Source organism: Pseudomonas sp. TH41, from assembly GCF_016650695.1.
Classification (GTDB): domain Bacteria; phylum Pseudomonadota; class Gammaproteobacteria; order Pseudomonadales; family Pseudomonadaceae; genus Aquipseudomonas.
Window position 1 is genome coordinate 1,709,451 of record NZ_JAEKFH010000003.1, and the last position, 458,873, is coordinate 2,168,323.

The 458,873-nt window shown below is 58.6% G+C and carries 414 protein-coding genes, 5 tRNA genes, 4 rRNA genes and 9 pseudogenes (1 of these 432 only partly in view); 213 read left to right on the forward strand and 219 right to left on the reverse strand.

The window, feature by feature from the left end:
• Window positions 1–40: 40 nt before the first annotated feature.
• From JFU37_RS31245 to JFU37_RS10400, 4 genes and pseudogenes are all read right to left on the reverse strand, one after another.
• Complete coding sequence (locus JFU37_RS31245) at window positions 41–886, reverse strand: methyl-accepting chemotaxis protein (RefSeq protein WP_446739441.1); 846 nt, start codon at window positions 884–886, stop codon at window positions 41–43.
• Window positions 887–904: 18 nt separating this feature from the next.
• Window positions 905–1,978: pseudogene (locus JFU37_RS31250) on the reverse strand (HAMP domain-containing protein); the annotation flags it as partial.
• 100 nt (window positions 1,979–2,078) lie between these two features.
• Window positions 2,079–2,381 (reverse strand): cell division protein ZapA, encoded by a 303-nt coding sequence (locus JFU37_RS10395; RefSeq protein WP_201115211.1) that lies wholly within the window; start codon window positions 2,379–2,381, stop codon window positions 2,079–2,081.
• Window positions 2,378–2,608 (reverse strand): hypothetical protein, encoded by a 231-nt coding sequence (locus JFU37_RS10400; protein ID WP_201115212.1) that lies wholly within the window; start codon window positions 2,606–2,608, stop codon window positions 2,378–2,380. The genes JFU37_RS10395 and JFU37_RS10400 overlap by 4 nt, the downstream gene beginning before the upstream one ends.
• Window positions 2,609–3,020: 412 nt before the next feature.
• On the opposite strand from JFU37_RS10400, the gene JFU37_RS10405 reads away from it, so the two are divergent.
• The 3 genes from JFU37_RS10405 to selO are packed head-to-tail and all read left to right on the forward strand — an operon-like array spanning window position 3,021 to window position 9,660.
• Entirely contained in the window at window positions 3,021–4,763 is a 1,743-nt protein-coding gene (locus JFU37_RS10405; protein WP_201115213.1) for a potassium/proton antiporter, read from the forward strand.
• A 34-nt stretch (window positions 4,764–4,797) separates the two neighbouring features.
• The gene (mscK, locus tag JFU37_RS10410; RefSeq protein ID WP_201115214.1) at window positions 4,798–8,148 is read left to right on the forward strand and encodes a mechanosensitive channel MscK; all 3,351 of its coding nucleotides are present in this window, start codon (window positions 4,798–4,800) and stop codon (window positions 8,146–8,148) included.
• Window positions 8,149–8,196: 48 nt separating this feature from the next.
• Window positions 8,197–9,660 (forward strand): protein adenylyltransferase SelO, encoded by a 1,464-nt coding sequence (gene selO / locus JFU37_RS10415; protein ID WP_201115215.1) that lies wholly within the window; start codon window positions 8,197–8,199, stop codon window positions 9,658–9,660.
• Window positions 9,661–9,666: 6 nt separating this feature from the next.
• Here the strand turns inward: selO and JFU37_RS10420 are convergent, their stop codons facing one another.
• Window positions 9,667–10,029 (reverse strand): type II toxin-antitoxin system PemK/MazF family toxin, encoded by a 363-nt coding sequence (locus JFU37_RS10420; RefSeq protein WP_201115216.1) that lies wholly within the window; start codon window positions 10,027–10,029, stop codon window positions 9,667–9,669.
• Window positions 10,029–10,298, reverse strand: a complete 270-nt coding sequence (locus JFU37_RS10425) for an AbrB/MazE/SpoVT family DNA-binding domain-containing protein (RefSeq protein WP_201115217.1) — start codon at window positions 10,296–10,298, stop codon at window positions 10,029–10,031. The genes JFU37_RS10420 and JFU37_RS10425 overlap by 1 nt, the downstream gene beginning before the upstream one ends.
• Before the next feature lie 269 nt (window positions 10,299–10,567).
• On the opposite strand from JFU37_RS10425, the gene trxC reads away from it, so the two are divergent.
• Window positions 10,568–11,002 (forward strand): thioredoxin TrxC, encoded by a 435-nt coding sequence (gene trxC, locus JFU37_RS10430; RefSeq protein ID WP_201115218.1) that lies wholly within the window; start codon window positions 10,568–10,570, stop codon window positions 11,000–11,002.
• Between the two features lie 130 nt (window positions 11,003–11,132).
• On the opposite strand, the gene JFU37_RS10435 is transcribed toward trxC, so the two are convergent.
• A complete protein-coding gene (locus tag JFU37_RS10435) occupies window positions 11,133–11,903 on the reverse strand; it encodes a ParA family protein (RefSeq protein WP_201115219.1) in 771 nt (256 codons plus the stop codon).
• Window positions 11,904–12,258: 355 nt separating this feature from the next.
• Here JFU37_RS10435 and JFU37_RS10440 point away from each other — a divergent pair, with 355 nt between their 5' ends.
• From JFU37_RS10440 to JFU37_RS10535, 20 genes are all read left to right on the forward strand, one after another.
• The gene (locus tag JFU37_RS10440; RefSeq protein ID WP_201115220.1) at window positions 12,259–12,984 is read left to right on the forward strand and encodes a beta-ketoacyl synthase chain length factor; all 726 of its coding nucleotides are present in this window, start codon (window positions 12,259–12,261) and stop codon (window positions 12,982–12,984) included.
• Window positions 12,960–13,769 carry a lysophospholipid acyltransferase family protein gene (locus tag JFU37_RS10445; RefSeq protein WP_201115221.1) on the forward strand — a complete coding sequence of 270 codons (810 nt, stop codon included), beginning with the start codon at window positions 12,960–12,962 and terminating at the stop codon, window positions 13,767–13,769. The genes JFU37_RS10440 and JFU37_RS10445 overlap by 25 nt, the downstream gene beginning before the upstream one ends.
• On the forward strand, window positions 13,750–14,010 hold the full coding sequence (locus JFU37_RS10450) for a phosphopantetheine-binding protein (protein WP_201115222.1): 261 nt from the start codon (window positions 13,750–13,752) through the stop codon (window positions 14,008–14,010). Before JFU37_RS10445 ends, JFU37_RS10450 begins: the two co-directional genes overlap by 20 nt.
• 9 nt (window positions 14,011–14,019) lie before the next feature.
• On the forward strand, window positions 14,020–14,274 hold the full coding sequence (locus JFU37_RS10455) for an acyl carrier protein (RefSeq protein WP_201115223.1): 255 nt from the start codon (window positions 14,020–14,022) through the stop codon (window positions 14,272–14,274).
• Window positions 14,271–14,816, forward strand: coding sequence for a COG4648 family protein (locus JFU37_RS10460; protein ID WP_201115224.1), 546 nt, complete (start codon window positions 14,271–14,273; stop codon window positions 14,814–14,816). The genes JFU37_RS10455 and JFU37_RS10460 overlap by 4 nt, the downstream gene beginning before the upstream one ends.
• Window positions 14,813–16,492 (forward strand): acyl-CoA synthetase family protein, encoded by a 1,680-nt coding sequence (locus tag JFU37_RS10465; protein WP_201115225.1) that lies wholly within the window; start codon window positions 14,813–14,815, stop codon window positions 16,490–16,492. The genes JFU37_RS10460 and JFU37_RS10465 overlap by 4 nt, the downstream gene beginning before the upstream one ends.
• 162 nt (window positions 16,493–16,654) lie before the next feature.
• Window positions 16,655–17,389 (forward strand): glycosyltransferase family 2 protein, encoded by a 735-nt coding sequence (locus JFU37_RS10470; RefSeq protein ID WP_201115226.1) that lies wholly within the window; start codon window positions 16,655–16,657, stop codon window positions 17,387–17,389.
• Complete coding sequence (locus JFU37_RS10475) at window positions 17,386–18,333, forward strand: LpxL/LpxP family acyltransferase (RefSeq protein ID WP_201115227.1); 948 nt, start codon at window positions 17,386–17,388, stop codon at window positions 18,331–18,333. The genes JFU37_RS10470 and JFU37_RS10475 overlap by 4 nt, the downstream gene beginning before the upstream one ends.
• Complete coding sequence (locus JFU37_RS10480; protein ID WP_201115228.1) at window positions 18,314–19,858, forward strand: HAL/PAL/TAL family ammonia-lyase; 1,545 nt, start codon at window positions 18,314–18,316, stop codon at window positions 19,856–19,858. Before JFU37_RS10475 ends, JFU37_RS10480 begins: the two co-directional genes overlap by 20 nt.
• On the forward strand, window positions 19,851–20,276 hold the full coding sequence (locus JFU37_RS10485) for an acyl-CoA thioesterase (protein ID WP_201115229.1): 426 nt from the start codon (window positions 19,851–19,853) through the stop codon (window positions 20,274–20,276). Before JFU37_RS10480 ends, JFU37_RS10485 begins: the two co-directional genes overlap by 8 nt.
• Window positions 20,273–20,977, forward strand: coding sequence for an outer membrane lipoprotein carrier protein LolA (locus JFU37_RS10490; RefSeq protein ID WP_201115230.1), 705 nt, complete (start codon window positions 20,273–20,275; stop codon window positions 20,975–20,977). The genes JFU37_RS10485 and JFU37_RS10490 overlap by 4 nt, the downstream gene beginning before the upstream one ends.
• On the forward strand, window positions 20,961–23,300 hold the full coding sequence (locus JFU37_RS10495) for an MMPL family transporter (RefSeq protein WP_201115231.1): 2,340 nt from the start codon (window positions 20,961–20,963) through the stop codon (window positions 23,298–23,300). The genes JFU37_RS10490 and JFU37_RS10495 overlap by 17 nt, the downstream gene beginning before the upstream one ends.
• Window positions 23,297–24,457: a sodium:proton antiporter gene (locus JFU37_RS10500; RefSeq protein WP_201115232.1), complete on the forward strand. Its 1,161-nt coding sequence runs from the start codon at window positions 23,297–23,299 to the stop codon at window positions 24,455–24,457. The genes JFU37_RS10495 and JFU37_RS10500 overlap by 4 nt, the downstream gene beginning before the upstream one ends.
• Window positions 24,444–25,691 carry a tryptophan 7-halogenase gene (locus JFU37_RS10505; RefSeq protein WP_201115233.1) on the forward strand — a complete coding sequence of 416 codons (1,248 nt, stop codon included), beginning with the start codon at window positions 24,444–24,446 and terminating at the stop codon, window positions 25,689–25,691. Before JFU37_RS10500 ends, JFU37_RS10505 begins: the two co-directional genes overlap by 14 nt.
• Window positions 25,688–26,413: a class I SAM-dependent methyltransferase gene (locus tag JFU37_RS10510; protein ID WP_201115234.1), complete on the forward strand. Its 726-nt coding sequence runs from the start codon at window positions 25,688–25,690 to the stop codon at window positions 26,411–26,413. The genes JFU37_RS10505 and JFU37_RS10510 overlap by 4 nt, the downstream gene beginning before the upstream one ends.
• The gene (locus tag JFU37_RS10515; protein ID WP_242485723.1) at window positions 26,413–27,015 is read left to right on the forward strand and encodes a hypothetical protein; all 603 of its coding nucleotides are present in this window, start codon (window positions 26,413–26,415) and stop codon (window positions 27,013–27,015) included. The genes JFU37_RS10510 and JFU37_RS10515 overlap by 1 nt, the downstream gene beginning before the upstream one ends.
• Window positions 27,012–28,208 carry a beta-ketoacyl-[acyl-carrier-protein] synthase family protein gene (locus JFU37_RS10520; protein ID WP_201115235.1) on the forward strand — a complete coding sequence of 399 codons (1,197 nt, stop codon included), beginning with the start codon at window positions 27,012–27,014 and terminating at the stop codon, window positions 28,206–28,208. Before JFU37_RS10515 ends, JFU37_RS10520 begins: the two co-directional genes overlap by 4 nt.
• Window positions 28,205–28,666: a hotdog family protein gene (locus tag JFU37_RS10525; RefSeq protein ID WP_201115236.1), complete on the forward strand. Its 462-nt coding sequence runs from the start codon at window positions 28,205–28,207 to the stop codon at window positions 28,664–28,666. The genes JFU37_RS10520 and JFU37_RS10525 overlap by 4 nt, the downstream gene beginning before the upstream one ends.
• A complete protein-coding gene (gene fabG, locus JFU37_RS10530; protein ID WP_201115237.1) occupies window positions 28,663–29,391 on the forward strand; it encodes a 3-oxoacyl-ACP reductase FabG in 729 nt (242 codons plus the stop codon). Before JFU37_RS10525 ends, fabG begins: the two co-directional genes overlap by 4 nt.
• Entirely contained in the window at window positions 29,391–30,617 is a 1,227-nt protein-coding gene (locus JFU37_RS10535) for a beta-ketoacyl-ACP synthase (RefSeq protein WP_201115238.1), read from the forward strand. Before fabG ends, JFU37_RS10535 begins: the two co-directional genes overlap by 1 nt.
• 224 nt (window positions 30,618–30,841) lie before the next feature.
• Here the strand turns inward: JFU37_RS10535 and JFU37_RS10540 are convergent, their stop codons facing one another.
• Together JFU37_RS10540 and JFU37_RS10545 are read right to left on the reverse strand one after the other, a co-directional pair.
• Window positions 30,842–31,435 carry an NADPH-dependent FMN reductase gene (locus tag JFU37_RS10540; protein ID WP_201115239.1) on the reverse strand — a complete coding sequence of 198 codons (594 nt, stop codon included), beginning with the start codon at window positions 31,433–31,435 and terminating at the stop codon, window positions 30,842–30,844.
• On the reverse strand, window positions 31,432–32,289 hold the full coding sequence (locus JFU37_RS10545; protein WP_201115240.1) for a sterol desaturase family protein: 858 nt from the start codon (window positions 32,287–32,289) through the stop codon (window positions 31,432–31,434). The genes JFU37_RS10540 and JFU37_RS10545 overlap by 4 nt, the downstream gene beginning before the upstream one ends.
• A 67-nt stretch (window positions 32,290–32,356) precedes the next feature.
• On the opposite strand from JFU37_RS10545, the gene JFU37_RS10550 reads away from it, so the two are divergent.
• Window positions 32,357–33,319 carry an AraC family transcriptional regulator gene (locus JFU37_RS10550; protein WP_201115241.1) on the forward strand — a complete coding sequence of 321 codons (963 nt, stop codon included), beginning with the start codon at window positions 32,357–32,359 and terminating at the stop codon, window positions 33,317–33,319.
• A 240-nt stretch (window positions 33,320–33,559) separates the two neighbouring features.
• On the opposite strand, the gene JFU37_RS10555 is transcribed toward JFU37_RS10550, so the two are convergent.
• The 5 genes and pseudogenes from JFU37_RS10555 to JFU37_RS10570 all read right to left on the reverse strand — a co-directional run bounded on the left by JFU37_RS10555 (window position 33,560) and on the right by JFU37_RS10570 (window position 36,960).
• Window positions 33,560–34,003, reverse strand: coding sequence for a DUF2846 domain-containing protein (locus JFU37_RS10555; RefSeq protein WP_201115242.1), 444 nt, complete (start codon window positions 34,001–34,003; stop codon window positions 33,560–33,562).
• 385 nt (window positions 34,004–34,388) lie between these two features.
• The gene (locus JFU37_RS10560; RefSeq protein WP_201115243.1) at window positions 34,389–34,655 is read right to left on the reverse strand and encodes a DUF6124 family protein; all 267 of its coding nucleotides are present in this window, start codon (window positions 34,653–34,655) and stop codon (window positions 34,389–34,391) included.
• A gap of 593 nt (window positions 34,656–35,248) precedes the next feature.
• Window positions 35,249–35,362, reverse strand: a pseudogene (locus JFU37_RS30630) (LysR family transcriptional regulator); the annotation flags it as partial.
• A gap of 220 nt (window positions 35,363–35,582) precedes the next feature.
• Window positions 35,583–35,966: a type II toxin-antitoxin system PemK/MazF family toxin gene (locus tag JFU37_RS10565; protein WP_201115244.1), complete on the reverse strand. Its 384-nt coding sequence runs from the start codon at window positions 35,964–35,966 to the stop codon at window positions 35,583–35,585.
• 97 nt (window positions 35,967–36,063) lie between these two features.
• Window positions 36,064–36,960, reverse strand: a complete 897-nt coding sequence (locus JFU37_RS10570) for a LysR family transcriptional regulator (RefSeq protein WP_201115245.1) — start codon at window positions 36,958–36,960, stop codon at window positions 36,064–36,066.
• Window positions 36,961–37,078: 118 nt separating this feature from the next.
• Between JFU37_RS10570 and JFU37_RS10575 the strand changes: the two genes are divergently transcribed.
• Window positions 37,079–38,359: an MFS transporter gene (locus JFU37_RS10575; protein ID WP_201115246.1), complete on the forward strand. Its 1,281-nt coding sequence runs from the start codon at window positions 37,079–37,081 to the stop codon at window positions 38,357–38,359.
• Here the strand turns inward: JFU37_RS10575 and gspM are convergent.
• The 24 genes from gspM to JFU37_RS10695 all read right to left on the reverse strand — a co-directional run bounded on the left by gspM (window position 38,352) and on the right by JFU37_RS10695 (window position 65,862).
• Window positions 38,352–38,783: a type II secretion system protein GspM gene (gene gspM, locus JFU37_RS10580; RefSeq protein WP_201115247.1), complete on the reverse strand. Its 432-nt coding sequence runs from the start codon at window positions 38,781–38,783 to the stop codon at window positions 38,352–38,354. The genes JFU37_RS10575 and gspM overlap by 8 nt on opposite strands.
• Window positions 38,780–39,886, reverse strand: coding sequence for a type II secretion system protein GspL (gene gspL, locus JFU37_RS10585; protein ID WP_201115248.1), 1,107 nt, complete (start codon window positions 39,884–39,886; stop codon window positions 38,780–38,782). The genes gspM and gspL overlap by 4 nt, the downstream gene beginning before the upstream one ends.
• A complete protein-coding gene (locus JFU37_RS10590) occupies window positions 39,883–40,731 on the reverse strand; it encodes a type II secretion system protein GspK (protein ID WP_201115249.1) in 849 nt (282 codons plus the stop codon). Before JFU37_RS10590 ends, gspL begins: the two co-directional genes overlap by 4 nt.
• Window positions 40,728–41,270 (reverse strand): type II secretion system protein GspJ, encoded by a 543-nt coding sequence (locus tag JFU37_RS10595; protein ID WP_201115250.1) that lies wholly within the window; start codon window positions 41,268–41,270, stop codon window positions 40,728–40,730. Before JFU37_RS10595 ends, JFU37_RS10590 begins: the two co-directional genes overlap by 4 nt.
• Complete coding sequence (gene gspI / locus JFU37_RS10600; protein WP_201115251.1) at window positions 41,263–41,646, reverse strand: type II secretion system minor pseudopilin GspI; 384 nt, start codon at window positions 41,644–41,646, stop codon at window positions 41,263–41,265. The genes JFU37_RS10595 and gspI overlap by 8 nt, the downstream gene beginning before the upstream one ends.
• Window positions 41,639–42,106, reverse strand: a complete 468-nt coding sequence (gene gspH, locus JFU37_RS10605) for a type II secretion system minor pseudopilin GspH (protein ID WP_201115252.1) — start codon at window positions 42,104–42,106, stop codon at window positions 41,639–41,641. The genes gspI and gspH overlap by 8 nt, the downstream gene beginning before the upstream one ends.
• A gap of 3 nt (window positions 42,107–42,109) precedes the next feature.
• Window positions 42,110–42,565: a type II secretion system major pseudopilin GspG gene (gene gspG / locus JFU37_RS10610; RefSeq protein WP_201115253.1), complete on the reverse strand. Its 456-nt coding sequence runs from the start codon at window positions 42,563–42,565 to the stop codon at window positions 42,110–42,112.
• Between the two features lie 3 nt (window positions 42,566–42,568).
• A complete protein-coding gene (gene gspF / locus JFU37_RS10615; protein WP_201115254.1) occupies window positions 42,569–43,777 on the reverse strand; it encodes a type II secretion system inner membrane protein GspF in 1,209 nt (402 codons plus the stop codon).
• Window positions 43,778–43,780: 3 nt separating this feature from the next.
• Window positions 43,781–45,262: a type II secretion system ATPase GspE gene (gene gspE / locus JFU37_RS10620; protein WP_201115255.1), complete on the reverse strand. Its 1,482-nt coding sequence runs from the start codon at window positions 45,260–45,262 to the stop codon at window positions 43,781–43,783.
• Window positions 45,259–47,187 (reverse strand): type II secretion system secretin GspD, encoded by a 1,929-nt coding sequence (gene gspD, locus JFU37_RS10625; protein ID WP_201115256.1) that lies wholly within the window; start codon window positions 47,185–47,187, stop codon window positions 45,259–45,261. Before gspD ends, gspE begins: the two co-directional genes overlap by 4 nt.
• Before the next feature lie 8 nt (window positions 47,188–47,195).
• The gene (locus tag JFU37_RS10630; protein ID WP_342214928.1) at window positions 47,196–47,600 is read right to left on the reverse strand and encodes a type II secretion system protein N; all 405 of its coding nucleotides are present in this window, start codon (window positions 47,598–47,600) and stop codon (window positions 47,196–47,198) included.
• 101 nt (window positions 47,601–47,701) lie between these two features.
• Window positions 47,702–48,244 (reverse strand): cytochrome b, encoded by a 543-nt coding sequence (locus JFU37_RS10635; protein WP_201115257.1) that lies wholly within the window; start codon window positions 48,242–48,244, stop codon window positions 47,702–47,704.
• Between the two features lie 77 nt (window positions 48,245–48,321).
• The gene (gbpA, locus tag JFU37_RS10640; protein WP_201115258.1) at window positions 48,322–49,788 is read right to left on the reverse strand and encodes an N-acetylglucosamine-binding protein GbpA; all 1,467 of its coding nucleotides are present in this window, start codon (window positions 49,786–49,788) and stop codon (window positions 48,322–48,324) included.
• A 255-nt stretch (window positions 49,789–50,043) separates the two neighbouring features.
• Complete coding sequence (hemE, locus tag JFU37_RS10645; RefSeq protein ID WP_095078029.1) at window positions 50,044–51,111, reverse strand: uroporphyrinogen decarboxylase; 1,068 nt, start codon at window positions 51,109–51,111, stop codon at window positions 50,044–50,046.
• A gap of 244 nt (window positions 51,112–51,355) precedes the next feature.
• Window positions 51,356–52,774, reverse strand: coding sequence for an FAD-dependent oxidoreductase (locus JFU37_RS10650; protein ID WP_201115259.1), 1,419 nt, complete (start codon window positions 52,772–52,774; stop codon window positions 51,356–51,358).
• A gap of 33 nt (window positions 52,775–52,807) precedes the next feature.
• On the reverse strand, window positions 52,808–57,253 hold the full coding sequence (gene gltB / locus JFU37_RS10655; RefSeq protein ID WP_201115260.1) for a glutamate synthase large subunit: 4,446 nt from the start codon (window positions 57,251–57,253) through the stop codon (window positions 52,808–52,810).
• Between the two features lie 352 nt (window positions 57,254–57,605).
• Entirely contained in the window at window positions 57,606–59,201 is a 1,596-nt protein-coding gene (locus JFU37_RS10660; RefSeq protein ID WP_201115261.1) for an SPOR domain-containing protein, read from the reverse strand.
• A 10-nt stretch (window positions 59,202–59,211) separates the two neighbouring features.
• A complete protein-coding gene (gene aroB / locus JFU37_RS10665; RefSeq protein WP_201115262.1) occupies window positions 59,212–60,312 on the reverse strand; it encodes a 3-dehydroquinate synthase in 1,101 nt (366 codons plus the stop codon).
• 151 nt (window positions 60,313–60,463) lie between these two features.
• Entirely contained in the window at window positions 60,464–60,982 is a 519-nt protein-coding gene (aroK, locus tag JFU37_RS10670) for a shikimate kinase AroK (RefSeq protein ID WP_201115263.1), read from the reverse strand.
• 4 nt (window positions 60,983–60,986) lie between these two features.
• Window positions 60,987–63,074 carry a type IV pilus secretin PilQ gene (pilQ, locus tag JFU37_RS10675; protein ID WP_201115264.1) on the reverse strand — a complete coding sequence of 696 codons (2,088 nt, stop codon included), beginning with the start codon at window positions 63,072–63,074 and terminating at the stop codon, window positions 60,987–60,989.
• A gap of 13 nt (window positions 63,075–63,087) precedes the next feature.
• Window positions 63,088–63,615: a pilus assembly protein PilP gene (locus tag JFU37_RS10680; protein WP_201115265.1), complete on the reverse strand. Its 528-nt coding sequence runs from the start codon at window positions 63,613–63,615 to the stop codon at window positions 63,088–63,090.
• A complete protein-coding gene (pilO, locus tag JFU37_RS10685) occupies window positions 63,612–64,235 on the reverse strand; it encodes a type 4a pilus biogenesis protein PilO (RefSeq protein WP_201115266.1) in 624 nt (207 codons plus the stop codon). Before pilO ends, JFU37_RS10680 begins: the two co-directional genes overlap by 4 nt.
• Window positions 64,232–64,798: a PilN domain-containing protein gene (locus JFU37_RS10690; RefSeq protein ID WP_201115267.1), complete on the reverse strand. Its 567-nt coding sequence runs from the start codon at window positions 64,796–64,798 to the stop codon at window positions 64,232–64,234. Before JFU37_RS10690 ends, pilO begins: the two co-directional genes overlap by 4 nt.
• Window positions 64,798–65,862, reverse strand: coding sequence for a type IV pilus assembly protein PilM (locus tag JFU37_RS10695; protein ID WP_201115268.1), 1,065 nt, complete (start codon window positions 65,860–65,862; stop codon window positions 64,798–64,800). The genes JFU37_RS10690 and JFU37_RS10695 overlap by 1 nt, the downstream gene beginning before the upstream one ends.
• A 220-nt stretch (window positions 65,863–66,082) precedes the next feature.
• Between JFU37_RS10695 and JFU37_RS10700 the strand changes: the two genes are divergently transcribed.
• Window positions 66,083–68,521, forward strand: a complete 2,439-nt coding sequence (locus tag JFU37_RS10700) for a penicillin-binding protein 1A (RefSeq protein WP_446739443.1) — start codon at window positions 66,083–66,085, stop codon at window positions 68,519–68,521.
• A 199-nt stretch (window positions 68,522–68,720) separates the two neighbouring features.
• Here JFU37_RS10700 and JFU37_RS10705 read toward each other — a convergent pair whose 3' ends face one another.
• The 3 genes from JFU37_RS10705 to rpmE all read right to left on the reverse strand — a co-directional run bounded on the left by JFU37_RS10705 (window position 68,721) and on the right by rpmE (window position 71,218).
• Window positions 68,721–69,989, reverse strand: coding sequence for a malic enzyme-like NAD(P)-binding protein (locus JFU37_RS10705; RefSeq protein ID WP_201115270.1), 1,269 nt, complete (start codon window positions 69,987–69,989; stop codon window positions 68,721–68,723).
• Window positions 69,990–70,172: 183 nt separating this feature from the next.
• Entirely contained in the window at window positions 70,173–70,973 is an 801-nt protein-coding gene (locus JFU37_RS10710) for a thermonuclease family protein (RefSeq protein ID WP_201115271.1), read from the reverse strand.
• Window positions 70,974–70,987: 14 nt separating this feature from the next.
• Window positions 70,988–71,218: a 50S ribosomal protein L31 gene (gene rpmE / locus JFU37_RS10715; RefSeq protein WP_059181778.1), complete on the reverse strand. Its 231-nt coding sequence runs from the start codon at window positions 71,216–71,218 to the stop codon at window positions 70,988–70,990.
• A 356-nt stretch (window positions 71,219–71,574) separates the two neighbouring features.
• Here rpmE and JFU37_RS10720 point away from each other — a divergent pair, with 356 nt between their 5' ends.
• Window positions 71,575–73,794, forward strand: coding sequence for a primosomal protein N' (locus JFU37_RS10720; protein ID WP_201115272.1), 2,220 nt, complete (start codon window positions 71,575–71,577; stop codon window positions 73,792–73,794).
• A 46-nt stretch (window positions 73,795–73,840) separates the two neighbouring features.
• Here the strand turns inward: JFU37_RS10720 and JFU37_RS10725 are convergent, their stop codons facing one another.
• Complete coding sequence (locus JFU37_RS10725) at window positions 73,841–74,005, reverse strand: hypothetical protein (protein ID WP_201115273.1); 165 nt, start codon at window positions 74,003–74,005, stop codon at window positions 73,841–73,843.
• Here JFU37_RS10725 and argS point away from each other — a divergent pair.
• The 9 genes from argS to JFU37_RS10770 all read left to right on the forward strand — a co-directional run bounded on the left by argS (window position 74,004) and on the right by JFU37_RS10770 (window position 84,678).
• Entirely contained in the window at window positions 74,004–75,740 is a 1,737-nt protein-coding gene (gene argS, locus JFU37_RS10730) for an arginine--tRNA ligase (protein WP_201115274.1), read from the forward strand. The two genes, JFU37_RS10725 and argS, sit on opposite strands and share 2 nt — an antisense overlap.
• A 1-nt stretch (window position 75,741) precedes the next feature.
• Window positions 75,742–76,449, forward strand: a complete 708-nt coding sequence (locus JFU37_RS10735; RefSeq protein WP_201115275.1) for an SPOR domain-containing protein — start codon at window positions 75,742–75,744, stop codon at window positions 76,447–76,449.
• A gap of 252 nt (window positions 76,450–76,701) precedes the next feature.
• Complete coding sequence (gene hslV / locus JFU37_RS10740) at window positions 76,702–77,232, forward strand: ATP-dependent protease subunit HslV (protein WP_007899242.1); 531 nt, start codon at window positions 76,702–76,704, stop codon at window positions 77,230–77,232.
• A gap of 55 nt (window positions 77,233–77,287) precedes the next feature.
• Window positions 77,288–78,628 (forward strand): ATP-dependent protease ATPase subunit HslU, encoded by a 1,341-nt coding sequence (gene hslU / locus JFU37_RS10745; RefSeq protein WP_201115276.1) that lies wholly within the window; start codon window positions 77,288–77,290, stop codon window positions 78,626–78,628.
• Between the two features lie 130 nt (window positions 78,629–78,758).
• Entirely contained in the window at window positions 78,759–79,136 is a 378-nt protein-coding gene (locus JFU37_RS10750; RefSeq protein WP_201115277.1) for a gamma-butyrobetaine hydroxylase-like domain-containing protein, read from the forward strand.
• Window positions 79,137–79,395: 259 nt separating this feature from the next.
• The gene (phaC, locus tag JFU37_RS10755) at window positions 79,396–81,075 is read left to right on the forward strand and encodes a class II poly(R)-hydroxyalkanoic acid synthase (protein WP_201115278.1); all 1,680 of its coding nucleotides are present in this window, start codon (window positions 79,396–79,398) and stop codon (window positions 81,073–81,075) included.
• Between the two features lie 155 nt (window positions 81,076–81,230).
• Window positions 81,231–82,085: a poly(3-hydroxyalkanoate) depolymerase gene (phaZ, locus tag JFU37_RS10760; RefSeq protein WP_201115279.1), complete on the forward strand. Its 855-nt coding sequence runs from the start codon at window positions 81,231–81,233 to the stop codon at window positions 82,083–82,085.
• A gap of 114 nt (window positions 82,086–82,199) precedes the next feature.
• Complete coding sequence (gene phaC, locus JFU37_RS10765; protein WP_201115280.1) at window positions 82,200–83,882, forward strand: class II poly(R)-hydroxyalkanoic acid synthase; 1,683 nt, start codon at window positions 82,200–82,202, stop codon at window positions 83,880–83,882.
• 178 nt (window positions 83,883–84,060) lie between these two features.
• On the forward strand, window positions 84,061–84,678 hold the full coding sequence (locus tag JFU37_RS10770; RefSeq protein ID WP_201115281.1) for a TetR/AcrR family transcriptional regulator: 618 nt from the start codon (window positions 84,061–84,063) through the stop codon (window positions 84,676–84,678).
• A gap of 164 nt (window positions 84,679–84,842) precedes the next feature.
• On the opposite strand, the gene JFU37_RS10775 is transcribed toward JFU37_RS10770, so the two are convergent.
• The 3 genes from JFU37_RS10775 to JFU37_RS10785 form a co-directional block, all read right to left on the reverse strand.
• Window positions 84,843–85,676 carry a phasin family protein gene (locus tag JFU37_RS10775; RefSeq protein ID WP_201115282.1) on the reverse strand — a complete coding sequence of 278 codons (834 nt, stop codon included), beginning with the start codon at window positions 85,674–85,676 and terminating at the stop codon, window positions 84,843–84,845.
• Between the two features lie 10 nt (window positions 85,677–85,686).
• On the reverse strand, window positions 85,687–86,109 hold the full coding sequence (locus tag JFU37_RS10780; protein ID WP_201115283.1) for a phasin family protein: 423 nt from the start codon (window positions 86,107–86,109) through the stop codon (window positions 85,687–85,689).
• A 224-nt stretch (window positions 86,110–86,333) separates the two neighbouring features.
• A complete protein-coding gene (locus tag JFU37_RS10785) occupies window positions 86,334–86,609 on the reverse strand; it encodes a polyhydroxyalkanoic acid system family protein (protein WP_201115284.1) in 276 nt (91 codons plus the stop codon).
• A gap of 155 nt (window positions 86,610–86,764) precedes the next feature.
• Between JFU37_RS10785 and ubiE the strand changes: the two genes are divergently transcribed.
• From ubiE to JFU37_RS31260, 11 genes and pseudogenes are all read left to right on the forward strand, one after another.
• Window positions 86,765–87,535, forward strand: a complete 771-nt coding sequence (gene ubiE / locus JFU37_RS10790) for a bifunctional demethylmenaquinone methyltransferase/2-methoxy-6-polyprenyl-1,4-benzoquinol methylase UbiE (protein ID WP_007948968.1) — start codon at window positions 86,765–86,767, stop codon at window positions 87,533–87,535.
• Window positions 87,535–88,158, forward strand: a complete 624-nt coding sequence (locus tag JFU37_RS10795) for a ubiquinone biosynthesis accessory factor UbiJ (protein ID WP_201115285.1) — start codon at window positions 87,535–87,537, stop codon at window positions 88,156–88,158. Before ubiE ends, JFU37_RS10795 begins: the two co-directional genes overlap by 1 nt.
• The gene (gene ubiB, locus JFU37_RS10800) at window positions 88,155–89,759 is read left to right on the forward strand and encodes a ubiquinone biosynthesis regulatory protein kinase UbiB (protein ID WP_201115286.1); all 1,605 of its coding nucleotides are present in this window, start codon (window positions 88,155–88,157) and stop codon (window positions 89,757–89,759) included. The genes JFU37_RS10795 and ubiB overlap by 4 nt, the downstream gene beginning before the upstream one ends.
• Window positions 89,760–89,839: 80 nt before the next feature.
• On the forward strand, window positions 89,840–90,241 hold the full coding sequence (gene hisI, locus JFU37_RS10805) for a phosphoribosyl-AMP cyclohydrolase (protein WP_201115287.1): 402 nt from the start codon (window positions 89,840–89,842) through the stop codon (window positions 90,239–90,241).
• Window positions 90,234–90,566 carry a phosphoribosyl-ATP diphosphatase gene (locus JFU37_RS10810; RefSeq protein ID WP_007899279.1) on the forward strand — a complete coding sequence of 111 codons (333 nt, stop codon included), beginning with the start codon at window positions 90,234–90,236 and terminating at the stop codon, window positions 90,564–90,566. Before hisI ends, JFU37_RS10810 begins: the two co-directional genes overlap by 8 nt.
• Before the next feature lie 25 nt (window positions 90,567–90,591).
• Window positions 90,592–90,870 carry a twin-arginine translocase TatA/TatE family subunit gene (locus JFU37_RS10815; protein ID WP_201115288.1) on the forward strand — a complete coding sequence of 93 codons (279 nt, stop codon included), beginning with the start codon at window positions 90,592–90,594 and terminating at the stop codon, window positions 90,868–90,870.
• Between the two features lie 10 nt (window positions 90,871–90,880).
• The gene (gene tatB / locus JFU37_RS10820; RefSeq protein ID WP_201115289.1) at window positions 90,881–91,330 is read left to right on the forward strand and encodes a Sec-independent protein translocase protein TatB; all 450 of its coding nucleotides are present in this window, start codon (window positions 90,881–90,883) and stop codon (window positions 91,328–91,330) included.
• Window positions 91,327–92,121, forward strand: coding sequence for a twin-arginine translocase subunit TatC (tatC, locus tag JFU37_RS10825; protein ID WP_207201419.1), 795 nt, complete (start codon window positions 91,327–91,329; stop codon window positions 92,119–92,121). Before tatB ends, tatC begins: the two co-directional genes overlap by 4 nt.
• Complete coding sequence (locus JFU37_RS10830) at window positions 92,118–92,825, forward strand: 16S rRNA (uracil(1498)-N(3))-methyltransferase (protein WP_201115290.1); 708 nt, start codon at window positions 92,118–92,120, stop codon at window positions 92,823–92,825. The genes tatC and JFU37_RS10830 overlap by 4 nt, the downstream gene beginning before the upstream one ends.
• A gap of 207 nt (window positions 92,826–93,032) precedes the next feature.
• Window positions 93,033–94,091 (forward strand): annotated as a pseudogene (locus JFU37_RS31255) (methyl-accepting chemotaxis protein); the annotation flags it as partial.
• A gap of 144 nt (window positions 94,092–94,235) precedes the next feature.
• A complete protein-coding gene (locus JFU37_RS31260) occupies window positions 94,236–94,961 on the forward strand; it encodes a methyl-accepting chemotaxis protein (protein ID WP_446739444.1) in 726 nt (241 codons plus the stop codon).
• 119 nt (window positions 94,962–95,080) lie between these two features.
• Here JFU37_RS31260 and JFU37_RS10840 read toward each other — a convergent pair whose 3' ends face one another.
• The 5 genes from JFU37_RS10840 to JFU37_RS10860 form a co-directional block, all read right to left on the reverse strand.
• Entirely contained in the window at window positions 95,081–95,851 is a 771-nt protein-coding gene (locus JFU37_RS10840; protein WP_201115292.1) for an ABC-2 family transporter protein, read from the reverse strand.
• A gap of 1 nt (window position 95,852) precedes the next feature.
• Window positions 95,853–96,575, reverse strand: a complete 723-nt coding sequence (locus JFU37_RS10845; protein ID WP_201115293.1) for an ABC-2 family transporter protein — start codon at window positions 96,573–96,575, stop codon at window positions 95,853–95,855.
• Between the two features lie 69 nt (window positions 96,576–96,644).
• The gene (locus JFU37_RS10850) at window positions 96,645–97,655 is read right to left on the reverse strand and encodes an ABC transporter ATP-binding protein (RefSeq protein WP_201115294.1); all 1,011 of its coding nucleotides are present in this window, start codon (window positions 97,653–97,655) and stop codon (window positions 96,645–96,647) included.
• 65 nt (window positions 97,656–97,720) lie between these two features.
• Window positions 97,721–99,193: an ATP-binding cassette domain-containing protein gene (locus tag JFU37_RS10855; protein ID WP_242485757.1), complete on the reverse strand. Its 1,473-nt coding sequence runs from the start codon at window positions 99,191–99,193 to the stop codon at window positions 97,721–97,723.
• Between the two features lie 2 nt (window positions 99,194–99,195).
• Window positions 99,196–100,608, reverse strand: a complete 1,413-nt coding sequence (locus JFU37_RS10860) for a phenylacetate--CoA ligase family protein (protein ID WP_201115296.1) — start codon at window positions 100,606–100,608, stop codon at window positions 99,196–99,198.
• A 388-nt stretch (window positions 100,609–100,996) separates the two neighbouring features.
• Between JFU37_RS10860 and JFU37_RS10865 the strand changes: the two genes are divergently transcribed.
• Window positions 100,997–101,434, forward strand: coding sequence for a VOC family protein (locus JFU37_RS10865; protein WP_201115297.1), 438 nt, complete (start codon window positions 100,997–100,999; stop codon window positions 101,432–101,434).
• Between the two features lie 193 nt (window positions 101,435–101,627).
• Here JFU37_RS10865 and JFU37_RS10870 read toward each other — a convergent pair whose 3' ends face one another.
• The 3 genes from JFU37_RS10870 to JFU37_RS10880 all read right to left on the reverse strand — a co-directional run bounded on the left by JFU37_RS10870 (window position 101,628) and on the right by JFU37_RS10880 (window position 105,398).
• Window positions 101,628–103,193, reverse strand: a complete 1,566-nt coding sequence (locus JFU37_RS10870; protein WP_201115298.1) for a PLP-dependent transferase — start codon at window positions 103,191–103,193, stop codon at window positions 101,628–101,630.
• A gap of 64 nt (window positions 103,194–103,257) precedes the next feature.
• Window positions 103,258–104,205: an NAD(P)-dependent oxidoreductase gene (locus tag JFU37_RS10875; RefSeq protein WP_201115299.1), complete on the reverse strand. Its 948-nt coding sequence runs from the start codon at window positions 104,203–104,205 to the stop codon at window positions 103,258–103,260.
• The gene (locus JFU37_RS10880) at window positions 104,202–105,398 is read right to left on the reverse strand and encodes an aminotransferase class I/II-fold pyridoxal phosphate-dependent enzyme (protein ID WP_201115300.1); all 1,197 of its coding nucleotides are present in this window, start codon (window positions 105,396–105,398) and stop codon (window positions 104,202–104,204) included. Before JFU37_RS10880 ends, JFU37_RS10875 begins: the two co-directional genes overlap by 4 nt.
• Window positions 105,399–105,983: 585 nt before the next feature.
• Here JFU37_RS10880 and JFU37_RS10885 point away from each other — a divergent pair.
• Window positions 105,984–107,009, forward strand: coding sequence for an RHS repeat-associated core domain-containing protein (locus JFU37_RS10885; protein WP_201115301.1), 1,026 nt, complete (start codon window positions 105,984–105,986; stop codon window positions 107,007–107,009).
• Window positions 107,010–107,087: 78 nt separating this feature from the next.
• Here the strand turns inward: JFU37_RS10885 and JFU37_RS10890 are convergent, their stop codons facing one another.
• The 19 genes from JFU37_RS10890 to hutC all read right to left on the reverse strand — a co-directional run bounded on the left by JFU37_RS10890 (window position 107,088) and on the right by hutC (window position 131,121).
• Window positions 107,088–107,822, reverse strand: coding sequence for an ATP-binding cassette domain-containing protein (locus JFU37_RS10890; RefSeq protein WP_201115302.1), 735 nt, complete (start codon window positions 107,820–107,822; stop codon window positions 107,088–107,090).
• On the reverse strand, window positions 107,815–108,774 hold the full coding sequence (locus tag JFU37_RS10895; protein WP_201115303.1) for an amino acid ABC transporter permease: 960 nt from the start codon (window positions 108,772–108,774) through the stop codon (window positions 107,815–107,817). Before JFU37_RS10895 ends, JFU37_RS10890 begins: the two co-directional genes overlap by 8 nt.
• A 136-nt stretch (window positions 108,775–108,910) precedes the next feature.
• Window positions 108,911–109,708: a transporter substrate-binding domain-containing protein gene (locus JFU37_RS10900; protein WP_201115304.1), complete on the reverse strand. Its 798-nt coding sequence runs from the start codon at window positions 109,706–109,708 to the stop codon at window positions 108,911–108,913.
• 317 nt (window positions 109,709–110,025) lie between these two features.
• Window positions 110,026–112,596 (reverse strand): glucans biosynthesis glucosyltransferase MdoH, encoded by a 2,571-nt coding sequence (mdoH, locus tag JFU37_RS10905; RefSeq protein WP_201115305.1) that lies wholly within the window; start codon window positions 112,594–112,596, stop codon window positions 110,026–110,028.
• A complete protein-coding gene (locus JFU37_RS10910; protein WP_201115306.1) occupies window positions 112,589–114,412 on the reverse strand; it encodes a glucan biosynthesis protein in 1,824 nt (607 codons plus the stop codon). Before JFU37_RS10910 ends, mdoH begins: the two co-directional genes overlap by 8 nt.
• Before the next feature lie 319 nt (window positions 114,413–114,731).
• On the reverse strand, window positions 114,732–115,169 hold the full coding sequence (gene dtd / locus JFU37_RS10915) for a D-aminoacyl-tRNA deacylase (protein WP_201115307.1): 438 nt from the start codon (window positions 115,167–115,169) through the stop codon (window positions 114,732–114,734).
• Window positions 115,166–116,137: a prolyl aminopeptidase gene (gene pip / locus JFU37_RS10920; protein ID WP_201115308.1), complete on the reverse strand. Its 972-nt coding sequence runs from the start codon at window positions 116,135–116,137 to the stop codon at window positions 115,166–115,168. Before pip ends, dtd begins: the two co-directional genes overlap by 4 nt.
• A 212-nt stretch (window positions 116,138–116,349) precedes the next feature.
• Window positions 116,350–117,153: an N-formylglutamate deformylase gene (hutG, locus tag JFU37_RS10925; RefSeq protein ID WP_201115309.1), complete on the reverse strand. Its 804-nt coding sequence runs from the start codon at window positions 117,151–117,153 to the stop codon at window positions 116,350–116,352.
• Between the two features lie 10 nt (window positions 117,154–117,163).
• On the reverse strand, window positions 117,164–118,369 hold the full coding sequence (gene hutI / locus JFU37_RS10930; RefSeq protein ID WP_201115310.1) for an imidazolonepropionase: 1,206 nt from the start codon (window positions 118,367–118,369) through the stop codon (window positions 117,164–117,166).
• 17 nt (window positions 118,370–118,386) lie between these two features.
• A complete protein-coding gene (locus tag JFU37_RS10935) occupies window positions 118,387–119,796 on the reverse strand; it encodes an amino acid permease (RefSeq protein ID WP_201115311.1) in 1,410 nt (469 codons plus the stop codon).
• A 109-nt stretch (window positions 119,797–119,905) separates the two neighbouring features.
• Window positions 119,906–121,438 (reverse strand): histidine ammonia-lyase, encoded by a 1,533-nt coding sequence (gene hutH, locus JFU37_RS10940; protein WP_201115312.1) that lies wholly within the window; start codon window positions 121,436–121,438, stop codon window positions 119,906–119,908.
• A 117-nt stretch (window positions 121,439–121,555) separates the two neighbouring features.
• Window positions 121,556–123,079 carry a histidine ammonia-lyase gene (hutH, locus tag JFU37_RS10945; protein WP_201115313.1) on the reverse strand — a complete coding sequence of 508 codons (1,524 nt, stop codon included), beginning with the start codon at window positions 123,077–123,079 and terminating at the stop codon, window positions 121,556–121,558.
• A 148-nt stretch (window positions 123,080–123,227) separates the two neighbouring features.
• Window positions 123,228–124,058: a quaternary amine ABC transporter ATP-binding protein gene (locus JFU37_RS10950; protein WP_201115314.1), complete on the reverse strand. Its 831-nt coding sequence runs from the start codon at window positions 124,056–124,058 to the stop codon at window positions 123,228–123,230.
• Window positions 124,055–124,906: an ABC transporter permease gene (locus JFU37_RS10955; RefSeq protein WP_201115315.1), complete on the reverse strand. Its 852-nt coding sequence runs from the start codon at window positions 124,904–124,906 to the stop codon at window positions 124,055–124,057. Before JFU37_RS10955 ends, JFU37_RS10950 begins: the two co-directional genes overlap by 4 nt.
• Window positions 124,907–124,976: 70 nt before the next feature.
• Complete coding sequence (locus tag JFU37_RS10960) at window positions 124,977–125,945, reverse strand: ABC transporter substrate-binding protein (RefSeq protein WP_201115316.1); 969 nt, start codon at window positions 125,943–125,945, stop codon at window positions 124,977–124,979.
• A 75-nt stretch (window positions 125,946–126,020) separates the two neighbouring features.
• Window positions 126,021–127,490 carry a purine-cytosine permease family protein gene (locus tag JFU37_RS10965; protein WP_201115317.1) on the reverse strand — a complete coding sequence of 490 codons (1,470 nt, stop codon included), beginning with the start codon at window positions 127,488–127,490 and terminating at the stop codon, window positions 126,021–126,023.
• Window positions 127,491–127,648: 158 nt separating this feature from the next.
• On the reverse strand, window positions 127,649–129,331 hold the full coding sequence (gene hutU, locus JFU37_RS10970; RefSeq protein WP_201115318.1) for a urocanate hydratase: 1,683 nt from the start codon (window positions 129,329–129,331) through the stop codon (window positions 127,649–127,651).
• A 499-nt stretch (window positions 129,332–129,830) separates the two neighbouring features.
• Window positions 129,831–130,400, reverse strand: coding sequence for a HutD/Ves family protein (locus tag JFU37_RS10975; RefSeq protein ID WP_201115319.1), 570 nt, complete (start codon window positions 130,398–130,400; stop codon window positions 129,831–129,833).
• A 10-nt stretch (window positions 130,401–130,410) separates the two neighbouring features.
• Entirely contained in the window at window positions 130,411–131,121 is a 711-nt protein-coding gene (gene hutC, locus JFU37_RS10980; RefSeq protein ID WP_178082336.1) for a histidine utilization repressor, read from the reverse strand.
• A gap of 146 nt (window positions 131,122–131,267) precedes the next feature.
• Here hutC and JFU37_RS10985 point away from each other — a divergent pair, with 146 nt between their 5' ends.
• Complete coding sequence (locus JFU37_RS10985; RefSeq protein WP_201115320.1) at window positions 131,268–132,632, forward strand: formimidoylglutamate deiminase; 1,365 nt, start codon at window positions 131,268–131,270, stop codon at window positions 132,630–132,632.
• Between the two features lie 123 nt (window positions 132,633–132,755).
• Here JFU37_RS10985 and JFU37_RS10990 read toward each other — a convergent pair whose 3' ends face one another.
• Complete coding sequence (locus JFU37_RS10990) at window positions 132,756–133,325, reverse strand: lipocalin family protein (RefSeq protein ID WP_201115321.1); 570 nt, start codon at window positions 133,323–133,325, stop codon at window positions 132,756–132,758.
• A 31-nt stretch (window positions 133,326–133,356) separates the two neighbouring features.
• Window positions 133,357–133,611 carry a hypothetical protein gene (locus JFU37_RS10995; RefSeq protein ID WP_201115322.1) on the reverse strand — a complete coding sequence of 85 codons (255 nt, stop codon included), beginning with the start codon at window positions 133,609–133,611 and terminating at the stop codon, window positions 133,357–133,359.
• 348 nt (window positions 133,612–133,959) lie between these two features.
• Between JFU37_RS10995 and JFU37_RS31265 the strand changes: the two are divergent.
• A pseudogene (locus JFU37_RS31265) lies at window positions 133,960–134,982 on the forward strand (HAMP domain-containing protein); the annotation flags it as partial.
• A 93-nt stretch (window positions 134,983–135,075) separates the two neighbouring features.
• Window positions 135,076–135,840, forward strand: a complete 765-nt coding sequence (locus JFU37_RS31270; protein ID WP_414909658.1) for a methyl-accepting chemotaxis protein — start codon at window positions 135,076–135,078, stop codon at window positions 135,838–135,840.
• A 116-nt stretch (window positions 135,841–135,956) separates the two neighbouring features.
• Here JFU37_RS31270 and JFU37_RS11005 read toward each other — a convergent pair.
• The 5 genes and pseudogenes from JFU37_RS11005 to JFU37_RS11025 form a co-directional block, all read right to left on the reverse strand.
• Window positions 135,957–136,560 (reverse strand): annotated as a pseudogene (locus JFU37_RS11005) (DUF924 family protein).
• A gap of 3 nt (window positions 136,561–136,563) precedes the next feature.
• On the reverse strand, window positions 136,564–137,574 hold the full coding sequence (locus JFU37_RS11010; RefSeq protein ID WP_201115324.1) for a class 1 fructose-bisphosphatase: 1,011 nt from the start codon (window positions 137,572–137,574) through the stop codon (window positions 136,564–136,566).
• Window positions 137,575–137,867: 293 nt separating this feature from the next.
• A complete protein-coding gene (locus JFU37_RS11015; RefSeq protein ID WP_201115325.1) occupies window positions 137,868–139,241 on the reverse strand; it encodes a DUF3999 domain-containing protein in 1,374 nt (457 codons plus the stop codon).
• Complete coding sequence (locus tag JFU37_RS11020) at window positions 139,238–142,822, reverse strand: DUF2339 domain-containing protein (protein ID WP_201115326.1); 3,585 nt, start codon at window positions 142,820–142,822, stop codon at window positions 139,238–139,240. The genes JFU37_RS11015 and JFU37_RS11020 overlap by 4 nt, the downstream gene beginning before the upstream one ends.
• Window positions 142,823–142,975: 153 nt before the next feature.
• Complete coding sequence (locus tag JFU37_RS11025) at window positions 142,976–145,426, reverse strand: glycogen/starch/alpha-glucan phosphorylase (RefSeq protein ID WP_201115327.1); 2,451 nt, start codon at window positions 145,424–145,426, stop codon at window positions 142,976–142,978.
• 256 nt (window positions 145,427–145,682) lie between these two features.
• Between JFU37_RS11025 and JFU37_RS11030 the strand changes: the two genes are divergently transcribed.
• On the forward strand, window positions 145,683–146,126 hold the full coding sequence (locus JFU37_RS11030) for a YkgJ family cysteine cluster protein (RefSeq protein ID WP_201115328.1): 444 nt from the start codon (window positions 145,683–145,685) through the stop codon (window positions 146,124–146,126).
• A gap of 157 nt (window positions 146,127–146,283) precedes the next feature.
• Here JFU37_RS11030 and typA read toward each other — a convergent pair whose 3' ends face one another.
• Both typA and thiI read right to left on the reverse strand, forming a co-directional pair.
• Window positions 146,284–148,104, reverse strand: coding sequence for a translational GTPase TypA (typA, locus tag JFU37_RS11035; protein WP_201115329.1), 1,821 nt, complete (start codon window positions 148,102–148,104; stop codon window positions 146,284–146,286).
• A 139-nt stretch (window positions 148,105–148,243) separates the two neighbouring features.
• Complete coding sequence (gene thiI / locus JFU37_RS11040; RefSeq protein WP_201115330.1) at window positions 148,244–149,698, reverse strand: tRNA uracil 4-sulfurtransferase ThiI; 1,455 nt, start codon at window positions 149,696–149,698, stop codon at window positions 148,244–148,246.
• A gap of 331 nt (window positions 149,699–150,029) precedes the next feature.
• Here thiI and glnA point away from each other — a divergent pair, with 331 nt between their 5' ends.
• The 5 genes and pseudogenes from glnA to ntrC all read left to right on the forward strand — a co-directional run bounded on the left by glnA (window position 150,030) and on the right by ntrC (window position 155,554).
• On the forward strand, window positions 150,030–151,436 hold the full coding sequence (gene glnA, locus JFU37_RS11045; RefSeq protein WP_201115331.1) for a glutamate--ammonia ligase: 1,407 nt from the start codon (window positions 150,030–150,032) through the stop codon (window positions 151,434–151,436).
• Window positions 151,437–151,680: 244 nt separating this feature from the next.
• Window positions 151,681–152,190 (forward strand): DUF4124 domain-containing protein, encoded by a 510-nt coding sequence (locus JFU37_RS11050; RefSeq protein ID WP_201115332.1) that lies wholly within the window; start codon window positions 151,681–151,683, stop codon window positions 152,188–152,190.
• Window positions 152,187–152,805: pseudogene (locus JFU37_RS11055) on the forward strand (DUF4124 domain-containing protein). Before JFU37_RS11050 ends, JFU37_RS11055 begins: the two are co-directional and overlap by 4 nt.
• A gap of 230 nt (window positions 152,806–153,035) precedes the next feature.
• Window positions 153,036–154,121, forward strand: a complete 1,086-nt coding sequence (gene glnL, locus JFU37_RS11060; RefSeq protein WP_201115334.1) for a nitrogen regulation protein NR(II) — start codon at window positions 153,036–153,038, stop codon at window positions 154,119–154,121.
• Complete coding sequence (gene ntrC, locus JFU37_RS11065; protein ID WP_201115335.1) at window positions 154,118–155,554, forward strand: nitrogen regulation protein NR(I); 1,437 nt, start codon at window positions 154,118–154,120, stop codon at window positions 155,552–155,554. The genes glnL and ntrC overlap by 4 nt, the downstream gene beginning before the upstream one ends.
• A 520-nt stretch (window positions 155,555–156,074) precedes the next feature.
• Here the strand turns inward: ntrC and JFU37_RS11070 are convergent.
• Window positions 156,075–156,515 carry a hypothetical protein gene (locus JFU37_RS11070; protein WP_201115336.1) on the reverse strand — a complete coding sequence of 147 codons (441 nt, stop codon included), beginning with the start codon at window positions 156,513–156,515 and terminating at the stop codon, window positions 156,075–156,077.
• Here JFU37_RS11070 and JFU37_RS11075 point away from each other — a divergent pair.
• Entirely contained in the window at window positions 156,514–156,969 is a 456-nt protein-coding gene (locus tag JFU37_RS11075) for a tRNA (cytidine(34)-2'-O)-methyltransferase (protein WP_007949025.1), read from the forward strand. The two genes, JFU37_RS11070 and JFU37_RS11075, sit on opposite strands and share 2 nt — an antisense overlap.
• A 185-nt stretch (window positions 156,970–157,154) precedes the next feature.
• Here JFU37_RS11075 and secB read toward each other — a convergent pair whose 3' ends face one another.
• From secB to JFU37_RS11090, 3 genes are read right to left on the reverse strand one after another with little or no spacing between them, the layout of a single operon-like run.
• Complete coding sequence (secB, locus tag JFU37_RS11080; RefSeq protein WP_201115337.1) at window positions 157,155–157,646, reverse strand: protein-export chaperone SecB; 492 nt, start codon at window positions 157,644–157,646, stop codon at window positions 157,155–157,157.
• 41 nt (window positions 157,647–157,687) lie between these two features.
• Window positions 157,688–157,942, reverse strand: a complete 255-nt coding sequence (grxC, locus tag JFU37_RS11085) for a glutaredoxin 3 (RefSeq protein ID WP_201115338.1) — start codon at window positions 157,940–157,942, stop codon at window positions 157,688–157,690.
• Between the two features lies 1 nt (window position 157,943).
• On the reverse strand, window positions 157,944–158,357 hold the full coding sequence (locus JFU37_RS11090; protein WP_201115339.1) for a rhodanese-like domain-containing protein: 414 nt from the start codon (window positions 158,355–158,357) through the stop codon (window positions 157,944–157,946).
• A 153-nt stretch (window positions 158,358–158,510) separates the two neighbouring features.
• On the opposite strand from JFU37_RS11090, the gene gpmI reads away from it, so the two are divergent.
• The 5 genes from gpmI (at window position 158,511) to JFU37_RS11115 (ending at window position 165,226) form a co-directional block, all read left to right on the forward strand.
• A complete protein-coding gene (gpmI, locus tag JFU37_RS11095) occupies window positions 158,511–160,040 on the forward strand; it encodes a 2,3-bisphosphoglycerate-independent phosphoglycerate mutase (RefSeq protein WP_201115340.1) in 1,530 nt (509 codons plus the stop codon).
• Window positions 160,041–160,271: 231 nt separating this feature from the next.
• Window positions 160,272–161,567 (forward strand): murein hydrolase activator EnvC family protein, encoded by a 1,296-nt coding sequence (locus tag JFU37_RS11100; protein WP_201115341.1) that lies wholly within the window; start codon window positions 160,272–160,274, stop codon window positions 161,565–161,567.
• A gap of 34 nt (window positions 161,568–161,601) precedes the next feature.
• Window positions 161,602–162,921 carry a S41 family peptidase gene (locus tag JFU37_RS11105; protein ID WP_201115342.1) on the forward strand — a complete coding sequence of 440 codons (1,320 nt, stop codon included), beginning with the start codon at window positions 161,602–161,604 and terminating at the stop codon, window positions 162,919–162,921.
• Window position 162,922: 1 nt separating this feature from the next.
• Complete coding sequence (locus JFU37_RS11110) at window positions 162,923–163,714, forward strand: divergent polysaccharide deacetylase family protein (RefSeq protein WP_201115343.1); 792 nt, start codon at window positions 162,923–162,925, stop codon at window positions 163,712–163,714.
• A 201-nt stretch (window positions 163,715–163,915) separates the two neighbouring features.
• Window positions 163,916–165,226 (forward strand): Vps62-related protein, encoded by a 1,311-nt coding sequence (locus JFU37_RS11115; protein ID WP_201115344.1) that lies wholly within the window; start codon window positions 163,916–163,918, stop codon window positions 165,224–165,226.
• Here JFU37_RS11115 and JFU37_RS11120 read toward each other — a convergent pair.
• The 7 genes from JFU37_RS11120 to JFU37_RS11150 form a co-directional block, all read right to left on the reverse strand.
• Window positions 165,207–165,962 (reverse strand): substrate-binding periplasmic protein, encoded by a 756-nt coding sequence (locus JFU37_RS11120; RefSeq protein ID WP_201115345.1) that lies wholly within the window; start codon window positions 165,960–165,962, stop codon window positions 165,207–165,209. The genes JFU37_RS11115 and JFU37_RS11120 overlap by 20 nt on opposite strands.
• Window positions 165,963–166,107: 145 nt before the next feature.
• Window positions 166,108–166,878 carry an imidazole glycerol phosphate synthase subunit HisF gene (gene hisF / locus JFU37_RS11125; protein ID WP_007949037.1) on the reverse strand — a complete coding sequence of 257 codons (771 nt, stop codon included), beginning with the start codon at window positions 166,876–166,878 and terminating at the stop codon, window positions 166,108–166,110.
• A 9-nt stretch (window positions 166,879–166,887) separates the two neighbouring features.
• On the reverse strand, window positions 166,888–167,625 hold the full coding sequence (gene hisA / locus JFU37_RS11130) for a 1-(5-phosphoribosyl)-5-[(5-phosphoribosylamino)methylideneamino]imidazole-4-carboxamide isomerase (protein ID WP_033058290.1): 738 nt from the start codon (window positions 167,623–167,625) through the stop codon (window positions 166,888–166,890).
• A gap of 42 nt (window positions 167,626–167,667) precedes the next feature.
• A complete protein-coding gene (locus JFU37_RS11135; protein ID WP_042557196.1) occupies window positions 167,668–167,928 on the reverse strand; it encodes a DUF2164 domain-containing protein in 261 nt (86 codons plus the stop codon).
• Window positions 167,929–168,567 carry an imidazole glycerol phosphate synthase subunit HisH gene (hisH, locus tag JFU37_RS11140; RefSeq protein WP_090176778.1) on the reverse strand — a complete coding sequence of 213 codons (639 nt, stop codon included), beginning with the start codon at window positions 168,565–168,567 and terminating at the stop codon, window positions 167,929–167,931.
• On the reverse strand, window positions 168,567–169,160 hold the full coding sequence (gene hisB / locus JFU37_RS11145) for an imidazoleglycerol-phosphate dehydratase HisB (protein ID WP_129439274.1): 594 nt from the start codon (window positions 169,158–169,160) through the stop codon (window positions 168,567–168,569). The genes hisH and hisB overlap by 1 nt, the downstream gene beginning before the upstream one ends.
• A 271-nt stretch (window positions 169,161–169,431) precedes the next feature.
• Window positions 169,432–171,096, reverse strand: a complete 1,665-nt coding sequence (locus tag JFU37_RS11150) for an OFA family MFS transporter (protein ID WP_201115346.1) — start codon at window positions 171,094–171,096, stop codon at window positions 169,432–169,434.
• A 346-nt stretch (window positions 171,097–171,442) separates the two neighbouring features.
• Here JFU37_RS11150 and JFU37_RS11155 point away from each other — a divergent pair, with 346 nt between their 5' ends.
• From JFU37_RS11155 to JFU37_RS11185, 7 genes are all read left to right on the forward strand, one after another.
• The gene (locus tag JFU37_RS11155) at window positions 171,443–171,847 is read left to right on the forward strand and encodes an acetyl-CoA sensor PanZ family protein (protein ID WP_201115347.1); all 405 of its coding nucleotides are present in this window, start codon (window positions 171,443–171,445) and stop codon (window positions 171,845–171,847) included.
• Window positions 171,848–171,925: 78 nt separating this feature from the next.
• Window positions 171,926–174,157, forward strand: a complete 2,232-nt coding sequence (locus tag JFU37_RS11160; RefSeq protein WP_201115348.1) for an AsmA family protein — start codon at window positions 171,926–171,928, stop codon at window positions 174,155–174,157.
• Complete coding sequence (gene mutY / locus JFU37_RS11165; RefSeq protein ID WP_201115349.1) at window positions 174,154–175,221, forward strand: A/G-specific adenine glycosylase; 1,068 nt, start codon at window positions 174,154–174,156, stop codon at window positions 175,219–175,221. The genes JFU37_RS11160 and mutY overlap by 4 nt, the downstream gene beginning before the upstream one ends.
• A complete protein-coding gene (locus JFU37_RS11170; protein ID WP_008149405.1) occupies window positions 175,218–175,490 on the forward strand; it encodes an oxidative damage protection protein in 273 nt (90 codons plus the stop codon). The genes mutY and JFU37_RS11170 overlap by 4 nt, the downstream gene beginning before the upstream one ends.
• Window positions 175,491–175,593: 103 nt before the next feature.
• Window positions 175,594–175,669: transfer RNA gene (locus tag JFU37_RS11175), tRNA-Phe, on the forward strand.
• Between the two features lie 333 nt (window positions 175,670–176,002).
• On the forward strand, window positions 176,003–177,082 hold the full coding sequence (locus tag JFU37_RS11180; RefSeq protein ID WP_201115350.1) for a hypothetical protein: 1,080 nt from the start codon (window positions 176,003–176,005) through the stop codon (window positions 177,080–177,082).
• 76 nt (window positions 177,083–177,158) lie between these two features.
• The gene (locus JFU37_RS11185; RefSeq protein ID WP_201115351.1) at window positions 177,159–177,950 is read left to right on the forward strand and encodes a TSUP family transporter; all 792 of its coding nucleotides are present in this window, start codon (window positions 177,159–177,161) and stop codon (window positions 177,948–177,950) included.
• 55 nt (window positions 177,951–178,005) lie between these two features.
• On the opposite strand, the gene JFU37_RS11190 is transcribed toward JFU37_RS11185, so the two are convergent.
• On the reverse strand, window positions 178,006–178,455 hold the full coding sequence (locus tag JFU37_RS11190; protein WP_201115352.1) for a carboxypeptidase regulatory-like domain-containing protein: 450 nt from the start codon (window positions 178,453–178,455) through the stop codon (window positions 178,006–178,008).
• Window positions 178,456–178,693: 238 nt separating this feature from the next.
• Between JFU37_RS11190 and JFU37_RS11195 the strand changes: the two are divergent.
• The 6 genes and pseudogenes from JFU37_RS11195 to JFU37_RS11220 form a co-directional block, all read left to right on the forward strand.
• Window positions 178,694–179,042: pseudogene (locus tag JFU37_RS11195) on the forward strand (DUF1016 N-terminal domain-containing protein); the annotation flags it as partial.
• A gap of 87 nt (window positions 179,043–179,129) precedes the next feature.
• On the forward strand, window positions 179,130–180,170 hold the full coding sequence (locus tag JFU37_RS11200) for a DMT family transporter (protein ID WP_201115353.1): 1,041 nt from the start codon (window positions 179,130–179,132) through the stop codon (window positions 180,168–180,170).
• Between the two features lie 171 nt (window positions 180,171–180,341).
• Window positions 180,342–181,310: an alpha/beta hydrolase family protein gene (locus tag JFU37_RS11205; protein ID WP_201115354.1), complete on the forward strand. Its 969-nt coding sequence runs from the start codon at window positions 180,342–180,344 to the stop codon at window positions 181,308–181,310.
• Between the two features lie 37 nt (window positions 181,311–181,347).
• Window positions 181,348–181,764 carry a hypothetical protein gene (locus tag JFU37_RS11210; protein WP_201115355.1) on the forward strand — a complete coding sequence of 139 codons (417 nt, stop codon included), beginning with the start codon at window positions 181,348–181,350 and terminating at the stop codon, window positions 181,762–181,764.
• Window positions 181,765–181,770: 6 nt separating this feature from the next.
• Window positions 181,771–182,223 carry a hypothetical protein gene (locus JFU37_RS11215; RefSeq protein ID WP_201115356.1) on the forward strand — a complete coding sequence of 151 codons (453 nt, stop codon included), beginning with the start codon at window positions 181,771–181,773 and terminating at the stop codon, window positions 182,221–182,223.
• Between the two features lie 102 nt (window positions 182,224–182,325).
• Window positions 182,326–183,354, forward strand: coding sequence for an IS110 family transposase (locus JFU37_RS11220; RefSeq protein WP_201112718.1), 1,029 nt, complete (start codon window positions 182,326–182,328; stop codon window positions 183,352–183,354).
• Window positions 183,355–183,833: 479 nt separating this feature from the next.
• On the opposite strand, the gene gabP is transcribed toward JFU37_RS11220, so the two are convergent.
• Window positions 183,834–185,225, reverse strand: coding sequence for a GABA permease (gene gabP / locus JFU37_RS11225; RefSeq protein ID WP_201115357.1), 1,392 nt, complete (start codon window positions 185,223–185,225; stop codon window positions 183,834–183,836).
• A gap of 565 nt (window positions 185,226–185,790) precedes the next feature.
• On the opposite strand from gabP, the gene JFU37_RS11230 reads away from it, so the two are divergent.
• The 8 genes from JFU37_RS11230 to JFU37_RS11265 all read left to right on the forward strand — a co-directional run bounded on the left by JFU37_RS11230 (window position 185,791) and on the right by JFU37_RS11265 (window position 193,135).
• Window positions 185,791–186,564, forward strand: coding sequence for an ABC transporter ATP-binding protein (locus tag JFU37_RS11230; RefSeq protein ID WP_201115358.1), 774 nt, complete (start codon window positions 185,791–185,793; stop codon window positions 186,562–186,564).
• A gap of 13 nt (window positions 186,565–186,577) precedes the next feature.
• Window positions 186,578–187,324 (forward strand): ABC transporter substrate-binding protein, encoded by a 747-nt coding sequence (locus JFU37_RS11235; RefSeq protein ID WP_201115359.1) that lies wholly within the window; start codon window positions 186,578–186,580, stop codon window positions 187,322–187,324.
• 78 nt (window positions 187,325–187,402) lie between these two features.
• Complete coding sequence (locus tag JFU37_RS11240) at window positions 187,403–188,098, forward strand: ABC transporter permease (RefSeq protein WP_201115360.1); 696 nt, start codon at window positions 187,403–187,405, stop codon at window positions 188,096–188,098.
• Window positions 188,095–188,784, forward strand: a complete 690-nt coding sequence (locus JFU37_RS11245; RefSeq protein ID WP_201115361.1) for an ABC transporter permease — start codon at window positions 188,095–188,097, stop codon at window positions 188,782–188,784. Before JFU37_RS11240 ends, JFU37_RS11245 begins: the two co-directional genes overlap by 4 nt.
• Window positions 188,765–189,994 carry a methyltransferase gene (locus tag JFU37_RS11250; RefSeq protein WP_201115362.1) on the forward strand — a complete coding sequence of 410 codons (1,230 nt, stop codon included), beginning with the start codon at window positions 188,765–188,767 and terminating at the stop codon, window positions 189,992–189,994. Before JFU37_RS11245 ends, JFU37_RS11250 begins: the two co-directional genes overlap by 20 nt.
• 300 nt (window positions 189,995–190,294) lie before the next feature.
• Window positions 190,295–191,536 (forward strand): nucleoside deaminase, encoded by a 1,242-nt coding sequence (locus JFU37_RS11255; RefSeq protein ID WP_201115363.1) that lies wholly within the window; start codon window positions 190,295–190,297, stop codon window positions 191,534–191,536.
• A 128-nt stretch (window positions 191,537–191,664) separates the two neighbouring features.
• Window positions 191,665–191,740, forward strand: a tRNA-Thr gene (locus JFU37_RS11260).
• 405 nt (window positions 191,741–192,145) lie between these two features.
• A complete protein-coding gene (locus JFU37_RS11265) occupies window positions 192,146–193,135 on the forward strand; it encodes an Abi family protein (protein ID WP_201115364.1) in 990 nt (329 codons plus the stop codon).
• Window positions 193,136–193,222: 87 nt separating this feature from the next.
• Here JFU37_RS11265 and JFU37_RS11270 read toward each other — a convergent pair whose 3' ends face one another.
• From JFU37_RS11270 to JFU37_RS11285, 4 genes are all read right to left on the reverse strand, one after another.
• Window positions 193,223–194,065, reverse strand: a complete 843-nt coding sequence (locus tag JFU37_RS11270; protein WP_201115365.1) for an oxidoreductase — start codon at window positions 194,063–194,065, stop codon at window positions 193,223–193,225.
• 67 nt (window positions 194,066–194,132) lie between these two features.
• Entirely contained in the window at window positions 194,133–194,843 is a 711-nt protein-coding gene (locus JFU37_RS11275; RefSeq protein WP_201115366.1) for an SDR family NAD(P)-dependent oxidoreductase, read from the reverse strand.
• A 43-nt stretch (window positions 194,844–194,886) separates the two neighbouring features.
• Entirely contained in the window at window positions 194,887–195,543 is a 657-nt protein-coding gene (locus JFU37_RS11280) for a DsbA family oxidoreductase (protein ID WP_201115367.1), read from the reverse strand.
• Window positions 195,540–195,761: a tautomerase family protein gene (locus JFU37_RS11285; RefSeq protein WP_046045533.1), complete on the reverse strand. Its 222-nt coding sequence runs from the start codon at window positions 195,759–195,761 to the stop codon at window positions 195,540–195,542. The genes JFU37_RS11280 and JFU37_RS11285 overlap by 4 nt, the downstream gene beginning before the upstream one ends.
• 720 nt (window positions 195,762–196,481) lie before the next feature.
• Here JFU37_RS11285 and JFU37_RS11290 point away from each other — a divergent pair.
• Window positions 196,482–196,775, forward strand: a complete 294-nt coding sequence (locus JFU37_RS11290) for a DUF3077 domain-containing protein (protein ID WP_201115368.1) — start codon at window positions 196,482–196,484, stop codon at window positions 196,773–196,775.
• A 326-nt stretch (window positions 196,776–197,101) separates the two neighbouring features.
• Here the strand turns inward: JFU37_RS11290 and JFU37_RS11295 are convergent, their stop codons facing one another.
• The 8 genes from JFU37_RS11295 to JFU37_RS11330 all read right to left on the reverse strand — a co-directional run bounded on the left by JFU37_RS11295 (window position 197,102) and on the right by JFU37_RS11330 (window position 207,593).
• The gene (locus tag JFU37_RS11295; RefSeq protein ID WP_201115369.1) at window positions 197,102–197,875 is read right to left on the reverse strand and encodes a DeoR/GlpR family DNA-binding transcription regulator; all 774 of its coding nucleotides are present in this window, start codon (window positions 197,873–197,875) and stop codon (window positions 197,102–197,104) included.
• A 55-nt stretch (window positions 197,876–197,930) separates the two neighbouring features.
• A complete protein-coding gene (gene pdxA, locus JFU37_RS11300; protein ID WP_201116473.1) occupies window positions 197,931–198,932 on the reverse strand; it encodes a 4-hydroxythreonine-4-phosphate dehydrogenase PdxA in 1,002 nt (333 codons plus the stop codon).
• A gap of 5 nt (window positions 198,933–198,937) precedes the next feature.
• Window positions 198,938–200,218: a four-carbon acid sugar kinase family protein gene (locus JFU37_RS11305; protein WP_201115370.1), complete on the reverse strand. Its 1,281-nt coding sequence runs from the start codon at window positions 200,216–200,218 to the stop codon at window positions 198,938–198,940.
• Window positions 200,215–201,228, reverse strand: coding sequence for a 2-keto-3-deoxygluconate permease (locus tag JFU37_RS11310; protein ID WP_201115371.1), 1,014 nt, complete (start codon window positions 201,226–201,228; stop codon window positions 200,215–200,217). The genes JFU37_RS11305 and JFU37_RS11310 overlap by 4 nt, the downstream gene beginning before the upstream one ends.
• Before the next feature lie 594 nt (window positions 201,229–201,822).
• On the reverse strand, window positions 201,823–202,035 hold the full coding sequence (locus JFU37_RS11315; protein WP_201115372.1) for a hypothetical protein: 213 nt from the start codon (window positions 202,033–202,035) through the stop codon (window positions 201,823–201,825).
• A gap of 246 nt (window positions 202,036–202,281) precedes the next feature.
• Window positions 202,282–203,388, reverse strand: coding sequence for an agmatine deiminase (gene aguA / locus JFU37_RS11320; protein WP_201115373.1), 1,107 nt, complete (start codon window positions 203,386–203,388; stop codon window positions 202,282–202,284).
• Between the two features lie 5 nt (window positions 203,389–203,393).
• A complete protein-coding gene (aguB, locus tag JFU37_RS11325) occupies window positions 203,394–204,272 on the reverse strand; it encodes an N-carbamoylputrescine amidase (RefSeq protein ID WP_201115374.1) in 879 nt (292 codons plus the stop codon).
• Between the two features lie 408 nt (window positions 204,273–204,680).
• Entirely contained in the window at window positions 204,681–207,593 is a 2,913-nt protein-coding gene (locus JFU37_RS11330; protein ID WP_201115375.1) for an aminotransferase, read from the reverse strand.
• A gap of 180 nt (window positions 207,594–207,773) precedes the next feature.
• On the opposite strand from JFU37_RS11330, the gene rfbC reads away from it, so the two are divergent.
• Genes rfbC through JFU37_RS11350 form a run of 4 tightly spaced genes read left to right on the forward strand, consistent with a single transcriptional unit; the run spans window position 207,774 to window position 212,067 of the window.
• Window positions 207,774–208,319, forward strand: coding sequence for a dTDP-4-dehydrorhamnose 3,5-epimerase (gene rfbC / locus JFU37_RS11335; protein WP_201115376.1), 546 nt, complete (start codon window positions 207,774–207,776; stop codon window positions 208,317–208,319).
• Window positions 208,320–208,371: 52 nt separating this feature from the next.
• The gene (locus JFU37_RS11340) at window positions 208,372–210,180 is read left to right on the forward strand and encodes a sensor histidine kinase (RefSeq protein ID WP_201115377.1); all 1,809 of its coding nucleotides are present in this window, start codon (window positions 208,372–208,374) and stop codon (window positions 210,178–210,180) included.
• Entirely contained in the window at window positions 210,177–211,571 is a 1,395-nt protein-coding gene (locus tag JFU37_RS11345; protein WP_201115378.1) for a sigma-54-dependent transcriptional regulator, read from the forward strand. The genes JFU37_RS11340 and JFU37_RS11345 overlap by 4 nt, the downstream gene beginning before the upstream one ends.
• Window positions 211,572–211,611: 40 nt before the next feature.
• Window positions 211,612–212,067: a thioesterase domain-containing protein gene (locus tag JFU37_RS11350; RefSeq protein ID WP_201115379.1), complete on the forward strand. Its 456-nt coding sequence runs from the start codon at window positions 211,612–211,614 to the stop codon at window positions 212,065–212,067.
• Between the two features lie 160 nt (window positions 212,068–212,227).
• Here JFU37_RS11350 and cysQ read toward each other — a convergent pair whose 3' ends face one another.
• A complete protein-coding gene (gene cysQ, locus JFU37_RS11355) occupies window positions 212,228–213,055 on the reverse strand; it encodes a 3'(2'),5'-bisphosphate nucleotidase CysQ (RefSeq protein ID WP_201115380.1) in 828 nt (275 codons plus the stop codon).
• On the reverse strand, window positions 213,052–213,618 hold the full coding sequence (nudE, locus tag JFU37_RS11360; RefSeq protein WP_201115381.1) for an ADP compounds hydrolase NudE: 567 nt from the start codon (window positions 213,616–213,618) through the stop codon (window positions 213,052–213,054). The genes cysQ and nudE overlap by 4 nt, the downstream gene beginning before the upstream one ends.
• Window positions 213,619–213,708: 90 nt before the next feature.
• Between nudE and yrfG the strand changes: the two genes are divergently transcribed.
• A complete protein-coding gene (yrfG, locus tag JFU37_RS11365; RefSeq protein ID WP_201115382.1) occupies window positions 213,709–214,371 on the forward strand; it encodes a GMP/IMP nucleotidase in 663 nt (220 codons plus the stop codon).
• A 108-nt stretch (window positions 214,372–214,479) separates the two neighbouring features.
• Here yrfG and lysM read toward each other — a convergent pair whose 3' ends face one another.
• Entirely contained in the window at window positions 214,480–214,920 is a 441-nt protein-coding gene (lysM, locus tag JFU37_RS11370) for a peptidoglycan-binding protein LysM (RefSeq protein ID WP_201115383.1), read from the reverse strand.
• 136 nt (window positions 214,921–215,056) lie between these two features.
• On the opposite strand from lysM, the gene JFU37_RS11375 reads away from it, so the two are divergent.
• From JFU37_RS11375 to JFU37_RS11390, 4 genes are all read left to right on the forward strand, one after another.
• Window positions 215,057–215,944, forward strand: coding sequence for a LysR family transcriptional regulator (locus tag JFU37_RS11375; protein WP_201115384.1), 888 nt, complete (start codon window positions 215,057–215,059; stop codon window positions 215,942–215,944).
• Window positions 215,945–216,038: 94 nt separating this feature from the next.
• Entirely contained in the window at window positions 216,039–216,878 is an 840-nt protein-coding gene (fdhD, locus tag JFU37_RS11380; RefSeq protein ID WP_201115385.1) for a formate dehydrogenase accessory sulfurtransferase FdhD, read from the forward strand.
• On the forward strand, window positions 216,875–219,223 hold the full coding sequence (locus tag JFU37_RS11385) for an FdhF/YdeP family oxidoreductase (RefSeq protein WP_201115386.1): 2,349 nt from the start codon (window positions 216,875–216,877) through the stop codon (window positions 219,221–219,223). Before fdhD ends, JFU37_RS11385 begins: the two co-directional genes overlap by 4 nt.
• Before the next feature lie 337 nt (window positions 219,224–219,560).
• The gene (locus tag JFU37_RS11390) at window positions 219,561–220,052 is read left to right on the forward strand and encodes a glycine zipper domain-containing protein (RefSeq protein WP_201115387.1); all 492 of its coding nucleotides are present in this window, start codon (window positions 219,561–219,563) and stop codon (window positions 220,050–220,052) included.
• A 68-nt stretch (window positions 220,053–220,120) separates the two neighbouring features.
• On the opposite strand, the gene JFU37_RS11395 is transcribed toward JFU37_RS11390, so the two are convergent.
• The 3 genes from JFU37_RS11395 to JFU37_RS11405 form a co-directional block, all read right to left on the reverse strand.
• A complete protein-coding gene (locus JFU37_RS11395; protein ID WP_201115388.1) occupies window positions 220,121–220,552 on the reverse strand; it encodes an acyl-CoA thioesterase in 432 nt (143 codons plus the stop codon).
• 171 nt (window positions 220,553–220,723) lie between these two features.
• Window positions 220,724–221,950 carry a 3-hydroxyacyl-CoA dehydrogenase gene (locus JFU37_RS11400; protein WP_201115389.1) on the reverse strand — a complete coding sequence of 409 codons (1,227 nt, stop codon included), beginning with the start codon at window positions 221,948–221,950 and terminating at the stop codon, window positions 220,724–220,726.
• Window positions 221,951–222,191: 241 nt separating this feature from the next.
• Window positions 222,192–224,126 carry a RecQ family ATP-dependent DNA helicase gene (locus JFU37_RS11405; RefSeq protein WP_201115390.1) on the reverse strand — a complete coding sequence of 645 codons (1,935 nt, stop codon included), beginning with the start codon at window positions 224,124–224,126 and terminating at the stop codon, window positions 222,192–222,194.
• 627 nt (window positions 224,127–224,753) lie between these two features.
• Between JFU37_RS11405 and JFU37_RS11410 the strand changes: the two genes are divergently transcribed.
• The 5 genes and pseudogenes from JFU37_RS11410 (at window position 224,754) to JFU37_RS11425 (ending at window position 226,828) form a co-directional block, all read left to right on the forward strand.
• Window positions 224,754–225,029, forward strand: a complete 276-nt coding sequence (locus JFU37_RS11410) for a hypothetical protein (RefSeq protein WP_201115391.1) — start codon at window positions 224,754–224,756, stop codon at window positions 225,027–225,029.
• Window positions 225,030–225,357: 328 nt separating this feature from the next.
• Window positions 225,358–225,477, forward strand: a pseudogene (locus JFU37_RS31130) (antitoxin PaaA2 family protein); the annotation flags it as partial.
• Window positions 225,478–225,810: 333 nt separating this feature from the next.
• Complete coding sequence (locus tag JFU37_RS11415; RefSeq protein ID WP_201115392.1) at window positions 225,811–226,107, forward strand: hypothetical protein; 297 nt, start codon at window positions 225,811–225,813, stop codon at window positions 226,105–226,107.
• A gap of 111 nt (window positions 226,108–226,218) precedes the next feature.
• Window positions 226,219–226,374, forward strand: a pseudogene (locus tag JFU37_RS11420) (YhfG family protein); the annotation flags it as partial.
• Window positions 226,375–226,462: 88 nt separating this feature from the next.
• Entirely contained in the window at window positions 226,463–226,828 is a 366-nt protein-coding gene (locus JFU37_RS11425; RefSeq protein ID WP_201115394.1) for a DUF1493 family protein, read from the forward strand.
• Window positions 226,829–226,957: 129 nt separating this feature from the next.
• On the opposite strand, the gene JFU37_RS11430 is transcribed toward JFU37_RS11425, so the two are convergent.
• The 3 genes from JFU37_RS11430 to JFU37_RS11440 form a co-directional block, all read right to left on the reverse strand.
• Complete coding sequence (locus JFU37_RS11430; RefSeq protein WP_201115395.1) at window positions 226,958–228,499, reverse strand: phosphoenolpyruvate carboxykinase; 1,542 nt, start codon at window positions 228,497–228,499, stop codon at window positions 226,958–226,960.
• Window positions 228,500–228,681: 182 nt separating this feature from the next.
• Complete coding sequence (gene hslO, locus JFU37_RS11435; protein ID WP_201115396.1) at window positions 228,682–229,584, reverse strand: Hsp33 family molecular chaperone HslO; 903 nt, start codon at window positions 229,582–229,584, stop codon at window positions 228,682–228,684.
• Window positions 229,585–230,022: 438 nt separating this feature from the next.
• Complete coding sequence (locus JFU37_RS11440; protein ID WP_201115397.1) at window positions 230,023–230,430, reverse strand: RNA-binding S4 domain-containing protein; 408 nt, start codon at window positions 230,428–230,430, stop codon at window positions 230,023–230,025.
• A gap of 216 nt (window positions 230,431–230,646) precedes the next feature.
• On the opposite strand from JFU37_RS11440, the gene rimB reads away from it, so the two are divergent.
• Together rimB and rimK are read left to right on the forward strand one after the other, a co-directional pair.
• A complete protein-coding gene (gene rimB, locus JFU37_RS11445) occupies window positions 230,647–231,126 on the forward strand; it encodes a retropepsin-like aspartic endopeptidase RimB (RefSeq protein WP_446739151.1) in 480 nt (159 codons plus the stop codon).
• A complete protein-coding gene (gene rimK, locus JFU37_RS11450; RefSeq protein WP_007949201.1) occupies window positions 231,123–232,028 on the forward strand; it encodes a 30S ribosomal protein S6--L-glutamate ligase in 906 nt (301 codons plus the stop codon). The genes rimB and rimK overlap by 4 nt, the downstream gene beginning before the upstream one ends.
• A gap of 128 nt (window positions 232,029–232,156) precedes the next feature.
• Here the strand turns inward: rimK and JFU37_RS11455 are convergent, their stop codons facing one another.
• Both JFU37_RS11455 and ompR read right to left on the reverse strand, forming a co-directional pair.
• Window positions 232,157–233,470, reverse strand: coding sequence for an ATP-binding protein (locus tag JFU37_RS11455; protein WP_201115398.1), 1,314 nt, complete (start codon window positions 233,468–233,470; stop codon window positions 232,157–232,159).
• Between the two features lie 103 nt (window positions 233,471–233,573).
• A complete protein-coding gene (gene ompR / locus JFU37_RS11460; protein ID WP_201115399.1) occupies window positions 233,574–234,314 on the reverse strand; it encodes an osmolarity response regulator transcription factor OmpR in 741 nt (246 codons plus the stop codon).
• A gap of 361 nt (window positions 234,315–234,675) precedes the next feature.
• On the opposite strand from ompR, the gene JFU37_RS11465 reads away from it, so the two are divergent.
• The 7 genes from JFU37_RS11465 to tauD all read left to right on the forward strand — a co-directional run bounded on the left by JFU37_RS11465 (window position 234,676) and on the right by tauD (window position 243,050).
• A complete protein-coding gene (locus tag JFU37_RS11465) occupies window positions 234,676–237,000 on the forward strand; it encodes a Tex family protein (protein WP_201115400.1) in 2,325 nt (774 codons plus the stop codon).
• The gene (locus JFU37_RS11470) at window positions 237,000–237,383 is read left to right on the forward strand and encodes a PaaI family thioesterase (RefSeq protein ID WP_201115401.1); all 384 of its coding nucleotides are present in this window, start codon (window positions 237,000–237,002) and stop codon (window positions 237,381–237,383) included. Before JFU37_RS11465 ends, JFU37_RS11470 begins: the two co-directional genes overlap by 1 nt.
• A gap of 243 nt (window positions 237,384–237,626) precedes the next feature.
• Window positions 237,627–239,210: a glutamate--cysteine ligase gene (gshA, locus tag JFU37_RS11475; protein ID WP_201115402.1), complete on the forward strand. Its 1,584-nt coding sequence runs from the start codon at window positions 237,627–237,629 to the stop codon at window positions 239,208–239,210.
• Between the two features lie 256 nt (window positions 239,211–239,466).
• The gene (gene tauA / locus JFU37_RS11480; RefSeq protein WP_201115403.1) at window positions 239,467–240,444 is read left to right on the forward strand and encodes a taurine ABC transporter substrate-binding protein; all 978 of its coding nucleotides are present in this window, start codon (window positions 239,467–239,469) and stop codon (window positions 240,442–240,444) included.
• A gap of 16 nt (window positions 240,445–240,460) precedes the next feature.
• Window positions 240,461–241,255, forward strand: coding sequence for a taurine ABC transporter ATP-binding subunit (tauB, locus tag JFU37_RS11485; protein ID WP_201115404.1), 795 nt, complete (start codon window positions 240,461–240,463; stop codon window positions 241,253–241,255).
• On the forward strand, window positions 241,252–242,085 hold the full coding sequence (gene tauC, locus JFU37_RS11490; protein ID WP_201115405.1) for a taurine ABC transporter permease TauC: 834 nt from the start codon (window positions 241,252–241,254) through the stop codon (window positions 242,083–242,085). Before tauB ends, tauC begins: the two co-directional genes overlap by 4 nt.
• Before the next feature lie 128 nt (window positions 242,086–242,213).
• Complete coding sequence (tauD, locus tag JFU37_RS11495) at window positions 242,214–243,050, forward strand: taurine dioxygenase (RefSeq protein WP_201115406.1); 837 nt, start codon at window positions 242,214–242,216, stop codon at window positions 243,048–243,050.
• Window positions 243,051–243,139: 89 nt separating this feature from the next.
• Here the strand turns inward: tauD and mgrA are convergent, their stop codons facing one another.
• Window positions 243,140–244,177, reverse strand: a complete 1,038-nt coding sequence (mgrA, locus tag JFU37_RS11500; RefSeq protein ID WP_201115407.1) for an L-glyceraldehyde 3-phosphate reductase — start codon at window positions 244,175–244,177, stop codon at window positions 243,140–243,142.
• Window positions 244,178–244,411: 234 nt separating this feature from the next.
• Window positions 244,412–245,302 carry a LysR substrate-binding domain-containing protein gene (locus tag JFU37_RS11505; RefSeq protein ID WP_201115408.1) on the reverse strand — a complete coding sequence of 297 codons (891 nt, stop codon included), beginning with the start codon at window positions 245,300–245,302 and terminating at the stop codon, window positions 244,412–244,414.
• A gap of 128 nt (window positions 245,303–245,430) precedes the next feature.
• On the opposite strand from JFU37_RS11505, the gene JFU37_RS11510 reads away from it, so the two are divergent.
• Window positions 245,431–246,171, forward strand: coding sequence for an SDR family oxidoreductase (locus tag JFU37_RS11510; RefSeq protein ID WP_201115409.1), 741 nt, complete (start codon window positions 245,431–245,433; stop codon window positions 246,169–246,171).
• A gap of 138 nt (window positions 246,172–246,309) precedes the next feature.
• Complete coding sequence (locus JFU37_RS11515) at window positions 246,310–246,570, forward strand: hypothetical protein (protein WP_201115410.1); 261 nt, start codon at window positions 246,310–246,312, stop codon at window positions 246,568–246,570.
• An 8-nt stretch (window positions 246,571–246,578) separates the two neighbouring features.
• Here the strand turns inward: JFU37_RS11515 and betT are convergent, their stop codons facing one another.
• Both betT and epsC read right to left on the reverse strand, forming a co-directional pair.
• Window positions 246,579–248,534, reverse strand: a complete 1,956-nt coding sequence (gene betT / locus JFU37_RS11520; RefSeq protein WP_201116475.1) for a choline transporter BetT — start codon at window positions 248,532–248,534, stop codon at window positions 246,579–246,581.
• Between the two features lie 413 nt (window positions 248,535–248,947).
• Window positions 248,948–249,874, reverse strand: a complete 927-nt coding sequence (gene epsC / locus JFU37_RS11525) for a serine O-acetyltransferase EpsC (protein ID WP_201115411.1) — start codon at window positions 249,872–249,874, stop codon at window positions 248,948–248,950.
• A gap of 190 nt (window positions 249,875–250,064) precedes the next feature.
• Between epsC and JFU37_RS11530 the strand changes: the two genes are divergently transcribed.
• The 13 genes from JFU37_RS11530 (at window position 250,065) to JFU37_RS11590 (ending at window position 263,350) form a co-directional block, all read left to right on the forward strand.
• Window positions 250,065–251,057: a D-cysteine desulfhydrase gene (locus tag JFU37_RS11530; RefSeq protein ID WP_201115412.1), complete on the forward strand. Its 993-nt coding sequence runs from the start codon at window positions 250,065–250,067 to the stop codon at window positions 251,055–251,057.
• Between the two features lie 265 nt (window positions 251,058–251,322).
• Entirely contained in the window at window positions 251,323–252,117 is a 795-nt protein-coding gene (tcyJ, locus tag JFU37_RS11535) for a cystine ABC transporter substrate-binding protein (RefSeq protein ID WP_201115413.1), read from the forward strand.
• Window positions 252,117–252,782, forward strand: a complete 666-nt coding sequence (gene tcyL / locus JFU37_RS11540; RefSeq protein ID WP_201115414.1) for a cystine ABC transporter permease — start codon at window positions 252,117–252,119, stop codon at window positions 252,780–252,782. Before tcyJ ends, tcyL begins: the two co-directional genes overlap by 1 nt.
• A 4-nt stretch (window positions 252,783–252,786) precedes the next feature.
• Window positions 252,787–253,542: an L-cystine ABC transporter ATP-binding protein TcyN gene (gene tcyN, locus JFU37_RS11545; RefSeq protein ID WP_201115415.1), complete on the forward strand. Its 756-nt coding sequence runs from the start codon at window positions 252,787–252,789 to the stop codon at window positions 253,540–253,542.
• Between the two features lie 491 nt (window positions 253,543–254,033).
• The gene (locus tag JFU37_RS11550) at window positions 254,034–254,798 is read left to right on the forward strand and encodes a hypothetical protein (protein ID WP_201115416.1); all 765 of its coding nucleotides are present in this window, start codon (window positions 254,034–254,036) and stop codon (window positions 254,796–254,798) included.
• 363 nt (window positions 254,799–255,161) lie between these two features.
• Entirely contained in the window at window positions 255,162–256,403 is a 1,242-nt protein-coding gene (locus JFU37_RS11555; protein ID WP_201115417.1) for an SfnB family sulfur acquisition oxidoreductase, read from the forward strand.
• A 38-nt stretch (window positions 256,404–256,441) separates the two neighbouring features.
• On the forward strand, window positions 256,442–257,635 hold the full coding sequence (locus JFU37_RS11560) for an SfnB family sulfur acquisition oxidoreductase (RefSeq protein ID WP_201115418.1): 1,194 nt from the start codon (window positions 256,442–256,444) through the stop codon (window positions 257,633–257,635).
• Window positions 257,635–258,993, forward strand: coding sequence for an LLM class flavin-dependent oxidoreductase (locus tag JFU37_RS11565; RefSeq protein ID WP_201115419.1), 1,359 nt, complete (start codon window positions 257,635–257,637; stop codon window positions 258,991–258,993). Before JFU37_RS11560 ends, JFU37_RS11565 begins: the two co-directional genes overlap by 1 nt.
• A gap of 128 nt (window positions 258,994–259,121) precedes the next feature.
• Entirely contained in the window at window positions 259,122–259,931 is an 810-nt protein-coding gene (locus JFU37_RS11570; RefSeq protein WP_201115420.1) for a MetQ/NlpA family ABC transporter substrate-binding protein, read from the forward strand.
• A gap of 2 nt (window positions 259,932–259,933) precedes the next feature.
• The gene (locus JFU37_RS11575; protein ID WP_201115421.1) at window positions 259,934–261,055 is read left to right on the forward strand and encodes a methionine ABC transporter ATP-binding protein; all 1,122 of its coding nucleotides are present in this window, start codon (window positions 259,934–259,936) and stop codon (window positions 261,053–261,055) included.
• A complete protein-coding gene (locus tag JFU37_RS11580) occupies window positions 261,045–261,689 on the forward strand; it encodes a methionine ABC transporter permease (protein WP_201115422.1) in 645 nt (214 codons plus the stop codon). Before JFU37_RS11575 ends, JFU37_RS11580 begins: the two co-directional genes overlap by 11 nt.
• Window positions 261,690–262,170: 481 nt before the next feature.
• Window positions 262,171–262,527, forward strand: a complete 357-nt coding sequence (locus tag JFU37_RS11585) for a DUF6124 family protein (RefSeq protein ID WP_201115423.1) — start codon at window positions 262,171–262,173, stop codon at window positions 262,525–262,527.
• Between the two features lie 196 nt (window positions 262,528–262,723).
• On the forward strand, window positions 262,724–263,350 hold the full coding sequence (locus tag JFU37_RS11590; protein WP_201115424.1) for a class I SAM-dependent methyltransferase: 627 nt from the start codon (window positions 262,724–262,726) through the stop codon (window positions 263,348–263,350).
• 135 nt (window positions 263,351–263,485) lie between these two features.
• Here the strand turns inward: JFU37_RS11590 and JFU37_RS11595 are convergent, their stop codons facing one another.
• From JFU37_RS11595 to JFU37_RS11605, 3 genes are read right to left on the reverse strand one after another with little or no spacing between them, the layout of a single operon-like run.
• Window positions 263,486–266,539 (reverse strand): efflux RND transporter permease subunit, encoded by a 3,054-nt coding sequence (locus JFU37_RS11595; RefSeq protein ID WP_201115425.1) that lies wholly within the window; start codon window positions 266,537–266,539, stop codon window positions 263,486–263,488.
• Window positions 266,536–267,603 (reverse strand): efflux RND transporter periplasmic adaptor subunit, encoded by a 1,068-nt coding sequence (locus JFU37_RS11600; RefSeq protein WP_201115426.1) that lies wholly within the window; start codon window positions 267,601–267,603, stop codon window positions 266,536–266,538. Before JFU37_RS11600 ends, JFU37_RS11595 begins: the two co-directional genes overlap by 4 nt.
• Window positions 267,600–268,703, reverse strand: a complete 1,104-nt coding sequence (locus JFU37_RS11605) for an efflux RND transporter periplasmic adaptor subunit (protein ID WP_201115427.1) — start codon at window positions 268,701–268,703, stop codon at window positions 267,600–267,602. The genes JFU37_RS11600 and JFU37_RS11605 overlap by 4 nt, the downstream gene beginning before the upstream one ends.
• A gap of 310 nt (window positions 268,704–269,013) precedes the next feature.
• Between JFU37_RS11605 and JFU37_RS11610 the strand changes: the two genes are divergently transcribed.
• Entirely contained in the window at window positions 269,014–270,210 is a 1,197-nt protein-coding gene (locus JFU37_RS11610; RefSeq protein WP_201115428.1) for an AAA family ATPase, read from the forward strand.
• A 558-nt stretch (window positions 270,211–270,768) separates the two neighbouring features.
• Here the strand turns inward: JFU37_RS11610 and JFU37_RS11615 are convergent.
• The 4 genes from JFU37_RS11615 to JFU37_RS11630 form a co-directional block, all read right to left on the reverse strand.
• Window positions 270,769–271,551 carry a MetQ/NlpA family ABC transporter substrate-binding protein gene (locus tag JFU37_RS11615; protein WP_201115429.1) on the reverse strand — a complete coding sequence of 261 codons (783 nt, stop codon included), beginning with the start codon at window positions 271,549–271,551 and terminating at the stop codon, window positions 270,769–270,771.
• Between the two features lie 212 nt (window positions 271,552–271,763).
• Window positions 271,764–272,723 (reverse strand): sigma 54-interacting transcriptional regulator, encoded by a 960-nt coding sequence (locus JFU37_RS11620; RefSeq protein WP_201115430.1) that lies wholly within the window; start codon window positions 272,721–272,723, stop codon window positions 271,764–271,766.
• A 70-nt stretch (window positions 272,724–272,793) separates the two neighbouring features.
• Entirely contained in the window at window positions 272,794–273,375 is a 582-nt protein-coding gene (locus tag JFU37_RS11625; RefSeq protein WP_201115431.1) for an alpha/beta hydrolase, read from the reverse strand.
• Window positions 273,376–273,858: 483 nt separating this feature from the next.
• Window positions 273,859–274,932, reverse strand: coding sequence for a fatty acid desaturase (locus JFU37_RS11630; protein ID WP_201115432.1), 1,074 nt, complete (start codon window positions 274,930–274,932; stop codon window positions 273,859–273,861).
• A 100-nt stretch (window positions 274,933–275,032) separates the two neighbouring features.
• Here JFU37_RS11630 and JFU37_RS11635 point away from each other — a divergent pair, with 100 nt between their 5' ends.
• Window positions 275,033–276,037, forward strand: a complete 1,005-nt coding sequence (locus JFU37_RS11635; protein WP_201115433.1) for an AraC family transcriptional regulator — start codon at window positions 275,033–275,035, stop codon at window positions 276,035–276,037.
• A gap of 142 nt (window positions 276,038–276,179) precedes the next feature.
• Here JFU37_RS11635 and JFU37_RS11640 read toward each other — a convergent pair whose 3' ends face one another.
• Both JFU37_RS11640 and JFU37_RS11645 read right to left on the reverse strand, forming a co-directional pair.
• Window positions 276,180–276,545: a response regulator gene (locus JFU37_RS11640; RefSeq protein WP_201115434.1), complete on the reverse strand. Its 366-nt coding sequence runs from the start codon at window positions 276,543–276,545 to the stop codon at window positions 276,180–276,182.
• 273 nt (window positions 276,546–276,818) lie between these two features.
• Window positions 276,819–277,505, reverse strand: coding sequence for a Crp/Fnr family transcriptional regulator (locus JFU37_RS11645; protein ID WP_201115435.1), 687 nt, complete (start codon window positions 277,503–277,505; stop codon window positions 276,819–276,821).
• 84 nt (window positions 277,506–277,589) lie between these two features.
• Here JFU37_RS11645 and JFU37_RS11650 point away from each other — a divergent pair, with 84 nt between their 5' ends.
• Window positions 277,590–278,108, forward strand: coding sequence for an Mpo1 family 2-hydroxy fatty acid dioxygenase (locus JFU37_RS11650; protein ID WP_201115436.1), 519 nt, complete (start codon window positions 277,590–277,592; stop codon window positions 278,106–278,108).
• 85 nt (window positions 278,109–278,193) lie between these two features.
• Here JFU37_RS11650 and JFU37_RS11655 read toward each other — a convergent pair whose 3' ends face one another.
• The 6 genes from JFU37_RS11655 to dibA all read right to left on the reverse strand — a co-directional run bounded on the left by JFU37_RS11655 (window position 278,194) and on the right by dibA (window position 284,580).
• Window positions 278,194–279,183, reverse strand: a complete 990-nt coding sequence (locus JFU37_RS11655) for a sulfate/molybdate ABC transporter ATP-binding protein (RefSeq protein WP_201115437.1) — start codon at window positions 279,181–279,183, stop codon at window positions 278,194–278,196.
• Between the two features lie 3 nt (window positions 279,184–279,186).
• Entirely contained in the window at window positions 279,187–280,059 is an 873-nt protein-coding gene (cysW, locus tag JFU37_RS11660) for a sulfate ABC transporter permease subunit CysW (RefSeq protein WP_201115438.1), read from the reverse strand.
• A 13-nt stretch (window positions 280,060–280,072) separates the two neighbouring features.
• Window positions 280,073–280,891 carry a sulfate ABC transporter permease subunit CysT gene (cysT, locus tag JFU37_RS11665; RefSeq protein WP_201115439.1) on the reverse strand — a complete coding sequence of 273 codons (819 nt, stop codon included), beginning with the start codon at window positions 280,889–280,891 and terminating at the stop codon, window positions 280,073–280,075.
• A gap of 171 nt (window positions 280,892–281,062) precedes the next feature.
• A complete protein-coding gene (locus JFU37_RS11670; RefSeq protein WP_201115440.1) occupies window positions 281,063–282,076 on the reverse strand; it encodes a sulfate ABC transporter substrate-binding protein in 1,014 nt (337 codons plus the stop codon).
• A gap of 144 nt (window positions 282,077–282,220) precedes the next feature.
• The gene (gene oscA / locus JFU37_RS11675; protein ID WP_201115441.1) at window positions 282,221–282,403 is read right to left on the reverse strand and encodes a sulfur starvation response protein OscA; all 183 of its coding nucleotides are present in this window, start codon (window positions 282,401–282,403) and stop codon (window positions 282,221–282,223) included.
• A 257-nt stretch (window positions 282,404–282,660) separates the two neighbouring features.
• Window positions 282,661–284,580 (reverse strand): phosphodiesterase DibA, encoded by a 1,920-nt coding sequence (dibA, locus tag JFU37_RS11680; protein ID WP_201115442.1) that lies wholly within the window; start codon window positions 284,578–284,580, stop codon window positions 282,661–282,663.
• 146 nt (window positions 284,581–284,726) lie between these two features.
• Here dibA and desA point away from each other — a divergent pair, with 146 nt between their 5' ends.
• Entirely contained in the window at window positions 284,727–285,911 is a 1,185-nt protein-coding gene (desA, locus tag JFU37_RS11685; protein WP_201115443.1) for a delta-9 fatty acid desaturase DesA, read from the forward strand.
• Between the two features lie 193 nt (window positions 285,912–286,104).
• On the forward strand, window positions 286,105–287,094 hold the full coding sequence (locus JFU37_RS11690) for a GGDEF domain-containing protein (RefSeq protein ID WP_201115444.1): 990 nt from the start codon (window positions 286,105–286,107) through the stop codon (window positions 287,092–287,094).
• Window positions 287,095–287,216: 122 nt separating this feature from the next.
• Here JFU37_RS11690 and JFU37_RS11695 read toward each other — a convergent pair whose 3' ends face one another.
• The 3 genes from JFU37_RS11695 to gabD form a co-directional block, all read right to left on the reverse strand.
• The gene (locus JFU37_RS11695) at window positions 287,217–288,431 is read right to left on the reverse strand and encodes a response regulator (RefSeq protein ID WP_201115445.1); all 1,215 of its coding nucleotides are present in this window, start codon (window positions 288,429–288,431) and stop codon (window positions 287,217–287,219) included.
• Window positions 288,432–288,556: 125 nt separating this feature from the next.
• A complete protein-coding gene (gene gabT / locus JFU37_RS11700) occupies window positions 288,557–289,834 on the reverse strand; it encodes a 4-aminobutyrate--2-oxoglutarate transaminase (protein ID WP_054050227.1) in 1,278 nt (425 codons plus the stop codon).
• Between the two features lie 183 nt (window positions 289,835–290,017).
• A complete protein-coding gene (gene gabD, locus JFU37_RS11705; RefSeq protein ID WP_201115446.1) occupies window positions 290,018–291,460 on the reverse strand; it encodes an NADP-dependent succinate-semialdehyde dehydrogenase in 1,443 nt (480 codons plus the stop codon).
• Between the two features lie 348 nt (window positions 291,461–291,808).
• On the opposite strand from gabD, the gene JFU37_RS11710 reads away from it, so the two are divergent.
• From JFU37_RS11710 to JFU37_RS11720, 3 genes are all read left to right on the forward strand, one after another.
• Window positions 291,809–291,885, forward strand: a tRNA-Arg gene (locus tag JFU37_RS11710).
• A gap of 167 nt (window positions 291,886–292,052) precedes the next feature.
• On the forward strand, window positions 292,053–293,336 hold the full coding sequence (locus tag JFU37_RS11715) for an S-type pyocin domain-containing protein (protein WP_242485724.1): 1,284 nt from the start codon (window positions 292,053–292,055) through the stop codon (window positions 293,334–293,336).
• 15 nt (window positions 293,337–293,351) lie between these two features.
• Window positions 293,352–293,591, forward strand: a complete 240-nt coding sequence (locus tag JFU37_RS11720; RefSeq protein WP_201115447.1) for a pyocin S6 family toxin immunity protein — start codon at window positions 293,352–293,354, stop codon at window positions 293,589–293,591.
• A 93-nt stretch (window positions 293,592–293,684) separates the two neighbouring features.
• Here JFU37_RS11720 and JFU37_RS11725 read toward each other — a convergent pair whose 3' ends face one another.
• Window positions 293,685–293,891 carry a hypothetical protein gene (locus JFU37_RS11725; RefSeq protein ID WP_201115448.1) on the reverse strand — a complete coding sequence of 69 codons (207 nt, stop codon included), beginning with the start codon at window positions 293,889–293,891 and terminating at the stop codon, window positions 293,685–293,687.
• Window positions 293,892–294,094: 203 nt separating this feature from the next.
• Window positions 294,095–294,655, reverse strand: a complete 561-nt coding sequence (locus JFU37_RS11730) for a YbhB/YbcL family Raf kinase inhibitor-like protein (RefSeq protein ID WP_201115449.1) — start codon at window positions 294,653–294,655, stop codon at window positions 294,095–294,097.
• Window positions 294,656–294,794: 139 nt separating this feature from the next.
• On the opposite strand from JFU37_RS11730, the gene JFU37_RS11735 reads away from it, so the two are divergent.
• Window positions 294,795–296,318, forward strand: coding sequence for an FAD-dependent oxidoreductase (locus tag JFU37_RS11735; RefSeq protein WP_201115450.1), 1,524 nt, complete (start codon window positions 294,795–294,797; stop codon window positions 296,316–296,318).
• Between the two features lie 174 nt (window positions 296,319–296,492).
• Here JFU37_RS11735 and JFU37_RS11740 read toward each other — a convergent pair whose 3' ends face one another.
• The 9 genes from JFU37_RS11740 to JFU37_RS11780 all read right to left on the reverse strand — a co-directional run bounded on the left by JFU37_RS11740 (window position 296,493) and on the right by JFU37_RS11780 (window position 304,960).
• Window positions 296,493–297,998, reverse strand: a complete 1,506-nt coding sequence (locus JFU37_RS11740; protein ID WP_201115451.1) for a YdgA family protein — start codon at window positions 297,996–297,998, stop codon at window positions 296,493–296,495.
• 244 nt (window positions 297,999–298,242) lie between these two features.
• Entirely contained in the window at window positions 298,243–298,878 is a 636-nt protein-coding gene (locus JFU37_RS11745) for an NADH:ubiquinone oxidoreductase subunit N (protein WP_201115452.1), read from the reverse strand.
• Between the two features lie 82 nt (window positions 298,879–298,960).
• Window positions 298,961–300,409 (reverse strand): efflux transporter outer membrane subunit, encoded by a 1,449-nt coding sequence (locus JFU37_RS11750; protein ID WP_201115453.1) that lies wholly within the window; start codon window positions 300,407–300,409, stop codon window positions 298,961–298,963.
• The gene (locus tag JFU37_RS11755) at window positions 300,406–301,293 is read right to left on the reverse strand and encodes an efflux RND transporter periplasmic adaptor subunit (protein WP_201115454.1); all 888 of its coding nucleotides are present in this window, start codon (window positions 301,291–301,293) and stop codon (window positions 300,406–300,408) included. The genes JFU37_RS11750 and JFU37_RS11755 overlap by 4 nt, the downstream gene beginning before the upstream one ends.
• Window positions 301,290–301,499, reverse strand: a complete 210-nt coding sequence (locus JFU37_RS11760) for a DUF1656 domain-containing protein (RefSeq protein ID WP_201115455.1) — start codon at window positions 301,497–301,499, stop codon at window positions 301,290–301,292. Before JFU37_RS11760 ends, JFU37_RS11755 begins: the two co-directional genes overlap by 4 nt.
• Window positions 301,496–303,568 carry an FUSC family protein gene (locus JFU37_RS11765; protein WP_201115456.1) on the reverse strand — a complete coding sequence of 691 codons (2,073 nt, stop codon included), beginning with the start codon at window positions 303,566–303,568 and terminating at the stop codon, window positions 301,496–301,498. Before JFU37_RS11765 ends, JFU37_RS11760 begins: the two co-directional genes overlap by 4 nt.
• The gene (locus JFU37_RS11770; protein ID WP_201115457.1) at window positions 303,565–303,993 is read right to left on the reverse strand and encodes a MarR family winged helix-turn-helix transcriptional regulator; all 429 of its coding nucleotides are present in this window, start codon (window positions 303,991–303,993) and stop codon (window positions 303,565–303,567) included. The genes JFU37_RS11765 and JFU37_RS11770 overlap by 4 nt, the downstream gene beginning before the upstream one ends.
• 123 nt (window positions 303,994–304,116) lie before the next feature.
• Window positions 304,117–304,362, reverse strand: a complete 246-nt coding sequence (locus tag JFU37_RS11775; RefSeq protein WP_201115458.1) for a DUF2789 domain-containing protein — start codon at window positions 304,360–304,362, stop codon at window positions 304,117–304,119.
• A gap of 136 nt (window positions 304,363–304,498) precedes the next feature.
• Entirely contained in the window at window positions 304,499–304,960 is a 462-nt protein-coding gene (locus JFU37_RS11780) for an aminoacyl-tRNA deacylase (RefSeq protein ID WP_201115459.1), read from the reverse strand.
• 198 nt (window positions 304,961–305,158) lie between these two features.
• Here JFU37_RS11780 and JFU37_RS11785 point away from each other — a divergent pair, with 198 nt between their 5' ends.
• Window positions 305,159–305,692 (forward strand): NfeD family protein, encoded by a 534-nt coding sequence (locus tag JFU37_RS11785; protein ID WP_201115460.1) that lies wholly within the window; start codon window positions 305,159–305,161, stop codon window positions 305,690–305,692.
• A 2-nt stretch (window positions 305,693–305,694) separates the two neighbouring features.
• The gene (locus JFU37_RS11790) at window positions 305,695–306,450 is read left to right on the forward strand and encodes a slipin family protein (RefSeq protein WP_008034707.1); all 756 of its coding nucleotides are present in this window, start codon (window positions 305,695–305,697) and stop codon (window positions 306,448–306,450) included.
• 44 nt (window positions 306,451–306,494) lie between these two features.
• Here the strand turns inward: JFU37_RS11790 and JFU37_RS11795 are convergent, their stop codons facing one another.
• The 5 genes from JFU37_RS11795 to JFU37_RS11815 all read right to left on the reverse strand — a co-directional run bounded on the left by JFU37_RS11795 (window position 306,495) and on the right by JFU37_RS11815 (window position 313,464).
• A complete protein-coding gene (locus tag JFU37_RS11795; protein ID WP_201115461.1) occupies window positions 306,495–308,066 on the reverse strand; it encodes a glycosyltransferase family 39 protein in 1,572 nt (523 codons plus the stop codon).
• Between the two features lie 58 nt (window positions 308,067–308,124).
• A complete protein-coding gene (locus JFU37_RS11800) occupies window positions 308,125–309,711 on the reverse strand; it encodes an efflux transporter outer membrane subunit (RefSeq protein WP_201115462.1) in 1,587 nt (528 codons plus the stop codon).
• Window positions 309,708–310,772 carry an HlyD family secretion protein gene (locus JFU37_RS11805; protein WP_201115463.1) on the reverse strand — a complete coding sequence of 355 codons (1,065 nt, stop codon included), beginning with the start codon at window positions 310,770–310,772 and terminating at the stop codon, window positions 309,708–309,710. The genes JFU37_RS11800 and JFU37_RS11805 overlap by 4 nt, the downstream gene beginning before the upstream one ends.
• 26 nt (window positions 310,773–310,798) lie before the next feature.
• A complete protein-coding gene (locus JFU37_RS11810) occupies window positions 310,799–312,325 on the reverse strand; it encodes an MFS transporter (protein WP_201115464.1) in 1,527 nt (508 codons plus the stop codon).
• Between the two features lie 218 nt (window positions 312,326–312,543).
• Window positions 312,544–313,464 carry a LysR family transcriptional regulator gene (locus JFU37_RS11815; RefSeq protein ID WP_201115465.1) on the reverse strand — a complete coding sequence of 307 codons (921 nt, stop codon included), beginning with the start codon at window positions 313,462–313,464 and terminating at the stop codon, window positions 312,544–312,546.
• Window positions 313,465–313,830: 366 nt separating this feature from the next.
• On the opposite strand from JFU37_RS11815, the gene JFU37_RS11820 reads away from it, so the two are divergent.
• Window positions 313,831–314,799, forward strand: coding sequence for an RHS repeat-associated core domain-containing protein (locus JFU37_RS11820; RefSeq protein WP_342214944.1), 969 nt, complete (start codon window positions 313,831–313,833; stop codon window positions 314,797–314,799).
• A 106-nt stretch (window positions 314,800–314,905) separates the two neighbouring features.
• Here JFU37_RS11820 and JFU37_RS11825 read toward each other — a convergent pair whose 3' ends face one another.
• From JFU37_RS11825 to JFU37_RS11840, 4 genes are read right to left on the reverse strand one after another with little or no spacing between them, the layout of a single operon-like run.
• The gene (locus JFU37_RS11825) at window positions 314,906–315,772 is read right to left on the reverse strand and encodes an ABC transporter permease (protein WP_201115467.1); all 867 of its coding nucleotides are present in this window, start codon (window positions 315,770–315,772) and stop codon (window positions 314,906–314,908) included.
• Window positions 315,773–315,792: 20 nt separating this feature from the next.
• Window positions 315,793–316,653 (reverse strand): ABC transporter ATP-binding protein, encoded by an 861-nt coding sequence (locus JFU37_RS11830; protein ID WP_201115468.1) that lies wholly within the window; start codon window positions 316,651–316,653, stop codon window positions 315,793–315,795.
• A 5-nt stretch (window positions 316,654–316,658) separates the two neighbouring features.
• On the reverse strand, window positions 316,659–317,684 hold the full coding sequence (locus JFU37_RS11835) for an ABC transporter substrate-binding protein (protein WP_201115469.1): 1,026 nt from the start codon (window positions 317,682–317,684) through the stop codon (window positions 316,659–316,661).
• A gap of 17 nt (window positions 317,685–317,701) precedes the next feature.
• Window positions 317,702–318,598: a TauD/TfdA dioxygenase family protein gene (locus tag JFU37_RS11840; protein WP_201115470.1), complete on the reverse strand. Its 897-nt coding sequence runs from the start codon at window positions 318,596–318,598 to the stop codon at window positions 317,702–317,704.
• A gap of 229 nt (window positions 318,599–318,827) precedes the next feature.
• On the opposite strand from JFU37_RS11840, the gene JFU37_RS11845 reads away from it, so the two are divergent.
• Window positions 318,828–319,193 carry a tryptophan synthase subunit beta gene (locus JFU37_RS11845; protein ID WP_201115471.1) on the forward strand — a complete coding sequence of 122 codons (366 nt, stop codon included), beginning with the start codon at window positions 318,828–318,830 and terminating at the stop codon, window positions 319,191–319,193.
• A gap of 132 nt (window positions 319,194–319,325) precedes the next feature.
• Here the strand turns inward: JFU37_RS11845 and JFU37_RS11850 are convergent, their stop codons facing one another.
• The 3 genes from JFU37_RS11850 to lapG all read right to left on the reverse strand — a co-directional run bounded on the left by JFU37_RS11850 (window position 319,326) and on the right by lapG (window position 322,785).
• Window positions 319,326–319,640, reverse strand: coding sequence for a DUF6124 family protein (locus tag JFU37_RS11850; protein WP_201115472.1), 315 nt, complete (start codon window positions 319,638–319,640; stop codon window positions 319,326–319,328).
• A gap of 491 nt (window positions 319,641–320,131) precedes the next feature.
• Window positions 320,132–322,078 (reverse strand): cyclic di-GMP receptor LapD, encoded by a 1,947-nt coding sequence (lapD, locus tag JFU37_RS11855; RefSeq protein ID WP_201115473.1) that lies wholly within the window; start codon window positions 322,076–322,078, stop codon window positions 320,132–320,134.
• A gap of 14 nt (window positions 322,079–322,092) precedes the next feature.
• Window positions 322,093–322,785 carry a cysteine protease LapG gene (gene lapG / locus JFU37_RS11860; RefSeq protein ID WP_201115474.1) on the reverse strand — a complete coding sequence of 231 codons (693 nt, stop codon included), beginning with the start codon at window positions 322,783–322,785 and terminating at the stop codon, window positions 322,093–322,095.
• 231 nt (window positions 322,786–323,016) lie between these two features.
• Between lapG and JFU37_RS11865 the strand changes: the two genes are divergently transcribed.
• The 5 genes from JFU37_RS11865 to JFU37_RS11885 all read left to right on the forward strand — a co-directional run bounded on the left by JFU37_RS11865 (window position 323,017) and on the right by JFU37_RS11885 (window position 330,007).
• A complete protein-coding gene (locus JFU37_RS11865) occupies window positions 323,017–323,727 on the forward strand; it encodes an FCD domain-containing protein (protein ID WP_201115475.1) in 711 nt (236 codons plus the stop codon).
• A gap of 649 nt (window positions 323,728–324,376) precedes the next feature.
• Window positions 324,377–325,153: a DUF3050 domain-containing protein gene (locus tag JFU37_RS11870; RefSeq protein WP_201115476.1), complete on the forward strand. Its 777-nt coding sequence runs from the start codon at window positions 324,377–324,379 to the stop codon at window positions 325,151–325,153.
• A complete protein-coding gene (locus tag JFU37_RS11875) occupies window positions 325,150–326,079 on the forward strand; it encodes a diiron oxygenase (protein ID WP_201115477.1) in 930 nt (309 codons plus the stop codon). Before JFU37_RS11870 ends, JFU37_RS11875 begins: the two co-directional genes overlap by 4 nt.
• A 13-nt stretch (window positions 326,080–326,092) precedes the next feature.
• Window positions 326,093–329,509, forward strand: coding sequence for a non-ribosomal peptide synthetase (locus JFU37_RS11880; protein WP_201115478.1), 3,417 nt, complete (start codon window positions 326,093–326,095; stop codon window positions 329,507–329,509).
• A 30-nt stretch (window positions 329,510–329,539) separates the two neighbouring features.
• Window positions 329,540–330,007 carry an SRPBCC family protein gene (locus tag JFU37_RS11885; RefSeq protein ID WP_201115479.1) on the forward strand — a complete coding sequence of 156 codons (468 nt, stop codon included), beginning with the start codon at window positions 329,540–329,542 and terminating at the stop codon, window positions 330,005–330,007.
• 164 nt (window positions 330,008–330,171) lie between these two features.
• Here the strand turns inward: JFU37_RS11885 and rrf (JFU37_RS11890) are convergent.
• The 8 genes from rrf (JFU37_RS11890) to JFU37_RS11925 form a co-directional block, all read right to left on the reverse strand.
• A 5S ribosomal RNA gene (gene rrf, locus JFU37_RS11890) occupies window positions 330,172–330,287 on the reverse strand.
• Window positions 330,288–330,396: 109 nt separating this feature from the next.
• Window positions 330,397–330,512: ribosomal RNA gene (gene rrf, locus JFU37_RS11895) — 5S ribosomal RNA — on the reverse strand.
• Window positions 330,513–330,673: 161 nt separating this feature from the next.
• Window positions 330,674–333,565 (reverse strand): 23S ribosomal RNA (locus JFU37_RS11900).
• A gap of 236 nt (window positions 333,566–333,801) precedes the next feature.
• Window positions 333,802–333,877 (reverse strand) — tRNA-Ala (locus JFU37_RS11905).
• A gap of 30 nt (window positions 333,878–333,907) precedes the next feature.
• A tRNA-Ile gene (locus JFU37_RS11910) sits at window positions 333,908–333,984 on the reverse strand.
• Between the two features lie 164 nt (window positions 333,985–334,148).
• Window positions 334,149–335,687: ribosomal RNA gene (locus JFU37_RS11915) — 16S ribosomal RNA — on the reverse strand.
• The 16S, 23S and 5S rRNA genes sit together here with 2 tRNA genes alongside, the layout of an rRNA operon.
• A gap of 583 nt (window positions 335,688–336,270) precedes the next feature.
• Window positions 336,271–337,491, reverse strand: coding sequence for a CaiB/BaiF CoA transferase family protein (locus JFU37_RS11920; protein WP_201115480.1), 1,221 nt, complete (start codon window positions 337,489–337,491; stop codon window positions 336,271–336,273).
• Between the two features lie 13 nt (window positions 337,492–337,504).
• Window positions 337,505–338,686, reverse strand: coding sequence for an acyl-CoA dehydrogenase (locus tag JFU37_RS11925; protein ID WP_201115481.1), 1,182 nt, complete (start codon window positions 338,684–338,686; stop codon window positions 337,505–337,507).
• A 157-nt stretch (window positions 338,687–338,843) separates the two neighbouring features.
• On the opposite strand from JFU37_RS11925, the gene JFU37_RS11930 reads away from it, so the two are divergent.
• The 11 genes from JFU37_RS11930 (at window position 338,844) to JFU37_RS11980 (ending at window position 348,977) form a co-directional block, all read left to right on the forward strand.
• A complete protein-coding gene (locus tag JFU37_RS11930; RefSeq protein ID WP_201115482.1) occupies window positions 338,844–339,743 on the forward strand; it encodes a LysR family transcriptional regulator in 900 nt (299 codons plus the stop codon).
• A 436-nt stretch (window positions 339,744–340,179) separates the two neighbouring features.
• A complete protein-coding gene (locus JFU37_RS11935) occupies window positions 340,180–341,301 on the forward strand; it encodes a Re/Si-specific NAD(P)(+) transhydrogenase subunit alpha (protein WP_201115483.1) in 1,122 nt (373 codons plus the stop codon).
• An 11-nt stretch (window positions 341,302–341,312) separates the two neighbouring features.
• Window positions 341,313–341,666: an NAD(P) transhydrogenase subunit alpha gene (locus tag JFU37_RS11940; RefSeq protein WP_201115484.1), complete on the forward strand. Its 354-nt coding sequence runs from the start codon at window positions 341,313–341,315 to the stop codon at window positions 341,664–341,666.
• On the forward strand, window positions 341,663–343,099 hold the full coding sequence (locus tag JFU37_RS11945; protein WP_201115485.1) for an NAD(P)(+) transhydrogenase (Re/Si-specific) subunit beta: 1,437 nt from the start codon (window positions 341,663–341,665) through the stop codon (window positions 343,097–343,099). The genes JFU37_RS11940 and JFU37_RS11945 overlap by 4 nt, the downstream gene beginning before the upstream one ends.
• 181 nt (window positions 343,100–343,280) lie before the next feature.
• Complete coding sequence (locus JFU37_RS11950; RefSeq protein WP_201115486.1) at window positions 343,281–344,774, forward strand: acetyl-CoA hydrolase/transferase family protein; 1,494 nt, start codon at window positions 343,281–343,283, stop codon at window positions 344,772–344,774.
• A 319-nt stretch (window positions 344,775–345,093) separates the two neighbouring features.
• The gene (locus tag JFU37_RS11955; RefSeq protein WP_046055341.1) at window positions 345,094–345,309 is read left to right on the forward strand and encodes a DUF1127 domain-containing protein; all 216 of its coding nucleotides are present in this window, start codon (window positions 345,094–345,096) and stop codon (window positions 345,307–345,309) included.
• 258 nt (window positions 345,310–345,567) lie between these two features.
• The gene (locus JFU37_RS11960) at window positions 345,568–345,777 is read left to right on the forward strand and encodes a DUF1127 domain-containing protein (RefSeq protein WP_201115487.1); all 210 of its coding nucleotides are present in this window, start codon (window positions 345,568–345,570) and stop codon (window positions 345,775–345,777) included.
• Window positions 345,778–345,922: 145 nt separating this feature from the next.
• A complete protein-coding gene (locus JFU37_RS11965) occupies window positions 345,923–346,240 on the forward strand; it encodes a DUF2388 domain-containing protein (RefSeq protein WP_201115488.1) in 318 nt (105 codons plus the stop codon).
• Between the two features lie 113 nt (window positions 346,241–346,353).
• A complete protein-coding gene (locus JFU37_RS11970; RefSeq protein ID WP_201115489.1) occupies window positions 346,354–346,671 on the forward strand; it encodes a DUF2388 domain-containing protein in 318 nt (105 codons plus the stop codon).
• Between the two features lie 27 nt (window positions 346,672–346,698).
• Window positions 346,699–347,019 carry a DUF2388 domain-containing protein gene (locus JFU37_RS11975; protein WP_201115490.1) on the forward strand — a complete coding sequence of 107 codons (321 nt, stop codon included), beginning with the start codon at window positions 346,699–346,701 and terminating at the stop codon, window positions 347,017–347,019.
• Window positions 347,016–348,977: a DUF7844 domain-containing protein gene (locus tag JFU37_RS11980; protein ID WP_201115491.1), complete on the forward strand. Its 1,962-nt coding sequence runs from the start codon at window positions 347,016–347,018 to the stop codon at window positions 348,975–348,977. Before JFU37_RS11975 ends, JFU37_RS11980 begins: the two co-directional genes overlap by 4 nt.
• Window positions 348,978–349,063: 86 nt before the next feature.
• Here the strand turns inward: JFU37_RS11980 and JFU37_RS11985 are convergent, their stop codons facing one another.
• The 3 genes from JFU37_RS11985 to trpB all read right to left on the reverse strand — a co-directional run bounded on the left by JFU37_RS11985 (window position 349,064) and on the right by trpB (window position 351,676).
• Entirely contained in the window at window positions 349,064–349,522 is a 459-nt protein-coding gene (locus JFU37_RS11985) for an anti-virulence regulator CigR family protein (RefSeq protein ID WP_201115492.1), read from the reverse strand.
• A gap of 121 nt (window positions 349,523–349,643) precedes the next feature.
• The gene (gene trpA, locus JFU37_RS11990; RefSeq protein ID WP_201115493.1) at window positions 349,644–350,456 is read right to left on the reverse strand and encodes a tryptophan synthase subunit alpha; all 813 of its coding nucleotides are present in this window, start codon (window positions 350,454–350,456) and stop codon (window positions 349,644–349,646) included.
• Entirely contained in the window at window positions 350,456–351,676 is a 1,221-nt protein-coding gene (trpB, locus tag JFU37_RS11995; protein WP_201115494.1) for a tryptophan synthase subunit beta, read from the reverse strand. The genes trpA and trpB overlap by 1 nt, the downstream gene beginning before the upstream one ends.
• A gap of 112 nt (window positions 351,677–351,788) precedes the next feature.
• Here trpB and JFU37_RS12000 point away from each other — a divergent pair, with 112 nt between their 5' ends.
• Window positions 351,789–352,682, forward strand: a complete 894-nt coding sequence (locus JFU37_RS12000) for a LysR family transcriptional regulator (RefSeq protein ID WP_201115495.1) — start codon at window positions 351,789–351,791, stop codon at window positions 352,680–352,682.
• On the opposite strand, the gene JFU37_RS12005 is transcribed toward JFU37_RS12000, so the two are convergent.
• Window positions 352,679–353,005, reverse strand: coding sequence for a DUF883 family protein (locus tag JFU37_RS12005; protein ID WP_201115496.1), 327 nt, complete (start codon window positions 353,003–353,005; stop codon window positions 352,679–352,681). The two genes, JFU37_RS12000 and JFU37_RS12005, sit on opposite strands and share 4 nt — an antisense overlap.
• 155 nt (window positions 353,006–353,160) lie before the next feature.
• On the opposite strand from JFU37_RS12005, the gene JFU37_RS12010 reads away from it, so the two are divergent.
• The gene (locus tag JFU37_RS12010) at window positions 353,161–353,376 is read left to right on the forward strand and encodes a dodecin (RefSeq protein WP_201115497.1); all 216 of its coding nucleotides are present in this window, start codon (window positions 353,161–353,163) and stop codon (window positions 353,374–353,376) included.
• Window positions 353,377–353,499: 123 nt separating this feature from the next.
• Complete coding sequence (locus JFU37_RS12015) at window positions 353,500–353,721, forward strand: DUF1161 domain-containing protein (protein ID WP_201115498.1); 222 nt, start codon at window positions 353,500–353,502, stop codon at window positions 353,719–353,721.
• 67 nt (window positions 353,722–353,788) lie between these two features.
• On the opposite strand, the gene JFU37_RS12020 is transcribed toward JFU37_RS12015, so the two are convergent.
• Window positions 353,789–354,790 carry an LLM class flavin-dependent oxidoreductase gene (locus JFU37_RS12020; protein ID WP_201115499.1) on the reverse strand — a complete coding sequence of 334 codons (1,002 nt, stop codon included), beginning with the start codon at window positions 354,788–354,790 and terminating at the stop codon, window positions 353,789–353,791.
• 243 nt (window positions 354,791–355,033) lie between these two features.
• On the opposite strand from JFU37_RS12020, the gene JFU37_RS12025 reads away from it, so the two are divergent.
• Together JFU37_RS12025 and JFU37_RS12030 are read left to right on the forward strand one after the other, a co-directional pair.
• Window positions 355,034–355,465 carry an OsmC family protein gene (locus JFU37_RS12025; protein ID WP_201115500.1) on the forward strand — a complete coding sequence of 144 codons (432 nt, stop codon included), beginning with the start codon at window positions 355,034–355,036 and terminating at the stop codon, window positions 355,463–355,465.
• A gap of 188 nt (window positions 355,466–355,653) precedes the next feature.
• Entirely contained in the window at window positions 355,654–355,887 is a 234-nt protein-coding gene (locus JFU37_RS12030) for a DUF1161 domain-containing protein (RefSeq protein WP_201115501.1), read from the forward strand.
• A gap of 6 nt (window positions 355,888–355,893) precedes the next feature.
• Here the strand turns inward: JFU37_RS12030 and JFU37_RS12035 are convergent, their stop codons facing one another.
• Entirely contained in the window at window positions 355,894–356,316 is a 423-nt protein-coding gene (locus JFU37_RS12035) for a PA0061/PA0062 family lipoprotein (protein WP_201115502.1), read from the reverse strand.
• A gap of 40 nt (window positions 356,317–356,356) precedes the next feature.
• Window positions 356,357–356,779 (reverse strand): PA0061/PA0062 family lipoprotein, encoded by a 423-nt coding sequence (locus tag JFU37_RS12040; protein ID WP_201115503.1) that lies wholly within the window; start codon window positions 356,777–356,779, stop codon window positions 356,357–356,359.
• A gap of 59 nt (window positions 356,780–356,838) precedes the next feature.
• Between JFU37_RS12040 and JFU37_RS12045 the strand changes: the two genes are divergently transcribed.
• A complete protein-coding gene (locus tag JFU37_RS12045) occupies window positions 356,839–357,915 on the forward strand; it encodes an aminopeptidase (RefSeq protein ID WP_201115504.1) in 1,077 nt (358 codons plus the stop codon).
• 106 nt (window positions 357,916–358,021) lie between these two features.
• Here JFU37_RS12045 and JFU37_RS12050 read toward each other — a convergent pair whose 3' ends face one another.
• A complete protein-coding gene (locus tag JFU37_RS12050; protein WP_201115505.1) occupies window positions 358,022–358,672 on the reverse strand; it encodes an HAD family hydrolase in 651 nt (216 codons plus the stop codon).
• 42 nt (window positions 358,673–358,714) lie between these two features.
• Complete coding sequence (locus tag JFU37_RS12055) at window positions 358,715–359,260, reverse strand: gamma carbonic anhydrase family protein (RefSeq protein WP_201115506.1); 546 nt, start codon at window positions 359,258–359,260, stop codon at window positions 358,715–358,717.
• 62 nt (window positions 359,261–359,322) lie between these two features.
• Between JFU37_RS12055 and prlC the strand changes: the two genes are divergently transcribed.
• Window positions 359,323–361,401 (forward strand): oligopeptidase A, encoded by a 2,079-nt coding sequence (prlC, locus tag JFU37_RS12060; RefSeq protein WP_201115507.1) that lies wholly within the window; start codon window positions 359,323–359,325, stop codon window positions 361,399–361,401.
• Window positions 361,398–361,685, forward strand: coding sequence for a YheV family putative zinc ribbon protein (locus JFU37_RS12065; protein WP_201115508.1), 288 nt, complete (start codon window positions 361,398–361,400; stop codon window positions 361,683–361,685). The genes prlC and JFU37_RS12065 overlap by 4 nt, the downstream gene beginning before the upstream one ends.
• Window positions 361,686–361,732: 47 nt before the next feature.
• Here the strand turns inward: JFU37_RS12065 and JFU37_RS12070 are convergent, their stop codons facing one another.
• Together JFU37_RS12070 and JFU37_RS12075 are read right to left on the reverse strand one after the other, a co-directional pair.
• The gene (locus JFU37_RS12070; RefSeq protein WP_201115509.1) at window positions 361,733–362,377 is read right to left on the reverse strand and encodes a phosphatase domain-containing protein; all 645 of its coding nucleotides are present in this window, start codon (window positions 362,375–362,377) and stop codon (window positions 361,733–361,735) included.
• 224 nt (window positions 362,378–362,601) lie between these two features.
• A complete protein-coding gene (locus JFU37_RS12075) occupies window positions 362,602–362,907 on the reverse strand; it encodes a hypothetical protein (protein ID WP_201115510.1) in 306 nt (101 codons plus the stop codon).
• Window positions 362,908–363,139: 232 nt separating this feature from the next.
• On the opposite strand from JFU37_RS12075, the gene JFU37_RS12080 reads away from it, so the two are divergent.
• The 3 genes from JFU37_RS12080 to JFU37_RS12090 all read left to right on the forward strand — a co-directional run bounded on the left by JFU37_RS12080 (window position 363,140) and on the right by JFU37_RS12090 (window position 366,781).
• Window positions 363,140–364,198 (forward strand): PA0069 family radical SAM protein, encoded by a 1,059-nt coding sequence (locus tag JFU37_RS12080; protein WP_201115511.1) that lies wholly within the window; start codon window positions 363,140–363,142, stop codon window positions 364,196–364,198.
• 241 nt (window positions 364,199–364,439) lie between these two features.
• A complete protein-coding gene (locus JFU37_RS12085) occupies window positions 364,440–365,171 on the forward strand; it encodes a carbonic anhydrase (protein WP_201115512.1) in 732 nt (243 codons plus the stop codon).
• An 83-nt stretch (window positions 365,172–365,254) separates the two neighbouring features.
• Window positions 365,255–366,781, forward strand: a complete 1,527-nt coding sequence (locus JFU37_RS12090) for a SulP family inorganic anion transporter (protein WP_201115513.1) — start codon at window positions 365,255–365,257, stop codon at window positions 366,779–366,781.
• Between the two features lie 108 nt (window positions 366,782–366,889).
• Here the strand turns inward: JFU37_RS12090 and JFU37_RS12095 are convergent, their stop codons facing one another.
• Window positions 366,890–367,540 carry a hypothetical protein gene (locus JFU37_RS12095; protein ID WP_201115514.1) on the reverse strand — a complete coding sequence of 217 codons (651 nt, stop codon included), beginning with the start codon at window positions 367,538–367,540 and terminating at the stop codon, window positions 366,890–366,892.
• 371 nt (window positions 367,541–367,911) lie between these two features.
• On the opposite strand from JFU37_RS12095, the gene coxB reads away from it, so the two are divergent.
• The 4 genes from coxB (at window position 367,912) to JFU37_RS12115 (ending at window position 372,330) form a co-directional block, all read left to right on the forward strand.
• Window positions 367,912–369,039 (forward strand): cytochrome c oxidase subunit II, encoded by a 1,128-nt coding sequence (gene coxB, locus JFU37_RS12100; protein ID WP_201115515.1) that lies wholly within the window; start codon window positions 367,912–367,914, stop codon window positions 369,037–369,039.
• Between the two features lie 82 nt (window positions 369,040–369,121).
• A complete protein-coding gene (gene ctaD / locus JFU37_RS12105) occupies window positions 369,122–370,714 on the forward strand; it encodes a cytochrome c oxidase subunit I (RefSeq protein WP_201115516.1) in 1,593 nt (530 codons plus the stop codon).
• 138 nt (window positions 370,715–370,852) lie between these two features.
• Window positions 370,853–371,410 (forward strand): cytochrome c oxidase assembly protein, encoded by a 558-nt coding sequence (locus tag JFU37_RS12110; RefSeq protein WP_201115517.1) that lies wholly within the window; start codon window positions 370,853–370,855, stop codon window positions 371,408–371,410.
• A gap of 32 nt (window positions 371,411–371,442) precedes the next feature.
• Complete coding sequence (locus JFU37_RS12115) at window positions 371,443–372,330, forward strand: cytochrome c oxidase subunit 3 (protein WP_201115518.1); 888 nt, start codon at window positions 371,443–371,445, stop codon at window positions 372,328–372,330.
• A gap of 79 nt (window positions 372,331–372,409) precedes the next feature.
• Here JFU37_RS12115 and JFU37_RS12120 read toward each other — a convergent pair whose 3' ends face one another.
• A complete protein-coding gene (locus JFU37_RS12120; RefSeq protein ID WP_027926133.1) occupies window positions 372,410–372,613 on the reverse strand; it encodes a twin transmembrane helix small protein in 204 nt (67 codons plus the stop codon).
• A 70-nt stretch (window positions 372,614–372,683) separates the two neighbouring features.
• Here JFU37_RS12120 and JFU37_RS12125 point away from each other — a divergent pair, with 70 nt between their 5' ends.
• From JFU37_RS12125 to JFU37_RS12145, 5 genes are read left to right on the forward strand one after another with little or no spacing between them, the layout of a single operon-like run.
• Window positions 372,684–373,424: an SURF1 family protein gene (locus JFU37_RS12125; protein WP_201115519.1), complete on the forward strand. Its 741-nt coding sequence runs from the start codon at window positions 372,684–372,686 to the stop codon at window positions 373,422–373,424.
• Window positions 373,390–373,983, forward strand: coding sequence for a hypothetical protein (locus tag JFU37_RS12130; protein ID WP_201115520.1), 594 nt, complete (start codon window positions 373,390–373,392; stop codon window positions 373,981–373,983). Before JFU37_RS12125 ends, JFU37_RS12130 begins: the two co-directional genes overlap by 35 nt.
• 10 nt (window positions 373,984–373,993) lie before the next feature.
• Entirely contained in the window at window positions 373,994–375,067 is a 1,074-nt protein-coding gene (locus tag JFU37_RS12135; protein ID WP_201115521.1) for a COX15/CtaA family protein, read from the forward strand.
• A complete protein-coding gene (cyoE, locus tag JFU37_RS12140) occupies window positions 375,055–375,954 on the forward strand; it encodes a heme o synthase (protein ID WP_201115522.1) in 900 nt (299 codons plus the stop codon). The genes JFU37_RS12135 and cyoE overlap by 13 nt, the downstream gene beginning before the upstream one ends.
• Window positions 375,951–376,586 carry an SCO family protein gene (locus JFU37_RS12145; protein WP_201115523.1) on the forward strand — a complete coding sequence of 212 codons (636 nt, stop codon included), beginning with the start codon at window positions 375,951–375,953 and terminating at the stop codon, window positions 376,584–376,586. Before cyoE ends, JFU37_RS12145 begins: the two co-directional genes overlap by 4 nt.
• Before the next feature lie 168 nt (window positions 376,587–376,754).
• On the opposite strand, the gene JFU37_RS12150 is transcribed toward JFU37_RS12145, so the two are convergent.
• The 3 genes from JFU37_RS12150 to JFU37_RS12160 form a co-directional block, all read right to left on the reverse strand.
• Entirely contained in the window at window positions 376,755–377,528 is a 774-nt protein-coding gene (locus JFU37_RS12150; protein ID WP_201115524.1) for a MetQ/NlpA family ABC transporter substrate-binding protein, read from the reverse strand.
• Between the two features lie 63 nt (window positions 377,529–377,591).
• On the reverse strand, window positions 377,592–378,266 hold the full coding sequence (locus JFU37_RS12155) for a methionine ABC transporter permease (protein WP_201115525.1): 675 nt from the start codon (window positions 378,264–378,266) through the stop codon (window positions 377,592–377,594).
• The gene (locus JFU37_RS12160; protein ID WP_201115526.1) at window positions 378,266–379,273 is read right to left on the reverse strand and encodes an ATP-binding cassette domain-containing protein; all 1,008 of its coding nucleotides are present in this window, start codon (window positions 379,271–379,273) and stop codon (window positions 378,266–378,268) included. The genes JFU37_RS12155 and JFU37_RS12160 overlap by 1 nt, the downstream gene beginning before the upstream one ends.
• 263 nt (window positions 379,274–379,536) lie before the next feature.
• On the opposite strand from JFU37_RS12160, the gene katE reads away from it, so the two are divergent.
• Window positions 379,537–381,675, forward strand: a complete 2,139-nt coding sequence (katE, locus tag JFU37_RS12165; protein ID WP_201115527.1) for a catalase HPII — start codon at window positions 379,537–379,539, stop codon at window positions 381,673–381,675.
• A 119-nt stretch (window positions 381,676–381,794) separates the two neighbouring features.
• Here katE and JFU37_RS12170 read toward each other — a convergent pair whose 3' ends face one another.
• From JFU37_RS12170 to zur, 4 genes are read right to left on the reverse strand one after another with little or no spacing between them, the layout of a single operon-like run.
• Window positions 381,795–382,511: a PA5502 family lipoprotein gene (locus JFU37_RS12170; RefSeq protein ID WP_201115528.1), complete on the reverse strand. Its 717-nt coding sequence runs from the start codon at window positions 382,509–382,511 to the stop codon at window positions 381,795–381,797.
• 37 nt (window positions 382,512–382,548) lie between these two features.
• Window positions 382,549–383,337 (reverse strand): zinc ABC transporter permease subunit ZnuB, encoded by a 789-nt coding sequence (gene znuB / locus JFU37_RS12175; RefSeq protein WP_201115529.1) that lies wholly within the window; start codon window positions 383,335–383,337, stop codon window positions 382,549–382,551.
• Entirely contained in the window at window positions 383,330–384,115 is a 786-nt protein-coding gene (znuC, locus tag JFU37_RS12180; RefSeq protein WP_201115530.1) for a zinc ABC transporter ATP-binding protein ZnuC, read from the reverse strand. The genes znuB and znuC overlap by 8 nt, the downstream gene beginning before the upstream one ends.
• Complete coding sequence (gene zur / locus JFU37_RS12185) at window positions 384,115–384,597, reverse strand: zinc uptake transcriptional repressor Zur (RefSeq protein WP_201115531.1); 483 nt, start codon at window positions 384,595–384,597, stop codon at window positions 384,115–384,117. The genes znuC and zur overlap by 1 nt, the downstream gene beginning before the upstream one ends.
• A gap of 66 nt (window positions 384,598–384,663) precedes the next feature.
• On the opposite strand from zur, the gene JFU37_RS12190 reads away from it, so the two are divergent.
• Complete coding sequence (locus JFU37_RS12190; RefSeq protein ID WP_201115532.1) at window positions 384,664–385,584, forward strand: metal ABC transporter solute-binding protein, Zn/Mn family; 921 nt, start codon at window positions 384,664–384,666, stop codon at window positions 385,582–385,584.
• Window positions 385,585–385,731: 147 nt separating this feature from the next.
• Here JFU37_RS12190 and JFU37_RS12195 read toward each other — a convergent pair whose 3' ends face one another.
• Window positions 385,732–386,682: a homoserine kinase gene (locus JFU37_RS12195; protein ID WP_201115533.1), complete on the reverse strand. Its 951-nt coding sequence runs from the start codon at window positions 386,680–386,682 to the stop codon at window positions 385,732–385,734.
• Between the two features lie 58 nt (window positions 386,683–386,740).
• On the reverse strand, window positions 386,741–387,031 hold the full coding sequence (locus JFU37_RS12200; protein WP_201115534.1) for a DUF2782 domain-containing protein: 291 nt from the start codon (window positions 387,029–387,031) through the stop codon (window positions 386,741–386,743).
• Window positions 387,032–387,105: 74 nt separating this feature from the next.
• Here JFU37_RS12200 and polA point away from each other — a divergent pair, with 74 nt between their 5' ends.
• The gene (polA, locus tag JFU37_RS12205; protein WP_201115535.1) at window positions 387,106–389,877 is read left to right on the forward strand and encodes a DNA polymerase I; all 2,772 of its coding nucleotides are present in this window, start codon (window positions 387,106–387,108) and stop codon (window positions 389,875–389,877) included.
• Between the two features lie 393 nt (window positions 389,878–390,270).
• Here the strand turns inward: polA and yihA are convergent, their stop codons facing one another.
• Entirely contained in the window at window positions 390,271–390,921 is a 651-nt protein-coding gene (gene yihA, locus JFU37_RS12210) for a ribosome biogenesis GTP-binding protein YihA/YsxC (protein WP_201115536.1), read from the reverse strand.
• 191 nt (window positions 390,922–391,112) lie between these two features.
• Here yihA and JFU37_RS12215 point away from each other — a divergent pair, with 191 nt between their 5' ends.
• From JFU37_RS12215 to JFU37_RS12245, 7 genes are all read left to right on the forward strand, one after another.
• Complete coding sequence (locus JFU37_RS12215) at window positions 391,113–391,403, forward strand: c-type cytochrome (RefSeq protein ID WP_201115537.1); 291 nt, start codon at window positions 391,113–391,115, stop codon at window positions 391,401–391,403.
• A gap of 46 nt (window positions 391,404–391,449) precedes the next feature.
• On the forward strand, window positions 391,450–392,061 hold the full coding sequence (locus JFU37_RS12220) for a c-type cytochrome (RefSeq protein ID WP_201115538.1): 612 nt from the start codon (window positions 391,450–391,452) through the stop codon (window positions 392,059–392,061).
• Window positions 392,062–392,261: 200 nt separating this feature from the next.
• A complete protein-coding gene (gene dsbA / locus JFU37_RS12225) occupies window positions 392,262–392,903 on the forward strand; it encodes a thiol:disulfide interchange protein DsbA (RefSeq protein ID WP_201115539.1) in 642 nt (213 codons plus the stop codon).
• Between the two features lie 14 nt (window positions 392,904–392,917).
• Complete coding sequence (locus JFU37_RS12230) at window positions 392,918–393,796, forward strand: endonuclease/exonuclease/phosphatase family protein (protein WP_201115540.1); 879 nt, start codon at window positions 392,918–392,920, stop codon at window positions 393,794–393,796.
• Window positions 393,793–395,865 carry a diguanylate cyclase gene (locus JFU37_RS12235; RefSeq protein ID WP_201115541.1) on the forward strand — a complete coding sequence of 691 codons (2,073 nt, stop codon included), beginning with the start codon at window positions 393,793–393,795 and terminating at the stop codon, window positions 395,863–395,865. Before JFU37_RS12230 ends, JFU37_RS12235 begins: the two co-directional genes overlap by 4 nt.
• 102 nt (window positions 395,866–395,967) lie before the next feature.
• Window positions 395,968–396,747, forward strand: a complete 780-nt coding sequence (locus tag JFU37_RS12240; RefSeq protein ID WP_201115542.1) for an N-acetylmuramoyl-L-alanine amidase — start codon at window positions 395,968–395,970, stop codon at window positions 396,745–396,747.
• Between the two features lie 75 nt (window positions 396,748–396,822).
• Window positions 396,823–398,436 carry an EAL domain-containing protein gene (locus tag JFU37_RS12245; RefSeq protein WP_201115543.1) on the forward strand — a complete coding sequence of 538 codons (1,614 nt, stop codon included), beginning with the start codon at window positions 396,823–396,825 and terminating at the stop codon, window positions 398,434–398,436.
• A gap of 7 nt (window positions 398,437–398,443) precedes the next feature.
• Here JFU37_RS12245 and JFU37_RS12250 read toward each other — a convergent pair whose 3' ends face one another.
• The gene (locus tag JFU37_RS12250; protein WP_201115544.1) at window positions 398,444–400,234 is read right to left on the reverse strand and encodes an ATP-binding protein; all 1,791 of its coding nucleotides are present in this window, start codon (window positions 400,232–400,234) and stop codon (window positions 398,444–398,446) included.
• Between the two features lie 10 nt (window positions 400,235–400,244).
• Window positions 400,245–401,591 carry a sigma-54-dependent response regulator transcription factor AlgB gene (algB, locus tag JFU37_RS12255; protein WP_201115545.1) on the reverse strand — a complete coding sequence of 449 codons (1,347 nt, stop codon included), beginning with the start codon at window positions 401,589–401,591 and terminating at the stop codon, window positions 400,245–400,247.
• A 434-nt stretch (window positions 401,592–402,025) separates the two neighbouring features.
• Here algB and JFU37_RS12260 point away from each other — a divergent pair, with 434 nt between their 5' ends.
• The 4 genes from JFU37_RS12260 (at window position 402,026) to JFU37_RS12275 (ending at window position 406,166) form a co-directional block, all read left to right on the forward strand.
• Window positions 402,026–402,313 carry a hypothetical protein gene (locus JFU37_RS12260; protein WP_201115546.1) on the forward strand — a complete coding sequence of 96 codons (288 nt, stop codon included), beginning with the start codon at window positions 402,026–402,028 and terminating at the stop codon, window positions 402,311–402,313.
• Between the two features lie 81 nt (window positions 402,314–402,394).
• Complete coding sequence (locus JFU37_RS12265) at window positions 402,395–402,559, forward strand: DUF1328 domain-containing protein (RefSeq protein ID WP_008002172.1); 165 nt, start codon at window positions 402,395–402,397, stop codon at window positions 402,557–402,559.
• A gap of 842 nt (window positions 402,560–403,401) precedes the next feature.
• Window positions 403,402–404,733 carry a glutamate/aspartate:proton symporter GltP gene (gltP, locus tag JFU37_RS12270; protein ID WP_201115547.1) on the forward strand — a complete coding sequence of 444 codons (1,332 nt, stop codon included), beginning with the start codon at window positions 403,402–403,404 and terminating at the stop codon, window positions 404,731–404,733.
• A gap of 203 nt (window positions 404,734–404,936) precedes the next feature.
• Complete coding sequence (locus JFU37_RS12275; RefSeq protein WP_201115548.1) at window positions 404,937–406,166, forward strand: nucleoside recognition domain-containing protein; 1,230 nt, start codon at window positions 404,937–404,939, stop codon at window positions 406,164–406,166.
• Between the two features lie 97 nt (window positions 406,167–406,263).
• Here the strand turns inward: JFU37_RS12275 and JFU37_RS12280 are convergent, their stop codons facing one another.
• The 9 genes from JFU37_RS12280 to JFU37_RS12320 form a co-directional block, all read right to left on the reverse strand.
• The gene (locus JFU37_RS12280; RefSeq protein WP_201115549.1) at window positions 406,264–406,890 is read right to left on the reverse strand and encodes an ABC-type transport auxiliary lipoprotein family protein; all 627 of its coding nucleotides are present in this window, start codon (window positions 406,888–406,890) and stop codon (window positions 406,264–406,266) included.
• Complete coding sequence (locus JFU37_RS12285) at window positions 406,887–407,825, reverse strand: MlaD family protein (protein WP_201115550.1); 939 nt, start codon at window positions 407,823–407,825, stop codon at window positions 406,887–406,889. The genes JFU37_RS12280 and JFU37_RS12285 overlap by 4 nt, the downstream gene beginning before the upstream one ends.
• Window position 407,826: 1 nt before the next feature.
• Window positions 407,827–408,630 carry an ATP-binding cassette domain-containing protein gene (locus JFU37_RS12290; RefSeq protein WP_201115551.1) on the reverse strand — a complete coding sequence of 268 codons (804 nt, stop codon included), beginning with the start codon at window positions 408,628–408,630 and terminating at the stop codon, window positions 407,827–407,829.
• Window positions 408,627–409,775: an ABC transporter permease gene (locus tag JFU37_RS12295; RefSeq protein WP_201115552.1), complete on the reverse strand. Its 1,149-nt coding sequence runs from the start codon at window positions 409,773–409,775 to the stop codon at window positions 408,627–408,629. Before JFU37_RS12295 ends, JFU37_RS12290 begins: the two co-directional genes overlap by 4 nt.
• A 54-nt stretch (window positions 409,776–409,829) precedes the next feature.
• On the reverse strand, window positions 409,830–410,858 hold the full coding sequence (locus JFU37_RS12300) for a DUF5924 family protein (RefSeq protein ID WP_201115553.1): 1,029 nt from the start codon (window positions 410,856–410,858) through the stop codon (window positions 409,830–409,832).
• Window positions 410,859–411,101: 243 nt separating this feature from the next.
• Window positions 411,102–412,490, reverse strand: a complete 1,389-nt coding sequence (locus tag JFU37_RS12305; protein ID WP_201115554.1) for a M16 family metallopeptidase — start codon at window positions 412,488–412,490, stop codon at window positions 411,102–411,104.
• Window positions 412,491–412,656: 166 nt separating this feature from the next.
• Window positions 412,657–414,315 carry a Na/Pi cotransporter family protein gene (locus JFU37_RS12310; protein ID WP_201115555.1) on the reverse strand — a complete coding sequence of 553 codons (1,659 nt, stop codon included), beginning with the start codon at window positions 414,313–414,315 and terminating at the stop codon, window positions 412,657–412,659.
• A 318-nt stretch (window positions 414,316–414,633) separates the two neighbouring features.
• Complete coding sequence (locus JFU37_RS12315; RefSeq protein WP_201115556.1) at window positions 414,634–415,401, reverse strand: TerC family protein; 768 nt, start codon at window positions 415,399–415,401, stop codon at window positions 414,634–414,636.
• Window positions 415,402–415,486: 85 nt separating this feature from the next.
• Window positions 415,487–416,794, reverse strand: a complete 1,308-nt coding sequence (locus JFU37_RS12320; protein WP_201115557.1) for a CitMHS family transporter — start codon at window positions 416,792–416,794, stop codon at window positions 415,487–415,489.
• 418 nt (window positions 416,795–417,212) lie between these two features.
• Between JFU37_RS12320 and JFU37_RS12325 the strand changes: the two genes are divergently transcribed.
• Window positions 417,213–417,614 (forward strand): GFA family protein, encoded by a 402-nt coding sequence (locus JFU37_RS12325; protein WP_201115558.1) that lies wholly within the window; start codon window positions 417,213–417,215, stop codon window positions 417,612–417,614.
• Here JFU37_RS12325 and JFU37_RS12330 read toward each other — a convergent pair whose 3' ends face one another.
• Entirely contained in the window at window positions 417,615–417,941 is a 327-nt protein-coding gene (locus JFU37_RS12330; RefSeq protein WP_201115559.1) for a DOPA 4,5-dioxygenase family protein, read from the reverse strand. It lies immediately after the preceding gene.
• An 84-nt stretch (window positions 417,942–418,025) separates the two neighbouring features.
• On the opposite strand from JFU37_RS12330, the gene JFU37_RS12335 reads away from it, so the two are divergent.
• Window positions 418,026–418,691 (forward strand): NAD(P)-dependent oxidoreductase, encoded by a 666-nt coding sequence (locus JFU37_RS12335; protein WP_201115560.1) that lies wholly within the window; start codon window positions 418,026–418,028, stop codon window positions 418,689–418,691.
• An 86-nt stretch (window positions 418,692–418,777) separates the two neighbouring features.
• On the opposite strand, the gene JFU37_RS12340 is transcribed toward JFU37_RS12335, so the two are convergent.
• Window positions 418,778–419,728, reverse strand: coding sequence for a choline sulfate utilization transcriptional regulator (locus JFU37_RS12340; RefSeq protein ID WP_201115561.1), 951 nt, complete (start codon window positions 419,726–419,728; stop codon window positions 418,778–418,780).
• A gap of 114 nt (window positions 419,729–419,842) precedes the next feature.
• Here JFU37_RS12340 and betC point away from each other — a divergent pair, with 114 nt between their 5' ends.
• From betC to JFU37_RS12355, 3 genes are all read left to right on the forward strand, one after another.
• Window positions 419,843–421,357, forward strand: a complete 1,515-nt coding sequence (betC, locus tag JFU37_RS12345) for a choline-sulfatase (protein WP_201115562.1) — start codon at window positions 419,843–419,845, stop codon at window positions 421,355–421,357.
• Between the two features lie 16 nt (window positions 421,358–421,373).
• Window positions 421,374–422,294 (forward strand): choline ABC transporter substrate-binding protein, encoded by a 921-nt coding sequence (gene choX / locus JFU37_RS12350; RefSeq protein WP_201115563.1) that lies wholly within the window; start codon window positions 421,374–421,376, stop codon window positions 422,292–422,294.
• Between the two features lie 150 nt (window positions 422,295–422,444).
• Complete coding sequence (locus JFU37_RS12355) at window positions 422,445–424,013, forward strand: SulP family inorganic anion transporter (RefSeq protein WP_201115564.1); 1,569 nt, start codon at window positions 422,445–422,447, stop codon at window positions 424,011–424,013.
• Between the two features lie 81 nt (window positions 424,014–424,094).
• On the opposite strand, the gene aroE is transcribed toward JFU37_RS12355, so the two are convergent.
• Window positions 424,095–424,916, reverse strand: a complete 822-nt coding sequence (gene aroE, locus JFU37_RS12360; protein ID WP_201115565.1) for a shikimate dehydrogenase — start codon at window positions 424,914–424,916, stop codon at window positions 424,095–424,097.
• Between the two features lie 13 nt (window positions 424,917–424,929).
• Window positions 424,930–425,844: an oxygen-dependent coproporphyrinogen oxidase gene (hemF, locus tag JFU37_RS12365; protein WP_201115566.1), complete on the reverse strand. Its 915-nt coding sequence runs from the start codon at window positions 425,842–425,844 to the stop codon at window positions 424,930–424,932.
• 164 nt (window positions 425,845–426,008) lie between these two features.
• Here hemF and JFU37_RS12370 point away from each other — a divergent pair, with 164 nt between their 5' ends.
• Window positions 426,009–426,986, forward strand: a complete 978-nt coding sequence (locus JFU37_RS12370; RefSeq protein WP_201115567.1) for an NADPH:quinone reductase — start codon at window positions 426,009–426,011, stop codon at window positions 426,984–426,986.
• A 130-nt stretch (window positions 426,987–427,116) separates the two neighbouring features.
• Here JFU37_RS12370 and JFU37_RS12375 read toward each other — a convergent pair whose 3' ends face one another.
• The 3 genes from JFU37_RS12375 to JFU37_RS12385 form a co-directional block, all read right to left on the reverse strand.
• Complete coding sequence (locus JFU37_RS12375) at window positions 427,117–427,674, reverse strand: L-threonylcarbamoyladenylate synthase (RefSeq protein WP_201115568.1); 558 nt, start codon at window positions 427,672–427,674, stop codon at window positions 427,117–427,119.
• 54 nt (window positions 427,675–427,728) lie between these two features.
• Window positions 427,729–428,829, reverse strand: a complete 1,101-nt coding sequence (gene dprA / locus JFU37_RS12380) for a DNA-processing protein DprA (RefSeq protein ID WP_201115569.1) — start codon at window positions 428,827–428,829, stop codon at window positions 427,729–427,731.
• A 79-nt stretch (window positions 428,830–428,908) separates the two neighbouring features.
• Window positions 428,909–429,934 (reverse strand): LysM peptidoglycan-binding domain-containing protein, encoded by a 1,026-nt coding sequence (locus JFU37_RS12385; protein WP_201115570.1) that lies wholly within the window; start codon window positions 429,932–429,934, stop codon window positions 428,909–428,911.
• Between the two features lie 174 nt (window positions 429,935–430,108).
• Between JFU37_RS12385 and def the strand changes: the two genes are divergently transcribed.
• The 5 genes from def to JFU37_RS12410 all read left to right on the forward strand — a co-directional run bounded on the left by def (window position 430,109) and on the right by JFU37_RS12410 (window position 434,789).
• Window positions 430,109–430,615, forward strand: a complete 507-nt coding sequence (gene def, locus JFU37_RS12390) for a peptide deformylase (protein WP_046056612.1) — start codon at window positions 430,109–430,111, stop codon at window positions 430,613–430,615.
• Window positions 430,616–430,686: 71 nt separating this feature from the next.
• A complete protein-coding gene (fmt, locus tag JFU37_RS12395) occupies window positions 430,687–431,646 on the forward strand; it encodes a methionyl-tRNA formyltransferase (protein WP_201115571.1) in 960 nt (319 codons plus the stop codon).
• Window positions 431,643–432,953 carry a 16S rRNA (cytosine(967)-C(5))-methyltransferase RsmB gene (rsmB, locus tag JFU37_RS12400; protein ID WP_201115572.1) on the forward strand — a complete coding sequence of 437 codons (1,311 nt, stop codon included), beginning with the start codon at window positions 431,643–431,645 and terminating at the stop codon, window positions 432,951–432,953. Before fmt ends, rsmB begins: the two co-directional genes overlap by 4 nt.
• A 22-nt stretch (window positions 432,954–432,975) precedes the next feature.
• Complete coding sequence (trkA, locus tag JFU37_RS12405) at window positions 432,976–434,349, forward strand: Trk system potassium transporter TrkA (RefSeq protein ID WP_201115573.1); 1,374 nt, start codon at window positions 432,976–432,978, stop codon at window positions 434,347–434,349.
• 125 nt (window positions 434,350–434,474) lie between these two features.
• On the forward strand, window positions 434,475–434,789 hold the full coding sequence (locus tag JFU37_RS12410) for a tetratricopeptide repeat protein (protein ID WP_201115574.1): 315 nt from the start codon (window positions 434,475–434,477) through the stop codon (window positions 434,787–434,789).
• Here the strand turns inward: JFU37_RS12410 and JFU37_RS12415 are convergent, their stop codons facing one another.
• From JFU37_RS12415 to tag, 3 genes are all read right to left on the reverse strand, one after another.
• Window positions 434,790–435,029 (reverse strand): PilZ domain-containing protein, encoded by a 240-nt coding sequence (locus tag JFU37_RS12415; protein WP_201115575.1) that lies wholly within the window; start codon window positions 435,027–435,029, stop codon window positions 434,790–434,792.
• Between the two features lie 145 nt (window positions 435,030–435,174).
• Window positions 435,175–436,062, reverse strand: coding sequence for a lysophospholipid acyltransferase (locus tag JFU37_RS12420; RefSeq protein ID WP_201115576.1), 888 nt, complete (start codon window positions 436,060–436,062; stop codon window positions 435,175–435,177).
• A gap of 40 nt (window positions 436,063–436,102) precedes the next feature.
• A complete protein-coding gene (gene tag / locus JFU37_RS12425; RefSeq protein WP_201115577.1) occupies window positions 436,103–436,660 on the reverse strand; it encodes a DNA-3-methyladenine glycosylase I in 558 nt (185 codons plus the stop codon).
• Window positions 436,661–436,741: 81 nt separating this feature from the next.
• On the opposite strand from tag, the gene glyQ reads away from it, so the two are divergent.
• From glyQ to JFU37_RS12445, 4 genes are all read left to right on the forward strand, one after another.
• The gene (gene glyQ, locus JFU37_RS12430) at window positions 436,742–437,695 is read left to right on the forward strand and encodes a glycine--tRNA ligase subunit alpha (protein ID WP_003213601.1); all 954 of its coding nucleotides are present in this window, start codon (window positions 436,742–436,744) and stop codon (window positions 437,693–437,695) included.
• Window positions 437,692–439,746 carry a glycine--tRNA ligase subunit beta gene (gene glyS, locus JFU37_RS12435; protein WP_201115578.1) on the forward strand — a complete coding sequence of 685 codons (2,055 nt, stop codon included), beginning with the start codon at window positions 437,692–437,694 and terminating at the stop codon, window positions 439,744–439,746. Before glyQ ends, glyS begins: the two co-directional genes overlap by 4 nt.
• A gap of 4 nt (window positions 439,747–439,750) precedes the next feature.
• Window positions 439,751–440,290 carry a D-glycero-beta-D-manno-heptose 1,7-bisphosphate 7-phosphatase gene (gmhB, locus tag JFU37_RS12440; protein WP_201116477.1) on the forward strand — a complete coding sequence of 180 codons (540 nt, stop codon included), beginning with the start codon at window positions 439,751–439,753 and terminating at the stop codon, window positions 440,288–440,290.
• An 83-nt stretch (window positions 440,291–440,373) separates the two neighbouring features.
• Window positions 440,374–441,153, forward strand: a complete 780-nt coding sequence (locus tag JFU37_RS12445; RefSeq protein WP_201115579.1) for a lysophospholipid acyltransferase family protein — start codon at window positions 440,374–440,376, stop codon at window positions 441,151–441,153.
• A gap of 167 nt (window positions 441,154–441,320) precedes the next feature.
• Here the strand turns inward: JFU37_RS12445 and JFU37_RS12450 are convergent, their stop codons facing one another.
• A complete protein-coding gene (locus tag JFU37_RS12450) occupies window positions 441,321–442,850 on the reverse strand; it encodes a sensor histidine kinase (RefSeq protein ID WP_446739215.1) in 1,530 nt (509 codons plus the stop codon).
• A 170-nt stretch (window positions 442,851–443,020) separates the two neighbouring features.
• On the opposite strand from JFU37_RS12450, the gene JFU37_RS12455 reads away from it, so the two are divergent.
• Window positions 443,021–443,740, forward strand: coding sequence for a response regulator transcription factor (locus tag JFU37_RS12455; RefSeq protein WP_201115581.1), 720 nt, complete (start codon window positions 443,021–443,023; stop codon window positions 443,738–443,740).
• Between the two features lie 74 nt (window positions 443,741–443,814).
• Here JFU37_RS12455 and gyrB read toward each other — a convergent pair whose 3' ends face one another.
• From gyrB to dnaA, 4 genes are read right to left on the reverse strand one after another with little or no spacing between them, the layout of a single operon-like run.
• A complete protein-coding gene (gene gyrB / locus JFU37_RS12460) occupies window positions 443,815–446,232 on the reverse strand; it encodes a DNA topoisomerase (ATP-hydrolyzing) subunit B (RefSeq protein ID WP_201115582.1) in 2,418 nt (805 codons plus the stop codon).
• Between the two features lie 5 nt (window positions 446,233–446,237).
• Window positions 446,238–447,341, reverse strand: coding sequence for a DNA replication/repair protein RecF (recF, locus tag JFU37_RS12465; RefSeq protein WP_201115583.1), 1,104 nt, complete (start codon window positions 447,339–447,341; stop codon window positions 446,238–446,240).
• 20 nt (window positions 447,342–447,361) lie between these two features.
• Window positions 447,362–448,465: a DNA polymerase III subunit beta gene (gene dnaN, locus JFU37_RS12470; protein ID WP_201115584.1), complete on the reverse strand. Its 1,104-nt coding sequence runs from the start codon at window positions 448,463–448,465 to the stop codon at window positions 447,362–447,364.
• Between the two features lie 39 nt (window positions 448,466–448,504).
• Window positions 448,505–450,022 (reverse strand): chromosomal replication initiator protein DnaA, encoded by a 1,518-nt coding sequence (gene dnaA, locus JFU37_RS12475; protein WP_201115585.1) that lies wholly within the window; start codon window positions 450,020–450,022, stop codon window positions 448,505–448,507.
• A gap of 567 nt (window positions 450,023–450,589) precedes the next feature.
• On the opposite strand from dnaA, the gene rpmH reads away from it, so the two are divergent.
• From rpmH to JFU37_RS12520, 9 genes are all read left to right on the forward strand, one after another.
• Window positions 450,590–450,724 carry a 50S ribosomal protein L34 gene (rpmH, locus tag JFU37_RS12480; protein WP_003213577.1) on the forward strand — a complete coding sequence of 45 codons (135 nt, stop codon included), beginning with the start codon at window positions 450,590–450,592 and terminating at the stop codon, window positions 450,722–450,724.
• 16 nt (window positions 450,725–450,740) lie between these two features.
• Window positions 450,741–451,142 (forward strand): ribonuclease P protein component, encoded by a 402-nt coding sequence (gene rnpA / locus JFU37_RS12485; RefSeq protein ID WP_201116479.1) that lies wholly within the window; start codon window positions 450,741–450,743, stop codon window positions 451,140–451,142.
• The gene (yidD, locus tag JFU37_RS12490; RefSeq protein WP_201115586.1) at window positions 451,135–451,380 is read left to right on the forward strand and encodes a membrane protein insertion efficiency factor YidD; all 246 of its coding nucleotides are present in this window, start codon (window positions 451,135–451,137) and stop codon (window positions 451,378–451,380) included. Before rnpA ends, yidD begins: the two co-directional genes overlap by 8 nt.
• A 2-nt stretch (window positions 451,381–451,382) precedes the next feature.
• Window positions 451,383–453,068 carry a membrane protein insertase YidC gene (gene yidC, locus JFU37_RS12495; RefSeq protein ID WP_201115587.1) on the forward strand — a complete coding sequence of 562 codons (1,686 nt, stop codon included), beginning with the start codon at window positions 451,383–451,385 and terminating at the stop codon, window positions 453,066–453,068.
• A 79-nt stretch (window positions 453,069–453,147) separates the two neighbouring features.
• Complete coding sequence (gene mnmE / locus JFU37_RS12500; RefSeq protein ID WP_201115588.1) at window positions 453,148–454,518, forward strand: tRNA uridine-5-carboxymethylaminomethyl(34) synthesis GTPase MnmE; 1,371 nt, start codon at window positions 453,148–453,150, stop codon at window positions 454,516–454,518.
• A 646-nt stretch (window positions 454,519–455,164) separates the two neighbouring features.
• The gene (mnmG, locus tag JFU37_RS12505; RefSeq protein ID WP_201115589.1) at window positions 455,165–457,063 is read left to right on the forward strand and encodes a tRNA uridine-5-carboxymethylaminomethyl(34) synthesis enzyme MnmG; all 1,899 of its coding nucleotides are present in this window, start codon (window positions 455,165–455,167) and stop codon (window positions 457,061–457,063) included.
• Window positions 457,060–457,704 (forward strand): 16S rRNA (guanine(527)-N(7))-methyltransferase RsmG, encoded by a 645-nt coding sequence (gene rsmG / locus JFU37_RS12510; RefSeq protein ID WP_201115590.1) that lies wholly within the window; start codon window positions 457,060–457,062, stop codon window positions 457,702–457,704. Before mnmG ends, rsmG begins: the two co-directional genes overlap by 4 nt.
• 18 nt (window positions 457,705–457,722) lie before the next feature.
• Complete coding sequence (locus JFU37_RS12515; protein ID WP_007948095.1) at window positions 457,723–458,520, forward strand: ParA family protein; 798 nt, start codon at window positions 457,723–457,725, stop codon at window positions 458,518–458,520.
• A gap of 9 nt (window positions 458,521–458,529) precedes the next feature.
• A protein-coding gene (locus JFU37_RS12520) for a ParB/RepB/Spo0J family partition protein (RefSeq protein ID WP_008027541.1) crosses the window boundary here: on the forward strand, window positions 458,530–458,873 show its start. It continues 529 nt past the right edge of the window; the window shows 344 of its 873 coding nt (coding positions 1–344); it begins with the start codon at window positions 458,530–458,532; its stop codon lies beyond the right edge, outside the window.

The following is a 458,873-nucleotide window of genomic DNA, read 5'->3' on the forward strand; positions in this document are numbered from 1 at the left end:
CCAATGTAGGAGCTGCCGCAGGCTGCGATCTTTTGATCTTCTAGCTCAACTTGAAGCCACCCATCTGCCGCGCCAAATCATCCGCCAAGCGCTGCAACGTCTGACAATCTTCACGACAGGCCCTGACTTCTCCGGCCGTCGCCCGGGCCAAGTCAGAAATCCCCTGCACGTTGCGGTTGATCTCTTCGGTCACCGCCGACTGCTCTTCCGTCGCCGTCGCTACCTGATGGTTCATGTCACTGATGCGCTCGACCTGCCCGGTAATTGCCGTCAATGAAGCCCCGGTGCGCTGGCTCGACTCAACGCCAGTGCCCGTCGCCGCCTGCCCGGAATGCATCGACGACACCGCATTCTCCGCGCCCTGCTTGAGGCTGCCGATCATCTGCTGAATCTCGTCGGTCGACGCTTGCGTTCGGCGCGCCAGTGTTCGCACTTCATCGGCCACCACCGCAAAACCACGCCCCATGTCCCCGGCCCGAGCCGCCTCAATCGCCGCATTCAGTGCCAGCAAGTTAGTCTGCTCGGAAATCCCGCGAATCACCGCCAACACCTGATCGATGGACGCCACCTGATTGGCCAGATCGCCCACCGCACTGGCGGCGATGCCGATTTCATCGGACATGCTTTCGATGTGCCGGATCGACCCACCCACCACCTCGCGGGCCTGCAGCGCTTCGTCACGAGCGTTTTGCGAAGCGACCGCCGCGTTGCCGGCGTTCTGGGCGATTTCCTGCACGGTCAGGCCCATTTCATGAACCGCGGTGGCGACCATGTCAGTCATTTCCTGCTGACGTCCGGAGCGTTCAGCGGTGTTGTCCACCACGCGAGCCACCTGACCGACCGCTGTGCGCAAACGCTCGCTGGTGGTCAGTACCTCGCCGATCATGTCGCGCTGACTGTCCAGAAATCGATTGAAGCCGCGCGCCAGGTCGCCCAGCTCATCGGCGCGACTGGAATCTAACCTGTGGGTCAAATCTCCCCCACCGCTACCGATAGCCACCAGTGCCGCTGTTACCTGACGAATCGGGCGAACCAATCCACGGGCCAGCAATACCACCAACAGAAGGCACACCAGCGCCACCGCCAGGCCGATACCGCTGCTCATCCACATGGCGCGACGTGCTTCGGCGTAGATCTGCGATTGCGGCACTTCCGCCACCAACGTCCAGCCCAGATCCCGCAGCGGCAGGCTCAACGCCAAATATTCTTCGCCTTCGCGCACAAAACGGCTGCTGATGGCGGCTTTTTGACCCATGACCGCTTGCGCCGCCGACGTGCCGATTTGTTCGGCCAAGGTACGTTTGCCGCTAAATTGCGCTTCGGGATGAACCTGGATCAAACCGTCGGAACGCACGAGATAGACCCTGCCGTGCTCACCGAAGTTGAAGTTGTGGATCAGCTCCGACAGCTCTTTCATGCTCAGGCCAAGGCCTGCAACGCCCACGACTTTGCCGGCCTGCTCGACCTTGAGGTCGATGAACAGCGCCAATTCTCCGGTCGCGGTGTCATTGTCGATATTGAGGGTCTTCGGCTGGTTGCTGTCCAGAAATGAATAGAACCATGCGTCCTTCGGGTTGGAACGGCTGAGGGTCCGGTCCAGGCCTTTTTCAGTGAAGTAGTGGTTTGAAGCCGCGCCGACAATCAGTGCGGTGAAGGCTTTGTGTTCAGCGCGAATGCCTTCCAGATAGGTCACAAAAGTGTCGGTCTGGGCGCTGTTTTCACCCCCGGCCAACCAGTCGCGCACCATGCTATTGCTGGCGATGTCCTTGGCGGCGGTGAGGGGTTGAACCAGAATTCGTTCGATGTCGTTGCGCATCGCTTCGATGCTTGACGGCAGCGCTTGCTCGACCAGATAGCGCTCGGCAAGCCGGTTGACCACGAGGGTATAAATGCCCACCACGATCAGAATACTGACCAGCAGCGCGGACCCCATACTGAGGATCAACTGCCATTGAATACTGCGTCGCCAGAACTGCATGGAGCACCCCCAAAGAATAAGAGGCTGAAACACTGCAACAGCCGTGCCGATTGTATACAACTCAACCGACAACTTATTCTTTGGTTGTGCGCAAAGCCGATCAGGCCTGATTGATCGTCTTGGAGATCACTTCAACCGTGGCGCTGACTTGCTCTTGGTAACGGTTGAGTTCGAGCTTGTGCTGCTTTTGCATTTCGATCTGCTGCGAGCACAGATTCATGGCGGCCAGCACCAACAGCCGGTCGCCGATCAGCGTCGGGTACTTCCTTTTGGTGTCAGCCAGAGCGGCCTTCAACATTAATGCGGCGTCCAGCAGGGTTTGCTCTTCCCCGGCCGGCGCCTTGATCGAATAGTCCTCCCCCAGAATCGAGACGACTTTTACCCCTGCGGCGCCATGATTCATGCGCTGACCGGGCCGGCGCTGACGCGCTCAACCAGGGCCTGGATGCGTGCAGCCGTTGCACCTTGCTTCTCTTCCTGCTCCATCAGGCTCAATTGCAGGCTTTCGTTTTCATCCTTGGCCTGGGCCAGTTCTGCGCTCAGGGTTTGGTTGGTGCCGAGCAGGCTCTGGTTCTGTTGCACCAGTTCGCTGACCAGCTGTTCCAATTGGCTTAGGGATGCTTCCAACATTTTGATTTTCCAAGCATTTTCAAGGGGCGCGTACGATAAAGAAAAGTCATCACGGATGCCAGGGTTAATCGGGCTCAAGGCCTTGATTTTCCTGGCGGACGACCTTTCTCGCGATCTTTAAAGACTGCGACAGACGGATCTGGTTCCTGCACTTCGTCGCCATAGGTCAGAAGTAACGCGCCCACCCCTGTAGGAGCGAAGCTTGCTCGCGAAAGGCGTTAACGATAACGCGTGCTGTCTGGATGACCCCGTTGCCTGGATATTTTTCGCGAGCAAGCTTCGCTCCTACAAGAGGTCTGCGATGACTGCAAAAAGCTTTTTGACAGCATCACATTTCAACAGGTTAGAATCGCTGGCACGCAGACTGCATGGTCAGTTTGTGCCCGTCTTTCAGCTTTCTGGAGTACTGCCTTTGAATGCGACGACCATCAACAGCCTGTTCTTGATTGGCGCGTTGCTGGTAGGTGCGAGCATTCTGGTCAGCTCACTTTCGTCCCGCCTCGGCATCCCGATTCTGGTGATCATCCTGGCTGTGGGCATGGCGGCCGGCGTCGATGGCGGCGGCATTATCTTCGATAACTACCCAACGGCTTATCTGGTCGGCAACCTCGCCCTGGCCGTCATCCTGCTCGACGGCGGCTTGCGGACCCGGGTGGCGAGTTTCCGCGTGGCGTTGTGGCCAGCACTGTCGCTGGCCACGGTCGGGGTATTGATTACCACCGCGCTGACTGGCATGGCCGCCGCGTGGCTGTTCAACCTGAATATCATTCAAGGCCTGTTGATCGGCGCCATCGTCGGCTCCACGGATGCTGCGGCGGTGTTCTCGCTGTTGGGCGGCAAAGGCCTGAACGAACGGGTCACCGCCAGCCTTGAGATCGAGTCCGGTAGCAACGACCCGATGGCGGTGTTTCTCACCGTCACCCTGATCGACATGCTCGCCAGCGGCCAGACCGGCCTGCATTGGAGCCTGCTCGGGCACTTCCTGCGTGAGTTCGGTATCGGGGCCGTCATCGGCCTCGGCGGTGGCTGGGTCATGTTGCAACTGGTCAATCGCATCCATCTGGCCAACGGCCTGTACCCGATTCTGGTGATCGCCGGCGGCCTCGCCGTCTTCGCCCTGACCAACGCCTTGCACGGCAGCGGTTTCCTCGCTGTTTACCTGTGCGGCCTGGTGATCGGTAACCGCCCGGTGCGCAGCCGCCATGGCATTTTGCACATGCTCGACGGCATGGCCTGGCTGGCGCAGATCGGGATGTTCCTGGTGCTGGGGCTGTTGGTCACGCCCCACGACCTGCTACCGATTGCCCTGCCGGCGCTGGGTCTGGCGCTGTGGATGATTCTGTTTGCCCGGCCGCTGTCGGTGATGGTCGGCCTGCTGCCGTTCAAGGCGTTCCATGGTCGCGAAAAAGCCTTTATCTCTTGGGTCGGGTTACGCGGCGCGGTGCCGATCATTCTGGCGGTGTTCCCGTTGATGGCCGGCCTGCCCAACGCCCAGCTGTACTTCAACCTCGCCTTCTTTATTGTGCTGGTGTCGCTGCTGGTGCAGGGCACGAGCCTGCCGTGGGTGGCCAAACTGCTGAAAGTGACCGTTCCACCGGAGCCGGCACCGATCTCACGCGCGGCGCTGGAAGTTCACGTCACCAGCGAGTGGGAGCTGTTCGTGTACCGCCTCGGTGCCGAAAAATGGTGCATCGGCTCGCCCCTTCGCGAACTGAAAATGCCCGAAGGCACGCGGATCGCCGCCCTGTTTCGCCACCAGCAACTGCTCCATCCGTCGGGTAGTACGGTGCTCGAAGTTGACGATTTGCTGTGCGTAATCGGCCACGAACATAACCTTCCGGCCCTCGGAAAACTCTTCAGCCAGGCGCCACAACGGGGCCTCGATTTGCGCTTCTTCGGCGACTTCGTGCTCGAAGGAGACGCCCAGCTGGCCGCGGTTGCGGCGCTGTACGGGTTGAAAGTCGAAGGCATCGATCCAGACATGACCCTGGGCCACTTCATTGCCCATAAAGTAGGCGGTGCGCCCGTCGTCGGTGACCAGGTGGAGTGGAACAGCACCATCTGGACTGTCGCGGTCATGGAAGGGAACAAGATCGGCAAAGTGGGCGTCAGATTCCCCGAAGGAACTCGCCCGGGTCCCGGCTTGTTCCTCTAAACTCCATTCTTCGTCTCGTTTTCGATCGGTCCCTATGTCAACCCTGCGCACCTTTTTCATCATGGCCCTGCTGGGCTTGAGCCTCTCCGTCGGTACGTTGCAAGCGGCCGAACCGCCGTCCAGCGAAGCCGTGCAGGCGAGCCTGGACAAGATCGCCGAGCGCAAGCTGCCGGAGGCCGATCAGAAAACCCTGCAAACCATCCTGCAAAACACGCTCACCCAGCTCAATAACGTGCGTGATTACGAACAGAAGCTGGTGGATCTCAAGCAGCAACTGGCCACCGCGCCCAAGCAGAACATCGAAAACCAGCGGGAGCTGACGCGCCTCAAGGCCACCAAAGTGGTGCCCATGGGGCAACGCTTCGCCAACCTGTCGATCCAGCAGCTGGAGCAAATGCTCACCGAGCGCTCCACCCAGCAAAGTGATCTGCAGAAGGCCTTGGGCGACGCCAACAGCCTGGTGATTACGGCCCAGACTCGCCCCGAGCGCGCCCAGGCTGAAATTTCCGCCAGCCAGACCCGCATCCAGCAGATCAATAACATCCTCAAGTCCGGCAAGGACAACGGCAAGACCTTGAGCGGCGAGCAGCGCGACCAACTGAACGCCGAGCTTGCCGCGCTGAACGCCTTAATCCCGCTACGTCGCCAGGAACTGGCCGGCAACAGCCAGTTGCAGGACCTGGGCAACAGCCAGCATGACCTGCTCTCGGAAAAATCCGACCGCCTGGATCAAGAGATTCAGGACCTGCAAAACCTGATCAACCAGAAGCGCCTCGCTCAGTCTCAAGAGACCGTGACGCAGCAGTCCATTGAGGCGCAAAAGGCCGGCGGCAGCAGCCTGCTGGCCACCGAAAGCGCAGCCAATCTAAAGCTGTCCGACTACCTGCTCAAAAGCACGGACCGCCTCAACGTCGTCACCCAGCAAAACCTGCAGACCAAGCAGCAGCTGGACAGCGTGACCCAAAGCGATTCGGCCCTGGACGAGCAGATCAACGTGCTCAGGGGCAGCCTGCTGCTTTCCAAGATTCTCTACAAACAGAAACAGCTGCTGCCCCACATCAAACTCGACCGCGATCTGGCCGATCAAATCGCCGACATTCGCCTGTACCAGTTCGAAGTCGGCCAGCAACGAGAGCTGCTCAGCAACCCGTCGACCTATGTCGACAACCTGCTGGCGACCCAACCACCGGAGCAAGTCACCCCGCAGTTGCGCAAGAGCCTGCTGGAGCTGGCGACCACCCGCGCCGACCTGCTGGAGCGGCTGAACCGCGAACTCAGCGCGGTACTCAACGAATCCATCACCCTGCAACTCAATCAGAAGCAATTGCTCAGCACCGCGCAAAGCCTCAGGGCTACGCTGGATGAGCAGATGTTCTGGATCCCCAGCAACAAACCACTGGACGCTGAGTGGATGCGTGGCGTGCCGGAACGCCTGCAACGTCAGGTCACTACCCTGCCATGGGCCTCTAGCCTCAGCGAATTGACCGATGGCCTGATTCAACGGCCACTGCTGTTTCTGCCGTTGGTCCTGCTGATCGGCGCGCTGTTGTGGCGGCGAAAAAGCCTGTATGAACGACTGAACAAGGTTCACAAGGACATCGGCCATTTCAAACGTGACAGCCAGTTGCACACGCCGCAGGCGATTCTGATCAATATTCTGCTGGCCATGCCGGTCTCGCTGGGCCTGGCGTTGTGCGGCCTGGCCTTGCAGATCGACGCTCGCGGACAGAACGCCAACATGGGCGCGGCACTGCTGCAAATGGCCCAGGCCTGGCTGGTGTTCTACACCGCTTACCGAATCCTCGCCCCGGGCGGCGTGGCTGAACTGCACTTTCGCTGGGAAAAACCTCAGGTCGAATTCCTTCAAGGCTGGGTTCGTCGGCTCGGTTTAGTGGTCATGGCGTTGGTCGCCGTGGTGGCGGTTGCCGAGCTGCAACCGGCGGCGCTGGCCGATGATGTGTTGGGCATGCCCGTCGTACTGATCTGCTACGCCTTGATGGCCTGGCTGCTCAGCCGGCTGCTGGTCAGCAGCCCGGCTCACGAAAACGCTTCACTGTTCCGCAAGGCCGTCGGGGTCATGTTCACTGTCCTGCCCGTCGCGTTGTTCGTGGCGGTGTGCTTCGGCTATTACTACACCGCGCTGAAGCTCAGCGACCGGTTAATCAACACCCTGTACCTGCTGATGTTCTGGCTGGTCATCGAAGCCACCTTCGTCCGCGGCCTCTCCGTTGCGGCCCGACGCCTGGCCTACCAGCGCGCCCTGGCCAAACGCCAGGCGGCGAAAGAGGCCGGCGATGGCGAAGCGGTCATCGAAGAGCCGACCCTGGACATCGAGAAGGTCAACGAGCAGTCGTTGCGCCTGATCCGACTGGCGCTGCTGGGCGGTTTCATCGCCGCGCTGTATTGGGTCTGGTCAGACCTGATCTCGGTGTTCTCGTACCTGGACAACGTCACCCTCTACGAATACACCAGCGGCACCGGTGCCAACATGAGCATGGTGCCGATCAGTCTGCGCGATATGCTCGGCGCGCTAATCATCATCGGTATCACCTTCGCCCTCGCGCGCAACTTGCCGGGGCTGCTGGAAGTGTTGGTGTTGTCGAAGTTGAACCTGGCGCAGGGCAGCGCCTACGCCACCACTACGTTGCTGTCCTACGTGATTGCCGGTGTCGGTTTTGTCTCGACCCTGTCGACCCTCGGCGTGAGCTGGGACAAGTTGCAATGGCTGGTCGCGGCGCTCTCGGTAGGCCTCGGCTTCGGGATGCAGGAAATCTTCGCCAACTTCATCTCCGGCATCATGATCCTGTTCGAACGCCCGGTACGGATTGGCGACACCATTACCATCGGCAACCTGTCGGGTACGGTCAGCAAGATCCGCATCCGTGCCACCACCATCACCGACTTCGACCGCAAGGACATCATTGTCCCGAACAAGACGTTCATCACCGGGCAACTGATCAACTGGTCCCTGACCGACACCATCACCCGGGTGACCCTCAAGCTCGGCGTCGACTACGGTTCGGACCTGGACCTGGTGAAAGAGCTTCTGCTCAAAGCGGCTCGCGATAACCCGCGGGTGCTGAAAGACCCGGAACCTCATGTGTACTTCCTGAACTTCGGCGAAAGCACGCTCGACCACGAGTTGCGCATGCACGTGCGCGACCTCGGTGACCGCAACCCGGTGCTCGATGAGGTCAACCGCTTCATCAACCGTGAGTTCAAGAAGCAGCACATCAACATCTCGTTCCGGCAGATGGAGGTCTACCTCAAGAACCTTCAAGGCCAGGAATACAGAATGGTGCCGATCGAGCCGGAAACCAAAACCATTGTGCCGCTGGTTGATGGCAAACCGCCGCAAGAACCGCCGGCCGCCAAGCTCGACTAACCGCCCTATCCCTAGCAGAATGCTCGGACATTCTGCTGGAGATGGCCGGTGAAAGCCCTCGACGAACTGACCTTCGATAATCGCTTCGCCCGCCTGGGCGATACGTTTTCTGTCCACGTGCTACCCGAGCCTATCGATAACCCGCGCCTGGTGGTGGCCAGCCCCGCCGCCATGGCATTGCTGGACCTGGACCCGGCCGAGGCCGAAACCCCGGCGTTCGCCGAGTTGTTCAGCGGCCACAAACTCTGGGCCGACGCAGTGCCTCGGGCGATGGTTTACTCCGGTCATCAGTTCGGTTCCTACAATCCGCAGCTCGGCGACGGTCGCGGCTTGTTGCTGGGTGAGGTCTACAACGAGGCTGGCGAACATTGGGACCTGCACCTCAAGGGCGCCGGCCAGACGCCCTTTTCGCGCATGGGTGACGGACGGGCTGTACTGCGCTCCTCAATCCGCGAGTTTCTCGCCTCCGAAGCGCTGAACGCCCTGAACATCCCGACCACCCGCGCGCTGTGCGTGATCGGCTCCGACACGCCGGTCTGGCGCGAGAAACAGGAGCGTGCAGCCATGGTCCTGCGCCTGGCGCCGAGCCATGTGCGCTTCGGCCATTTCGAATATTTCTACTACACCAAACGACCCGAGAAGCAGAAAGAACTCGGCGAGCACGTGCTGGCAATGCATTTCCCGGAATGCCTGGAACAGCCGGAACCGTACCTGGCAATGTTCCGCGAAATCGTCGAGCGCAACGCAGAGCTGATCGCCAAATGGCAGGCTTACGGCTTCTGCCACGGCGTCATGAACACCGACAACATGTCGATCCTCGGCATCACCTTCGACTTCGGCCCATTCGCCTTCCTCGACGACTTCGACGCCCACTTCATCTGCAACCATTCTGATGATCAGGGCCGCTATTCCTTCAGCAACCAGGTGCCGATCGGCCAGTGGAACCTCAGCGCGCTGGCCCAGGCCTTGACGCCCTTCATCAGTGTCGAAGCCCTGCGCGAAACCCTCGGCCTGTACTTTCCGCTGTATCAGGCCCATTACCTGGACCTGATGCGCCGCCGCCTCGGTTTCACCACCGCCGAAGATGATGACCAGAAACTGCTGGAACAGCTGCTGCAATTGATGCAGAACAGTGGCGTCGACTACAGCCTGTTCTTCCGCCGTTTGGGCGACGAATCACCTGACCTTGCCATCACCCGGTTGCGTGACGACTTTGTCGACATCCAGGGCTTCGATGCCTGGGGCGAGCTCTACATCGGCCGTGCTGCCCGTGATGGCGAGGTTGATCAAGAGCAGCGCCGCAAACGGATGCACGCGGTCAATCCGCTGTACATCCTGCGCAACTACCTGGCGCAGAAAGCGATCGACGCGGCGGAGAGTGGCGACTATTCGGAAGTTCGCCGGCTGCACGCGGTGCTGAGTAATCCGTTCGAGGAACAGCCGGGGATGGAGAGCTATGCCGAGCGGCCGCCGGAGTGGGGCAAGCATCTGGAGATCAGTTGTTCGTCGTGAAGCTCGTCAATCCAGAGGATCAATGGCACTGACGACTCGAGCAACAATGTCGGCCATCGTGACGTCATCCAGCCGTTCAATGAACCTGGCCGAGCCATCATGGACACGTTGTTCAATGTCAAAACTGCGCACCTGATTGCACACGGCGATGCCGTTCGTTTCGTGACCAGAGACGATAACCGCCAGCCCGGAGTTTCGACTGAAGCTCCCGCCACTGGTCACAGGCACAGTCATACTGACGCCCAGTGCGTTGATTTCCCTTGGGGTTATCACCACGAAGCGATGCCGGTTCATCATCTCCCGGCCCGCAACCGGATTCGGATCAATCCAATAGACATCGCCCCGCTGCGGGGCTTGCCGACGAACCATCAGCCCAACTCCCGGCCAACGGGGTCGCCTTCACGTGCAGATGCAGTCTGCGCGTTCAGTTCAACCATCGCATCGGATCCTTCCAGTAACTGCGCAAGGCTGTAGCGTTTGTGAGAAACGGGCAGAACGGGCCGGGCTATCAACTCGCCATCGACCACATTCAGTTCTAACTGTGCCCCCACTTCCAAATGAAGGAGCTTGAGCAAGGTAGGCGGGAGAGTAATCACCGCAGCCCCCCCTTGACGGCGGATTTTGGAAGTCACGGACATGGGATAACTCCTATCCGACAATTGATGGATATCGACTTCTCGACAAGTGCAACAAAAGTAGCACGCAACTGAAAGCAAAAGCGAATGCCTCATAAAAATTGAAAGAGGTTGAAGTTGAATCCAGCGTAGCCATAGGCGCCGGATCGAACGCCTGAAAAATGTGTGCGTTTGCGACAACCGTCACCCAGCATTGGCCTTCTAATACTTGATAAAGACCTGTTTCGACTCCAGATCAGTGCCATAGACAGCCCTTCAATCAGAGCCCGATCATGACTGAACCTCTACTCATCCCCTGCCCCCACTGCAACGGCCTCAACCGCATCCCCGCCGAGCGTCTCAACGACCATCCGAAATGCGGTCGCTGCAAGGCCGAGGTCTTGCTGAACAAACCGTTCGAATTGAAGCAGGGCGATTACGCCAGTCAGATCAAGGGCGATTTGCCGTTGCTGGTGGACGTGTGGGCCGAGTGGTGTGGGCCGTGCAAATCGTTTGCACCTGTGTTTGAGCAGGCAGCAGGGCAGTTGGCGGGCAAGTGCCGGTTGGCCAAGCTGGACAGCGAGGCGAACCAGCAGTTATCGGCGCAACTGGGAATTCGCTCGATTCCGAGTCTGATTCTGTTCAAGAACGGCCGGGAAGTGGCACGCCAGAGCGGGGCCTTCCCGTTGCCGCAGTTGATGAGCTGGTTGCGCAGTCAGGGGATTTGAATCTGCCTGTAGGAGCGAGCTTGCTCGCGAAGGGCCCGAGAGCAATGCGTTTATTCAGCAAGAACGCGTTATCGTTAACGTCCTTCGCGAGCAAGCTCGCTCCTACAATGAATCAGGGTGTCTGCCGGCTTCAGGCGTTTTCGAGAAGTTTGTGCAACTCGACGAATTGCTGAGTCAGCTTATGCCGCGGGTCCAGATGGATCAGCGGCGTGTTGGCCTGGTGGGACTCACGCATCCGCACTGAGCTGCCCAAATACACCGACAGCACCGGCAGACCTTCAGCGATCAGTTCGTCGAGGATTTGCTGGGGCAGGCTGGCGCGGATCTGGAACTGGTTGACGACGATGCCTTCAACTTCCAGCCCCTCGTTATGGTCTTCCTTTAATTCTTCGATTTCCGCCAGCAGGCCGTAAAGCGCCTGGCGGGAAAAACTGTCGCAATCAAAAGGAATCAGGACACGATCGGCAGCAATTAACGCCGATACTGCGTAGAAATTCAACGCTGGCGGGGTGTCGAGGTAGATTCGGTCGTAGTCTTCGGCCAACTCATCGAGCAGTTTGCGCAGCTTGTTGATCTTGTGTTTAGCCTCAAGCTTGGGCTGCAAATCGGCCAGCTCGGCGGTCGCCGTAATCACGTGGAGGTTGTCGAACGGGGTTTCGTAGATATCGACCTGGTTTTTTTTGGAGAACGGCCCGGAAGACAGCGTTTGCTTGAAGAAATCGGCAATGCCCATCGGAATGTCATCACCGGTCAAACCTGTCAGGTACTGAGTGGAGTTGGCCTGGGCATCGAGATCCACCAACAGGGTGCGATAACCCTCGCTGGCGCTAACCGCCGCCAGATTGCAGGCAATGCTGGATTTGCCTACACCACCTTTTTGATTGAACACCACGCGCCGCATGTCAAAACCTCCGTGTATCAAAGAATGACCGAGTGTAGTAGTCCACCGCCTCGCTTAGCTACCTCGACGGCACAGGGACTACACAGTCAGTCGCTGTCTCGGGATTAAAAAACCGAAAACTCATGGATTGATCGCTGACAGAGCCGACAGACAGGTCGATTACAATGTGGATAATGGCAGTCGACAGCTGCAGCCGAACCAACCGGTACATTTTGCTTGAGCAAAATGTAACCAGCATTTGCTACAGGTCCGCCGCACCGGGATAATGCGCGCCACTCGGCGTTTAGCGCCTCGTACGGTCTGTCGCTATCTTTGTGACTCACCGCGTCAAGAAAGCCCCGCAGGGGCGGGATGAATGTCTGTGATCAACTTCAACATCGCCCAATGGCGCGCGTGGGCCCCGGGGCTCGAAAGCGTGGACGATTGGCAGGCCTGGAGTCGACAACCGGTCGCGCTTGCGAGCAGCGATGCAGCGCCGGACGTCTCGTTTCTGCCGGCCATGCAGCGTCGGCGACTCAGCCGTCTGGCGCGGATGGCGTTCAGTGTTGGCTGGCCATTGGCCGAGGGTCGCCAAGACCTACCGTTGGTCTTTATTTCCCGCCATGGCGAGACACCGCGCACCTTCGACATTCTCAGCGATCTGGCCGTCGATCAGCCGTTATCGCCGACTCAGTTCAGCCTGTCGGTGCACAATGCGATTATTGGCCTGTGGTCGATAATGCGTGGTGAAACCAGCGAAATGACGGCCCTCGCCGCCGCTGGGGATGGCCTCGAACAGGGCATGCTAGAGGCCGCGGCGTTACTTGAGGAAGGCGCGCCTGCGGTGCTGCTGGTGGTCACCGAAGAACAGCCGCCCGAGGCCTATTCGGCCTGGATTGACGATGTGCCGTTCCCTTACGCGGTCGGCCTCCTGCTGACTCCCGGTAATGACTGGCAATTGTCCCTGAACAGCGCCCCGAATGAGTTGTCCAAAACCCACTGGCCCCATGCCCTGAACCTATTGCGTACCCTGCTGGACCAGAAGACCACCTGCCAACATGCCTGGAAAAATCGTGTATGGACCTGGCAACGCAACCTGTAACCGAAAAGAACCGCGACGCCTACTACTGGCGCCTGCTGGCAACCGCTGCAAGCTTTACCCTGTTCGGGTTAGGCGGGCTGTGCCTGCGCCTGGTGTTTTTCCCGCTGTTGAGCTGCCTGCCAGGCGATGCCCAGACGCATCGGCAGCGAGCGCGACATACGGTTGCTCGCCTGTTCTGGTTTTTTGTCCGGTTCATGGCGCGTACCGGGGTGCTGACCTACGACATTCAGGGCGCGGAAAACCTCGGCCGACCGGGTCAGATCATCGTTGCCAATCACCCGTCGCTGATTGATGTGGTTTTCCTGATCGGCCTGGTGCGCCATGCCAATTGCGTGGTCAAGCAAAGCCTCTGGAAGAACCCCTTTACCCGTGGCCCGCTTCGCCGCACCGAATACATCAGCAACGACGGCAGCATGGACATGCTCGACGACGCGGCCGACGCACTGAAAAGCGGTCAGACCTTGATCATCTTTCCCGAAGGGACTCGCACCGTTCCAGGCAAGCCGCCGGCCTTCCATCGGGGGGCCGCGGCGATCGCCCTGCGTGGTGCGAAAATCCTTACCCCAGTCATCATCAAGGTCAGTCCCACCACGTTGACCAAGGCTGAACCCTGGTATCGGATCCCAAAACGTCGCGTGCACTTCAGTTTCCGTGTCGGGGCCGATATAGACCCACAGACCTTCGCCGTGCAAGGCCCTGCGCCTCAGGCCTCGCGCAAGCTCAACGATTATTTGCATCACTACTTTATTAAGGAGCTCGCCGAAGATGAGCGAACTGCACCGTGAAATTAAACTGCTGATCATCGACGCCCTCGGTCTTGAAGACATCAGCGCCGACGACATCGATGATGACCAGACGCTGTTCGGCGAAGGCCTGGGCCTGGATTCGGTAGACGCATTGGAACTCGGCCTGGCGATCCAGAAAAAGTACGGCATCAAAATCGACGCCGACGCCAAGGACACCCGTAATCACTTCAGCAACGTGGCGAGCCTTGCGGCGTTCGTCACTGCAAAACAGGCAGCTTGAGACCGGACCATGCAAACTCGTGACGACATTTTCAATACCCTGCGCGATGCTCTGGTGGAACTCTTCGAGCTGAGTCCCGAGCGTGTCAGCCTCGAATCCAACCTGTATCAGGACCTGGAAATCGACAGCATCGACGCGGTCGACCTGATCGATCACATCAAACGCCAGACCGGCAAAAAAATCGCCGCCGAAGAATTCAAATCGGTGCGTACTGTCAGCGACGTGGTCGAGGCGGTCTACCGTCTGGTTCAACCGGCCGCATGAGCCGACTGATCGGCCTTGGCCTGCTGCTGGCGGGCCTGCTGTACCCCTTTGCGGTGTATTTCGGCATGGAACATTTCGCGCCGTGGCAGTTCGGCTTGCTGCTGGGCAGCCTGTGGCTGGCGCGCGCGCTGACGGGTGTGCGGCGACCAGGGAGCCTGTGGATGGCCGTCATTGCCATCGTGTTTTGCCTGTTGCTTGCACTGTTCGACAGCCCGGTCCTGCTGCGCTGGTATCCGGTGCTGATCAGCGGCTTCATGCTGGTGCTGTTCGGGGTGAGCCTGAAATATGGCCCGCCGATGGTCGAACGCCTGGCCCGTCTGCGAGAACCCCATTTGCCGGCCAAGGCCATTCGCTACACCCGCCAGGTCACGGTGGCCTGGAGTGTGTTTTTTCTCTGCAACGGTTTGTGCGCCGCCGCCCTGACCCTTTGGGCGCCGCTGAGTTGGTGGATGTTGTACACCGGCCTGATCTCCTATGGATTGATCGGCCTGATGTTTGCCATTGAATGGCTCATTCGACAACGGGTACGAGGCCACCCATGAATTGGATAAAACTTGAGCAATTGTTGCTCAAGGCTCAACCGGAGCGTGCCGTGACGGCCGAACCGGCGCTGAATCACGCGCAGCTCTGCGAACAGGCCTTGAGCCTGGCTGCCGGGCTGCAAGCCCAAGGTGTGCGGCGAATTGCCGTGCACCTCGACGATGCCGCCGATCTCGCGATTGCGCTGTTTGGCGCGTGGCGCGCGGGGGTCAGCGTGCTGCTGCCCGCCGATCTGCAACCCCAGACTCGCCAGCGCTGGTCGAGCGATGTCGACCTGTGGCTGACCGATCAGGCTGACGACGCTCACCTGAGCGATTACCGACATCCGCCACTGGCCGCCACGGCACTGGATCTGGACCGCTGCTCGCTGAGCCTGTGCACTTCCGGCTCCAGCGGCGAGCCCAAGCGAATCGAGAAAACGTTGCGCCAACTGGCCAATGAAGTCGAAGCATTGGAGCAGCTTTGGGGGGCCGATCTGGGCCCGGCATGCATGATTGGCAGTGTGGCCACCCAGCACATCTACGGCTTACTGTTTCGGGTGCTGTGGCCGCTGTGCGCCGGCCGCCCGTTTGTGCGCAAGCAACTGGCCTTCCCGGAAGACTTGCAGCGCGCCAGCCGCGAACACCCGGCGTTTGCCTGGGTTGCCAGCCCTGCGCTACTGAAGCGCATGGGCGACAACCTCGACTGGCCGGCCTTGAGCGTGGTGCGCCGGGTGTTTTCATCGGGTGGCGCGTTACCGGACGACGCGGCACAAAGCTTGCACGAACGGCTGCAACAATGGCCGACGGAAATTCTCGGCAGCTCGGAAACCGGCGGCATTGCCTGGCGTCAGGGCCACGACCTCTGGCAGCCCTTTGCGGGTGTCGAATTGAGCCAGGACAGCGACGGCGCACTGCTCATCGCCTCGCCGTACTTGCCGCCGGGCCATGTGGAACACACCGCCGACGCTGCGCGGATAGCCGGAGATGGTCGCTTCGAACTGCTCGGACGACTGGACCGAATCGTCAAACTGGAAGAGAAACGTATTTCATTGCCGATGCTGGAAAAGGCGTTGATGGACCACGACTGGGTCGCTGAAGCGCGCCTCGGGGTGGTTCAGGAAAACCGCGCTTCACTGGGGGCGCTGCTGGTGCTGAGCGAGGCGGGTTTGCATGCCTTGCGCAATCTGGGTCGACGCACCCTCACGCAAGAGTTGCGTCAACATCTGAGCCAGCATTGCGAAACCCTGGCGCTGCCACGACGCTGGCGCCTGCTGCGGCAACTGCCACTGACGCCTCAGGGCAAGTTGCCCCAGGCCGATGTTGATGCGCTGCTGTTGGCGCCTCGCCCCAAGGCACCGCAAGTGCTGGAACAAGTCGAAGTCGACGGCGAGTGGAGCCTGCAACTGGCGGTACCGCCAGACCTCGCCTACTTCAGCGGCCACTTCCCTAAGGCGCCGGTATTACCCGGCGTGGTACAGGTGGAATGGGCGCTGAGCCTCGGCCTGCAATTGATGGACGTCCCAAAGAAATTCGCCGGCATGGAAGTGCTGAAATTCCAGCAATTGGTGCGCCCGGGCGATGAAATCCAGTTGCACCTGCGCTTCGACCCGGTACGCAGCAAGTTGTATTTCACCTATCGCAATGAAACCGCCACCTGCTCCAGTGGGCGGATTTTGCTGGAGGTGGCCTGTGGGTAAGTTGAGATCTCCTGTAGCAGCTGCCGAAGGCTGCGTCCGAGCGCGAAGCGGTCGTCATCCGGTAGTGGAGGACTTTCAGAATAACCGGGCTGTTCCAGATGCGAGCGCTTCGCGCTCGGACGCAGCCTTCGGCAGCTGCTACAAGGGCGAGGTGTGAGCCATATGCATAACCCCTGCGCCGTAATCCCTGTCTACAACCACGAAACCGCAATCACCACCGTGGTCGATGCGCTGATTGCGAATGGCCTGCCGTGCATTCTGGTGGACGATGCCAGCAGCCCGGCCTGCGCAAAAGTGCTCGACCACCTGGCCCAGCGTGAAATGGTCAACTTGATCCGGCTCACCGCCAACCAGGGCAAGGGCAGCGCGGTCATGACCGGTTTTCGCGAAGCTTCGCGCCTGGGCTTCAGCCATGCCTTGCAGGTGGACGCCGACGGCCAGCACGACCTGCATGACGTTGCGACCTTCATTGAACTGTCACGCACCCATCCGCGAGCAGTGATTTGCGGCTATCCGCAATACGACGCCAGTGTGCCGAAAGGTCGTTTGTACGCCCGCTACCTGACGCACGTCATGGTCTGGATCAACACGCTTTCATTGCAGATTCGCGATTCCATGTGCGGCTTCCGCATCTATCCATTGCCGCCGACCCTGGCGCTGATTGACTCGGCCAGGATCGGTAAGCGCATGGACTTCGACTCGGACATTCTGGTGCGGCTGGCCTGGCGCAACCTGCCGATGCAGTGGCTGCCCGTCAAGGTCCACTACCCACTGGATGGCGTTTCACATTTCCGGATGTTCCACGACAACGTACTGATTTCGAGCATGCACACCCGGTTGTTCTTCGGCATGTTGCTAAGGGCCCCAGTGATTCTCTGGCGGCGGTGGCGAGCATGAGCATCAACGCCGACAAAGAACACTGGGCCGACCGTCAGGAGCGCGGCAGTTTCTGGCTGATGAAGCTCACTGCATTCGGCGCCAAAGTGCTCGGCCGCAGGCTGTTGAGCCCGCTGTTGTACGGCATCGTCCTGTACTTTTTCCTGTTCGGTCGTAGCGCTCGCCACAGCGCCTGGCAATACCAGCAGCGCCTCGCCGACTGGAGCGGGCGCAGCGACTTGCGCCCGACCCATTGGCGGGTGTTCGGTCAGTTCATGGCCTTTGCCGACTCCATGCTCGACAAGCTCGACGTGTGGAACGGCAAGTTGAGCATCGAGCAGATCGAAATCATCGACCCGGCGTTACTGCGCAATCAGCTGCGTGGCACGCGAGGGCAGATGCTGGTGGGCGCGCACTTGGGCAATCTCGAAGTCTGCCGCGCGCTGGCCGAGATCGGCGAAAAGGTGACAATGAATGTGCTGGTGCACACCAAGCACGCCGAGCAGTTCAACCGCTTGCTGGGCGAGGCCGGGGCGACCAATCTGCGGCTGATTCAGGTCAGTGAGCTGGACCCGCTGATCATGCTGCAACTGCATGAGCGCCTGGAGCGCGGCGAGTGGCTGGCGATTGCCGGTGACCGCGTACCGCTGCATGGCGGGCGCAGCGTGACCGTGGACTTCCTCGGCCATCAAGCCGCGTTCCCACAGGGGCCATGGCTGCTGGCCGGTTTGCTGAAGTGCAAGGTCAATCTGCTGCTGTGCCTGAAGAAGCCGACAGGCGATTATCGACTGACCCTCGAGCCGTTCACCGAGGCCGTGGTGTGGAAGCGCAGTGACCGCGAGCAGGTCATTCATCAGTGGGCTTCGCGCTACGCCGAACGCTTGGGTCACTATTGCCTCGAAGCACCTCAACAATGGTTCAACTTTTACCCTTTCTGGAAGACCGATGACGACGCCAACGCTTGAGCCGGTAACCTTCGGCGAACTCCCTTTGCGCATTGAAGATGTGCTGGCCCTGGCCAACCGTCAGGTGCCGACGCAGTTGCAGAGCGACCCCGCGTACCGCGAGCGCATTGCCAAGGGCGCGCGATTCCTCGATTCGCTGCTGGACAAGGAAGGCGTGATTTATGGCGTCACCACCGGCTATGGCGATTCCTGCGTGGTCGCGGTGCCGTTGCATCACGTCGAGGCGCTGCCCCGTCATCTGTACACGTTTCACGGCTGCGGGCTGGGCAAACTGCTCGACGCACAAGCCACCCGCGCGGTACTCGCGGCGCGTTTGCAGTCGCTGTGTCACGGCGTTTCCGGGGTTCGCATAGAACTGCTGGAGCGCCTGCAGGCCTTCCTCGAACACGACATCCTGCCGCTGATTCCTGAAGAAGGTTCGGTGGGTGCCAGCGGTGACCTGACGCCGCTGTCCTATGTGGCCGCGACCCTGTCCGGCGAGCGCGAAGTGATGTTCCGTGGCGAACGCCGACAAGCCGCCGATGTGCATCGTGAACTCGGTTGGCAGCCGTTGGTGCTGCGCCCCAAAGAAGCCCTGGCGCTGATGAACGGCACCGCCGTCATGACCGGTCTCGCCTGCCTGGCCTACGCCCGCGCCGATTACCTGCTGCAACTGGCCACCCGCATCACCGCGCTGAACGTTGTCGCGCTGCAAGGCAATCCGGAACACTTCGACGAGCGCCTGTTCGCCGCAAAACCGCATCCGGGGCAGATGCAAGTCGCCGCGTGGCTGCGCAAGGATCTGGCGATCGACACACCAACCGCGCCGCTGCATCGCCTGCAAGACCGCTATTCCCTGCGGTGCGCGCCGCACGTCCTCGGCGTTTTGGCCGATAGCCTGAACTGGCTGCGCTCGTTCATCGAGATCGAGCTGAACAGCGCCAATGACAACCCGATCATCGACGCCGAAGCCGAACGCGTGCTGCACGGCGGCCACTTCTACGGCGGCCACATCGCGTTCGCCATGGACAGCCTGAAAAACCTGGTGGCCAATGTCGCCGACCTGCTGGACCGCCAACTCGCGCTGCTGGTGGACGAGCGTTACAACCATGGTTTGCCGAGCAACTTGTCCGGCGCCACCGCTGATCGCGCGATGCTCAACCACGGCTTCAAGGCCGTGCAGATCGGCACCAGCGCCTGGACCGCCGAAGCGTTGAAAAACACCATGCCGGCCAGCGTGTTCTCGCGCTCCACCGAATGCCACAACCAGGACAAAGTGAGCATGGGCACCATCGCCGCCCGCGATGCGATCCGCGTGCTGGAGCTGACCGAACAGGTCGCCGCCGCCACGTTGCTCGCCGCCAACCAAGGCGTATGGCTGCGCAGCCAGGCCGAAGACGCGCGCCCATTGCCACCGGCCCTCGCCGCCATGCATCAAGAACTGGCCAAGGACTTCCCGCCGGTCATCGAAGACCGTGCGCTGGAAGGCGAATTACGCTTGTGCCTGAAACGTATCGCCGAGCAACACTGGAGGCTGCATGCGTAGCAAGGGAGTGCTTCACACCGATACGGAAATCCTCGTGCCGTTCTTCGACGTCGACACCATGAACGTCGTCTGGCACGGCCATTACATCAAATACCTGGAAGTCGCTCGCTGCGCATTGCTGGACAAGATCGGCCACAACTACACCGCGATGGTCGAGTCGGGTTATGCCTGGCCGGTGATCGACCTGCAGCTACGCTACGTACGCGGTGCGGTGTTCGGCCAGAAGCTGAATGTGCGAGCGAATCTGGTGGAATGGGAGAACCGTCTGAAAATCAGTTACCTGATCAGCGATCTGGACACCGGCGAACGCCTGACCCGCGCCAGCTCCGTGCAAGTCGCCGTCGACATGAGCAGCCGCGAAATGCAGTTGGCCTCGCCGAAGGTGTTTGTCCAAGCCGTAGAGAGAGCTGTGCGATGATTTTCTATCACTCGCGTCCACCTGTAGGAGCGAGCTTGCTCGCGATGGTCGTTAACGATGACGCTGGGTACCTGACACTCCGCGGCACTCTCAGGTTTTTCGCGAGCAAGCTCGCTCCTACAGTGTTCTGCGTATTATTGGGTATTCCAGGGCTGGCCAACGCCTTCGATTTGCAGCAACTCAGCGATCAACTGGCCAAACCCGACGTGATCCATGGCAATTTCGTTCAGGAAAAACACCTGCGCGCCCTGCCCCAGCCGTTGACCAGCAAGGGCACTTTCGTCCTCGCAAAAAACCATGGCCTGCTGTGGCTGCTGAAAACCCCGCTGCAACAGGATTACCGCATCAACGACAAAGGCATCGCGCGACGTGATGTCACTGGTTGGCAGATGCTGCCCGGCAAGAGCGCCGGTGCCGAGCAGAACCGCTTGTTCCTCGCCGTGCTGCAAGGTGATAGCAGTGGGCTGCAACGTGACTTTGAACTGTCGCTGAGCGGCGATGCCCAGAACTGGAAGCTGACCCTGGTCCCGCGCTCAATGCTGCTCAAACAGGTGTTCAATCAAATCAATATCGCTGGCGGCGAGTTGGTGCAAACCATCGAGCTGCTGGAAACCCAGGGTGACAGCACCCTGTTGCGCATGCAGGACAGCACTAGCGCCCGACCATTGAGCGACCCGGAGCAACATGACTTTGCCGAGTGAACGGAGTCTTCCGCGGCTATTTCTGATCCTGCTGCTGGCGGTGCTCGCGCTCGCCGGTTGGCAGTGGCGTGACGGCGCACCGCTGTCGGCCAACCTGATGGAACTGGTGCCCGGCACCGCACCGGACGCCTTGGAACTGCGCGCCGAACAACGCATGCAAGAACCGTTGAACCGCGAAATGCTGGTGCTGGTCGGCCACACCGATCGCCAGCAAGCCATCACCATGGCGCAGAAACTGGGCGAGCAGTGGCAAGCCAGCGGCTTGTTCGAAAAGGTCCAGTGGACCCTGCAAGCGGACTTGCCGGCGCTGCGCACGCAACTGCTCCAAGGCCGTTTGGCGATGCTCTCGGTGTCGGATCGGCAGCAACTGATCGAGCATCCCGATGCGTTTATTCAGCAGCGGGTACAAGCTCTGTTCGACCCGTTCACCGGCTTCAGTCTGGTGCCGAGCCAGGATGACTGGCTGGGCCTGACCGGGCGTATCCAGAACAGTCAGCCGCAACACGGCTCGGTGCAACTGGACATCGGCAGCGGCGCGCTGATTGCCGATGCCGACGGCAAGAGTTGGGTGCTGCTGCGGGCACGCACCACCGGCAACGCCTTTGACATGAGCCTGCCGCTGCAAGTGGCCGATTTGCTCAAACACAGCCGCGAAGAAGCCGCCCAAGCGAATGTACAACTGCTCGCGGCCAGCGGCTTGCTCTATGCGGCCAACGGGCAAAAGCAAGCCACACGCGAAATTACCTGGGTCGGTGGTGGCGCTACGGCGGGGATTCTATTGCTGTTGTTGCTGGTCTTCCGCCGTTTTCGGGTGTTGCTGGCCTTCGTCCCGGTGTTGGCAGGCATGCTGTTTGGCGCGGTGGCCTGCGTGGCGATGTTCGGCCATATGCATGTGATGACGCTGGTGCTCGGCTCCAGCCTGATCGGCGTCGCGGTCGATTACCCGCTGCATTACCTGTCCAAGAGCTGGAGCCTGAAACCCTGGCACAGTTGGCCGGCATTGCGCCTGACGCTGCCAGGCCTGACGCTGAGCCTGATCACCAGTTGCATTGGTTACCTGGCGCTGGCGTGGACACCGTTTCCGGCGCTGACCCAGATTGCCGTGTTCTCAGCGGCGGGCCTGGTCGGCGCCTACTTGTCCGCCGTGTGCCTATTGCCGGCGCTGCTCCGGGGCACGGATTTACGTCCCGCGCAGTGGCCGCTGCACGTCTGCGCGTTTTTGGTGAACCTGCGTGAAGCGCTGCTCAAATACGTGAGTACCCCGATTTTGCTCGCACTGCTGATCGCTTTCTGTGTCGGCGGTCTGCTGCAGCTCGACAGCAGAAACGACATTCGCCAATGGATCGGTACACCGCAGCAGCTGACCGACGAGGCCCAGACCATTGCGCGCATCACCGGCTATCAACCCACCAGTCAATTTTTCCTGGTGCGCGCGAGCAATCAGCAGCAATTGCTGGAGCGCCAAACCGCGTTGAACGAACGCCTCGATCAGTTAATCAACCTGAACAAACTCCAGGGCTACCTCTCGCTGAATCAACTGGTCAGCCAACCGAGCGAACAGCGCCAAGTGCGCGAGGCGCTGAACAAGCTGCCGCTGTTCTGGCAACCACTTCTCGACGTCGGCGTGCCGGTCACGGCGCTGCAAGCGGAGTTGACGAAGTTGCAGACGCTGCCCACCGAAGACATCGATTCGGCGCTGGCCGGTCCGTTGGCGGAGCCCTACCGCCCGTTGTGGCTGGGGCCGACCGAAGACGGTGTGGCCGCTATGGTCAGCCTGCAAGGCCTGAACAGCCCTGCCCTGTTGCAAGCTCAGGCGCTGGACTTGCCGGGCGTGCAATTGGTAGATCGTCTCGGTGAGTTGAACAGTGTTTTCGCCGCGACTCAGATCAGTGCCGCCGAATTGAAACTCGCTTCCTGCGTGTTGATCGTGCTGGTGTTGATCCTGCCGTTCGGCCTCGGTGGCGCGCTGCGAATTGTCGCACTGCCATTGCTGGCCGCCCTGTGCAGCCTCGCCAGTCTCGGCTGGCTCGGTCAGCCGCTGACGCTGTTCAGCCTGTTCGGCCTGCTGCTGGTGACGGCGATCAGCGTCGACTACGCGATCCTCATGCGCGAGCAGGTCGGCGGCGCTGCCGTGAGCCTGCTGGGCACCTTGCTGGCGGCGCTGACCACCTGGCTGTCGTTTGGATTGCTGGCGGTGTCAAGCACGCCGGCGGTGAGCAACTTTGGTTTATCGGTGAGCCTCGGCCTGGCGTTCAGTTTCATGCTGGCGCCGTGGGCCGGTCGACACGTCCATCCGGCGCCTGTTGTGGAGTCGGCAGCGTGAGCGTCGTCCTGTTCTGGGTGATGGCCCTGGCGTTGTTCGCCGTTGCCACGCACGTCGGTCGTCGCTTTGGCCTGATCCCGATCGTCAGCCAGTTGCTGTTGGCGACTGTCGGCTTGCCGCTGTTGATGTACTTCTGGATCGAGCCGGGCTGGCAATTGAGCGGTGCCGAGCTGATCTCACCGGTCTGGCTGAAAAACCTCTACAGCCTGAGTTTTGCCTTGCTGCTGGGGAACATTCTCAGTGACGTCATCGACCTGCGACTCGACCGTCAAAGCGTAAAAATCGCTTTGCCAAGCTTCTGCATTCCGTTCGCCTGCGGGCTCGCGACGGCGGTGTGGCTGTTGCCGGCGCAACCGTGGATCAGCTCGTTGGCGGTCGGCCTGCTGTTCGCCATTACCGCGATTCCGGTGTTGTATTTGTACTTGCGGCACATCCACTACCCGGCCGCCGCCACCCGGCGACTGGTGCAGACGGCGATTCTCATCGACCTCACCTGCTGGACCCTGTTCGCCATCGCGCAGGGCAGCTTGCACCTGAGCAGTCTGTTGCTGCCGCTGGCCGGTGCTTGCCTGCCATTGCTGCTGCGCCTGCTGGGTCTACGCCAACCGTTGCTGCACACCGGCGGCTTTTTCGCACTGCTGGTGGTCGCTGAACACTTCAAGCTCAACGCGCTGATTTTCGGCATTGGTTATCTGTTGTGCATGGCCACGCTCAAGGTGCCGCTGGTACTGCCATTGCCGGCGCGCTGGATGATTCGCTTGCAAATGTACATCGCGATCCCGCTGATCCTCACGTTCGGCATCGTGCAGATCAACGTTCACAGCGCCATGGACAGCCTCAGCTGGGCCCAACTGGCGGCACTGCTGCTGTTGCCGATTGCCAGCAAACTGCTGGGCAACTGGCTGGGCCTCGGCTGGGCCGGCGCTTCGTTTGAAGGGGCCAGTCGCTGGCGGGAAAGTATCCTGCTGAACATTCGCGGCTTGAGTGAAATCGTCTTTCTCAACCTGCTGCTGCAACAACAGCTCATCAGCCCGGCGCTGTATTTTGCGCTGATGTTGATGGGCCTGATCGCCACACTGCTGCCGGCACTCGCCGGCATGCACCGAACCCCCATGAACATCGCCCTCCCGGCAAGGAGCCCCCGTGCCAACAGTTGAATTGGAACGTCGTCAGGTGGTGGTCATCGGCGCGGGGCCCTCGGGGGCCATCGCCGCTGCGCTGCTCAAACGCAAAGGTCACGATGTCCTGATGATCGAGCGTCAGCATTTCCCACGGTTTTCCATCGGCGAAAGCCTGTTATCGCATTGCCTGGATTTCGTCGAAGAAGCCGGCATGCTTGAGGCGGTGAACGCGGCCGGTTTCCAGCTGAAAACCGGTGCGGCATTCGCGTGGGGCGAGCAGTACAGCGCGTTCGATTTCGGTGACACCTTCAGCCACGGCAAGCCGACGACTTTTCAGGTTCAGCGCGCTGATTTCGACAAACTGCTGGCCGATCAGGCCGCGCTGCAAGGCGTGGAAGTTCGCTATGGCGAAGCGATTGTCAGCGTTGACGTCGACCGGGTGAAACCGCAACTCGGCGTGCGCCGTGAGGACGGCAGCGAATATCGCATCGAAGCTGATTTCATGCTCGATGCCAGCGGTTATGGCCGTGTCCTGCCGCGCCTGCTGGACCTTGATTTACCGTCGAACTTCCCGGTGCGTCAGGCGGTGTTCACCCACGTCGAAGACCACATCGACAACCCGAATTTCGACCGCACGAAAATCCTCGTCACCACCCATCCGACCCAGCGCGACATCTGGTTCTGGACCATCCCGTTCAGCAATGGCCGCTGCTCGGTGGGCGTGGTCGCAGCGGCCGAGCACTTCGAAGGTCGCACCGAGAATCTGGACGACTGCCTGCGCGGCTTCATTGCGCAAACTCCAAGCCTGTCCGGCGTGCTGAACAACGCGGTCTGGGATACGCCTGCGCGAACCATCGGCGGCTACTCGGCGAACGTCAAAACCCTGCACGGTCAGGGCTTTGCGTTGCTGGGTAACGCGGCGGAATTTCTCGACCCGGTGTTCTCCTCCGGCGTGACCATCGCCATGCGCTCCGCGAGTATGGCTGCCGGTGTCCTGCACCGTCAGTTGCAGGGCGAAAGCGTCGACTGGCAGACCGAGTTTGCCGAGCCGCTCAAGCGCGGTGTCGACACGTTCCGTTGCTACGTCGAAGGCTGGTACGCCGGGACGTTCCAGGATGTGATTTACCATGAGGGCGGCTCACCGGATATTCGCCGAATGATCTGCTCGATCCTGGCCGGTTATGCCTGGGACGAACGCAATCCGTTCGTCGCCGAACCGAAACGCCGGCTGCGGATGCTGTCGGAACTCTGTGCCAGGGATGGCACATGAGCTACTTGAGCGACAACTATGTCGAAGAAACCCGCTTCGGTTTCTGGTTCCTGCGCAGCCACACCTGGCAGCACCGTGTGCTGCGGGTAGCAATCAACGATTTGCGCAGCCTGTTCAGCGAACCGCTGCCGCGTGATGCGGTGCTTCTAGATGCCGGTTGCGGGCAAGGCAAGTCGTTCCAGCACCTGCGCCAGATCTTTGCTCCGCTGCGGTTGATCGGTGTGGATGCCGATCCGCACAGCCTGTCCCTGAGCAGCGAAGAAGCCATGCGTCAGGGCATGGACGTGGAGCTGATCGGCAGCGACTGCGCGAAGCTTGCCGTGCCGGATTCCAGCGTTGATTTGCTGTTCTGTCACCAGACCTTCCACCACCTGGTGGAGCAGGAACAAGCACTGGCCGAGTTCTACCGCGTGCTCAAGCCGGGCGGTTATTTACTGTTCGCCGAATCCACTGAGGCTTACATTGATACGTGGGTGATTCGCTGGCTGTTCCGCCACCCGATGCAGGTGCAGAAGAGCGCTGACGGCTATCTGGCGATGATTCGTCGGCAGGGTTTCGAATTTGGCCCGCACAACGTGTCTTATCCGTATTTATGGTGGAGCCGTGCCAAGGATTTCGGCCTGCTCGAACGCTTGGGCCTGCGCCAGCCAAAACCCGTTGGTCAACGGGAAGAAACCCTGGTCAACGTGGTCGCGCGCAAACCCCTTGAAGGTGCTGTTTGATGTTCATTGTAGGAGCGAGCTTGCTCGCGAAAAAAGTCTGGCCAACGGGTTTATTCAGACAGCTCGCATTATCGTTGACGTCCATCGCGAGCAAGCTCGCTCCTACAGGGTGTGCGGTGGCGCGGCGGTTTTTGTTGCTGGTCGGTGCCCTGCTGCTGAGTGCTTGCGCCAGCCAGCCGCCGCTGCCCGAGCACACCCCGAACCTGTCGTTGCCGCTGCAATTGCACATTCAGCGCTTGCAAGCAGATCAACGTCTGGACTGGGTGCTGGTGATCCAGCGTGAAGGCCCTGGCATTCGCTGGTCGATGATGGACCTGCTGGGCATTCCTCAGGCCCGCCAGAAGCTGATCGATGGAAAGTGGCAAGCCGACGGCCTGCTGCCGCCCAATCCGGAAGCCCGGGAGCTGTTCGCGGCGCTGCTGTTTGCATTGACGCCCAAGGATGAACTGTCGGGCAACTACCCCGCCGCCTGGCAACATGGCGCGCAGAGAGCCCTTCCAACACGCTGGGATGTCCGGTATTCACAACCGATGAGCTTTGAATTGAACCTGCCCAAAGGTCCGAAGTATCAAGTCACGCCCCTGAGCGGGGAGGCACCATGACCGCCTATCTGAATGCCCTCGGGGTGATCTGCGCCCTGGGACGTGGCAAGCACGAAGTCGCCCGTAACCTGTTTGCCGGCGACTGCTCCGGCATGCGCAGCGAGTCCGGTTGGGTAACGGAGCGAGCGTTGCCGGTGGCTGCCGTGCAAGGTGCACTGCCGCCGATTCCCTCCGAACTGATTGAGCAAGCCAGCCGCAATAACCAATTGTTGCTGGAAGCTGCGCTGCAAATTCGCGAAGACATCGACCAGGTGATCCAGACCTACGGTCGTGGCCGCATCGGTATCGTCCTGGGCACCAGCACCTCGGGCATTGAAGAAGCCAGTCGTGGGTTGGCCCATTACATCCGTGAGCATGAATTCCCTGCCGAGTACAACTATCAGCAACAGGAGCTCGGCGCACCGGCAAATTTCCTCGCCGATTGGCTGCAATTGAGCGGCCCGGCCTACGTGATTTCCACAGCCTGCACCTCCAGCGCCCGAGCGTTGATGAGCGCCCAGCGACTGCTGAACCTCGGCGTGTGCGATGCGGTGCTGTGCGGCGGTGTCGACAGCCTGTGCAAACTGACCCTCAATGGCTTCTCGGCGCTGGAAGCGGTGAGCGAGCAGCGTTGCAATCCGTTCTCGGTGAACCGTAACGGGATCAACATCGGCGAAGCCGCAGTACTGTTCCTGATGAGTAAAAGCGCTGGCGACAACCCGCCGATTGCCCTGCTGGGCAGTGGCGCCAGCTCTGACGCGCACCACATTTCCGCACCGGAACCGAGCGGCCGCGGCGCTCGGCAAGCCATGCAAAAAGCCTTGGACGGCGCGCACCTGCAAGCTGATCAAATCGGCTACCTGAACCTCCATGGGACCGCCACCCAACACAACGATGCCATGGAAAGCCTGGCCGTCGCGGCCGTGTTTCCTGGGGGAGTGCCGTGTTCGTCGACCAAACCCATGACCGGGCACACCCTCGGCGCTGCCGGCGCGCTGGAAGCCGCGTTCTGCTGGTTGAGCCTGAGCGCTGACAACCGCGAGCATGCATTGCCGCCGCACGTCTGGGACGGTCAGCCCGACCCCGAGTTGCCAACCCTGAATTGGGTGACCCCGACCGATCGCCTGGCGTCCATTGCACCTCGCTACCTGATGAGCAATTCCTTTGCCTTCGGTGGCAACAACGTCAGCCTGATAATCGGAGACGCACCATGATTGACTGGCCGCTCGCCGAACTGCTGCCCCACGCTGGCGACATGATCTTCATCGAGCAGATCCTGTCGTTCGATGACGAGCAGATTTACACCCGCCTCACCGTCAGGCCCGACGGCCTGTTCAGCCGCCCCGACGGCAGCCTGCCGGCCTGGGTCGGCATCGAACTGATGGCCCAGAGTGTGGCGGCATACGCTGGCTGTCATGCGCGCCAGCGCGGCGATGCGGTGGCACTGGGCTTCCTGCTGGGCACCCGTAAATTCGAATGCAACGTCGAGTGTTTCCCCGCTGGCACCGAGTTGACGATCCACGGGATTCGCTCACTGGAAGACGACAACGGCATGGGCGTGTTCGAATGCCACATCAACGCCCCCGGCATTCACGCTACCGCTCGTCTGAACGTGTTTCGTCCGCCTCAGGCCGCTCAATATCTTCATGAATCCCCAGGAGTCCAGTCATGACTGAATCCGTACTGGTCACCGGTTCCAGCCGTGGCATCGGCCGCGCCATTGCTTTACGGCTGGCGCAGGCCGGGCATGACATCGTGCTGCATTGCCGCAGCGGTCTAGCGGACGCTATCGCGGTGAAGGCCGAGGTGGAAGCCTTGGGTCGCCATGCGCGCATCCTGCAATTCGACGTGTCCGACCGCGCCAGTTGCAAAGCCATTCTCGAAGCCGACGTAGACGCTCACGGCGCCTATTACGGCGTGGTGTTGAACGCCGGCCTGACGCGCGATGGGGCTTTTCCGGCGCTGAGCGAAGATGATTGGGACGTGGTGATGCGCACCAACCTCGACGGTTTCTACAACGTGTTGCACCCGGTGATGATGCCGATGATTCGTCGTCGCGCCGCCGGGCGAATTGTGTGTATCACCTCGGTTTCGGGGTTGATCGGCAACCGTGGCCAGGTCAACTACAGCGCCTCCAAGGCCGGTCTGATCGGCGCAGCGAAAGCGTTGGCGATCGAACTGGGCAAGCGCAAAATTACCGTTAACTGTGTCGCTCCCGGCTTGATCGACACTGCAATGCTCGATGAAAACGTGCCGGTGGAAGAACTGATGAAAATGATCCCCGCACAACGCATGGGCACCCCCGAAGAGGTGGCCGGCGCGGTGAATTTCCTGATGTCGGCGGAAGCGTCGTACATCACCCGGCAGGTTCTGGCCGTCAATGGAGGCCTGTGCTGATGAAGCGCGTCGTCGTCACCGGCATGGCCGGCATCACTTCACTGGGCAGCGATTGGGAGACCATCGCCGGCAACTTCGCGGCCAACCGCAGCGGCATTCGCCGGATGGACGAGTGGGATCGTTTTACCGAACTCAACACCCGTCTGGCGGGACCCATCGATGACTTCAAGGTGCCGAGCCACTGGACCCGCAAGCAACTGCGCAGCATGGGCCGCGTGTCGCGCCTGGCGGTCGGCGCGGCTGAACAGGCGTTGGCCGATGCCGGACTGCTGGGCGACGAGTCGATCAAGGACGGGCGCATGGGCGTCGCGTGCGGCTCCTCCACCGGCAGCACCGACGAGATCAAGGCGTTCGGCAACATGCTGCTCAACTCAGTGGCCGAGGGCCTGAACGCCAACTCCTACGTGCGCATGATGCCGCACACCACGGCGGCGAACATCAGCATCTTCTTCGGCCTCACCGGCCGGTTGATCCCGACCTCCAGCGCCTGCACCAGCGGCAGCCAGGGCATCGGCTACGCCTACGAGTCAATCAAGTTCGGCCGCCTGCCCCTCATGCTCGCCGGCGGCGCCGAAGAGCTGTGCCCCACCGAAGCCATGGTCTTCGACGCGCTCTACGCCACCAGCCTGAAAAACGACGCCCCGCAGACCTCGCCACGCCCCTACGACAGCGGCCGCGACGGCCTGGTGATCGGTGAAGGCGGCGGCATCCTGGTGCTTGAAGAACTCGAACATGCATTGGCTCGCGGCGCGCACATTCATGCCGAACTGGTCGGTTTCGGCAGCAACGCCGACGGCCAGCACGCCACCCGCCCTGAGCAGGCCACCATGCGCCGGGCAATGGAACTGGCGCTGGAAGACGCCGGGTTACAGCCTTCGGACATTGGCTATGTGAACGGTCACGGCACCGCGACAGAACAAGGTGACATTGCCGAAACCCTGGCGACCAGTAGCCTGTTCGGCGAACACATGCCGATCAGCTCGCAGAAAAGCTTCCTCGGTCACACCCTCGGCGCTTGCGGCGCACTGGAATCCTGGTTCAGCATCGAAATGCTCAACCGCGATCTGTATGTGCACACCTTGAACCTGGACGATATCGACCCGCACTGCGGCAAGCTCGACTACCTGCGCGGCGAGTTCCGGCAGATGAGTAATCAGTATGTGATGAACAATAATTTTGCGTTTGGCGGGGTGAATACGTCGCTGATTTTTCGGCGTTGGTCGTAAGCAAATCAAAAGATCGTCCGAAGGCTCGGGCCGCGTTCGGACGATTTTTTTATGCTCCCAGCAACGAAATGACACAACCGGAAAAACAGAGACCGCACTGTAATAATGGAAGAACTTGATTGAGTCAGGGACGCAGGCGTTAAAACAAGCATCCCCGTCACGTTAAGCTGATAGTGCTGCTTAAGGGTGTAATTTATTTAAACAGTTCTTGAAGTGTGGCAATTTTACATCCCGGTAGAGAACTCAGGCGGGTGTTTGATTGCAAGTCGTATCGTGCGCAAGGCTTCATCGTATTGACAAAGTATATGCAGAGCCCAGTCGGCACGTGCGCGGATGCGAATGTCATTTTCGTCTGAAGGACATTCGCTGTTTAACATCGATTCAACGTTTCTTATAATCAGTTGTTCAGGCAAATACAGGATCCGGCTATTTTTGTAGCTTGAAGCACGCAACTCTGTAATTGGGTAGGCTCCCCCAAGGCCAGCCGAAACGCCCACTAAAAGCGCGGGTTTATGTCCTAGTTCGCCGAGCCCTGCGTACAAAAAGAAGTTCTTCAGGGCCGGGCAAGCCATGCCATTCCACTCTGGGCTAATCACGATCAATGCTGTTGCTTTTTTGAGGATAGATTGCTGGACACTCCAGACTTCCTCAGTGTCTTCTTCTGGCCAAAGCGGTAGCGGACTAGAAGCCAGGTCTATCAGTTCGCTTGAGTCACAAAGCTCGAGTGCTTCCAATCGGTCGCGCAGATAACTGGCAACCTTGACTGATTGACTGTTGGATCTATTCGATCCAGATAGCAGAACGATATGACGGCTCATTGCGCCACCTTCTGTTTAGCGTTGCTTACCTTGGGTACGGTGCGGTGGGAGCGGACGATTGGCCAGAACAATTCTTCTTTCCAGCTTATCGGTGACAAGTGTTCGATGCCGTACGCTGGCGGACGTCTACGGGTAATTTTGGCTGTTCCGAACAACACGTCCCATAAAAACAACATGTTACCGAAATTGCCTTTGTAGTGCGTCACGCCATCCTCGGCAGTCAAACCGTGATGCGCAGAGTGAGTGGATGGAGTGGAGATGGTTCGCTCCAGAACCCAGATAAGGGGGCGTAAAGCGCGGATGCGATAAAGTTTGTCGTCCCACGTAACGCTGCTGTGTGCCGCGAAGATCACAGTCATTTTTAGAATCAAATAAACGTAATAAACGGGTGCAAGCCCCAGATAAATCAACACACCTGATAGCCAGATGCCCGGCATCAAAAGGTAGTAGAAACTGTTGTTGCGATAGACGATGCGGACGCTCATATAGGGGGCGGAATGATGTGCACGATGCAATGCATAAAGAGCGGGAACCCGATGAGTCAGGCGATGCCACCAATATTGGGTCATGTCATCCAGCAGTAGAAACAATGCAAATCCTGCAATCCATGGAATTCCGGACAGCGCGTCCTTCATATCCGGGATGGCCTGATTTAATATCGTGCCGCTTAGCCACATGACTAAAGGGAATGTGACCATCACTAATAAGCCGGAACCGACGACTTCTATGAGTACGTCACGTTTACTACCTGACGACTGACGAAACGAGGAGCAGGCAAGTTCCAGCAAAATGAAGCCAAGGAAAATCCCGGCCACTATCGCAGCAGGGTGATTGACGAGCATTGTTGTATTCATGGCACTCTCGATTTAGGCCCTTGCGGGCAATGCCTTGTCATTAGAGACTCAGGAGCGAGCCCACCCAATGCGCGAAATGGACAGAATTGAGCTAGAACCGGCCAACCACCCGCCCCAGCGATTTCATCGCGGCAGGCTGGGCCAGGTGCTGGAGCGCTTCCTTGATAGCCAGGTCTCCCGAAAAACCACGGATTACAGCCTGATCGAACTGAATCAGCTATGGCGTGAGGCGGCGCGCATTGATCCTGCTATCGGGTTAAAACTGTTCGCGCTGTTCACTCCTCAGGACTGGCATGTGTTGGCTTATCTTTGCCTGTACAGTCCCGACGTTTTGTCGTCCATGCACCTTTGGGCCAAGTACGCACCGCTTGCCTCGGACACTGATAATGTGAAATTGCTGAACGACGAAAACGGTGTCGGAATCGAACTGTGCGTCGATGCGCCAGGAGAGTTGGCGCGATATGTCGTCGAACACTACGGCGCAATGTCCATAGCGCAGTTACGACGGGGAACGGGACAGGATGTGCAGCCAGTGTTAGCAAAATTCATTCATTCGCGACCCACGTATTACAAACAGTACACCCAGTGGTTTGGCAATCGTATCGAGTTTGACTGCACGGCTAACTGCCTCTATTACGATGCTCGAAGCTTGAGCCTGCCGATGCAGACCCGTCATCACGGGATGTTGGAGTTATTGACTCAGGAGCTGGATCGAAGGATTGCCGCACACCGTAATTTCAGCGGTTGGTCAGCCAAGGTTGCTGAAGGTGCGCGACGGTCTCTGGCGAGAGGTGAAACTCCAAATCTGGACCATCTGGCAAAGGCGCTGCACCAGACGCCCAGAACATTACGCAGGCGTCTGGAAGAGCAGGGCACGACCTTCAGACAATTACTCGATCAGATTCGCGCAGAACTGGAACTGCATCTTGAAATGCAGGGAGAGTCGTTAACGGAAATTGCAGCTCAACTGGGCTACGGTGATTTGACCGCTTATCTCCACGCAAGAAGTCGATGGCGTGACAGGAAATAGTGGCCACCCGAATATTTCGAGCCTACCCTGATTTAGATACGTTATCTAATACTCAGTAATGGGCTGCGAAACTTCAATGGATGGTTCCATGCCGTCGCCGAAAGGCGATTACTCAGCGGACGTGACAATTACGTGTCCGAAATGATCGCACTCAAAAGCACTCTGTCAGAGTACAAAGCGGGCGAGTTTTTCGAACTGATTAAAGAAGCCCCCGCACTGCGCTCAGGGGCTGTACTGCGCTTACTGAGCTTGAATCAACTTGCTTTCATTAACGCCAGCGCGACCTGTCTTGTCGTCGACGACTTGCAGACTGTTTCGCGCCTTGATGAAACCCATTTTCACTTCCTGCCACACAAAGTAGTTCTTGCCGGCTTCTGCGGTGAGTTTCAGTTCTGAATCGTTTTCTGCCGAAGACACCAGGATCTGCTGGCCCGCTGGGACTGCCAGCATCAGATAGGACTTGGCGACAGTTTGCCCGACAGGCTTGCCATTGAGCGTCACCGGCATTTTCACCCCGGCGCCCATGCTCTCATTGCGATAAACGTAGATATTGGCTTTGTCGGGAGAGGCCTGGAACGTCTTGGCCTGAGCGTCCTGGGTATCATCAGCCATCTTTACCGAAGCACAACCACCGGTCAGAGCTGTCAGTGCCAACAATGCGGTGAGCGTTAACTGCTTGAACATCCTGTATCTCCATAGTTTGTGATGAGTCCAGTGACAGTTATCGGCCATACCCAACAAAACCTTGAAGCTATGGCGTTAGCTTGCGCATCAGCCATTCAATCAATGTAACCGCCCCGCTGACTTTTCTGCGCTGGATATACATTGAGTCAGTCAACCATTTCAGTAACGCCGGAACGACAAAGGGCGCCTTTCGGCAGATGAGTAATCAGTATGTGATGAACAATAATTTTGCGTTTGGCGGGGCGAATACGTCGCTGATTTTTCGGCGCTGGTCGTAAGAAAAATCAAGATCAAAAGATCGCAGCCTTCGGCAGCTCCTACAGGTGTAATTCTGTAGGAGCTGCCGAAGGCTGCGATCTTTTGACTTTTTGTTCCTGACTATTCACTAGGGTGGATCGAGGTTATCCAGCACGCGGTTCACCGCCAGTTCTCCCAGCATGATTGACTGCTGAATCCCCAGTAGCGTGTTGCTTTGCGATCCTTCCAGATACCTCGCGAAATCGCTGGCCATGACGTTGGCTGATGCCAGGGATTCACAGGCGTATTCCAGCAGAGTGTGGTTGTCGATATCGGGATTTATGAGGAAGATTTTGCTTGGTTGGCGTGGAGCGTCCGGATCGGTGTCCGGTGGGTTTGTTGTTGTATTCGTCATGTTTCGGCTACCTACAAAGTGGAGCCACCGAGTCGCTACTAATCAAAAGGGTGGCAGCCGTACGCAGGTTAGTAGACCGGGAAACACGAACCGGCGCGCCCGAGAGCGCCCTACGCACAGCTACCATCAAAGTGCAGGCATGAAATTACCTGACTGTTCGGCATGCAAATGCACATCGTGTAAACACGGGCTACTAAACCCGATCACTGGGAATCAGTGATTCGGACGAAGTTACCGACAGCCCCCAAAGCGCACAAGCCGGCGGATTCTGGATTAGTTGTAGGCAATGCCGCAAGGTGCTGTGGCCCCTCCGAGACAGTTCGGAAATGTCCTACGCTATTCAGCGAAGCGTCCGCTATGGCGTAGGCAACTGCACCCTTTCTGATGAACTTGCGGACGCTTTCGCGAGCAGGCTCGCTCCCACAGTGGATGGGTGGTGGAGCAGAAATCGTGTTCACACCGCAAAATCCTGTGGGAGCGAGCCTGCTCGCGAATGACTGCGAAGCAGTCACGCTTTCATCGGCTCGACTTTACGGGTCAACAACTCCACAAACGCTTCGCCATCGGCGACTTCTGATCCTTGCGCTGCGCCCTGACAGGAACAAACCTTCTTCACTGTCATTCACCAGCGGATGTTTGGAGCTCAGTACCGCCACCAGCGGCTCACGCATCAGCGCCACCACGCGGAGGGAATCGGATACGCGCAACGCGCCATGCCTGGCGCACAACGACAAAGGGCGCCTTTCGGCGCCCCTTCACAAACAGGTCGGCTTGTCATCGCCCTGTACCTGTCTGGCTCTGCGACGGCTGGTTGCCCAGGATCCTCAGAGTCTCACAAGCCCCTTTCGGGAACGCTGGCAGTATTGCTTGAAACTGCACCGAGGGCAACGGCTGGCGGTTTGCCCGATTGCGCCACATCTCATGCCATCACAGGCCGAGGGCGCTGCGTACCGCGACTTTGATAGCGCAGAACTCATCTGTTGCAAGTTGTGAAATGACATAAATACGCTTCCCCTGACGGTCTCGGCTTTTGATCCGGTCCAGCCTTGAGAGACTTACTGTCGCAACCATGTCGCATTTTGCCCAGCAGATCGGACTGGCACCCTGAAGATGACTTTGAAGCTCCAGATGGTGTTCAAGTATTCGATCCGGAGCGGTGGTGCTCAGCGGCACTACCGTCACCAGTAAGCTGTTGGTTCTGTGCTTGCGTATCACGACAACAGGCCTGACCTTGATCATCTCGGGGACTTCATACCCCCTGAAATCGCAAATCAGTACACTGCCTTCCTTGGGTTGATAGAGAAGTGGCATCCGTGGCACTCGTCGAAAGAAATCGATTCTGCGCAACAACCGGGTAAATCACTAAGTCGGATCCGTTACTTGAAATGTCTTCATCTCAGCGACTTGCTTACATCCCCTCAACCTTGCGCGTCAACAACTCCACAAACGCCTTGGCCATCGGCGACTTCTGATCCTTGCGCTGCACCAGCCACACCGCCGAAACCGCTTCAGGATCGAGCAGAGGCCGGTAGACCACGCCGTCAATACGCATCCGCTGATACGACGCTGGCAGCACGGATACGCCAAGCCCCGCCGCGACTAGCCCGATGATGGTCATCGCCTCGCCCGCCTCTTGCGCGAAATGCGGACTGAACCCGGCATCCCGGGCCAGACTGAGCAATTGCGCGTACAGACCACTGCCATAGCTGCGTGGGAAAAATACGAAAGGTTCGAGGGCCAGCGCCGACAGGAACAATCCCTCTTCACTGTCCTTGACCAACGGATGTTTGAAGCTGAGGACCGCTACCAGCGGCTCCCGCATCAGTTCGACCACGCTAAGCGAGTCGGGCAACCCCAACGGCCGCATGATCCCGACCTCAATCGACTCATCCACCAGCGCATCGGCCACCTGGGTGCTGCTCATTTCCCGCAGATTCAGGTGCACCGCCGGAAAGCGCTGACGAAACGAAAAAATCGCCTGGGGAATCGTCGAGTTGAACGGTGCCGACGAGGTGAAGCCAATCTTCAGCTCGCCCAACTCGCCGAGCTGCGCCCGCCGCGCAACATCAGCCGCTTTGTCGACCTGCGCCAGTACCAGCCGTGCCTCTTCCAGAAATAATCGACCGGCTTCACTGAGCTCGACCCGACGATTGGTGCGTTCGAACAGCCGTGCCCCGACCTCCTGCTCCAGCGCCTGAATCTGCTGACTCAAGGGCGGTTGCGAGATGCCCAGCACTTGAGCGGCGCGGCCAAAATGCAGTTCTTCGGCGACGGCGATAAAGTAGCGTAAGTGTCGCAATTCCATGAAAACTCCATTAGGTCGTAAAACCTCTCAAACAGGTCGAACAATATATTGGATTGAATCGTTAGGCAGCTATATGCTTTTTTCATTGCCTGTCCGGCTGCGCCTCCCGAGGTCTGAAGTGAAAACTGTTGTCGCCCCAATCGCCCATGAAGTTCCACCCGCCGCCGTGGTCGATCACGTCTCTGAGTTGAAGGAGATCTACATCGAAAAAGGCACGCCGATGTTCATGCGCACGGTGCTGGCGCTGTTCTCCGGCGGCTTCGCGACCTTCGCGCTGCTTTACTGCGTGCAGCCGATGATGCCGCTGCTGTCCCACGAGTATTCGATCAACGCGGCGCAGAGCAGTCTGATCCTGTCCGTGGCCACCGGCATGCTGGCCATTGGTCTGCTGATCACCGGCCCGATCTCCGACCGTGTCGGACGCAAGCCGGTGATGGTTGCGGCCTTGTTCGCCGCCGCCCTGTGCACCATGGCCAGCGCGATGATGCCGAGCTGGCAAGGCGTGCTGGTGATGCGTGCGCTGATAGGGTTGTCGTTGAGCGGCCTGGCAGCGGTCGCCATGACTTACCTGAGCGAAGAGATCCACCCGCAGCACATTGGTCTCGCCATGGGCCTGTACATCGGCGGCAACGCGATTGGCGGGATGAGCGGGCGCTTGATCACCGGTGTATTGATCGACTTCGTCAGCTGGCACACGGCGATGCTGGTGATCGGCGGTCTGGCGCTGATTGCGGCGACGGTGTTCTGGAAGATTCTTCCTGAATCACGCAACTTCCGCGCTCGCTCGCTGCACCCGCGCAGCCTGCTCGACGGCTTCACCATGCACTTTCGCGACGCAGGCTTGCCGCTGCTGTTCCTCGAAGCGTTCGTGCTGATGGGCGCATTTGTCACGCTGTTCAACTACATCGGCTATCGCCTGCTCGCCGAGCCGTACCACATGGACCAGGTCTTCGTCGGCTTGCTGTCGGTGGTCTACCTGTCGGGCATCTACAGCTCGGCGAAAATCGGCGCGCTGGCCGACAAACTCGGCCGCCGCAAAGTGCTCTGGGGCACCATCGTGCTGATGATCGCCGGCCTCGCGCTGACCATGTTCACGCCGCTGCCACTGGTGATTATCGGCATGCTGGTCTTCACCTTTGGCTTCTTCGGCGCGCATTCGGTGGCCAGCAGCTGGATCGGCCGCCGGGCGATCAAGGCCAAGGGTCAGGCGTCGTCGCTGTACCTGTTCAGCTACTACGCCGGGTCGAGCATTGCCGGGACGGCGGGCGGGGTGTTCTGGCACCTGGGCGGGTGGAACGGGATTGGGTTGTTTATCGGCACGTTGCTGGTGATCGCGTTGCTAGTCGCCTTGAAACTGGCTCGTCTGCCGCTCCTACAGGGGAACGGCTCGACTATCTGAGTACCACCCGCGCCTCCAGGACCGCATCGCGCTTTTCCAGTGTCAACGATTGCAATGCGACGTCGTTACGCTCGGCGCGGTCCAGCCATTGCAGCAAGGTCTTCGCGTCGCCGCTGAGGGTCAAGCGCAGTAGATCGTTGTCAGCCTCCATCTGATGGATTTCAAGCCCCGCCGCTGCTGCGCTTTCACTGATGCGCAGCGATAAGGGTTGGCTGGTGACGGCAGGAATATTGCTCCGGGGTTGCGCCTGTTGCAGTTGCGTCGCCAGGATCAGTTGCTGCCTATACTGACGCTCGATGATTTCCAGCCGCTGGCGTGTCGGTTGCCAGATCAGACTGAATGCCACAACGGTCAGCATAAAAGCACCCAACACCTGCAATAGCCGTTGTTCGCGTCTGGACATGCGCTGCCATGCGGCCTTCATGTTTCGTCCTCCACTGTCAGTGTTGCCTGCACTCGGTTGGCCTGCTTGCTGGCGCTGTCGAGTCTGACTGGTACGCCTTGCTGCCGCCCGCGTTCGCGCAGTTGTTCCAGCTCGGCGAAGCTGTTGGCGGTCAGCTGGATTTTCCAGCCGTCGCCCACGCGAAACTCGATGCGCTGGACCTCGACATTGCTCGCGCCGATGACCTGCTCAACCAGACTCACCAAATTGGCGATGCGTGTGTTCTGGGCCTCAGTGGTTGGGCTCTGCAACATTTTGAGCTGTGTCGCCAAATCAACGATGCGACTCTGGTCAGGGTAAAGCGTCTTGAACCGCTGCTCGTTCTGATCGGTGAATCGACGGGTTTCGCCATCGAGAAAATGGATTCGCGCTTGGCTGGCCCCCCAGGTCAGCAGCAACAGCGCCAGTATCGTCAAACCGACGACGCGCCAGGGCAGGCGTTTGTTGCGCAGGGCGAATTCACCTTGCAGCAGGTCGATGGCCTGCGAGGAACGTGCAGTCAGGTATTGATCGACATCGACCGCGTCCTGACGCTCGTCGATCCATTGGATATCCGAAGGCATGGCCGGTCTTAGCAAGGTCACCCCGTCGTCCGATAACGTCAGGCGAGCCGGCAGTCCTCCGCCTACCAACCATCGACCAAACCACCTAACGCTGAGTGCCTGATCCAGGGGAAAAACATCGGCATCGACGAAAACTGCACGTACTTCAACCCCCTCATCGGCCAGAAACGCGAGCACGGAGGCAAATCGCTCTCGACCAATCACCATCACCGGATAGCGCCCTTCTCGGTCACGAGCGCCGACGCTCAGGTGCAGTTTCTCCAGCGCTTCGCTGAGTTGGTCCTCCACGGCAAATGCGATGGCCTGCGTACCGGGTCGGCGCCTGGACGGCCATGGATCGCTGCGCACCCAACTGCACAGTTCCATGGGTAACAGCAGATTGATCGCCTGCCCATTCAGCGCTTGCGCCGCTTCATTCAATGGCATGAGCTGGCGTTGGCCCGCCGCAGACCACACACAACAGGGCCAGTCCACCAACGGTGCAGCCAGGCCTTCGGCGGTCAGGTAAAGCCAGGTATTCATCGCGGCATCTCGTGGGCTTTCGAAGGAAGAAGACGTCGTTGCAGGATGTTGAAACGGTGCGTGTCAGGGTCGCGTTCGACATCAGTGGCCAGCCGCAAACGGCTCTGTCCCTGAGTGACCTCAACCGTGATTCGGAACCAGCGGCTGCGGGTGCCAAGTCCATGACTGTTCAGGCCCACACCGGAGATCAGCGGATCTTGAGTAAAGGCCTGAACGCTCGCCCATCCAGTCGTCAAAGCCTGGCGAGCCAGTGCGCCGGCCGTCGTCGCTTCCACGCCATCGAGCGTTCTCAGCACCAGCGCCGGTGCGGTGTTGATGTTCAGCGTTGCGTTGCTGGGCAACAACGCCACCCAAGGCTCCAATTGACGCAACCACTGGCCGTCAACACCCGGCAACAGGCGCAGCTGGCTCAGCTCTCTTAGAGCACCCACCTGACGCAGTTGCAGCGGAGGAAGATCAAGCACGTCGAGCAAGCGTGACCAACGGTTGAGGGTGATCTGATCGATCTGACCCGGGATCAACAATGAGTTGAGATTGAACCGCCCGGAGAGGTCTTCGATAGCAACGCGGACCTGCGTGTCTTCAATATCGTAGTCGCGTGGAGTGGCCCAAGCCTGGGTCAGGTCGACGGTTTTTTGCGCGTCCAGCGCCGCATCCTGCAACCGTAAAAGCGCCCAGGTTTCCCCGGCGACACCGAGTTGGCGCAAATGGATTTGCTGCAATGCTTGCCCGCTACTTTGCAGCGACAGTCGATGGCTACGCAACAAGCCGCTGGTGATCAACAGCGCCAGACTCATCACCAGCAACACGCTGATCAAGGCGATGCCGCGTTGACGCCCGTTCATGGCAACGCACCTGGTAACAGCAACACCCGACGGATAGTCTCGAAACGCCCCGTCGTGAATTGCACTTCCACCGCCATCGGTGCCTTTACATCCCGCCCGAATGGCCAATCGCTGCGCCAACCGGACTGTGCCTCGAACAACCGCCAGCTCAAGTTCCGAACATCGTCCAGCAGCTTTTGCCGCTGCATGATCTGCGTGCCCTCTCCCTGGCTTTCACGCCACAGCGCACCGTCGTCGAGCCGATAGGTCAGCGCTTGGCGTTCGCTGCGGGGCTGGTCGAGAGGGTTGCGCCAATGGCTGCGTTGCAACTGCAGCACCGTTTGCTGGAGCACGACTGGCTGTTCGGTAATGTGCAGCAGGTCCCGTTCGATCACTGCCACCGCCCGTTGCAGACTTCTGAACTCACGCTCATGGGCCGTCGTGCCCTGCTGCACGCGCACCACACCATCGAACAGGGTCCAACTGGCCACGCCCAGCAAGGCGAAGATCGCCATGGCGATCACCAGTTCAAGCAACGTGAAACCGGTCTGCTTATTCATGACGATTGGGGATCCAGCCACTGGCGCGGTGTACGGTTTGCTCGCGACCGGAGAGCGTGACGCGAATATCGACCTTGAGCAGACGCGGGTCAGGCGACGCGCTGATGTGCTGGCCCAGCAGCCAGTCCCGGCGATCCATGCGCACAACCCGTTGTTGCTGGCCGAGGGTCAATCCGGTTTGCAGGCGCAGTTCATTCAGGAGGTTGTCTGCCAGCCAGGCAGCAAAGAGTCGTTCCTCGACCGCGCCGGTCTGCTTCACCACGTATTGGCTCGCCGACAGCACAGCCGCCGTCAGCGTCGAGAAGATCGCCAGGGCCACCATGATTTCCAGCAGGGTGAAGCCGCGCTGGGGTAATGCCAACAGTCGGTTAGCCATCGATCACCACCTCACTGAGACCATCGCTGGAGAGGCTGATCCCTGTCTTTTTTTCGCTGCCGAACGACAGTGTGAAGACACTGGTTTCATCGCTGCTGAGCATCAGCAACTGAGGGGGGCCGTCATTGGCGCCAAGGCTTACCGGATGCCCGTCCTGCTCAAGTCGTAGCCTTAAGCTACCGGGCCATCGATAAAGGGCCGCCATCGGTTCCCAGCCCTGAACATCGAGCCTCATCACCTGATAACCATCGACGCTCAACCGCAGCCCATACTCCTGGCCATCGAGTACCGCCCGTTCACGCAGCTGTTGAATCACACCCGCCGTCCCGTGCGCTTCCTGCCTGGCCTCACGCGCCGGATTCGGCCCGCTTGCAAAACTCACCATGCCCAGCAACACGCCGATCAACACAATCACAATCATCATTTCCAGCAAGGTAAAGCCCCGACAATGTTGGCGCATGCGTCAGTCGCCCCAATTGCCAATATCGGCCGCGTGCCCTTCGCCACCCGTCACGCCATCGGATCCCAGGGAATACAACTCGTAACTGCCATCGACTGATCGCACACCGGGATTGAGGTACTGATAGGGTGTGCCCCACGGATCGACCGGCAGGCTTTTCAGGTAACCCTTAGGGTTCCAGTTCCTCGCCGCCGGCGTGCCCGATGGCCGTTTGCTCAAGGCTTCCAGTCCTTGCTGCGTCGAGGGGTAGTGGAGGTTATCGAGGCGGTACATTTCCAGGGCGGTGGCGATGGCCTGGATATCAATTTTTGCCGCGGTGACTTTGGCTTGATCCGGACGACTCATGAACTGCGGCACCACAATGGCCCCCAGCACGCCGATGATCACGACCACCACCATGATTTCGATCAGGGTAAAACCGCGTTGCCCGCGGGGCGAGTTACTGCGTAGAGGTTGCATGGGTCAATTCACCAATTGGTTGAGGCTGAGAATCGGTAGAAGGATGGCCATGACGATCAGCAGGACCACTGCGCCCATCAGCACCAGCATGGCCGGTTCGAAAAGGCTCACGACCAGGGCGATACGCGCGGCCAGGCTGTTTTCCTGTTGTTCGGCGGCCCGTACCAACAGGCGGTCGAGTTCGCCGGCCCGCTCGCCGCTGGCGATCATGTGCAGCATCATTGGCGGGATGTCGCCGCTGAGTTCCAGGCCACGGGTCAGGGTTCCACCTTCGCGGACCGAGCGGGCGACATCGACCATGCGCGCGCGGATGGTCAGGTTGCTGATGACGGCGGCGGCGATCTCCAGCGCGTCCACCAGCGGCACGGCACTCTTGCCGAGGATCGCCAGGGTGCTGGCAAACCGTGCGGCTTCCATTGCCCGCAGCACGTCGCCCATGACGGGGGTCTTCAATACGAGACGATGCCAGCGCAGGCGCCAGACCGGTTGGTACAGGCTCCAGCGCCAGAGGCCGACCAACGTCGCCAGTACGCTCATCAACAGCAGGAAATGCTGGCGCAGGCCGTCACTCAGACCGATCAACGCTCGGGTCAGCCAGGGTAACGGCTGGCCGCTGTCGACGAAGATTTTCACCACGTCCGGCACCACGTAACCCAGCAGGAAACCAACGATCGCCACGCTGGCCAGCATCAGGATCAGCGGATACACCAAAGCCATCTGGATTTTTTGCCGCGAGGCCTGGCGCGTCTGGGTGTAGGCAGCCAGTTGCTCCAACACATGCCCCAAATGGCCGGAACGTTCGCCGGCCGCGACAGTGGCGCGAAAAAGTTCGGGGAATGCCTTGGGGAACTGAGCCAATGCCGTTGAAAGTGCGTGCCCCTCCATCACCCGACTCCTGACCGCCGACAACAGGCCGGCGACCTTTCGCTTGGCACTCTGTTTCGCCACGGCTTCGAGTGCTTCTTCCAACGGCAAACCTGCTTGAACGAGCGTGGACAACTGCAACGTCAGCAGCGCCAGGTCAGCGGCACTCAAACGTCCGCCGCGAGGCTGTGCACCCGCATCGCCACCCGCCCTGACCTCACTCAATTCACGCGGCCATAAGCCGCGCTCGCGCATTAATTGCCGGGCATGACGCGGGCTGTCGGCTTCGAGTCGGCCTTTGCAGCGTCGGCCCAGGGTATCGTCAGCACGGTAATCGAATGTCGGCATTCGCTAGTCCTCCTGCGTCACGCGCAACAACTCGTCGAGGCTGGTCACGCCGTCCAGTACCCTTTGCCGACCATCCTGAAACAGGCTGCGCGATACCTTGCGCGTCTCTTCGATCAACGCCTGCTCGCTCGCACCTTGATGGATCAGGGCCGATACGGCGGGTGTCACGCTGATCAGCTCGTAAATCCCGATACGTCCGCGATAACCGTGCTGACACTGCTCACACCCCACCGCTCTGAACAGCTGCCGTGTTGCCGCAGAATCGAGCCAGAGGCGCTGACACGCCGCCGCATCAGCGATGTACGGAGCCTTGCAATGGGGACACAACGTGCGCAGTAAACGCTGGGCCAAAATGCCCACCAGCGACGACGCCAGCAGGTAAGCATCGACACCCATGTCCACCAGCCGTGTCACCGCGCCCACTGCGCTGTTGGTGTGCAATGTCGAGAGCACCAGGTGACCGGTCAGTGATGCCTGAACGGCAATTTCCGCCGTTTCGCGGTCGCGGATTTCGCCGACCATCACCACGTCCGGGTCCTGACGCAAAATCGCCCGCAGACCTCGGGCGAAGGTCATGTCCACTTTCGGATTGACCGGCATCTGACCGATCCCCGGCAGGTGATATTCGATGGGGTCTTCGACCGTGAGAATGTTGCGCGTCTGGTCATTCAGGCTGCTCAACGCAGCGTACAGACTGGTGGTCTTGCCGGAGCCGGTGGGACCGGTCACCAGCAGAATTCCGTGAGGTTTGCCGAGCAATTGGTGCAAGGATACGAGGGTGTCGCCCGGCATGCCGAGTCGTTGCAACTCCAGCCGTCCGGCCTGTTTGTCGAGCAGCCGCAACACCACCCGTTCGCCGTGTGCCGAGGGCAACGTCGAGACTCGCACGTCGACTTCATGCCCGGCCAATCGCAGGGCCATTCGACCGTCCTGAGGGACACGCTTTTCAGCGATGTCCAGGCGTGCCATGACCTTGATGCGCGAAACCAGCAAAGTTGCCAACTCACGCCGGGGCCTGAGCATTTCGCGCAATTGTCCATCAACACGCATGCGCACCGACAAGTACTGCTCGAACGTTTCCAGGTGCACGTCCGACGCATGCTCGCGCACCGCTTCGCTGAGCAGTGCGTTGATCAGCCGGATGATCGGCGCGTCGCCCTGCTGCTCCAGCAAGTCGGCGGTTTGCGGGACCTGATCGACCAGGCTGAGCAAGTCCAGCTCTTCGTCCAGACCTTGGGCAACCTGCTCCGCCGCGCTCTGACCTTCACGGTATGTCGCGGCCAGACGCGCTGCGAACACATCGGCCGCCAGCATCCGGACGGGCAGATCCCGACCGCAGACACGACGTACTTCCGACAGGGCTGTGAGCGGCGTATCGGCACGCAATGCAAGGATCAAGTCGGGTCCTTCGCGCTCCAGCAGCACGCCAAAACGCCGGGCGAAACCGAAGGGCAATTGCTCGTGAATTTCGCGCAACACGCTCATGGCCTGTGCGGTGCTTGCTTGCGCAAATCGAACACGGGCGCACCGGGTGCCGGGTCGAACAGCTGCCGCGCTTCTGCAGGCAGCAACAACGAGTTGTTCTCGTTCGCGCCCGGTTGGCTCAGCTGTCGCAGCGCGTTGTAACGCTGCTGGCTGACGTCGGCCAGGTCTTCCTTGCTGCGCACGATGGTAGGTCGCAAAAACACCATCAGATTACTTTTGGTTTGCGTATCCCGGGTCCAGCGAAACAGGGCGCCCAGATAAGGAATATCGCGCAGCAGCGGCACTCCGCTCTGCTGAGTGCGCACGCTGTCCCGGATCAAACCGCCGATCACGATAATTTCGCCATCGTCTGCCAGAATGGTGCTTTTGAGCGCCCGTTTGTTGGTGATCAGATCCGAAGAATCGATGCCCGACACCGAAGGCGCGATATCCGAAACTTCTTGCGCGACTTCCAGGCGCAACGTCGAGCCTTCGTTGATATAGGGCTTGATCTTCAGGCTGATACCCACGTCTTTGCGCTCGACGGTGGTAAACGGATTCCCTGCGCCATTGCTGTTGGTGGCGTAGGAGCCGGTCTTGAATGGCACGTTCTGGCCGACGATAATTTCTGCCTCCTGATTGTCCAGAGTCAGCAGGCTTGGTGTAGAGAGCAGGTTGCTCCGGGTATTGCTGGCCAACGCCGAGACCAACGCCCCGAAACGGTCGTTGCCCAGTTGCAGGATGGCCCCTTCGGGTGCGGACTTTTTCTCGTCGAAGTTCAACCCGCCGATGATCGGAATGTCGGTGCCGGGAAAATTGATAAAGCCCGTCGCGTCGCCTGTGCTTACACTCCACTGAACACCGACGGCTTCGGCGATGTCTCCGGAAATTTCGACGATAGCGGCGTGGATCAGCACCTGGGCCCGGGGCTGGTCCAACTGACGCACGATATTTTCGATGATGCGGATTTGCGCCGGCTCGGCGATCAGCACCAGCGCATTCTGGCTTTCGTCGGCTTTGATCAGGAACGTGGCACCAGGTGAGTTTTGCCTGGCACTACCAGCGGTCGTTACCTGCTTTGTGCCCTGCCCCATCGTTTCCAGCACTTCGGCCAACTGTTTGGCGTCGCTGTGGCGTAGGCGAATCACGCGAGCATTGTCGAGGGATGCAGTCGCGGGAGTGTCGAGACTGCGAGCCAAGTCGACCAAGCGTTGACGAACCGACGGTGGGCCAATGAGGATCAGTCGATTGGTTCTGGCGTCGGCCAGTACCTGTATCGTCGTATCGGCGTTGCGCTTACCTAAAGAGGACTCAATCACAGTCGCCACGTCAGCGGCCTGGGCATGCTGCATTTGCACCACGGCATGCAGGTTGTTCTGCCCGGAATCCAGCTGCCGGACGACCTGCGCGATACGGATCACATTGGCGGCCGTATCGGTGACCACCAGCGCATTGGCCGACACCGACGGGCCGACGTAACCGTTGGCCGACACCAACGGTCGGACCAACCCGGCAATATCGGTAGCGCTGCTGGTGTTCAGCTCGATGACTTGAGTAACGAACTGCGACGCCGTGGCGTTTTTTGCAATGCCCTGACCGGCGCGGGTTTTGGCTTCGGTGACCGGCGTAATCAGAATCCGGTCACCCTCGTCGATCACCGTAAAGTTGTGGGCATCGAGTACCGAGTAGAACAACCGGCGAACGCCCTCGCGGTCGAGGGTTTGATGAGACATGACAGTGATGCGCCCGGAGACTCTGGGATCAAGCACCACAGTGGTCCCCAGAATGCTGGAAATTTCCTCGACAATGTCCCGCAGCTCGGCATTATTCATCGCCAACTGCCATTTTTCTTCCTCGGCCTGAAGCGCACCATGGAAAAACGCTGCCGCCAACACGACTGGAAGAAACATGTAGCGCAAGGCATGCGCGCCGGTGAAGCTGTTCATGGGTGGGATCACTCTGACGGCCCTGAGAACGGGCGTATATAACGCGTAGAAATGACGGGTATTTGAGGCTCGGCTTGCGATTCGAACCGGCGCAGGAAACGCTCGCCAGACGGCTGCAGCATCAGTAGCTCCTCTCGGCCCTTGTTCCACAGCACGACCCGATTCGCTTCGACGCGACGCAGAACGGCGCCGCCAGGCAATTGAGCACCTACTTGGTAAATCCGCGAACCTTGAGAGTCGGCCAGCAGCGCTATGGACAACCCTGTATTGAGGACAAAACTCGCCTGTAAGGTCAGCGGCTCGGCACTGGGCAACAGCGTGGTGCTAGCCGTCAAGCCGAGCACCGTTGCAATCGCTGTGGTTTCGAGGGGCTCGATCACGGGTTGAGTGGTTATCGTTGCGGTGAAGGGCATCGGCGAGCCAAGACGCTCGCGAAACCTCCACTCCTGCCACGCCAAAAACACTCCATAACCGACGGATATGGCCAGGAGAATGAGTGTGCAAAGGCGCCCGCTCACTCGAGTCGTTCGCTTCGGACAATGCTGCAAAAAGACATGCGCCGCAGTACGCGGTGCCCACACAGTTCATGAACAATAACCGCACCGACATGCATCACGATCAGCAGCGAAAGGACCAGGCACGACCAAACGTGAATCGTTACAAACAGCGCGATAAGGGCTGGATTACTTAGCGGTTGAGCTATATCGACCAACCCGAATACATCGATCGGGCGGTCCATCATCAAAACGCCGGTCACCAGCACGACAGTCACCGTGAGGTAGATCAGCGCATGGGCAAAAAGCGCGAGTCTTTCCATAAACGACAAAACGCTCACGCTCGTGTACCGGGCATGAGCGACAAAATTAAAGAGACGCCAGACAAAAAACGGCATGAACACCGTGGTCAGCGACACATTGATGAAGGCCACCTGCTGACTGATCCAGGCAGGCACTTCGACACAGGCGACATAAAAGCCTGACACCAGCGTCCAGACGATGACTGCCGCTGATAACCAGTGCAGCCATACGCGTTGGGTGGAATAACCCAAAACCGTCATTTTTCAACTCGATTTTCTACAAGAGGATGAACCTTCAGGCGATCCATTCGCGGATCGCCTGAAGTGTTACGGCGGGCTTAAAGCTTGTCCCACGCCATGTGCCAGTGCGCACCGACGCCAGGTTCAAAACCATTGGCGTTCGGGGTGTATTGCTTGCAGTAACCGGACTCGGGGAATGGCTTGCATTCGAAGACTTCATTGGTCTTCGGCTGCAGCACTTTGGTACCGGCGGTGTACTCGCTGAGGCCTTCGGGGAACACGAAGTCATGCTCGACGCCAGCGCCTTCACCGCTCATGTTGGTGGGCTGGGTGTCCTGGCGAGTGGTACGGCCATCCAGGGTGGTGCCGACCAGTGTCAGGGTGTGTTTGCCGGGATTGCTGCGAACATCCAGGGTCAGCCAGGTCGGACCGCTGTCCACCTGCTTCGCCACGGAGCCGACCGGCTTGTTGTTCTCGTCGAAAAAGGTCGCTTCGACGTTCATTTTTCGGTTGGAGATCATGCTGAACTGGACCTTGGCCAGGCCCTTATCCAGAACATATTCCGCTTGCTGGGAGGCCACCGACATGCGAGCTGCGGCGTCTTCCTTCATGTCCAGCTGCACTTCGTAACGGGTTACGCCGCTTTCTTTTTGGGCGTACAGGGAATTGTTACCCCGGACCGGTTCGATGTTGCCGCTCTCATCACGAATACCGGCGCGGATGAGCGTGTGAGTGGCGTTGATCTTTTCTGCCAGCTTGAACGCCCAGTTATTCGGCGAGCCTTCCTCGGCAGTGGCAATGGTGATTTCAACGTCGTAATCCGGGCTAACACCGTTGGCAGAGAATGCCCGGGCTTTGACCTTGTCGCCGATCAATAGCTGGGTTGACGGTGCGATACCGCCAACGGAAGACCAGCCACCAGGCAACTCTGCTTGCGCAATAATGTTCACATCGGTCGCGTTGTAAAACGCCGCGTCGGTATCTCCGACCGTCCAGATCGCCAGAATCACATGCTGGCCGGATTTGTCTGCCGGGATGGTGCAGTTGTGCTTGTCACCAGACTCAGGTTTTTGGTTGCCGCCATCAATGGTGCAGAACGGGGTGCTTTCGAAAGTCGCGCGTTTCAGCGACTCGTTCGGATTCCAGCCGTTGCGAGTGATGAAATACTCATGCTTCGTTGCTGGGTGAACTGCGGTGTAACGCCATTGGAAATCGATGTTGCGGTCCTTGATTTCCGTCAGGTGCCAACGGGTGGCGGACTGGGCATCCAGTGCGGAGAACGATGGATGACCGCCACTCGGAATCTTGCCGTCGATCGGTCCTTGCAAAGGAGCACCGCCAATACCGGCCGGAAAGCCTTTGAACGTTTCGCCCACACTTTGAGGTTCGTATTGGGCGCCGCCACAGTTGGTGTTTAAACCTTTCTGGCAAAGCAATGCCCGCGAAGGTGGCACTTCAAGATAGCCATGGGCCGAAACAGTTTGAGACGCCAGCATTGCCGATAACAGGATCATTGGAGAGGCGCATGCAGTGAATGCACTCCCCTTATAGGAATTTTTTTTCATGATTGCGTTCCAGACTACTTATCGAAAATCAAGGCGCCTTGCCGGCGCCGCTGTTCGTAATTCCGTTCGATGCAGCACCGAACGAAGGTCGGGAACCTTACCGGGATGAAAGAAACTTCTATGTAGGACAAGTCTCCGATTACAAGGGGATAGATCTCTCTCTGCACTTATCTGACAAAGAAATGGAACATTCCTATAGGCAAAAAAAAGTCTGTCCGGTGTTAAGCCGGACAGACTGCATGGAAATTGAAAAGACTATTCGTGGTATTGCGCCGACAACTCATGCACCGCGCGCAGGAACGCACCCGCATGCTCCGGATCGACTTCCGGCGTGATGCCATGGCCAAGGTTGAACACGTGGCCGCTGCCTTTGCCGTAACTGGCGAGGATCCGCCCGACTTCGGTGCGAATGGCTTCCGGTTTGGCGTAGAGCACGGTGGGGTCCATGTTGCCTTGCAGCGCGACTTTGCTGCCGACGCGATCACGGGCGCTGCCGATATCGCAGGTCCAGTCCAGTCCCAGTGCATCAGCGCCAGCGTCGGCGATGCTTTCCAGCCACAGGCCACCGTTCTTGGTGAACAGGATGACCGGTACTTTGCGGCCTTCGTGTTCACGGATCAGGCCGCTGACGATTTTGCGCATGTAAGCCAGGGAGAACTCCTGGTACGCCGCCGCCGAGAGGCTGCCGCCCCAGCTGTCGAAGATTTGCACCGCTTGCGCGCCGGCCATGATCTGGCCGTTGAGGTAGCTGGTGACCGTCTGCGCAAGTTTGTCCAGCAGCAGGTGCAAGGCTTGCGGGTTGTCGTAGAGCATGGTTTTGGTCTTGCGGTAATCTTTCGACGAACCGCCTTCGACCATGTAGGTGGCCAAAGTCCATGGGCTGCCGGCAAAGCCGATCAGCGGCACGCGGCCGTTCAGTTCGCGGCGGATGGTGCTGACCGCGTCCATGACGTAGCCGAGGTCTTTGTGCGGGTCAGGAATCGGCAGGGCTTCGATGTCGGCCATGGTGCTGACGACTTTCTTGAAGCGTGGCCCTTCACCGGTTTCGAAGTACAGGCCTTGGCCCATGGCATCGGGGATGGTCAGGATGTCGGAGAACAGGATCGCCGCGTCCAGTTGTGGATAGCGGTCGAGCGGTTGCATCGTGACTTCGCAAGCGAACTCCGGGTTCATGCACAGGCTCATGAAGTCACCGGCCTTGGCACGGCTGGCGCGATATTCAGGCAGGTAGCGACCGGCCTGACGCATCATCCACACAGGGGTGACGTCTACGGGTTGCTTGAGCAGGGCGCGAAGGAAACGGTCGTTCTTCAGGGCAGTCATGTCGGCATCCGGAAAAAAAGTGCGGGCATTTTCTCAGAGCGCGACGCAAAAGGCACGGCAAGAGCCGCGCCTTTTGTCTATCGGGTCAATTTGTCGCGGTAAAACACAGTATTCGCAACACCACAAAACCAATGTGGGAGCGGGCTTGCTCGCGAAGAGGCCATAACATTCAACATCTCTGTTGGCTGCTACACCGCTTTCGCGAGCAAGCCCGCTCCCACATTTGATTGCATTCCAAGTCTAGTTAAACACCAAGGTAATCCAGGATCCCTTCGGCGGCGTTGCGGCCTTCGAAGATCGCCGTGACCACCAGATCAGAACCGCGAACCATGTCGCCACCGGCGAAGATTTTCGGGTTGCTGGTCTGGTGCTTGTACTGACCTTGTTCCGGCGCCACAACGCGGCCCTGGCTGTCGGTCTGGATGCTGAACTGTTCAAACCACGGCGCCGGGCTTGGACGGAAACCGAAAGCGATGACCACGGCATCGGCCGGGATGATCTCTTCGGAACCCGGAATCGGCTCAGGGCTGCGACGGCCCCGGGCATCCGGTTCACCGAGACGGGTCTCGACCACTTTCACGCCTTCGACGCGGTCTTCACCGACGATGGCGATCGGCTGGCGGTTGTAGAGGAATTTCACCCCTTCTTCCTTGGCGTTCTTCACCTCTTTGCGCGAGCCCGGCATGTTCGCTTCGTCACGACGATAGGCACAGGTCACCGACTTGGCGCCCTGGCGAATCGAGGTACGGTTGCAGTCCATTGCCGTGTCGCCACCGCCGAGCACCACCACCTTCTTGCCTTTCATGTCGACGAAATCTTCCGGCGACTTTTCAAAGCCCAGGTTGCGGTTGACGTTGGCGATCAGGAAGTCGAGCGCGTCATGCACGCCCGGCAGGTCCTCACCGGCGAATCCGCCCTTCATGTAGGTGTAGGTGCCCATGCCCATGAACACGGCATCGTATTCTTCGAGCAGTTGCTCGACGGTCACGTCCTTGCCCACTTCGGTGTTCAGGCGGAACTCGATGCCCATGCCGGTGAAGACTTCGCGGCGATTGCTCAGCACGGTCTTTTCCAGCTTGAACTCAGGGATACCGAAGGTCAGCAGACCGCCGATTTCCGGGTTCTTGTCGAACACCACCGGGGTCACGCCGCCGCGTACCAGCACGTCGGCACAGCCCAGGCCGGCAGGGCCGGCGCCGATCACCGCGACACGCTTGCCGGTCGGCTTGACCTTGGACATGTCCGGGCGCCAGCCCATGGCGAATGCGGTGTCGGTGATGTACTTCTCGACCGAACCGATGGTCACCGCGCCGAAGCCGTCGTTGAGGGTGCAGGCACCCTCGCACAGACGATCCTGCGGGCACACCCGGCCGCAGACTTCCGGCAGGGTGTTGGTCTGGTGCGACAGTTCGGCAGCCTGGAGGATGTTGCCCTCGGCCACCAGCTTCAGCCAGTTCGGAATGAAGTTGTGCACCGGGCACTTCCATTCGCAATACGGGTTACCGCAACCCAGGCAGCGGTGGGCCTGATCGGCCGAATGCTGGGGTTTGAAGGGTTCGTAGATTTCCACGAACTCTTTCTTGCGTTGACGCAACAGTTTCTTCTTCGGATCTTTGCGCCCGACATCGATGAACTGGAAGTCGTTATTCAGACGTTCAGCCATTGTTAAAACCTCATCAAACTCTTCAGGCGCATATCACTGCGGGTTGGCACGGGTGCTGGAAAGCAACGATTTCAAGTTGGCAGCCTTAGGCTTGACCAGCCAGAAACGACGCAGATAGTCATCGAGGTTTTCAGCGAGGTTACGACCCCACTCGCTGTCGGTTTCCTCGACGTATTCGTTCAGCACGCGTTGCAGGTGGCTGCGATAGGCTTCCATCGCCTCACCGCTGATCCGCTGGATTTCCACCAGTTCGTGGTTGACCCGGTCAACGAAGCTGTTGTCCTGGTCCAGCACGTAGGCGAAACCACCGGTCATGCCTGAGCCGAAGTTGTAACCGGTCTTGCCCAATACGCAGACAAAACCACCGGTCATGTATTCGCAGCAGTGATCGCCAGTGCCTTCCACCACGGTGTGGGCACCGGAGTTACGCACGGCAAAACGCTCGCCCGCGGTGCCGGCAGCGAACAGTTTGCCGCCCGTGGCGCCGTAAAGGCAGGTGTTACCGATGATGGCACTGTCCTGAGTCTTGTAAGCGCTGCCCTTCGGCGGAACGATGACCAGTTTGCCGCCGGTCATGCCTTTGCCGACGTAGTCGTTGGCGTCGCCTTCCAGGTACATGTTCAGGCCGCCGGCGTTCCACACACCAAAGCTCTGACCGGCCGTCCCTTTGAAGCGGAAGGTGATCGGCGCATTCGCCATGCCTTGGTTGCCGTGCTTGCGAGCGATTTCACCGGAGATCCGCGCGCCGATGGAGCGGTCGCAGTTGCAGATATCCAGGGCGAAATCGGCGCCGCTCATGTCGTTGATGGCCGACGTGGCCATGTCGACCATTTTCTCGGCCAACAGGCCCTTGTCGAACGGCGGGTTGCGGTCTACCTGGCAGAATTGAGGCTTGTCTGCCGGGATGTGATCGCTGCCCAGCAACGGCGTCAGGTCGAGGTGATTCTGCTTGGCGGTCTGGCCCTCAAGGATCTCCAGAAGATCGGTACGACCGATCAGCTCTTCGAGAGAGCGCACGCCCAGCTTGGCCAGCCACTCACGGGTTTCTTCGGCGACGTAGGTGAAGAAATTCACCACCATGTCGACGGTCCCGATGTAGTGATCCTTACGCAGCTTCTCGTTCTGAGTCGCAACGCCAGTGGCGCAGTTGTTCAGGTGGCAGATACGCAGGTATTTGCAGCCCAGTGCGATCATTGGCGCGGTGCCGAAGCCGAAGCTTTCGGCGCCGAGGATCGCCGCCTTGATCACGTCGAGGCCGGTTTTCAGGCCGCCGTCGGTCTGCACCCGGACTTTACCGCGCAGGTCGTTGCCGCGCAGGGTCTGGTGGGTTTCGGCCAGGCCGAGTTCCCACGGGGCGCCCGCGTATTTGATCGACGTCAGCGGCGATGCGCCGGTGCCGCCGTCGTAACCGGAAATGGTGATCAAGTCCGCATAGGCCTTGGCCACACCGGCGGCGATGGTGCCGACGCCTGCTTCTGCGACCAGTTTCACCGAGACCAGCGCCTTCGGATTGACTTGTTTCAGGTCGAAAATCAGCTGCGACAAGTCTTCAATCGAGTAGATGTCGTGGTGCGGCGGCGGCGAAATCAGGGTCACGCCCGGTACCGCGTAACGCAGCTTGGCGATCAGGCCGTTGACCTTGCCGCCAGGCAGCTGGCCACCTTCGCCGGGCTTGGCGCCCTGAGCGACTTTGATCTGCAGCACTTCAGCGTTGACCAGGTATTCCGGAGTGACACCGAAACGACCCGTCGCGACTTGCTTGATTTTCGAGCTCTTGATGGTGCCGTAACGCGCCGGGTCTTCGCCGCCTTCGCCGGAGTTGGAACGCGCACCGAGGCGGTTCATGGCTTCGGCCAGGGCTTCGTGGGCTTCCGGCGACAGGGCACCGAGGGAGATGCCGGCGGAGTCGAAGCGCTTGAGCACCGATTCCAGCGGTTCGATCTCGCTGATGTTCAGCGGCGTGTCCAGGGTTTTGACCTTGAACAGGTCGCGGATCATCGACACCGGACGGTTGTCCACCAGCGCCGTGTATTCCTTGAACTTGCTGTAGTCGCCCTGCTGCACAGCGGCTTGCAATGTGTTGACCACGTCCGGGTTGTACGCGTGATATTCGCCACCGTGGACGAACTTCAGCAGACCGCCTTGCTGGATCGGCTTGCGCGGGCTCCAGGCTTCGGCCGCCAGGGCTTTCTGCTCGGCTTCGATGTCGACGAACCGCGCACCCTTGATGCGGCTTGGCACGCCACGGAAACTCAATTCGCACACTTCTTCGGACAGGCCGATGGCTTCGAACAACTGCGCACCGCGGTACGACGTAATGGTCGAGATGCCCATCTTCGACAGGATCTTCAGCAGACCTTTGGTGATGCCTTTGCGGTAGTTCTTGAACACCTCATAGAGGTCGCCCAGCACTTCACCGGTACGGATCAGGTCACCCAGCACTTCGTAGGCCAGGAACGGATAGACCGCCGAGGCGCCGAAACCGATCAACACCGCGAAGTGGTGTGGATCACGAGCAGTCGCGGTTTCAACGAGAATGTTGGAGTCGCAACGCAGGCCTTTTTCGGTCAGGCGGTGGTGCACCGCGCCGGTGGCGAGCGAAGCGTGGATCGGCAATTTGCCCGGACCAATGTGACGGTCACTCAGCACCACCTGGGTACGACCGCCGCGCACGGCTTCCTCAGCCTGATCGGCAACGTTGCGAATCGCCGCTTCAAGGCCGACGCTTTCGTCGTAGTTCAGATCGATGATCGCGCGCTCGAAGCCCGGACGATCGAGGTTCATCAGCGAGCGCCACTTGGCCGGAGAAATGACCGGCGAGCTGAGGATCACGCGCGAGGCGTGTTCCGGCGACTCCTGGAAGATGTTGCGCTCGGCACCGAGGCAGATCTCCAGCGACATGACAATGGCTTCACGCAGCGGGTCGATTGGCGGGTTGGTGACCTGCGCGAACTGCTGACGGAAATAGTCGTACGGCGTGCGCACGCGCTGGGACAGCACGGCCATCGGCGTATCGTCGCCCATCGAGCCAACCGCTTCGTAGCCTTGCTCGCCGAGCGGGCGCAGCACCTGGTCACGTTCTTCGAAAGTGACCTGGTACATCTTCATGTATTGCTTGAGCTGATCGACGTCGTAGAACGCCGAACCGTGGTCGTTGTCTTCCATGGTCGCCTGGATGCGCAGGGCATTCTTGCGCAGCCATTGCTTGTACGGATGACGAGACTTCAAGCGGTTGTCGATGGCGTCGGTGTCGAGGATCTGGCCGGTTTCGGTGTCCACGGCAAAGATCTGGCCCGGGCCAACGCGGCCCTTGGCGATCACGTCTTCAGGCTGGTAGTTCCAGACGCCGATTTCCGACGCCAGGGTGATGAAGCCGTTCTTGGTGGTGACCCAACGCGCCGGACGCAGACCGTTACGGTCGAGCAGGCACACCGCGTAGCGACCGTCGGTCATTACCACGCCGGCCGGGCCGTCCCACGGTTCCATGTGCATCGAGTTGTATTCGTAGAACGCCCGCAGGTCCGGGTCCATGGTTTCGACGTTCTGCCACGCAGGCGGAATGATCATCCGCACGCCACGGAACAGGTCGATGCCACCGGTAACCATCAGCTCGAGCATGTTATCCATGCTGGAGGAGTCGGAACCGACGCGGTTGACCAGCGGGCCGAGTTCTTCCAGGTCCATCAGATCGTTGGTGAACTTGGTGCGACGGGCCACGGCCCAGTTGCGGTTGCCAGTGATGGTGTTGATCTCGCCGTTGTGCGCCAGGAAGCGGAACGGTTGAGCCAGCGGCCATTTCGGCAGGGTGTTGGTGGAGAAGCGCTGGTGGAACACGCAAATCGAGGTTTGCAGGCGCTGGTCGCTGAGGTCTGGATAGAAGGCGGTCAAATCCGCCGGCATCATCAGGCCTTTATAAATGATGGTCTTGTGGGAAAAGCTGCAGACGTAGTGATCGGCGTCAGCGGCATTGGCCACGGACGAGCGACGACGGGAGGTGAACAGCTTGACGGCCATGTCCTGATCGCTCAGGCCGGCACCACCGATGAACACCTGTTCGATCTGCGGCAGGCGCTCAAGGGCCAGGCGACCGAGGACGCTGGTGTCGATTGGCACTTTGCGCCAGCCGATCAGCTGCAGGCCAGCGGCCAGGATCTCGCGGTTCATGTTCTCGCGAGCGGCTTCGGCTTTGACCGGGTCCTGGTTGAAGAAGACCATACCCACCGCATATTGCTTGGGCATTTCGACGCCGAAGGTTTCCTGGGCAATCGCTCGCAGGAACACATCCGGCTTCTGAATCAGCAGACCGCAACCGTCACCGGTCTTGCCGTCGGCGTTGATCCCACCGCGGTGGGTCATGCAGGTCAGGGCCTCGATGGCCGTTTGCAAAAGGGTATGACTGGGCTCGCCCTGCATATGGGCTATCAGGCCGAAACCGCAGTTATCCTTGAATTCATCTGGTTGGTACAGACCTGCTTTCATAGACACTTTCTCACCAGGCTGCCTCTTATCGAGGCAAATTTCTTTTTAATTCAACCGCTTACCATCCGCGCCGAACGTACGCCAGCTTTGCGGGGGCAAAAGGGAGGTCATTGTACACACCGACACAGAGGCTCACAAATTTGACGACGAACTGTCGCAAATCTATGTCGCATTTGTGAAAGGTTTAAAGCGATATGCTGTGCTAGTCAAAACTTTTTTTTAATTTTGACCGCAACGACTCAAAGACTACTGTGACGCAGACACCACAAGGCACGCGGCCTCTAGGGCAGCATGCGCGTGTGGAAAATTTTGAGGTGCCGGGAGAGGCGGCCTGGGTAAGGCCGCCGAATCTTCAGCGAGTTGTTGCCAGTTCCTGTTGGACGCTGGCGACAGTGCGAGGCCAAGGTTTACCAGCCTGAACCTTCGCTGGCAAGGCCTTGATGGCGGTAACGGCTGCATCGCGGTTGGCGAAGCTACCGTAGGTGATCACGTAGAGCGGCTTGCCGTTAAGCACTTTCTTGAAATAACGGTACTCGCCGCCCTGCTCTTTCACAAAGTTTTGCGCGGCGGCTTCGGAGCTGGTACCCAGGATCTGCACCACGTAATTGCCTGGCGCTTGCCCTGCGTACCAAGTGCCACCGGCGGCTTTGGCCACGGTGACTGGCTTCTCGGCAGGTTTGGCGGCAGCAACAGCGGCAGGTTTGGCTGGCGCTGGCGCGGGCTTCACGGCAGGCGCAGTCGGAACTGGCTTGGCCGTCGCGACCTGAGTCGGCGCTGGAGTCGGTTTGGCGGCCGGAGTCGGCGCCGGGCCCGGCTGGATGCCGGTAGGCGGCGCAGTCGTGGTCACGGTCGGCGGTGTGGCACTGGAACCCGCGACCGGCACGCCATCATCGCCTTCAGTGATGCCACCAGCCGCTTCGGCCAAAGGCTTGCGCATGACCGGCTGCGAGTTGCCGACCAGCGGCAACGGCATCGGCTGCGTGTTACCGGCGAATTCGACGGATGGAGCGCCACCGCTGTTTGGTGTTGGTGTGCCCTGGCCGAGCGGCAATTGCGCTTGTTCGTTGGCAGGTGCGCCGGTGGTCGGTGCTTTGCTGCGACCCGGCATCAACCAGGCGGCAGCAACCGCGACCACGACGACGGCGGAAATCGCCAATACGTGTTTTTTCGGCATGTTGAACCCCATACTTGGACGCTTGACCGCTGAGCGGCTGGCTATCATGGCTTCGATCATCGCATCGCGAGCGACCTGGTTGATGGCGCCAGGCCAACCCTCAGAGCTTTCGTGAATATCAGAGATCTGATCTGCGGTGAAAAGTTCGATACCCCGACCGGCGCCTTCAAGCCGCTGGTCCAGATATTCGCGGGTTTCTTCTTCGGTGTAAGGCTGTAACTCGATGACGTGGAAACGCTCTTCCTCGAGGCTCAATGCCTCAAGCTGAGCGATCAGCGCGGACTCGCCGAACAAGAACACGTGTGGGCGACCTTCCGGTGCGCCGGCCGCCAGAGCCATCAAAGCTTCAAGTGCGGATTCGTCAAGCTGCTCGGCGTCATCCACCAGCAAATAAACTTCCTGACCGGTCAGCGCGAGCTGCACCACCTGAGCCAGAATCGCGCCGATCTCTGCCTGGGCGACGTTCAGCGCCTGGGCTATCTGACGCAGCAGGCCTGACGCATCGCCGGCACCTCGCGCGGAAACCACTACGCTCTGAACCGATTGCTTGTTGGTACTGGCCACCAGGGCCTGGCGCAGCAGGGTTTTACCGCTGCCCTCGGGGCCAGTGACCACCAGCAGCAACTGGCTGTATCGTGCAAGATGATGCAGTTGTCCCAGCACCGGTTTGCGCTGGGCCGGAAAGAATTTGAAGCCAGGCACCCGTGGAGCGAAAGGGTCGTGACTCAATTGGTAATGGCCGAGGAAAGCCTCGTCGGCATGCAAACTAGTCATCGGGATCTTATTAACCTTTAAGCTGAGCCAGGGCGCGGTAATCCGCTCCCAGCGTGGCCTGTAGAACCTCTTTCGGATAATCGTCGGTCACCACTGCTTCGCCCATGCGGCGCAGCAGCACCAGGCGCAAACGACCGTCGATCACTTTCTTGTCAATCGCCATGTGTTCGAGAAAATCGGCTTCAGTCATCTCTTCAGGCGGGATCACCGGCAGGCCGGCGCGCTGGAACAGGCAAATACCGCGATCGCGCTCCTGCTCGCTGATCCAGCCCAGGCGTGCGGACATTTCCAACGCCATCACAGTGCCAGCAGCCACCGCTTCTCCATGAAGCCAGACACCATAGCCCATATGGGTTTCGATGGCGTGGCCGAAGGTATGACCCAGGTTAAGCGTGGCACGCACACCGGTCTCCCGCTCGTCGGCACCGACCACCGCAGCCTTGGCGGCGCAAGAGCGCTCGATGGCGTAGGTCAGGGCAACCTGATCGAGTGCACGCAGGCGATCGACGTTCTCTTCGAGCCAGGTCAGGAACGGCTCGTCGCAGATCAGCCCGTATTTGATGACTTCCGCAAGCCCGGCGGACAGTTCGCGGGCCGGCAGGGTATTGAGGGAGGCGGTATCGATCAGCACCACGTTCGGCTGATAGAACGCGCCGACCATGTTCTTGCCCAGCGGGTGGTTGATCCCCGTCTTGCCACCCACCGAGGAGTCGACTTGCGACAGCAGTGTGGTCGGGATCTGAATGAAGTCGACACCGCGCTGATAGCAGGCCGCAGCAAAACCGGCCATGTCACCAATGACGCCGCCACCGAGGGCGATCACCGTCGTGCGGCGGTCATGCCTTGCGGTCAGCAGGCCGTCGAAAATCAGTTGCAGTGTTTCCCAGGTCTTGAAGGCTTCGCCGTCGGGCAGCACGATGGAGATCACCGAGAACTGCGCGAGGCTGCGGGTCAGACGTTCGAGATAGAGCGGCGCAACGGTTTCGTTGGAGATGATCGCCACTTGCCGTCCGCGTATGTGCGGGGCCAGCAGCTCAGGCTGATCCAACAAACCTTCGCCAATATGAATCGGGTAGCTGCGCTCGCCTAGATCGACCTTGAGTGTCTGCATGTGTCCCCACTGTGAAGATGGAATCAGGCGTCCTGCCTTAAGTTATCGAATGTCCCCGGCGCCTGCTGTTGTGACGCCGCTCGGTAGCCATCCGCCACAACCTTGAGCGGCCATGACAGGACGCCGAGGATAGCGCATTTCGCGCTGCACATTAACGGGGAGGCAGCTGCTGCAACCGTTCCAGAATATCGAGCACCACCATTCGCGGTGGCCGCTCATCGGTTTCCACCACCAGGTCGGCGATTTCCCGATAAAGCGGATCGCGGATCGCCAGCAGATCCCGAAGGGTCTTGGCCGGATCGGCGGTACGCAACAAGGGGCGGTTGCGGTCACGGGCGGTGCGACCGACCTGCTGCTCGACAGAGGCATGCAGGTAAACCACCCGACCACCGGCACGCAGCGCCCGACGATTGGCTTCGCGCATGACCGCCCCGCCGCCGGTCGCCAATACCACGCCATCGCATTCGCACAGCTCGGCAATCATTGCCTGCTCGCGATCACGAAAGCCCGGTTCGCCTTCCTTATCGAAGATCCATGGGATATTGGCGCCCGTGCGCAATTCAATTTCCTTATCGGAATCTTTGAATGGCAGGCGCAGCTCTTTGGCCAGCAACCGGCCGATGGTGCTTTTTCCAGCCCCCATCGGTCCTACAAGAATCAAATTTCGCACAGAATCAACGACTCACAGCAATCGCCTGGTTATTCATGATACGCGGAGTGAGAAACACCAACAGCTCGGATTTTTTCTCCGAAACCACGTCACGCCGGAAAAGGCGGCCAAGATACGGCACATCGCCAAGAAATGGCACCTTATCTACAACCTTGCTCTGAGTATTTGAAAAAACTCCGCCAATCACGATGGTCTCGCCGTCATTGACCAGGACCTTGGCGTTGACCTCGTTCTTCTTGATCGGCGGCACATCCTGCACCTTGTTCAGGTAGTCCGGTTCATCCTTGGTGACTTTGACTTCCATGATGATCCGGTTGTCCGGGGTGATCTGCGGCGTCACTTCCAGAGACAGCGAGGCCTCCTTGAATGACACCGAGGTAGCGCCGCTGGAACTGGCTTCCTGGTAGGGAATTTCGGTGCCCTTGAGGATTTTCGCGGTCTCCTTGTCCGACGTGACCACTTTAGGTTGCGAGACGATTTCGCCGTTTCCGGTTTTCTCCATCGCCGTCAGCTCCAGGTCGAGCAGCACGTTGTCGGTGATGAAGGCGATGCCGAGCCCCGACGTATTGCCGACGGTACCCATGTCGACGAATGGCGAATTGGTACTGGTGCTGCCCGGCGTGCCGATGGTCGACGAAGCGTTGGTGCCGTTGCTGACGCCCGAGGTGTTCCAGTTGCCCTTGTTCTGGACAGATCCGCCCCAGCGCACGCCGAGGCTTTTGTCATAGTCGACGTTGGCTTCGACGATGCGGGCCTCGATCATTACCTGACGCACCGGAATATCCAGTTGCGCAACGATACGGCGAAGCTCGTCGAGCCGGTCCTGCGTTTGATAGGCAATGATGTTGTTGGTCCGCTCATCAACGGTGATCGAGCCCCGCTCGTCGATTTTTGCCTCGGCACTGGTCACCGAGGTGAACAGCTTGGCGATATCGGCAGCCTTGGCGTAATTCACCTGCAACAGTTCGCGACGCAGCGGCGCAAGTTCGGCGATCTGTTTTTGCGACTCCAGTTCCTGACGCTCGCGAGCCGCGATTTCATCGGCCGGCGCCACCAGCAACACGTTACCGATCTTGCGTTTGTCCAGCCCCTTGGTTTTCAGCACCAGGTCCAGCGCCTGATCCCACGGCACGTTTTGCAAGCGCAGGGTGATGCCACCTTGAACCGTGTCGCTGGCCACCAGATTGAGGTTGGTGAAATCGGCGATCAGTTGCAGCACCGAACGCACATCGATGTCCTGGAAGTTCAGCGAAAGCTTTTCACCGCTGTAGGCGACACGTTCGGCATTGCGCTTCTGCAGGTCGTCGACGGTCATCGGCCGGATACTGACGGTCAATTTGTTATCGGTCTGGTAGGTCGAATAATCGAAGGCACCGCTGGGCTCAATGCTAATCGTGGCCCGATCCCCCGTGGCGCTGGCGTTGACGAACTGCACGGGCGTCGCGAAATCCTTGACGTCCAGGCGCACACGCAGCGGCTCTGGTAATTGAGTCCTGGCAAAACCGAGAATTATTTTGCCGTCGTGCTCCTGAATGTCCGGGGCGATGGACGGGTCCGACAGATCAATCACCACATTGCCTTCACCCTGAGTGCCGCGCTGGAAATCCACACCCCGGATCGCCTTGCCCACCGGCGCATAAGTTTTCGCCGGCGCGGGTTTTGGACCGGCTGCACGCGGCGCACTGGCGGTGGGTTTGGGCCCCGCGTTATTGGCCCCCTGCCCGACCACCACGATCAGGTTGTTACCTTCGACCCGCGCGTTATAGGGGGTCAATTGCGTCAGGTTGATGATCAGCCGCGTACGGTCCTTGGCTTCGACAACGGTCGCACTGCGCGCGTTGCCACCTCCCAGATCACGATTTCTGCTCGCCAGCTGACTGACAACACCGGGCAGATCCAGTGCAATCCGTGCCGGCTGCTCAGTCGTGTACCCGTGAGGCGTGGGTGGTGGCGCATCGAACGATAACTTCAACTCGACGCGATCACCCGGCAGCGCCGCAACATCCAGTGCTTTGAGGGTGGCCGCTTGCACCATCGGCGACAGCATCGCTATCCATAGCGAAATACCGAAGGTTGAGAAAATCCTGTTCATTATTCGAGTCCCACTATGAGTGCTCTTTCAGAGGTAGGGTCCGTGGCCGCTCCAGCCAGGCGCCTTCGCCATCGGGAACGATTTCGACCACATCGACTTGCGAGCCGCTGATGGCGACGATCCGCCCATCGTTGCGCCCCAGGTAATCGCCGACTTTCAGCCGATGTACGCCGCCCGCCCCGCGCAGCAGCGCAAAGGAGCCGGATGCATTGGAGATCGTGCCGACCATTTCAAACTGCTCGATGTTGAAACCTTCGAGGTACTGCTTGACCCGACTGGGGTCGGGCTTGACGTTGCGCGAACCGTGTTTCTGGCCGGCAAGGTCGACCCTGACCTGCCGGGAAAACGGGCTTCGCAGATTGGCCGCGTTGTAGGTGAATGTTGGGTAAGACCGGAATGTCGGCGTTGGTTCAATCTTGCCGGGCGCACGCAAACGCATTTCGTTCATGTACGCGTCCAGGTCACTGAAGTCATTGCCGCCGCCACAACTTGCCAGACAGGCGCACAACACCACCCAGGAAAAACCACGACACAGGCTCATTTTTGCAGCCCCTTGTCGTTGTAACGGTAGGTCTTGGCCAGAATGTTCATGCGCAACTTCGGACCACCGTCGGGGCTGGCCGGCGCAATGTCGAAGTCATGCAGGGTAACGATCCGCGGCAGCCCCGCCACGCCACTGACGAACGTCGCCAAGTCGTGATAGGCACCGGTGACGGTGATCTGGATCGGCAGTTCGATATAGAACTGCTGGGTGACCTCCGGTAGCAGTTTGATCTCTTCGAACTCCAGGCCACTGCCCAGACCCGTACGAGTGATGTCCTCCAGCAGCCCGGGCACTTCGGTGTCACTGGGCAGTTGCCGCAGCAGCACGCCGAAGGAGTTTTCCATCTCCTTCATCTGCTGGGTGTACAGCTCCAGGTTCGCCGCCATGTGCGCTTTGTTGGCAAATTGCTCCTTGAGGGTCGACTCTTCCTCGCGCTTTTGATCGAGCTGGCTCTCAAGGTCGCTGGTGGAAAAGCTGTAGCCCAGCGCCAGCACCAGAATCATCAGCAGGACGCCTGCCAACGCCTTGATCGCTGGTGGCCAGGAGCCAATGTTGTTGGTGTCCAGATCGTTGAGATCAATCTTGCGCAGCGCTTCGAACCCATTGGATAGACTCATTGGCCGCCCTCCGCAGCGGCAGGCTGAGTCTGACGAACGGTCAACTGAAATACGTTGGCCTGGTCCAGCTGACCTGCCGTGGTCGCTTTGACTTCCGTGAGGCTGGGTGCGTCGAACCAGTCGGACGCATCCAGATTGCGCATCAAGTCTGAAACACGATTGTTGGATTCTGCGGCGCCAGCGATGGACAAGGTCTTGCCGGCCATTTTCACCTCGGTGAAATACACCCCGTCGGGCAAGGTGCGCGCCAACTGATCAAAAATCCGCCCGCTGATCGAGCGGTTGCCTTGCAGGTCCTGGATGATGCGCATGCGCTCGACCAGTTGCTGGCGACGGGCTTTCAGATCGCCAATCTGCTTGATCCGCTCGTCGACCACGGCAATCTGCTTGCCCACGTAATCGTTGCGGGCCACTTGTCGATCAATGGCACCGCCTATGGCCTGGTTCGCAATCAACACCGCGCCGACTGACCCCACCAACACACCGACCAGCGTCAGTAGAAAACGCTTTCGGCGTTGTTCTCGCTGCTCTTCGCGCCAGGGTAAAAGGTTGATCCGCGCCATCAGCCGAAACTCCTGAGGGCCAATCCGCAAGCGATCATCAGTGCCGGCGCGTCGCTGGCCAGGGCGCCCGCGTTGACTTTGCTGCTCAGGGTCATGTCGGAGAAGGGGTTGGCCACCTGGGTTGGCGTATCCAGTCTCTGTTCGATCAACCGATCCAGCCCCGGGACCGAAGCGGTACCGCCCGCCAACAGGATGTGGTCGACCGAGTGGTACTGGCCGGAGGCGAAGAAAAACTGCAAGGAACGCGAGACCTGTTGCACCAGCGCATCGCGAAACGGCTGCAGCACTTCGCTGACGTAATCGTCCGGCAAGCCACCCTGCTTCTTCGCAAGCCCGGCCTGTTCAAGGGTCAGGCCATAGCGACGCTGAATTTCCTCCGTCAGTTGGCGACCACCGAACAATTGTTCACGGGTGTATATGATCTTCCCGTTGTGCAACACGCTCAGGGTGGTCATGGTCGCGCCGATGTCGACCACCGCCACCGTCAAACGATCCTGAGAAGCGGCCAGCTGGGTCGCCAGCAATCCGAACGAGCGCTCCAGCGCGTAGGCCTCGACATCGACCACGCGAGCCGTCAGGCCGGCCAGGGCCAGGGCGGCTTCACGGACTTCGACGTTTTCTTTGCGACAGGCCGCCAGCAGCACATTGACGCGTTCGGGATTGCGCGCCGACGCACCTTGGACTTCGAAGTCGATGGCGACTTCGTCCAATGGATAAGGGATGTATTGATCAGCCTCGATCTTCAGCTGGTTTTCCATCTCGTCATCGGAAAGACCGGCATCCATCTCGATGGTCTTGGTGATCACCGCCGAACCGGCAACGGCCACGGCGACGTTCCTGAGACTGGTTTTGGCCTTTATCAGCACCCGCACGAGTGCCTGACCCACACCTTCGAGCTCGGCAATGTTTTTCTCAATGACAGCGCTGACGGGCAGAGGCTCAACCGCGTAGGCCTCGACCCTGTAACGGTCACCCTGGCGGCTTAACTCCAGTAATTTCACCGACGTGGAGCTGATATCGATCCCAAGAAGCGTATTAGCCTTTTTATTGAAGAGTCCTAGCACTACCAATTCCCTATGACTATCCGTGAGTTACGGACTCTGCAATATCCATTGCGTTCAATCCATCCGTCTTGACAGCAGTGCAAAATGACGCCTGCGACGGAAAAATGCTTATAATGCCCAGCGTTTTTTTCCGGTTTTTACTTCAAGCGCGGGTCGTTCTCCTTTTAGCCTGAACCCTGATGCCTAATTCATTCTTTGCCCTGGATATCCAAAAGCCTTGATTCGTCTGCTGAAGTTTTTCGGTTGGTCCATCGTCGCCGTTTTCTGCGGACTGCTCTTAGGTCTCAGCGGCGCGTATCTTTACCTTAGCCCTGGATTGCCGTCAGTGGAGGCGCTGAGAAGCATTCAGTTGCAGATTCCTCTGCGGGTATACAGCAGCGACAACAAGTTGATCGCAGAGTTTGGCGAAATGCGCCGCACGCCGATCCGTTTCGCCGACATTCCCCCCAATTTCATTAATGCGTTACTAAGTGCTGAAGACGACAATTTCGCCAACCACTACGGCGTCGATCCCAGCAGCCTGATGCGTGCCGCGACCCAGTTGGTAAAAAGCGGACACATCCAGTCCGGCGGCAGCACCATCACCATGCAGGTGGCGAAGAACTTCTTCCTGACCAGCGAACGCAGCTTCTCGCGCAAGACCACTGAAATCCTCCTGGCCCTGCAGATTGAACGACAACTGACCAAGGACGAGATCCTTGAGCTGTACGTCAACAAGATCTACCTGGGCAACCGCGCCTACGGCATCGAGGCCGCCGCGCAGGTTTATTACGGCAAGTCGATTCGTGACGTCAGCCTGGCGCAAATGGCCATGATTGCCGGCCTGCCCAAAGCCCCGTCTCGCTTCAACCCGCTGGCCAACCCGGCGCGCAGCAAAGAGCGTCGCGACTGGATCCTCGGGCGCATGTACAAGCTGGGCAAGATCACCGAAGCCGACTACACCACCGCGATCAACGAACCGCTGAACGCCAGCTATCACGTGCCGACACCTGAAGTGAACGCGCCGTACATCGCCGAAATGGCCCGCGCCGAAATGGTCGGTCGTTATGGCAGTGACGCGTACACCGAGGGCTTTCGCGTCACCACCACAGTGCCGAGCAATCTGCAGGAGTTGGCCAACACGGCGATCCACGAAGGCTTGATGACCTACGATCAGCGCCATGGCTACCGCGGCCCCGAGTCGCGCCTGCCGGGCAAGACTCGCGAAGCCTGGACCACCGAGCTGACCAAGCAACGCACCATCAGCGGCCTTGAACCGGCCATCGTCATTCAGGTCGACAAGAGCGGCCTGCAAGTCATGACCCGCGCCGGTGACGAACACGTCGGCTGGGACAGCATGAAATGGGCGCGCCCGTTTCTGAACACCAACAGCATGGGCGCCAATCCGAAGCAGCCATCGGACGTCGCCCAAGTCGGTGATTTGATTCGCGTGCAGCGCCAGCCGGACAACTCACTGAAGTTCAGCCAGATTCCACAGGCCCAGGGCGCGTTGGTTTCCCTTGACCCGCAGAACGGTGCAATTCGATCGCTCGTGGGTGGGTTTGCCTTCGAGCAAAGCAACTACAACCGCGCCATGCAGGCCAAGCGTCAGCCGGGATCAAGCTTCAAACCGTTCGTCTACAGCGCCGCGCTGGATAATGGCTACACCGCCGCCAGCCTGGTGAACGACGCGCCGATCGTGTTCGTCGACGAGTACCTGGATAAAGTCTGGCGCCCGAAGAACGATACCAACACGTTCCTCGGCCCGATCCGCCTCCGTGAAGGGCTCTACAAGTCGCGCAACCTGGTGTCGATCCGACTGGTGCAGGCGCTGGGCGTTGATCGCACCATCGACTACATCAGCAAGTTCGGCTTCAACAAGCAGGACCTGCCGCGCAACCTGTCCCTGGCCCTGGGCACTGCAACCCTGACGCCGATGGAAATCGCCACTGGGTGGAGCACCTTCGCCAACGGCGGCTACAAGATCAGCCCGTACATCATCGACAAGATCGAAAGCCGCAATGGTGACACGCTGTTCGTCGCCAATCCGGCGAGCGTACCCAAAGGCGACGTAGCCAGCAGCGGTATTGCTGCTCCGGTCGCCAATACGTTCACGGTCAATGCGACTCCTGGCGACACGCTGACCGCCCAGCCAGTGCCGCAAGCGCCGGCCGTGGCCGAACGCATCATTGATGGCCGCACCACGTACATCCTCAACAGCATGCTTGAGGACGTCATCAAACTCGGCACCGGCCGCCGCGCCCTGGCCTTGGGTCGCCCGGACATTGCCGGTAAAACCGGTACCACCAACGAATCCAAGGACGCCTGGTTCTCCGGTTACAACGCCGATTACGTGACCACTGTCTGGACCGGTTTCGACCAGCCAGAGAGCCTGGGCAAACGTGAGTTTGGCGGCACCGTCGCCCTGCCGATCTGGATGGACTACATGGGCGCAGCCCTCAAAGGCAAGCCGCCCCATACGCAGCCTGAGCCGGAAGGCATCCTCAGCCTGCGAGTCGACCCGGTCAGCGGCCGCTCCGCCTCTCCGGGCACACCAGGCGCCTACTTCGAGCTGTTCAAGGCCGAAGATACGCCACCTTCGGTGAATGAACTGGGTAACGGTAATGCGCCTGGCAGCCCGTTGCCGGCAGATGAGGCGGCACCGATCGACCTGTTCTGATCGCATAACGCAACGCAAAAGCCCCGCCTTCGAAAGAAGTGCGGGGCTTTTTTTTTGCAGGGAAAGATCAAAAGATCGCAGCCTTCGGCAGCTCCTACATGGATCGCGCACACCTGTAGGAGCTGCCGAAGGCTGCGATCTTTTGATCTTTTGCGCCAAAAAAAACCGGCCCATGGCCGGTTTTTTTATGGGCTACAGCTTAGCCGTTGAACACATCATCCACGCTTTTCAGCGGGTAGTTCTTCGGATACGGCAGGGTCGCTACGCCGGTCTCGATGGCAGCCTTGGCCACAGCATCGGAGATCACGGTGATCAGACGCGCATCCATTGGCTTCGGAATGATGTACTCACGACCGAATTCCAGCTTGATGCCGCCGTAGGCGTCGCACACTTCCTGAGGAACCGGCAGCTTGGCCAGTTCACGCAGGGCGTTGGCCGCCGCGACTTTCATTTCTTCGTTGATGCGCTTGGCGCGAACGTCCAGAGCCCCGCGGAAGATGAACGGGAAGCCCAGTACGTTGTTGACCTGGTTCGGGTAGTCCGAACGGCCGGTCGCCATGATCACGTCGTCACGGGTGGCGTGAGCCAGTTCCGGGGAGATTTCCGGATCCGGGTTCGAGCACGCGAACACGATCGGGTTGGCCGCCATGGATTTCAGGCCTTCGGCGCTCAGCAGGTTCGGGCCGGACAGGCCAACGAACACGTCTGCACCGGTCAGGGCATCGGCCAGGGTGCGCTTGTCGGTCGCGTGAGCGAAGACAGCCTTGTACTGGTTCAGGTCGTCACGGCCGGAGTGGATCACGCCGGTACGGTCAACCATGAAGATGTTTTCGATGTTGGCACCCATGCTCACCAGCAATTTCATGCAGGAGATGGCGGCAGCACCGGCGCCCAGGCAGACGATCTTGGCGTCAGCGAGGGTTTTGCCAGCGATTTCCAGGGCGTTGATCATGCCGGCCGCGGTAACGATCGCGGTGCCGTGCTGGTCATCGTGGAACACCGGAATATCGCACTGCTCGATCAGAGCACGCTCGATCTCAAAGCACTCAGGCGCCTTGATGTCTTCCAGGTTGATACCACCGAAGGTGATGGAGATGCGTTTTACGGTGTCGATGAAGGCTTGCGGGCTTTCGGAGTCGACTTCGATGTCGAAAACGTCGATGCCGGCGAAGCGCTTGAACAACACGCCTTTACCTTCCATCACAGGCTTGGAAGCCAATGGGCCGAGGTTACCCAGGCCGAGAATTGCGGTGCCATCGGAAATGACTGCAACCAGGTTGCCTTTACCGGTGTATTTGTAGGCCAGTTCAGGATCGCGAGCGATTTCGCGTACTGGTTCGGCTACGCCGGGGCTATAGGCCAGCGACAGGTCGCGAGCGGTAGCGGTGGCCTTGGTGAGCTCGACACTCAGCTTCCCTGGACGAGGATGGGCGTGATATTCGAGAGCGGCAGTTTTCAAATCAGACATGTGGGCATTCCGCTTTTTACTGTGGGACAGACGGACCGCCGAGGATACGCGTGTCGCAAAGTCCCCACAAGACTGACCAGTCACCCCTGTCAAGCGCCCCGTCCTGCGACTTTGGACCAAGAGCCACGGAACACAAGGGGAAGACTGTTCACAATCAACAGAAAAAATGTCTACAATTTTTTATCACTGCGCCGTTTGAAGCATCGCCGGGTCAGTTATTGGCAGGAGCCAGCGCGCTTGCCCCTCTTTCAGTCCGCCTCGTCGCGAACGATCCAGCACCCAGCCGCGCGCCTCGATTTGCTTGCCCTTCAGCTGCTCAAGGAACGAGGCATCGAACAGCCCTGACAGATTGGGGGCAACGCGCAGTACAACCGAGTCCTGCAACTCAATCCAAATCCCGCCACGATTGCGCTGAACCTTGCTTACACGACCACTGAGCACAGCAAAACCGGACGCGTTGATTTGCTCTGCTTTCAGTACAGGTGATTGACGCCACACCCCAAGGCCGGCTCGGCGGGCACTGCGCTCCGCCACTTGCTGACAGGCGACCAGATCGACATTCGGCGCGACGCCCACCTGGAAACCGAGGCCTTCGGCGAGCATCTGCGCTTCGACATTAGCGCCGTCGGCACCGTAGACATGGGCGAGGGTTCGGCCATAGCGATCCTTGGCTTCTTTACCCAGCAACAAGCTGACTCGCCCATCGCTGGCGGCAACCAGCGCCTCCAGACGTTTGCGCGCCGCCATAGCGAACGGCTCGTCGGATCGGCCGTTCTTGCCCAATTCCGGCGTATTCAAGCCGATCATGCGCACACTGCGGCCATCACTCAGCCGAAGCGTGTCGCCATCCACCACTCGCTGTACCGCGACCGACGTCAGCCCGCTCGGCGCCGGGCAGAAAGCCTGGGCGCCAGCCAGCCAAATCGCAGACACAAAAAAGGCGCCCACAAGGGACGCCTTTTTCAACAGCAAGGAAAAGCCCATCGGGCCCTTCGACCTTACTCTGCAGCAGCAGGAGCTTTCTTGCCGAAAGCACCGAAACGGTCTGCGAAGCGCTGTACACGGCCGCCAGTATCCAGAGTCTTCTGCTTACCGGTGTAGAACGGGTGGCACTCGTTGCATACGTCGATCGCCAGAGGCTTGGCCAGGTTCGAACGAGTTTCGAACTTGTTGCCACAGCTGCAGGTAACTGCGGTGACTTCGTATGTTGGATGGATATCGGCTTTCATGGTGTATTCCTCAGGCTAGTGTGCCGCCACTCAACACTATTGTTGAATACCGCACATAATTAGGCCGCGGATTCTACCAGACAATGCTAATCGCGCAAGCTGTCCCTTACACCAGTCGTCTGCTAGGCTCCCGGCCCTAATACCGTCCCTGTGGGAGCTAACTGTGGCGAGGGGATTTATCCCCGTTGGGTCGCAAAGCGGCCCTGAACCTGTGATTACGGTGCTTCAGAAAAACCGTATTCACCGAGTTTGCGACTGCTTCGCAGCCGAACGGGGATAAATCCCCTCGCCACAGTTAGCTCCCTCAGGTCTTGTAAGACCCTGCTGTTATTAGCTGCTTATCGAGAATTCCTCGCGTGCCCGACGCCATTTTGCGCCTCGCCCTGCCTTCGCCTCTGCGCCGCCTGTTCGATTACCGTGCCCCGGCCGGTGTCCTGCGCGCCCAGTTGCACCCGGGCATGCGCCTGCGGGTACCGTTCGGCCGACGGGAGATGATCGGGATACTGGTGGAGGTGACCGACCACAGCGAAGTGCCGATTGAAAAACTCAAACCGGCGCTGGCCCTGCTCGATGCAACACCGCCTCTGCCGCCAGCGCTGTTCAAACTGTGCCTGTGGACATCCCAGTATTACCAGCACAGCCTCGGCGACACATTGAGTTGGGCGCTGCCGGTATTGCTGCGCCAAGGTGAACTGGCCGAAGCGCGCCAGGAACGTTTCTGGTCCGCCGCGCCCGGCGCCAGCCTTGATGACCCGCGCATCGCCCGCGCCCCGCGCCAGCGTGAAGCCCTGGCAACGCTGGCCCAGCATCCCCACGGCGTCGCCCATCAATTGCTGAGCAAATTGATGCTAAGCAAGGACAGTCTGGATCTGCTGTTGGCCAAGGATCTGGTGCAGGTGGAAATTCGCAAGCACGCCCCCGGCGCGCGTCACGAACACTGGCTGGCGCAGCCGGAACTGCCGCTCAACCCGGAGCAGCGCGCAGCCTATGAAGCGATTCGCGCCGGGTTCGACAGTTATCACGCGTTTCTGCTGGCGGGCGTCACCGGCAGCGGCAAGACCGAAGTCTATTTGCAACTGATCCGCGAAACCCTCGAGGCCGGCAAGCAGGCGCTGGTGTTGATCCCGGAGATCAACCTCGGCCCGCAAACCCTGGCGCGCTTCGAACAGCGCTTTAATGCACGCATCGCGCTAATCCATTCTGCCGTCAACGATCGCGAACGCCTCGAAGCCTGGCTCGCTGCCCGGGACGGCGATGCCGACATCATTATCGGCACCCGTTCGGCGCTGTTCACGCCGATGAAAAACCCTGGTCTGATCATCATCGACGAAGAGCATGACGGTTCCTATAAGCAGCAGGAAGGCTTGCGCTATCACGCCCGTGACCTGGCATTGGTGCGTGCCCGACAGGAAAACATTCCGATTGTCCTGGGATCCGCCACGCCATCGCTGGAAAGCTTGCACAACGCCTACACCGGCCGTTATGGCCTCCTACGATTAAACGAACGAGCCGGTGGGGCCAAACAACCACGCTTCCTGCGCCTGGACGTGAAAAGTCGTCCGCTGGACAGCGGCATTTCCGGGCCGATGCAACAAGCCATCGGTCAGACGCTGGCGGCCGGCCAGCAAGTATTGGTGTTCCTTAACCGTCGCGGCTTTGCGCCCACCTTGCTCTGCCACGACTGCGGCTGGATGTCCGAATGTCAGCGCTGCGATGCGCGGATGACGGTGCATCAACGTTCCGGCGAACTGCGCTGCCACCATTGTGGCTACGTCGAACGCGTGCCCCGGCATTGCCCAAAATGCGGCAAGGTCGATTTACGCCCTGTCGGCGCTGGCACCGAGCGTGCCGAGGAGCGATTGGCAATTCTGTTCCCGGACGTCCCTGTGTTGCGGGTCGACCGCGACAGCACTTCGCGCAAGGACGCGATGAATCAGCTGTTCGCGACCATCCAGAAAGGACTGCCGTGCATTCTGGTGGGCACGCAGATGCTTGCTAAGGGGCATCACTTTCCACGGGTGACGCTGGTCTCGATCCTCGATGCCGACGGTGGCCTCTTCTCCGGCGACTTCCGCGCCAGCGAGCGCATGGCACAGTTGATCGTCCAGGTTGCCGGCCGCGCGGGCCGGGCTGAAGAGCCGGGCAAAGTGATTATCCAGACACACCTGGCCGACCATCCGCTGCTGGTGCAACTGACGGAACAGGGTTATTTCGCTTTTGCCGAGCAAGCGTTGAGCGAGCGGCGCTCTGCGGGCCTGCCGCCGTTTGCGCACCTGGCGCTGCTGCGAGCCGAAGCGCACAAACCCGGGCAGGCTGAAGGCTTTCTCGATGAGGCGTGCAGTGAGGCGGAACGATTGCTGGCCGAGCAGAATCTGAGTGGTATCGAGTTGCTGGGCCCGGTGCCCGCGCCGATGGAGCGTCGTGCGGGGCGTTACCGGGCACAGTTGTTGCTGCAGGCTACGGCGCGGGCGCCGTTGCACCGACTATTAAGTAGCTGGTTGTTGGTGCTGGAACAGATGCCGAGTGGGCGGGCGGTGCGCTGGTCGCTGGATGTCGATCCGGTCGATTTGTATTAAAGATCAAAAGATCGCAGCCTTCGGCAGCTCCTACAGGGGAATGCGATTAATGTAGGAGCTGCCGCAGGCTGCGATCTTTGCCGCTTTTGCCGCCACATATCCATAACCTGCCCGCTATAGTTGGCAAGCCCGCCTTCGCCACGGATAATGCCCAGTTTTTCCACCAGCGCATCGATGCGCCGCCGCGCTTGCGGTCGAAAGAGAAGACCATGAAAGACACCATTCGCCAGCTGATCCAACAAGCCATCACCCAACTCGTCAACGAAGGTGTGTTGCCTGAAGGCCTGTCGCCGGCGATCCAGGTGGAAAACTCCCGCGACAAGACGCACGGCGACTTCGCCAGCAACATTGCGATGATGCTGGCCAAGCCGGCCGGTATGAAACCGCGCGATCTGGCCGAAAAAATCATCGCCGCGCTGCCGGCTGACGAGAATGTCACCAAGACCGAAATCGCCGGCCCCGGCTTCCTGAATTTCTTCCAGAACACCCAGGCCCTGGCCACGCGCCTGGACGCCGCCCTGGCCGATGAACACATCGGCGTGCGCAAGGCCGGCCCGGTGCAACGCACTGTCGTCGACCTGTCGGCGCCGAACCTGGCCAAAGAGATGCACGTCGGCCACTTGCGTTCGACCATCATCGGCGACGGCGTGGCTCGCGTTCTGGAGTTCCTCGGCGACACCGTCATCCGTCAGAACCACGTCGGCGACTGGGGCACCCAGTTCGGCATGCTGATGGCGTACCTGCAGGAAAACCCGATCACCAGCGACGAGCTGTCGGACCTGGAAAACTTCTACCGCGCAGCCAAGCAACGCTTCGACGAATCCGAAGAATTCGCTGATCGCGCTCGCGGCCTGGTGGTCAAGCTGCAAGCCGGCGACCCGGACTGCCTGGCACTGTGGACCAAGTTCAAAGACATCTCGCTGTCGCATTGCCAGAAAATCTACGAGCTGCTGAACGTCAAACTGACCATGGCCGACGTGATGGGCGAAAGCGCCTACAACGACGACCTGATCAACGTGGTCAACGACCTCAAGGCCGCGGGCATGCTGGTCGAGAGCAACGGCGCCCAGTGCGTGTTCCTCGACGAATTCAAGAACGCCGACGGCGACCCGCTGCCGGTGATCATCGTCAAGGCTGACGGCGGCTATCTCTACGCCACCACCGACCTGGCGGCCGTGCGTTATCGCAGCGGCCAGCTCAAGGCTGATCGCGCACTGTACTTCGTCGACCAGCGTCAGGCGCTGCACTTCCAGCAAGTGTTCGCAGTGGCCCGCAAGGCCGGCTTCGTGACACACCCGATGGAAATGGAACACATGGGCTTCGGCACCATGAACGGTGCCGATGGCCGTCCGTTCAAGACCCGTGATGGCGGCACCGTAAAGCTGATCGACCTGCTGACCGAAGCCCAGGAACGCGCCTACACCCTGGTGAAGGACAAGAACCCGGAGCTGGCCGAGGCCGAACTGCGCAACATCGCCAAGGTCGTGGGCATTGGCGCGGTGAAATACGCCGACCTGTCCAAGCACCGCACCAGCGACTACAGCTTCAACTTCGACCTGATGCTGAACTTCGAAGGCAACACCGCGCCGTACTTGCTGTACGCCTACACCCGCGTGGCGGGCGTGTTCCGCAAACTCGGCAAGGACTTCAGCGAAGTCGAAGGCCAGATCACCCTCGAAGCCACGCACGAGCATGAGCTGGCGGCGAAGCTCGCGCAGTTTGGTGAAGTGCTGAACAACGTTTGCGACAAAGGGACCCCGCACATCCTTTGCACGTACCTGTACGATGTCGCCGGCCTGTTCTCGAGCTTCTACGAGAACTGCCCGATCCTCAGCGCCGACACCCCGGCGCAAATGCAGAGCCGCCTGCGCCTCGCCGCGCTGACCGGCCGCACTCTCAAGCAAGGCCTGGAACTCTTGGGTCTGGAAACTCTGGAGCGTATGTAAGTTGGCTGCCAAGAAAAAACCTGCACCCAAGCGTGGCGCCAGCCGTTACCAAGCTCCTGCAAAGCAACCGATCCCGGGCTGGCTGTGGATGGCCATCGGCCTGACGGTCGGCGCGTTCATTGTGTTCCTGATGAAGCTGGAGCCGGGCAAAGGCAGCGAGAGCGTCAAGCGCGAGAAGATCGAGCAACAGAAAGCTACCAAGATCGCCGAGGCCAACAAGACCCCGCCGAGCCCGACGCAACCGGTGAAGCCGAAGTACGACTTCTACACCCTGCTGCCGGAATCGGAAGTGATCGTGCCGCCGGATGCCGTGCCGGAGAAAACCTTGCCGACGCCACAAGTGCCGGCAGTGCCGACCACCCCGGTGACGCCAGAACAAGCGGCGAAGATCGACACCGCACGGGCGCAGGCTGCGCTGGCCGGCATCACGCCGCCACCCGCGCCACCGGTTTCCAAAGCGGCGCCAGTGACCAAGTTCTTCCTGCAAGCCGGCTCGTTCCGCAAGCAAGCGGATGCCGACAAGGTTCGTGCGCAGATCATTTTGCTCGGTCAGGCGGTGGCGGTTGAGTCCGGCACGGTTAAAGATGAAACCTGGTATCGGGTTCTGGTCGGACCGTTCAGCAACCGCGAACAACTGACCACGGCCCAGAAACAACTGGCCGGCGCAGGATTCAGCAATCTGTTGTTACAACAACGCCAGAGTCGCTGATCCTTCACCGCCGCAGCTCCCACAGGAGATACAAACCCCTGTAGGAGCTGCCGCAGGCTGCGATCTTTTCTGGGCTTGCAGGTTTTTTGTCTGAAAAAAAACAAGAGCAAGATCAAAAGATCGCAGCCTTCGGCAGCTCCTACGCGCCTCGCACCGCTCGTCCCCTCTCCCGCCCCACAGTTGAAAAACGCTCTACCACCCCCATATGAGTTGGCATAAGGCATTTTCGCCCCGCTGCGTGGAGACTCTCCCTTGACCACCATCGTTTCAGTTCGCCGCCACGGCAAAGTCGTCATGGGCGGCGACGGCCAGGTTTCGCTCGGCAATACCGTGATGAAAGGCAATGCGAAGAAAGTTCGTCGCCTGTACCACGGCCAGGTCATCGCCGGTTTTGCCGGGGCCACCGCCGACGCCTTCACCCTCTTCGAACGTTTCGAAGGCCAGCTTGAAAAGCATCAGGGTCACCTGGTGCGCGCCGCCGTCGAACTCGCCAAAGAATGGCGCACCGATCGCTCTCTCAGCCGCCTCGAAGCCATGCTCGCGGTCGCCAACAAAGACGCTTCCCTGATCATCACCGGCAACGGCGATGTGGTTGAACCCGAAGAAGGCCTGATCGCCATGGGTTCCGGTGGCGGTTACGCCCAGGCCGCCGCCAGTGCGCTGCTGAAGAAAACCGACCTGTCGGCCCGCGAAATCGTCGAAACCGCGCTCGGCATTGCCGGCGACATCTGCGTATTCACCAACCACACCTTCACCATTGAGGAGCAGGACCTCGCCGAGTAAGCCTGTTTCGGCCTTTGCGCCACGGCTCACTTTTGCTTGAGGACCGCCAATTACTATGTCCATGACTCCCCGTGAAATCGTCCACGAACTCAATCGCCATATCATCGGCCAGGACGATGCCAAGCGCGCCGTCGCCATCGCGCTGCGTAACCGCTGGCGCCGGATGCAGCTGCCTGAAGAGCTGCGCGTTGAAGTCACCCCGAAGAACATCCTGATGATCGGCCCGACCGGTGTCGGTAAAACCGAGATCGCCCGTCGCCTGGCAAAACTCGCCAACGCGCCGTTCATCAAAGTCGAAGCGACCAAGTTCACCGAAGTCGGCTACGTCGGCCGCGACGTCGAGTCGATCATTCGTGACCTGGCGGACGCTGCAATCAAGTTGCTGCGCGAACAGGAAATGACCAAGGTTCGCCACCGCGCCGAAGACGCCGCCGAAGAACGCATCCTCGACGCGCTGCTGCCGCCCGCACGCATGGGCTTCAGTAACGAAGACGCGGCCCCGTCCGCCGACTCCAACACCCGTCAGCTGTTCCGCAAGCGCCTGCGCGAAGGTCAGCTGGACGACAAAGAAATTGAAATCGAAGTCGCTGAAGTCACTGGCGTCGATATCTCCGCGCCGCCAGGCATGGAAGAAATGACCAACCAGTTGCAGAGCCTGTTCGCCAACATGGGCAAGGGCAAACGCAAGAGCCGCAAGCTCAAGGTCAAGGAAGCGCTGAAACTGGTCCGTGACGAAGAAGCCGGTCGCCTGGTCAACGAAGAAGAGTTGAAAGCCAAGGCGCTGGAAGCGGTCGAGCAGCACGGCATCGTGTTCATCGATGAGATCGACAAGGTCGCCAAGCGCGGCAATTCAGGTGGCATCGACGTGTCACGTGAAGGCGTACAGCGTGACTTGCTGCCGCTGATCGAAGGCTGCACCGTCAACACCAAACTGGGCATGGTCAAAACCGACCACATCCTGTTCATCGCCTCTGGTGCGTTCCACCTGAGCAAGCCGAGCGATCTGGTGCCTGAACTGCAAGGTCGCCTGCCGATTCGTGTTGAACTCAAGGCCCTGACCCCGGAAGACTTCGAGCGCATTCTCAGCGAGCCGCACGCGTCGCTCACCGAACAATATTGCGCACTGCTGAAAACCGAAGGCTTGACCATCGAGTTCCAGCCAGACGGCATCAAGCGCATTGCCGAGATCGCCTGGCAGGTCAACGAGAAGACCGAGAACATCGGCGCCCGTCGCCTGCATACCTTGCTCGAGCGCCTGCTCGAAGAGGTGTCGTTCAGCGCCGGCGACCTGGCCAGCGCCCACGACGACAAGGCGATCCTGATTGACGCCGACTACGTCAACAGCCACCTCGGCGAATTGGCGCAGAACGAAGACCTGTCCCGTTATATCCTGTAGGTCACCTACTCCCCTGTAGGAGCTGCCGCAGGCTGCGATCTTTTGATCTTGTCCCTTTAAAAACAAAGATCAAAAGATCGCAGCCTGCGGCAGCTCCTACAGGACGCTCTACCAAGACGGACGACCTGTCATGACCCAACTCCCCACCGATATCAAACTGCACAAAGCCTCGAAAACCCTGTCGCTGAAATACCCATCCGGCGAAGAACATCACCTGCCCGCCGAGTTCCTGCGCGTGCACTCTCCTTCCGCCGAGGTCCAGGGCCACGGCAAACCTATCCTGCAATTTGGCAAGATCGGCGTAGGACTGACCAAGGTAGAACCGGCCGGTCAGTACGCACTGAAATTGACCTTCGACGACGGCCACGACAGCGGCCTGTTCACCTGGGAGTATTTGTACCAGTTGGGCGTGCGCCAGGAAGATCTGTGGAACGATTATCTTGCCGAACTCAAAGCCGCCGGAAAAACCCGCGACCCGAACCAATCCATCGTCAAGCTGATGCTCTAACTCGGGCCTCTTGCTCATTAGAAGGCATTTTCTAATTTCATCTGTTTGAATGCTCCGCTTCGGGGCCGTTGATTGGCCCGCTTGCGAAAAAAATTAAACTCGGGTAACCAATGGAACTGGCAAGTTCCCTGCAGTGCTCTCTGCGATAGAAAAGCAGCGATGCAGTATTAACGGTCACCCGAGCAGTAGTACCTGGCATTGGCTGTGTAACTGCGCAGCTGAACCCAGGTACTCGTCTCAGGACAATGGAGCGTCGTAGATGAGTAACAAGAATAACGATGACTTGAAGTATCAAGCCTCGGAAAACACCTTGGGCTTGAATCCTGTCGTTGGACTGCGTGGTAAGGATCTCCTGGCTTCTGCTCGAATGGTGCTCAGGCAGGCCATCAAACAACCGATTCACAGTGCCAAGCATGTCGCCCATTTCGGCCTTGAACTGAAGAACGTGCTGTTCGGCAAATCCGGGCTTCAACCGACGAGCGATGACCGTCGCTTCGCCGATCCGGCCTGGAGCCAGAACCCGCTCTACAAACGTTATTTGCAAACTTACCTGGCATGGCGCAAGGAACTCCACGACTGGATCGATGACAGCAATCTGTCGCCCAGCGACGTCAGTCGCGGGCACTTCGTGATCAACCTCATGACCGAAGCCATGGCGCCGACCAACAGTGCGGCCAACCCGGCGGCGGTCAAACGCTTCTTCGAAACCGGCGGCAAAAGCCTGCTCGACGGTCTCTCGCATCTGGCCAAGGATCTGGTGCACAACGGCGGCATGCCGAGCCAGGTCAACATGGGCGCGTTCGAGGTCGGTAAAAGCCTGGGCGTGACCGAAGGCGCAGTCGTTTTCCGCAACGACGTACTGGAACTGATCCAGTACCGGCCGAGCACCGAACAGGTGCACGAGCGCCCGTTGCTGGTGGTGCCGCCGCAGATCAACAAGTTCTATGTCTTCGACCTGAGCCCGGACAAGAGTCTGGCGCGCTTCTGCCTGCGTAGTCACGTCCAGACCTTCATCGTCAGCTGGCGCAACCCGACCAAGGAACAGCGCGAGTGGGGCCTGTCGACTTACATCGAAGCGCTCAAGGAAGCGGTCGACGTCGTCACCGCGATCACCGGCAGCAAAGACATCAACATGCTCGGCGCCTGCTCCGGCGGCATCACCTGCACCGCGCTGCTGGGCCACTACGCCGCGATCGGCGAGAAGAAGGTCAACGCCCTGACCCTGCTGGTGAGCGTGCTGGACACCACCCTGGACAGCGACGTGGCGCTGTTCGTCAATGAACAAACGCTCGAATCCGCCAAGCGCCACTCCTACCAGGCCGGGGTGCTGGAGGGTCGCGACATGGCGAAAGTCTTCGCCTGGATGCGCCCTAACGACCTGATCTGGAATTACTGGGTCAACAACTACTTGCTCGGTAACGAGCCGCCGGTTTTCGACATCCTGTTCTGGAACAACGACACCACGCGATTGCCCGCCGCATTCCACGGCGACCTGATCGAGCTGTTCAAAAGTAATCCACTGATCCGGCCAAATGCACTGGAAGTGTGCGGCACGCCGATCGACCTGAAACAGGTCACTGCGGACATCTTTTCCCTGGCGGGCACCAACGACCACATTACCCCGTGGAAGTCCTGCTACAAGTCGGCGCAATTGTTCGGCGGCAAAGTTGAGTTCGTGCTGTCCACCAGCGGGCATATCCAGAGCATTCTGAACCCGCCGGGCAACCCGAAATCGCGCTACATGACCAGCGTCGAGATGCCGGTCAAGGCCGAGGACTGGCAAGAAAACTCTACCAAACACACCGACTCCTGGTGGCTGCATTGGCAGGCATGGCAAGCCGAACGCTCGGGCAAGTTGAAGAAAGCCCCGGCCAGTTTGGGCAACAAGGCCTACCCAGCCGGTGAAGCTGCTCCAGGCACCTATGTGCATGAGCGGTAACTGACACACCCCACCCCACTGTAGGAGCGAGCTTGCTCGCGATGGACGTTAACGATAACGCGTGCTGCCTGGTTAACGCGTTGACCTCACGTTTTTCGCGAGCAAGCTCGCTCCTACAGGGGATTTGGGATGAATTAACCCACAGGGCTTGAAGCATGCCGCAACCGTTCATTTTTCGTACCGTCGACCTGGATGGCCAGACCCTCCGCACGGCGGTACGCCCCGGCAAGCCTCACTTGACGCCCTTGCTGATTTTCAACGGCATCGGCGCCAACCTGGAGCTGGTGTTTCCGTTCATCGCGGCGCTGGACCCGGACCTGGAAGTCATCGCTTTCGACGTACCCGGTGTCGGCGGCTCATCGACGCCGAATCTACCGTACCGCTTTCCGGGCCTGGCGAAACTCACGGCGCGGATGCTCGACTACCTCGACTACGGGCGAGTCAACGTGATCGGCGTGTCCTGGGGTGGCGCCCTCGCTCAGCAGTTCGCTTACGACTATCCCGAGCGCTGCAAAAAGCTGGTGCTGGCGGCCACGGCGGCCGGTGCGGTGATGGTGCCGGGCAAACCCAAGGTGCTGTGGATGATGGCCAGCCCACGGCGCTATATCCAGCCCTCGCATGTGATCCGTATTGCGCCGATGATTTATGGGGGTGCGTTCCGGCGCGATCCAACCCTGGCAGCGAGCCACGCGGCAAAAGTGCGCTCGGCGGGCAAGCTCGGTTACTACTGGCAGCTGTTCGCCGGCCTTGGCTGGACCAGCATTCACTGGCTGCACAAGATCCATCAACCAACGCTGGTACTGGCCGGCGACGATGATCCGCTGATCCCGTTGATCAACATGCGCCTGCTGGCCTGGCGGATTCCCAATGCTCAGTTGCACATCATCGATGACGGGCATCTGTTCCTGATTACCCGGGCCGAAGCGGTGGCACCGATCATCATGAAATTCCTTGAGGAAGAACGGCAGCGCGCGGTAATGCATCCGCATCCGGCGCCATTGGGCGGTTAACCAGCCCTACAGCGCTTGGCAGGACGCCGCGCCGCGCAACAACCCGTTACAGCGTCTATGGTGTTCTGGTTCGGTGTATTTGTATTTGGCCTGAAGACGAAGGAGTGTGGATTCATGCGCGAAAAACCAGCGAGGGAGTTTTTACCGACTCCCGCCGCGTTCATCAACGCACAAAGTGCGATTACCGGCTTGCGCGGTCGGGATCTGTTGACGACCCTGCGCAGTGTTGCCGCCCATGGTTTGCGCAACCCGGTGCACAGCGCCCGACACGCCCTGAAGCTGGGCGGTCAATTGGGCCGCGTGCTGTTGGGCGAAACCCTGCACCCGACCAACCCGCAGGACAATCGCTTTGCCGATCCGGCGTGGAGCCTCAACCCATTTTATCGCCGCAGTTTGCAGGCCTACCTGAGTTGGCAGAAACAGGTAAAAAGCTGGATCGACGAGAGCTCCATGAGCCCGGACGATCGCGCCCGCGCCCACTTCGCTTTCGCCTTGCTCAATGACGCCGTGTCGCCGTCCAACAGCCTGCTCAACCCGCTGGCGATCAAGGAGCTCTTCAACTCTGGCGGCAACAGCCTGGTGCGCGGACTCGGCCATCTGGTGGACGACTTCCTGCACAACGACGGCCTGCCGCGACAAGTTACCAAACATGCTTTCGAAGTCGGCAAAACGGTTGCAACCACCACCGGTTCCGTAGTGTTTCGCAATGAACTGCTGGAGTTGATCCAGTACAAACCGATGAGCGAAAAGCAGTATTCCAAACCCCTGTTGGTGGTGCCGCCACAGATCAACAAGTACTACATTTTCGACCTGAGCCCTGGCAACAGCTTCGTCCAGTTCGCCCTGAAAAACGGCCTGCAAACCTTCATGATCAGTTGGCGCAACCCGGATGTGCGTCACCGCGAATGGGGACTGTCGACGTACGTTGAAGCCGTGGAAGAAGCGATGAATGTGTGCCGGGCGATCACCGGCGCTCGGGAAGTGAACTTGATGGGCGCCTGCGCTGGCGGGCTGACCATTGCCGCGCTGCAAGGCCATTTGCAGGCCAAGCGGCAACTGCGGCGGGTGTCCAGCGCGACGTACCTGGTGAGCCTGCTCGACAGTCAGATGGACAGCCCCGCAACGCTCTTCGCCGACGAACAAACCCTGGAGGCGGCCAAGCGTCGCTCCTATCAGAAGGGCGTGCTGGACGGTCGCGACATGGCCAAGGTCTTCGCCTGGATGCGTCCCAACGATTTGATCTGGAGCTACTTCGTCAACAACTACCTGCTCGGCAAGGAGCCTCCGGCGTTCGACATCCTCTACTGGAACAACGACAGCACGCGTCTGCCGGCAGCGCTCCACGGCGATCTGCTGGACTTCTTCAAGCACAACCCGCTGAGCCACCCTGGCGGACTTGAAGTGTGTGGCACGCCGATCGACTTGCAGAAGGTCACGGTCGACAGCTTCAGCGTGGCCGGCATCAACGACCACATCACGCCATGGGATGCGGTGTATCGCTCGACGCTGCTGCTGGGGGGTGAGCGGCGCTTCGTGCTGTCCAACAGTGGCCATGTGCAGAGCATTCTCAACCCGCCCAGCAACCCTAAAGCCAATTATGTCGAGAGCACGAAACTGAGCGGCGATCCACGGGCCTGGTACTACGACGCCAAGCAAGTCGACGGTAGCTGGTGGACGCAATGGCTGAGCTGGATTCAGGAGCGCTCAGGCGCACAAAAGGAAACGCTGATGACACTCGGCAACCAGAACTACCCACCGCAGGAGGCTGCGCCCGGGACTTACGTGCGCGTGCGCTGAACCTTAAAACGCCGCAGCCAGCCTCCAATCTGTAGGAGCGAGCTTGCTCGCGATGGACGTTAACGATAACGCGTGCTGCCTGGTCAACCGCGCTCTCCTTTCGTTTTTCGCGAGCAAGCTTGCTCCTACAGGTACGGGCCGATTGGCCGTGGCATGACCTGATCATTAAGAAGACTGGATGAAAACCCGCGACCGGATCCTCGAATGTGCCCTGCAGTTGTTCAACCAGAAGGGCGAACCGAACGTTTCCACCATGGAAGTTGCTAACGAAATGGGCATCAGCCCGGGCAATCTCTACTACCACTTTCACGGCAAGGAGCCGCTGATTCTGGGACTGTTCGAGCGCTTCCAGAGCGAATTGACGCCACTGCTTGATCCGCCATCCGATGTGGAATTGGCACCGGACGATTACTGGCTGTTCCTGCACCTGATCGTCGAGCGCCTGGCCCATTACCGATTTCTGTTCCAGGACTTGTCGAACCTGGCCGGGCGTCTGCCGAAACTGGCCAAGGGCATACGCAATCTGCTCAATGCCCTGAAGCGCACTTTGGCTTCATTGCTGGCACGGCTGAAGACCCAGGGGCAGATGGTCAGCGACACCCAGGCGTTGGGGCAGTTGGTGGAACAGATCACCATGACGCTGCTGTTCTCGTTGGACTATCAACGAATTCTGGATCGTGAAGGTGAGGTAAGGCTGGTGGTTTACCAGATCATGATGCTGGTGGCACCGCACTTGCTGCCGCCGATCAAGGTGGCGACGGAGCAGATGGCTTTGCAGTATCTCGAAGAGCATTAAGATCAAAAGATCGCAGCCTGCGGCAGCTCCTACAGGTGTACGCAATCCCCTGTAGGAGCTGCCGAAGGTTCGGGCCGCGTTCGGACGATCTTTTGACTGACAACTCAATCCTCAAACAAAAACGCCCGACCTTTGCAGGCCGGGCGTTTTTTTAAGCCCTGAAATCAGGACTGACTGGTTGGCGTCGATGGAGCTGGCGCGGCAGTCGGGGTCACAGCAGGGGTCGGTGCAGCAGCAGAGTTGGTTGTGCTGACCGGGGTTGGTGCCGGGTTGGCGGCAGCCACTGCTGGTTTTGGTGCAGCGGCTTTCGGCGCTGCCGGTTTTTTCACAGCGGGCTTCTTCGCTGCGGCAGGTTTTGCCGCTGGCTTGGCCGCTGCGGTTTTGGCTGCGGGCTTGGCAGCAGGTTTTGCTGCTGCTTTTGCCGCAACCGGTTTGGCGGCTGGCTTGGCTGCTGCAGGTTTAGCTGCGGCAGTTTTGGCTGCTGGTTTAGCGGCAACCTTGGCCAGTGGCTTGGCGGTGCTTTTGGTGGCTGGTTTAGCAGCAGCCGGTTTGGCCGCCGCGGTCTTCGCCGCAACAGGCGCAACCTTGGCACCGGTGAGTTTTTCAATTTGCTTGGTCAGGGTATCGACCTTGCTGTGCAGCGCTTTGACTTCGTTGCGGCTCGGTACGCCCAGGCGCGAAATGGCGCTGTTCAGGCGCTTGTCGAAAGCCCCTTCCAACTCATCCCACTTGCCCAGCGCACGGTCTTTCACGCCAGAGATGCGCGACTTGGCCGACGAAGCGGAGTCCTTGGCGGCATCGACTTTTTTGCCCACAGCGCTCTTGGTGAGCTTCTCGGCTTTCTCGCCGTCTTTAACCAATGTATCGAAGAGCTTGCTGCCGTCAGTGTCGATCTTCGAGTACACGCCTAAACCAGCCAGCCAGATTTTGCGGGAGTAGTCTTCGACTTTCCCGATCCACGAGCTGCCTTCTTTTTCGGTGTTCTTTTTACCAGCCATCCCGTTCTCCTTAAGATTTACGCGCGACGCGTTCGAGCAATGCCGTCAGCTCATCGAGCTTGGCAGAAAGTGTCTCAACGTCATGTTTAGACGGAATGCCGATACGATTCAAGGCACTTGCGACACGCGAGTCAAAAGCCTTCTCGACCTTGTCGAGTTGAAGTTCGACCTTGCCTTTGAAAGTGCTCACTTCACTCTTGGCTTCATCGATCTCGGCATTAGCCGCTTCAAGTTTCTCGGCAACTACTTTTTTGCCTTCAGTTTCAACAGCTTGACCCGCTTTGATCAACTCTTGAAAGTAGTCGCTGCCCTCTTGACCGACCTTGGTGTAGGCACCCAGGCCTGCCAGCCAGATCTTGCGGGCGTAGGATTTGACGTCGCCCAGAGCAGTGGTCGATGCGTCGATTTTTTTCTTCAAAATAACTTTGGCCATGGTGCACCTCACGCGCAGAAGGTTTGAGGAACTGCCCGCGAAAGTGTCGGGCTCAGGCACAAAGTAGGGAGAATAATTAGAAACGGCACCCTAACAACTGACATGAATCCGTGGCGCCCCTTAGAAAAGATCGCAGCCTCGTTTCACTCGACAGCTCCTACAGGTGTACACCGCCGCTCTCTGTAGGAGCTGTCGAGTGAAACGAGGCTGCGATCTTTTCGGTATCAGGCCAACGCTTTATCAAGGGCCTTTTCGATTTCCGATTTGATCGTGCCGCTCATGGCGGACATCAACAGGCCCAGTTCGACATCGACCTTGATCGAATTTTCGCCCACATGCACCGCGCCTTTAACACCGGATCGCTTGAGGTTGAGGGTGTCACCGGACCACTGCGGCTCCAGGCCATATTGATCGGACAGTTTCTGCGCCAACTTGTCGGCCTTTTCGCGGGCCGCTTCCTTACCCAGGCCGTGGGCACGTTCAACACTAATACGGGCCATCGAATGACTCCTGTTTTATGAATACTTTCCTGAAGCATCTTGACCGTCTGTGCGGCAAAACGTCCCGGCGGTTGCCTATCTTACCTTCAGCCTTGCCAAGACAAAGCAGGCCACCGGGATTAGAATGTCCCGCATTCTCTTCTGGTGACAGCGATATGACTGATCAGCGCAAAGGCAGCGATGCCGAACCCACCACTCACTTCGGTTTCAAAAACGTTCCGGAAAGCCAAAAAGCGGAAAAAGTTGCTGAAGTGTTCCATTCGGTAGCCGCCAAGTACGACTTGATGAACGACCTCCTGTCGGGCGGCATGCACCGTCTGTGGAAGCGTTTCGCGATCGAACTGTCGGGCGTGCGCACGGGCAACCGGGTGCTGGACATCGCCGGCGGCACGGGCGACCTGACCAAGAAGTTCTCGCACCTCGTGGGCCCGACCGGCCAAGTGGTGTTGGCCGACATCAACGAATCCATGCTCAAGGTCGGTCGTGACCGCCTGCTGGACCTGGGTGTCGCCGGCAACGTTGAGTTCGTTCAGGCCGACGCTGAAAAGCTGCCGTTCCCGGACAACCATTTCGACTGCGTGACCATCGCCTTCGGCTTGCGCAACGTCACCCACAAAGAAGACGCCCTGCGCTCGATGCTGCGCGTGCTGAAACCGGGCGGCCGTTTGCTGGTGCTGGAGTTTTCCAAGCCGACCAACGCGCTGATGTCCAAAGCCTACGATGCCTACTCGTTCGCCTTCATGCCGCTGATGGGCAAGCTGATCACCAACGACTCGGAAAGCTATCGCTACCTGGCCGAATCGATCCGCATGCACCCGAATCAGGAAACCCTGAAGTCAATGATGGTCGAAGCCGGTTTCGACCGGGTGACCTATCACAACATGACCGCAGGCATTGTCGCCTTGCACCGTGGTATCAAACCCTGATGTTGCTGGCCGGCCTGCTTGCCAGCGTTGAACTCGGCCTGAACCGGGTGCTGCGTCTCGACAGCACGGCGCTGCCGCGGCTGGCGCATTTGAGTGGCAAAGTGATTGCCGTCGATTGCCGCAGCCCGGCTCTACAGCTGTTCATCCTGCCCAGCGACGAAGGCTTGATGCTCGCCTCCCAGTGGGAAACCGGCGCCGACTGCACCTTGCGTGCACCGGCCTCGAGCCTGTTGAAACTGGCGATGAGCAAGGACAAGACCTCGGTCCTCCACGCGCCTGAAGTCGAACTCGACGGCGACAGCGGCGTGCTGCTGGAACTGGCGGCTATCCTTCAGGACCTCGAACTGGACTGGGAATACGAACTCTCGCGCGTGCTCGGCCCAGTCGCTACGCAACTGGTCGGCGGTCACCTGCGCAGCCGCGCACGCTGGTATCAGCAGGGGTTCGCCAGCCTGAATCAAAACCTGGGCGAATACCTGGCCGAAGAATCGCGCACCCTCGTCGGTCAGCGCGAAGCCGAAGCCCGTTTCAGTGAACTGGACCAGATCAAACTCGATCTGGAACGTCTCGAGGCGCGTTTCGAGCGCCTTTCCCGATCCCTCGACCCAAGCGATAACGCATGAAGCTGCTTGCCGTCCGCCGTTTGTTGCGCATCCAGCGCGTTGTGATTCGCTACCGCCTCGATGACCTGCTGTTCGCCCTGCCGCTGCCGTGGTTTTTGCTGGCGCTGCGCTACGCCTTGCCGTGGCGCTGGTTCCCGCGCAAGACGCTGGACCTGAGCCGTGGCGCGCGTTTGCGCCTGGCGTTGCAGGACCTGGGACCGATTTTCATCAAGTTCGGGCAGATTCTGTCCACCCGCCGCGACCTGCTGCCGGAAGACATCGCCGATGAGCTGATGAAGTTGCAGGACCGGGTGCCGCCATTCGACTCGCAAGTGTCGGTCAAGCTGATCGAAGAGCAGCTGGGCAAAAAGATCAGCGAAGTCTTCAGTCGTTTCGACGTTGAACCGCTGGCCTCGGCCTCGGTGGCGCAGGTGCACGCCGCGCAACTGAAAACCGGCGAAGAAGTGGTGGTGAAAGTCATCCGCCCGGGCCTGAAGCCGATCATCGCCCAAGACCTGGCGTGGTTGTTCATCCTCGCCCGCGCCGCCGAAAAGCTCTCGGCCGACGCGCGTCTGCTGCACCCGGTGGACGTGGTCCAGGACTACGAAAAAACCATCTACGACGAACTCGACCTGCTGCGCGAGGCGGCCAACGCCAGCCAGTTGAAGCGCAACTTCGAAGGTTCACCGCTGCTGTACGTACCGCAGGTCTATTGGGACTGGTGCCGGCCGAAAGTGCTGGTGATGGAGCGCATCTACGGGATACAGGTCACCGATCTGACCACCCTGGCCGACCAGCGCACCGACATGAAAATGCTTGCCGAGCGCGGCGTGGAAATCTTCTTCACCCAAGTGTTCCGCGACAGCTTCTTCCACGCCGACATGCACCCCGGCAACATCTTCGTCAGCACCGTCAACCCGTGGAGCCCGCAATACATTGCGATCGACTGCGGCATCGTTGGCAGCCTGACGCCGGAAGACCAGGATTACCTGGCGCGCAACCTGTTCGCGTTTTTCAAGCGCGATTACCGCCGCGTCGCGCAGCTGCACATCGACTCCGGCTGGGTGCCAGCGGAAACCAAACTCAACGAATTTGAAGCGGCCATCCGGACGGTCTGCGAGCCGATCTTCGAAAAACCGTTGAAAGATATTTCCTTCGGCCAGGTGCTGATGCGCCTGTTCCAGACCGCTCGACGCTTCAATATGGAAGTGCAGCCGCAACTCGTGTTGCTGCAAAAAACCCTGCTGAACATCGAAGGCCTGGGCCGTCAGCTGTACCCGGAACTCGATCTGTGGAACACCGCCCAGCCGTTCCTCGAGCGCTGGATGCGTGAACGTGTCAGCCCCAAAGCCTTGCTCGGCAACGTGCAAAGTCAGTTTGAACAGCTGCCGCACCTGGCCAACATGGCCCGCGACCTGCTCGAACGCATGTCCCATCCCCACGCTTACGAGGCGCCACCCCCGTGGCATCGACGCCGGGACGACTGGTTCCTGCGGCTGCTTGGCACCGCTCACCTGGCGGGCGGCGCAATACTGGCCGCGGGCGGGCCGCTGAACGAACTGGCTTACTGGCCGGCCGGAATCATGATGGCCGTCGGTTTGTATCTGGTCGTTCGCCGATAGCCAGTTGTGCTGCGTACTGGCACACTGTTTCAACGTTGGACCTGACTAATGAAGTGTCGGGCCCGCTGTCGGAGTCGAAGATGAAAAACTGGCTGGACGAGATCAAGTGGGACGCCAATGGCCTGGTGCCGGCAATTGCCCAGGATCACAAGACCGGGCGCGTCCTGATGATGGCCTGGATGAACCGCGAAGCGCTGGAACTGACAGCTGCCGAGAACCGCGCTATTTACTGGTCGCGCTCCCGTGGCAAGCTGTGGCGCAAGGGTGAAGAGTCCGGCCACGTGCAGATTTTGCATGAGATGCGCCTGGACTGTGACGCCGACGTGATCATCCTGATGGTCGAGCAAATCGGCGACATCGCTTGCCATACTGGCCGCCAGAGCTGCTTCTATCGTGTCTTCGAGAACGGCGACTGGAAAACCGTCGATCCGGTTCTGAAAGATCCGCACGCTATCTATTCCCCAGGACACACACATGAGTGACACTCTGACCCGTCTGGCCCAAGTGCTGGAAGAGCGAAAAGGCGCCGCCGCCGATAGCTCGTATGTCGCCAGCCTGTACCACAAGGGCTTGAACAAGATTCTGGAAAAAGTCGGCGAAGAGTCGGTCGAAACCATCATTGCCGCCAAGGATGCCGCCATCAGCGGCGACTGCAGCGATGTGATCTACGAAACCGCCGATTTGTGGTTCCACAGCATGGTCATGCTCGCCCAACTGGGGCAGCATCCACAGGCTGTACTTGATGAATTGGACCGTCGTTTCGGTCTGTCCGGACACGCCGAGAAAGCCTCGCGCCCGTCCGCCTGAACAATTATTAGAGAGGAGCAGCAACATGGGCATTTTTGACTGGAAACACTGGATCGTCATTCTGGTTGTTGTCGTACTGGTGTTCGGCACCAAGAAACTGAAAAACCTCGGCACTGACGTGGGCGAAACGATCAAGGGCTTTCGCAAAGCCATGAACGATGAAGAAAAGCCAGTCGACCCGACGGTGACCCCGGCCCAACCGGTTCCGCCTGTTCAGCCACAAGCCACACAGTCCGTGAACCAGCCGCACACCATCGACGTGCAGGCACAAAAAGTCGAAGAGCCGATCCGCAAAGACGTGTGAGCACTGACTAATGTTTGGTATCAGCTTCTCTGAACTGCTGCTCGTCGGCCTTGTTGCCCTGCTGGTCCTGGGCCCCGAGCGTCTGCCGGGTGCTGCGCGCACCGCCGGCCTGTGGGTCGGGCGTCTGAAGCGCAGTTTCAACGCGATCAAACAGGAAGTTGAACGTGAAATCGGTGCCGACGAGATTCGTCGGCAACTGCATAACGAGCACATTCTGTCCTTGGAGCAGGAGGCGCGGAAGATCTTCACGCCGACTCAGCAGGAAGCCACACCGGTACAAACGGTCGAACCGGTGGCTGAGCAGACGATTCATGCTCCAGCCGCCGAGCCGGCACCTGTTATAGCGGCAGCGGAACCTGCACCCGCTGTTGCAACGACGCCGGTTGAACCTCTTACACCTGCGGCTGCGCCTGTTGCGCCGGCCCCTCACGACCCAACATTGCCGCCGCGAGCCCCATGAGCGATCTCCCTGAAAACGACCAGCACATGCCGCTGGTTTCGCACCTCACCGAGTTGCGTACCCGTCTGCTGCGCTGTGTAGCGGCGATTTTCATCATCTTTGCCGGGTTGTTCGCCTTCACCCAGCAAATCTACACCTTCGTCTCCACGCCGCTGCGCGCGTACCTGCCCGCCGGCGCGACGATGATCGCCACCGACGTGTCGTCGCCGTTCCTGACGCCACTGAAGCTGACCATGATGGTCTCGCTGTTCCTGGCGATTCCGGTGATCTTGCATCAAATCTGGGGCTTCATCGCACCGGGTCTGTACAAGCATGAGAAGCGCATTGCGGTGCCCTTGCTGATGTCCAGCATCGTGCTGTTCTACACCGGCATGGCGTTCGCCTATTACCTGGTGTTCCCGCTGATCTTCAAGTTCTTCGCCTCCGCCACCCCGGCCGGCGTGGAAATGATGACCGACATTACCAGTTACCTCGATTTCGTCATGACCCTGTTTTTTGCCTTCGGCGTGGCGTTCGAGATACCGGTGGCCGTGGTGCTGCTGGTGTGGATTGGCGTGGTCGACGTCAAGTACCTGAAGAAAATCCGCCCCTATGTAGTGATCGGTTGCTTTGTGGTCGGCATGATCCTGACGCCACCGGACATCTTCTCGCAGACCTTGCTGGCCGTCCCGATGTGGCTGCTGTTTGAAATCGGCGTGCTGTTCGGCGGCTTGATCACCAAGCGCGGCGAGCACCCGGACGACCAACCGGCCGACGATCACAACGACCAGCCGCCAGCGACCCAGCCGTGAATGTGTTGCTCCTCGAAGAGGCTGACTTCATTACGGCCGACAGGGCGATCCTGCGCGATCGCCGGTTGACCCACATGCAGGAAGTTCACCGTTCGGTTGTCGGCGATAGCCTGCGAGTCGGACGAATTGGCGGCCTGATGGGCTCTGCGCAATTGGTGCGTCTGGAGGCCGACGAAGCCGAGCTGCGCGTCACCCTCGACCAACCGCCACCGGCCAAGCTGCCGCTGACCCTGGTACTGGCCCTGCCAAGGCCGAAAATGCTGCGCAGGGTGTTTCAAACCGTGGCGGCCATGGGTGTGCCGCGCATCGTGCTGGTGAACAGCTATCGCGTCGAGAAGAGCTTCTGGCAAACCCCGTTTCTCGAGCCCGAGGCCATCCGCGAGCAGTTGATCCTCGGTCTCGAACAGGCGCGGGACAGCGTGCTGCCGGAGATTGTCATCGAAAAGCGTTTCAAACCCTTCGTGGAAGACCGTCTACCGGCAATTACCGAAGGCACCCTCGGCCTGGTCGGCCACCCCGGCAATTACCCGCCGTGCCCTCGTGGCCTGGACGAACCGGTGACCCTGGCCATCGGCCCCGAGGGCGGCTGGATCCCCTACGAAATCGAGCTGCTGGGCAAATCCGGCCTGCAACCGGTGCAGCTGGGCGAGCGCATCCTGCGGGTCGAAACCGCGGTCACCGCACTCCTGGCCCGCCTGTTCTAACACCGCCGCGCCTGCTGGCCCGGCATTTCTGACCCGCATCTCCCTGTGTAGGAGCTGCCGCAGGCTGCGATCTTTTGACCTTGATCTTTGTCGATCTCACAACCGCCAGGATCAAAAGATCGCAGCCTGCGGCAGCTCCTACAGATTCTCGCCTGCCTGCCGATACAACTCCCATAAAACCAATGTGTGGTCCGAGGGAGTTGCAGCATGTACCGATGGCTAGCCGAGAATCTGGGAAACGTCAGCGTCAATCGTAAACTGGGTATCGGTTTTGGTCTGGTGCTGCTTTTAACCTTGTTGATCACCTTCACCGGCTGGACCGGCCTGAGTGGCGTGATCAATCGCGGCGATAAGCTGGGCTTCATTTCCAGCGTCACTGAGCTGACCAAAGACCTGCGCATCGCCCGCCTCGATTACGAAATGCGTCGCGGCGAACAGGGCCCCGGCACCGTCAACGATCTGCTCGGCCAACTCGATGCAGGCCTGCAAACCGCCCGCAAGATGATCGAGCAACCCGCCGAAGTGGCGATGATCGATCAGCAATTGGCCGCCGTCAGTCAGTACAGACAAGCCTTTACCGCCATGACCCAGGCCGGTGCGAACCGCGAAGATGCTCGCAGCAAACTCGGCGCCACCGCCGATAACGCCGTGGCACGCGTGGCTGAAGTCGAGAAATCCATGCTGCAAGGCGACAGCATCGCCCAGTTCAACAGCGTGATCGACCTGAGCAAACTGATCCAGCAAGCGCGCTTCCAGGTTCGCGGCTACACCTACAGCGGCAAGACCGAGGCCGAACAACCCGCGCTGGACGCCATCGACAACGCCCTGAAAAACATCGAAAGCCTGCCGGCCAAACTGCCGGAACAACACCTCGCCAACCTGCAACAGGCCACCGACTCGCTCAAGGCCTATCGCGCTGCCGTCAGCCAATATCGTGATTCCCAAGTGGCGAGCGCCGCTGCCCTCAAACGCATGGCCGAGCAAGGCGACATCCTGCTCGACGTCAGTAAAAAACTGATCGCCTCGCAAACCAACGTTCGCGATAGCGACGCCGCCAGCGCCCGGAATATGCTGCTGCTGGCCACTGCCCTGGCACTCGCTTTTGGCATCCTCGCCGCCTGGGCCATCACTCGCCAGATCGTGATCCCCCTGAGCCAGACCCTCAAAGTCGCCGAACGAGTCGCGGCGGGTGACCTCACCCTCAACCTTATCTCCGAACGCCGCGACGAACTCGGTCAGCTCCAGCGTGCCATGCAGAGCATGACCCTGGGCCTGCGCGAACTGATCGGCGGCATCAGCGATGGCGTCACGCAAATCGCCAGCGCCGCCGAAGAGTTGTCGGCCGTCACCGAGCAAACCAGCGCTGGGGTCAACAGCCAGAAAGTCGAGACCGACCAAGTGGCCACTGCGATGAACGAAATGACGGCCACCGTGCAAGAAGTCGCGCGCAACGCCGAAGAAGCTTCCGAAGCCGCCGTCGCCGCTGACCAGCAGGCCCGCGAAGGCGACAAAGTGGTAGGCGAAGCCATCGCCCAGATCGAACGCCTGGCGCTGGAAGTCGGCAATTCCACCGAAGCCATGGGGCAGCTCAAACGCGAAAGCGACAAGATCGGCAGCGTGCTCGACGTGATCAAGTCCGTCGCCCAACAAACCAACCTGCTAGCCCTCAACGCCGCCATCGAAGCCGCCCGTGCCGGCGAAGCAGGGCGCGGTTTTGCGGTGGTTGCCGACGAAGTCCGCAGCCTGGCCCAGCGCACCCAGAAGTCGACCGAAGAGATCGAAGAGCTCATCGTCGGCCTGCAAACCGGCACCCAACAAGTCGCAACCATCATGGACAACAGCCGCAGCCTCACCGACAGCAGCGTCGAGCTGACCCGTCGCGCTGGCGGCTCGCTGGAAAGCATCACCCGCACCGTGTCGGCGATCCAGGCGATGAACCAGCAGATTGCTGCGGCGGCCGAACAGCAGAGCGCGGTGGCGGAAGAGATCAACCGCAGCGTGCTTAACGTGCGTGATGTGTCCGAGCAGACCTCGGCCGCCAGCGAAGAAACGGCGGCCTCCAGTGTTGAACTGGCGCGGTTGGGGACGCATCTGCAGATGCTGGTGAATAAGTTTAAGACTGGCTTACCTATGTAATAGGTGGCTCCAAAACTCTCTGAAAGCAACTTGCATTGCTAGCTGGTTATTGGCCAACTGTAATGCAAGCCTGCATGCCGTGCCGGTTAACTGAAAACCGTCCTGGGTTTATGTGTGACTCAACCTCCAATACTGTCGAAGCGATTAAAGAATCGATAAACAATTAGAACAACTCCATAGAACGCAAGGTTCACACCTGATATAAACGTCAAGACGAAAAAAGTTGCTCCATTGTAGAGAGCGTCCAGTGCGACGGACGCGAACACAACCATGGGCAACGTTACGGCAAGTACATACAACAACACTTTCGAGTAAAAATTGGCAGGTAACAACGCAAACGTAAAAATCGACGAGTGAATGTAATCCACCGGCAAGTCGCGCTGAGTGATAAACGAGAAGGAACTCAGAGCCAATATAAATGTGATACTGGCAACAACCCCGGTTAATAGAGCCAGCAGATAAAGCGCAGTATTATGAATGCTAACGAAGAAAGGGGAAAATTCAATTTTGCCTGAAAAAATGCATATAATTATCAAAAGCGCTGCAACGACCAGGTAATAAACCTGACACCATCTAAATAAGATTAATACAAGCAAATTAATAGGCCGCACCAATAGCGCATCCACTCTTCCTTGCGTTAGTTGTCGAAAAAACCCCGAAATTGCCGAGCTTAAAAAATTTACAAGCAAGCCTCCCACGGCATAAGTCATAAAGAATATCATCAGCCAGTTAGCATCTTGTTTGTCCGTTATCACTAACGAGTTGATCACATCAAAAAAAACGAACTGGAGACTGTAGAGCGTAAGAAGTGCCAATATCCCACCCAGAAAATTTGCTTTGTAGCGGGCTTCTTCTTTGATCGAATTTTTAATCAAGTCCACTATATGCATTTTAGCCTCCTGCTCCTGAATACCTGTTACAGGCGTGCTTAAACGTAATCTTATAAGCCACCCACATAAACGCAAACCAAGCAATGTAAAGGCAACCCAGTTCCACAAGCAATCCCACGCTTGGACGCAACAGGAACTCAGCCGGCCCACTTATAATCAGCCTGAATGGGTTATATCGCATGAGAGGTTGGAGGTAGTCTGGCCAATAAGCGATGGGTAATAACGTTCCGCCAATGACGCTTGCCATAATGACTTGAAAACTGAGCGTCATATCGGGTCGAGTCAGCCAAAATGTAGAAAGGGATAATAGAAATCCGAGCATAAAACAAAACAGCAAATTGGCGAGACTCAACATAATGAACCCCAGGACGCCGCTCCACTCACCGCCCGACAAAATTACATATATGGCGATTAGCAAGACAGGAACGTAATAAAGAATGCTTTCGCCTAGAAAAACGAATAGATTGTAGGTGAAGTAGTTGACGGGCTTCACAAAGATGCCTTCCAACTGCCCTTCATGCACATGTGTCGACACCCTGACGATTAAATCGTAAGTGTTATTCAGGCGATTGAGTGCCAGCACGGCGACATAATATAAATAGGTTTCTTCCAGGCTATATTGCGGTAACTGATCAGCGCTAGCCCCTTCGTACACAAAGCGCCAGATTGCGAACTGGATAAAAAAAGGAACGCCAGTAGCGATGACCAGATCCGTGATCAACATGGACCTGTCTCTGTACACCGAAAGCAGACCCGCTTGCACAAGTTTTAAGTAAGCAGAACTATTCACAAATCACTCACTTGACCAAGACTTGAAAAGGTTAACTACGTTACTCTCAAAATCCATCGGCGAAACTTCCAAATCGTAAATACCATCATTAAACATATCGAAAACCGCCCCAAGCAAAACCTTAGGTACCAAATAAGTCAAATGAGTCTGGCCATCGTTAAGAAGGCTTATATTATGGAACGCTTTGATGGCCTCTTTGAATCGGGATAGACCGACTTCGCCTAGTGTCAAATCTTGCATGGAAACGCTTAATTTTATGTTAGCTTTGAAATTTGCGCTAAGTTCACGCATTGACCCGTCGAAACGAATTTTCCCTTTGTCGATGATGATGGCATCGTCACAGCACGACTCGATATCACCCAAATCATGACTGGTAAGGAATACCGAAAGATCGCTTTCCTTACGTTTGTAATTTAAATATTTTCGTATCTCATACTTCGATGTAACATCTAGCCCCACTGTCGGCTCATCCAAAAATATAAGCTCTGGAGAATGCAGAAGGTTCAACGTCAGTTCACATTTGACACGTTCTCCCAAGCTGAGATTGCGCACGGGCTTGTGAATGACCTTACCCAGGTTCAGCGCATCGGTTAACTCGGAAAGCCGTTTTTTATAATCAGCATCTTTAATTTTGTAAATCTCTTTATACGTATCGAGACTCGTTTTAACTGGTAAATCCCACCACAATGACGTCTTATGACCAAATACAACACCAATTCTATGCAGAAATTTTTTTTCTCGAAGGGCAGGATTATGACCCAAAACCCTCACGGTGCCGGAGGTCGGCTTCTGGATCCCACATAAAATCTTTATTAAGCTAGATTTACCCGCGCCATTAGGCCCTATGAAACCAACCGCCGCACCTTTAGGCACCGTGAAATTTATGGCAGTTAACGCTTGATACGGCACATAGTTTGGCTTCACCAGTTGTTTGCACCAAGCCGCCACGCCGACTGTCTCTTTAGCCAAGTAATAGCTTTTTTCGACCGCCGTTAAATCAATCAAATTATTCATCTTGATGTTTAGTTTCCAAGTCAAGCACCGACAGCTCAATGAGTTTAATGACAGTCTCTGAATAATTAATTTTCCGCAAAAAACCCTTCCTCCATTATTCCATTTGCAATTCGAAAGTAACGAGTTCCGACATTTTGGACGAATCTGACGTCGTGTGAGACCATTATTGCGGCTGGATTAAGACGCTGAATTTCGCTTTCCAAGAGTTCTTGAGAACTAATATCCAAATGATTAGTCGGCTCATCCAGAATCAAAAAATTCGGATTGGTCAAGCGAAGAGTTAATATGGCGAGACGAGCGCGCTCGCCGTAACTCAGTTGTGAGATTTTTTTCTGAGACTCCAAATAGGAAAATCCCGCAGACGCAACCCTATTGATCGATTGCTGATGATCAAGCCCAAAGCGAGCACTAATGAACTCTAGTATTCCAACTTCTAGCGGCAGTAAAGAAAGCGCTTGATCCAGAACACCCATTTTGACGGACGGACCGACCTGTATACCTTGAGCACCATCCACTATAGCTTTTAAAAAAACACTTTTACCGCAACCGTTGGCTCCTGAAATTATTAATCGATCGCCCCGGTTAATAACCAGTGATTTTATATAAAACAGAATTCTGCCACCAGGAGAATACAACGTAAGATCATCAATCTGCAAAATTTTTCTGGCGTTAAATTTTTCCATACCCAGAATTATCTCCCCGTTCATGGATACTGGCTTGTCGGACACTACTGCTTCAAGGCTCTTGATTTTCTTCTCTATTTTTTTAGCTTTTTGCAACGCCGTATCGCTATAGTGATTTACACCTAGCTGACGTTGGAAGCTGGCACTTTTTTTTAATCTTTGAATTCTATTATTGGCTTCAACTCTCGCGCACGCCAAAGCCTTTTGTTGTTCTAAAAATAGCTTTCTTGCCAACGTGAAAGAGAAATTAAAAAAACTGAAGCTTCTATCATGAAGAATTAAAGTACTCGACGTTACAGAGTCTAAAAAATCCCGGTTGTGACTAATCACTACAAAGGCAGGTACAACATTGCTGTCTCTAAGCAGACGAGTGAGATTCATTATGTGTGTCTGATCCAAATGATTCGTAGGCTCATCCAGCAACAATAGATCCGGCTCTAAGAGTACGGCTTTGGCAATCGCTAACATTTTTTTCCAGCCACCGCTCAACTGGCCGAAAGGCAAACTCCAATAACTATGCGGGAACCTGAACAACTCCAGCGCGCACTCCACTTTCCATTTGTCGCTAGCGAGATCCGTCAAGCAGTTTTCCAGGATCTGAAGTGCCGTAAGTTCGTCCCAGTTTTCGGGAAACCCTTGTTCTACATATTGAAAGCGCAGATTTTTAGAGTGAGCGACGCGGCCTTCATGGTCGTCCGAATATTTGGACATGATGCGCAACAGAGAGCTTTTTCCGGTACCGTTATCACCAATTATCCCCAATCTGTCCCCGCTATTTACGGACAAATGTAAATTTGAAAAAAGTCGCGCATCATTAAAAGATAAAGATACGTCTTCCAGCATTACCAGAGGCATAGTCAATCCAACTCCCACTCTCGCACAATGCTTCTACGCTTATACGATTTATGCTCCGGCAGAACATCAACTTCACGATGCAGAAGCGTAACTGCATAACCGAACAAGCCAGAAAGTCGTACGCGCAACAGAGTTAATATATCGACCATGTGTTTATGGGGAGAGCCCACATAATGAGTCAGCAGTTCTATTGTATCCGCGTTTTTTTGTATCAAACGGAACGACTCTAGCGTTTTGTCTGGTGTAATCAGTATATCGTCTACTGCCGCGAGAATAGACGCACTGGGTACAAGTTGATGGTCTCGAGTCCGGAAAGCGTCGTCTCTCCTACCGTTTATTTCCAAAAGCGAGGTAGCTGCACTGCCGCACGCACAGCGTGAGTGATCCGATACTTGCCGAGCGACATCGCCATGATCAAATCGGATCAATGGCATTAACTCATTGTTCAAATCCGTACACACAACGGTGCCAAAGCCGCTTTTATCTTTATCCACCACTTCCAGGTAAACACCATCTTCAACGACGTGGTACAAGCCATGAGTGCACTGCGTAGCAATCATTCCGATTTCCTCGGAGCTATACTCATCAAACACAGGAACGCCCAGCACCCTTGAATAGTAGTCTCTTTCTAGTTGTGTACTACTTTCAGAGTTCGTCAAAATCGCTTCGACCCCACACATTTTCAGTTCCGACTGATGCTGAAGTATTAGCGGCAAGTAGCTAGGCAATGTCACAAGCAGCCTCGGTCGCAAATGCAGCAAGTGCTCCCCTAAAGGTGTGCTTGAATGTAAATCTGGTAGTTGAAACGTTCTGTATTTCCCGTGTAGAGACGAGAAGGCCAGTCCGGCATGGTGCAGCATGTAAACCCAGTCATCTTCTTGCAAAGGCCGTTGCAAACACGAGTTATAAAAACGCATCACTTGCAGATGATCCAGAATTATATCGTCATCATCGCTATAAACAGTAAACGGCCTACCGCTAGAACCAGATGTCCGTGAGCTATTAGCGAATTCTAGAAATCCACAATCATTCACAATCGAACTGCTGTCGAAATTGTTAAGAAGAGCCTTGGTGACAATGGGGAGTTGTTCGAAATCGGACAAGCTCGCAATAGCACCCTCTTCGTAACCGCAAGCGCTATAAAGCTCGCGATAAAACACAACGCTTCTATACGCGTTATCAACCAAGCGTCTAATCTTTGATAACTGAAATTTTTTTAACTCGTCTCTCGATTTAAGCAAAAACTCAACCATCATGTCCGAATTTTTTGACCACAACTCCAACGCTTCACCTTGGAGGATATGGTTATCCGTTTTAGGCCTGAATGCTTGAACCGCCAATTTCTTGATCGGCAGTAAGTCACCGTATTCTAGCTGTGAACAATATATATTTTGCGAAGCAATAAATTGACTCACTGGAAGGCGTCCTGGTAAAGGGTAGGAGTTATTGATACTTTTGCAATTAATCAAATCAACTAAAATTTTACAATTTAACTTCATTCGTGTTTAGAGCTGACTTTCCTTACTCATACATCTATGCGTGACTTATGGCAGTGCCAATGCCAGTGCCATTTATTTGCGCGCGCAAAATTACAAACAATGGCTTAGCGTGTAAATCGCAAAACGTTTAACGAATATTTCAGTAATATGCGGCCACGATATTGTTTCATCGCAAAGCCTGCGAGCAGGTTGGCGAAATATTTCGAGATTAGATTATAAAAATAAAGCTTGATATCTTTTCTGACACCGTCGATATTAATTGAACATTAAGCGCAATATTTTCTTCAAGGATGAAGGTGTTCTCATGGTTACATTTAATACATTACTGCCAGAAATGATTGTTTCAAACATCAAAGACAGTCTTAAATTTTACTGCAAAATAGTAGGATTTAATGTTGAGTATGAACGGCCGGAAGACGGTTTCGCATTCATCTCATACCACGGAACTCAATTAATGCTAGAGCAAGACCGCCATGAGGTTACGCCTTGGCGTGTCGAGCCTTTAGAACGACCTTACGGTCGGGGGATGAATCTTTCGATTGAGTGTCCGGATGTCTCTAAATTAGCAAAAAATCTGATTGATTCGGGATATTCACTTCGCAAGCCTCTAGAGGAGTTCTGGTACAGGGTAGATAAGCATCTGCAAGGGGAAAGCAATTTCCTTGTGCTGGATCCCGATGGTTATTTGCTTAGATTTGCTCAAGATTTAGGATTCAAACCATTAGATCGGGATGAACTATAACCTTATCAACACAACTTCCTGCGCTAGTAGAGGTTTGACGTAAACTATTTTGACGCTTTCCGGCTCAAAAAATTTTGTTCGGTCGCACCAAACCTTTATTCATGTGTCTTCCCCGGGTGATGTTGTTCGCTGGAGTGGAGTTCGCTTAATTCGCTCCAAGCGGAAAACACTGGTGCACATCACCTTATGCCCATCAACTATCGTAATCGCTTAAATATAAGGATAATGTGTTGACGACCGTATTTATAAGACGTTGTATCAGAATGGGGTCTTCTTCACCGATAGAAAATCGAAGATAAGCCGGCATATCATCAGCCATAGCAGTTGCAGAAACGCGCGTTGTCGAAAACCCATAACTAACGCCTTTGGTCATCGGAACACATGCTTCCCGACAATGCTGCAACAACATATCGATGTATTGCTCCAAGCAAGCACGACTATTCAAATCTGACCTTTTCATGGAAATGGATACCACACCTCCGCCGTGATCCCATCTCAGTTCACGCCATTTCAAAGGATACGCCAAGTTTATGCGGCTTTTTAAATAATTCTGAGCCTGTAATGTGCTCGCGAATAACTCAGCATTATTACTAAGCAAGTGCATCCGGCTCAAATACATTGAGCGGTCATATTCTGGAAGCTTGTTCACGGCAGACGGGTACATGACTCCACCCGTGTTCCTGCGGCTGGTCAATAGCTGAGCCATGTGCGCCTTCGGTGTTACAACAATGCCTGCCATTTGCATGTCCAAACCAAACTGCAAGTATTTACTCCCGCTTTCATAATAGAGGACTGATGGATGATTAGCTGCCGAAAACATTGAAAATACATCAATACCGCCAGATACCATCGTGCCGTCTATGACTAGCCATTTGTTGCTCCAGTCGTGAGGCTCGAGTTTACCCGCCAATTCTCGCAAATCCAGAATATTTAAAGTTTCATTATTCGCCAGAGGGTCAATGAAAATAATAGTTGCATCCGTCGAACCGACTAATTCAATCAAATCATCGACGTTCCAGGAATTAGACCGTATCAACTCAATATTCTTGAGTCTTTCCAGTTGCTCGAACGCTTCGAAATAAATATAAGGTGACGTCACTACTCGTGTGCCTTCTTGGACGACACTGCCAAGTAGAAAGCTTTCTATAATCGTGTACGCCGCTTGCCCAGACGATGCCAGCAGCAAGTCGCTTTTTTCTGTATTGAATCCCAGACTGAGCAGTAAATTTGATTCTGCCTCACGCAATTGCGACGATCCATAGCGGTCGTAATTCACGGCGGTGCTGTTATTCTCGCCTTGATCAAAAAACATTACGCATCGGCTTTGATCATTGCTTGCACTGCACCAAGTTAAGCTGTTACGTAAAAAAGAGTACTCCTGAATCATCAAACGATAAGCGTGACGGGCCGACGTGTGAGAAAGTTTTCTCGTGGTCATTTTCTTTAATTGAGTTACCGAGCTGATCAGCCTGTCCAGTACGTAGTCCACGCTATCCTGTTCTACTGGCAACCCCTCTATTAAAGCAGACTTTCGGTGTTGTTTCGTCACAGTTATTAGATGCTTGAACTTACCCATCAATTGATGAAGTAGCTCAGACCACATGTTATTATTTGACGCAACCACTTTACCGCAACCAGGTTTGTTCGCCTGGTTGGTCATTTCGCATGAGAAATGCTCAAGAACAGACAAAGTACCTTTTACGACAAGTTGTGCGGATGGCTGATGATTGCCCCGAGAGTTTGTGTTCCTTTTACTCATCGTAACCTTCCTATCTGCAATCGAATATATTTATGCTTAGCACAGAATCTTGCTGGACATTTGATCACTTCTTACAACGGGTAAATTCGAGAACGCGTGTCGCTGCCTGCGCAAACATACGACTAACAGTTTCGCGCTCCTGGGCGGCGAGATGTGAAGTCACAACAAGGCTTTTACTGGACAATGATTGCAAGCCATACGGATCGTCATACTGACCTTTATTATCGACCCACTCACTGTAATAACCATCAATAAAGCAGAAAGCATCAGTATTGGCCTGAAGGAACCCTTTGAGCGCAGTCGGGCAAATTATTCGTGGGCTGGACATATTCAGGATCTTAAGCGTGGGTGAAGCGCTCTTTAACACTCCCTCATCAATCAGACCCCAGGTATCAGCACACCCCTTGAGGTGAACGCATAGCACATCGACGGAACTGACCATCTGAACCAAATTGTTGTATTGCAAGCCTAGCGATTCCTCCAGGTCCGGTTTTTTAGTCCTTGACCAGTACTGCAAGCCCATACAGCCTTTGGAGTGGAGCTGGCGCGCAATTTCACAACCGATTGCCCCCATTCCGACGAACCCTACGCTCAAGTTCGCTAGCGAAGTTCTTGGCGTTTGAACCCAACCGGTTCCTTCCTTCACACGCTCGATGCTTTCAAAAACATTGGCCAAGCAAATAGTCAGCATGGCCAATGTAAACTCTGCTACCGCATCAACGTTCATGTCAGGGGTATTGGCTACTCGTATACCTTTTTTCGTGGCGTATTCCAGATCCACGAAGCTGGTAATACCGGTTCCCATTACGACTAAGTTCTCTAATCGAGTGGCAACATTTAGAAATTGGGTAGATAAATACTCGGGCCCACCCAAAATATAGTCCTGTACATCGGGCAAAATATCCAGAATTTCTTGCTCGGATACTGGACACCTAATATGGATAATTTCGAAATCATTTGGAAATATTTCATCGCCAATCTCAAAATCGCCCGTGACTAATACTTTCCTCATGATAGAGTCTCCGCCTTCCGCTCCCTCTGCGGAATCGTCACATTCTGAAGTTCTGTAAGTGCGTTTTTTAATCGCTCAATTGAGGGGCCGATTTGGTCATCCGGTTTAAACAGGGCGATTCGGATTCGATTATGGCCTGCAACGTTATGACTATTCCAAAAAAAGTACCTGCCGGGCAAGACAGCAACACCGTAGCTTGCAAGATACGTTGTCAACTCAAGATCAGATAATCCGGTTTTCTCGATATTGAGCCACATCACAGTCATTTTGGAGTTTTGCTGAACCGCATCGATGGTAACCAACGAATTTTCCAGCGCTGACTTAGCGATTTCGTTATTTTTTGTAATGATCGAATGCATGTAAGGTAATCCCCCTTTTTTCAGGGTCGCATCAATAAATTCTTTAATCACATTCAATGAGAAATTTGAGCAACACAGGTATATTTCCTCATAAATAGACCGAATATCACTTGCTAAATCTGCGCTATATGAAAGCAAACTGGCTTTAGCATCCAAAGTTGGCCATTGCTTACCGGTATCCTCTATTATGATAAAAGACAGTTTCTTATCGAGGAGAAGCGTATATTCGTCTATCTCTGTTTCGTGACAAAATCGGAAAGAAGTGTCCAGTATCAGAACCACATCATGTCGACAGCACAAATCGACGATGCTCGACATTGCAGCAGAATCAATAACCAAACCAGTGGGATTATTTGGATTGACTAGGAACAGAGCGTCTAGCTGTTTATCCTCCAAATACTTTTCCAGCAACAGCAGATTAGTAAAAGCCATTTCAGGAATGGCTTCAATCATGACTTCCCGACGACGCAACAGTTGTGCAAGGTTGTCAAACGTTGGCTCAACAAGCCCGATTTTGTAATTCATTGACCGCGCCCACGCGCCTACGATATCAATGCTATTGGAGGCCGTGGGACACACTGAAAAATTCGCGTGTTCGCTCAAACCTTCCAGACCAAAATATTCCGCAAATTTATTTTTGAAAAGTACTTCCATTTCTGGAATAGGGATTTCAATAGCGGAACGCCAGAGGGCGGGCAATTCAGATAATACCGTATTGAAGTGTTTCTCCGCCGAGATATAACTGTGTCCATCCGCCAAATTGTATTTGGCCGACAGACCAAAAACTTCGAGTTCGGTCAGATTACCATTGTTGGAATTAGACAATATCTTCATTCGCCCCACTAGACAGTTTGCATTCAGACGATCATTAACCAGATCCAGCCCTTGAATCCTAATAATCTAAAATCTGCCTGTAAAGTTTAAGCAGCTAAACTTTAGCTCTCTAAATATTTCCAAGCCCACTTCAACTACTTCGCCAAGACGTAATTAATTATTACCGCGAACAATCGTTTTATGAAAGTAAGTTACCAAATAAAACGGCTCGATTGATTTATCGTTTCATTATCTTTCAAACTCTGTTTATCGTGGGCGGTCGCGGATAAGCAATCTTTCAATTAGTTTCAACGTTAGTCTTGCGTACTTAACGCCAGCCAACATTATGTTACGTTTATTGCGAAACAACTTGCATGACGTTTTTCTGCAAGACTACTCATCATGGTCTACTTACACCGCGCCCCTCGTGCAATAACTGCTTTATTGAACACATTATCTACGCGCTCGTGGGCATCCAAGCCTGAAATAGACCGCCCCAAAGGATAGATGGGCAGGAGGTATGACCCTGCTACCTATCAGTTCTGCTAGTAGACATAATTTTCGAAACAGCAGAGTCTGGCCCCATGCTCTTACTATGGAATGATCATGGAACGCACTTCGGCCATCTCATTAGCTTGCTACCAATATGACGCTCTTGATCGCTTGGTCAGCCGTTTCCCTGCGGGGCAACCGAGGCAGGATCGCTTCTATCAAAAAGACCGGATGGTCACGGAAATTCAAGGGGCCGTTCAACGCCAGATTTTTCAATGTCAGGAGGCATTGTTGGCGGAACTGCAAACGGAGCGTATTCAACGGATGTCATTGCTGATGACCGATAAGCAGCGCTCGGTCTTGCAGACTAACGACAGCCACTCAGCCTATTCGCCTTATGGCCATCGTACTGTCAAAGAGGGATTGCCTAGTCTTCTGGGATACAACGGCGAACGTCCGGATCCAGTCACCGAACATTACTTACTCGGAAACGGGCACCGTGCTTTCAATCCGACACTTATGCGTTTCAATGGTCCTGACAGCTTGAGTCCATTCGGAGAGGGCGGCCTGAATTGCTATGCGTATTGCGGGGGAGACCCGATCAATCGCACAGACCCCACAGGAAGAACCTGGTATGGATGGGCATGGTTTGTGAATGGCGCGCTGGGTTTTGTGGACGACTATTTGGTTCCCCGCCTCCCCAAAAGGCTGGCTCGACGGATACCGGCGGTTGCAAATCCCACCTTTGGTGCGGTCACCAAATCAATGTCTAAGGTCGGTGGATTATCCGCGTCTGCACTTTATTTGGTCATGAATCGCATTGAAGCCTATTTCCCCCAATCTACAGTTAATGATCCGCTTTTCTACGCTTTTTTGACGACTAGTACATTCACCGTCGTGAATAGTGCGGCGCATACTCTGCACAGATTGGCCCTTCGTGGGGCTCGGCCTCTCCTGCCATCGACAACCCCAACGCTGAGGCGAACCATGTCACTACCCGACCTTCGCAGTAACACTCAATTGCCAGCTTCAACCAGGAGTCCAGAAATTTCCAATCTGACGATGCCGAGACAGCAGAGTGAATTGAGAGCCGAGCCGGATGTACCTCAAGACTCCATTGGGATCCGGCAGGGCACTTAGGAGTGCTGTATTCATTCTGAAGTAGATGATCGAGGGCTGCTGTTCTAGAGCCCTCAAGATCGGCCTTGAACCTTGGGCTTACAACACCTGCCGCAAGAAGACTTGAGCCCGTGGATCCTTCGGCGCATCGAAGAACTCCACCGGCGCGGCGTCTTCCAGCAATTTACCGTGATCAAAGAACAGCACCCGATCGGCCACTTCCCGCGCAAAGCCCATTTCGTGGGTGACGCAGACCATGGTCATGCCTTCCACGGCCAGGGTTTTCATCACGTCCAGCACTTCGCCGACCATTTCCGGGTCGAGGGCCGAGGTCGGCTCGTCGAACAGCATGACCTTGGGTTCCATCGCCAATGCACGGGCAATCGCCACACGCTGTTGCTGTCCACCGGACAGGCGCGATGGAAACTCATTGGCCTTCTGCGCGATCCCGACCTTCTCCAGCAAGGCCAGCGCCTTGGCCTCACGCTCCTTCTTGCCACGCTTGCGCACGACTTTCTGAGCCAGGCACAGGTTTTCCAGGACCGTCATGTGCGGGAACAGATTGAAATGCTGGAACACCATGCCGACTTCGCGGCGATAGGCATTCACGTCGGTTTTCGCATCGGCCAGTTGCAGGCCATCGATGCTCACCGAACCGGAGTCGAACGCTTCCAGGCCATTGAGGCAACGCAAGAAGGTCGACTTGCCGGAACCCGACGGGCCGATCACCACCAGCACTTCGCCCTTGGCGACGTGGGTGGACACGTTATCCACCGCGCGCACTACCTGGCCACGGGTGTCGAAGACTTTTACCAGATCCCGGACTTCAATCACTTTGTGCGAGCCTCCGCTCAAGCCGGCTGGCGATTTTCGACAGCGGCAGGTTGATCAACAAATACAGGCCGGCCACGCAGAACAGGATCTCGAACGGCGAGAACGACGTGGTGATGACTTCGCGACCGCTTTTCAGCAGCTCGGTAATCGCGATCACCGACACCAGCGATGTGTCCTTGACCAGACTAATGAACTGCCCGGCCAATGGTGGCAGCACGCGCTTCAAGGCTTGCGGCATCACCACATGACGCATCGACTGGCCCGCACTCAAGCCAAGGGAGCGCGCCGCTTCGTTCTGACCACGGGCGATCGACTGCACACCGGATCGGATGATTTCCGCCACATAAGCACCGGTGAACAGCGACAACGCGGCGATCCCGGCGAACTCCCGGGACAGGTTCATCACGGTGCCGATGAAGAAGTAGAAAATGAAGATCTGCACCAGCAGCGGTGTGCCGCGTACCAGTTCGACGTAAATCGTCGAGAGATCGCGCAGGGTCGGGTTGTTTGACAGACGGCACAGGCCCGTCGCCAGGCCGATCAGCAGCCCGAGCACGCCGGACACCACAGACAACCACAAGGTGGTCCACAGCCCCCACATCAGCGGCCCGGCGGCCCAATGCCGCGTCACGCCGATCACATCGCCTTCGGCCACATCATCGCCTCGGGCCACTTGCAGGCTATTGTCGTCGACGGTCAGGCGCTGCTCGTCGCCCGCTTCATTGCGCAGGGTAACTTCGGCTTTATCGCCTTTGCGCACCAGCTCGCTGACGGTGGAAATATCCGCGGCGCGCTGGGACTCTTCGGCGTGGTAGGCGAAGTACTGAGGCACGCGGTTCCAGCGCCATTCGTAGGACATCAGCGAGGTGGCGTAATACAACGCGCCGGCCAGGCCGATCAGCACTAGCACGGTTAATACGTGCCACGGCCATTGGGCTTTTTTCTGTTTCATTGGTTAAGCAAGTTCCGAATTTTGTGTCGCAAGGGAGGCCGCCTTCGCGAGCAAGCCCGCTCCCACAGGAATACGCATTCCAATGTGGGAGCGGGCTTGCTCGCGAATGGCGCGGCGCCGTCTATCTGACCGAGCCTTATTCCATGTCCTTGAGCCAAGCGGTGTCTTTGAACCACTTGTCATGAATGCGATCGTAGGTGCCGTCTTCATGGATCTGGTGCAGGAAGTTGTTGATGAAGTTGATGCTGTCGTAATCACCTTTCTTCAGACCGAAGGCCAATGGCTCGTAGGTGAACGGCTTGTCCAGGAACAGCAGCTTGCCAGCGCCGGCCTTGTTAACCGCCACAACGTTGTAAGGCGCGTCATAGATGAAGGCGTCGGCCTTGCCGTTGACCACGTCGAGCACGGCTTCCTGCTCATTGTCGTAGCCATGGTATTTGGCTTTGGAGATCAGCTTTTTCGCGACCATCTCCCCAGTGGTGCCGAGTTTGGAGGTAATGCGATAGTCGGCGGTGTTCAGGTCTTTATAGGACTTGATAGTGCCCTCCAGGTCCTTGCGGATCAGCAGGGTCTGGCCGACCACGATGAAAGGTTCGCTGAAGTTCAGGCGCAGGTTGCGTTCCTGGGTCAGGGTCATGCCGCTGCCGATCATGTCGAACTTGTCGGTCAACAGGGCCGGGATGATGCCGTCATAGCCAGTGGAGACCAGCTCCAGTTTGACGCCCATCGCTTTCGCCATGGCTTTGAGGATATCGACTTCGAAGCCGATGATTTCACCGCGCTTGTTGGTCATCTCGAATGGCATGTAGGTCGGGTCCATGCCGACTTTCAACGTACCGCGCTTGACCGCGTCATCGATGGCACCCGCCTGTGCCGCGCTGACCGCAACCAATGCCGTGACGCCAACCAGCAGCATCGAGAGATACTTCTTCATCATCTTGTCCCCAACCCCATTGCTTTGTGAGGCGCGCAATCGACGATTTTCCTTAGAAAACCGATAGATACGAACAGAAAGCTGTCCGGGCGCACCAATTCGGGGACGGATGCTAACGCACTCGTCCGTTTGCACAAGGGTTTGCGCGGGATTTGTTGTTTCACGGGCGTAAAAGCAAAAGATCGCAGCCTTCGGCAGCTCCTACAGGGTCCGTGTTGATCCGCAATATTGCGGTCAATCGAATCACTGTAAGAGCTGCCGCAGGCTGCGATCTTTTTGAAAACACCCCGCTCCCAAATCGAAGCGGGCTTTTTTCGTTATGCCATCTGAGGCTGTGAGCTCAGTGGTTTGAGCGGCAGCAGCGGCGCATGGGGATCGGCTTTCACCGATTTACGCCAGGCCTCCAGCCACTCGGAGTGGCCCTCGCTCCAGACCTGCTCATGCAAGCGAGCCAAGGCCACCGGATCGCTCAGCAGTTGCACACGCTCATTGTTGTTCAGGCCGTCAGGCCCGGCTTTCAATGCATGGCGAACCCGCTCGACCCGCAACCATTCGATCGGCTCCGCCTGACCATGGCGCGAAGTCGCCAGCGAGCACGCCAGGGCGTTCTGCTGTGGGTCGACCACCGAGCGGATGAAGCCGTCTTTCAGCGCGTGATAACGGTTTTCATGGGTGTACTGGTCCGTCGCCAGCAACGCCTGTGGCGGATTGTATTCCTCAGGGATCAGGAACAGGCTCTCGTCACGGGACTTCAGGCCCAAACCGACACGGCTGGAAATCACCGACACCGGAATCGACAGCATCAACGAACCGACGATCGGCACCAGCCACCAGAGGAAGCTTGGGTTCAGCCAGATCACCAGCAAGGCCCAGAAGAAGCCCAGCAAGGTTTGCGGACCGTGGCGCTTGACCGCTTCGCTCCACGGCGTGGAGTCGTCGTCACGTTGTGGCGAGTTCCAGGTCGCGGCCCAGCCGAGGAACGCGGCGAGTACGAAACGGGTGTGGAAAATCATCCGCACCGGCGCCAGCAGCATGGAGAACAGCATCTCCAGCAGCATCGACAAGGTCACCTTGAACTTGCCGCCGAACTCTTTCGCACCCTTGGCCCAGATCAGGATGATGCTCAGCAACTTCGGCAGGAACAGCAGCACGATCGTGGTCGAGAACAGCGCAATCGCCTTGTCCGGGTGCCATTGTGGCCACAGCGGATAAAGCTGGCGGGGCTCGAGGAAGTACTGCGGCTCCATCAGCGTGTTGACCGCCAGCAGCGCGGTCGACAGCACGAGAAAGAAGAACCACAACGGCGCTGACAGGTAAGACATCACCCCGGTCAGAAACACCGCACGGTGCACCGGGTGCATGCCCTTGACCAGGAACAGCCGGAAGTTCATCAGGTTACCGTGGCACCAGCGACGGTCACGCTTGAGTTCGTCCAGCAGGTTCGGCGGCAACTCTTCATAGCTGCCCGGCAAGTCGTAGGCAATCCACACGCCCCAGCCCGCACGGCGCATCAGCGCTGCTTCGACGAAGTCGTGGGACAGTATCGCACCGGCGAACGCGCCTTTACCGGGCAACGGCGCCAGGGCGCAATGCTCGATGAATGGCTTCATGCGGATGATCGCGTTGTGACCCCAGTAGTGGGATTCGCCCAACTGCCAGAAGTGCAGGCCGGCGGTGAACAGCGGACCGTAAACACGGGTCGCGAATTGCTGCATACGCGCATAAAGGGTGTCCATGCCCGACGCACGTGGCGCAGTCTGGATGATCCCGGCGTCCGGGGTGGCTTCCATCAAGCGCACCAGACTGGTCAGGCATTCGCCGCTCATCACGGAGTCCGCATCGAGCACGACCATGTACTTGTAGTCACCGCCCCAGCGACGGCAGAAGTCGTCGAGGTTGCCGCTTTTACGTTTTACCCGACGACGACGGCGGCGATAGAAAATCTTGCCGAAGCCTTTGGCTTCGCGGCAGACGTCCAGCCAGGCCTGCTGTTCGGCGACACAGATATCGGCTTCGTTACTGTCGCTGAGGACGAAGAAGTCGAAGCGATCCAGATCACCCGTAGCCGCCACCGACTCAAAGGTCGCCCGCAGTCCGGCAAACACACGTGGCACGTCTTCGTTGCAGATCGGCATCACCAGTGCGGTGCGCGCATCCTTGGCGATGGGCTCATTGCCGGCGCTTTTACCGGAAATACGGTATTTATCGTGACCCGTGAGCAACTCGAGGAAGCCCATCAGCGCCGTCCAGAAACCGGCCGATACCCAGCAGAACAGAATCCCGAACAGAATCAGGATGCTGGTTTGCAGGGCATATGGCAGCACTTGCGTGGCCGTTTGCGTCAACGGTTGGTGCAGTACTTCGTTCAGGTCGACGAACGACCAGCCCTGATACGGCATGATGCCTTTCATGTACCAGCCGGCAATGATGGTCTGGCCGAGCATCAGTACCAACAGAATGTAGCGACGGATCGAACCGACGGTGCGCCAGCGAGCGGCTGGCAATACGCGCTCATCCTTCGGCGGAGCCGGCGGATTGGTGCGACCGGTCAGACGACGCCAGCCACGCACCAGAATGTTGGTACGCCACGGCTCCGGCACGACCTTGGTCCGACGGATCGGTGGTGTCGCCTTGAGGCAAACGCGACCGCTGGTGTCGAGCACCAGCATTTCGGCGTCCTGCAACTCTTCGGCGGTGTTCAGGGTCAGGCGCTTGCCGACTGAAGCCTGGGCGGCCTCGGTCGGGGTGTCGAACACCTGGGACGACAGGCGTTGGTGCAGTTCGCTGAAAGACTTGCAGCCCGCGAGTTCCGCGCGTTGCTCGTCGGTCATCGGCAGATGGGCCAGATACTCGGCAAGCGTTTCTGGCTGTACTTGAGAATTACTCATCGGCAGGCAACTGGTAGCTCCAGGTCTCGGTCAGGACTTCTTCAGTCGATCCCGATTCCGGTGTGGCTGGGGCCGCGTTTGCAGCAGCAGGCTGCTTGGCGTCTTTGTTGGCCTTGTCCTTGGCCTCTGCGACTGGTTTGGCGTCGGCCTGCTTGGCTTCAGCTTGCTTCGCTTCCTGGGCTTCCTTGTCCGCTTTCTCTTGTTGCCTGGCAGCGACCTTGTCGGCCTTGGCAACCGAAGAATTGGAGAGCGGCAGCGAGGTCTTGGCGAGGTCGGCTGGCACGATGTTCTGGACCAGTGCAGCACGCATCTCGGTGGACTTACCCGGGTCTTTGATCTTCATGCGCAGCGTCAGGCGCCAGCCCTTGGTCTCAGGGTTGTAACGCACGCTGTTCTCGACCAGCTCCGCATTGTCGCCAACGCTGACCTGGCTGCGAACGTCCGCCTCTGGCGGCAATGCCGCGAGCGATGGACCTTCGAAGTCCACCAGATAGGCGACGCTGCCGTCGGGTTGACGGATCAGGTTGGACTGCTTCACGTCACCGGTGGAGCGCAGCGTTTGTTTGACCCATGCGCTATCTGGCGCGTGGATAGCCGCTTCGTCGATAGTCCAGTGCATGCGATAAGCGACGTCCAGTGGCTGACCAGGCTCAGGCAGCTTTTCCGGGCTCCAGAACGCAACGATATTGTCGTTGGTTTCGTCGGCGGTCGGAATCTCTACCAGATCGACGGAGCCTTTGCCCCAATCGCCTTTTGGTTCGATCCAGGCACTTGGGCGCTTGTCGTAGCGGTCGTCGAGGTCTTCGTAGTGGCTGAAATCACGGCCACGTTGCAGCAGGCCAAAACCGCGCGGGTTCTCAATGGAGAAGTTGCTCACGGCCAGGTGTTTCGGGTTGTTCAGTGGGCGCCAGATCCACTCGCCGTTGCCGGCATGGATCGACAGGCCGCTGGAATCGTGCAGTTCGCGACGATAGTTCAGCACCTTGGACGGCTGGTTGGCGCCGAACAGGAACATGCTGGTCAGCGGTGCAACACCCAGCTTGGTGACTTTGTCACGCAGGAACATCTGGGCTTTGACGTCGACAACGGTGTCGCTGCCCGGACGCAGGGTCAGGCGATAGGCACCGGTAGCGCGAGGCGAATCCAGCAGGGCGAAAATCACCAGGTGTTTGTCGCCCGGTTTTGGCTGTTGAATCCAGAACTCGGTGAAACGCGGGAATTCTTCGCCGGACGGCAATGCGGTATCGATGGCCATGCCGCGAGCGGACAAACCATACGTGTGGCCCTTGCCGACAACGCGGAAGTAACTCGCGCCGAGCATGGTCATGATTTCGTCTTGCTTGTCGGCCTTGTTGATCGGGTACAGCACACGGAAACCGGCATAACCCAGTTGTTCGGTGGCTTTAGGATCGAACTTCAGGTCGCCGAAATCGAAACGAGTTGGGTCGTATTTGATCTCTTCGACGGTGTTAGCCGTGATTTCGTTGATTTTAACCGGTGTATCGAAATGCATACCCTGGTGATAGAACGACAGCTTGAACGGGGTTTTCTGATCGGCCCACTCGGCTTTTTCGGTCAGGAAGCGAATTTTTTGATAGTCCGCGAACTTCATCTCACGGAATTCGTTCGGCAGGTTACTGCGCGGGGCTTCGTATTTCTGCCCGGCCAGCTCTTTTGCCTTGACCGATACATCATCCAGATCGAATGCCCAAAGCTGGCCGGCGCTGAACAGGCAGAGCAGTGCAGAGCCCGCTACCAGTGCGCTTCGTAACCGTTTGGCAGACAATTTTGGTGCATTACAGGGACTAACAATCACGAGCAACCCTCGCCGAAAACAGATCAAAAAACCAACGGCCAGTTAAAGGGCCCGTGAGGTAGGCGACATAAAAAACCGCCCCTACAGACCACTCTTGCCAAGTTGGCGAGCATTATTCCGACTCCGGTGGGGCTAAATGATTCCCCAAACGGTCCAGGACAAGTCTCTACCTAAGTCAAATGGATCAACGAACGCTGATCCCCGTAGCGCGCGATTATCTAGTAGGCCGCGTTACAACGCATCAGGCGCAACCAAGTATTTATCGCGAAAAACCCCTGTTTTCAGTGGAAAAGGGCTTAAAAAGACGTTTTAAGCGCTTTCAGGTCTGTAACAGGAAGGTTACCGGGCCATCATTGACCAAGTGCACCTGCATTTCCGCGCCGAATCTACCTGATGCCACAGTGCCATGCACCTGTTTCGCCTTACTTAATAGATAGTCGAAAAGCTCCTCGCCCAGGGCCGGTGGGGCGGCGGTCGAAAAACTCGGTCGCAACCCGCTTTTAGTGTCGGCGGCCAGGGTGAACTGTGAGACCAGCAGCAACCCACCGCCGACATCCGCCAGGGACAGATTCATCTTGCCCTCGGCGTCGCTGAATACTCGATAGTTAAGCAGCTTATGCAGAAGTTTGTCGGCGCTCGCCCGAGAGTCGTCGGGTTCGACTGCCACCAGCACCAACAAACCCTGGTCGATTGCGCCAACCACCTCCCCCGCCACCTCGACTCGCGCGCCACGCACGCGTTGCAGCAGAGCCTTCATGCTTCTTCAGGGGCCAGGTCGAGCAGACGATGGGCCATCTGATCGGCGGCGCGAACCAGTGCATCGGTAATGCCGGGTTCGGAGGCGGCATGGCCGGCGTCACGGATCACCTGCAATTCACTGTTCGGCCAGTTCTGATGCAGTTCCCAGGCGTTATCCAGCGGGCAGATCACGTCGTAGCGACCGTGCACGATCACGCCGGGCAAATGGGCAATCTTGCCCATGTCGCGGATCAGCTGGTTCGGTTCAAGGAACGCATTGTTGGTGAAGTAGTGACATTCGATGCGAGCGATGGACAACGCGCGCTGTGGCTCAGAGAAGCGATCGACCACCATCGGGTTCGGGCGCAAGGTGGCGGTACGGCCTTCCCAGGTGGACCAAGCCTTGGCGGCGTGCATCTGGGCGATTTGATCGTTGCCGACCAGGCGCTTGTGGAACGCGCTGAGCAAGTCGTCGCGCTCGTCCATCGGGATCGGCGCGATGTAGTCCTGCCAGTAATCGGGGAACAGACGGCTGGCGCCGGCCTGGTAGAACCATTCGATTTCCTGCGGACGGCAGAGAAAAATCCCGCGCAGGATCAGACCGTGCACACGCTCCGGGTGGGTTTGCGCGTAGGCAAGGGCCAGGGTTGAACCCCAGGAGCCGCCAAACAACACCCACTTTTCGATGCCCAGGTGTTTACGAATTCGCTCAAGGTCGGCGACCAGATCCCAGGTGGTGTTGTTTTCGAGGCTGGCGTGAGGTGTGGAACGACCACAACCGCGCTGGTCGAACGTGACGATGCGGTACAAATTCGGATCAAAAAAACAGCGACTCTGGCCATCGCACCCGGCACCGGGGCCGCCGTGGATGAACACCACCGGCAAACCTTTCGGTGAACCGCTTTCGTCGACGTACAGTGTGTGGGTTTCATCGACGGCCAGATCGTGCCGGGCGTGGGGTTTGATCTGCGGGTACAAAGTCTGCATTGCGCGCTCCGTAAGGGGTCGAGGTCATCCCTGGGGGGACTTCTATTATTCTGCCGTCCGGCATCATAAACCCGAATTACGTCAATGAGCATGCCTTGTGGGAGCGAGCTCGCTCGCGAAGGTCGTCAACACTAATGCGTCAAGTCAGACACCCCGCGGCGTTCTCCGGTTTATCGCGAGCAAGCTCGCTCCTACAGTGATCGCGCGTAGACTTAATGTCCGTAGTGCTTTTCACCCCAGGCCAACAGTCCTTGCAGCAATTCCTTAAGCACCACCTGCGTCGGCGCCGCGAGATCAGGGCGATAGCGGAACGGCTCGAACTCTTCCATGTACGTGCACTGGCCCAACTCCAGTTGCACCGCATGGATGTTTTCGGCCGGGTTGCCGTAATGCCGGGTGATGTGGCCGCCCTTGAAACGACCGTTCAGCACGTGGCTGTAATCGCCGTGACGTGCGCAAATCGCTTCCAGTTGAGTCGCCAACTGAGGATCGCAACTGGCGCCGTTGAACGTGCCGAGGTTGAAGTCCGGCAGTTTGCCGTCGAACAGATGCGGAATGATCGAACGAATCGAGTGCGCATCGAACAGCAGCGCGTAGCCAAACTCTGCTTTCAGTCGCGCCAACTCGTTCTGCAACGTGCTGTGATACGGCGTCCAGACCTGCTCCAGATACGTCGCACGTTCCGCCGCCGACGGTTCCATGCCCTCACGGAACAACGGAATGCCATCGAACAATGTCGCCGGATACAGACCGGTGGTCGCACCGACATACAGAGGCTTATCGTCGGATGGTCGGTTCAGATCGATGACGAAACGCGAATACTCGGCAGCCAAGGTGCTGGCGCCCAGTTCGGCGGCGAACTCATACAGCGTGGGGATGTGCCAGTCGGTATCCGGCAGACTGCGTGCATCGGGGATTAGCCCGGCTTCGACCGCGGGGGTCAGGCGCAGGCCGGCGTGGGGCATGCTGATCAGCAGGGGCACGCGGCCTTGTTTGAAGCTCAGAACCTTATCCACAACTGTTCTCCTAAACGCTCGTTTCGACGCCGTGACGCACGACGCGTTTTTCCAGGTCACCGCCCAGCCAGTACGACAGGTCGGCGGGACGATCGATTTGCCAGGCAACAAAATCTGCGACCTTGCCGGCTTCCAGCGAACCGTGGGTGTCGGCCATGCCCAGCGCGGTGGCGGCATGTAGGGTCGCGCCCGCCAAGGCTTCTTCCGGGGTCATGCGGAAGCAGGTGCAGGCCATGTTCAGCATCAAGCGCAACGACAGCGCTGGCGAGGTGCCGGGGTTGAGGTCGCTGGCGATGGCGATTTTCACCCCGTGTTTGCGCAGGGCCTCCATCGGCGGCAATTGGGTTTCCCGCAGGAAATAGAAAGCACCTGGGAGCAGTACCGCAACCGTGCCGGCCTCGGCCATCGCGATGGCGTCGTCTTCGGTCATGAACTCCAGATGATCGGCCGACAGCGCGTGGTAACGCGCCGCCAGACTCGAACCGTGCAGCGACGACAATTGCTCGGCGTGCAGCTTCACCGGCAAGCCGAGTTTCTGTGCGGTGATAAACACGCGCTCGACCTGCGCTGGCGAAAACGCCAGGTATTCGCAAAACGCGTCCACCGCATCCACCAGACCCTCGGCAGCCAGGGCCGGGAGCATTTCAGCGCAGATGTGATCAATGTAGTCGTCAGCGCGATCGGCATATTCCGGCGGCAAGGCGTGCGCGGCCAGGCAGGTGCTGCGTATGCTGACCGGCAGTTCGGCGCCGAGACGGCGGACGACCCGCAGGATCTTGCGTTCGCTGGCCAGGTCGAGGCCGTAGCCGGATTTCATCTCGACCGTGGTCACGCCGTCACGCATCAAGCTTTTCAGACGCTTGGCGGCGCTGGCGAACAATTCGTCTTCGGTGGCCGCGCGAGTGGCGCGCACGGTGCTGGCGATGCCGCCACCCGCCGCCGCTATTTCTGCGTAACTGACGCCTTGCAGGCGTTGTTCGAATTCACCGCTGCGGTTACCACCAAACACCGTGTGGGTGTGGCAGTCGATCAGGCCAGGGGTCACCCACGCGCCTTTCAAGTCGTTGACGGTCGGGTATTCGCCGGCCGGCAGTTCAGCGCGTGGACCGATCCACTCAATGTGCGCACCGGACGTCACGATGGCCGCGTCTTCGATGATCGAGTAGACGCCTTGCGCCATGGTTGCGACGTGACAGTGTTGCCAGAGAGTTTTCATCCTTGGCCTCCGTTAGGTTATCGATGAGAAAAAGAAGGTGCCTGCTCCACCGGTACCGCCTTCCCTGCCGCCGGTTTTACCCACGTCAGGTAGGCCAGCACCAGCAACACGATCCAGACCACGCCGACGATCAGAGCCGCCTGGGTGTCCGGGAAATAGCCCAGCACGCCGAAGACAAACAGCATGAAGGCAATCGCCGCCATCGGCGCATAGGGCCAGAACGGTACCGGGAATTTTAACTGTTTGACCTGCTCGGCACTCATGGAGCGACGCATGGCCACCTGAGTGAACAGAATCATCAGCCAGACCCATACCGTGGCAAAGGTCGCGATGGAGGCGATCAGCAGGAATACGTTTTCCGGTATCAGGTAGTTCAACAGCACGCCCAACAGCAGCGCACTGCTCATCACCACCACTGTCAGCCACGGCACGCCGTTGCGCGACAAACTGGCGAAGCCTTTCGGTGCGTGCCCTTGCTGAGCCAGGCCATACATCATGCGGCCCGCGCCGAAGATGTCACTGTTGATGGCCGACACCGCCGCCGAAATCACCACGATATTGAGGATAGTCGCCGCCGAGCTAATACCCAGGTTGTCGAAAATCTGCACAAACGGACTGCCTTGGCTGCCAATCTGCTGCCATGGAAAGATCGACATCAGCACCAGCATCGTCAGCACGTAGAACAGCAGGATACGCAACGGTACGGCATTGATCGCCCGAGGCAACACGTGCTGCGGGTCCTTGGCTTCACCAGCCGTAACGCCGATGATTTCAATGCCACCAAATGCAAACATCACCACGGCGAACGAAGCGATCAGGCCACCCCAGCCATTGGGCATGAAGCCGCCATGGCTCCAGAGGTTGCTGATGTCGGTCGCTTGGGCACCGGGTGCCGTGCTGATGCCAAACAGCATGATGCCGAAGCCGCCAAGGATCATCGCGACGATGGCCGCTACCTTGAGCAGCGACAACCAGAACTCCATTTCCCCGAAAACTTTGACATTGCACAGGTTCAAGCCACCGACCACCGAAACGATGCCCAGCACCCAGACCCAGCGGGCGACTTCCGGAAACCAGAAGCCCATGTAAATGCCGAACGCGGTGACGTCGGCCATTCCGACGATGACCATTTCAAACGCGTAGGTCCAACCGAGGATGAAGCCCGCCATCGGCCCGAGGTAGGTGCTGGCGTACTGGCCGAATGAGCCAGCCACCGGGTTGTGCACCGCCATCTCGCCGAGGGCACGCATCACCATGAACACGGCAGCGCCACCGATCAGGTAAGCAAGCAGTACCGCGGGCCCGGCCATTTGAATGGCCGAGGCAGAACCATAAAACAGCCCGGTGCCGATCGCCGACCCCAGCGCCATGAAGCGAATATGTCGGGCAGAGAGCCCGCGTTTCAAACCTTTTGCTGGTTGTTGCATTACTCGTCCTTAATTATTTTTATTCGACGCAAAATCGAATCGCGAGCAGGCTCGCGCCCACAGGTGCAGCGAAATCCATGTGGGAGCGAGCCTGCTCGCGAAGAGGCCATTACAGGCTAGGCAGCAATTTCGCCGTCACCAGTTCATTCAGGCAACGCGTGGCCAACAACTCGCTCGCCGCATTGATGTCCGGGGCGAAGAAGCGATCCTTCTCATAGAAAGGCACTTCAGCCCGCAGAATGGCCCGAGCCTTTTCCAGCTTCGCCGAGGTTTTCAGACCTTCACGCAAATCCAGACCCTGGCACGCAGCCAGCCATTCCACCGCGAGAACGCCACGGGTGTTTTCCGCCATTTCCCACAGACGCTTGCCCGCTGCCGGGGCCATGGACACGTGGTCTTCCTGGTTCGCGGAGGTCGGCAGGCTGTCCACCGAATGCGGATGGGACAGCGCCTTGTTCTCGCTGGCCAGTGCCGCCGCGGTGACCTGGGCGATCATGAAACCGGAGTTCACGCCGCCATTGGCCACCAGGAACGGTGGCAGTTGCGACATGTGCTTGTCCATCATCAGCGAGATACGACGCTCGCTGAGGGAACCGATTTCAGCGATGGCCAACGCCATGTTGTCGGCCGCCATGGCCACCGGTTCGGCGTGGAAGTTACCACCGGAGATCACGTCGCCTTCAGCAGCGAACACCAGCGGGTTGTCCGAGACGGCGTTGGCTTCGATGGCGAGCACTTCGGCAGCCTGACGGAACTGGGTCAGGCAGGCGCCCATGACTTGCGGCTGGCAGCGCAGGGAGTACGGGTCCTGAACCTTTTCGCAGTTCTGGTGCGAGTCGGACACTTCACTGCGTTCGCCCAGCAGATCGCGGTAAGCGGCAGCCGCGTCGATCTGGCCTTTCTGGCCGCGAGCAGCGTGAATGCGTGCATCGAACGGCGAGCGCGAGCCCAGCACCGCTTCGACCGTCAGGGCGCCCAGTGCCACGGCACCGGCGAACAGGTCTTCACCTTCGAACAGACCGCGCAGCGCGTAAGCGGTGGACACCTGAGTACCGTTGAGCAGCGCCAGACCTTCTTTCGCGGCCAGCGTCAGTGGGGTCAGACCGGCGATTTTCAGCGCCTCGGTCGCTTCCATCCATTCGCCTTTGTAGCGAGCCTTGCCTTCGCCCAGCAGCACCAGCGACATGTGGGCCAATGGCGCCAAGTCACCGGAGGCACCGACCGAACCTTTCAACGGAATGTGCGGGTAAACCTCAGCGTTGATCAGCGCGATCAGTGCATCGATCACTACGCGGCGAATACCGGAGAAACCACGGCTCAGGCTGTTGACCTTGAGCACCATGACCAGCCGCACCAGGGCATCGCTGATCGGCTCGCCGACACCGGCGGCGTGGGACAGCACCAGCGAGCGCTGGAGGTTTTCCAGGTCTTCGCTGGCAATACGCGTGGAGGCCAGCAGGCCAAAACCGGTGTTGATACCGTAGGCGGTGCGATTCTCGGCGAGGATCTGTTCCACGCAGGCAACGCTGGCTTCGATCTGGGCCGAGGCGCTGTGGTCGAGGCTGATTTTGACCGGCTGCTGATAAACATCACGCAGTTGGGCAAGGCTCAGTTGGCCGGGAATCAGGTTAAGCGCAGTCATTTCATGCTCCTTTTGAGAGTTTGTTAGTAACTAACCAGACGCTCCGGAGATATCCGTTGTCCGTCGCTTCCCGTCTTTTGGGGGGAAGCGCCTTGGCACGCTGGTTTTTTGTCGAAATCAGTTCAGGTTGGGTAACGCGTTTTTCAGCAAAATCGGGTCTTTCAGGACGCCAGCAGCGGCGGCTATATCGGGCGCCAGCCAGCGGTCCTGGTCGTAGGCCGGAACACGTTCGCGCAGCAATCGCCACGCGGTATCGGTGCCAGCGCCAAAACGTTGTTCCTTGAGGAATTCAAACGCCTGGGCCGCCAGCAGATATTCGATAGCGAGAATTTGTGTGCAGTTTTCCAACGCGCGATGCAGTTTCAGCGCGGCGTTGGTGCCCATGCTCAGGTGATCTTCCTGCAGACCCGAGGTCACGTAGTTATCGAGCACAGCCGGTTGGGCCAATTGGCGGTTTTCTGCACACAGCGACGCCGCGACGTATTGGACGATCATCATCCCGGAGTTCACGCCCGGATTGGCCACCAAAAACGCAGGCAGACCGCTGACGTGCGGGTTGATCAACCGGTCGAGACGACGCTCGGCGATGGAGCCGATTTCGGCCATGGCAATCGCCAGCAAATCCGCTGCCAGCGCCACTGACTGACCGTGCGGGTTGGCCTGGGACACCACTCGAAAGTTGTCCGGCGTGCCCAGCAGCATCGGGTTGTCGGTGACCGAGTTGAGTTCGGTTTCGATCTGCTTCCTGGCGTGCTCAAGCTGATCGCGAGCGGCGCCGTGAACTTGCGGGATCGAACGGATGCTCAGCGCATCCTGGGTACGAATGCCTTTGCTGCTGGCAATCACTTCACTGCCACCGAGCAACGCGCGCAGATTGAGACCGACCTGCTGCATTCCCGGATGCGGTTTCAGCGCGATGATCTCGGCATCGAACGCGGCGATCTGGCCGCGCTGGGCTTCAAAACTCATGGCACTGATCACATCGGCCCACTGCAACAGATTCGTGGCGTCAGCGAGCGCGAGGCAGCTGAGGCCGCTCATGCACGGCGTGCCGTTGACCAGGCACAACCCGTCTTTGGCGCCGAGCTGCACTGGCTGCAAGCCTTCTTCGGCCAGGGCTTGCTGCGCGGAAACAATCTGCCCGCGATAGCTGACGTTGCCGACACCCAACAGCGTGATGCTGATGTGAGCCATGTGAGTCAGGTAACCCACCGAACCCTGGGACGGCACTTGCGGGGTAATGCCGCGATTGAGCAGCGCCAGCAAGGCTTCGACAACCTGCCGGTGAATGCCGGATTTGCCGTGGCTATAGTTGCGGATCGCCGCGCACATGATCGCGCGGGTCTGCTCGTCCGCCAATGGCGCACCAACGCCACAGGCGTGGCTGAGCAAGGTGTTGCGCGACAGTTGGCTGAGTTGCTCGTCTTTGAGCGAGACGTTGCACAGCGCACCCAACCCGGTGTTGACGCCATAGGCGCGCTCGCCGCTGGCGACAATGCGCTGAACGATGGCATGGGCATTTTCGATCCGCGCCCAGGTCTCGGTCGACAGCTCGAGCTGCGCGCCATGACGGGCTACCGCGACCACATCCTGCCAACGCAACGGGGCGTCGGCGATAACGATTTTTTCAGCCTGGGACATCATTGACCTCGTTCGTACGACCTGAATATTGATGTAGCTTCACTGACGTCTTCGCGAGCAAGCCCGCTCCCACAGTCATGTGGACACTGAAGATCTAATGTGGGAGCGGGCTTGCTCGCGAAGAGGCCCGCCCGGTCACCGCAAACCTTTAAACCACCGCCGCCCGCCGCTGTACGAACCGGTCCACATACTCATCCGCCGGCGAATGCAGGATTTCTCGCGGCGTGCCGACCTGAATCAGTCGGCCATCCTTGAGGATCGCGATGCGGTTGCCGATGCGCACGGCCTCGTCGAGGTCGTGGGTGATGAAGACAATGGTCTTGTGCAGGGTTTTTTGCAGTTCCAGCAATTGGTCCTGCATTTCAGCGCGGATCAGCGGGTCGAGCGCACTGAACGCTTCGTCCATCAAGATGATGTCGGTGTCTGCCGCCAAGGCACGAGCCAGGCCCACACGCTGACGCATACCGCCCGACAGCTGATGCGGGTATTTGTTCTCGTAGCCTTTGAGGCCCACGGTGTTGATCCAGTGCAGCGCGCGCTCGGAGCACATTTGCTTGCTCTCGCCACGCACTTTCAGGCCGTAAGCGACGTTATCTACCACGGTCTTGTGCGGCAGCAAACCGAAGCTCTGGAACACCATGCTGATCCTGTGACGACGAAATTCGCGCAGGGCTTCCATGTCGTATTGCAGGATGTCCACGCCGTCCACCAGGATCGCGCCGCTGGTGGGGTCGATCAGGCGATTGAAGTGGCGTACCAGGGTCGACTTGCCGGAACCCGACAGGCCCATGATCACGAAGATCTCGCCAGTGCCGATGCTCAATGACAGGTCATTGACGCCGACCACGCAGCCGGTTTCGGACAGCACCTGGTCTTTGGTTTTGCCCTGGCCGATCATGGCCAGCGCATCCTTGGAACGGTTGCCGAAAATTTTGAAGACGTTTTTGACTTCGATTTTGCTGATGGCTGCGTTGTTCATTTGCTCACCTCATGCCGTGGCCGACCATACGCCTGAGTAATGCGGTCGATGACCACTGCCAGAATCACGATCGCCAGACCGGCTTCAAGGCCACGTCCGACGTTGAGGGTCTGAATCCCCACCAACACGTCTTCGCCCAAGCCACGGGCACCGATCATCGAGGCAATCACGACCATCGACAGGGCCATCATGGTGGTCTGGTTGATCCCGGCCATGATGCTCGGCAGGGCCAGCGGCAGTTGTACGCCAAACAGTTGCTGCCACCGGTTGGCACCAAAGGCGTTGATCGCTTCCATCACTTCACCGTCAACCTGGCGGATGCCCAGATCGGTCAGGCGGATCAGCGGTGGCGCAGCGTAAATCACGGTGGCGAAAATCGCCGGCACCTTGCCCAGGCCGAACAGCATCAGTACCGGGATCAGGTACACGAAACTTGGCATGGTCTGCATGATGTCCAGCATCGGCATCAGCACCGAACGCAGACGATTGCTGCGCGCCGAAAGAATGCCCAGCGGAATGCCGATCAGCACCGAAATGACGGTTGCCACCATCATCAGCGCGAGGGTCTGCATCAACTTGTCCCACAGGCCGACCGCGCCCACCAGGAACAGCAAGCCGACGATCACGGCGGTGGTCACGACTTTGCGGGTCGCGTGCCAGGCAACGCCCGCCACGATGGCCAGCATCAGCCACCAAGGGGCCGCACGCAGCAGGCCTTCAAGATTGACGATGGCCCACAACAGGGTATCGGAGATGTGCCGGAACACGTCGCCATAGTTGGTGACCAGCGAATCGACCCAACTGTTAACCCAGTCGGCGATGGAAAATGTAAAGCTTTCGGGAAACATAAGAGACTCTCAATCAAGGGGTTGCGATCAAGCATCCGACTGCCGCTACCGGCAGTCGGAGAGGCTCAACCTACAAGGCCGCGTCGATTTTCTTGGCTGCGTCGTCGCTCACCCATGCGTGCCAGACTTCAGGATGTTCCTTCAAGAAGATCTTGGCCAGTTTTGGCGACTCGATCCGCTCTTTGGTCATGCGCCCAAGGTTCTGGTTCAGCAGGTCGATTGGCAGGTTGACCTTTTCCAGCACGGCCACCAGTTCCGGGGCTTCGTCGTGGAAGGTCTTGGACAGGCCGACCTTGATGTTCACGGTCTTGTCCACGCCTGGTTTCTCTTCGAGTTTGACCAGGTCAACCTGGCCCATCAGCGGCGTTGGCGACCAGTAGTAGAACAGGATCGGCTCGCCACGCTTGTAGCTCGACAGCACGGCCGCATCCAGCGCCGGGCCGGTGCCTGGGCGGAAGTTGGTGTAGGTGCTTTCCAGGCCGTAGCTTTTCAGCATTTCGCTGTTGTCCAACTCACAGGTCCAGCCGGCCGGGCAGTTGTAGAAACGGCCCTTGGAAGGCTCTTCCTGATCCTTGAACACGGCTGAGTATTTGGCCAGATCAGCAATGTTTTTCAGGTCCGGTGCCTTGGCTTCCAGCTTACGCTTGGCGTCGCCTTCGATCACGTAACGCGGCACGTACCAGCCTTCAACGGCGCCTACGACAGGCGCGCCGACGCCGACGACCTTGCCAGCCTTCTCGGCCTTGTTCCAGACCTCGCTGCGGCCGACCCACTCTTCGGCAAACACTTGAATGTCGTTGCTGCTCAGGGCGTTTTCCATGGTGATGGAGTTGCCCGGCAGGCTGTCGGTCTTGCAGTCGTAGCCTTTCTCCAACACGACTTGCAGCACGTCGGTCAGGAGCATGGCACTTTCCCAGTTCAGGCCGGCAAATTTCACCGGTTTACCCGACTCGCACCAACCGGCCGCCTGGGTGGCGCCGGCACTGGCCAGCAGGCCCATGGAAAGCAATGTGGTCAGCAGGGTCTTATTCGATTTCATTGTGTGACGCTCCTAATCATGAATTAGCTTACGGCAGTCAAGAGGCATCCAGCCCTGTCCACATTCAGTCAAGGTCTAGATCGCAGCAGCACGACCCGCCTTGCTCAGCTTTTGTTCGGTGACCACGTCCTGCTCGACCGGCAGGATCAAACGGTCGGGTACTGGGCTATGCCACTTCTTGGCGGCGAAGTAATACATCGCTGCGGGCACCACCAGGCCGATAATCCACGAGATGTCGGTATCACCGAGGCTCGCCACCAGTGGGCCGGTGTAGAAGTGGGTAGAAATGAACGGCATTTGAATCAACACACCAAACACGTAAATCGAGATGCCCATGACGTTCCAGCGACCATAGCGACCGTTGGGGTTGGACAGTGCCGGAATGTCATAACGCTCTTTGGTGATGCAGTAGAAGTCCACCAGGTTGATCGCGCTCCACGGCGTGAAGAACGCCAGCAGGAACAGGATGAACGCGGAGAATTCCTTGAGGAACGAGTCCTTGCCCAGCAACGCCAGAGCAGTGGCCAACGACACCATGATGAAGATGTAGAGCAGGCGTACCGCACTCGGAATGTGCCGGCTGCCACGGAAGCCGCTGATGATCGTCGCGATCGACATGAAACTGCCGTAGGCATTGAGCGTGGTCACCGTGACCTTGCCGAACGCCACCGCGAAGTACAGCAGCGCGGCAACGATGCCGGTGCCACCGAGGCTGACAATGAACGACACTTCGTGATGGGCAAACTGCGAACCGGCCAGGGCGGCGGCAAACACACCGAACACCATGGACGCCTGCGCCCCGAGCACCGAACCCAGGCCCACGGCCCAGAAGGTTTTCACGGCCGAGGTGCTGCGCGACAGGTAACGCGAGTAGTCCGCCACGTAAGGGCCGAACGCAATCTGCCAGGAGGCCGACAGCGATACCGCCAACAGGAAACTCGCCAGGGAGAAATGCTTGTTACCGAGCAACGCCATGATGTCGTTGCCGGCCAACAGTTTGTAGAACAGGTAAACGAAGGCGATCACGCCCAGCACGCTGGCGATCCGGCCGATGCCGTGAATCACCCGGTAGCCGAAGATGGTGAAGACCATGATCGAACCGGCAAACAGCACGATGCCGACCCAGTCTTCAACGTGGAGTAACTGCGCCACCGCTTGCCCCGCCAGCAGCGAACCGCTGGCCGAGAAGCCGATGTACATCAGGCACACCAACACCAGCGGAATCACCGCCCCATACACGCCAAACTGCACGCGGCTGGAGATCATCTGTGGCAAGCCCAGCTGCGGGCCCTGGGCTGCGTGCAACGCCATGACGCCACCGCCGAGCAGTTGCCCGATCAGCAAACCGATCAATGACCAAAACACATCCCCACCGAGCACCACTGCAAGCGCACCGGTCACAATCGCGGTGATTTGCAGGTTGGCACCCAGCCACAGGGTGAACTGGCTTAATAGACGACCGTGTCTTTCCGCATCCGGGATGTAGTCGATCGAGCGTTTCTCGATCAACGGTTTACTGCCTGCACGTTCGCTGCTAACAGCCATGATTCAACCTCTGTGGATTGTTGGTCGGTGTTGGTTTGATCTCTGTAGGAGATGCGTAGGAGCTGTGTAGGAGCTGTCGAGTGAAACGAGGCTGCGATCTTTTATGAAGATCAAGATCAAAAGATCGCAGCCTGCGGCAGCTCCTACAGGGTTCTTCGTTATTTGCCGGTGATCATCGGCAGGTTCAGGCCCTGCTCGTTGGCGCAATCGATCGCGATCTGGTAACCCGCATCGGCGTGACGCATGACACCGGTAGCCGGGTCGTTGTGCAGTACGCGAGCGATACGCTCGGCCGCTTCGTCAGTACCGTCGCAGACAATCACCATGCCCGAATGCTGGGAGAAGCCCATGCCGACGCCGCCGCCGTGGTGCAGGGAAACCCAGGTCGCGCCGCTCGCGGTGTTGAGCAAAGCGTTGAGCAGTGGCCAGTCGGACACAGCATCGGAACCGTCTTGCATCGACTCGGTTTCGCGGTTCGGGCTGGCCACGGAACCGGAGTCCAGGTGGTCACGACCGATCACGATGGGCGCGGACAGCTCACCGCTGCGCACCATTTCGTTGAACGCCAGACCCAGCTTGGCGCGCAGACCCAGGCCAACCCAGCAGATACGGGCCGGCAGACCCTGGAAGCTGATGCGCTCGCGCGCCATGTCCAGCCAGTTGTGCAGGTGGGCGTCGTCCGGGATCAGTTCTTTGACCTTGGCGTCGGTTTTGTAGATGTCTTCAGCGTTGCCCGACAGTGCAGCCCAACGGAACGGGCCGATGCCACGGCAGAACAGTGGACGGATGTAAGCCGGTACGAAGCCTGGGAAGTCGAATGCGTTTTCCACGCCTTCTTCCTGGGCCATCTGACGGATGTTGTTACCGTAGTCGAACGTCGGAATGCCCATTTTCTGGAAATCGAGCATCGCTTTAACGTGCACGGCCATCGATTGCTTGGCGGCTTTCACCACGGCAGCAGGCTCGGTCTTGGCGCGAGCGCGGTACTCTTCCCAGGTCCAGCCAGCCGGCAGGTAACCGTTCAGCGGGTCGTGGGCGCTGGTCTGGTCGGTGACCATGTCCGGGCGCACGCCGCGCTTGACCAGTTCCGGCAGAATTTCAGCCGCGTTACCCAGCAGAGCGATGGAAATCGCTTTGCCTTCCTTGGTGTATTTGGCGATACGGGCCAGCGCGTCGTCGAGGTCGGTGGCTTGCTCATCGACATAACGGCTGTTCAGGCGGAAATCGATGCTGACCTGCTGGCATTCGATGTTCAGCGAGCACGCGCCGGCCAGGGTCGCGGCCAGAGGCTGAGCGCCGCCCATGCCACCCAGACCTGCGGTCAGGACCCAACGACCGGTCAGGTCATCGTTGTAGTGCTGGCGACCGGCTTCGACGAACGTTTCGTAGGTGCCCTGGACGATGCCCTGGCTGCCGATGTAGATCCAGCTGCCGGCAGTCATCTGGCCGTACATGGCCAGGCCTTTGGCGTCCAGTTCGTTGAAGTGTTCCCAGCTCGCCCAGTGCGGTACCAGGTTGGAGTTGGCGATCAGAACGCGTGGTGCGTTGCTGTGGGTCTTGAACACGCCGACCGGCTTGCCGGATTGCACCAGCAGGGTCTCGTCGTCGTTCAGGTTGGCCAGGCTTTCGACGATCTTGTCGTAGCATTCCCAGTTACGTGCCGCACGACCGATACCACCGTAAACCACCAGTTCTTTAGGGTTCTCGGCGACTTCCGGGTCGAGGTTGTTCATCAACATGCGCAGCGGCGCTTCAGTCAGCCAGCTCTTGGCGGTCAGCTTGTTACCGCGGGCAGCGCGGATTTCAACGTCACGAAACTTAGTAGGTTTAATGTCAGTCACGAAAAAGACTCCTCAGCAATCAATCCAAACCAGCCCAGGCAGTGGGCGAGCGAGCCAGCGAGCAAATGTGCACGCCGGCGAATCAGTGGACGATGGTCGAGTCTTCGTGACTCATACACATACGTCTTTACTTGTACATACAAGCATATGCAATCGAGCGGCCAACTTGTTGGTGGAGTGTTCAAGAAGAGTTTTGGGAGGGCTGAAAAGCCCATGAAACAAGGGTTCTAGCCTGGATGAAATTTTTCGGAGGGGATTTTCACAGGACGTGAGCGCTGTTACCTGAGCGTGGTTTTGCGCCACGTTGGGGCATTCGGTAACAAGTTGGCGCGGTGGGAAACGGATTTGGGGAGGGAAACGACATCGTGGGCAAACATGGCCCTCTGTAGGAGCGAGCTTGCTCGCGATGGTCGTCAACGATAACGCGTAAAACCAGGCACCCCGCGGTGTCCTTGGGTTTTTCGCGAGCAAGCTCGCTCTTACAGGAAAGGATTTTGAATCAGTGTGCAGTCAGTTCAATCACGCAGCATCGGCCGCTGACAGAGACTTCCAGCAAACCCGCGTTACCGTCGAGCTGCAGGCAATCATGGCGACCGAGTTGCGAGGCGCTGTTACCGACCTTCACTTCAAGTGCTTCGGCCATGCTGAAAATCAGCAGAGTCCCGGACTCGCTGAAAAACCGCTGCTCGCCGTCCAGCCATTGCAACCGCGCGCGGTAACGCTGTGGCGCATAAATCAGATTGAAGTCGCGAATCGGCCCGCCGAGCAATGTGCAGGACACGTGGCTCTCACCGCTGAAAGCAAATGGGTCCAGCGGTAACAGCGCACGCGTGCTCTGGCCATCGACGCTCAAGGTCATGCCGTCGCCTTGCAACACGGTGATTACCCGCTCGTAACCGGCGAAGGTAGAAAAACCACCCGACTCGCCGATGTCGGCAATCGACAGACGCCAGCCGAAACCATCAAGGCCAGTGCCTGCATCACGAGTGATTTCTTCGGTGCTGCCACCGCCGTTTTTCCACGGCATGCGCGGGTAGTCTATGGCGCGTAAAACCTTCAACTGACTCATTTTTGGCCCTCTATTTATGAAACCGGCCTTCCAGACGATGACGGGAACCGGGGTGGATCAAACGGGCCGCGGTCACCGGCTGACGACCGGACCAGGTGCGGCGGCGAATCAGCAGGCACGGCTCGCCTTTTTCAATCTGCAGCAATTTGCACTCGCTGGCCTCGGCCAGAATCGCCTCGACCACGTGCTCGCCTTCGGTGAGCGGCGCGACCTGATTCAGATAGGCGTAAGGCGTTTGCAGGGTGAAGTCTTGCTTGAGGTAGTCCGGCGCCACGAGCGCGTTGACGAAGCGGTCTTCGATTTGCACCGGAATGTCGTTTTCGAAATGCACGATCAGCGAATGGAAAACCCTCTGGCCTTCACGCATGTCGAGGGCCAGGGCGCGCTCGGAACCGGCCGCCTCTTCTTCCAGGGTGATCACCTTGCAGGTATGGCGATGACCGCGGGAGGCGATTTCGTCGGCGATGTTGTGAACTTCAAACAGCGCGGACTGACTTTTCGGTTCGGCGACGAACGTGCCGACGCCTTGCATACGCACCAACAGACCATCGGCGGTCATCTCACGCAGGGCGCGGTTGATGGTCATGCGACTGAAGCCGAGTTGATTTACCAGCTCGCTTTCCGACGGAACGCGGTAGTGCGGCGGCCAGTTCCCACTGTCGATTTGCTGGGTAATCATCTGTTTGACGCGGGCGTACAAGGGCGCCGGACTGTCGCCCATGTTCGCGGCCAACGGTGACACTTGGGGCGGAGTCGGCACGGTTAATCCTTGGTCATTTAGTAGAAGTTGCTAGCTTGCCGGAGTTTACCGAGCAGGCAAACGTCTGTATATGTATATACAAATAACACACGATGGGGTGCTGAACCATGTCCGCCTTCTTTGCCGAACGCGCGCTGCTGCCTAGTGGATGGGCCAACAATGTACGTCTTGAGGTCAACGCCGACGGCGTTTTGACTCATGTCCAGGCCGATTCTCATGCAGAAGGGGCTGAACGGCTGAGCGGTCCGCTGCTGCCGGGCATGCCGAATCTGCACTCCCACGCCTTCCAGCGAGCGATGGCCGGGCTGGCGGAAGTGGCCGGCAATCCGAATGACAGTTTCTGGACCTGGCGCGATTTGATGTATCGCCTCGTCGGAAAAATCAGCCCGGAGCAACTTGGCGTCATCGCGCGTCAGCTGTACATCGAAATGCTCAAGGCCGGTTACACCTCGGTGGCGGAATTTCATTACGTGCACCATGACACCAGCGGCCAACCGTACGCCGACCCGGCCGAACTGGCGCTGCGCATCAGCCAGGCCGCCAGTTCCGCCGGTATCGGCCTGACGCTACTGCCGGTGCTCTACAGCCATTCCGGCTTCGGCGGCCAGACCCCGAACGATGGCCAGCGCCGTTTTATCAACAGCACCGAAAACTACCTCAAGCTGCAATCGCGTTTGCAGCCAATCCTTGCGCAACAACCGGCGCAGTCGCTGGGTCTGTGTTTCCACTCGTTGCGCGCGGTAACTCCGCAGCAGATCAGCGAAGTGCTGGCCGCCAGCGACAAGCAATGCCCGGTGCACATTCACATCGCCGAACAGCAAAAGGAAGTCGACGACTGCCTGAGCTGGAGCGGGCGCCGTCCGCTGCAATGGTTGTACGAAAATACCGAGGTCGATCAGCGCTGGTGCCTGGTTCACGCCACCCACGCCAACCCGGAAGAAGTCACGTTGATGGCCAAGAGTCGCGCCATCGCCGGTTTGTGCCTGACCACTGAAGCGAACCTTGGCGACGGGATTTTCCCGGCGGTGGATTTCCTCGCTCAGGGCGGGCGCATGGGCATCGGTTCCGACAGCCATGTGTCGCTGAGCGTGGTGGAAGAATTGCGCTGGCTGGAATATGGGCAACGTCTGCGTGATCAACGACGTAACCGCTTGTATGGCGCGGATCAGCCAATGGTTGGCCGCACGCTATATGACGCGGCGCTGGACGGCGGCGCTCAGGCAATGGGTCAGCCGATCGGTGCGCTGGAAGTGGGCAAGCGGGCGGATTGGCTGGTGCTGGACGGCAACGATCCGTACCTGGCGACGGCCAGTGGCGACGGGATTTTGAATCGTTGGTTATTTGCCGGTGGCGATCGCCAGGTGCGGGACGTACTGGTCAACGGCCAGTGGGTTGTGCGTGACGGGCGTCATGCCGGTGAGGAAGACAGCAACCGGGCGTTTACCCAAGTCCTGCGCGATCTCCTGGGCTAACACCGCAAAACCTTTGTAGGAGCGAGCTTGCTCCGGGCGGCGTTCCGACGATGGAGTGTCAGTCGACATCAATGTGGCTGACCCACCATCGCGAGCAAGCTCGCTCCTACAAGATTTCCGTGATCAGTTCGAAGTCTTGGCCATCTGTGTATCCGACGCACGCCAGATCAGCCGCGTCGTGTCATAGCCCTGCTGGCGTGCCTTGCTCAGCAGCTCTTCACGCACCACACCATTGACGGTCGGGGTCCGGGACAGCAGCCACAGATACTTGCGGCTCGGGTCACCCACGATAGCCGTCTTGTAGTCATCGCTGACGTACAACACCCAGTACTCACCCTTTGACACACCCGGAATCAAGCGCGAAAGCCAGGTATCGAACTCGACCCACAATTTGTCGCTCTTGCCCGGCACCTGTGGATAGGCCTTGCCCTTGACCTCTTCCCATTGCCACTGTGCCGTCAGGCAGCGGTTCAACACGGCCACATTACCGTCAGGCAAGAGCGTGTAATGGGCTTCGGATTGCGCGCAATCGCGCTGGAAATACATTGGCATACGGGCCAACTCGTACCAGGTCCCCTGGTAGCGCTTGAGGTTGACGCTGTTGACCGTCTTGGGCGCCAATGGATCGGTGCCGGAAGTGGCACAACCAGCCAGTACCAGGCCGGCAAAAAGAACTATCAATAACCGCATCATTGTTTTTCTCCCGTGGGCGCATCGCCCCGGTTTACTTCAGGCCTTGGCCGGAAAACATCAGCACTTTGTCACCGGCGTACTGCACGCTGATAAAGCTGTTCTTGTCGCCCCAGGTGCAACTGGACATGCCGAGCGCGCCCGAGCAGTCAGCCGGTTTGCCGAGCAAGGTTTCAACCTCGGACTTGGGCATGCCGGACGATAATTTCGAATAGTTTTCCTGATTGATCTTGCTGCATGCGGCCAATAACACGCAAAACGAAAGCAGGGCGATAGATCGCAGCGACATGGTGTAACTCCAGGGCCGAAGGGGAATGGCATGGCTGCCAAGCAGAAGCTTAGAAGAGAAAACCCCCATCTGGTTCCCTCCCCGCCCGGCTATTTATCGGGCCGCTCGTCTTTCTTCTTCCGAAAAATCAGCCACTTTCTTGCGCGGTTGAGCATTTCGTCGGTTTTCGCAAAAAGCTGCCTAATCTTTGGCGCCCGCCTGTCGACACAGGTAGGAGCGAGCTCGCTCGCGATGGGCGTCAACGATAACGCGCACTCGCTGACTATACGCGGTGCCCTGAAATCCATCGCGAGCGAGCTCGCTCCTACACCAGTCCCCTCCGCGGTAGCTCATTTAATGACCAGAAACATGAAGTTCAGCCACAAGATCTTGTTGGCTGCTGCCCTCGTGGTGGCCGTTGCATTCGCTTGTTTCATCCTGTTCAACGACTATCGTCAGCGCCAGACACTGCGCAGCAGTACCGAATCCTCGATGCAGGAACTCGGCAGCCTGACCACCAGCAACATTAAGACCTGGCTGGAAAGCCGCATCCAGTTGCTGCAATCGCTGTCCCAGCAAATCGCCGTGGACGGCAGTGCTCAGGCCAACCTCAAACGCGCCATCGACCTGCCGGCGTATACCAGCAACTTCCAGCTGAGCTATTTCGGCGGCACTGACGGCGTCATGTTCTCGGTCCCGGCGGGCAATCGTGCCGCCGATTACGACCCTCGCGCACGAGGCTGGTACAAAGCAGCCAACAGCGCGCAACAGACCATCGTCACCGAACCGTACATCGCCGCGTCCTCCGGCAAACTGGTGATCACGGTCGCTACGCCGGTACAACGCCAGGGCCAAATGATTGGCGTCGCCGGTGCAGACATCGATCTGTCCAGCGTCAGCGCGACCATCAACTCCCTGAACTTCGGCGGTCACGGCCATGCGTTCATCGTCAGCGCCGACGGCAAGATCCTGATTCACCCAGACAGCAAACTGGTGCTCAAGAGCCTTGCCGATGCTTACCCGAATGGCGTGCCGAATGTCAGCCCGGGTATGAAAGAAGTCGAGGTCGACGGCAAGTCGCAATTCATCTCCTTTACCCGCGTCAACGGCGTGCCGTCGGCGGACTGGTACGTGGCATTGGTGCTGGATCAGGACACGGCGTTCTCGATGCTCAGCGAATTCCGCACCTCGGCAATCATCGCCATGATCATTGCCGTGGTGATCATCATTGCCCTGCTGGGCATGCTGATCAGCTTCCTGATGCAACCGCTGCTGACCATGGGCCGCGCCATGCATGACATCGCCGAAGGTGAAGGCGACCTGACCAAACGCCTGACCATTCACGGCCAGGACGAATTCGGTGCCCTGGGCACTTCGTTCAACCGCTTTGTGGAACGTATTCATACCTCGATTCGGGAAGTGGCCTCGGCCACCGGCCAGGTCAACGAAGTCGCATTGCGCGTGGTTGCCGCGTCGAATTCGTCGATGTTCAACTCCGACCAGCAAGCCTCGCGCACCAGCAGCGTCGCTGCGGCCATCAACGAGCTGGGCGCCGCCGCCCAGGAAATCGCCCAGAACGCCGCCCTCGCCTCTCAACATTCAAGCGATGCCCGCAGCCTGGCTGAAGACGGTCAGCAGGTGGTGGATAAAACCATCGCGGCGATGCAGCAGCTCTCGGCGAAAATCAGCGATTCGTGCGGCAACATCGAGACGCTTAACAGCAACACGGTGAACATCGGGCAGATTCTGGAAGTGATCACCAGCATCTCGCAGCAGACCAACCTGTTGGCGCTGAACGCCGCCATCGAAGCGGCCCGTGCCGGTGAAGCCGGACGCGGTTTCGCGGTGGTTGCCGATGAAGTGCGCAACCTTGCCCACCGCACACAGGATTCGGCGCAGCAAGTGCAGAAGATGATCGAAGAACTGCAAGTGGGCGCCCGCGAAGCGGTCAGCACCATGACCGACAGCCAGCGCCAGAGCGAAAGCAGCGTTGGCATTGCCAATCAGGCCGGCGAACGCCTGGGCAGCGTGACGCAGCGAATCGGTGAGATCGACGGGATGAACCAGTCCGTGGCGACAGCGACTGAAGAGCAGACCGCTGTGGTGGAGTCGATCAACGTCGACATCACCGAGATCAACACGCTGAACCAGGAAGGGGTGGAGAACTTGCAGTCGACCTTGCGTGCGTGTGCCGATCTTGAACAGCAGGCGGCGCGGTTGAAGCAGTTGGTGGGTAGCTTCAGGATCTAAGTGATCTCTCCGGCCCCTTCGCGAGCAGGCTCGCTCCCACATTTGGTTTGTGTCGTTCACAAATCCCCTGTGGGAGCGAGCCTGCTCGCGATGGCGGCATCAGCTACACCGAAGCGCTAAAACCGCGATCCAGGCCCCGAAAGAAACTCCAACTCCTCCGCCGTAGACGCCCGCCCCAACACCGCATTGCGATGCGGAAACCGTCCGAACCGCGCAATCACTGCTCGATGCCGCTCGGCATAATCCAGGTTATCGGCAAACACCGCCCGATCAGCTTCGGGCTGCTGCGCCAGCAATTCCATAAACCGCGAAACCGCTTCGTTCTGCACCGCCAGATGCTCGCAATGCTCCAGCACCAGATAGATGAACACCCGCTGAATCGGCCGTAGCTGCCGATCGAAATCCGCAGCAATGCCTTGCGCCACCAGTGCCTGAGCCCTGGAATCGCCGGAAAAGGATTGGGGGGTGTCGCGATAGATCATTCGCGGGAGTTGATCGAGCAGCAGCACCAGAGCCAGCCAACCTTCGGGGCGTTGCGCCCAGTCAGTCAATCCGCCGGCCAGTGCCTGCTCGACCCAGTCCCCCGAAACGCGTTTGCGCCTCGAGGTCCTGGCTGTCGCGCTTGCCGAACCATAACGTGCCCTTGTCAGCCGCTATTTCGTTGGGGGATTCGAGAGATCCGAACCACCACTCAAGCAACGGCTGCCAGGGCGCGGTCATGGTTTATTCCTTGTGGTAAGCCGTGACGCGTTCGACTTCTTCTTTCGAACCGAGGAACACGGCGACACGCTGGTGCAAGCCGTCAGGCTTGATGTCGAGGATGCGTTGATGGCCATCGGTGGAAGCGCCGCCAGCCTGTTCAACCAGGAACGACATCGGGTTGGCTTCGTACATCAGACGCAGCTTGCCCGGCTTGGAGGGTTCGCGGCTGTCGCGTGGGTACATGAACAGACCGCCACGGGTCAGGATGCGATGCACGTCCGCGACCATCGCGGCGACCCAGCGCATGTTGTAGTTCTTTTTCAGCGGGCCTTCATCGCCAGCCAGCAATTCGCCGACGTAGCGTTGTACCGGCGCTTCCCAGTGACGCTGGTTGGATGCGTTGATCGCGAATTCCTGAGTGGATTCCGGGATCTTGATGTCTTCGTGGGTCAGCACGAAGCTGCCCATTTCACGGTCCAGGGTAAAGCCTTTGACGCCATCACCCAAGGTCAGCACCAGCATGGTTTGCGGGCCGTAGATGGCATAACCGGCGGCGACCTGCTCGGTGCCTGGCTGCAGGAAAGCCTTTTCGTTCAAGGCTTCGTTCTGGCTCAGGTATTCGCTCGGGCAACGCAGCACCGAGAAAATAGTACCGACCGGTGCGTTGATATCGATGTTCGACGAACCGTCCAGCGGGTCGAATACCAGCAGGTACGCGCCTTTCGGGTATTTGCCCGGGATCTGGTAGGCATTGTCCATTTCTTCAGACGCCATGCCGGCCAGGTGACCGCCCCATTCGTTGGCTTCGAGCAGGATCTCGTTGGAGATCACGTCGAGCTTCTTCTGCACTTCGCCTTGGACGTTTTCAGTGCCCATGCTGCCCAGAACACCACCCAGGGCGCCTTTGGAGACGGCATGGCTGATTTCTTTGCAAGCACGCGCCACCACTTCGATCAGGAAACGCAGATCGGCAGGGGTGTTGTTGCTACGGGTCTGCTCAATCAAATAGCGACTCAGGGTAACGCGGGACATGGAAGGCTCCGGTGGAATGGGGGGCTAAAAACCCGCGCAGTTTAACGCGAGTCGTGGCGCATTTCCTCCTATCAGACGTGATACACCCAATAGAGTTCATGCGCCGGGATGAGCGTAGTTCGAAATGAACGGGATGTGGATCGGGGATGGGTGGCAGTTTCGTGATTTTTCTTTGTCTGATAGACCGCCTTCGCGAGCAAGCCCGCTCCCACATTTGACCACATGCTTGGCCATCAACTCGGTCTAGTGTGGGAGCGGGCTTGCTCGCGAATGGCGCGCAGCGCCAGCTTTTCTCAGGATTTAGCCGGGGGTTTACGCAGCAGACTGAACGCCATCGCCGCCAGGCACAAAACGCTCAGCAACAGCACCGCCCACAACCCGAACTTCTTCCAGTTCGTATCAGGCATCGCAGCCGTCGTCGCCGTCGAGGCCGGTGTCACTACCGTCCCACTCTCGACCGTCGCCTTGCCCAATGTGGCTAACCTGGCAGCGCTGTAATCCGGAATCAACGTCGACAATGGCAGGCTCGCCGCCTTCACCGTCGCACTCCCCAGCGCCAGCGTGTAGGGCCCAGGGCCACGCGCCAGGAACACCACTTGGGTCGAACGCACCGCGAACCGAACCGTCGGCGCCTCGGCACCCAGGCCACCGCCGCGATCATCCACCGTCAGCTTCAACTGCTGCACGGTTTGCCCCGACAGCGGCAATTCGTTCTGCACCACGTCCTGGCCATTCTGGGTCAGGCGATAGAGCAACCCGCTGCTCAGCGGCTGCCACGGCAAGCTGCTTTCTCGACGACCCGACAACGTCACCGGCGCCAGACTGTTGGGCTGACTCAGCTCGACCTGCAAGCGCTCGACGTTCAGCCCCATCGGCAACTGCCAAGTGTATTCGCCGGCCTTCACGCGACTGCCGGCCAATGGCTGCGACCAGACCAAAGGCAGCGGCAGGCTGCGGGGACTTGCGCTTTCCAGCTGCGCCGAGGTCAGCGTCGGTGCCGATTGTGGCGTGCTCCACAGCAAGCGCACATAGCGCGCCGATTGCCCCGGCAGGCTGACTTCATGTTGCTCGACCCGTTCGTCGGCGAACGACAACCGCGCCACCTGGCCTTCGCCCCACGATTGCCAGTGCTGCAAGTCGTCGCTGGCTTCGATGCTGAAACGCTGGAAGCCGTCGCGCTCGCTGGTCCAGTCGAGGATCAACTGTCGCAAGGGCGCCTTAATGCTGCTGGCATCAAGCAACCAGCCACGCAGAACCTCTTCTCCCGCCTCCAGCTGACTGGATGGCTGCACCTCCACCAGCGTGCCGTTAGCGCTCGATTGCACGCGCACGCTGGGTGCGCGCTCAGTGGAGTCCGCCGAATTAAACAATGGGAACCACTTTACGTCGGTCAGGGTGCGATTTTCGCGGGTTGGCGCCGGTTCTCGAGCCAACGCGTAAGCTTGGGCGTCACCGGCGGCGTTGAATACACGCACATCGCTCAGGTCGGTCTGCCGCGCATTCAGTTGCACGCTCAATGGCAATTCAAGGCGATACCACGGGCCTTCACCGCTCACGGTCAACGGCACCTGCGTGGCGAAGTCCGCCGGTTTATCCTGAGCGCCGGCCGACAACGCCACACCCAACGCCACAGCGCCCAACCAGCCCAGGTTCAACTTCTGACTCAAGACGACACTCCTTCGGTTTCCGGGGCCGGTTTTTCAGGATCCGGCGTAGCGTCGGCGCGCTTGGGCGGCAACGGAGCGAAATAGCCCACCACCAGTAACAACACACCCACGCCGATAAACGACACGATCCGCGCCAGCCCGCCGCGATTACTCAATTCGACAAAGAACAGTTTGGCCACCACCACCCCGATCAACGCCGCGCCGATCAGCCAGACCTCGCGGCGATGGCGCAGATGGCCGCCGATCATCAGACCCAGGGCCATCAAGGTCCAGACGATCGATAGACCGGCCTGTACCAGCATGGACTCGAGCAACGCTCGCAGCTCGAAGGGCACGCCGCTCCAATGGTGAGCCGTGCGCATCACCAGCGCGGTGAAAAAGATAAACAGCGAAACCCCGGCAATCAGTTGCGTGGCGTATTCGGCGTAGTCCTTGCGAAACGACAGGTGTGTGATTGCGCTGCGGGACCAGACGTAGACGCCGAACAGCGCAAACAGCAGGCCCAACTCCAGTGGATTGATCAGCGGCACGTAAGGCAACGGCTCGGCGGTGCCGTCGCTGACGATGTTCGCCAGCCAGAACCAGCCGAGCATCAGCACTGCCAGAGGCGCGGCGGCGTACAGCCGGTATTCGCGCGAATAGGCTGACACCGGCCACGGCCAGCGGCGAGGTGCAGCCATCAGCACCAGATAAAGACTCGGCAGGATCGCCCAACCCAACCAGCGCCAGGCATTGTACTGCTCGGACAGCAACAGCAGGCCGTAGCGCAGCTCCAGCGCCAACACACCCAACAACAGCCAGCAACCCAACACATGAGCGGCGCTCAGCGCACGCTCCGGCAACATCGGCGCCAGACGTCGCAAAGAGGTGAAATGCACGACGAACACCGCCGCCCAGGCCAGCCAACCGAACTGGGCGGCCGGGTGATAACGCGCGTGCCAAGCGGCGAGTAACACCACGCCGGCCGCGGGGATCAGCAAGGTGCAAAGCAAGCCAAGCGACGACCATTTCAGGCGCAATGCCAACACGGTCCACAGCGCCACGCTGACGGCCACAGTCGCCAGCAACAACGTCGCATGCAGATTCACTGGCGCAAAACGCAGCACTTCACTGACCCACGCCAACGCCCACCAACCCGCGCCCCACACCAGCAGCACTTCGGACAAACGCTGCAAGCTCAGCGCATCGAAGGCCGATGCGTGGTTGCCGAGCTGCAAGCGCCAGGCCCCAACCAGCGCGGCCAAGCCCAGCACCAGCGGCGTCCAGAATCCGCTGTGCGCCAGCGGTTTCAAACCTTCGCTGGCCAACGGGCCTAATAGATCCGGGCCGGCCAGCATGAACGCTGCGCCGCCAATCACCTGCAACAACAGGCCGAAAACAAAACTCACACGTTGCTTCAAATACAGGCTTAGCCAGATGATGAACAGACCACTGGCCGCCCACACCGCGCTCGCGGTTTGCCAAGGCAAGACAAACAGCACCGCCAAATTGATCAGCACCAGACCGGCGAGCAACACCACCGACAAGCCGCGCAACAGTCGAACGTCACTGCGAACCATCTCATCGCGAGCCGCCAACAGCATGCCGGCGATCAACGCCAGACCGATCAGCGACGCGCTCAACAGCCCGCTCCAACCCGCACTGAACACAGCCGCAGACTCACCGCTCGAACCTTGTAGCCGCAGCAGGAACAACGCCCCGCCCAACAACTGCACGGCAAACGCGGTGAACAGGAACGTGCGCGATTGCAGGCGCAGGCCGACAAACAGCGTCGCCAACCCCGCCAACGCCCAACTGATCGTCGTGCCCTGAATAAAGAAGAACAACGGCGCCAGCAGATAAAGGAACGTCAGACCGAGGCAGGCCAACACCGGCAGCCCTTTACGCTCCCATTCCAAGGTCTGCCCGGGCAAGGCTTTACGCAATTGATAGAAGCTGAACAGCAACGCCACGCCGAGCATTAACGCACCCAACGGCGCGCCGTCCAGCAGGCTGCTTTCCCCGGTCCGCAGCTCACTGAGAAACGCCAGCGCCGAGCCCAGTTGCAGCAACAAGGCAAAGGCTCGGGCCAGCGGTCGTTGTTGACGCAGCCCGAGCCAGAAAATCCCCGCGCCCTCCACGGCCCAGGCAGCGGCGGTCCACCGTGCGTCGAGTCCCAACGGGATCGCCAGGCTGGCGAAGATCACGCCCAGCGCCAGACAGGTCTCCGCCAGCAGCAACGCTCGACCGCCCATCAGCAGTCGCGCCAGCCCCATGTAGATCATGCCCAGCGCCAGCGCGCTGAAGGCTGCCGCGAACTCCAGATGCTGGACCAGCGCAAACTGCAAACCGAAGCCCACCAGCGGTGGACCAAACAGCATCGTGCCGTCGACGTAATCGCCCTTGCGCGCCGACCAGTGCAGCAACGCATCACGACTGTCATCCTCGGGCGCGTCGCTCATTTCCAGCAACTTGCGTCGGGCAAACAGCAGGCCGATAGCCAGGTACATCAAGAAGAACACAATCAGGAACGGCTCGGTGCTCCATAGCAGTTCCGGCGTGTAAGAACGCAGGCCCCAGGCGAAACCGATGCCGAAGGTGCCGGCAAAACCGATCAGGTTCAGCAGCCGCCAGGCCTTGAACCACGCAATCGCGAGGATGCCGGCGTTGAGCAAGGCGAAGTAGCTGAAGAGTGCGATGTGGTTGCCAGCGCCGGTGGAGGTCAGGATGGGGGCGGCGAAACCGCCCAACGCGGCAGCACAGGCCAAGGCCAGGGAATCCTGAGTGATTGCCAGAATGGCGGAAAACACGGTCACGGCCACCAACAAGCCCAGGGCGGCGGTCGGGTCGAGCAACGGGTGCAGGCGCATCGCTGCAAACACCGTCAGGTACAACACGGCGATGCCGGTGCCTTGCAGCATCAACGCGTAATTGCTATTACGCGTTCTGAGCCACCATCCCAGCCCGAGAAGGCCCAATGCCGCCGCCGCAACACCGGCATAACGCAATTCGATGGGCACCACCATGCCTTCAGTGGCGTAACGCAGCAGGAACGCCAAACCGAGGAACAACAGCACCACGCCGACCCGCAACACCGTATTACCGCCAAACAGCCAGGCGCGAGCGCCGCTGATGCCGCGTTCGATGACGTTGGGGCCGCGCGGGGTGGCGGGTTGTCGCGCTTCACGGGTAACCGGTTCCGGTTTCCAGGCATCGACGGGCAGTGGCCGGGTTTGCATGGACGCAGCAGCCATCGGTTCGAGTTCGGGAGGGAGTTCCCAGATCAGCTCCGGCGGCTCGACAGGAATTTCGCCAAGTGTGAATTCAGGGGCCGGGGCGAGGTCGCTGGCAAGCGGTTCGCCAGCTTCAGGCCGTTTGACGCCAGACACCTCCAGCAAAGCCAGACGCTCTTCGAGCGCCTTCAGCGCCACTTGCGCCTGTTCAAGTAGCCCGCGCTGCTCGGCCGTTTGAGACCCCAAGCGGCCGATGCGAATGGCCTGGCCAATACCCAACCCGAGCAGCGCGCCCAACAGCGCATCGCTGAACGACTCGTCGAGTAGCCAGCCCAGCACCAGTCCAATCAGCATGAACATCCATTGCATGGTCGATATCCCTAAGCGCATTGGCTAATCCCGGAAGACTAGCGCAGCCGGCATCAAAAAGATCGCAGCCTTCGGCAGCTCCTCCAAAAGCGCGGAATTACGCGATCCTGTAGGAGCTGCCGAAGGCTGCGATCTTTTTAGCCGAGCGAAGACTTACTCCAGCGCCTTCCAGATATCAGTGGCGTACTCACGAATGGTCCGGTCGGAGGAGAACCAGCCCATCCGCGCCGTGCTCAAGACTGCCGAACGCCACCACGCTTGAGAATCGTGCCAATGCGCTTCAACGCGCATCTGCGCGTCCCAGTAGGAATCGAAATCGGCGCAGACCAGGAAGCGGTCGTAGTCGATCAGCGAATCGATCAAGCCCACGTAACGGGACGGTTCATCCGGCGAAAACACCCCGCCGCGAATCGCTTGCAACACGTCATTGAGGCGATGGGAGGCGGCAATGTCCGGCGTCGCGTTGAACTCATGGTTCTGCTTACGCGCTTCAACCTGCTGAGCACTGAGACCGAAGATAAACATGTGCTCGGCGCCGATACGCTCGCACATTTCCACGTTAGCCCCGTCCAGGGTGCCGATGGTCAGTGCGCCGTTGAGGCCGAACTTCATGTTACTGGTGCCCGACGCTTCAAAGCCTGCGGTGGAAATCTGCTCGGACAAGTCCGCCGCCGGAATGATGCTCTCCGCCAGGCTGACGTTGTAGTTGGGCAGGAACACCACTTTCAGCAAACCGCGCACGGTCGGGTCGTTGTTCACCACCCGAGCGATGTCGTTGGTCAGTTTGATGATCAGCTTGGCCTGGTGATAACTGGCGGCGGCCTTGCCGGCGAAGATCTTCACCCGCGGTACCCAGTCGATTTCCGGCTCGGCGCGAATCGCCTGATACAACGCTACGGTGTGCATCAGGTTAAGCAGTTGCCGTTTGTATTCGTGGATCCGTTTGACCTGCACGTCGAACATCGCCGCCGGGTTGACCGCGACCCCCAGCCGCTCGTGAATGATGTACGCGAGGGCTTTTTTGTTGTGCAGCCGCTGTTCCGCGAACGCTTTGCGGAAAGCAGACTTCTCGGCGAACGGTTCCAGTTCGAGCAAGCGTGTTTCTGCGCTGTCCAGCAGCTCAGGCCCCAAGGCGTCGACCATCATCGCCGTCAGCTCGGGGTTGGCCTGGTAGAGCCAGCGGCGGAACGTGATGCCGTTGGTCTTGTTGTTGATCCGGTCCGGGTAGAGTTTGTGCAGCTCGGAGAACACGGTTTTGCGCATCAGCTGCGTGTGCAGCCCGGACACGCCGTTGACGCTGTGGGAGCCGAGGAACGCGAGGTTGCCCATACGCACGCGACGGCCGTTGTCTTCCTCGATCAGCGACACGGCGCGCAGCACGTCGAAATCGTGAATGCCTTTGGCCCGCAGGGAATCGATGTGCTGGGCGTTGATCAGGTAAATGATCTGCATGTGCCGCGGCAGCATCCGCTCCATCAACCCGACCGGCCAGGTTTCAAGCGCTTCCGGCAGCAATGTGTGGTTGGTGTAGGACAGCGTGTCGACGGTGACCTGCCACGCCGCGTCCCACGCCACGTCATACACGTCGACCAGCTGGCGCATCAGTTCGGCCACGGCAATCGAGGGGTGAGTGTCGTTGAGCTGGATGGCCGCGTGATCGCCCAGGGTCAGGACCGAGGTGTGCATGTTGCGATGACGGCGCAGCAAGTCCTGCAAGGACGCGGCGACGAAGAAGTATTCCTGACGCAGGCGCAGTTCCTGGCCGGCTTCGGTGCTGTCGGCCGGGTAAAGCACGCGGGAGATACTTTCGGCCCGGGCCACTTCCGCCACGGCCCCCAAGTGGTCGCCGGCGTTGAAGCGTTCCAGGTGCAAGTCTTCCATGGCCCGTGCGCGCCACAGACGCAGCGTGTTGACGCTTGCCCCACGCCAGCCGACCACCGGCGTGTCATAAGCAATCGCGCGCACGGTTTCCACTGGGGTCCACACTTGCTTGGACTTGCCGGTGTCGTCAGTGACGGTTTCAACGCTGCCGCCGAAGCCGATCGGGTAAACGACTTCTGGGCGTTCAAATTCCCAAGGGTTACCAAAATCCAGCCAGTGTTCGGTTTGTTCCTGCTGCCAGCCGTCGACAATGGCCTGACGGAACAAGCCATGCTCATAACGAATGCCGTAACCGTGGCCGGCGATGCCGAGCGTCGACATGCTTTCCATGAAGCACGCGGCCAAGCGGCCAAGGCCACCGTTACCCAGCGCCGCGTCGGGTTCCAGCAGGCGAATGCGTTCAAGATCGACGCCGAGTTCGGTCAGGGCCTCGCGGGCCACATCGAGCAAACCCAGGTTGCTGAGGCTGTCGTAGAGCAGCCGGCCAATCAGAAATTCCAGCGAGAGGTAGTAAACGCGCTTCTGACCCTTGCGGTAAATCTGCCGGGTGTGATCCATCCAGTGCTCGACCATATGATCCCGCGCGGCCAGGGCAATGGCTTCGAACCAGTCGTGGTCGAAGGCGTGATCCGGGTCTTTACCCACCGCGTAGGTGAGTTTGGTCAAGACGGCGTCGCGAAATGCGGCCACCTCTGCTTCGCGAACAAGTGGTTCTTGAGTCATCGATAGGACCTCGAGCGAGCGTGAAGTAGTTGAGCCTAGACGGTGTGACAGGCCATTGGGAGTCTGGTTCGGCAGTTTTTCCCGTTAGTGTGAGATAGGTCGACATTACCTTGTCGCGCACTGTAAAGAATGCAGGCCTCGTGCCGCAATACGGGTATTTCTGGGCGACACTCGAAAAAATCTGGCGAAAGGTTGTTCAAAAATCCACCAGTCCCGGTATGATCGCGCGCCCTGATGCACACGCTGGTAACAACCGATGATGAAGTCCAACCTGATCGCTGCCGCAGAGATCGATCGCCTCGACACCTGGGCCAAGTATTCCGCCCCGATGTGCGGCTCCTGCGTGTCCAGCTGCTGCACCTTGCCGGTCGAGGTCAAGATCAAGGATCTGATCCGTATCGGCATCGTCGATGAATTCGAGCGCGGCGAGCCGCCGAAGAACATCGCCAAGCGTTTGCAGAAGGAAGGGATCGTCGAACGTTACAACCAGAAATCCGAGATTTTCACCCTCCAGCGCATGAGCAACAACGATTGCCTGTACCTGGATCGTAAGAGCCGTCTGTGCACTATTTATGAAAAGCGCCCGGATACCTGCCGTAACCACCCGAAAATCGGCCCACGGCCGGGGTATTGCGCTTACAAGCCCAAAGAAGTGGCGCGTGAGACCAGCAGTAGCCGTCGGACCCTCGAGAAATTTTAAACCCCAAAAGATCGCAGCCTTTGGCAGCTCCTACAGGCGTACACATAAACCTGTAGGAGCTGCCGAAGGCTGCGATCTTTTGATTTTGTATCCAGACAAACAAAAACGCCCCCGACCTTGCGGTCGGGGGCATTTTTTTGCCAGCTAACTAAATAACTTAGTTACCGGACTTCTTGGCAGCGCGGGTACGCTCGCTTTCGCCCAGGATCTTCTTACGAAGACGGATGGACTTAGGAGTGACTTCGCACAATTCGTCTTCTTGAACGAATTCCAGAGCCTGCTCCAGGGTGAAGCGGATAGGCGGAACCAGAGCGATGGTTTCGTCTTTACCCGAAGCACGCATGTTGTCGAGCTTCTTGCCTTTGGTTGGGTTGACGCCCAGGTCGTTGTCGCGGCTGTTGATGCCGACGATTTGGCCTTCGTACACGTCTTCACCGTGACCCAGGAACAGTTTGCCGCGAGCTTGCAGGGTTTCCAGCGAGTAAGTCAGCGCCTTACCGGTAGCCACCGAAACCAGCACGCCGTTCTGACGGCCGGACATGTCGCCGGACTTCATCACGTCGTAACGGTCGAAGATCGAGGTCAGGATGCCTGCACCGGAGGTCAGGGTCAGGAACTCGTTACGGAAACCGATCAAGCCACGAGCCGGGATGTTGTACTCAAGGCGCACACGGCCCTTGCCATCCGGAACCATGTTGGTCAGGTCGCCTTTACGGATACCGATCTGTTCCATGATCGAACCTTGCGATTCTTCCGGCAGGTCGATGGTCACGTTTTCGTACGGTTCGTGCTTGACGCCGTCAACCATGCGGATGATCACTTCCGGACGACCAACACCCATTTCGAAGCCTTCGCGACGCATGGTTTCGATCAGTACCGAGAGGTGCAGCTCACCACGGCCGGAGACTTTGAACTTGTCGGCGGTGTCGCCTTCTTCAACGCGCAGGGCAACGTTGTAGAGCAATTCTTTGTCCAGACGTTCCTTGATGTTACGGCTGGTGACGAACTTGCCTTCACGGCCGCAGAACGGCGAGTCGTTAACCTGGAAGGTCATCGAAACGGTTGGTTCGTCAACGGTCAGCGGCTTCATCGCTTCGACGTTCAGTGGGTCGCACAGAGTGTCGGAGATGAACAGCGAATCGAAGCCGCTGATGCAGACGATGTCGCCGGCAGCTGCTTCTTCAACGTCGATGCGGTGCAGACCGTGGTGACCCATCAGCTTCAGGATACGGCCGTTACGGCGCTTGCCGTCGGCATCGATCGCCACAACCTGGGTGTTCGGCTTGACGCGACCACGAGCGATACGGCCAACGCCGATGATGCCCAGGAAGCTGTTGTAGTCCAGTGCCGAGATTTGCATCTGGAACGGACCGTCACGGTCGACTTTCGGCGCCGGTACGTTGTCGACGATCGACTGGTACAGCGGGGTCATGTCTTCAGCCATGTCGGTGTGTTCCAGACCGGCAATGCCGTTCAGGGCCGAGGCGTAGACGACTTTGAAGTCCAGCTGTTCTTCGGTAGCACCGAGGTTGTCGAACAGGTCGAAGATCTGGTCCAGAACCCAGTCCGGACGTGCGCCTGGACGGTCAACCTTGTTGATGACCACGATTGGACGCAGGCCGGCTTCGAAAGCCTTCTTGGTCACGAAACGGGTTTGCGGCATAGGGCCGTCTTGAGCGTCAACCAGCAGCAGAACGGAGTCAACCATCGACATTACGCGTTCAACTTCGCCGCCGAAGTCGGCGTGGCCCGGGGTGTCCACGATGTTGATGTGGTAGCCGTTCCAGTTGATGGCGGTGTTTTTCGCCAGAATGGTAATACCGCGCTCTTTCTCCTGGTCGTTGGAGTCCATCACGCGCTCGTCGTTGAGCTCGTTGCGCTCCAGGGTGCCGGATTGACGCAAGAGTTTGTCTACCAGGGTGGTTTTACCATGGTCAACGTGAGCAATGATGGCGATGTTGCGTAGATTTTCGATCACTTGTGTATCTCGATCAGAGGATTCGGTGTGCTGACAAGTCTTGGCAGCGATTAACAGTAGAGTCCGGCAAAGCCGTTACAGCTTGACGGCGGCGTCGGGGGGCCGGTGACGCAGGCCACAGGCAAACAGCCCCGGGCACTTAGCTCGGTCGATAAACGCGCACATTGGCATGCCCCTCACTGAGCAAATGGTGGGCATGCAGGCGACTCATCACGCCTTTGTCGCAATACAACAGGTACTGGCGAGTAGGGTCCAGTTCCTTGAAACGAGCGTTCAATGCATAGAAGGGCATCGTTTGTACCTCGATACCAGCCAGGCTCAGCGGGTCGTCTTCAGCGGCATCCGGGTGACGGATGTCGATGATGATCTGACCGGCCAGCGCTTCGCTGACTTCTTCAATCTGCACATCCTGGCCCAATTCATCGATGACACGATCGATCGGTACCAGTTTGGCGTTCTCGAGCGCACGCTCGAGTACCGCCATGTCGAATTCTTTCTCTTCATGCTCCACGCGCGGTCGCTTGGCGTGGGTCTTGGGGTTCACCGAGATGACCCCGCAGTACTCCGGCATGTGCTTGGCGAAGTCGGCAGTGCCGATTTCGTTAGCCAGGTCGATGATGTCCTGCTTGTGACTGGCGATCAGCGGACGCAAAACCAGCTTGTCGGTCACGCAGTCGATCACGGACAGGTTCGGCAGCGTCTGGCTGGAAACCTGGGAAATCGCTTCACCGGTGACCAGCGCCTCGATGTCGAGTCGATCAGCAATACGGGAAGCAGCGCGCAACATCATACGCTTCAAAACTACACCCATATGACTGTTATCGACTTTCCCGAGAATTTCTCCCAGTACTTCCTCGAACGGCACACTGACAAATAACACGCGTTGGGAGCTGCCGTACTTCTTCCAGATGAAATGCGCGACTTCCATAACGCCCAATTCATGGGCACGTCCGCCCAGATTAAAGAAGCAGAAATGGCTCATCAGGCCGCGGCGCATGATCTGGTAGGCAGCCACGGTGGAATCGAAGCCGCCAGACATCAGCACAAGCGTCTGTTCCAGTGCGCCCAGCGGATAACCACCGATGCTGTTGTGCTGGCTGTGGATCACGAACAACCGTTTGTCGCGAATTTCGATGCGAACTTCGATTTCCGGCTCTTTCAGCGAGATTCCGGCGGCGCCGCACTGACGACGCAGTTGGCTGCCGACGTATTTCTCGACGTCCATCGAGCTGAATTCATGCTTGCCGGCACGCTTGCAGCGCACCGAAAAAATCTTCCCGGCCAGCGAATCACCGAAGTGCTGCTTGCACTTGGCGACGATGTCGTCGAAGTCACCCAACGGGTATTCATCGACTTGCAGAAAATGCGCGATGCCCGGCATGCAGCTCAGGCGCTCGGTCATCTCCTTCAGGGCCTTGGGCTCGCTGACGCGGGTTTCCAGCTCGAGATTGTCCCACACACCGTTCACCACCACGGCCGGGTCCAGATCGCGGAGCACGGTGCGGATGTTTTTGGCCAATTGGCGGATGAAACGCATCCGTACCGGGCGGCTCTTGATGGTGATCTCGGGGAAGACTTTTACGATTAGTTTCATGAAAACAGCGCGCGCTGGGCCAGCCGAAAAAGGGGGGCGCGGATTATAGCGGAAATTGCTCAAGGTTTAACCAGTTAATGTGCAGAAGGTTTTGCGCGCACCAAAACAGGTCATTCTTGAATTTTAACGCAACATTGTAGGGCGATATTTCTAGCTTTAAGACGTCGGATGCCTTTATAAGCGTGATATTGGGGCAAAAAACCCATGGTGGGGCACTGGCATGCAATTTGCTCCCTTGTGAGGCAGGTTGCCTTGGCAGAGTATTCGCGCCGGCATCACCCACATTCTAAGGGCATCCACTACTTAAGCCCGAAGCCACCCGGAGGACACTATGTCGAAGTCGGTTCAACTCATCAAAGATCATGACGTCAAGTGGATTGATCTGCGCTTCACAGACACCAAGGGCACTCAGCACCACGTGACCATGCCGGCTCGCGACGCGCTGGATGACGCTTTCTTCGAAGAAGGCAAAATGTTCGACGGCTCCTCCATCGCTGGCTGGAAAGGCATCGAAGCCTCCGACATGATCCTGATGCCGGACGACAGCACTGCCGTCCTCGACCCGTTCACCGAAGAGCCGACCCTGATCCTGGTTTGCGACGTGATCGAGCCTTCGACCATGCAAGGCTACGACCGTGACCCACGTGCGATCGCCAAGCGTGCCGAGGAATACCTGAAGTCGACTGGTATCGGCGACACCGTATTCGTAGGTCCAGAGCCAGAATTCTTCATCTTCGACGAAGTGAAGTTCAAGTCCGACATCTCCGGTTCGATGTTCAAAATCTACTCCGAACAAGGTTCGTGGATGTCCGACCAGGACGTGGAAGGCGGCAACCGTGGCCACCGTCCAGGCGTCAAAGGCGGCTACTTCCCTGTTCCGCCGTTCGACCACGACCACGAAATCCGTACCTCCATGTGCAACGCCATGGAAGAAATGGGCCTGGTCATCGAAGTTCACCACCACGAAGTGGCAACTGCTGGCCAGAACGAAATCGGTGTGAAATTCAACACCCTGGTGGCCAAGGCTGACGAAGTACAGACCCTGAAGTACTGCGTACACAACGTTGCTGATGCATACGGCCGCACCGCGACCTTCATGCCTAAGCCTCTGTACGGCGACAACGGTTCGGGTATGCACGTTCACCTGTCCATCGCTAAAGATGGCAAGAACACCTTCGCTGGCGAAGGCTATGCCGGCCTGTCCGATACCGCCCTGTTCTTCATCGGCGGCATCATCAAGCACGGTAAGGCCCTGAACGGCTTCACCAACCCGTCGACCAACTCCTACAAGCGTCTGGTCCCAGGTTTCGAAGCACCGGTAATGCTGGCCTACTCGGCTCGTAACCGTTCTGCTTCGATCCGTATTCCTTACGTGTCCAGCCCTCGCGCTCGCCGTATCGAAGCCCGCTTCCCGGATCCGGCAGCCAACCCGTACCTGGCCTTCGCTGCCCTGGTAATGGCTGGCCTGGACGGCATCCAGAACAAGACCCACCCTGGCGACGCAGCTGACAAAAACCTGTACGACCTGCCGCCTGAAGAGGCGAAAGAGATCCCACAAGTTTGCGGCAGCCTGAAAGAAGCCCTGGAAGAGCTGGACAAAGGTCGCGCGTTCCTGACCAAAGGCGGCGTTTTCAGCGACGACTTCATCGACGCTTACATCGCCCTGAAAAGCGAAGAAGAAATCAAGGTACGCACCTTCGTACACCCACTGGAATACGAGCTGTACTACAGCTGCTAATCCGGTAGCGCCTGCGCACGCGGCGTGACAAAAAAGAGGCCTCCTTCGGGAGGCCTTTTTTGTGGGCAAGATCAAGAGATCGCAGCCTTCGGCAGCTCCTACAGGGGCACGCCGATCCAGTGTAGGAGCTGCCGAAGGCTGCGATCTTTTGATCTTGCTTTCTATATCCAAATTTTTGCAACTTGGGTCAACCGCCACCCCTGACCTATGCTGCAACCCAACGCTCTCGCTTCCGGTCGATTTTATGGGTCGTGGTTTTCTATTGATGTGGCTGCTCATCACCCTGCCCGCCGCAGCGCAGATCTATAAGTACACCGACGCCGACGGCAATACGGCCTACAGCAATCAACCACCTGACGGGGTGAAGGCACAACCGGTCGAGTTGCCGCCGCTTAATAGCGTTGAACGCCAGGCCCCTCCTGCGCCACCCACCGAAGCCAGCAGCAGCGAACAGCCTTCAAAAGCGTACGAGGTGCTGGAGCTGACCAATTTGCCCACCACCGAAGCCCTGCGCGCCAACAATGGCACCTTCACCGTCAACGTACTGATCAAACCCCGCCTGCAAGGCCCGCATCTATTCAGGCTGTGGCTGGACGATCAGCCGTACGGACAGCCGAGTAACGTGCCGATCCTGCAGCTGGTCAACATTGATCGCGGCGAACACAGCCTCGCGGTACAGGTGATCGACGGGGAAACCATCGTCCAGCAGAGTCCGACCGTGACCTTCACCGTACAACGGGTGCATAAGCCATGAAGGTGTGGCTGCTGCTCGTGTGCTTCATCACCTTGCCCGCCATGGCCGAAGTCTTCACTTATGTCGATGCCCAGGGTAACCGCGTCTTCACCGACCAACCCGGTGCCGGCAACGCCAAGCGTGTGCCGATGACACCCGGCAATCGCATGTCCGCCAACCCCACCGGCGCACCGCCGGTCGTTGCCGGGAAGAAAATTGAAACAAATCCACTGTTCCACTACGACATGCTAAGAGTGCTGGCGCCAGCGCCCGACGCCACCGTTCGCAGCAGCGCTGGCGAATTGATCGTTAGCGTCACCAGCGAGCCAGGCCTGCAACGCAGTCATCGTTACCGCTTGCTGCTCGACGGCCAACCGACTGCAGAACCCGGCCCAAGCCCCGTGTTCGCCCTGAGCAATATCGACCGAGGCAGCCATCACCTGGCTGTGGAGATCCTCGACGAGCAGGGCCGCACCGTCGAACGCACCGCCAATCAGCCTTTCCACATGCTGCGCATATCCCTCGCGCAGAAGCGCCAGGTCATGCCCTGCACCCTCGGTGATTACGGCCGACGGCCGGAATGCCCCCTCAAAGACAAACCCAAAGATTAAAAAACCCTTCCTGCGGTTTATTTAACCTCGTTCAGGTTTGCGCTCTATATTGGTGCATGAGCTGCACCAATTCCCACATCCCAGCCCATTTTGGTTCGAAAGTACCCGCGAAAGCTGGCAGAACGCCACGCAAATGAGCGTCAAACGCCCGTTTCAGGCCTTAAACGCTTCTTTTCGGAGCCTTGGTTTGGTTTTTGCATTTTCCTCGTATCAGCGCGTGTTTTTTGCGCACGCTCCGCTCCAAAAGAGGTCCTGATGACCATTAGCGACGCACTACACCGTTTGCTACTCGACAACCTGACCACCGCCACCATTTTGCTCGATGCCGAACTGCGCCTCGAGTACATGAACCCGGCGGCGGAGATGCTTCTGGCCATTAGCGGTCAGCGTAGCCATGGGCAGTTCATCAGTGAGTTGTTCACCGAATCCGCCGAGGCGCTGAATTCCTTGCGCCAGGCCGTCGAGCAGGCCCATCCGTTCACCAAACGGGAAGCCATGCTCACCGCACTCACCGGCCAGACGCTGACCGTCGACTATGCGGTAACGCCCATCCTGGCCAGCGGCGCGACCATGCTGCTGCTGGAAGTCCACCCTCGGGACCGCTTGCTGCGGATCACCAAGGAAGAGGCGCAGTTGTCGAAGCAGGAAACCAGCAAGATGCTGGTCCGCGGCCTTGCTCACGAAATCAAGAATCCGCTCGGCGGGATTCGCGGTGCCGCACAACTGCTGGCGCGAGAGCTGCCGGAAGAAAGCCTGCGCGACTACACCAACGTCATCATTGAAGAAGCCGATCGCCTGCGCAATCTGGTGGATCGCATGCTCGGTTCCAACAAATTGCCGTCGCTGGCCATGTGCAACGTCCACGAAGTGCTGGAACGCGTCTGCCATCTTGTCGAGGCGGAAAGCCAAGGCTGCATCACACTGGTGCGCGACTACGACCCGAGCATTCCCGACGTCCTGATCGACCGCGAGCAGATGATTCAGGCCGTCCTGAACATCGTGCGCAACGCGATGCAGGCCATCAGCAGCCAGAACGAGCTGCGCCTGGGCCGCATCAGTTTGCGCACCCGCGCCATGCGCCAGTTCACCATCGGCCACGTGCGCCATCGCCTGGTGACCAAGATCGAAATCATCGACAACGGTCCCGGCATTCCCGCAGACCTGCAGGAAACCATCTTCTTTCCCATGGTCAGCGGTCGCCCGGACGGTACCGGGCTCGGCCTGGCCATTACCCAGAACATCATCAGCCAGCACCAGGGTTTGATCGAATGTGACAGCCACCCAGGCCACACCACCTTCTCGATCTTTCTGCCACTGGAACAAGGAGCCACATCGACATGAGCCGTAGTGAAACCGTGTGGATCGTCGATGACGACCGTTCTATCCGTTGGGTCCTGGAAAAAGCCTTGCAACAAGAGGGCATGACCACGCAAAGCTTCGACAGCGCCGATGGCGTGATGAGCCGCCTGGCGCGCCAGCAGCCAGACGTGATCATCTCCGACATCCGTATGCCGGGTGCCAGCGGCCTGGACCTTCTGGCGCGGATTCGCGAACAACACCCACGGCTGCCTGTCATCATCATGACCGCTCACTCCGATCTGGACAGCGCTGTCGCGTCCTATCAGGGCGGCGCATTTGAATACCTGCCCAAACCGTTCGATGTCGATGAAGCGGTGTCGCTGGTCAAGCGCGCCAACCAGCACGCTCAGGAACAGCAAGGCCTCGAAGTCCCGGTCGCCCTGACCCGTACGCCGGAAATCATCGGCGAAGCCCCGGCGATGCAGGAAGTATTTCGCGCCATCGGGCGCTTGAGCCACTCCAACATCACCGTGCTGATCAACGGCGAATCCGGGACCGGCAAAGAGCTGGTGGCTCACGCACTGCACCGTCACAGCCCTCGCGCGGCTTCGCCATTCATCGCGTTGAACATGGCGGCGATCCCGAAAGACCTGATGGAATCCGAGCTGTTCGGCCATGAAAAAGGCGCGTTCACCGGCGCCGCCAACCTGCGTCGCGGTCGCTTTGAACAGGCCGATGGCGGCACGCTGTTCCTCGACGAAATCGGTGACATGCCAGCAGACACCCAAACCCGTTTGCTGCGGGTGTTGGCGGACGGCGAGTTTTACCGGGTTGGCGGCCATGTGCCGGTGAAGGTCGATGTGCGAATCATCGCCGCGACTCACCAGAACCTGGAAACCCTGGTGCAGGCCGGGAAATTCCGTGAAGACTTGTTCCATCGCCTGAACGTCATCCGCATCCACATCCCACGTCTGTCCGACCGTCGCGAAGACATCCCGACCCTGGCCAAGCACTTCCTCAGCCGCGCCGCGCAGGAACTGGCGGTCGAACCAAAGCTGCTGAAAAGCGAGACCGAGGAATACCTGAAGAACCTGCCGTGGGGTGGCAACGTACGTCAGCTGGAGAACACCTGCCGCTGGATCACGGTGATGGCTTCGGGTCGTGAAGTGCACATCAGCGACTTGCCGCCAGAGCTGCTGAGCCTGCCGCAGGATTCGGCGCCGGTGACCAACTGGGAGCAAGCGCTGCGCCAGTGGGCCGATCAAGCCTTGGCACGTGGCCAATCGAGCCTGCTCGACAGCGCCGTGCCGGCCTTCGAACGGATCATGATCGAAACCGCCCTTAAACACACCGCCGGTCGCCGCCGCGATGCCGCCGTTTTGCTGGGCTGGGGGCGTAACACCCTGACTCGCAAGATCAAGGAATTGGGCATGAAGGTTGATGGTGGGGATGATGATGAGGGGGATGAAGGCTGAGCTCCTCTTAGAATCTAACGGTTAGCGAAAAGATCGCAGCCTTCGGCAGCTCCTACAGGTGTACACATACCTTGTAGGAGCTGCCGAAGGCTGCGATCTTTTTTTGCCTGTGCACCGCAGCAATGCACCGTGACCCGCAATCGCGCACGGCAACTGATTCGAAAACTCGCCTGAGTTCGCAATCGAACCCCTATCGAAAAAACACGAAAGCCCCGTATTACGGGGCTTTCGACGTTTAGAGGCGGCTTTTTGTTTCAACCTGTTAAAACCTGGCACGCCCCCTGCAATAGTCCATTCAGTGATTCAGTTCACTTCCCAGTTTCGGGGACCTTGGTACAGGCAGGCCGGGGATTCCCCTCTTTACACCGGGCTCATACCGCACAAGCGACGAGCCCACCCCGTTTTGGGGCCCTTGATACAGGCAGGTCAGGGGTTCCTTCTTTACACCGGGCTCACGACGCAATGCGCGAGCCCTCCCGTTTTGGGAACCTTGGTACAGGCAGGCCGGGGATTCCCTCTTTTATTGCTCTCGGAGATGGATCTCCAGCCGCCAGCGGTCATCGACCTCGCTACCGGCCCACTCGCCTTGCAGTGGTCGGGCCGCAACCACCGTCAGCAACAACCCTCCATCACTCAATCGCACGCGCCAGTTCACGCCCTTGTCGTTGAGCTTGAGCTGCCCTTTCTGCGCCTTGCCTTCGGCCTCGAACAGCAGCGCGACCGTGCCGTCGACGATCTCGCCGTGAGTCTTGGGTTCGTTGTTGAACCACACCACCAGCCCATCGCTTGTCACCTCGACTTGCTGCAATTCGCTGGGGTCTGGCGTGGTCAGGCGACCGATCATCAGCCCCACCATCATGCCGACAATCGCCAGCGAACCGATCACGCGCGGGAATAGTTTCGAACGCGGGTCGACTGGCGGCGTAGAATGCCCGTCATCTTTACCTTCGGAGCCGTGCATGTTTCACGTCATCCTTTTTCAACCAGAAATTCCGCCGAATACCGGCAACGTTATCAGGCTGTGCGCCAACAGTGGCTGCCACCTGCATTTGATCGAGCCGCTGGGCTTCGAGATGGACGACAAGCGCCTGCGCCGGGCCGGCCTCGATTACCACGAGTATGCCACCCTGCAACGCCACGCCGACCTCGCCAGCTGCCTGGAAAGCCTCGGTCATCCTCGGCTGTTCGCCTTCACCACCAAGGGCTCGCGACCGTTCCACGACGCTAGCTTCGCCGAGGGCGATGCGTTCCTGTTCGGCCCGGAAAGCCGAGGACTGCCGGCGGAAGTGCTCGATGCCTTGCCTGGCGAACAACGCCTGCGACTACCGATGCGCGAAGGTTGCCGTAGCCTGAACCTGTCGAACACCGTAGCCGTCGCGGTGTACGAAGGCTGGCGTCAGCTCGGCTTCAAATAACACCCCGATCCCTGTAGGAGCTGCCGCAGGCTGCGATCTTTTGATTTTGATTTTCAAGATCAAAAGATCGCAGCCTGCGGCAGCTCCTACAGGGGATCCGCGAATCATTGCGCATCCGGCGATTTCGTTTGCTCCATGAAAAAAGCGCCTTCATAGGCGCTTTTTTCATGGAGCAAACGATGCTTTTATTGGACGGTCGGAGTCTCGCCAGCCGCCTGCATGCGTTGCAGCTCTTGTGCGTACAGCGCGTCGAAGTTCACTGGAGCCAGCATCAGGGCCGGGAACGAACCACGGGTGACCAGGCTATCCAGGGTTTCGCGAGCATACGGGAACAGGATGTTCGGGCAGAACGCGCCGAGGGTGTGGCTCATCGACGCGTCGTCCAGGTTCTTGATCAGGAAGATCCCGGCCTGTTGCACTTCAGCGATGAACGCCACTTCTCCGTTATCACCGTTCTTAACGGTCACGGACAAGGTCAGCACGACCTCGTGGAAGTCACCTTCCAACGCCTTTTGACGGGTGTTCAGATCCAGACCGACGCTCGGTTCCCACTGCTGGCGGAAGATCGCCGGGCTTTTCGGGGCTTCGAAGGACAAGTCACGTACGTAGATGCGCTGCAAGGAGAATTGCGGTGCGGTTTCTTCTTCGCTAGCTGCAGTGTTCTGTTGGTCAGTCATCACAGATCCTTTCTGATCTTGGGGTCTTATAGGGAAGGCATTCAGGCCTTGAGCATCGCGTCGAGCTTGCCGGCGCGGTCAAGGGCAAACAAATCATCACAACCACCCACGTGGGTGCCACCGATCCAGATCTGCGGCACGGACGTACGTCCGGCTTTCTGAGCCATGGCGGCGCGCACCTGCGGCTTGCCATCGACCTTGATCTCTTCGAAGGCTACGCCTTTGTTCTCGAGCAAATACTTGGCTCGCGAGCAATAAGGGCAGTAATCGCTGGAATAGACGACGACGTTGCTCATATCACTTCACCAGCGGCAGGTTGTCGCCTTTCCAGCTGGAGATACCGCCGGACAGCTTCGCGGCGGTGAAGCCGGACTTCATCAGTTCGCGGGCATGAGTACCAGCAGTCTGGCCCATGGCGTCGACCAGAATGATGGTCTTGGCCTTGTGCTTTTCCAGTTCGCCGACGCGTGCAGCCAGTTTGTCGTGAGGAATGTTGACCGCACCGACAATGTGACCGGCGGCGAAATCCTTGGTCGGACGGATGTCGACCACAACGCCCGCGTCCTTGTTGACCAGGCCGGTCAGTTCACCGGTGCTCAGGCTGCGGCCACCGCCTTGCATCTGATAGGCCAACAGCAAAGCCGCCAGTACGACGAAGATACCCACGAGAATGTAGTGGTTGGTGGCGAATTGAATCAGATGATCAACCATCGAAGGAGGTTCCAGGGCGTTAAAATGTCGGCCAGTATACACAGCCACTATGGTGGGCCAAACCCCGTCCGGCGGTGACGTGGCCGGAACTTCGCTTTAAACTGCCACTCCCTTTTCCATCGCCCTCTTTTAACTCAGCCACGAGTGGAATCCATGACTACCACGCCTAAACCTTTGGTCCTGATCATTCTCGACGGCTTCGGTCACAGTGAGAGCCCTGAATCCAACGCCATCCTTGCGGCCAAGAAGCCCGAGCTGGACCGCTTGTGGGCTACCGTGCCGAACGGCCTGATTTCGGGCAGCGGCATGGACGTCGGCCTGCCGGACGGCCAAATGGGCAACTCCGAAGTCGGCCATATGAACCTCGGTGCCGGCCGCGTGGTGTATCAGGACTTCACGCGCGTGACCAAATCGATCCGCGACGGCGAGTTCTTCGAGAACCCGACCATTTGCGCGGCTGTGGATAAAGCCGTTGCTGCCGGCAAAGCCGTGCACTTCATGGGCCTGCTGTCCGATGGCGGCGTTCACAGCCACCAGGACCACCTGGTCGCCATGGCCGAACTGGCCTACAAGCGCGGTGCCGAGAAAATCTACCTGCACGCCTTCCTCGATGGCCGCGACACGCCGCCGAAAAGCGCGCAGTCGTCCATCGAATTGCTCGACGCGACCTTCCAGGCCCTCGGCAAGGGCCGGATCGCCAGCATCATCGGCCGTTACTTCGCCATGGACCGTGACAACCGTTGGGACCGTGTGGCCCAGGCCTACAACCTGATTGTCGATGGCCATGGCGAATTCAACGCCGCCACTGCGCAGGAAGGTCTGCAAGCCGCTTACGAACGTGGCGAGAGCGACGAGTTCGTCAAAGCCACGTCCATTGGTGAACCGGTGAAAGTCGAAGACGGCGACGCCGTGGTGTTCATGAACTTCCGCGCCGACCGTGCGCGTGAGCTGACCCGCGTCTTTGTTGAAAACGATTTCAAGGAATTTGAACGCGCTCGCCAGCCGAAACTGGCCGGCTTCGTCATGTTGACCCAATACGCCGCCAGCATTCCCGCGCCTTCAGCTTTCGCGGCGGGCAGCCTGGAAAACGTGCTGGGCGACTATCTGGCGAAAAACGGCAAAACCCAGCTGCGCATCGCCGAAACCGAGAAATACGCCCACGTCACCTTCTTCTTCTCCGGCGGTCGTGAAGAACCCTTCCCGGGCGAAGAGCGCATCCTGATCCCGTCGCCACACGTCGCCACCTATGACTTGAAGCCGGAAATGAGCGCGCCGGAAGTCACCGACCGCATCGTCGACGCCATCGAAAACCAGCGTTACGACGTGATCGTCGTTAACTACGCCAACGGCGACATGGTCGGCCACAGCGGTGTGTTCGACGCGGCGGTGAAAGCCGTTGAATGCCTGGACCTGTGCGTCGGCCGCATCGTCGATGCACTGGAAAAAGTCGGCGGCGAAGCCCTGATCACTGCCGACCATGGCAACGTCGAGCAGATGTCCGACGCATCCACCGGCCAAGCCCACACCGCCCACACCACCGAGCCGGTGCCGTTCATTTATGTCGGCAAGCGTGACCTCAAGGTGCGTGATGGCGGCGTGCTGGCGGATGTTGCGCCGACCATGCTGATGCTGATGGGCCTTGAGAAACCGGCTGAAATGACCGGGACATCGATTCTGGTGTAACCCGCCTCTTCAAACACCGCCAAAACCCTGTGGGAGCGGGCTTGCTCGCGAATGCGGTGTGTCAGTCGACATCAACGTTGCCTGACACACCGAATTCGCGAGCAAGCCCGCTCCCACATTGGTTTTGCGGTGTTTTTCCGTCCGGTTATCACACAACCCCAATTGGGCGTTTTTTTTGCGGCGCATGGCGGGCATACTAGGCCGTCCCTTTCCCTGGTGTCGCCCGCCTCTATGCTTCGCGTCCTGATAGCCCTTGCTCTGACTTGCCTGCTCCAACCGGCCTTTGCTGACGAGCGCGCGCAAACCCAACAACAGTTGGACGCCACGCGTCAGGACATTGCTGAGCTGAAGAAACTGCTGGGCAAGCTGCAACAAGAAAAGTCCGGCGTGCAGAAAGACCTTAAAGGCACCGAGACCGAGATGGGCAATCTCGAGAAGCAGGTCGAAACCCTGCAAAAAGAGCTGAAGAAAAGCGAATCCGAGCTGCAGCGACTCGATACCGAGAAAAAAAAACTCCAGAGCGCGCGCATTGAACAGCAACGACTGATCGCCATTCAGGCCCGCGCGGCCTATCAGAACGGCCGTCAGGAGTATTTGAAACTGCTGCTCAACCAGCAAAACCCGGAAAAATTCGCCCGCACCCTCACTTATTACGACTACCTGAGCCAGGCCCGCCTGGAACAGCTGAAGAACTTCAACGAAACCCTGCGCCAACTGGCCAATGTCGAAAAAGACATCGCCCTGCAGCAGGCCCAGTTGCTGGTGCAAAAAAGCAGTCTCGACAGCCAGCGCGACGAACTCGACAAAGTCCGCCAGGAGCGCCAGCAAGTCCTGGCCAAGCTGAACGAAGACGTGAAGGCTCGCGATCAGAAACTGGCCGCCCGCGAGCAGGATCAGGCAGACCTGTCTAAAGTCCTTAAAACTATTGAAGAAACCTTGGCTCGCCAGGCCCGTGAGGCAGAAGAGGCGCGGCAAAAAGCGCTGATCGCCCAGCAGGAAGCCGAAAAAAAGCGTTTACGTGAGGCTCAGGCTGAAGCAGACGCTGCCACTGACGCCCCACGCAAACCCGCTAAACCGACACCTGGCGCGCTGGTTTCAAGTTCAGGCGAGACGTTCGGTGGCCCTTTTGCTTCAACCCGGGGAAAACTTCCGTGGCCCGTTGATGGTCGACTGCTGGCACGCTTTGGCGAAACCCGTGGCGACGACGCCCGCACCAAGTGGGACGGCGTGATGATCAGCGCTGCGGCAGGCAGCCAGGTGCATGCCGTACATGGCGGTCGCGTGGTGTTTGCCGACTGGTTGCGCGGCGCCGGGCTGCTGGTGATTCTCGACCACGGCAACGGTTTTTTGAGTCTTTATGGTCACAACCAGACGCTGCTCAAGTCTGCGGGTGACGTGGTAAAAGCCGGTGAATCCATCTCCACTGTCGGCAACAGTGGCGGGCAGGACACACCAGCGCTGTATTTCGCTATTCGTCAGCAGGGTCACCCGAGTGATCCGGCGCAATGGTGCCACGCGCAAGGATAGGCGTTGAGTCACCTACATTAGGAGTTCGTTCGACATGCTGCATTTGTCTCGCCTTACCTCGCTGGCCCTGACGATCGCCCTGGTGATCGGCGCGCCTCTGGCGTTTGCCGCTCAACCGGCCCCGGCTATCGCGCCTGCGGGCACTGCTGCGACCACCAAGGCACCGTTGCCTCTGGAAGAGTTGCGCACCTTTGCCGAGGTCATGGATCGGATCAAGGCCGCCTATGTCGAACCGGTAGACGACAAGACCCTGCTGGAAAACGCCATCAAAGGCATGCTCAGCAACCTTGACCCGCACTCCGCCTACCTGGGCCCGGAAGACTTCGCTGAATTGCAGGAAAGCACCAGCGGCGAATTCGGCGGCCTGGGCATCGAAGTGGGCGCCGAAGACGGTTTCATCAAGGTGGTTTCGCCGATCGATGACACCCCGGCCTCCAAAGCGGGCATCCAGGCGGGCGACTTCATTGTCAAGATCAACGGCCAACCGACTCGCGGCCAAAGCATGACCGAGGCCGTCGACAAGATGCGCGGCAAGATCGGCCAGAAAATCACCCTGACCCTGGTGCGCGATGGCGGCACACCGTTCGACGTAACACTGGCCCGCGCCGTCATTCAAGTGAAGAGCGTGAAGAGCCAGCTGCTGGAGTCCGGCTACGGCTACATCCGCATCACCCAATTCCAGGTCAAGACCGGCGAAGAGGTTTCCAAGGCCCTGGCCAAGCTGCGCAAAGACAACGGCAAGAAACTCAAAGGCATCATCCTCGACCTGCGTAACAACCCGGGCGGCGTGCTGCAAGCGGCGGTGGAAGTGGTTGACCACTTCATCACCAAGGGCCTGATCGTCTACACCAAGGGCCGCATCGCCAACTCCGAACTGCGCTTCTCTGCCACCGGCAAAGACGAAAGCGAGGCCGTGCCAATGGTCGCCCTGATCAACGGCGGCAGCGCGTCGGCCTCGGAAATTGTCGCCGGCGCCTTGCAGGATCAGAAACGCGCAGTGGTCATGGGCACCACCAGTTTCGGCAAAGGTTCGGTGCAAACCGTGCTGCCGCTGAACAACGACCGCGCATTGAAGATCACCACAGCGCTGTACTACACGCCGAACGGCCGCTCGATTCAGGCACAGGGCATCGTTCCGGACATCGAAGTGCGCAAGGCCAAGATCACCAGCGAGCAGGACGGCGAGTACTTCAAGGAAGCCGATCTGCAAGGTCACTTGGGCAATGGCAACGGCGGCGCCGACAAACCGACCGGTTCCAGCGGGAAAGCCAAGCCGATGCCACAGGATGATGATTACCAGTTGGCCCAGGCGCTGAGCCTGCTCAAAGGGCTGAGCATCACCTCCGGCCGCTGAGATGCCTCTGCGGTTCATCCTTGGTCTGCTGTGCTGTCTGGCGGGTGTTGCTCACGCAGCGCCCGTCGCCACGGTGCCTCAAAAGGCCTACATAAGTCTGATCATCGATGATCTGGGGCAGAACCTGCCCCGGGATCGCCGCGTGCTGGCCCTGCCCGGCCCGGTGACCACGGCGATCATGCCCGACACGCCCCACGCCAGCGAATTCGCCCGCGAAGCCCATCGCGCTGGCAAGATTGTCATCCTGCACATGCCCATGGATCCGGCCACCGGGCCATTCGCCTGGCATCCCGACTTGTCCATCGAGGAGCTGGAAAAACGCCTGAACGCTGCGTTCAAGGCCGTGCCCTATACGGCGGGCATCAACAATCACATGGGCAGCCGCATGACCGCTCAGCCGGCTGCCATGGCCTGGCTGATGGCGGACTTGCAGCGTCGCCACAAGTTCTTCGTCGACAGCCGCACCAGTGCGCAGACAGTCGGAGCAGCTGAGGCGCAGAAAATTGGCTTGGCGAGCGTTTCCCGGGATGTGTTTCTGGATGATGAGCGCACGGAAGCTGCAATCTTCACGCAACTACAGACGGCGATTAGCCTGGCACGAAAGCAAGGTTCGGCGGTGATGATCGGCCATCCGTATCCGCAGACGCTGGCCGTTCTCGAACAGGAACTGCCCAAGCTCAAAGCGCAGGGTATCGACTGGATCGATATCAAAATGATGATCAGCGTGCGCGGCAATCGCGCAACGGCTGCACATGGCAAGGATGGGCAATATCGCCTCCCGGCCCCGCGATAATTGATTACGGCTGCACAGGCGCGTGACCTCGCTGTCCGTGACGCCGAAGACTGCAAGACCCCCGTCTTAAGTGCGGCTCCAAACAGTTCGCTACAGACAAAACAATAAATAGTTACCGCCAACTGCTTCACCCGGTCGTGAATAGTAAGACCTGCATTAGGTCTCGACTCCCTTGAGTCGCTTTTACTATCAGGATTGATCATGAATACAGACGACAACGTCACCCGCGCCGACAGGCCAGGGGAATCAATAAAATACAAAAACCTGCTGATCAACTTTACGACGGAGTTCAACCGAACCTGGAACCCCCGGAGCGCTTCGAAACCTGGAGTTTTTTGGCGCCCCGCTCCGGCTCCGGATTTGCTGCCGGGATTTTTCCCGCTGGGCGATATGATCGAATCCGGGGAAGACAACATCAACGGTAAAAGAGTGGCCGCCGTTGTGTGCGAGGGCGAGCTGCAAGGCGGAGATTCTGCGCCAGAAAAAGCACTCAGTCGGCCGGACGACTATGAGCAAGTCTGGAGAGATTCGGGCTTGGAATCGGACGGTGCCCTATGGCGACCGATCCCGCCTGATGGGTATGTGGCGCTGGGGCTAGTGAGTAGCGCAGGCGACGAAAAGCCATCTCTTCACGCGGTACGTTGCGTCCGGGCAGATCTGGTGATCGCGTCAAGCCTTGGCGACTCGATCTGGAACAACTGGGGCAGTGGCACGAATCAAGATTTCGGCGCCTGGCATATCAAAACTCCGGTTGCGGCAGCAGGAGAGATCTACTTCGCACCTGGCACCTTTGTCGGCTTCAAGAATATTACCCATCCATCGACCCAGGTCGCCGCTTATTCATTGCGCATCCAGATCCCACTGCAAATCAATCCGGCACCCGAAGTCCCGGTACTTTCCGGATTCATAGCACCCGCACCTCTAGAAACATCCGAGGCCACTCAAATTGCCACCCTTCCCTGGTTCGCGGTCGAAGACGACGCCCTGCGCCCCCTCGAAAGATTAAGCAAATCACCGCACTATCAGTTGGAAAGAACAGACAGATATGTGCTCGCCGGACACGGCCATAACACCGGCGACAAGAGCAAGTTATTCCGCTGGACAGCGCCCCGGGCTCTGGTTCGCATGGCGTTGCAATTATTCACCCGCATCACCTCTATCGAGGTCACAACCGAATGGCCCATCAGGAGTTTGAACGCGGGCCGACCGATACAATTCTCGGCCCGGTTGAGCAAAAACTTCACTCACACCGAAACATCATCCAGCGGATGGACCACCTCGAAAGCCTTAGAAGTCGTCGCTTCCGTTCCGAAAAACGAAATGGTGGCGGTTTATCAGTTGCAGAGCCACTACCAGCTGCGACGCAAAGACGGCACGGAAGTGGCTGTCAACTTCGCTTATGCCGATAGAGACAGTCTGTACTTTACCGACTACCCACCCAAAGACAGTGACGTTGCCGCCGCCCCTCTGCCGGTGACAAACTCGCCGACCGCTACAGATACCGCCCCATGATTTCGTCGACCACGCCGTCCTTGCGTAGCTGATCCAGCGCAGCCTGCAATTTGGCGACGACGTCGTCCGGCACCTGCTTGTTCAGCGCCAGGTACAGTTCAGCGCTGTTGAAGCGCAGTACGGTCTTGAGCCCGGTGACCCCGTCCTGGCGCGCCAGGTAGCGCCCGGCCGGGTCGCCGGTAGCCCACAGATCGATCTGCCCGCTGACCAGCTTCTTCGCGTTATCCTGATCGCGTAGAACAACGATGGGGTTGAGGCCCTGCTTGGCCAACGTCTCGGCAATCGCATCGCCCTTGTACGCGCCGATCTTGTATTTGCGCGCATCGTCCAGGGTTTCCAGGCTGATCTTGCTATCAGCCCTGGCCAGCATGATCCAGTCGTCCGGGCCGATAGGGCCGACCCACTTGAACAGATTCTCGCGGTCCGGCAGCCGCGCCATCACAAATACGCCATAACCAGGTTTCTCGAGGGCGATTTTGTAGATTCGCTCCCAAGGAAAACGCAGCGTCAGGCTGTAGGTGATTTCGGCGCGTTTGAACATCTCGCGGACGATGTCGACGGCGATGCCGTTGATGTTCTCGTCCTGAGCGAAGTTTTTGCCGTTCTTCGCCATGTTGTACGGAGGGAAGTTTTCCGTCAGCAACACCAGGCCGGTGTCGGGATTTTCTGCGGCATGCGCCCCATTGATGAGCAATAGAGAAGCGCTGGCGAGGACAAGAAGAAGGCGTTTGAGCATGTCTGGCTACCGAAATCCATGGCGTACCCAAGAGTGCCTTGAGCCCGCCATGATGTCCACTGGCCTGTATCGTTTGTTGAAGCGCTGTATGAAAAGCCCGCCTTCCAACACAGTTGATCGTCGCGAAGGCAGTTTTCGCAGGTGCCTAACGCATCACGATGCCGCGATGCGCCATGTAGGCCTTGGCTTCCTGCACGGTGTATTCGCCGAAGTGGAAAATACTCGCCGCCAACACCGCGCTGGCGTGGCCTTCGAGAATGCCATCGGCCAAGTGCTGCAGATTGCCTACACCGCCGGAAGCGATCACCGGAATGCCCAAAGCATCGCTGATGGCGCGGGTGACACCCAGGTCGAAGCCGTTTTTCATGCCGTCCTGGTCCATGCTGGTCAGCAGGATTTCACCGGCACCGAGGCCTTCCATCTTCTTCGCCCATTCAACGGCGTCGAGCCCCGTAGGCTTGCGACCACCGTGGGTGAAGATTTCCCAGCGCGGGGTTTCGCCCGGCAGTGAAACCTTCTTCGCATCGATAGCGACGACAATGCACTGCGAACCGAAATGTTGCGCCGCTTCGCCGACGAATTCCGGGTTGAACACGGCCGCCGTGTTGATCGAAACCTTGTCCGCGCCAGCGTTCAGCAAGTTGCGAATGTCCTGCACGGTCCGCACGCCACCGCCCACGGTCAGCGGGATGAACACCTGGCTGGCCATGCGCTCGACGGTGTGCAGCGTGGTGTCGCGGCCGTCGACGCTGGCGGTGATGTCGAGAAAGGTAATCTCGTCAGCGCCCTGCTCGTCGTAACGACGGGCGATTTCCACCGGGTCGCCGGCGTCACGAATGTTCTCGAACTTCACACCTTTAACGACCCGGCCGTTATCCACGTCCAGGCAAGGGATGATGCGTTTGGCCAGCGCCATGGTCAGTCCTCAGCCTTTGTACGAATCGCAGAAAGCTTGCGCTTCAGCGACATCGAGGGTGCCTTCGTAGATCGCCCGGCCGGTGATCGCGCCGATGATGCCTGGTGCCTTGGCGTCGAGCAGCGACTTGATGTCACCGAGGTTGTGGATACCGCCGGAAGCGATCACCGGAATCTTCGTCGCGGCGGCCAGCGCAGCGGTGAACGGTACGTTGCAGCCCTGCATCATGCCGTCTTTGGCGATGTCGGTATAAACGATCGCGGACACGCCGTCGGCTTCGAATTGCTTGGCCAGGTCGATCACCTGAATGGTGCTGATTTCAGCCCAGCCGTCGGTGGCAACGAATCCATCCTTGGCGTCCAGACCGACAATAACCTTGCCCGGGAACGCGCGGCAGGCTTCAGCAACGAAGGCCGGATCTTTCACCGCTTTGGTACCGATGATCACGTAGCTCACGCCCGCTTTCACGTAGTGCTCGATGGTTTCCAGCGAGCGAATACCGCCACCGATCTGGATCGGCAAGTTCGGGTAGCGCTTGGCGATGGCGGTAACCACTTCGCCATTGACCGGCTGGCCTTCGAAGGCGCCGTTCAGGTCGACCAGATGCAGACGACGGCAACCGCCCTCCACCCACTTGGCAGCCATGCTCACCGGGTCATCGGAGAACACTGTGGAATCTTCCATGCGGCCCTGGCGCAGACGAACACAGGCACCGTCTTTGAGATCGATAGCGGGAATAATCAGCATCTGGCAAACCTTCAAATTCGAGTGTTCAGCTTCGCTCGGAAATCAGTTTTTCTCGAGCGCCCACAGGTCGCTTTCGATGCTTTCGAACCTCTCTTTGAGGTGCGTCTGCACATCGAAAATCGCCCTGTTGTAATAGTGCGGAGCAATTTCACGGGTAAACAGCTCAAGAATTTCAGCCGCTTCGAACGAACCCAGGTCCAGTTCGAAGCGATCTTCCATGAACCGCTTGATCTTGTGATTGGCCTCGTTCTCCTGTTCGGGAGTGAGGGTCAGGATCGGCGGTTTGGATTTCTTGGCGGCCATTTACCAGCGACCGTCCCACGCCGCGAAGTTCTGCAGCAATTGCAGGCCATGGGTATGGCTCTTCTCCGGGTGGAACTGCACGGCGAAACGCGAGCCATCGGCCAGCGCCGCAGCAAAATCAACACCGTAGTGACCGCCACCCACCACCTGCCGGGCGTTGCCGGCCGCGATGTAGTAGCTGTGCACGAAATAGAAACGCGCCAGGTCCGGAATGTTGTGCCACAGCGGGTGACTCACCGTCTGCTTCACTTCGTTCCAGCCCATGTGCGGGACTTTCAGGTGTTCGCCGTCTTCATGCAGGTCCTTGCCGAAGAACTTCACCGCGCCCGGAAACAGGCCGATGCAGTCGACGCCGTCGTTCTCTTCGCTGCTGTCGAGCAAGGCTTGCATGCCGACGCAGATGCCGAGAAATGGACGGTCCTGGCTGACTTCACGCACCAGCGAATCGAAGCCCAGACGACGAATTTCCGCCATGCAGTCGCGAATCGCGCCGACGCCGGGGAAAACCACCCGGTCGGCTTCGCGAATCACGTCGGCATCGCTGGTGATCAAGACCTTGCCGGCACCGACGTGCTCAAGGGCCTTGGCCACTGAGTGCAGGTTGCCCATGCCGTAATCGATAACCGCGACCGTCTGCATTACAGAACGCCTTTGGTCGATGGCATCTGACCGGCCATGCGGTCATCCAGCTCTACCGCCATGCGCAGTGCACGGCCGAACGCCTTGAACACGGTCTCGATCTGGTGGTGGGTGTTGTGCCCACGCAGATTGTCGATGTGCAGGGACACGTTGGCGTGGTTGACGAAGCCCTGGAAGAATTCCTGGAACAGGTCAACGTCAAAGCCGCCGACGGTAGCGCGGGTATAGGGAACATGCATCTGCAGGCCAGGACGGCCGGAGAAGTCGATCACCACGCGCGACAGCGCTTCATCGAGCGGCACGTAGGCGTGGCCGTAACGACGGATGCCTTTCTTGTCGCCGATGGCTTTGGTGAAGGCTTGACCCAAGGTGATACCGACGTCTTCCACGGTGTGGTGGTCGTCGATGTGCAAGTCACCCTTGCTGACAATATCCAGGTCGATCAGCCCGTGACGGGCGATCTGGTCCAGCATGTGCTCAAGAAAAGGTACACCGATATCAAATCGGGCCTTTCCGGTGCCATCCAGGTTGATCGAGGCTTTGATCTGGGTTTCCAGAGTGTCGCGCTCGACAGACGCCTTACGTTCGGCCATCACCAGCTCCGCAAAATCATTGGGCGAAAAAGGCAGCCATTATAGGGGCGCGGACGGGAAACAGAAACACGAGAGGTGATATCACTGACGGAGTGAATCCGGCGCTGTCAGCGATATACATGTCAGTACAAGCCAGATTCTGCGCCTTGAGCGGATCAAATGTAGGAGCGAGCTTGCTCGCGAAGGACGTGAGAGCAACGCGTTTGTTCAGGAAGAACGCATTATCGTTAACGTCATTCGCGAGCAAGCTCGCTCCTACAGGTTTTTTGCGTTAGTGGAACAGGACCGCGGTCTTCTGCAAGGTCACCCAAACACCCCACGCCAACGGAATACCCACCACCAACCAGGCAGCCACCGCCAACGGCTTGGTGCCAGCCCCGGCTTTCCACTCCAGCACGGTGCTATTGTCAGCGCCCTTGTCGTGGCCCAGCGCCTGTTCGGCGGCCAGTTCAGCGTCGGTCATGAAGTACTTGTCGGCCACTGGACGCACCAGCAGGTTGCAGATGAAACCCAGCACCAACAGGCCCGCCAGGATGTACAGCGTGATGTCGTAAGCCGCCGCGCGTTCCACGCCGATGCTTAACTGATATTCGCGCAGGTAGTTCACCAACACCGGTCCCAACACCCCCGCGGCTGCCCAGGCAGTCAGTAGACGACCATGGATCGCACCGACCATTTGTGTACCGAACAGGTCCGCAAGATAAGCAGGAACGGTCGCAAAACCACCGCCGTACATCGACAGGATGATGCAGAACGCCGCCACGAACAGTGCAACGTTGCCCAGGTGACCAAGGTTCGGGATCAGCGCGTACAGCGCAAAACCCAGGGCGAAAAACACGAAATAAGTGTTTTTGCGGCCCAGGTAATCCGAGAACGAAGCCCAGAAGAAGCGGCCGCCGATGTTGAACAGACTCAGTAAACCGGTGAAACCGGCCGCAATCGCCGCGATCGAGGCCAGTTGCGACGCGTCCAGCTGACCGAACGTCAGGTCGTTACCGAGTAATTTACCGGCGAACACTTCCTGCAACAGTGGCGAAGCCATACCGAGGATGCCGATACCGGCGGACACGTTCAGGCACAACACCAGCCACACCAGACGGAATTGCGGAGTCTTCCACGCCACATTCACATGGACGTGACGGTGCGTGATCATCGCGTTCGAGTTTTTTTTCGCCGGAGCGGTCCAGCCTTCAGGCTTCCAGCCGGTTGGCGGAACGCGATAGGACAAGGCGCCACCGATCATGAACACAAAGTAGATCGCGGCCATCACCAGAAAACTTTGCCAGACGCCTACGCTGTCTGCCGACGCGAAGTGGCCCATCAGCGCTGCGGCCAGCGGAGCACCCACCATCGCGCCACCACCGAACCCCATGATCGCCATGCCGGTCGCCATACCACGCTTGTCCGGGAACCACTTGATCAGGGTCGAGACCGGCGAGATGTAACCCAGGCCCAGGCCAATACCGCCAATGACCCCGGAGCCGACCCACATCAGCCAGATCTGATGGGTATAAATCCCCAGCGCCGAAATCAGCAGACCACCGCACCAGCACAGTGCCGATACAACGCCAGCCTTGCGCGGGCCGGCGTGCTCCAGCCAGCCACCCCAGATTGCGGCCGAGCAGCCGAGGAAGATGAAGAAAAGGGTGTAGATCCAGCCGAGCATCGAGATCGGCCAGTCGCATTGCGACGAGAAGATTTGCGAAATGAAGCTTATGTCCGGGGCACAGGTCACAGCCTTGGTGACACCCAAGGCTTTGGACAGTGGCAGCCAGAACACCGAGAAGCCGTACGCCATGCCGATGCACAGATGAATAGCCAGCGCGGCCGGCGGTACCAGCCAACGGTTAAAACCGGGCTTGGCGATGATGCGCTCCTTGGACAGGAACGCGGGCGGGTCGGCTTTAAGGCCGTCCGCCGTAATGCTCGTGGTCATTGTGTATCCCCCAATTATTAGTAGGGTCCGCCAGCCGTTCCTCATCCCCAGCCTTTATGCACGCGGGCATGACCGTTTTCTCGATGAAGCTTCATGTTGGTGCGACATCTCGTCGCAGAAGGACGGACGAACCGGCAGAGGTTACCATTTGCACGTGACAGAAAAATCAAACTGATATCACCTTTTATACGTTATCCGATCTCTTCACCTGTAGGAGCTGCCGAAGGCTGCGATCTTTTGATCTTTTGATCTTTTGATTTTTTGTAAATCCGTAGAAAGATCAAAAGATCGCAGCCTTCGGCAGCTCCTACCTTGTGCGAACCGCGTAAAACTCACGGGAATCACCATGCCTATCATTGTCGAGCCGCTGAACGAAGCCACTTACCAGGATCAGCAGGATCTGCAGAAGATCTACCGCGATGCGCCGGACTGGTTGTTCGCCCCATTCATCGGGGATGTGCAGTTGATCGAAGCCTGCTTGCGCGATGGTTCGTTGATTGGCGGTCGTTTCAACGATCGCCTGTTGGGCGCGGCACGCCTGCAACGGCACCAGGACTTGTGGCACTTGTCCCAACTATGTGTAAGAAAAATCACCCGTCGCCGTGGCGTCGCCGAGCGCTTGGTGAGCGAAGCACAGAAGATGGCGTCGCAATCGGGTGCAACCTTGCGCTTGCTGGCACCTGCCGGGCACCTCGAAGCTCAGGCACTCGCGGCAAAACTGAAAGTGCCGCTGGATGTACTGCCGACGTGATCGCTGACCGGTCGTCCGTTTTGGAGCGCTATACTCCCCGGCTAAATTTCGAATTCGTTTAACTACAAGGACTCGCCCATGAAAGCGTTCGGCAAAATCCTGGGTCTGGTACTTCTCGGGCTGTTGCTGATCATTGTGGCGCTGGGCTTTGCCCTGACGCACCTCTTCGATCCCAACGACTATAAAGACGAGATTCGCCAGATTGCCCGCGACAAGGCCCACATCGAGCTGACGCTCAATGGCGATATCGGCTGGAGCCTGTTCCCATGGCTGGGCCTGGAATTGCACGAAGCCAGTGTCGCGACCCTGATCAAACCCACCGAGCCGTTCGCAGATTTGCAAATGCTCGGCCTCTCCGTCCGTGTGCTGCCACTGCTTCGCCGTGAAGTGCAGATGAGCGATGTGCGCGTCGAAGGCTTGAACCTGCGCCTGAACCGCGACAAGGACGGCCATGGCAATTGGGAAGACATTGGCAAGGTTCCGGCGCCAGCCGGCTCGACCACATCTCCCGCCACCGCCACCACCCCCGAATCAACGGCGCAGGCCCCTGTCCCAACGGAAAAACCGTCCCAGCCAATCCGCCTGGACATCGACAGCCTGACCGTCAACAACGCCCGCGTTGAATATAACGACGAGAAGACCGGCAAGCAGTTCAGCGCCGAAAGCATTCAGCTCAGCACTGGCCCGGTTCACGACTCCACCAATATCCCGGTCAAACTCACTGCGTTCCTCGGCACCAACCAGCCGGTTTTGCGAGTACGGACGGAGCTCAATGGCGAGCTGCGGTTCGAGCGCGCATTGCAGCGCTACAAACTCGAAGACATGAAGCTGTCCGGCGAAGTCGCCGGCGATCCGCTGCAAGGCAAAACCATGACCTTCGCCGCCCAAGGGCAGTTGCTGCTGGATAAAGCCGCGAACGTCGCCGAATGGACCGGAATCAAGATCTCTGCCAACCAACTGCGTGCGTTGGGCGAGTTGAAAGTCAACGACCTCGACAAGACCCCGCAAATCAACGGCGGCATTTCGATTGCCCAGTTCGACCTGGCGAAGTTCGTCGACAGCATCGGTCAGACACTGCCGATCATGGCGGAAGGCAGCCTGAGCAAAGTCGAATTGGTCAGCCGCGTTGCCGGTACGCCGACCAGTGTGTCGTTCGACAACATCAACCTGAAAGTCGATGACAGCAGCTTCAGCGGCCGCCTCGCCGTCGAGGATTTCGCCAAGCAATCGCTGCGCGCGGTGCTGAAGGTCGACACGTTTAACGTCGATCGCTACCTGCCGCCGAAATCTGCCGAAGCCAACAGCGCGACGCAGGTCCGTAAGGCCGAAGTGGCCAGCACCGAAGCCAATGCATTGGCCGGCGCCGGCAGCACACCTCTGCCGGAAAAACCGACCAAAGGCCCGTGGAGCACCGCGCGCCTGTTGCCAGTGGAACGGCTAAGCCAACTTGATGTGGACGCTGACTTGACCTTCGGCCAGCTGACCCTCGACAAACTGTCCATCCAGAACGCGGCACTCAAGGCCACGGCCCAGGGCGGCCTGCTGACGCTGGAGACCTTGCGCGGCGACCTCTACGACGGCAACTTCGACGCCAAGGGCACCCTCGACGTACGCCAGCAAGTGCCCGCGATGAACCTGCAAACACGCCTCAGCAAAGTGCCTGTGGAAAAAATCCTCGAGAGCCAGGGTAAAAATCCGCCGGTCAAAGGTCTCGTCACGCTCAATAGCAACCTGACCGGTAGCGGCAACAGCGAAAGCGCACTGATCGACAGCCTCAACGGCAACGCCAGCTTCGTCATCAACAACGGCGTGCTGCTCAACGCCAACCTTGAACAGCAACTGTGTAAAGGCATTGCCACGCTAAACCGCAAAACCCTCAGCGGCGAGCCACGGGGCAAGGACACACCGTTCCAGGAGCTCAAGGGCAACCTGATCTTGCGTAACGGTGTGGCCAGCAACCCGGACCTGAAAGTCCGAATTCCGGGCATGACCGTCAACGGTGACGGCGATGTCGACCTGCGGGTGCTGGGCATGGATTACCGCGTGGGCGTTATCGTCGAAGGCGACAAGAGCGACATGCCGGACCCGGCCTGCCAGGTCGGCGAGAAGTTCATCGGCATCGAGTGGCCGCTGCGCTGCCGTGGCCCATTGGAACTGGGCGCCAAGGCCTGCCGTCTCGACAACGAGCGCATGGGCCAGGTCGCCAGCAAACTGGCGGGTGAAAAAATCAGCGAGAAAATCGACGAGAAGCTTGGCGACAAAGTCAGCCCGGAATTGAAAAACGCGCTGAAGGGACTGTTCAAGCGATGAATGCCGAGCAGTTTTCATCAGCGGTGCTCGATTGGTACGACCGCCACGGCCGCCACGATTTGCCCTGGCAACAAGGCATCACCCCGTATCGGGTGTGGGTCTCGGAAATCATGCTGCAGCAAACCCAGGTCAGCACCGTGCTGAACTATTTCGACCGTTTCATGGCCTCGCTGCCAACGGTTGAAGCCTTGGCCGCCGCACCCGAAGATGAGGTGCTGCACCTGTGGACTGGCCTCGGCTACTACACCCGTGCACGCAATCTGCAAAAGACCGCGAAGATCGTCGTCGCCGAATACGGCGGCGAGTTTCCACAGGATGTGGAGAAGCTTGTGGATCTGCCGGGCATCGGCCTGTCCACGGCCGGTGCTATCGCCAGTCTGAGCATGGGACTGCGGGCGCCGATCCTCGACGGCAACGTTAAACGGGTGCTGGCGCGGTTTACGGCCCAAGAGGGTTACCCGGGCGAGCCTAAGGTCGCCAAACAGCTGTGGGCGAACGCTGAGCGCTTTACGCCGCATGACCGGGTCAACGCCTACACCCAGGCAATGATGGATTTGGGCGCCACGCTGTGCACTCGCAGCAAACCGAGTTGTTTGCTCTGTCCGCTTGAAAAGGGTTGCGAAGCACACCTGCTTGGCCTGGAAACGCGCTACCCGATCCCCAAGCCGCGCAAAGCCGTGCCACAGAAGCGCACGCTGATGCCGATGCTCGCCAATGGCGAAGGCGCCATTCTGCTTTACCGGCGGCCTTCCACGGGCTTGTGGGGCGGACTCTGGAGCCTGCCGGAACTCGATGACCTCGATGACCTGCAACATCTGGCGTCGCAGCACTCGCTGGAACTGGGCACGCAACAAGCGCTGCCGAGCCTGGTGCACACCTTCAGTCATTTTCAGTTATCCATCGAACCCTGGCTGGTTCAGGTCCAGGAGGCCGGCCATCACGTGGCCGAGGCCGACTGGCTCTGGTATAACCTCGCCACCCCGCCGCGCCTGGGCCTTGCTGCCCCGGTCAAAACCTTGCTCGAACGCGCGGCCGCCGTATTGAACGCAGGAGAGTCGTCATGACCCGCACCATCATGTGCCGCAAGTACAAAGAAGAATTGCCCGCCCTGGAACGCGCTCCCTTCCCGGGCGCAAAAGGTCAGGACATTTTTGACCACGTCTCGGCCAAGGCCTGGGCCGACTGGCAGAAACACCAAACCCTGCTGATCAACGAAAAACGCCTGAACATGATGAACGCCGAAGACCGCAAATATCTTCAGGGCGAGATGGACAAGTTCTTTTCCGGCGAGGAATACGCCAAGGCTGACGGCTACGTTCCCCCGGCCGAATAATCCCGTATTTTCGAGGGTCGGAACGTAAGCGACGGTAATAATTAAAATTTTTTTGAAAACTTTCTTGACGACCCCCTGAAAAACCAGTTTAATGCGCCCCGTTGCCCAGATAGCTCAGTCGGTAGAGCAGGGGATTGAAAATCCCCGTGTCGGCGGTTCGATTCCGTCTCTGGGCACCAAATACCGAAAACCCTGAATCGCAAGATTCAGGGTTTTTTTATGCCCGGGATTTGATGAGGTGCCGTTTCAGTCACCATCGAAGCTCCGAACGAAGCATCAATCCCCCACCTCCTCACTACGCCAGCAAGCGCCTGTAACGCTTGCCGAGGCTGAGTCCCGAGAAGCGTCAGCCAGCATTGGCGATCGGCCCTTCATGGCCGTCTCTCGGGTCTATCGGAACGCTCCGTATGCTTTAACGGAAATGGATGACATACGCTAATCATCGGATTCGGCAGAATCGGATGAGGAGCTGCCGCATAACCGGGAGCAGAGACACAACAGGGATGTAGACAATGACTGACGCCATCAAACAAGACGTCGAAACCGCGGAGTTTTTTACTGAACGAGAAGTCAGGACTTTCAGCTTTGATATTCGGCAGTCAACAGTGCTTCATGAGTTCGCCGAAGAACTGGCCGCTATCGGCGGGCCGCAGGCACCTGGAGCCAAGTCCAAAGCCTCCCTGGCAGCCACCGAATTAAAGTTTTCGTTTTCGAAAGACCAATGCGCACTGCTGGAGGCCTACTCCGATGGCCTTGTTTGCGTGTTGATCTTTGAAGGGCTGCAAAAAATCACCGATGCCAGCCCTCCAAATGAACTACCAGACCTGACATCCCTGGAAAATCGATACGACGTCCTTTGCCTGGCCGCCCGTAATCAGATCTTGTTGAAACTGGTGGATAACTGCGCCTTTGCCTACGACATGGACAACGAAGGGAAGCTGGTTCGATTGGTGGCCAACTTCAAGGGCGGAGGACTCATTAAAATCAATGCCGAGCCGGACACCAAAGAACTGAGCTCCCATTCCGGCCTGGCGCTCGGCCCGCATACCGAGGCGCCTTACTGGTGCGCCGTAAACGCGAAAGACGGGCACTCTCCCTCGCCGTCGTCGCTCATACTTTCCGCCCTGTGGAACCCGAGCCTGGAACCGACCTCGGTAATACCGCTGCTACCCGTACTGGAAAAAATCGGCGTAACCAACTGCCTCGCGCTAACCACAGGGAGTTTTCAGTTCACCCGCAGTGACTCCTTCGTCAGTGGCAAGGGAGCGGATGGTCGCAATGTTTCGATTCTGGAGTTTGATGACAAGGTCGGCGTCGCCGCCCGTTTCAACTCATACCGTTTTTCGGTCAACGACAACGCCTCAAATTTTGTCAAAACGGCCTACGCCGCCCTTTGCCAGGGTGTAGGCAAAGCAACTCCAGTCAAATACACGCTGACGCAAGAGTCGGCCATGGTCATCAATAACGTCCGGGCCCTGCACTGTCGCGATGTCATCAAAGACAACAGACGTGTTCTGGTTCGCATTTTCGGGCTGTCGAAATTCTCTTCTCCTCTTGTTGTTTCAGAGGACCCGTTGCAGCTGCAGGGCTGATTTTTGTTACACGTTCAGACTGTTGAATGGCCAGTCATGTGGATGACTCGCCAATAATTATAAAAGAGGGAATGTAATGTCTTGGGATGTCATTGGCATGTTGGCGCTCGTCGCGTTTTGCGCCGGCTTTTTTGATGCGATTGCAGGTGGTGGCGGGCTGATTACCTTGCCGGCGCTGTTTTTGGCCGGGGTAGACCCCATCAGTGCGATTGCAACGAACAAGTTCCAGGCCGCTTCGGCAACTATTTCGGCAACTATAACTTTTGCTCGCAAAGGAATGATCGAGTGGCGCGAAGGCCGTTTCCTGGTTATCTGCGGATTTATTGGCGGCGCCAGTGGTGCCTTGCTGGTCAGCTCTATTGATAAGCGTTATCTGGAAGTTTGCGTGCCTGTCATGCTGATTCTGGTGGCCATCTATTTTGCGTTCTCTCCAAAGCTGGCCAATGAAGATCGACGCAAGAGAATCGGTATTCTGCTTTTTTCGTTTACCGTGGCGCCGATCCTGGGCTTTTACGACGGTATATTTGGTCCCGGTGTGGGCTCTTTCTTTATTGTCGGGTTCGTACTTCTCTGCGGTTTGGGCATGATGCGGGCCATGAGTTTTACCAAACTTGCCAACGCCTCATGCAACCTGGGTTCTCTTGCGGTCTTCATTACCAAAGGTGTGATTATCTGGCCGATTGCCATAGCCATGGCTTTGGCGGCCTTCATCGGCGCTCAATTGGGCGCACGAGCCGCAGTCCGGGTCGGTCCACGGTTGATTAAACCCATGTTGATCGTGGTCTGCTGCGCCTTGGCCATCAAGCTGCTGAGCGTAGAAACCAATCCTTTGCGCGTTGCGGTCATCCAGTCATTGGCTTCGTCATGATCAATTGAGCTTACAACCGAGATCGCAGATTGCCTGGATAAGTAGCCTGCAACCCTCAGTCATCACCATTCCAGTGGAAAACCAGATTGCGAGCGGTATCGCTTCCAACGTCCGTAGTGTCACGCCGCTCCTGACCATTGCGCGTCGCGACAACGACATACTTGCCAGGAGGTAGTTGAACGTAAACCAGCGGTCCAGCCTGACTCAACGTCAGTACCGTCTGCCCTGGTGCTTTCTGGATGAGCACGTCCACATCGGGAATGTATTTGTTCTCCGCTCCGACGGAGAAAGTCATGTGCAGGTTGTAGCCGGTGGTTTGCTGGATGGCTTTCGACTCATCCTCGCCGATACCGCCGGAGAGGTAAGTGATCCCGTTTTGCTCTTGTCGCTGGACTTGCACGCCGGCATTGTCGATGGGCTCGAGGCTGGCAGCCATCGACATGACCGGCAACATCAACAGGCCGACGGCGGCGATAGGTAGAAGGAATGCATGAATGTGTTTCATAGAGGCGACTCCCGAGCTCTACAGAGCCCATTAGTTACCCTATTTTCGATTTCTCTGCGTACGGCCAGTTTTAGATTGATTTGATCTTGGATTCACTGCGAATTCGTCAGAACGCTACCCCTGTAGGAGCGAGCTTGCTCGCGATGGACGTTAACGATGACGCGTGCTTTCTGGATGAACGCGCCGCCCTTAGGTTCTTCGCGAGCGAGCTCGCTCCTACAGGGGTAGCGTTCCGACGATGGGCGCTCCACGGTCTCAAACCGTAGGCGGCCCCTCGCTGCTTGGCAATCTTGGCGAACTGATCCGCCAGGCGCGACAGAAAGTGCTGCGAACGGTCGATACCGTCCAGGTACAAACCTGCTGGCAGATTGGAAGGCATATTGTGGAGTTCGAGCAGGAAGGGGCCAAGCGAGCAGGCTATGGCAAACAGTTGCTGTCGACGCTGGCACAGAGTCTGACAGCGGAGTTCGGGAAAGGCTTTGACGCTTCCAACCTTCGCTACATGCGTCTGTATGCGTCTGTTCTATCAAGCATTCCCAATTCGTGACGCACTGCGTCACGAATTGAGCTGGACCCACTACCGCAAAGGTTCGAACTGCTGTTCACATAATTCTTACCCGGGCAAAACTATGATGCTCGTCCGTATGCAATGAGCCTGATAGGGCGATCCCATTATGAATTTGAGTATTCTCTACGCTTTGGTTGCGGCGGCGCTGTTTGGCGCCAGCACGCCGCTCGCCAAGCTCCTGGGTGTGGATACTTCTCCCATCCTGTTGGCGGGACTGCTTTATCTGGGCAGCGGTCTAGGCCTGGCCATTGTTCGTTTTACTCGCGATAAAGGCTGGCAACGACCCGGGCTAACGACAGGAGAATGGCCCTGGCTGATGGGTGCCATCGTCTTTGGGGGCGTGCTTGCGCCTGTTGCGCTCATGTTCGGCCTGACTCGGACGACGGGAGCGACCGCGTCATTGATGCTCAATCTTGAATCAGTGCTCACGGCGGTGCTGGCGTGGGTCGTGTTCAAGGAGAACGCTGATCGCCGGATTGTCATCGGCATGATCGCTATTGTTTTGGGCGGTGTCGTTCTGTCATGGCCACAAGAGACGGCGACGGCTCATGATTGGACTGGGCCGCTGGCCGTGGCTTTCGCCTGTCTTTGTTGGGCCATCGACAATAACCTGACCCGCAAAGTCTCTGCCTCCGACGCGCTTTTTATCGCCGGCAGCAAAGGCCTGGCGGCGGGCGCGGTCAATTGCTGCCTGGCATTGGCCATTGGGGGGCAACTACCCGCGGTGGCTACGCTGGGGCCAATCATGCTGGTAGGGTTTCTTGGGTATGGCGTGAGTTTGGTGTTGTTCGTTCTTGCCCTTCGCGGGCTTGGCAGCGCTCGCACCGGTGCGTATTTTTCCACTGCTCCTTTCCTGGGCGCAGTGATCTCGATCCTGATCCTGGGCGAGTCGGTTTCGGTGATGTTCTTGCTCGCTGCCGCATTGATGGCCATTGGTGTCTGGATTCACTTGATGGAAAACCATGTTCACGAGCACCAGCATGATCCCGTCAAACACAGCCATCGCCACACACACGACGAACACCACCAGCATGAACATGACTTTGATTGGGACGGCTCTGAGCCACACAGCCACCCGCATGAGCATGCGCCGCTAAAGCACAGTCACGCCCACTTTCCCGACGTTCATCATCGGCACAAACACTGACCAGATCACCGGGAACAGGACTGGGCGTTGTATTCCTCAAACACCGGATACGGGCGGCCCCGACCCTCTAGTATTTCCTTTCGGCTTTCCGACAGCACCTAACCCCTGACGGATTGTTCATACGCCGCGCGAAGACTATTGTTGACAGCTACCCGCAAAGGTCCAAAGCCAATGAATTTGCAGGACATGCCCATACGGGCGCTGGCTCAATTTGAGTTAACGCCACTTACTGGCGGTAGCCCCTTCAAAGAACCCGCCTCCGACGGCTTTCTCATCGGCGGTTACACCTGGCAGCACGCCGATCAGGACGCGTCCCGCCCGGTGGTCATCATCAACGCCGCCACCTCCGTGCGCTGCAGTCACTACTCGCGCTTCGCCGATTACCTGTTCACCAACGGCTTCAACGTGATCACCTACGACTACCGCGGCATTGGCGAATCGCGACCTGCCTCGTTGAAAGGGCTCGACGCCTCATGGTCTGACTGGGGCGCGCTGGATTTCGAGGCGATGCTCAAGCGCGCTCAGCGTGAATTTCCCGGGCAGCCTATCGACGTCGTCGGCCATAGCTTTGGAGGCTGTGCAGCGGGGCTGGGAGCGTCCGGGCATCTGATCCGGCGCCTGGTGACCGTAGGCGCGCAATTCGCCTACTGGCGCGATTACGCGCCTGCGCATCGCTGGCGGATGTTTGGCAAGTGGCATCTGGTGATGCCCTTGGTGACGATGCTGTGCGGATACTTCCCCGGAAAGCGCCTCGGCTGGCTGGAAGACACCCCAGCCGGCGTGGTCCGCGACTGGAGCACGCCCACCGCCCGTTACGAGAAACGCCCCAGCGGTCGTCTGATCCACGCAAAATACGGCGGACTGCCCTTCGCCAACGTCACCGCGAAAACCCTGGCCATCAGCCTCAGCGACGATCCCTACGGCACGATTGCCGCCATCGAACGCCTGCTCGGCTATTTCACCGGCGGCACCCACACTCACCTGCGCATCGCCCCCGAAGACATCGGCAAAGAAAAAGTCGGACATTTCGCCTTTTTTCGTAGCGCATACCAAGCCACACTATGGCCCATTGCATTGTCTTGGCTGCAAACCGGCGAGCTGGCCCCCGATACCCCCGGGCGGCGACTGCCACGCAGCTGATCGACCTGCCCACTCAACGAAATACGGAACGACGCCCATGGCCTCCGCCAACAAGCAGAACAAACGCGCCACCCGCGCCAAAACCAAGGCCAAGCAAAACCGCACCCAACGGGCCGCCGCGCCGGTCGAGCTGGATCCTAACGATGATCGCATCGACTTCGAATCGGTGGACCTGACCGACATGTTCAAAGAAATGATCGACGCGCAAAAGATCAGCCAACAAGCGATGTGCGTGGCCTTTCTTGAACACCCTCTGATCGCGCTGGTGCTGGAGCAGGAAGGCGAAGAAACAGCGACAGACTTCATCATCGCCGCGCTGATCGAATATCGCCAATGGTCCACTGAAGTGGACGAAGCCGGCGCCTTGGCCTGGATCGAATCCCCAACCTTTCAGGTTGATTACGTGGCGGCTTCCGAAGCCATCGCGGCCCAAAACCAACAGAAACCGAACTGAGTCCTCATGGCATCCCTGAACAAGCAACAGAAACGCGCCAAACGCGCCAAAATCAAAGCCAAGCAAATCAACATCCACGGCAGAAAACCCGCCGCACTGGACGATGACCTGGGCGATATCGGCGAGCCGATCCCGGAATACACCCTGGCGATGTTCAGCAAAATGCGCGATGCGGAAGCCATCAGCCGCAACGACATGCTGTTGACCCTGCTGTCGAACCTCGCTGAGATCATCAGCGACCATCCTGAACTGCTGGACATGGAAAACGCCGACAACGAAGCCATGGCCGCCACCCACCTGGCCGCCGACATGCTGATCGACTACCGCATGTGGGCCGACGGCATGGACCGTGACACGGCTCAGGCCTGGTTGACCGATCCGCAGTTCATCACCGACTTCGGCGATGCCCTGGACAGTTATCGTCAGTCGCTGGATGCGCAGGAAAAACAGGGCGAGTAAACATCTGTTAAGCCATAACGCGATCTAATGAAATGGCTACCCCCGCCGCCCCCTGTGATCGCCCACTAAGCTTTCACCGGGGGCTCATCGGAGACTGATGCCATGACCAAAGTAGCTATTGCCGCCATCGACTTGGGAAAACACTCTTTTCATCTGCATGCACAAGATGATCGCGGTCATGAGCTTTGCCGCAAAAAATTCAATCGGGTGACGCTCATTCGGTACCTGGCCAACTTGGAATCCTGCACCGTCGTGATGGAGGCCTGCGGCGGCGCCCACTTCATGGCGCAGGAGGTCGCCAAGCTGGGGCATACGCCCAAGCTCATTGCACCTCATCTCGTGCGTCCGTATGTGAAAAGCAACAAAAACGACTTCGCTGATGCCGAGGCGATCTGCGAGGCGGCGACCCGGCCCACGATGCGTTTTGTGCCGCCAAAAACCCAAGCCCAACAGGCGCTGGCCATGTCCAACTCGCTCCGTGAGTCGTTCATTAAAGACCGCACTGCGACCGTCAATCGGATTCACGCAGCCCTTCTGGAGGTTGGTGTCAGCCTCGCAGCCGGCTTCAAAGCCATCAAAGAGCTTCCAGCGTTGCTTGAGGTGAGTTCATTTTCTGAACGCATCAAGAAAAATCTGATGGTGCTGCATGGGCACTTCAACTATCTGGATGGGCAGGTCAAGGCGCAGGACAAAGACATGGAATGCCAGGCCGCTGAAGATGATCTGGCAACGCGCTTGATGACCATGCCGTGCATCGGCCCGATCACCTCCACCGTCCTGGCTGCCGAGTTGGGCGATGGCAAACAGTTCAAATGTGGCCGAGGCTATGCGGCCTCGATCGGGTTGGTGCCCAAACAGCACTCCACGGGCGGCAAGACCGTTCTGCTGGGCATCAGCAAGCGTGGTGATCGAAACCAGAGACGCCTACTCATCCAGTGTGCCCGTGTTTATTTGATACAGCTGGAACGACAGAAAGGTGCTTTGGCGGACTGGGTCCGCCAGCTATTAGCGTCCCACCATCACTCCAATCTCGTGGTCTGTGCGTTGGCCAACAAGCTGGCAAGAATCGCCTGGGCGATTGCGGCACACCACACCGAATTCGATGCAGGGCCAAGCGTGATGAACGCCTGACCCTGCTGTCACCCAAGCACCACCCACCTGGTTTGCGATGCTGGATAACAGATGACGTGAACGGCCAACCGGCCTGACGACAACCCTGAGCTGCTACACGGCTGAAAGGCCGTCAATCTAATTAGGGTCGTTAGGCATCGATTCTCATCGAGGCGCGGGGCCACAACCCCACTCAGACGCCGGATAGATGAAAGCAAGCCAAACACGCATCAAAAACAGTATTGCAGAAAAGGGGGTAACCATAGATGTAGCAGCTGGCGAAGCCTGCGTTCGGCTGCGCAGCAGTCGTAAAACCTGCGCGTGAGGTAATCCTGAAGGACCGCGTGAGCTGACTCACGACTGCTGCGCAGCCGAACGCAGGCTTCGCCAGCTGCTACAAGGTGTGCGCTGTTGCTTAATTGACCGGCATCAGCTAGTAAGAAACAAAAACGGCCGCTTGTCATCACTGACAGCGGCCGTTTTGCATCACACGGTATGAATCAGCTCAGTACCACTGCGCCACGCTTTTCCAGCTTGCGACGGCGAGCCACAAACAAACCGGCAGCCACTACCAACAGGCTCAGCAGACCGGTCGCGAGGATCTCCACGCGATGGGCTTCCTGGAACAGCATGATGGTCAGTGCGCCAACGATGAATATGATCACCGCATAGGTCAGGCCTGGGAACAGCCACATGCTGAAGGCGATTTTTTCACCGCGAGCCATACGCTGTTTGCGCATGCGCAATTGCGAAATCGCGATCACCAGGTACACCAGCAACGCGATGGCGCCAGAGCTGGCCAGCAGGAATTCGAACACCGCAGCCGGGGCCACGTAGTTGGCGAATACCGCGAGGAAAGCAGCCGCGGTGGACAGCATCACTGCCCAGTACGGCGTGCCGCTGCTGTTGGTGCGCTGGGAAACGGCCGGTGCATCACCGCGCTTACCCAGGGAGAACATCATGCGTGAAGCGGTGTACAACGCCGAGTTCAGGCAGCTCGTTACCGCAACCAGAACAACGATGTCGACGATCAGCTTGGCATTCGGGATGCCCATGCGCTCCAGCACGGTCTGGTAGGAACCGACGCTAGCCAGGATCGGGTCATTCCATGGCACCAAGGCCACAACGATGAAGATCGATACGAGGTAGAACAAGCCAATCCGCCAGATGACCGAATTGGTAGCCTTGGAGATTTGCTGGCCAGGGTTCTTCGATTCCGCGGCCGCGATGGTCACGATCTCGGTGCCCATGAAGGAAAACATGGTAGTCAGAATAGCGCCCAATACAGCGCCCATGCCGTTTGGCAGGAAGCCTTGTGTGTCAAACAGGTGCGAAACACCGCTGACCTGGCTGCTCGGCAGGAAGCCGAAGATCGCCAGAATGCCAAGACCAATGAAACCGATGATCGCCACGACTTTGACCAGGGCGAACCAGAATTCAAACTCACCGTAGTTCTTCACACTGAACAGGTTGGTTATCGTCAGCAGCAACGTGATGATCAACGTGAAGGCCCAGATCGCCACATTCGGGAACCAGGCATGCAGGATGGTTGCAGCGGCGTTGGCTTCCAGCGGGATGACCAGCACCCAGAACCACCAGTACAACCAACCGATGGTGAAACCGGCCCAGTGACCGATCGCGCGATCGGCGTACGTCGAAAAGGAGCCTGTGTCTGGCGACGCGACCGCCATCTCGCCGAGCATGCGCATTACCAATACCACCAGAGCACCGGCGGCGGCGTAGGCCAACAGCACGGCTGGACCCGCTGCAGCAATGGCGTGACCCGAGCCAACGAACAGGCCGGCGCCGATAACTCCGGCAATCGACAGCATGGTCACATGACGCGGTTTGAGCCCCTGTTCGAGGCCATTAGAGCTTTGGGTACTGCTCATTGAAACTACCTTTGTAAGGAAAAGCGATTACGTCCATCCCGCTTGGTGTTCCTTCTCGTAAAAAGAAACCAACGGGGCGTTCTGGATTCTGTACGCAAGAATTGCGCCAAAATGTTTCAAAACCGTCTAACCCGGCGATCTCGACCTGACCGGACAGTCATCGCAAGTCATTGAGATTAATGGCAATTTGCCAGAACGTTACCCAGCGACCCACTTTCAGGGACAAAATCGCGCACCGGAAACACACCTGAAAAACGCTCGACGCACAATAAAAGTGCGGATCAGGAACGTTTGTCCGGTTAGCGCTTCCAACACCCCGCCAAAGCTGGCAACATCGCGCCCTTTTTTGCGACAGGCACCGCGCTTTTCATTAACAGGCGGGTTCCAAACGGCTGTTCGGTTGATAGCAGCGCGACAGTCTTCTGTACTGATGCGACAACCTGCCACGCACTACCGGTTTACTGCCCGTAGCGTTGTTGGCTGCCATTCGGACGCATGCTAGGTTGGCCGCCTCGCCAGGAAGGCCCGCCAACAGCAGGAGCGCAACACACTATGAGGAACGCACATGGCTGAGGCCACGCCCGCGCTTGAAATCCGCAACTTGCACAAACGCTACGGACAGCTTGAGGTGCTTAAAGGCATCTCGCTGACCGCCCGCGACGGCGATGTGATCTCGATCCTGGGTTCCTCCGGTTCCGGCAAGTCCACGTTTCTGCGTTGCATCAACCTGCTGGAAAACCCGCACCAGGGTCAAATTCTGGTGGCCGGCGAAGAACTCAAGCTCAAGGCTTCCAAAAACGGCGAACTGGTCGCTGCCGATGGAAAGCAGATCAATCGCCTGCGCAGCGAAATTGGTTTTGTGTTTCAAAACTTTAATCTGTGGCCGCACATGAGCGTGCTCGACAACATCATCGAAGCCCCGCGTCGCGTGCTCGGCCAAAGCAAAGCCGAGGCCATCGAAGTTGCGGAAGCCTTGCTGGCCAAGGTTGGCATTGCCGACAAGCGCCACGCCTACCCCGCAGAACTTTCCGGCGGCCAGCAGCAACGTGCGGCCATCGCCCGCACGCTGGCAATGCAGCCCAAGGTGATCCTGTTCGACGAGCCCACCTCGGCCCTTGACCCGGAAATGGTCCAGGAAGTACTTAATGTCATCCGCGCATTGGCCGAGGAAGGCCGCACCATGCTGCTGGTCACTCATGAAATGGGCTTTGCCCGTCAGGTGTCCAGCGAAGTGGTGTTCCTCCACCAGGGCCTGGTAGAAGAGCAAGGATCGCCACAGCAGGTGTTCGAAAACCCGCTTTCGGCGCGCTGCAAACAATTCATGTCCAGCAACCGCTAACGGAGCTACCCGCATGCAGAACTACAAAAAAATCTTCCTGGCGGCTGCCGTCACCCTGGCGTTCAGCGCCGGTGCCGCCGCAGAAACCTTGAAGATGGGCATCGAAGCGGCCTACCCGCCGTTCAACAACAAAGATGCCAGTGGCAATGTCGTCGGCTTCGACAAAGAAATCGGCGACGCCCTGTGCGCCAAGATGAAAGTCGAGTGCACCGTGGTCACGTCCGACTGGGACGGCATCATCCCGGCCCTGAACGCCAAGAAGTTCGACTTCCTGATCTCCTCGATGTCGATCACCGACGAGCGCAAGCAAGCGGTCGACTTCACCGACCCGTACTACTCCAACAAACTGCAATTCATCGCCAAGAAAGACGTCGACTTCAAAACCGACAAGGCTTCCCTGCAAGGCAAAGTGATCGGCGCACAACGTGCGACCCTCGCTGGCACCTGGATGGAAGACCACATGGAAGGCGTTGAAGTTAAACTCTACGACACCCAGGAAAACGCCTACCTCGACCTGACGTCGGGCCGTCTGGACGGCATTCTGGCTGACAAGTACGTCAACTATGAGTGGCTGAAAAGCGACGCCGGCCGCCCTTACGAATTCAAAGGCGATCCGGTGGAAGAAAGCGACAAGATCGGTATCGCTGTGCGTAAAGGCGATGCGATCCGCGAGAAGCTCAACGTTGCGCTGAAAGAAATCGTCGCTGACGGCACCTACAAGAAGATCAACGACAAGTACTTCCCGTTCAGCATCTATTGATTCTGACCTGCCGGACCGGCGCCGTTCTCTAACGGCGCCAGTCCCTGGCATTGCCTGCCGCGATTTGAAAAGAAATCCATGACTATCGATCTCTACGGATTCGGCCCGGCGCTCGCCGCTGGCGCGCTGATGACTGTGAAACTGGCACTTTCGGCCCTGTGCCTGGGGCTGGTGCTCGGTCTGCTCGGCGCCTTGGCCAAGACTTCCCCGTACAAGCCGCTGCAATGGCTTGGCGGCACTTATTCGACCCTCGTTCGCGGCATCCCGGAATTGCTCTGGGTGCTGTTGATCTATTTCGGCACGGTTAACCTGATGCGGGCCCTTGGCGAGTTTTTCGGCAACCCCGACCTGGAACTCAATGCCTTTGCCGCTGGCGTGATCGCGCTGGGCTTGTGCTTTGGCGCCTACGCCACGGAAGTGTTCCGCGGCGCGATCCTGGCGATCCCCAAAGGTCACCGTGAAGCCGGTGTGGCGCTTGGCCTGTCGAAATTTCGCATCTTCACCCGGTTGATCATGCCGCAAATGTGGCGCATCGCCCTGCCGGGCCTGGGCAACCTGTTCATGATCCTGATGAAAGACACCGCGCTAGTGTCGGTCATCGGCCTGGAAGAAATCATGCGTCACGCGCAGATCGGCGTGACCGTGTCCAAGCAACCGTTCACCTTCTATATGGTGGCCGCGTTCATGTACCTGGGCCTGACGATTCTGGCCATGACCGGCATGCACTTAATGGAAAAACGCGCCGGTCGCGGTTTCGCAAGGAGCACCCAATGAACTGGGAAGTCATCATCAAGTGGCTGCCAAAACTGGCACAAGGCGCGACGCTGACCCTGGAACTGGTGGCCATCGCCGTGGTTGCCGGGTTGCTGCTGGCGATTCCGCTCGGCATCGCCCGCTCGTCGCGACTCTGGTACGTGCGGGCAGTGCCCTACGGCTACATTTTCTTTTTCCGTGGCACGCCGTTGCTGGTTCAGCTATTCCTGGTCTATTACGGCCTGGCGCAGTTCGATGCGATCCGTAACAGCTCGATGTGGCCGTACCTGCGAGATCCATTCTGGTGCGCCACCGCGACCATGACCCTGCACACTGCGGCGTACATTGCCGAGATCCTGCGCGGTTCAATTCAGGCGATTCCAAAGGGTGAAATCGAAGCCGCCCGAGCGCTGGGCATGTCCCGCGCCAAAGCGATGTTCTACATCATCCTGCCCCGTGCCGCGCGCATCGGCCTGCCGGCCTACAGCAACGAAGTGATCCTGATGCTCAAGGCCAGCGCCCTGGCCAGCACCGTGACCCTGCTGGAACTGACCGGCATGGCCCGTACCATCATTGCCCGCACCTACCTGCCCGTGGAGATCTTCTTCGCGGCCGGCATGTTCTATCTGCTGATGGCTTACGTTCTGGTACGCGGCTTCAAGCTGCTGGAGCGCTGGTTGCGCGTCGATGCTTGCCAAGGACGTTAACCCTCACGTGCTGACGGGTGAGGACTTACTCTCCCGTTTCACGGCGCTGGATGCTTTTCTGATCGAGCATCAAGCGCTGTGGAAGCCTCGACCGTTTACTTATCTGCGACTTCCCTGGGAAGCGTCCTACCCGGAGCTGGCTTTATGGCTACGAGGACGGTCGCTGGAAGATGCGGAAAACAGCCACAACCAACCTTGTTTACTGGAGGCGCCGGAGCCGTTTGCTTCATTGGCGGCGTTGTCCCTTGAGTTGGGAGCGGTGGGCGAGTTGCCGGTTCATGGTTTGGAGGCCGCTGGCCATCGGCTGAATGTCGATGTGCCGGGGCGTAAATGGCAGCAGATCGAAGCGTTCTCCAGCCGTTTGCAGTTTGCCGACACACCGAAACATTGGCTGGACTGGTGCTCGGGAAAGGGGCACTTGGGGCGACGCTTGCTGCAAACGGGTCAGCAGCTCACTTGCCTGGAACACGACCCGGCGCTGGTTGCCAGCGGTCAGGCACTCAGCCAACGTCATCAGTTGCATGCGCTGCATGTCGAACAGGATGTGCTCGCGGCGGAGGCGGCCTCTTTGTTGAATGCCGATCACACGCCCGTAGCGCTGCATGCTTGTGGTGATCTGCATGTGCGATTAATCCAGCTCGCCAGCGCGGCAGGCTGTAAACAATTGGCTATCGCGCCCTGCTGCTATAACCGGATCAATCTGAGTGAGTATCAGCCGATTTCTTCGGCTGCCTATCGCTCCGACCTACAGCTTTCACTCGATGATCTCTCACTCCCGATGAGCGAAACCGTCACCGCCGGTGCCCGCGTCCGACGTCAGCGCGACACCTCGATGGCCCGGCGCCTGGCGTTCGACCTGCTGCAACGGCAATTGCGCGGCGTTGATGAATACCTGCCAACCCCTTCCCTGCCCAGCGCCTGGCTGGACAAACCCTTCGCCGATTACTGCCACCATTTGGCCGCACTCAAAGAGTTATCCACAATCGGCCCGCAAGACTGGTCAGCCGTCGAAGCCGCCGGTTGGCAGCGACTGGCCGAAGTGCGCAATCTGGAGCTGCTGCGCGGCCTTTTCCGACGCCCGCTGGAGCTTTGGCTGGTACTCGACCGGGCACTTTTCCTCTCCGCACAAGGTTACGTCGTTCGTCTCGGCACTTTCTGCGAAACCCCGCTCACACCGCGTAATTTCCTACTCCTGGCCGAGCGCCTCTAAACAGCGACAGCCTGTGGATAACTCTGTTGATGAAATTTTCGTGGATCCAATAATCACACCTGTTTCGGGGCTGAAACACCAGTGTTCATTTTTCGTACACTTGAATAAAAAACCTGAAAAACAGGCATTTGCGAGCAAATGAGAACGGATCCACAATTCTGCCCTTGACTGCAGCCGCCACAGGTCTGCGTTGTGCATAAGCGTTAAGCCAAAAGAACATAAACGACGTCGCAAACCTCAACTATCTTTGCCAAGCGTCAGAATTCTCTAACGTCAGGACAGCAAGGAGCTGGGAAAACCATGAGCACATTGAACAGTGCGCAGGAAGCCGTCGATACCGTCGCCAACCAAGCCATTAACGCTGCGCTGCAGCAAACCTTCGCGGTGGGCGGCGCCATCATCAACAACGCAACAGGCGAGGTCATTGCCGCGCTACACAACAACGTGCTGATGCCTTTCCCCGGCAGCGGCCCCACGTACTTTCTACCCCATGACCCGACCGCCCACGGCGAGCGACAATTGGTGGACTGGTATTACGAAAAAGCCGCGTCACTTAAACTGCCGCCCCCCAATCAACTGACCGTCGTCACCACGCTGGACCCTTGCGCCATGTGCGCCGGTTCGCTGCTGACGGCAGGATTTAACGTCGCCGTCAGTGCGATTGATGACTACGCAGGCATCAACTACAACAGCCAGTTCACCTTTCCGTCGCTGCCACCGAAGATCCGCCAACAGGCGCAGAACACGTGGGGTTATTACGCCATTGCCGCGCCGGTCAGCCGGGCTTATCAGGGCTCGACCAGCCCGGTGTTCGGCGGTCAGACCATCGACTCGGCGGCGTACTTCCTCTGCAGCTCGATCTTCTCCGCCAGCGTCAGCACCGTGCGCGAGGCCAGCAACAACAGCGGTCTCCCACCGGATCAACTGAAAAACCCGGCCACCCTGCCGGCCAACAGCAAAGTGCGCCAGGCCCTGACGGCGCTCAGCCCGTTTGCACTGACCGTGCAATCGACGAACCCGCGTGACCCCGGCGCAGAACTCGCCCCGCCGCTGCTGGAAACCGCGCAGCAAAGCCCGGTGTTCAATTCGGTGGCGCTGATCGATCCGTTCGGCAACCTGCTGGTGTGTCTGGGCGGCGTAGAGAACCTGTCGCCCATTCGTACAGCGTTCATGGAAACCACCCGCAACTACGCGGTCATGCGCTGGACCCTGATGAACGACCCCGACCCGGCGGTTCGCGCCCAGGCCGAGCAATACCTCACGCATCCGAAGTACGGCACCTTCGTCTTCCTCTATGCACCCGATCCCACCACCCCGCAGGCCGTGATGACCTTCGGCGCCTACGGCTCGACCATGGAAGGCCCCGTGCCGCAAAGCTATCCGTCCAACCTGCAATACGTGCTGTTGCCGGGCAACACCACCGCCCAAGCGTTATCGACACTGGCCCAGAACCTGCCGCCGTTCTACACCCAAAGCGTGCAAGTAGCGCCCGCTCAGGTGCTCAGTCAGGACTTGATCAACGCAGTCAAAAACAGCGTGTAGGGCTGTAAACAATCGCATGAGCCAGCCCCGCGGAAGGGTCCGCGAGGCTGGCCTGAGCCCTGCGCAAAAATAGTCTGGATTCAGGGGTTTACAGAACCAATTCAATCGCTATAATCGTCGCCCAACACGCCGGTATAGCTCAGTTGGTAGAGCAACTGACTTGTAATCAGTAGGTCCCGGGTTCGACTCCTGGTGCCGGCACCATACAAAACGAAGGCTCGCAGAAATGCGGGCCTTTGTTGTTTCTGGGGTTTGGTGTGATGGCGCTTGTGCCCCCCCAGAGGCCCTCACCCTGATTGAGTTTGCCGTGCGGCCTCCCCTGGGAGCCTTTCTTAATCCCCCACGGCGTTCGCTGACCTCGCTCGTTGATGATTCGACGAATGAGAGATCGAAAACAAATCTTCCCCCTTCTAGAGCCAGTGCCTGTTCAGAAAAAACGTGGTCTGTCCCCATTTTTCTTGTCCCCATTTTTCTTACAACTCCACATCGGCATGGTGTTGACGGTACTCCTGACCTACCTATAATGCATGCCAACACACCCGCCAAGCCTAGGTTGACCCAGTCAGCAAGCTCAAATCGTGCGGGTTTTTTTTGCCTGGAGAAAACTACATGAGGCCCTTCGACAAGCCGGCCCTCAGCGTAGAACAGCAATTGGAACTGCTAAAGCAACGAGGCCTGAATGTCGCCAACAACGACCGGGCCATGCGCTTCCTCGAAGTGGTCACACTGTTTCGTCTGAGTCCCTACATGCGCCCCTTTCAGGAACAAGGACCTGATCACACCTTCAAGCCGGGTAGCACCCTGAAAGCCGTCGTCGACATTTACCGATTCGATAGCTCATTACGGCGGATAACCATGGACGCCATCGAAAGGGTCGAAGTCGCCGTACGAGCAACCATCAGCAACTACATGTGCCCAAAATATGGACCTGACTGGATTGCTGACACGTCGGTCTTTTCTTCGTCCTACTCGCATTCCGGGCTATTACGCCCGCTCCGTGAGCAACTGAGTAAAGAGCGCAGTAAATTCGGGCGCGAGATTGATCGCATCAAAAAAGGTCGACAGGGAGATGGGCTCCACCAACAAAGAATCGAAAATCGTATGCGCGATAACTATTTTCGATACTACGGCGCGACCTACGCCCACCCAGAGCTACCGCCCGCGTGGGCGATCCTGGAAGAGCTCAGCCTCGGATCGGTATCCACCCTCTTCAATGCCATTGGCAGAAGTGCCGACAAGAAAGCTATCGCAGCCAGATTCAGCCTGCCATTCGAAGTATTGGCCTCTTGGCTACACACCTTGACCTTCATTCGAAACTGCTGCGCACACCACTCTCGATTATGGAACCGGGAACTCTCGATTCGACCCTCGCTACCCAAAGAGTGGACCATTCCAAATGCGGCCGCCGACAGACCTCAGCCAAAGCAACGTCTTTATATTGCGTTGACGATCCTCGCCTATCTGACCGATTTGATCAGTCCAGACAGCCTGTGGAAGCCTCGACTCGCAGAAATCATCGATAACCAGGAATCAACAAACTTGAGCCTCATGGGATTTCAAAGTACGTGGAAACGTCAACCGCAATGGCGTCTCGAATAAAAAAACGGCACGAAAAAAAAGCCCTCGTAGAAATACGAGGGCTTTGTTGTTTCCGGGGTTTTAATTTTCAGGTCGCGGTGGGGTCGATCAGTCGAATTCCGTCGACGCCGAAAGATGCTCCCAGGCGTCGATTTCAGCCTGAAGGTGGGCAATCTTTTCGCGCACCAGCCTCACCGCATCCTTACCCAGCAACAGATGAACCGGCGGCTTTTCAGCCGCGACCAGGGTCAACAATGCCTGCGCTGCCTTGCGCGGATCGCCAGCCTGCTTGCCACTCTTCTCTTCCCGCGCCTTGCGGACCGGATCGAACACCGCGTCGTACTCACCCAACGTGCGACCCGAGCGGATCATCGAGCGCCCCGCCCATTCAGTACGAAACGAGCCCGGTGCCATGGCAGTCACGTGGATGCCCAGGCTTTCCACTTCTTTGGCCAGCGCCTCACTGACGCCTTCGAGGGCGAATTTACTGCCGCTGTAGTAGGCGATGCCCGGCAAGGTGATGAAGCCGGCCATGGAGGTGATGTTGACGATATGCCCGCTGCGCCGCTCACGCATGCCCGGCAGAACCGCCTTGATCATTGCCACCGCGCCAAACACATTGACGTCGAACTGGCGCTGCATTTCAGTCAGTGGCGACTCTTCGAGAATGCCTTCATGACCATAACCGGCGTTGTTCACCAACACGTCGATCCGGCCCACTTCGCTCAGGATGTTGGCCACCAGCGGCTCTATCGCCGGAAAATTGGTGACGTCGAGCACGAACGCTTTGGCGCGATGAGCGTCCAGCGCTTCGAACGCAGCACGCTCGGATTCGCGCCGCACCGTGCCCACCACCGTGTGCCCCGCCGCCAGCGCTGCTTGCGAAAAAGCCAGGCCGAAGCCTGAACTGACCCCGGTAATCAGGAAAACCTTTTGAATGTGGGTGTTCATGGTGCGCTCTCCAATGAAAACGCCGTCGACATTGATCGACGGCGCTGCGGACAGATCAGCTCAGGTCTTAGTGACCGGCGCTCTGCCCACCATCAACGTGCAGGATTTCACCGGTGACAAAGTTGGCGCTGTCCAGATACACAACCGCCTGCGCAATATCACTGATCTCCCCCATGTGCCCGACCGGGTGCAAATTCCCCAGCGCTTCATGAGTTTCCTCGCCATGCATCGGCGTCTTGATGATGCCTGGGGAAACCGCGTTCACCCGAATCCCGCGCTTGGCGTATTCGATGGCCAGGGATTTGGTCGCAGCGTTCAGGCCACCTTTGGTCAATGACGCCAGTACCGACGGCACACCGTCGATGGCGTGGTCCACCAGGCTGGTGGTGATGTTGACGACGTGACCTTTACCTTGTTTTTCCATCTCGGTGATGGCGAGTTGGGTGATGTAGAAGAAGCCATTCAGGTTCACCGACAGCACCGCTGCATAGTCTTCCTGGGTGTAAGCGGTGAACGGTTTGGCGACGAAGATCCCGGCGTTGTTGACCAGGGTGTCGATGCGGCCAAAACGGGCGATGGCTTCACGGATCACTTGCTGGGCGACCGCCGGGTCGCCGATGTCACCCGCTACGGTGAGGATGTCCGGGTCGGTGGACGGTTTGATCGAACGCGAAGTGGCGACCACCTTGTAATCCAGGTCACGGAACGCCTTGACCATGCCTGCGCCGAGACCTTGGGAGGCGCCAGTAATAACGATGACTTTTTTCGAATTGCTCATGATGAACCTCAACTAATAAATGATGGATTAAAAAAGTAAGTAATCAGGCTTCGGCGGTTGCCTGCGCCATTTGTCTCAACATTTGTTCGTAGTACTCGACCGACTGCGAACCGGACACCAGATGACGACCGTTGAGGATCATGGCCGGGACCGAATTGATGCCGCGCTGACGGTAAAACTCTTCAAGCTCACGCACTTCTTTGGTAAACGCTCCGGACGCCAACACCTCTTGAGCCGCCGCCGCATCCAGTCCCGCTTCAGCGGCCAGACGAACCAGCGTCTGGCGATCACTCGGGTTCTGGCCTTCGCTGAAGTAAGCCCGCAACAGGATCTTCTTCAGCTCGATCTGCCGCCCTTCCTGCACTGCCCACAACAGCAAGCGGTGAGCATCAAACGTGTTGTAGAAGTGGCTGCGCTTTTCCAGATCAAACGTGAAACCGATGGCTTCGCCGCGAGCGATCTGCATGGCCTTGCCGGCGGCGACGTCCTCGGCGGTTCGTCCATATTTGCGCATCAAATGTTCGACGGCTTTCTCGCCGACTGCCGGCATGTCCGGGTTCAACTCGAAAGGCTTGTAGGTCAGCTCCACCGAGACTTCACCGGCCACGTTCTTGATCGCATGCTCCAGAGCTGTCGCGCCCAACGCGCACCATGGGCACACCACGTCGGAGATGAAATCGATCGAGACGGACGCGGTCATGACTGGCCCTCCGCCTCCGCCAGTTGCTTGCGGTACTGGGTGGTGGTGATGCCGGCGTAGCCCCAGTTATCGGTGTCGACTTCTTCGATCACGATGTGGGTCAGGTGCGGATCCTTGTTGAGGACGCGTTCCAGGGTCTCAGTGATTTCGGCGATCACCTGAGCTTTCTGCTCCGAGGTAACGCCATCGCGGGTGATGCGAACGCTGACGAAAGGCATGAGGAAGATCTCCAGTGACCTGCTCATCGGGATGATGGGTAGGTGTTGGAGCTCAATGTAGGGAGTTAGCGGGAGGGGATAAAGATGGGGACGGGAACATCATTAGTTACTTGGTGTAATGGGTGCAAACTGATTTATAGCCCTGATAACCCTCTCGGACGACGAATAATCTGTAGGACTTAACCGCCATTCCAGTAGTCCAGTTTTCTACGTGTCGCTGTTTTCCGATTTCAGCGACACGTTCTTGTGATGTGTCGCTGACGACGACACGTACGCCTCGACGCAATTCTGCATTTGCACCGGCCGGACCTCAGAACTTCGAACGGTGTGGCTCGCTTTCATTTCGCGTACAGACTCCAGTAAATCCTTCCGAAACTGGCGCATCTCAACATCCATTCCTGATCTCTCCTTTGTCGAGCATCAAAGGTATCAGCAGGCGTTATCCAAATTATGAAAATTATGGCTGGCCAATAATTATTGCCCAGCCATAAAAATCACTAAAACCTTCAACCCACGCCACCACCTAGCCACGATTGCGCAACCTTCCCCCTCAAGCTACGTTCAATCCGTCGCTGCCAAATCAGCGACCGGGCCTGAGAACTCGAATTCGATGCAGGAACCAACCGGAGTTCTCCATATGTATGCCCGTAATCCATTCAAAATTTTCGCTACTGCTACATCAGGTCACGCCCACCACCACCCAAAAAGCGGAGGTGCACAATGACCAACCCTCAAGACCTGAAAACCATCGGCCTCACCCATTTCTCCTTCCACGCCAACGAACCGCTGTTCCGCATCAATGCTGGTGTCCCGGTGATCCAAGCCCTCTCTCACGCCTCCGACTTGCTCCACGTCGCCAAGCTGCTCGCATCAGACGCCGCCATGGTTCGAGACACTGACCGGCATGCCTGGGCATCTCATTATTTGCAGGATATGAGTAAGGCAATCATCGATGATGTGGTGAAGGTGCTCGACGCACCGTGTAACAACCGAGCCAACAACGTCGTTCCGTGATCTAAATCGCACGCATGATGAAGGCCCCGAATCAATCGTAAATGCCATTCAGTAAAGGAAATTGTAGGAGCGAGCTTGCTCGCGATGGTCGTTAACGATAACGCGTGTTTACTGGCTAAACGCGGCGCTCTTGAGACCATCGCGAGCAAGCTCGCTCCTACAGTGGGCCACATACGTTTGACTGAATGCCATTGCGTTTCGGCTCGTAGCTCTTTAGCTACGTAATGTTTGAGGCCTTGATGTGTCGCCGCGGACGACATGTTGGCAACACGTGTTCCCGAAATTGGATTTTGGCGACATGAGCCCCTATTTCGAGGGGTACGCAATCACCCAACGTCCACTGTTTCCACAGTGATTTGCTTGAGGGCATAAAACGGCGCAAGCGCGGCTTCATCCGCATTGGCACCCGTAATCAACCGCCACTCCCGCTCAATCGGCGTCCAATGCTGTTGCCGCGCGCGGCCGAGTTTGTCGGTGTCGGCAAGGACGACGATTTGTGCCGCCCGTTTGATGATGCATTCCTTCAGATACGCCTGCTGCGCACTCGCTTCGCACAAACCAAATTCCGCGACCACACCGTCCGCGCCGAGGAAGGCTTTGTCGACGCTCAACCGGCTCAATGTCAGCTCGGCCAACGGCCCTAATGTGCTCATGCTCGAACCGCGCAAGTCGCCGCCGATCAAGGTCAGGCGGATGCCTGGCGCATTGGCCAGGGTCATCACGGCCAGCAGGTTATTGGTCACCACGTGCACGTCTTGTCGCGAGCACAGATGATGGGCCAGCGCGGCGCACGTGGTGCCGCCGTCGAGCAGGACAGTGTCGCCGTCCTGGACGTGAGCCGCCGCCGCCTGGGCGATAGCGTCCTTCTGTTCCCACTGGCTGGTTTTGCGCTCTTCGAGGGAGGCTTCCGGTTCATGGACGCCCACCACGGCAGTCGCGCCGCCGTAGGTGCGCACCAGGTGCCGCTGTTTGGCGAGCATGGTCAGGTCGCGCCGCACCGTGGCTTCCGAGACCCCGAGCGCCGCGCTCAATTGCTCGACGTTGGCATCGCCAATGCGTACGAGATCGAGGATGGCGCGGTGGCGTTCGGAGGCTTTCATGGCGGGTCTCGTTGTGTGGACGGTGGTCGATCTTACACGACAGCGCCCGTGCGCCTCATCCCCGTCGCGTGGCAAGCTCCGCACCCTGGCGCAGCGCTTCGAGCAGACTGCGCTCATCGGCAATGCCCTTGCCGGCGATATCGAAGGCGGTGCCGTGGTCGACCGAGGTGCGGACCACGTCCAAGCCAACGGTGACGTTCACGCCCGCTTCCAGACCGAGCACTTTGACCGGGCCGTGGCCCTGGTCGTGATACATCGCCACGACCAGATCGAAGTCGCCGCGTCCGGCGCGGAAGAACAGCGTGTCGGCGGGCAGCGGCCCGGTGACGTCGAGGCCACGTTCCTGCAACAGCTTCACAGCAGGAATGATTTTTTCTTCCTCTTCGCCATAGCCAAACAAACCGTTTTCGCCAGCATGCGGGTTGATCCCGCACACGCCGATTCGCGGTTTGGCAATGCCGGCCTTGATCAGCGTCGCGTTGCCGCGCTCGATGGTGCGCTGGACCAGGCCTGGCTCGATCTTGCGGATCGCGTCGATGATGCCGATGTGGGTCGTGACGTGAATCACCCGCAATTGCGGCGCCACCAGCATCATCGACACTTCGTCGACATTGGTCAGGTGCGCGAGCATTTCGGTGTGGCCAGGGTACTTGTGGCCGCCGGCGTGCAGCGCTTCCTTGTTCAGTGGCGCGGTGCAAATGGCATCAATCTGGCTGGCCTCGGCGAGTTGCACAGCACGGGCGATGTATTGATAAGCGGCGTCACCGGCGATGGGCGACAGCTCGCCGAACGGCAAGTCGTCGGGGATCAGGTCGAGGTCGATGCAGTCGATGATGCCGGCCTCGTACAGCGCCTCGGAGGCGTCCTTGATACGGCGTACTTTGGCGCTGCCGCCGACGATGACGTTGGCCTGCTCCAGACGACGTGCGTCGCCGATCACCAGCGGCCGGCATTGTTGGTAGACGACGTCATGAGTCAGGCTCTTGACGATGATTTCCGGACCGACACCCGAGGCGTCGCCCATGGTGATGCCGATGATGGGGAGGTAGTTGCTCATAGTGTTCATTCGAGTCCTTGGATTCGTGTGCGTTGGGGCGAGGAGCGATCGGCGCTGTCGCTCAGGTGTTGCCATGCCGCATACAAGGCGTGATCGGTGCCAAACGCGCCGGCCTTGGTCACAATGCCGGGACGATGCCCTTGCCGGGAAACGGTCGGGCGGGCGAAGGCGACGCCGGCTTCGATTTCTGTCAGCAGTTGCAGACTGTCGATGCCGACGGTGGTCAAGATGGCCCGCGCCGTTTCGCCGCCCGTGGCGATCAGGCCGCCGACCTTGGCGAAATGCGGTTCTACCAGCACGGCCAGCCTGCTTGAAAGTTGCGCGCCCTCCTGGGGATCGAACGCCACATCGCGGCCGATGCGCAGCAGAAGGTCACTCCAGCCATCCAGTTGCTCGCCGATGCGCGCCTGCCAGAGTGCCCAATCGCTATGGGTTGTGCCTTGGCGAAGGACCTCGGGCGGGACCACCAATTCGCTGACTCCGCCACGCTCTTTGAGCAATGCGCATTGACGCTCGCAGACGCCGGAAAGACTGCCCACGAGGATCAAAATCGGCGCCTGACTCTTTTCGATGTCATCGGGTTCAATGACAGCGAACGGCGCTTTGGAGACATCAGGAAGACGGGCAATTTCCCGAGCGAGGCCACCCGAACCGACCCAGAACAGCGGCTGACTCATCGACGCGGTCAGGCGCGCCAGGGTCAATAGATCGTCTTCGGTTTGCGCATCGACGATCAGCGCCTGCATGCCGCTGCGAGCAACCTCGGCAATGTGCAGCGCGAGCGCTTGTTCGTTGCCACGTAAGGTGTCGAGATCCAGCTTCGCAGTGCGAAGGCCTGCGGCAGCAAGCATCGCTTCGACGTCAGCCGGACGATCAAAATTTTCAAGTTTCCAGGTATCGGTGGTTTCCAACGGCTGGCCGTTCACGAACACCCGACCGCCACGCAACGTCCGCCCGGTGGCGGGGAACGCCGGGGCGACGATGGCCAGGCCTGCCAACGGTTGCAGGGCAGCGACTTCGGCGGCCCAGTTACCGCGCAAAGTCGAATCGATTTTCTTGTACAGCCGCTGCCCGGGTTGATGCAGCGCCTTGAACGCGGCGACGGTGCGCTCGGCGGCCTGCGCCGGTGAGAAGCGCCGTGTGTCCGTATCGGCGGCAATCACCTGAGCGTCTGCCTTGTCATTCAACGGATCAAGCGTGACCACCGTTTGCAGCCCCGCGCTCGCAAAACCGATGGCGCAATCCGCCGCGCCGGACAGATCGTCTGCGATGATTAAAATCCTCATCGCAAGGCCTCCCGCTTTTGAGGTTCGAGCGCAGGCTCAGGTATGACGACGGGATTACGCTGCTGCACCCGCTTGGCGACGGCGGCGGTAAGCAGCGGCGCAAGGATTGCTGTCACCACGACGCAAGCCGCCACCAGAATGGTCGCGCTCTTCGCCGCTTCTGCGTACACCGGATTAGCCGCTGCGATCAGCGCAGGGACAGCGGCAGCATTCCCGGCGGTGGTGGCCGCGGCTACGCCGGCGACGCCAGTCCCTCCGGTCAAACGATCAGCGAAGAACAGTGGAATGCCGGTCAACACCACGACCGCAACCCCCATGCCGAGCCCCAGCAAACCGGCTTGCCAAACGTTGTGCAGGTCCAGGCTTGCACCGAGTGCCAGGGCGAAGAACGGGATCATCACCGGAACTGCCTTGGCTAGAAAATCGCGCATGTCACGATCCAGATTGCCCAGCAGCATACCGAGTGCCAGCGGCAGGATGCTGCCCACCAGCGTCGGCCAAGGGAATGCCGACAGGCCAGCGATACCCAAGGTGACCATGGTCAGAAAGGGCCCGGACTCCAGGGACATGACCGAATACGCACCCACATCTTCGGAGCGACCGTACTGCCCCATCAGCGCCATATACAAGCCGCCGTTGGTGTCGTTCATCGCGGCGACGATGGCCAGTGTCGAGATACCGGCAAAGAGCCCTGACGAAACCGGCTGCTCACCCAGGAAGTGCCCAAGCACAATCCCGATGAAAACGGCGATGCCGACCTTTGTCGCCAGCAACGTTCCGCCCTTCTTGAGCAGATAGGGCGTGGACTTGATGTTGATGCTCGCGCCCATGCAGACGTAGAACACCGCGAGGATAGGTAACGCCCCGGTGAACAGCGCATTGGTGAATGAGCCGAAAAACTTTGGCGTGTCAGGCAGGAAGGTTGCCACCAGCGAACCAATCAGCAGGGGCACGATCATCATGCCGCCAGGGATGCGTTCAATGGTGCGCTTGATAGGAATTTGGGCCACGAGGGTCTCCTTTTATAATTGTTTGGTAAGACGTGCATCACCTCGAAACTGACTGAATCGATCATTTGATGATTAACTCAGTCAAATTTATCTTAGGTCATCGTCATAAATTGCGCAAACCAATCATTCAAATGATCGTTTTGATCATTTTTTGGAGGAGAACCTAGTCGTGAAGAACGACTCGAATCGCCCTGTGGCACAGACTAGAGCCTTACAGCGCCTGCTCCTGCCGTTAGGTGCCTCGCTCTGGTCCTGCTTCGTGGGGGCGGTGCGTCAAAATCAAAAGATCGCAGCCTTCGGCAGCTCCTACAGGGAAATGCGTACGCTCTGTAGGAGCTGCCGCAGGCTGCGATCTTTTGATCTTGATCTGTCTGCCCTTTCCCGGAGCAATGCTGGAGTGGTGAAGGCGTGTGGACCTGTGGGAGCGAGCCTGCTCGCGATGAGGCCGGCACATCCAACATCAATGCTGACTGTCAGACCGCCTTCGCGAGCAGGCTCGCTCCCTCACTTAATCCCCTTGAACACAAACCCATCGCCCATAAAAAAAGCGCCACCTTCCCGGCAGCGCTTTTATCAATCCGTTGTTTTTTCTTCTTATCCTTCCATCACATCCCACAACGCTTCCAGCTCCGCCTCGCTGAATAGACCAGCGGGGTAGCGCTCAATCATCGTCCGGCGCGGATCACTGTCTGTGATCTGACGCGTTCCTTTGGACTTCAACCAGTGCGCCAGTATCTGGAGCGATTCGCTGTTTACTGCCAGGGGATGCAACGCCCGCTCGCTCACGACATTCATTTCGGCGTTCATTTCCGCGCTCTCTCCTGGTTTGTGAGCGGCCTAACTTATCCAAGGTTTATGACAGAACATCGCAGTTCTCCCCCTCCCTGTTTCAACCATGACAGATACAAGAGCTGTGCCAATGTTTCTAATGTGTCGACAAGCGGATACAAAAAAGCCCGCAGTCCTGTAGGGCTGCGGGCTTGCTGTCTAAACGCCGGGGTTAAACCTGTGACCGAGCGATTATGTAATCAACTCAAGCTGTTACAACCTCACTCACTGCTTGTGCGGCGCGGGCTGCTGTTGGGTAAGGCAGTGAATATTGCCGCCGCCCAGTAACAGTTCGCGCCCCGGCACCATCACCACTTCGTGCTGCGGGAACAATGCCTGCAAAATCTCTTTTGCCGGACCATCCAGCGGATCGTCGAAGCTCGGTGCAATGATGCCGCCGTTGACGATCAGAAAGTTCACGTAGGAGCCGGCCAGACGAACGGTCGGATTACGTTCCTGAGTACCGTCCACCGGATCCACGCCCGCGCATTCTTCTTCGGTCGCATACAGCGGCCCCGGAATCGGCATCTTGTGCACCGTGAAAGGGCGACCTTTGGCGTCGGTGCTGCTTTCCAGCACTTTCATTGCAGCCTGGCAACGCGGGAAGTTTGGATTCTGCGGGTCGTCGGTCCAGGCCAATAGCACTTCACCCGGACGCACGTAGCAGCAGAAGTTATCCACATGGCCGTCGGTTTCGTCGTTGAACAAACCGTCCGGCAGCCAGATGATTTTATCCACAGCCAGATTCGCGCAGAGCACTGCTTCGATTTCCGCACGGTTCAGGTGCGGATTGCGATTGCGGTTGAGCAGGCATTCTTCGGTGGTGATCAGGGTGCCTTCGCCGTCAACGTGGATCGAACCGCCTTCGAGCACGAAGCCCTCGGTGCGGTAGCGCTGGCTGCGCTCGATCTCGAGGATCTTGCCGCCCACCTGCGAATCACGGTTCCACGGCGAATACAGACCACCGTCGAAGCCGCCCCACGAGTTGAAGTCCCAGTTCACACCGCGGACTTCAGCGCTGTTATTGATGACGAACGTCGGGCCGGTGTCGCGAACCCAGGCGTCGTCACTGGACATTTCCACTACGCGAATATTCGGCACGTCGAGACGGGCACGGGCGTTTTCGTACTGGCCGGCGGAGACTGCCACCGTCACCGGTTCAAAACGCGCGATGGCCTTGGCCACCGCCACGTGTGCGGCTTGCGCCGGTTTTCCACCCAGGCGCCAGTTGTCCGGGCGCTCGGGCCAGACCATCCAGGTTTGGGTGTGTGGCGCCCACTCGGCCGGCATGTAAAAGCCGTCGGCGCGGGGCGTGTTGTTTAAGGTGGTCATGACGATCAGGACTCCAGGGAACCGTCGAGGGTTTTGATAGCACCATACAGGTTCGGGCGGCGGTCACGGAAGGAGCCCCAGGCACTACGGATGTGCTCCAGCTCATCGAGGTCGAAGCTCTGAACCAAAACGCCTTCTTCGGTTTTGTCGAGTTCCTGAACCTTCTCGCCGAACTGGTTGGCGATGAATGACGAACCGTAGAACGTAATGTCGTAGCCATCCTGCTCTTCGTTGCCGATACGGTTGCTGGCGATCAACGGCATCAGGTTGGCACCGGCATGACCTTGCTGCACGCGCTGCCAGTGGTCACGGGACGAAATGGTTTTGTCGTGAGGCTCGCTGCCGATCGCCGTTGGGTAGAACAGAATTTCCGCACCTTGTAACGCCATGCTGCGGGCGCATTCCGGGAACCACTGGTCCCAGCAGATGCCGACGCCGATTTTCGCGTAACGGGTGTTCCAGACTTTGAAGCCGGTATCGCCCGGGTTGAAGTAATACTTTTCGTGGTAGCCAGGGCCGTCCGGGATGTGGCTTTTACGATAAATCCCGAGGTTGCTGCCATCGGCATCGATGATCGCGATGCTGTTGAAACGCGCGCGGCCAGCCAGCTCGTAGAAGCTGATCGGCAGAACGACTTGCAGTTCTGCGGCAACTTTCCGGAAATGCTTGATGGCGACGTTGTCTTCAACCGTCGTGGCCAGCTGCAGGTAATCCGGATTCGGCTTCTGACAGAAGTACGGAGCCTCGAACAGTTCCTGGATCAGGATGATCTGCGCTCCTTTGGCTGCGGCCTCACGGACCAGCTTTTCTGCAGTCTCGATGTTGGCTTCAAGGTCCCAGGAACAGGCCATCTGGGTGGCGGCAACGGTAACGATACGGCTCATGAATCATCTCCGGGAAGTGCTGAGGGTCGAGTGTGGCATCGACCGATGACAGAAATGGGAAGCACCGGGCGTGGAGGTTCACGCCGTGTGCAATGGCGACTTTATAGCCGATAAAAATCGGCTTTTAAAGCTATAAATATGCCTTCTGTCTAAAATTACACACTTAAACCCGATAACAATCGAATTAACACCCCATCACTGTAGGAGCGAGCTTGCTCGCGAAAAAGCTCAAGAACGCCGCGAGCTGTCAGGCTGCAGCGTTATCGTTCACGACCTTCGCGAGCGAGCTCGCTCCTACAGGAGTGAGCTTGCTCGCGAAAAAGCTCAAGAACGCCGCGAGCTATCAGGCTTACAGCGTTATCGTTCACGACCTTCGCGAGCGAGCTCGCTCCTACAGGTGCAAGGTGTTTACAGACCTTCTGCCAACACCTTCGCCAACATATCGACAAAGAAATCCACGCTCCGGCGCGAGGTGACCATCGGCGGTTTGATCTTGAGGACGTTCAGATAATCGCCCGTTGGCTGCATGAAAATTCCCAATTCACGCAGGCGATCGCACAGCGCCGCGGTTTCTTCAGTCGCCGGCTCCAGGGTTTCGCGGTTGCGGATCAACTCGACACCCAGATAGAAGCCTGAACCATGCACCGCACCCACCAGTGGATGACTATCGATCAGCGCTTCAAGACGTTCCTTGAAATAGCCGCCCACGACCTGGGCGTTTTCCCACAGTTTTTCTTCTTCCATCACATCCAGCACCGCCATGCCGATCTGGCAACTGACCGGGCTGCCGCCGGCCGACGAAAAGAAATAGCCCTCAGCCTCCAGCGCTTCGGCGATTTCCCGGCGCGTGATCACCGCGCCCAGTGGCTGACCGTTGCCCATGCCCTTGGCCATGGTGATGATGTCCGGCACCACGCCCTGCTCTTCAAAGCCCCAGAAGAAGTTGCCCATGCGGCCGTAACCGACCTGCACTTCGTCGGCGATGCACACGCCGCCCTGGGCACGAACCATGGCGTAAACCTGCTTCAAATACCCCGGTGGCAGCGAGATGCCGCCAGCGTTGCCATACACCGGTTCGCAAATGAAACCGGCCAGCTGGCGTCCTTGCGCAGCGATTTTCGCCAGGTTGTGTTCGACGCTGCGCACGTAATCCGGCGCACTGTCCGGGCCACGGAATTCGCCGCGATAGGTGTTCGGCGCGGTCACTGGATGCACCCAGTCGGGACGGCTGCTCAAGGCCTTGGGGTTATCCGCGATCGAGGTCGAGACCGCGTCCGCTCCCACCGTCCAGCCGTGATAGGCCTCCAGCACGCTGAGCATGTCACGACCGCCGCTGTAGGCCCACGCCAGACGAATGGCCAGGTCGTTGGCCTCGCTGCCACTGTTGACCAGGAACACGCGGTCCATGGTGTCCGGTGACAACTTCAGCAAGCGTTCGGAAAATTCGGCAACCGCTGCGTAGTTAAACCGTGAGTTGGTGTTGAGCAGCGACCATTGGCGGCTGGCGACAGCGGCCATGCGCGGATGACCGTGACCGAGCACCGCGACGTTGTTGAGCATGTCGAGGTAGGAGCGGCCCTGCATGTCGATCAAGTGATTGCGCCAGCCGCGTTCAATGCGCGGCGGGTCGACGTAATAGTGCTTCTGGGTTCGCGCAAAACTGGCGTCGCGGCGGGCCAGCAACGTCTGCGAATCAAGCTCTGCTTCAGCATCACAGGCCAACCCTAGCAGCGCCGCTGGCGACGGGCACAACGCTTGCCAGGCCGCCGCGCGCGAGGGCGTGCAAAACAGTGGCGCGTCAAGCTGAGCGCCGCGCCACAACTGCACGATTAACGGCCCGCTAACCGAGCCCAGGACCTGGCCCTTCACCAATGCAGCGCCGGTATGCAGCGACGGCGTCACGCCCCACAGCCGCACACTCAATTGCGGGCCATCCAGTTGCAACACGCCCGCCACTGGCTGGTGGACCACCCCGGCAAATGGCGATTCCACTGCCGTGCCGTGGGGCACGCGCAGCTCGACGTGCAATGGGCAGGTGTCGGGCTCCGTGGCGATGTCCGGGCGTGTGCGAGACAAACGGTATTGCCCATAACGACTGGCCGCCAGGCCATGGGCTGCGGCGGCTTCGTTCAACAGACGCTGATCGATACCCTCCTGCTCCCAGTTACCGGCCTCGAAATGTGCGCTGAGCACGCCCAAATCAATCAACGCGAATTCACGTCCCACCAGGCTTGGCAGCAGCGGCGCAAAGCCTTCGCTGCCGATGCTCGGCAGGCTCTGGCCGACAGACGCCAGGATCGCCGCTTCCATCAACGCTAATGGCACAGACGTCGCAACGCGGAAAATTTCCCACTCGTGGGTGAGGTTGTCGCGGCTGTATTCGTTGCCGGGATCGATACTCACCTGCTGTTCGCCGCTGAGCACCAGCACCGCCGCACGGGCGACAATCAGCGGCCAGAGCGCCAGCAACTCTGCATGCTGCAACGGGTTGACCGCGTGATACGCCTGGACCGCCGGCAAAATGCAGAACGGATCGCCATCGGCGTGATGCAACAAGGCCGCGCACGTCACCGACAGATCGGTGATGCGCCAGGTCCGGATCAGGTCGCCAAAATCAATCACGCCCTGCAATTGCCACTGCCGTTGCGAGTCCCGCTGCCAGACCACGTTGTCGTCGGTGATGTCCATGTGAATGGCTTGCACCGGCAGCTTGTCCACCAGCGGCTGCAAATGACGCTCGGCACGTTCTGCCGCTTCGGCGATCTGCCGGCGTTGCTGATCATCCTTGATGACCGGCAGCAAATGCGCGATCAACGCATGGGCGTGCCGCGCGTCCCATTGCAGCGTGCGCTCGAGGCCCGGATGGTCGAAACCGGCCAGCGCCAGGTCCATTTCGCCACAGAGCCGACCGAAGCCAGCCACTACCGAGCCTGGCAGATGAGCAAGGTGTGTGAGCGATTGGCCTTCGATGTAATCGAGCAGGCGCACATGCACCGCTTGGCCATTGACCTCCAGCGAGAGCAGGTCCGCACCGTTTTTGGCAGGGATCACGCGCGGCACGTGAACATCGGGATGTGCGCCCAGATGCTTGAGCCCCGCGTGCTGCGCTTGCAACTCCAGCGCCGAGTAGTCGCCCCGGCAGATTTTCAGGACAAAACGCCCCTGCTCACTGTCGACGCGGTAGTTCAGATCCTGCTGGCTGCCAAGTGCCTGCAACCTGCCGCTCAGCCCGTAATGTCCCTCCAGCAGCTCTAGCGCTTGCTCCGCAGACACTTGCGGGCTGGGCAAACTGGCGCGATGAATCAACGTGGCGAGCGGCATACAACAACCTCTGAAATTTTATTAGGCGCTTATATCGCCACTGCTTGGGGCGATACGCAACCCCTCCCATGGTTAGCGAACATCAAATAGGGCAACCTCTGCCTTTAACTACCAGTCGCACTGTTTGCTACAGTGCGTAAGAATGTCCGCCATCAACGCTTATTGCCGGAGAAGCACCCTATGAATGTAATTACTACCGTTCTGCCCGGTGTTCTGATCATCGAACCCAAGGTATTTGGTGATGAGCGCGGCTTCTTTTACGAGAGCTTCAACGCCAAGGCTTTCGCAGAAGCGACGGGCCTGGATACGAAATTCGTTCAGGACAACCACTCCAGCTCGCAAAAAGGCGTACTTCGCGGTCTGCATTACCAACTTGAACATACCCAAGGCAAACTGGTTCGCGTCACGGCCGGCGAAGTACTCGACGTCGCCGTGGACATTCGTCGCAGCTCGCCACATTTCGGCAAATGGGCTGCTGTGCGCCTGTCCGCGCAGAACAATCGCCAGCTCTGGATCCCGGAAGGTTTTGCTCATGGTTTCGTGGTGCTGAGCGAATTCGCCGAGTTCCTGTACAAAACCACCGACTACTACACGCCGTCGGCTGAGCGCTGCATTCGTTGGAACGACCCGGACCTGGCCATCGACTGGCAGCTCGACGAAGCACCGAAACTGTCCGCCAAGGATCAGGCCGGCGCGTTCTTCAAGGACGCCGACGTCTTTTCCTGAAACGCCGCCAGCCTAGGCATAATGCGTCTGTCCCCACAGGCGCTGGATGCTCATGACTCCGACACTCCCCCGCAGACCCCGCTGGCGCAGCCTGGCGCTGCTCGCGCTGTGCCTGGCGCCGTTGCTGTGGCCGCTGGAGCATCTGGCTGAACGTTATTACCGCAACGAGCTGGCCGGGCAGAACCGCCAGACACTCGACCTCTACGTCGCCAACTTGCTGGGCACCCTCCACCGTTACGAAGTACTGCCACAGATCCTCGGCGACCTGCCGGCCCTGCGTGCGGTCCTCGGTGCGCCGGAAGACGGTGTCACCCAAGGCAACGCCAACCGTTTGCTGAAAAATATCAGCGCCCAGACCGGCGCCGAAGTCATGTACCTGATGGACACCACCGGCAAGACCCTCGCGGCCTCCAATTGGGACAAGCACGACAGTTTTGTCGGGCGCAATTTTTCCTTCCGGCCGTATTTCAGCGAAGCCATGGCGGGGCGACTCGGACGCTTTTTCGGGCTGGGTACAACGTCCGCCAAACGCGGCTATTTCTTCGCCGCAGCGGTGCGTGATGGCGAGAAAATTCTTGGCGTGCTGGTGGTCAAGGTCGACCTCGACCACACCGAAAGTCTCTGGGGCAAAACCCCGGAACAACTGCTGCTGACTGACCACAACGGCGTCGTCATTCTTACGTCGCGGCCCGAGTGGCGCTTCCGCTCGACCCGCGAGTTGAGCGTGGAAGAAAGCAAGGCCATTACCGCGATCCAACCCTACCCGACCCGCGATCCCAAGCCGTTGAAGCTCAACCCCAGTGCCTGGCTGATCCAGACCCGTCAGATCGAAGAAACCGGCTGGAGTGTCAACATCCTTGCACCCCGTACGCTGATCGATCGTCCAGTACGCACCGTCGTCGCCATCGGTGGCGCGACGTTGTTGGTGCTCATGCTGTTGCTCGGCCTGATGATGCAGCGCCGCCGCCATTACCTCGAACGGATCGCCTTCGAAGCCAAGGCCCGTCGCGAACTGGAAGGTCGAGTGGCGGAGCGGACCAGCGATCTCGAAGGCCTTAACCGTCGACTGAAACAGGAAGTACTGGAGCGCGAACAGGCCCAGCAAGAGTTGGTTCGCGCCCAGGATGATCTGGTCCAGGCCGGCAAGCTTTCAGCGCTGGGCACCATGTCCGCGAGCATCAGCCATGAACTGAATCAACCGTTGGCGGCGATCCGCAGCTACGCCGAAAACGCCGAAGTGTTGCTCGACCATCAGCGCACCGACGATGCGCGTGGCAACCTCAAATTGATCAGCGAGCTGACCGGGCGCATGGCCTCGATCATCGCCCACCTGCGGGCCTTTGCCCGGCGCGATCGACATGCCCCGGAAAGCGTCGCCCTGCAACCGGCGCTGGACGATGCGTTGGCTTTGTTGGCCAAACGGCGGCGCAGCATGGAGGTCGAGTTGATCCGCGATCTGCCCGCCGCCACCCTGTGGGTCGAGGCCGGGGAAACCCGTCTGCGCCAGGTGCTGGGCAATCTGCTGGCCAACGCCCTGGACGCGCTGACCGAAAAAGGTCCGCCGCGTAAACTCTGGTTAAGTGCCCAATCCACCGCCGAAGGCGTCAATCTGTACATTCGCGACAACGGTCCCGGGTTTTGCATGGAAGCCCTGGGGCGCGCCAGCGAGCCCTTTTACACCACCAAGACCCGTACGCAAGGGCTGGGTTTGGGACTGGCGATTTGCGAAACCCTGATGCGCGCCTTCGGCGGTGAACTGTCGTTCGCCAACCACAAGGAAGGCGGCGCGCTGATTACCCTGAAGCTGCGCGCCGGCGCACCGGGCGTGAGCCTGCAACCGTCCGAGGACCGAAGTGCATGACCATCGACAACCGCATCCAGGTCGTGCTGATCGACGACGATCCCCACCTGCGTCAGGCCTTGAGCCAGACACTGGATCTGGCTGGCTTGAAAATCCTGCCGCTGGCCGAAGCCAAGGGCCTTGCCGCGCAACTTGAACGCGACTGGCCCGGGGTAGTGGTCAGTGACATTCGGATGCCAGGCATGGACGGTCTCGAACTGTTGACCGAACTGCATGCCCAGGACCCGGAGTTGCCGGTGCTGCTGATCACCGGCCACGGTGATGTGCCGCTGGCGGTGCAAGCCATGCGCGCCGGGGCCTATGATTTTCTGGAGAAGCCTTTCGCCAGCGACGCCCTGCTCGACAGCGTGCGCCGCGCCTTGGCCCTGCGCCGGTTAGTGCTGGACAACCGCAGCCTGCGTCTGGCCCTGAGCGATCGTAACGAATTGAGCACCCGACTGGTCGGGCACTCGGCACCGATGCTGCGTTTGCGCGAGCAAATCGGCGCATTGGCAGCGACCAAGGCTGACGTGCTGATCCTCGGCGAAACCGGGGCGGGCAAAGAAGTGGTGGCCCGGGCACTGCACGATTTGTCGAACCGTCGTAACGGTCCATTCGTGGCAATCAACGCCGGGGCGCTGGCCGAATCGGTGGTGGAAAGCGAGCTGTTCGGTCATGAGCCGGGCGCGTTCACCGGCGCGCAAAAACGCCGCATCGGCAAGTTCGAATTCGCCAATGGCGGCACTCTGTTTCTCGATGAAATCGAAAGCATGAGCCTGGACGTGCAGGTGAAATTGCTACGCTTGCTGCAAGAGCGGGTGGTCGAGCGCTTGGGCGGCAATCAGCTGATCCCGCTGGATATCCGCATCATCGCTGCGACCAAGGAAGACCTGCGCCAATCCGCCGATCAGGGGCGCTTCCGTGCCGACTTGTATTACCGCCTGAACGTCGCGCCGCTGCGCATTCCTCCGCTGCGCGAGCGTGGCGAAGATGCGCTGATGCTGTTCCAGCATTTTGCCGATGAAGCCAGCGCGCGCCATGGGTTGCCACCTCATGAACTGCAACCGGCGCAACGCGCCCTCCTCCTGCGCCACACCTGGCCAGGCAATGTGCGCGAACTGCAGAATGCTGCCGAACGCTTTGCCTTGGGCCTGGAACTGGCACTGGACAACCACATGTCGCAAGGCGCTGGCGGCTCCATGGTTGAAGTGGTCAGTGGCGGCCTCAGCGAGCAAGTGGAAAACTTCGAGAAGAGCCTGATTGCCGCCGAACTGGCGCGTTCTCACAGCTCCGTGCGCAGTCTCGCCGAAGCGCTCGGTATTCCGCGCAAGACCTTGCACGACAAGCTGCGTAAACACGGGTTGAACTTCGCCGACGGTGGCGCCAGCAGCCATCACGATGATCTCGATTGAACTGCCGTCAAATCATCATTTTCAAACAAGAGGCCTATGAATGAACCGCGACAGTCGTCACCTGGAATCAGTCCTCCATCACGACATTCCCCTGACGCGGGAGATGGGCGTCAAAGTGCTCGACTGGCACGACCAGCAATTGAGTCTGTACTTGCCGCTGGACCCCAACATCAACCACAAGAGCACCATGTTTGGCGGCAGCCTGTATTGCGGCGCGGTACTGGCCGGTTGGGGCTGGTTGCATTTGCGCTTGCGTGAAGCAGGGATTAAAGACGGGCACATCGTGATTCAGGAAGGGCAGATCAGCTATCCGCTGCCGGTGACCACCAATGCGACGGCGATATGCCAGGCGCCAAGTGCGGTGGTGTGGAAGAAGTTTTTGGCGATGTATGAGCGCTATGGTCGGGCTCGGTTGACGCTGCATACGCGAGTCGTCAATGCGGGGAGTGAAGAAGATGCGGTGACGTTTACCGGGCAGTATGTGTTGCATCGGTGAACCGTTTGTGTAGGAGCGAGCTTGCTCGCGATGAACCTGAGAACACCGCTGGGTGTCAGGCTTGGAGCGTTATCGTTAACGCCCATCGCGAGCAAGCTCGCTCCTACAGGGAGTTTGCATTCCCGTGTAGGAGCTGCCGAAGGCTGCGATCTTTTGATCTTCAGGCCCGAGCCAACGCCAGCAGTTTTTCGCGCCACGCAGCCTTCGCCGGCAGTGCCAGGAAAAACTCATTCAACAACGATTCCCGCGGCGGATAACAAAACGGCGCACCGCTCAGATCCAGCACCTCACCACCTGCCCCTTCGAGCACACCTTGCGCCGCCGCCGTGTCCCACTGCGAAGTCGGTGCCAGGCGCGGATAACAATCCGCCGCGCCTTCCGCCAACAAACAAAACTTCAGCGAACTGCCGATATTGGCCAATTGAAGCTCACCCAGGCTGTCGCTCAAACCCGCCAGCAAGCGTTCCTGCTCGGGGCTCGAATGCCGACGACTCGCGACCACGGTAAACGCTTCACCGGCCGCCGGAACTTCGCGAACCTGAATCGGCAGCGGCTCACCGCCCTGGTCGCCACGCCATGCGCCCAACCCTGCGCCACCGACATAAAAACGTCCGTTGGTCGGCATCGATACCACGCCAAACACCACCCGCCCTTGCTCAATCAGCGCAATGTTGACGGTGAATTCTTCGCTGCCCGAGATGAACTCTTTGGTCCCGTCCAACGGGTCCACCAGCCACCAACGCTGCCAACCGGCGCGTACGCTTTGAGGAATGTTGGCGTCCTCTTCGGACAGCACCGGGATGTTCGGGTCCAGCGCCGTCAGCCCGGCCAGGATCAAATGGTGGGCTGCCAGGTCGGCGGCGGTGACCGGCGAATCATCGGACTTCGCCGTGACGGCCACATTCGCGCGCCAGAACGGCAAAATAACTTCGCCAGCCTTTAATGCCAGTTCAACGACCGGTGCCATCAACGGATGCGGAAAATTCATGGCAGGAACACCCCACGCTGAGTCAGCAGATCACGGGCCAGATACAGCGCCGCCAAGGCACGGCCCTCAGTGAATTGCGGGTTTTGGGCCAGCGCCGACAGCTCACGCAGGTTGACCTTGTCCACGCCCATCGGCTCGGGCTCGTCGCCCTCCAGACTGTCTTCGTACAGATCGGTGGCCAGCACCACCTGGATCTTCTGGCTCATGTAACCGGGTGACAACGACAACTCGGTCAGATGCTCCAATTGACGCGCGCCATAGCCGGCCTCTTCCTTGAGCTCACGCTCGGCGGCCGCCAACACGTCTTCGCCCGGCTCGATCAGCCCCTTGGGCAGGGACAACTCGTATTCGTCGGTGCCGCCGCAATATTCTTCGACCAGCACGGCGTGGTCCGCATCGAGCATCGCCACAATCATCACCGCGCCATAACCGGCGCCCTTGCCGACCAGTCGCTCATAAGTGCGCTCCACGCCATTGGAAAAGCGCAACTTCAGCTCTTCGACGCAGAACAAGCGGCTGGTGGCGACAATCTCGCGGGCCAGTATGGTGGGTTTTTGGCGCATGAAAAGCTCCTTGGCGTGAACGCGTTACTATACCCGGCCTATCCTGATTGTTTACCTCGGATCTCTTTTTTACCGCTGGAGAAATTTTTTATGCCCTTGCTGCCCTGGCATGACATCGACACCGTTTTGCTGGATATGGACGGCACGCTGCTGGACCTGCACTTCGACAACCATTTCTGGATGGAACACCTGCCGCAGCGTTACGCCGAGCTGCACGGAGTGAGCCGCGCCATGGCCGAGATGGAATTGCAGCCGCTGTTCGAACGCAATGCTGGCCAGTTGCAGTGGTATTGCCTGGATTTCTGGAGCGCCGAACTGAAACTACCGGTGCGTGAACTGAAACTCGAAACCGCGCACCTCATTGCCCTGCGCCCGGATGCAGATACCTTTCTAGCCGCGGTCAAACAGGCCAACAAGCGCGTGGTGCTGATTACCAATGCCCATCGCGACTCGCTGTCATTGAAGCTGGAAAGAATCGAACTGGCACCGTACTTCGAGCGGCTGATCAGCTCTCACGATTACGGCTTTGCCAAGGAAAACCCGCAGTTCTGGGATGCCTTGCAGGCGGATATCGGCTTTGACCCGGCACGCAGTCTGTTTATCGACGATACGTTGCCGATCCTGCGCAGTGCGCGCAATTTCGGTGTGGCGCATTTGTTGGCGGTGAGCGAACCGGACAGCCACAAAGGGCCGAAGGACACGGCGGAGTTTGCGGCGGTGGGGGATTATCGGGATCTAATTGCAGGGCTATGACCCTTGTAGGAGCTGCCGCAGGCTGCGATCTTTTGATCTTGTTTTTTAAAAAGCAAAATCAAAAGATCGTCCGAACGCGGCCCGAGCCTTCGGCAGCTCCTACAGACCTCATTCAGGAATCCGCAACGACTGCCCCGGATAAATCTTGTTCACATCCTTGAGCATCGGTTTGTTGGCCTCGAAGATCTTTTGATACTTGTTGGCATCACCGTATACACGCAGCGAAATCGCGCTGAGGGTGTCGCCCTTCACCACCGTGACAAACTTCGCGGCCACCACCACTGGCCCGGTGACGGTGATCTGGTCATCGACGCTGCCGACACCTTCAATATTGCCCACGGCCAGCAGGATCTTTTCTTTCTCTTCCTGGCTCGCCACTTCACCGGTCACGATGACCTTGTCGCCATCCACGGTCGCCTGCACATTCGGGTTACCCAGGCCGACCTTGCTAATGTGGTCCTTCAACTGCTCGCTGGCATTGGCGTTGCCCGGCGTCAGCAGATCAATAAGCTTTTCGCCTGCTTCTTTCACAAAGCTAAAAATACTCATAGTGCACTCTCCTTGGGTTTTAGGTTCCAGACGCCAAAGCCTAGACCAAGGTGGTAAGACGCGACTCCAACCCGACCAATGACGCCGCTGCCCCCCAAGCGCTAGAATCCAGACCTTCCCGCGCCCTGGAGCGAAGATGGACATCAAGCAGCTGAAATTCCTCATCGCGCTCGACGAGACCCGACATTTCGGCCAGGCCGCCGCACGCTGTCACATCACCCAGCCGACCCTGTCCATGCGCCTGCGCAGCCTTGAAGAAGAACTTGAGTTGCCGCTGGTCAACCGTGGCCAACGCTTCGAAGGGTTCACCGCCCCGGGCGAGCGGGTGCTGGCCTGGGCGCGAACCGTGCTGGCGGCCTATGACGGCTTGCAGGCCGAGGCGGCCGCCTGTCGCGGCAATCTGGTCGGTACGTTACGTCTGGGCGTGGTCCCGCTGTCGAGCTTCGATCCGCTGCCGCTGATGCAACGCTTGCACGCCGAACACCCGAACCTGCGCTTCGAACTCTCGGCGCTGAGTTCCGAACAGATCCTCGAACAGCTGGCGAACAATCGTCTGGACCTCGGCGTGTCATACCTGGAGCGACTGGACGGCGAACGCTTCGATTCCCTGGCGCTGAGCGAAACCCGCATGGGCCTGCTCTACGATCAGCGCTTCTTCAGTTTTGGTGAGGCGCCGCTGAGCTGGGGGGCGTTGATTGAACTGCCGCTGGGCATGCTCACCAGCGGCATGCATTTTCGCCAGTCCATTGACCATAACTTTCACAGTCGTGGCCTGACGCCGCAGCCATTGCTGCAGACCGATGCCGTCCACCAATTGTTACAAGCGGTGCACGGCGGGTTTTGCTGCGCCGTGATGCCTTTGGACGGTGGCCTCGAAAACCTCACTGATCATTTGCGCCTACACCCCATCGAAAACGCCCAAACCCTCGCCCGGCTGGGGCTGATCATGCGTCGAAGTGCGCCGAGATCGGCCCTCGCGGAAGCCTGTTTCGCAATCTTTCAGAAATCACTGCCGACCTCTTGATCGACGGCATCTATCGGCAGATCAGTAATAGCGATTAGACGTGACCAGTTGACACGCCTAGGCTTAAAGCTGACTAAACCGTCGGTGATGCCTCATGAACACCAAGCGCCCTGCCTGCGCGGCGCCTGCCCTCGAAACGCCCGCGCCCGCTGCCAGCCAGACCTACAGTTACTGCGACCTTCAAGACACCGAATCGGCCAGCACCGCGCTGGCCGAAGAGGTCGCGTTGGCGATCGCCTATAACGGCATCAGCCAGGCTGTGATGCTGGTGACGCCGACGGATCTGGAAGACTTCATCGTCGGTTTCAGCCTCGGCAGCGGCATCATCGAAGACGCCACCGACATCTATGACCTGCAACTCAGCGGCTCGGGCTCGGCGCAATACGCGCAAGTGACCATCGCCAACCGCGCCTTCTGGAACCTCAAGCAGCAGCGCCGACAACTCGCCGGCACCAGCGGCTGCGGGCTCTGTGGCGTGGAGGCCGTGGAACAGGCATTGCCAGACCTCAAAGTCTTGCCCGGCGCGCCACTGCCGCCTGCCGAATGGCTTGACGGACTGCGCCAGCGCATCGGTGCATTTCAACCGCTGGGGCAGCATTGCGGCGCGGTGCATGCGGCGGTGTTTATGAACAGTCAGGGCGTATTGCTGCTGGGTCGCGAAGACATTGGCCGACACAACGCCCTCGACAAGCTGATCGGTGGCTTGATCCGCCAGAAGATCCCCACCACCGGCGGCCTGGCGATTGTCACCAGCCGTTGCAGCCTCGAATTGATCCAGAAAGTGTTGCGCGCCGGCATCCAGACACTCGTCAGCCTGTCGTCCCCCACGGGCCTTGCCGTGCAATGGGCCCGTCGTCACAACCTCAATCTCATCCATCTGCCACAGAAGAATGCGCCGCGGGTCTACAGCCCAGCATCGGAGAAACAAGCGTGAGTCAACATCGTCAAGCCGACCAGAAACCCGTCCCCCGCTACAAGCCCTACAAAGGCCCGGCCGGTGGCTGGGGCGCGCTGATCAGCGTTGCCCAGGCCTGGTTGACCAGCGACAACGCGCTGAAAAACCTGCGAATCATGCTCAAGACCAACCAGAACGGCGGTTTCGATTGCCCAGGTTGCGCGTGGGGCGATTCTCCGGAAAAGGGCATGGTGATGTTCTGCGAGAACGGCGCCAAGGCAGTGAACTGGGAAGCGACCAAACGGCGTGTCGATGGCGCGTTTTTCGCCAAACACAGCGTTAGCTCGTTGCTGGAGCAAAGTGATTATTGGCTCGAGTACCAGGGCCGCCTGACCGAGCCGATGAGCTACGACGCTGAAACCGACCGCTACAAACCTATTAGCTGGGAAGCCGCCTTCGCCCTGATCGGCAAACACCTGCAAGGTCTGTCGAGTCCGAATCAGGTCGAGTTCTACACCTCGGGCCGCGCCAGCAACGAAGCGGCGTTCCTCTATCAATTGTTCGTGCGCGCCTATGGCACCAACAATTTCCCCGACTGCTCGAACATGTGCCACGAAGCCAGTGGTGTTGCGTTGGCGCAGAGCGTTGGCGTCGGCAAAGGCACCGTGACCTTCGACGACTTCGAACATGCGGATGCGATTTTTGTCTGGGGCCAGAACCCTGGCACCAACCACCCGAGGATGCTCGAACCGCTGCGCGAAGCGGTGAAACGCGGTGCGCAGGTGGTGTGCATCAACCCGCTGAAAGAGCGCGGCCTGGAACGCTTCCAGCACCCGCAACACCCGATCGAGATGCTCACCAACGGCGACAAGCCGACCAACACCGCGTACTTCCGTCCGGCATTGGGCGGCGACATGGCGATCATGCGCGGCATGGCCAAGTTCCTGCTGCAATGGGAGCGCGATGCGCAGAAGGCTGGCGAGCCGGCGGTGTTCGATCACGACTTCCTCAATGAACACAGCGTCAACGTGCTGGAATACCTTGGCGTCATCGACGACACCCCGTGGGAGCAGATCGTCGCGCAGTCCGGCCTGACCCTGGTTGAAATCGAGCAAGCGGCGCGGATGTACGCCACGAGCAAGAACGTGATCATGTGCTGGGCGATGGGCATCACCCAGCATCGCCATTCGGTGCCGACCATCCAGGAAATTGCCAACCTGATGCTGCTGCGCGGCAACATCGGCCGGCCCGGTGCCGGCCTGTGCCCGGTGCGTGGCCACAGTAACGTGCAGGGCGATCGGACCATGGGCATCAACGAGCGTCCGCCAGCGGCGTTCCTTGACGCCCTGGAGCGCCGCTTCCAGTTCAAGGTGCCACGTGAAAATGGCCACAACGTGGTCGAGGCGATTCATGCCATGGCCGACGGTCGGGCGAACGTCTTTATCGGCCTGGGCGGCAACTTCGCCCAGGCCACCCCGGACAGCTCACGGACCTTCCAGGCCCTGAGCAACTGTGACCTGACCGTGCAAATCAGCACCAAGCTCAACCGCAGCCATTTGGCGCACGGTAAAGCGGCGCTGATCCTGCCGTGCCTGGGCCGTACCGACATCGACATGCAGACCGAAGGCCCGCAAGCGGTGACCGTCGAAGACTCGTTCAGCATGGTTCACGCCTCTAACGGTCAATTGCGGCCGCTGTCGAACCAGATGCGCTCGGAGCCGGCGATCATCGCCGGCATCGCTGCCGCGACCCTGGGCAGCAACCCGGTGGACTGGAACTATCTGGTCGCCGACTACGACCGCATTCGTGACCTGATTGCCGACACCATTCCGGGCTTCCGGGATTTCAACGAGAGGGTCAAGAACCCGGGCGGTTTCTACCTCGGTAATAGTGCCAATGTTCGCAAGTGGAACACCGCATCGGGGCGCGCCAATTTCCGTGCGAACGTCCTGCCTAAAGACCTGGTGCATGAACGCACTCGCGCCACCGGGGTGTTGCCTGATTTGATCATGCAGTCCATGCGTTCCCACGATCAGTACAACACCACGATTTACGGGCTCGATGACCGTTATCGAGGCGTGAAGGGTCAGCGCGATGTGTTGTTCGTCAACGAAGCCGACATCATTCGACTGGGGTTCAAGCCGGGGCAGAAAGCTGACATCGTCTCGATTTGGGATGATGGCCGTGAGCGTCGGGTGAAAGGTTTCACGCTGCTGGCGTTTGATATTCCTGCGGGGCAGGCTGCCGCGTATTACCCGGAAGTGAACCCGCTGGTGCCGCTGGAGAGCATCGGGGATGGCAGCCATACGCCAACGTCGAAGTTCGTGGCGATTCGGTTGGAAGCGGCGAGTGAAACCGGATTGATCATGGCTAAGTCGGCTTAACGCGGAGCTTGATCTACCGCATTCGCGAGCAGGCTCGCTCCCACATTTGATCTGCGTCGAACACAAATCCACTGTGGGAGCGAGCCTGCTCGCGAATGCGGTAGATCACTCGACGCATCTTCCGGATAAGTTACCTTCCAATCGCCCACAAAAAAGGCCGTTTCTGTATAGAAACGGCCTGTCTGAAGTAGCTAAAGACCGGCTAAATTCGCTTAAGTTCCGCCTAAAAAACAGCAACTTATAGAAATGTGTTGAAGTCGTGTTACTCGTCGGATTTCGATTGTCACAACTATGACACAGCCTCAGGATCGCGCCGTCATCCCCTTGAGGTTCCTCTATGAAGTTCTCCTCGATTCTCTTGTTGTCCCTTAGCCTGGCTAGTGGCATCGCTTCTGCCGGCGGCACCGCTGAAGCAGGTGTGGGCGGCGCATTGGGCGGGGTTCTGGGCTCAGTCGTCGGTCAGTCACTAGGCGGCAGTACAGGTTCCACCATCGGCGCAGCCCTGGGCGGCGCGGGTGGTAGCGCAGTCGGCGCAAACAAACACAGCCGTGGCGAAGCTGCCATTGGCGGTGCGTTGGGCGCAGCGGGCGGTAACGTGGTTGGCCGCAGCATGGGCGGCACTAGCGGTAGCCTGATCGGCGCTGCAGCAGGCGGCGGCGCCGGTGGCGCGCTGGGTAACTACATGGGTAACCAAAGCAATGGCGGCGGCGGCGACGATGATGGTCGTCGTCACGGCCATGGTGATCGTCGCTACTACCATGACGACGACCACCGCGGCCGCGGCCATGCCTACGGGCATCGCAAGCATCACCGGTACTACCGCGACTGAGGCTTGAATCGCCTCGTTTGCCGGTCAGTTAAAAAATCGCAGCCCAAGGGCTGCGATTTTTTTGCCCGTCAAACCACCAAACGTTCCAGCGCCCCGCGCAATCCGGCAGGAATCGCCACCGGCTGATTAGTGGCCCGATCCACAAACACATGCACAAAGCGCCCCGCCGCACAGGCCTCGTCTTCGCCGCACTTGAACACTGCGAGTTCGTACTGCACCGAGCTGTTGCCCAACTTGCTCACCCGCAGACCAATCTCGATACGATCCGGGAATGCGATGGACGCAAAGTAATCGCAGGCTGAACTCACCACAAAACCCACCACTTCGCCGTCATGGATATCCAGGCCGCCGACTTCAATCAGATAGGTGTTCACCGCCGTGTCGAAAAAGCTGTAGTAGGTGACGTTGTTGACGTGACCGTAGGCGTCGTTGTCGTGCCAGCGGGTGGTGATGGGTTGGAAGTGGGTGTAGTCATTGCGTTGGGGCATCGGGTCGGACATCAGCGTCGATTCCTGGAGTTGGATTGCCAGTCTAAGGCGAAAATCGCGTTATCGTTCTTCGCGAGCAAGCCCGCTTCCACACTCGATCTTCAGTGAACACAAATTTTGTGTACGACCGAGATCCAATGTGGGAGCGGGCTTGCTCGCGAAGAGGCCAACACAGGCACCGAATCACTTGTCAGCAAACCTTTTACCCACTGCCGCCAATTCGCCAATCAAGCGCGCCGGCTTCCAGTGATCGCCTTGCTTGGTCTCAAGCTGCATCAACCGCAGATGTACATCCACCAACCCTTGCTGATCCGCCCAGGCCATCGGCCCGCCCTTGTCTGCCGGGAAGCCGTAACCGTTGAGGTACACCAGGTCGATGTCATGCGCAGAGCCGGCAATCCCTTCCTGAAGGATCTTCGCGCCCTCGTTGACCAGCGCCAGCAAGCAGCGCTCCAGTATCTCCTCAGGTCCGATCTCGCGACGCTGGAAACCCAATCCTTCGCTGACCTCCAATACCAGCGCATCCACTTCTACATCGTGCTCAGCCTGACGACTGCCCGGCTCATAGTGGTAATAGCCGTTGCCACTCTTCTGGCCAAAACGCCCCCGTTCGCACAGTCGGTTATCCACTTGAACCTCTGGCGCGTCCTGCCCTTTGCCCGCCAGCTCCCGAGCGCGCCATTGCAGATCGATGCCGACCACGTCGAACATGCGAAACGGCCCCATGGCGAAACCGAAACCTTGCAGCGCCGCATCCACCTGGTAGGGGTACGCCCCCTCGAGCAACATCTTGCGCGCTTCGAGCACGTAGGTATTGAGCATGCGGTTACCGATGAAACCGTCGCAGTTGCCCGCCACCACGCTGACCTTGCCCATGCGCTTACCCAACGCCAGGGCCGCATCAAGCACCGCCGGCGCGGTTTGAGCACCGCGAACGATTTCCAGCAGTTTCATGATGTGCGCCGGGCTGAAGAAGTGCAGGCCCAGAACCTGTCGCGGACGGCGAGTCGCCGCGGCGATGGCGTCGATGTCCAGCGCCGAGGTATTGCTGGCCAGAATCGCTTCGGGTTTGAGCAGCCCGTCCAGTTCGCGGAAGATTTTCTGCTTGAGTTCGAGGTTTTCGTAAACCGCCTCGATCACCAGATCGACCTCGCGGATCGCCGCATAATCGACAGCCGCCGTGACCCGTGCCGTGCGAGCATCCGCCTCGGCCTGATCGATACGCCCCTGACGCACGTTGTGGGCATAGGTCTCAGCCACGGCAGCGAGCGCCTGTTCAAGCATCTGCGGATTGTTATCGACCCACTGCACCGGCACCCCGGCATTGGCCAGGCACATGACAATGCCGCGGCCCATGGTGCCCGCGCCGATGACGGCAGCGCGCTGAATGTTGAACGGTGTCTGGCTCATGGTTGTTCTCTTGTTGGCGATCCAAAGACAGTCCTCACCATAGTCAGCCACCGCGCATTTTTGAAATTTATTCCTGTGATGAGCAACATTCAGCGGATGGATGCACCCCGAAAACACTGACAATCCCTGTGTAGGAGCGAGCTTGCTCGCGATGGACTTGAGAGCAACGTGTTCATTCAGGAAGAGCGCGTTATCGTTAACGTCCTTCGCGAGCAAGCTCGCTCCTACACAGGGGTATGGTTCAGCCTGACAGATGAGTTTCAGTCCATGCCCGCACTTCGCCATACGGATAATCCTCCAGCACCGCAAACCCCGGAATCGACCGCGCCTTGAGTTTGGTAAACAGCGGCACGCTGATCCCGCACAAGAACCGCGTCACTCGCTCAGCCGTAGGAACATTGCCAGTGTGCTGCTCGTGCCTGTGGATAAAATCACCGCACAACGCTTCGAAGTTTTTATCCACAAGCGCCGGCAACTCCGGTGGCGCGGGCAGTCTCGCCACCTCCCCGTGACACACCGAACAATGCCCGCATTGCTGTGGCGCGTTGTCGTCGCCGAAGTACTCGGCCAGGCGAAAACCCAGGCAATGGTCGGTGGCGAACAGGTCCAGCATGGCGTGAATTCGCGCGATCTCGGTTCGTTCGTGTTGGGTGAAGTAAGCGTGCAATTCGGCACTCAGCGCCTGACTATCGAAACCCGTTTGCAGCAGGCTGTAGACCTCGGTCATCTGCTTGCTTTCCAGCTCTACCCAGCCCTTTTCCTGGAAATAATCCAGCGCCTTGACCACCCGATTGCGCTCGGCCTGATGCTGCTCATACAGCGCATCGAAATTCACCGTGGCCCAAGTCCGCGCGCGCGTGGAGGTCTGGATGATCGCTGCGACGAAGTCCTTGCGCTCACCCTCGAAACGGGCCAGCAAAGCATCGGGCTCCTGCAAATACTTGAAGCGGTACTCGGCGTAGTAGGCGTAACGCGGCGCGATGATCCCGCGCAGTTCCAACTGCACCAGCAAGGTCTTGAGCGGTAGCTGGCGAATGTTGCTCTGATCCGCCAGCGGCCCCAGCAGAAACTCCCACTGCCCTTCGGGCGCGGCAGCTTGCAGCTCGTCGAGCACGTAGCGGATGCCGTCCAGTTCCGGTGTGTCGCCGTAGACGAAGTTTTCCAGCACATTGAGGCTGTCGCGGTTGGCCAGGACCAGGCAGTCCGACGGCTGCCCGTCTCGCCCGGCGCGGCCGATTTCCTGGCTGTAGTTTTCGATGGATTTGGGCAGGTCGAAATGCACCACGTTGCGAATGTCGCTCTTGTCGATGCCCATGCCGAACGCGATGGTGGCGACGATGCAATTGGACTGCCCGCCCATGAACCGTTTCTGGATCGCTTCGCGTTGTTCGTGGGGCAGGCCGGCGTGATAGGCCTCGGCCTGGATGCCGTTGCGGGCCAGATGCTCAGCGATGTGCTCGGAGGTTTTCTGCAAGGTGACGTAGACAATGCTTGGCTGGTTGGGACGTTGGCTCATCCATTCGACAAGGCGCCGGCGTTTATCCTGACCGCGCACCGGCTCCACCAGCAAGTGGAGGTTCGGCCGGTAGAAACCGGTGGTCACTACATCTTCAGGGGCGATGGCAAACTTGGCCTCCATGTCGGCGATCACTTTGGGTGTCGCGGTGGCAGTCAGCAGAAGTACCTGAGGGATGTTGAACTGGCGCTGGTAGTCGGGGAGCTTGAGATAGTCGGGGCGGAAGTTATGGCCCCACTCCGAGATACAGTGCGCCTCGTCCACCACCAGCAACGAGATCGGCACCTGCTGCAAGAAATTGCGGAAACGCTCGTTCTTCAGCCGCTCCACGGAAATCATCAAAATCTTCAATTCGCCGGACTTGGCGCGAGCCATCACCTCGCTGGCGTCATCGCGGCTCTGGGCCGAATCGATACTGCCCGCCGCAATGCCGTGGCGCTGCAGAAATGCCAACTGATCCTGCATCAACGCCAACAGCGGCGAGACCACCAGCGTCAGGTGCGGCAGCAACAAGGCCGGTAATTGATAACAAAGGGACTTGCCTGAGCCCGTGGGGAAAATCGCCGCCGCCGAGCGCCCGGCCAACACCGCACTGATCGCCGCTTCCTGGCCGGGCCGAAACTGTGGATAACCGAAAACCTGTTCCAGGGTGTTGTGCATAAGCTGTCACTCCGTTGACCGCTGCGAAGCCCAAAGCCTAGCCGGTGATCGCAGCGAGTCGAGAAAAGGTCGGGGGCAAAAACGATACGGGATGATACAGCGGATAGAACGAGGGCACGGTAAGGCTTGAGCGATGAGGCGACCGGCAGATTGCTTTCGCGAGCAAGCCCGCTCCCACACTCGATCTTCAGTGAACACAGATTTTGTGTACGACCGAGATCCAATGTGGGAGCGGGCTTGCTCGCGAATAGGCCAGCAAGACCACCGCAAGAACACCGGGAAAATTGCGGTACCAGCCCCCACACCACTCACTACAGACCTAATTCCCCTTAAGTCCTTAACCCAGCATTTTCGAAATGCCCTACAACTTCTGGCGCACTCCATACCGAGATTTGCTGCGCAACGCCTGACCAACCCGTAGGAAACTTCACCTACAGCGGTTTCGCTGGCAAAACCCTGGAAAATGCGTAGGCCCCTTCCTCAAAGCCCGGTAAACCCCCTACGAAACCTGTCCATTGCAGCCGTATTGCCGCGCGGCATCCCGCCCTTCTATAGTTTTCGGCGCGGCTGAAACTGTGTGTCGGCCTGCCAGGCGAGACTGCCCGACTTCCCAAAGGACTGACCTAGATGCAAGACCGTTATCGCCCACTCAAAAGCAGCTACAGCGACACCCCGGTATTGGTCATCGACACCGAAGCAGACCCTCACGAAATCCTCGACGCCGCCCGACAACGCATCCGCGCCGCCAGCGACCTGCTCGAAACGCTTTATTGCCTGTGCTTCAAACAAGCCGACGCCAGCGACATCCCCAACATCGTCAACGCGCTCTACCTGCTGACCCAGGACGGCAACGAACTCCTCGAAATCGCCCGACAACGCCTCCCAAAAATCACCACCACCTAATCCCCCACCACGATCCACTGTGGGAGCGAGCCTGCTCGCGAAGAACGATAACGCGGTGAACCTGATGAAAACCAAAATGCCCGAAACCCAATCATCTACAGAAAAAGCAGCCGACGACGCTAATGCCAATCAGTTAAGCCGTAATGCGATCTGTAGCAGCTGGCGAAGCCTGCGTTCGGCGGCGAAGCCGTCGTGAAATCAGCCGACGCGGTGCATCAGAAACACCTCGTGCACAGGTTTTACGACGGCTTCGCCGCCGAACGCAGGCTTCGCCAGCTGCTACAGGAACCGTGTTGCGCCTGAGATTCTTAACTGACAGGCATTAGCCTACGACGCTTGGTTCAAAGCACAGGTACAAGCTAGCCTCGACGCCCCTCATCCAGGCACTCCAGATCAAGAAGCCAAACGCCTGATTGCACTTAAACGAGAGCAATTGCGTAAGCGATAAGTCCGTCAGCAACGCCCTATCAAAGCATCGGCACAGTCCTACAAAAGAAAATGCCTTGTCGCCTATCGCCAGCTAAGCGCGAACGATACCGTCTCCCCATCGCTGCAAAATCAGCGATCAGGTTTGGTCACCTGAGAACAACGCACACATGTGTGCCATCATTCGCGCCGCGGACATCTATGTCCTCGTAGTGCATTGCTATGGCGGCTGTGTGCGGGACGCCCTCGGGCGAGCCGGGTTGTTGTTCTCGGTTGACCAAGCCTGCGCACAGTCCGCCTCCCATCGTTTGGTCACGGTGCTGGCGATTACTTAACAACAAACCGAGTAATTCATATGCCAACGTTAAATCCGTTTCCAAACCGCTACCGCCCACTCCAAACCAACCTCACCGATTCCCCGCCCCTGATCATCGACACAGAGGCCAACCCGCAAGACATCCTCGAAGCCGCCCTCCAGCGCATCCGAGCCTCCAGCGAACTGCTCCGAACCCTGCACTGCCAAAGCTTCGAGCAAGGCGATCTCGAAGACATCCCCCACATCACCCACGCGCTCTACCTCCTGACCCAGGACGGCTGCGACCTGCTCAAGGTGGCCCAACAACGCATGCTGAACTGGAAAGCCCCAGCCTGAAGCTACGCACTACGGGCAAGCCGGCCCCTTGTGGGAGCTGGCTTGCCTGCGATGAACGCACCGCATAATCCCCGTCCGGAACACAACAACTGGTAGCGCAAGACAATCGTGATGAGTGAATTAACCTTCAAACAAAAACAAGCGCACTACGATAAAGTCCGCCGCTCAAACTACCTGGCGAGCCTACGCCTCGCAGGATTCGACACGTCACCCGCAGACCTCGAAAAACCATTTCCGACGCGAGAAGAAGTGCTCGCCAAGTACCGACAAAACAAGCCGCCACACTTTGCTCCCGCCCTTCCCCCCAAGCCTGTCGACCAATAATATCCGCCCAAGCCCAACCGGATACCCCGCAATGAACCTCGCCCCGAACTTCCCCGACGACCACGCCATGCATCTGCTGATGCAGCTGCTGCACGAAGAACTCGGCCTACCCGAACGCAAAACCATCAGCCTCACCACCTCGATCAACTTTGACCTCGGCTGCGACGGTGCCGATGCGCGAAACCTGATGGAAGCGCTGGAAGAACAGTTCGCCATCGACTTCGTCGACTACGACGCCTATCGCTACTTCCAGCCCGAAGGGTTTGATGTGTTTCTAAAGCGCAGAGCGAAGGGGCGCGGCGACAAAGTCCCGCTGACCATCGGAATGCTTTACCTAGCGATCAAGGCTCAACGGTGGGATACACAGGAATTGGAACGAATCCAGTTGAACACGTAAGTGCCATTATTCTGGTCGTTTAGCGGCAATTCAGCTGGAATATTGGCAGTTGTGCGTTTGACGGTTTAAACCGAGCGCCCACAAAAAAGCCGCCCCTAAGGGCGGCTTTTTCATTCGCTAAACCAAGTCTTACAACTTAGGCCCAGCCGCCTTGATCGCGTCGCTCACTTCAAACTTCTTGAAGTTCTCCACGAACAACCCGGCCAATGCTTTAGCCGATTCATCATAAGCAGCCTTGTCAGCCCAGGTATTACGTGGGTTCAACAGGCCAGTCTCAACACCCGGTACGGCCAATGGCACGTCGAGGTTGATGGTGTCGAGGTGTTCGGTTTCAGCACCGATCAACGCGCCGCTCTGGATTGCTGCGATGACGCCGCGAGTGGTCGGGATGTTGAAGCGTTTGCCGACGCCGTAGCCGCCGCCGGTCCAGCCGGTGTTGACCAGGTAGACTTTGGAGCCGAAGCCGCGGATGCGTTTGATCAGCAGTTCTGCGTATTCGCCAGCCGGACGCGGGAAGAACGGTGCGCCGAAGCAGGTGGAGAAGGTCGACTTGATGCCGCTGCCGGAACCCATTTCGGTCGAGCCCACCAGTGCGGTGTAGCCGGACAGGAAGTGGTAGGCCGCTTGTTCTTCGCTGAGGATCGAGACGGGCGGCAGGACGCCGGTCAGGTCGCAGGTCAGGAAGATCACAGCGTTTGGCTCGCCACCGAGGTTTTTCTCGGAACGCTTGGCAACGTGCTCCAGCGGGTAGGCGGCGCGGCTGTTCTGGGTCAGGCTGACATCGGCGTAGTCGGCGTGCTTGGCGTCATCGATAACGACGTTTTCCAGGACTGCGCCGTGCTTGATGGCTTTCCAGATGACCGGCTCGTTCTTCTCGGACAAATCGATGCACTTGGCATAGCAGCCGCCTTCGATGTTGAAGACAACGCCTTCGCCCCAGCCGTGTTCGTCGTCACCGATCAGGTAACGGCTTTCGTCGGCGGACAGGGTGGTTTTACCGGTGCCGGACAGGCCGAAGAACAGGGTCACATCGCCCGCTTCGCCGATGTTGGCAGCGCAGTGCATCGGCAGCACATCGGCAGCCGGCAGCAGGAAGTTCTGCACCGAGAACATGGCTTTCTTCATTTCACCGGCGTAACGCATGCCGGCGATCAGCACTTTCTTCTGTGCGAAGTTGAGGATCACGCAACCGTCGGAGTTGGTGCCGTCACGTTCTGGAATGCATTCGAAGTTGGCAACGTTGAGAACCTGCCACTCTTCACGGCCAGCCGGGTTGTACTGGGCCGGATTGATGAACAGGCAACGACCGAACAGATTCTGCCAGGCAGTCTGGGTGGTCATCTTCACGGCCAGGTAGTGATCTTCCGACGCACCTACATGCACATGGGAAACGAAATGCTCTTGCGCGTTGTTGAACGCCTCAACGCGGTCCCACAGGGCATCGAACTTGTCGGCCGGGAACTTGCGGTTGATCGGGCCCCAGGCAATGGCGGCCTGGGTGGACGGCTCTTCAACGATAAAACGATCGACTGGCGAGCGGCCGGTACGGTGACCGGTGCGAACAACCAGCGCGCCGGTATCGGCAAGCTCGCCTTCACCGCGATTCAAGGCTTCTTTAACCAGATCATCAACACTCAGATCGGTGTACACGGCGTTATTGGCTTGCGTCATGAGATTCCCCGTCGGCCAGTGGCCGAGTGTGCTCCAAACGTTTTGTAGTAGAAAGTCGTGCACTACTACCGCGACAAAAAGTGGGCCGGATTATGCCAGAAACGCCCAAAAATAGTAGGGCCCTCCCGTCGTAACGGCGTTATTCCGGCGCTAAGCAGTGAATTTACCTGCGCTGAACCGTTTTAGTGCCGGGTATCTGACGGCGTCTCGACGCCCGCACCAGCGAACAATTGAGTGATATCGGCGGCGTCAAACAGGTAGCGCTGGTTGCAGAACTGGCAGTCGATCTCGATGTTGCCACCGTGTTCAATGACCAGTGCCTGCGCATCTTCCTGACCCAAACTGACCAGTGCATTGGCAGAACGTTCGCGCGAGCAGCTGCAGCGGAAGCGCAGCTTCTGCACGTCGAACAGCCGAACCTGCTCTTCGTGGTAGAGACGATGGAGCACGGTTTCGTTGTCCAGACTGAGCAATTCATCGGCGGTCAGGGTGCCGCCCAGAGCGGTGATGTGCTGCCAGCTGGCGGCGCGCTCTTCTTCGTCTTTCAGACGGTCAGCGGGCAATTGCTGCAGCAACAAACCACGGGCACGGCGACCATCGGCGTACAGCCAGAAACGCGTGCCTACCTGCTGGGACATGACGAAGTAATTAGTGAAGCACTCCGACAGGGTTTCGCCATCGAGGTCGACGATGCCCTGGTAACGCTGCCCCTGAGTCGGGTCGACGGTCAGTGCCAGAACACCGTTTGGCATCAGATCGGCCAGGGTCGCATCGGGAGCGATCTGGTCCGCTTCGTACCGGGCCAGGCCACGGATTTCGCGCTCGCTGGAGCACTCGATCATCAGCAACGGGATCGGGCCGTCGGAACGGGCCTGGAGAATCAGCAATCCATCGAACTTCAAGGTGCCGACCAGCAACGCCGCCGCCGCCATCAGTTCACCGAGCAATTGTGCAACCGGCTCCGGATACGGGTGTTTGGCGAGGACTTCGGCGTAGCTACGTTCCAACGCAACCAGCTCGCCGCGGTTGTCGCTGTCATCGAAGATGAAGCGCTGGGTGTAGTCGGTATCCGTTAGATCGGTCATAGGTCTGGGTATCTGAGGTAATGACAATAGTGGTTACATAAACTGAATGTTGCGCTTTAACCACGCCGTTTTGCAGCACGTAGTCAGCCATGACGGGCATTTTATGAACAATTGCGCGCCGATCCAAGCAAGGTGGAACCGACGCCGTGCATTGCGCGACTTCATGCCGTCGGCACTGCTGGCATTCTGGTTATGGTCTACAGGCTAGACGCTGTTTGTGATTTACGACGAATGGCTTTTTTCATCGACTGCACGCAGCGCTGGGCCGGTTACCCCATATGGTTCCAATGTTGGGCGATTACAAGTCTGCGGGGATGCCGGGTGAGTGCTGCGCACTCGTTCGCGGGCAAGCCACGCTCCGACAGTTGACCGAAGTCTAATGTGGGAGCGTGGCTTGCCCGCGAAGACGTCAGCCCGGTCGACACAGAATCAACCGACTCACTCGTCGTTACTGCTGCCCCGAAACTTGAACAAATCCCGTCGCTGCTTCTTGCTCGGCTTGCCATCGGTGGTCACGCCCAGCGAGCCAGCCTTGCGCATTTGCGCAGCCGCTTCACGCTTGGCGATGCTGGCCTCGGTTTCGGCGTACAGCGCCTGAGCCTCCGGCGCACCACGACGCACAATCGACAACGCCTGGACCACCACCGTGCGCTCCTCAAAACCGGTGCGAATCTGAAACTCGTCGCCGACCCTCGGCTCCTTGCCCGGTTTGCAGCGCTCGCCCCGACAATGCACTTTGCCGCTTTCTATCGCGGTCTTGGCCAAGGCACGTGTTTTATAAAAACGCGCAGCCCACAACCACTTATCGAGACGGACCTTGTCGTCCTCTTCGCTTTTTTGTGCCATGGGATTACCTCATTCTGAAATATTGGTGAACTGTACTACCGTTTCTGTCGTGCCATGAATTACGCCGGCTCAGACTACAATGCGTGCATTCCAGCACCTCTGCGAGAAGCTGAAAATCCGGGCCGTAGATATCTGTCGCCTTTTAATCATTATTCTGCGTGAATACCGCGAATTCGGCCGCGTGCGGCCCCAGCGGTTTCCACCGGTTGAGTACCTTTGAAGACATTTGACCATTTGACCGTTGTCGGTCTGCGCGAGTGGGTGGCGCTTCCGGATTTGGGAGTCGCGGGCCTGCGGGCAAAAATCGACACCGGTGCCAGCACCTCCAGCCTTCATGCCACCGACATCGAGCCATTCGAGCGCGAAGGGGAACAGTGGGTGCGCTTCACCGCGCACCTGGGCACGGTGGTGCAATTGCGTCACCGCCGCTGCGAAGCGCCGCTGGTAACGATGAAAACCATCAAAAGCTCCAACGGCCATGCGCAGATGCGTTACGTGGTCAGCACCACCCTGGCCCTCGGTGATCGGGTCTGGCGGGTCGAGTTCACGCTCGCCTGCCGAAAGTCCATGCGTTATCGCCTGTTACTCGGTTCCAAAGCCCTGATCGATGGCCAGCTGGTGGTCAATCCGGGCATTAAATATGTACAAGACAAGCCGGTGTTCCCGGTATCTACCTCCTCCACAGGTGTTGCATGAAGATCGCTGTGCTGTCGCGGAACCCGCGTCTGTATTCCACTCGTCGTCTGGTCGAAGCCGGTACCGAACGTGGCCATGAAATGGTGGTGATCGACACCCTGCGCGCCTACATGAACATCGCCAGCCACAAACCGCAGATCCACTACCGCGGCAAACCGCTGGAGGGTTTCGATGCGGTGATCCCGCGGATCGGTGCGTCGGTGACGTTTTATGGCTGCGCGGTGTTGCGCCAGTTCGAAATGATGGGGGTTTTTCCGCTCAACGAATCGGTGGCCATTGCCCGTTCGCGGGACAAACTGCGTTCGCTGCAATTGTTGTCGCGTCGGGGGATCGGTTTGCCGGTCACCGGGTTTGCGCACTCCCCGGATGATATTCCCGACCTGATCGACATGGTCAACGGCGCCCCCCTGGTGATTAAAGTGCTGGAAGGCACCCAGGGCATTGGCGTGGTGCTGTGTGAAACCGCAACGGCGGCGGAATCGGTGATCGAGGCATTCATGGGCCTCAAGCAAAACATCATGGTTCAGGAGTACATCAAGGAAGCCGGCGGTGCGGATATTCGTTGCTTTGTGGTCGGCGACAAAGTGATTGCGGCGATGAAGCGTCAGGCCAAGCCTGGGGAATTTCGCTCCAACCTGCATCGGGGTGGCAGCGCCAGCCTGATCAAGATCACGCCGGAAGAGCGCATGACCGCGTTGCGCGCGGCGAAAGTGATGGGGTTGGCCGTGGCAGGTGTGGATATCCTGCGCTCCAATCACGGGCCGCTGGTGATGGAAGTGAATTCGTCGCCGGGTTTGGAAGGGATTGAAACCACCACTGGCAAGAACGTGGCGGGGATCATCATTGAGCATCTGGAAAAGAATGGTGGGCCGAATATGACGCGGACCAAGGGCAAGGGCTGATCCTAATCTTTGCGGTAACAGTAATGCCGCCTTCGCGAGCAAGCCCGCTCCCACATTGGAATGCATTTCAAATGTGGGAGCGGGCTTGCTCGCGAAGAGGCCATCAGCCCCAGCGAAACTGCCAGCTCTTAAACCGCATCCCGAGGCAACATCAACCCCAACGGCAGCCGCACCCGAGCTTCCAGCCCGCCACCCGCCCGATTGCGCAACTCAACATTCCCACCATGCATCGAAGCAATTCGCTTGACGATCGCCAACCCCAGACCGGTCCCCTTCCCACCCCGAGCACGGTCGCCCCGGGTAAATGGATTGAAGATCGCCTCAAGCTCTGATGAATCGATCCCGGCCCCACGGTCCATGACACTCAGCACCACGTACGGCGCACTGGTATCCCCAGACACATAAGCCGCAACCTCGACGCCGCTGCCAGCATGATGCAAGGCGTTGCCGATCAGGTTATTCAGCAATCGCTTCATGGACACCCGACGCAACGGGAACGGCTGGATCGGTTCCAGACGCAGGCGCACTTTCTCTTCGTTCTGGTTGTAGGGTGCAGCGACTTCGCGCACCAGGTCGCTCAGGTCGACTTCCTCCACCGACTCGTCGCGACCGTCGCGGATGAACGCCAGGAACTGGTCGAGTATCGCGTCCATGTCTTCGATGTCGCGCACCATGTCGTCCGTCAGGTCGTTGTGATCGCCCATCAGCTCCAGTGACAGCCGCAAACGGGTCAACGGCGTGCGCAGGTCATGGGACACGCCGGCCAGCATCAACTCACGCTCGCGGCCAGCCTGTTCGACATCTTCGGCCATCTGGTTGAAGGCGCGGTACACCTCGGTCATCTCACTCGGCGTATCGCTGATCGGCAGCCGCACACTGCGGCCCTGGCCGAGTTGCCTTGCGGCATACACCAGACGCTTCAAGGGTTGGTTGAGCTGGCGGACAAAGATCCAGGCCGAGGCGGTGGAGAGCAAACCGATGGCTAGAAACCAACCCAGCACGTTCCAGATTTTCTGACCGCGCAAAGGGTGCGGATACAGCGGCACTTTCAGCCAGCCATCGCCCAGGCTGGGCGCCCGCACCCACAGCGCGGGCGGCGAATGCATGCGTAATCGCACTTCGGTATCGGCACCCAGCTCCGCCTGCATTTGCCGCTGGTAGATCTCGCTGTAAGGCCAGTGTTGTTCGCCTTCCGGCACACCGGTGCCCACCACACGGATCAGCGTTGCGGCATTGGCGATTTTCTCGCGGTTTTCTTCATCGGCAGCCCAATAGGCGCGCAGCGTCAGGGCGACACCGTGGCTGTATTGGCGGTCCACCAGCACGTCTTCGTTCATCAACAGATAAACCAGGGTCAGCGCCTTGGAGAACAGAACGACGATCAGCACCAGCCATAGGGTGCGGGAGAAGAAACTCTGGGGGAACCAAACGGGGGTTTTCATGAATAACCGTTACACACTTGCAGGAGCGAGCGATGCTCGCATATTGCGGATCGCGAGTCTGCGGCGAACAACATCCGCAAGACCCGCTCCTACAAATCGCCGATCACTTGGTGGCGGCGCCATCCGGAACGAACACGTAACCGACGCCCCAAACCGTCTGGATATAACGCGGCTTGGAAGGATCGGGTTCGATCATCCGGCGCAGACGGGAAATCTGCACGTCGATGGAACGTTCCAGGGCATCCCACTCGCGACCACGGGCCAGGTTCATCAGTTTGTCGCGGGTCAATGGCTGGCGCGCGTTCATCACCAACGCCTTGAGCACGGCGAATTCACCGGTGGTGAGCATGTGCACTTCATCGCCACGCTTGAGTTCACGAGTCGCGAGGGACAGAACATAGTCACCGAAGGTCACGCTTTCGTCTTCGCTGCCCGGTGCGCCCGGCACTGGCGTTGATTGACGGCGCAGGACCGCTTTGACACGCGCCATCAACTCGTCCGGGTTGAACGGCTTGGCCAGATAATCATCGGCACCCAGTTCAAGGCCCTTGATACGGCTCAGCTCGTCGCCCTTGGCGGTGAGCATGATGATCGGAATCTGATTGTTCGCGCCACGCAGACGGCGGCAGGCGGTCAGGCCGTCTTCGCCGGGCAGCATCAGGTCGAGGACGACCAGGTTGAACACTTCACGCGCCAGCAGGCGATCCATTTGCTCAGTGTTCGGCACGGCGCGGGCACGGTAGCCCTTGCTGACGAAAAAGCGTTCCAGCAGGCTGCTGAGCCCCGGATCGTCGTCAACAATAAGAATTTTTTCGCCTTCAGCAATGTTTGCAGTGCTGCTCATTAGATGCTCCTTTTAGCTCGGCGCGCATTATGGCGTAGCTGCCGTTATACGCACCGTGTGCATTGTTAGCAGATTTTTCCTGCACCGCCAGAAATCCGGGCATTGTGCCTACAGCCTGTGATGCCCCCGAATGACAGAACGCTGGTTATAATGCCCGGCCTTTTGTGTCAGGCAACGTCTGATCATTGCGACCGGCAGCCACTTTTTATTTTCACGGCGCTGGCAGTAATTGTTCGATTTCACGGGTCAACGGATTGCCTGTTGATCCAGGTAGCGGCGCAGGCCAGGCCGCTCAACCAGACTCGCCGAGCCTTCAACTCTGCGCCTGCGAGCCTGCTTTCACAATTTGTCAGGTGGTTTTATGGACAGCATCAACAGCCGCATTGCCGAGGAACTCGGTGTACGCCCACAACAGGTCGAAGCGGCCGTCGCGCTACTCGATGAAGGCTCTACCGTTCCCTTCATCGCCCGTTACCGGAAAGAAGTGACCGGCAGTCTCGATGACATCCAGTTGCGTCATCTGGAAGAGCGTCTGCGCTACCTGCGAGAACTCGACGAACGGCGCATCAGCATCCTTGCCAGCATCCAGGAACAAGGCAAGCTGACCCCGCAACTCGAGCGTGACATCAAGCTCGCCGACACCAAGACCCGCCTCGAAGACTTGTACCTGCCGTACAAACAGAAGCGCCGCACCAAGGGCCAGATCGCCCTGGAAGCCGGCCTCGGCGAGTTGGCCGACGGTCTGTTCAACGACCCAAGCCTGACGCCAGACGCGGAAGCCGCGCGCTTCGTCAACGCCGAAAAAGGCGTGGCCGATGTGAAGGCCGCCCTCGAAGGCGCCAAGTACATCCTGATGGAACGCTTCGCCGAAGACGCTGGCCTGCTGGATAAACTGCGCAGCTATTTGAAGCAGGAAGCCACCCTCAGTGCCCGCGTGATCGCCGGCAAGGAAGAGGAAGGCGCCAAATTCCGCGACTATTTCGAACACGACGAACCGCTGAAAAGCATGCCGTCGCACCGCGCGCTGGCGATTTTCCGTGGCCGCAACGAAGGTATTCTGAGTTCGGCGCTGAAAGTCGGCGACGAACTGCCGGGCACCATGCACCCGTGCGAAGGCATGATTGGTCAACAATTCGGCATCCAGAACCAAAACCGCGCCGCCGACAAATGGCTGGGCGAAGTGGTGCGCTGGACCTGGAAGGTCAAGCTCTATACCCACCTCGAAACCGACTTGCTCGGCGAGCTGCGCGATGGCGCAGAAACCGAAGCCATCAATGTCTTCGCTCACAACCTGCACGACTTGCTGTTGTCGGCGCCAGCCGGCCCACGCGCCACGCTGGGCCTCGACCCGGGCCTGCGCACCGGTTGCAAGGTGGCCGTGGTCGACTCCACGGGCAAGCTGCTGGATCACGCCACGGTTTATCCGCACGTGCCGCACAACAAGTGGGACCAGACCATCGCGATTCTCGCGGCCCTGTGCGCCAAGCACGCGGTGGACCTGATCGCCATCGGCAACGGCACCGCCAGCCGTGAAACCGACAAGCTGGCTGCCGAGCTGATCAAAAAATACCCAGCGATGAAAATGACCAAAGTCATGGTCTCCGAGGCCGGCGCATCGGTTTACTCGGCATCGGAGTTGGCGTCCAAGGAATTCCCGGACCTCGACGTGTCGATCCGTGGCGCGGTGTCGATTGCCCGTCGCTTGCAGGACCCACTGGCCGAACTGGTGAAGATCGACCCGAAATCCATCGGCGTCGGCCAGTACCAGCACGACGTGTCGCAGCTGAAACTGGCGCGCGGCCTGGACGCCGTGGTCGAGGACTGCGTGAACGCCGTGGGCGTGGACGTGAACACCGCTTCGGTGGCGCTGCTGGCCCGTATCTCCGGCCTCAACGCAACCCTGGCGCAGAACATCGTCAGCCACCGCGACGAGCACGGCGCGTTCAAGACTCGCGCCGCGTTGAAGAAAGTCGCACGCCTGGGTGAAAAAACCTTTGAACAGGCCGCGGGCTTCCTGCGCGTGATGAACGGTGACAACCCGCTGGATTCGTCGGCTGTTCACCCGGAAGCCTATCCGTTGGTGCAACGCATCGCTGCTGAAACCGAGCGTGATATCCGTTCGCTGATCGGTGACGCCAGCTTTCTCAAGCGCCTCGATCCGAAGAAGTACACCGACGAAACCTTCGGCCTGCCGACCGTCACCGACATCCTGCAAGAACTGGAAAAACCCGGTCGCGACCCGCGTCCCGAGTTCAAGACCGCCGAGTTCCAGGAAGGCGTCGAAGACCTCAAGGACCTCCAACTGGGCATGATCCTCGAAGGTGTCGTGACCAACGTGACCAACTTCGGTGCGTTCGTCGACATCGGCGTGCATCAGGACGGTTTGGTGCACATCTCTGCGCTTTCGGAGAAGTTCATCAAGGACCCACGTGAAGCGGTGAAGGCCGGTGACGTGGTGAAGGTGAAGGTCATGGAAGTCGACATTCCGCGCAAACGCGTGGGTCTGTCGATGCGCATGAGCGATACCCCGGGCGAGAAAATCGACGGCGCTCGCGGCGCGCGTCCGGGTTCGGCGCCACGCCAATCCCAGAACAGCGCACCCCGCAAGGAAACCACGGCGGCGGCCCCGACCAATAACGCCATGGCGTCGCTGTTCGCCAACGCCAAGCAGTTGAAGAAACGCTGATGGACATTCCTGCCGGGCTGACCCAAAGCGCTTTTTTCAAGCTGCTGGGCTGTCGTTTGCACAGCCTGGAAACCGGGGTGGCGCAAGTCGCCCTGGCGCTTGAGCCGCAGTTGCGCAATCGCGGCGGCAAGTTGCACGGCGGGGCCTTGTTCAGTCTGGTGGACATTGCCATGGGGCTGGCCTGTTCCAGCACCCACGGCTTTGACCAGCAGAGCGCGACCATCGAGTGCAAGATCAACTACATTCGCGCGGTTGAAGGCGGCGAAGTGATGTGCACGGCGCGGGTGATCCACCCGGGTCGCCGCACGCTGGTGGTCGAAGCCGACGTGATGCAAGGCGACAAACTCGTCGCAAAAGCACAAGGCACGTTCGCTGTCCTATAGCTCCCCACCCTCGATTTGAGTTAATTTCAGCGCAATGCACCTTGTAGGAGCGAGCTTGCTCGCGATGGTGCGGTGTCAAACGGTACTTGTGTTGACTGAACCCTCATCGCGAGCAAGCTCGCTCCTACAGGGGAAGGTCCGTGCGGTCCGAAAACCAGGCGACAACGCCAGTTTTAACTTCACCCTTGTAGACCGTCTTGCCCACCCCCATATTGGGGCGACTGACGCGTGAAGGAATCCAACTTGAGCGAACTTCTCAACCGCCGCCTGGCTCTGCTTGGCGAGCGCGCTAACCTCTCTCTGCTCGAACAGTGCCTTCACGGCATCGAACGTGAATGCCTGCGCGTGACCGGCGAAGGTCGCCTGGCGCAAACGCCGCACCCGGAAGAATTGGGTTCCGCGCTGACCAACGAACAAATCACCACCGACTACTCCGAGTCGCTGCTGGAGTTCATCACGCCCGCCCTGCCCGATCCGGCGGATACGCTGGCGAGCCTGGACAAGATTCACCGTTTTGCCTACAGCAAGCTCGGCACCGAGTTCCTGTGGAGTCCGTCGATGCCGTGCCCGTTGCCGGCCGAGGAAGACATTCCGATTGCCTATTACGGCACCTCCAACATCGGTCAGCTGAAGTACGTCTACCGCAAGGGCCTGGCCCTGCGTTACGGCAAGACCATGCAGTGCATCGCCGGGATTCACTACAACTTTTCCCTGCCGGAAAAGCTCTGGCCCTTGCTCAAGGCGTCTGAAGGTTTTGTCGGCACCGACCGCGACTATCAGTCGTCGGCCTACATCGCGCTGATCCGTAACTTCCGTCGCTACAGCTGGCTGCTGATGTACCTGTTCGGCGCCTCCCCAGCGCTGGACGCCGGTTTTCTGCGCGGTCGTTCGCACCAGTTGGAACAACTGGACCCGGACACCTTGTACCTGCCGTACGCCACCAGTCTGCGCATGAGTGACCTGGGTTACCAGAGCAACGCCCAGGCCGGTTTGACGCCGTGCTACAACGACCTTTCGAGCTACACCGACAGCCTGCGCAAAGCGGTGGCCACGCCCTATGCGCCGTATGTCGAAATCGGCACGCATCAGGACGGTGAGTGGGTTCAGCTCAACACCAACATTTTGCAGATCGAAAACGAGTACTACTCCAACATCCGTCCGAAGCGCGTGACCTACACCGGCGAACGGCCGATTCAGGCGCTGGTGGCCCGTGGCATTCAATACGTCGAAGTGCGCTGCCTGGACATCAACCCGTTCCTGCCAATGGGCATTGATCTGCCAGAGTCGCGATTCCTCGACGCATTCCTGCTGTATTGCGCGCTGAACGACAGCCCGCTGCTGACCAATACCTCGTGCAGCAACGCCACCTCGAACTTCCTCAGCGTGGTCAAGGAAGGTCGCCGTCCGGGCTTGCAGCTGCAACGCGACGGTCAACCGGTCGACCTGAAAGAGTGGGCCGGCGAGTTGCTGGAGAAGATTGCGCCGTTGGCGGCTTTGCTCGATCAGAGCCATGGCGGCGATGCGCACAGCAAGGCGCTGGACGCACAACTGGCCAAGGTCAGGGATCCGTCCCTGACGCCCTCGGCCCAGGTGCTGGCGGCGATGGCTGAGCACAAGGAGAGCTTCAGCCAGTTCTCCCTGCGTCAGAGCCGTGCGCATGCGGAGTTTTTCCGTAGCGAGCCGCTTTCAAGTCAAGATCAGGCGAAGTTTGAAGAGCGGGCGCGTTCGTCACTGGCTGAGCAGGTGGAGCTGGAGCAGAACGAAGTCGGCGATTTCGATGTGTTTGTCGGGTCGTATCAGGCGAGTATTTTGGCCATCAGTAATTAAGCGGCGCCTGTAAAAAGATCGCAGCCTGCGGCAGCTCCTACAGGGATGCTGCCGCAGGTTGCGATTTTTTTTGTCCGCACCACGCATTTTCGGGTTCGCACGCTACCTTTGTAGGAGCTGCCGCAGGCTGCGATCTTTTGATCCTTTAGATTTTTCCACTCATAAGCTAATGCGAAAAAGTTATTTATTTTCGCATTCTTAGATCATTTAGTCTCCTTTCAAGCCGACGCTCGGTCGCCTGACAAGGAGCTTTTCCATGAAATTGCATTCCCCTCTTCGCTTGCTGGCGGCCGCCTCTTTGGCTGCGGCGAGTTTCTTTGCCCAGGCCGCCGACGTCACCGTCGCCTACCAGACCACCGTTGACCCGGCGAAAGTCGCCCAGGCCGACGGCGCATACGAAAAAGCCACTAACGCCAAAATCGACTGGCGCAAATTCGACAACGGCGCCGACATCATCGCTGCCATCGCCTCCGGCGACGTGCAGATCGGCTACCTCGGCTCCAGCCCTTTGACGGCTGCAATCACCCGTAAAGTTCCGGTAGAAACCTTCCTCATCGCCACGCAGATCGGCGCCGCCGAAGCACTGGTTGCCCGCGACGGTTCCGGGATCAAGACGCCGCAAGATCTGATTGGCAAGAAAATCGCCGTTCCATTCGTCTCCACCGGTCACTACAGCCTGCTGGCCGCGCTGAAGCACTGGAACATCGACCCGTCGAAAGTCACCGTCCTCAACCTCGCTCCGCCAGCGATCATCGCGGCATGGAAACGCGGTGATATCGATGCCACTTACGTGTGGGACCCAGCGCTCGGCGTTGCTAAAGAAAACGGCAAAGTGCTGATCACCTCTGGCGAACTGGCCAAGTTCGGCGCTCCAACCTTTGATGCCTGGATCGTGCGCAAAGACTTCGCCGAGAAGCATCCGGAAATCGTCACCGCGTTCGCCAAAGTGACCCTGGATGCCTACGCCGACTACCGCAAAGACCCGAAAGCCTGGCTCGCCGATCAATCCAACGTCGACAAACTGGTGAAGCTCTCGGGTGCCAAGGCCAGCGACATTCCACTGCTGCTGCAAGGCAACGTCTACCCACTCGCGGCTGATCAGGTCATCACCCTCGGCGCACCGACCACCAAGGCCATCACCGACACGGCGGCGTTCCTCAAGGAACAAGGCAAGGTCGAGGCGGTGCTGCCGGACTACGCGCCGTACGTCAGCGCCAAGTTCATCACCAACTGATCGGGAGTTCATTGCGATGGCTTTGCTACAGCTGGAGCGCATCAGCGCACAGTACCCCGGCAACCCGGACCCGGTACTGACGGATATTTCCCTGAGGCTCGGGCCCCAGCAATTGCTGGTCGCCCTCGGCCCGTCCGGCAGTGGCAAGACTTCGCTGTTGAACCTGATTGCCGGTTTCGTCGAGCCCAGCGCCGGGCGCATCACCCTTGACGGTGTGCCGGTCAAAGGCCCGAGCGCCGAGCGCGGCGTGGTGTTCCAGGACGATGCGTTGCTGCCTTGGCAGGACGTGCTGGCCAACGTCGGTTTTGGTCTGGAACTGGCGGGCGTTTCCCGGGATAAACGCGAAGTTCGCGCCAGGGAAATGCTCGCGCTGGTCGACCTTTCGGGTTTCGAAAGCCGTCGTATCTGGCAACTCTCGGGCGGCCAAAAGCAGCGCGTTGGTTTGGCCCGCGCGCTCGCTGCCGACCCTCGCGTATTGCTGATGGACGAACCCTTCGGCGCCCTCGACGCCTTCACCCGTGAACAAATGCAGGAGTTGCTGCTGCAAGTCTGGCAGCGCACCGCCAAACCGGTGTTCCTGATTACCCACGACATTGAAGAAGCCGTGTTTCTCGCCACGGATTTGATTCTGTTGGCGCCGAACCCTGGGCAAATTGTCGAGCGTCTTAGCCTGGATTTCGGCCAGCGTTATGCTGCCGGCGAGTCCGCACGGGCGATCAAGTCCGACCCGCGCTTTATCGAAACCCGCGAACACGTGCTCGCCAAAGTGTTCTCCCAACGCAGCGCCGCTCAGCGGCAGGAGCGCGCATGAGCAGCTATGAAATTCCCGCTGTAGCGGTGAAACCCGGCTCGACGTTGATTCCGGTTCGTCGCAGTCTGAGCACGCGCTGGATCAGCGTGCTGACGCTGGTCGCGCTCATTTTGATTTGGTGGGCTGTCACCGCCACAGGCATGATCGAACCGCTGTTCCTGCCGCCACCGTCCGCCGTGCTGCAAAAAGGCTGGTTGCTGGCGACGACGGGCTACATGGACTCGACATTGTGGCAGCACTTGGGCGCGAGCCTCAGCCGTATCGGCCTGGGCCTGGGTTTCGCGGTGCTGACCGCCGTGCCGGTCGGCATTGCCATCGGTCATAACCGCATTGCGCGCGGCATTCTCGATCCGCTGATCGAGTTCTACCGGCCGATTCCACCGTTGGCCTATCTGCCGCTGATCGTGATCTGGTGCGGCATCGGTGAGCTGTCGAAAGTCTTGCTGATCTACCTCGCGATATTCGCCCCGATCGCCATCGCCACCGCCACCGGTGTGCGCACCGTTGACCCGGCCAAGTTGCGCGCCGCACAGTCGCTGGGCGCGACCCGGGCGCAGCTGATTCGTCATGTGATTCTGCCAAGTGCCTTGCCGGACATTTTGACCGGCGTGCGTATTGGCCTGGGCGTGGGTTGGTCGACACTGGTTGCCGCTGAATTGATTGCCGCCACCAGCGGCTTGGGCTTCATGGTGCAGTCAGCCGCGCAATTCCTGGTCACCGATGTGGTGGTGCTGGGGATTCTGGTGATTGCGCTGATCGCCTTCGCCATGGAAATGGGCCTGCGCGCGCTGCAACGCAAACTCGTGCCCTGGCATGGCCAGGCCCACTAAATAACCCTGTAGGAGCGAGCTTGCTCGCGAAGGCGGTGTGTCAGACAACGTTGCTTTTACTGATGCGCTTTCGCGAGCAAGCTCGCTCCTACAAACAGCTCGGCGCCCCCGGATTAAAGAGAACCACCATGAGCCACCTGAACATCGTCCCCTTAAGCTCCGCCCTCGGCGCACACATCAGCGGCGTCGACATCAGCCAGCCATTGAACCTGGAACAGCGCGACGCCATCGAGCAGGCGTTACTCAAGCACCAGGTGTTGTTCTTCCGCGACCAGCCGATCAACCCGCAACAGCAGGCGCGTTTCGCCGCCAACTTCGGTGATCTGCACATTCACCCGATCTACCCGAATGTGCCTGAACAACCCGAAGTGTTGATCCTCGACACCGCCGTCACCGACGTGCGCGACAACGCGATCTGGCACACCGACGTGACCTTCCTGCCGACCCCGGCGATGGGCGCGGTGCTCAGCGCAAAATTGCTGCCGGAGTTCGGCGGCGACACGTTGTGGGCCAGCGGGATCGCGGCGTATGAAGCGCTGTCCGCGCCGATGAAAACTTTGCTCGAAGGGCTGACGGCCACTCACGACTTCACCCGCTCGTTCCCGCTGGAACGTTACGGCAATACGCCTGACGCGTTGGCCCAGTGGGAAGAAGCGCGCCGCAAGAATCCGCCGCTGTCACACCCGGTGATTCGCACGCACCCGGTGAGTGGGCGCCGCTCGTTGTTCGTCAACGAAGGCTTCACGTCGAAGATCAATGAGCTGTCGGAGACTGAAAGCGAAGCGATTTTGAAGTTCTTGTTCGCTCATGCGACGCGACCGGAGTTTACGATTCGCTGGCGCTGGCAGAAGGATGATGTGGCGTTCTGGGATAACCGCGTGACACAGCACTATGCCGTGGATGATTACCGGCCGGCGCGGCGGGTGATGCAGCGGGCGACTGTGTTGGGGGATGTGCCCTTTTAAGATCAAAAGATCGCAGCCTTCGGCAGCTCCTACATGGGAATGCAATCTGTAGGAGCTGCCGAAGGCTGCGATCTTTTGCTTTTTTGGATTTACTCAGCTGTTGAGGGCTTCTCCCAAAGATTAATCCCGCCTTCCTGGGCAAACCGATCAATCTCCGCCAACTCCTCCGCACTAAAGTTCAGATTCTTCAACGCCCCGACGTTCTCGATAATCTGCTCCGGTCGGCTCGCACCAATCAGCGCCGAGGTCACCCGCGGATCGCGTAACGTCCATGCCAATGCCAGCTGCGCCAGGCTCTGGCCACGGCGCTTGGCAATCTCGTTGAGCGCGCGCACATGGGCGATGTTGGATTCAGACAAGTGCGACGCCTGCAACGAACCACCCCCCGGGCGATTAACCCGCGCATCCGCCGGCACACCATTGAGGTATTTGTCAGTCAACAACCCCTGAGCCAGCGGCGTAAACGCAATCACGCCGGTGCCAAGCTCATCAGTCACATCCAGCAGGTCTTTTTCGACCCAACGATTGAGCAGGTTGTAGGCCGGCTGGTGAATCAGCAACGGCACCTTCCACTCTTTCAACAGCGCGGCCATTTCGCGGGTTTTCACCCCGGAGTAGGACGAGATCCCGATGTACAGCGCCTTACCCTGCTGCACCGCAGTGGCCAATGCGCTGGCAGTTTCTTCCAGCGGGGTGTCCGGGTCGAAGCGGTGGGAGTAGAAGATGTCCACATAATCCAGGCCCAGACGTTGCAGGCTCTGATCAAGGCTGGCCAGCACATACTTGCGCGAACCACCGCCCTGGCCGTAAGGACCGGCCCACATGTCCCACCCGGCCTTGCTCGAAATGATCAGCTCGTCGCGATAGTGCTTGAAGTCTTCACGCAGCAACCGGCCGAAGTTGATCTCGGCGCTGCCGTACGGAGGACCATAGTTGTTGGCCAGGTCGAAATGGTTGATGCCGAGATCGAACGCCGTGCGCAGCAAAGAGCGTTGGGTGTCGATTGGCGTGCTGTCGCCGAAGTTGTGCCACAGCCCCAGGGACAGCGCCGGCAGCACCAATCCGCTACGGCCCACGCGGCGGTAGGGGATAGAGTCGTAGCGGTTTTCGGCAGCGGTGTAGGTCATCGAATCCTCTCTTGTCGGTCTTGAAGTTGGTATCGACTGCTTCGCAAGTTGCCCAGCATACGCCTGGACAAACGCCGATAAACCTCGGACTGGAGAAAATGCTGAAACGTTTCACAAGTTTCATCTTTATTGTCATGACTATCGCCAAGATCGCAGCCTGCGGCAGCTCCTACAGGGGTCGCATTCCCATGTAGGAGCTGCCGAAGGCTGCGATCTTTTGATCTTCGCCCACCCTCAAACGGCATCCGCAAACACCTCCCCCAACCAATCCACAAACACCCGAACCCGCGACGACAGGTGTCGGTTGTGGGGATACAGGACCGAAACCGGCATCGACGGTGGTGGTGTATCGATGAGAACTTGCTGCACCAGCCCCTGGGAAATCTGCGTTTCCATTCGGTAATGCGGGCACTGGATCAGCCCCAGTCCGGCAATCGCCGAGGCGGCATAAATTTCCGCGCCGAACACCGAAATCGAACCCTCGATGGCCACTTCCTTCAACTCGCCATCGACCAGGAATTCGAAGGGGAACACCTTGGCGGTGGTGCGCGAAACGTAGTTCACCGCGCGGTGATATTTCAGGTCTTCAAGGGTTTTCGGTTCGCCGTATTGGCGCAGGTAGGCGGGGCTGGCGCAGGTGATTTGCCGCAGATTGGCGACGCGTTTTCCGATCAGCGCCGAATCACTCAGCGTACCGGCGCGCAGAACACAGTCGACGCCTTCGGCGATCAGGTCGACAAAGCGGTCAGCCTCGCTAATGGACAGTTCGATGTCCGGGTACCGCGCCATGAATTGCGGCAATGCAGGCATCACAAAGTGCTTCGCCAACGTGCCGTGCAGGTCAACCCGCAACCGGCCTTTCGGCGCGACGCCACGGAAGGCCAGCTCCGCTTCTTCCAGTTCCGCGAGTAACTGCACGCAACGCAGGTAATACGCTTCACCATCCAGCGTAGGACGGACCTTACGGGTGCTGCGCTCCAGTAAACGCGTACCCAGCCAGGCTTCGAACTGGTTCAGCGTGTGAGTCAAGGTGGCACGCGGCAGGTTCAGGTCTTCGGCGGCCAGCGTGAAGCTGCTGCGCTCGTAGATCCGCACGAACACCTTCATTGCTTTGACTTGATCCACCCGTCACTCCTGGCTATCGATTGTTGGCGATTATTGAACAGTCAAGGCAACTCTCGTGCATTTATCGGCCTGGGTAAACATGTGAATCTGGCTTCACCCAAGCAAACACCTTCAGAGGAATCACCATCATGACCCGCCAGACTTCGAAAGTTGCCATCGTCACCGGCGCCTCCCGTGGCATCGGCGCCGTGATTGCCAAACAATTGGCCTGCGAAGGTTTCGCCGTCGCCATCAACTACGCCAGCAGCGCCACCGAAGCATCGGCGCTGGTTGTGGCGTTGCGTCAGGCTGGCCATCAGGCCATAGCGATCAAGGCCGATGTGGCCAACGCCGACGACGTGCGCCGGATGTTCGATGAGACCGAAACCCAATTGGGCAAGGTCGATGTGCTGATCAACAATGCCGGCATTCCCAACGTGATGCCGCTGGCACAACACACGGACGAACTGTTCGACCAGACCTTCAACATTCACGCTCGCGGCACCTTCAACACGCTGCGTGAAGCCGCCACGCGCCTGAACAGTGGCGGCCGGATCATCAACTTTTCCAGCAGCACCGTTGGCATGAACCTGCCAGGTTACGCTGTATACATCGCCAGCAAAGCGGCGGTGGAATCCCTGACCCAGGTGTTTGCCAAGGAAATGCGCGGTCGCAACATCACCGTCAATGCCGTAGCGCCGGGGCCTGTGGCCACCGAGCTGTTTTTGCATGGCAAAAGTGAAGAGCAGATTCAGAACTTCGCCAAGATGGCGCCGCTGGAACGTTTGGGTCAGCCGGAGGATATTGCTCGCGTGGTGTCGTTTCTGGCGGGGCCGGATTCGGCGTGGGTCAATGGGCAGATTTTGCGGGTTAATGGCGGGTTGGTTTAACTAAGCTCAAACTGACACCGAGGTGACCCCTTCGCGAGCAGGCTCGCTCCCACAGGGATTACAGTGTTCCTTGTGGGAGCGGGCTTGCTCGCGAAGGCGGCCTCAACGGCAACACACATCTGAAGGGAGGCGCTCACCATGCACACAGCAATCATCATCACCTTCGGCCTGGTCCTCCTGGCGCTGATGCTGTTCATCGGCGAGAAAATCGGCTTCACCCGCGAGATTCTGGCCTACAGCTTTGTCGTACTCTGGCTGGCACTGACGCTGATCAACGGCGCGGTCGGCATGGTCAATGCCGGCCAGCCTTTGAGCGCGGAACTGGTCGTCGGCAGCGCCGTGTTCGGTGTCCCTGTAGCAGCGATGGTGCTGTTCATGGTGTTGACCACCGAGACCTGACGCCTCGATCAACGCACCAAATGCAAAAACTGCAGGTGCCGCTCGTACTGATCAAGGATGTCGTTGATGATCTGCTCCTTGGTGTACCCCACCAGATCATAGTCCTGACTGCCCTCGCTCAAATGCACTTCCGCCCGGTAATAACGGCGATTGTTGAGTTCCTTGGACCCCATGCCGCCACGGGCGAACGACGGCGTGAAATAGCCGCGCATCTGCACCTGGTAGATGAACGGATGCTGTTCGCCGTGACCGATTTCCAGGCTGACGTTGTCGTTGGCCGGGTCCGGTTGAGTGACCACGTTCAAGCCCTTCTCGACAAACACCGCCGAGACTTCTTCAATCGCCGGACGCACTGTCGTATCGAGGAACCGATAGACCTCATCCCGCGACGGGAAATGCACGGCCTGACTCAGACGCTGACGCCAGCCGCCACGTCGCGAGCCGGACACCGGCGCGAGGGAATGCAACTGCGCAATCTGCTTCTGCGACTCAAGGTAAAACGCCTTGTGCAGCCCCCACATCATTAGCAGCAAGATCATCGAAAACGGTAAAGAGGTCAGCACCACCGCTGACTTCAGCGCCTCGATGCTGCCGGAAAACAACAGCGCACTGGTCACCAGCGCGGTCATCGCGCCCCAGAACACCCGCAGCCATTTCGGCCCGTCTTCATCCGGGTTGCCACCCTTGGCGGACAGCGTCGACAGCACCACTGTGCCGGAGTCGGCCGAGGTGACGAAGAACACGAAGCTGATGAACACCGTGACCGCGATCACGGTTTTGCTCCATGGGTAGGTTTCGAGCAGCAGGTAGAGGGTCATCGACGGGTTGTCGATGGCCGACATACCGAGCGCACTCATGCCGTGGTTGAGGACTTGATCGATGGCACTGTTGCCGAAAATCGACATCCACGCCAGGGTGAAACCGAGCGGAATCAACAGCACGCCGAAGACGAATTCGCGAATGGTGCGACCTCGGGAAATCCGCGCGATAAACAAGCCCACGAACGGCGACCACGCAATCCACCAGGCCCAGTAGAACACTGTCCAGTTGCCCAACCAGTCGCTGGGTTTGTCGTAGGCGTAGAGGTCGAAACTCTTCATTGGCAACGCGCCAAGGTAGTCGCCGATGTTCTGGATCAGGGTGTTGAGCAAGTGCTGAGTCGGGCCGGCGAACAACACAAACAGCAGCAAAGCACAGGCCAGCAGCATGTTGATGTCGGACATCACGCGCACCCCTTTATCGACGCCAGACACGGCAACGATAATCGCCGCGCCCATCATCAGCGTGATCAGGCCGACCTGAATCCATTGGGTGTGAGCGATGCCAAACAGGTAGTCGAGCCCTGAGTTGAGGTGCAACACGCCGAAGCCCATGTCGGCACCGAGGCCGAACACCGTGGCGATGATGCCGAAGCCGTCCACCGCGTAACCGATCGGGCCGTTGATGCGCTTGCCGATCAGTGGATAGAGCGCCGAGCGCAAGGCCAACGGCAGGTTATGTCGATAAGCGAAGTAGGCCAGCGCCATGCCGACGAAGGCGAACACGCCCCAGCCGTGCAGGCCCCAATGCAGAAACAGAATTTGCATCGCCTGACGCGCGGCGTCGGCGGTGCCGGCCTCACCTTGAGGCGGTTGCGCCAGGTGCGTCAGCGGCTCGGACACGCAAAAGAAAAACAGCGTGATGCTGATCCCCGCGGCGAACAACATGCCGGCCCAGGACAGGTAACTGAATTCGGGCTCGTCGTGGTCGGCACCGAGCTTGATCTTGCCGTAGCCGGACAAGGCGGTGACCACCACGAAGACCAGATACAGGGTCATCGCGAGCATGTAATACCAGCCGACCGTATTGGCCGCCCAGTTTTGTGCTGCCAACAGCCAGGCACCGGCCTGTTCAGGCAGGGCGATGACGACGATGCCGAACAACAGAATGAAGGTCGCCGCGAAGTAAAACACCGGCGGATTCATGCGGATCTGGCCGCTGGCAGGGGTCGTTGATGCACTCATGAAAGGTGCACCTCGAAGGGGTAAAACAGGGCAATCGAAAACGGACTCGGCAAAGGCAAGCCTCCTGTTGTGAGCGGGCAGCAAACCAGTGGTTTAACTTGAATGAGCGTTCAAGTTAAACATGGATAGGGGGCTAAGGACTAATCGCAGGGCTCGGCGGTACGTTTTGTACGCTAGCTCAAGGATGGGTATGACGTGGGGTTTGGAGGGTTTTGTAGGAGCTGCCGCAGGCTGCGATCTTTTGATTTTGGTTTTGGTTTTGTGGTGTTTTTGAAAAGATCGCAGCCTCGTTTCACTCGACAGCTCCTACACAGCTCCTGCACAGCTCCTGCAGGCAGCGAAGACAATTTATCTGTTACCGAAAAGGCGGGGGCTTACTTCTGCGTCCCGTCATCATGCTGCAAATTGGCCTGGGTCAGGTTGCACCCGGCCGGCACGCTGCGGGTCAGCCAGACGTTGCCGCCAATGGTCGAACCCTTGCCAATGGTGATCCGTCCCAAAATCGTCGCGCCGGCGTAAATCACCACATCGTCTTCAACGATCGGATGCCGTGGAAGGCCTTTCTGCAATTGGCCGTCCTCGTCCGAAGGAAAACGCTTGGCGCCCAGCGTTACCGCCTGATAAATCCGCACCCGCTCGCCGATGATCGCGGTCTCGCCGATCACCACACCCGTCCCGTGATCGATGAAGAAGCTGCGGCCGATCTGCGCGCCGGGGTGGATGTCGATCCCTGTCGCCGAGTGCGCGATCTCTGCGCTGATCCGCGCCAACAGTGGCAACCCGGCTCGGTACAAATGGTGGGCCAGGCGATGGTGAATCACCGCCAGAATGCCGGGATAGCACAGCAACACTTCATCAACGCTACGGGCCGCCGGGTCGCCGTGATAGGCCGCCAGCACATCGGAGTCCAGCAAGCTACGTAACCCCGGCAGTGCGAGGGCGAAATCCTGAATAATCGCGATGGTCCTGGCCTCGACTTCGGTGTCGGCCTGCGCACTGTGGCGAGCGGCATAGCGCAATTCGAGCCGTGCCTGAGCCAGCAAGGCGTTCAACGCGACATCGAGGGTGTGGCCGACGTAGAAGTCTTCACTTTCCTCACGCAGGTCCACTGGCCCCAGGCGCATCGGGAACAATGCACCGCACAGGGCTTCGAGAATCTCCGCCATGGCGGCGCGGGAAGGTAACTCGCGACCGCCCTGCTCGCCGCTGACTCGGCCGTTTTGTGCACGCCACTGGTCACGCGCCGTGCGCAGTTGGCTGACGATGGTCTGCAATTGCCAATGGCTGGAACGCTCACTCACGGTAAAAACTCCACACGGGCGGCCGGACTGTCTGGCCGCGCTGACGGCGATTACTTTACGGCAAGGTCTGTAAGCCGAATTAAGAACCAATTGTGCTGTGTTCAGTGTTTTTGGCTATAAGCAATTGCCGATTGCCCACACCTATAGGGCTGCCTATAGTCCTGACATCTCCCACCGCCAGTACGGACTCATGATCAAACAACAGCTTGCCCGTTTTAACCGTCTCGATTTGCTTGGCCAGCCCACCGCCCTGGAAAAACTCGAACGCCTCTCGGTCTGGCTGGGCCGTGATGTGTACGTGAAACGCGATGATTTGACGCCGCTGGCGATGGGCGGCAACAAGCTGCGCAAACTCGAATACCTGGCCGCCGATGCCCTGGCCCAGGGTGCCGATACATTGATCACGGCGGGTGCGCTTCAATCCAACCACGTACGACAGACCGCCGCCATTGCGGCCAAGCTTGGCCTGGGTTGTGTCGCGTTGCTGGAAAACCCTTTGGGCACCGACGACGCTAACTATGTGGGTAACGGCAATCGGCTGTTGCTCGATCTGTTCGATACCAAGGTCGAGTTGGTGGAAAACCTCGACAACGCCGACGAGCAATTGCAGGCGTTGGCTGATCGTCTGCGTAACAGCGGCAAGAAACCCTACCTTGTGCCGATTGGCGGCTCGAACGCATTGGGCGCTCTGGGTTACGTGCGTGCGGGGCTGGAACTGGCCGCGCAAATCAAGGACACCGGCCTGAAGTTCGCGGCCGTGGTCCTGGCTTCGGGCAGCGCCGGGACTCATAGCGGCCTGGCGGTGGCATTGAATGAAGTACTACCGGATTTGCCAGTGATCGGTGTCACGGTTTCCCGCAGCGATGAAGATCAGCGGCCGAAAGTTCAGGGTCTCGCCGAGCGCACTGCCGAACTGCTGGGCGTGAGGCTGCCGGCGAGTTTCAAGGTCGAGTTGTGGGATGAGTATTTCGGCCCGCGCTATGGCGAGCCGAATGCCGGGACACTGGCGGCGGTCAAGCTGCTGGCGAGTCAGGAAGGTTTGCTGCTGGACCCGGTTTACACCGGCAAGGCCATGGCCGGATTGCTCGACGGTATTGGGCGCGGGCGTTTCGATGAAGGGCCGATCATCTTCCTGCACACCGGTGGGGCGCCGGCGTTGTTTGCCTACACAAGCTTTTTGTAAAAAACCAAAGATCAAAAGATCGCAGCCTTTGTAGGAGCTGCCGAAGGCTGCGATCTTTCCAGCAGACACGCCATATCTCCAAAAAGAATATCAAACGCAACATTTATTATTTTATTATCTAAAGACCCCATCATATAGTCACGCCGCAGGCGAATTTGCCGAGAGACGCATAAGCTGCTTTAGGGCAGGATATCGCTGTCGTCCAAATCCCGATTTTGCCAACTTTCCTAAAAGCGTCTTCCATAAGAAAACACAGGGGCTTGTCATGAATTTTTCCGCACTACGTCGAAATCTGCTGGTGGGTTCGCTGGGCCTGGCGCTCAGTGCCGGCCTGTTGGGGCAGGCAGTTGCCGGTGAGCAGCTGCAAAAAATCAAAGACGCCGGCGTGATCAACGTCGGTTTGGAAGGCACCTACCCACCGTTCAGTTTCGTTGACGCCGACGGCAAACTGGCCGGCTTCGAAGTCGAGTTCTCCGAAGCCCTGGCCAAAAAGCTGGGTGTGAAGGTCAAACTGCAACCGACCAAATGGGACGGCATCCTCGCGGCGCTGGAATCCAAGCGCCTGGACGCGGTGATCAACCAGGTGACCATCTCCGAAGAGCGCAAGAAGAAGTACGACTTCTCCGAGCCGTACACCGTCTCCGGGATTCAGGCGCTGGTTCTGACCAAGAACAAAGACACCATCAAGACTGCCGATGACCTGGCCGGCAAGAAAGTCGGCGTGGGCCTTGGCACCAACTACGAGCAGTGGCTCAAGGACAACGAACCGAAAGCCATCATCAAGACCTACGACGATGATCCGACCAAGTTCCAGGATCTGCGCAACGGCCGCACCGACGCCATTCTGATCGACCGCCTCGCCGCACTGGAATACGCCAAGAAGGCCAAGGACACGGTCGCCGCCGGCAAAGCGTTCTCCCGCCAGGAAGCCGGCATTGCCCTGCGCAAAGGCGAGCCTGAATTGCTGGCCGCGGTGAACAAGGCGATCGACGAGCTGCGTGCCGACGGTACGTTGAAAAAGCTTTCGGAAAAATACTTCAGCGCTGACGTCACTCAATAATGGAAGCAGCTTTCCAACTCGCGCTGGATTCCGCGCCCTTCCTGCTGAAGGGCGCGTACTACACGGTCATCTTGAGCCTCGGCGGAATGTTCTTCGGCCTCGTGCTGGGCTTCGGCCTGGCACTGATGCGCCTGTCGCGCTTCAAGCTGGTGAGCTGGATCGCCCGCATCTACGTGTCGTTCTTTCGCGGCACGCCGTTGCTGGTGCAATTGTTCGTGATCTATTACGGCTTGCCGCAATTGGGCATGGAACTTGATCCAATTCCCGCGGCCATGATCGGCTTCTCGCTGAACATGGCCGCCTACGCCTGTGAAATCCTGCGCGCCGCGATCAGCTCCATCGAGCGCGGCCAGTGGGAAGCTGCCGCCAGTATCGGCATGACCCGCGCGCAGACCTTGCGCCGGGCCATCCTGCCGCAGGCGATGCGCACCGCATTGCCGCCGCTGGGCAACAGCTTTATTTCGCTGGTCAAGGACACCGCGCTGGCCGCCACCATTCAGGTGCCGGAGCTGTTCCGTCAGGCACAGTTGATCACCGCCCGCACCTTCGAAGTGTTCACCATGTATCTGGCCGCCGCACTGATCTACTGGATTCTTGCAACGATGCTTTCGCACCTGCAGAACCAGTTGGAAGCGCGGGTCAATCGGCACGACCAGGAGTCCTGACCCAATGATTGTCGTGGAAAAACTGACAAAGCAGTTCAAGGGTCAAGTGGTGCTCAACGGCATCGATCTGGAAGTGAAGGAAGGCGAAGTCGTGGCAATCATCGGGCCCAGCGGCTCGGGGAAAACCACGTTTCTGCGTTGCCTGAACTTTCTCGAAGAACCCACCAGCGGCCGGATCAAGGTCGGTGACATCGAGATCGATAGCAGCCGCCCGTTGAACCAGCAGCAGAGCCTGGTGCGGCGTTTACGCCAGCACGTCGGTTTCGTGTTCCAGAACTTCAACCTGTTCCCCCATCGCACCGCTCTGGAAAACGTTATCGAAGGGCCGATCGTGGTGAAAAAGATTCCACACGCCGAAGCCGTGGCCCTGGGTAAAAAGCTCTTGGCCAGGGTTGGTCTGGCGGGCAAGGAAGACGCGTACCCGCGTCGCCTTTCCGGTGGTCAGCAACAGCGTGTGGCGATTGCCCGGGCGCTGGCCATGGAACCTGAAGTGATCCTGTTCGATGAACCGACCTCGGCGCTCGATCCGGAGCTGGTGGGTGAAGTGCTGGCGACCATCCGCAGCCTCGCCGAGGAGAAGCGCACCATGGTCATCGTCACCCACGAAATGGGCTTTGCCCGGGACGTGGCGAACCGCGTGGTGTTTTTCGACAAGGGCGTGATCGTCGAGCAAGGCGAAGCCAAGGCGCTGTTTGCAAACCCGAAAGAAGAACGGACGAAACAGTTCCTCAGCAAGTTCCTGAATAACGCGCACAACTGAAACATCAACACTGACCAACTTCCACGGATGGAAGTGGCCTTTACCCCGCGACAGCAGCTGTCCCTCTCTGCACCTATTTAAACCCGATAGAATCTATATAAATTTCTGCCAGTGCGTGCGGTACATATATATATGTCCTGCAACAGATTCTCTCGCCTTAAATTCCAAAAATGGCCTACCAACAAAGGCCAAAGATCTCTTCTCAACCCCGCACAAAAGCACTAAAACCCACCGCAAAGTTCGACAGATCGCTGCAGCATATTAACTAACAACCGTAGGAGGTTTCTGAATAACAGAATATCCACCCCACAACTAACCAACTCTATTGACACTTACTCTTGCGCACTCTTATCTAGTCCCTCACAGGCGCCGAACATCATGTTCAATCATTATTCAAACGGCTAAATAGTTAACGGTTCTGTTGCTCGGTAATACACGCCTTTTGATCTTTCAGAAACGGACTTCGCTGCAAGACTTCAAGGAGAAACCCCATGACAAGCACCTCGAACAAACCCGAACTGGCGGCGCCAACCCTGGCGCAATCGCACAAGACCGGCATCAATCTCACCTCGGCGGCTCACCTGCTGATCGACGTGGCGCCCTACCCTGGCATGGATGAAGGCGACCTCATCGAACTGTTCTGGGACAGCTGCTACGTGGCCTCCAGAGTGCTGACCGGCCACGATATCGGCCAACCGGTTCAACTGCGCGTGCCGGAGAGCTTTATCGCCAATGGCACCTCGCGCATTCACTACCGGATCATGCAGGTCGGGCACGGGCCGACGTTATCGGCCACCCGACGAATACAGATCAAGCTCGACTGTCCAGGCGGCCACCCCTCTGTACTGTGTGGCGACGAAAACCAACGCCTGCAACCCGTGAGCATCCCCGAAGCCATTCGACGCCACGGGGTCAATCCGAACCAGATCAAACGCGGTGTTCCGTTGACCATCGAACCGTACCTGAACATGGCCGCCGACGACGAAATCACCCTGCGCTGGGGCGATGTGCGCATGGACCTGCCCCGTTTAAAACCAGATGACGTGGGCCAGCCGATTCAGGTCTGGGTGCCTCCGGCGATCATTCTCGAAGCCGGCGAAGACCTTCGGCTGGAAGTGACTTACTGCATTCTCGACCGAGTGGGCAATAACTCCCGCTGGGCGCCGGCCCGGATGCTGAAGATCGGCGGTGCCAATCCGTATCTGAAGGTCCGGCCCAGAGAAGAACTCAAGGCCGCCGAACCCCGCAAGCGCTGAGATCCGTGTAGCAGCTGCCGAGCCTGCGAGGCTGCGTTCGGCTGCGAAGCAGTCGTGAAATCAGACAACGCGGTGTTTCAGGAAGACCACGTGCTCAGGTTTGACGACTGCTGCGCAGCCGAACGCAGGCTTCGCCAGCTGCTACAGGGATATGTGTTGTGCCTTCTATGTATATTCCTAAAAGTTAGTTTATTAATTTTTTATGCGCGTTTAGGGTATATGCACCGGACCACCGGACATTCTTGTTTTTAGTTCGCCGCCACCCTCGCGGCGACCCATGAGATGTGAGGTAGGTATGGTCCGGAACACAATCACCCCAGTGCAGATCGCCAGGGCATTGCGTGCAGCCAAGGAGCGGCACTGATGTCCAGTCTGGCAGATGCAATCGTTCAGAGTGATCTGGACATCGCCCCGTTGTTGTTGCCCGCACAGGTTTTGCGCAACGACGCTCAAGCCATCAAGGCCGCCCATGAGCTGGCGCAAGTCGCCCGCCTGCAAGCGGCCAAACGCGATCAGCAGCGCAAGTTGCCATGGGCGGAAATCGAACAGTTCACCCGCAGCGGTCTGGGCAGCATTGCCATCCCGCGCGAGTACGGTGGCCCGCAGGTTTCGTTCGTGACCATTGCCGACGTCTTCGCGATCATTTCCGCCGCGGACCCGGCACTGGGACAGATCCCGCAGAACCAGTTCGGCATTCTCAATCTGGTGCTCGGCAGCGCCACCGAAACGCAGAAAAAACAGCTGTTCAAAAGCGTGCTCGAAGGCTGGCGCATCGGTAACGCAGGGCCTGAGCGCGGCACCAAAAACACCCTTGAACTCAAGGCGCGGATCACGGCTGATGGCGATGGTTTTGTCATCAATGGCCAGAAGTTCTACTCCACCGGCGCGCTGTTCGCTCACTGGGTTGCAGTCAAAGCGCTGAACGACGAAGGCAAGCAAGTACTGGCCTTCGTTCGCCGTGGCACGCCCGGTTTGCGCATCGTCGATGACTGGTCGGGCTTCGGCCAACGCACCACCGCCAGCGGCACTGTTTTGCTCAACAACGTGCGGGTCGACGCCGAGCTGGTGGTGGATAACTGGAAGATCAACGACACGCCGAACATCCAGGGCGCGGTGTCGCAGCTGATTCAAGCGGCCATTGATGCCGGTATCGCGCGTGGCGCCATCGACGACGCTATCGCGTTCGTGAAAACCCGCGCGCGGCCATGGATCGACGCCAAGGTCGAACGCGCCAGCGATGACCTCTACGTGATTGCCGACATCGGCAAACTGAAAATTGAACTGCACGCCGCCGAAGCGCTGTTGCGCAAGGCCGGGCACGTGCTCGATCAGGTCAACGCCGTGCCGCTCACCGCCGAGTCCGCTGCCCGCGCTTCGATTGCCGTGGCGGAAGCCAAAGTGCTGACCACCGAGATTTCGCTGCTGGCCAGCGAAAAGCTTTTCGAGCTGGCCGGCAGCCGCGCCACCCTCGCCGAATTCAACCTCGACCGCCACTGGCGCAATGCCCGCGTACACACGCTGCACGACCCGGTGCGCTGGAAATATCACGCCGTCGGTGCTTACCACCTGAACGGCACATTGCCCGCTCGCCACTCCTGGATTTAACGACCAGAACATTTTTGATCAGATCTCTGGAGAAACACATGACAAGTTCTCACCACGTCGCGGTCATCACCAGCGATGAACAAGCCCTGATCGTCGCCAGTGACCTGGCCGAAGACTTCAGACGCGACAGCGCCCTGCGCGACCGCGAACGCCGGTTGCCGTACCCGGAACTGGAAGTGTTTTCCCGTTCGGGCCTTTGGGGCATCAGCGTGCCCAAGGCGTACGGCGGTGCCGGGGTGTCCAATGTCACCCTGGCCAAAGTGATCGCACTGATTGCCCAGGCCGACGGTTCCCTCGGTCAAATCCCGCAGAACCATTTCTATGCCCTTGAAGTGCTGCGGGTGAATGGCAGCGAAGCGCAGAAAAAACACCTGTATGCCGAAGTGTTGGCCGGCCAGCGTTTCGGCAATGCCCTGGCAGAACTCGGTACCAAAACCGCCCACGACCGCGTCACCAGCCTGAAGCACGACGGTGATGGTTATCGCATCAATGGCCGCAAGTTCTACGCCACGGGCGCGATTTACGCCCAGCGCATCCCGACCTCGGTGGTGGATGAAAACGGCGTGCAGCAATTGGCGTTCGTCCCGCGCGACAGCAAAGGTTTGACGGTCATCGATGACTGGAGCGGCTTCGGCCAGCGCACCACCGGCAGCGGTTCGGTGGTGTTTGAAGACGTCTACGTCGCGGCCGAAGACGTGATCCCCTTTCAAAGTGCTTTCGAGCGTCCGACCACCGTCGGCCCGCTGGCGCAGATTCTCCACGCCGCCATCGACACCGGCATCGCCCGTGCCGCCTACGAAGATGCGTTGCATTTCGTGCGTACCAAAACCCGGCCGTGGATCGATTCCGGTAATGACAAAGCCACTCAAGACCCGCTGACCCTCAAGAGCTTCGGCCACTTGAGCATTCGCCTGCACGCCGCCGAAGCACTGCTGGAACGCTCCGGTGAATACCTCGACAAGGCTCAGGCCGAAGCCAACGCCGAGACCGTCGCTGCCGCGTCGATTGCCGTCGCCGAAGCCCGCGCCATCAGCACTGAAATTTCCCTCGCCGCTGGCAGCACGTTGTTCGAGCTGGCCGGCAGCCAGGCGACCCTGACCGAACACGGCCTGGATCGCCACTGGCGCAACGCTCGGGTGCACACCCTGCACGACCCGGTGCGCTGGAAGTATCACGCCGTCGGCAATTACTACCTCAACGATGAAAACCCGCCGCTGCGGGGGACCATTTGATGGCTGAAGGGAAAAAGAAGATCCTGCTCAACGCGTTCAACATGAACTGCATCGGGCACATCAACCATGGCCTGTGGACGCATCCACGGGACAATTCCACCCAATACAAGACCATCGAATACTGGACCGAGCTGGCGCAACTGCTGGAGCGTGGGCTGTTCGACGGTTTGTTCATCGCCGATATCGTCGGGGTCTATGACGTCTACCAGAACTCGGTGGATGTGCCGCTGAAAGAGTCGATCCAGTTACCCGTCAACGACCCCCTGTTGCTCGTTTCAGCAATGGCTGCCGTCACCAAAAACCTTGGCTTCGGCCTGACCGCCAACCTCACCTACGAACCGCCGTACCTGTTCGCCCGACGCCTGTCGACCCTCGATCATTTGAGCCGTGGTCGGGTCGGTTGGAACATCGTCACTGGCTACCTCGACAGCGCCGCTAAAGCCATGGGCCTGAGCGAACAGGTCGAACATGACCGTCGTTACGACCAGGCCGATGAATACCTCGAAGTGCTCTACAAACTCTGGGAAGGCAGCTGGGAAAACGACGCGGTGCTCAACGATCCGCAGCAGCGTATCTATGCTGCGCCTGAGAAAGTGCACAAGGTCGAGCACAAGGGCGAGTTCTATCAGGTCGAGGGTTATCACCTCTGCGAGCCTTCACCGCAGCGTACGCCGGTGCTGTTTCAGGCCGGCAGTTCGGAGCGCGGATTGCAGTTCGCCGGGCGCCACGCCGAGTGCGTGTTCATCAGCGGCCAGAACAAACCGTCGACCAAGGTCCAGGTGGACAAGGTCCGCGCCAGCGCCGTCGAGGCCGGGCGCAATCCCGAGGACATCAAGGTGTTCATGGGGCTGAACGTGATTGTCGGCGCCACCGAAGCGCTCGCCTGGGCCAAGCACGCCGAGTACTTGAGCTATGCCAGTGCCGAGGCCGGCGTGGCGCATTTTTCGGCGTCGACCGGGATCGATTTTTCCGAGTACGCGATCGACGAACCGATCCAGTACGTGAAGAGCAACGCGATCCAGTCGGCAACCAAGAACCTGCAAAACAACGACTGGACCCGGCGCAAATTGCTCGAGCAACACGCGCTCGGTGGTCGCTACATCACGGTCGTTGGCTCGCCAGAACAGGTGGCGGATGAGCTGGAATCGTGGATCGCCGAAACCGGGCTGGATGGCTTCAACCTGACGCGAATTGTCACACCGGAAAGCTATGTGGATTTCATTGAACTGGTGATTCCGCAGTTGCAGCGTCGTGGGTCGTACAAGACCGCCTACGACAGCGGCAGCCTGCGGGAAAAGCTGTTTCAAGGTGAGGCGCATTTGCCACCTCAACACACCGGATCGGTTTACCGGCGCTAAAAGCTTCGCGAGCAAGCCCGCTCCCACAGTGGATCTTCGGTGTTCACACAATCCCTGTGGGAGCGGGCTTGCTCGCGAAGAGGCCTTATCAAACACCCCAAATTTATGCACTGACTGGAAAAACCACCATGACCAAGAAACTTTTAACTCACCCAGTCAAAGCACTGGCCCTGGCCCTCGGCCTCTTCAGCTCCGCCACTTTCGCCGCTGACGCACCACTGAAAGTCGGCACCACCGCCGCCTTCGCCATTCCGCTGGAAGCGGCGGTAGAAGAAGCCAACAAGCAAGGCTTGAAAGTCGAGCTCGTGGAGTTCAGCGACTGGATCGCCCCCAACGTCAGCCTCGCCGCCGGCGACATCGACGTGAACTACTTCCAGCACGTCCCGTTTTTGGAAAACGCCAAGGCCGCCGCCGGTTTTGACCTGGTACCGTTTGCACCGGGGATCATCAACAACGTCGGCCTCTACTCGAAGCAATACAAAAGCTTCGACGAGCTGCCGGAAGGCGCCAGCGTGGCCATCGCCAATGACCCGATCAACAGCGGGCGCGGCCTGCAACTGCTGGCCAAGGCCGGGCTAATCACCCTCAAACCGGGTGTCGGCTACAAGGCCACTGAAGAAGACATTATCGCCAACCCGAAGAAAATAAAGATTCTCCAGGTCGAAGCCGTGCAACTGGTGCGCGCCTATGACGACGCCGATCTGGTCCAGGGTTACCCGGCCTACATCCGCCTGTCGAAGACCTTCGATGCCGGCTCTGCCCTGCTGTTCGACGGCCTCGATCACAAGGAATACGTGATCCAGTTCGTGATCCAGCCAAAAAGCAAAACTGACCCGCGTCTGATCAAATTCGTCGACATCTACCAGCATTCACCCGTCGTTCGTGCAGCCCTGGATAAAGCCCACGGCAAGCTCTATCAAGCCGGCTGGGAAAGCTGAGCATGACGGCCGCCACCCAACGGCAACTGGAAATTCCAGAGCCCCACAACGCTGAACAGACCGAACTCCATCCGCAGCTCAACCGCGCTCACGTGCGTTTCATCGGCCTGGGCAAAACCTACAACGGCCAGCAAGGTCCGGTGGCCGCGCTGCACGGTATCGACCTGGCGATCCAGCGCGGTGAAGTGTTCGGCATTATCGGCCGCAGCGGCGCCGGCAAGTCGTCGCTGATCCGCACCATCAACCGCCTCGAACAACCGAGCACCGGCCGCGTGCTGATTGATCAAGTGGACATCGGCGAGTTCGATGAAGACCGCCTGGTGGCGCTGCGCCGACGGATCGGCATGATCTTCCAGCACTTCAATTTGATGTCGGCCAAGACGGTTTGGCAGAACGTCGAATTGCCGCTGAAAGTCGCCGGCGTGCCCAAGGAAAAACGCGAGCAGAAGGTTCGTGAGCTGCTGGAACTGGTGGGCCTGCAAGCGAAACACAAGGCCTACCCGGCGCAGCTGTCCGGCGGACAGAAACAGCGCGTCGGCATCGCCCGCGCGTTGGTGCACGACCCGGCCATTCTGCTGTGCGACGAAGCCACGTCGGCGCTGGACCCGGAGACCACACAATCGATCCTCGGCCTGCTGCGCGAGATCAATCAGCGCCTGGGCCTGACCATCGTGCTGATCACTCACGAGATGGCGGTGATCCGCGATATCTGTGATCGAGTGGTCGTCCTGGAACACGGGCGAATCGTCGAGCAAGGGCCGGTCTGGGAAGTCTTTGGCAACCCGCAGCACGAGGTCAGCAAAACTTTGCTGGCGCCCTTGCAACATGCGCTGCCGCAAGAGCTGCAGAGCCGTCTCCAGGCTCAACCACAGTCTTCGGACGCCGCCGTGGTGCTGCGTCTGCAATTCACCGGCAGCGCCACGGACGAACCGGATCTGGCGGCGCTGTTCGCCGCCCTCGGTGGTCGTGTGCGCTTGCTGCAAGGTGGCGTGGAACGGATTCAGGGCCATGCCCTCGGGCAACTGCTGCTGGCGGTGACCGGCTCGTCTCTCGACGCAGAGGAATTGCGTCAACGCGCCGGCCACTGGGCGCAACAGGTGGAGGTGCTGGGTTATGTGGTTTGATCGCTTGCTGCAAGGCTTCATCGACACATTTTTGATGGTCGGCGTGTCGTCGCTGATCGCGCTGCTGGCGGGCATTCCGCTCGCGGTGATTCTGGTCACCAGCACCAAGGGCGGCATCTACGAAGCGCCGGCGCTGAACCGTGCGTTGGGTGCGTTCGTGAACCTGTTCCGTTCCATTCCGTTTTTGATTTTGATGGTGGCGCTGATTCCGTTTACCCGGTTGATCGTCGGGACCACGTATGGCGTCTGGGCCGCCGTGGTGCCGCTGACCATTGCCGCCACACCGTTCTTCGCACGCATCGCCGAAGTCAGTTTGCGCGAGGTCGATTACGGGTTGATCGAAGCGGCGCAAGCGATGGGTTGCCGGCGCTGGCACATTGTGTGGCATGTGCTGTTGCCTGAGGCGCTGCCGGGGATTGTCGGGGGGTTCACCATCACGCTGGTGACCATGATCAACTCGTCGGCCATGGCCGGGGCGATTGGTGCGGGCGGGCTGGGCGACATTGCTTATCGGTATGGGTATCAGCGGTTTGATAGCCAGATCATGTTGACGGTGATTGTGTTGCTGGTGGTGTTGGTGGCGATGATTCAACTGGGTGGGGATCGGTTGGCTCGGGGGTTGAACAAGCGTTGAAAGCAGATCAAAAGATCGCAGCCTGCGGCAGCTCCTACAGGGTTTGGCGTTGACGCGGAATTCGCGGCCGGCGCGATCCCTGTAGGAGCTGCCGAAGGCTGCGATCTTGGCGGTAGGAAATTCACTACAAAAAGGGAAGTTTTCTCACAGGGAAATCAGCACTCCTACAAGGCTAATCCCTTTCTTTTGCAGGACGTTTTCTAGATGATTCCGCACGCTTGCGCCGGTAGATTCTCGTGGCTAGTCTCCGTCCGTCACTGCTCATCAGTGATCGGGTTTAGTAGCCCGGTTCAATAGGTGCATAGCATTTCATGCTCAGGTTCGGCAGTTTTGTCGAAGGCTGAATATGGTGGCTGTGCGTGGGGCATCTTCGGGTGCACCGGTTTTCCTATTGACCGGCCTACTAACCTGCGTACAGCCGCCACCCATCGTTTAGTAGGCGAAAAGTGACGGCTCCCGTGCAGCAATAGGAGCAACACAAATGAAAAGGCCAGTCCCCGATCCACCTCCCGAAACATCCACCAACGACAAACCCGCCGACGAACCGCCTAGAGACCGTTCAGCGCTTTATCGTGCGATCGATTTTTACCTCACCGGCGAACAGCCCACCGCGCCGGATGAGCTGCGGTTCTACAACGTCAGCAAAGACGTGAGCTTCGAAGACACTCAACTCTACATAGCCGATCTGCTGCGCTGTGCCTCGGTCTCGGCATATCAGTGCGGTGACCACCTCAAAGGTGCCGACCGGGCCATGGTGTTTTCCATCTGGCATTTGCTGGAGATCGCCAAGGCGATGGTTGATCGGTCCATTGAGTGTCTGGGGATGAAGCAGGGCTGAGTCTGGCTTTGGTCATCAGTCTTCAGTGATATCGCCTTCGCGAGCAAGCCCGCTCCCACAGTTGATTGTCAGCGAACACACAATTTGTGTACGGCGCGATTCAGTGTGGGAGCGGGCTTGCTCGCGAATGGCTGCGAAGCAGCCACCAGCCTCTTGGCGTATATTCGGCGAATCCCAATTACCTGCGCAGCCGACCATGAAACAAACCCCCGACGACCTCCAGCAGATCACCTCCACCACCCTGGGCCATTACAACTCGGTGGCCGAAGGTTTTCGCGAAGGGACTCGCGATCACGATGTCAGCCAGAACATCGATGCGCTGTTGCGGCACATTCAGGGCGAGGCGCCGTTCAGCATTCTCGACTTCGGCTGTGGTCCCGGGCGCGATTTGCAAACGTTCACGCGCATGGGGCACACGGCTGTCGGGCTGGATGGCTCGGAGAAGTTCGCGCAGATGGCTCGGGAGGACAGTGGTTGTGAGGTGTGGCAGCAGGACTTCCTGAAGCTTGATCTGCCGGATGAGCGTTTCGACGGGATTTTTGCCAATGCGGTGCTGTTTCATATTCCGCGCCAGGAATTGCCCCGGGTGTTGAAGCAATTGCGCGGTGCATTGAAGCCGGGGGGTGTGTTGTTCAGCTCCAATCCCCGGGGTGAGAATCAGGAGGGGTGGAATGGGCCGCGTTATGGGGCCTACCACGATTTGCAGGCGTGGCAGGCACTGCTGACCGACGCCGGGTTTGTGGAGCTGGAGCATTACTACCGGCCTGCGGGGCTGCCGCGGGAGCAGCAGCCTTGGTTGGCGAGTGTTTGGCGCAAAGTTTAAGGAACAGACGTTAGCGGTGTTTGTACTGGCGCCTTCGCGAGCAAGCCCGCTCCCACAGGGAGCCGGGTTGGCCTGAACAACTCGGTCAACTGTGGGAGCGGGCTTGCTCGCGAATAGAGCGCGCAGCGCTCGCCTTTAGGCAGCCCCTTTCTTCGGTTCACGGATCTTGTACCAGGCCACATAAAGCGCCGGCAAAAACAGCAACGTCAGCAACGTCGCAATAATGATCCCGCCAATCATCGCGTACGCCATCGGCCCCCAGAACACTTCCCGTGCAATCGGGATCATCCCCAGGCTCGCCGCCGCGGCCGTCAGCAGAATCGGTCGACGACGATGCTCCGTGGCTTGCACCACGGCGTCCCACGGTGAAAGGCCCTCCTTCTCCAACGCGTCGATCTGGGTGACCAGAATCACCGAGTTGCGGATGATGATGCCGATCAACGCGAGGATCCCCAGGATCGCCACAAAGCCCATGGGCGTGCCCGTCGGGATCAGCGCCAGCACCACGCCGATCAGCCCGAGCGGCGCGACGCTGGCCACCAGGAATAGTTTCTGCACGCTGTGCAACTGGATCATCAGGAACGTCGCCATCAAAAACAGCATCAACGGCACCACCTTGGCAATCGGCCCCTGGGCCTTGCCGCTTTCCTCCACCGTGCCGCCGGTGGCGACCTTGTAGCCGACTGGCAGCGTGGCGGCGAATTTGTCGATGTCCGGTTTGAGCTGTTTCACCAGGTCGGTCGGCTGAATCTCATCACGCACGGCGGCCTTGATGGTGATCGTCGGCTTACGGTCACGGCGCCAGACCAGGGGTTGCTCAAGTTCATAGCGCACGGTGGCGAAGGCCAGCAATGGAATAGACGTCCCGCTCGGCGTGACGATTTGCAGGTTCTGCAGGGTTTCAGGCGTGCCCCGTTCCGCGTCTTCAGCGCGGCCGACGACGTTGATCAAATAAATATCGTCATCGACCTGCGTCACCGGCGCGCCGACGACGATGCTGTTCATCAGGTTCGCCACGTCTTCCGACGACAGGCCCAATTGCCGGGCCTTGTCCTGAGCGATGTCGACACGCAGGACTTTGCCCGGCTCGTTCCAGTCGTAAATGATCTCGCCGATGTGCGGGTTTTTATCCAGTTCGCTGGCCAGGGCAATCGCGTGTTTGCGCACTTGATCAATGTCCTTGCCGCTGACCCGGTACTGAATCGGTCGGCCCACCGGCGGCCCCATTTCCAGCGCCTGAACGTAACTGCCAATGCCGACGAAGTCTTTGCGCAGCCGCTCACGCAAGCGCTGGCTCAGGGCCTCGCGTGACGCCAGGCCTTTGCTGACAATGATCAATTGCGCGTAGTACGGGTTCTGTAATTGCTGGTCGAGGGGCAGGTAGAAACGGATCGCACCTTCGCCAATGTACGTACTCCAGCGCACGATGTCCGGGTCACCCTTGAGCGTCGCTTCGAGCTTGTCCACAGCCTTGCGCGTCTCGGCGATCGAGGCGTTTTGTGGCAGGTTCAGGTCGACGAGAATTTCCGGGCGGTCTGAAGACGGAAAGAACTGGTTCTGCACAAACTGCATGGAAAACACCGACGCCACGAACAACGCGATCGTAATCCCGATGGCCCACCAGCGATTGCGCATGGCCCACAGCATCCCGCCATTGAACACCCGACCGATGCGACCCGGTTCTGCCGAGTGAGGCTTCACGTTGGTGCTAAGGATGTGCACGCCGATCACCGGGGCGAACAGCACCGCGACCACCCACGACACGATCATCGCCACGGCAATCACCGCGAACAGGGTGAAGGTGTACTCGCCCGCAGAACTGGCGTTGAGCCCGATGGGCACAAACCCGGCGACAGTCACGAGGGTGCCGGTCAGCATCGGGAACGCGGTCGAGGTGTAGGCGAATGTTGCCGCCTGCTCTTTGGTTTCGCCCATCTCCAGGCGCGTCACCATCATCTCGACCGTGATCATCGCGTCGTCGACCAACAGGCCGAGGGCAATGATCAATGCGCCAAGAGAGATCCGTTGCATGGTGATGCCGCTGTATTCCATGAAGACGAAAACCATCGCCAGCACCAGCGGAATGGAGCACGCCACCACCAGGCCGGCACGCACGCCGAGGCTGATGAAGCTGACAATCAGCACGATCACCACTGCCTCGAACAGCGCACTGGTGAAGCCACCGACAGCCTTTTCCACCACCTCGGCCTGGTCGGAAACGTTGTGCACGCCGACGCCCACCGGCAGGTCAGCTGTAAGGTCGGTCATGCGTTGGTGCAACGCTTTGCCGAACACTTGGATGTTGCCACCCTTTTTCATAGCAATGGCCAGGCCGATGGCCGGGTGGCCATTGAAGCGAAACTCCGGTGTCGCCGGGTCGACATAGCCACGGCTGATGTCGGCGACGTCGGCCAGACGATAGAAACGATCGTTGAGCCGCAGGTTGACGTTGGCCAGGTCTTTCTCGGACGCAAACTGCCCGGAGGTGCGGACGGAAATCCGCTCGGGACCGGCTTCGATGACCCCGGCCGGCGTCACGGCATTCTGCGATTGCAGGCTCTGCACCACCTGGCGCTGATCGATGCCCAGTGCCGCCAGTTTTCGGGTAGAGAAATTCAGGTAGAGGACTTCATCCTGCTCGCCCACCATCTCGACTTTGCCCAGCCCCGGGACGTCACGAACTTCGGCGCGAACCTGTTCCACGTAGTCACGCAACTGACGCATCGACAAGCCGTCAGCGGTAAAGGCGTACACCGAACCGAAGACGTCACCGAATTCGTCGTTGAACCCCGGCCCTTGCAGGCCTTTGGGGAAGTCGCCGCGGATGTCGTTGATCTTCTTGCGCACCTGGTACCAGATTTCCGGGATGTCCTTGGCGCTGGTGGTGTCGCGCAGGTACACGAAGACCGTGGATTCACCGGGGCGCGTATAGCTTTTCACATAGTCGAGCGAGTCGAGCTCTTCGAGTTTTTTCTCGATGCGGTCGGTCACCTGCTTGAGGGTTTCTTCCTGGGTCGCGCCCGGCCAGCGCGTCTGAATCACCATGGTTTTGATGGTGAACGAGGGGTCCTCCTCGCGACCCAGGTTCATGTACGAGAACACGCCCATCAACAGCGCGACGAACATCAAATACCAGACAAACGACTGATGCTTGAGGGCCCATTCGGATAAATTGAAACTCCCTTTCATTGTGGGCTGTCCTCGTCGCTTTTCACTTTCTGCCCCGGTTTGAGGCTGTTGACACCGGCGCTGACCACCCGCTCACCGGACTTCACGCCATCGGCCAGAACGACCGTGCTGTCCGTGCGACTGATGAGGCTGACGTCTCGCGGTGAAACGGTTTGCGTCTGTGGATCGATGACCCAAATCCGGGTTTTCCCATCGACCTCCTCCAGCACGCTCAGGGGCAATTCGATACGCGGCTTGATCGCCGAGCGCAGGGTCACGCTGATCGCTGTACCCAGGCGAAAGCCTGCAGGCGTATCGGCAAGGGTCAGACGGGCCCGGCGGGTACGGGTCGCGCTTTGGGCCTGGGGTTCGATTTCGCGAACAATGGCCGTGGTGGTGATGTTCGGGGCCAATTGCACCGCGACCTCAAACACCACGTCCGCCGGCAGCTGGTCGACCAGGGTGTCGGGCAGGTCGATCACCGCTTCCTTGATGTCCGGCTGCGCCAGGGTCACCACTTGCTGACCTGCGGTGACGACTTGCCCGGCTTCAGCGTTCCACGCCGTGACAATGGCTTTGTGATCGGTGCGCAGCTCAACATAGTTAAGTTGGTCCCTGGCCTGGCTGAGCGAGGCCCGGGCCTGATCGAGGGAGGCCTGGGTAGTTTTCAGGTCAGTCTGGGCGACATCCAGTTGCGCTTGGGCACCGACCCCGCGATCGAACAACTCCTGCTGACGCCTGGCGTTGGCCTGGGCGTTGATGAACTGCGCCTCGATGCGCGCCAGATCACCCTCAGCCGAGCGCAGTTGGTTCTGTTGGTCTGTGGGATCGAGCGTGGCGAGCAAGGCACCTTTGTCGACTTCGGCACCGACGTCGACGTTGCGACTGGCAATGCGTCCCGGCACCCGGAAACCGACATTGCTTTCATAGCGGGCCTGGATGCTGCCGGCGAAGCGCCCCAGATTTTCTTCGTCCAGGGCCTGCACCTTGATGGACAACACCGGACGTACCGGCTCCGGGGGTGGTTCTTTCTTCGAGCAGGCCACCAGCATCACACCGGCGAACACCAGTAACAGACGCTTCATGGCTGGGCTCCTGCGCTTAAATCCTTGTAGGTATTTTCGGCAATTTCCACTGCCACGCCGGGGTGCAGCAACTGGCCGCCAGCGATGACGACTTTTTCGCCACCCTCAAGACCGCCACTGATGATGACTTTGCCGGTCAGGTAACGGCCGACGGTGACAGAATGCAGTTGCGCCTTGCCGTCGCCGTCCACCAGCCACACGGCGGGTTCACTGATGTTTTTGGTCAGCGCCGACCAGGGCAGTTCCACCGCAGACTTGCCCGGTGTCTTCGCCGTCGCACTGACCACCGAGCCGAGTTGCATACCTTCCGGCAGACCGTTAAGGCTGACTTTGACCTGCACCGTTCCGGTTTGCGCGGAAACGGCGGGGGTGATTTCCCGGACAGTGCCGGTGGTTTTGATGGCCGGGTTATCGAGCAGGCTGACCACCACTGTTTTGTCCACTGGCGGCTCGGCCAGCAGCGATTCGTAGACATTGAATACGGCGTCGCGCTCACCGTCCCGGGCCAGGCTGAAAATCGGCACGGTGGCCTGTACCACTTGGCCGACTTCGGCCTGGCGCGCGGTAATAACGCCCGGCGCGTCGGTCATCAACGCGGTGTAGCTCAGCTGTTCACGGGCGTTGGCCAATTGCGCCTGGGCCGCCGTCAGGGCGCTTTGGCTACTGCGCAAGGCGGCTTGAGCGGCGTCGTATTCGCTTTGGCTGGTGTAGCCCTTGGGCAGGAGTTTTTGCTGGCGAACGAAAGCGGCTGCGTACTGTTTGACCCGCGCCTGCTCGGCGACAACCTGAGCCTGGGCCGAATCAACGTTGGTTTGCAGGTCCTTGGGATCGAGTTTGGCGAGCACTTGCCCGGCCGACACCCGGGCGCCGACATCGACCGTGCGCTGGATGATCTTGCCGCCGACGCGGAACGACAGTTCGGTCTGGACTCGCGCTTGTACATCACCTGTGAGTGTCACGGACGCGGCGTAATCAGCCGATTTGACCTCTTGTACAAAAACCCGTGGACGGTCCTTTTCGACTTGGGGTTTGTCACCGCAAGCGGTGAGCAAAGCCAAGAGGCTCAAGCCAACCGCTACTTTCAATCCGGGACCAGCCATGCAGACTCCTTTGCGTTGTATGGGCGTACCAGTGACGATACGACTGAGAGCGTAGAACAGGGTTCCAAGGGTGCAGCTAACGGCTTCAAATTAAGCGATCACGCCGCAATCCTTGTAGCAGCTGGCGAAGCCTGCGTCCGGCTGCGCAGCAGTCGTAAAATCAGCGCTCGCGGTGCATCAGGCAGACCGTGCAAGCCGGATTTACGACTGCTGCGCAGCCGGACGTAGGCTTCGCCAGCTGCTACAGGGGGGTAACACCTTGGCCCCGACAATAAGGCAAACTGGCGGACCATGCAGCAGGAAGCTTCCCATGCTCAAAACCCTCGCGGTGGCCAATTACCGCTCGATCAATAAATTGGTGATCCCGCTGGGTCGGTTGAACCTGATCACCGGGCCCAACGGCAGTGGCAAGTCCAACCTCTACCGCGCGTTGCGCCTGCTGGCGGAAACCGCCCAGGGTGGTGTGGTCAATGCCGTGGCCCGGGAGGGTGGGCTGGATTCGACGTTCTGGGCCGGACCGGAAAACATCAGCCGACGCATGCGTAGCGGCGAAGTCCCGATCGAAGCAACGGTAAGACAGGGGGTAAAGCGTCTGCGCCTGGGGTTTGCCGGGGATGACTTCGGTTACTCGATCAGTCTGGGGCTACCCGAATCCAACGGCCATTTCATGCTACCCGGGCACACTTCACCCATTCCGTCACGTTTCAGCCTCGACCCGCAAATCAAGCGCGAATGCCTCTGGGCCGGGCCGTTCTATCGTCCAGCGAGCCTGCTGGTGGATCGCGACGGCCCGATGATCCGCGCCCGAGCCAACCGCAGCTGGGACGTGCTGGCTCAGCACACGCCAACTTTTGACAGTCTGTTCGATCAAGTCGGCAGCTTGCGTACCTCGCCGGAGGTACTGGAGATGCGCGAGTTCATCCGCCGCTGGCGCTTCTACGATCACTTTCGCAGTGATGCCGATGCCCCGGTGCGGCAGCCACAACTGGGCACCCGCACACCGGTTCTGCACCACGACGGCAGGGATCTGGCGGCGGCGCTGCAGACCATCATCGAAATCGGCGACCCCGAGGCATTGCAAGCCGCGATCAGTGACGCGTTCCCCGGCGCACGACTGCACATCGAACCGCTGGCCGGTGGACGTTTTTCCATCGAGTTTTATCAGGAAGGATTGTTGCGGCCGTTGTCGGCAGCCGAGTTGTCGGACGGCACATTGCGCTATCTGCTGCTGGTGGCGGCACTGCTGACGCCACGGCCACCGACTCTGATGGTGCTGAACGAGCCGGAAACCAGCCTGCACCCGGACCTGTTACCGGCGTTGGCGCGGTTGATTATCCGGGCGTCGGAGCAGTGTCAGGTGTGGGTGGTTTCTCATGCGCGGAGATTGATTTCGGCGTTGCAGGAGGATCTGGAATGCAACTGCATTGTGCTGGAGAAAAACTTCGGCCAGACCGGGGTCGTCGGGCAGCGGTTGCTGGATGAGCCGGCGTGGTATTGGCCGGATTAAGATCAAAAGCAAAAGATCGCAGCCTTCGGCAGCTCCTACACGGGTATGCGTACACTCTGTAGGAGCTGCCGAAGGCTGCGATCTTTTAACGGCCACCCAAATATTGAGAACAATCACCCGTGCCAAATACCGTTAAAGCCTATTGATATCACGCAAAAAGCCATCCTGCAGATTTGCCGAGGCGACGGAAGACGGCTATTTTCCTTTGAGCTGTAGGAGGGATCTTTTTTTCAGAACGCCCCTCCAAGGACGTACAGCTTTTGGCCAGACTCCCCGGCCGAACCCTCACAAGGAAGAGAAAATGGCTGACGTAAAAGTGCAGCAACGGATGAATCCGCAGGACATCGTGAAGTGGCTGATAGCGTTACGCAGGGCGTTGAAGACCCGGGTGACCTAAAGCAAAAGATCGCAGCCTTCGGCAGCTCCTACAGGGTGTATGCATGCCCCTGTAGGAGCTGCCGAAGGCTGCGATCTTTTGCTTTTCCGGGCGCAATAAAAAACGCCGACGCTATCGAAAGCCGTCGGCGTTTGAAACCTTGAAGAGGTTTACCTCGCGAATCAGAACGCCGGCAGTACCGCGCCGCTGTACTTCTTCTCGATGAATGCTTTCACTTCAGGACTGGTCAAGGCTTTGGCCAGTTTCTGGATCGCAACGCTGTCCTTGTTGTCCGGACGAGCCACCAGGAAGTTCACATAAGGCGAATCGGCACCTTCGATCACCAGCGCATCTTTGGCCGGGTTCAGGCCTGCTTCCAACGCGTAGTTGGTGTTGATCATGTCCAGGTCGACCTGGTCCAGAACACGCGGCAGCATGGCCGATTCCAGTTCCTTGAACTTGAAGTTGTGCGGGTTCTTGGCGATGTCTTTCGGGGTAGCCAGGGCGTTTTTCGGGTCTTTCAACTCAATCAGACCAGCCTTCTGCAACAGGATCAGGGCACGGCCGCTGTTGCTGCCTTCGTTCGGAATCGCGATGGTCGCGCCGTCTTTCAGTTCAGCCAGGGTTTTGATTTTCTTCGAGTAGCCACCGAAAGGTTCAACGTGCACACCGATCACGGTGACCAGGTTAGTGCCTTTGCCTTCGTTAAAGCTTTTCAGGTACGGCAGGGTCTGGAAGTAGTTGGCATCCAGACGCTTCTGGTCGACCTGCACGTTCGGCTGAACGTAGTCGGTGAAGACTTTGATTTCCAGGTCCACGCCTTCTTTGGCGAGGGTGGGTTTGATCAGTTCCAGAATCTCGGCGTGTGGGATTGGGGTCGCCGCAACCACCAGTTTCTCACCCGCCTGGGCCAGGCCGGCAGTCAGGGCAGCCGCCAATGCGGTGAACAACAGAACCTTTTTCATGCAGTGTCCTTATCAAAATCACGGTCGTCATCGACGACGGCTTCAAGTACGTGTGCCAGTGAAGTGCTATCGCTGGCGTGACGCGGACAATACCGGGATTTTTTATTCCCGAATAATATCTTTTATTCACTTTCATATTCCATTTTGCTCATACAACTCCAACCCTGTAGGAGCGAGCTTGCTCGCGAGGGGCGTAAGGACAACGCGTACATTCAGAAAGCCGCGTCATCGTTGACGTCCATCGCGAGCAAGCTCGCTCCTACAAGTAGATGTTTCAGCGCTGCTTTCTCTGTGGCGGTGCCTTTACTGAGAATCTGCTTCAGTTGCTGCTCGATCTGCACTAACGGCGCAGCCGCCTCAAGCAAATTCAAATGTTCCGGCAGAATCTCGTCGCCGCTACTCACCAATAAGGCAAAGTGAATAACGTTTTCCAACTCACGGGTGTTGCCCGGCCACCTGTGTCGCTCCAGCACACTCTGCGCCGTCTCGCTGATCAGCGGCACCGGCAGGTCCAGTCGCTGGCTATAGATGCCGAGGAAATATTCAGCCAGGGGCAAAATATCGCCCACCCGTTCACGCAAGGCCGGCAATTCGAGCTGGCCTTCACTGAGGTAGTGATAAAGCCGCTCGTGGAATTTGCCGGCGGCCACCGCTTGGGCCAGGTCGATGCTGGTCGCGGCCACCAGTCGCACATCTACCGGACTCGGTTGATGCGCGCCGACGCGAGTGACTTCATGGTTTTCCAGGGCGGCGAGTAATTTGATCTGGATGGGCAAAGGCAAGTCGCCGATCTCGTCCAGATAAAGCGTGCCGCCGTTGGCCGAACCGAACCAGCCGGCCCGGCTGCTGGCCGAACCGCTGTAACTGCCGGCGGCATAACCGAACAATTCGGCATCGGCATAAGTCGGGCTGATGGCCCCGCAGTTGACCGAGACGAACAACCCGCCGCGATCACTGGCGCGGTGGATGTGGCGTGCCAGCAACTCCTTGCCGGTGCCGGTTTCACCGCGAATCAATACCGAGATCGCGCGCGGGGCCAATTGCTCCAGTTCCTGGCGCAATTGGCGAGAGCGCGAATCGACGAACACCAGCGCCTTGGCGCGGATGCTAAGGGGACTTTTTTCTGCGTCGGGAAAGGTCAGCAATGGCTGACCGAAGGCTTCAAAACTCATGGCAAACTCCCGCCCAAAACCGCCGGGAGGCGGGGGCCGATTCTAAAAAAAAAAGTAAGGACGAAAAGGTTCAAGCGCGGCGCAGGGCGTGATGCTCCATGCGGTTTTGCAGGCGATAGAGGTAGGCAAAACCCTGCTCCCAACGCTGGTGACCGGACTTCACGTTGATGTGCCCGGCCCCCGACAAAATCCCCGCTTCGGCACCCCAGTTGCGCGCCAGTTCCAATGCACGCGGTGCACTCACGGCACTGTCGTTATCTGAGCTGACAACTTGACTCGGAAACGGCAAAAGGTTCGTCGGAATCGGTGCGAAGTTACGCAGGGCTGGCGCGCAGGCCGGACGTTCGACGTCCGCCGGTGCAACCAGCAATGCACCGCGAACCTGACGCAAAAACTGCACAGGCGCCGTGGCCGCCCAATGGGCGACGGTGATGCAACCCAGGCTGTGGGCAATCAGGATCACCGGCGTGCTGTCGGCGGCAATCGCTTCGGCCAGCGCCGCGACCCAATCTTCACGGCGAGGGGTCAGCCAATCGGCCTGTTCCACCCGTGCGCTGTTCGGCAAGCTGTTTTGCCAGTGGCTTTGCCAATGATCGTCTGGCGATCCTTGCCAGCCCGGCACAATCAGGTAGCGAATTGATTCGTTGCGCATGGGGGAACTCTCCTGCTGCGTGTCTGTTCCCGATCAAGTATAGGGAGGAGAGTTATATTCGTTAAGGAATAAGAAGCTATTTATTAAGACCCATATAGAATATAAAAAATACCCTGTAGGACTGTAGGACTGTAGGAGCTGACGAGTGAAACGAGGCTGCGATCTTTTGATGTTGTTTTTTTAAAAAGCAAAGTCAAAAGATCGCAGCCTCGTTTCACTCGGCAGCTCCTACAGGCAAAAAAGGGACCGCACCCTGCCAAGGAGACGGCCCCGGAAACTCAAAATCTGTGAGCGCTGATCAACACCGCTGGATGCAATGATTGGCTGAAACGCTTATCTATTAAAGGAATATTTAATTACTTTGATAGACAATAAACGCATATAACTATCAGCCCTCGATGAACACCTTGGTCATACCTTATCGGCGCTTTGGGTCAGATTGATGACCGGCTTCCTTGCCGTTTTGAGTTTCCGGTGCACCTGTCACGCCTGGGAGGCCTGAACCTGCCGGGCCTCTGTTGTTTCCTTGCGCACAAACCGGTTCGCCCGGCCAAACGTGCCGAAGTCGTTGAACCGCACACCCATTTCGCGCATCACCTTATGCGCCACGGGCGTGGTCATCTGACGGATATAAAACGGTTCCTTCACCACAAAGTGATGAATCCCGTGGGTGCTGCCGAAGTTGAAGCAGAACGCCTGCAACGGCCACATCCACCAAGGGTTCAACACTTGGGTTTGCTGGATCACATTGCCCGGCTCTACGTCACCGTAGTAGTGCATGTTGGAGCTGACGAAGTGCAGGCAGAAAGTACGCAACACGTTCGGTCCGATGATCACCACCGCAGCGATATCGATCACCTGCATCACCGACAAGGTGGTCGCCGACCATTCAATCGGTGCACCCAGCAGATGAGCGATGCCATTGGCCGCGTGAAAACCGAGAAACACATACCACGCGCCCCAATGCAGCAACGCCAGTGGCGCGTAGACCTTCAGGGCGCGCTTGAGGATGCTGATCTTTTGCGTCCAGGTTTCGGCACGCAGCATGCGGATGAACGCCGACATCACGTTGTCGCCGACCATCAGCAGCCGTGCGAAACCCCAGGGTTCGCCGTTGGTGATGGCGCGTTCTTCCATGTCGGTTTCGGTGCCCGAGACCTTGTGATGATTCAGGTGCAGATGGCGACGGATCCACGGATTGATCGTGCTCGGCCGCGCCAGCCAGACCAGCCCCATCATCAGGTTGTGCGGCACACGTTGTTTGCGAAAGTACATGCTGTGGATCAGGTCGTGCTCCAGTTCGTGAGTCAACGACGCGAAAAATGCATTCAGTAACAGACACACCCACCAGGCCATGTGTCCCGTCATGTACAGCGCTGCCGAACCGACCATTGCGGCCAAAGCGAAGGCCAGAATGCCTGCGCCCAAAGCATCCTGATGGTTGAGAATCGGGTAGCGCTGACGCAGTTCGACGCCCTTGGCCAATACCACTTCGCGAATATGCGCTGATCGTTGAGTTGCATTCAGTCGCTGGGGACTTGCAGAAGTACCGTGCATGCTTCCATCCTCTGGTTATTGATGTTCGCATCCTGCCCTGAGATCCTTCCCGGGACGGTAGCCGTGAACGCCAACCTGTTGACCGGAAGCGCCAATCAGCATGACCGAACCGACCTCCCTCGCCAGCTGGACCCGCGCCCTGCGCAAGCAACTTGATGCGCTGGGCCTCGACAGCACCGCCCTGTGTCACCAGGCGGGGCTTGATCCGCAATTGATGGACGACCCGAACGCCCGTTACCCGTTGTCCGCCACCACGCGCTTGTGGGAAATCGCCGTGCAGGTCAGCGGCGACCCGGCGATTGGCTTGCGCGTCTCGCGTTTCGTCAGCCCCACCACTTTTCATGCGCTCGGTTATGCGCTGGTGGCCAGCGGCAGTTTGCGGGAAGTGTTTGAGCGCATCGTGCGCTATCACCAGGTGGTCAGTGATGCCCTGGAGCTTGAATTAAGCCGCACCGAGGACCGTTATCGCTTTCGCCTGAAAATCCCGCCAGGCAATCCGGCGCCGGCCTTCGAAGCCATCGATGCCTTCACGGCGATTTACGTGCGCACCTGCCGCAATCGACTGGGCCGCGAGTACGCTCCGCTGGCGGTGTACCTGCGCCGTCCGGAACCGGCCGACCCGCATCAATGGCACAAAGTCTTCCGCTCGCCGGTGTACTTTTCCGCCGACGAAGACCGACTGGAATTTTCTCTGGAGGATTTCGACAGTCACCTGGATGACGCCAACCCGGAACTGGCCGAGCACAACGAAACCGTGCTCAATCGCACCCTCGCGCAACTCAAGCCCCTGACCTGGGAACGCAAAGTCCGCGACGCCATTGAAGAGCAATTACCGGAAGGCGAGCCCAGCGCCGAACACATCGCCCAGACCCTGCACCTGAGCTTGCGCAGTCTGCAGCGGCACTTGGCGGACGAAGGTTGTCGGTTCGACACGCTGCTGAATGAAAGTCGCGAAAACCTGGCGCTGCTGCACCTGCGCGACCTGCAATGCTCGTTGAGCGAGATCAGTTATTTGCTGGGGTTTGCCGATACGAGCAGCTTCAGCCGCGCGTTCAAACGCTGGACCGGGATGACGCCGGGGCAGTTTCGGGATGGGTTGAGGTGATAGATTCGGAAGGTGGGTTGTCTGGTCTGGCCTCTTCGCGAGCAGGCTCGCTCCCACATTGGATCTTCAGTGAACACACCCTTTGTGATCCCCAGAGAATAATGTGGGAGCGAGCCTGCTCGCGAAGGCGGCCTCTGAAACTTCAGCGCCCCTTATCACGCCGCAACAACTTGCGCACCCGCGCCACCAGTTCGCTCACGGCAAACGGCTTGAGCAGGTAATCGTCTTCATGCAACTCCAGCCCGCGCAGGCGATCTTCGATGCCGTCCCTGGTGGTGAGGAGCAGTACCGGCGTTTCACCGAGCTTGCGGATCTGTTGCAGCAATTGCCAGCCGTTTAGCCCCGGCAGCATGACGTCGAGGATGATCAGCTCGTACTCGCCCGTTTCGATAAAGCGGCGGCCGTCCATTCCGTTGAGCGCCACATCCACCGAGTAACTCGCCTCGTTCAGGCCGTTGGCCAGGAGTTTGGCGGTCTCCGGCTCGTCTTCCACTAACAGCACACGCATGGCACACCTCGATTGTCGTCATCACAGGCTAGGCGCCTTCGCAAAGAAAGCCCACCAATACCGACTAATGCCGGTCAGTTAAGCCATAACGAGATCCGTGTAGCAGCTGGCGAAGCCCGCGTCCGGCTGTGTGTAGGAGCGAGCTTGCTCGCGAAGATGGAACATCCGACACATTTTCTGTGGCTGAACGACCATCGCGAGCAAACTCGCTCCTACACACAGCCGGACGCGGGCTTCGCCAGCTGCTACATGGATTGCGTGAAGCTGAAATGTTTAAACCATTGCCAACGCCCGCAGCCGAGCGGCATCCAGAATTTCGATCTCGCCATAGCTGAGGTCGAGAATCCCCTGCCCCTGCAAATCCTTGAGAATCTGGTTGGTGGTCTGGCGCGACAGCGACAACATTGAAGCAAGCTGCTCCTGCGGCAGTTGCAGCACACGTCGCGGCGGGGCGATTTCGCCGTAACCCTCGGCGATCATCAGCAAGCGATGCGCCAATCTGGCCGGAGCCGGCATCAGGCTCAGCTGCTCGAGGTTGATGAAGGTCATGCGCAGTTTTTGGCTCATCAACAATGCCAGCTGCCGCCAGTGCACCGGTTGTTCGTCGAGCAACGCCAGCAGTGCGTTTTGCGGGATGTGCAGCAGGGTGCACGGGCCCACGCCGAACGCATCGTGGGTGCGCAGCTGTCCGTCGAACAGACAGATTTCACCAAACCAGTGCGGTGGTTCCACCAGGCTCAGCAGCGCCTCTTTGCCTTGTTCACTGACCGCGCCGATACGCACGGCGCCTTCGAGCACAGCATACAAACCGCAGGGCGGATCGCCGCGCTGGAACAGCCGCTGACCCGGCGCCAAGCGCCGCACCTTGGCGACGGACAGCAGACTATCCTGTAAGGAAACCGGTAAATGGCTGAACCATTGTCCCGTCATCAGACGCGAACGCCAAACCTGCATGTCCATGAAAACTCCTGGAGATTGTCGCCTGGCTGACAGAGCGAGCCGTGAACCCGGGGCATGATCACTCACCCTACAGGAGGAATAACAATGAAAAGCCTCATTGACCATCTCAGTCAATACGCCGCGTATCACCGTGACCCGCGCAACATCGCCAGCCATTTCATTGGCATTCCGCTGATTGTGGTCGCCGTCGCGGTGTTGCTGTCACGCCCGCAATGGGCCGGAGGCTGGCTTTCACCAGCGATGCTGGCAGCACTGGCGTCGGCGTGGTTTTACCTGCGCCTGGAGTGGCGGCTGGGTGTGTTGATGACCGCGTTGCTGGGACTTTCTGTGTGGCTCGGTCATGTGTTGGCGGCGCAAAGTACACTGGTGTGGCTGGCGAGCGGTATCGGAATGTTTGTGGTGGGCTGGGCGATCCAGTTTGTCGGGCACCACTATGAAGGGCGCAAACCGGCGTTTGTCGATGATGTGACGGGGCTGATTGTCGGGCCCTTGTTTGTGGTGGCCGAGTTGGCGTTTTTGCTGGGGTTGCGGCATGACCTCAAAGAGCAGATAGAGGCGCGGGCGGGTGGAGTACGGGTTAATCCGAAAAATGCGGCGGCTTAGGCCGTTTTAAAAGATCGCAGCCTGCGGCAGCTCCTACAGATGTCGTACCCCTGTAGGAGCTGCCGCAGGCTGCGATCTTTTGATCTTAAAGGTTGGCGAGTTTCTGCCAGACCTTCGGTTTGAAGAACAACGTTTCACCCTTCGCCAATCCGATCAGGCTGTCGTGGTCCTTCACCACTTCAGCTTCGATCAGCTCGCTCTGGCCTTCGACCTTCAACGTCACCCGCGTCGTCGCGCCCAATGGGCGGATATCCCGCACTTCGGCCGCGTGGTGATCTTCCAGTTCATGCCGCGACAATGACACTTCGTGCGGTCGGAACAGCACATGGTTGTCCTCCCCCAGATGCAACCGGTTGGAGTCACCCAGGAAGTGATAAACAAAATCGCTGGCCGGGTTTTCGTAGACGTCGCCCGGTGAGCCGATCTGCTCGATCACGCCTTTGTTCATCACCACAATCCGGTCGGCCACTTCCATCGCCTCTTCCTGGTCGTGGGTGACGAATACCGAGGTCAGGTTGATGTCTTCGTGCAGCCGCGCCAGCCAGCGACGCAGCTCTTTACGCACCTTGGCGTCGAGGGCGCCGAAGGGTTCGTCGAGCAGCAGCACCTTCGGCTCCACCGCCAGGGCACGGGCCAATGCGATGCGCTGACGCTGACCGCCCGAAAGCTGCTCCGGGTAGCGATCCGACAGCCAATCCAGTTGCACCATGTTCAGCAGTTCGTGAACTTTCACCGCGATCTGGCTTTCGGACGGACGCTGGTTTTTCGGCTTCATACGCAGGCCGAAGGCGACGTTATCGAATACCGTCATGTGGCGGAACAAGGCGTAATGCTGGAACACAAAGCCAACGTTGCGATCACGCACGTCATGGCCGGAAACGTCTTCACCGTGGAACACGATGTTGCCCTGATCCGGGGTTTCCAGGCCGGCGATGATCCGCAGCAGCGTGGTTTTGCCGCAACCCGACGGGCCGAGCAGCGCCACCAGTTCGCCGCTTTGAATGTCCAGGCTGATGTTGTTCAGCGCCTTGAACGCGTTGAAATTCTTGCTGACGTTACGCACTTCGATCGACATGAATTATTCCTCCGCGGCGCTGGCGCGCAGGCGGTTAATACGATTTTCGCTCCACTGCTTAAGCAGCAGGATGAAGAGCGCCATGATCAGCAACAGGCTCGCTACCGCGAACGCGGCCACGTGGTTGTATTCGTTGTAGAGGATCTCGACGTGCAGCGGCAGGGTGTTGGTCACCCCGCGAATGTGCCCGGAAACCACCGACACCGCACCGAATTCACCCATGGCCCGCGCCGTACAGAGCACCACGCCATAGATCAGGCCCCATTTGATATTGGGAACGGTGACGTGCCAGAACATCTGCCAGCCATTGGCGCCCAGCAACCGCGCGGCTTCTTCTTCCTGAGTGCCCTGCTCTTGCATCAGCGGGATCAGCTCGCGCGCCACGAATGGCACGGTGACGAAAATCGTCGCCAGCACAATACCTGGCAAGGCGAAGACGATCTGGATGTCGTGATCCTGCAACCATGGCCCGAACAGGCCCTGGGCACCAAACATCAACACGTAAACCAGACCGGCGATGACCGGCGAGACCGAAAACGGCAGGTCGATCAGTGTGACCAACATGCTTTTGCCACGGAACGAATACTTGCTCACACACCACGCGGCGCTGACACCGAACACCACGTTCAGCGGCACCGAAATCAGCACGGCGATCACCGTGAGTTTCAGCGCGGACAGTGCGTCCGGTTCGAAGATCGCGGTGAAGAACGCACCGAGACCCAGCTTCAGGCCTTGGGACACCACGATGAACAGCGGCAGCAACAAAAACAGCGCAAAAATCAGCCAGCCGAGGCCGATCAGGATTCGCCGCGAAGTGGCGCTGCCACGGCGGGCAGCGTTGGCCGAGGAGGCCGCTGCAATAGACGATTGGGACATGTTTTGCGCCTCCTTATGGGGTTTCGATGCGCCGCTGCAGCAAGTTGATCAGCAGCAACAGGACGAAGGAAACCACCAGCATCAGTACACCAATGGAGGTAGCGCCGGTGTAATCGTACTGGTCGAGTTTGACCATGATCAGCAGCGGCAAAATCTCGGTTTTCATCGGCATGTTACCGGCGATGAAAATCACCGAGCCGTACTCGCCGACCCCACGGGCAAAGGCCAAAGCGAAACCCGTCAACCAGGCCGGCAGCAAGGCAGGCACCAGAATGTAGCGGAAAACCTGCAACGGTTTGGCACCGAGGCAAGCCGCCGCTTCTTCGACTTCACGCGGGATATCGGCCAATACTGGCTGTACTGTACGTACCACGAATGGAAGCGTTACAAATGTCAGCGCCAGCGTGATGCCGAGGGGGGTGTAGGCGATCTTGAAACCCAGGTCCGCCGCGAACTGCCCCACCAGGCCGGTCGGGGTGTACAGCGCGGTCAGTGCGATACCGGCCACGGCAGTGGGCAATGCGAAGGGCAGGTCGATCATCGCATCGATGATCTTGCGACCCGGGAAGGTATAGCGCACCAGCACCCAGGCCAGCAGCGTGCCGATGATGCCGTTGATGATCGCCGCGTACAGCGCGGTGCCGAAGCTCAGCTTCAACGCCGCCAGCACCCGTGGCGCCGTGACGATTGCCCAGAACTGATCCCAGGTGAGTTGGGCGGCATGCACGAACATCGCCGCCAGTGGAATGAGCACAATCAGGCTGAGGTACACCAAGGTGTAGCCCAGCGTCAGCCCGAAGCCGGGTATGACGGGGGAGATACGACGCGACATAAAAGTCCTTGGTTAAAAACGCATTCCGCTAAACGCATCAATGTGGGAGCGAGCCTGCTCGCGAAGAGGGCGTATCAGTCAACATCCCTGTCGCCTGAAGTACCGCCTTCGCGAGCAGGCTCGCTCCCACATGTTATGTGCCCAAGCATCAGGCTCGTTGTTTGGCTCTGGTTATTGCGCCGAGTAAATCTGGTCGAACACACCACCGTCATTGAAGAATTTCGGTTGAGCGGTTTTCCAGCCGCCGAAGTCCTTGTCGATGGTCACCAGATCCAGTGTCGGGAATTGCTTGGCGTACTTGGCAGCCACTTCCTTGTCACGTGGACGATAGAAGTTTTTTGCCGCGATTTCCTGACCGGCCGGGCTGTACAGGTGCTTGAGGTACGCCTCGGCGATCTGCTCGTTGCCCTTTTTCTCGGCGTTCTTGTCGACCACCGCTACTGGCGGTTCGGCAAGGATCGACAGCGAAGGCACGACGATTTCGAACTTGTCAGCACCACCCTCTTCTTTCAGCGCCAGGAAGGCCTCGTTTTCCCAGGCCAGCAACACGTCGCCCTGACCGTTGTTGACGAAGGTAATGGTCGAACCGCGAGCACCGGTGTCCAGCACTGGCACGTGTTTGAACAGGGTTTGCACGTACTCTTTGGCTTTCGCTTCATTGCCGCCGTTGGCTTTCAGGCCATAGGCCCAGGCCGCGAGAAAGTTCCAGCGTGCGCCGCCGGAGGTTTTCGGATTTGGAGTGATGACCGACACGTCATTCTTGACCAGATCACCCCAGTCCTTGATGCCTTTAGGGTTGCCCTTGCGCACCAGGAACACGATGGTCGAGGTGTAAGGTGTGCTCGCGTCCGGCAAACGCGCCTGCCAATCGGCCGGCAGGGATTTACCGAGCTTGGCGATTTCGTCGATATCACCCGCCAGCGCCAGGGTCACCACGTCGGCGCGCAGACCATCGATCACTGCCCGGCCTTGCTTGCCCGAACCGCCGTGGGATTGCTGGATTTTCACGTTGTCGCCCGCGTGGTCTTTCTTCCAGAAATTGACGAACTCGGCGTTGTAATCCTGGTACAGCTCACGCGTTGGGTCGTACGACACGTTGAGCAGTTCGTAATCCTTGGCAACCGCGGAGCCTGCAAAAAGGGCGCTGGCCAGGGCGGCCAAAGCGAAATGACGAATCGACGACATGGTGAAAGCTCCTGGAATTCTGTTGGTGATGGCTTTTCTTATGATCTGGAATCGGTTGCCTGCTCAAAGATCGCAGCCTGCGGCAGCTCCTACACAAATCCCCCGTAGGAGCTGCCGCAGGCTGCGATCTTTTGATCTTTGGCTTCAGCTCGATTTGCTGGCCGGGTTCTGCAAGCGGAATTTTTCTTTACGTTCGATCTGGACCACCTGGGCGTTGTGCACGGTGATTTCCACGGCGCCAAACCGCAGGTCGCGCAATGCGCTCTGGATCTCACGCAAGATGGTTGCTTCGTCCTGGCCGTCAACGCTACGTAGGGATGCGCTCATGGTGCTGCTCCTTTGACTGAGAGGTTGCCTGGCAGTGGCGGCACTGCTTACGGCGTGAGACCAATAGTAGATAAGCGCAGTTATTCTTAAAAAGACTATTTAAGAATGTTTATATAACCAGAAGACATTATTTGGAGAGACAAGGGTTTGCGCAGGGGCTTGGCGCCCACAGATCAAAAGATCGCAGCCTTCGGCAGCTCCTACAGAGGTATGCGATCCCTTGTAGGAGCTGCCGAAGGCTGCGATCTTTTAAGCGTTTAGCGAATTTCTGGCGTATGCATCCAATCCAACTGCTCAGACGGTACCGGCCGCCCGAACCAATACCCCTGCCCCAAATCGCAGCCCTGTTCGAGCAGGAAGCCCGCCTGCTCGACTTGCTCGATCCCCTCGGCATGCACTTGCATGCCCATGCTCTGGGCCAACGCAATGATCACCCGCACGATCGCCACGTCATCGTCATCCCACGGCAACCCGGCCACAAAGCCCTGATCAATCTTGAGCTTCTGCACTGGCAAACGCTTGAGCCGCAGCAATGAGGAATAACCCGTGCCGAAGTCATCGATGGCCAGCCGCACGCCCAATTCGCGCAGTCGATGCATCTGTTCCAGCGCCACTTCCGGGTCATCCATCACCGCGCTTTCGGTGACTTCCAGTTCCAGATAGGCGGGATCCAGCCCGGTTTCATGCAGCACCTGCGCCACCTGCTGATACAGCTCACGGCGGGCGAACAAACGCGACGACACATTCACGGCGACAAACGACAACACCACCCCGGCCTGCAGCCACTGGCACATTTGCTGACACGCCTGCTGCATGACCCAGGCATCGATTTCGGCAATCAGCCCGGTACGCTCGGCGATGGGGATGAATTCTGCCGGCGACACCAGGCCACGCTGTGGATGCTCCCAGCGCACCAGCGCCTCGACGCCAATCAGGCGACTTGTTTTGAGGTCGTGGACCGGTTGGTAATGAACCCGCAACTCTTGCTGGTCCAACGCGTGGCGCAGTTCGAATGCCGTCTCAACCCGTTGCTGGGCATGGGCCGTCAGTTCTTCGGTGTACAGGGCGTAACCATTGCGACCCGTGCTCTTGGCCTTGAACAACGCCGAATCGGCGTTACGCAATAGTTGCTCAGCGCTCAAGGCATCGCCAGGGAACAGGCTGATACCGATGCTGGCATTGATGAACAGCTGATGCCCGTCAATAGGGAACGCCTCTTTGAGGCCATCGATGATCCGCTGTGCCAGCGCCGCGGCATGCACCAGCTGCGGACAGCTTTCAGCCAGCACGGCGAACTCATCACCGCCCAGCCGCGCCAGGGTGATGCCCGGCCCGAACAGGGCTTTCAAGCGCTCGGCGACGGCTTTGAGCAGTTGATCGCCAATGGTGTGCCCAAGGCTGTCGTTGATCATCTTGAAGTGATCCAGATCGATCATCAGCAGGGCGCAGCCGCGCTTGTGGATCTGGGCGGAAGCCAGGGCTTGCTCGGCGCGATCGTTGAACAACAAACGGTTGGGCAGATCCGTCAGCGGATCGTGGTGAGCCAGGTGCGTCAGTTCGTGCTCGGAGTTCTTGATCGCGCTGATGTCGGAAAACACGGCCACGTGATGGCTACGTCGCCCATCGTCGTCAAGAATGATGCGGATGGTTTGCCATTGCGGGTAGATTTCGCCGCTTTTGCGACGGTTCCAGATTTCCCCGCTCCACTCGCCGGAGCTGTCGAGCATCGCGAACATCGCCTGGTAGAAACTCGCCGGGTGACGACCGGACTTGAACAGGCTGGGTCGCTGACCCAGCACTTCCTCGCTCTGATAACCGGTGATTTCCATAAAAGCGCGGTTCACATGAACGATCAAGCCACTGTGGTCGGTCACCAGCACCCCTTCACGGGTGCAATCGAACACCGCGGCCGCCTGCCGCAAACGCTCCCGGTCTTCACTGCGCTCACGCAATCGGGCACCGACCCCCAGGCAACGGAACAATCGCGCCCGAGCGAGAAAGATCAATCCGGCGCTCAGCACCACCCAGACGTAACCGTTGATCAGTTGCCATCGCAGTCGCTCATCGGAGCTATCGAAGAAACTGTTCAATAAATAGTCACTGAACGCCAGCCAAACGGCGGAAAGGAGCAAGTAAAGCAGCGCAGCACGCAAGGCATCGCGATAGGTGGCAGACATCGGTCGTCCATGTCCCTGCAAAAAAGATGGAATTATAGTTTAAAGACACATCCAGCCACTCTTATCTGAAAGGGCGACTGGTTTTATCTGTGGGCTTAGTGATAATGCAACGGCTGTTTTTTTCTTTATCGAGGGCGCTATAGCCTATGTGGTACGAAGGTTTTCTCGGCTTGTCGCCCTGGTCGCTGGTGGCAGTCACCCTGCTGATGACCCACGTGACGATCGTCGGCGTCACGGTCTATCTGCACCGTTATTCAGCCCATCGCTCCCTGGAGCTGAATGCCGGCCTGAAACATTTCTTTAGATTCTGGCTGTGGCTGACCACGGCGCAGAACACCCGTGAGTGGACAGCCATCCACCGCAAGCATCACGCCAAGTGCGAAACCGTCGATGACCCGCACAGTCCGGTCATCAAGGGCTTGTCCACCGTTTTGCGCAAAGGTGCCGAGCTGTACCGCGCCGAAGCGGAGAACCCCGAGACCCTGCGTATCTACGGCAAGAACTGCCCCGAAGACTGGATCGAACGCAACCTCTACAGCCGTTTCCCGCTGCTGGGCGTGGCGATCATGGGCGTCATCGACTTGCTGCTGTTCGGCACCATCGGCATCACCATCTGGGCGATCCAGATGATGTGGATCCCGGTGTGGGCCGCCGGCGTGGTCAATGGCCTGGGCCATGCCATCGGCTACCGCAACTTCGAATGCCGTGATGCGGCGACCAATCTGGTGCCCTGGGGCATCCTGATCGGCGGCGAAGAGCTGCATAACAATCATCACACCTACCCTAATTCGGCAAAATTGTCGGTGAAGAAGTGGGAGTTCGACCTGGGTTGGGCCTGGATCCAGGTCTTCAGTTTCTTCCGTCTGGCCAAGGTTCAGCGGGTCGCCCCCATTGCCCACCGGGTTGAAGGTAAAGGCAACCTGGACATGGACACCGCCATGGCCATCCTCAACAACCGCTTCCAGATCATGGCCCAGTACCGCAAATTGGTCATCGCGCCGCTGGTCAAGCAAGAGCTGGAAAAGGTCGATCACTCGGTCCGTCACCAGTTCCACCGGGCCAAACGCCTGCTATCGCGAGAAACCAGCCTGCTGGATGACAAACACCACGCGCGCATCCAAAGCATGCTCGAGCACAGTCAGGCACTGAAGGTAATTTACGAGAAACGCCTGGCCTTGCAGCAGATCTGGGTCAAGACCAGTTCAAATGGTCACGACATGCTGGCCGCCATCAAGGACTGGGTACACGAAGCCGAGGCCAGCGGGATTCAATCCTTGCGCGATTTCGCCGATCAGCTGAAAACCTACTCCCTGCGCCCTGCCGCTGTCTGACCTGTTGCAATCCTGACGACGCGTTTTAACTGACAAAACGCGTCGTCCATACCGCCCGGCGGGAGCAAGCTCCCTCACCACGAAAGGCGGGAACTTAGCACCAAATCCCCTATCTCAAAGACACTTCGCCACTCCGGCGGGCTTTGCTGTGGCCGCTGTCGAACACGCGGCACGCCCTTTGAGATTTGTGCCGATGGTCAATAAAAACCTGAAAGACTCATCCCTTCCACAGTGGCCCGAGGCCGCGCAAACCCTGATGGCGCTGATGCATGCCCAAGGCGAGGTCGCGCGCCTGACCGAACGCGAACAGCTGTTCAGCTCCCTGCTGGTGAGCGTCAACGCCGTGCTTTGGGCATTCAACTGGGAAACCCGTCAGGTGCTGTATGTCAGCCCCGCCTATGAACGGATCTTCGGCCGCTCCGCCGGCCTGTTACTGTCCGACTACAACCAATGGCGCGACAGCATTTACCCCGACGATCTGGAGTACGCCGAGCGCAGCCTGGCCGAAGTGCTGGACAAGGGCGCCGTTGAAGACCGCGAGTACCGCATCATCGCGGCCGATGGCCAGATACGCTGGCTCAGCGACAAATGCTTCATCAATCGTCAGGCCGAGCCCGGCCAGCCGGTGATCATCGTCGGCCTTGCCGAAGACATCACCGACAAGAAGCAAATGGAAACCGAGCTACAACGCCTGGCCACCACGGATGCGCTGACTGAGAGCAGCAATCGCCGACACTTTTTCGAATGCGCCCATCGCGAGTTCGAACAGGCACGACAGAACGGCACGCCGCTGGCGTTCCTGCTGCTGGACATCGATGACTTCAAAGTGATCAACGATTCCTACGGCCATCAGGAAGGCGACGCCGTGCTGCAACGAATCGCCGAGAGCGGTCGTGCAGCCTTACGTCGGGGTGATGTGTTCGGGCGGGTTGGCGGTGAGGAGTTCGCTGCCGTGTTCCCAGGTTGCGCCCCGGACATGGCCATGCAAGTGGCTGAGCGCCTGCAACGGGAGATTCAACGATTAAGCTTCAGCCATGACGACCAGACCTTCGGCATCACCGTCAGCCAGGGCCTGACCAGTCTCACGGCCGAAGACGAAAGCGTCGACACCCTCTTCGCCCGTGCGGATGCCGCGATGTACGAAGCCAAGCGCCAGGGGAAGAACAGGATTATTTCCGGCTAATGCACTCAACGCAGAACCCTTTGTAGGAGCGAGCTTGCTCGCGATGGTGTGTCAGTCACATGGGTGTCGACTGACACACAATCGCGAGCAAGCTCGCTCCTACAAAGGGTTTTGCATCAGGCTTATTTTTTGCGCAGACGCATCAACTCCGGCAAACCAATCTTGAGCAGCCGAGCCGTCCGGCTCTTGGCCAACGCCTCAACGCCCTCATGCTCGGTCAGCAGCGCCAATTGCGCCGCCATGTTCATCACCAGTGCTTCACGGGAGTAAACCCCGCCACCGAGCTGGTAGACAGCGGCAATCAGCTCTCGCAGCTCCAGCGGTAAACGCCAACGGGTCCGCAGCGCCGAACCATAGGCCGCGCTGAATTCGGCCAGCGCATCGCCCACCTCCTCCCATTCATCCAGTTCACCACCGGCCTGCTTCCATTCCTGCAAACACCGCAGCAACGCCAGGTCGCCGAGGCGATGCAGCAGGCCCGCGCAATAGCAGCGCTCCTGATCCAGATCCAGCAAGCGCGCCAGCGTCCGCGCGTATTCGGCGGTGTGCAGCGACAGGTTCCAGTATCGCTCGGCATAGTCCGCCAGAAACGGATCGCTGAGCCGGGCGCTGCGCTTGAGCGCCAGCCCCAGAATCAGGTTCATACTTTGCCCGGTGCCGAGACGGTGCAGCGCCTGGGACAAGGTTTGCACGGCCGCGCCATGATGCTGGGCCGCACTGTTGGCAGCGGCGATCAGCACCGCGGTGACCTGTGGATCGATGCGGATTTCGTCTTCCAGCACCTTCAAGTCGAGGCCATTGGGGTTGAGACTGCGTTTGACCGCCAGTTGCACGTCCATCATCAGTGACGCACCGTCCGCCAGCTCACGACGGTGCTCCAGATAGACCGACAACGTCATGCCCGGCGCCAATGACGGCGCCTCACAAGACACCGACTCACCCGCGTCCAACAACAAATCCTGCAGGCGATGAGTCAGGGTTTCCATATTCAGGGGTTTGGTCAGGTACGCGCTGGGCGCCAGTGGCAAGGCTTCGCGCACGCTGACGCTGTCGTTGCGACTGCTCATGAGAATGAATGGCAGTGGCGGATTGCGTTTGCGCTGACGGACACTGCGCAACACATTCAACCCATCGACGCCGGGTAACTCCCAGTCGGCGATCACCAAATCGTACGGGTTCGCTGCCAGCAATTCCAACGCCTGCTGGCCATTGGCACACAGATCCAGCCGTGCGTCGCAACGCACACTCAACAGCACCTGCTTGAGCAAATCGCGGGACCAGGGGTCAGCCTCGGCAATCAGCACACGTGGTACAGCAGGTAACACGACAGCAATCATTTGCAACTCCTTCGCCAATCTCTGCACCTTATCCAATGCTGACCATTCGATACAGCAGCATGTGTTTTTGGCGGTATAAAAAAACCCGCCGAAGCGGGTTTTTTGTCGATCAGCTCACAAATAAATCAGAGCTCGGAGAAGCACTCTTCGATGATCGCCAGACCTTTGTCCAGTTGCTCATCCGGCGACGTCAGCGGTACCAGGACGCGCAGAACGTTGCCGTAGGTGCCGCAGGACAGCAGGATCAGGCCCTTGTCGCGCGCCTTGGCCACGACGGCGGCTACCGCTGGAGCGTTCGGTTTGTGGCTGTCGCCATCAACGAACAGCTCGACCGCGATCATCGCGCCCAGGGCACGGACTTCACCGATCACCGGGTATTTGGCCTGGATGGCTTTGAGGCCAGTGACCAGACGCTCGCCGACTGCCTTGCAGCGATCCAGCAGGTGTTCTTCTTCGAACACTTCCATCACGGCCAGGGCCGCGGCGCAAGCAATCGGGCTACCCGCGTAGGTGCCGCCCAAGCCGCCTGGAGCAATGGCGTCCATGTATTCGGCCTTGCCGCACACACCGGCCAGCGGGAAGCCGCCAGCGATGGATTTGGCGAAGGTGGTCAGGTCGGCAGCAACGCCCATCTGTTCCATGGCGAAGAAAGTGCCAGTACGGCCAGCGCCAGTCTGTACTTCGTCAGCGATCAACAGGATGCCGTGCTGGTCGCACAGAGCACGCAGGCGCTTCATGAACTCTTTAGGCGCGACGTAGAAACCGCCTTCGCCCTGAACCGGTTCGATGATGATGGCAGCGATGTCACGCGGCTCGGCGTCGTTCTTGAAGATGCGTTCGATGCTGGCGATCGAATCGTCGATGCTCACACCGTGCAGTTCGTTCGGGTACAGCGCGCGGAACACGCCGCCTGGCATCAGGCCCATGCCGGCCGAGTAAGGCACGACTTTACCGGTCAGGCCCAGGGTCATCATGGTGCGACCGTGGTAAGCGCCGGTGAAAGCGATCACGCCGGCACGGCCAGTGGCGGCACGGGCGATTTTCACGGCGTTTTCTACCGCTTCGGAACCGGTGGTCACCAGCAGGGTTTTCTTGGCGAAATCACCTGGCACCTTGGCGTTGATTTTTTCGCACACTTCTACGTACGGTTCGTAAGCCAGTACCTGGAAGCAAGTGTGGGTCAGCTTGTTCAGCTGCTCGGTCACGGCGGCGATGATTTTCGGGTGCACGTGGCCGGTGTTCAGCACGGCAATACCGCCGGCGAAGTCGATGAACTCACGACCTTCAACGTCGGTCACGGTGGCGTTCTTCGCGGACTCGGCGAAAATCGGGTGAATCTGGCCAACACCGCGTGGTACAGCGGCTTCGCGGCGTTTCATCAGGGATGCGTTAGTCTTGCTCATAAAGTCCTCATTCACCGCTCATCGGGCGGCGTGGTTCAAGGAAAATGCGGCGGGGAGGCAACTACGGCAGCATGCGATGATCGACTGCCACAGCTTTCCCGGCCACAGATAAAATTCCGTTTGAAGCACGCAAAGGGACAGCGCTCTCGTGCCCTTTGCGTTTGAAGCAATGCCTAGCCGGACTTAGATGCCCAGGCAGAGGTATTTGATTTCCAGGTAATCTTCGATGCCGTACTTGGAGCCTTCACGGCCCAGGCCCGATGCCTTGATGCCGCCGAATGGCGCGACTTCGTTGGAGATCAGCCCGGTATTGACGCCGACCATGCCGTATTCCAGGGCTTCAGCCACACGGAACACACGACCCAGGTCGCGAGCATAGAAGTACGAGGCCAGACCAAACTCGGTGTCGTTGGACATCGCGATTACGTCGGCTTCGTCTTTGAAACGGAACAGCGGCGCCAATGGACCGAAGGTTTCTTCCTTGGCCACGGCAGCATTGTTCGGCACGTTGGTCAGGATGGTCGGCTCGAAGAAGTTGCCTTCGATGGACTTGCCGCCGGACAGCACGGTGGCGCCTTTGGAAACGGCGTCAGCGATGTGCTCTTGCACCTTGGCTACGGCTTTTTCGTCGATCAGCGGACCGGTGGTGGTGCCGTCTTCCAGACCGTTACCGATCTTCAGCTTGGCCACGGCCACTTTCAGCTTCTCGGCGAATGCGTCGTAGACCGAATCCTGAATGTACAGACGGTTGGCGCAGACGCAGGTCTGGCCATTGTTGCGGTACTTGGAAATGATTGCGCCTTCAACGGCCTTATCCAGGTCCGCGTCGTCGAACACGATGAACGGCGCGTTGCCGCCCAGTTCCAGGGACACTTTCTTGATGTCCTTGGCGCATTCAGCCATCAGCTGACGACCGATTTCGGTCGAGCCGGTGAAGGACAATTTACGCACGATCGGGTTGCTGGTCAGCTCGCTGCCGATGTCGCCGGCGCTGCCGGACACCACACTGAACACACCGGCAGGAATGCCGGCACGCTGGGCCAGTTCAGCCAAAGCGAACGCGGAGAACGGGGTTTGCGAAGCAGGCTTGAGCACCATGGTGCAACCGGCAGCCAGCGCTGGGCCAGCTTTACGGGTGATCATGGCCGCCGGGAAGTTCCACGGGGTGATTGCAGCGGTCACGCCGATTGGCTGCTTGATCACGATCAGGCGCTTGTCTGGCTGGTGGCCCGGAATCACGTCACCGTAGACGCGCTTGGCTTCTTCGGCGAACCACTCGATAAAGGAAGCGGCGTAAACGATTTCACCCTTGGCTTCGGCCAATGGCTTGCCCTGTTCCATGGTCATCAAGCGAGCCAGGTCATCCTGGTTCTCGATGATCAGTTCAAACCAGCGACGCAGCTTGTTAGCGCGGTCCTTGGCGGTCAGTGCACGCCAGGCCGGCAGCGCTTTGTCAGCAGCTTCGATCGCACGGCGGGTTTCGGCAGCGCCCATTTTCGGCACGGTACCCAGAATTTCGCCCGTTGCCGGGTTGTTGACCTTGATCGTCTGACCATTGTCCGCATCGACCCAAGCGCCATCGATGAAGGCTTGCTGGCGGAACAACTGGGTGTCTTTAAGCTGCATGTCGGCTTCCTTAACAGCACCGCGCACGCGCGGAGCAAATTATGATTGTAGAAAGGCGCCTGAAAAGGCTGCCGTCAGGGAAATCATTCACCGGGCTGAAGCACATAAATAGCGCACTGATTCAACTCGTGCGGTTCAGCACCCAGACAAGAGCGTTTGAAATCTCAAACGAATCCTAGGATCAAAGGGGGTAAAGGACAATAGGCTGTTCGAAAAAAAGAACGAAAACGCCGCATTTGCCTCATTTTTCTGATCAGCGTAGCAAACGCAGGTTACGCTTTAGAAAAACACAGACGATTCAGCAGCATGGACGCCCGCGGTGCATATGAGTATCATGGCGCCCGCATTGCACCAGTAGCTCAGCTGGATAGAGTACTGCCCTCCGAAGGCAGGGGTCGTGGGTTCGAATCCCGCCTGGTGCACCATATAGTGGAAACGAGAAAGCCTCAGGCCTTATGGGCCTGGGGCTTTTTTGTGGGCGTTGTTTCAGGACGCACAGCCAGCTCGGACAAATGCCGCAAAACTATTTTTTGCCCGGCGCGCTTCACGCTCTCCAGAATGCCTCCCCGAGGACTTAACCAAAGGGAACGCCATGCGTTTGATAAGGAATGCCGACAAGGGCCTCGAACAAACCGAAAGCCCCAGCACTGCCGCCCAATTGGTAAGCGATGCACTGATGCGAGGTCGCCACAACATCGAAGGACCCGCTAATTTTGGGAGCCATTCGCGCATCAGCAGCGACAGAGAAATTGTCGAAGCCGTGCGCAAGGGTGATTTGCTGTTGGTAAAGGAACGCTTTACCAGCTCAGGCGGTGGCTTCATCGCGAGATCAGCGCCAGCGCCTGAACCGGCCTACATCCCCCCAAAAGATCCATGGCCACAGACCAAGCCTCGCGACGATCAGGTCTTTGCCAAATCCTGTATCCCCGATAACTGGTGTAGCACCGACGCCGGTACCGCTCCGGAGCCGGCTTCGAACTTCGGCAAGGTAATGGTCGCGGGCGCCATGCTTTTTCCGTCGGCCAGTACCGCCGTAGCGACGGCACTCGGCGCCGATCTGGCACTAGGTCGCATGGCCGGTGGCGGCATCCTGCAACAGCGTCTCAATTGGGCAATACGCGGTGCGGGCGGGCCTGCCAGTGTTTTCATACTGGGCATGCTCCCGACCAAGATGGGCGACGGCACGCTCCATACCGACACTCAGTTGCGCAGAATGACCCACGCGCCTACCCGTGTGCGTTTTCAGTTTCGTCGCGATGCCGAGGGCGCATTACAGGTCTACGGCATCCACACCACCGCATCAGGCGACGACACCGTACGCACGGTGCAAGCCACGTGGAACGCCGGTAAAACCGCCTTGGAAGCCAAGCTCAATGGCATCACTATTCTGTGGACGCCCCAGCGCGGGCCACTGGGAGAAATGCCGCCGCTGATCTATCCCGACAGCAGCGGAGAACAGCTCGGCACTATCCTGGTACACCCGATCCCGGACAACACAGACAGTCAGATCGAAGGCCTCCCCGGCGCAGACATCACCACTGACGACTGTATTCTGGTCTTCCCAGTAGATACGGGTTTGAAGTCGCTGTATGTGGTGTTTGCTCGGCCTTTTGGCGGCGACTACAGCTACCATCCCGCTCCTAAAACACTGACGGCCTTCCCAGACGCCACACGCGCAAAACAAATGTCGAGCGTCCAAGGCGGAGGCAAAAAACGAAGTCGTTGGAAAGATCGCAAGGGCAGAATTTATGAATGGGATTATGAGAACGGCAGAATTGAACTCTACGACAAGCAAGGTAAGCATTTGGGAGAGTTCAACCCCGATACGGGAGAACGTACAAAGGGTGCTGAACCAGGGCGAACCACATCAAAGTGATATCGGAGAGCAATAATGTTTTTAGAGATTACGGGCTTCCTGGCAGGCGACAACGAAGACGATTCGATCAAATTTGAGTTCGACGTAAGTCCTGAATTTGAGCAAGCGGTTATGGACGTATTGGGTTGGGACAGCTTAGCGGCGGAGGCTAATGGCGAGCTCCCATTAACCGGCAGGCAGGTCCAACAATTAGAAATTGCGATCCAACAGTCATTACCGAAAGAATTGGAGCTATTCATCGGAGTACGGGCATAGCAGGGGTTAATAGCGGAAGTTCGACGAGGTGCGCACCCTCACCAGATCGATGCGCACCAGGTAGTGCACACCACCGAACAAACAGCGACTCGTTCACTCTGTCGTCCAGTCAAACTCGTCGTAGTCATCGTCTTCGTCGTCCTCAATCTCTTCATCCTCAAGGACGTCTTCCTCCAGCGCTTCTTCTGCCTGCTTAGCCAGAAGAAACTCCTTACGACTCTCAGTCACAGCTCGCCGTAATTCTTCACCCTTGACCGGGCAGTTGAGCATTTGGGCGATGCGGTCGATTTTTTTCGCCATGGTTCCTCCAACGCATCGGCTATAGGCCGATAGTGCGCGCTTTCAGGAGGCGATGCCAAATTGCCGAGCGCTTTTCTTCTCGGCTTTTCTTCAATTCCTTGAGTCGGGCGAGGGACATCGGGCTGACCTCAGGAGGAAGTTGATCCATTCATTCTCTGAGACGGACAGCCCCGTCGATTCGGGTTAAGACGGCTGAAAAAACCTCAGCGGTGATAGCGCCGCACCACGCTGCTGTTTTTCAGCACATGGCCTTTGATTTTTTCCAGTAGCTGCACGCGGGTCAGACCGGCCGGTAACGCGTCCGGAGCCAGGTCCAGGGCGTAGAGCTGGATGATGTAGTGATGCGCGCTATCGCCAGCCGGCGGGCAAGGGCCGACATAGGTCGTGGTGCCTTTAGTGTTGGTGCCCCCCACGCCTTCGAGGCCCGGTTTAGCGCCGACGCCGGGCTGGATCTGGTGGGTCGTGGCTTTGATGCCGTAATGCACCCAGTGATCGACGCCCTGACCTTTCTGGCCGTCAGGATCGTGCATCACGATGGCGTAGCTAAGGGTACCCGCCGGACCGGCGTTCCAGTTCAGCGCCGGTGATGCATTGTGTCCGCCGCAACCCGGAGCATCACTGGCGGCAGCTGACGTGAACAATCGGTCATCCGTAACACCTGGGATGTTCAGGGTGAAACGCTCCTGGGCCAGCGCGGGCAATTGCACGCAAAGGGCGACTGCAACCGCTGCCAGCCAAGGGTTCAAAGAGGTCAATCGGGTCATTCCGGAACACCTTTTGCGGGTGGGGCCGTGGTCGGCGTGCAAACTATAGCTGGACCGCTCGTGCCTTGGCAGAGGGATTTGGCTGAACCTCGGGATAAGGGCCAAACTCTTAAGTGAAACGCCTGTCTGGAGAGTGACCATGACACTGCACCGCGTCGCCCGTTTCGCCGATGTGCCCGAAGACCGAGGACTGGAAGTCCGGATCGCGGACACTAAAATTCTTTTGCTGCGGGTCGGCGATCAATTGCGCGCCTATCAGGGCGAATGTCCTCACGCCGGGGCACCACTGGCCGAGGGTGCGCTGTGCCATGGACGCTTGATTTGCCCGTGGCACAAAGCAGCGTACAGGATCGAGGACGGTGCACTGTGCGAACCGCCAGCGCTGGACAGCCTTCAGCGCTACCGGCTGGAGATCCGCGAGGACGAGGTATGGGTCGAGGATCAGCCCATGCACGACGCCCATGCCCCGCCGGCGGACGATGACCGGGTCTTTCTGATCATCGGTGCTGGCGCCGCAGGCACAGCCGGTGCGGCGGCGCTGCGGGAAAAAGGTTTCGGTGGCCGGATCGTCCTGATTGACCGCGAACCCGGCGCCGGGTACGACCGCACGGTCTTGAGCAAATTCGTGATTGCCGGGGAGATGCCGCTGGAAGAAATCCCGCCGCTGCGCGATGAACACTTTTACCGCGAGCAGCGGATCGAGAGAATAAACGGTGAAGTGACGAACCTGGATACCGCAACCCAGACTGTGCAGCTGGCCGATGGCCAATCGCTGAGCTACGACGCCGCATTACTCGCCACCGGTGGCACGCCCAACCCTCTCACGTTGCCCGGTGCCGATTTGCCGCAGGTCTTCCTGCTGCGCTCAAAGGCGCAGGCGCAGCAAATTCTGAACGCGGCGAAGCCCGGCCAACGTGCCGTGATCATCGGCGACAGTTTTATTGCCCTGGAGTCCGCTTCGTCCCTGCGTCAATACGGTTTGGACGTCACCGTCCTGGCTCGCCACGCAGTACCGTTTGCAGCGCAATTCGGCGAAGCCGTCGGCAAGGCGATTCGTGCCCTGCATGAGGCCAACGGCGTGGTGTTTCATACCGATGGCGAAGCCGCGCAGATCGAAGGAACCACCAGGGTCGAAGGGGTGCGGTTGAATAATGGCCAACGTTTAGCGGCAGATTTGGTGTTGGTCGGTATTGGCGTCAGCCCGGCTACCGACGCGTTTGCCGATTTGCCCATGGAAAAAGATCAATCACTGACCGTCGACGGCGGAATGCGTGTAACCGATGGGCTTTGGGCTGCCGGCGATATCGCCACCTTCCCCCTCAGCGGCCAGCCCCAACGCATCGAACATTGGCGCCTGGCCCAGCAACAGGCGCGGATCGCGGCGGCAAATATGCTCGGCGGCGACGAGCATTACCTCGACGTGCCGTACTTCTGGACCTGGCATTTCGGCAAAAACTACGACTACTTGGGCCACGCCGAAGCCTGGGATGAGGTCGAGTTCAAGGGCGACCCTGACCACCCACCTTTTATCGGGCTGTTCGGCAAAAACGGTGTGGTGGTGGCGGCGGTGGCCTGCGATGAAGAGCGGATGATGGCCTTGCTCGCCGAGCGTATGAAGCAGCCGCTGCCGGTGGATGAGGCGTGGCAGCTGATACGCGGTTGAACGCACTCTTCGACACCCCCGAATCCTCTGTAGGAGCTGCCGCAGGCTGCGATCTTTTGATCTTGAAAGTCAAAAGATCGCAGCCTGCGGCAGCTCCTACAGAGGGGCAGTCTGAGCCCAATGCATCCAGGGCATTGCGACCCGGCTAGCCGTGTAAGGCATGCTCCCGCGGTTTTACTGGACCGTGACACTCCCGCCGAATTTGCTCATCAGGAAACTGACAAACTCTTCGACGGTCATCTTCTGGCCGTTGAATTCCACCTGATTGTTGGCGTAGTGCAGTTTGGTAACGACGTTGTTGCCGTCCAGCTTTGCCAACTGTGAACCGACCGCCATGCTGCTGAACATGTCGGCGGTGGCGGTGGCCTGATCGGCGATGACTTTGGCGTCGGTCTGACCGGCGATTTGCGACTGCACGCTCAGCAGGTCAACGAGCATGGGCTTGGATACTTGCACATTGATGTCCAGCAGCGCGATCAGCTGTTGGGTCAGCAGGTTTGGCGGCAAGTCCATGGATTGCGGTTTGGTCAGGTCGAGCACCAGGTTGGCGCGGCTTTCACCGTTGGCAGTGGTGAACGACAGATTTTCCAGCGCCACCTGCAGACCGGCCCCCAGCAGTTTCTCCAGACCGGCTTTCACCTGCGCCTCTTCGGCCGGGGTCAAGACCAGCTCTGGCGCCGGTTCACCCGCGGCGGCAGCCTCGGCGGCGGCCCTCTCGTACGGTTGCAGTTTGGTCTGGTAAATCTGCATCAACGACAGGGTGGCCGGGATGTCGAGATTCTTCAGGCTCATGGCCATCTGCGCAGAGCCGACCGTCTTGCCGTTCAAGGACACTTCGCCCACTTTGTAATCGGCACGCCCCGAAGCGCTAGTGCCCGACTCCTCAGTCTGGTTCTTCATCTCGAATTTCTTGAAGCCCATCACCGACTGCTTCGCACCGAAGGTGGTTTTGCTGTCGGTCAGCTCGAGGGTGTTTTCGCCGGTGTAGTAGCCGTAGGTACTTTTTACCAGGTTGCTGGCCATGGTCAGGCCACTCAATTCGACTTTAACCGGCGTCTGGTCTTCAGCCACGGTGCTCAGTGTCAGGCTGTCCATGTAGCCGTTGGCCTTGACCTTCTGTGCCTGAGGGCTGGCAGCGACGTCGAGGTTAAGACCGGAGAATTTGAGGTTGGACTTGTCGTCGAGCGCGAGGTCCAGTGGCAGCAATTCGAGGGTGCCATTGGTGGAATTGTCGTAGCCGATGTTGACCACGCCCGTAAGCGGCGATTTGTCCTTGGCGGCAGCGAACCATTTCTCGGTGATCGGCGTTTTTTCCAGCTCGTAATGACTGGTGGCCATGACCGGCAGCAACTTTAGCGACATCAGGCGCGAGAACGGCAATGGACCGTGTTCAATGTGATCGACAAACAGCAGCTCGACCGGCGCCTCGCCAAACATTTCACCTTCGCCCTTCATGCGGTAGTGCGCGGTACTGCTGAAAACATGGCGTTCCAGCGATACCAGCTCCAGCGACGCCGTGCCGCTGGAACCGACCAGCGTGGTCTGCAGCTCTTTGTTGGCATCAGCGATCGAGGTGTTCAGCACGCCTTCGAGTTTGGTCCCGGTGAACCACGCACCGCCGGCACTGATCGCACCGATGGCGACAACAATTCCTAGAAGCACGCCTGCTGATTTATTCATGAATGACCCATCAATGTCCGTTGTTGAAGGTGTGGTCGTCTTCCCTGAACCCGTGACGGGTTACGGCTCGACTCCGCTAAAAGTGCGATGGAGATTAGCACCCGGCGCGCAGGGCGGCCCAATCATTAAAGGTTAAAGAGTGTCTATTAGCGGTGCCCGCGAAAAAGATCGCAGCCTTCGGCAGCTCCTACATTGGAATGCGTTTCCCTGTAGGAGCTGCCGAAGGCTGCGATCTTTTTCGCAGTTATGAATACTGGACTTCGATCTCATCGAGCTGATGATCAAAGCTTTTCAGCCGCGCAGTCCACGTATACACCAGCACTTCGAAATCCCGATTGATCACCGCCCCGCCCGTTACTTCCGCACGCGGGTCGCAAACGTCCAGTTGATAGCGCTCGCGGGCCATGGCGGTGGCGACATCGGACAATTCGCGGGCGTTGTTTAGCCAGTGCCGCCCCTCGTCGGCCACTTGCTTGTCCAGCGCCAGGCACTGCTTCTTCAAGGTTTCGAGGCTTTTTTCCAGCGGTGTGCCGGTGAGTTCGCCCATCACTTCCTGGAACGTGCGCCCCGGTTGCCAGTAGCTGCCCCAGAAATATCGATCGAACACCGTTTCGACCCGGCGTAGCGCGACCTTGGTGTCCCAGATCAGCACCAGGGTCTTGCCTTGTTCGAGCTGTCTTTTTTTGATGCGCTGGCCCTGGAATGAAGCCCAGGCGACCACCACGATGGCCATGACGGCAATCAGCGCAGTGGCACTGTCGAGGAACACCAGAGCCTTGTCGATCTGGTGGGCCAGCATGATGCCGTAGAAATAGGTGGCCGACAGCAACACCAACGCTGCAATAGCGCACCAGAAGCCGGGAGCATAAGGGTTTTTCATTATTGGAATCCCCATGACCAACGCGAGCCTTGATTGATGAGATCGACGCGCGACCTCATCAAGTCAAAGCATAGCAACGGCGTCAGGGTTTGCCGGGTTGTGAGCCTTGCGTTCGTCCGCTTTCCCAGCCGCCACCCAAAGCCAGGAACAAATCGATCTGGCTCATGGCAACCTGGGTGTTGGCGGAAGCCAATTGCGCCCGCACATCGGTGTAGGTGCGCGTGGCCTGCAAATCTGCCAAAAACGACGCGCGGCCGGCCTGGAAGAAGCGGTGGGTCTGGTCTGCCGCCAGTTGCGCCGATTGTTCGGCGTCGGCCAAGGCATCACGGCGTTGCAACAGCGCGGAGTACTGCGCCAGGCCGGTTTGGGTCTCGCGGATAGCGTTGAGCACCACACCATCGAAATGCGCCAGCGTGCCCTGGGTCGTCGCCTCAGCCTCACGGATGCGTGCCCGAGAGCCGTTGGACGGCACGGTCCAGGTCAGCAAGGGGCCGAAGCCCCAGCGGTTAGTCGCCGGTTTGCCGAGGTCTTCCAAAATACCGACCGTACCGACGGTCGCGCCGATGCTGATGTCCGGATACAACTCGCCGGTTGCAATGCCAATGCCGGCGGTCGCCGCCGCCAGCTGACGTTCGGCTTGACGCACATCGGGACGGCGCTTGAGCAAGGTGGCGCCATCACCCACCGGCAACAATTGCGTAATCTTCGGCAGCTCGGCGCAGGTGGCGGTGCCGGTCGGCAGTTGATCCACCGGTTTGGCCAGCAACATCGACAACCGGAACAACCCGGCCTGACGCGCCGCCTCATAACGCGGCATGTCGGCGCGCAAGGATTTGAATTGGGTTTGCGAGCGGGTGACCTGGGTTTCATCGCCTCGCCCGGCATCGCGCAGACGCTGGATCAACGTCGTGCTCTGGCCTTGCAAATCGAGGGAATGCTGAGCAATTTCCCGCTCTTCATTGGCCGCGCAGATCTGGGTGTAAGCACGAACAACATCGGCCACCAGGGTGATGCGTGCCGTATCGGCCGCCGCTTGTGTGGCGTCGGCATTGGCTTTGGCCGCCTCGATCCCGCGCTGCAACGTGCCGAACAGGTCGAACTGATAAGACGTGGTGATGCCGATATCGCCCACATTGGCCACCGGCACTTTTTCGGGTATTAAGAACGCTTCGCCAGACTCCTGCAAACGCTGGGCGCCGAGCTTCACACCGCCACTCCAGCCGCCCGCCGCCTGCGCTTCGTCGACCTGAGCATGAGCCCGCGAGAGCCTCGCTGCCGCCACGCGCAAATCGGTGTTGGACGCCATCGCCTGTTGGACCAATTGATCGAGGCGCGGATCCTGATACAAGCGCCACCAATCGCTGGGGACAGGCGCAGAGACGACATTTTTGCCGTTCACCGCCAGTTCGCCCTGCAAATCCTCGCGGTGTATGGCGGCTTCGTCCGGCAAGTGATAATCCGGCCCGACCACCTGGCACGCCGACAGCAACAGGCCTAATCCGGCGACCGCCAAACCTGAGGCCCTGCTCATTTAGACGGCTCCTGCTGTTGGTCGTCGATGATCGATACCGTCGCGGTTCGCCCGGCAATCATGCGGAAATCCGCCGGGACGTCGTCGAAGGCGATCCGCACCGGAATCCGCTGGGCCAGTCGCACCCAGCTGAACGCCGGGTTGACGTTTGGCAGCAGGTTGCTGCCAATGCTGCGGTCGCGGTCTTCGATGCCGGCGACGATGCTTTCCACATGGCCGCGCAGTCGAGCGCGATCGCCAATCACACGGATGTCGACGCTCTGGCCGACATGAATGCCGTCCAGCTTGGTTTCTTCGAAATAACCGTCGATGTGGAACGAATTGCTGTCCACCACCGACAACACCGGCCGCCCGGCGCTGACGAACTCTTGCGTGCGCGGCGCGCGGTCGTTGACGTAACCGTCCACGGGGCTGCGGATCACCGAGCGGTCGAGATTCAGTTGAGCACTGTCCACCGCCACCTGAGCTTCCATCAGCGCCACTTCGGCGCGGGCAACTTTGGACTGACTCTCTTCCAGTTGCTCACCCGGCACCAGATTGCCCAGGCCACGGTTGCGCTTGGCTTCGCGCTGCGCCTGAGCCAGGGTTTCCTGGCGGTCGGCGACCGCGGCCTTGGCTTGGCGCAACGCCAGTTTGAAACGGTCCGGATCGATGCTGAACAGCACCTGGCCGCGCGTCACCAACTGGTTGTCGCGCACTTCCACTTGCTGGATCAGGCCGGACACGTCCGGGGCGATCTGCACGATGTCCGCACGGATGTGACCGTCGCGGGTCCAGGGCGCAAACATGTAATACATCACCATGCGCCAGACTATGACGACGGCAAAGGTCACGATCAGCAGGGTCAAAACGACGCGACCGAGGGTCAAAAAGGGTTTTTTCATGTCATCAGGTATCGACTGAGTGAGTCCACGGCGCCAAGCAGCAAAGCGTAGAGAGCCACGTTGAACAATGCCCGGTGCCAGACCAGACGGTAAAAGTGCAGGCGCGTCAGCAACCCGTGCACCAACAGGTACAACACATACGTAATGCCCATCAGCACCAGCAGCGTGGGCAGGAACACCCCGCTGATATCCATATCACCGATCATAAAGGCGCTCCTTCAATGCCATGGGGAAGCGGTTCTTCGAGATTGCCGGTGCCGAGGAATTCAACGCCGGGCAGTAATGCCAAACGCAAGCCACTCAGGGCGTGCAACAGATGTAGACGGGCGCCCTCATCGCATTCGCGGTTCAGGGCGCGGCGCGTACGGTCCATGGTCATCAACAACGCACTCGGTGCCGGCAGACGCTCGTCAGCCTTGAGGCACGCCTTGAAGTATTCGCCGACCTCGGCCACCACTTGATGCAGCAATGCTTGCGGAACGCCGAGCACTCGCGGTGTATAGGCGAGCAGGTCGAGCACGTTCAGCGCCACGCGTACTTCTCGCAGCGCGATCCCGGTGTCCTGCCCGGTCATGGCCAGCCGCGGCAGATGCTGCATCAGGCGGTCGAGCATCTGCACGCCCAAGTGCCGGTGTTCGGCCAGTGTGGCCGGCTCGGAGAGGCTGACGATGTCGCGCCAGCTGAAACGGGTCAGGCGCTTGGCCGCCAGTTCGGCGCCGAACGGCCGGGCGATCAGGGTCCAGACAAACGCAAACAGCAGCCCGATGGGGCCCGCCAGGTTGGAGTTAGCGAAACTGAGGAAGTCCGCGTCGTAAGCACTTTGAATACTGATGAAAGACGAGGTGTTCACCAGGGTCAGCAGCATGCCCAGATAAAACTGCGGCTTTACTGTCAGGGTGCCGATGCAAATGAACGGCACGGCGAACGCCAGCACCAGCATCGGGAAGTCATGCAGGTTGGGCAGGACCAGAAACAGATAAAGGCTGGCAAGCAACACCGACATCGACGTCCAGAAAAAGAACCGGAAGATCTGCGGTGCAGGGTCGTCCATCGAGGCGAAGAAGCTGCACGCCACCGCCGCCAGAATCACGGCCGAGCCGCCGTCGGTCCAACCGAGCAGGATCCACAGCACCGAGGCGACGATGATCGCGGTCACCGTGGACGCCGCCGAATAGAACATCAGCCCACGGTCGAGAAACGGCGACAGGCGACCGAGGCGCCAGTGCCGATACACCGCGCGCCAGCTGTCCTGGCTTTCGCACCGGATGGCGACTTGCAGGCTGCGGCAGTCCTGCCACAAATCGATCCATTCGCCGAGGCGATAGATCGCGTTGGAGAACAGCAGTTGCTTGCGATCATCCAGCGCCTCGGCGGACGGTTGCAGCGCTTCGAGCTGATCTTTCAACGACTGCCAGCGACCGAGGTCGGCGTCGTTGTGTTTGAGCCATTCGGTGGTCGCGGTCAGCAGCGGCGCGAACTTGTCCACCCGTTCGGGCGTACGCCGTTCCAGCGCATAAAGCGCATCGTCGAGGGCGTCGATCACGGGCAACAGGTGAATCATCCGTCCCCGCAGTTCTTTGGTATTACGCACCGTTTGCGGCCGCGCGCCCTCGTGAGGCAGCTGACCGATCATCAATTCCAGACTGTTGAAGGTCGTCACCATCGCAGAGCGCAGGGTGCTGACTTCGTCTGGCTGCACGTTGCGGCTGAGGAAACGCAGGCTATAGGTCGAAGCATCGGCGAACCATTTGCTCACCGAATCGTTGAACACCGGCGCCAGCCGCCGTGGCCAAAACATGGCACCCATCACCGCCGCTACGGCGATGCCGAGGAAGATTTCTTCAGTCCGCGCTTCGGCCACATCCCACACTGCCAATGGGTTATTCACCACGGGCAAGGCGATCAGCGGCAACGTATACCCGGCGAGCATGAGCGCGTAATTGTTGGCGGTGCGCAAGTGCAGGGACAGGAACAACAAAGTCCCGGTCCACAGGGCAATGACCACCACCAGCACATAAGGACTCTGGACAAACATCGGCACAAAAAAAACCGCCGCCGCCGCACCGAAAAAGGTGCCGACCGCGCGGTATAGAGCCTTGGAACTGGTCGGGCCGACAAACGGGCTGGAAACGATATAAACCGTCGCCATCGCCCAATAAGGACGCGGCATCTGCATGAGCAGGGCGATGTACAGCGCAATCATCGAGGCGGCAAACGTGCGCACGCCATAGAACCAATCCCGCGCCGAAGGTACGCCAGCGAAAAAACCGCTCAAGGGTTCACCGCCGACGGCGGGTTGGCCCCTTCAAAGGCTCTCAGTACCCGCAGCGTTGCTTCCAGATCACCCTGATCGATCCCTTCGAGCACTTCATTGCGCAAGCGCACCAACTCGATTTCCACAGCCTGAACCAACTCGCGGCCAGTCTCAGTCAGGCTCAGGCATTTGGCGCGACGGTCATTGGCGTCTGCGGTCCGACGGACGTAGCCGGAATGGCAAAGTTGATCCAACAGGCGCACCAGTGACGGACTCTCCATGCCCGCCGCCTGCGCCACCGTCACCTGACGCACACCCTCACCCAAACGCCCGATCATCAACAACGGAACGGCGCAGGCTTCGGAGATTCCATAATTGACCAGCGTGGTCTGGCAGATCTTCCGCCAATGCCTGGCGGCCACCACCATGGCGGTGCTGATGTTCATCTGGAGCGCGTCGAGGGTATTGGGCACGGGAAAAGACACACTGTTAGTTTGCTAACTATCAATATGCCATTTGAGAGGAAAGCTGGTCAAGTTTTGAAACAATTTCTACGCATCTGGTCAGGTTTAACCGCCTCGCCCCTTCCTCAGCAGCACATCCAACTGGTCCACCACCTCCGCCCAATCGGCATCATCCAGAATTTCGTCACGCAAGAATTCCGCTTGGCACTTGGTCCAGAAAAACGCATCCGCCAGGTGCAGCTCGGGTTTTAGCGGGGAATGAGTGGCAATGAATTGGTCGATGCTGACCGGGTCGTGGTCCAGGCCCAGTTGTTTGAACAGGGAGGGGAGGCTGTGGGTTGGGGATTCCATGTCGGGCTCCTTTTTTATCGCAAATGATTGGATGACTGCTGCGCAGTCAATCGCGAGCAAGCTCGCTCCTACAGGTGGTCGCGTATTCCCTGTAGGAGCGAGCTTGCTCGCGATGGTGTAACTGACGCCGCAAAACTCAATGACTCAACTCACACACCTCGGCATGCGGCACCATTTTCAGAAATTCCGGCATGCTCATGTGCAGCAGGTTGTTGTGGTTACCGGCCTCCAGGTAAATGTCTTTTTGCCGGGTCAGCAAAGGGTCGATGACCATGTCTAGCCCATACGACTCACCCAATGCCGGCACCGCACCGCGTTCGCAATCGGTGAACAGGTGCGCCAGGGTGCTTTCCCGGGTGACTTGCCATTCACCGCTGCCACGTACTTTGCTCAGGTCCAGGTGACGGCTCGCCGGCAGCACGGCCATCAGGTAATGACCGTGGTGGTCGTCGAGGATCACCGATTTGGCCACCCGTTCGGCAGGAATGCCCGAGACCCGCGCCGTTTCAAGGCTGCTGGCCGAGTGTGGGTGGGTGACGACGTCATATTCGCAGTGCGCCTTCTCCAGGCTGCTCTGCACGGTTCTTGCCATACGCATGATGCACCTCGGTGTCCGCGACTGCTTGTGGCGGACGATGGTTAAACCTGTTCGCTCCATCTCAAAGTCTAGGCCCGCTGGCGCAATCGCGCGGGAAATCTTCCGGTCGGACGATGTCGACAATTGAGCAAAATTCATACAACAAAAGGCTCAACTAGACTGTATACAGAGCCACCCAAGACTCTCCCGGAGGGTCCAGTGAATACTCGTTGTTGTGCAGTTGCGCTGCTGTTGGCCTTGAGCGGATCGGCGTTCGCGGCGGACACCGTCGTGCTGCTGGTTCCCAACCCCATCGGGATCTGGCTGATCACGTTCGGCATCGCGTTTCTGATCGCCGAGGCGGCCCTGCCCAATTACGGCGTGATCGGTTTGGGCGGGATTGTGATGTTCGTGATCGGTGCGGTGATTCTGAGCAACACCGAAGTGCCCGTTCCTTTGATGATTGGCCTGGGGCTGGTGAGTGCCCTGCTGCTGATTTTCCTGCTGATCCACGCCCTGAAAACCCGACCGCGCCACACGGTCAGCGGCGATGCCGGCCTCATCGGCAGCGTAGCCCCGGTGACGTCATTACGGCCGGGCAATGCCTACAGCGGCTGGGTGCACCTGCAAGGAGAACAGTGGCAAATACTCAGCGCTACGCCACTGCAACCGGGGCAGCAAGTCCGGGTAGTGGCGCGCAAGGGATTACTGCTGCAAGTGGCCGCGGCTGACGCGGCGTCGGCTGGAGAATAAACATGGGCCTGCAACTGGGTTTTGCCGCACTGCTGCTGTTGGTCATTGCGCTGGCGGGATCGACCTTCCGCATCCTGCGCGAATACGAGCGCGGGGTGGTGTTCCAGCTCGGCCGCTTCTGGCAGGTCAAAGGCCCAGGCCTGATCCTGCTGATTCCGGTGGTCCAGCAAATGGTCCGCGTCGACTTGCGTACCGTGGTCCTCGACGTGCCGCCTCAAGACGTGATCACCCGCGACAACGTCTCGGTCAAGGTCAATGCCGTACTGTACTTCCGGGTGCTCGATCCGCAGAAAGCGATCATCCAGGTCGAGGACTTTCTCATGGCCACCAGCCAACTGGCCCAGACCACATTGCGGGCGGTGCTCGGTAAACATGAACTCGATGAGCTGCTGGCCGAGCGCGAACGGCTGAACATCGACATCCAGCAAGTGCTCGATGCCCAGACCGACGCGTGGGGCATCAAGGTCGCCAACGTCGAGATCAAGCACGTGGACCTCAACGAATCGATGGTCCGCGCCATCGCCAAACAGGCCGAAGCCGAGCGGGAACGCCGGGCTAAAGTGATCCACGCCGAAGGTGAATTGCAGGCCTCGGAAAAACTCATGCAGGCCGCCGAAATGCTTGGCCGTCAACCAGGCGCCATGCAGTTGCGATACATGCAAACGCTGAGCTCGATTGCCGGGGACAAGAGTTCGACCATCGTCTTCCCGCTGCCGATCGAATTGCTCAAGGGGATGGCAGACTTGTCGAAACCTTGAGCAATCAGCGATCAGGGAAACCCGTTAAACCTTCTGCCATCGGTTCAATGCAGTACGAACAAACGCGCATTGGCGCCGCCGGCGTGGGTTTCGCCAACGCTCTGCCAGCCTGCGGGCAAGGGCGCGAACTCGTCCGGCACATCCACGGTGCCGATCAACCACACTCGGCCATTGCCTTTGGGCAAGCTGCCAAGGCTGTCGAGATAGATGTCCTGAGTGACCAGTGTGCCAAAACCATAGGCATTAGGCCGACTCGAAGCACCATTGGCCAGCGGCGGGGTGTACAGCAGCGGTTTTGCGTCGGTGCGGTTGTAATAGACGTAGCTGAGGTACCAGAGCATATCGCTGGTGACGATCCGGTCGCCGGCCACGAAGTGCTGGTTCACGTAGTCGACCATGACGCTGATCTGATCATTGATATCCACCGTGGCGTTGTTCTTCAGGCCCACCAGCTCAACGCCGACGAACAGCACCAGCACCGTCAGCGCCAGCACCCGAAAGCCTGAATACAGGCGATCAATGGCCAGCGCGACAATCATTGGCAGCCCCAGGGCATAGGCCGTCAGGTAACGCTCGATGAATACCGGCGTGATAAACGACATCCCGAACAGCAGCAACAACGGCAGCGCCGTGTAGATCACCAGCAGCACGCTGCCACGAAAGACACTGCGATCCCGCGCCAGTGCCACGCCAGCGATGGCCAGTAACGCCAGCGGCAGCGCGATGAACATCAGCGTCGGCAGGTTTTCGCCATCGTCCTGCATCAGAAACGACCACAGCATCGAAGGCAACGAGCCGAGCGTGACAGGCGTTTCCCACCCCACGTCGCCATTGGCTTTGAGCTGATCCATGTGCTGAATCAGATCGATCAGATTCGGCACCCACGGCAGGTACAACAGCATGATCGCCACGTTCGCCAGCCACCAGCCGGGACGCTGAATATTGCGCAGGCGATACCCTGGCTGTACGCGGATCAGCCCCAGATACAACCAGTGGCACAGAACACACAGCGCGGTGAAGTAGTGGGTGTAGAACGCAGCAGTCATCAGCAACGTATAGGCCACCAAATAACGCGCGCGCCGGGGGTGTCTGACCCAGTAGACCAGAGCAATCGTGGCGCCGATCAACAACACACCCAGCAGCGAATACATCCGCACTTCCTGGCTGTAACGCACCGCCGTGGGCAGCAGCGCCAGCAGGAAACCCGTCAGTAACGCGGCACGCCGGGTGGCGAGCAGGTCCATCAGCCAGACGCCGAGCCATACCGTGGCGATCCCGGGCAATGCGCTGAGAATACGGATCGAAAAAATACCGTCGCCGAACAGCTCGATCCAGCCATGCAATAACAGGAAATACAGCGGTGGGTGTACGTCATGGGCCGCGTGCACCCAGATTCCGGCAAGGGAATATTGGCTCAGCAGCAGACTGGACCCTTCATCACCCCAGATGGCCGCCGCCGTCAGGTCGTAGAAACGCACCAGCGCGGCCAATACCAGAATCGGCAACAGCCAGTGTTCCTGCGCCCACCGCATCCAGCGCTGAACAATCGCCCAGACGCCGGGCGCCGCGTGCGGACCATCGGTGCCGCCAAGCGGTGTTTCTCTGCGTGCCTCCATTGCTACCCCTTGCAATTACCGATACAAACACTACGGCCATGACCACGAAGCCTGTTGATCACTGTAAGTCAGGCGCAGTTCCGTCGTCGATGCTGGCCTTACGACCAACGTCATCTGCCAGCGGATACACCGACTCCCATCCCCCACCCAACGCCTTGTATAGCCCCACCATGGCCAGCGACACCCCGGTCGAACTCTCCACCCACTGTTCCTGCGTCGCCAACAACGCGCCTTGCACCGCCAGCACATTGACGAAATCCACCACCCCTTCGACATATTGCTGTTGCGCGGTACGCAGGGCAATCTGGTTCTGGCGCACCGCGTCGGAAAGGCTGTCGCGGCGCCGTTGGCTGGCGTTGTAAGCGCTCAGTTGATCGTCGATTTCATGCCAGGCGCGCAGTACGGTTTGCTGGTAGGCGATGGCGGCTTCCTGTTGCTGCGCTTCGCGCAAGTTCAGCACACCGCGCAGACGACCGCCGTCGAACAGTGGCAGGCTGAACTGCGGGCCAATACCGAACGCGCGTGAGCCCCATGAACCGAAGTCGCTCAGCTGCATGGCCTGGGAACCGATGTTGCCCGACAACGTTATCCGCGGATAAAAATCACCCTGGGCCACACCGATGCTCGCGGTCGCGGCGTGCAGGCGGGCCTGCGCCTCGCGGATATCCGGGCGGCGTTCGGCCAGTTGCGATGGCAGGCCAATAGCGACCTGACGCGGGGTGGGTGGCACCGGAGCGTCTGTGGATAACTCGGCGGACAGCGCTTGAGGCGGCTCGCCCATCAACAGGCTCAAGGCGTTGATCAGTTGCGATTGACGTTGCTCCAGCGCGGGCAGGCGCGATTCGATGGCCGCCACTTGCGCGGCAGCTTCGGCAACGTCCAGGTCCGTGGCGACACCCTCGGCCAGGCGCAGTTGTGAGAGCTTCAGGCTATGTCGAGCGACGTCGAGATTCTGCTCGGTGACGGCTCGCGTACTTTGCACGCCGCGCAGCTGAATGTAATCCTGAGCCGTTTCGGCGAGCACCCACAGCAGCATGCCGCGGCGATCATTTTCCGCGACTTCCAGGGTCGCATCGGCGGCTTCGGTTTCGCGGCGCACACGGCCCCAGAAATCCAGTTCCCAGGACGCGGAGAACCCTGCGTCCCACACGTTGAACGCCGAATCACCGTTGTGTCCCGACGGATCGCTCAGGCCTTCGCCGCTGTTGCGTTTGCGCCCGTAGCTGCCCGTGGCGGCGGTGTTGGGGTAACGGTCGGCAGTGATCACCTGGCGTGCAGCGCGGCTTTGCTGCAAACGGCTGCTGGCGAGTTTCAGGTCCAGATTGTCGGTCAGGGCGCGTTGGATCAGGGCTGAGAGTTTTGGGTCGTGGAAGGCTTCCCACCAGCGTTCGTCCATATCGCCCGTCACCGCTTCACTGACGGCGGCTTTTGACGGTTTCGACCATGCGGCTATTTGCCGGGTTTGAGGTTTCTGGAAATCCGGGCCGACGGTGCATGCTGAAAGGCTCATCACGAGCAAGACGCAAAGGATGAGTCGGGGCTGACGGCCTCTTCGCGAGCAGGCTCGCTCCCACATTGGAACGCGGTCAACTGTGGGAGCGAGCTTGCTCGCGAAAGCGCCAGCCCGGTCAACGAAGATCTTCATCGTTGCACGACCTCATGCTCGCTACCGCTCGCCGTATCAATACTCGCCTCCACCGACATCCCCACCCGCAACCTCTGCGTCAATGGCTGCCCCGGCTCCAGCACAATCTTCACTGGAATCCGCTGCACAACCTTGGTGAAGTTACCGGTCGCGTTATCCGGCTTGACCGAGGCAAATGTCACGCCGGTGGCCGGCGCGATGCTCTCGACGCGGCCGCGCAGGGCTTCGCTGCCGAGGCTGTCGACACGCACCTGCACGTCTTGCCCCGGCTGCACGTCAGTCAGTTGGGTTTCCTGAAAGTTGGCGACCACATACGCCTGCGCCAGCGGCACCACCGCCAGCATCTTGCTCCCCGGCGTGACATAGGCGCCGACACGCACGGCACGTTCACCCACCATGCCGTCCTGAGGTGCGACGATCCGCGTATAGGACAGCTCGTAACTGGCCATTTCCAGCGCCGCTTGCGCCCGTTTCAGGCCACCATCGGCCGCGTCGCGCTGGGCGGTGAGAATATCGACCTGCTTGCGCTCCGCCGCCAGGACCGCCGTGGCGTTGGCCAGCCGGGCAGTGGCCTGATCGATGCGCGTCTGCGCTTGCTGAGCGTTTTGCACCGTACCGGCCCCTACCCCGGCGAGGTGGTTGTAGCGGTTCAGTTCATGTTCGGCGAAGGCCATTTCTGCCTTGGCCGACACCACCGTGGCTTGAGCCTGAGCGATCACTGAAGTCTGCCGTTCAAGGGTCGCCCGCGCATTTTGCAGGTGTGCCCGGGCCACCAGCGTCTCGGCGTCGGCGGCTTGAGCGGCGGCACGCAAGTCCCGGTCATCGATCAACGCCAGCAATTGCCCGGCCTTGACCTGCTGGTTGTCGTCCACCAGCACTTCCTTGATGAATCCGGCCACGCGCGGCACCACAAGGGTGAAGTCCGCCGAGACAAAGGCGTCATTGGTTTTCTGTTGCGAGCGCTTGCCGAACAGGCCGGGCGTCAGCAGAAAAACCAGCACGCCGAGTGCCACTACTGCGGCGACGCCGACAGCCACTTTTTGCTTTGCATAAGTCGTCATAAAAACCTTCTGTTCCAGTGGCGCATTCAAGTTGGCGCACGCGGCGGATAGATCCGCGTCGGCAGCCAGAAAATCAACAGGATCAGCGCCAGGGCGACGCCGCTCATACACAGATAAAGATCTGATGCAGTCAGGACCACGGCCTGTTCGTGCAGTCGGTGGGCCAGGCCCGGGCTGTCGCTGTCGGCCAGCGGTGAGTTGCCGAGGCTGTCCACCAACATCGTCGAATGAAAGTGCAACCTTGACGTGGTCAGCGCCTCGATCACCCCGGTGGCGATCACCGCCGACAGGCCTTTGACGGTGTTGAACCAGGCCGAAGCGAACGGCCCTTCCATCGGCGAAATGCTGCCGGTGGAAAGCATCAATAGCGGCAGCACTGCCATGGGCTGCCCGAAGATTTGCAGCAGTTGCAGCACGTAGAAGTCATCGCGGATCCACACCGACGTCAGCTGCGAACCGCCGATGCAGGACAGCGCCAGCAGGCTCAGACCGATCCCCAGCACCCAGCGGCAATCGACCCGGCGCAGATTGCACAGCGCCGCCACCAACGGCAGCGCAATCAACTGTGGCAACGCTGCCAGCAGCATGATCGGCGCGGTCTGAACCGGCCGATAACCCTGCACCTGCGCCAGGTAACTCGACGGAATAATGATCACCGCCAGCAGCACCACCAAAACACCTGCGAGGGTCAGCAACGCGAAAGACAGGTTGCGGATGCCGAGCATTTGCATCTTGAAAAACGGGATCGGTTGCGACCACTCGTTGATCAGGAACAACACCAGCAACAGCAACCCACCGCCGAGCAATCCACCGATCAGGTTCGACTGGAACCAGTCCAGACGATTGCCCTGCAGGAGGCCGATCACCAGCATGCAGATCGCCGGAAAACCCAGTAGCAAACCGCGCCAGTTGAACTGCTTGAAACGCTCCAGACGCAGCGGGTCCTGAGGCAACCCGTAGGCCACCGCCACCATGGCAATCAGGCATGGCGCGATGATTTGCCAGAAGGTCCATTGCCAGCCGACATACTCGCTCCACAACCCGGCCAACGGCGTACCGAGTCCAGGGCCGAAAGTTGCCGTCAGGGCGTAACCGGCCAAGCCGTAGAGCTTCACATTGGCGGGCAGAAAACGCAGGGCGACGGTCATCAACATCGGCGGCAATGCACCGCCGGCCAGGCCCTGCAAGGTGCGCAGGGCCAGCAGGCTTTCGTAGTTCGGCGCGAACGGGCAGAGCACGCCCAAGAGGGTGAACACACTGATGGCGCAGAGGGTGAATCGTCGCAACGAGAACGTCACCGCACACCACGGTGCGAACGCCATTGCAGCAACCGAGGTCGCGGTATAACTGGCGATCAGCCAGGTGCCTTCGTCGTAACCGATGGCCAACGCGCCGCGAATGTCGGCCAGGGCAACTTTGGTCACCATCTCGTTCAGGCCCGACACCAGCACCGCCACTAAAACGCCCACCAGGCCGATCATGATTCGCGGGCCGAAAACCGGTGGTGTAACAGCGGCCGTGGCAAGTGGTGCCGTGACCGAGAGGGAAGTCATGTGCTGCAAGCTCCGGGAATTGAATACCGGAGCATCTTAAGAAGCGCGTCACCTTACGAAAATCAACTTATCGACAGGTTATAAATGCGCCATACGCAACGATACAAAACCCCTTCTTGTAGGAGCGAGCTTGCTCGCGATGGTGTGTCAGGCAAATTGATATCGACTGACACACCATCGCGAGCAGGCTCGCTCCCACAGGGGGGCAGCGTTCAACTTCAGGTGGGTTGCGCAGCCAACCACGTCTCGTCGCAACACGCCTTGAGCGTTTCGCGCAGCCAGCGGTGCGCCGGATCCTTGTCGAAACGCGGGTGCCAGGCCTGGGTCAGCATCAACGTTGGCAATGGAATCGGCAGCGTGAATGAGCGCAGCTTCAATCCCAGCCGCCGCACACTCAATATCGCCTCCTGGGGCACTGGCAGAATCAGATCGGAATCGGGCAAGGCAAACATCGCCGCATGGAAACTCGGCGCAATCACCGCCACCCGCCGTTCCAGCCCCAGCGCATTGAGGGCGGTATCGATCGGGCCGCGAGCAATCCCCCGCCGGGACATGCTGATATGCGAAAACCCCGCAAAGCGCTCCGCCGTGATCTCTTCGTCGAACAGCGGATGGTCTTCTCGAACCAGCCCTACAAAGTGAGTGGAGAACAGATTCTGCACCTTTACTTCCGGGGTCTGCGGCCGGGTGTTGCTGATGTTCAGATCAATCCGCCCTTCGCGCAGCGCTTCATCATCGCCATCGCCTTCAGGCACGAAGCGTAATTCGCAGTGCGGCGCCTGACGGTCCAGGGTGTCGAACAACTTACCGCCATAGACACCCACGAAAAAGTCGTTGGCCCGGATGCTGAAACGTCGGCGCAACGAGCCCAGCTCCACGGCATCGCCCGAACGAAACAACAGCGCGGCCTGCTCCACCACCTCACGTACCTGCTCGCGCAACGCCAGTGCCTTGGGCGTCGGCACCAGGCCACGCCCGGCGCGCACCAGAATCGGATCGCCGATGGCTTCGCGGATGCGCGTCAATGTCCGGCTCATCGCCGCCGGGCTGAGGTTCATCCGCCGTGCCGCGCCCACCACGCTGCCCTCGTCGAGCAAGGCGTCGAGGGCGACCAACAGGTTCATGTCCGGGAGTTGCATGCTGAGCACTCGTGGCTGATCAGGGTTGAGTCAGACGCAATGCTAGCAGATCAAAAGATCGCAGCCTTCGGCAGCTCCTACAGGGTGTGCGTACACCTGTAGGAGCTGCCGAAGGCTGCGATCTTTTTGATCAACGCTGCATTCCCCCCAGCGTGATGCGGCGAACCTAGCAGTTCTGATAGTTCTCAACCTGGGCTCAGGCGTGTAGAACTGAGGACCCTTCATATCCCACTTCCACGAAGGTGTTTTATGAATCAACCCACATCTGCTGATCAAAAGAACCCGAACGGGTCACGCACGGTGTTGCTGGCAACCAACAACAGCCAATCGATCATTGGCGAAGTCGTCGATGGCAAGGCCAACACCATCGCCTATTCCGCCTACGGTCATCAGTCCGGTCAGCAGGAAGTCGCTACGCAACTGGGCTTCAACGGCCAAGTGCGCGAAGCGAACATCGGTTGGTACTTGCTAGGCAACGGCTATCGCGCTTACAACCCGCGACTGATGCGTTTTCATAGCCCGGACAGTTGGAGTCCGTTTGGGCGGGGCGGGTTGAATGCTTATATGTATTGCGTAGGGGATCCCGTAAACCATTCGGACCCAACGGGGCATAGCATTTTCGGTGCGATCTCGCTTTTGGTTAAGGAAAACGTTTCTTTTGGCGGTTCGGCAGCGCAACTCGCCGCCAAAAATGTCACTCGTAGGGCAAACGGGATTACTAGACAGCAGGCGATGTACGGGCTCGCCGCTGCGGGAGGAACGCCGACGCTCAATAGTCGACCGTCAACGAGCTGTGGACTTGCTGGAATGCTCGGTTATGTCGCTGGAGCTCCGGGCCCAAGAGGGAATAGTTCGCCAGCCGTCCAATACACTGAGACGACGCCAAGCAACCACCTTGGCTATGCAGCAGGTGCCGCAGCGGCCGGATTGGTAAGCACACCAAGCTCCACCATGCCTAGATCTCCCGGAATCTATAGCGCTAGTGGCGGTGGTGGTGGCGGCGTCGGACCACGCTCGAGCTTTGATAACCCGAGAATCCTATACGACGGTCCACCTCCACGGGAGCCGGTTCTCGTGCACGAGAGGCTCTTGGGTGGCGCACCACCTAGCGGGGCACCAGATGCAGCAACTAACACCGGGCCTTCTGGTGGCAGCTATCTTCCGACCCCTCTGCGGTCGATACCTGGTTCGCCCACATCATCGAGATGGTCCGGTGAGTCAGGGCCGAGTGATTGGAGTTCGAGTTCTAGCTCGAGTTCTTCACGCTCCTCGAGTCCAGTACTCGCAACGCTTATACGTAAAGGTGATGGCACGTCGCAGACTCGGTGGGTATAGGCGGCCTGCAAAAACTGATTGCCGTCAAAGGGATCGGAATCCAAGCAATCATGACGACGTTAAAGTTGGGATTTTTGCCACCGCCCAATCAGGACGATTGGCTGCGCTACCGCTGCATCCCCCACCGCTTCACCGTCACCCGCTCCAATGTATCAAACACCAGGTTCTCCACCAGCAAGCCAATCAAAATCACTACCGCCAACCCGGCAAACACCTTGTCCGTGTACAGCTCATTGCGATTCTGAAAGATGTACCACCCCAATCCACCCTTGCCACTGGTCGCACCAAACACCAGCTCGGCAGCGATCAGCGTACGCCAGGCAAAAGCCCAGCCGATTTTCAGCCCGGCGAGGATCGACGGCAGCGCTGCCGGAATCAGGATGAACAGCACAAAGCGCATGCCCTTCAAACCGTAGTTGCGACCCGCCATGCGCAGCGTTTCCGAGACGCCAAGGAACCCGGCATAGGTGTTCAACGCCAACGCCCAAAGCACCGAATGCACCAGCACGAAAATCAGGCTGTTCTGCCCCAGGCCAAACCACAGCAGCGCCAGCGGCAGCAACGCAATCGCCGGCAGCGGATTGAACATCGAGGTCAATGTACTCAGCAGATCGCGACCGAACTGGGTCGACACCGCCAACGTCGTCAAGGCAAACGCCAGGACGATGCCAATCAAATAGCCCTTCAGCAAAACCACCAGCGAAATCCACACCTTGCTCAGCAATTCACCGCTGAGCAAACCGTCATACAGCGCGCTGCTGGTTTGCAGAAAACTCGGCAACAGCAGGTCGTTGTTTTGCACGCGGGCGACGATTTCCCAGAGCACGGCGAGCAGAATCAGGATCAGGCTTTTGCGCAACCAGCCCTGCTGCCAGAGGCGCTGACCAAGGGGCAATTCACGCTCCAGCGGCACGCTCGTCAGTGGCTGCAAAACGGTTTCGAATTCTTCACGCGCAGATGATAAATGGCTCATCGGGCAGTCCTCTCAATGGCTCAATAAGCGATGCGGATGTCAGAGAAATCCAGTTCACGCCCGATTTCCGGGGGCTGGCCTTCATCAAACAGCAACCGGTGAATCCGCCGCGCCGACGCTTGGAACGCTACGCCGCCGAGGCTGTGCAAGTCGTATTGATGGCTGTGGACTTCCGCTCGCACTCGCCCCGGATGCGGCGACAACAGCAGGATGCGGTTGCCGACCACCAGCGCTTCTTCGATGGAGTGAGTGACGAACAACAGGGTGAAGCGCACTTCTTCCCAGAGCAGCAGCAATTCTTCCTGCATCTTGCGTCGGGTCAGGGCGTCGAGCGCGGCGAAGGGTTCGTCCATCAAGAGGATTTTCGGCTGCATCGCCAATGCCCGCGCAATCGCCACGCGCGCTTTCATGCCGCCCGACAAGGTATGCGGATACGCATCGGCAAATGCCGCCAGACCCACCTTGTCCAGATAGTGCAGCGCCCGCTCTTGCGCCTCTTTGCGCTTGAGGGTTTTCGATGCTAGCAGCGGAAACATTACGTTCTGTTTGACGGTTTTCCACGGCGGTAGTTGATCGAATTCCTGAAACACCACAATACGATCCGGCCCCGGCGCATGAACGGTTTGCCCTTGCAGCCGAATCTCGCCCTCGCAGGGTTGAATGAACCCGGCGACCGCTTTGAGCAACGTCGATTTACCGCAACCGGAAGGGCCGAGCAGCACAAAGCGATCCGCCGGATCGATCTCGAAACTGACCTGATGAGTCGCCCGAACCACACGCTGAGGCGTGCGGTATTCGAGGCTGACATTGTCGACCGACAGCAACGCCTGGGCTGCCGCGACCGGTATGCTGACCGTGTGGCCTTGCAAAGGGGCGTTCATCTCGATCAGCTCCCTTGCAGCGGCTTGGCGTCCTGGAAGAAATAATCCTTCCACGAATCCGGTTTGTTTTTGATTGCGCCGACGCGATAGAGGAACTCGGCCAATGGGTAGGTATTTTTCGGCGTGACGCTGAACTCGAACTGTGGGTTATCGATGATTTTCAGCAGCGCCGCGCGATCGATTTTTGCCTTGGTGACGCGGATGTACGTATCGGCTGCCGCGCCTTTATCGTTCTGTGCAAACTGCGCCGCTTCGGTCAACGCCTCGACGAATGCCTGGTAGGTTTTCGGGTTCTCGTCGCGGAATTTCTCGGTGGCGAACAGCACGGTCGGCGAGTTCGGGCCGAGCACGTCATAGGAGTTGAGCACGACGTGCACGTTCGGGTTTTCCAGTGCCTGATCCTGGAACGGCGGATTGGAGAAGTGCCCCGTCAATTCGGTACCGCCAGCGATCAGCGCGGCAGTCGCGTCGGGGTGCGGAACGGCGATGGTGTATTTGTCGAGGCGATTGAATTCCTTGTCGCCCCACTGCTTGGCAGCCGCGTATTGCAGGATGCGCGACTGCACCGATACACCCACCGCCGGCACCGCAATGCGGTCCTTCTCGGTGAAGTCTGCGATGGTTTTGACCTTCGGATTATTGCTCACCAGGTAGTAAGGGAAGTTGCCGAGAGAGGCGACGGCTTTGACATTCTGCTTGCCGTGGGTGCGATCCCAGATGGTCAGCAACGGACCGACGCCAGCACCCGCAATGTCGATAGAACCGGAGAGCAATGCATCGTTGACCGCCGCCCCACCGGACAGCTGAGTCCAGTCGACCTTGATGTCGATACCTTCTTGCTTGCCGTATTTCTCGATCAGGTTTTGATCGCGCACCACGTTGAGCAGCAGGTACACGATGCCGAACTGTTCGGCGATGCGGATTTCACCTTCGGCGTGGGCCACGGTGGGTGCCACCAGGCTGCCGGCGAGCACGCTGAAACCCAGGCCGATGGCCGCGGCCAATGCTGCAAATGGAAGACGTTTGGACATGATGTTTCTCCGACAAATCAGAAAGGTGCGTCGCCCTGGATGGTGGTGCGATACAGCTTGCGGCGCAGAAAGCTTGGGCATCCGGCGGCGAGATGGATCAGCGATCGGTTGTCCCAGAACACCAGGTCGTGGGGCTGCCATTGATGGCGGTAAATGTTTTGCGGCAGCACGCTGTGGGCGTAAAGCTCGTCGAGCAGTTGTTTGCTCTCGTCTTCCGGCAGACCAACGATGCGGGTGGTGAAACCTTCGCTGACGAACAACGCCTTGCGGCCACTTTCCGGGTGGGTGCGAACGATGGAGTGAACCACTTCGGCGACTTGGGCGAGCTGCTCAGGCGTCAGGGTCGGGCGCCAATTACCTTCGAATTTGCTCTCGCTGTAGCGCGCCGTGTAGGAGTGCGCGGCCGAGCGACCTTCGACCGCTTTGCGCAGTGCCTCGGGGAGGTTGTCCCAGGCTTTGTGCATGTCGGCGAACAACGTGTCGCCACCTTCGGCTGGCAGCTCCTGGGCGTGCAGCATCGAGCCCAGGCTTGGCAGTTCTTTGTAGGAAAGGTCAGAGTGCCAGAACTTGCCGGCGTCACCGAGGCCGATGGATTGGCCGTTTTCGATGATGTTGGAAACGATGAGAATTTCCGGGTGCCCCTCCAGCAGAAACTGCTTGAGCACATGGATCTGTAACACACCGAAACGGCGGCTGAAGGCAATTTGCTGTTCAGGGGAAATGCGTTGATCGCGAAACACCACGACGTGATGATCCAGGTGCGCGCGGTGCAGGCGGGCAAAGTCCTGATCATTGATAGGGAGGGCCACATCCAGGCCGACGATTTCGGCCCCGACAGCGCCACTGAACGGGCGGATTTCGAACAACTGCGGCGCGATGTTCGCGGCGTTTGAGGTAGCAGTAGCGGCAGACATAATTAACTCCCACGCACGGCACGCTCAATAGCGCGCGCGTCGATCAGAAACTCACGGAGGTTCCGTGTTGGTTCGTGTCGTGCGGCGCGCCGATTGGTCGGCAGGTACGCAGGCAGATGACTTTATAGGTATAAGAAACTTATTTTAAATACCATTAGAGAATAACCATATGGCTTATTTCGCCTATGCTGCTGACAGGTATCGCGGTGCCAATGTCGAGGGAAGCTCAATGTTCTACGTGCAACGTAATATCGATGGCCAACTGATGCGCGTGGAAGCCGAGGCCTACGCCGACTCCACCGAAACCCTGGCGGCCGATCACCCCGATCTACAGGCCTGGTTCGCCAGCGAAGTCATGGCGACCAGCCTCACCCAGCTCAAGCAGCTTAAACAACTTAAGCAACTCAAACAGAGCGACCTGGAAATGATCCGGGTACTCGACGACTTGATCCAGGTGCTGATCGGCAAAGGCGTGATTCTGGTCACCGACCTGCCGGCCGCCGCCCAAGCCAAACTCATGGACCGGACTCAGGCGCGTGAGGCGTTGGGCGGGTTGAGTTATTTGCTCGATGAGGATGAGGATGGGTTGATTTGAAGCTGCCCCTTCCGTTGTCTGCATTGACGCTTTCGCGAGCAGGCTCGCTCCCACAGTTAATCGGTGGTGATCACGGGATTTGTGTACGACACAGAACCCATGTGGGAGCGAGCCTGCTCGCGATGGCGATCTTCAGCTCACCGCAGATTTACCCTTGAACAGAAACTCCATCAGCTCCGGCGACTCAAGGTGATCCAACGCCCGCTCCACCAATAAATGAACCCCGTCAGCCATTCGACTGAGCGCCAGCGCGACGGATCGGCGTGAGCCGTCCACATCGTCCGCCAGGTCGGCAGCGATGGCGCTGATGGAGAGCAAGTCTTCGGAGGCGTTGGCCAGCAGGGCTTCGATGTTGAGGTCGGGGGAGACGGTGAAGAGTTGGCCTTTGCGCAGACCGGTTTCGGAGGTGCCAGATTCATCTGGCGGATTCGGCGTTACTTTGAACATATGACATTCCCTAAGTAGTAGTGGGGGCCATCACCGTTCGTTTGCACGCGAATGGGGTGGCGGCCGTGCGCAGGTGTGCAAAACCGGGCCTACTTAGACACCCAGCAGATCCGAGGATCTCCTGCACGCGGCCGCCATAAAGCAGTGAGCATACCAATGCTCATTGAAAGGCAGTGCGCGGACTAAATAGTTTGGCCGGATTTGCACGTCCGAGTCACTGTTAATTCAGTGACAAACTCAGACTAGCCATGCCCCGTTAGCTGAACAAGTTCACCAACACCGCTACAACTTGAAGGAAATCTCCGACGGTGTTGTCCCCACTCAGATCGTTCCCACGCTGGTTTCGGTGCTGGCTGTTCTGGCGCTTTCGCGAGCAGGCTCGCTCCCACAGTTGATCGGTGGTGATTGGGGGATTTGTGTACGACACAGAACCCCTGTGGGAGCGAGCCTGCTCGCGAAGGCGGTCTGACTGACGCCAACTATTTAAAGCCCTACTCCCAGGGCTTGGGCTCACCAATCAACCGCCCCTGAACCCCATACACCCCCATCTCACGAATCACCGACAGTTCGCCTTCGGTCTCGACCCGCTCGGCAATCAACGGCAAGTCGATGCTGTGGGCCGCGCGTTGAATCGCCTCAATGAACAAGCGCTTATCGCTCTCCTGATCAATCGTGCGGATGTAACTGCCGTCGATTTTCAAGTACGCCAACCCGAGCCGCGCCAGGTTGCCGATCATGCTGAATCGCCCACCAAAGTGCTGCAGGCCGAGGGAGAACCCGAGTTCACGCAAACGCCGCGTCAGCGCCTCCAGCGTCCCTTGTTCCGGCAGTTGTTCCTCGCCAATTTCCAGGGTCAGCCGCGGCCCCAGACTGGCGTGAGAACGCAGGGTCTCGAAAATTTTATCCAGCATCTGCGGGTCCGCCAATGTCGCCGAAGACAGGTTCAGTGCCAGCGACTCTTGGTGGTTAGCCATTTGCTCAAACACCAACTCCAACATCAGACGATCCAGCCGCGCAGCCCAACCGAACCGCTCCAGCCAAGGCAGGAAGCGCCCGGCGGGAATGCTCTGGCCCTGGTCGTCAATCAAACGCGAAAGTACTTTGTAATGCAGCACCCGTTGCGTGTCCTGGCTGGCCACCACCGGCTGGAAATACAACTCGAAACGCCGCTGACTCAGCGCCTGATCCAGTAAGCGGTGCCAGCCATGAGGGTCATCGCCGACACGGGCCGATGCACTGTGATCCAGGCAGACCCAACTCGAATCGCCCTGGCCTTCGGCCTGAGCGAGCGCCTGATCCGCCAGCCCGAGCAGTGCTTGCGGTGAGTCGCCATGAACGAACGGCGCCAGGCCGATTGACGCGACCGAGGCCATATCGGTGGCACCCGTCGTGTGCAAGCTGGCCAAGGCACTGCCGAGGTTCTGTGCCAGTTGCAGCGCTTCTTCGCGCTCCAGTCCCGGTGCCAGCACGGCAAATTCTCCACCACGAATCCGCGTGACGAGGTTTAGCGTCTCTGGATACTTGGCGCACTCACGGGACAGTTGTTCGCCCACCGCTTTGATTAATTCATCCGTGTGTTGACCGCCGCGGCGCTGATTCTGCCCGGCCAGATCCTTGATCCGCAGCAGCAGCAGGTAACCCGAATTGGCCTGTTCGGGATTACTCACTCGCGCATTCAATTGCATCTCGAAATAGCGCCGGTTGGCCAACCCGGTCAAGCCGTCCTGATAGGACTCGACCCGCAGTTTTTCACTGCGCTCGGCCTGCTCCTGAAACAGCGCTTTAAGCTTCTCGACCATTTGGTTCATGGCCTGCACCACGCGGCGCAATTCCGGTGTGCGCGGCAGGTCTGGCAGGCTGAGGAATTCCCGACGGGCGATGGCGTGGGATTGCTGGACCATGTAATCCAGCGGTTTCAATTGCCGGCGCAGCAACAGCGCACCGAGTGCCGCGCTCACAGCGCCACAGAGCAGCAACCAGCCAAGGCTGCCCAACGCACTTTGCCAAAGCTTGGCCAACGCGAACATCGGGTGGCTGACCACCTCGACCCGCGCGGCCTGCTCCCAGCCACGGCTGACGATCGCATCACCGCCCGCCGGCTCGAGGCCGATCAGTTTGACGAACCAGTCCGGTACGTTGTTCACCGCCGGAATACCGCTACGCTCGACCAGCGTCTTGTCGTTCGACAGGTCCACCACCCGGATGCGCGCGTAATAACCGCTGTCGAAAATCGAACTGACCAGCAACTCGACCATCGCCGGATCGTCGATGTTCGGCGTCAAGGACAGCGCCAACGCGGTCGCCGCGTCTTGGGCATGAGAGCGCAACTGATTGACGTACTGGGTACGCGAGCTCTCCAGGCTGACCATGAAGCTGCCGGTGAAGGCGACGACCAGGAACAGACAGATAGCGATCAACAGCTGTTTGAACAAAGACATCTAAGCGCGTGCTCCTAATGAGTCGTCTCGACCGGAAATCCTTCGGCTTGCATTTTTTTCAACACATCCTGCCAACGCGACAACCGTTTGGTGTCCCCGACCTTCTTGTTGCCCTTGGCGCCCGGCAACCACAGCCCTTCGGCATTAAAAGAATACACCGGCAATAAATCGGCTCGTTGGCTGGCGGGTTTGATTGCATCGATCAGGCTGTCGAGCACCAAAGGCATAGCCTCCGGGCTTGAGTAATAGGTCAGCACCATATGTGCGCGGTTCAAGCGCAGGGCCTTTACGTAAGTAATGCGCAACTTGTCACTGGGCACGCCGAGATGACGCAAACTGAAATACTTGGCGATGGCGTAATCTTCGCAGTCGCCAGCGCCTTTCCACAGGGCTTCGATCGGGGTTTCCCAGTAATCGACCTCATGCCACAGGTCGATGTCTTCTTCGTAGCGCATCTGTTTGTTGAAGAATTGGTTAACCACCTCGAGCTGCTGCAGCTCGCTGACCTGCTGTTGAGTTGCTAAAAGATGTTGCCAGGCATCAATACGCTGCTGACCTTCGCCCAATGGCCCGTACAATGCCTGCGCTCGACGGCTGATCTGGGAAAAATCCCAGTCGGCATGCAGTCCGCCCAGCATGACGCCGGCCAGCAGTAACGCGCAGCCTAACCAGCGAAAAGTCCGGGGGATCGCGAAACGTACCGCCAATGCGAGGCATCCAGGTAGGCAAGTGGAAGTCGGTTGATGGTGGAGGTTAGCCCGTTAAAAGACAATGGCAGGGTGAGATCACTTGTGGCGCGCTAGACTTTGTATGTCGGGGGTCATGAAAATATCGCAGCCTCCTGAGGCTACGGTGTCTTGTCCGTTTGACAACCTGTCAGGCAGTCACTAGTGTCCCCTTGGATCCAAATTTATCTCAGTTAAACAGGGTGCGTTGTTGTGACACAGAAGCCCAATCCTCTGAACAGCATTAAGGTCAACGGGCCGATTCCCGCTCATCTGGCACGCTCGGTGATTGAAGAAACCCTGCGCTCGGCGATTCTCGACGGGCGTATTCCCTGCGGTACGGCCCTGCGTCAGCAAGATTTGGCGGACCTGTTCGGCGTCAGCCGCATGCCGGTACGCGAGGCGCTGCGCCAACTTGAAGCACAAGCGTTGCTGAACGTGGTCGCGCATAAAGGCGCAGTGGTCGCGCCGTTGGTTCAGGGCGATGCTGTAGAAACCTACGCGCTACGGATCCTGCTGGAATCGGAAGCCCTGCGCTTGTCGATTCCGTTGCTGGAAAACGAAGATCTCGAACAGGCTGCCCGCTACATCGATGAGATGGAAACGGAAAAAAACTACACCGAAATCGGCCGACTCAATCGCTTGTTCCACATGTCGTTGTACTGCAAAGCTCCGAACCAGCGGCTATTGAGATTAGTAGAAGACGGGTTGAACGAAGAGGAGCGCTTCCTGCGTTTCAACCTGGAGGCCATGGGCTTGGGCAAACTGTCCCAGGAAGATCACCGCGCACTGCTGCGGGCCGTCGAAAACCGCGACATCGAAGGCTCGGTGAAGCTGCTCGCACACCACCTCAACCGCGGAGTCGAGGTCATCACTCGCTACCTCGGCAGCCCTGAAGCGCTGAATAAAAAAACCTCGCAGTAATCGCAGCAGCAAGCCTGAACGAGCAGGTGCACTGCTCGTCTTGATTTGTCACAACTCGCCCCGCTCCAAAGCCTCCTCACGCCCATAATTTCACCGACTGCATGATGCCTCGGTGATGGCGGCTGCCTTCAATTACGCTCACTCTTGGGTGCAAACGAATAATGAACGGGCGACGCACGCGCGAGCGAAGCAGTCCCCCGCATCAAGAACCTACGGAAGGAGCCTTGCCACGGGAAAGGAAGAATCGGCGTCACTCCCGGCCAACTTCTACCCCCTCAAATAATTTCGACGATTTCAATTAGAAAGTTGCTTCGAGTGAGGCATTCACTCTTTATTTTAATTCTGACTTATATAAGCCGGAAGGAGCAACTACGCCAAAATAAAACTTATATAAAAAGTCTTATTGGAACTTGTCACGCTTTAAAAAGTTAAACTTGAAAATAATATAAAAATAACTTGTCGCGATCTTTATTCGTGTATTAGTTTTTCTCCGCAGCCAGTGAACACTGGCGACTAAGCCAGCATTAAATGAATCGAAAAGAACTTACGCAGATCAATTCGTTTGAGGCACTCGTTCGTCAGAAGTAAACGTTCAACTCGCAATGACTTATTGATCGCCCCTCATTCCAGAGAACTTATAGGCTCGCTCATGAAACCGACTAAAGACCGCCTGAATCAGAAGAAAGCAGAACTTAGCGCGCATCCGATTTTCTCCGAAATCCATTCGTTGCCGATCCTCCAACGGTTCATGGAATCCCATGTATTTGCGGTGTGGGATTTCATGTCGCTGACCAAGCGCCTGCAACAGGAACTGACCTGCGTGCAACTGCCTTGGCTGCCGCCGCGGGATCCCCAGGCGGCACGCTTGATCAATGAGATTGTGTTGGGTGAAGAGTCTGATGACCGCCCCGCGCAAGGCCACTACAGCCATTTCGAGTTGTACCTGGATGCGATGCGTGAGGTCGGTGCAAGCACTGCCGCCGTCGAGCGCTTCGTGGCCCTGCAACAAGAAGGCGTGAGCTACGACGTGGCACTGCAAAGCGTGGACGTTGACCCGGCGGCTGCGCGGTTCGTTCGTCACACCTTGCACACTGCATTGCATGCGCCCGGCCACAGCGTGGCGGCGGCGTTTCTGCATGGTCGCGAGAGCGTCATCCCGCAGATGTTCCAGCGCATTCTCGACGACTGGGGTATCGGCATCGAGCAGGCGCCAACGTTTCGTTACTACCTCGAGCGACACATCGAAGTCGACTCCGAAGACCACGGCCCGGCCGCCGAAAAACTCCTCGCACGGCTGGTCGATGGCGATCCACAACGCGAAGTGGACGTCTATGCCAGCGCCATTGCCGCCGTCGAAAGTCGCATCGCCTTGTGGGACGGCCTGCGCCTGAGCATGAGCGAGCCGGTCGCGGAGGTGAACGCATGAACGCCGCCGACTACCAATCCTTCGCCGATGCCTGGGAAAGCCGCGCGACCATCCGCACCCGCCCGCGCCGCGTGCTGGAGAACGACCACAAACTGATTTATCCGTTGAGCCGTCAACCGTTGGTGCTGAGCGAAACCTTCCTGCGCGAATGCCCGGAACAGCGCGACTTTGCCCTGGTGCAGACGCTCTACAAATTCATCAACGACGTGGTGATTTTCGAAACCGAGATCGTCGACAAGACCGCCCGCAGCATCGCGAAAAATCGCTTCGCCGTGGCCTTCCCGTTCGCCTGCCGATACGACGCCATGACCGTGGTGGTGGATGAGGATTATCACGCGCTGGTCGCCATGGATTTCATGCAGCAAACCGTCGCCATGACCGGCATTACGCCCATCGAATTACCGGATGAGATCGAACTGAGCCGGGCTATTCCAGCCGCCGTGGCCTTGGCACCGGAACACCTGCGCAGTGCCGTGGAAATGATCTGCGTGGCCATCGCCGAGAACACCGTGACCGGCGACGTCGCGGCGTTCGCCAAGGACGACACGGTCAAGCAGTCGATCAAGGGTTTGATGGCCGACCACTTGCTGGACGAGGGCCGTCATTCCGGGTTCTGGTCGCGGATGGTACGCATCTATTGGCACACCGCCAGTGAAGCCGACCGCCAGTGCATCGCGCACATCCTGCCGGTGTTCATCGGCCATTACCTGACCAACGAGATCCAGAAGTCCTTCGACTTCCGGCTGATCGAGTCCTTGCACATCAGCGAGACGGCACGCAGCGCACTCAAGCGCGAAGTGTCGGGGCTGGCGTTCCCGATCAACCGCCATCACCCGCTGGTGGCCAACATCGTGCGGTTTTTCCGCAGCAGTTCGCTGCTCGATTCGCCGAGCGTGCAAAGCGCCCTGAGCGACTACCTGGTTTAACGAGGAGCACAGCATGAGACGTCTCGATATTCTGCTCATTGGGCAAAGCCAGGCCCTGACCGACCTGACGCTGGAACTCGAACAGCACGGTCATTCACTGGTACGCCTGACGAGCCTCGACGAGCAGCCGTGGGGCCCTGCGGATTTGCTGATTAACGACGCTACCCTGCCATTCCGGGACTTCGGTCTCGCACCTCAACTGACGCTAAAGCTGGGTATAGGAACACCGGCCAGCGCTGTCCTGCCGTCCCTGGACCTGTTGTGCCTGCACGGTTCAACGCTGCTCACTCGCGTGCCCATCTCCGACGAACCTTCGGGCAACGGCCAGGCACTGCGCCTGCGAGCGGTTGAGGAACTGGTGCACCATGTCGCGCTGCTGGTCAGTCGTTTCTCACGGGATGCCGAATACTTTCAGCTTTCTGAGCCGATCCCCTCCATTCCCTTCGCCCGCGTGGAAAACCTCCTGTTTCTGGAGAGCCTGGCGTTCGTCCATCAACTCAATACAACGACTGAACCCAAACTGCTGCACCTCGCGCTAACGCCGATGATCGAGCGGCTCGAGCAGCGCTTTATCCAGTCCGCTGAACGCCCGGCACTGAACATCGCCGGCACATCCCTGAGCTATCGCGAACTGTACGCCCTCAGCCGTGCCATTCAGCAACGATTGCAGCCGTTGCTCGAGCCGCACGAAGGGCCGTTGGTGGTCGGGATTTGTCTGCCGAAATGCAGCGCGCTGTACGCAGGCATTCTGGCGATTCTCGGCAGCGGCGCGGTGTACCTGCCGCTGGAGCCGAACCATCCGCTGCAACGTCAGCAATACATTCTGGCGAATGCCGGGGCGGTGTTGCTGCTGCATGACGGGCAGCATCCGCTCGCTGACGAAATGCCCGGGCTGGATCTCAGCAGCATCAATCTCAATGACCTGGATCTCGATCAACCGCTGATGCGTCAGCGGCCGGATCTCGATGCACCGTGCATGGCGCTCTATACCTCGGGAACCACCGGCCATCCCAAAGGCGTTTTGCTCAGTCAGACCAACCTCGCGCACTTCACTGCCTGGTATGCCGATTATGTGCAACTGACGGAACAGAGCCGAGTGTTGCAGTTTTCATCGTTGAGTTTCGACTCGTCGCTGATCGATATTTTCCCGACCTTGCTGCAGGGCGCCGAACTGATCGTGCCCAGCGAGGATCAACGTCGCGATCCACTGCAATTGGTCGACCTGATCCACCATCGACAACTCAGTCATGCCTTTTTGCCGCCGGCCTTGCTAAGCATCCTGCCGCTGGATCAATTGCAGTGCCTGGATCACGTGATGACGGGTGGCGATGTTTGCGAACCCTACGTCATCCAGCAACTGACCCGCCAGGGCAAGTTCTACAACCTCTACGGCCCCACCGAAGCCACGGTGCTGATAACCGCGCGGCGCCTGCAAACCGCCGATAGCAATCGAACCCTTGGCGCGCCGATCGCCAATAGCCAGGTGCTGATTCTCGATGAGGATTTTCAACCGGTGGCCGAACAAATTGTCGGCGAGTTGTACATCGTCGGCCCTGGCGTATGCCTGGGTTACCTGAACAACCCGCAATTGACCGCCGAACGTTATTTAAACCTGAGCTTGCCGAATGGTCATAGCCTGCGCGCCTATCGCACAGGCGACATGGCGAAATGGACCGCCGACGGCATCGAACTCTGCGGACGGCGCGACAACCAAGTGAAAATCCGTGGCTTTCGGGTCGAGCCGGAAGAGATTGAAGGCTGCTTGCGCGACAGCCAGTTGTACCGTCAGGTGGCGGTGGTCATCGACAGCCATCGACGGATTCTGGCCTTCCTTGCGCAACCGCAGGAGGACCAATGCGGTGCCGCTCGTGACGCGCTGCAAGCCCATTCGCTGCAGTTTTTGCCGGACTACATGCAACCCGTGGCCTGGACCGAACTGACGAGCATGCCGTTCGCCAGCAACGGCAAGGTCGACCGTAAAGCGCTGCTGTCGTTGCCTGTAACCGTTATGGAAACCACTGCTCGGCGTTTGCCCGCCAGTGCCGATGAAGCTCTGCTGCTGGAGATCTGGGCCGAGCTGCTGGAATTACCGGCCAGCGATATTTCCACCGACGAAAGTTTCTTCAATCTGGGCGGCCACTCAATCCTGCTGTCGCGCATGCTGTTGCGTTTGCGTGAAGAGTTCGGTCGCAGCATCTCGATCAATCGCTTCATCGAACTGCCGACCATCACGAAGTTGGCGACGCTGGTTCGCGGCTCCGGCGCCGAAACGGTGTTGAGCGAACAGGCCATGGCCGACGCCTTCCGCGAACTGGATGTGCAGCCGTTGCCGGTCAGCCGGATGGGCGATGTGCACAAAGTGATCGTCACCGGCGCGAACAGTTTTGTCGGCCTCCACATCGTCGAGGCACTGCTTGCCTGGGGCGCCAGTGAAGTCGCCTGCCTGGTGCGCGATGGCGGCGGGCAATCAGCGGCGGAGCGCTTTACTCATGCAGTGCGAGAGAACCGCCTGGAACACCTGGACTTCAGCCGGGTGCAGGTTTACGCGGCGGACATTACGCAGCCCGGACTGGGACTTGCCAATGAGGTATACGAGCGGCTGGATCGTGAGTTCGGCGCGCTGGTGCACAACGCTGCCAACGTCAATCACGTCCTCGACTATGAGTCATTGGCGCGGGACAACGTCGAGCCGATTTTCGAGTGCCTGCGTCTGTGCGAAGGGCGCAGCAAAAAAATCTTCAATTTCGTCTCCACGCTTTCAGCCTCCAGCACGATTTCCGCCGAGGGGCGGGTGCTGGAACTGCCCGCCGCGCAGACCCCGCCGATCTACATCAAGAACGGTTACAACCTGTCCAAGTGGGTCGGCGAGCGAATCCTCGAACGCGCTCGCGAACGCGGAGTGCGGGTCAATCTGTATCGTCCCGGCAACATCAGTTTCAACAGCCTCACAGGCGTCTGCCAGCCGCACAAAAATCGCTTGATGCTGATGCTCAAAGGTTCGATCCAGCTCGGACAGGTGCCGGAATTTGCGCTGAATTTCGACCTGATGCCGGTGGACTTTCTTGCCCGCTTCATCGCGTTCCACGCCAGCCGTTATCAGCCCGAAAAGGCGGTGTTCAACCTGCACAACCCTGAACCTTTGAGTTGGGACGCCTACGTGTCGTCATTCCGCGAGGCCGGCCGAGAGTTTTCCATGGTCAGCGTTGCCGACTGGCAGCAGCAACTGGGGCGGGTCGACACCGACAACGCCCTGTTCGGCGTACTCGGTTTCTACCTCAACGGCTTCGAAGAAGACATCGGCGACATCTCGATGATCGGCCACGACAACGCCCAGGCCGGGGTCCGGCAGATGGGTGCGCGTTACCCGGAAAAATCTCCGGCACTGCTGCGTCGCGGCTGTGACTACCTCAAAGAAATCAATTTCATCTGATTCCCTCTACCCCAACAATGGAGCAAGACCATGAGCACTCTGCAACCCGATACTCTGATCAGAAATCCACAAGGCTGCCATGTGACGTCCTCGGTGGAAGTGCCGGCCGACGCCGCGAAGGTTTGGGCCGTGGTCGGCAACTTTGCCGGCTTCGATCAATTCATTCCGGCGCTGTCGCACATCGAGATGACCGGCGAAGGCATGTCGTCCCTGCGCAAGAAGTTCTTTAAGGATGGCAACCTGGTGGTCGAACAACTGAACTCCCGGGATGACCAGGCACTGAACATGACCTGGACCACAATCTACAACACCCTGGGAGTGGCCCATTTGTGGGCGGCGATGAGTGTTGAGCCGATGCCTGCCGGCAAATCCCGAGCGACCTGGACCATCATCGCCGAACCCTCACAGAACAGCGTGGAGGCACTGTCGGGGTTCAAGGATTTTGTTCAGGGTTTTGCCGATGATGCGATGAACAATGTGCTGAAACTGTTTGCGTAAGGTGTAAACGCCGCTGCGGTGAGCCAACCGTTCTAACCGCTCGCGGCTACGAAAAAAGCCAGCCCCTGTGTTCATGGGCTGGCTTTTTCGTGTCTACGGTTTTTGATAACCCTAGAACGACAAAACCCCTGTCTGCGTTAGCAGACAGGGGTTTCGGAATTCAATCTTGACGATGACCTACTCTCACATGGGGAAACCCCACACTACCATCGGCGATGCATCGTTTCACTGCTGAGTTCGGGATGGGATCAGGTGGTTCCAATGCTCTATGGTCGTCAAGAAATTCTGTGACCAGCCCGTTACAGCAGTAACGTGCCAGCAAAAATCGGTGACTTCTACTTAAAACAAAACCCCTACCTGCATACGCAGATAGGGGTTTCGGAATTTAATCTTGACGATGACCTACTCTCACATGGGGAAACCCCACACTACCATCGGCGATGCATCGTTTCACTGCTGAGTTCGGGATGGGATCAGGTGGTTCCAATGCTCTATGGTCGTCAAGAAATTCGGGAGCCAGGTCGTTTTCTCTTGCGAGATCACGCTCCAGCGAATGGGTATGTGATAGATCTCGGTGTTTGTGAACAGCTCGAACTTTCGGTTCATTGCGTCTTCACACACCGCAATCTGGTGCTCTCTCGAGTCAACAAATTGCTTGGGTGTTATATGGTCAAGCCTCACGGGCAATTAGTATTGGTTAGCTCAACGCCTCACAGCGCTTACACACCCAACCTATCAACGTCGTAGTCTTCGACGGCCCTTCAGGGGACTCAAGGTCCCAGTGAGATCTCATCTTGAGGCTAGTTTCCCGCTTAGATGCTTTCAGCGGTTATCTATTCCGAACATAGCTACCCGGCAATGCCACTGGCGTGACAACCGGAACACCAGAGGTTCGTCCACTCCGGTCCTCTCGTACTAGGAGCAGCCCCTCTCAAATCTCAAACGTCCACGGCAGATAGGGACCGAACTGTCTCACGACGTTCTAAACCCAGCTCGCGTACCACTTTAAATGGCGAACAGCCATACCCTTGGGACCGGCTTCAGCCCCAGGATGTGATGAGCCGACATCGAGGTGCCAAACACCGCCGTCGATATGAACTCTTGGGCGGTATCAGCCTGTTATCCCCGGAGTACCTTTTATCCGTTGAGCGATGGCCCTTCCATACAGAACCACCGGATCACTAAGACCTACTTTCGTACCTGCTCGACGTGTCTGTCTCGCAGTCAAGCGCGCTTTTGCCTTTATACTCTACGACCGATTTCCGACCGGTCTGAGCGCACCTTCGTACTCCTCCGTTACTCTTTAGGAGGAGACCGCCCCAGTCAAACTACCCACCATACACTGTCCTCGATCCGGATAACGGACCTGAGTTAGAACCTCAAAGTTGCCAGGGTGGTATTTCAAGGTTGGCTCCACGCGAACTGGCGTCCACGCTTCAAAGCCTCCCACCTATCCTACACAAGCAAATTCAAAGTCCAGTGCAAAGCTATAGTAAAGGTTCACGGGGTCTTTCCGTCTAGCCGCGGATACACTGCATCTTCACAGCGATTTCAATTTCACTGAGTCTCGGGTGGAGACAGCGCCGCCATCGTTACGCCATTCGTGCAGGTCGGAACTTACCCGACAAGGAATTTCGCTACCTTAGGACCGTTATAGTTACGGCCGCCGTTTACCGGGGCTTCGATCAAGAGCTTCGCGTTAGCTAACCCCATCAATTAACCTTCCGGCACCGGGCAGGCGTCACACCCTATACGTCCACTTTCGTGTTTGCAGAGTGCTGTGTTTTTAATAAACAGTCGCAGCGGCCTGGTATCTTCGACCGGCATGGGCTTACGCAGTAAATGCTTCACCCTCACCGGCGCACCTTCTCCCGAAGTTACGGTGCCATTTTGCCTAGTTCCTTCACCCGAGTTCTCTCAAGCGCCTTGGTATTCTCTACCCAACCACCTGTGTCGGTTTGGGGTACGGTTCCTGGTTACCTGAAGCTTAGAAGCTTTTCTTGGAAGCATGGCATCAACCACTTCGTCACCCAAAGGGTAACTCGTCATCAGCTCTCGGCCTTAGACTCCCGGATTTACCTAAGAGTCCAGCCTACCACCTTAAACTTGGACAACCAACGCCAAGCTGGCCTAGCCTTCTCCGTCCCTCCATCGCAATAACCAGAAGTACAGGAATATTAACCTGTTTTCCATCGACTACGCTTTTCAGCCTCGCCTTAGGGACCGACTAACCCTGCGTCGATTAACGTTGCGCAGGAAACCTTGGTCTTTCGGCGTGGGTGTTTTTCACACCCATTGTCGTTACTCATGTCAGCATTCGCACTTCTGATACCTCCAGCAAGCTTCTCAACTCACCTTCACAGGCTTACAGAACGCTCCTCTACCGCATCACCTAAGTGATACCCGTAGCTTCGGTGTATGGTTTGAGCCCCGTTACATCTTCCGCGCAGGCCGACTCGACTAGTGAGCTATTACGCTTTCTTTAAAGGGTGGCTGCTTCTAAGCCAACCTCCTAGCTGTCTAAGCCTTCCCACATCGTTTCCCACTTAACCATAACTTTGGGACCTTAGCTGACGGTCTGGGTTGTTTCCCTTTTCACGACGGACGTTAGCACCCGCCGTGTGTCTCCCATGCTCGGCACTTGTAGGTATTCGGAGTTTGCATCGGTTTGGTAAGTCGGGATGACCCCCTAGCCGAAACAGTGCTCTACCCCCTACAGTGATACATGAGGCGCTACCTAAATAGCTTTCGAGGAGAACCAGCTATCTCCGAGCTTGATTAGCCTTTCACTCCGATCCACAGGTCATCCGCTAACTTTTCAACGGTAGTCGGTTCGGTCCTCCAGTTAGTGTTACCCAACCTTCAACCTGCCCATGGATAGATCGCCCGGTTTCGGGTCTATTCCCAGCGACTAGACGCCCTATTAAGACTCGCTTTCGCTACGCCTCCCCTATTCGGTTAAGCTCGCCACTGAAAATAAGTCGCTGACCCATTATACAAAAGGTACGCAGTCACCCAACAAAGTGGGCTCCCACTGCTTGTACGCATACGGTTTCAGGATCTATTTCACTCCCCTCTCCGGGGTTCTTTTCGCCTTTCCCTCACGGTACTAGTTCACTATCGGTCAGTCAGTAGTATTTAGCCTTGGAGGATGGTCCCCCCATATTCAGACAAAGTTTCTCGTGCTCCGTCCTACTCGATTTCATGACTAAGAGATTTTCGCGTACAGGGCTATCACCCACTATGGCCGCACTTTCCAGAGCGTTCCGCTAATCTCAAAGCCACTTAAGGGCTAGTCCCCGTTCGCTCGCCACTACTAAGGGAATCTCGGTTGATTTCTTTTCCTCAGGGTACTTAGATGTTTCAGTTCCCCTGGTTCGCTTCTTAAGCCTATGTATTCAGCTTAAGATACCTAACTTATGTTAGGTGGGTTCCCCCATTCAGACATCTCCGGATCAAAGTCTGTTTGCCGACTCCCCGAAGCTTTTCGCAGGCTACCACGTCTTTCATCGCCTCTGACTGCCAAGGCATCCACCGTATGCGCTTCTTCACTTGACCATATAACCCCAAGCAATCTGGTTATACTGTGAAGACGACATTCGCCGAAAATTCGCAATTACTCACAAATTTTACCTTAGCCTGATCCGTTACCAGTGAAAGTAACGTTCAGTCTATCTTTCTATCACATACCCAAATTTTTAAAGAACGATCTAATCTTAAAGATCAGAAATCAACATTCACCATCGTTACGATGGAATGCTCATTTCTAAGCTTTACAAGTCAGAAGCAGTTAGTGGTGGAGCCAAACGGGATCGAACCGTTGACCTCCTGCGTGCAAGGCAGGCGCTCTCCCAGCTGAGCTATGGCCCCGTATTTCTACAGGCGTTTCCCACACAAAATTGGTGGGTCTGGGCAGATTCGAACTGCCGACCTCACCCTTATCAGGGGTGCGCTCTAACCAACTGAGCTACAGACCCAATTTCGAGCTACTAAGGTCGACCTCACCCTGCTCTTAACCACACAGCATGGGGTGCGCTCTAACCAACACAGCCACAACCCAATTTCGGGCTGCTTCTTATCGTCTTCTTCAATGAATCAAGCAATTCGTGTGGGAACTTATGGAGCAGCTGATGTCGTCGATTAAGGAGGTGATCCAGCCGCAGGTTCCCCTACGGCTACCTTGTTACGACTTCACCCCAGTCATGAATCACACCGTGGTAACCGTCCTCCCGAAGGTTAGACTAGCTACTTCTGGTGCAACCCACTCCCATGGTGTGACGGGCGGTGTGTACAAGGCCCGGGAACGTATTCACCGCGACATTCTGATTCGCGATTACTAGCGATTCCGACTTCACGCAGTCGAGTTGCAGACTGCGATCCGGACTACGATCGGTTTTCTGGGATTAGCTCCACCTCGCGGCTTGGCAACCCTCTGTACCGACCATTGTAGCACGTGTGTAGCCCAGGCCGTAAGGGCCATGATGACTTGACGTCATCCCCACCTTCCTCCGGTTTGTCACCGGCAGTCTCCTTAGAGTGCCCACCATTACGTGCTGGTAACTAAGGACAAGGGTTGCGCTCGTTACGGGACTTAACCCAACATCTCACGACACGAGCTGACGACAGCCATGCAGCACCTGTCTCAATGTTCCCGAAGGCACCAATCCATCTCTGGAAAGTTCATTGGATGTCAAGGCCTGGTAAGGTTCTTCGCGTTGCTTCGAATTAAACCACATGCTCCACCGCTTGTGCGGGCCCCCGTCAATTCATTTGAGTTTTAACCTTGCGGCCGTACTCCCCAGGCGGTCAACTTAATGCGTTAGCTGCGCCACTAAGAGCTCAAGGCTCCCAACGGCTAGTTGACATCGTTTACGGCGTGGACTACCAGGGTATCTAATCCTGTTTGCTCCCCACGCTTTCGCACCTCAGTGTCAGTATCAGTCCAGGTGGTCGCCTTCGCCACTGGTGTTCCTTCCTATATCTACGCATTTCACCGCTACACAGGAAATTCCACCACCCTCTACCATACTCTAGCTCGACAGTTTTGAATGCAGTTCCCAGGTTGAGCCCGGGGATTTCACATCCAACTTAACGAACCACCTACGCGCGCTTTACGCCCAGTAATTCCGATTAACGCTTGCACCCTCTGTATTACCGCGGCTGCTGGCACAGAGTTAGCCGGTGCTTATTCTGTCGGTAACGTCAAAACAATTACGTATTAGGTAACTGCCCTTCCTCCCAACTTAAAGTGCTTTACAATCCGAAGACCTTCTTCACACACGCGGCATGGCTGGATCAGGCTTTCGCCCATTGTCCAATATTCCCCACTGCTGCCTCCCGTAGGAGTCTGGACCGTGTCTCAGTTCCAGTGTGACTGATCATCCTCTCAGACCAGTTACGGATCGTCGCCTTGGTGAGCCATTACCTCACCAACTAGCTAATCCGACCTAGGCTCATCTGATAGCGCAAGGCCCGAAGGTCCCCTGCTTTCTCCCGTAGGACGTATGCGGTATTAGCGTCCGTTTCCGAGCGTTATCCCCCACTACCAGGCAGATTCCTAGGCATTACTCACCCGTCCGCCGCTCGCCACCAGGTACAAGTACCCGTGCTGCCGCTCGACTTGCATGTGTTAGGCCTGCCGCCAGCGTTCAATCTGAGCCATGATCAAACTCTTCAGTTCAAACATCTTTGGGTTTTTAAGAAACCCTAAACTTGGCTCAGCAATCGTTGGTTACATCTTTGATTTCTCGCGGAGTAACTTGTGATGCTGATAATCTTGTTGACTATCAGTCTGACTCCACAAGCACCCACACGAATTGCTTGATTCAGTTGTTAAAGAGCGGTTGGTTGAGTCTTTCGTCTCGACCGAGGCGCGCATTCTACAGCAGCCTCTGTTGCTGTCAAGCGGTTATTTTCCGAAGCTTTCAAAGTTTCCTTTGTAACTTCAACCACTTGCGCTTTCGATCTCTCGTTAGCGGGAGGCGAATTCTACAGCGTTACTCGCTGCTGTCAACACCTCTTTTTCAACTCCTTTCGCGCTTCGATGACCTGAAGCAACTTGCTGCCGAAAACTGCGTAACTCATTGTTTACCAAGGAGTTTTCCGTTTCGACTGCGCCGGAAGTGGGGCGAATTATAGACGTCTGGAATCTGCCGTCAACCTCTGATTTTGCTTTTCTATCAATAAGTTGCGCAAAGGCCGAAAACAGCCCGATTTCCCTCATAAAGAAGTGCAAAACCACTCCCTCTATATAGGGGGAAGCCTTAAAGCACCCCAGCCGCTTTAAAAGCCGCGACCGCGCCGGCATCCAGACCTAACACCCGCTGCAAAACCTCCAGCGTATGCTCACCCAACAAAGGAGGCGCATTGCGGTATTCCACCGGAGTCTCGGAAAGACGAATCGGACTCGCCACTTGCGGCACCATCCCGGCCAGCGCATGGGGAAGCTCGATCGACAATCCACGCGCCTTAACCTGAGGATCGGCAAACATCTGAGCCAGATCGTTGATGGGCCCGCACGGCACACCCGCCTGCTCCAACTGTACGACCCACTCAGCAGTGGTCTTGAACACTGTGGCCTGGCGGATCAGTGGAATCAGCAGCGCCCGATTTGCCACCCGCAACTTGTTGGTAGCGAAACGCGGATCATCTGCCCACTGAGGCTGACCAGCCACCTCGGCAAATTTACGGAACTGCCCGTCATTACCCACGGTGAGGATGAAGTCGCCATCCGCCGTAGGAAAATCCTGATAAGGCACGATGTTCGGATGAGCATTACCTAAACGCTTGGGAGCAACTCCGGTAGTCAAATAGTTCATTGCCTGGTTAGCCAGACACGCCACCTGAACATCCAGCAGGGCCATATCAATATGCTGACCGCCCCCTTCATGCTCCCGGTGAGCCAATGCGGCAAGAATCGCCACAGTCGAATAGAGCCCGGTCAAAATATCCGTCAGCGCCACCCCGACCTTTACCGGCCCAGCCCCCTCTTCCCCTTCAGGTCGCCCCGTCAGGCTCATGAGACCGCCCAGCCCTTGGATCATGAAGTCATAACCCGCACGCTTGGCATATGGCCCGGTCTGACCAAACCCGGTGATCGAGCAATAGATGAGATTCGGATTGATCGCCTTCAGCGACGCATAGTCCAGCCCATATGCCGCCAGACCACCGACCTTGAAGTTCTCGATCAAAATGTCCGACTTCGCCGCCAGCTCACGCACCAGCTTTTGTCCCTCTGGGCGCGTGAAGTCGATGGTCACTGATTGCTTGTTGCGATTGGCCGACAAGTAATAGGCCGCTTCGCTGGTGTTCTCGCCATAGGCGTCCTTAAGGAAGGGAGGCCCCCAGGCACGCGTATCATCGCCATTTCCCGGGCGCTCGACCTTGATCACCTCAGCGCCAAGGTCCGCCAGAATCTGCCCGGACCAAGGCCCGGCCAGTACCCGCGATAAATCCAGTACCCGTAGATGCGAAAGCGCGCCCATGGCCGTTCCCCTATTAATAGAACGCCTGGATGCCGGTCTGCGCCCGACCAAGGATCAGCGCGTGGACGTCATGCGTACCCTCATAGGTATTCACCACTTCCAGGTTCACCAGATGGCGGGCAACACCGAATTCATCGGAAATACCGTTGCCACCCAGCATGTCGCGCGCCATACGAGCGATGTCCAGGGATTTGCCGCAGGAGTTGCGCTTCATCATCGAAGTGATCTCGACTGCCGCCGTCCCTTCATCTTTCATACGACCCAGGCGCAAGCAACCCTGCAATGCCATGGTGATTTCGGTCTGCATGTCGGCCAGTTTCTTCTGGATCAACTGCGTTGCGGCCAATGGGCGACCGAACTGCTGACGATCCAGGGTGTATTGGCGAGCGGTGTGCCAGCAGAATTCAGCCGCACCCAGCGCGCCCCAGGCGATGCCGTAACGTGCCGAGTTGAGACAGGTGAATGGACCTTTCAAACCACGGACATCCGGGAAGATGTTCTCTTCAGGGACAAACACGTTGTCCATCACAATCTCACCGGTGATCGATGCACGCAGACCAACCTTGCCGTGAATCGCCGGAGCGCTCAGGCCTTTCCAGCCCTTCTCCAGAACGAAGCCACGGATGTCGCCCGCATCGTCCTTGCCCCAGACCACGAACACATCGGCGATAGGGCTGTTGGTGATCCACATCTTGTTGCCAGTCAGGCTGTAGCCGCCTTCCACTTTACGTGCGCGCGTAATCATCGCGCCCGGGTCGGAGCCGTGGTCCGGCTCGGTCAGACCGAAGCAACCAATCCACTCGCCTGAGGCCAGTTTCGGCAGGTACTTCTGTTTCTGGGCTTCGGTACCGAATTCATTGATCGGCACCATCACCAACGAGGACTGCACACTCATCATCGAGCGATAGCCGGAGTCGACGCGCTCGACTTCACGAGCAATCAGGCCGTAGCTGACGTAGTTCAGGCCGCTGCCGCCGTACTGCTCAGGGATGGTTGCGCCCAGAAGGCCAACTTCACCCATCTCGCGGAAGATCGCCGGATCGGTTTTTTCATGGCGGAAAGCTTCGAGCACGCGCGGCGCGAGCTTCTGCTGAGCGAATTGCTCGGCGGTGTCGCGGATCATGCGCTCTTCTTCGGTGAGCTGTTGATCCAGCAGCAGGGGATCGATCCAGTTGAAGCTAGCTTTACCGCCCATGAGTGTGTCCTCTCGAATCGGGTCAAATAACGTGGACTGATCCTAGGCCGGGTTCGGCATTACGGCAAACGAGGATTTTGCATACTGTTGTGCTAATTTCTCACTCCGAAACATCGCGAAATAGCGTTTATGCGGTGTATTAGTGAGGTTGATGTACATGCGCAGGAAAATACCCAGCACAACCGCCCTGATTAGCTTTGAAGCGGCAGCGCGCCACGAGAGCTTTACCAAGGCCGCCCAAGAGCTTTCACTGACCCAGGGGGCAATTTGCCGACAGATCGCCAGCCTTGAAGAGTTCCTCAGCGTGGAACTGTTCCGACGCTCGCGACGTGGAGTGAAGCTGACGGAAGCCGGGCTTTCCTACAGCCGCCGGATAGCCACTCAGCTCGATGCGGTTGAGCGGGATACCTTGTCAGTGATGGGCCAGCAAGGCGCAAACGTGATCGAACTGGCGGTCGTACCAACGTTTGGCACTCAATGGCTGCTGCCACGGCTCAAGGACTTCCAGCAAAAACACCCGGAAGTGACGGTCAACCTCACAAACCGCACACGGCCCTTTCTGTTTGCCGACACTGACTTCGATGCCGCGATCTACTTCGGCGATGCGGATTGGTCGGGTACGGAATCCCACAGGCTGATGGGTGAAAATCCGATGCCCGTATGCAGCCCGAGCCTACTTGGGGGAAAGACACACCTGAGCGCCAGTGAAATCGCTGAACTCCCGCTCCTTCAACAAACCACGCGCCCCTATGCCTGGCGTCAATGGTTCAACGCTCAGAACCTTAATATCCCCCGCGACATGACAGGGCCGCGCTACGAGCTATTCTCCATGCTGTCCCAAGCGGCCATGCACGACATGGGGATTGCGTTGATTCCACCGTTTCTGATTCAACGTGAGCTAGCCGAGAAGCGCCTGGTGGTCGCCAACCCTCAGGCACTCTCCAGCATCAAGGCTTATTACCTGATGATTCCCGAGAGAAAGGTCGAATCGGCCTCGCTGAAGGCATTTCGGGACTGGCTGATCTATCAGGCACACAGCTACAACCTAGAAGGTTAAAGGCTTCAGCCTTTTAGTTGACCTCGTAGTCAGAATAATAAAAGCCCTACAGATATAACTATATGTCGCATATTCGCAGACTGTACAGATAGGGAGTACAAACGTCCCACAAGCGCCTGAAGACGTGGCTTTAAGCCTCTACTTCAGCGAAATAACGCTTCATTCACCGTAACGATTTGTAATTTATGAAAATTTGCCAAAACCCCCTACAAGTCACGGTGTGCAAGGGTTTGAGCCGGTTAGTTGCGACATTCGGTCACGGGGTGACTTGTAGTTAATTTTCCGTCACCCGTCATAATCCCTTGTAAGGGCACAAAGTTCGCCTGCAAAATGCCCCGCCCCGCCCTGATTTAGCGGGATCGTGCTGATCGGCCGCCCCAGCCGCACCATCCGTAGTGCCTGGGTTTACTCAATAAGATCACGCAGGAGATTTGACGTGCACATTGGTGTTCCTCTCGAAACCCAGACGGGTGAAACACGGGTTGCTGCAACCCCGGAAACCATCAAGAAGCTGATCGGCCAGGGTCATAAGGTCACTGTGCAAAGCGGCGCCGGCATCAATGCCAGTGTTGTCGACAGTGCTTATGAAGCGGCAGGCGCAACCATTGGCAGCGCCAATGATGCGTTTGGTGCCGAGCTGATTCTCAAGGTGGTCGCCCCCAGCGACAGCGAGCTGACGTTGATAAAGAGCGGCACCGTTGTGGTGGGCATGCTCAACCCGTTCAGCAATGAAACCATTGCCAAGCTGGCCGAGTGCGGCATTACCGCGTTCGCCCTGGAAGCTGCGCCACGCACCTCCCGCGCCCAAAGCCTGGATGTGCTGTCGTCTCAGGCGAACATCGCCGGCTATAAGGCCGTATTGCTGGCCGCTCACCATTATCCGCGCTTCATGCCGATGCTGATGACCGCTGCGGGAACCGTGAAAGCGGCGCGCGTGCTGATTCTTGGCGCTGGCGTGGCCGGTTTGCAGGCGATTGCTACGGCGAAACGTCTGGGTGCAGTGATCGAAGCGTCTGACGTGCGGCCTGCCGTTAAAGAGCAGATCGAATCCCTGGGCGCCAAGTTCGTCGACGTGCCTTACGAGACCGATGAAGAACGCGAATGCGCCGTCGGTGTCGGCGGTTACGCGCGACCAATGCCGGCCAGCTGGATGCAACGTCAGGCCCTGGCCGTACACGAGCGCGCCAAGCAGGCTGACATCGTCATCACCACCGCACTGATCCCGGGCCGCAAGGCACCGACGCTGCTGAGCGCGGAAACCGTGGCGCAGATGAAGCCAGGCTCGGTGGTCATCGACCTCGCCGCAGCCCAAGGCGGCAATTGCCCGTTGACCGTTGCGGATCAGGTGGTGGTCGAGAATGGCGTGACCATTTGCGGCCCGACCAACCTTGCCGGCGCGGTCGCGGCAGACGCTTCGGCACTGTATGCACGCAACCTGCTGGACTTCATGAAACTGTTGTTCGATAAAGAAGGACAACTGGTGATCAACCTTGAAGACGATATCGTCGCCGCGTGCCTGATGTGCCGCGACGGCCAGATCGTGCGCAAGAACGGCTGAGGATAAAAACAATGGAAGACATGCTGATCTCTCACGGTATCTACAACCTGATCATCTTCGTACTGGCCATCTATGTCGGCTACCACGTGGTCTGGAACGTGACACCTGCACTGCACACACCGCTGATGGCTGTCACCAACGCCATCTCGGCCATCGTGATCGTCGGCGCCATGCTCGCCGCCGCCCTCACCGTAACCCCGCTGGGCAAGACCATGGGCACCCTGGCCGTGGCCCTGGCCGCGGTCAACGTATTTGGTGGCTTCCTGGTGACCCGGCGCATGCTGGAAATGTTCAAGAAGAAAGCGGCTCCAGCAAAAGCTCAGGCAGCCAAAGCCGCAGTCAAGGCTGAGGTGCAGCAAGCATGAGCATGAACCTGGTTACTTCCCTGTATTTGATCGCCTCGGTCTGCTTCATCCAGGCGCTCAAGGGCCTCTCGCACCCAACCACGTCGCGTCGCGGCAACCTGTTCGGCATGCTCGGCATGGGCCTGGCGATCCTTACCACGGTCGGCCTGATCTACAAGCTCGGTGCCGAGCTGGCCCATGACGGTATCGTCTACGTGATCGTCGGCCTGCTGATCGGCGGCACTGTCGGTTCGATCATGGCCAAACGCGTTGAAATGACCAAGATGCCCGAGCTCGTCGCCTTCATGCACAGCATGATCGGCCTGGCAGCTGTGTTCATCGCCGTGGCTGCCGTGGTGGAGCCACAGTCGCTGGGCATCGTCCAGCAACTCGGTGACGCGATCCCGGCCGGTAACCGTCTGGAACTGTTCCTCGGTGCAGCCATCGGTGCGATCACATTCTCCGGCTCTGTCATCGCCTTCGGCAAACTGGCGGGCAAGTACAAGTTCCGCCTGTTCCAAGGCGCGCCCGTACAGTTTGGCGGCCAGCATAAGCTGAACCTGCTGCTGGGCCTGGCGACACTGGCATTGGGCGTGACCTTCATGCTGACCGGCGACCTCAATGCCTTCGCGCTGATGCTGGCCCTGGCCTTCGTGCTGGGCGTGCTGATCATCATCCCGATCGGTGGCGCAGACATGCCAGTGGTTGTGTCGATGCTCAATAGCTACTCCGGCTGGGCAGCGGCAGGTATCGGTTTCTCGCTAAACAACGCGATGCTGATTATCGCGGGCTCCCTGGTGGGTTCGTCCGGTGCAATCCTCTCGTACATCATGTGCAAGGCGATGAACCGTTCGTTCTTCAACGTCCTGCTTGGTGGCTTTGGCAACACGACGGATGCGGCCGGCCCTGCTGGCTCGAAAGAAGCCCGCCCGGTGAAATCCGGTTCGGCTGACGATGCCACCTTCCTGCTGACCAACGCCGACACCGTGATCATCGTCCCGGGTTACGGCCTGGCAGTGGCGCGGGCGCAGCATGCGCTGAAGGAGCTGACCGAGAAGCTGACCCACCGCGGCGTGACCGTGAAGTACGCGATCCACCCGGTTGCCGGTCGGATGCCTGGCCACATGAACGTGTTGCTGGCCGAGGCCGAAGTGCCTTACGACCAGGTGTTCGAGATGGAAGACATCAACTCCGAGTTCGGTCAGGCCGACGTGGTGCTGGTACTCGGCGCCAACGACGTGGTCAACCCGGCCGCGAAGAACGATCCGAAATCACCGATTGCCGGCATGCCGATTCTCGAAGCGTTCAAGGCCAAGACCATCATCGTCAACAAGCGCTCAATGGCCAGCGGCTATGCCGGTCTGGATAACGAACTGTTTTACCTGGATAAAACCATGATGGTCTTCGGCGACGCCAAGAAGGTCATCGAAGACATGGTTAAAGCCGTCGAGTAAAACCCGCACACGCAGCAATACCTAAACCCCAGCCTTTAGCAGGCTGGGGTTTTTTATTGCCCGCGAAAAAACCGACAAAAGGCTCTAAATCAGGGGTTGGCATTCGACCATGGTAGCGGGAGGATTTTTTTTGAAATCACTAAACTGCGTACCTTGCTTCCGTTGCCCGAGATAACAATCCATGTACCGTGATCGTATTCGTTTGCCTTCGTTGTTGGATAAGGTGATGAGCGCCGCTGACGCTGCCGCTTTGATTGAGGACGGCATGACCGTCGGCATGAGTGGTTTCACTCGCGCCGGCGAAGCCAAAGCCGTGCCCCATGCATTGGCCGAACGCGCCAAAATCACCCCACTGAAAATCACCTTGATGACCGGCGCGAGCCTGGGCAACGACCTCGATAAACAGCTCACTGAAGCCGGCGTACTGTCGCGGCGCATGCCGTTCCAGGTTGATAGCACCTTGCGCAAGGCAATCAACGCCGGCGAAGTGATGTTCATCGACCAGCATCTCTCGGAAACCGTCGAGCAACTGCGCAACCAGCAACTCAAACTGCCGGACATTGCGGTGATTGAAGCCGTAGCGATCACCGAGCAAGGTCACATTGTGCCGACCACTTCAGTTGGCAACTCGGCCAGCTTCGCGATTTTCGCCAAACATGTGATCGTCGAGATCAATCTGGCGCATAACCCGAATCTCGAAGGTCTGCACGACATCTATATCCCGACTTACCGTCCGACCCGCACGCCTATCCCACTGGTCAAGGTCGATGACCGTATCGGTAGCACCGCCATCCCGATCCCACCGGAAAAGATTGTTGCGATCGTGATCACCAATCAACCCGACTCGCCATCCACTGTGCTGCCGCCAGACGTCGAGACCCAGGCCATTGCCGACCACCTGATCGACTTCTTCAAACAGGAAGTGGCGGCTGGGCGCATGACCAACAAGCTCGGCCCGTTGCAAGCCGGTATCGGCACCATCGCCAACTCGGTGATGTGCGGCCTGATCGACTCGCCGTTCGAAGACCTGACGATGTACTCCGAAGTGCTCCAGGACTCGACCTTCGACCTGATCGACGCGGGCAAGCTGAGCTTCGCGTCGGGCAGTTCGATCACCTTGTCGGCCCGTCGCAATACTGACGTCTTCGGCAATCTGGAACGCTATAAGGACAAGCTGGTCCTGCGTCCGCAAGAAATCTCCAACCATCCGGAAGTGGTGCGCCGGCTCGGCATCATCGGTATCAATACGGCGCTGGAGTTCGACCTGTACGGCAACGTCAACTCCACGCACGTCTGCGGTACACGGATGATGAATGGTATCGGCGGCTCGGGCGACTTTGCGCGCAACGCGCATCTGGCGATCTTCGTCACCAAATCAATCGCCAAAGGTGGCGCGATCTCCAGTGTGGTGCCGATGGTCAGCCACGTCGATCACACGGAACATGACGTCGACATCCTCGTCACCGAGATAGGTCTGGCAGACTTACGTGGACTCGCGCCGCGGGAACGGGCTCGCGTCATCATCGACAACTGTGTACACCCGGATTACCGCCAGGCCCTGGATGATTACTTCACAGCCGCTTGCGCCATCGGCGGGCACACGCCTCATATCCTTCGTGATGCCCTGAGCTGGCACATGAACCTGGAAGAAACCGGGCGCATGCTTGCCGTGTAATTGATACAGATAGCAGCTGACGCAAACACAGTTTCGTCAGCTGGCTATTGCGGTGTTATTTTCTGTTGAAAACTGTACTGCTGTACCGGTCATTTCCTACTGCAATCTCCTACCTTTTTGGAAGAAATCGCCATAAACGCACCATATAGGTGCAGACAGGTACAGTTGCCTCAATTTAGACCAGTACACCCCCTGTTAACAGTTAACTGGTCCCTCACAATACAGGTGAACTGTATCTAGAGAGACTGGCCAAACGAGAGGATCATGGGCACCAGTTAAACCACTACCTAATCCCGCCATAAGCGGAAGGATGTCAACCATGGAACGTACACTCAGTTCCGAGCTGTTCTTCGAAGACAACGCTGCAAAAACCCAGGCTTCCACGCCTCTTCGCGTTCTCGCCAACCTGATGTTGTGGCAGCGCCGCATCTCCAGCCGCCATCAACTGGCTCGTTTGGATTCGCGTCTGCTGGCTGATGCCGGGATTAGCGAAGCACAACGCTACGAAGAGCTGAGCAAGCCGTTCTGGCGCTAAGTTAGCGTCGCTGGCTCCGACCTGTAGGGTCCACCGCCAGCAACCCGAATTGAAAAAACAAAACCCGTCGTGGGAAACCACGACGGGTTTTGTCGTTTTGGGGCTCCAAAGACGCCCACACAATAGTGCTAACAACAGACAAGCACAGTTTGATTTTATATTAATCTGCACCAGTACAATTATGCCGCAGTGTATCTGTCGCGAAAGTCCGGCCAGGGCCAACATGAATTCCCACCTGCCAGCAAAAGGACTGCGACCATGAAACATTTACTGGAAATTTCCGTTTCCACGCCTCAATCGAAACCTCGTTTGGGCTGGCTTCGCGGATTGCCAAGAGCACTCGTCGACAGCCTGGAAAGGGCTAGAACCCGACGATTGCTGGGCCAGCTCAATGACCAGCAACTTTCAGATCTGGGCATCAGCTACGCGGACCGTGTCAACGAACTGGACAAGCCCTTTTGGCGCTAGCGCCCTATTGGCACAGACGGGACTGTTCGAACCCTTACGCGCAGGCCTAAAATCAAACCAGAACGTGGCGAACACCTCGCGATAGGCGTCTGATCCATCAGATACCTCGTCACCTCTTACTTGGTTTATTAAAAGGAGTTACACCATGTCCCGACTTCGTCTGCTCAGCACTGCAGCCCTGCTTGCCGTGGCTGCCAATTCCCACGCCAGCAGCTTTATTGTGACCACCGATACCGTCGTCGACGCACTCAAGGCCACTTCCGATGCGACCTCCAATGTCACATCGTCCTTTCGCGATAACAAGATCGTGCGCGCTGCCCGTGACGACGCCGCCAGCTTCGTCGCCAGCGAAGGCGCGATTCGTGGCGTGAAACTGGAAAGCGCACTCGACTACATTCGCCACCAGGCCCCGCAGTTGAACGCGACGGATGCCCAACTCGCACAAGCCATTCTGACTATCTAAGCTAAGCAACATTTACTGACAGGGGACACGCCTGCAGTGTCCCCATGTTTCGACGCTGGCTCTAGGCCGGGGGTTGCGCTAGCCTTGCAGCTCGCTTTCAGCTATCGAGTCTCATGCGTTTTCTTTCAAGTCTATTGATCGCTCCGGTATTCATAACGGCCTGTTGGGCGGGTTCAGCCCATGCCTACGATGCCTTCAACCTTTCTACGCAGGGCATCGTGGCCACCGGCTACGCCACAAGCATGGTGACCTCCGCCCCCTTCGACCATAAACTGCTGCTCGCCGCTCAGGACGACGCGGCAGCTTTCATTGCCAGCGACGGCCAACTGAGAGGGGCGCAACTGGAATCCGCACTTGTTTTCCTGCGTCGAACTCAGCCAAAACTTCATGCAAGCGACCTTGAACTGGCGCAAGCAATTCTCGTCCAATAGTTATCCTCGTTCCTCCGGAGTCGTTCCATGCGTAACCCACTGATTGCTGCCACCCTAGGCCTGCTATTGCTGGCCGACGTGGCCCAGGCGCACACCCTGGAAGCCACCAGTAACATGATCATTCGTGCCACCCAGCGCACACTCGATTTCACTTCCGACACCACCACCTCTATCCGTGATTCGAAAATCATCCGTGAAGCCCACGACGATGCCGCCAGTTTCGTCGCCAGCGACGGCGATATTCGTGGTGCGCACCTGGAAGCAGCCCTCAACACGTTGCGCACCCGCGTGCCCGAAGCGCGTGACGCCAGTGACCAAGTGCTTGCCGAAGCCATCCTCGCACTGTGAAGTCTCCAGGCGCCTGGTTACTGGCCGCGGTCATGTTGCTCTTTGGCAATCCGGCCCAGGCCAGCCTGCAATTACAACTCAAGACCGACGGTCTGAGTCCCGCGCAACAGCAGGCTAGCCAGGCGTTGCTCGATGAAGCCATGCAGGCGCTGCCGCCACGGTTCATCGAGCAACTCGACCGCCGCATCGACGTCGGCTGGACCGATGACATGCCTAGCAACGCCTATGGGCAGGCGTCGTTGGTCTTCGAACTCGACCTGAATCGCAACTTGCTCGCCAGCCTCACCGATGGTAGCGCCGCAACCAAAAAGACCAATCGCCCCCATGGCACCGTCCGCCAGGAAATGCTCGCCACGGTGTTGCATGAACTCACCCACATTTATGACCGCTCGCGCCTGTGGCCAGGCGCGGAGCGCAAGCTGATTCGGCGCTGTACCCAGCGCAACAGCAGCTCAGGGCTGGTCGGCATTCCCGATCAATGTCGCGGCCAGACCGATCGACGCTTCACGCTGAGCGACGATCCGCGCCTGCTTGATCTCGCCGGCTGGCAGCAATACGTCGGCCGTCGTGGCGAGCGCGAACAGCACAACCGACAGATTGCCCGCAGCCCTGACCTCTACGAAACGACCAATCCCAAGGAGTTCGTTGCGGTCAACATGGAGTATTTTCTCCTCGACCCGAGCTACGCCTGTCGTCGTCCTGCGCTGTACCGCTACTACAAAGAACATTTCGGCTGGGCTCCCGCCGCCAAAGCCACTTGCAGCAAATCCTTCGCGTTCCTTAATGCAGGCAACGACTTCGCCAAACAACCTTTGGGCCAGGTCGATCCGGAGCGCGTTTACGCCGTCGACTATTTGCTGGCTGAAGCCAATCAGAACTGGGTCAGCCGTTGGGGTCACAGCATGTTGCGACTGGTGATCTGTGCCCCTGGCCGACCACGTGGGCCCGATTGCCGACTGGATCTGGATCAGCACCTGGTGTTGTCCTACCGGGCCTTTGTCGGTGACGTACAGCTGTCGAGCTGGGACGGGCTGGTGGGTAAATACCCGTCGCGTCTGTTTGTACTGCCGCTGTCTCAAGTGATCGACGAGTACACCAAGACCGAACTGCGCAGCCTGGCCTCGGTGCCGCTGAACCTCTCGCGCAGCGAGATCGAAGATGTCGTGGAACATGCCGCCGAGATGCATTGGAGTTACGACGGCAACTATTTCTTCCTGTCCAACAACTGTGCAGTAGAAGAACTGAAACTGTTGCGCAGCGGCACCAACAATGCGCAACTGGTCGGTCTGGACAGCATCATGCCCAATGGCTTGCTGGAAGTGCTTAAGGGACGGGGGATGGCGGACACCAGCGTGCTGGACGATCCTCGAGAGGCGCTGCGTCTGGGCTATCGCTTCGACTCTTTCCGCGATCGCTACCAAGCCATGTTCGAAGTGCTGAAGAAGCATTTACCGATCAAACAGGAAACCGTCGAAGACTGGTTGGCATTAAAAGCCGAAGAACGGCGCAAGTGGTTCGACCAGGCAGACTTGCGCACCAGCGCCGCACTGCTGCTATTGGAGCAGGCCGCCTTCCGTCAACAGTTGTTGCTGGCCCAGGACGAAGTCAAACAGCGCTATCTGGGCGCTCGGGAATTGAAGAACGGCGGCATGGACAAGGCCAACGCGACCTTGCAACAGATTCTCGCCAATAGTGGCTTCCTCAGCCGTCCGGCAGAGTTGCTCGGCCCCGGTGGTTATGGCTTGCCGCAGCCCAGCGAATGGCAGCATCTGGAATCGGAAAGCAGCCTGCGACAGAAACAACTTCAGGCGCTGACCGGCGACCTGGACAAGGAAGTCAGAGCGTTGCTCGAACCGAGCCGTGCTGCCGAGATGGCAGCCAATGAAGCCAACCTGAAGCAGGTGGGTGAACATTTGAGGAAGTTGCATAAAGCAGCGGGTGGGTTGGAGTTACCCTGAACATCAAAAGATCGCAGCCTTCGGCAGCTCCTACATTGGGCTGCGATCTTTTTCATGGCGCTACGCCGATGTAGCTCGATCAACCATCACAAAACCCCATCCAGAATTTCATAAACAATCCCGGTTCCTATGGCGATCAGCACAATGTCGCCTCCCGCGCGGCGCCATTCGTAACCCTGGTAATACGGCAGATGCGACAGAGCGCGGTTATCCAGACGCTCGCCATAATAGCCGTGAGGCATTGGTCGGCCACGCTCCAGACGAATACCTGGCGGTGGCGGCGCACCGCGTACGAAATAACCGTGATTATCATGAATAGTCTGGCGAACGGGGCCGAAGTCCCGTGGCGGAGGTCCGCCGCGATGATTGTCCTGCGGACCACGGTGGTCATCACCATGATTGTTGTTGCCGTGATTATCGTACTGGCCCTGCTGCGGGCCGCCGTGGTCGTGATCGTCGCGTTGGTCGGCACTTGCGTGCAGCAACGGGGTTGCACTCAGCATCAGTACACCCAGGCTGGCAATCAGACGTTTCGGCATTTTCATCGGGTCTTTCCTCACTGCACATACAGCAAAAAGGGCTTCAGAACGTAGTTCTGAAGCCCTCGGTCTTACTGTTTAGTCTGCACGGCGTGGCGCTAATTCCTCTGTATCAAGAACTTTACCTTCAGCTGACTCGCGCCTGACGCACACCCTCAGCCAGCGCCGAGCAAAGACTCAGCACGCCATCGATCGCCTGGTCCGGTGTCGAGGCATTGGCGATGTGATCGATCAGGGCAGAACCCACCACTACACCGTCGGCCAGACGTGCAATGGACGCTGCTTGCTCGGGTGTGCGAATGCCAAAACCGATGCTGATTGGCAAATCGGTGTGGCGACGCAGTCGGGCGACCGCTTCTTCGACGTGCTCCAGCGTCGCCGCGCCGGCACCGGTCACACCGGCTACCGACACGTAGTAAACAAAGCCGGAGCTGCCGTTCAACACGGTTGGCAGGCGCACGTCGTCGGTGGTCGGCGTGGTAAGACGAATGAAGTCGATACCCGCAGCCTGAGCCGGGTCGCACAGTTCGCCGTTATGTTCAGGCGGCATGTCGACCACGATCAGGCCATCAACACCGGCCTCTTTGGCGTCAGCAATGAAACGCGGCACACCGTACATATGGATCGGGTTGAAGTAACCCATCAACACCAGCGGCGTCTCGGTATTGCCTTCACGGAACTCGCGAACCATTTGCAGGGTTTTCGCAAGGTTCTGCTTGGCCCCCAGTGCGCGGATGTTGGCTAACTGAATCGCCGGGCCATCGGCCATCGGATCGGTGAAGGGCATGCCCAGCTCAATCACATCGGCACCAGCACCGGGCAAGCCTTTGAGGATTGCCAGGGAGGTGTCGTAGCTCGGGTCGCCAGCGGTCACGAAGGTCACCAGGGCGGCGCGATTCTGTTCCTTGAGTTCTGTAAAACGCGTTTGCAGGCGGCTCATCAGTGTTTCTCCTGCTGGGATTGTTCCATGTGGTGCATCACGGTTTGCATGTCTTTGTCGCCACGGCCGGACAAGTTGACCACCATCAGGTGATCTTTCGGCAGGGTTGGGGCGCGCTTGAATACTTCGGCCAAGGCATGGGCGCTTTCCAGCGCAGGAATAATCCCTTCCAGGCGGCAGCACTTGTGGAACGCGTCGAGGGCTTCGTCGTCGGTCACCGAGGTGTACTGAACGCGGCCGATGTCATGCAACCAGGCATGTTCCGGGCCGATGCCAGGATAATCGAGGCCAGCGGAGATCGAGTGGGCGTCAATGATCTGGCCGTCATCGTCCTGCAACAGGAAGGTGCGGTTGCCGTGCAGCACGCCCGGGACGCCGCCATTCAGGCTGGCCGCGTGCTTGCCGGTTTCGATGCCGTAACCGGCGGCTTCAACGCCGATGATCTCGACACTTTTGTCATCGAGGAACGGGTGAAACAGGCCCATGGCATTGGAACCGCCGCCGATGCACGCCACGAGACTGTCTGGCAGACGGCCTTCCTGGGCTTGCAGCTGGGTACGGGTTTCCTTGCCAATAACGGCCTGGAAGTCGCGAACCATGGCGGGATAAGGGTGCGGGCCGGCCACGGTGCCGATCAGATAGAACGTGCTGTCGACGTTGGTCACCCAGTCACGCAAGGCTTCGTTCATCGCATCTTTCAGAGTACCGGTGCCAGCGACCACCGGGATTACTTCCGCGCCCAACAGCTTCATGCGGAACACGTTGGCTTGCTGACGTTCGATGTCAGTGGTGCCCATGTAGATCACACAGTCGAGGCCAAACCGCGCCGCCACGGTAGCTGTTGCCACGCCGTGCATGCCAGCGCCGGTTTCGGCGATGATGCGTTTCTTGCCCATGCGCCGCGCCAACAGGATCTGGCCGATGCAGTTGTTGATCTTGTGCGCGCCGGTGTGGTTCAGCTCTTCGCGTTTAAGGTAAATCTTCGCGCCGCCACAGAACTCGGTCAGTCGTTCAGCGTAGTAGAGAGGGCTTGGACGACCGACGTAGTCGCGCTGGAAGTAGGCCAATTCTTCTTTAAAGGCGGGATCTTCCTTGGCCAATTCGTATTCACGGGCCAGGTCGAGAACCAACGGCATCAGTGTTTCGGCGACGTAGCGGCCGCCGAACGAACCGAACATGCCGTTGGTGTCGGGGCCGGTGCGCAGAGTTGTCTGGGTCATGGGTCGCTCCAGTTGAATGCGTGAGATGACAATGGGGTCCACTCTACCCCTGACGTCTTGAGCTGAAAACCGATAAGATCGCCACAACCTGTCAGGAAAACTCACAGATACCATGAGCCATGACCTTCCTCCTCTGAACGCCCTCCGGGCCTTCGAAGCCACTGCCCGCCTGAACAGCGTCAGTCAGGCTGCCGAGCAATTGCACGTCACCCATGGGGCGGTCAGCCGGCAATTGAAGGTGCTGGAAGAACACCTTGGCGTGAGCCTGTTCATCAAGGATGGACGTGGCCTTAAACTCACAGATGCCGGCGTTCGTTTGCGCGATGTCAGCGGTGAAGCTTTTGAGCGTTTGCGCACGGTCTGCGCCGAACTGACTCAAAGCACCGCCGATGCGCCGTTCGTACTCGGCTGCTCGGGAAGCCTGCTGGCGCGTTGGTTTATCCCCCGTTTGGGGCGTTTGAACGCGGATCTGCCGGATTTGCGCCTGCACCTGTCGGCTGGCGAAGGCGATCTTGACCCGCGCAAACCCGGTCTGGACGCATTACTAGTGTTTGCCGAGCCGCCATGGCCCGCGGACATGCAAGTCTACGAACTGGCAAGCGAGCGAATCGGCCCGGTCATGAGCCCTCGATTCGCCGGTTACGCACGGTTGATGAACGCACCTACAAACGCGTTGTTGACCGAGCCCTTGCTGCACACCACCTCACGACCGCAAGCGTGGCCCAGCTGGGCACAGCAAAGCGGTCTCGACGCCAAGGCGTTGAAGTTCGGTCAGGGTTTCGAGCATTTGTATTACTTGCTGGAAGCCGCGGTGGCGGGGCTGGGTGTGGCCATTGCGCCAGAGCCGCTGGTGGCCGAAGACTTGAAAGCCGGTCGCCTGGTTGCGCCATGGGGTTTCAGTGAAACCCCGGCGCAACTGGCGTTATGGCTACCCAAGCGCGCCGCAGACGGGCGCGCTCGGCAATTGGCGCAGTGGCTCAAGAATGAGCTGCGCCAGGGGTATTAGTCGTCGCGTTTGCACAGCAGGTAGGCCGCAAGGAGGCCCAGTGCACCGACAGCGACACCGGCTGTCGTCCAAGGGTGATCCTGGGCGTAGTCCCGAGTGGCAATCCCGGTTTCTCGTGTTTTGACTTTGACTTCTTCGTACGCATCGCTGAGCAGATGGCGCGAATGCTTCAGCGCGTTCTCGGCGTTAGCCTTCAAGGCTTTCAGGGTTTTACGCGACTCGTCCGAGGCGTCGTCCTTCAAGTTTTCCAAAGATTTCAGCAGACTCTCGATCTCGGCTTCCATGCTTTGCAATGAGGCTTTACGTAAAGAGGTGTTGGCCATGGTGGCTCTCCTGCATTGATTGAGTTGCGTGTGTTGGTTGGGACTTCAGGGGTTCGAGAAAGTGCAGTAAATCTGAACGTCGCTGCGGGATTCACCGACCGAAGTAATCCGAAAAATCACTGCTAGGCTGTATTTCACACCCTAAGGAGAACGCCATGACTGACCATCACACCTACAAAAAAGTCGAGCTGGTCGGCTCGTCCACCACCAGCATTGAAGATGCCATCAACAATGCTCTGGCCGAAGCCAGCAAAAGCATCAAGCACCTGGAATGGTTTGAGGTGACCGAAACCCGCGGTCACATCAGGGACGGCAAGGCCGCCCATTTTCAGGTGACCCTCAAAGTAGGGTTCCGGATTGCCAGCAGCTGAGTTTGGGCTAGTCTTCTGAACTTGCGCGCTGGCCGAGTGCCATAGAAATGGCAATGCGCTACATGAGCGCACCCGGCTGACGGCTGGATGTTTCCCATTTGACCCGACCAGGGAATGCGACCGATGAAGAAGTTTATTTTGGCGGTAGGTTTGTTAAGCCTTGCGGGTACAGCCTTTGCTGCCGGCAAGCCTTGCGAAGAATTGAAAGCAGAAATTGCTGCGAAGCTGGATGCCAAGGGCATTTCCGGTTATTCACTGGAAATAGTCGACAGGGGCGCGGCAGCTGGCGGGAAAATCGTCGGTAAATGTGAAAACGGCGCCAAGATCATCGTTTACAAGAAGTAGGCTGATGCTGATGTAAATGAAAAAGCCGACGTAAAGGCGTCGGCTTTTTATGGGCGCGGTTTGAGCTTCAGCCTTTCATGACCTGCGCCAGCAGTTCATAGGAGTGCACTCGATCAGCATGTTCGTACAGGTCGCAGGTGAAAATAAGCTCATCGGCCTGGGTTTGCTCAATCAGCACCTCCAGTTTGGCGCGGATTTTCTGCGGGCTGCCGACCATCGCCAGCCCCAGGAAATCACCCACTGCTTCTTTCTCATGAGGCAGCCACAGGCCGTCCATGGTTTTCACCGGAGGCCGTTGCACCAGACTTTGGCCGCGCATCAACGCGAGAATCCGCTGGTAGACCGAAGTCGCCAGATACTCGGCCTGTTCGTTGGTATCGGCTGCCACCAACGGCACGCCGAGCATGACATAGGGCTTGTCTAATTCCGCTGAGGGCTTGAAGTGATTGCGATAGACGCGTATCGCCTCATGCATAAAGCGTGGTGCGAAATGTGAAGCGAAGGCATAGGGCAAACCGCGCTCACCGGCCAGTTGTGCACTGAACAGACTGGAGCCCAGCAGCCAGACCGGGACATTGGTGCCCGTGCCCGGCATTGCAATGATGCGCTGGTCCGGTGTGCGAGGGCCAAGGTAGCGCACCAGTTCGGCCACATCGTCCGGAAAATCATCGGCACTGCCGGAGCGTTCACGGCGCAGGGCGCGTGCGGTCATTTGATCGGAGCCAGGGGCACGCCCGAGGCCCAGGTCGATACGGCCCGGATAAAGACTTTCGAGGGTACCGAACTGCTCCGCGATGACCAGCGGCGCATGGTTAGGCAACATCACTCCTCCCGAGCCAACCCGAATGGTCGAAGTGCCACCGGCCAGGTAGCCCAGCAGCACCGAGGTCGCGGAACTGGCGATGCCGTCCATGTTGTGATGTTCGGCAACCCAGAAGCGATTGTAGCCAAATTTTTCGACATGCTGCGCCAGGTCCAGTGAGTTACGCAGCGACTGGGCCGCGCTGCCATTCTCGCGCACAGGCACCAGATCGAGGGTCGAAAACTTGATGTCGGACAGCCGTTTCATAAACCTGCTTCTCCAATTGAGGGCGCAGGTTTTTTCTTGCGAACGAAAACCTGCCGAATCTATAAGCGTGTTCATGCAATGAGGGCATATACCCGAGTTTCAATAGCCAAGGAAAAAAATCCTACGTAAACGGTAGGATTAATGAGATCAGATGAACTTTGCACCACCGTCTATCCTCAGAACCCTTAGCAACCGAAAACCACAAAGGCGCGACGCTTCGCGCCGGATCTTGAGGAGGCATGCATGGCTATTACCAAGAAAGCATCGGCTCACTGGGAAGGTGATCTGAAAACCGGCATCGGCTCGATTTCCACGGAGACGGGCGTACTCAGAGAAGCGCCCTACGGCTTCAAGGCACGTTTCGAGGGCGGCAAGGGCACCAATCCGGAAGAGCTGATCGGCGCGGCCCACGCGGGCTGCTTCTCCATGGCATTTTCGATGATTCTCGGCGATGCCGGGCTTAAGGCTGACAGCATCGACACCCAGGCGGAAGTCACCCTGGACCAGGTTGACGGCGGGTTTGCGATCACTGCGGTGAAATTGACCCTCAAAGCGAAAATCCCGGGGGCGACCCAGGCGCAATTCGAGGAGCTGAGCAACAAGGCAAAAGAGGGCTGCCCTGTTTCCAAAGTGCTGAAGGCGAAGATCAGTCTGGAGGCGACACTCGTCAGCTAGACTCGCGCTGATACGAAAAGATCGCAGCCTTCGGCAGCTCCTACAGGGATTGAGTGAACCTGTAGGAACTGCCGAAGGCTGCGATCTTTTTTTGGGCCGGAACAAACTTGCCCAATAAAACTGTGGTCGAATAAATGACAGCAGCAAAAACGCATTACGATGCGCGCTGCCTCAAGGGAGCTTCAACCATGAAACGTTTTGCCTTGGCGGTTATCTGTTGCACATTGGCCACATCGGCCCTGGCAGCACCGAAATCCTGTGAAGAACTCAAGGCCGAAATCGAAACCAAGATCCAGGCCAATAACGTCTCGTCCTACACCCTGGAGATCGTCACTAATGACGAAGTGCACGATCAGAACATGGTCGTCGGCTCGTGCGATAACGGCACCAAGAAGATCATCTACCAAAAGAACAACCGCTGATGTGCCTCACATGAGGCAATAGGACTCCCGATCTTCGGCGACGATCTCCCGCTTGGCGTTGTACAACCGGGCGCCGGGAGTAAACGCTATCGACTGGCCAACCAGCACATAACGCTGCCCGGCTTCGAAATGATCGTAGTTGATGGTCAGGTAGCACAGCCGTTCCGAGGGGCCGCTCATCATATTCAAGCCACCACCACCGGGCACGTCAAAGTCGAATCGAACGATCAGCTCATGGCTGCCGGGCGTCACCTGGAAAAAACGCCCGTCACTCAACCGCTGCTTGTCCAGTCGTTCTGCCATCAGCAATCTATCGTTGGGGAATGGCGTCGAGAAATCTATCCAGGCCATCTGCGGATTAACCGCCGGTAACGGGCTCTGGCAGCCGGCCACAACACTTGCAGCGAGTAACAGCATCAACCTGCGCATGATGAATGTCCCAAGGTTTGGTCATTCAGCATAACGCCGATCAGGTGCGTTGGCAGCCTGCCGGTGTGCCATGGCCAATCACTTTTCGCTGCCGATCATAGAGCTTTGCCCACGGGCGAAAGCCGATATTCCCCGCTTCCAGCTGATACCGCTCACCGGCGTTGAAGTCCTTGAATTTCACATTCAAGTGGCAATCGCGCCTAAGTGGTTCGGCGCCAGGGCCGATATTGGTTGCCTGGACCGGGAATTGATAGCGGACCGTCAGCTCATGGCTGCCGGGCGGCACTTCAAAATAGCGTTTGTCCGTGGTGGCTATGTTATCGACTTTCACTGCTTGCAGGGCTGTGTCTTCCTGCTGTGAATCAAGGTCGATCCACGCTTGAGCCGGATCAGGATGGGGTAATCCGAAAACTGCACAGCCTGCCAACGTCAGCAGGCTTCCTGTCAGCATCAACATGCGCATAGCGGAGCTCCAGTCAGGCGGGATAGTCTTGCGGGCAGACTTTCCAGGGATGATTCATTTTGATCAGGCCGCTTCCAAGCCTTGGGTTACTTGATCGCGTTTTCCGCGTTTTGTTTCCGGGCGTGTTGTTTTTGTTGCTCAACGGTTGCACCAGCGTCAGCTATTACAGCCAATTGGCCAGTGGTCAGCTGCAATTGTTGCGGGCGCGGGAGCCGGTTTCCACCGTCATTGCCGACCCCTCTCGCGATGAAAAGCTACGAGCGCATTTGGCCCAATCGCAAAAGGCCCGGGCATTCGCCAGCCAGCAACTGCACCTGCCGGATAACCAGAGCTACCGTTTGTACGCCGACATTGGCCGTCCGTTCGTAGTCTGGAACGTCTTCGCCACCCCGGAATTTTCCCTGACACCGCAAAACCATTGCTTTCCCATCGCAGGATGCGTGGCCTATCGCGGTTACTACAGCCAGAGCGCGGCCCGGGGTGAGGCCGCCCTTCAACGATTGAACGGTATGGACGTATCGATTGGCGGCGTCGAGGCTTATTCGACACTCGGCTGGTTCAACGATCCGATCATGAGTTCGATGATCGGTTGGGGAGATGAGCGATTGGCGACGTTGATCTTCCACGAACTGGCGCACCAGCGCCTGTATGTGAAGGACGACACCGAGTTCAACGAGTCTTTCGCCACGTTTGTGGAACAGGAAGGCACTCGGCAATGGCGTGCATTCCGTGGCCTGTCGCCGGCCAACGAGGCACAGGTGCAGCAACGGGACCAGTTCACCCAGTTGATTCTCGACACCCGCACCCGGCTTGAAGCGCTTTACGCCCTTGCGCTGCCTGCAGATCAAATGCGCCAGCGCAAAGCGGCTGAGTTCGAACGATTGCGCGATGAATATCGGCGGATGCGTGACAGCCAATGGGCCGGGGACAAACGGTACGACGCCTGGATCAACGCACCGATGAATAACGCACGGTTACTGCCGTTTGGGTTGTACGACCAATGGGTGCCGGCGTTTGCCGCGTTGTTCAGGCAGTCAGGGGGGGATTGGGTGAAGTTCTATGCGGCGGCGGAGAGGCTTGGCGCGTTGCCGGTAGTTGAGCGCAAGGCGGCATTGAAGGCTTTGGCAGGATCATAAAACTCCGGTGGCTAAGAAGGCCTCTTCGCGGGCAAGCCCGCTCCCACAGTGGGTTTGTGAACACAGGTCCACTGTGGGAGCGAGCTTGCTCGCGATGGCGATTCAATTAGCGCTGCAAAAACGCCCGATGCATCTCATCCAGCGTTTCGAAATGATACGCCGGCGCTTCGGCGCTCAACTCTTCACGGCTGCCAAATCCGTAACCCACCGCCGCAGCATCCAGCCCGTTGCTGCGCGCGCCAATCAGGTCGTGTTTACGGTCGCCGATCATCAACGTGTTAGCCGGGTCCAGGCCTTCTTCCTTCATCAGGTGGGCAATCAGCTCGACCTTGTTAGTCCGCGTGCCATCCAGTTCACTGCCGTATATGACGTTGAAATGTTTGGCGAAGTCGAAGTGCCGGGCGATTTCCCGGGCGAAAACCCACGGTTTGGAGGTCGCGATGTACAGCTGCCGTCCTTGCCCGCTCAGGGTTTCCAGCAACGGTGTGACGCCATCGAACACGCGATTCTCGTACAGGCCGGTGACCTTGAAGCGTTCGCGATAGAAATTCACCGCTTCCCATGCCTTGGGCTCGTCGAAATCGTAAAACTGCATGAATGCCTGCAACAACGGCGGGCCGATGAAGTGTTCGAGTTTGGTCAGGTCAGGCTCATCGATGCCCAGTTTGCTCAGAGCAAACTGGATCGAACGGGTGATGCCTTCGCGCGGGTCGGTCAGCGTGCCATCGAGGTCGAACAAAACGGTTTGGTAATGCATGAACATTCCTGGGCAATAGCGAGAGGCTTCAGAGAAAAGGGCTCAGATCTGGTCGTAGCCTTGGTCCAGATGCGAGTTCTTGAGCTTCACGTAGTTCGCCGCGCTGTAGGTGAAAAAGGCTTTTTCCTTGTCAGTCAGCGGGCGGATCTGTTTCACCGGGCTGCCCACATACAGGAAACCGCTTTCCAGACGCTTGCCCGGTGACACCAGGCTGCCGGCGCCGATAATCACATCGTCTTCGACGACGGCGCCGTCCATTACGATGCTGCCCATGCCGATCAGCACCCGGCTGCCCACGCTGCAGCCGTGAAGCATGACCTTATGCGCGATGGTCACGTCATCGCCGATCAGCAACGGAAAGCCATCAGGATTGAATGGCCCGGCGTGGGTGATGTGCAGCACACAACCATCCTGAACGCTGGTGCGCGCGCCGATGCGGATGCGGTGCATGTCGCCGCGGATCACCGTCAGCGGCCAAACCGAGCTGTCGTCGCCAATTTCGACGTCGCCGATCACCACGGCCGAACTGTCGACAAAAGCGCCTTTACCCAGCAGCGGCGTATGGTTCTGATACTTGCGAAGGGTCACGATAGGCTCTCTCTCTGTTGCTGATAGCTGCGGTTGACGTCGATTGTAATTAAGATGGGGCAATGTTTCTTCCAGCCAAGGTGCCAACCGTGAGCGTGAACAACCCTCTTTTGCAGTCCTACGACCTGCCGCCGTTCTCGGCGATCCGTGCCGAGCATGTGCAACCCGCCATTGAACAGATCCTGGCTGACAACCGCGCGGCGATTGTCGAGATCCTCAAAACCCAGGGCAAACAGCCGACCTGGGCCGGTCTGGTGCTGGCGATGGATGAGCTCAACGATCGCCTGGGCGCGGCCTGGAGCCCGGTCAGCCACCTGAATGCAGTCTGCAACAGCGCCGAATTGCGCGAAGCCTACGAATCCTGCCTGCCAGCGTTAAGCGCCTACTCCACCGAACTGGGCCAGAACCGCGAGCTGTTCGAGGCGTTCGAAGCCTTGGCCAACAGTCCGCAAGCCGCCGGTTTTGACGTGGCGCAAAGCACTGTCCTTGAACACTCGTTGCGTGACTTCCGCTTGTCGGGTATCGACCTGCCTGCGGCTGAGCAAAAACGTTACGCCGAAGTGCAGAGCAAACTGTCCGAGCTGGGCAGCCGCTTCAACAACCAGCTGCTCGACGCGACGCAAGCCTGGACCAAACACGTTACCGACGAATCCGCCCTCGTCGGCCTGACCGATTCGGCCAAGGCGCAAATGGCCGCCGCGGCTCAAGCCAAAGGTCTGGATGGCTTCCTGATCACCCTGGAATTCCCGAGCTACTACGCGGTGATGACCTACGCCCACGATCGCGCCTTGCGCGAAGAAGTCTACGCGGCCTATTGCACCCGTGCGTCGGACCAAGGCCCGAATGCAGGCCAGAACGATAACGGCCCGGTGATGGAGGAAATCCTCGACCTGCGACAGGAACTGGCGAAGCTGCTCGGTTTCGGCAGCTTCTCGGAGCTGAGTCTGGCCACCAAAATGGCTGAATCCAGCGACCAGGTGCTGAGTTTCCTGCGCGATCTGGCCAAGCGCAGCAAGCCGTTTGCCGCGCAGGACCTGGAACAGCTCAAAGCCTACGCCGCCGAACAGGGCTGCCCGGACCTGCAAAGCTGGGACAGCGGTTTCTACGGCGAAAAACTTCGCGAACAACGTTACAGCGTTGCTCAAGAAGCACTGCGTGCTTACTTCCCGATCGACAAAGTGCTGAGCGGCCTGTTCGCCATCGTCCAGCGCCTGTACGGCATCGAGATCGCCGAGCAGAAAGGCTTCGACACCTGGCACCCGGATGTTCGCCTGTTCGAAATCAAGGAAAACGGCCAGCACGTCGGCCGCTTCTTCTTCGACCTCTACGCCCGCGCCAACAAGCGCGGTGGTGCCTGGATGGATGGCGCCCGCGACCGTCGTCGTACGGCTGAAGGCGTATTGCAAAACCCTGTGGCCAATCTGGTGTGCAACTTCACTCCGGCCGACAGTGGCAAGCCTGCGCTACTGACCCACGATGAAGTCACCACCCTGTTCCACGAATTCGGTCATGGCCTGCATCACTTGCTGACCCGCGTCGAACATGCCGGCGTATCCGGCATCAACGGCGTGGCCTGGGATGCGGTCGAGCTGCCAAGCCAGTTTATGGAAAACTGGTGCTGGGAACCGGAAGGCCTGGCGCTGATCTCCGGCCACTATGAAACCGGTGAGCCGTTGCCACAGGACTTGCTGGGCAAAATGCTCGCGGCGAAAAACTTCCAGTCCGGCCTGATGATGGTGCGTCAGCTCGAATTCTCGCTGTTCGACTTCGAACTGCACGCCACCCACGGCGACGGTCGCAGCGTGCTGCAAGTGCTCGAAGGTGTGCGTGATGAGGTTTCGGTCATGCGTCCACCGGCCTACAACCGCTTCCCGAACAGCTTCGCGCACATCTTTGCCGGCGGTTACGCGGCGGGTTACTACAGCTACAAATGGGCTGAAGTGCTATCGGCCGACGCTTTTTCGAAATTCGAAGAAGACGGCGTGCTGAACGCAGAGACGGGGCGCGCGTTCCGTGAAGCGATTCTGGCGCGTGGAGGTTCTCAGGAACCGATGGTGCTGTTCGTCGACTTCCGTGGCCGTGCGCCATCGATTGACGCACTCTTGCGCCACAGCGGCCTGAGTGAGGACGCGGCAGCATGAGTGAGGGACCTGTGATTACCAAAAAACGCTTTATCGCCGGGGCGGTCTGCCCGGCCTGTAGCGAGCCGGACAAGTTGATGATGTGGAACGAAGACGAAGTCCCGCATCGCGAGTGCGTGGCCTGCGGTTATTCCGACACGTTGAATGAACAAGGTCTGTCCGTGCCCAAGGAATTGGGTACGCGGGTCAATACTTCGGCGCTGAAGGCACCGGACGCCAAGGTTCAGGCAGTGCAGTTTTTCCCGAACCCGAAGCTGAAGAAAAAGACTGACGAGCAGCCTTGAATACAGGCAGCACCCTTCCACTGTGCAATGCCGTGGAAGGGTGCTGTTTATTCGACGTCGGCTGACTTGAACCAGCTCTTCATCGAGCAGCTGGCGAACGGACTGGTGCTGCAATCGCCGTTGGCCAACGCGGTGCGGAGTTTGTCGACATTGGCCTGCATCATGTAACGAACGCCATCCTTGAAGTGGGTGCTATCGCCAAAACCGCCCTGGGTCATTTCGTTCAGGGCATCTTCCTTGCTCCAGCCTTGCACCACTACCCGGTACATCGCCGCCATCAAACCAGTACGGTCCGAACCATGTTTGCAGTGCATCAGCACCGGGCCTTTGGCTTCGGCGGTCTGAATGGCGCGGAGGGCCTTGAGTACATCCGCGTCATCCACGTGATTGGTGCGATAGGGCAATTGCACCTGTGTGATGCCTGGCGTGGACAACCAGCTGGAATCCGACTCGGGCAGGAAACTGATCACGGTTGCGACCTTGAGTTTTTCCAGCAACGGCACCGCGCCCTTATCGGGCAATGCGCTGCGGTAGAGCGTCGGGGACATTTGAAAGAGGTTGTATTGCACCTCGATCGACTGCGCCCATTCCGCAGGACGAGGCACCGAGGCGTCGTCAGCGAGGGCCAGCGTCACGTTGAAAAGTGCGGCCAGCGACAGACACATCGCAGGGATCAAGCGAGGTAGGGACATGCTAGGACGACCGTTCAGGAAGAGACTGGAAGATAACGCCCAGCTTGCGCGGTGAACGGTCAAAGGCCTGTGAGCCGTCTGTCAAAGAATCGTGAATTAGCCCATTAAATCCGCGCTTGTCGTACAGCCGAAACTTTTCAGCCTATTAGATATATTGCTTATTTTAACGCTCGACTTACAACTAAACCTGCATGAGTCTCCACACAGGTTTCGTCATCAAATAGTTATGGATTGAGGATACTGGAATACGCTTTTGCCAGCGCCAACAGTTTTGCCTTGTCATCACTGTCGATATCGCCGTCACCGTCCACATCGCTTCTGACTTCTTTGATGTTGAAGGACTGACCGCCATCAGCCGAGATCGCAGTGACATAGACGGAATCCACCAGGGTCTCGGTCTGCGCTTCATTTTCGGCATCCCAACCTAGTTCTTTTCGGGAAAGTTGCATTGAAACTTGCGCTTCCCGTGGATTGATAATACTTGGAGCCAACAACTGTAAAAAAATACCGCGCTGATTAAAAAACGACATTGATTAATTCCCTTTAATAAATAGTTCACGAGGACTTCGTGTGCAGCGGATAGTACTGAAAAACTTCATCTTCAGGCTATTCGTTATATGTTTCCCAGAATTGCGATAAGTTGCGCTTATTAATCAACCGAAGGCAATAAAAGGGATTCAGTGCTGCCAGAGCGCCGAACGGCACTGGCCGGTTCCTCAGACCCTCTATACTGTATGCGCATACAGCATAGAGTATTGATCCATGAGCACTCCCTTGCCCCCGCGCGGCCGCGGCACCGCAACCAACCCGCACAACCGTTTCGCGCCGAACCATTCAGTGGTCGAGGATGACGGCTGGTATCAGGAAGCGCCCCTGACCCAAGGCACCGAGGTGCGCATCGAGACGGCGAAAACCATCATCACCCGTAACAACTCGCCGGACTTGCCCTTTGATCGCTCGATCAACCCCTATCGCGGCTGCGAGCACGGCTGCATTTATTGTTACGCACGCCCCAGCCACGCTTACTGGGACCTGTCACCCGGGCTGGACTTCGAAACCAAACTGATTGCCAAGACCAACGCCGCGGATGTGCTGGAGGAACAGTTGTCCAAGCGCGGTTATCAATGCGCGCCAATCAATCTGGGCTCCAACACCGACCCCTATCAACCCATCGAGCGCGAACACAAGATCACCCGCAGAACCCTGGAAGTGCTGCTGCGTTACCGTCACCCCGTGACCATCATCACCAAGGGTTCGCTGATTTTGCGTGATCTGGACCTGCTGGCCGAACTCGCCCGGCAAAGGCTGGTGGCGGTGATGATCAGCCTCACTACCCTGGACGATGAACTCAAACGCATCCTCGAGCCACGCGCCGCTGCGCCCAAGGCTCGGCTGCGGGCGATTCGGGTCATGCGTGAGGCGGGAATCCCTGTGGGCGTGCTGTGTTCGCCAATGATTCCGATGATCAACGACAGCGAGCTTGAAAGCCTGCTCGCCGAGGCCCATGCGGCCGGCGCACAGAGTGCCGCTTACATGATGCTGCGCCTACCCCTCGAAGTGGCACCGCTCTTCGAGGAGTGGCTGGCCGCCCACTATCCTCAGCGTGCGGCTCATGTATTGAGCCTGATCCGCCAAAGCCGTGGCGGTGAGCTCTATGACAGTCGGTTTGGTGCGCGGATGCGCGGCGAAGGGCCGTTTGCCGATCTGCTGGCGCAACGCTTTGCCAAAACGATCAAACGTCTGGGACTCAATTATCGGGAAGGTTTTAATCTGGATTGCGAAGCCTTTTGTCCGCCGGGTCGCCAGATGTCGTTGATTTGAGGACAATTGGCCTATGGTTGAGTGGAGGAAAAGCACTTTGGCATTACGCGGTCACGTTTTTTGTGACCTGAAACACACGTTCTAGAGCGTTTCATTCAGTTTGAGTTAAGTTTCGCCGGCTACCTTGTTCATCGAGTGACTGATGGGTCAAGCTTTTCGGCCTGGATGTTTTTTAACAGCCACTGGCTTCACACCGGACAACACGGGAAACTTCCCTGACTCCGCCAATGAGGATGAATTCATGAGTGACAAGGATAAACAGCCGCTTGCTGTATCGGCTTCAGCCCAACCCGAGGCGGAAACCGCCGATGCAGCGCTGCAGCATATCGTTGACGGCTTTTTGCATTTTCATCACGAAGTCTTCCCTCAGCAGGAAGCGCTCTTCAAAAAACTCGCCACGGCTCAGAGCCCCAGAGCGATGTTCATCGCCTGCGCCGATTCGCGGATCGTTCCTGAACTGATCACTCAAAGCGCTCCCGGCGACCTGTTCGTGACCCGTAACGTCGGAAACGTTGTGCCACCTTATGGGCAAATGAACGGCGGTGTTTCCACTGCTATCGAATACGCGGTGCTGGCCCTCGGTGTGCAGCACATCATCATCTGCGGGCATTCCGATTGCGGCGCCATGCGTGCGGTGCTCAACCCTGAAAGTCTGGAAAAGATGCCGACGGTCAAAGCCTGGCTGCGGCATGCAGAAGTGGCGAAAACCATGGTCCAGGAAAACTGCCATTGTGCGAATGAAGCCGAGAGCATGCAGATCCTCACTGAAGAGAATGTGATCGCTCAACTCCAGCATTTACGCACGCACCCTTCGGTGGCTTCGCGTATGGCCAACGGTCAGCTGTTTATCCATGGCTGGGTCTACAGCATCGAAACCAGCGAAATCAAAGCTTACGACGCGGACAAGGGTTGTTTCCTGCCGCTGGATGGCAGCCATCCGATTCCGGTGGCGACGCCCAAAGCACGCTTCTAACGCCTCCTAATGTGGTAAAGCCGAGGCTGCTGATCAAGCAGCCTGGCTTCGCCACGCCTGAAGAAAACCTCGGGAGAACCCACATGCGTGCTGCGCAACTCAAAGCTGTTCTGCCACGGGAGCTGCTCGCTTCCGTGGTCGTGTTTCTGGTCGCCCTGCCCTTGTGCATGGGTATCGCCATCGCCTCGGGGCTGCCGCCCGCCAAAGGTCTGATCACCGGCATCATCGGGGGATTGGTGGTGGGCTGGATTGCCGGCTCGCCGCTGCAAGTCAGCGGCCCGGCAGCGGGTTTGGCGGTTCTGGTGTTCGAACTGGTGCGCCAGCATGGCATCGCCATGCTCGGGCCAATTCTGCTGCTCGCGGGCTTTCTGCAACTGGTGGCCGGGAGATTGAAGCTGGGCTGCTGGTTCCGGGTGACGGCGCCTGCGGTGGTGTACGGAATGCTCGCCGGAATTGGCGTGCTGATCGTCTTGTCCCAGGTGCATGTAATGCTCGATGGCGTGCCCAAGCCGTCGGGACTGGATAACCTGTCAGCCTTTCCGGCCGCCGTGGCTCAGGCGTTGCCTTCTCTCGGCTGGCAAGCGGGGTTGCTCGGGCTGTCGACCATTGCCGTGATGTGGCTGTGGGAAAAATTCCGTCCGCATTCCCTGCGCTTCATTCCCGGTGCGTTACTGGGTGTAGGCATGGCAACTGTCGCCAGTCTGGCGCTGGCGCTGCAGGTCAAGCGCGTTGAAGTGCCGGCGAATCTCGCCGAAGCCATCGACTGGCTGAAACCTGCGGACTTGCTCAACCTCGCAGACCCGACACTGCTGATCGCGGCCTTCGCCGTAGCCTTCATCGCCAGCGCCGAAACCCTGCTCTCCGCCGCGGCGGTCGATCGCATGCACAGCGGTCAACGTTCGGATTTCGACCGGGAATTATCAGCTCAAGGTGTAGGCAACATGCTCTGCGGTCTGCTCGGCGCGCTACCGATGACCGGGGTGATCGTGCGCAGTTCGGCCAATGTTCAGGCCGGCGCCACCACGCGACTGTCGGCGGTGTTCCATGGCCTGTGGTTGCTGGCTTTCGTCCTGCTGCTGTCCAGTGTGCTGCAACGCATTCCGGTGGCGAGTCTGGCGGGGGTTTTGGTTTACACCGGTTTCAAACTGGTCGACCTCAAGACCTTTCGCGGTCTGAGCCGTTATGGCCGGATGCCGATGTTCACTTACGCGGCGACGGCGCTGGCCATCATCTTCACTGACTTGCTGACCGGCGTGCTGATTGGCTTTGGTCTGACACTCGTCAAGCTTGCCTGGAAAGCGTCGCGGCTGAAGATCAGCCTGATTGACCTGCCCAAGGAAGGAGAAATGGAGTTGCGACTGATGGGGGCCGCGACTTTTCTCAAGGTGCCGGCGCTGACACAGGTGCTGGGGACCATCCCCGCCGGTACGACAGTGCATGTGCCGCTCAATAACCTGAGCTACATCGATCACTCGTGTCTGGAATTACTTGAGGAATGGGGTCGGGCGAATGCAGCGAAGGGCTCGACGCTATTGATTGAGGCACGGGGGTTGAAGCGCAGGCTGGAGGGGCGATTGCGGACCACGGCCGGCATCGGTTCCACCGGGTAGATCACTGTAGGAGCGAGCTTGCTCGCGATGGAGTGTCAGTCGATACGACGTAGCTGACACACCATCGCGAGCAAGCTCGCTCCTACAAGGGATTGTGTTGGCGTTAGATCAAGCCGCCGGCTGATCGAGCTCCAGGCCCACGCCCAACTGACGCGACAGGCACGGCCAGCGTTTCCAGGCGGCGCCAGTGTCCGGACTGTTGAGTTTCTCGCGGTAGGCTTCCACCGACTCCAGCGCGAAACTGTCTTCGTCGAGCATTTCGTCGACGGCGTGATGCACCGCTTCATCCAGTTGGTTGGCGAACTCCTCACCGATCAATTGGTGAGCAATCAGGTTGGCGACAGTCATGTCCAAGGGGATCAGTGGCTGGCCGAAATGCTTGATGTACAGGTCGTTGACCTCTTCGACCAGACGGTGCGCCAGATAGGCTTCGTCCAGCAGACTGTCCAGGCCGACATGACCGTTCATGATGGCCGGGGGCTGGAGAAAGAACTGCTCGGCGATTTTCAGCACCGGTTTGATCTGTGATTCGATGCCCGCTTCCCTGGCGACTTCATTGGCTGCATCCAGCAGGTCTGGCACTTGCTCTATATACGCGGCCACAAAACGCGTCATCACGCCGTTGGCGTCGACATCCGGCAATTGGATGGCGGAGTGAAGGTGCGGCAGTTGGGTTTCCAGTTGACGAGTGAGCAGGCCGGTCTCGGCCTCGTGTTGTTGGGCTTTTTGGATCTGCTCGCGCAATGCGGCGGTGTTCATGAAAACTCCAGGAAACAAAGGCAATGAAATAGGGAAGACATAACTTAGCTGGCATACGAAAAAGGCTAAGACGCATTTGTCATAATTATTTCATCCTTGAGACACCAAAGTTATATCGATTTGCCACCACTCGTCTGCATCCTTCTCCATTCGTGACCTTGAACGCAAGTCCCAGCTGTTTCAGATCATTTACGCCGTCACATTGCGAGGTCGCGGTCGCTGTCTATACTCGGGTTGGAATGGAGTTAGCTGATGACGCCCGACTGCATATGCAGCAAGGCTCGGCGATTCAAGTTCGTAGTCTGAAAAAGCCGCTCCCTTGCCGCAGGTGAAAGCCGGCGGGATAACAAGAACGATAAGGGGAACCCGCAATGATGCGACATCCACACGTCTGGATGGGCCTCCTGTTGTGGTCAATTTTCAGTCAGGCGCAAGCGGCCTGGACTGTGAATATGGCGCCTGGAGCGACTGAAATCAGTCACGCAGTATTTGACCTGCACATGACCATTTTCTGGATCTGTGTAGTGATCGGCATCATCGTCTTCGGCGCCATGTTCTGGTCGATGATGGTCCACCGCCGCTCTACCGGGCAGGTGGCCGCAAAATTTCATGAAAGCACCACCGTCGAAATCCTCTGGACCATCGTGCCCTTCGTGATCCTGGTGGCCATGGCGATTCCGGCTACCGCCACCCTGATCAGGATGTACGACGCCAGTGAGCCGGATATTGATATCCAGATCACCGGCTATCAGTGGAAGTGGCATTACAAATACCTGGGCCAGGACGTCGAGTTCTTCAGCAACCTGACCACCCCCGCCGACCAGATCCACAACAAGGAAACCAAGGGCGAGCACTACTTGCTCGAGGTCGACAAGCCACTGGTGCTGCCGATTGGCGCCAAGGTGCGGTTTCTGGTGACGTCCGCCGACGTCATCCACTCCTGGTGGGTACCGGCCTTCGCGGTCAAGCGCGATGCGATCCCGGGGTTCGTCAACGAAGCCTGGACCCGCATTGAAAAGCCCGGCATCTACCGTGGCCAGTGCGCCGAGTTGTGCGGCAAGGACCATGGCTTCATGCCGATCGTGGTCGAGGTCAAGGAAAAGGCCGATTACGAAAAATGGCTGGGCGAACGCAAGGCTGAAGCCACGCAGCTCAAAGAGCTGACCAGCAAGGAGTGGACCCTCGACGAGCTCAAAGAGCGCGGCGACAAGGTCTATCACACCACCTGCGTGGCCTGTCACCAGGCCGAAGGCCAGGGCCTGCCGCCAATGTTCCCGGCGCTCAAAGGCTCGCCGATTGCTACCGGCCCCAAAGCCGACCACCTGCACCGCGTTTACTTCGGCAAACCCGGCACCGCCATGGCGGCGTTCGGCAAGCAGCTTTCGGAAGTCGATATCGCGGCGGTCGTGACCTACGAACGTAACGCCTGGGGCAACAACAAAGGCGACATGGTCACTCCTAAAGAAGTGCTGGAGCTGAAACAGGCGGAAAGCAAATGACCCGGTCTATTGCCCACGTAAGGAACCGGTCGGGGCTGCGCGCCCCGGCCTGCCCAGCCCATCTGTTTGCAGGAGACAGGACATGACTGCTGTAATCGATGAACATGTTCATACCGCCACCGACCACGCCCATGGCCCCGCCAAAGGCCTGATGCGGTGGGTGCTGACCACCAACCACAAGGACATCGGCACGCTGTACCTGTGGTTTGCGTTCACCATGTTCCTGTTGGGCGGCTCGTTCGCAATGGTTATTCGCGCCGAGCTGTTCCAGCCGGGGCTGCAAATCGTCGAACCGGCATTCTTCAACCAGATGACCACCATGCACGGTTTGGTCATGGTCTTCGGTGCGGTGATGCCGGCCTTCGTCGGCCTAGCCAACTGGATGATCCCGTTGATGATCGGCGCGCCGGACATGGCCCTGCCACGGATGAACAACTTCAGCTTCTGGCTCCTGCCGGCGGCGTTCATTCTGCTGGTCTCGACCCTGTTCACTCCCGGCGGCGGGCCGAATTTCGGCTGGACCTTCTACGCCCCGCTGTCGACGACCTACGCACCGGAAAGCGTGACCTTCTTCATCTTCGCGATTCACTTGATGGGCATCAGTTCGATCATGGGCGCGATCAACGTAATCGCCACCATCCTCAATCTGCGCGCCCCTGGCATGACGCTGATGAAAATGCCGTTGTTCGTCTGGACCTGGCTGATCACTGCGTTCCTGTTGATCGCGGTGATGCCGGTGCTGGCCGGGTGCGTGACGATGATGCTGATGGACATCCACTTCGGCACCAGTTTCTTCAGTGCCGCCGGTGGAGGTGACCCGGTGTTGTTCCAACATGTGTTCTGGTTCTTCGGTCACCCCGAAGTGTACATCATGATCCTGCCGGCCTTTGGCGCTGTCAGTTCGATCATCCCGACCTTCTCGCGCAAACCGCTGTTCGGCTACACCTCGATGGTTTATGCGACGGCGAGTATCGCGTTCCTGTCGTTCATCGTCTGGGCGCACCACATGTTCGTGGTCGGCATTCCGTTGGTGGGCGAGTTGTTCTTCATGTACGCCACGCTGTTGATCGCCGTGCCCACCGGGGTGAAGGTGTTCAACTGGGCCAGCACCATGTGGCAAGGCTCGCTGACCTTCGAGACGCCGATGCTGTTTGCGGTAGCCTTCGTGATCCTGTTCTCCATCGGTGGTTTCTCCGGATTGATGCTGGCCATCGCCCCGGCGGACTTCCAGTACCAGGACACCTACTTTGTGGTCGCGCACTTCCATTACGTGCTGGTGCCGGGGGCGATCTTCGGGATCTTCGCCTCGGCCTACTACTGGATGCCGAAATGGACCGGCCACATGTACGACGAAACCCTCGGCAAGCTGCACTTCTGGCTCTCATTCATCGGCATGAACATGGCGTTCTTCCCGATGCACTTCGTGGGGCTGGCGGGCATGCCGCGACGGATTCCGGACTACAACCTGCAATTCGCCGACTTCAACATGGTCTCGTCGATCGGCGCGTTCATGTTCGGCACCACGCAGTTGTTCTTCCTGTTCATCGTGATCAAGACCATCCGCGGCGGCCCGCCAGCGCCGGCCAAACCGTGGGACGGGGCCGAAGGCCTGGAGTGGAGCATTCCATCACCGGCGCCGTATCACACTTTCACCACCCCGCCGGAAGTGAAATGAACGCTTTTGCCCTTGCAGGAGCGAGCTTGCTCGCGATGGTCGTCAACGATAACGCTGGAAGCCTGACACTCCGCGGCGTCCTCAGGTTTTTCGCGAGCAAGCTCGCTCCTACAGGGTTATGCAAAGAGGGTCGGAGCCATGGCTGATTCGATTTCTCTGAAGAAGCTGGTCACGCGCCTGTTACTGGTGGTGGTGGCGATGTTTATCTTCGGGTTTGCCCTGGTGCCGATCTACGACGTGATGTGCAAGGCGTTCGGCATCAACGGCAAAACCGCCGGGCAATATGAAGGCGAGCAAGTGGTCGATAAGTCGCGGCAAGTGCGCGTGCAGTTTCTGTCGATGAATAACGCCGACATGGTCTGGGAGTTCTATCCCAAGGGCAATGAGCTGACGGCGCATCCGGGGGCAGTGAACGAGATGATTTTCGTCGCCTACAACCCGACCGATCACGCTATGAGCGCCCAGGCAGTGCCGAGCATCGCGCCCAGTGAAGCGGCGGCGTACTTCCATAAAACCGAATGTTTCTGCTTTACCCAACAAGTGCTGCAGCCCGGTCAACGGATCGAGATGCCGGTACGTTTCATCGTTGACCGTGACATGCCCAAGGATGTGAAGCACCTGACGCTGTCCTACACGCTGTTCGATATCACCGCACGTCATCCGCCCGTGACTGTTGCTGCAAGCACCGGTGGCTAGGCGTTAAGCGTGCCCGATAAGGAGAACAATAAATGGCAACTCATGAACACTATTACGTACCGGCCCAGAGCAAATGGCCGATCATCGCCACGCTCGGCATGCTCACCACCGTGTTCGGTCTGGCCACCTGGTTCAACGACCTGAAGGCGGCGCGTCCGGAATCCCACGGTCCGCTGATCTTTTTCGTCGGTGGCCTGTTACTGGCGTACATGCTGTTCGGCTGGTTCGGTACGGTGGTCAAGGAAGGTCGCGCCGGACTGTACAGCGCCCAGATGGATCGCTCCTTTCGCTGGGGCATGAGCTGGTTCATTTTCTCGGAAGTGATGTTCTTCATCGCGTTCTTCGGTGCGCTGTTTTATGTACGGCATATTTCCGGCCCGGCACTGGGTGGGGAAGGCCCGAAAGGCATTGCCCACATGCTTTGGCCGAACTTCCAGTTTGCCTGGCCATTGCTGCACACCCCGGACCCGACACTCTTTCCACCGCCCAAAGAAGTGATCAGCCCTTGGGGCCTGCCGCTGCTCAACACCGTATTGCTGGTGAGTTCCAGCGTCACCGTGACCATCGCTCACCACGCCTTGAAAAAGGGCCATCGCGGCGCGCTGAAAATCTGGCTGGCGATCACCGTGTTGCTCGGCTGTGGGTTTCTCAGCTTCCAGGCCGAAGAGTACATGCACGCCTATCACGAACTGGGCCTGACGTTGGGCTCGGGCATCTACGGCGCGACCTTCTTCATGCTCACCGGTTTCCACGGGGCTCACGTGACGATCGGCACCATCATCCTGTTCGTGATGCTGATGCGGATCATGCGCGGGCACTTTGATGCCGATCACCAATTCGGCTTTGAGGCGGCGAGTTGGTACTGGCACTTCGTGGATGTGGTGTGGATCGGTTTGTTCGTTTTCGTCTACGTGCTGTAGGAGCGAGCTTGCTCGCGAAGACGTGTCAGATACGTTGATTTCGACTGAGACACCTTCGCGAGCAAGCTCGCTCCTACAGCTACCAAGGCGCAGTCGAGACCAACTGGCCGCTGTAGAAACCCCAGGCGATCAAGCCGACGGTGGTGGCGGCCAGCGCAACACGAACACTCAAGGCAATGACGAGGCGGTTCGAGCTGCTGTCGTCCTTGACCAGAAAAAACAGGCCGCTGAACAGGCTGACAACCGTGGCAATCAGCATCAGGACGATGGCTGCTTTGAGCATGGTGGGACTCCGGGGGTAAGGCGATGCACTTGAGTATAGCTATCGCGATGACCGACTTTCTGGCGACGCCATGAAGCGCTTCCGGCCGGGCATCGTGCCAACGCTGGTGGTCGCAATCCTGCTGCCGCTGCTAGTGTCGCTCGGGTTCTGGCAATTGAGCCGGGGCGCGGAGAAAAGCGCCCTGCTGCAAAGCTACACCGAACGCCGTGCCGCCGAGCCGATGGCCAGCACCGAGCTGCAACACACCGTAGATCCGGCCTTCCGCCGCGTTCGCCTGCACGGTCAGTTCGATGCCGAACACAGTCTGCTACTGGACAACCGTCAGCGCGACGGCAAGGTCGGCGTCGAGCTGCTGCAACCCTTCCATGATCAGGCGACCGGGCTCTGGCTGCTGGTCAATCGCGGCTGGCTGCCATGGCCGGATCGCCGCACCCCGCCACAATTCACCACACCCACCCAGGCATTGAGTCTCGACGCCTGGGTCTACGTCTCCCCCGGCGCGACCTTTCAGTTGCATGCCGATCCGAGCACCACGACCTGGCCTCAGTTAGTGACAGCGGTTGAGCCGGCGAAGGTCTGGAAGGCGCTCGATCGCGAAGGTTTTGCCTACGAATTACGTGAAGAAGCCGGCCCCGCGTCCTATCAGGCCGATTGGCCGGTCGTCGCCATGGGTCCGGAAAAACACATCGCTTATGCCGTGCAGTGGTTCGCCATGGCGATCGCCCTGTTCGGCCTTTTTATCTACCTCGGCTGGCACAACGCAAAGGAGAAACACCATGGGAGCGGCCATGAATCCACCCAGAATGTCTGAGGCGAAAACGCCGGCGAGTCGGCGCAAAGGTCGCTTGCAGTTGCTGCTAATCTTACTGGGAGTGATCGGCCCGATGGTCCTCGCTACCGGCATGTACAAATTGCAGTTCTGGGTGCCGGAGGGCCGCAGTTATCACGGTGAACTGATCGGCAATGGCCAGACCCGCGCCGACCTTGGGGTTCAGGCGCAAGAGGACCGCTGGCAGATGCTGGTCACGGCGCCCAAGGAGTGTTCGGTGGATTGCCAGCAACTGGTGTATCTGGCGCGGCAAATCCAGATCGGCCTCGGCCCCGAGGCGTCACGCGCCAGCCATGCACTGGCCGCCGCGCAACCGCTGACTGCCGATTACGAAGCCAAACTGACCCGCGAATACCCGCAACTGCAGCGCTATCCCATGGACCTGACGACCTTCAGCAAGACGACGGGTGACAAGGCGGTGCCGCAGCTGTGGATCATCGACCCTCACGGCAATCTGGTGCTGCGCTATGACCCGACGGTAAAGGGTAAGGACTTGCTGAACGACCTGCGTCATCTGCTGAAACTGTCGAACATCGGATAAGGGCATCGTCATGGCCAAACCTGGATTTCGCCTCGCGCTGTTTGCCACCTTGCTGGCACTGATTGTGGTGTTGCTCGGCGCCTACACACGTCTGACCCACGCTGGCCTCGGCTGCCCGGACTGGCCGGGCTGCTACGGCTTTATCAGTGTGCCGAAAAGCGAAGCCCAACTGGCCCATGCCGAATTGCATTTTCCTGATGCGCCCGTGGTAGCGCACAAGGGCTGGAACGAAATGGTCCACCGCTACTTCGCCGGCACGCTCGGGCTGTTGATTTCGGTGCTGGCCGGTCGCGCCTGGGTCCATCGTCGTCATCCGGGGCAACCAGTGAAGTTGCCGCTGTTCCTGCTGGCCGTGGTGTTTGCCCAAGCGGCGTTCGGCATGTGGACGGTGACGCTCAAACTTTGGCCGCAGGTGGTGACCGGGCATTTGCTCGGCGGTTTTGCGACCTTGAGTTTGTTGTTTTTACTGACGCTGCGCCTGTCCGGAGTATTGCCGGCGCTCACCGTGCCACGGCGTTTGCAGCACTGGGCGACCGCCGGCTTACTGCTGGTGATCCTGCAAATTGCCCTTGGCGGCTGGGTCAGTTCCAACTACGCCGCCGTGGCCTGCATCGACTTTCCGACCTGCCACGGGCAATGGTTGCCACCCACAGACTTCGCCAACGGTTTTCACCTGACCCAACACATCGGCCCGAATTACCTCGGCGGGCAACTGGACAGCGATGCTCGCACGGCGATTCACCTCACTCACCGTATCGGCGCGTTGCTGGTGACGCTGGTGCTGCTCGGTCTGGCGTGGCAACTGAAGGTCGTCGGTATGACGCGTTTAGCAGGACTGGTGCTGATCGCACTGGCCGCACAAATCACCTTGGGCATCAGCAACGTGCTGTTCCACCTGCCGCTGCCGGTGGCCGTCGCGCACAATGCCGGCGGCGCAGCGCTGCTGCTGACGATGGTGCTGGTCAATTATCACGCGCGAACCAGTCTGGTTCGGGTGAAGCAGCCGACACGCTGGCGCTTCAGCCCGCGTAAACACCCAGCCGGGCCCATAACAATAAAAGGAGAGATGCCATGGCGACTCTGATCGGCGAACGTCACAGTCAGGCAATCTGGCGCGACTATCTGGAGCTGACCAAGCCGAAAGTGGTGGTGCTGATGCTCATCACCTCGCTGGTCGGGATGTTCCTTGCGACCCGCGCCGGGGTGCCGTGGACGGTGCTGGTGTTCGGCAATCTGGGGATCGCGTTGTGTGCCGGCGGCGCGGCGGCGGTCAATCACGTGGTGGACCGACGCATCGACGCAGTCATGGCGCGAACCCACAAACGCCCCCTGGCTGAAGGCCGGGTGTCACCGACCGCGGCGCTGACGTTCGCATTGGTGCTGGCGGTGCTGGGCCAGGCCTTGCTGCTGGCCTTCACCAACCCGCTGACCGCTTGGCTGACCCTTGCCTCGCTGCTCGGATATGCCGTGGTCTACACCGGTTTCCTGAAACGCGCGACGCCGCAAAACATTGTCATCGGAGGCCTGGCCGGCGCGGCCCCACCGTTGCTCGGTTGGGTCGCGGCCACCGGCCATGTCAGCGCTGAACCGCTGTTGCTGGTACTCATCATCTTCGCCTGGACCCCGCCACACTTCTGGGCACTGGCGATCCATCGCAAAGAGGAATACGCCAAGGCCGACATTCCGATGCTGCCGGTCACCCACGGCGAGCATTACACCAAGGTCCATATTCTGCTTTATACCTTCGCGCTACTGGCCGTGAGCCTGATGCCCTACGTCATTCACATGAGCGGTGTGCTCTACCTGATTTGCGCCCTCGTCCTGGGCGCGAGGTTTCTGCAATGGGCCGTCGTGCTGTACCGTGGCACTCGGCCGCACGCGGCGATCAACACCTTCAAGTACTCTATCTACTACTTGTTCCTGCTGTTTATCGCCCTGCTCGTAGACCACTACTTACTGTTGAACCTATGACTCGAACTCAGAAAACCGTCTTCATCCTCGTCGCCCTGATCGCGCTGGTTCTGGGCCTGACCATCAACAAAGTACTGTCCGGCAAGGGCCAGGGCGACCCGACTCCACTGATCGACGCCGGGATCATCCTGCTGCCGCAAAGCCGCAACCTGCCGGACGTGACCATGACCGATCAGGACGGCAAACCGGTGGCCGTCAACGAGCTGAAAGACAAGTGGAGCTTGCTGTTCTTCGGCTACACCTTCTGCCCTGACATCTGCCCGACCACCCTCGCCCAGCTGCGCCAGATCAAGAGCGAACTGCCACCGGAAGCGGTGGCCAAATTGCAGATCATCCTCGTCAGTGTCGACCCGAATCGCGACACGCCCAAGCAGCTCAAGCAATACCTGGGTTACTTCGATCCGCAGTTCATCGGCCTGACGGCCTCGTCGGTGGACGACATTCAGAAACTGGCCAACGCGGTGAGCATTCCGTTTATTCCAGCAGATACCAGCAAGCCGAATTACACGGTTGACCACAGCGGGAACCTGGCGGTGATCGGGCCGGACGGGACCCAGCGTGGGTTTATTCGCGCGCCGTTGAATAACACCAAGTTGGTGGCGCAGTTGCCGGTGATGCTTAAACGCAAGTAAGCACACGCCATAACCCCTGTAGGAGCGAGCTTGCTCGCGAAGGTGTGTCAGCTGCAGTGATGTCGACTGACACTCCATCGCGAGCAAGCTCGCTCCTACAGGGGTTGTGTTTCAGGCATAAAAAATGGGGCGCATTTGATGCGCCCCATTTTTTATTAACGCTTCAGATCAGAACGCCGGCACGACCGCGCCTTTGTACTTCTCGAGGATGAACGCCTTCACTTCCGGGCTGTGCAGGGCAGCAACCAGTTTCTTCATCGCGTCGCTGTCTTTGTCGTCCGGACGAGCCACCAGAATGTTCACGTAAGGCGAGTCGCTGCCTTCGATGATCAGAGCATCCTTGGCCGGATCAAGCTTGGCTTCCAGCGCGTAGTTGGTGTTGATCAGTGCCAGGTCGACCTGGGTCAGCACGCGCGGGATGGTCGCGGCTTCCAGTTCGCGGATTTTCAGGTCCTTGGTGTTTTCGGTGATGTCCTTGACGGTCGACAGGATGTTGTTCGAATCCTTCAACTTAATCAGGCCGGATTTTGCCAGCAGCAACAGCGCACGGCCGCCGTTGGTGGCGTCGTTCGGGATGACCACGTTGGCGCCACCCGGCAGCTCGGCCAGGGTTTTGTACTTGCTGGAGTACGCGCCCAGTGGTTCCAGGTGTACGCCGGCAACAGCCACCAGGTTCGTGCCTTTGGCCTTGTTGAACTCATCGAGGTACGGCTGGTGCTGGAAGAAGTTTGCATCCAGGCGCTTCTCGGACACTTGCACGTTCGGCTGGATGTAGTCGGTGAAGACTTTGACCTTCAGGTCCACGCCTTCTTTGGCCAGGGCCGGTTTAACGAATTCGAGGATTTCTGCGTGCGGGACCGGGGTGGCCGCGACGGTCAGCGTGTCGGCAGCGTGAGCAGAAAAGGCTGCAACGGCAGCGAACGCGACGAGTAGTTTTTTCATTCAGCTAACTCCTTGTTGAGGCGCCTGTTTGCGGCGCCTGCCAGCGAATGGCCGGCTCAATTGTCATTTACGAGAGAAGTGGACCACAAGCTTATCGCCAACGGTCTGCAGTACTTGAACCAGCACCAGCAACAACACGACGGTGACCACCATCACATCGGTCTGAAAACGCTGGTAACCGAAACGGATCGCCAGGTCGCCCAGACCACCAGCGCCAACCACACCGGCCATTGCCGTGTAGGACACCAGTGTAATAGCTGTCACCGTAATCGCCGCGAAGATGCCCGGGCGGGCTTCTGGCAGCAGGGCATTGATGATGATCTGCCGCGTCGTCGCGCCCATGGCCTGGGTCGCTTCGATGATGCCGCGGTCGACTTCACGCAGCGCGGTTTCCACCAGTCGTGCGAAGAACGGCGTGGCGCCCACCACCAGCGGCGGAATCGCACCGGCAACACCGAGGGATGTGCCGGTAATCAACACGGTGAACGGAATCATCACGATCAGCAGAATGATGAAGGGCAGCGAACGCAGAATGTTCACCACCAGCGACAACATCGCGTAAACGCCTTTGGCTTCCAGCAACTGGCGCGGGCTGCACAGGAACAACAGCACGCCCAAGGGCAGGCCCAGCAAAACGGTGAACAACAACGAACCGCCAAGCATCAGCATCGTGTCGCCGGTTGCCAGCCAGATTTCGAACCAGTCGATATTGGAGAAGAAACTCATCAGGGCTTCCATCAGCGCAGCACCTCCATGTGGACGTCAGCTGCGGTGAAGTGGGCGAACGCTGCTTCCATGTCGCCGCCGGTGACGGCCAGGGTCAATTGCCCGTAGGGAATGTCTTTGATGCGATCTATACGACCGGCCAGGATGCTGTAGTCCACACCCGTTTCCCGAGCGACAGTACCCAGCAATGGCGCGTAGGTCGCTTCGCCTTGGAAGGTCAGACGCACGATGCGGCCTGGCACGTGAGCGAAGTCGTCGCGCTGTTCGCTTTCGTCGATCTGCTCGTCTTCTTGCACGAAGCGTTTGGTGGTCGGGTGCTTGGGATGCAGGAACACCTCGGCCACCGAACCTTGCTCGACAATCACGCCAGCGTCCATCACGGCCACTTGGTCGCAGACGCGACGGATCACGTCCATCTCGTGGGTGATCAGGACGATGGTCAGCTTCAGCTCGCGGTTGATCTCGGCCAGCAATTGCAGGACCGACGCCGTGGTCTGCGGGTCCAGGGCGCTGGTGGCTTCGTCGCACAGCAGGATTTTCGGCTTGGTGGCCAAGGCACGGGCAATGCCGACGCGCTGCTTCTGACCACCGGACAACTGCGCCGGGTACTTTTTGGCGTGGTCGGACAAACCCACTCGTGCCAGCAATTCAGCCACACGCAGGTCGATCTCGCTGCGCGACAGTTCGCCGGCGAGGGTCAGCGGCAGCGCGACGTTATCGGCCACGGTCTTGGAGGCCAGCAGGTTGAAGTGCTGGAAAATCATCCCGACCTGCTGACGGAAACGTCGCAGGCTGTTGGCGTCAAGCGCGGTGACTTCTTCGCCGTCGACGATGATCTTGCCGCCACTGGCGTTTTCCAGGCGATTGATCAGACGCAGCAGGGTACTTTTTCCCGCGCCGGAATGGCCGATCAGGCCGAAGACCTGACCGTTCTCAATCGTCAGATTGGTCGGATGCAGGGCGGGAATATCCTTACCGGCGACGCGGTAGGTTTTATGGACGTTTTGAAACTCGATCACGTAGCGAACCTTGTGGGGCGCGTTAGAAAAGGATCAGCGGTTAGCCGGGCGCGCATTTTAGCCTGTCCGTATAGAGGTTATTAGCATTTATTCCGCATTCAACCTTCGATTTGGCAATAACGCGATCAAAGGTCAGAAAAAAGGAACGGCTAAAAACGTCATCAGTCACTAATTAGGCAACTCGATAACGCCCCCGGTGCCGTGCCTGGGGTATTGCTCAAGAGTCCTGGCTACGGCGGGAATCGCACGAGGAGTTACGTCTGATGAGTACTAAAAAGCCTGCCGCCCCAAAAAGTGCACTGGCCGGGACCGACACCCTGGACCGCGGCAACACCAATGCCAAGCTCGACAGCCTGGAGAAATTCCGCTCCGACGCCACTGAACAAGCCCTGCGCACCAACCAGGGCGTGAAGGTTTCGGACAATCAGAACACCCTGAGGGCCGGCGCCCGCGGGCCATCGCTGCTGGAAGATTTCATCATGCGTGAAAAAATCACGCACTTTGACCATGAGCGCATTCCCGAGCGCATCGTCCATGCTCGCGGCACCGGCGCTCATGGTTACTTCCAGACGTATGAAAACCATTCCGTCCTGACCAAGGCCGGTTTCTTACAAGACCCGGGTAAGAAAACCCCGGTCTTCACGCGCTTTTCCACGGTGCAAGGCCCTCGCGGGTCAGGCGATACCGTGCGGGACGTGCGAGGTTTCGCTGTGAAGTTCTTCACCGACGAAGGCAACTTCGACCTGGTGGGCAATAACATGCCGGTCTTTTTCATTCAGGACGCAATCAAGTTTCCTGACTTCGTGCACGCGGTCAAACCCGAGCCGCACAACGAGATGCCTACGGGGGGCTCGGCTCACGACACTTTCTGGGATTTTGTCTCGTTGGTGCCGGAATCGGCGCACATGGTGATCTGGACCATGTCCGACCGGGCGATCCCGAAAAGCCTGCGCAGCATGCAGGGCTTCGGGGTGCACACGTTCCGCCTGGTCAATGCCGAAGGCAAATCGCGCTTCGTCAAATTCCACTGGCGCCCTACGGCCGGGACCTGCTCACTGGTGTGGGATGAGGCGCAGAAGCTCGCCGGCAAAGACACCGACTTCCACCGTCGCGATCTCTGGGAATCGATCGAGATGGGCGACTACCCGATATGGGAACTGGGCGTACAGATCATTGAAGAGGAAAACGAACACACCTTCGATTTCGACATTCTCGACCCCACCAAGCTGATCCCGGAAGAGCTGGTCCCCATCACGCCTTTGGGCAAAATGGTCCTCAACCGCAATCCGGACAATTTCTTCGCCGAAACCGAACAGGTCGCGTTCTGCCCTGGCCATATCGTGCCGGGAATAGATTTCTCCAACGATCCTTTGCTGCAAGGACGGCTGTTTTCCTACACCGACACGCAGATCAGCCGACTCGGTGGGCCGAACTTTCACGAGATTCCGATCAACCGTCCCGTATCACCGTTCCACAGCGGCCAGCGGGACGCGTTGCACCGCACCACCATCGATAAGGGTCGCGCGTCATATGAGCCCAACTCCATCGACGGTGGCTGGCCGAAAGAAACGGCGCCAGCTGCACAGGATGGCGGCTTCGAGAGTTATCCGGAGCGCATCGACGCGAACAAAATCCGCCAGCGTAGCGAATCGTTCAGCGATCACTTTTCCCAGGCACGGCTGTTTTTCCACAGCATGAGCAAGCACGAGCAGGAACACATCATCGCGGCCTACAGTTTTGAGCTGGGCAAGGTGGAGCGCGAGTTCATCCGTGCGCGTCAGGTGAATGAGATCCTGGCCAACATCGATCTGGAACTGGCCAAGCGTGTGGCGCAGAACCTTGGGTTGCCGGTACCGAAAGCAGGAACCGTCGACGTACGGAAATCCTCACTGGACCACTCGCCAGCCTTGAGTCAGGCCAACTTGCTTCCGGCGGACATCAAAACCCGTAAAGTGGCCATTCTTGTCGCCAACGGTGTCGATCGCGCTGCGATTGATGCGATGAAAAAAGCACTGGTGGCTGAAGGAGCTCACGCCAAACTGCTCGGTCCGACGTCCGCCCCCGTAACGGCCGCCGATGGCAAGGCGCTGCCAGTCGATGCATCGATGGAAGGGTCGCCTTCCGTGGCGTTCGACGCGGTGTTTGTGCCAGGTGGCGCTGCATCGATCAAGGCGTTGAGCGGTGATGGTGTGGCGCTGCATTACCTGCTGGAGGCGTACAAGCATTTGAAGGCGATTGCGCTGCAGGGCGAGGCAAAGCAGTTGCTGGATGTGTTGAAACTGGAGGCTGATGCGGGGCTGATCGTGGGAGCGGACGCCAAGTTGATCAAACCGTTTTTTGCCGCGATCGGGCAGCATAGGGTTTGGGATCGGGAGCCTAAGGCCAAGGCGATTCCGGCTTAAGATCTTTGTTGTTTGAAAGGGTGCTATCGCGAGCAAGCTCGCTCCCACAGGGTTTTGGGTGGATCACAATTTTGTGATCACCTTGACCCACTGTGGGAGCGAGCCTGCTCGCGATGCTTTTAAGGCTTGCGCGGACTCAAAACCATCTGCGCCGAAATGTTGCGCAGGATCTGCTTTTCCAGATTCAGATCAAACCCGGAATCCAGCTTCTTCACCCGCTTGGTCAGCAAGGTGGCCAACCACGGGTAATCCTCAGTACGCGGCGTCTGAATGCTCACATCGCACTGATAATTCACCACATCGGCGGCGATAGCATCCAATTGCCGGCGAAGTTTGACCATATCGTTTACGTTCAGCGCAACCGTGGTGCTTTGCGCCGTCGGATCAATGACTTTCGCCTTTGACTTGGCTTCTGCAGCATTGAGCGCCGCCTCTGCTTTATCCAGCTCAGCCTTGCGGGCATTGACGATGGCGTTGTTCACACCCCCGGTCAGCGCCGGAGCCTTGGGCATCAATGCCCGGGCGCGGCTGAGGGCCGTGGCGGCGGCGTTCACGTCACCTTTTTGCAGCACGATCTGGCTGCGGAGCAGATAGGCTTCAGCCAATTGGCGCTGGTATTGCTCAAGGGATTGATCGTTGGGCGACTGGGCCTGCAAGGCAGCCAGCTGATCTTCGGCGGTGGCCAGCTCACTGCTGGCGAGACTTTGTTCCAGTTGTGCGATGGCCGTAGCCCGTGCATCGGGGGTCTCGGTGGCCGCCGGTGGCGTGCTTTGGCAAGCGCCCAGCAGCAGAGAAAATGCGACAAGGAGCAGATAACGGGAGGCGAACAACTTCATTCCTGCGACTCTCTATTTGCGCAAAAAACGAGCAAGTCTACACCCCTCGACGGGGCAGGACAAAACTCAGCAGAAACAGTGCAGCGGCCGCCACCACAATCGATGGGCCCGCCGGGGTGTCCTTGAACCAGGACAGCGCCAGCCCGCCACACACCGCGAACATACCCAGCAGGCTTGCGCCCAATGCCATCTGCTCCGGCGAGCGTGCGTGACGCTGTGCCGCAGCCGCCGGGATGATCAGCAACGAAGTGATCAGCAACACACCGACGATTTTCATCGCCACGGCAATCACAACGGCAATCAGCAGCATGAGCGTCAAGCGCAATGCCGCCACCGGCAAACCTTCTACCTTGGCCAGTTCTTCATGCACCGTGATCGCCAGCAATGGTCGCCACAACGTGACCAACAGCGCCAGGACTGCCGCGCTGCCCCCGAGGATCCATGCCAGATCAGTCGGGCTGATCGCCAGCAGGTCGCCGAACAGATACGCCATCAGATCGATCCGCACTTCATGCATGAAGCTTAGTACCACCAGGCCCAATGAGAGTGTGCTCGGTGCGAGAATTCCCAAAAGCGTGTCGGACGCCAGTGGCTGGCGCTGCTGCAACGTCACCAACAACACCGCCAGCAGCAGACAGCCTACGGTGACCGCCACCGTCGGGCTGACATCCAGCAGGAATCCCAACGCCACGCCAAGCAAGGCCGCGTGAGACAGGGTGTCGCCGAAATAGGCCATGCGCCGCCAGACCACGAACGAACCCAGTGGGCCCGCCACCAACGCCAGGGCCAGACCTGCAAGCAGGGCGTAGAGCAGAAAATCAGCCATGCTTGCAGCTATCTCCATGAACGTGGGGTTGAGCCGACAGGCCCGCGCTGACCACAGAGCCATGCAAGTCATGAGCATGGTCGTGGTGGTGGTGATAAATCGCCAGGCTTTGTGCGTTCTTTCCGAAGAGTTCGACGAATGCGGGATCGCCGCTGACCTGTTCCGGGTGCCCGGAGCAGCAAACGTGGCGATTCAGGCAAACGACCTGGTCGGTGGTGCTCATCACCAGGTGCAGATCGTGGGACACCATCAACACGCCGCAGCCGTGACGGTCGCGCAATCGCGTGATCAGGCTATACAGTTCGGCCTGACCTGCCACATCGACGCCTTGCACAGGCTCGTCGAGCACCAGCAACTCCGGCTCACGCAACAGAGCCCGAGCCAGCAGCACGCGCTGCATCTCACCGCCGGAAACACTTTGCACCGGGCTATCAATCACCTGCTCGGCGCCGACTTCCTTGAGTGCCGCCAATGCCCGCGCACGATCCACGCCCGGAACCAGGCGCAGGAATCGCAGCACCGACAGTGGCAGGGTCGGATCGACGTGAAGTTTTTGCGGCATGTACCCGACCCGCAATTTCGGCTTGCGCCAGACACTGCCGCTGTCCGGTTTCAACAGACCAAGCACGGCGCGCACCAGCGTCGTCTTACCGGCGCCGTTGGGCCCGATCAAGGTGACGATCTGCCCCGGCTCCACGCTCAGCTCGATGTTATCCAGCACGTTTTGCCCGGCGAAGGTGACGGCAACCTGCTCGAGGCGGATCAGCGCGTTACTCATCAGGCCCCCTGGCAACCGGCGCAGAGCCCGACCACTTCAACGGTCTGGCCTTCGACGACAAACCCGACATCCTTGGCGCTACCGATGATGGCGTCGCTGATTGTTTTTTGCTCGAGCTCGATGGCGGCATGGCATTCGCGGCAGATCAGGAATTGACCTTGGTGGGCGTGTTCCGGGTGATTGCAGCCGACGAAAGCGTTCAGCGAGGAGATACGGTGCACGAGGCCGTTTTCCAGCAGGAAATCCAGTGCGCGGTACACGGTCGGCGGCGCGGCGCGGCGGCCGTCCTGCTCGCTGAGGACCGCCAGTATGTCGTAAGCCCCCAGCGGCTTATGGCTTTGCCACACCAGTTCCAGCACCCGCCGGCGCAAGGCAGTCAGGCGCAGGCCTTGCCGTGCGCACAGGGCATCGGCCTCAGACAGAGCGCTATGGACGCAATGAGAGTGGTCGTGGGGACGGCTGGCAATCGGTGTTTTAGGCATGAGCGGCGACGAGTTTTGTGAGAGACGTTATTATGTTACCCGTTCTCGCCTCTTCGAGTGGTCATCGTGTCCCGACTTTTTTCTATCTTTGTCGCATTTATCGCAAGTTTTCTGCTGATTGGCTCGGCCCACGCCGAAGTCAAAGTGCTCACCAGCATCAAGCCTCTGCAGTTGATCGCCGCTGCGGTGCAAGACGGCGTGGCGATTCCGGAAGTGTTGCTGCCGCCCGGCGCATCGCCCCACAACTACGCCTTGCGCCCTTCCGACGTACGGAAGGTACAGTCGGTGGACCTGGTGTACTGGATCGGCCCGGACATGGAAGGTTTCCTGCCTCGCGTGCTGAAGGGTCGTACGCTGCCGAGCGTCGCCGTGCAGGATTTGCCTGGCTTGAAATTGCGCCGCTTCGCCGAAGACAGCCACTCCCACGCCGAAGAGGCAGACGAGCATGACCACGACCACCGTCCCGGCAGCCTGGATGCGCATTTGTGGTTGTCGCCGGTCAATGCTCGGGTGATTGCCACGAAAATGGCCTCAGACCTGAGTGCCGCCGATCCGGCGAATGCCGCACGTTATCAGAGCAACCTGAAAGCATTTGATGAACGCCTCGACGCGCTGGACCTGCGCCTGAAATCGCGTCTGGCTGGCATCGCCGACAAACCTTACTTCGTGTTCCACGAAGCGTTCGACTACTTCGAAGACGCCTACGGCCTCAAGCATACCGGCGTGTTCAGTGTTGCTGCCGAAGTCCAGCCTGGCGCCCAACACGTCGCTGCGATGCGCGCGCGCTTGCAGGAAGTGGGCAAGACTTGCGTGTTCAGCGAACCGCCGTTGCGTCCGCGCCTGGCGGAAACGCTGGTAGCGGGTTTGCCGGTGAAACTGGCGGAGCTGGATGCGTTGGGCGGATACACGCCAGCGACCGCTCAGGGGTATGAGCAGGTTCTGGAAAAGCTGGGGAATGATTTGGCGGGGTGCCTGGAGTCGTTGTAACCGACACAAAACCTGTGGGAGCGAGCTTGCTCGCGAAGGCTGCATTACATTCAACATCAATGTTGCCTGACCCGCCGCTATCGCGAGCAGGCTCGCTCCCACATGGACCGCATGAGTCCTGTGGGAGCGAGCCTGCTCGCGAAGCTTTTAAAGGGCAAAAGGCAACGGTGTGTTGACCTTCTGCCGCTGCGCCAAGCGCTGCTGAAACTCCATGGGATCGTGAATCAACACGTCCTGGCCGGCGAAAGACTCCGCCGCAATCAAGCGCGACAGCCAGAACCGCACGCATGCCACCCGCAGCAGGGTGGGCCACAACTCGGCCTCGGCAGCCGTGAAGGGTCGCAGAGCGGCATAGGCCCCGAGCAATGCCCGCGCCCGCGCGCCGTCGATCACCCCGTCCTCGTCCGAGCACCAGTCATTCAAGGCAATCGCTACGTCGTACAGCATCGGCCCCGAGCAAGCATTGTAGAAATCGATCAACCCGGTCAGGTGGGTGCCTTCGAACATCGCATTGTCGCGGAACAGATCCGCGTGGATGTTGGCACGTGGTAATGCCAGAATTTTCGTTTTCTGCTGTGTGATCTCGTCCAGAGCCCGCTGTAGCAAATCGCTCTGCTCGGCATTCAGGTGCGACAGAAACTGCGTGCCCTCTTCCAGCATCCAGTCCAGCCCGCGATCCGTCTTGCGCTTGATCATGTTGGCCTGGGTTGCCAGATGCAGATGGCCGAGCAACTCGCCCACCTGAGCGCAATGCTGTGCGTTGGCTTCCTTGATGTGTTTGCCCGCCAGGCGCGGCTGCAACAGCGCCGGCTTGCCCGCCAGTTCGCGCAGGGCGATACCATCAACGGTACGCAGCGCATACGGCACCGGAAGGTCGGCCTCATGCAGCACGTCGAGCAGCTCGATGAAGAACGGCATCTCCTGAACCGGTCCGCGCTCGACCAGGGTCAGGACAAACTCGCCCTGCTCCATGCTGATGAAGAAGTTGGTGTTTTCGCTACCGGCGGCAATTCCCTGGAAATCAAGCAGGCGGCCGAGCCCATAAGGGGCGAGAAAGGTTTCCAGCTCGGGCCGAGCCAGGGGGGTGAACACAGACATGTTTAAACTGCCAGTACGGGCGCCGACCTGTCAGCAAGCGCCAATTGAAATTAAGAAACTACTTCCACTCAAAGATTTTCCACGACGGAATCAGCATATCCGGCTGATCCGAGCGGATGAAGTTTGCATCTGTGCCGTCCGCGCGCACCAGAAAATACGGCGGTGCGCCCTTCGGCGTGACCTTGATCGCATACAGAAAACCGTTTTGACGGTACTCCTGAATGACCTTGTCCCCTTCCGTGCGGATTGTAACTTCCGGCTCTGGGGTTGGCGCATCGTCCGCCGCCATGACGGCCAATGGAGTAAGCGCAAACAAGCCAGCCAGCAACAGGCGATTTAGTGTGCACATGATAACCTTGTCCCTTTGTCGTCAACGGTCCCGCTATTCTAGCGCCGGACCCGCCGAAAAGGTTGATCCTGCTCATGAGCCAAGCCCCCCTCGTCCTGGTGGACGGTTCTTCTTATCTGTACCGCGCCTTTCATGCCCTGCCGCCGCTGACCACTTCCAAAGGTCTGCCGACCGGCGCGGTCAAAGGCGTGCTGAACATGCTCAAGAGTCTGCGCAAGCAGTATCCGGACAGTCCGTTCGCCGTGGTGTTCGACGCCAAGGGTGGGACTTTTCGCGATGACATGTACGCCGAATACAAAGCCAACCGTCCGAGCATGCCTGACGACATGCGCGTGCAGATAGAGCCACTGCACCAAAGCGTGATCGCTTTGGGCTTCCCGCTCCTATGTGTCGAAGGCGTCGAAGCCGATGACGTGATCGGCACGCTGGCCCGCAGCAGTGCCGCCGCTGATCGTCCGGTCATCATTTCTACCGGCGACAAGGACATGGCGCAGCTGGTCGACGGCCACATTACCTTGGTCAATACCATGACCGGTAGCAGCATGGACGTGGAGGGCGTGAAGGAGAAATTCGGCGTCGCTCCAGAGCAGATAATCGATTATCTGGCACTCATGGGCGATTCTTCCGACAACATCCCGGGCGTCCCGGGTATCGGTCCGAAGACCGCTTCCGGCCTGCTAGTGGGCGTAAACGGCGGTTTGACCGAGCTCTATGCACAGCTTGATATCGTTCCGACCCTGCCAATTCGCGGCGCCAAGACCCTGCCGGCCAAGCTTGAAGAACACAAAGAGATGGCCTTCCTCTCTTATCAGCTGGCGACCATCAAGATCGACGTGCCGCTGGACGTCGGCCTCGACGACCTGCAAATGGGCAAGCCCGATCACGACAAACTCGCCGAGCTCTACACCTTGCTCGAATTCAAGAGCTGGTTCGATGAGAACCAACGTGATGCCAAGCGTTCCGGCCAGGAAGTCACCGCCCCGGTGCTTGAAGAAGCTGTCGTCGATACCGAACTCAAGTACACCACGATCCTCACCCAGGCCGATTTTGATCTCTGGCTCAAGAAACTGAACGACGCCAAGCTGATTGCCTTCGACACCGAAACCACCGGTATCGATGCGCAGCAGGCTCAACTGGTGGGTCTGTCCTTTGCGGTGAAAGCCAACGAAGCGGCCTACATCCCGCTGACCCATTCCTACATGGGCGTGCCAGATCAACTGGATCGCGACACCGTACTGCGGGCACTGAAGCCGATTCTGGAAGACCCGAACAAACTCAAGGTCGGCCAGCACGCCAAGTTCGACATGAATATCCTGGCCAACTGTGCCATCGGTGGTGATCAACGTTGCGGCATCACGGTACAAGGCATCGCTTTCGACACCATGCTCGAATCCTACGTGCTGGACTCCACCGCGACCCGCCACGACATGGACAGCCTGGCGCTCAAATACCTGAACCACACCACAACCAGCTTCCAGGACATTGCCGGCAAAGGCGCCAAGCAGCTGACGTTTGACCAGATTTCTCTGGAACTGGCCGGGCCATACGCCGCCGAAGACGCTGACGTGACGCTACGCCTGCACCAAACCCTGCAAGAAAAACTCAACGCCATTCCGAGCCTGAGCAAGGTGTTGAGCGAAATCGAAATGCCACTGGTGCCGGTGCTGGCGCGGATCGAACGCCAGGGCGCGCTGGTCGACGCCAACCTGCTGGGCATCCAGAGCGTTGAACTGGGCGAAAAGATGGTTGCCCTTGAACGCGAGGCGTTTGCCATCGCCGGGGAAGAATTCAACCTGGGCTCGCCGAAGCAATTGGGCGTGATCCTGTACGAAAAACTCGGCCTGCCGATCCTCAGCAAAACTGCCAAGGGCCAGGCTTCAACTGCCGAAGCGGTACTGGCGGAACTGGCCGAACAGGATTTCCCGCTGCCCAAGGTGCTGATGCAGTACCGTTCGATGAGCAAGCTGAAAAGCACCTATACCGATCGCCTGCCGGAGCAGATCAACCCGCGCACCGGGCGAATCCACACGTCTTATCATCAGGCTGTTGCGGCGACCGGGCGGTTGTCGTCCAGCGATCCGAACCTGCAGAACATTCCAATCCGTACCGCCGAAGGTCGTCGGATTCGTCAGGCATTCGTTGCGCCAAAAGGCTACAAATTGCTGGCTGCGGACTATTCGCAGATTGAACTGCGGATTATGGCGCACCTGGCCAAGGACGAAGGCTTGCTGCACGCCTTCCGCAATGATCTGGACGTGCACAAGGCCACTGCCGCCGAAGTCTTCGGGGTGGAACTGGCAGAGGTCAGCACCGACCAGCGACGCAGCGCCAAGGCGATCAACTTCGGTTTGATCTATGGCATGAGTGCGTTTGGCCTGGCCAAGCAGATCGGCGTCGATCGCAAGCAATCCCAAGCCTATATCGACCGTTATTTCGCTCGCTACCCAGGCGTGCTGGCGTACATGGAGCGCACGCGTGCCCAGGCCGCCGAACAAGGGTTCGTCGAAACGATCTTCGGTCGTCGCCTGTACCTACCGGAAATCAACGCGAAAAACCCGGCCTTGCGCAAAGGTGCCGAACGCACCGCGATCAATGCCCCGATGCAAGGCACTGCAGCGGACATCATCAAGAAAGCCATGGTTGCAGTGGATAATTGGCTGACAACCTCGGGCCTGGACGCCAAAGTCATCCTGCAAGTGCATGATGAATTGGTGCTTGAAGTGCGTGAAGATTTGGTCGACCAGGTTCGTGAAGAAATTCGCATGCACATGAGCGATGCCGTGACGCTGGACGTACCGCTTCTGGTGGAGGTTGGTGTAGGAAATAACTGGGATGAGGCTCACTGAGCCGCCTTTGTAGGAGCGAGCTTGCTCGCGAAGAACGAAAAGGCGCCGCGTTCAACCAGGCGGCCCGCGTAATCGTTAACGTCCATCGTCGGAACGCCGCCCGGAACAAGCTCGCTCCTACAGGACGCATGTGCCGCGGCAGAAACCGGGCGAAGGGCGCTTAGTTCGGAAGGCGATTTGGGTTATTCCAAACGCATTGGTAAAAAATCTGAACTAATCTTGCGAACCACCACTCAGAGTTACTGAATGGGTGGTGAAGCCCTTCGATGCTCCTAATGTTGTGTTAAGTGTTGGCAGATATCTGGACCCCGCCCTAGCGGTCTAGAACTTGAACCCCGGAACTTCCCCCTCCCCATAAGAAGTCCGGGGTTTTTTTTGCCCGACTTTTAACGATCAAACGCCAGGCTGGGCAACCTCGGCGCCCTTGTCCGCCAATTCCATCCAGCCCGCCAGTACAGTGTAGGCGTCTTCCAGGCCCATGCGTTTTGGCGCCGAGAACAGCTGGATGCTAATGGCATCGCCCCAGCCCTTACGAATGTCCGACTGCACCTTAAGCAGGACGTTTTTCGCCGCGCCGTAGGTCAGTTTGTCCGCTTTGGTCAGCAGAATGTGCATCGGCATGCCGCTGGCAACGGCCCAATCCAGCATCAGCAGGTCGAAGTCGGTCATTGGATGGCGGATATCCATCATCAAAATCAGACCTTTCAAACTCTCGCGTCCGCCCAGATAGGCTTCCAGGTGACGCTGCCAGTGCAGCTTCAACGGGATAGGTACTTTTGCGTAACCGTACCCCGGAAGGTCGACCAGACGACGATCATCGTCTAGCTTGAAGAAGTTCAACAGCTGTGTGCGCCCCGGCGTTTTCGAGGTTCGCGCCAGGCTGGCGTGCGTCAGGGTGTTCAGCGCACTGGACTTGCCGGCGTTGGAACGCCCGGCGAAGGCCACTTCAAAGCCTTCGTCGTCGGGACATTGGTCGACTTTGGCGGCGCTGAGCATGAAGGTGGACTGTTGGCACAGACCGAGGATGGGATTCTTGAGTTGCATGAGATTTCCGATGTGGGCGGCGCCGGGAATGGACGCGGCAAGCGGTGTCGTTTCCGTTTCAGTGACGCCAGTATATAATGCCGCAGATTTTGTGTGCGCTTTGTCCCAGCGTAGGATGAAGTTCACGAGAGCGATTGACCTTGATTGCGCACTAGAACGCAGCACGCTCTCAACCCTGAAAAGGTCGTTTTATGACGAAATGGCTGCTAGCTGCCGGTGTCTTGATGCCGCTTTACAGCGCTCAGGCTACACAGGATCCGGAAGCTGTGTACAACCGTGTTTGTGGTGCCTGTCATTCCGGCCAACTACCCATGGCGCCTCAAAAGGGCGATCAGGAAGCTTGGACGCCGAGGTTGGCGAAAGGTATGGGGACGCTGGTGCAACACGTGACCCAGGGTTTCAAGGCGATGCCGCCGCGTGGTTTGTGCATGGACTGCAGTGCCGAGGATTACCGAGCAATCATCCAGTGGATGAGCGAGTGATTCCGGTCCATAACTCTTTAACCCTTAGCCGTAGTTGGATTAGCTGATGAACAAATTGATCGTGAGTCTGCTGTTGACCGTGGGGATCTCCGGCATTGCCCATGCTGCAGGTGATGCGACTGCTGGTCAGGCGAAAGCCGCAGTATGTGGCGCCTGTCATGGCCCGGATGGCAACAGCATGGCGCCTAACTTTCCGAAACTGGCAGGTCAGGGCGAGCGTTATCTGAACAAGCAGCTGCACGACATCAAGTCCGGCAAACGTACGGTACTGGAAATGACTGGCCTGCTGACCAACCTGAGCGATCAGGACCTGGCCGATATCGCCGCTTACTTCTCCAGCCAGAAAGGTAGTGTGGGCGCCGCCGACCCGAAAGTCGTGGCTCGCGGTGAAGCTTTGTTCCGCGGTGGCGATCTGGCCAAGGGCCTGCCTGCTTGCACCGGATGCCACTCGCCAAATGGCGCAGGCAACGCGGCTGCCGGCTTCCCGCACCTGGGTGGCCAGCATGCTCAGTACGTCGCCAAGCAGCTGACCGAGTTCCGTAAGGAAGACGGTGGTCGCACCAACGATGGTGATACCAAAACCATGCAGACTATCGCCAAAAGGCTGAGCGACGAAGATATCGCAGCAGTGTCCAGCTACATTCAAGGCCTGCACTAAGACCGGTGAATCGAGCGTTGCGAGAGGTGCACATCTCCTGCAACGTTAACGCTCTATTAATCCGTCGCAGCAAGTATAAAAAGGGTGGCTTAGGCCGCCCTTTTTTGTGGCCGCTGCCGTTACACTACAGAACTCAAGCCCGCCATGATCTGTCTGAAAACAGGTCGCGCGAGGCGACCAAAATTGTCCAGGAGTAAAGCATGCGTAATCTGATCATCAGCGCCGCACTCGTCGCTGCCAGCCTGTTCGGCATGACTGCCCAAGCCGCTGAAGCACCCGCCGCACCCTACGTCGAACTGAGTAATCCGGTTCCGGTCGCCGTGCCGGGCAAGATCGAAGTCGTGGAGCTGTTCTGGTACGGCTGCCCGCATTGCTACGCATTCGAGCCGGTGATCAATCCGTGGGTTGAAAAACTGCCTTCCGACGTGAACTTCGTCCGTATTCCAGCCATGTTCGGCGGCCCATGGGATGCACACGGCCAGATGTTCCTGACCCTGGAAGCCATGGGCGTCGAGAGCAAGGTTCACGCAGCGGTCTTCAACGCGATCCAGAAAGAGCACAAGAAACTCGTCGACAAGAATGAAATGGCCGACTTCCTGGCCACTCAAGGCGTAGACAAGGACAAGTTCCTGGCGACCTTCGACTCCTTCGCCATCAAGGGCAAAATCGTGCAGGCTCGCGAACTGGCCAAGAAGTACGAAATCTCCGGCGTTCCAACCATGATCGTCAACGGCAAGTACCGCTTCGACGTGGGTTCTGCCGGCGGTGCCGAACAAGCGCTGCAACTGGCCGACAAACTGATCGACAAAGAGCGAGCGGCTAACAAGGCTGCCGCCAACTAAGCGCGGTAACTGCCATGCGCCGCTGGGGAACTGAACGCGTCGTTGGCCTGCATGATCCGCAGGTCAACGAACGTCACCTGGAGTCATCGGGTTTGCCCGCAGACAGCCGTTTGCGTTTGCTCAGTTTCAATATCCAGGTTGGCATCAGTACCGAGCGGTATCGGCACTACCTGACCCGAGGCTGGCAGCACCTGCTGCCGCACACCGGGCGCGCCGACAATCTGCAAAAGATCGGCAATCTGTTGGGCGACTTCGATCTGGTCGCCCTTCAAGAAGCCGATGGCGGCAGCCTGCGATCAGGTTACGTCAATCAAGTCGAGCACCTGGCCCAGCTCGGCGCGTTCCCCTACTGGTATCAACAACTCAATCGCAATCTCGGTCGCCTCGGCCAGCACAGCAATGGCGTGCTCAGCCGCCTCCGCCCGTGGGCAATTGAAGACCACCCGCTGCCGGGGCCCAAGGGTCGTGGGGCGATCCTGGTACGCTTCGGCGAAGGTCCGGAGGCGCTGGTGGTGGTCATGATGCACCTGGCGCTGGGTGCTCGCGCCCGCAGCTTGCAACTGGCGTATATCCGCGAGCTGATTGGCGGTTACAAACACCAGGTACTGATGGGCGACATGAACACCCATGCCAGTGATCTGCTGCAAAACTCCCCGTTGCGTGACCTCGGCCTGTTGGCCCCCCAACTGGAAGCGACCTTCCCCAGCTGGCGCCCGCAGCGCTGCCTGGACCATATTCTGCTCAGCCCGACCCTGACCCTTGAAAAGGTCGAAGTACTGGCCCAACCCATTTCCGATCACCTGCCGGTCGCGGTAGAGATTCGTCTGCCGGGTTCGCTCACGGCCGATGCATTGCCCGCGTTGAGTCCTGCCCTTCGCGGATCCCATGAATGAGCGACGAAACACAGCGTTGGAAAGAGAAGTACCTCAAAAGCATCGAACAACAGGAAAGGCTTGAGCGTCGATGGGATGCCCGGCTCGACTTGCTGCGTCGTGGATTGGTGCGCAGCACGTTGGCGGCGGAAGGCACCGACCGCGCCGTTGACCAATGCATGAAGGAAATGCGCGAGGTCGTGCGTACCGATGACATGGACGCCGGCCTGGCAGCCCTGATTCCGCGGCTGGAAAAAGCCGTGCTCGACTCCGAACAGCGTCGGGAAACCCGGGTCAACCAGACCAGCGCCGCACTGACCGCGCTGGTCGCTCAGTTGCAAACCTTGCCGCTGCCCCGGGAAGTGAGCCGACCGCTCAAGAATTTCGCCAAAACCCTGGACGCACGGGTCAGCCAGGCGCGCGAGATGCCGTTGCTGCTCAGCGAACTGAGCGGCCTGCAAGGCAAGGCCCTGAGCCAGCTAGAGCATCCGGCAGAACCCGACCGCCCAGGATTCCTGCAACGACTGTTCGGTCACCATGATGCCGATAACGCGACACCACAGGTCGCTACCCTCGCAGTGCAGTCTTCCACCGCACAACCTGTCGACGCCGCTCCGGCAGCTATTACAGCGGCACCGCTGGCCATACACGATGTCGCGCCCGCCCTTGATGTGCCGCAACCCGTGCGACCCACCGCCCACGTTGCCGAGTTGGAGCCACCGACAATCGAGATGCCACCTGCCACGACGCCGTCCCCGACAGTCGTGCCATTTGTCCCGCAAGTCGTTAAGCCAGACCCCCTCCGCACTGATGATTCCGAAACGCAGCCACAGGCAGACATAGAAAAGCCAGAGGGGCCGGTTCCCACTACCATTGAACCAGCGCCACAGCCCCCACTCGCAAGCAACCCGGATGAACTGACTCCGACGACGTCCCCCGACAGCCTGCCTCTGCCCACGACTGGGCCAGAGGCGTTGGTCGCTATCGAACCGGAACACCCCGCGGTTGATCCTTTGTACGCCCTTCCAGACTCGCCCGAGCCGTCCTACAGCTCGGTGGCCAAGCACATCGAGGACACCCTTTTGGGGCTGCTCGATGACCTGACGCTCCCCGAACGTCATCGTCCGCAAGCCGAGGCCATGCGTAATCGCCTGCAAAACGGTCTGAACTGGTACGAGTTGCTGCCGATCCTCGACGATCTTGCAACATTGATGCTGGCAATCAACGATAGCGGCCAGCACGAGTTCGAAGCCTATCTGCAACAGCTCAACGAACGCCTCGAGTCCTTCCAAAGCAATCTGCAAGCCGCCAGCGACGGCTACGCCGACAACCGTTCTGCCGCGCGCGAGATGGATACGCAGATTCGTGAGCAGGTCGACGGTTTACAGAGCAGCATGCAGGAAGCGGCGGACCTGGACGATCTCAAGCACGTCCTGGAAAACCATCTCGAAGGCCTGCTCGGCACGATGGACCATTACCAGAAACAACGCGACGAGCGCGAACATGAAGTCGCGACTCGTTTGCACAGTCTGGCCGAACGGGTGGCCCACATGGAGCAGGAAGCGCTGGGCTATCGTGAGCACCTCGAAGAGCAGCGGCAGAAAGCCTTGATCGACCCGCTGACCGGCCTTCCCAACCGTGCGGCCTGGACCGAACGGCTGGAACACGAAATCAGCGAGTGGCAGCAACACGGTAATACCCTGTTGCTGGCCATGCTCGACCTCGACCATTTCAAACGCATCAACGATAACTACGGTCACCTGGCGGGCGACAAGGTGCTGAAAATCATCGCCACCGTGCTGCGCAAGCGCTTGCGCGGGACAGACTTCATTGCCCGGTTTGGCGGTGAAGAGTTTGTGCTGCTGATGCCGGGCACGGCCCCCGCGGTCGGCATGAAACTGCTGGAAAGCCTGCGGGCGGCGATCGAGGCGTGCCCTTTTCACTTCAAGGGAGAGCCCGTCACCATCACTATTTCCATGGGCCTGACTGCATTCAAGCCCGGCGAACATAGCGACCTGGTGCTTAAAAGAGCCGATCAGGCGTTGTACCGTGCGAAACATGCTGGCCGTAACCGGGTGGAACCGGGCTGACGGTCAACTGTTCTATTTTGTGTAAAACACCACCTTTGCCCTCCGCATGCAAGGCAGTACGTTACACTGTTTCATTACTGTCTTGCGTGTACTGCCTCTGCCATGAAATTCCTTGCTCTCATTGTGTCGTTGATTCTACTGGCCGGTTGCGCCAGCGGCCCCCGCTTCGACACGAGTCATCCTTCAGTCAATCACGACAGTCGCATCCAGTTCGTGGTCGTGCATTACACCAATGCGTCACTGGAGCGCTCGCTGCAATTGCTGACCCATGGCGACGTCAGCAGCCATTACCTTATCGGCGACGACAAGAACGCCACTATCTACAAGCTGATCGATGAAAACCTCCGGGCCTGGCACGCCGGCGAAAGCGAATGGCAAGGCCGGACCTGGTTGAACTCCAGCTCCATCGGCATCGAAATTGTCAATCCGGGCTTCAAAGAAACGCCGACCGGGCGTCTGTGGTACCCCTACAGCGAAGCCCAGGTCCAGTCCTTGATCGTTCTGCTCAAGGACATCACCAAACGTTACGCAATCAGCCCGATCAACATCATCGGCCATAGCGACATTGCGCCCCTGCGCAAGCTTGATCCAGGCCCGCTGTTCCCCTGGAAACGTCTGGCGGCCGAAGGCTTGGGAATCTGGCCGAACGAGCAAGTTGTAGCGCGCCAGCAAGCACAATTCGAGGCTCAACTGCCAAGCATCAGTTGGTTCCAGACTCAATTGGCGCACTTGGGTTATACCACGCCGCAAACCGGTGAACTGGATGTAGCGACACGTCATGTGCTTGCCGCTTTTCAGATGCATTTCCGGCCTTCACGCTTTGACGGCACCCCAGACGCGCAAAGTGCGGCGCTCCTCCAGGTATTAAATCAGACAAAATAATGACGCCCGCCCGACGGTAAAGGCTTTTTCTCAATCAGCAGCTATAACTCATTGGTAATTCTTCGGATATTCCATATGCCTGCTGCTCGAGAGACATTTCGTAGTTGGTTCTATCGCCCTTGGTTTTTGGCGATGCTGGCTGCTGTGTTGAGCGCGTCACTGCTGATGGCCGGCAGCCTTTTCGTGGCAATGCACCAGGTCGAGCAAAACGAGAGTCAGGAAATGTACGCCCAAGGTGAGCGCTTTCTCGCTCGCCTGGAACAGCTTTTCGGGCAACTGCGCGAAAGCCTCGACGATTTGGAAGCCCAGCCGCTACGAGGCTGCGATGACGAAATGATCGCGACGTTGCAGCAGGTCAGTTTCAATTACCGCTTCGTTTACGAAGCGGCCTACATGGACGCCACACGGATCTGCTCAAACCGCCCCCGCCAGGAAGGGCTTTCGTTGACACGACAGCCGGACATCAAAGGCCCCACCTACAGCTATTGGTTAAACACCACGACCGAGCCCGATGAAAACCGGGCCGCGCTAATGCTTGGGCGCGGCAATTTTCGTGTCGCAACCTCTCGCGGGCATTTGACCGACATGGTCGACTTGTCACCGGGAAGCAGCCTGCTCGTGGTACTCGATCACGGCAAACGTGCGATTCCGGTACTCGGCACCACGCAAGTCTGGCCGCCGACCGAGCCTTGGCCGCCGAAAGGCAGTGATGCGCTGCAAGTCACGCAAACGCGCTTGATCTACCGCATGCCGACGAACAATCCGGGGTATCAACTGGTGCTGATCAGCCCGCGCAGCGTCATGCATATACCCGCAGTTTGGTGGTGGTTGCTGCCAGCCAGCCTGGCGTTGGCCGTGTGTGTGGGCTTTCTCGTATTTTTGCTGGTGCGTCAGCGTCAGTCACTGGACGCCGAACTCACTGGCGCGATACGGCGAGGCGAGTTGCAGGTGTTGTATCAACCGATCTTCGATCTCGACAGCCGCAACTGTGTCGGGGCAGAAGCCTTGCTACGCTGGCGAAGGCCCGATGGCACCCTTACCAGCCCGGATCTGTTCATTCCGATGGCGGAGAACACCGGCCAAATCCGCCAGATGACCGATTTCGTCTTACAGCGTCTGCTTGAGCAGCTCGGGCAATTGCTGCGAACCAATCCGCAGCTGTACATCTCGGTCAACCTGGCCGCTTGCGACGTCATGGTGCCGCGCATCGGCCAGGTGATGGCGCGCCTGCTGACCTTGCACAGGGTCGCGGCAAAGCAAATTGCCTTTGAGGTCACCGAGCGGGGATTGATAGATGTGGTGGTCGCTCGGGAAAACCTGCAAGCCTTGCGCGATGTCGGGCATCAGGTGCTGATTGATGACTTCGGCACCGGTTATTGCAGCCTCGCCTATCTGCAAACCCTGCCAGTGGATTGTTTGAAAATCGACAAGGCCTTTATCGACGCTCTAGGCCATGACGCCGCGAGCAGTGGTGTAGCCCCGCACATCATTCATATGGCCCACGCCCTGCAACTCAAGGTGATTGCAGAGGGCATCGAACACGAATCCCAGGTGACGTTTCTCAGCAGCGAAGGCGTGAAGTTTGGTCAGGGTTGGTTGTTCGCCCACGCGCTGAGCGCGGTGCAGTTCATCGAACTGATTACCCGTGGCCGCCGGTTGGCTAGACGACGACTGGATGACGAGGCCTGAAAACGTTTTATACCGCCAGCGCCATATAGAACTGAGTGCCCTGCCCCGGCCGCGAATAAACACCCATCCGCCCGCCGTGCAACTGCACGATTTCCTTGCACAGTGCCAGGCCCAGTCCGGCACCGCCCTTCTTGCGACCGACCTGGACAAAGGGCTCGAAGATCCGCCCCTGCTGGCCGTAGGCAATACCTTCGCCGTTGTCCTCGACGCTGATAATCACCCGCTCGCCGTGGCGCCGGGCCTGCAAGCGTATCTGCCCTTCGGGGGCAGTATGGCGTAACGCGTTATCAATCAGGTTATCCAGCACCCTGTCCAATTGGGCTTTATCGGCCTGCAACCAGGGTAATGGCCCCTGCACTTCAACCAATAGATTGATGCCCTTCTGGGCCGCCGGGTCGGCAAAACGCATTTGGGCCTGTACCAACAATTCCTCGATGGCGCATGGCGCCAGTGAGAGTTTCTGCAAGCCGTTCTGATAACGCGAGAAATTCAGCAGGTCGTTGATCAATTGCATCAAGCGCTGCATTTCTTCATTCACGGTGTCCAACAGGTCGGCTTCACGCGAATCCACGGCAAAGTGCGTGCGCTCGCGGAACAGGCCGAACGCCATGTGCATCCCGGTGACCGGCGTCCGCAGTTCATGGGAGGCGCGCAGCACGAATTCGCTGCGTACCCGTTCGAATGCCCGTTGTTCGGTGACGTCATGCAAGACCATCACGGCGCCAAGAATATGACCCTGCGTATGGCTGACCGGCGTCAAGCTGTAGGTCAGCAAACGCGACTCACCATCGACCTCGATGCTCAAGTCCTCCGGTGCGCGCTCAAGGGTCCCGCCTCGCAGCACCAGTTGCAGCTGTTCATCGAGCTCGGGCCGCTCAAGAGCGGCGCCCAACCCCTGACCCATGCGATCAGTGTCCCAGCCTAACTGACGCTGGGCTACCGGGTTGAGGTGTTCCAGATGGCCATCGCGGTCGATCATCAACAAACCATCGTCGATGCTGTCGAGTACGGCCTGCAAACGCTGCTGGCCGGCCAGAAGCTCATCAATATTAGTGGCCTGATGTTCTCGCAGCGCCTCGGCCATGATGCCAAAGCGCTTGGTTAACTGGTTCATCTCCACCGCCGAGGAAATCGGCAAGGTCACTTCGAAATTGCCTTGGCCGATGTTGTCCGCGGCTTGCGCCAAGGCCTCGATGGGTGCGCCAAACCGCCGAGCGATGGCGTGGGCGGTGACGAAGCCGATAATCAATACCGCCAACCCGACTAACCCGAGCAACCCGGCAATCAGCAGCGCTCGTTCTTGCGACTGGCGTTGCGTTTCGTTGATGTTATCCAGCGCTCGCTTGTGCTCGATAATCAACCCGTTGCGCAGCGCGTTGAATCTCTCCGTCAGTTCTTGATTGCCACTGAGCACATGGGTCGGATCGGGTGACAATTCCAACGCCTGCAAAAAACTCTGGTAATCATCCTTGGCCTGGATGAATCCATACAGGTTGCCTTCACCCCTTTGTTCATGGGCGATGCCTTCATCGAGCAACTGGAAATAATGTTGTTTGGACGCTTCAAAAGCCGCGGGGTCGGGCTTTTCGTTGAGCAGCAGGATTAGCTGATCACCCAATGTTTGACGCAGCTTGAGCCCCAGGTCCAGCGTGACAAAGTTATTGCGCAGCAGCGCATCCTGGCTCCCGGCCATCTGCATCACGCTGACCAGCCCAAGCAAGAGCCCGAGCAGCGCGACGGTGATCAATGCGGAAATACTCAGAAAAAGCCGGGTACGCAACTTCATCGCCAGTTTCATCGAGGCTGGCTCACAAGTTGTACTGCTTGCGTTTGCGATACAACGTCGAGGCGTCGATGCCCAGGGTCTTGGCCGCCTGGTCGAGGGTATCAGCGGTGGCGAGGACTGCGCCGATGTGGGCTTTTTCCAGTTCATCCAGGCTGAGCGCCGCGCCGATGCGTGGCGCGTTGTTGATCGGGGTTTCGGCCATGCCGAGGTGGCTGATCTCGACCCGCTCCTGTGGACAAATAATGCTCGCCCGCTCCACCACGTTGCGCAGCTCGCGGATATTCCCCGGCCAGCGATAACCGAGCAGCGCTTCGCGTGCTTCATCACTGAAACACCGTGCCGGACGCGCGTATTCCTTGACGAAACGGGCCAGGAAACGGTCAGCCAGGTTCAGAATATCTTCCCGGCGCTCACGCAGCGGCGGCAAGTGCAAGGTGATGACATTAAGGCGATAGAGCAGGTCTTCACGGAAACGGCCGTCGCGCACCATGTCTTCCAGGTTCAGGTTGGTGGCCGCGAGGATTCGCACATCGGCTCGGCGGGTCACCGGATCGCCAACACGCTCGTATTCTTTGTCCTGGATGAAACGGAGTAACTTTGGCTGTAACGTCAGCGGAAAATCGCCGATTTCGTCGAGAAACAGTGTTCCGCCGTCGGCCTGATTGACACGCCCAAGGGTGCTTTCGCTGGCACCCGTGAAGGCGCCACGGCTGTGGCCGAAGAGCTCGCTTTCCGTGAGTTCGGTGCTCAGGGACGGGCAGTTGATCGTGACGCAGGATTTCTTCGCGCGCTTGCTCCAGCCGTGAATGGCCTGGGACAGCTCACCTTTACCCGTGCCGGACTCGCCGAGAATCAAAATGTTGGCATCGGTGCTGGCGACCTGGCGGGCGGTTTCGAGTACGACTTTCATCGCCGGGCTGTGGGAATCCAGACCATCCTTGGGTTTACGAACTTCGCCTTCCAGAGCTTCCAGTCGCGCCGACAGTTGCCGTACTTCCAACTGCTTGGCGGTGGCGAGGCGCAACTGATCGGGACTGCAAGGCTTGACCAGATAGTCTGCGGCACCGGCCTGAATCGCATCGACCGCGGTATCCACGGCCGAGTGAGCGGTGACGATCACCACCCGCATCCAGGGTGCCTGAATGCGCATCTGAGCCAGAACATCGAGTCCATTGTCTTCGCCCAGACGCAAATCGAGGAAACACAGGTCGAAAACCTGCCGCTGCAACAATGCATCAGCCTGTGCCGCGCTGTTGGCGGTGGCGACGCTGTAGCCTTCATCCTCGAGGCAATAGCGGAAGGTGCGCAGGATGGCGGATTCATCATCAACCAGGAGAATGCGGCCTTGATGCTCAGTGGCAGATTCCATTTTCCTACGCTCCTTAAAGAATGATCTTAGGTTAGTCCCGGAAAAATCGGGCAAGTTGCATGGTTGATTCTGGTCGATTCAAGCCATTGCAGGGTAGCTCTCTCTTTGCCCTACGGCTAATAGCCTGATTTTGTTGGCTTTTCATCGCCAAGTCAGTTTTTAGGCAATTGCCTACGTCCCTGTGTGACATCTACGCCCTCCTCTCAATTCAAAAATAATCAAACTTCCTACAAATCTATCGTGCAATACGCACGACTTCAGAAGGGGCATCGTGCAGGATGCGTCCGAAACGATTTTCACCGACAAACTAAGCATTTGTTTTATAACGGTTTTTTTCCAATAAATAACTGGCATGCAGGCTGCAATGATCTGGGTAACCCGGGGCAAAAACAAACGCCCTAAACCCGATACCCCAGTGTGGGAGGAGCTTCAGGATGAGTCGCCAACGTGCCGCCCAGTTGCGTATCTCGCCACTGCATATCCAGCAAGGCTTGTTTGCTGTTCTGGCGCTATTGATCACCCTGATCGGCGGCCAGCAGTTTCAACGCTGGGAGCAGAGCCAACAGCAAGACGCGGTGCGAGTGTCCATTCAGCACCCGACTCAAACCCATTTCAGCGCCGCCAGCGCCAATCTCGCTGACAGCCCCCCGATGCGAATGATGGACGTCGACCAGGCCCAGCCTGTGGATGAGATGCCTCGCCAGGAACGTTGGGTGTTCTAAGCAAACGAACTTGGCGCGTTCGCTGCGCCGGGAAAAGCACCACGAGCATTACCTCTAAATAGAAGCGTAAGGAGAATCACCATGTTGAGCTGGGCAATCACATTCTTGATCATTGCCATCATCGCTGCCGTTCTCGGCTTCGGTGGTATCGCGGGCACCGCCACGGGTATCGCCAAGATTCTCTTTGTCGTGTTCCTGGTGATGTTTGTTGCTTCGTTCTTCTTTGGCCGTCGCGGCCGAGGCTGAACATGAGCGTTGGGTTAAAGACACTGGCAGCCGCCCCTGCTTGCGGGCGGTAGTGCCATGGCGAAGGCGGCCGATACAGGGCCTGTTGATGGAACAACTGACTAAAGATCCACACGGATACTGAATTCGTCACACGAAAGAAGCAGCATGGCTTCTTTCCATTGCGCTACCCGAGGACGGTAGACGCATGACCAAGGGGTCGGGACGTTCTGCCTGTTTCAGGGGCGGAGTGACCTACTGGTACAGGGAGTGCCTGCGCAAGGGCCGGGTCAGGTAAAAAAGCTGCCACGCAAGTTCGCCGAACCCTCATGGCTCGACGGACTTGCCAAGAGCTTATACGCGCAATGCGTTGAAATAGAGCGAACCGCTCGGATTCGCTACTTCACCTTTCAATCTTCTTTGATTCCCTTGAGAAATACTTTTCTCGAGGTGTCGCGCGCGACCGTACATCGAGAAAAATCGTCGACCTTTTGCCGCGCTTTTTCTCCACGTTGCGTGAGATTTCCCTGAAAAACGCCCGGCTCCAGCCTGATCAAAAAGTGCTCAATCTGCCCTGTGATGGCCGGTTCACGGCACTTATGCCTGCCGATATGTCGTATTCGAACCGGTTGGGACGGTAGTTTCAGTAAAAAGAGCTCATGCCGATTCGGCATAGGGTAGGCGTTTACGGCATTAGACGTTGCCTCCTTGCATCGGAATAGTTGCGCCTTTTTTCGCCTGCCAGAGAGCCGAAATCACGCGCTCCAGGGCACCTTATACGGGGGCAGGTGCACAAGACTTTTTCGCCACAAGCGTTCCAGTTCTTGCATCTGCCTGAGTCAAACGCAAGTAAGGGTAAAGATATGAAGAAGGCAAAGCTTAGCCTCGCCTGGCAGATCCTCATCGGTCTGGTATTGGGGATTGCAATCGGTGCGCTGCTCAACCATTTCAGCGCCGAAAAGGCCTGGTGGATCAGCAACGTCCTGCAACCAGCAGGCGATATCTTTATCCGTCTGATCAAGATGATCGTGATCCCGATCGTCATCTCCTCCTTGATCGTCGGAATCGCTGGCGTCGGCGACGCGAAGAAACTCGGTCGCATCGGCTTGAAGACCATCATTTACTTCGAGATCGTCACCACCATCGCCATCGTGGTCGGTCTGGTGTTGGCTAACGTGTTCCATCCGGGCACCGGCATCGACATGAGCACCCTGGGTACGGTGGATATTTCCAAGTACCAGGCCACGGCCGCTGAAGTTCAGCATGAACACGCGTTCATCGAAACCATCCTCAACCTGATCCCGTCGAACATCTTCGCGGCCATGGCCCGTGGCGAGATGCTGCCGATCATCTTCTTCTCCGTATTGTTCGGCCTCGGACTGTCGAGCCTGCAAGCGGACCTGCGCGAGCCGTTGGTGAAGATGTTCCAGGGCGTGTCGGAAAGCATGTTCAAGGTCACCCACATGATCATGAACTACGCCCCGATCGGCGTGTTCGCACTGATCGCGGTGACTGTGGCCAACTTCGGTTTTGCCTCCCTCATCCCGCTGGCCAAACTGGTGATCCTGGTTTATGTCGCCATCGCGTTCTTCGCCTTCGTGGTCCTGGGCCTGATCGCTCGCCTGTTCGGCTTCTCGGTGATCAAGCTGATGCGCATCTTCAAGGATGAGCTGGTGCTGGCCTACTCCACCGCCAGCTCCGAGACCGTGCTGCCACGCGTCATCGAGAAGATGGAAGCCTACGGCGCGCCGAAAGCGATTTGCAGCTTCGTGGTGCCGACCGGCTACTCGTTCAACCTCGACGGTTCGACGCTGTACCAAAGCATCGCGGCCATCTTCATTGCCCAGCTCTATGGCATCGACCTGTCCATCAGCCAGCAATTGCTGCTGGTACTGACCCTGATGGTCACCTCCAAAGGCATCGCCGGCGTACCGGGCGTGTCCTTCGTGGTGTTGCTGGCCACGCTGGGCAGCGTGGGTATTCCATTGGAAGGCCTGGCGTTCATCGCCGGTGTCGACCGCATCATGGACATGGCCCGTACCGCGCTGAACGTCATTGGTAACGCCCTGGCTGTGTTGGTCGTCTCTCGTTGGGAAGGCATGTACGACGACGCCAAGGGCCAGCGCTACTGGAACTCCCTGCCGCACTGGCGCAGCAAGGAAAAGCTGCCTGTCGGCGAAGCCTCCAGCAACTGACACACACCCTCTGTAGGAGCGAGCTTGCTCGCGATGGTGGGTCAGCCACATTGATTTCGCCTGATACACCATCGCGAGCAAGCTCGCTCCTACAATGGTTCAAGCCACCATAAGCCGCGCTAAACGAACCCCGGAGAAATCCGGGGTTTGTCGTTTCTGGCTACCCCGCTATCATTCGCCGCATCTTCCGGGGGATTTGACTGATGCTTAATGGCCTGTGGCTTGGCTTCTTCATCGTGGCGGCCGTATCGGCGCTGGCGCAGTGGCTGATCGGCGGTAACGCCGGGATCTTTGCGGCAATGGTGGAAAGCATCTTCGCCATGGCCAAGTTGTCGGTCGACGTGATGGTTCTACTCTTCGGCACCCTCACCCTCTGGCTGGGCTTTCTGCGGATCGCCGAAAAGGCCGGGATCGTCGACTGGCTGGCCAAGGCGCTGGGGCCGTTGTTCCTGCGCCTAATGCCGGAAGTCCCGCCCGGTCACCCGGCGATCGGCCTGATCACGCTGAACTTCGCCGCCAACGGCCTCGGCCTGGACAACGCCGCCACCCCCATCGGCCTCAAGGCCATGAAGGCGTTGCAGGAGCTCAACCCCAGCACAACGGTGGCGAGCAATGCGCAGATCCTGTTTCTGGTACTCAACGCCTCCTCCCTGACCCTGCTGCCCGTGACGATCTTCATGTACCGCGCCCAGCAAGGCGCACCCGATCCAACCCTGGTTTTCCTGCCGATCCTGCTCGCCACCAGTTGCTCGACACTGGTCGGTCTGTTGTCGGTGGCGTTTATGCAACGGCTGCGCCTGTGGGACCCGGTGGTGCTCGCCTATCTGATTCCCGGTGCCCTCGCCCTCGGTGGCTTCATGGCACTGCTGGCGACGCTCTCGTCGGCCGCGCTGGCCAGCCTGTCCTCGATCCTCGGCAACCTGACGCTGTTCGGCCTGATCATGCTGTTTCTGGTGATCGCCGCGTTGCGCAAGGTGAAAGTCTACGAAGCGTTTGTCGAAGGCGCCAAAGAAGGCTTCGACGTGGCGAAAAACCTGCTGCCCTATCTGGTGGCAATGCTCTGCGCGGTGGGTGTGCTGCGGGCGTCTGGCGCGCTGGATTTCGGTCTGGACGGGATTCGGCATCTGGTGGCCTGGGCCGGTTGGGACACGCGCTTCGTTGATGCCTTGCCGACGGCAATGGTCAAACCGTTTTCCGGCAGCGCTGCTCGGGCGATGTTGATTGAAACCATGAAAACATCGGGGGTGGACAGCTTTCCGGCGCTGGTGGCGGCGACGATCCAGGGCAGTACTGAAACGACCTTCTATGTGTTGGCGGTTTACTTCGGCGCGGTGGGGATCCAGCGGGCGCGGCATGCGGTGGGGTGTGCGTTGTTGGCGGAACTTGCCGGCGTTCTGGGCGCGATTGGCGTTTGCTACTGGTTCTTCGGCTAACCGAGAACCCTTGCTCGCGATGGTGTATCAGGCGAAATCAATGTGGCTGACCCACCATCGCGAGCAAGCTCGCTCCTACAGGGGGGGTGAGTCGGACTCAAGGTCTTGGTGGAGGCGCGACTTTCTGCCCTTGCTCAACCGCCCAACTCACGACCTGCGCCGTCAGCTGATCACTTGCCTGACCAAACCCAGCCACCACCGATGGCACCTGCACATCACTCAACGGCTGGTGTACTTCAAAACGGCGGCTGGCGAGGATTCGCTGGTCATAACCACGCACCAGCAACGCATCCAGTCGCACCACGACACTTGCCGTCGTGCCTTGGTACTCGGTCTGAAAGGCCTGCAGACTGCCGCCCAGCTCCAGATCCGCCTGGAAATTGCTGTCGTCGGTACTCAGCAACGTCACCCGGCCATCTCGCTGGAATCCGTCCAGCAGTCGATTGCGCAGCAGCACTGGCGCCGGGTCGCTCCAGCGTGAAGCTTTGTAGCTGCTGATCAGGTCGCCTTGCGGGATCACGGCGATTTTCGGGCTGTTCAACGCCTCGCTGGCCTGAGGTTTGGCCAGACGCAGCGACCAGCGCTGTGGGGTGCCGTGACTGGCCGACGCGCTGCTCTGTGCCGACGGCAATCGATAAACGTCAGACGGCTCGGCCTTGGGCAGAATCGAGCAGGCGCTCGTCAGCGCAATACTTGAGGCCAGGGCGAGATACGTCAGCTTCATGGCGTGAACTCCTTGTTCTTGTCATTGCCCAGCAAGTACCCGCTGGGGTTGGCTTCAAGGCGCTGGGAAATGGCTCGCAACGAGGTCAGGGTATCGCGCAGTTCGCGCACGGCAGGGGCCAGGCCATTGAGGCCTTGCATGCCGCTGTTGAGCGAGTCCTGATTGGTCGTGAGCAGCTGGTTGATGGTCGCGCTGCTCTGCTCCAGCGTCTTCATCGCCTGCTCGGCGCTGCCGAACATCTGCTTGCCCTGATCATTGAGCAAGCCATTGGCGTTGCGCATCAGCGCCGACGTCTGTTCCAGCATGGCGCCGGCTTGCTTGCCGACCGACGCCAGTTGCTGCATCGCCTGGCGGATATCGCCACGCTGATCGGCGATGGTCCCGGTGGTTTGCTCAAGGTGCTCAAGGGTTTTGCTGATGCGCTCGACGTTCTCCGTGGAAAACATCAGGTTGGCGTTTTGCATCAGCGTGTTCACGCCGGACATCAGGTCGTTGCTGTCGTTGAGCAACCGGGCGATGGGTGAGGGTGATGCGACAATCTCCGGCAGATTCCCGTCCTTGCCTCTTAACTTCGGACTTTGCGGGGTGCCACCGCTGAGCTGGATGATCGAAGTCCCGGTGATGCCGGTCAGCGCCAGTTTGGCCCGGGTGTCTTCCTTGATCGGGGTTTCGCCGCCCAGGCGGATCCGGGCAAGTACCCGACGCGGATCTTTCGGGTCCAGACGCAACGTCACCACGTCACCGACCTTGATCCCGCTGTACTGCACGGCGCTGCCCTTGGACAAACCACTGACCGCCTCGTTGAAGACGATTTCGTAATCCTTGAACTCGGTATCGACGCTGGACTTGGCCAGCCACAAGCCGAAGAGCAGGGCGCCTGCCACCACCATGACGGTGAACAGGCCAATCAATACATGATGGGCTCGGGTTTCCATGTCAGACCTCGTTCAACTGTTGAGCGGCCGTCAAAGCCGCGCGGCCGCGAGGGCCATGGAAGTATTGGTGAATCCACGCATCATTGGTTTCCGAGACTTTGTCGATGGCGTCCGCCACCAGCACTTTCTTCTGCGCCAGCACCGCCACCCGGTCGGTGATGGTATAGAGCGTGTCGAGATCGTGGGTGACCAGAAACACACTCAGGCCCAAGGCATCGCGCAGGGTCAGGATCAATTGATCGAAGGCTGCGGCACCAATCGGGTCAAGGCCGGCGGTGGGTTCGTCGAGAAACAGGATGTCCGGATCCAGTGCCAACGCACGCGCCAGCGCCGCACGCTTGATCATGCCTCCGGACAGCGAAGCGGGGTACTTGTCCGCCGCCGATAATGGCAACCCGGCCAAGGCCAGCTTCACCGCCGCCAAGTGCTCGGCGTCGGTACGGCTCAGGCCGGCGTGTTCGATCAGGGGCAGGGCAACGTTCTCGGTCACGGTCATTGAAGAGAACAGGGCGCCTTTCTGGAACAGCACACCGAAGCGTCGTTCGACCATCGAGCGCTCGTGTTCAGAGAGTGTCGGCAGATTCTTACCGAACACCTTCACCACGCCTTCGCTGGGCTGGCGCAAACCGACGATGCTGCGCAACAGCACCGATTTGCCACTGCCGGAACCGCCGACCACGGCAAGGATTTCACCCTTGTACAAATCCAGGTCGAGGTTTTCGTGCACGCTCTGCCTGCCGAAGCGATTACACAGGCCGCGAACTTCAATCACCGCCTCGGAGGGCGCTCGGGGTAGACGACTCACCAGCCGATCTCCATGAAAAACAGGGCGGCTACGGCGTCGATCACGATCACCACGAAAATCGACTGCACCACACTCGATGTGGTGTGGGCGCCGACAGACTCGGCGCTGCCGCTGACCTTGAAGCCTTCAAGGCAGCCGATGGCGGCAATCAGGAACGCGAAGATTGGCGCTTTGACGATCCCCACCAGAAAGTGTTGAACACCGATGTCGGTTTGTAACAGCGACAGGAACATCGCCGGCGAGATATCCAGCGATACCGCGCAAACCACGCCGCCGCCAACGATGCCCGAGAGCATCGCCAAAAAGGTCAACATTGGCAGCGCGACCAGCAGGGCCAGCACACGCGGCACCACCAATAACTCTATCGGGTCGAGGCCCAAGGTGCGGATGGCGTCGATTTCTTCGTTGGCCTTCATCGAGCCGATCTGCGCGGTGAACGCACTCGCGGTGCGGCCCGCCATCAGGATCGCAGTCAGCAACACACCGAATTCGCGCAGGAAGGAGAACCCGACGAGGTCCACGGTGAAAATACTCGCGCCGAAACTCGCCAGCACGGTGGCACCGAGAAACGCCACCACAGCGCCCACCAAAAAAGTCAGCAGGGCAACGATGGGCGCGGCGTCGAGGCCGGTCTGTTCGATGTGCGCCACCATCGGCGTGAGGCGCCAGCGTTTGGGGCGAAACAGTCCACGGGCGATGGTTTCCAGGATCAGGCCGACGAAACCGAGCAATTGAAGGGTGTCCTGCCAGACCGCGTCGACAGCGCGGCCGATACGGGTCAGCAGCTGAATGCCGACACTGATTTCCGGTTCCTTGACCGGTACGCAGAAGTCCGTCAGCGAACGGTAGACCGTCTGCAACAAGGCGCGGTCAGCAATGGACAGTGTGCAATCGGGATGTTCGGCGGATCGGCCCAAGCGCTCGGAGCCCAGCAACTCCACCAACAGCGATGCGCCGGCCGTGTCCAGCGCGCCGAGGCCATTGAGGTCGATGTGAGTGCTGTCGTCGTATTGGCCGTGAAGCTTTTCGCTCAGCTGCTTGAGATCGGCGTAATGGGCAAGCGTCCAGTCACCCGTTACCCGCAACTGCGCGGGGGAGTGAGAGGCGTCCAGTTGGGCATTGCCGGCCATTGTGCTGCTGGTCATAAGCTCCTTGCTTGCTCGACTGTTAGGCAGAACTACGTAATAGCACGAACCGCATTACTTTTCTTTGGCCGGTGTTCTCTCGGTGATCTTGAAGCGCAGAACCCCGATCACCTGGCCATCTTCGGTCAACACCCGGACCTGCCAGTCGCCGGCCGGATTACCCGGGAAATTCTGCTTGTGGGTCCAGGCCCGGTAGCCTTCCTTGCGCCCGCCGTGGATGTCCAGCGGAATGCGGTCGACTTCTTTACCGTTGAACTGCCACACATGATAAATGCGCTCGTCCAGACCGCGCGGGGCATTGATGGCGGTGTAGGCGTAGAGGCCACCGCCACGGATCTGATCGGCACTGACTTCGTCGAGGCTGTCACCGGGGCTACGGTCCTGCATTTGCGTGCTGATCGCCACGTCGGTCATCCACAACGTCGCCGGGGGCACCCACGAACGCAGCACCCAGCCAACGCCACCGATGCCCACCGTGATGCTTAAAATCGCCAGCGCGTTGCGCACGGTACGAATCGGGAAGATCGACGCCAGGCTCGGGAACGACAGCACGACGGCCGTGCCCAGTGCCAGTTTGAAACTTTGCGAGGTGGTCAGGTGCAGGATGACGGGCAGGGCGGTCAGCAGTGCCGCGAACAGCGTCAGCGTGTGCAACGCCAGGAACGCCCAGCGCCGGGGCGCCAGCCATTTGTAGTAGAGCGGGTCAGTGATGGAAATCAGCGCCGCAATCCCCAGCAGCCCGGTGAAAAACAACTGGCCGCTGTTCCAGGTGGTGGTGATGAAAAAAAACGGCAGGACGAAGAACAGGCTTTCCTGGTGAATCATTTGCGTGGCGTAACGCAACAGCGGCTGGGGAATTTCGCGCTTGAAGATCCTGGCGAACAGTTTGGTGAGGCTGTTTTCCAGCATCAGCCAGATCCAGCTGAGCACCATGATGATCGTGATCCAGGTCGCCAGGCCCTGTTGGCGGTCCACCAGAATGAAGCTGCCGACCCCGGAGATAAAACCACCGAGCGCAATGACCCCGGGATAGCGCTTCATCAATTCCAGGATGCGCTGTACAAAAAGGGTCAGGGTAGGCATTCGGCGATTCACAATAGTCGTAGGAAAAATCCTCGACAGGGTACCGCCCGCACGACAGCGTGGCGAGGGCCGCGATCCTGTTCAGAACCCTTGTAGTAGCTGGCGCAGCCTGCGTTCGGCTCCCTGTAGGAGCGAGCTTGCTCGCGAAGGTCGTGAACGATAACGCGTAAACTCAGATGCCCAGCGGCGCCCGTGAGTTTTTCGCGAGCAAGCTCGCTCCTACAGGGAGCCGAACGCAGGCTGCTACGTGGTTCGCGCTGTTCGGCGATGAACTCGCCAAGCCAGGAAGCCGAGCACAGTCAGGCCAAAGACCCCGGCAATCGTCCACATCAACTGGTCATAACTCATCAGCGGCCTCTCGATCCGCAGATACCCCGGTTGCAGGAGCAACTCACGCACGGCCTTGTTCGCCTCGTCCAGCGTCACGCTGCGCAGTTCCTTGGCCGGGTCGGTGAAACGGCCGTCCTCGTAGTCCCCGAGGGCGCTCCAGTAGTAATCGGCCATTGCGCTGTTGCCTTGTACGGCCCACGCCTGGCGGGCGATGGCGGCCTGTTTGAGGCGATTGAACGTGTCGGCATTCAGGCCGTTTTTGAGCAATTCGGCCTTCAACTCATCCAACACGTGTTCGGCCTCGGGCACATCGTCGCGCTCAAGGTCGGCGTTCAGGCTCATGAAGCCTACGCCGCCGAACACTTCGCGCTCCGCCCATGGGCCGTAGGACAAACCGTGAGCCAGACGCAACTGGCGATACAGCGCCCAGTCCAGATAGTCCTTGAGCACGTCGAATGTTTCGTCGTGTTGATCTTCCTGCACCGGTTCCGGCACCAACCAATGCAACTTGGCGCCGCCACCGACCAAGCCGTGAATCAGATTTCGCTCATGAGCCGCGCTAGCCTTGATCTCCGGTAGCGGCAAGTGATCGGTGGGGTCGATCGCTACCAGTGCGCCATAGGCCCGTTCCAGATAGGCCGGCAGCAGCCGCTCGAGATCACCCACCACGATCAGCGTCATGTTGTTGGGTGCGTACCAGTCCTTGCGTACCTTCTCCAATTGTTCGCGGGTCAGGTGATCCACTTCCGCCCGCTCGGGGCATTTGAGGCCCAGTTCCACCGCCAGTTGATTACTCGCTGTGTGCCCCAGGTCCTGGCGATCCAGCCAACGTTGCAGGTGTGAGTAATGGCCGCCGTCTTCGCGCTCGACCACTTGCTTGGCGGCGTTGATTGCGTTGTCGTCGATTCGGGTCTGCGTCAGCAGTGCCAGCAGCAGATCAAGGACTTTGCGCTGGTTTTTCGCCGGGGCCTCGATGACGAACGTCGTGTCGGCGTTGCTGGTGTACGCGTTCCACTCACCGCCCAAGGCCTGCATGCGTTCTTCCAGACCGCCTTCACCGCTGGCATCGATACCGCTGAACAGCAGGTGTTCGAGCAGGTGCGGCAGCTCTTTGTCTGCGCAATTGAAGTCATCCAGACCAACGCCGACCACCAGACGAATCGCTACATGCCCGTGCTCGGTGCCGGGTTTGAGCAGCAATTGCAGGCCATTGGGCAAGGTATAACCTTCGACCTGAAAGCGATCCAGGGCGAATGAGGGGAATGAACCGATCAGCAGACAAACGAACAACAGACAACGCATAACGAGTTTCCAGTCAACCAATCGGAGATCCGTGTTGTCAGTCCTGGCGCCTTCGCGAGCAGGCTCGCTCCCACATTTAAAACGCATTCCTCTGTGGGAGCGAGCCTGCTCGCGAAGAGGCCTTCAGGCTGAACCACTGTAACTGACTGACCACACTGCCAGACGTTCAAGGCGAATGTGTGATGTCAGCCAAATCGTCGGCAGCCAGTGCGCCGGTATCGGACGTTTCCAGCACCGCATAAGCGCTGCTGCAGAACAGCGAATTAAGACGCTTCATGTCCGCGATCAGCTCCAGGTGCAACGAACTGGTCTCGATACTTTGCACGATCTTACGTTGCAATCGGCTGACGTGAGCATGGGCCAGGCGGCGTTCCTGTGCGCGAAAGCGACGTTTTTCACGCAGCAACAGGCGGGCGCTTTCCTTATCGGCGCTGAGGAACACCGACAACCCCAGGCGCAGGTTGGCAATCAACTGACTGTGCAGCCCCGCCAATTCTTCCAGGCCGACCTCGGAAAAAGATCGGCGCTGCGACGTTTTCTGCTGCTGAACCTTGCGCAGCATGCGTTCGATCAGGTCGCTGGCGAGTTTGAGGTTAATCGCCAGTTCGATGATTTCCGCCCAGCGCCGACTGTCCTGATCGCTGAGGTCTTCCCGGGGCATTTGCGCCAGGTACAGCTTGATGGCGCTGTAGAGCGCCTCGACATCGTCGGTCAGACGGCGCATTTCCTGGGTGACGGCAGTCTGTTTACCGTGCAGCACGTCGAGCATGGCTTGGAGCATGTTATCGATCAGGTCGCCCATGCGCAGGGTTTCCCGCACGGCGTTGGCCAGTGCCAAGCTGGGTGTGTCCAGCGCCGTTGGATCAAGATGCCGGGGCTTGGCCATTCCGTTGGTTTCCGGGCGCTCCGGCAACAGCCACGCACACAGCCTGGCCATCAGCCTGACGCTAGGCAGCAGGATCAGGCAACGCGCCGTGTTGTAGAGCAGGTGAAAGCCGATGACCATTTCCTGAGGGCTGAAATCGAGGCTATCGATCCAGTGCACCAACGGGTCGAGGACCGGAATGATCAGCAACAGACCTATCAGCTTGTACAACAGGCTGCCCAATGCAACCTGTCGACCCGCCGCGTTCTGCATACTGGTACTCATAAACGCAAGAACACCGCTGCCGATGTTGGCGCCGATCACCAGGCCGATGGCGACGGGCAAGCTGATCACACTGGCGCCGGCCAGAGTCGCAGTCAGCAGGACGGCAGCCAGGCTGGAGTAGGAAATCATCGCGAATAGCGCGCCGACCAGGGCATCGAGCAGAATGTCGCCGGTCAGTGACGCGAAGATTACTTTGACCCCTTGGGCGTGGGTGATCGGCGCGGCAGCTTCGACGATCAGTTGCAACGCCAGAATGATCAGCCCCAGGCCGATGCTGACCCGGCCCATCTGCCCAAGTCGGGTTTGTTTGCGGGACAGGAAGAAAATCACCCCGAGGAAGATCAGCAGCGGCGACAGCCATGACAAATCGAACGTCAGTACCCTGGCCATCAACGCCGTACCGACGTCGGCTCCCAGCATGGTTGCCAGGGCCGGGGTCAGCGCCATCAGGCCCTGACCGACAAAAGAGGTCACGAGCATGGCCGTCGCGTTGCTGCTCTGGACCATCGCGGTCACGACGATCCCTGCAATGAACGCCAGCCAGCGCCTGGACATATTCTGGCCGATGACATGGCGCAGGTTGGAACCGTAGACCCGCAGGATGCCGGTTCGGACGATGTGCGTGCCCCAGATCAACAAGGCCACGGCAGATAACAAATTGAGCAGGGTGAGCATACTGGCCCCCTGTGGTGGTAGCGCCCCAAAGGGACAAGTTACGGTGCCGCGCTTTTTCTACGTTCTGTACTTAAGCTGTAGTTGGCTAACGGTCTGCGCGCCAGCATCGCACAGCTAAAGACGCGATTGAAACAAAACCGTCATGAAAACAGGTTCATGCAGATGTGCAAAAGGGGCCATAAGGCCCCCGTAATACTACGTAGGAGCGAGCTTGCTCGCGATGGGTTCGAAGACTCCGCGTTTAACCTGTTACCACGCGTTTTCGTTAACGACCATCGCGAGCAATCGAGCGTCGACCGGCTGCTCCTACAAGAGCGGTTACTGGCCCGGAATGTCCTTGCGCAGTTTCACCGGGTCTTGCTGTTTCTTCTTTTTCGCGATCGCGGTGCGCATCTTGATGTTGATCGCTTCAACCGCCAGGGAGAACGCCATGGCGAAGTAGACGTAGCCTTTTGGCACGTGCACGTCGAAGGCTTCAGCAATCAATACGGTACCGACGATCAACAGGAACGACAGTGCCAGCATCTTCAGCGACGGGTGCTTGTCGATGAACTCGCTGATGGTGCCGGAAGCCCACATCATCACCAGCACGGCAACAATAATCGCCGCGACCATGACCGGTACGTAGGACACCATGCCCACGGCGGTGATGACCGAGTCCAGCGAGAACACAATGTCGATGATCGCGATCTGAATAATGGTGTAGAAGAAGTTACCGCCCTTGCCGCTCGGCTCGTCGCTGGTTTCGTCTTCACCTTCCAGCGCGTGGTACATCTCTTGCGAGCTCTTCCACAGCAGGAACAGGCCACCGAAGAACAGGATCAGGTCACGCCCGGAAATGCCCTGGCCGAACACAACGAACAGATCGGCCGTGAGGCGCATGACCCAGGTGATCGACAGCAGCAACAGAATCCGAGTGACCATGGCCAATGCCAGGCCGAAAATCCGGGTGCGGGCCTGCATGTGCTTGGGCATGCGGCTGACCAGGATCGAAATCATGATGATGTTATCGATACCCAGAACGATTTCCAGGGCGGTCAGGGTAAAGAAGGCAACCCAGATTTCAGGGTTGGTCAGCCATTCCATGTGTATTCCTTTGAGGATGTGTTAAACCACGAAGGGCCCGGGCTTCAAACAGCAAAGCCTGGACCCGTCGTGGTGAGTCTTGAGTTTATAGCGTGCTGAACAGCGGAAAAATCCCCATCAGCAATGCTGCAACCAGTATGCACATGCACACCAGCACGGCCCATTTCAGGGTAAAGCGCTGATGGTCACCGAAATCGATACCGGCCAGGGCCACCAACAAATAGGTCGATGGCACCAGCGGGCTCAATAAATGGACGGGCTGACCAACGATCGAGGCACGTGCCATTTCCACCGCGGTTATACCGTAATGACTGGCGGCCTCGGCAAGTACCGGCAACACGCCGTAATAAAATGCATCGTTCGACATGAAGAACGTGAACGGCATGCTCACCAGCGCGGTGATCACGGCCAGATACGGGCCGAGGAAATCCGGGATGACGGCCAGCAGGCTTTTCGACATCGCGTCGACCATGCCAGTGCCGGACAGGATACCGGTGAAGATACCCGCCGCAAAAATCAAACCGACCACCGCCAGCACGCTGCCTGCGTGGGCCGCTACGCGATCCTTCTGCTGTTGCAGGCAAGGATAGTTGACGATCATCGCGATACTGAACGCCACCATGAACAGCACTGGCAGTGGCAACAGGCCCGCGATCAGGGTGCACATCAGCGCCAGGGTCAGCGCGCCGTTGAACCAGATCAGCTTCGGACGGCGGGCGTCAGGGAACTGCGAAACGGTGATTTCGCTGTGGTCGATTTCATCGCCGACCAGGTGCAATTCACCCAGACGGGCACGCTCGCGTTTGCCGTAGAAGTAGGCAATCGCCAGAATCGCGACCACGCCGGCCAGCATCGCAGGAATCATTGGCACGAAGATGTCGGACGGGTCCACATGCAGCGCACTGGCCGCACGGGCCGTCGGGCCGCCCCAGGGGGTCATGTTCATCACGCCACCGGCGAGGATGATCAAACCGGCCATGATCCGTGGGCTCATGCCGATGCGGCTGTAGAGCGGCAGCATGGCAGCCACGCAGATCATATAAGTGGTCGCGCCGTCTCCATCGAGGGAGACGACGAGCGCCAGTACGGCGGTGCCGACCGAAACTTTCAGCGGGTCACCCTTGACCAGCTTGAGGATCTTGCGCACGGCCGGGTCAAACAGGCCGGAGTCAATCATCAGGGCGAAATACAAAATGGCGAACATCAGCATCACACCGGTCGGCGCGAGCTTGGTGATGCCTTCGAGCATCATCGGTCCGATCTTCGGTGCAAAGCCACCGAACAGGGCGAAGATGATTGGAATGATGATCAGGGCGATCAGCGCGGACAGGCGCTTGGTCATGATCAGGAACATGAACGTGATGACCATGGCAAAGCCAAGGAAAGTCAGCATGGGAAAACTCCAGGCGTAGCGCGGCTAGGGAATGGGCGAACCGGGTGGGTCAGCGCAAAACGGGGAGCACAAGGCGTACGGGCGGAGTGACAGCGAAGCGGCGGGTAGCAAAGGACATCAGGATCACCATTGTTGTTGTTAAATGGGCCGTGCGAGCCGTCAACACTCGCTTTAGCCAACCGGTCTGTTGCCGGCAGTGGGGGCGATCCTAATCGCGCAAGCTTTCAGCCAGCTTTCGCCGGTGAAAGGATTGACCGGTTGTGCAACCGGTCGTCGGACCGAGTTAGTGAGATAGATTGAGTTGACGCCTTCGCGAGCAAGCCCGCTCCCACAGGTAGTTTTGTGTACGACACAGACCAAGTGTGGGAGCGGGCTTGCTCGCGAAGGCGTAGGTCAATACACATCAGGAGGGAAGGTCATGAGCGAATTTCACACCGGCGGCTGCCACTGCGGGCATCTGCGCTATCAATTCAGCGGGCCGCTGCACGACATCGCCCACTGCCATTGCTCGATTTGCCGGCGGGTCAGCGGTGGAATCGTGACGACCTGGATTACCGTTCCGGCGTCAGCTTTTGAATGGGTAAAAGGCACGCCGGCGCAGTACGATTCTTCATCAAGCTGCGTACGTTATTTCTGCCCGACCTGCGGGGCGCAACTGGCGTTGACGACACGTCTGAGCCCCGTGACCATCGACGTGACCATCGCAACGCTCGACCACCCAGAGCAGGCTCCGGCCGAACGACACATCTGGACTGACAGCCGATTGCCTTGGCTACACCTGGACGAGCACCTGCCGGGCGAAGCCGAAGAAAGCCTCTGATCAAAAAATAGACAGGTCCAGTGGCCGAATCGCGCCCATCCAGATCGCATGTTCAGTGTGGTCGAGCAGATCGTCACCGGTATCCGGGTGCAGGAACACCACCAACCCCTTGCGGTTGAGCGCCAGCCACGGCAGTACATCGCCGATCAGTTCAGGTCCGAATGCCAGTTGGCAGCTCCAGTCCGGGTGCGGTCCCACCGGGCGCTCATGCACGCGGCCCATCTTCAGCGGGAACAATTGAGCCGCCTGCTCACATAAGGTTCGCGCCTGATCGATCGTGCTGGCGTTAAAATAGACATGGGCGTGGTAGCCCTTGATCGAATGCATCTGAAGCCCTCTATAACCCGGTCGAACCCTCATCGTTTCCTACAGGTCACACGCCATATAAGTAGGAAAGAACGGAGCCCCGCCATGAAAAATGCCGAAACCCCGGTGGTGAAAGTGGTGCTTTATGGTGCCATGAGTAGCCTGGGCAGTGCGCTGATGGCTGAAATGCTGCACCGCCAACATGAAGTGATCGCGATTCTCGATGACCTGACAGCGCTCGCGCCGCGCCCGGGTTTGCGGGCCAAGACCGGCGATTTGTTCAATGCCGAACGCGTAAAGCAAAGTGTCGCGGGCTGTTCGGCGGTGATTTGCCTGTTAGACGCGCCCGGGTTGCCATTCGCCAGTGAGCATGTGGAAAAAACCATCGTGCCGGGCCCGGTCGAGCAAGTGCTGGCCGTGGATGCACTGATCGATGGCATGCAGGCGGCAGGCATTACCCGGCTGTTTCTGGTGGGCGATTTCGAGGTACTGGACGATCCGGAAATAGAGGATCAGTTGCAACGCCACGCCGCCGAGGAAATCCGTGAAGCCCTGCAAAGCAGCACCTTGCATTGGACGCTGGTGAATGCACCACACAGCGTGCCGGGCCTGACCATCGAACATTTCAGCCGGGTCAGCAGCAGCCTGGAGCCAGGCCTGGTCGAACCGATTGAGCGGTTGCATCGGGTGGCGGTGGGGGTTGCCGATGAGCTGCGGCTGAACCTGCACGTCGGGGAGCATGTGAATTTCGTTGCGACTTCAGAGCAGTAAAAGATCGCAGCCTTCGGCAGCTCCTACAAGGGCGGGGGCCAGGAACACACATGTAGGAGCTGCCGAAGGCTGCGATCTTTTCGCTCTCAAACGGCAATCGACGGCAACGGCAGGCCATTCAGCGATTGCGCACTGCTGGCCTGCTCGGCCATCAACCAATCCACAAACTGTTGAATCAAAGCCCCGCGCCGTTTGCGCTGGGGCAGGACCACGTAATAGCCCAGTCGGGAAATCACCGTTTCAGCAATCGGCCGACACAACAAACCTTGCGCCAGCAAGTTATCCACAAGGTGCCGCCAACCGATTGCCACGCCTTGCCCGCCAATCGCCGCTTGAATCAACAACGTGTAATTGTCGAAGCGCAATTGCCCCGGCGCTGGTGCTGACGAGATGCCAAGCTCGCGAAACACGCCGCTCCAGTCGAACCAGTTACTGCTGTTTTCCCCGCGCAGGTGCAGCAGAGGGAATTCCAGCAATGACTGAGCCGGCAAGGGCAGGGGACGATCCTTCAATAGCAGCGGACTGCATACCGGGAACACTTCTTCGCTGAACAGCCAATGGCTTTCACCTTGCTTGAATCGGCCATCACCGAACAACACCGCCACATCGATATCGGTGCGCAACATGTTGTGACTGCGTTCGCTGGTGACCAGGCTCACATCAACCTGAGGGTTGGCGGCATGAAAGCGGTGCAAACGTGGCATCAGCCAATACGCGGCGAAGGCGAAATCGGTGGCGACCTGCAACACCTCGTGTTGCTGTTGCGCACTGATTGCGCTCAATCCTGCGTCGATATTCTGCAAACCGAGCTGAACCTGCTCATAAAGAATCGTCCCGGCCTCGGTCAATTCAATGCCGCGATAAATGCGGTCGAACAGTCGTGTAGCGAGCTGTTCTTCCAGCCGTTTGATCTGCTGACTGATCGCCGCTTGCGTGGTGCCGAGCTCCACTGCCGCAGCGGTAAAGCTGCGCTGTCGAGCCGCCGCTTCAAACGCGCGAAGCAAATCCAGAGATAAATCACCAAGGGCGTCATACATAAGCTGTGCTTATCCTAGTCATTGCCTGGCATGGGCTTTACCACAAAGTGCATGGACTCCATGCTCGATCGCAGCACTTTCGCATAAATATTCACTATGGAATGCCGCGATCACATGAAGCGCAAGAATATTCTTTTCATCATGGCCGATCAGATGGCCGCGCCAATGTTGCCGTTCTACGGCCCTTCGCCTATTAAACTGCCGAATCTCAGCCGCCTCGCCGCCGAAGGCGTGGTGTTCGATGCCGCTTACTGCAACAGCCCACTCTGCGCGCCGTCGCGTTTTACCCTGGTCAGCGGTCAGCTGCCGAGCAAGATCGGCGCCTACGATAACGCGGCCGATTTCCCCGCCGATGTACCGACCTATGCCCACTACCTGCGTCGCCTCGGTTACCGCACAGCGTTGTCGGGCAAGATGCACTTCTGCGGTCCGGACCAGTTACACGGTTACGAAGAACGCCTGACCAGTGACATTTACCCGGCCGACTATGGCTGGGCCGTGAACTGGGATGAACCGGACGTACGTCCGAGCTGGTATCACAACATGTCGTCGGTGCTGCAAGCCGGGCCGTGCGTGCGCACCAATCAGCTGGATTTCGACGAAGAAGTGGTGTTCAAGGCCCAGCAATACCTGTTCGATCACATCCGCGAGGATGGCGATCAACCTTTCTGCCTGACCGTTTCGATGACTCACCCCCACGACCCTTACACCATTCCCAAGGCTTTCTGGGACCTGTACGACGATGCCGACATCCCGCTGCCCGACACTCCGGCACAGGCTGAACTCGATCCGCACGCTCAGCGTTTGCTCAAGGTTTACGACCTGTGGGACAAGCCGCTGCCTGTGGATAAGATTCGCGATGCGCGCCGTGCATACTTCGGCGCTTGCAGCTATATCGATAGCAACGTCGGCAAACTCCTGCAAACGCTTGAGGAAACAGGGCTGATCGACGACACCATCATCGTGTTCTCCGGTGACCACGGCGACATGCTCGGTGAACGCGGGCTTTGGTACAAAATGCACTGGTTCGAAATGGCCGCGCGCGTTCCGCTGTTGATCAGTGCCCCGGGTCAGTTCGGGGCTGGCCGGGTCAGCGCAGCGGTGTCGACTGCCGATTTGCTGCCGACGTTTGTGGAGTTGGCGGGGGGATCGCTGGAGCCGGGGCTGCCGCTGGACGGTCGCTCGCTGGTTTCGCACCTGAAAGGGCAGGGCGGTCACGACGAGGTCTTCGGCGAATACATGGCCGAAGGCACGATCAGTCCGCTGATGATGATTCGCCGCGGCGCCAATAAATTCATCTATAGCGAAGACGACCCTTGCCTGCTCTTCGACCTGCAGAACGACCCGCGCGAACAAGAAGAACTCAGCAAATCGCCACAACATCAGCAGCTTTTCGATGATTTTCTCGCTGAAGCACGGGCCAAATGGGATATCCCGACGATCCACCACCAAGTGCTTGCCAGCCAAAGGCGCCGTCGATTCGTCGCCGATGCGCTGACCATCGGCAAGCTGAAGAGCTGGGATCACCAGCCGCTGGTCGACGCCAGCCAGCAGTACATGCGCAACCACATCGACCTCGACGATCTGGAGCGCAAAGCACGTTATCCACAACCCTGCCAAAACCAATAATGTTAAGGGGAAGTCCATGCAAAAGTTATCCACAGTACTGACGGTCGGGCTCCTGGCTCTGGGCAGTGCGTCGGCGTATGCCGATCAGAGCTGCGAGACGGTGAAAATGGCCGACCCTGGCTGGAGCGACATCGCCGCGACCAACGCCATCACCGGGTTTCTGCTGGACGGCATGGGCTATAAGGCCAAAGTCGACACCCTCGCGGTGCCGATCACCTTTGGCGGTCTGAAGGACGGACAGGTCGACGTGTTTCTGGGTAACTGGATGCCGGCGCAACAGGGTTTCTACGACAAGTTCGTGGCCACGGGTGACGTCACTCAACTGGCGAAGAACCTCGACGGCACCGAATTCACCCTCGCTGTTCCGGACTACGTCTGGGACGCGGGTGTGCATAACTTTTCCGACCTGAACAAATTCGCCGACAAGTTCGACAAGAAGATCTACGGCATCGGCTCCGGTGCCCCGGCGAACATTTCACTGCAAGAAATCATCAAGAAAAACGACTTCGACATGGGTCAGTGGAAACTCGTCGAATCCAGTGAGCAGGCGATGCTGGCGGAAGTGTCCCGCGCCGTGAAGAAACAGAAATTCGTGACCTTCCTCGGCTGGACGCCGCATCCAATGAACGTGCAGTTGAAAATGCACTACCTGAAGGGTGGCGAGAAGTACTTTGGCGACACCGGCAGCGTCCACACCCTGACGCGCAAGGGTTACGCCGAAGCCTGTCCAAACGTTGGCAAACTGCTCACCAACCTGAGTTTCACTCAGGAGATGGAGAACAGCATCATGGCCGAGGTGGTGAACAAGAAAGTCAGCAATGCTGATGCGGCCAAGGCGTGGATCAAGGCCAATCCGGCGGTGCTGGATAAATGGCTGGATGGCGTGAAGACTGCAGACGGGAAGGACGCGTTGCCGGCGGTTAAAGCCAAGTTGTAAGGTCCGAGGACGCCTTCGCGAGCAGGCTCGCTCCCACAGGTGCCTGTATTACCCTGTGGGAGCGAACCTGCTCGCGATGATTTTTGAGCTTGCACCGTCACATCTGACACACCACCCTGACGCGTTTGTAGTCACTCACTGAGAGGACCCATGGCCTTCCCCAGCCGCCATTCGCTCTTCCCCTTCCTTAGCTGGCTGCCCCGGCAGACCCGCGCCAGCGTCGGGCGTGACTTGATCGTCGGCCTCAGCGGCGCGATTCTCGCGCTGCCGCAATCCATTGCCTACGCCTTGATCGCCGGCCTCCCACCGGAATATGGCTTGTACGCCGCTATCATCCCGGTGTTGATCGCCTGTCTGTGGGGTTCGTCATGGCATTTGATCTGTGGTCCTACGGCAGCGATCTCCATTGTCCTGTTTGCCAGCGTCAGTCCTCTGGCCGTTCCCGCGTCACAGGACTACATCACGCTGATCCTGTTGCTGACGCTTCTCGCCGGCATTTTCCAGTGGCTGTTGGGTTTGCTGCGTTTTGGCGCCTTGGTAAATTTCGTCTCTCACTCGGTGGTGCTGGGCTTTACCCTCGGTGCGGCGGTGGTGATTGCCATTGGCCAACTGCCAAACCTGCTGGGGCTGGACTTGCCCAGCCAGGCAACGGCGCTGAACAGCTTGGTGACGCTGTTCAGTCATCTGGGTGAAGTGGATAAGCCTTCATGGGTGCTGGGCCTGGCGACAGTCGTCGTGGGCGCCATACTGAAACTGCTGTTGCGGCGTTGGCCGACGCTATTGATCACCCTGGCGTTGGGCGGATTGCTGGTCTGGCTCTGGCCATCAATGTTCGGGCAGGTGAAGTTGGTCAGTGCGTTTGTCGGGCGACTGCCACCCTTCAGCCCTTTGCCGCTGGACCTGGAACTGATACTTCGTCTGCTGCCCAGCGCGGTGGCGGTGGGTATGCTCGGTCTGGTCACCAGCCTGTCGATTGCTCGCTCGTTGTCAGCCCGTTCGCAGCAGTTGCTCGACGCGAATCAGGAAGTCCGCGCCCAGGGTTTATCGAACATGGTCGGTGCATTTTTTTCCGGCTCGCTATCAGCCGGTTCCTTCACTCGCTCGGGCCTGAGCTATGAAGCGGGTGCCTGCTCGCCTATGGCCGGCGTTTTTTCGGCGTTGTGGGTGGGACTTTTCGCCATCTTCGGTGCGAGTTTGATTGCCCATATCCCGATCCCGGCCATGGCTGGCAGCATTTTATTGATTGCATGGGGGTTGGTGGATCATCGCGGCATTCGCGCGTTGTGGCGGGTCAGCCACTCCGAGTTCCTGGTCATGGCGCTGACCTGCGTTGCAACGTTGCTGCTGGAACTGCAGACGGCCATTTATGCCGGCGTGCTGGCGTCGCTGTTCTTCTACCTCAAGCGCACTTCGCAGCCACGAGTACAGCATTCTCGCGAAGGGGATGAAGACATTCTGCGGGTGGGCGGGTCGATTTTTTTCGGCGCCAGCCATTACCTGCAAGTGCGCCTGCAACGGATGCACGGCGCGCGCGTGGTGATCGAGGCGCAGCAGATCAACTTCATCGATTATTCAGGGGTGGAAATGCTGCACCAGGAAGCACGGCGGCTGCTTAAGCAGGATCGCAGCCTGACCCTGCGGCGCGCGCGGCCGCAGGTGGTGGAGGAGTTGAGGAAGCTTGAAGGGGCGGAGAAATGCCCGATCAGGTTTGAAGACTAAAAAGATCGCAGCCTGCGGCAGCTCCTACAGAAGGAACGCCGATCCCATGTAGGAGCTGCCGCAGGCTGCGATCTTTTGACTTTAAAGGGCCAACTGCCGGCGTAGTTCGGCCAGCACCGGCGCCGTATCCGGGCGCACCCCCCGCCACAGGAAGAAGGCTTCTGCCGCTTGTTCAGCGAGCATCCCCAAGCCATCCATCGACACTGCCGCGCCATGTTCAATGGCCCAACGGCAGAACGAAGTCGGTTCCTTGCCATACATCATGTCGTAGCAAACGGTTTTACCCGGTTCGATCAAGCTGCCGGCAATCGGCGGCACATCGCCCGACAGGCTCGCCGACGTGGCGTTGATGATCAGGTCTACTGATTCCTGTAACCAGTCGAAACCGCTGGCCGACACCGGCCCCAGATCAGCGAACAATTCCGCCAGCAGTTCGGCTTTTTCTACCGTGCGGTTGGCAATGATCACCGAGGCCGGTTGCTCCGCCAGCAACGGTTCCAGCGCACCGCGCACCGCGCCGCCCGCGCCGAGCAGCAGGATGCGTTTGCCCTTGAGGCTGAAACCGGCATTGACCGTCAGGTCCCGAACCAGCCCGGCACCGTCGGTGTTATCACCCAGCAGGCTGCCATCGGCGAGTTTGCTCAAGGTGTTCACTGCGCCGGCCCGCTGCGCCCGTTCCGTCAGGCTGTCGGCCAGGCGAAAAGCGTCTTCCTTGAATGGCACCGTCACATTGGCGCCGCAACCTTCGAGGAAAAACGCCCGGGCAAAGTCGGAAAAGTCATCGAGCGGAGCCAGCGAGGTGCTGTAATCCAGTTGCTGAGCAGTCTGCTCGGCGAACAGACGATGGATCAGCGGCGACTTGCTGTGCCCAATCGGGTTACCAAATACGACGTAACGGTCCATCAGAACTCCTCGTTCAGGCCTCGGCCAACCAATCGCGATCTTGCAGGAAGTACTCGGTCAGCCGCGCCTCTTCGCTGCCCGGCTCGGCTTTCCAATCGTAGCCCCAGCGGACTTGCGGCGGCAGGGACATGAGGATCGACTCGGTACGCCCGCCCGATTGCAGGCCGAACAACGTGCCACGGTCGTAGACCAGGTTGAATTCAACGTAACGCCCACGACGGAATTCCTGGAATTCCCGCTGTTTGGCGGTGAACGGATCATTTTTTCGGCGCTGCACGATCGGCAAGTACGCGTCGATGTAAGCGTCACCGATGGCGCGCATGAAGGCGAAGCTGGTGTCGAAATCCCACTCGTTCAAATCATCGAAGAACAGACCGCCGATGCCACGCGGTTCGTGGCGATGCTTGATGTGGAAGTAGCTGTCGCACCAGGCTTTGTAGCGAGCGTAAACGTCCGGACCGAACGGCGCGCAGGCCTGCTCCGCGACGCGGTGCCAGTGCACGCAGTCATCGATGTTGCCGTAATACGGCGTCAGGTCGAAACCACCGCCGAACCACCAGACCGGCTCTTCACCTTCTTTTTCAGCAATGAAAAAGCGTACGTTGGCGTGGGAGGTCGGCACATGCGGGTTGTGCGGGTGAATCACCAGTGACACGCCGAGGGCTTCGAAGCCCCGGCCGGCCAGTTCCGGTCGATGAGCGCTGGCGGACGGTGGGAGACCGCTGCCAAAGACGTGGGAAAAGTTGACGCCGCCCTTTTCGATCACCGTGCCGTTTTCAATCACTCGCGTGCGACCACCACCACCGGCAGGCCGGGCCCAGGCGTCTTCGACGAAGTGCGTGCCACCGTCTTCAGCTTCCAGGGCAGCGCAAATTCGGTCTTGCAAGTCGAGCAGGTAGGCTTTTACGGCCTCGGTGCGGGTTGTCATGTCATCACCTTGAATCGGGCAAAGCTGCGCGGCGCTCCATCGGAACAGGGGCCGGTGCAAATGGGCGCGTAGCATAACATCGCCGGTGCACCCGTCGCAGTTGACGAAGATCAAGCTTAGGAGTCCGATAGGGGGCTTAGCAAAATGATCTAAGGAGAGTTCTGATGGCAAAGCGTATCCAGTTCCGCGCCCATGGCGGCCCTGACGTGCTCGAGTACGTCGATTACCAACCCGCCGAGCCCGGCCCGCAACAAGTCCGCGTCACCAACAAGGCCATTGGCCTGAACTTCATCGACACCTATTACCGCAGCGGCCTCTATCCGCCGCCGGCGTTGCCGTCGGGCCTGGGCTCGGAAGGCGCGGGCGTGGTCGAGGCGGTGGGCAGCGAAGTCACTCGCTTCAAGGTCGGCGACCGCGTGGCTTACGGCAGCGGCCCATTGGGCGCCTACAGTGACGTTCACGTATTGCCAGAGGCCAATCTGGTGCGCCTGCCGGACGCCATCAGCTTCGAACAGGCCGCCGGCGTGATGCTCAAAGGCCTGACCGTGCAGTACTTGCTGCGCCAGACGTATGAACTCAAGGGTGGCGAGACCATTCTGTTTCACGCCGCTGCCGGTGGTGTCGGTTCCCTGGCCTGCCAATGGGCCAAGGCGTTGGGCGTGAAGTTGATCGGCACGGTCAGCTCAGCGGAGAAAGCCGCATTGGCCAAAGCCAACGGTGCTTGGGCGACCATCGACTACAGCCACGAAAACGTCGCACAACGCGTACTGGAATTGACTGACGGCAAAAAGGTCCCGGTGGTGTACGACGGCGTTGGCAAGGACACTTGGCTGACGTCGCTTGATAGCGTGGCGCCTCGGGGTCTGGTGGTGAGTTTTGGCAATGCATCTGGCGCGGTGGATGGGGTGAACCTGGGGATTTTGTCGGCGAAGGGATCGTTGTATGTGACCCGGCCGACCCTGGCGACCTACGCCAACAACGCTAAAAACCTGCAACGGATGGCGGATGAGTTGTTTGAAATGATCATCAGCGGGAAGCTGAAGGTCGACATCAGCCACACGTATCCATTGGCTGAAGCAGCGAAAGCGCAGACCGAGTTGTCGGCGCGGAGGACCACTGGCTCGACAGTGCTTCTGCCATAAGATATTTGGTGTTTGTCAGGGCCTCTTCGCGGGCAAGCCCGCTCCCACAGGATTTCGGTCGTTCACATAATTCGTATACGACTCGGACCTGTGGGAGCGAGGCTTGCCCGCGATGAACGATAACGCGGTATTAGCCCGGGCGAATGACGTGACCGGTCGCCAGGTCGCGAATCACGCTCGGATTCTTGCGCCCACCCAAATGCCCGCCCAACACCAAATCAACCTGCCCACGGAAATACTGCTCCACACGAATCCGTGTGCGCGCCGCCGGCCGGCCCTGTGGATTAGCCGACGTTGAGACCAGCGGCCCCACCAATGCGCATAAATCCCGTATCTGTGGGTGATCGCTGACCCGCAGCGCCACGGTTTCATGCACGCCGGTAATCCACTGGGGCAACTGGTTCTGATGTGGCACCAGCCAGGTGTTGGGTCCCGGCCAGGTGCTGGCCATGCGGTCCATCCAAAGCTCGGGGAAATCTTCGAACAGGAAGTCGAACTGGCGAATGTTATCGGCGACCAGAATCAGGCCCTTTTCCACAGACCGGCCCTTGAGCAGCAGCAGACGCTCCACCGCTTCCTCGTCCCACGGATCGCAACCCAGACCCCAGACCGCTTCGGTTGGATAGGCAATCACCGCCCCTGCGCGAATGGCTCGTGCGGCTTGTTGCACACGCCAACTGTTGACCATGAAAAACTCTCCGGAATAAGGCTCTGCGCAGTTTACCGATCTTCCTTATAAAACCTAGCTTACACGCGCAAACCAGCGCCCGCTTTCACAGACCGCCCGGCCCTCCATTTCCAGCTCCGTCAGCGCCGCCAGCACTTTGGGCAAGGCCCAGCCGCTGGTATTTGCCAGCGCCTCACTGGTGTGGGGCGCGGCATGCAACAGCATGAGCAACGGATGTGTCACCGATGGTTCCTCTGTGGACATCGGCAACCGTTGCCAGCCACGCAACGCTTCGAGGATATGCTCGATGGTTTCCACCAGCACCGCACCGTCACGGATCAGCTGATGACAACCGCGCGCGCCGGGATGATGGATCGAGCCCGGGATCGCATACACCTCTCGCCCTTGCTCCGCCGCCAGCCTCGCGGTGATCAACGAACCGCTGGCGACACTGGCCTCGACCACCAACACACCGAGGGACAAACCGCTGATGATTCGATTGCGTCGGGGGAAGTTGCTGGCCGTTGGACCGGCGTCCAGCGGGAACTCCGAAAGTACCGCGCTACCCGATGCAATCATGGCATCCGCCAACCGTTGATTGCGCTGTGGATAAAACTTTTCAAGTCCCGTGCCAAGTACACCGACCGTTCGCCCGCCCACGTCCAAAGCGGCTTGATGCGCGGCGGCGTCGATGCCCAGCGCCAGACCGCTGGTGATGACAAAACCGGCGCCCGCCAGACTGCGGGAAAACGCGGCAGCGGTGTCCATTCCCGGCCGAGAAGCGCGGCGGCTGCCGACCATTGCCAGCTGTGGTTTTTCCAGAATGCCCGGATCGCCCGCCACAAATAACAGCGGCGGAGCATCACTGATCTCCGCCAGCAACGCCGGGTAGTCAGGCTGGTCCCACATCAGTAAATGCTGGCCCGGACGCTCTAGCCAAGCCAATGCGTGGCTCGCACCATCACGGACTTCAGGGGCTCGACGAGCCTCTGCGCAAGCGAAAGGCAAGCCGAGCGAACGCCAGGCACTCGCCGGAGCGTCGATGGCTTTGGACGCCGAGCCGAAGGCCTCCAGCAATTTCTTGAAACGCGCAGGACCGAGTTCCGGCAGGCGATGCAAACGTAGACGAGCTTCCAGTTCCGCAGGGGAAACCGATGCAAAAGTAGACAGCGACATGGATCATCCTTGATCGTTATGAGCCCCGTTCAAACGGGAATAAGCTGTGGATAACTCTGTTGGTAACTCGTTAAGCAGGCTAAGGATTTCGCACCTTGTCCATCACCGCCAAGGAACGCGATGCGTTGAGGACCAATCCGTAACTAAGTTTGTCGTAAGTGCGGAACACCATCAGCAGACCGGCCCGCTCATCGGGAATTTTCAGCGGCTGGCCAGTGATCCGGTCGCGCACGGTTTCACCGGTTTTCATCACCACCAGGACGTTGCCTTCGGCGAGGCCGTCGCGTTGGCCCTTGTTCAGCGTCACGACATCCAGCGCGCCAATCTGCGTAACCCCGCGCGGTACATCGATGATCACCCCATTGATCTCGGTTGTTGGCGAACTGGGCATGAACGTCGAGTTGATCGAACGCTCCTCGCCGCTGAACAAGCGGTCGCCGAGACGGACTTCCTGGGTTGTGCGTTGCAGGGCGAGGGTGGCGACGTCGCCTTCAGTGGCCACGATCTCTCCACCACCGATGTCGTCGGCATTGATTCCCAGAAACTCCTTGCTCTGCGGATCGGTGTAGACCTTGCCCTGGCGGAAGATGCCGTACACCGGCTGGTTCGGATCGAAATGGCCGCGAGCGAAAATCCGGTCACCGGTACCGCTGAGCACGCGTTCGGCATCGCCAGCAACGATATAAGGCGCCTTGTCGAAGTCCTCGACCTTGTCGACGATGCGATTGCTCAACAGAAAGCTGTTGATCGATTGCAGCGGAATGCTGGGGATGGCGTCGGCCACCGGACTGCTGCGGATGCGTGGCGAGAGCTTGATGGTCCCCCGGGAAGCGCCGCGATTGAGGGTCAGACGCGGCTGGCCGTTGACGTAGACCAGCGACAGCGAATCGCCGGGATAGATAAGATTGGGGTTTTCGATCTGTGGATTGGCCTGCCAGAGCTCGGGCCATTTCCACGGCTCACGCAGGAATTTTCCTGAGATGTCCCAGAGTGTATCCCCCGCTACCACGGTGTATTGCTGTGGAAAACCTTCCTTGAGTTGCACTTGCCCGTGCGCCAAACCAGCCGAGGCCAGAAGGAGCAAGGCGAGTAGTGATTTCCTCATGCGGTGAATCCCTTTATTATGTACGTTCGCGTAAAACGCCAGAGCCTTCGTGGCTCGCTCCCGACTCTTTTCTGAAAAGAAAGGGAGCTACGTTTTACAACGATAGCCTGCATCTTCTTCGGACCCGTCAGGCCATCGACCCGACTTTACCTCACACGTGCAGCAAATAAGCTTATGGCCATTTTAGACATCCTCGAATTCCCCGACTCGCGCCTGCGCACTATCGCCAAACCTGTGGCCGTAGTGGACGACGAAGTGCGTCAGTTGGTCGATGACATGTTTGAAACAATGTATGAAGCGCCAGGCATCGGCCTTGCCGCGACCCAGGTCAACGTGCACAAACGTATCGTCGTGATGGACCTCTCCGAAGACCGCAGCGAACCCAGGGTGTTCATCAACCCCGAGTTCGAAACCCTGACCGACGAGATGGAGCAGTATCAGGAAGGTTGCCTCTCGGTGCCGGGCTTCTACGAAAACGTCGATCGCCCACAGAAGGTCAAAATCAAGGCGCTGGACCGCGACGGCCAACCCTACGAGCTGATTGCCGAAGGCCTGCTCGCCGTGTGCATCCAGCATGAATGCGACCACCTCAACGGCAAATTGTTCGTTGATTACCTGTCTAATCTCAAGCGCGACCGAATCAAGAAGAAACTGGAAAAGCTCCATCGCCAGAACGCTTGATGCCCTCCTTTCAAAGGCTTGCTGCGGCAAGCCTTTTTCTTTTGCGACTGCTTTGTAAATGAGAGTTTTCCATGACTGAGCCACTGCGCATCGTCTTTGCCGGCACCCCGGAATTCGCCGCTGAACACCTCAAGGCCCTGCTCGACAGCCCTTACGAGATCGTCGCGGTCTACACCCAACCGGACCGTCCGGCGGGCCGTGGGCAAAAGCTGATGCCGAGCCCGGTCAAGCAGCTTGCTCTAGAGCACAATATCCCGGTGTTGCAGCCGCCGACCCTGCGCAATGAAGACGCTCAGGCTGAACTGGCCGCGCTCAAACCGGACTTGCTGGTGGTGGTCGCCTACGGCTTGATCCTGCCGCAAGTGGTGCTCGATATTCCGCGCCTGGGCTGCATCAACAGCCATGCCTCGCTGCTGCCACGCTGGCGCGGTGCGGCGCCGATCCAGCGTGCCGTCGAAGCGGGCGACCGCGAAAGCGGCGTGACCGTAATGCGCATGGAACTGGGCCTCGATACCGGCCCGATGTTGCTCAAAGTCATCACGCCGATTACCGGTGAAGACACCGGCGGCAGTCTCCATGACCGTCTGGCCGAAATGGGCCCACCGGCGGTGATTCAAGCGATTGCCGGCCTCGCGGCGGGAACGCTGGAAGGCGAAGTCCAGGACGACAGCCTCGCCACGTATGCTCATAAATTGAACAAAGACGAAGCGCGCATCGACTGGAATCGCCCGGCGGTTGAACTGGAGCGTCTGGTTCGTGCCTTCAACCCATGGCCGATTACCCACAGCACGCTGAACGGCGAAGCGCTGAAAGTACTGGCTGCCAGCCTCGCTGAAGGGAAGGGCGCGCCAGGTGAAATCCTCAGCGCCAGCAAGGACGGCTTGATCGTCGCGTGCGGCGAACAGGCCCTGTGCCTGACCCGCCTGCAATTACCCGGTGGCAAAGCGCTGAACTTCAGCGACCTGTTCAACAGCCGGCGTGAGAAATTCGCCGTCGGCACCGTCCTCGGTCAAGCGGCGGACGCCCAATGAACCCACGTCTGGCCGCCGCCAAGGCACTTGCTGCAGTTCTCAACGGAAAAGCCTCACTCAACAGTTCTCTGCCGACACAAATGGACAAGGTCGAGGACCGCGACCGCGGCTTCACCCAGGACCTGGCGTTCGGCACGGCTCGTTGGCAGCCGCGTTTGTCGGCACTGGCGGCCAAGTTGTTACAGAAGCCGTTCAAGGCGGCCGACGCGGATGTTGAAGCGTTGTTGCTGGTTGGCCTCTACCAATTGCTCTACACCCGGGTTCCGGCCCACGCCGCCATTGGCGAAACCGTCGGTTGCGCCGACAAGCTGAAAAAACCCTGGGCCAAGGCGTTGCTTAACGCCGTGCTGCGCCGTGCCCAGCGTGAAAGCGAAGCGCTACTGGCCGAGCTGGAACACGATCCGGTAGTGCGTACCGCGCATCCGCGCTGGCTGCAAAAATCCCTGAAGGCGTTCTGGCCTGAGCAGTGGGAAGCCATTTGCGCGGCGAACAACGCCCATCCGCCGATGATTTTGCGGGTCAACCGTCGTCATCACACCCGCGATGCGTATCTCGGGTTACTGACCGACGCCGGCATCGCCGCCACACCGTGTGTTTACAGTCAGGACGGCATCATCCTCGAGGCCGCTACCGACGTGCGCAGCCTGCCGGGTTTCGCCGAGGGCTGGATCAGCGTGCAGGACGAAGCGGCGCAACTGGCCGCGGACTTGCTGGACCTGGCGCCGGGCCAACGGGTGCTGGACGCTTGCTGTGCCCCGGGCGGAAAGACCTGTCACATCCTGGAAGCCGAGCCGGCACTGGCCGGCGTGGTGGCGGTGGACCTCGAAGCCAAGCGTCTGGTGCGGGTGCGGGAAAACCTCGCGCGCCTGGGCTTGAGCGCCGAACTGATCGCAGCCGACGGCCGCGACACGGCGACCTGGTGGGACGGCAAGCCGTTTCAGCGCATTCTGCTGGACGCACCGTGCTCGGCCACCGGCGTGATTCGTCGTCACCCCGACATCAAGCTGACCCGCCAACCCGATGACATCGCCGCGCTGGCGGTGCTTCAGGGCGAGCTGCTGGACGCCCTGTGGATAACTCTGGAAGTGGGCGGCATTTTGCTCTACGCCACCTGCTCCACGCTGCCGACCGAAAACACTGAGGTGATCGAAGCGTTCCTCGCTCGTACGCCAGGCGCCCGTGAACTGGACCTCGCCACGCAGGCTGGCATCAAGCAGCCTCATGGTCGCCAGTTACTGGCCCAGGAAGGCGGCCACGACGGGTTCTACTACGCCAAGCTGATCAAGATCGCGGCCACGCGCGGTTAAACGGATTCAATGGAGTGACTGGATGAAAATCATCATCCTCGGTGCGGGGCAGGTCGGCGGTTCACTGGCTGAACATTTGGCCAGCGAGGCTAACGACATTACCGTGGTCGACACTGACGGCGAACGCCTGCGCGATCTCGGTGATCGATTGGACATCCGCACCGTGCAGGGCCGAGGCTCGCTGCCGACCGTGCTGCGTCAGGCGGGCGCGGACGACGCCGACATGCTGGTGGCGGTGACCAACAGCGACGAAACCAACATGGTTGCCTGTCAGGTCGCTCACACGCTGTTTCACACCCCGACCAAAATCGCCCGGGTCCGCGAAGCCGCCTACCTCACTCGCTCCGAGCTGTTCGATAACGAAGCGATTCCCGTGGACGTACTGATCAGCCCGGAACAAGTGGTCACCAACTACATCAAGCGCCTGATCCAGCATCCGGGTGCATTGCAGGTGATTGACTTCGCCGAAGGCAAGGCGCAATTGGTGGCGGTGAAGGCCTATTACGGCGGACCGCTGGTAGGTCAGCAACTGCGGCAATTGCGCGAGCATATGCCGAACGTCGAAACCCGCGTCGCGGCGATTTTTCGTCGTGACCGACCGATTTTGCCCCAAGGTGACACGGTCATCGAGGCAGACGACGAAGTCTTTTTCATCGCGGCCAAAGCGAATATTCGTGCGGTGATGAGCGAAATGCGCCGCCTGGATGAAACCTACAAACGCATCGTCATCGCCGGTGGCGGGCAGATCGGTGAACGCCTGGCCGAGGCCATCGAAAGCCGCTACCAAGTAAAAATTATTGAGATGAACCCGGCACGCTGCCGCCACCTTTCAGACACCCTGGACAGCACCGTGGTGTTGCAGGGCAGCGCCTCGGACCGTGATCTATTGCTGGAGGAGAACATCGCCGATGCGGACCTCTTCCTGGCCCTGACCAACGACGACGAAGCCAACATCATGTCCTCGCTGCTGGCCAAACGGCTGGGCGCGAAGAAGGTGATGACAATCATCAACAACCCGGCTTACGTTGATTTGATCCAGGGTGGCGACATCGACATCGCGATCAGCCCGCAACTGGCGACCATCGGTACCTTGCTGGCCCATGTGCGTCGTGGCGATATCGTCAGTGTGCATTCATTGCGCCGGGGTGCGGCGGAAGCCATCGAGGCGATTGCCCATGGCGATGCGAAGTCGAGCAAGGTGATTGGCAAGGCCATCGAGCATATTGGTTTGCCGCCGGGCACCACGATTGGCGCGATCATTCGTGATGAAGAGGTGATCATTGCGCATGACGATACGGTGATCGCTGCGGGTGATCATGTGATTTTGTTCCTTGTGGATAAGAAGCATATCCGGGATGTGGAGAAGCTGTTTCATGTGGGGTTGAGCTTCTTCTGATCCAGATGCTGGGTGTTGCATAAATCGCCAAGATCGCAGCCTTCGGCAGCTCCTACGCCGATCTCTGTAGGAGCTGCCGAAGGCTGCGATCTTTTGATCTTCGCTGCATTAAAGGAAATCCAACCATGCTCGAATCCCTGGAAAAAATTCTCGCCAAGGGTGTGGATAACTCATTGCTGCGCTTCGGACTGGGCAAGGGTTATCTGGATCTTGGGGAAAACGCCAAGGCCGCCGAGCATTTCCAGCGCTGCGTCGAGTTCGACCCAAAGTACTCGGCCGCCTGGAAGCTGTTGGGCAAGGCCCATCTGGCGCTGGCGGACTATCCGGCGGCGCGTCAGGCGTGGGAACAGGGTGTGGAAGCCGCTCGCACCCATGGCGACAAGCAGGCGGAGAAGGAAATGACGGTGTTTCTCAAAAAGCTCGATCGTCAGGCGCTCTGATTAGAGATACCGCAAGCCAATCCCTTCGGCATCCACCTGCACCACTTCCATGCGAACCCGCGGCGCGCCTGTGGGTAAACCCTGCACCTGACCAAAGACCACTGCACCCTTTGGTAAAGATGACAGGCCCGAATGCTTGACGTAGACACCCGTGGTCGAGAGGTTACGGGTCTGGCCCAGGCACTCACCGAAGCTTTCATGGCTGATCTTGATGGGAAACGATTTGCGGTGTTCGGACATCTTCTGCGCCCTTTTATTGTAGGAGCGAGCTTGCTCGCGATGAACGTGAACGCTAACGAATGCTGCATGGGCGAAACGCGGCGCCCTCAAGACCATCGCGAGCGAGCTCGCTCCTACAAGTTATCCACAGAGCGTGCCAAGTGCATCAATACCAGCGCTCTTCGCCCGGCGGCCGCTTCTTGAAGCGCTTCATGCTCCACATGTATTGGCTCGGATACGCCCGCACGTAGCGCTCGACGACCTGGCTCATGGCGGCGCAGGAGGTCTCGGTATCGGTGCTGTACATGGCCTCTGGCGCAGCTTCTAGGATCACTTTGTAGCCCGAACCATCCGGCAGTCGCAGGGCGTGCAGAAACACCCCTACCGCCTTGCCGCCGGCCAACATGTTAGGTACAAACTTGCTGGTCAGCGCCTGAGTAGCAAAGAACGGCACAAAGATCCCGGCGGATTCGGCCGGTTCCGGGTCAGCGGGAATGCCCACTGCACCACCTTTGCGCACTTCCTTGATCACACTGAGGATGCCTTCCTTGGTGGAAGCGGCGACTCTGTTACCCAGTTGCACGCGTTGCTTGCGCAGCAATTCATCCACCGCCTTCAACTTTGGCGGACGGTAAAAAATGATCGGCTTGCACTGGCTGCAATAGAAGTGGTTCAACACTTCCCAGTTGCCCAGGTGACTGGTGATCCCGACCACGCCTTTGCCAGAAGCGAGTGCGTCCTTTAATACGTCGAGGCCTTCGACTTCGCGCACCAGATCAATAGAGCGCTGAGCCGGCCAGATCCAGGCGCAGGCGCTTTCAGTCAGGGACTTGCCGATGTCTTTGAGGCTCTGGCCAACCAGGCGCTCACGCTCAACCGGGTCCATGTCCGGGAAGCACTTGGACAGATTGATCCGCACCACGTCACGGGAACGGTTAGGGGTTTTCCACATCACCCAGCCAATGGCCGAGCCCACGGCCTGCACTGCCCGCCACGGGAGCAGGGCAAACAGCCGAAGAGCGCCTACCAGCAAGGCGCCTTTAAACTTATCCACAGGTCACTCCTGATCTTGTGCTGTGCGCGAGGCGGCTATTCTAACCGCCGTTGGCCAATGTCGCGTAGCGATCGCAATCCTGAGTGTGATCCATGACCATGCCCGAGGCCTGCATCAGCGCGTAGCAAATGGTCGGACCGACGAACGTGAAACCGGCCTTTTTCAGGCCTTTGCTCATTTCCACGGCGACGGGCGTGACCGCCGGGACTTCGGTGCGATCCTTGAAATGATTGATCACAGGCTTGCCACCGACGAACGACCAGAGAAACTCCACAGGGTCCTCCAGCGCCAGCCAGGCCTGGGCATTACGCCGGGCCGCATTGAGTTTGAGGCGGTTGCGGATAATGCCCGGATCGAGCATCAATTCATCGATTTCGGCGTCGCTCATCTGCGCCACGCGTTGTACGTCGAAGCCGAACAGCGCCTCACGATAACGCTCACGTTTTCGCAGCACAGTGATCCAGGAGAGGCCGGCCTGGAACCCTTCGAGCAAAAGCAACTCGAACAATCCCTGCGCATCGCGTAGCGGCGTGCCCCACTCCTGATCGTGATAAGCCATGTACAGCGGATCTTCGGAACACCAAAAGCAGCGTGGCATAAGGCTCCAGGGGGCGTGCGCAGCAATGAATCGGGTATACTCCCGCTCTTTAAATCGCAGCCCAAGAAACAGGTGAATTTCGTGAGCCAGCCTACGCCAGCCGTGCGTACCTTCCAAGACTTGATCCTCGCGCTCCAGCAATACTGGGCCGAGCAAGGTTGCGTGGTACTTCAGCCCTACGATATGGAAGTAGGCGCCGGGACTTTCCACACGGCCACGTTTCTGCGCGCCATTGGCCCGGAAACCTGGAACGCCGCTTATGTGCAGCCCAGTCGTCGCCCGACTGACGGCCGCTACGGCGAAAACCCGAACCGTCTGCAGCACTACTACCAGTTTCAGGTTGTCCTGAAGCCGAACCCGGATAACTTCCAGGAACTGTACCTGGGCTCCCTCAAGCACGTCGGCCTGGACCCGTTGGTCCACGACATTCGCTTCGTGGAAGACAACTGGGAGTCGCCGACACTGGGCGCCTGGGGTCTGGGCTGGGAAGTCTGGCTCAACGGCATGGAAGTGACGCAGTTCACTTACTTCCAGCAAGCGGGCGGCATCGAGTGCTACCCGGTGACCGGCGAGATCACCTACGGTCTTGAGCGTCTGGCCATGTACCTGCAAGGCGTGGACTCGGTCTACGACCTGGTCTGGGCTGACGGTCCGTTCGGCAAAGTCACTTATGGCGACGTGTTCCACCAGAACGAAGTGGAGCAGTCGACCTACAACTTCGAACACGCCAACGTCGAGAAGCTGTTCGAATTGTTCGACTTCTACGAAAGCGAAGCCAAGCGCCTGATCGAACTCGACCAGCCGCTGCCGTTGCCAAGCTACGAAATGGTGTTGAAGGCCTCCCACACCTTCAACCTGCTGGATGCGCGCCGGGCAATCTCGGTAACCGCGCGTCAGCAATACATTCTGCGAGTGCGCACCCTGGCGCGTTCCGTTGCGCAAGCCTACCTGCTGGCTCGCGCCAAGCTGGGCTTCCCGATGGCGACCCCGGACCTGCGTGATGAAGTGTTGGCTAAGCTGGAGGCTGCACAATGAGTGCTCTGGATTTTCTGGTTGAACTGGGCACTGAAGAACTGCCACCCAAAGCCCTGAACACCTTGGCTGAGGCGTTCCTGGCCGGTATCGACAAAGGCCTGCAAGCCGCTGGCCTGAACTACGAGACCAAAACCGTCTACGCCGCGCCGCGTCGTCTGGCTGTGCTGATCACCGCGCTGTCGACCCAGCAGCCCGATCGCAGCATCAACCTCGATGGCCCGCCACGTCAGGCCGCGTTCGATGCCGAAGGCAACCCGACGCAAGCGGCACTGGGCTTCGCCAAGAAGTGCGGCGTCGACCTGAGTGAAATCGACCAGAGCGGCGCGAAACTGCGCTACAGCCAAAGCATTGCCGGCAAGCCGACCGCGAGCCTGTTGCCGACCATCGTCGAAGATTCCCTGAATGACCTGCCTATCCCCAAGCGCATGCGCTGGGGTGCCCGCAAGGAAGAATTCGTTCGCCCGACCCAGTGGCTGGTGATGCTGCTCGGTGATCAGGTTATCGACTGCACGATCCTCGCCCAGAAGGCGGGGCGCGACTCCCGTGGTCACCGCTTCCATCACCCGGAAAGCGTACGCATCACCTCGCCGGCCAATTACCTGGCCGACCTGCGTGCCGCTTACGTACTGGCCGACTCCAACGAGCGTCGCGAGTTGATCAGCAAGCGCACCGAAGAGCTGGCAACGATGCAGGAAGGGACGGCGATCGTTCCTCCGGCCTTGCTTGACGAAGTGACCGCGCTGGTTGAATGGCCGGTGCCGTTGGTGTGCTCGTTCGAGGAGCGTTTCCTCGACGTGCCGCAAGAAGCCCTGATCACCACCATGCAGGACAACCAGAAGTATTTCTGCCTGCTGGATGCCGAGGGCAAGTTGCTGCCACGTTTCATTACCGTGGCCAACATCGAAAGCAAAGACCCGCAGCAAATCATCGCCGGTAACGAGAAAGTGGTTCGCCCACGCCTGACCGACGCCGAGTTCTTCTTCAAGCAAGACAAGAAGCAGAAACTCGAAGACTTCAACCTGCGTCTGCAAAACGTGGTGTTCCAGGAAAAACTCGGCAGCGTCTACGACAAGGCCGAGCGCGTTTCCAAACTCGCCGCGTTCATCGCTCAACGTATTGGTGGCAACGCAGCCTGGGCTTCCCGTGCCGGCCTGCTGTCCAAGTGCGACCTGGCGACCGAGATGGTCGGTGAGTTCCCGGAGATGCAAGGTGTCGCCGGTTACTACTACGCCCTCAACGACGGCGAGCCGGAAGAGGTGGCCCTGGCGCTGAACGAGCAGTACATGCCTCGCGGTGCCGGCGCTGAACTGCCGACCACCCTGACCGGTGCGGCCGTGGCCATCGCCGACAAACTCGACACGCTGGTCGGTATCTTCGGCATCGGCATGCTGCCGACCGGTAGCAAAGACCCGTATGCCCTTCGCCGCGCTGCGCTGGGTGTGTTGCGGATCCTGATCGACAAGAAACTCGACCTCGACCTGAACGACGCCGTGGCGTTTGCCGTGAATGCGTTCGGTGCCAAGGTCAAGGCTGCCGGCCTTAACGACTCGGTGCTGGAGTTCATCTTCGACCGTCTGCGTGCCCGTTACGAAGACGAAGGGGTCGACGTCGGGACTTACTTGTCGGTCCGCGCCCTGAAACCGGGTTCGGCGCTGGACTTCGACCAGCGCGTACAAGCGGTAGAGGCGTTCCGCAAATTGCCGGAAGCCGCTGCACTGGCCGCGGTGAACAAGCGCGTTTCGAACTTGCTGAGCAAGGTAGAAGGCTCTGTTCCTTCGGTCGTTGAAGCCAAGTACTTCGATAACGCTAACGAGTTTTCCCTGTATTCGGCGATCCAGCAAGCGGACCAGGCTGTGCAGCCAATGGCCGCCGCGCGTCAATACAGCGAATCCCTGGCGCGCCTGGCTGCCTTGCGTGAGCCGGTGGATGCGTTCTTCGAAGCGGTGATGGTCAACGCGGAAGATGCCAAGGTTCGCGCCAACCGTTATGCGCTGCTGGCGCGTCTGCGTGGGCTGTTCCTCGGCGTCGCCGACATCTCGCTGCTGGGTTGAGGGGCTGCTGTTGAAACTGCTGATTCTCGATCGGGACGGTGTGATCAATTACGACTCCGACGCTTACATCAAGTCGGTGGATGAGTGGATTCCGCTGCCGGGTTCGATCGCAGCCATCGCGCAGTTAAGCAAGGCCGGCTGGACGGTAGCGGTCGCTACCAACCAGTCGGGCATCGCTCGCGGCTATTACGACATCGCTACCCTGGACGCCATGCACGAGCGCTTGCGCTCGTTGGTGGTAGAGCAGGGTGGTGAGGTCGGGCTGATCGTCTATTGCCCGCACGGGCCAGACGAAGGCTGCGATTGCCGCAAGCCGAAACCCGGGATGTTGAAAACCATCGCCGCGTATTACAACGTATCGCTGACTAATCTATGGTTCGTCGGCGACAGTCTCGGTGACCTGGAAGCCGCCAAAGCCGTCGATTCTCAGCCAGTTTTGGTAAAGACCGGGAAAGGCGAAAAGACTCTGGGCAAGACCCTACCGGCAGGCACCTTGATTTTTGACGATCTGGCGGCGATTGCCGCAGAACTTATCCACAATTAGAGTGCTTCTGAAGATTCCTGACAAAGGATTGATCGGGGGTGCGCTTGAATAGGCGGGCATTGCCCGCAACGGTAAACGTCGCCATGTCGATACTGCAGGCCATTAGAACTTTCCTCTTTTACCTGTTGCTGGGCACCAGCTCTTTGCTGTGGTGCAGCCTGAGCTTTTTTATCGCACCGTTTTTGCCCTTCAAGGCGCGTTATCGCTTCATCAATGTGTATTGGTGCCGATGCGCCTTGTGGCTCAGTAAGGTCTTTCTAGGCATCCGTTACGAAGTCAAAGGCGCCGAGAACGTGCCCGATCAGCCCTGCGTGATTCAGTCGAATCACCAGAGCACCTGGGAAACGTTCTTTCTCTCGGCCTACTTCCAACCATTGAGCCAGGTACTGAAGCGCTCGTTGCTTTTTGTACCCTTCTTCGGTTGGGCCATGGCCATGTTGCGACCGATCGCCATCGACCGTGACAATCCGAAGGCCGCGCTCAAGCATGTGGCTAAGAAAGGCGATGAGTTGCTCAAGGATGGCGTCTGGGTGCTGATCTTCCCTGAAGGAACGCGAGTTCCCTACGGCACCGTCGGAAAATTCTCTCGCGGAGGCACCGCTTTAGCGGTCAACGCCGAGCTTCCGGTGCTGCCGATTGCGCACAATGCCGGCAAGTTCTGGCCGAAAACCGGTTGGGCAAAGAAGCAGGGCGTGATCACCGTGATCATCGGTGAACCCATGTACCCAGAAGGCAGTGGGCCTCGAGCCATTGCCGCATTGAACGACCGGGTTCAAGCCTGGAACGAGAACATGCAGCGGGAAATGGGGTCGCTTCCACCGGCGCCACAAGCCCCGGCTGCGAATGATCAAGTGGCTGTCTGAGATTCTGTGGATAACCTGTGTACCGTTTTCCTGAAAAGCGTCGTATTTTGTTTTTAAGTTAATGATTTATATACATATTTCATAAACTCATAAAACGGCGAAAAAGGTGCATAAGTTTTTTTCGGGCGCAAAAAAACCGGCTGATATAGCCGGTTTTTTTATGTGTTTCATTCTTCGAACAGCGGGAAGTGCAGACTGAATCGCGTGCCTTGGCCAACGACGCTTTGGCATTCAATTCGCCCGCCATGACGATCCACCACCGCCTTCACCATCGACAAGCCCAACCCCACCCCATCGATGCCTTGTGCTGAAGAAAAGCGTCGATACTGGCTAAACAGTTCAGGTAATTCTTCGGCGGCGATGCCTTTGCCCTGATCAGTGAGGTCGCAGATTAACCAGCCCTCGCTGGTTCGAACCTGCAAGCGGATACGCGTACCGGAATTGCTGTACTTGACGGCGTTTTCCAGCAAATTGAACAACGCCCGGGTCAGCAGCGCCTGATCCGCCATGATCAAGCTTTCCTGCGCCTGTTCTTCAACATCATGGACCAACTCAATTTGCTTCATCTGCGCGATGCTCAGCGCCTGATCGAACACGTCCAGCACGAGCATTGCAAACAAGCTCGGCTGATACCGATAGGCTTCAGACTCGGCCTTGGCCAATTGCACGAAGCCGTCCGTCAGGTCCAGGGCCCGGCGCACCTGAAGCTCAATCTGATCGAACAGCTGCAGGTCCCCACCGACCTGATGCCGGTGCACATCAAGCAATGCCAGGATCGCCGAGTGGGGCGCCCGCAGGTCATGGGACAAGAAGCGCAACAACACGGCGCGTTGCTCCTCCGCATCGCGCTCGACACTCAGGTCGGTCAGGCTCAATAACCAACCCACCGGCGCGTCCCCGTCCACCGGCAGCAAGGGCGCGCGCTCTAGCCGCAGGCTGCGCTCTTTGACGTCGCGGAACTCCAGCAGCGGCAGCTGGGATAACAGAGCAGGCCCCCCTTGAGTCAATGCCGGATACCCCAATTGTGCCAATCGATCCAGTACGTCATCGCCCACCAAATCACTGGAAAATAATTCGCGGGACTTACGGTTGCCCAACAGGATTCGCCCCTTCGGGTCGCTGATCAGCGTCGCGACCGGCAGATACTCCAGCCCGTCCGCAATGAAACGATGGGTGTCTCGGGTCAGGCTCATCGCTTGCTCAAGCGCTATGACCTGGCCTTGCAAACGGTCACCGGTGGGGAAGTGCGTACGGGGGCGTTCAGGGAAGATTTTCGGTTCGCTGTCCAGGCGCGCCAACTCCCACCCGAAATAGGTCAACACCACGCTTAGGCGCCGCCAGTTCCAGATCAGATAACCCAGCAGCATACCCAGCATGCTGGGGGTCGGTGACCACCAACGCTGGAGCTCTACCAGACCGGCACTCGCCAGCAACGCAGAGCCAATGCCCGCGAGCGTCATCCAAAGCGCCAGGCGCGGTAACCACAACAGCAATCCAAGTACACAGATCACCAGTGCCACTGAGAGCGAAGCCCCGAAGGCAGGCGTGTCATCGTTCAAGTTAACTTGAATGCTATAGGACAGCAGCGCAGTCACCGGCACCAGCACTAAGCTTATCCACAACCACTCGCGCACCAACTGCCGGAACAGCCGTTGGACTTGAGTCGTCTCGCGGATGTCCTGGAGGCGATCATTCATCATGGCTATCACTGAAGGAACAGCGAATGTCGTTCATGGGTCACAGGTCTGAAGGGATGAGTGAAATCATAGCGGACCAACGGCGGGCCGCTTTCTTTACTCCTCCCGCCGAGTCGCTATTGTCTTAATAACAGCGGACCGCTGCTCCCCGAGCCAAGGAATGACCGCACATGCAGATCGCGATACTGGACGACGAACCCGCCGAACTGCGGCGGGTGGAGCAGACGCTGCTGCAGATGCCCGAAGCGGGTGACGACGCCTGGTCATTGCACAGCTTCGAGCGGGGAGAGGACCTGTTGCTCCAGCTGCGCCGGGAAACGTTCGACCTGCTGATCCTCGACTGGCAGCTTCCGGAGCTCAGCGGTCTTGAGCTGCTGAGCTGGACCCGCGAACACTTGGAAGCGCCACCCGCCACGATCATGCTCACCAGTCGCGATGCCGAGAGTGACATCGTCCAGGCATTGAATGCAGGGGCCGACGACTACGTCAGCAAGCCATTTCGTCCCAATGAATTGAAAGCCCGGGTCGCAGCGGTGTTGCGCCGGCATAGTCAGCTGCGCGGAACGGCTGGCGAAGTATTAAGCTTCAATGATCTGGTGTTTGACGACGCTGAACTGACTGTCACCCGTGCCGGGGTCCCCATTGCCATGACCGAACGGGAGTATCGCCTCGCTCGTTGCCTGTTCACTCATTTGGGTCGACCGCTGTCTCGCGAATACCTTTATGCGCGGTTCTGGCCCCACGAAGAAGTGGAGTCTTCCCGACCGTTGGATACGCACATCTATCGCCTGCGAAACAAACTGGGACTCACCGCTGACCGTAGTTGGCAGTTGCGTACGATTTATGGGTATGGGTATCGGTTGGAGAGTGTGGCGGCTGTGACCGAATAATTGGCCGAAAATCGCAGGTAATAAAAAAGGCCAACGTTTAAGCGTTGGCCTTTTTGTCTGACGGGTTCGCTGAATCAGAAGTCCAGGTTGGAAACCGCCAGGGCGTTGCTTTCGATGAAGTCACGACGAGGTTCGACCGCATCACCCATCAAGGTGTTGAAGATCTGGTCCGCGCCAATGGCGTCTTCGATGGTCACTTTGAGCATCCGGCGCTGGCTTGGGTCCATGGTGGTTTCCCACAGCTGATCCGGGTTCATTTCACCCAGACCTTTGTATCGCTGGATGGTGTGACGCTTGGTGCTTTCAGCCATCAGCCATTCAAGTGCTTCCTTGAACTCGGTGACCGGCTTCTTGCGCTCGCCGCGCTGGATGTACGCGCCGTCGTCCAGCAAGGTGCTCAGTTGAGCGCCCAGGGAGACAACCGTCTTGTAATCGTTGCTGCCGAAGAAGTCGCGGTTGAAGGTGATGTAGTTCGACAAGCCGTGGGAGATCAGTTCGACCTCTGGCAGCCAGACGTTACGTTCACGGTCTTCACGCAGGCTGGCTTTGTAGACCAGGCCGGACTTCTCGACGGTGCGCAGACGGACTTCGTACTTGGCCATCCAATCCTGCATCGCTGCGTGATCGGACAGTTGCTCCATGCTCACTGCTGGCAGATAGATGAAGTGTTCGGTCAACTCCTGCGGGTACAGGCGCGACAGACGCTTGAGGGTTTTCATCACCAGACGGAAGTCATTCACCAGGCGCTCGAGTGCCGGTCCGGAAATACCCGGGGCTTCCTCGTTCAGGTGCAGGCTTGCATCTTCCAGGGCCGACTGCGTCATGTACTCTTCCATGGCGTCGTCGTCTTTGATGTATTGCTCTTGCTTGCCTTTCTTGACCTTGTACAGCGGTGGCTGAGCGATGTAGATGTAGCCGCGTTCGATCAGCTCTGGCAACTGACGGAAGAAGAAAGTCAGCAGCAGGGTACGGATGTGCGAACCGTCGACGTCAGCATCGGTCATGATGATGATGTTGTGGTAACGCAGCTTCGCGATGTTGTACTCGTCGCGGCCAATGCCACAGCCCAGCGCGGTGATCAAGGTGCCCACTTCCTGCGAAGAGATCATCTTGTCGAAACGCGCCTTCTCGACGTTCAGGATCTTGCCTTTCAGCGGCAGGATGGCCTGGGTCTTGCGGTTACGTCCCTGCTTGGCGGAGCCGCCAGCAGAGTCACCTTCCACGAGGTACAGTTCGGAGAGGGCAGGGTCTTTTTCCTGGCAGTCAGCCAGTTTGCCCGGCAGGCCGGCAATATCCAGCGCGCCTTTGCGACGGGTCATCTCACGGGCTTTACGTGCCGCTTCACGAGCGCGAGCCGCGTCGATCATCTTGCCAACGACCAGTTTGGCTTCGTTCGGGTTTTCCAACAGGAAGTCGGAGAAGTACTTGCCCATTTCCTGTTCGACCGCAGTCTTCACTTCGGAAGAAACCAGCTTGTCTTTGGTCTGGGAGCTGAACTTCGGATCCGGCACTTTCACCGAAATGATCGCGGTCAGGCCTTCGCGGGCATCGTCACCGGTGGTGGCGACTTTGTGCTTCTTCGCCAGGCCTTCGGCTTCGATGTAGGTGTTCAGGTTACGCGTCAGTGCGGAACGGAAACCCACCAGGTGAGTACCGCCATCGCGCTGCGGAATGTTGTTGGTGAAGCACAACAGGTTCTCGTTGAAGCTGTCGTTCCACTGCAGGGCGATTTCCACGCCGATGCCGTCTTCACGCTGGATGTTGAAGTGGAACACCTGGTTGACCGGCGTCTTGTTGGTGTTCAGGTACTCAACGAATGCACGCAGGCCGCCTTCGTATTTGAACAGCTCTTCCTTGCCGCTGCGCTCGTCCTTGAGGACGATGCCGACACCGGAGTTGAGGAAGGACAGTTCACGAATCCGCTTGGCCAGGATGTCCCAGCTGAAGTGGATGTTCTTGAAGGTCAGGTCGGACGGTTTGAAGTGGATCTGGGTACCGGTGGATTCACTTTCACCGACGATTTTCATCGGTTCTTTCGGAACACCGTGGATATACGTCTGTTCCCAGATCTTGCCGCTACGGCGAACGGTCAGGACCAACTCTTCAGACAGGGCGTTCACAACCGACACACCTACACCGTGCAACCCGCCGGATACTTTGTAGGAGTTGTCATCGAACTTACCGCCGGCGTGCAGCACGGTCATGATGACCTCGGCTGCCGAAACGCCTTCTTCTTTGTGCACGTCTACCGGAATGCCACGACCGTTGTCGCGAACGGTGATGGACTCGTCCGGATGGATGATGATGCTGATGTCGTCGCAGTGGCCGGCGAGAGCTTCGTCGATCGAGTTGTCGACCACCTCGAACACCATGTGGTGCAGACCGCTGCCATCGTCGGTGTCACCAATGTACATACCGGGACGTTTGCGTACGGCATCCAGGCCTTTCAGCACTTTAATGCTCGTTGAGTCGTACGTATTTTCTTCGCTCAATGCCTTCACTCCCGATGGTCGTGGGTCTGGGTGATACGGCCCTGTTCCACGTGGAACAAAGCGACTGGCGTTTCCGTCTGCCAGCCTTCCCTCAATAATTCGTGATCTACACAGGTGATAAACACCTGGCAGCGTAAGTCTTCCAGCAAGCGGCAAAGCGCACGGCGGTGTTGCTCATCCAGTTCGGACGGCAAGTCATCCACCAGATAAATACACTGGCCGCGTCGGGCCTGGCTCACCAAATGCCCTTGGGCAATCCGCAATGCACAGACCACCAACTTCTGCTGTCCGCGGGACAAGATGTCGGCAGCGTTATGTGCGCCCAACCTAAGACGCAAATCAGCGCGTTGTGGTCCGGCCTGGGTATGACCCATTTGCTGATCCCGCTGAACGGACCCAGCGAGCACTGCACTCAACTCCCGGTCTTTGTCCCAGCCTCGGTAATAGCTGAGCGTCAAACCCTCAAGCTCAACCAATTCGCTCAAGGTCTGTTCAAAGACTGGTTTCAAGGCTTTGATATAAGCGCGGCGGTATTCATCTATTTCAGCGCTGGCCTGGCACAGTTCTCTGTCCCAAACCGCTTGCGAAACGGCGTCAAGTGTACCATGTCGCAGCCAAGAGTTTCTCTGGCGCAGGGCCTTCTGCAAGCGCTGCCAAGTGGACATGAATCGCGGTTCCACGTGGAACACGCCCCAGTCGAGAAACTGCCGACGAATCTTCGGCGCGCCTTCCAGCAAGCGAAAGCTGTCAGGGTTGATCAACTGCAATGGCAGGATCTCTGCGAGCTGCGCCGCGCTGCGGGCGTTCTGCCCGTCGATACGGATCTGAAACTCCCCTTGGCGGTCGCGCGAAATACCCAATGCGCTATGCCCCCCCTCAGCCAACTCCACCTGACCAAACACAGTACAGGCACGCTGCTCATACTGGATGACCGGCAACAGACGGGTGCTACGAAACGAACGGGCAAGCCCCAGCAGGTGTATGGCTTCCAGAACACTGGTTTTGCCGCTGCCGTTGGCGCCGTAAAGAATGTTGATGCGGGGGGAGGGGGAGAAGGTCACCGGGTGCAGATTGCGCACCGCGGTGACCGAGACGCGACTTAAGGACATCTAGCTTCTGCTGAGCATGATTACAGACGCATCGGCATGACAACGTAAGCCGAGTCGTCGTTGTCGGACTCTTGCACCAGCGCACTGCTGTTAGAGTCGGACAGGATCAGGCGAACCTGCTCGGTGGTCATCACGCCCAGCACGTCGAGCAGGTAGCTTACGTTAAAGCCGATTTCCAGATTGCCGCCGTTGTATTCAACGCCCACTTCTTCTTCCGCTTCTTCCTGCTCCGGGTTGTTCGCCTGGATCTTCAGCTGGCCATTGGCCAGTTGCAGACGAATGCCACGGTACTTCTCGTTGGACAGAATCGCGGTGCGGCTGAAGGCTTCACGCAGAGCCTGACGATCACCCAGCACCAGCTTGTCACCGCCTTTAGGCAGAACGCGCTCATAGTCAGGGAATTTGCCGTCGACCAGTTTCGAGGTGAAGGTGAACTCGCCGGTGGTCGCACGGATGTGGTGTTGACCCAACACGATGCTGACGAGGCCCTCAGGCTCGGTGAGCAGGCGCGCCAGCTCAAGGATACCTTTGCGCGGCACGATCACCTGGTGGCGATCCGGTTGACCGATATCAGCCTGCATCGAGCACATGGCCAGACGGTGACCGTCTGTGGCCACGGCGCGAATAATCCCCGCCGAAACTTCCAGCAACATGCCGTTGAGGTAATAACGCACGTCCTGCTGGGCCATGGCGAAGCTGGTGCGTTCGATCAAACGACGCAGTTTGCTTTGCTCAAGGCTGCAGGTCAGCGAACCAGGACCTTCTTCAACAGTCGGGAAATCGTTCGCTGGCAGGGTCGACAGGGTGAAGCGGCTACGGCCAGCCTTCACAACCAACTTCTGCTCGTCGACCTTGATGTCGATCAGCGCGTCGTTCGGCAAGCTCTTGCAGATGTCCATCAGCTTGCGCGCCGGCACGGTGATGGAACCTGGATCAGCCGGTTCTTCGAGTTGCACACGACCGACCAGCTCGACTTCCAGGTCGGTACCGGTCAGCGACAGTTGCTGGCCTTCGACAACCAGCAGCACGTTGGAGAGCACCGGCAAGGTCTGTCGGCGCTCGACGACGCCTGCGACCAGTTGCAGGGGTTTCAACAGGGCTTCGCGTTGAATGGTGAAATGCATGGTCTAGTCCCTTGCCTTAATAAGCTGCGCTGGTGTTCATCAAGTGGTCAGTGTACGCAGCAGGTTCTTGTAGTCCTCGCGGATGTCCGCGTCGGATTCCTTAAGTTCGTTGATCTTGCGGCAGGCGTGCAAAACAGTCGTGTGATCGCGGCCACCAAACACATCGCCAATTTCTGGCAGGCTGTGGTTAGTCAGCTCTTTGGACAAAGCCATGGCCACCTGACGTGGACGGGCGACCGAACGCGAACGACGCTTGGACAGCAGGTCGGAGATCTTGATCTTGTAGTACTCGGCGACAGTGCGCTGAATGTTATCCACAGAGACCAGTTTGTCTTGCAGTGCCAACAAGTCTTTCAGGGATTCGCGAATCAACTCGATGGTGATGTCGCGGCCCATGAAGTGCGAGTGGGCGATGACGCGTTTGAGCGCGCCTTCCAGCTCACGGACGTTGGAACGAATACGTTGGGCAATGAAAAACGCCGCGTCGTGGGGCAGATCGACTTTGGCCTGATCAGCCTTCTTCATCAAGATCGCGACACGGGTTTCCAGCTCCGGCGGCTCGACGGCTACCGTCAGGCCCCAGCCAAAGCGGGACTTGAGGCGCTCTTCAAGGCCTTCGATTTCTTTCGGATAGCGGTCACTCGTGAGAATGACCTGCTGGCCACCTTCAAGCAACGCGTTGAAGGTGTGGAAAAACTCTTCCTGGGACCGTTCCTTGCGGGCGAAGAACTGAATGTCATCGATCAGCAGCGCGTCCACCGAACGGTAGAAACGCTTGAACTCGTTAATCGCGTTCAGTTGCAGCGCCTTGACCATGTCAGCCACAAAACGCTCGGAATGCAGGTACACGACCTTCGCATTCGGGTTCTTCTTTAATAGGTGGTTACCCACAGCGTGCATCAAGTGGGTTTTACCCAGGCCAACGCCGCCATAAAGGAAGAGCGGGTTGTAACCATGCTTGGGGTTGTCCGCCACTTGCCACGCCGCGGCCCGGGCCAGTTGGTTGGACTTACCCTCAACGAAGTTCTCGAAGGTGAAGGTACGGTTCAGATAGCTGGTGTGCTTGAGCGCACCTTCAACCTGCACGGTGCGCTGCTCGGAACGAACCGGGGCTTGCTGCGAGCTGGCGCCGGCCATTGGGTCGAAGCTGTCGCGAGACGGCTCTTCACTGACCTCGGCCATTTTTTGTGTCGAACGCTTGGTCTGAGTGGCTACCGGGGCGGGGGCAGAGTTGACAGGCACTTGAGCAGCCTGAGCCTGGGAGGCCGCAGCGGCCAACGGCGCGTTTGGCGCGGCGCGCGGTGCCGAACTGCGTTTGCTGCCTATTAATAAGGAAAGCGCAGGCGCCGAGCCATTGCCATGCTCATCCAGCAGTTCAAGGACGCGGCCCAGATACTTTTCATTGACCCAGTCGAGAACAAAACGATTCGGTGCGTAGACACGCAACTCGTCGCCTTCGGCTTCGACCTGTAGTGGACGGATCCAAGTGTTGAATTGTTGGGCAGGCAGCTCATCGCGCAAAAGCTCCACGCACTGCTGCCAAAGTTCCACTGACACGGATATCCCCTAAGTTGAAAGCCGGTGAGGCAAAAACAAGCGGCCATTGTAGCGACCGGACGCCGACTTATCCACACGTAGGTTTGTCACCCTTTAAGAAGAATCAACGTTTTACGGAGAAAAAAGGCGACCAATGGTCTGTGCATAAGCTCTGTGGATAACCGGGCCTAAGGTCGTTGCACAAGTAGGGGGGAAACTCGGTGGATAACTGGCTTGTGGATAACTACCTGTTTCACACACAGCTTATCCGACAGCGCAGCACAGGCTGACCACCGTTTTCCACCGTAGTTGTCATTCTCTGTACATCACGTTCTATAAGGCCCCAATACAGTTATCCACAGACGATGGCCGCCCTAGCTTTTATAAGCTTTACAGAAAAGCTTTAAATAATTCCCTTCTTTATTTCTATATCTAGCGAAGGGCCGCAGGCGAGCAAAACGGCTGGAGATCTATTTATAAGGAAACGCTGGTTGGAAATTGACCTAGAGGCTTGCTTTCTCTAGAATCCCCGGTCTCTTAAAACGGGGGCCATTCCGGCCCGTTGTGGACGAACCAGGTAACACGACAATGAAACGTACTTTCCAACCAAGCACTATCAAACGCGCTCGTACCCACGGTTTCCGTGCTCGCATGGCTACCAAGAACGGTCGTGCCGTCCTGTCGCGTCGTCGCGCCAAAGGTCGTGCGCGTCTGGCAGTTTGATAATCCGGCACTGGAGGTGAGTCAGGACTTCAGCCGGGAAAAGCGTCTGCTTACCCCCCGGCATTTCAAGGCAGTCTTTGACTCCCCTACCGGCAAGGTTCCGGGGAAAAATCTCCTGCTCCTTGCGCGCAACAACGATCTTGATCACCCCCGTCTCGGGCTGGTTATCGGGAAAAAGAGCGTAAAGCTCTCCGTCGAGCGCAATCGCCTCAAACGTCTGATGCGCGAATCGTTCCGTCTGCACCAGGATTCACTGGTCGGTTGGGACATCGTAATCGTCGCGCGCAAAGGTTTGGGTGACGTAGAAAACCCCGAATTGATTCAGCATTTCGGCAAACTCTGGAAGCGTCTGGCACGTAGCACGCCGGTACCAGCAGTCAAAGCCGAAACTGTAGGGGTAGACAGTCCCGATGCGTAAACTGGCACTCGTTCCGATCCAGTTTTATCGCTATGCCATTAGTCCTCTGATGGCCAACCACTGTCGCTTCTACCCCAGTTGTTCCTGCTACGCGTTAGAAGCCATAGAAAATCATGGCCTTCTGCGCGGTGGCTGGCTGGCCTTTCGTCGTTTAGGTCGCTGTCATCCGTGGAATCCCGGTGGTTATGACCCGGTTCCATCTATCCCTACCTCCCGTTCTTCTTCGATGGCCGAGTAATCATGGATATCAAACGCACGATCCTGATCGTCGCCCTGGCAATCGTGTCCTACGTTATGGTTCTTAAATGGAACCAAGACTATGGCCAGGCTGCCCTGCCGACTCAGAATGTTGCTTCCAGTACTACCGCACCGGGCCTACCGGACACGGCGACTGGCAATAATGCTTCTGTCAGTGACGACATTCCACGCGCCGCAAGCGATACCAATGCCCCTGCACCTGCTGAAACACCAGTAGCTGCAAGCAAAGACCTCATCCAGATCAAAACGGATGTGCTCAACCTGGCCATCGATCCACAAGGTGGCGATGTTGCCCAGTTGACGCTGCCGCTGTATCCACGCCGCCAGGACCATCCGGAGATTCCATTCCAGCTGTTCGATAACGGCAACGAGCGGACTTATTTGGCTCAGAGCGGTTTGATCGGCACCGACGGTCCGGACGCAAGTCCTGCCGGTCGTCCGGTCTACTCGGCGGAGAAGAAGATTTATCAACTGGCTGACGGTCAGGACCAATTGGTTGTGGACCTGAAGTTCAGCAAGGACGGCGTCAATTACATCAAGCGTTTCACACTGAAACGTGGGCTGTATGACGTAACCGTTTCCTACTTGGTCGACAACGAAAGCGCCAAGCCTTGGTCCGGTGCGATGTTTGCGCAATTGAAGCGTGACGCCAGCTCCGATCCTTCTTCCAGCACTGCCACCGGCACCGCGACTTACCTGGGCGCCGCCCTGTGGACAAGTAACGAGCCGTACAAGAAAGTGTCGATGAAGGACATGGACAAGGCTCAGCTGAAAGAAACCGTTAACGGTGGTTGGGTTGCCTGGTTGCAACACTACTTCGTGACCGCGTGGATTCCGGCGAAGGGCGAAAACAACGTCGTCCAGACCCGTAAAGACAGCAAAGGCAACTACATCATCGGTTACACCGGGCCAGCATTGACTGTTGCGCCGGGTGCGAAAGCTGAAGTCAGCGCTGTTCTGTACGCCGGCCCGAAAAGCCAGGCTGTGCTGAAACAGTTGTCCCCAGGTCTGGAACTGACCGTCGACTACGGCATTCTGTGGTTCATTGCCCAGCCAATCTTCTGGTTGCTGCAACACATCCACGCGTTGATCGGTAACTGGGGTTGGTCGATCATCTTCCTGACCATGCTGATCAAAGGGATCTTCTTCCCGCTGTCGGCTGCCAGCTACAAATCCATGGCGCGCATGCGTGCAGTGGCACCGAAACTGGCCGCGCTGAAAGAGCAACATGGCGACGACCGGCAGAAAATGTCGCAATCCATGATGGAGCTGTACAAGAAAGAGAAGATCAATCCACTGGGCGGTTGCTTGCCAATCGTCGTGCAGATGCCGGTTTTCCTTTCGCTGTACTGGGTTCTGCTGGAAAGCGTTGAAATGCGCCAGGCGCCATTCATGCTGTGGATTACTGACCTGTCGATCAAGGATCCGTTCTTCATTCTGCCGATCATCATGGGCGCTACCATGTTTATCCAGCAGCAGTTGAACCCGACTCCTCCGGATCCGATGCAGGCCAAGGTGATGAAGCTGATGCCAATCATCTTCACCTTCTTCTTCCTGTGGTTCCCGGCGGGTCTGGTGCTGTACTGGGTAGTGAACAACTGCCTGTCCATCACCCAACAGTGGTACATCACCCGTAAAATCGAACGAGCTACCAAAGCAGCCGCTTGATTTACACTGTGGATAACCACTCAAAACGCCCCCTAGTGGGGCGTTTTGCTATCTGTCACTTTTGTCTGGATACCGGTTTATGAGCGTTCCTCGTGAAACCATCGCTGCCGTCGCCACCGCTCAAGGTCGCGGCGGTGTAGGCATTGTCCGTATTTCAGGACCCCTCGCGAGCGTTGCAGCCAAGGCCTTCAGCGGTCGCGAACTCAAGCCACGATTTGCCCACTACGGCCCGTTCCTCGGTGAAAACGATGAGGTACTGGACCAAGGTCTCGCGCTGTATTTTCCGGGTCCGAACTCGTTCACCGGCGAAGACGTGCTGGAACTCCAGGGCCATGGCGGCCCGATTGTTCTGGATATGCTGCTCAAGCGTTGCCTGGAACTGGGTTGCCGTCTGGCCCGACCGGGTGAATTCAGCGAGCGTGCCTTCCTCAACGACAAACTCGACCTGGCCCAGGCCGAAGCCATCGCTGACTTGATCGAGGCGAGTTCTGCACAGGCTGCACGAAACGCCCTGCGTTCCTTGCAAGGAGCATTTTCCGAACGTGTGCATAACCTCACCGAGCAACTGATTGGCTTGCGGATCTATGTCGAAGCGGCGATCGACTTTCCCGAAGAGGAAATCGACTTCCTTGCCGATGGCCACGTGCTGAACATGCTCGACAAAGTACGTGACGAGTTATCCACCGTGCTTCGAGAAGCCGGGCAGGGTGCCTTGTTGCGGGACGGCATGACGGTGGTGATCGCCGGCCGGCCCAACGCTGGTAAATCCAGTTTGCTGAACGCCCTGGCGGGTCGAGAAGCGGCGATCGTGACCGAGATTGCCGGCACCACCCGGGATATTCTTCGCGAACATATCCACATCGATGGCATGCCGTTGCACGTGGTCGACACTGCAGGCCTGCGGGATACCGATGACCAGGTCGAGAAAATCGGTGTGGAACGGGCATTGAAAGCCATCGGCGAGGCTGATCGCGTGCTGCTGGTCGTCGATGCCACCGCGCCTGAAGCACTTGATCCGTTTGCATTGTGGCCAGAATTCCTGGAGATCCGTCCGGATCCAGCCAAAGTTACGCTGATCCGTAACAAGGCTGACCTGACCGGTGAGGCGATTGCCCTGGAAGTCAGCGAGGACGGCCACGTCACCATAAGCCTCAGCGCCAAGTCGGCGGGCGAGGGACTGGAATTGCTGCGCGATCACCTCAAGGCCTGCATGGGCTACGAACAGACCTCGGAAAGCAGCTTCAGCGCTCGCAGGCGTCACCTTGAGGCGCTACGTCATGCCAGTGCCTCCCTCGAGCATGGCCGTACACAGCTGACCCTGGCCGGTGCCGGTGAGCTGCTGGCCGAAGATTTGCGTCAGGCTCAACACGCGTTGGGAGAAATCACCGGGGCATTCAGCTCCGATGACCTGCTTGGACGGATTTTTTCCAGCTTCTGCATCGGTAAGTAGGAGCGAGCTTGCTCGCGATGGAGTCGAGAGCGACGCGTTTATCCAGCAAACACGCGTTATCGTTTACTTCCATCGCGAGCAAGCTTGCTCCTACAAGGGCTCAGCGTTCGCTTAACTGACGTTCGTGCCTGTCTGTTTCTTCTTTTCTCTTAAATTTTCTTCCACTGCCGAGCAGATTTTTTCTGCTTGAGCGGAATTCCCATGCCCGGGATTTGCCCATCCACTGCTTTTCTGTGGATTAAGCCCTGTGAATAACTGCCACTAAGGGCAGTTGATAACAGGGCCTCAAAACTGAAGATAACCGCCTCTGTGGATAACCACCCCTTTCATCCACAGGCTTAAACCGGTTATCCAAGGGCCTCCTTGGCACATGACCACAGGGTTTTGAATCTCTGTACATATCGAATATAAAGGCCTGTAGAGATCTATCCACAGAAATGTGCCTCAGTAGAAATAAACATAAAAACAAAGATTTAATAAATTTCTCTCTTTTTAATTTCTATAACCCCGACTTCTCCACAGCTGGTTAAATTTTGTGCAAAGGGTTCTTTAGGAAGGGCGAAGTCCCTATACTTGCCGACCAGGTCCAGAAACCCGGGCTCAAACTATTCCTGAATTACCTACTTAAGCAGGCACGAGGTGCGTGGTGGATTTCCCTTCCCGTTTTGAAGTGATCGTCATCGGCGGCGGTCATGCCGGTACCGAGGCAGCACTGGCGTCAGCACGTATGGGGGCAAAAACCCTATTGCTGACGCATAACGTGGAAACCCTCGGCGCCATGAGCTGCAACCCCGCCATTGGTGGGATCGGCAAAAGTCACCTGGTCAAAGAAATTGACGCCCTGGGTGGCGCAATGGCCATGGCTACCGACAAAGGCGGCATTCAGTTTCGCGTGTTGAACAGCCGCAAAGGCCCGGCCGTGCGTGCAACCCGCGCTCAAGCAGATCGGGTCTTGTACAAAGCCGCTGTCCGCGAAGCATTGGAGAACCAGCCGAACCTGTGGATATTTCAACAGGCTGCTGACGACCTGATCGTCGAGCAGGAACAAGTGCGTGGTGTTGTCACCCAAATGGGCCTGCGTTTTTTCGCGGATTCCGTGGTGTTGACCACTGGAACCTTCCTCGGTGGACTTATCCACATCGGCCTGCAGAATTATTCCGGTGGTCGCGCCGGTGATCCGCCATCGATCGCCCTGGCTCACCGGCTACGTGAATTGCCATTGCGTGTCGGTCGTCTGAAAACCGGTACACCACCGCGTATTGACGGTCGATCTGTGGATTTCTCGGTGATGACCGAGCAAGCCGGCGACACACCGATCCCGGTGATGTCGTTCATGGGGTCCAAAGAGCAACATCCGAAACAGGTGAGCTGCTGGATTACCCACACCAACGCCCGGACCCACGAAATCATCGCTGCGAACCTCGACCGTTCGCCGATGTATTCCGACGCCGGGTTGATCGAAGGTATCGGCCCGCGTTATTGCCCATCGATCGAGGACAAGATCCACCGCTTTGCCGACAAGGAAAGCCATCAGGTCTTCATCGAGCCGGAAGGCTTGACCACCCATGAGCTGTACCCGAACGGGATATCCACATCCTTGCCGTTCGATGTGCAATTGCAGATCGTGCAATCGATCCGCGGCATGGAAAACGCACACATCGTTCGTCCGGGCTACGCCATCGAATACGACTATTTCGACCCGCGTGACCTGAAGTACAGCCTGGAAACCAAAGTGATTGGCGGTCTGTTTTTCGCCGGACAAATCAATGGCACCACCGGTTACGAAGAAGCCGGCGCCCAGGGTTTGCTGGCCGGGGCCAACGCGGCACTGCGCGCACAGGGCAAAGATGCCTGGTGTCCACGCCGCGATGAAGCGTATATCGGCGTGTTGGTCGACGACCTGATTACGCTCGGTACACAAGAGCCGTACCGGATGTTCACCTCCCGTGCCGAATACCGCTTGATCCTGCGCGAAGACAACGCCGACCTGCGCTTGACCGAAAAAGGTCGCGAATTGGGTCTGGTCGATGACGCGCGTTGGGCGGCCTTCTGCAAGAAACGCGAAAGTATTGATCTGGAAGAGCAACGCCTGAAAAGTACCTGGGTTCGCCCGGGTACCGAGCAGGGCGATGCAATTTCCGAGAAATTCGGCACGCCACTGACCCACGAATACAATTTGCTCAACCTGCTGAGCCGTCCGGAAATCGACTACGCTGGTCTGATCTCCGTGACCGGTGGGGGCGCAGAAGATCCACAAGTCGCCGAACAGGTCGAAATCAAGACCAAATATGCGGGTTACATCGATCGCCAACAGGATGAAATTGCCCGTCTGCGCGCCAGCGAAGACACAAAACTACCTGTGGATATCGATTACACGAATATTTCCGGTCTCTCCAAAGAGATCCAGAGCAAGCTCGGTGCGACCCGTCCAGAGACTCTGGGCCAGGCGTCACGCATTCCGGGCGTTACTCCGGCAGCGATTTCGCTGTTGATGATTCATTTGAAAAAACGCGGCGCGGGCCGTCAGTTGGAGCAAAGCGCTTGAGTTCGTTGGTCACCTCGCAACACGCACAAGAGTTATCCACAGGTGCTCGCCAGCTGGGTGTCACACTGACAGACGCCCAGCACGCGCAGCTGCTGGGTTATCTGGCCCTGTTGATAAAATGGAACAAGGCTTACAACCTGACCGCCGTGCGCGATCCCGACGAAATGGTGTCCCGTCACTTGCTCGATAGTTTGAGTGTGATGTCGTTCGTCGAGAATGGCCGTTGGCTGGACGTCGGCAGTGGCGGCGGCATGCCCGGTATTCCATTGGCGATCCTGTTTCCAGAGTCCCAAGTGACCTGCCTGGACAGCAACGGCAAGAAAACCCGCTTCCTGACCCAGGTCAAACTCGAACTCAAACTGGATAACCTGCAAGTTATCCACAGCCGCGTCGAAGCCTTCCAGCCTGCACAGCCATTCAACGGGATTATTTCCCGGGCGTTCAGCAGCATGGAGAACTTCAGTAACTGGACTCGCCACCTCGGCGACGCCGATACACGCTGGCTGGCAATGAAGGGCGTTCATCCCGCCGATGAGCTGGTAGCATTGCCGACAGACTTCCACCTCGATAGCGAACACGCCCTGGCCGTACCTGGTTGCCAAGGCCAACGCCATCTGCTGATACTGCGCCGCACGGCATGATTGGGAACACAAGCAAGAATGGCTAAGGTATTCGCGATTGCGAACCAAAAAGGTGGTGTGGGTAAAACCACCACCTGCATCAACCTCGCAGCTTCCCTGGTCGCTACCAAGCGTCGGGTGCTGTTGATCGATCTCGATCCACAGGGCAACGCCACCATGGGTAGCGGTGTGGATAAACACGGTCTGGAAAATTCGGTTTACGACTTGCTGATCGGCGAATGCGATCTGGCCCAGGCCATGCACTTCTCCGAACACGGTGGTTACCAGCTGTTGCCGGCCAACCGTGACCTGACCGCGGCCGAAGTGGTTCTGCTGGAAATGCAGATGAAGGAAAGCCGTCTGCGCAGTGCGTTGGCGCCGATCCGTGAAAACTACGATTACATTTTGATCGACTGCCCGCCGTCGCTGTCGATGCTGACGTTGAACGCATTGGTCGCCGCTGATGGGGTAATTATCCCCATGCAGTGCGAGTACTTCGCGCTCGAAGGTTTGAGCGACCTTGTGGATAACATCAAGCGCATCGCCGAACTGCTGAACCCGAACCTGAAAGTCGAAGGCCTGTTGCGGACGATGTATGACCCGCGACTGAGCCTGATGAACGATGTGTCGGCCCAGCTCAAGGAACACTTCGGCGAGCAGCTTTACGACACCGTGATTCCGCGCAACATTCGCCTGGCTGAAGCACCCAGCTATGGCATGCCGGCGCTGGCGTACGACAAATCATCGCGGGGCGCCATTGCCTATTTGGCCTTGGCCGGCGAGATGGTTCGCCGTCAACGCAAAAATTCACGCACCGCCGCTGCTCAGGCAACTTAAGGAATCCCCATGGCCGTCAAGAAACGAGGTCTCGGACGTGGACTGGATGCACTGCTGAGCGGTCCGACTGTCAGCTCGCTGGAAGAGCAAGCCGTACAAGCCGATCAGCGTGAACTGCAACACCTGCCCCTGGACTTGATCCAGCGCGGCAAGTACCAGCCACGCCGGGACATGGATCCTCAAGCGCTGGAAGAGCTGGCGCAGTCGATCAAGGCCCAGGGGGTGATGCAGCCGATCGTGGTTCGTCCGATCGGCAGCGGTCGCTTCGAAATCATCGCTGGCGAACGTCGCTGGCGCGCCAGCCAGCAGGCTGGCCAGGAAACAATCCCGGCAATGGTTCGCGATGTACCGGA

What these genes read in the sequence shown, in the direction of transcription:
- JFU37_RS31245 (WP_446739441.1), bottom strand. Translation starts at nt 886, where the DNA reads ATGATCGGCGAGGTACTGACCACCAGCGAGCGTTTGCGCACAGCGGTC.
- JFU37_RS10395 (WP_201115211.1), bottom strand. Translation starts at nt 2,381, where the DNA reads ATGAATCATGGCGCCGCAGGGGTAAAAGTCGTCTCGATTCTGGGGGAG.
- JFU37_RS10400 (WP_201115212.1), bottom strand. Translation starts at nt 2,608, where the DNA reads ATGTTGGAAGCATCCCTAAGCCAATTGGAACAGCTGGTCAGCGAACTG.
- mscK (WP_201115214.1), top strand. Translation starts at nt 4,798, where the DNA reads ATGTCAACCCTGCGCACCTTTTTCATCATGGCCCTGCTGGGCTTGAGC.
- JFU37_RS10420 (WP_201115216.1), bottom strand. Translation starts at nt 10,029, where the DNA reads ATGGTTCGTCGGCAAGCCCCGCAGCGGGGCGATGTCTATTGGATTGAT.
- JFU37_RS10425 (WP_201115217.1), bottom strand. Translation starts at nt 10,298, where the DNA reads ATGTCCGTGACTTCCAAAATCCGCCGTCAAGGGGGGGCTGCGGTGATT.
- trxC (WP_201115218.1), top strand. Translation starts at nt 10,568, where the DNA reads ATGACTGAACCTCTACTCATCCCCTGCCCCCACTGCAACGGCCTCAAC.
- JFU37_RS10435 (WP_201115219.1), bottom strand. Translation starts at nt 11,903, where the DNA reads ATGCGGCGCGTGGTGTTCAATCAAAAAGGTGGTGTAGGCAAATCCAGC.
- JFU37_RS10440 (WP_201115220.1), top strand. Translation starts at nt 12,259, where the DNA reads ATGTCTGTGATCAACTTCAACATCGCCCAATGGCGCGCGTGGGCCCCG.
- JFU37_RS10445 (WP_201115221.1), top strand. Translation starts at nt 12,960, where the DNA reads ATGGACCTGGCAACGCAACCTGTAACCGAAAAGAACCGCGACGCCTAC.
- JFU37_RS10450 (WP_201115222.1), top strand. Translation starts at nt 13,750, where the DNA reads ATGAGCGAACTGCACCGTGAAATTAAACTGCTGATCATCGACGCCCTC.
- JFU37_RS10455 (WP_201115223.1), top strand. Translation starts at nt 14,020, where the DNA reads ATGCAAACTCGTGACGACATTTTCAATACCCTGCGCGATGCTCTGGTG.
- JFU37_RS10460 (WP_201115224.1), top strand. Translation starts at nt 14,271, where the DNA reads ATGAGCCGACTGATCGGCCTTGGCCTGCTGCTGGCGGGCCTGCTGTAC.
- JFU37_RS10465 (WP_201115225.1), top strand. Translation starts at nt 14,813, where the DNA reads ATGAATTGGATAAAACTTGAGCAATTGTTGCTCAAGGCTCAACCGGAG.
- JFU37_RS10470 (WP_201115226.1), top strand. Translation starts at nt 16,655, where the DNA reads ATGCATAACCCCTGCGCCGTAATCCCTGTCTACAACCACGAAACCGCA.
- JFU37_RS10475 (WP_201115227.1), top strand. Translation starts at nt 17,386, where the DNA reads ATGAGCATCAACGCCGACAAAGAACACTGGGCCGACCGTCAGGAGCGC.
- JFU37_RS10480 (WP_201115228.1), top strand. Translation starts at nt 18,314, where the DNA reads ATGACGACGCCAACGCTTGAGCCGGTAACCTTCGGCGAACTCCCTTTG.
- JFU37_RS10485 (WP_201115229.1), top strand. Translation starts at nt 19,851, where the DNA reads ATGCGTAGCAAGGGAGTGCTTCACACCGATACGGAAATCCTCGTGCCG.
- JFU37_RS10490 (WP_201115230.1), top strand. Translation starts at nt 20,273, where the DNA reads ATGATTTTCTATCACTCGCGTCCACCTGTAGGAGCGAGCTTGCTCGCG.
- JFU37_RS10495 (WP_201115231.1), top strand. Translation starts at nt 20,961, where the DNA reads ATGACTTTGCCGAGTGAACGGAGTCTTCCGCGGCTATTTCTGATCCTG.
- JFU37_RS10510 (WP_201115234.1), top strand. Translation starts at nt 25,688, where the DNA reads ATGAGCTACTTGAGCGACAACTATGTCGAAGAAACCCGCTTCGGTTTC.
- JFU37_RS10515 (WP_242485723.1), top strand. Translation starts at nt 26,413, where the DNA reads ATGTTCATTGTAGGAGCGAGCTTGCTCGCGAAAAAAGTCTGGCCAACG.
- JFU37_RS10520 (WP_201115235.1), top strand. Translation starts at nt 27,012, where the DNA reads ATGACCGCCTATCTGAATGCCCTCGGGGTGATCTGCGCCCTGGGACGT.
- JFU37_RS10525 (WP_201115236.1), top strand. Translation starts at nt 28,205, where the DNA reads ATGATTGACTGGCCGCTCGCCGAACTGCTGCCCCACGCTGGCGACATG.
- fabG (WP_201115237.1), top strand. Translation starts at nt 28,663, where the DNA reads ATGACTGAATCCGTACTGGTCACCGGTTCCAGCCGTGGCATCGGCCGC.
- JFU37_RS10535 (WP_201115238.1), top strand. Translation starts at nt 29,391, where the DNA reads ATGAAGCGCGTCGTCGTCACCGGCATGGCCGGCATCACTTCACTGGGC.
- JFU37_RS10540 (WP_201115239.1), bottom strand. Translation starts at nt 31,435, where the DNA reads ATGAGCCGTCATATCGTTCTGCTATCTGGATCGAATAGATCCAACAGT.
- JFU37_RS10545 (WP_201115240.1), bottom strand. Translation starts at nt 32,289, where the DNA reads ATGAATACAACAATGCTCGTCAATCACCCTGCTGCGATAGTGGCCGGG.
- JFU37_RS10550 (WP_201115241.1), top strand. Translation starts at nt 32,357, where the DNA reads ATGCGCGAAATGGACAGAATTGAGCTAGAACCGGCCAACCACCCGCCC.
- JFU37_RS10555 (WP_201115242.1), bottom strand. Translation starts at nt 34,003, where the DNA reads ATGTTCAAGCAGTTAACGCTCACCGCATTGTTGGCACTGACAGCTCTG.
- JFU37_RS10560 (WP_201115243.1), bottom strand. Translation starts at nt 34,655, where the DNA reads ATGACGAATACAACAACAAACCCACCGGACACCGATCCGGACGCTCCA.
- JFU37_RS10565 (WP_201115244.1), bottom strand. Translation starts at nt 35,966, where the DNA reads ATGCCACTTCTCTATCAACCCAAGGAAGGCAGTGTACTGATTTGCGAT.
- JFU37_RS10570 (WP_201115245.1), bottom strand. Translation starts at nt 36,960, where the DNA reads ATGGAATTGCGACACTTACGCTACTTTATCGCCGTCGCCGAAGAACTG.
- gspM (WP_201115247.1), bottom strand. Translation starts at nt 38,783, where the DNA reads ATGAAGGCCGCATGGCAGCGCATGTCCAGACGCGAACAACGGCTATTG.
- gspL (WP_201115248.1), bottom strand. Translation starts at nt 39,886, where the DNA reads ATGAATACCTGGCTTTACCTGACCGCCGAAGGCCTGGCTGCACCGTTG.
- JFU37_RS10590 (WP_201115249.1), bottom strand. Translation starts at nt 40,731, where the DNA reads ATGAACGGGCGTCAACGCGGCATCGCCTTGATCAGCGTGTTGCTGGTG.
- JFU37_RS10595 (WP_201115250.1), bottom strand. Translation starts at nt 41,270, where the DNA reads ATGAATAAGCAGACCGGTTTCACGTTGCTTGAACTGGTGATCGCCATG.
- gspI (WP_201115251.1), bottom strand. Translation starts at nt 41,646, where the DNA reads ATGGCTAACCGACTGTTGGCATTACCCCAGCGCGGCTTCACCCTGCTG.
- gspH (WP_201115252.1), bottom strand. Translation starts at nt 42,106, where the DNA reads ATGCGCCAACATTGTCGGGGCTTTACCTTGCTGGAAATGATGATTGTG.
- gspG (WP_201115253.1), bottom strand. Translation starts at nt 42,565, where the DNA reads ATGCAACCTCTACGCAGTAACTCGCCCCGCGGGCAACGCGGTTTTACC.
- gspF (WP_201115254.1), bottom strand. Translation starts at nt 43,777, where the DNA reads ATGCCGACATTCGATTACCGTGCTGACGATACCCTGGGCCGACGCTGC.
- gspE (WP_201115255.1), bottom strand. Translation starts at nt 45,262, where the DNA reads ATGAGCGTGTTGCGCGAAATTCACGAGCAATTGCCCTTCGGTTTCGCC.
- gspD (WP_201115256.1), bottom strand. Translation starts at nt 47,187, where the DNA reads ATGAACAGCTTCACCGGCGCGCATGCCTTGCGCTACATGTTTCTTCCA.
- JFU37_RS10630 (WP_342214928.1), bottom strand. Translation starts at nt 47,600, where the DNA reads ATGCCCTTCACCGCAACGATAACCACTCAACCCGTGATCGAGCCCCTC.
- JFU37_RS10635 (WP_201115257.1), bottom strand. Translation starts at nt 48,244, where the DNA reads ATGACGGTTTTGGGTTATTCCACCCAACGCGTATGGCTGCACTGGTTA.
- gbpA (WP_201115258.1), bottom strand. Translation starts at nt 49,788, where the DNA reads ATGAAAAAAAATTCCTATAAGGGGAGTGCATTCACTGCATGCGCCTCT.
- hemE (WP_095078029.1), bottom strand. Translation starts at nt 51,111, where the DNA reads ATGACTGCCCTGAAGAACGACCGTTTCCTTCGCGCCCTGCTCAAGCAA.
- JFU37_RS10650 (WP_201115259.1), bottom strand. Translation starts at nt 52,774, where the DNA reads ATGGCTGAACGTCTGAATAACGACTTCCAGTTCATCGATGTCGGGCGC.
- gltB (WP_201115260.1), bottom strand. Translation starts at nt 57,253, where the DNA reads ATGAAAGCAGGTCTGTACCAACCAGATGAATTCAAGGATAACTGCGGT.
- JFU37_RS10660 (WP_201115261.1), bottom strand. Translation starts at nt 59,201, where the DNA reads ATGACTAGTTTGCATGCCGACGAGGCTTTCCTCGGCCATTACCAATTG.
- aroB (WP_201115262.1), bottom strand. Translation starts at nt 60,312, where the DNA reads ATGCAGACACTCAAGGTCGATCTAGGCGAGCGCAGCTACCCGATTCAT.
- pilQ (WP_201115264.1), bottom strand. Translation starts at nt 63,074, where the DNA reads ATGAACAGGATTTTCTCAACCTTCGGTATTTCGCTATGGATAGCGATG.
- JFU37_RS10680 (WP_201115265.1), bottom strand. Translation starts at nt 63,615, where the DNA reads ATGAGCCTGTGTCGTGGTTTTTCCTGGGTGGTGTTGTGCGCCTGTCTG.
- pilO (WP_201115266.1), bottom strand. Translation starts at nt 64,235, where the DNA reads ATGAGTCTATCCAATGGGTTCGAAGCGCTGCGCAAGATTGATCTCAAC.
- JFU37_RS10690 (WP_201115267.1), bottom strand. Translation starts at nt 64,798, where the DNA reads ATGGCGCGGATCAACCTTTTACCCTGGCGCGAAGAGCAGCGAGAACAA.
- JFU37_RS10705 (WP_201115270.1), bottom strand. Translation starts at nt 69,989, where the DNA reads ATGTCTGATTTGAAAACTGCCGCTCTCGAATATCACGCCCATCCTCGT.
- JFU37_RS10710 (WP_201115271.1), bottom strand. Translation starts at nt 70,973, where the DNA reads ATGGGCTTTTCCTTGCTGTTGAAAAAGGCGTCCCTTGTGGGCGCCTTT.
- rpmE (WP_059181778.1), bottom strand. Translation starts at nt 71,218, where the DNA reads ATGAAAGCCGATATCCATCCAACATACGAAGTCACCGCAGTTACCTGC.
- argS (WP_201115274.1), top strand. Translation starts at nt 74,004, where the DNA reads ATGAAAGACACCATTCGCCAGCTGATCCAACAAGCCATCACCCAACTC.
- JFU37_RS10725 (WP_201115273.1), bottom strand. Translation starts at nt 74,005, where the DNA reads ATGGTCTTCTCTTTCGACCGCAAGCGCGGCGGCGCATCGATGCGCTGG.
- hslU (WP_201115276.1), top strand. Translation starts at nt 77,288, where the DNA reads ATGTCCATGACTCCCCGTGAAATCGTCCACGAACTCAATCGCCATATC.
- JFU37_RS10750 (WP_201115277.1), top strand. Translation starts at nt 78,759, where the DNA reads ATGACCCAACTCCCCACCGATATCAAACTGCACAAAGCCTCGAAAACC.
- phaC (WP_201115278.1), top strand. Translation starts at nt 79,396, where the DNA reads ATGAGTAACAAGAATAACGATGACTTGAAGTATCAAGCCTCGGAAAAC.
- phaZ (WP_201115279.1), top strand. Translation starts at nt 81,231, where the DNA reads ATGCCGCAACCGTTCATTTTTCGTACCGTCGACCTGGATGGCCAGACC.
- phaC (WP_201115280.1), top strand. Translation starts at nt 82,200, where the DNA reads ATGCGCGAAAAACCAGCGAGGGAGTTTTTACCGACTCCCGCCGCGTTC.
- JFU37_RS10770 (WP_201115281.1), top strand. Translation starts at nt 84,061, where the DNA reads ATGAAAACCCGCGACCGGATCCTCGAATGTGCCCTGCAGTTGTTCAAC.
- JFU37_RS10775 (WP_201115282.1), bottom strand. Translation starts at nt 85,676, where the DNA reads ATGGCTGGTAAAAAGAACACCGAAAAAGAAGGCAGCTCGTGGATCGGG.
- JFU37_RS10780 (WP_201115283.1), bottom strand. Translation starts at nt 86,109, where the DNA reads ATGGCCAAAGTTATTTTGAAGAAAAAAATCGACGCATCGACCACTGCT.
- JFU37_RS10785 (WP_201115284.1), bottom strand. Translation starts at nt 86,609, where the DNA reads ATGGCCCGTATTAGTGTTGAACGTGCCCACGGCCTGGGTAAGGAAGCG.
- ubiE (WP_007948968.1), top strand. Translation starts at nt 86,765, where the DNA reads ATGACTGATCAGCGCAAAGGCAGCGATGCCGAACCCACCACTCACTTC.
- JFU37_RS10795 (WP_201115285.1), top strand. Translation starts at nt 87,535, where the DNA reads ATGTTGCTGGCCGGCCTGCTTGCCAGCGTTGAACTCGGCCTGAACCGG.
- ubiB (WP_201115286.1), top strand. Translation starts at nt 88,155, where the DNA reads ATGAAGCTGCTTGCCGTCCGCCGTTTGTTGCGCATCCAGCGCGTTGTG.
- hisI (WP_201115287.1), top strand. Translation starts at nt 89,840, where the DNA reads ATGAAAAACTGGCTGGACGAGATCAAGTGGGACGCCAATGGCCTGGTG.
- JFU37_RS10810 (WP_007899279.1), top strand. Translation starts at nt 90,234, where the DNA reads ATGAGTGACACTCTGACCCGTCTGGCCCAAGTGCTGGAAGAGCGAAAA.
- JFU37_RS10815 (WP_201115288.1), top strand. Translation starts at nt 90,592, where the DNA reads ATGGGCATTTTTGACTGGAAACACTGGATCGTCATTCTGGTTGTTGTC.
- tatB (WP_201115289.1), top strand. Translation starts at nt 90,881, where the DNA reads ATGTTTGGTATCAGCTTCTCTGAACTGCTGCTCGTCGGCCTTGTTGCC.
- tatC (WP_207201419.1), top strand. Translation starts at nt 91,327, where the DNA reads ATGAGCGATCTCCCTGAAAACGACCAGCACATGCCGCTGGTTTCGCAC.
- JFU37_RS31260 (WP_446739444.1), top strand. Translation starts at nt 94,236, where the DNA reads ATGAACGAAATGACGGCCACCGTGCAAGAAGTCGCGCGCAACGCCGAA.
- JFU37_RS10840 (WP_201115292.1), bottom strand. Translation starts at nt 95,851, where the DNA reads ATGCATATAGTGGACTTGATTAAAAATTCGATCAAAGAAGAAGCCCGC.
- JFU37_RS10845 (WP_201115293.1), bottom strand. Translation starts at nt 96,575, where the DNA reads ATGTTGATCACGGATCTGGTCATCGCTACTGGCGTTCCTTTTTTTATC.
- JFU37_RS10850 (WP_201115294.1), bottom strand. Translation starts at nt 97,655, where the DNA reads ATGAATAATTTGATTGATTTAACGGCGGTCGAAAAAAGCTATTACTTG.
- JFU37_RS10855 (WP_242485757.1), bottom strand. Translation starts at nt 99,193, where the DNA reads ATGCCTCTGGTAATGCTGGAAGACGTATCTTTATCTTTTAATGATGCG.
- JFU37_RS10865 (WP_201115297.1), top strand. Translation starts at nt 100,997, where the DNA reads ATGGTTACATTTAATACATTACTGCCAGAAATGATTGTTTCAAACATC.
- JFU37_RS10870 (WP_201115298.1), bottom strand. Translation starts at nt 103,193, where the DNA reads ATGAGTAAAAGGAACACAAACTCTCGGGGCAATCATCAGCCATCCGCA.
- JFU37_RS10875 (WP_201115299.1), bottom strand. Translation starts at nt 104,205, where the DNA reads ATGAGGAAAGTATTAGTCACGGGCGATTTTGAGATTGGCGATGAAATA.
- JFU37_RS10880 (WP_201115300.1), bottom strand. Translation starts at nt 105,398, where the DNA reads ATGAAGATATTGTCTAATTCCAACAATGGTAATCTGACCGAACTCGAA.
- JFU37_RS10885 (WP_201115301.1), top strand. Translation starts at nt 105,984, where the DNA reads ATGGAACGCACTTCGGCCATCTCATTAGCTTGCTACCAATATGACGCT.
- JFU37_RS10895 (WP_201115303.1), bottom strand. Translation starts at nt 108,774, where the DNA reads ATGAAACAGAAAAAAGCCCAATGGCCGTGGCACGTATTAACCGTGCTA.
- JFU37_RS10900 (WP_201115304.1), bottom strand. Translation starts at nt 109,708, where the DNA reads ATGAAGAAGTATCTCTCGATGCTGCTGGTTGGCGTCACGGCATTGGTT.
- mdoH (WP_201115305.1), bottom strand. Translation starts at nt 112,596, where the DNA reads ATGAGTAATTCTCAAGTACAGCCAGAAACGCTTGCCGAGTATCTGGCC.
- dtd (WP_201115307.1), bottom strand. Translation starts at nt 115,169, where the DNA reads ATGAAGGCTCTGCTGCAACGCGTGCGTGGCGCGCGAGTCGAGGTGGCG.
- pip (WP_201115308.1), bottom strand. Translation starts at nt 116,137, where the DNA reads ATGCAGACTTTGTACCCGCAGATCAAACCCCACGCCCGGCACGATCTG.
- hutI (WP_201115310.1), bottom strand. Translation starts at nt 118,369, where the DNA reads ATGAAAACTCTCTGGCAACACTGTCACGTCGCAACCATGGCGCAAGGC.
- JFU37_RS10935 (WP_201115311.1), bottom strand. Translation starts at nt 119,796, where the DNA reads ATGCAACAACCAGCAAAAGGTTTGAAACGCGGGCTCTCTGCCCGACAT.
- hutH (WP_201115312.1), bottom strand. Translation starts at nt 121,438, where the DNA reads ATGACTGCGCTTAACCTGATTCCCGGCCAACTGAGCCTTGCCCAACTG.
- hutH (WP_201115313.1), bottom strand. Translation starts at nt 123,079, where the DNA reads ATGTCCCAGGCTGAAAAAATCGTTATCGCCGACGCCCCGTTGCGTTGG.
- JFU37_RS10950 (WP_201115314.1), bottom strand. Translation starts at nt 124,058, where the DNA reads ATGAACAACGCAGCCATCAGCAAAATCGAAGTCAAAAACGTCTTCAAA.
- JFU37_RS10955 (WP_201115315.1), bottom strand. Translation starts at nt 124,906, where the DNA reads ATGTTTCCCGAAAGCTTTACATTTTCCATCGCCGACTGGGTTAACAGT.
- JFU37_RS10960 (WP_201115316.1), bottom strand. Translation starts at nt 125,945, where the DNA reads ATGAAATCGAATAAGACCCTGCTGACCACATTGCTTTCCATGGGCCTG.
- JFU37_RS10965 (WP_201115317.1), bottom strand. Translation starts at nt 127,490, where the DNA reads ATGGCTGTTAGCAGCGAACGTGCAGGCAGTAAACCGTTGATCGAGAAA.
- JFU37_RS10975 (WP_201115319.1), bottom strand. Translation starts at nt 130,400, where the DNA reads ATGAGTCAGTTGAAGGTTTTACGCGCCATAGACTACCCGCGCATGCCG.
- hutC (WP_178082336.1), bottom strand. Translation starts at nt 131,121, where the DNA reads ATGGGCGACAGTCCGGCGCCCTTGTACGCCCGCGTCAAACAGATGATT.
- JFU37_RS10985 (WP_201115320.1), top strand. Translation starts at nt 131,268, where the DNA reads ATGTCCGCCTTCTTTGCCGAACGCGCGCTGCTGCCTAGTGGATGGGCC.
- JFU37_RS10990 (WP_201115321.1), bottom strand. Translation starts at nt 133,325, where the DNA reads ATGATGCGGTTATTGATAGTTCTTTTTGCCGGCCTGGTACTGGCTGGT.
- JFU37_RS10995 (WP_201115322.1), bottom strand. Translation starts at nt 133,611, where the DNA reads ATGTCGCTGCGATCTATCGCCCTGCTTTCGTTTTGCGTGTTATTGGCC.
- JFU37_RS31270 (WP_414909658.1), top strand. Translation starts at nt 135,076, where the DNA reads ATGTTCAACTCCGACCAGCAAGCCTCGCGCACCAGCAGCGTCGCTGCG.
- JFU37_RS11010 (WP_201115324.1), bottom strand. Translation starts at nt 137,574, where the DNA reads ATGTCCCGCGTTACCCTGAGTCGCTATTTGATTGAGCAGACCCGTAGC.
- JFU37_RS11020 (WP_201115326.1), bottom strand. Translation starts at nt 142,822, where the DNA reads ATGCAATGGATGTTCATGCTGATTGGACTGGTGCTGGGCTGGCTACTC.
- JFU37_RS11025 (WP_201115327.1), bottom strand. Translation starts at nt 145,426, where the DNA reads ATGACTCAAGAACCACTTGTTCGCGAAGCAGAGGTGGCCGCATTTCGC.
- JFU37_RS11030 (WP_201115328.1), top strand. Translation starts at nt 145,683, where the DNA reads ATGATGAAGTCCAACCTGATCGCTGCCGCAGAGATCGATCGCCTCGAC.
- thiI (WP_201115330.1), bottom strand. Translation starts at nt 149,698, where the DNA reads ATGAAACTAATCGTAAAAGTCTTCCCCGAGATCACCATCAAGAGCCGC.
- glnA (WP_201115331.1), top strand. Translation starts at nt 150,030, where the DNA reads ATGTCGAAGTCGGTTCAACTCATCAAAGATCATGACGTCAAGTGGATT.
- JFU37_RS11050 (WP_201115332.1), top strand. Translation starts at nt 151,681, where the DNA reads ATGGGTCGTGGTTTTCTATTGATGTGGCTGCTCATCACCCTGCCCGCC.
- glnL (WP_201115334.1), top strand. Translation starts at nt 153,036, where the DNA reads ATGACCATTAGCGACGCACTACACCGTTTGCTACTCGACAACCTGACC.
- ntrC (WP_201115335.1), top strand. Translation starts at nt 154,118, where the DNA reads ATGAGCCGTAGTGAAACCGTGTGGATCGTCGATGACGACCGTTCTATC.
- JFU37_RS11075 (WP_007949025.1), top strand. Translation starts at nt 156,514, where the DNA reads ATGTTTCACGTCATCCTTTTTCAACCAGAAATTCCGCCGAATACCGGC.
- JFU37_RS11070 (WP_201115336.1), bottom strand. Translation starts at nt 156,515, where the DNA reads ATGCACGGCTCCGAAGGTAAAGATGACGGGCATTCTACGCCGCCAGTC.
- secB (WP_201115337.1), bottom strand. Translation starts at nt 157,646, where the DNA reads ATGACTGACCAACAGAACACTGCAGCTAGCGAAGAAGAAACCGCACCG.
- grxC (WP_201115338.1), bottom strand. Translation starts at nt 157,942, where the DNA reads ATGAGCAACGTCGTCGTCTATTCCAGCGATTACTGCCCTTATTGCTCG.
- JFU37_RS11090 (WP_201115339.1), bottom strand. Translation starts at nt 158,357, where the DNA reads ATGGTTGATCATCTGATTCAATTCGCCACCAACCACTACATTCTCGTG.
- gpmI (WP_201115340.1), top strand. Translation starts at nt 158,511, where the DNA reads ATGACTACCACGCCTAAACCTTTGGTCCTGATCATTCTCGACGGCTTC.
- JFU37_RS11100 (WP_201115341.1), top strand. Translation starts at nt 160,272, where the DNA reads ATGCTTCGCGTCCTGATAGCCCTTGCTCTGACTTGCCTGCTCCAACCG.
- JFU37_RS11105 (WP_201115342.1), top strand. Translation starts at nt 161,602, where the DNA reads ATGCTGCATTTGTCTCGCCTTACCTCGCTGGCCCTGACGATCGCCCTG.
- JFU37_RS11110 (WP_201115343.1), top strand. Translation starts at nt 162,923, where the DNA reads ATGCCTCTGCGGTTCATCCTTGGTCTGCTGTGCTGTCTGGCGGGTGTT.
- JFU37_RS11115 (WP_201115344.1), top strand. Translation starts at nt 163,916, where the DNA reads ATGAATACAGACGACAACGTCACCCGCGCCGACAGGCCAGGGGAATCA.
- JFU37_RS11120 (WP_201115345.1), bottom strand. Translation starts at nt 165,962, where the DNA reads ATGCTCAAACGCCTTCTTCTTGTCCTCGCCAGCGCTTCTCTATTGCTC.
- hisF (WP_007949037.1), bottom strand. Translation starts at nt 166,878, where the DNA reads ATGGCGCTGGCCAAACGCATCATCCCTTGCCTGGACGTGGATAACGGC.
- hisA (WP_033058290.1), bottom strand. Translation starts at nt 167,625, where the DNA reads ATGCTGATTATTCCCGCTATCGATCTCAAAGACGGTGCCTGTGTTCGT.
- JFU37_RS11135 (WP_042557196.1), bottom strand. Translation starts at nt 167,928, where the DNA reads ATGGCCGCCAAGAAATCCAAACCGCCGATCCTGACCCTCACTCCCGAA.
- hisH (WP_090176778.1), bottom strand. Translation starts at nt 168,567, where the DNA reads ATGCAGACGGTCGCGGTTATCGATTACGGCATGGGCAACCTGCACTCA.
- hisB (WP_129439274.1), bottom strand. Translation starts at nt 169,160, where the DNA reads ATGGCCGAACGTAAGGCGTCTGTCGAGCGCGACACTCTGGAAACCCAG.
- JFU37_RS11150 (WP_201115346.1), bottom strand. Translation starts at nt 171,096, where the DNA reads ATGACCACGAGCATTACGGCGGACGGCCTTAAAGCCGACCCGCCCGCG.
- JFU37_RS11155 (WP_201115347.1), top strand. Translation starts at nt 171,443, where the DNA reads ATGCCTATCATTGTCGAGCCGCTGAACGAAGCCACTTACCAGGATCAG.
- JFU37_RS11160 (WP_201115348.1), top strand. Translation starts at nt 171,926, where the DNA reads ATGAAAGCGTTCGGCAAAATCCTGGGTCTGGTACTTCTCGGGCTGTTG.
- mutY (WP_201115349.1), top strand. Translation starts at nt 174,154, where the DNA reads ATGAATGCCGAGCAGTTTTCATCAGCGGTGCTCGATTGGTACGACCGC.
- JFU37_RS11170 (WP_008149405.1), top strand. Translation starts at nt 175,218, where the DNA reads ATGACCCGCACCATCATGTGCCGCAAGTACAAAGAAGAATTGCCCGCC.
- JFU37_RS11180 (WP_201115350.1), top strand. Translation starts at nt 176,003, where the DNA reads ATGACTGACGCCATCAAACAAGACGTCGAAACCGCGGAGTTTTTTACT.
- JFU37_RS11185 (WP_201115351.1), top strand. Translation starts at nt 177,159, where the DNA reads ATGTCTTGGGATGTCATTGGCATGTTGGCGCTCGTCGCGTTTTGCGCC.
- JFU37_RS11190 (WP_201115352.1), bottom strand. Translation starts at nt 178,455, where the DNA reads ATGAAACACATTCATGCATTCCTTCTACCTATCGCCGCCGTCGGCCTG.
- JFU37_RS11200 (WP_201115353.1), top strand. Translation starts at nt 179,130, where the DNA reads ATGAATTTGAGTATTCTCTACGCTTTGGTTGCGGCGGCGCTGTTTGGC.
- JFU37_RS11205 (WP_201115354.1), top strand. Translation starts at nt 180,342, where the DNA reads ATGAATTTGCAGGACATGCCCATACGGGCGCTGGCTCAATTTGAGTTA.
- JFU37_RS11210 (WP_201115355.1), top strand. Translation starts at nt 181,348, where the DNA reads ATGGCCTCCGCCAACAAGCAGAACAAACGCGCCACCCGCGCCAAAACC.
- JFU37_RS11215 (WP_201115356.1), top strand. Translation starts at nt 181,771, where the DNA reads ATGGCATCCCTGAACAAGCAACAGAAACGCGCCAAACGCGCCAAAATC.
- JFU37_RS11220 (WP_201112718.1), top strand. Translation starts at nt 182,326, where the DNA reads ATGACCAAAGTAGCTATTGCCGCCATCGACTTGGGAAAACACTCTTTT.
- gabP (WP_201115357.1), bottom strand. Translation starts at nt 185,225, where the DNA reads ATGAGCAGTACCCAAAGCTCTAATGGCCTCGAACAGGGGCTCAAACCG.
- JFU37_RS11230 (WP_201115358.1), top strand. Translation starts at nt 185,791, where the DNA reads ATGGCTGAGGCCACGCCCGCGCTTGAAATCCGCAACTTGCACAAACGC.
- JFU37_RS11235 (WP_201115359.1), top strand. Translation starts at nt 186,578, where the DNA reads ATGCAGAACTACAAAAAAATCTTCCTGGCGGCTGCCGTCACCCTGGCG.
- JFU37_RS11240 (WP_201115360.1), top strand. Translation starts at nt 187,403, where the DNA reads ATGACTATCGATCTCTACGGATTCGGCCCGGCGCTCGCCGCTGGCGCG.
- JFU37_RS11245 (WP_201115361.1), top strand. Translation starts at nt 188,095, where the DNA reads ATGAACTGGGAAGTCATCATCAAGTGGCTGCCAAAACTGGCACAAGGC.
- JFU37_RS11250 (WP_201115362.1), top strand. Translation starts at nt 188,765, where the DNA reads ATGCTTGCCAAGGACGTTAACCCTCACGTGCTGACGGGTGAGGACTTA.
- JFU37_RS11255 (WP_201115363.1), top strand. Translation starts at nt 190,295, where the DNA reads ATGAGCACATTGAACAGTGCGCAGGAAGCCGTCGATACCGTCGCCAAC.
- JFU37_RS11265 (WP_201115364.1), top strand. Translation starts at nt 192,146, where the DNA reads ATGAGGCCCTTCGACAAGCCGGCCCTCAGCGTAGAACAGCAATTGGAA.
- JFU37_RS11270 (WP_201115365.1), bottom strand. Translation starts at nt 194,065, where the DNA reads ATGAACACCCACATTCAAAAGGTTTTCCTGATTACCGGGGTCAGTTCA.
- JFU37_RS11275 (WP_201115366.1), bottom strand. Translation starts at nt 194,843, where the DNA reads ATGAGCAATTCGAAAAAAGTCATCGTTATTACTGGCGCCTCCCAAGGT.
- JFU37_RS11280 (WP_201115367.1), bottom strand. Translation starts at nt 195,543, where the DNA reads ATGACCGCGTCCGTCTCGATCGATTTCATCTCCGACGTGGTGTGCCCA.
- JFU37_RS11285 (WP_046045533.1), bottom strand. Translation starts at nt 195,761, where the DNA reads ATGCCTTTCGTCAGCGTTCGCATCACCCGCGATGGCGTTACCTCGGAG.
- JFU37_RS11290 (WP_201115368.1), top strand. Translation starts at nt 196,482, where the DNA reads ATGACCAACCCTCAAGACCTGAAAACCATCGGCCTCACCCATTTCTCC.
- JFU37_RS11295 (WP_201115369.1), bottom strand. Translation starts at nt 197,875, where the DNA reads ATGAAAGCCTCCGAACGCCACCGCGCCATCCTCGATCTCGTACGCATT.
- pdxA (WP_201116473.1), bottom strand. Translation starts at nt 198,932, where the DNA reads ATGAGCAACTACCTCCCCATCATCGGCATCACCATGGGCGACGCCTCG.
- JFU37_RS11305 (WP_201115370.1), bottom strand. Translation starts at nt 200,218, where the DNA reads ATGAGGATTTTAATCATCGCAGACGATCTGTCCGGCGCGGCGGATTGC.
- JFU37_RS11315 (WP_201115372.1), bottom strand. Translation starts at nt 202,035, where the DNA reads ATGAACGCCGAAATGAATGTCGTGAGCGAGCGGGCGTTGCATCCCCTG.
- aguA (WP_201115373.1), bottom strand. Translation starts at nt 203,388, where the DNA reads ATGACCACCTTAAACAACACGCCCCGCGCCGACGGCTTTTACATGCCG.
- aguB (WP_201115374.1), bottom strand. Translation starts at nt 204,272, where the DNA reads ATGAGCCGTATCGTTACCGTTGCCGCCACCCAGATGGCCTGTTCCTGG.
- JFU37_RS11330 (WP_201115375.1), bottom strand. Translation starts at nt 207,593, where the DNA reads ATGCCGCTCGCCACGTTGATTCATCGCGCCAGTTTGCCCAGCCCGCAA.
- rfbC (WP_201115376.1), top strand. Translation starts at nt 207,774, where the DNA reads ATGAATGTAATTACTACCGTTCTGCCCGGTGTTCTGATCATCGAACCC.
- JFU37_RS11340 (WP_201115377.1), top strand. Translation starts at nt 208,372, where the DNA reads ATGACTCCGACACTCCCCCGCAGACCCCGCTGGCGCAGCCTGGCGCTG.
- JFU37_RS11345 (WP_201115378.1), top strand. Translation starts at nt 210,177, where the DNA reads ATGACCATCGACAACCGCATCCAGGTCGTGCTGATCGACGACGATCCC.
- JFU37_RS11350 (WP_201115379.1), top strand. Translation starts at nt 211,612, where the DNA reads ATGAACCGCGACAGTCGTCACCTGGAATCAGTCCTCCATCACGACATT.
- cysQ (WP_201115380.1), bottom strand. Translation starts at nt 213,055, where the DNA reads ATGAATTTTCCGCATCCGTTGATGGCACCGGTCGTTGAACTGGCATTA.
- nudE (WP_201115381.1), bottom strand. Translation starts at nt 213,618, where the DNA reads ATGCGCCAAAAACCCACCATACTGGCCCGCGAGATTGTCGCCACCAGC.
- yrfG (WP_201115382.1), top strand. Translation starts at nt 213,709, where the DNA reads ATGCCCTTGCTGCCCTGGCATGACATCGACACCGTTTTGCTGGATATG.
- lysM (WP_201115383.1), bottom strand. Translation starts at nt 214,920, where the DNA reads ATGAGTATTTTTAGCTTTGTGAAAGAAGCAGGCGAAAAGCTTATTGAT.
- JFU37_RS11375 (WP_201115384.1), top strand. Translation starts at nt 215,057, where the DNA reads ATGGACATCAAGCAGCTGAAATTCCTCATCGCGCTCGACGAGACCCGA.
- fdhD (WP_201115385.1), top strand. Translation starts at nt 216,039, where the DNA reads ATGAACACCAAGCGCCCTGCCTGCGCGGCGCCTGCCCTCGAAACGCCC.
- JFU37_RS11390 (WP_201115387.1), top strand. Translation starts at nt 219,561, where the DNA reads ATGAAGTTCTCCTCGATTCTCTTGTTGTCCCTTAGCCTGGCTAGTGGC.
- JFU37_RS11395 (WP_201115388.1), bottom strand. Translation starts at nt 220,552, where the DNA reads ATGTCCGACCCGATGCCCCAACGCAATGACTACACCCACTTCCAACCC.
- JFU37_RS11400 (WP_201115389.1), bottom strand. Translation starts at nt 221,950, where the DNA reads ATGAGCCAGACACCGTTCAACATTCAGCGCGCTGCCGTCATCGGCGCG.
- JFU37_RS11405 (WP_201115390.1), bottom strand. Translation starts at nt 224,126, where the DNA reads ATGCACAACACCCTGGAACAGGTTTTCGGTTATCCACAGTTTCGGCCC.
- JFU37_RS11410 (WP_201115391.1), top strand. Translation starts at nt 224,754, where the DNA reads ATGCAAGACCGTTATCGCCCACTCAAAAGCAGCTACAGCGACACCCCG.
- JFU37_RS11415 (WP_201115392.1), top strand. Translation starts at nt 225,811, where the DNA reads ATGCCAACGTTAAATCCGTTTCCAAACCGCTACCGCCCACTCCAAACC.
- JFU37_RS11425 (WP_201115394.1), top strand. Translation starts at nt 226,463, where the DNA reads ATGAACCTCGCCCCGAACTTCCCCGACGACCACGCCATGCATCTGCTG.
- JFU37_RS11430 (WP_201115395.1), bottom strand. Translation starts at nt 228,499, where the DNA reads ATGACGCAAGCCAATAACGCCGTGTACACCGATCTGAGTGTTGATGAT.
- hslO (WP_201115396.1), bottom strand. Translation starts at nt 229,584, where the DNA reads ATGACCGATCTAACGGATACCGACTACACCCAGCGCTTCATCTTCGAT.
- JFU37_RS11440 (WP_201115397.1), bottom strand. Translation starts at nt 230,430, where the DNA reads ATGGCACAAAAAAGCGAAGAGGACGACAAGGTCCGTCTCGATAAGTGG.
- rimK (WP_007949201.1), top strand. Translation starts at nt 231,123, where the DNA reads ATGAAGATCGCTGTGCTGTCGCGGAACCCGCGTCTGTATTCCACTCGT.
- JFU37_RS11455 (WP_201115398.1), bottom strand. Translation starts at nt 233,470, where the DNA reads ATGAAAACCCCCGTTTGGTTCCCCCAGAGTTTCTTCTCCCGCACCCTA.
- ompR (WP_201115399.1), bottom strand. Translation starts at nt 234,314, where the DNA reads ATGAGCAGCACTGCAAACATTGCTGAAGGCGAAAAAATTCTTATTGTT.
- JFU37_RS11465 (WP_201115400.1), top strand. Translation starts at nt 234,676, where the DNA reads ATGGACAGCATCAACAGCCGCATTGCCGAGGAACTCGGTGTACGCCCA.
- JFU37_RS11470 (WP_201115401.1), top strand. Translation starts at nt 237,000, where the DNA reads ATGGACATTCCTGCCGGGCTGACCCAAAGCGCTTTTTTCAAGCTGCTG.
- tauA (WP_201115403.1), top strand. Translation starts at nt 239,467, where the DNA reads ATGAAATTGCATTCCCCTCTTCGCTTGCTGGCGGCCGCCTCTTTGGCT.
- tauB (WP_201115404.1), top strand. Translation starts at nt 240,461, where the DNA reads ATGGCTTTGCTACAGCTGGAGCGCATCAGCGCACAGTACCCCGGCAAC.
- tauC (WP_201115405.1), top strand. Translation starts at nt 241,252, where the DNA reads ATGAGCAGCTATGAAATTCCCGCTGTAGCGGTGAAACCCGGCTCGACG.
- tauD (WP_201115406.1), top strand. Translation starts at nt 242,214, where the DNA reads ATGAGCCACCTGAACATCGTCCCCTTAAGCTCCGCCCTCGGCGCACAC.
- mgrA (WP_201115407.1), bottom strand. Translation starts at nt 244,177, where the DNA reads ATGACCTACACCGCTGCCGAAAACCGCTACGACTCTATCCCCTACCGC.
- JFU37_RS11510 (WP_201115409.1), top strand. Translation starts at nt 245,431, where the DNA reads ATGACCCGCCAGACTTCGAAAGTTGCCATCGTCACCGGCGCCTCCCGT.
- JFU37_RS11515 (WP_201115410.1), top strand. Translation starts at nt 246,310, where the DNA reads ATGCACACAGCAATCATCATCACCTTCGGCCTGGTCCTCCTGGCGCTG.
- betT (WP_201116475.1), bottom strand. Translation starts at nt 248,534, where the DNA reads ATGAATCCGCCGGTGTTTTACTTCGCGGCGACCTTCATTCTGTTGTTC.
- JFU37_RS11530 (WP_201115412.1), top strand. Translation starts at nt 250,065, where the DNA reads ATGATCAAACAACAGCTTGCCCGTTTTAACCGTCTCGATTTGCTTGGC.
- tcyJ (WP_201115413.1), top strand. Translation starts at nt 251,323, where the DNA reads ATGAATTTTTCCGCACTACGTCGAAATCTGCTGGTGGGTTCGCTGGGC.
- tcyL (WP_201115414.1), top strand. Translation starts at nt 252,117, where the DNA reads ATGGAAGCAGCTTTCCAACTCGCGCTGGATTCCGCGCCCTTCCTGCTG.
- tcyN (WP_201115415.1), top strand. Translation starts at nt 252,787, where the DNA reads ATGATTGTCGTGGAAAAACTGACAAAGCAGTTCAAGGGTCAAGTGGTG.
- JFU37_RS11550 (WP_201115416.1), top strand. Translation starts at nt 254,034, where the DNA reads ATGACAAGCACCTCGAACAAACCCGAACTGGCGGCGCCAACCCTGGCG.
- JFU37_RS11555 (WP_201115417.1), top strand. Translation starts at nt 255,162, where the DNA reads ATGTCCAGTCTGGCAGATGCAATCGTTCAGAGTGATCTGGACATCGCC.
- JFU37_RS11560 (WP_201115418.1), top strand. Translation starts at nt 256,442, where the DNA reads ATGACAAGTTCTCACCACGTCGCGGTCATCACCAGCGATGAACAAGCC.
- JFU37_RS11565 (WP_201115419.1), top strand. Translation starts at nt 257,635, where the DNA reads ATGGCTGAAGGGAAAAAGAAGATCCTGCTCAACGCGTTCAACATGAAC.
- JFU37_RS11570 (WP_201115420.1), top strand. Translation starts at nt 259,122, where the DNA reads ATGACCAAGAAACTTTTAACTCACCCAGTCAAAGCACTGGCCCTGGCC.
- JFU37_RS11575 (WP_201115421.1), top strand. Translation starts at nt 259,934, where the DNA reads ATGACGGCCGCCACCCAACGGCAACTGGAAATTCCAGAGCCCCACAAC.
- JFU37_RS11580 (WP_201115422.1), top strand. Translation starts at nt 261,045, where the DNA reads ATGTGGTTTGATCGCTTGCTGCAAGGCTTCATCGACACATTTTTGATG.
- JFU37_RS11585 (WP_201115423.1), top strand. Translation starts at nt 262,171, where the DNA reads ATGAAAAGGCCAGTCCCCGATCCACCTCCCGAAACATCCACCAACGAC.
- JFU37_RS11590 (WP_201115424.1), top strand. Translation starts at nt 262,724, where the DNA reads ATGAAACAAACCCCCGACGACCTCCAGCAGATCACCTCCACCACCCTG.
- JFU37_RS11595 (WP_201115425.1), bottom strand. Translation starts at nt 266,539, where the DNA reads ATGAAAGGGAGTTTCAATTTATCCGAATGGGCCCTCAAGCATCAGTCG.
- JFU37_RS11600 (WP_201115426.1), bottom strand. Translation starts at nt 267,603, where the DNA reads ATGAAGCGTCTGTTACTGGTGTTCGCCGGTGTGATGCTGGTGGCCTGC.
- JFU37_RS11605 (WP_201115427.1), bottom strand. Translation starts at nt 268,703, where the DNA reads ATGGCTGGTCCCGGATTGAAAGTAGCGGTTGGCTTGAGCCTCTTGGCT.
- JFU37_RS11610 (WP_201115428.1), top strand. Translation starts at nt 269,014, where the DNA reads ATGCTCAAAACCCTCGCGGTGGCCAATTACCGCTCGATCAATAAATTG.
- JFU37_RS11615 (WP_201115429.1), bottom strand. Translation starts at nt 271,551, where the DNA reads ATGAAAAAGGTTCTGTTGTTCACCGCATTGGCGGCTGCCCTGACTGCC.
- JFU37_RS11620 (WP_201115430.1), bottom strand. Translation starts at nt 272,723, where the DNA reads ATGAGTTTTGAAGCCTTCGGTCAGCCATTGCTGACCTTTCCCGACGCA.
- JFU37_RS11625 (WP_201115431.1), bottom strand. Translation starts at nt 273,375, where the DNA reads ATGCGCAACGAATCAATTCGCTACCTGATTGTGCCGGGCTGGCAAGGA.
- JFU37_RS11630 (WP_201115432.1), bottom strand. Translation starts at nt 274,932, where the DNA reads ATGCACGGTACTTCTGCAAGTCCCCAGCGACTGAATGCAACTCAACGA.
- JFU37_RS11635 (WP_201115433.1), top strand. Translation starts at nt 275,033, where the DNA reads ATGACCGAACCGACCTCCCTCGCCAGCTGGACCCGCGCCCTGCGCAAG.
- JFU37_RS11640 (WP_201115434.1), bottom strand. Translation starts at nt 276,545, where the DNA reads ATGCGTGTGCTGTTAGTGGAAGACGAGCCGGAGACCGCCAAACTCCTG.
- JFU37_RS11645 (WP_201115435.1), bottom strand. Translation starts at nt 277,505, where the DNA reads ATGGACATGCAGGTTTGGCGTTCGCGTCTGATGACGGGACAATGGTTC.
- JFU37_RS11650 (WP_201115436.1), top strand. Translation starts at nt 277,590, where the DNA reads ATGAAAAGCCTCATTGACCATCTCAGTCAATACGCCGCGTATCACCGT.
- JFU37_RS11655 (WP_201115437.1), bottom strand. Translation starts at nt 279,183, where the DNA reads ATGTCGATCGAAGTGCGTAACGTCAGCAAGAATTTCAACGCGTTCAAG.
- cysW (WP_201115438.1), bottom strand. Translation starts at nt 280,059, where the DNA reads ATGTCCCAATCGTCTATTGCAGCGGCCTCCTCGGCCAACGCTGCCCGC.
- cysT (WP_201115439.1), bottom strand. Translation starts at nt 280,891, where the DNA reads ATGTCGCGTCGTATCTCCCCCGTCATACCCGGCTTCGGGCTGACGCTG.
- JFU37_RS11670 (WP_201115440.1), bottom strand. Translation starts at nt 282,076, where the DNA reads ATGTCGTCGATTCGTCATTTCGCTTTGGCCGCCCTGGCCAGCGCCCTT.
- oscA (WP_201115441.1), bottom strand. Translation starts at nt 282,403, where the DNA reads ATGAGCGCATCCCTACGTAGCGTTGACGGCCAGGACGAAGCAACCATC.
- dibA (WP_201115442.1), bottom strand. Translation starts at nt 284,580, where the DNA reads ATGTCTGCCACCTATCGCGATGCCTTGCGTGCTGCGCTGCTTTACTTG.
- desA (WP_201115443.1), top strand. Translation starts at nt 284,727, where the DNA reads ATGTGGTACGAAGGTTTTCTCGGCTTGTCGCCCTGGTCGCTGGTGGCA.
- JFU37_RS11690 (WP_201115444.1), top strand. Translation starts at nt 286,105, where the DNA reads ATGGTCAATAAAAACCTGAAAGACTCATCCCTTCCACAGTGGCCCGAG.
- JFU37_RS11695 (WP_201115445.1), bottom strand. Translation starts at nt 288,431, where the DNA reads ATGATTGCTGTCGTGTTACCTGCTGTACCACGTGTGCTGATTGCCGAG.
- gabT (WP_054050227.1), bottom strand. Translation starts at nt 289,834, where the DNA reads ATGAGCAAGACTAACGCATCCCTGATGAAACGCCGCGAAGCCGCTGTA.
- gabD (WP_201115446.1), bottom strand. Translation starts at nt 291,460, where the DNA reads ATGCAGCTTAAAGACACCCAGTTGTTCCGCCAGCAAGCCTTCATCGAT.
- JFU37_RS11715 (WP_242485724.1), top strand. Translation starts at nt 292,053, where the DNA reads ATGCGTTTGATAAGGAATGCCGACAAGGGCCTCGAACAAACCGAAAGC.
- JFU37_RS11720 (WP_201115447.1), top strand. Translation starts at nt 293,352, where the DNA reads ATGTTTTTAGAGATTACGGGCTTCCTGGCAGGCGACAACGAAGACGAT.
- JFU37_RS11725 (WP_201115448.1), bottom strand. Translation starts at nt 293,891, where the DNA reads ATGGCGAAAAAAATCGACCGCATCGCCCAAATGCTCAACTGCCCGGTC.
- JFU37_RS11730 (WP_201115449.1), bottom strand. Translation starts at nt 294,655, where the DNA reads ATGACCCGATTGACCTCTTTGAACCCTTGGCTGGCAGCGGTTGCAGTC.
- JFU37_RS11735 (WP_201115450.1), top strand. Translation starts at nt 294,795, where the DNA reads ATGACACTGCACCGCGTCGCCCGTTTCGCCGATGTGCCCGAAGACCGA.
- JFU37_RS11740 (WP_201115451.1), bottom strand. Translation starts at nt 297,998, where the DNA reads ATGAATAAATCAGCAGGCGTGCTTCTAGGAATTGTTGTCGCCATCGGT.
- JFU37_RS11745 (WP_201115452.1), bottom strand. Translation starts at nt 298,878, where the DNA reads ATGAAAAACCCTTATGCTCCCGGCTTCTGGTGCGCTATTGCAGCGTTG.
- JFU37_RS11750 (WP_201115453.1), bottom strand. Translation starts at nt 300,409, where the DNA reads ATGAGCAGGGCCTCAGGTTTGGCGGTCGCCGGATTAGGCCTGTTGCTG.
- JFU37_RS11755 (WP_201115454.1), bottom strand. Translation starts at nt 301,293, where the DNA reads ATGAAAAAACCCTTTTTGACCCTCGGTCGCGTCGTTTTGACCCTGCTG.
- JFU37_RS11760 (WP_201115455.1), bottom strand. Translation starts at nt 301,499, where the DNA reads ATGATCGGTGATATGGATATCAGCGGGGTGTTCCTGCCCACGCTGCTG.
- JFU37_RS11770 (WP_201115457.1), bottom strand. Translation starts at nt 303,993, where the DNA reads ATGAACATCAGCACCGCCATGGTGGTGGCCGCCAGGCATTGGCGGAAG.
- JFU37_RS11775 (WP_201115458.1), bottom strand. Translation starts at nt 304,362, where the DNA reads ATGGAATCCCCAACCCACAGCCTCCCCTCCCTGTTCAAACAACTGGGC.
- JFU37_RS11780 (WP_201115459.1), bottom strand. Translation starts at nt 304,960, where the DNA reads ATGCGTATGGCAAGAACCGTGCAGAGCAGCCTGGAGAAGGCGCACTGC.
- JFU37_RS11790 (WP_008034707.1), top strand. Translation starts at nt 305,695, where the DNA reads ATGGGCCTGCAACTGGGTTTTGCCGCACTGCTGCTGTTGGTCATTGCG.
- JFU37_RS11795 (WP_201115461.1), bottom strand. Translation starts at nt 308,066, where the DNA reads ATGGAGGCACGCAGAGAAACACCGCTTGGCGGCACCGATGGTCCGCAC.
- JFU37_RS11800 (WP_201115462.1), bottom strand. Translation starts at nt 309,711, where the DNA reads ATGAAGATCTTCGTTGACCGGGCTGGCGCTTTCGCGAGCAAGCTCGCT.
- JFU37_RS11805 (WP_201115463.1), bottom strand. Translation starts at nt 310,772, where the DNA reads ATGACGACTTATGCAAAGCAAAAAGTGGCTGTCGGCGTCGCCGCAGTA.
- JFU37_RS11810 (WP_201115464.1), bottom strand. Translation starts at nt 312,325, where the DNA reads ATGACTTCCCTCTCGGTCACGGCACCACTTGCCACGGCCGCTGTTACA.
- JFU37_RS11815 (WP_201115465.1), bottom strand. Translation starts at nt 313,464, where the DNA reads ATGCAACTCCCGGACATGAACCTGTTGGTCGCCCTCGACGCCTTGCTC.
- JFU37_RS11825 (WP_201115467.1), bottom strand. Translation starts at nt 315,772, where the DNA reads ATGAGCCATTTATCATCTGCGCGTGAAGAATTCGAAACCGTTTTGCAG.
- JFU37_RS11830 (WP_201115468.1), bottom strand. Translation starts at nt 316,653, where the DNA reads ATGAACGCCCCTTTGCAAGGCCACACGGTCAGCATACCGGTCGCGGCA.
- JFU37_RS11835 (WP_201115469.1), bottom strand. Translation starts at nt 317,684, where the DNA reads ATGTCCAAACGTCTTCCATTTGCAGCATTGGCCGCGGCCATCGGCCTG.
- JFU37_RS11840 (WP_201115470.1), bottom strand. Translation starts at nt 318,598, where the DNA reads ATGTCTGCCGCTACTGCTACCTCAAACGCCGCGAACATCGCGCCGCAG.
- JFU37_RS11845 (WP_201115471.1), top strand. Translation starts at nt 318,828, where the DNA reads ATGTTCTACGTGCAACGTAATATCGATGGCCAACTGATGCGCGTGGAA.
- JFU37_RS11850 (WP_201115472.1), bottom strand. Translation starts at nt 319,640, where the DNA reads ATGTTCAAAGTAACGCCGAATCCGCCAGATGAATCTGGCACCTCCGAA.
- lapD (WP_201115473.1), bottom strand. Translation starts at nt 322,078, where the DNA reads ATGTCTTTGTTCAAACAGCTGTTGATCGCTATCTGTCTGTTCCTGGTC.
- JFU37_RS11870 (WP_201115476.1), top strand. Translation starts at nt 324,377, where the DNA reads ATGAAACCGACTAAAGACCGCCTGAATCAGAAGAAAGCAGAACTTAGC.
- JFU37_RS11875 (WP_201115477.1), top strand. Translation starts at nt 325,150, where the DNA reads ATGAACGCCGCCGACTACCAATCCTTCGCCGATGCCTGGGAAAGCCGC.
- JFU37_RS11880 (WP_201115478.1), top strand. Translation starts at nt 326,093, where the DNA reads ATGAGACGTCTCGATATTCTGCTCATTGGGCAAAGCCAGGCCCTGACC.
- JFU37_RS11885 (WP_201115479.1), top strand. Translation starts at nt 329,540, where the DNA reads ATGAGCACTCTGCAACCCGATACTCTGATCAGAAATCCACAAGGCTGC.
- JFU37_RS11920 (WP_201115480.1), bottom strand. Translation starts at nt 337,491, where the DNA reads ATGGGCGCGCTTTCGCATCTACGGGTACTGGATTTATCGCGGGTACTG.
- JFU37_RS11925 (WP_201115481.1), bottom strand. Translation starts at nt 338,686, where the DNA reads ATGGGCGGTAAAGCTAGCTTCAACTGGATCGATCCCCTGCTGCTGGAT.
- JFU37_RS11930 (WP_201115482.1), top strand. Translation starts at nt 338,844, where the DNA reads ATGCGCAGGAAAATACCCAGCACAACCGCCCTGATTAGCTTTGAAGCG.
- JFU37_RS11940 (WP_201115484.1), top strand. Translation starts at nt 341,313, where the DNA reads ATGGAAGACATGCTGATCTCTCACGGTATCTACAACCTGATCATCTTC.
- JFU37_RS11945 (WP_201115485.1), top strand. Translation starts at nt 341,663, where the DNA reads ATGAGCATGAACCTGGTTACTTCCCTGTATTTGATCGCCTCGGTCTGC.
- JFU37_RS11950 (WP_201115486.1), top strand. Translation starts at nt 343,281, where the DNA reads ATGTACCGTGATCGTATTCGTTTGCCTTCGTTGTTGGATAAGGTGATG.
- JFU37_RS11955 (WP_046055341.1), top strand. Translation starts at nt 345,094, where the DNA reads ATGGAACGTACACTCAGTTCCGAGCTGTTCTTCGAAGACAACGCTGCA.
- JFU37_RS11960 (WP_201115487.1), top strand. Translation starts at nt 345,568, where the DNA reads ATGAAACATTTACTGGAAATTTCCGTTTCCACGCCTCAATCGAAACCT.
- JFU37_RS11965 (WP_201115488.1), top strand. Translation starts at nt 345,923, where the DNA reads ATGTCCCGACTTCGTCTGCTCAGCACTGCAGCCCTGCTTGCCGTGGCT.
- JFU37_RS11970 (WP_201115489.1), top strand. Translation starts at nt 346,354, where the DNA reads ATGCGTTTTCTTTCAAGTCTATTGATCGCTCCGGTATTCATAACGGCC.
- JFU37_RS11975 (WP_201115490.1), top strand. Translation starts at nt 346,699, where the DNA reads ATGCGTAACCCACTGATTGCTGCCACCCTAGGCCTGCTATTGCTGGCC.
- JFU37_RS11985 (WP_201115492.1), bottom strand. Translation starts at nt 349,522, where the DNA reads ATGAAAATGCCGAAACGTCTGATTGCCAGCCTGGGTGTACTGATGCTG.
- trpA (WP_201115493.1), bottom strand. Translation starts at nt 350,456, where the DNA reads ATGAGCCGCCTGCAAACGCGTTTTACAGAACTCAAGGAACAGAATCGC.
- trpB (WP_201115494.1), bottom strand. Translation starts at nt 351,676, where the DNA reads ATGACCCAGACAACTCTGCGCACCGGCCCCGACACCAACGGCATGTTC.
- JFU37_RS12000 (WP_201115495.1), top strand. Translation starts at nt 351,789, where the DNA reads ATGAGCCATGACCTTCCTCCTCTGAACGCCCTCCGGGCCTTCGAAGCC.
- JFU37_RS12005 (WP_201115496.1), bottom strand. Translation starts at nt 353,005, where the DNA reads ATGGCCAACACCTCTTTACGTAAAGCCTCATTGCAAAGCATGGAAGCC.
- JFU37_RS12010 (WP_201115497.1), top strand. Translation starts at nt 353,161, where the DNA reads ATGACTGACCATCACACCTACAAAAAAGTCGAGCTGGTCGGCTCGTCC.
- JFU37_RS12015 (WP_201115498.1), top strand. Translation starts at nt 353,500, where the DNA reads ATGAAGAAGTTTATTTTGGCGGTAGGTTTGTTAAGCCTTGCGGGTACA.
- JFU37_RS12020 (WP_201115499.1), bottom strand. Translation starts at nt 354,790, where the DNA reads ATGAAACGGCTGTCCGACATCAAGTTTTCGACCCTCGATCTGGTGCCT.
- JFU37_RS12025 (WP_201115500.1), top strand. Translation starts at nt 355,034, where the DNA reads ATGGCTATTACCAAGAAAGCATCGGCTCACTGGGAAGGTGATCTGAAA.
- JFU37_RS12030 (WP_201115501.1), top strand. Translation starts at nt 355,654, where the DNA reads ATGAAACGTTTTGCCTTGGCGGTTATCTGTTGCACATTGGCCACATCG.
- JFU37_RS12035 (WP_201115502.1), bottom strand. Translation starts at nt 356,316, where the DNA reads ATGCGCAGGTTGATGCTGTTACTCGCTGCAAGTGTTGTGGCCGGCTGC.
- JFU37_RS12040 (WP_201115503.1), bottom strand. Translation starts at nt 356,779, where the DNA reads ATGCGCATGTTGATGCTGACAGGAAGCCTGCTGACGTTGGCAGGCTGT.
- JFU37_RS12050 (WP_201115505.1), bottom strand. Translation starts at nt 358,672, where the DNA reads ATGCATTACCAAACCGTTTTGTTCGACCTCGATGGCACGCTGACCGAC.
- prlC (WP_201115507.1), top strand. Translation starts at nt 359,323, where the DNA reads ATGTTTCTTCCAGCCAAGGTGCCAACCGTGAGCGTGAACAACCCTCTT.
- JFU37_RS12065 (WP_201115508.1), top strand. Translation starts at nt 361,398, where the DNA reads ATGAGTGAGGGACCTGTGATTACCAAAAAACGCTTTATCGCCGGGGCG.
- JFU37_RS12070 (WP_201115509.1), bottom strand. Translation starts at nt 362,377, where the DNA reads ATGTCCCTACCTCGCTTGATCCCTGCGATGTGTCTGTCGCTGGCCGCA.
- JFU37_RS12075 (WP_201115510.1), bottom strand. Translation starts at nt 362,907, where the DNA reads ATGTCGTTTTTTAATCAGCGCGGTATTTTTTTACAGTTGTTGGCTCCA.
- JFU37_RS12080 (WP_201115511.1), top strand. Translation starts at nt 363,140, where the DNA reads ATGAGCACTCCCTTGCCCCCGCGCGGCCGCGGCACCGCAACCAACCCG.
- JFU37_RS12085 (WP_201115512.1), top strand. Translation starts at nt 364,440, where the DNA reads ATGAGTGACAAGGATAAACAGCCGCTTGCTGTATCGGCTTCAGCCCAA.
- JFU37_RS12090 (WP_201115513.1), top strand. Translation starts at nt 365,255, where the DNA reads ATGCGTGCTGCGCAACTCAAAGCTGTTCTGCCACGGGAGCTGCTCGCT.
- JFU37_RS12095 (WP_201115514.1), bottom strand. Translation starts at nt 367,540, where the DNA reads ATGAACACCGCCGCATTGCGCGAGCAGATCCAAAAAGCCCAACAACAC.
- coxB (WP_201115515.1), top strand. Translation starts at nt 367,912, where the DNA reads ATGATGCGACATCCACACGTCTGGATGGGCCTCCTGTTGTGGTCAATT.
- ctaD (WP_201115516.1), top strand. Translation starts at nt 369,122, where the DNA reads ATGACTGCTGTAATCGATGAACATGTTCATACCGCCACCGACCACGCC.
- JFU37_RS12110 (WP_201115517.1), top strand. Translation starts at nt 370,853, where the DNA reads ATGGCTGATTCGATTTCTCTGAAGAAGCTGGTCACGCGCCTGTTACTG.
- JFU37_RS12115 (WP_201115518.1), top strand. Translation starts at nt 371,443, where the DNA reads ATGGCAACTCATGAACACTATTACGTACCGGCCCAGAGCAAATGGCCG.
- JFU37_RS12120 (WP_027926133.1), bottom strand. Translation starts at nt 372,613, where the DNA reads ATGCTCAAAGCAGCCATCGTCCTGATGCTGATTGCCACGGTTGTCAGC.
- JFU37_RS12125 (WP_201115519.1), top strand. Translation starts at nt 372,684, where the DNA reads ATGAAGCGCTTCCGGCCGGGCATCGTGCCAACGCTGGTGGTCGCAATC.
- JFU37_RS12130 (WP_201115520.1), top strand. Translation starts at nt 373,390, where the DNA reads ATGGGAGCGGCCATGAATCCACCCAGAATGTCTGAGGCGAAAACGCCG.
- JFU37_RS12135 (WP_201115521.1), top strand. Translation starts at nt 373,994, where the DNA reads ATGGCCAAACCTGGATTTCGCCTCGCGCTGTTTGCCACCTTGCTGGCA.
- cyoE (WP_201115522.1), top strand. Translation starts at nt 375,055, where the DNA reads ATGGCGACTCTGATCGGCGAACGTCACAGTCAGGCAATCTGGCGCGAC.
- JFU37_RS12145 (WP_201115523.1), top strand. Translation starts at nt 375,951, where the DNA reads ATGACTCGAACTCAGAAAACCGTCTTCATCCTCGTCGCCCTGATCGCG.
- JFU37_RS12150 (WP_201115524.1), bottom strand. Translation starts at nt 377,528, where the DNA reads ATGAAAAAACTACTCGTCGCGTTCGCTGCCGTTGCAGCCTTTTCTGCT.
- JFU37_RS12155 (WP_201115525.1), bottom strand. Translation starts at nt 378,266, where the DNA reads ATGGAAGCCCTGATGAGTTTCTTCTCCAATATCGACTGGTTCGAAATC.
- katE (WP_201115527.1), top strand. Translation starts at nt 379,537, where the DNA reads ATGAGTACTAAAAAGCCTGCCGCCCCAAAAAGTGCACTGGCCGGGACC.
- JFU37_RS12170 (WP_201115528.1), bottom strand. Translation starts at nt 382,511, where the DNA reads ATGAAGTTGTTCGCCTCCCGTTATCTGCTCCTTGTCGCATTTTCTCTG.
- znuB (WP_201115529.1), bottom strand. Translation starts at nt 383,337, where the DNA reads ATGGCTGATTTTCTGCTCTACGCCCTGCTTGCAGGTCTGGCCCTGGCG.
- znuC (WP_201115530.1), bottom strand. Translation starts at nt 384,115, where the DNA reads ATGAGTAACGCGCTGATCCGCCTCGAGCAGGTTGCCGTCACCTTCGCC.
- zur (WP_201115531.1), bottom strand. Translation starts at nt 384,597, where the DNA reads ATGCCTAAAACACCGATTGCCAGCCGTCCCCACGACCACTCTCATTGC.
- JFU37_RS12195 (WP_201115533.1), bottom strand. Translation starts at nt 386,682, where the DNA reads ATGTCTGTGTTCACCCCCCTGGCTCGGCCCGAGCTGGAAACCTTTCTC.
- JFU37_RS12200 (WP_201115534.1), bottom strand. Translation starts at nt 387,031, where the DNA reads ATGTGCACACTAAATCGCCTGTTGCTGGCTGGCTTGTTTGCGCTTACT.
- polA (WP_201115535.1), top strand. Translation starts at nt 387,106, where the DNA reads ATGAGCCAAGCCCCCCTCGTCCTGGTGGACGGTTCTTCTTATCTGTAC.
- yihA (WP_201115536.1), bottom strand. Translation starts at nt 390,921, where the DNA reads ATGCAACTCAAGAATCCCATCCTCGGTCTGTGCCAACAGTCCACCTTC.
- JFU37_RS12215 (WP_201115537.1), top strand. Translation starts at nt 391,113, where the DNA reads ATGACGAAATGGCTGCTAGCTGCCGGTGTCTTGATGCCGCTTTACAGC.
- JFU37_RS12220 (WP_201115538.1), top strand. Translation starts at nt 391,450, where the DNA reads ATGAACAAATTGATCGTGAGTCTGCTGTTGACCGTGGGGATCTCCGGC.
- dsbA (WP_201115539.1), top strand. Translation starts at nt 392,262, where the DNA reads ATGCGTAATCTGATCATCAGCGCCGCACTCGTCGCTGCCAGCCTGTTC.
- JFU37_RS12230 (WP_201115540.1), top strand. Translation starts at nt 392,918, where the DNA reads ATGCGCCGCTGGGGAACTGAACGCGTCGTTGGCCTGCATGATCCGCAG.
- JFU37_RS12235 (WP_201115541.1), top strand. Translation starts at nt 393,793, where the DNA reads ATGAGCGACGAAACACAGCGTTGGAAAGAGAAGTACCTCAAAAGCATC.
- JFU37_RS12240 (WP_201115542.1), top strand. Translation starts at nt 395,968, where the DNA reads ATGAAATTCCTTGCTCTCATTGTGTCGTTGATTCTACTGGCCGGTTGC.
- JFU37_RS12245 (WP_201115543.1), top strand. Translation starts at nt 396,823, where the DNA reads ATGCCTGCTGCTCGAGAGACATTTCGTAGTTGGTTCTATCGCCCTTGG.
- JFU37_RS12250 (WP_201115544.1), bottom strand. Translation starts at nt 400,234, where the DNA reads ATGAAACTGGCGATGAAGTTGCGTACCCGGCTTTTTCTGAGTATTTCC.
- algB (WP_201115545.1), bottom strand. Translation starts at nt 401,591, where the DNA reads ATGGAATCTGCCACTGAGCATCAAGGCCGCATTCTCCTGGTTGATGAT.
- JFU37_RS12260 (WP_201115546.1), top strand. Translation starts at nt 402,026, where the DNA reads ATGAGTCGCCAACGTGCCGCCCAGTTGCGTATCTCGCCACTGCATATC.
- JFU37_RS12265 (WP_008002172.1), top strand. Translation starts at nt 402,395, where the DNA reads ATGTTGAGCTGGGCAATCACATTCTTGATCATTGCCATCATCGCTGCC.
- gltP (WP_201115547.1), top strand. Translation starts at nt 403,402, where the DNA reads ATGAAGAAGGCAAAGCTTAGCCTCGCCTGGCAGATCCTCATCGGTCTG.
- JFU37_RS12275 (WP_201115548.1), top strand. Translation starts at nt 404,937, where the DNA reads ATGCTTAATGGCCTGTGGCTTGGCTTCTTCATCGTGGCGGCCGTATCG.
- JFU37_RS12280 (WP_201115549.1), bottom strand. Translation starts at nt 406,890, where the DNA reads ATGAAGCTGACGTATCTCGCCCTGGCCTCAAGTATTGCGCTGACGAGC.
- JFU37_RS12285 (WP_201115550.1), bottom strand. Translation starts at nt 407,825, where the DNA reads ATGGAAACCCGAGCCCATCATGTATTGATTGGCCTGTTCACCGTCATG.
- JFU37_RS12295 (WP_201115552.1), bottom strand. Translation starts at nt 409,775, where the DNA reads ATGACCAGCAGCACAATGGCCGGCAATGCCCAACTGGACGCCTCTCAC.
- JFU37_RS12300 (WP_201115553.1), bottom strand. Translation starts at nt 410,858, where the DNA reads ATGCCTACCCTGACCCTTTTTGTACAGCGCATCCTGGAATTGATGAAG.
- JFU37_RS12305 (WP_201115554.1), bottom strand. Translation starts at nt 412,490, where the DNA reads ATGCGTTGTCTGTTGTTCGTTTGTCTGCTGATCGGTTCATTCCCCTCA.
- JFU37_RS12310 (WP_201115555.1), bottom strand. Translation starts at nt 414,315, where the DNA reads ATGCTCACCCTGCTCAATTTGTTATCTGCCGTGGCCTTGTTGATCTGG.
- JFU37_RS12315 (WP_201115556.1), bottom strand. Translation starts at nt 415,401, where the DNA reads ATGGAATGGCTGACCAACCCTGAAATCTGGGTTGCCTTCTTTACCCTG.
- JFU37_RS12320 (WP_201115557.1), bottom strand. Translation starts at nt 416,794, where the DNA reads ATGCTGACTTTCCTTGGCTTTGCCATGGTCATCACGTTCATGTTCCTG.
- JFU37_RS12325 (WP_201115558.1), top strand. Translation starts at nt 417,213, where the DNA reads ATGAGCGAATTTCACACCGGCGGCTGCCACTGCGGGCATCTGCGCTAT.
- JFU37_RS12330 (WP_201115559.1), bottom strand. Translation starts at nt 417,941, where the DNA reads ATGCATTCGATCAAGGGCTACCACGCCCATGTCTATTTTAACGCCAGC.
- JFU37_RS12335 (WP_201115560.1), top strand. Translation starts at nt 418,026, where the DNA reads ATGAAAAATGCCGAAACCCCGGTGGTGAAAGTGGTGCTTTATGGTGCC.
- JFU37_RS12340 (WP_201115561.1), bottom strand. Translation starts at nt 419,728, where the DNA reads ATGTATGACGCCCTTGGTGATTTATCTCTGGATTTGCTTCGCGCGTTT.
- betC (WP_201115562.1), top strand. Translation starts at nt 419,843, where the DNA reads ATGAAGCGCAAGAATATTCTTTTCATCATGGCCGATCAGATGGCCGCG.
- choX (WP_201115563.1), top strand. Translation starts at nt 421,374, where the DNA reads ATGCAAAAGTTATCCACAGTACTGACGGTCGGGCTCCTGGCTCTGGGC.
- JFU37_RS12355 (WP_201115564.1), top strand. Translation starts at nt 422,445, where the DNA reads ATGGCCTTCCCCAGCCGCCATTCGCTCTTCCCCTTCCTTAGCTGGCTG.
- aroE (WP_201115565.1), bottom strand. Translation starts at nt 424,916, where the DNA reads ATGGACCGTTACGTCGTATTTGGTAACCCGATTGGGCACAGCAAGTCG.
- hemF (WP_201115566.1), bottom strand. Translation starts at nt 425,844, where the DNA reads ATGACAACCCGCACCGAGGCCGTAAAAGCCTACCTGCTCGACTTGCAA.
- JFU37_RS12370 (WP_201115567.1), top strand. Translation starts at nt 426,009, where the DNA reads ATGGCAAAGCGTATCCAGTTCCGCGCCCATGGCGGCCCTGACGTGCTC.
- JFU37_RS12375 (WP_201115568.1), bottom strand. Translation starts at nt 427,674, where the DNA reads ATGGTCAACAGTTGGCGTGTGCAACAAGCCGCACGAGCCATTCGCGCA.
- dprA (WP_201115569.1), bottom strand. Translation starts at nt 428,829, where the DNA reads ATGTCGCTGTCTACTTTTGCATCGGTTTCCCCTGCGGAACTGGAAGCT.
- JFU37_RS12385 (WP_201115570.1), bottom strand. Translation starts at nt 429,934, where the DNA reads ATGAGGAAATCACTACTCGCCTTGCTCCTTCTGGCCTCGGCTGGTTTG.
- def (WP_046056612.1), top strand. Translation starts at nt 430,109, where the DNA reads ATGGCCATTTTAGACATCCTCGAATTCCCCGACTCGCGCCTGCGCACT.
- fmt (WP_201115571.1), top strand. Translation starts at nt 430,687, where the DNA reads ATGACTGAGCCACTGCGCATCGTCTTTGCCGGCACCCCGGAATTCGCC.
- rsmB (WP_201115572.1), top strand. Translation starts at nt 431,643, where the DNA reads ATGAACCCACGTCTGGCCGCCGCCAAGGCACTTGCTGCAGTTCTCAAC.
- trkA (WP_201115573.1), top strand. Translation starts at nt 432,976, where the DNA reads ATGAAAATCATCATCCTCGGTGCGGGGCAGGTCGGCGGTTCACTGGCT.
- JFU37_RS12410 (WP_201115574.1), top strand. Translation starts at nt 434,475, where the DNA reads ATGCTCGAATCCCTGGAAAAAATTCTCGCCAAGGGTGTGGATAACTCA.
- JFU37_RS12415 (WP_201115575.1), bottom strand. Translation starts at nt 435,029, where the DNA reads ATGTCCGAACACCGCAAATCGTTTCCCATCAAGATCAGCCATGAAAGC.
- tag (WP_201115577.1), bottom strand. Translation starts at nt 436,660, where the DNA reads ATGCCACGCTGCTTTTGGTGTTCCGAAGATCCGCTGTACATGGCTTAT.
- glyS (WP_201115578.1), top strand. Translation starts at nt 437,692, where the DNA reads ATGAGTGCTCTGGATTTTCTGGTTGAACTGGGCACTGAAGAACTGCCA.
- JFU37_RS12445 (WP_201115579.1), top strand. Translation starts at nt 440,374, where the DNA reads ATGTCGATACTGCAGGCCATTAGAACTTTCCTCTTTTACCTGTTGCTG.
- JFU37_RS12450 (WP_446739215.1), bottom strand. Translation starts at nt 442,850, where the DNA reads ATGAATGATCGCCTCCAGGACATCCGCGAGACGACTCAAGTCCAACGG.
- JFU37_RS12455 (WP_201115581.1), top strand. Translation starts at nt 443,021, where the DNA reads ATGCAGATCGCGATACTGGACGACGAACCCGCCGAACTGCGGCGGGTG.
- recF (WP_201115583.1), bottom strand. Translation starts at nt 447,341, where the DNA reads ATGTCCTTAAGTCGCGTCTCGGTCACCGCGGTGCGCAATCTGCACCCG.
- dnaN (WP_201115584.1), bottom strand. Translation starts at nt 448,465, where the DNA reads ATGCATTTCACCATTCAACGCGAAGCCCTGTTGAAACCCCTGCAACTG.
- rpmH (WP_003213577.1), top strand. Translation starts at nt 450,590, where the DNA reads ATGAAACGTACTTTCCAACCAAGCACTATCAAACGCGCTCGTACCCAC.
- yidD (WP_201115586.1), top strand. Translation starts at nt 451,135, where the DNA reads ATGCGTAAACTGGCACTCGTTCCGATCCAGTTTTATCGCTATGCCATT.
- yidC (WP_201115587.1), top strand. Translation starts at nt 451,383, where the DNA reads ATGGATATCAAACGCACGATCCTGATCGTCGCCCTGGCAATCGTGTCC.
- mnmE (WP_201115588.1), top strand. Translation starts at nt 453,148, where the DNA reads ATGAGCGTTCCTCGTGAAACCATCGCTGCCGTCGCCACCGCTCAAGGT.
- JFU37_RS12515 (WP_007948095.1), top strand. Translation starts at nt 457,723, where the DNA reads ATGGCTAAGGTATTCGCGATTGCGAACCAAAAAGGTGGTGTGGGTAAA.